The organism is Formosa sejongensis, assembly GCF_033447105.1.
In the GTDB taxonomy this organism is placed as follows: Bacteria; Bacteroidota; Bacteroidia; order Flavobacteriales; family Flavobacteriaceae; genus Formosa.
The window spans coordinates 57,672-486,401 of record NZ_JAWQUN010000002.1; the positions used below are offsets into that span (position 1 = coordinate 57,672).

At 33.0% G+C, this 428,730-nt stretch carries 371 protein-coding genes, 3 tRNA genes and 5 pseudogenes (1 of these 379 cut by a window edge); 151 read left to right on the forward strand and 228 right to left on the reverse strand.

Going from position 1 to position 428,730, the window contains the following annotated elements; all coding sequences use genetic code 11:
- The 7 genes in view from R6X41_RS02495 to moaA are tightly spaced (at most 35 nt apart) and all read left to right on the forward strand, a layout consistent with a single transcriptional unit that may run on beyond the window.
- On the forward strand, positions 1-33 hold the 3' end of the coding sequence (locus R6X41_RS02495) for a molybdenum cofactor guanylyltransferase (RefSeq protein WP_318497088.1). Its footprint begins 552 nt before the window's first position; the window shows 33 of its 585 coding nt (coding positions 553-585); its start codon lies off the left edge, out of view; it ends in the stop codon at positions 31-33.
- Positions 30-839 (forward strand): uroporphyrinogen-III C-methyltransferase, encoded by an 810-nt coding sequence (cobA, locus tag R6X41_RS02500; RefSeq protein WP_318497089.1) that lies wholly within the window; start codon positions 30-32, stop codon positions 837-839. The genes R6X41_RS02495 and cobA overlap by 4 nt, the downstream gene beginning before the upstream one ends.
- Position 840: 1 nt before the next feature.
- Positions 841-1,425 (forward strand): precorrin-2 dehydrogenase/sirohydrochlorin ferrochelatase family protein, encoded by a 585-nt coding sequence (locus R6X41_RS02505; RefSeq protein WP_318497090.1) that lies wholly within the window; start codon positions 841-843, stop codon positions 1,423-1,425.
- Between the two features lie 4 nt (positions 1,426-1,429).
- Entirely contained in the window at positions 1,430-1,666 is a 237-nt protein-coding gene (locus R6X41_RS02510) for a MoaD/ThiS family protein (protein WP_318497091.1), read from the forward strand.
- Between the two features lie 35 nt (positions 1,667-1,701).
- Positions 1,702-2,139, forward strand: coding sequence for a molybdenum cofactor biosynthesis protein MoaE (locus R6X41_RS02515; protein ID WP_318497092.1), 438 nt, complete (start codon positions 1,702-1,704; stop codon positions 2,137-2,139).
- Position 2,140: 1 nt separating this feature from the next.
- Positions 2,141-3,046, forward strand: a complete 906-nt coding sequence (gene moaCB / locus R6X41_RS02520) for a bifunctional molybdenum cofactor biosynthesis protein MoaC/MoaB (protein WP_318497093.1) — start codon at positions 2,141-2,143, stop codon at positions 3,044-3,046.
- A 1-nt stretch (position 3,047) separates the two neighbouring features.
- Positions 3,048-4,055 (forward strand): GTP 3',8-cyclase MoaA, encoded by a 1,008-nt coding sequence (moaA, locus tag R6X41_RS02525; protein ID WP_318497094.1) that lies wholly within the window; start codon positions 3,048-3,050, stop codon positions 4,053-4,055.
- On the opposite strand, the gene R6X41_RS02530 is transcribed toward moaA, so the two are convergent.
- From R6X41_RS02530 to nirB, 8 genes are all read right to left on the reverse strand, one after another.
- A complete protein-coding gene (locus tag R6X41_RS02530; RefSeq protein WP_318497095.1) occupies positions 4,052-5,497 on the reverse strand; it encodes a rubredoxin in 1,446 nt (481 codons plus the stop codon). The two genes, moaA and R6X41_RS02530, sit on opposite strands and share 4 nt — an antisense overlap.
- Positions 5,497-9,021 carry a molybdopterin-dependent oxidoreductase gene (locus R6X41_RS02535; protein ID WP_318497096.1) on the reverse strand — a complete coding sequence of 1,175 codons (3,525 nt, stop codon included), beginning with the start codon at positions 9,019-9,021 and terminating at the stop codon, positions 5,497-5,499. Before R6X41_RS02535 ends, R6X41_RS02530 begins: the two co-directional genes overlap by 1 nt.
- Positions 9,022-9,102: 81 nt before the next feature.
- The gene (locus R6X41_RS02540; RefSeq protein WP_318497097.1) at positions 9,103-10,518 is read right to left on the reverse strand and encodes an MFS transporter; all 1,416 of its coding nucleotides are present in this window, start codon (positions 10,516-10,518) and stop codon (positions 9,103-9,105) included.
- 176 nt (positions 10,519-10,694) lie between these two features.
- Positions 10,695-11,345, reverse strand: a complete 651-nt coding sequence (locus R6X41_RS02545; RefSeq protein ID WP_318497098.1) for a response regulator transcription factor — start codon at positions 11,343-11,345, stop codon at positions 10,695-10,697.
- Between the two features lie 62 nt (positions 11,346-11,407).
- Positions 11,408-13,216, reverse strand: coding sequence for a sensor histidine kinase (locus R6X41_RS02550; protein WP_318497099.1), 1,809 nt, complete (start codon positions 13,214-13,216; stop codon positions 11,408-11,410).
- 15 nt (positions 13,217-13,231) lie between these two features.
- Entirely contained in the window at positions 13,232-13,813 is a 582-nt protein-coding gene (locus R6X41_RS02555; RefSeq protein ID WP_318497100.1) for a DUF4202 domain-containing protein, read from the reverse strand.
- A gap of 30 nt (positions 13,814-13,843) precedes the next feature.
- Entirely contained in the window at positions 13,844-14,224 is a 381-nt protein-coding gene (nirD, locus tag R6X41_RS02560) for a nitrite reductase small subunit NirD (protein ID WP_318497101.1), read from the reverse strand.
- Positions 14,225-14,244: 20 nt separating this feature from the next.
- Entirely contained in the window at positions 14,245-16,767 is a 2,523-nt protein-coding gene (gene nirB, locus R6X41_RS02565) for a nitrite reductase large subunit NirB (RefSeq protein ID WP_318497102.1), read from the reverse strand.
- Positions 16,768-17,057: 290 nt separating this feature from the next.
- Here nirB and R6X41_RS02570 point away from each other — a divergent pair, with 290 nt between their 5' ends.
- The gene (locus R6X41_RS02570) at positions 17,058-18,329 is read left to right on the forward strand and encodes an alginate export family protein (RefSeq protein WP_318497103.1); all 1,272 of its coding nucleotides are present in this window, start codon (positions 17,058-17,060) and stop codon (positions 18,327-18,329) included.
- 648 nt (positions 18,330-18,977) lie between these two features.
- Here the strand turns inward: R6X41_RS02570 and secDF are convergent.
- The 4 genes from secDF to mdh form a co-directional block, all read right to left on the reverse strand.
- Positions 18,978-21,938 (reverse strand): protein translocase subunit SecDF, encoded by a 2,961-nt coding sequence (gene secDF / locus R6X41_RS02575; RefSeq protein ID WP_318497104.1) that lies wholly within the window; start codon positions 21,936-21,938, stop codon positions 18,978-18,980.
- Positions 21,939-22,178: 240 nt separating this feature from the next.
- Positions 22,179-22,790, reverse strand: a complete 612-nt coding sequence (locus R6X41_RS02580) for a hypothetical protein (protein ID WP_318497105.1) — start codon at positions 22,788-22,790, stop codon at positions 22,179-22,181.
- Between the two features lie 236 nt (positions 22,791-23,026).
- On the reverse strand, positions 23,027-23,842 hold the full coding sequence (locus R6X41_RS02585) for a universal stress protein (protein WP_318497106.1): 816 nt from the start codon (positions 23,840-23,842) through the stop codon (positions 23,027-23,029).
- Between the two features lie 244 nt (positions 23,843-24,086).
- Positions 24,087-25,013 (reverse strand): malate dehydrogenase, encoded by a 927-nt coding sequence (gene mdh, locus R6X41_RS02590; RefSeq protein WP_318497107.1) that lies wholly within the window; start codon positions 25,011-25,013, stop codon positions 24,087-24,089.
- A 531-nt stretch (positions 25,014-25,544) separates the two neighbouring features.
- Here mdh and R6X41_RS02595 point away from each other — a divergent pair.
- Together R6X41_RS02595 and R6X41_RS02600 are read left to right on the forward strand one after the other, a co-directional pair.
- Complete coding sequence (locus R6X41_RS02595; RefSeq protein WP_318497108.1) at positions 25,545-26,582, forward strand: hypothetical protein; 1,038 nt, start codon at positions 25,545-25,547, stop codon at positions 26,580-26,582.
- A 154-nt stretch (positions 26,583-26,736) separates the two neighbouring features.
- On the forward strand, positions 26,737-27,189 hold the full coding sequence (locus R6X41_RS02600; RefSeq protein WP_318497109.1) for a hypothetical protein: 453 nt from the start codon (positions 26,737-26,739) through the stop codon (positions 27,187-27,189).
- Positions 27,190-27,257: 68 nt separating this feature from the next.
- Here R6X41_RS02600 and gyrB read toward each other — a convergent pair whose 3' ends face one another.
- Together gyrB and asnB are read right to left on the reverse strand one after the other, a co-directional pair.
- A complete protein-coding gene (gyrB, locus tag R6X41_RS02605) occupies positions 27,258-29,204 on the reverse strand; it encodes a DNA topoisomerase (ATP-hydrolyzing) subunit B (RefSeq protein WP_318497110.1) in 1,947 nt (648 codons plus the stop codon).
- A 293-nt stretch (positions 29,205-29,497) separates the two neighbouring features.
- On the reverse strand, positions 29,498-31,174 hold the full coding sequence (asnB, locus tag R6X41_RS02610; protein ID WP_318497111.1) for an asparagine synthase B: 1,677 nt from the start codon (positions 31,172-31,174) through the stop codon (positions 29,498-29,500).
- A 237-nt stretch (positions 31,175-31,411) separates the two neighbouring features.
- Between asnB and R6X41_RS02615 the strand changes: the two genes are divergently transcribed.
- Complete coding sequence (locus R6X41_RS02615) at positions 31,412-31,945, forward strand: DUF2911 domain-containing protein (protein WP_318497113.1); 534 nt, start codon at positions 31,412-31,414, stop codon at positions 31,943-31,945.
- A 77-nt stretch (positions 31,946-32,022) separates the two neighbouring features.
- Here the strand turns inward: R6X41_RS02615 and R6X41_RS02620 are convergent, their stop codons facing one another.
- Positions 32,023-32,652: a 7-carboxy-7-deazaguanine synthase QueE gene (locus R6X41_RS02620; protein ID WP_318497115.1), complete on the reverse strand. Its 630-nt coding sequence runs from the start codon at positions 32,650-32,652 to the stop codon at positions 32,023-32,025.
- A gap of 104 nt (positions 32,653-32,756) precedes the next feature.
- Here R6X41_RS02620 and R6X41_RS02625 point away from each other — a divergent pair, with 104 nt between their 5' ends.
- Genes R6X41_RS02625 through rluF form a run of 6 tightly spaced genes read left to right on the forward strand, consistent with a single transcriptional unit; the run spans position 32,757 to position 37,819 of the window.
- On the forward strand, positions 32,757-34,262 hold the full coding sequence (locus tag R6X41_RS02625; protein ID WP_318497117.1) for a helicase HerA-like domain-containing protein: 1,506 nt from the start codon (positions 32,757-32,759) through the stop codon (positions 34,260-34,262).
- Positions 34,263-34,310: 48 nt separating this feature from the next.
- A complete protein-coding gene (locus R6X41_RS02630) occupies positions 34,311-34,862 on the forward strand; it encodes a hypothetical protein (RefSeq protein ID WP_318497118.1) in 552 nt (183 codons plus the stop codon).
- A gap of 13 nt (positions 34,863-34,875) precedes the next feature.
- Positions 34,876-35,847: a YitT family protein gene (locus R6X41_RS02635; RefSeq protein WP_318497120.1), complete on the forward strand. Its 972-nt coding sequence runs from the start codon at positions 34,876-34,878 to the stop codon at positions 35,845-35,847.
- A gap of 6 nt (positions 35,848-35,853) precedes the next feature.
- Positions 35,854-36,219 carry a cupin domain-containing protein gene (locus tag R6X41_RS02640; protein WP_318497122.1) on the forward strand — a complete coding sequence of 122 codons (366 nt, stop codon included), beginning with the start codon at positions 35,854-35,856 and terminating at the stop codon, positions 36,217-36,219.
- Positions 36,216-37,043 (forward strand): alpha/beta hydrolase, encoded by an 828-nt coding sequence (locus R6X41_RS02645; protein ID WP_318497124.1) that lies wholly within the window; start codon positions 36,216-36,218, stop codon positions 37,041-37,043. The genes R6X41_RS02640 and R6X41_RS02645 overlap by 4 nt, the downstream gene beginning before the upstream one ends.
- Positions 37,044-37,063: 20 nt before the next feature.
- Positions 37,064-37,819 carry a 23S rRNA pseudouridine(2604) synthase RluF gene (gene rluF / locus R6X41_RS02650; protein WP_318497126.1) on the forward strand — a complete coding sequence of 252 codons (756 nt, stop codon included), beginning with the start codon at positions 37,064-37,066 and terminating at the stop codon, positions 37,817-37,819.
- Here rluF and R6X41_RS02655 read toward each other — a convergent pair whose 3' ends face one another.
- From R6X41_RS02655 to ffh, 4 genes are all read right to left on the reverse strand, one after another.
- Positions 37,820-38,440, reverse strand: a complete 621-nt coding sequence (locus R6X41_RS02655) for a response regulator (RefSeq protein WP_318497128.1) — start codon at positions 38,438-38,440, stop codon at positions 37,820-37,822.
- Between the two features lie 20 nt (positions 38,441-38,460).
- Positions 38,461-41,508, reverse strand: coding sequence for a ligand-binding sensor domain-containing protein (locus R6X41_RS02660; protein ID WP_318497129.1), 3,048 nt, complete (start codon positions 41,506-41,508; stop codon positions 38,461-38,463).
- Positions 41,509-41,642: 134 nt separating this feature from the next.
- The gene (locus tag R6X41_RS02665) at positions 41,643-42,527 is read right to left on the reverse strand and encodes a bifunctional 5,10-methylenetetrahydrofolate dehydrogenase/5,10-methenyltetrahydrofolate cyclohydrolase (protein WP_318497130.1); all 885 of its coding nucleotides are present in this window, start codon (positions 42,525-42,527) and stop codon (positions 41,643-41,645) included.
- A 189-nt stretch (positions 42,528-42,716) separates the two neighbouring features.
- Entirely contained in the window at positions 42,717-44,045 is a 1,329-nt protein-coding gene (ffh, locus tag R6X41_RS02670; protein WP_318497132.1) for a signal recognition particle protein, read from the reverse strand.
- A gap of 302 nt (positions 44,046-44,347) precedes the next feature.
- Here ffh and R6X41_RS02675 point away from each other — a divergent pair, with 302 nt between their 5' ends.
- A complete protein-coding gene (locus R6X41_RS02675; protein WP_318497134.1) occupies positions 44,348-46,867 on the forward strand; it encodes a chondroitinase-B domain-containing protein in 2,520 nt (839 codons plus the stop codon).
- Positions 46,868-46,869: 2 nt separating this feature from the next.
- Here R6X41_RS02675 and R6X41_RS02680 read toward each other — a convergent pair whose 3' ends face one another.
- Positions 46,870-47,523, reverse strand: coding sequence for a uracil-DNA glycosylase family protein (locus R6X41_RS02680; protein ID WP_318497135.1), 654 nt, complete (start codon positions 47,521-47,523; stop codon positions 46,870-46,872).
- Positions 47,524-47,567: 44 nt separating this feature from the next.
- On the opposite strand from R6X41_RS02680, the gene R6X41_RS02685 reads away from it, so the two are divergent.
- Positions 47,568-47,705, forward strand: a complete 138-nt coding sequence (locus R6X41_RS02685; RefSeq protein WP_318497137.1) for a 30S ribosomal protein THX — start codon at positions 47,568-47,570, stop codon at positions 47,703-47,705.
- Here R6X41_RS02685 and R6X41_RS02690 read toward each other — a convergent pair whose 3' ends face one another.
- From R6X41_RS02690 to R6X41_RS02705, 4 genes are all read right to left on the reverse strand, one after another.
- The gene (locus R6X41_RS02690; protein WP_318497139.1) at positions 47,706-48,047 is read right to left on the reverse strand and encodes a hypothetical protein; all 342 of its coding nucleotides are present in this window, start codon (positions 48,045-48,047) and stop codon (positions 47,706-47,708) included. It lies immediately after the preceding gene.
- The gene (yaaA, locus tag R6X41_RS02695) at positions 48,004-48,762 is read right to left on the reverse strand and encodes a peroxide stress protein YaaA (RefSeq protein WP_318497141.1); all 759 of its coding nucleotides are present in this window, start codon (positions 48,760-48,762) and stop codon (positions 48,004-48,006) included. Before yaaA ends, R6X41_RS02690 begins: the two co-directional genes overlap by 44 nt.
- A gap of 127 nt (positions 48,763-48,889) precedes the next feature.
- Entirely contained in the window at positions 48,890-49,936 is a 1,047-nt protein-coding gene (locus tag R6X41_RS02700) for an RluA family pseudouridine synthase (protein WP_318497142.1), read from the reverse strand.
- Between the two features lie 13 nt (positions 49,937-49,949).
- Positions 49,950-50,504 (reverse strand): PASTA domain-containing protein, encoded by a 555-nt coding sequence (locus R6X41_RS02705; protein WP_318497144.1) that lies wholly within the window; start codon positions 50,502-50,504, stop codon positions 49,950-49,952.
- Between the two features lie 104 nt (positions 50,505-50,608).
- Here R6X41_RS02705 and R6X41_RS02710 point away from each other — a divergent pair, with 104 nt between their 5' ends.
- Both R6X41_RS02710 and coaD read left to right on the forward strand, forming a co-directional pair.
- On the forward strand, positions 50,609-51,583 hold the full coding sequence (locus tag R6X41_RS02710) for a D-alanine--D-alanine ligase (RefSeq protein WP_318497146.1): 975 nt from the start codon (positions 50,609-50,611) through the stop codon (positions 51,581-51,583).
- 40 nt (positions 51,584-51,623) lie between these two features.
- Positions 51,624-52,088 carry a pantetheine-phosphate adenylyltransferase gene (gene coaD / locus R6X41_RS02715; protein ID WP_318497148.1) on the forward strand — a complete coding sequence of 155 codons (465 nt, stop codon included), beginning with the start codon at positions 51,624-51,626 and terminating at the stop codon, positions 52,086-52,088.
- 15 nt (positions 52,089-52,103) lie between these two features.
- Here coaD and R6X41_RS02720 read toward each other — a convergent pair whose 3' ends face one another.
- Complete coding sequence (locus R6X41_RS02720; RefSeq protein WP_318497150.1) at positions 52,104-53,768, reverse strand: SulP family inorganic anion transporter; 1,665 nt, start codon at positions 53,766-53,768, stop codon at positions 52,104-52,106.
- Positions 53,769-53,865: 97 nt separating this feature from the next.
- Between R6X41_RS02720 and R6X41_RS02725 the strand changes: the two genes are divergently transcribed.
- The 5 genes from R6X41_RS02725 to R6X41_RS02745 all read left to right on the forward strand — a co-directional run bounded on the left by R6X41_RS02725 (position 53,866) and on the right by R6X41_RS02745 (position 60,365).
- On the forward strand, positions 53,866-55,599 hold the full coding sequence (locus R6X41_RS02725) for a M14 family metallopeptidase (protein ID WP_318497152.1): 1,734 nt from the start codon (positions 53,866-53,868) through the stop codon (positions 55,597-55,599).
- 100 nt (positions 55,600-55,699) lie between these two features.
- Positions 55,700-56,911 carry a chloride channel protein gene (locus R6X41_RS02730; RefSeq protein WP_412176251.1) on the forward strand — a complete coding sequence of 404 codons (1,212 nt, stop codon included), beginning with the start codon at positions 55,700-55,702 and terminating at the stop codon, positions 56,909-56,911.
- 97 nt (positions 56,912-57,008) lie between these two features.
- Positions 57,009-58,454 carry a RimK family ATP-grasp domain-containing protein gene (locus R6X41_RS02735; protein ID WP_318497156.1) on the forward strand — a complete coding sequence of 482 codons (1,446 nt, stop codon included), beginning with the start codon at positions 57,009-57,011 and terminating at the stop codon, positions 58,452-58,454.
- Between the two features lies 1 nt (position 58,455).
- On the forward strand, positions 58,456-59,682 hold the full coding sequence (locus R6X41_RS02740) for a glutamate-cysteine ligase family protein (protein ID WP_318497158.1): 1,227 nt from the start codon (positions 58,456-58,458) through the stop codon (positions 59,680-59,682).
- The gene (locus tag R6X41_RS02745) at positions 59,679-60,365 is read left to right on the forward strand and encodes an N-formylglutamate amidohydrolase (RefSeq protein WP_318497159.1); all 687 of its coding nucleotides are present in this window, start codon (positions 59,679-59,681) and stop codon (positions 60,363-60,365) included. The genes R6X41_RS02740 and R6X41_RS02745 overlap by 4 nt, the downstream gene beginning before the upstream one ends.
- On the opposite strand, the gene R6X41_RS02750 is transcribed toward R6X41_RS02745, so the two are convergent.
- Complete coding sequence (locus R6X41_RS02750; RefSeq protein WP_318497161.1) at positions 60,358-60,939, reverse strand: NUDIX hydrolase; 582 nt, start codon at positions 60,937-60,939, stop codon at positions 60,358-60,360. The two genes, R6X41_RS02745 and R6X41_RS02750, sit on opposite strands and share 8 nt — an antisense overlap.
- A 124-nt stretch (positions 60,940-61,063) precedes the next feature.
- Here R6X41_RS02750 and pyrE point away from each other — a divergent pair, with 124 nt between their 5' ends.
- Positions 61,064-61,708, forward strand: a complete 645-nt coding sequence (gene pyrE, locus R6X41_RS02755; protein ID WP_318497163.1) for an orotate phosphoribosyltransferase — start codon at positions 61,064-61,066, stop codon at positions 61,706-61,708.
- A gap of 24 nt (positions 61,709-61,732) precedes the next feature.
- A complete protein-coding gene (locus R6X41_RS02760) occupies positions 61,733-62,128 on the forward strand; it encodes an SRPBCC family protein (RefSeq protein WP_318497165.1) in 396 nt (131 codons plus the stop codon).
- Here the strand turns inward: R6X41_RS02760 and R6X41_RS02765 are convergent.
- The gene (locus tag R6X41_RS02765) at positions 62,125-62,856 is read right to left on the reverse strand and encodes a biotin--[acetyl-CoA-carboxylase] ligase (protein WP_318497167.1); all 732 of its coding nucleotides are present in this window, start codon (positions 62,854-62,856) and stop codon (positions 62,125-62,127) included. The two genes, R6X41_RS02760 and R6X41_RS02765, sit on opposite strands and share 4 nt — an antisense overlap.
- A gap of 94 nt (positions 62,857-62,950) precedes the next feature.
- Between R6X41_RS02765 and rsfS the strand changes: the two genes are divergently transcribed.
- The 6 genes from rsfS (at position 62,951) to R6X41_RS02795 (ending at position 67,723) form a co-directional block, all read left to right on the forward strand.
- A complete protein-coding gene (gene rsfS / locus R6X41_RS02770; protein ID WP_318497169.1) occupies positions 62,951-63,322 on the forward strand; it encodes a ribosome silencing factor in 372 nt (123 codons plus the stop codon).
- A gap of 6 nt (positions 63,323-63,328) precedes the next feature.
- A complete protein-coding gene (gene ftsH / locus R6X41_RS02775) occupies positions 63,329-65,266 on the forward strand; it encodes an ATP-dependent zinc metalloprotease FtsH (RefSeq protein WP_318497171.1) in 1,938 nt (645 codons plus the stop codon).
- 119 nt (positions 65,267-65,385) lie between these two features.
- Positions 65,386-65,994 (forward strand): LUD domain-containing protein, encoded by a 609-nt coding sequence (locus tag R6X41_RS02780; RefSeq protein WP_318497173.1) that lies wholly within the window; start codon positions 65,386-65,388, stop codon positions 65,992-65,994.
- Position 65,995: 1 nt separating this feature from the next.
- On the forward strand, positions 65,996-66,817 hold the full coding sequence (locus R6X41_RS02785; protein ID WP_318497174.1) for a phosphatidate cytidylyltransferase: 822 nt from the start codon (positions 65,996-65,998) through the stop codon (positions 66,815-66,817).
- Positions 66,807-67,457 carry a phosphatidylserine decarboxylase family protein gene (locus tag R6X41_RS02790; protein WP_318497176.1) on the forward strand — a complete coding sequence of 217 codons (651 nt, stop codon included), beginning with the start codon at positions 66,807-66,809 and terminating at the stop codon, positions 67,455-67,457. The genes R6X41_RS02785 and R6X41_RS02790 overlap by 11 nt, the downstream gene beginning before the upstream one ends.
- The gene (locus R6X41_RS02795; protein WP_318497178.1) at positions 67,457-67,723 is read left to right on the forward strand and encodes an acyl-CoA-binding protein; all 267 of its coding nucleotides are present in this window, start codon (positions 67,457-67,459) and stop codon (positions 67,721-67,723) included. The genes R6X41_RS02790 and R6X41_RS02795 overlap by 1 nt, the downstream gene beginning before the upstream one ends.
- A 50-nt stretch (positions 67,724-67,773) precedes the next feature.
- Here the strand turns inward: R6X41_RS02795 and pafA are convergent, their stop codons facing one another.
- Entirely contained in the window at positions 67,774-69,432 is a 1,659-nt protein-coding gene (pafA, locus tag R6X41_RS02800) for an alkaline phosphatase PafA (RefSeq protein WP_318497180.1), read from the reverse strand.
- A 115-nt stretch (positions 69,433-69,547) separates the two neighbouring features.
- Between pafA and R6X41_RS02805 the strand changes: the two genes are divergently transcribed.
- Together R6X41_RS02805 and R6X41_RS02810 are read left to right on the forward strand one after the other, a co-directional pair.
- The gene (locus R6X41_RS02805; RefSeq protein ID WP_318497182.1) at positions 69,548-70,285 is read left to right on the forward strand and encodes an MlaE family ABC transporter permease; all 738 of its coding nucleotides are present in this window, start codon (positions 69,548-69,550) and stop codon (positions 70,283-70,285) included.
- On the forward strand, positions 70,285-71,052 hold the full coding sequence (locus R6X41_RS02810) for an ABC transporter ATP-binding protein (RefSeq protein WP_318497185.1): 768 nt from the start codon (positions 70,285-70,287) through the stop codon (positions 71,050-71,052). The genes R6X41_RS02805 and R6X41_RS02810 overlap by 1 nt, the downstream gene beginning before the upstream one ends.
- Here R6X41_RS02810 and R6X41_RS02815 read toward each other — a convergent pair.
- From R6X41_RS02815 to rpsL, 40 genes are all read right to left on the reverse strand, one after another.
- Entirely contained in the window at positions 71,049-72,551 is a 1,503-nt protein-coding gene (locus R6X41_RS02815; RefSeq protein ID WP_318497187.1) for a DUF389 domain-containing protein, read from the reverse strand. The genes R6X41_RS02810 and R6X41_RS02815 overlap by 4 nt on opposite strands.
- A gap of 3 nt (positions 72,552-72,554) precedes the next feature.
- Positions 72,555-73,634 carry a mannose-1-phosphate guanylyltransferase gene (locus tag R6X41_RS02820; protein WP_318497188.1) on the reverse strand — a complete coding sequence of 360 codons (1,080 nt, stop codon included), beginning with the start codon at positions 73,632-73,634 and terminating at the stop codon, positions 72,555-72,557.
- A gap of 10 nt (positions 73,635-73,644) precedes the next feature.
- A complete protein-coding gene (locus R6X41_RS02825; protein ID WP_318497190.1) occupies positions 73,645-74,238 on the reverse strand; it encodes a SprT-like domain-containing protein in 594 nt (197 codons plus the stop codon).
- A 63-nt stretch (positions 74,239-74,301) separates the two neighbouring features.
- Positions 74,302-75,216, reverse strand: coding sequence for a dimethylarginine dimethylaminohydrolase family protein (locus R6X41_RS02830; RefSeq protein ID WP_318497192.1), 915 nt, complete (start codon positions 75,214-75,216; stop codon positions 74,302-74,304).
- Between the two features lie 96 nt (positions 75,217-75,312).
- A complete protein-coding gene (locus tag R6X41_RS02835; RefSeq protein WP_318497194.1) occupies positions 75,313-76,599 on the reverse strand; it encodes a citrate synthase in 1,287 nt (428 codons plus the stop codon).
- 175 nt (positions 76,600-76,774) lie between these two features.
- A complete protein-coding gene (gene eno / locus R6X41_RS02840; protein WP_318497196.1) occupies positions 76,775-78,064 on the reverse strand; it encodes a phosphopyruvate hydratase in 1,290 nt (429 codons plus the stop codon).
- 167 nt (positions 78,065-78,231) lie between these two features.
- Positions 78,232-79,335 (reverse strand): glutamine-hydrolyzing carbamoyl-phosphate synthase small subunit, encoded by a 1,104-nt coding sequence (carA, locus tag R6X41_RS02845; RefSeq protein ID WP_318497198.1) that lies wholly within the window; start codon positions 79,333-79,335, stop codon positions 78,232-78,234.
- Positions 79,336-79,368: 33 nt separating this feature from the next.
- Positions 79,369-80,094 (reverse strand): hypothetical protein, encoded by a 726-nt coding sequence (locus R6X41_RS02850; RefSeq protein ID WP_318497200.1) that lies wholly within the window; start codon positions 80,092-80,094, stop codon positions 79,369-79,371.
- A gap of 78 nt (positions 80,095-80,172) precedes the next feature.
- Entirely contained in the window at positions 80,173-80,646 is a 474-nt protein-coding gene (gene rplQ / locus R6X41_RS02855; RefSeq protein WP_318497202.1) for a 50S ribosomal protein L17, read from the reverse strand.
- A gap of 58 nt (positions 80,647-80,704) precedes the next feature.
- A complete protein-coding gene (locus R6X41_RS02860; RefSeq protein WP_318497204.1) occupies positions 80,705-81,697 on the reverse strand; it encodes a DNA-directed RNA polymerase subunit alpha in 993 nt (330 codons plus the stop codon).
- A gap of 96 nt (positions 81,698-81,793) precedes the next feature.
- A complete protein-coding gene (gene rpsD / locus R6X41_RS02865) occupies positions 81,794-82,399 on the reverse strand; it encodes a 30S ribosomal protein S4 (protein WP_318497206.1) in 606 nt (201 codons plus the stop codon).
- A 177-nt stretch (positions 82,400-82,576) separates the two neighbouring features.
- The gene (rpsK, locus tag R6X41_RS02870; RefSeq protein WP_038527342.1) at positions 82,577-82,969 is read right to left on the reverse strand and encodes a 30S ribosomal protein S11; all 393 of its coding nucleotides are present in this window, start codon (positions 82,967-82,969) and stop codon (positions 82,577-82,579) included.
- Positions 82,970-83,067: 98 nt separating this feature from the next.
- A complete protein-coding gene (gene rpsM / locus R6X41_RS02875; RefSeq protein ID WP_318497211.1) occupies positions 83,068-83,442 on the reverse strand; it encodes a 30S ribosomal protein S13 in 375 nt (124 codons plus the stop codon).
- A 2-nt stretch (positions 83,443-83,444) separates the two neighbouring features.
- On the reverse strand, positions 83,445-83,561 hold the full coding sequence (gene ykgO / locus R6X41_RS02880) for a type B 50S ribosomal protein L36 (protein ID WP_013305171.1): 117 nt from the start codon (positions 83,559-83,561) through the stop codon (positions 83,445-83,447).
- 4 nt (positions 83,562-83,565) lie between these two features.
- Positions 83,566-83,781, reverse strand: a complete 216-nt coding sequence (gene infA, locus R6X41_RS02885; protein ID WP_007094967.1) for a translation initiation factor IF-1 — start codon at positions 83,779-83,781, stop codon at positions 83,566-83,568.
- 11 nt (positions 83,782-83,792) lie between these two features.
- On the reverse strand, positions 83,793-85,136 hold the full coding sequence (gene secY / locus R6X41_RS02890) for a preprotein translocase subunit SecY (RefSeq protein WP_318497277.1): 1,344 nt from the start codon (positions 85,134-85,136) through the stop codon (positions 83,793-83,795).
- Between the two features lie 14 nt (positions 85,137-85,150).
- Positions 85,151-85,603: a 50S ribosomal protein L15 gene (rplO, locus tag R6X41_RS02895; protein WP_318497279.1), complete on the reverse strand. Its 453-nt coding sequence runs from the start codon at positions 85,601-85,603 to the stop codon at positions 85,151-85,153.
- Between the two features lie 14 nt (positions 85,604-85,617).
- The gene (rpmD, locus tag R6X41_RS02900; RefSeq protein WP_038527327.1) at positions 85,618-85,797 is read right to left on the reverse strand and encodes a 50S ribosomal protein L30; all 180 of its coding nucleotides are present in this window, start codon (positions 85,795-85,797) and stop codon (positions 85,618-85,620) included.
- Positions 85,798-85,808: 11 nt separating this feature from the next.
- On the reverse strand, positions 85,809-86,333 hold the full coding sequence (gene rpsE, locus R6X41_RS02905) for a 30S ribosomal protein S5 (protein ID WP_318497281.1): 525 nt from the start codon (positions 86,331-86,333) through the stop codon (positions 85,809-85,811).
- Positions 86,334-86,339: 6 nt separating this feature from the next.
- On the reverse strand, positions 86,340-86,696 hold the full coding sequence (gene rplR, locus R6X41_RS02910; protein ID WP_318497283.1) for a 50S ribosomal protein L18: 357 nt from the start codon (positions 86,694-86,696) through the stop codon (positions 86,340-86,342).
- A 13-nt stretch (positions 86,697-86,709) separates the two neighbouring features.
- Positions 86,710-87,252 carry a 50S ribosomal protein L6 gene (gene rplF, locus R6X41_RS02915; protein ID WP_318497284.1) on the reverse strand — a complete coding sequence of 181 codons (543 nt, stop codon included), beginning with the start codon at positions 87,250-87,252 and terminating at the stop codon, positions 86,710-86,712.
- Between the two features lie 17 nt (positions 87,253-87,269).
- Positions 87,270-87,668 (reverse strand): 30S ribosomal protein S8, encoded by a 399-nt coding sequence (rpsH, locus tag R6X41_RS02920; protein WP_318497286.1) that lies wholly within the window; start codon positions 87,666-87,668, stop codon positions 87,270-87,272.
- Between the two features lie 66 nt (positions 87,669-87,734).
- Positions 87,735-88,004: a 30S ribosomal protein S14 gene (gene rpsN / locus R6X41_RS02925; protein ID WP_318497287.1), complete on the reverse strand. Its 270-nt coding sequence runs from the start codon at positions 88,002-88,004 to the stop codon at positions 87,735-87,737.
- A 3-nt stretch (positions 88,005-88,007) separates the two neighbouring features.
- Positions 88,008-88,559 (reverse strand): 50S ribosomal protein L5, encoded by a 552-nt coding sequence (gene rplE / locus R6X41_RS02930; RefSeq protein WP_318497289.1) that lies wholly within the window; start codon positions 88,557-88,559, stop codon positions 88,008-88,010.
- A gap of 2 nt (positions 88,560-88,561) precedes the next feature.
- Positions 88,562-88,873: a 50S ribosomal protein L24 gene (gene rplX, locus R6X41_RS02935; RefSeq protein ID WP_318497291.1), complete on the reverse strand. Its 312-nt coding sequence runs from the start codon at positions 88,871-88,873 to the stop codon at positions 88,562-88,564.
- An 11-nt stretch (positions 88,874-88,884) separates the two neighbouring features.
- The gene (gene rplN, locus R6X41_RS02940; protein WP_142783890.1) at positions 88,885-89,253 is read right to left on the reverse strand and encodes a 50S ribosomal protein L14; all 369 of its coding nucleotides are present in this window, start codon (positions 89,251-89,253) and stop codon (positions 88,885-88,887) included.
- 2 nt (positions 89,254-89,255) lie between these two features.
- Entirely contained in the window at positions 89,256-89,513 is a 258-nt protein-coding gene (gene rpsQ / locus R6X41_RS02945; RefSeq protein ID WP_038527305.1) for a 30S ribosomal protein S17, read from the reverse strand.
- 12 nt (positions 89,514-89,525) lie between these two features.
- Positions 89,526-89,717 (reverse strand): 50S ribosomal protein L29, encoded by a 192-nt coding sequence (gene rpmC / locus R6X41_RS02950; RefSeq protein ID WP_159022786.1) that lies wholly within the window; start codon positions 89,715-89,717, stop codon positions 89,526-89,528.
- A 13-nt stretch (positions 89,718-89,730) separates the two neighbouring features.
- Positions 89,731-90,150: a 50S ribosomal protein L16 gene (gene rplP, locus R6X41_RS02955; protein ID WP_159022785.1), complete on the reverse strand. Its 420-nt coding sequence runs from the start codon at positions 90,148-90,150 to the stop codon at positions 89,731-89,733.
- Between the two features lie 19 nt (positions 90,151-90,169).
- Positions 90,170-90,889, reverse strand: a complete 720-nt coding sequence (gene rpsC / locus R6X41_RS02960; protein WP_318497296.1) for a 30S ribosomal protein S3 — start codon at positions 90,887-90,889, stop codon at positions 90,170-90,172.
- Positions 90,890-90,895: 6 nt separating this feature from the next.
- Positions 90,896-91,303 (reverse strand): 50S ribosomal protein L22, encoded by a 408-nt coding sequence (rplV, locus tag R6X41_RS02965; protein ID WP_318497298.1) that lies wholly within the window; start codon positions 91,301-91,303, stop codon positions 90,896-90,898.
- 6 nt (positions 91,304-91,309) lie between these two features.
- The gene (rpsS, locus tag R6X41_RS02970) at positions 91,310-91,588 is read right to left on the reverse strand and encodes a 30S ribosomal protein S19 (protein WP_038527291.1); all 279 of its coding nucleotides are present in this window, start codon (positions 91,586-91,588) and stop codon (positions 91,310-91,312) included.
- A 3-nt stretch (positions 91,589-91,591) separates the two neighbouring features.
- A complete protein-coding gene (rplB, locus tag R6X41_RS02975) occupies positions 91,592-92,419 on the reverse strand; it encodes a 50S ribosomal protein L2 (RefSeq protein WP_318497300.1) in 828 nt (275 codons plus the stop codon).
- 10 nt (positions 92,420-92,429) lie between these two features.
- Positions 92,430-92,720, reverse strand: a complete 291-nt coding sequence (gene rplW / locus R6X41_RS02980) for a 50S ribosomal protein L23 (protein ID WP_038527285.1) — start codon at positions 92,718-92,720, stop codon at positions 92,430-92,432.
- A gap of 7 nt (positions 92,721-92,727) precedes the next feature.
- Entirely contained in the window at positions 92,728-93,357 is a 630-nt protein-coding gene (gene rplD, locus R6X41_RS02985) for a 50S ribosomal protein L4 (RefSeq protein WP_318497302.1), read from the reverse strand.
- Positions 93,357-93,974 carry a 50S ribosomal protein L3 gene (gene rplC, locus R6X41_RS02990; protein WP_318497304.1) on the reverse strand — a complete coding sequence of 206 codons (618 nt, stop codon included), beginning with the start codon at positions 93,972-93,974 and terminating at the stop codon, positions 93,357-93,359. The genes rplD and rplC overlap by 1 nt, the downstream gene beginning before the upstream one ends.
- 161 nt (positions 93,975-94,135) lie before the next feature.
- On the reverse strand, positions 94,136-94,441 hold the full coding sequence (gene rpsJ, locus R6X41_RS02995) for a 30S ribosomal protein S10 (protein ID WP_007650482.1): 306 nt from the start codon (positions 94,439-94,441) through the stop codon (positions 94,136-94,138).
- 10 nt (positions 94,442-94,451) lie between these two features.
- Positions 94,452-96,578 carry an elongation factor G gene (gene fusA / locus R6X41_RS03000; RefSeq protein WP_318497317.1) on the reverse strand — a complete coding sequence of 709 codons (2,127 nt, stop codon included), beginning with the start codon at positions 96,576-96,578 and terminating at the stop codon, positions 94,452-94,454.
- 5 nt (positions 96,579-96,583) lie between these two features.
- Positions 96,584-97,060, reverse strand: a complete 477-nt coding sequence (rpsG, locus tag R6X41_RS03005) for a 30S ribosomal protein S7 (RefSeq protein ID WP_318497319.1) — start codon at positions 97,058-97,060, stop codon at positions 96,584-96,586.
- 23 nt (positions 97,061-97,083) lie between these two features.
- Entirely contained in the window at positions 97,084-97,458 is a 375-nt protein-coding gene (gene rpsL / locus R6X41_RS03010) for a 30S ribosomal protein S12 (protein WP_318497321.1), read from the reverse strand.
- A 176-nt stretch (positions 97,459-97,634) separates the two neighbouring features.
- Between rpsL and R6X41_RS03015 the strand changes: the two genes are divergently transcribed.
- The 6 genes from R6X41_RS03015 to rlmB all read left to right on the forward strand — a co-directional run bounded on the left by R6X41_RS03015 (position 97,635) and on the right by rlmB (position 106,690).
- Entirely contained in the window at positions 97,635-99,323 is a 1,689-nt protein-coding gene (locus tag R6X41_RS03015) for a BamA/TamA family outer membrane protein (RefSeq protein ID WP_318497323.1), read from the forward strand.
- Positions 99,324-99,441: 118 nt separating this feature from the next.
- A complete protein-coding gene (locus R6X41_RS03020) occupies positions 99,442-102,588 on the forward strand; it encodes a SusC/RagA family TonB-linked outer membrane protein (RefSeq protein ID WP_318497324.1) in 3,147 nt (1,048 codons plus the stop codon).
- Between the two features lie 11 nt (positions 102,589-102,599).
- Positions 102,600-104,048: a SusD/RagB family nutrient-binding outer membrane lipoprotein gene (locus R6X41_RS03025; RefSeq protein ID WP_318497326.1), complete on the forward strand. Its 1,449-nt coding sequence runs from the start codon at positions 102,600-102,602 to the stop codon at positions 104,046-104,048.
- Positions 104,049-104,063: 15 nt separating this feature from the next.
- Positions 104,064-104,918, forward strand: a complete 855-nt coding sequence (locus R6X41_RS03030) for a hypothetical protein (RefSeq protein ID WP_318497328.1) — start codon at positions 104,064-104,066, stop codon at positions 104,916-104,918.
- Between the two features lie 18 nt (positions 104,919-104,936).
- Positions 104,937-105,848 carry a hypothetical protein gene (locus tag R6X41_RS03035; protein WP_318497330.1) on the forward strand — a complete coding sequence of 304 codons (912 nt, stop codon included), beginning with the start codon at positions 104,937-104,939 and terminating at the stop codon, positions 105,846-105,848.
- Between the two features lie 107 nt (positions 105,849-105,955).
- Positions 105,956-106,690, forward strand: a complete 735-nt coding sequence (rlmB, locus tag R6X41_RS03040) for a 23S rRNA (guanosine(2251)-2'-O)-methyltransferase RlmB (RefSeq protein ID WP_318497332.1) — start codon at positions 105,956-105,958, stop codon at positions 106,688-106,690.
- On the opposite strand, the gene R6X41_RS03045 is transcribed toward rlmB, so the two are convergent.
- A complete protein-coding gene (locus R6X41_RS03045) occupies positions 106,687-107,442 on the reverse strand; it encodes a rhomboid family intramembrane serine protease (protein WP_318497334.1) in 756 nt (251 codons plus the stop codon). The genes rlmB and R6X41_RS03045 overlap by 4 nt on opposite strands.
- A 110-nt stretch (positions 107,443-107,552) precedes the next feature.
- Between R6X41_RS03045 and R6X41_RS03050 the strand changes: the two genes are divergently transcribed.
- On the forward strand, positions 107,553-108,830 hold the full coding sequence (locus tag R6X41_RS03050; RefSeq protein ID WP_318497336.1) for a replication-associated recombination protein A: 1,278 nt from the start codon (positions 107,553-107,555) through the stop codon (positions 108,828-108,830).
- Between the two features lie 640 nt (positions 108,831-109,470).
- Here the strand turns inward: R6X41_RS03050 and R6X41_RS03055 are convergent.
- From R6X41_RS03055 to radC, 4 genes are all read right to left on the reverse strand, one after another.
- On the reverse strand, positions 109,471-110,247 hold the full coding sequence (locus R6X41_RS03055; protein ID WP_318497338.1) for a hypothetical protein: 777 nt from the start codon (positions 110,245-110,247) through the stop codon (positions 109,471-109,473).
- A 34-nt stretch (positions 110,248-110,281) separates the two neighbouring features.
- Complete coding sequence (locus R6X41_RS03060) at positions 110,282-110,968, reverse strand: YjjG family noncanonical pyrimidine nucleotidase (RefSeq protein WP_318497340.1); 687 nt, start codon at positions 110,966-110,968, stop codon at positions 110,282-110,284.
- Positions 110,958-112,262, reverse strand: a complete 1,305-nt coding sequence (locus R6X41_RS03065) for a polysaccharide deacetylase family protein (protein ID WP_318497342.1) — start codon at positions 112,260-112,262, stop codon at positions 110,958-110,960. The genes R6X41_RS03060 and R6X41_RS03065 overlap by 11 nt, the downstream gene beginning before the upstream one ends.
- 70 nt (positions 112,263-112,332) lie before the next feature.
- On the reverse strand, positions 112,333-113,031 hold the full coding sequence (gene radC / locus R6X41_RS03070; RefSeq protein WP_318497344.1) for a RadC family protein: 699 nt from the start codon (positions 113,029-113,031) through the stop codon (positions 112,333-112,335).
- Positions 113,032-113,081: 50 nt separating this feature from the next.
- Here radC and R6X41_RS03075 point away from each other — a divergent pair, with 50 nt between their 5' ends.
- From R6X41_RS03075 to R6X41_RS03085, 3 genes are all read left to right on the forward strand, one after another.
- Complete coding sequence (locus tag R6X41_RS03075) at positions 113,082-113,534, forward strand: DUF1569 domain-containing protein (RefSeq protein ID WP_318497346.1); 453 nt, start codon at positions 113,082-113,084, stop codon at positions 113,532-113,534.
- A 16-nt stretch (positions 113,535-113,550) separates the two neighbouring features.
- Positions 113,551-114,141: an FMN-binding negative transcriptional regulator gene (locus R6X41_RS03080; RefSeq protein ID WP_318497347.1), complete on the forward strand. Its 591-nt coding sequence runs from the start codon at positions 113,551-113,553 to the stop codon at positions 114,139-114,141.
- A 61-nt stretch (positions 114,142-114,202) separates the two neighbouring features.
- Positions 114,203-116,821: a mechanosensitive ion channel domain-containing protein gene (locus tag R6X41_RS03085; protein WP_318497349.1), complete on the forward strand. Its 2,619-nt coding sequence runs from the start codon at positions 114,203-114,205 to the stop codon at positions 116,819-116,821.
- A 171-nt stretch (positions 116,822-116,992) separates the two neighbouring features.
- Here R6X41_RS03085 and R6X41_RS03090 read toward each other — a convergent pair whose 3' ends face one another.
- Together R6X41_RS03090 and R6X41_RS03095 are read right to left on the reverse strand one after the other, a co-directional pair.
- On the reverse strand, positions 116,993-118,348 hold the full coding sequence (locus R6X41_RS03090; RefSeq protein ID WP_318497351.1) for a UDP-N-acetylmuramate--L-alanine ligase: 1,356 nt from the start codon (positions 118,346-118,348) through the stop codon (positions 116,993-116,995).
- 54 nt (positions 118,349-118,402) lie between these two features.
- Positions 118,403-119,149 carry a tetratricopeptide repeat protein gene (locus R6X41_RS03095; protein ID WP_318497353.1) on the reverse strand — a complete coding sequence of 249 codons (747 nt, stop codon included), beginning with the start codon at positions 119,147-119,149 and terminating at the stop codon, positions 118,403-118,405.
- A 155-nt stretch (positions 119,150-119,304) separates the two neighbouring features.
- Between R6X41_RS03095 and R6X41_RS03100 the strand changes: the two genes are divergently transcribed.
- The gene (locus R6X41_RS03100; RefSeq protein WP_318497355.1) at positions 119,305-125,796 is read left to right on the forward strand and encodes an alpha-2-macroglobulin family protein; all 6,492 of its coding nucleotides are present in this window, start codon (positions 119,305-119,307) and stop codon (positions 125,794-125,796) included.
- 780 nt (positions 125,797-126,576) lie between these two features.
- Here R6X41_RS03100 and obgE read toward each other — a convergent pair.
- The gene (gene obgE, locus R6X41_RS03105; protein ID WP_318497357.1) at positions 126,577-127,575 is read right to left on the reverse strand and encodes a GTPase ObgE; all 999 of its coding nucleotides are present in this window, start codon (positions 127,573-127,575) and stop codon (positions 126,577-126,579) included.
- A gap of 60 nt (positions 127,576-127,635) precedes the next feature.
- A complete protein-coding gene (locus R6X41_RS03110) occupies positions 127,636-128,745 on the reverse strand; it encodes an adenylate kinase (protein WP_318497358.1) in 1,110 nt (369 codons plus the stop codon).
- Positions 128,746-128,907: 162 nt separating this feature from the next.
- Here R6X41_RS03110 and R6X41_RS03115 point away from each other — a divergent pair, with 162 nt between their 5' ends.
- The 5 genes from R6X41_RS03115 to R6X41_RS03135 all read left to right on the forward strand — a co-directional run bounded on the left by R6X41_RS03115 (position 128,908) and on the right by R6X41_RS03135 (position 133,728).
- Positions 128,908-130,062 (forward strand): 5-(carboxyamino)imidazole ribonucleotide synthase, encoded by a 1,155-nt coding sequence (locus R6X41_RS03115; RefSeq protein WP_318497360.1) that lies wholly within the window; start codon positions 128,908-128,910, stop codon positions 130,060-130,062.
- Positions 130,063-130,104: 42 nt separating this feature from the next.
- Positions 130,105-130,584, forward strand: coding sequence for a 5-(carboxyamino)imidazole ribonucleotide mutase (purE, locus tag R6X41_RS03120; RefSeq protein ID WP_318497362.1), 480 nt, complete (start codon positions 130,105-130,107; stop codon positions 130,582-130,584).
- A gap of 171 nt (positions 130,585-130,755) precedes the next feature.
- On the forward strand, positions 130,756-132,786 hold the full coding sequence (locus tag R6X41_RS03125) for a M3 family metallopeptidase (RefSeq protein WP_318497363.1): 2,031 nt from the start codon (positions 130,756-130,758) through the stop codon (positions 132,784-132,786).
- 124 nt (positions 132,787-132,910) lie between these two features.
- Positions 132,911-133,465 carry a sigma-70 family RNA polymerase sigma factor gene (locus tag R6X41_RS03130; protein WP_318497365.1) on the forward strand — a complete coding sequence of 185 codons (555 nt, stop codon included), beginning with the start codon at positions 132,911-132,913 and terminating at the stop codon, positions 133,463-133,465.
- A gap of 2 nt (positions 133,466-133,467) precedes the next feature.
- Positions 133,468-133,728, forward strand: coding sequence for a glycine dehydrogenase (locus tag R6X41_RS03135; RefSeq protein ID WP_318497367.1), 261 nt, complete (start codon positions 133,468-133,470; stop codon positions 133,726-133,728).
- Here R6X41_RS03135 and R6X41_RS03140 read toward each other — a convergent pair.
- The gene (locus R6X41_RS03140; protein WP_318497369.1) at positions 133,718-134,464 is read right to left on the reverse strand and encodes a UbiA prenyltransferase family protein; all 747 of its coding nucleotides are present in this window, start codon (positions 134,462-134,464) and stop codon (positions 133,718-133,720) included. The two genes, R6X41_RS03135 and R6X41_RS03140, sit on opposite strands and share 11 nt — an antisense overlap.
- Positions 134,465-134,673: 209 nt before the next feature.
- Between R6X41_RS03140 and gcvP the strand changes: the two genes are divergently transcribed.
- The 4 genes from gcvP to R6X41_RS03160 all read left to right on the forward strand — a co-directional run bounded on the left by gcvP (position 134,674) and on the right by R6X41_RS03160 (position 140,172).
- Entirely contained in the window at positions 134,674-137,517 is a 2,844-nt protein-coding gene (gcvP, locus tag R6X41_RS03145; protein WP_318497371.1) for an aminomethyl-transferring glycine dehydrogenase, read from the forward strand.
- A 110-nt stretch (positions 137,518-137,627) separates the two neighbouring features.
- Positions 137,628-138,686 (forward strand): 3-oxoacyl-ACP synthase III family protein, encoded by a 1,059-nt coding sequence (locus R6X41_RS03150; protein ID WP_318497373.1) that lies wholly within the window; start codon positions 137,628-137,630, stop codon positions 138,684-138,686.
- 29 nt (positions 138,687-138,715) lie between these two features.
- Positions 138,716-139,243, forward strand: coding sequence for a class I SAM-dependent methyltransferase (locus R6X41_RS03155; protein ID WP_318497374.1), 528 nt, complete (start codon positions 138,716-138,718; stop codon positions 139,241-139,243).
- Between the two features lie 77 nt (positions 139,244-139,320).
- Entirely contained in the window at positions 139,321-140,172 is an 852-nt protein-coding gene (locus R6X41_RS03160) for a glycosyltransferase family 2 protein (protein WP_318497376.1), read from the forward strand.
- A 484-nt stretch (positions 140,173-140,656) separates the two neighbouring features.
- Here R6X41_RS03160 and R6X41_RS03165 read toward each other — a convergent pair whose 3' ends face one another.
- Complete coding sequence (locus R6X41_RS03165; RefSeq protein ID WP_318497786.1) at positions 140,657-143,344, reverse strand: valine--tRNA ligase; 2,688 nt, start codon at positions 143,342-143,344, stop codon at positions 140,657-140,659.
- Positions 143,345-143,619: 275 nt separating this feature from the next.
- Between R6X41_RS03165 and R6X41_RS03170 the strand changes: the two genes are divergently transcribed.
- Complete coding sequence (locus R6X41_RS03170; RefSeq protein ID WP_318497378.1) at positions 143,620-144,000, forward strand: DUF1573 domain-containing protein; 381 nt, start codon at positions 143,620-143,622, stop codon at positions 143,998-144,000.
- Positions 144,001-144,189: 189 nt separating this feature from the next.
- Positions 144,190-144,996: pseudogene (locus R6X41_RS03175) on the forward strand (M3 family metallopeptidase); the annotation flags it as partial.
- Between the two features lie 80 nt (positions 144,997-145,076).
- On the opposite strand, the gene R6X41_RS03180 reads toward R6X41_RS03175, so the two are convergent.
- A complete protein-coding gene (locus tag R6X41_RS03180) occupies positions 145,077-146,390 on the reverse strand; it encodes a PDZ domain-containing protein (protein WP_318497380.1) in 1,314 nt (437 codons plus the stop codon).
- Between the two features lie 105 nt (positions 146,391-146,495).
- Here R6X41_RS03180 and R6X41_RS03185 point away from each other — a divergent pair, with 105 nt between their 5' ends.
- The 10 genes from R6X41_RS03185 (at position 146,496) to R6X41_RS03230 (ending at position 156,421) form a co-directional block, all read left to right on the forward strand.
- The gene (locus R6X41_RS03185; RefSeq protein ID WP_318497382.1) at positions 146,496-147,686 is read left to right on the forward strand and encodes a pyridoxal phosphate-dependent aminotransferase; all 1,191 of its coding nucleotides are present in this window, start codon (positions 146,496-146,498) and stop codon (positions 147,684-147,686) included.
- Positions 147,686-148,699, forward strand: coding sequence for a UDP-N-acetylmuramate dehydrogenase (murB, locus tag R6X41_RS03190; protein WP_318497384.1), 1,014 nt, complete (start codon positions 147,686-147,688; stop codon positions 148,697-148,699). The genes R6X41_RS03185 and murB overlap by 1 nt, the downstream gene beginning before the upstream one ends.
- A gap of 69 nt (positions 148,700-148,768) precedes the next feature.
- Positions 148,769-149,302 (forward strand): RNA polymerase sigma factor, encoded by a 534-nt coding sequence (locus R6X41_RS03195; protein WP_318497385.1) that lies wholly within the window; start codon positions 148,769-148,771, stop codon positions 149,300-149,302.
- A 9-nt stretch (positions 149,303-149,311) separates the two neighbouring features.
- Positions 149,312-150,109, forward strand: a complete 798-nt coding sequence (locus R6X41_RS03200; RefSeq protein WP_318497387.1) for an anti-sigma factor — start codon at positions 149,312-149,314, stop codon at positions 150,107-150,109.
- Between the two features lie 158 nt (positions 150,110-150,267).
- Positions 150,268-150,471, forward strand: a complete 204-nt coding sequence (locus R6X41_RS03205) for a membrane or secreted protein (protein ID WP_318497389.1) — start codon at positions 150,268-150,270, stop codon at positions 150,469-150,471.
- Positions 150,472-150,479: 8 nt separating this feature from the next.
- Positions 150,480-151,592, forward strand: coding sequence for a glycosyltransferase (locus R6X41_RS03210; RefSeq protein ID WP_318497391.1), 1,113 nt, complete (start codon positions 150,480-150,482; stop codon positions 151,590-151,592).
- Entirely contained in the window at positions 151,583-152,131 is a 549-nt protein-coding gene (locus R6X41_RS03215) for an RNA polymerase sigma factor (RefSeq protein WP_318497393.1), read from the forward strand. Before R6X41_RS03210 ends, R6X41_RS03215 begins: the two co-directional genes overlap by 10 nt.
- Positions 152,132-152,270: 139 nt before the next feature.
- The gene (gene lipA / locus R6X41_RS03220; RefSeq protein WP_318497394.1) at positions 152,271-153,149 is read left to right on the forward strand and encodes a lipoyl synthase; all 879 of its coding nucleotides are present in this window, start codon (positions 152,271-152,273) and stop codon (positions 153,147-153,149) included.
- Positions 153,149-154,180, forward strand: coding sequence for a type I glyceraldehyde-3-phosphate dehydrogenase (gene gap, locus R6X41_RS03225; RefSeq protein ID WP_318497396.1), 1,032 nt, complete (start codon positions 153,149-153,151; stop codon positions 154,178-154,180). The genes lipA and gap overlap by 1 nt, the downstream gene beginning before the upstream one ends.
- A gap of 12 nt (positions 154,181-154,192) precedes the next feature.
- A complete protein-coding gene (locus R6X41_RS03230) occupies positions 154,193-156,421 on the forward strand; it encodes an ATP-binding protein (RefSeq protein WP_318497397.1) in 2,229 nt (742 codons plus the stop codon).
- Here the strand turns inward: R6X41_RS03230 and lpxK are convergent.
- Positions 156,418-157,425 carry a tetraacyldisaccharide 4'-kinase gene (gene lpxK, locus R6X41_RS03235; protein ID WP_318497398.1) on the reverse strand — a complete coding sequence of 336 codons (1,008 nt, stop codon included), beginning with the start codon at positions 157,423-157,425 and terminating at the stop codon, positions 156,418-156,420. The genes R6X41_RS03230 and lpxK overlap by 4 nt on opposite strands.
- Positions 157,426-157,478: 53 nt before the next feature.
- On the opposite strand from lpxK, the gene R6X41_RS03240 reads away from it, so the two are divergent.
- The gene (locus R6X41_RS03240) at positions 157,479-158,573 is read left to right on the forward strand and encodes a Nif3-like dinuclear metal center hexameric protein (protein ID WP_318497399.1); all 1,095 of its coding nucleotides are present in this window, start codon (positions 157,479-157,481) and stop codon (positions 158,571-158,573) included.
- A 3-nt stretch (positions 158,574-158,576) separates the two neighbouring features.
- Entirely contained in the window at positions 158,577-159,356 is a 780-nt protein-coding gene (locus R6X41_RS03245) for a zinc ribbon domain-containing protein (protein ID WP_318497401.1), read from the forward strand.
- A gap of 147 nt (positions 159,357-159,503) precedes the next feature.
- Here the strand turns inward: R6X41_RS03245 and R6X41_RS03250 are convergent, their stop codons facing one another.
- Together R6X41_RS03250 and R6X41_RS03255 are read right to left on the reverse strand one after the other, a co-directional pair.
- Positions 159,504-159,914, reverse strand: a complete 411-nt coding sequence (locus tag R6X41_RS03250) for an ankyrin repeat domain-containing protein (RefSeq protein ID WP_318497403.1) — start codon at positions 159,912-159,914, stop codon at positions 159,504-159,506.
- Positions 159,915-160,371: 457 nt separating this feature from the next.
- Positions 160,372-160,773 (reverse strand): ankyrin repeat domain-containing protein, encoded by a 402-nt coding sequence (locus tag R6X41_RS03255; protein ID WP_318497405.1) that lies wholly within the window; start codon positions 160,771-160,773, stop codon positions 160,372-160,374.
- Between the two features lie 507 nt (positions 160,774-161,280).
- Here R6X41_RS03255 and gpmI point away from each other — a divergent pair.
- Positions 161,281-162,801, forward strand: coding sequence for a 2,3-bisphosphoglycerate-independent phosphoglycerate mutase (gpmI, locus tag R6X41_RS03260; protein ID WP_318497406.1), 1,521 nt, complete (start codon positions 161,281-161,283; stop codon positions 162,799-162,801).
- A 24-nt stretch (positions 162,802-162,825) separates the two neighbouring features.
- Positions 162,826-163,242: a BT0820 family HAD-type phosphatase gene (locus R6X41_RS03265; RefSeq protein ID WP_318497408.1), complete on the forward strand. Its 417-nt coding sequence runs from the start codon at positions 162,826-162,828 to the stop codon at positions 163,240-163,242.
- A 1-nt stretch (position 163,243) separates the two neighbouring features.
- On the opposite strand, the gene R6X41_RS03270 is transcribed toward R6X41_RS03265, so the two are convergent.
- Positions 163,244-164,515: an acetyl-CoA hydrolase/transferase family protein gene (locus tag R6X41_RS03270; protein WP_318497410.1), complete on the reverse strand. Its 1,272-nt coding sequence runs from the start codon at positions 164,513-164,515 to the stop codon at positions 163,244-163,246.
- Positions 164,516-164,635: 120 nt separating this feature from the next.
- Between R6X41_RS03270 and map the strand changes: the two genes are divergently transcribed.
- From map to R6X41_RS03285, 3 genes are read left to right on the forward strand one after another with little or no spacing between them, the layout of a single operon-like run.
- Positions 164,636-165,454 carry a type I methionyl aminopeptidase gene (gene map, locus R6X41_RS03275; protein WP_318497411.1) on the forward strand — a complete coding sequence of 273 codons (819 nt, stop codon included), beginning with the start codon at positions 164,636-164,638 and terminating at the stop codon, positions 165,452-165,454.
- On the forward strand, positions 165,454-166,218 hold the full coding sequence (locus R6X41_RS03280; protein ID WP_318497413.1) for a class I SAM-dependent methyltransferase: 765 nt from the start codon (positions 165,454-165,456) through the stop codon (positions 166,216-166,218). The genes map and R6X41_RS03280 overlap by 1 nt, the downstream gene beginning before the upstream one ends.
- A gap of 11 nt (positions 166,219-166,229) precedes the next feature.
- The gene (locus R6X41_RS03285) at positions 166,230-166,601 is read left to right on the forward strand and encodes a DUF423 domain-containing protein (protein WP_318497415.1); all 372 of its coding nucleotides are present in this window, start codon (positions 166,230-166,232) and stop codon (positions 166,599-166,601) included.
- A gap of 19 nt (positions 166,602-166,620) precedes the next feature.
- Here the strand turns inward: R6X41_RS03285 and R6X41_RS03290 are convergent, their stop codons facing one another.
- The gene (locus R6X41_RS03290) at positions 166,621-167,601 is read right to left on the reverse strand and encodes an FAD:protein FMN transferase (protein WP_318497417.1); all 981 of its coding nucleotides are present in this window, start codon (positions 167,599-167,601) and stop codon (positions 166,621-166,623) included.
- Complete coding sequence (locus R6X41_RS03295) at positions 167,602-167,979, reverse strand: DUF8840 domain-containing protein (RefSeq protein WP_318497418.1); 378 nt, start codon at positions 167,977-167,979, stop codon at positions 167,602-167,604.
- A 102-nt stretch (positions 167,980-168,081) separates the two neighbouring features.
- Between R6X41_RS03295 and R6X41_RS03300 the strand changes: the two genes are divergently transcribed.
- Complete coding sequence (locus R6X41_RS03300; RefSeq protein WP_318497420.1) at positions 168,082-168,534, forward strand: Na(+)-translocating NADH-quinone reductase subunit F; 453 nt, start codon at positions 168,082-168,084, stop codon at positions 168,532-168,534.
- 45 nt (positions 168,535-168,579) lie between these two features.
- Here the strand turns inward: R6X41_RS03300 and nqrF are convergent, their stop codons facing one another.
- Genes nqrF through R6X41_RS03330 form a run of 6 tightly spaced genes read right to left on the reverse strand, consistent with a single transcriptional unit; the run spans position 168,580 to position 174,623 of the window.
- Positions 168,580-169,896 (reverse strand): NADH:ubiquinone reductase (Na(+)-transporting) subunit F, encoded by a 1,317-nt coding sequence (gene nqrF, locus R6X41_RS03305; protein WP_318497422.1) that lies wholly within the window; start codon positions 169,894-169,896, stop codon positions 168,580-168,582.
- A 6-nt stretch (positions 169,897-169,902) separates the two neighbouring features.
- Positions 169,903-170,619 (reverse strand): NADH:ubiquinone reductase (Na(+)-transporting) subunit E, encoded by a 717-nt coding sequence (gene nqrE / locus R6X41_RS03310; protein WP_318497424.1) that lies wholly within the window; start codon positions 170,617-170,619, stop codon positions 169,903-169,905.
- Positions 170,620-170,659: 40 nt separating this feature from the next.
- The gene (locus tag R6X41_RS03315) at positions 170,660-171,307 is read right to left on the reverse strand and encodes an NADH:ubiquinone reductase (Na(+)-transporting) subunit D (protein ID WP_318497426.1); all 648 of its coding nucleotides are present in this window, start codon (positions 171,305-171,307) and stop codon (positions 170,660-170,662) included.
- A 3-nt stretch (positions 171,308-171,310) separates the two neighbouring features.
- Entirely contained in the window at positions 171,311-172,063 is a 753-nt protein-coding gene (locus R6X41_RS03320; RefSeq protein WP_318497428.1) for a Na(+)-translocating NADH-quinone reductase subunit C, read from the reverse strand.
- A 2-nt stretch (positions 172,064-172,065) separates the two neighbouring features.
- Positions 172,066-173,265, reverse strand: a complete 1,200-nt coding sequence (locus R6X41_RS03325; RefSeq protein ID WP_318497430.1) for an NADH:ubiquinone reductase (Na(+)-transporting) subunit B — start codon at positions 173,263-173,265, stop codon at positions 172,066-172,068.
- Between the two features lie 2 nt (positions 173,266-173,267).
- Positions 173,268-174,623 (reverse strand): Na(+)-translocating NADH-quinone reductase subunit A, encoded by a 1,356-nt coding sequence (locus R6X41_RS03330; RefSeq protein ID WP_318497432.1) that lies wholly within the window; start codon positions 174,621-174,623, stop codon positions 173,268-173,270.
- 192 nt (positions 174,624-174,815) lie between these two features.
- On the opposite strand from R6X41_RS03330, the gene R6X41_RS03335 reads away from it, so the two are divergent.
- The 4 genes from R6X41_RS03335 to R6X41_RS03350 all read left to right on the forward strand — a co-directional run bounded on the left by R6X41_RS03335 (position 174,816) and on the right by R6X41_RS03350 (position 179,602).
- Complete coding sequence (locus R6X41_RS03335; protein ID WP_318497434.1) at positions 174,816-176,069, forward strand: type IX secretion system plug protein; 1,254 nt, start codon at positions 174,816-174,818, stop codon at positions 176,067-176,069.
- 107 nt (positions 176,070-176,176) lie between these two features.
- Entirely contained in the window at positions 176,177-176,563 is a 387-nt protein-coding gene (gene apaG, locus R6X41_RS03340) for a Co2+/Mg2+ efflux protein ApaG (protein WP_318497436.1), read from the forward strand.
- 171 nt (positions 176,564-176,734) lie between these two features.
- Positions 176,735-178,363, forward strand: a complete 1,629-nt coding sequence (gene pruA, locus R6X41_RS03345) for an L-glutamate gamma-semialdehyde dehydrogenase (protein WP_318497438.1) — start codon at positions 176,735-176,737, stop codon at positions 178,361-178,363.
- A 120-nt stretch (positions 178,364-178,483) separates the two neighbouring features.
- Positions 178,484-179,602, forward strand: coding sequence for a lactonase family protein (locus R6X41_RS03350; RefSeq protein WP_318497439.1), 1,119 nt, complete (start codon positions 178,484-178,486; stop codon positions 179,600-179,602).
- Here the strand turns inward: R6X41_RS03350 and rsmG are convergent, their stop codons facing one another.
- Positions 179,603-180,232 (reverse strand): 16S rRNA (guanine(527)-N(7))-methyltransferase RsmG, encoded by a 630-nt coding sequence (gene rsmG / locus R6X41_RS03355; protein WP_318497441.1) that lies wholly within the window; start codon positions 180,230-180,232, stop codon positions 179,603-179,605. It lies immediately after the preceding gene.
- A 137-nt stretch (positions 180,233-180,369) separates the two neighbouring features.
- Here rsmG and R6X41_RS03360 point away from each other — a divergent pair, with 137 nt between their 5' ends.
- Both R6X41_RS03360 and R6X41_RS03365 read left to right on the forward strand, forming a co-directional pair.
- On the forward strand, positions 180,370-181,470 hold the full coding sequence (locus R6X41_RS03360; protein ID WP_318497443.1) for a fatty acid desaturase family protein: 1,101 nt from the start codon (positions 180,370-180,372) through the stop codon (positions 181,468-181,470).
- An 11-nt stretch (positions 181,471-181,481) separates the two neighbouring features.
- Complete coding sequence (locus R6X41_RS03365) at positions 181,482-182,669, forward strand: pyridoxal phosphate-dependent aminotransferase (protein ID WP_318497444.1); 1,188 nt, start codon at positions 181,482-181,484, stop codon at positions 182,667-182,669.
- A gap of 491 nt (positions 182,670-183,160) precedes the next feature.
- Here R6X41_RS03365 and R6X41_RS03370 read toward each other — a convergent pair whose 3' ends face one another.
- Both R6X41_RS03370 and trkA read right to left on the reverse strand, forming a co-directional pair.
- Positions 183,161-184,654: a TrkH family potassium uptake protein gene (locus R6X41_RS03370; protein WP_318497446.1), complete on the reverse strand. Its 1,494-nt coding sequence runs from the start codon at positions 184,652-184,654 to the stop codon at positions 183,161-183,163.
- A gap of 3 nt (positions 184,655-184,657) precedes the next feature.
- The gene (gene trkA / locus R6X41_RS03375) at positions 184,658-186,007 is read right to left on the reverse strand and encodes a Trk system potassium transporter TrkA (protein WP_318497448.1); all 1,350 of its coding nucleotides are present in this window, start codon (positions 186,005-186,007) and stop codon (positions 184,658-184,660) included.
- A gap of 137 nt (positions 186,008-186,144) precedes the next feature.
- Here trkA and ubiE point away from each other — a divergent pair, with 137 nt between their 5' ends.
- Together ubiE and porT are read left to right on the forward strand one after the other, a co-directional pair.
- Positions 186,145-186,870: a bifunctional demethylmenaquinone methyltransferase/2-methoxy-6-polyprenyl-1,4-benzoquinol methylase UbiE gene (ubiE, locus tag R6X41_RS03380; RefSeq protein ID WP_412176252.1), complete on the forward strand. Its 726-nt coding sequence runs from the start codon at positions 186,145-186,147 to the stop codon at positions 186,868-186,870.
- Positions 186,871-186,874: 4 nt separating this feature from the next.
- Entirely contained in the window at positions 186,875-187,672 is a 798-nt protein-coding gene (gene porT / locus R6X41_RS03385; protein WP_318497449.1) for a type IX secretion/gliding motility protein PorT/SprT, read from the forward strand.
- On the opposite strand, the gene R6X41_RS03390 is transcribed toward porT, so the two are convergent.
- Positions 187,659-188,393: an RNA methyltransferase gene (locus R6X41_RS03390; RefSeq protein ID WP_318497451.1), complete on the reverse strand. Its 735-nt coding sequence runs from the start codon at positions 188,391-188,393 to the stop codon at positions 187,659-187,661. The two genes, porT and R6X41_RS03390, sit on opposite strands and share 14 nt — an antisense overlap.
- A 107-nt stretch (positions 188,394-188,500) precedes the next feature.
- Between R6X41_RS03390 and tamL the strand changes: the two genes are divergently transcribed.
- The 11 genes and pseudogenes from tamL to R6X41_RS03445 all read left to right on the forward strand — a co-directional run bounded on the left by tamL (position 188,501) and on the right by R6X41_RS03445 (position 200,704).
- A complete protein-coding gene (tamL, locus tag R6X41_RS03395; protein ID WP_318497453.1) occupies positions 188,501-191,026 on the forward strand; it encodes a translocation and assembly module lipoprotein TamL in 2,526 nt (841 codons plus the stop codon).
- A 133-nt stretch (positions 191,027-191,159) separates the two neighbouring features.
- Complete coding sequence (gene fbaA / locus R6X41_RS03400; RefSeq protein ID WP_318497455.1) at positions 191,160-192,227, forward strand: class II fructose-bisphosphate aldolase; 1,068 nt, start codon at positions 191,160-191,162, stop codon at positions 192,225-192,227.
- A gap of 238 nt (positions 192,228-192,465) precedes the next feature.
- Complete coding sequence (gene accD, locus R6X41_RS03405) at positions 192,466-193,323, forward strand: acetyl-CoA carboxylase, carboxyltransferase subunit beta (protein ID WP_318497457.1); 858 nt, start codon at positions 192,466-192,468, stop codon at positions 193,321-193,323.
- A gap of 146 nt (positions 193,324-193,469) precedes the next feature.
- Positions 193,470-193,739, forward strand: coding sequence for a 30S ribosomal protein S15 (rpsO, locus tag R6X41_RS03410; protein ID WP_318497459.1), 270 nt, complete (start codon positions 193,470-193,472; stop codon positions 193,737-193,739).
- 143 nt (positions 193,740-193,882) lie between these two features.
- Entirely contained in the window at positions 193,883-196,126 is a 2,244-nt protein-coding gene (locus tag R6X41_RS03415; RefSeq protein ID WP_318497461.1) for a polyribonucleotide nucleotidyltransferase, read from the forward strand.
- 124 nt (positions 196,127-196,250) lie between these two features.
- Complete coding sequence (locus R6X41_RS03420) at positions 196,251-196,625, forward strand: hypothetical protein (protein ID WP_318497463.1); 375 nt, start codon at positions 196,251-196,253, stop codon at positions 196,623-196,625.
- Between the two features lie 91 nt (positions 196,626-196,716).
- On the forward strand, positions 196,717-197,580 hold the full coding sequence (locus R6X41_RS03425; protein WP_318497465.1) for a sigma-70 family RNA polymerase sigma factor: 864 nt from the start codon (positions 196,717-196,719) through the stop codon (positions 197,578-197,580).
- 137 nt (positions 197,581-197,717) lie between these two features.
- The gene (gene rpe, locus R6X41_RS03430; RefSeq protein WP_318497466.1) at positions 197,718-198,380 is read left to right on the forward strand and encodes a ribulose-phosphate 3-epimerase; all 663 of its coding nucleotides are present in this window, start codon (positions 197,718-197,720) and stop codon (positions 198,378-198,380) included.
- Between the two features lie 164 nt (positions 198,381-198,544).
- Complete coding sequence (locus tag R6X41_RS03435; protein ID WP_318497468.1) at positions 198,545-199,114, forward strand: outer membrane beta-barrel protein; 570 nt, start codon at positions 198,545-198,547, stop codon at positions 199,112-199,114.
- Positions 199,115-199,560: 446 nt separating this feature from the next.
- Entirely contained in the window at positions 199,561-199,827 is a 267-nt protein-coding gene (locus tag R6X41_RS03440; protein ID WP_318497470.1) for a transposase, read from the forward strand.
- A gap of 35 nt (positions 199,828-199,862) precedes the next feature.
- A pseudogene (locus R6X41_RS03445) lies at positions 199,863-200,704 on the forward strand (IS3 family transposase).
- Between the two features lie 258 nt (positions 200,705-200,962).
- Here the strand turns inward: R6X41_RS03445 and R6X41_RS03450 are convergent.
- The 39 genes from R6X41_RS03450 to R6X41_RS03640 all read right to left on the reverse strand — a co-directional run bounded on the left by R6X41_RS03450 (position 200,963) and on the right by R6X41_RS03640 (position 242,400).
- Positions 200,963-203,353, reverse strand: coding sequence for a GumC family protein (locus R6X41_RS03450; RefSeq protein WP_318497472.1), 2,391 nt, complete (start codon positions 203,351-203,353; stop codon positions 200,963-200,965).
- Positions 203,354-203,365: 12 nt separating this feature from the next.
- Positions 203,366-204,127, reverse strand: a complete 762-nt coding sequence (locus R6X41_RS03455; RefSeq protein ID WP_318497474.1) for a polysaccharide biosynthesis/export family protein — start codon at positions 204,125-204,127, stop codon at positions 203,366-203,368.
- Positions 204,128-204,206: 79 nt separating this feature from the next.
- The gene (locus R6X41_RS03460; RefSeq protein ID WP_318497476.1) at positions 204,207-205,355 is read right to left on the reverse strand and encodes a glycosyltransferase family 4 protein; all 1,149 of its coding nucleotides are present in this window, start codon (positions 205,353-205,355) and stop codon (positions 204,207-204,209) included.
- Positions 205,356-205,558: 203 nt separating this feature from the next.
- Positions 205,559-206,314, reverse strand: a complete 756-nt coding sequence (locus tag R6X41_RS03465; RefSeq protein WP_318497478.1) for a glycosyltransferase family 2 protein — start codon at positions 206,312-206,314, stop codon at positions 205,559-205,561.
- Complete coding sequence (locus R6X41_RS03470; RefSeq protein WP_318497480.1) at positions 206,314-206,859, reverse strand: WcaF family extracellular polysaccharide biosynthesis acetyltransferase; 546 nt, start codon at positions 206,857-206,859, stop codon at positions 206,314-206,316. Before R6X41_RS03470 ends, R6X41_RS03465 begins: the two co-directional genes overlap by 1 nt.
- Positions 206,860-207,807 (reverse strand): UDP-glucuronic acid decarboxylase family protein, encoded by a 948-nt coding sequence (locus R6X41_RS03475; protein WP_318497482.1) that lies wholly within the window; start codon positions 207,805-207,807, stop codon positions 206,860-206,862.
- Between the two features lie 11 nt (positions 207,808-207,818).
- Positions 207,819-208,958, reverse strand: coding sequence for a glycosyltransferase family 4 protein (locus R6X41_RS03480; protein ID WP_318497484.1), 1,140 nt, complete (start codon positions 208,956-208,958; stop codon positions 207,819-207,821).
- Positions 208,951-209,946: a glycosyltransferase family 4 protein gene (locus R6X41_RS03485; RefSeq protein ID WP_318497486.1), complete on the reverse strand. Its 996-nt coding sequence runs from the start codon at positions 209,944-209,946 to the stop codon at positions 208,951-208,953. The genes R6X41_RS03480 and R6X41_RS03485 overlap by 8 nt, the downstream gene beginning before the upstream one ends.
- Before the next feature lie 9 nt (positions 209,947-209,955).
- Positions 209,956-211,365, reverse strand: a complete 1,410-nt coding sequence (locus R6X41_RS03490; RefSeq protein ID WP_318497488.1) for a hypothetical protein — start codon at positions 211,363-211,365, stop codon at positions 209,956-209,958.
- A 139-nt stretch (positions 211,366-211,504) separates the two neighbouring features.
- Complete coding sequence (locus R6X41_RS03495) at positions 211,505-212,683, reverse strand: polysaccharide pyruvyl transferase family protein (protein WP_318497490.1); 1,179 nt, start codon at positions 212,681-212,683, stop codon at positions 211,505-211,507.
- 137 nt (positions 212,684-212,820) lie between these two features.
- A complete protein-coding gene (locus R6X41_RS03500; protein WP_318497492.1) occupies positions 212,821-213,804 on the reverse strand; it encodes a glycosyltransferase in 984 nt (327 codons plus the stop codon).
- 58 nt (positions 213,805-213,862) lie between these two features.
- Complete coding sequence (locus tag R6X41_RS03505; protein ID WP_318497493.1) at positions 213,863-215,023, reverse strand: glycosyltransferase family 4 protein; 1,161 nt, start codon at positions 215,021-215,023, stop codon at positions 213,863-213,865.
- 1 nt (position 215,024) lies between these two features.
- The gene (locus R6X41_RS03510) at positions 215,025-216,275 is read right to left on the reverse strand and encodes a glycosyltransferase family protein (protein ID WP_318497494.1); all 1,251 of its coding nucleotides are present in this window, start codon (positions 216,273-216,275) and stop codon (positions 215,025-215,027) included.
- Between the two features lie 11 nt (positions 216,276-216,286).
- Positions 216,287-217,576 carry a glycosyltransferase family protein gene (locus tag R6X41_RS03515; RefSeq protein WP_318497496.1) on the reverse strand — a complete coding sequence of 430 codons (1,290 nt, stop codon included), beginning with the start codon at positions 217,574-217,576 and terminating at the stop codon, positions 216,287-216,289.
- A gap of 10 nt (positions 217,577-217,586) precedes the next feature.
- Positions 217,587-218,561: a glycosyltransferase family 2 protein gene (locus R6X41_RS03520; RefSeq protein WP_318497498.1), complete on the reverse strand. Its 975-nt coding sequence runs from the start codon at positions 218,559-218,561 to the stop codon at positions 217,587-217,589.
- Entirely contained in the window at positions 218,561-219,310 is a 750-nt protein-coding gene (locus tag R6X41_RS03525; protein ID WP_318497499.1) for an acyltransferase, read from the reverse strand. Before R6X41_RS03525 ends, R6X41_RS03520 begins: the two co-directional genes overlap by 1 nt.
- A complete protein-coding gene (locus R6X41_RS03530) occupies positions 219,310-220,185 on the reverse strand; it encodes a glycosyltransferase family 2 protein (protein ID WP_318497501.1) in 876 nt (291 codons plus the stop codon). The genes R6X41_RS03525 and R6X41_RS03530 overlap by 1 nt, the downstream gene beginning before the upstream one ends.
- 9 nt (positions 220,186-220,194) lie before the next feature.
- Positions 220,195-221,358, reverse strand: coding sequence for a glycosyltransferase family 4 protein (locus tag R6X41_RS03535; protein ID WP_318497503.1), 1,164 nt, complete (start codon positions 221,356-221,358; stop codon positions 220,195-220,197).
- 40 nt (positions 221,359-221,398) lie between these two features.
- Positions 221,399-222,250: a glycosyltransferase gene (locus R6X41_RS03540; protein ID WP_318497505.1), complete on the reverse strand. Its 852-nt coding sequence runs from the start codon at positions 222,248-222,250 to the stop codon at positions 221,399-221,401.
- Positions 222,247-223,203, reverse strand: coding sequence for a glycosyltransferase (locus R6X41_RS03545; RefSeq protein ID WP_318497507.1), 957 nt, complete (start codon positions 223,201-223,203; stop codon positions 222,247-222,249). The genes R6X41_RS03540 and R6X41_RS03545 overlap by 4 nt, the downstream gene beginning before the upstream one ends.
- Positions 223,204-223,218: 15 nt before the next feature.
- On the reverse strand, positions 223,219-224,340 hold the full coding sequence (locus tag R6X41_RS03550) for a glycosyltransferase WbsX family protein (RefSeq protein WP_318497509.1): 1,122 nt from the start codon (positions 224,338-224,340) through the stop codon (positions 223,219-223,221).
- Positions 224,333-225,385, reverse strand: coding sequence for a glycosyltransferase family 2 protein (locus tag R6X41_RS03555; RefSeq protein WP_318497511.1), 1,053 nt, complete (start codon positions 225,383-225,385; stop codon positions 224,333-224,335). Before R6X41_RS03555 ends, R6X41_RS03550 begins: the two co-directional genes overlap by 8 nt.
- Positions 225,386-225,403: 18 nt before the next feature.
- Positions 225,404-226,294 (reverse strand): glycosyltransferase family 2 protein, encoded by an 891-nt coding sequence (locus R6X41_RS03560; protein ID WP_318497512.1) that lies wholly within the window; start codon positions 226,292-226,294, stop codon positions 225,404-225,406.
- Positions 226,287-227,150 (reverse strand): glycosyltransferase family 2 protein, encoded by an 864-nt coding sequence (locus R6X41_RS03565; RefSeq protein ID WP_318497514.1) that lies wholly within the window; start codon positions 227,148-227,150, stop codon positions 226,287-226,289. Before R6X41_RS03565 ends, R6X41_RS03560 begins: the two co-directional genes overlap by 8 nt.
- On the reverse strand, positions 227,147-227,953 hold the full coding sequence (locus R6X41_RS03570) for a glycosyltransferase family 2 protein (protein ID WP_318497516.1): 807 nt from the start codon (positions 227,951-227,953) through the stop codon (positions 227,147-227,149). Before R6X41_RS03570 ends, R6X41_RS03565 begins: the two co-directional genes overlap by 4 nt.
- A complete protein-coding gene (locus R6X41_RS03575) occupies positions 227,950-228,927 on the reverse strand; it encodes a glycosyltransferase (RefSeq protein WP_318497518.1) in 978 nt (325 codons plus the stop codon). Before R6X41_RS03575 ends, R6X41_RS03570 begins: the two co-directional genes overlap by 4 nt.
- Positions 228,927-229,607 (reverse strand): sulfotransferase family 2 domain-containing protein, encoded by a 681-nt coding sequence (locus R6X41_RS03580; protein WP_318497520.1) that lies wholly within the window; start codon positions 229,605-229,607, stop codon positions 228,927-228,929. The genes R6X41_RS03575 and R6X41_RS03580 overlap by 1 nt, the downstream gene beginning before the upstream one ends.
- Before the next feature lie 635 nt (positions 229,608-230,242).
- Positions 230,243-231,493, reverse strand: a complete 1,251-nt coding sequence (locus R6X41_RS03585) for a protoporphyrinogen/coproporphyrinogen oxidase (RefSeq protein WP_318497521.1) — start codon at positions 231,491-231,493, stop codon at positions 230,243-230,245.
- A 9-nt stretch (positions 231,494-231,502) separates the two neighbouring features.
- Positions 231,503-232,384, reverse strand: a complete 882-nt coding sequence (locus tag R6X41_RS03590) for a glycosyltransferase family 2 protein (RefSeq protein WP_318497522.1) — start codon at positions 232,382-232,384, stop codon at positions 231,503-231,505.
- Positions 232,344-233,288, reverse strand: a complete 945-nt coding sequence (locus tag R6X41_RS03595) for a sulfotransferase family 2 domain-containing protein (RefSeq protein ID WP_318497524.1) — start codon at positions 233,286-233,288, stop codon at positions 232,344-232,346. The genes R6X41_RS03590 and R6X41_RS03595 overlap by 41 nt, the downstream gene beginning before the upstream one ends.
- A gap of 37 nt (positions 233,289-233,325) precedes the next feature.
- Positions 233,326-234,522, reverse strand: a complete 1,197-nt coding sequence (locus R6X41_RS03600; RefSeq protein WP_318497525.1) for an ABC transporter ATP-binding protein — start codon at positions 234,520-234,522, stop codon at positions 233,326-233,328.
- Between the two features lie 48 nt (positions 234,523-234,570).
- Entirely contained in the window at positions 234,571-235,431 is an 861-nt protein-coding gene (locus R6X41_RS03605; RefSeq protein ID WP_318497527.1) for an ABC transporter permease, read from the reverse strand.
- 86 nt (positions 235,432-235,517) lie between these two features.
- Complete coding sequence (locus tag R6X41_RS03610) at positions 235,518-236,540, reverse strand: NAD-dependent epimerase (protein ID WP_318497529.1); 1,023 nt, start codon at positions 236,538-236,540, stop codon at positions 235,518-235,520.
- A gap of 2 nt (positions 236,541-236,542) precedes the next feature.
- Positions 236,543-237,934: a UDP-glucose 6-dehydrogenase gene (locus R6X41_RS03615; RefSeq protein ID WP_318497531.1), complete on the reverse strand. Its 1,392-nt coding sequence runs from the start codon at positions 237,932-237,934 to the stop codon at positions 236,543-236,545.
- 6 nt (positions 237,935-237,940) lie between these two features.
- The gene (locus tag R6X41_RS03620) at positions 237,941-238,897 is read right to left on the reverse strand and encodes a GDP-L-fucose synthase family protein (protein ID WP_318497533.1); all 957 of its coding nucleotides are present in this window, start codon (positions 238,895-238,897) and stop codon (positions 237,941-237,943) included.
- 26 nt (positions 238,898-238,923) lie between these two features.
- Positions 238,924-240,042 (reverse strand): GDP-mannose 4,6-dehydratase, encoded by a 1,119-nt coding sequence (gene gmd / locus R6X41_RS03625; RefSeq protein WP_318497535.1) that lies wholly within the window; start codon positions 240,040-240,042, stop codon positions 238,924-238,926.
- A gap of 127 nt (positions 240,043-240,169) precedes the next feature.
- Positions 240,170-240,640: a UpxY family transcription antiterminator gene (locus R6X41_RS03630; RefSeq protein ID WP_318497537.1), complete on the reverse strand. Its 471-nt coding sequence runs from the start codon at positions 240,638-240,640 to the stop codon at positions 240,170-240,172.
- Positions 240,640-241,107: an ArsR family transcriptional regulator gene (locus tag R6X41_RS03635; protein WP_318497539.1), complete on the reverse strand. Its 468-nt coding sequence runs from the start codon at positions 241,105-241,107 to the stop codon at positions 240,640-240,642. Before R6X41_RS03635 ends, R6X41_RS03630 begins: the two co-directional genes overlap by 1 nt.
- 474 nt (positions 241,108-241,581) lie before the next feature.
- On the reverse strand, positions 241,582-242,400 hold the full coding sequence (locus tag R6X41_RS03640; RefSeq protein WP_318497541.1) for a zinc-dependent peptidase: 819 nt from the start codon (positions 242,398-242,400) through the stop codon (positions 241,582-241,584).
- Between the two features lie 334 nt (positions 242,401-242,734).
- On the opposite strand from R6X41_RS03640, the gene R6X41_RS03645 reads away from it, so the two are divergent.
- From R6X41_RS03645 to R6X41_RS03660, 4 genes are read left to right on the forward strand one after another with little or no spacing between them, the layout of a single operon-like run.
- Positions 242,735-244,945 (forward strand): DUF8693 domain-containing protein, encoded by a 2,211-nt coding sequence (locus R6X41_RS03645; RefSeq protein WP_318497543.1) that lies wholly within the window; start codon positions 242,735-242,737, stop codon positions 244,943-244,945.
- Between the two features lie 38 nt (positions 244,946-244,983).
- Positions 244,984-245,229 (forward strand): hypothetical protein, encoded by a 246-nt coding sequence (locus R6X41_RS03650; RefSeq protein ID WP_318497545.1) that lies wholly within the window; start codon positions 244,984-244,986, stop codon positions 245,227-245,229.
- A gap of 8 nt (positions 245,230-245,237) precedes the next feature.
- Positions 245,238-246,368, forward strand: coding sequence for a phosphoenolpyruvate carboxykinase (ATP) (locus R6X41_RS03655; protein ID WP_318497547.1), 1,131 nt, complete (start codon positions 245,238-245,240; stop codon positions 246,366-246,368).
- A 10-nt stretch (positions 246,369-246,378) separates the two neighbouring features.
- On the forward strand, positions 246,379-247,449 hold the full coding sequence (locus R6X41_RS03660) for a nucleotidyltransferase family protein (RefSeq protein WP_318497549.1): 1,071 nt from the start codon (positions 246,379-246,381) through the stop codon (positions 247,447-247,449).
- 18 nt (positions 247,450-247,467) lie between these two features.
- On the opposite strand, the gene R6X41_RS03665 is transcribed toward R6X41_RS03660, so the two are convergent.
- The 16 genes from R6X41_RS03665 to mraZ form a co-directional block, all read right to left on the reverse strand.
- Positions 247,468-248,148, reverse strand: coding sequence for a thioredoxin domain-containing protein (locus R6X41_RS03665; protein ID WP_318497791.1), 681 nt, complete (start codon positions 248,146-248,148; stop codon positions 247,468-247,470).
- Between the two features lie 490 nt (positions 248,149-248,638).
- Positions 248,639-248,712, reverse strand: a tRNA-Arg gene (locus R6X41_RS03670).
- A gap of 43 nt (positions 248,713-248,755) precedes the next feature.
- Positions 248,756-249,205 (reverse strand): GatB/YqeY domain-containing protein, encoded by a 450-nt coding sequence (locus R6X41_RS03675; protein ID WP_318497551.1) that lies wholly within the window; start codon positions 249,203-249,205, stop codon positions 248,756-248,758.
- A 96-nt stretch (positions 249,206-249,301) separates the two neighbouring features.
- A complete protein-coding gene (gene ftsZ, locus R6X41_RS03680; protein ID WP_318497553.1) occupies positions 249,302-251,302 on the reverse strand; it encodes a cell division protein FtsZ in 2,001 nt (666 codons plus the stop codon).
- A 90-nt stretch (positions 251,303-251,392) separates the two neighbouring features.
- Positions 251,393-252,742 carry a cell division protein FtsA gene (ftsA, locus tag R6X41_RS03685; RefSeq protein ID WP_318497555.1) on the reverse strand — a complete coding sequence of 450 codons (1,350 nt, stop codon included), beginning with the start codon at positions 252,740-252,742 and terminating at the stop codon, positions 251,393-251,395.
- A 3-nt stretch (positions 252,743-252,745) separates the two neighbouring features.
- Positions 252,746-253,471 (reverse strand): cell division protein FtsQ/DivIB, encoded by a 726-nt coding sequence (locus R6X41_RS03690; protein ID WP_318497557.1) that lies wholly within the window; start codon positions 253,469-253,471, stop codon positions 252,746-252,748.
- A complete protein-coding gene (gene murC / locus R6X41_RS03695) occupies positions 253,461-254,855 on the reverse strand; it encodes a UDP-N-acetylmuramate--L-alanine ligase (protein WP_318497793.1) in 1,395 nt (464 codons plus the stop codon). The genes R6X41_RS03690 and murC overlap by 11 nt, the downstream gene beginning before the upstream one ends.
- A gap of 11 nt (positions 254,856-254,866) precedes the next feature.
- Positions 254,867-255,997, reverse strand: a complete 1,131-nt coding sequence (gene murG, locus R6X41_RS03700) for an undecaprenyldiphospho-muramoylpentapeptide beta-N-acetylglucosaminyltransferase (protein WP_318497559.1) — start codon at positions 255,995-255,997, stop codon at positions 254,867-254,869.
- Complete coding sequence (locus tag R6X41_RS03705; RefSeq protein WP_318497560.1) at positions 255,997-257,190, reverse strand: FtsW/RodA/SpoVE family cell cycle protein; 1,194 nt, start codon at positions 257,188-257,190, stop codon at positions 255,997-255,999. The genes murG and R6X41_RS03705 overlap by 1 nt, the downstream gene beginning before the upstream one ends.
- Positions 257,190-258,521 (reverse strand): UDP-N-acetylmuramoyl-L-alanine--D-glutamate ligase, encoded by a 1,332-nt coding sequence (murD, locus tag R6X41_RS03710; RefSeq protein ID WP_318497562.1) that lies wholly within the window; start codon positions 258,519-258,521, stop codon positions 257,190-257,192. Before murD ends, R6X41_RS03705 begins: the two co-directional genes overlap by 1 nt.
- A 1-nt stretch (position 258,522) precedes the next feature.
- Positions 258,523-259,764: a phospho-N-acetylmuramoyl-pentapeptide-transferase gene (gene mraY / locus R6X41_RS03715; RefSeq protein ID WP_318497564.1), complete on the reverse strand. Its 1,242-nt coding sequence runs from the start codon at positions 259,762-259,764 to the stop codon at positions 258,523-258,525.
- 1 nt (position 259,765) lies between these two features.
- Positions 259,766-261,229 (reverse strand): UDP-N-acetylmuramoyl-L-alanyl-D-glutamate--2,6-diaminopimelate ligase, encoded by a 1,464-nt coding sequence (locus R6X41_RS03720; RefSeq protein ID WP_318497566.1) that lies wholly within the window; start codon positions 261,227-261,229, stop codon positions 259,766-259,768.
- A complete protein-coding gene (locus R6X41_RS03725; protein ID WP_318497795.1) occupies positions 261,226-263,178 on the reverse strand; it encodes a penicillin-binding protein in 1,953 nt (650 codons plus the stop codon). The genes R6X41_RS03720 and R6X41_RS03725 overlap by 4 nt, the downstream gene beginning before the upstream one ends.
- A 63-nt stretch (positions 263,179-263,241) precedes the next feature.
- A complete protein-coding gene (locus R6X41_RS03730; RefSeq protein WP_318497568.1) occupies positions 263,242-263,559 on the reverse strand; it encodes an FtsL-like putative cell division protein in 318 nt (105 codons plus the stop codon).
- Complete coding sequence (rsmH, locus tag R6X41_RS03735) at positions 263,556-264,452, reverse strand: 16S rRNA (cytosine(1402)-N(4))-methyltransferase RsmH (protein WP_318497570.1); 897 nt, start codon at positions 264,450-264,452, stop codon at positions 263,556-263,558. Before rsmH ends, R6X41_RS03730 begins: the two co-directional genes overlap by 4 nt.
- Positions 264,439-264,909, reverse strand: coding sequence for a division/cell wall cluster transcriptional repressor MraZ (mraZ, locus tag R6X41_RS03740; protein WP_318497572.1), 471 nt, complete (start codon positions 264,907-264,909; stop codon positions 264,439-264,441). Before mraZ ends, rsmH begins: the two co-directional genes overlap by 14 nt.
- A 293-nt stretch (positions 264,910-265,202) precedes the next feature.
- Here mraZ and R6X41_RS03745 point away from each other — a divergent pair, with 293 nt between their 5' ends.
- Positions 265,203-265,967, forward strand: coding sequence for an alpha/beta fold hydrolase (locus tag R6X41_RS03745; RefSeq protein WP_318497797.1), 765 nt, complete (start codon positions 265,203-265,205; stop codon positions 265,965-265,967).
- Positions 265,968-265,979: 12 nt separating this feature from the next.
- Positions 265,980-266,585, forward strand: coding sequence for a ribosome biogenesis GTP-binding protein YihA/YsxC (yihA, locus tag R6X41_RS03750; RefSeq protein ID WP_318497574.1), 606 nt, complete (start codon positions 265,980-265,982; stop codon positions 266,583-266,585).
- On the opposite strand, the gene R6X41_RS03755 is transcribed toward yihA, so the two are convergent.
- Entirely contained in the window at positions 266,582-267,676 is a 1,095-nt protein-coding gene (locus tag R6X41_RS03755; RefSeq protein WP_318497576.1) for an ABC transporter permease, read from the reverse strand. The two genes, yihA and R6X41_RS03755, sit on opposite strands and share 4 nt — an antisense overlap.
- Before the next feature lie 7 nt (positions 267,677-267,683).
- Positions 267,684-269,864 carry a carboxy terminal-processing peptidase gene (locus R6X41_RS03760; RefSeq protein ID WP_318497578.1) on the reverse strand — a complete coding sequence of 727 codons (2,181 nt, stop codon included), beginning with the start codon at positions 269,862-269,864 and terminating at the stop codon, positions 267,684-267,686.
- Between the two features lie 155 nt (positions 269,865-270,019).
- On the opposite strand from R6X41_RS03760, the gene surE reads away from it, so the two are divergent.
- From surE to R6X41_RS03785, 5 genes are read left to right on the forward strand one after another with little or no spacing between them, the layout of a single operon-like run.
- The gene (surE, locus tag R6X41_RS03765; RefSeq protein WP_318497580.1) at positions 270,020-270,796 is read left to right on the forward strand and encodes a 5'/3'-nucleotidase SurE; all 777 of its coding nucleotides are present in this window, start codon (positions 270,020-270,022) and stop codon (positions 270,794-270,796) included.
- Complete coding sequence (locus R6X41_RS03770; RefSeq protein WP_318497582.1) at positions 270,789-271,073, forward strand: hypothetical protein; 285 nt, start codon at positions 270,789-270,791, stop codon at positions 271,071-271,073. Before surE ends, R6X41_RS03770 begins: the two co-directional genes overlap by 8 nt.
- Complete coding sequence (gene lpxB / locus R6X41_RS03775) at positions 271,073-272,191, forward strand: lipid-A-disaccharide synthase (protein WP_318497584.1); 1,119 nt, start codon at positions 271,073-271,075, stop codon at positions 272,189-272,191. The genes R6X41_RS03770 and lpxB overlap by 1 nt, the downstream gene beginning before the upstream one ends.
- 1 nt (position 272,192) lies before the next feature.
- Positions 272,193-272,759 carry a C40 family peptidase gene (locus R6X41_RS03780; protein ID WP_318497585.1) on the forward strand — a complete coding sequence of 189 codons (567 nt, stop codon included), beginning with the start codon at positions 272,193-272,195 and terminating at the stop codon, positions 272,757-272,759.
- A 19-nt stretch (positions 272,760-272,778) separates the two neighbouring features.
- Complete coding sequence (locus R6X41_RS03785) at positions 272,779-274,803, forward strand: ComEC/Rec2 family competence protein (RefSeq protein WP_318497587.1); 2,025 nt, start codon at positions 272,779-272,781, stop codon at positions 274,801-274,803.
- Positions 274,804-274,811: 8 nt separating this feature from the next.
- Here the strand turns inward: R6X41_RS03785 and R6X41_RS03790 are convergent, their stop codons facing one another.
- The 5 genes from R6X41_RS03790 to R6X41_RS03810 all read right to left on the reverse strand — a co-directional run bounded on the left by R6X41_RS03790 (position 274,812) and on the right by R6X41_RS03810 (position 282,392).
- On the reverse strand, positions 274,812-275,363 hold the full coding sequence (locus R6X41_RS03790; protein ID WP_318497589.1) for a thioredoxin family protein: 552 nt from the start codon (positions 275,361-275,363) through the stop codon (positions 274,812-274,814).
- A gap of 98 nt (positions 275,364-275,461) precedes the next feature.
- A complete protein-coding gene (locus R6X41_RS03795; RefSeq protein WP_318497591.1) occupies positions 275,462-277,039 on the reverse strand; it encodes a peptide MFS transporter in 1,578 nt (525 codons plus the stop codon).
- Positions 277,040-277,050: 11 nt separating this feature from the next.
- Positions 277,051-278,631: a peptide MFS transporter gene (locus tag R6X41_RS03800; RefSeq protein ID WP_318497593.1), complete on the reverse strand. Its 1,581-nt coding sequence runs from the start codon at positions 278,629-278,631 to the stop codon at positions 277,051-277,053.
- Between the two features lie 42 nt (positions 278,632-278,673).
- Complete coding sequence (locus R6X41_RS03805) at positions 278,674-280,203, reverse strand: peptide MFS transporter (RefSeq protein ID WP_318497595.1); 1,530 nt, start codon at positions 280,201-280,203, stop codon at positions 278,674-278,676.
- A gap of 38 nt (positions 280,204-280,241) precedes the next feature.
- Entirely contained in the window at positions 280,242-282,392 is a 2,151-nt protein-coding gene (locus tag R6X41_RS03810) for a S9 family peptidase (protein ID WP_318497799.1), read from the reverse strand.
- A gap of 211 nt (positions 282,393-282,603) precedes the next feature.
- Here R6X41_RS03810 and R6X41_RS03815 point away from each other — a divergent pair, with 211 nt between their 5' ends.
- Both R6X41_RS03815 and R6X41_RS03820 read left to right on the forward strand, forming a co-directional pair.
- A complete protein-coding gene (locus R6X41_RS03815; protein ID WP_318497597.1) occupies positions 282,604-283,920 on the forward strand; it encodes a hydroxymethylglutaryl-CoA reductase, degradative in 1,317 nt (438 codons plus the stop codon).
- On the forward strand, positions 283,920-284,825 hold the full coding sequence (locus R6X41_RS03820; RefSeq protein ID WP_318497599.1) for a GYDIA family GHMP kinase: 906 nt from the start codon (positions 283,920-283,922) through the stop codon (positions 284,823-284,825). The genes R6X41_RS03815 and R6X41_RS03820 overlap by 1 nt, the downstream gene beginning before the upstream one ends.
- Before the next feature lie 58 nt (positions 284,826-284,883).
- Here the strand turns inward: R6X41_RS03820 and R6X41_RS03825 are convergent, their stop codons facing one another.
- From R6X41_RS03825 to R6X41_RS03855, 7 genes are all read right to left on the reverse strand, one after another.
- Positions 284,884-287,007, reverse strand: a complete 2,124-nt coding sequence (locus R6X41_RS03825) for a peptidylprolyl isomerase (protein WP_318497601.1) — start codon at positions 287,005-287,007, stop codon at positions 284,884-284,886.
- Positions 287,008-287,114: 107 nt separating this feature from the next.
- The gene (locus R6X41_RS03830; protein WP_318497603.1) at positions 287,115-288,407 is read right to left on the reverse strand and encodes a hemolysin family protein; all 1,293 of its coding nucleotides are present in this window, start codon (positions 288,405-288,407) and stop codon (positions 287,115-287,117) included.
- Between the two features lie 9 nt (positions 288,408-288,416).
- On the reverse strand, positions 288,417-288,605 hold the full coding sequence (locus R6X41_RS03835; protein WP_318497605.1) for a hypothetical protein: 189 nt from the start codon (positions 288,603-288,605) through the stop codon (positions 288,417-288,419).
- 33 nt (positions 288,606-288,638) lie between these two features.
- On the reverse strand, positions 288,639-289,181 hold the full coding sequence (lptC, locus tag R6X41_RS03840) for an LPS export ABC transporter periplasmic protein LptC (protein ID WP_318497607.1): 543 nt from the start codon (positions 289,179-289,181) through the stop codon (positions 288,639-288,641).
- Between the two features lies 1 nt (position 289,182).
- The gene (locus R6X41_RS03845; RefSeq protein ID WP_318497609.1) at positions 289,183-290,559 is read right to left on the reverse strand and encodes a hypothetical protein; all 1,377 of its coding nucleotides are present in this window, start codon (positions 290,557-290,559) and stop codon (positions 289,183-289,185) included.
- A gap of 27 nt (positions 290,560-290,586) precedes the next feature.
- On the reverse strand, positions 290,587-291,903 hold the full coding sequence (gene bamG / locus R6X41_RS03850; RefSeq protein WP_318497611.1) for a BamG family beta-barrel-assembly machinery protein: 1,317 nt from the start codon (positions 291,901-291,903) through the stop codon (positions 290,587-290,589).
- Complete coding sequence (locus R6X41_RS03855) at positions 291,900-292,631, reverse strand: type III pantothenate kinase (RefSeq protein ID WP_318497613.1); 732 nt, start codon at positions 292,629-292,631, stop codon at positions 291,900-291,902. The genes bamG and R6X41_RS03855 overlap by 4 nt, the downstream gene beginning before the upstream one ends.
- A gap of 99 nt (positions 292,632-292,730) precedes the next feature.
- Between R6X41_RS03855 and R6X41_RS03860 the strand changes: the two genes are divergently transcribed.
- Both R6X41_RS03860 and R6X41_RS03865 read left to right on the forward strand, forming a co-directional pair.
- Positions 292,731-292,806: transfer RNA gene (locus R6X41_RS03860), tRNA-Phe, on the forward strand.
- A 161-nt stretch (positions 292,807-292,967) separates the two neighbouring features.
- A complete protein-coding gene (locus R6X41_RS03865) occupies positions 292,968-294,488 on the forward strand; it encodes a GH3 family acyl-acid amido synthetase (protein WP_318497614.1) in 1,521 nt (506 codons plus the stop codon).
- A 4-nt stretch (positions 294,489-294,492) separates the two neighbouring features.
- Here R6X41_RS03865 and R6X41_RS03870 read toward each other — a convergent pair whose 3' ends face one another.
- From R6X41_RS03870 to R6X41_RS03880, 3 genes are all read right to left on the reverse strand, one after another.
- On the reverse strand, positions 294,493-295,071 hold the full coding sequence (locus R6X41_RS03870) for a hypothetical protein (protein ID WP_318497616.1): 579 nt from the start codon (positions 295,069-295,071) through the stop codon (positions 294,493-294,495).
- Positions 295,072-295,140: 69 nt separating this feature from the next.
- Positions 295,141-296,049 (reverse strand): mechanosensitive ion channel family protein, encoded by a 909-nt coding sequence (locus R6X41_RS03875; RefSeq protein ID WP_318497618.1) that lies wholly within the window; start codon positions 296,047-296,049, stop codon positions 295,141-295,143.
- A gap of 196 nt (positions 296,050-296,245) precedes the next feature.
- Entirely contained in the window at positions 296,246-297,487 is a 1,242-nt protein-coding gene (locus tag R6X41_RS03880) for a cation:proton antiporter (protein WP_318497620.1), read from the reverse strand.
- A 167-nt stretch (positions 297,488-297,654) separates the two neighbouring features.
- Here R6X41_RS03880 and R6X41_RS03885 point away from each other — a divergent pair, with 167 nt between their 5' ends.
- The 14 genes from R6X41_RS03885 to R6X41_RS03950 all read left to right on the forward strand — a co-directional run bounded on the left by R6X41_RS03885 (position 297,655) and on the right by R6X41_RS03950 (position 309,818).
- Positions 297,655-297,990 (forward strand): arsenosugar biosynthesis-associated peroxidase-like protein, encoded by a 336-nt coding sequence (locus R6X41_RS03885; protein WP_318497622.1) that lies wholly within the window; start codon positions 297,655-297,657, stop codon positions 297,988-297,990.
- Between the two features lie 93 nt (positions 297,991-298,083).
- Complete coding sequence (gene arsS, locus R6X41_RS03890) at positions 298,084-299,139, forward strand: arsenosugar biosynthesis radical SAM (seleno)protein ArsS (protein WP_318497801.1); 1,056 nt, start codon at positions 298,084-298,086, stop codon at positions 299,137-299,139.
- A gap of 33 nt (positions 299,140-299,172) precedes the next feature.
- Positions 299,173-299,850 carry a TIGR04282 family arsenosugar biosynthesis glycosyltransferase gene (locus tag R6X41_RS03895; RefSeq protein WP_318497624.1) on the forward strand — a complete coding sequence of 226 codons (678 nt, stop codon included), beginning with the start codon at positions 299,173-299,175 and terminating at the stop codon, positions 299,848-299,850.
- Positions 299,843-300,655, forward strand: a complete 813-nt coding sequence (locus R6X41_RS03900; protein WP_318497626.1) for a purine-nucleoside phosphorylase — start codon at positions 299,843-299,845, stop codon at positions 300,653-300,655. The genes R6X41_RS03895 and R6X41_RS03900 overlap by 8 nt, the downstream gene beginning before the upstream one ends.
- A 2-nt stretch (positions 300,656-300,657) precedes the next feature.
- Positions 300,658-301,626, forward strand: coding sequence for an arsenosugar biosynthesis arsenite methyltransferase ArsM (gene arsM, locus R6X41_RS03905; protein ID WP_318497628.1), 969 nt, complete (start codon positions 300,658-300,660; stop codon positions 301,624-301,626).
- A 44-nt stretch (positions 301,627-301,670) separates the two neighbouring features.
- Positions 301,671-302,561 (forward strand): sterol desaturase family protein, encoded by an 891-nt coding sequence (locus tag R6X41_RS03910; protein ID WP_318497630.1) that lies wholly within the window; start codon positions 301,671-301,673, stop codon positions 302,559-302,561.
- Complete coding sequence (locus R6X41_RS03915; RefSeq protein WP_318497632.1) at positions 302,554-303,252, forward strand: DUF547 domain-containing protein; 699 nt, start codon at positions 302,554-302,556, stop codon at positions 303,250-303,252. Before R6X41_RS03910 ends, R6X41_RS03915 begins: the two co-directional genes overlap by 8 nt.
- Complete coding sequence (locus R6X41_RS03920) at positions 303,245-303,946, forward strand: TIGR04283 family arsenosugar biosynthesis glycosyltransferase (protein WP_318497634.1); 702 nt, start codon at positions 303,245-303,247, stop codon at positions 303,944-303,946. Before R6X41_RS03915 ends, R6X41_RS03920 begins: the two co-directional genes overlap by 8 nt.
- A 76-nt stretch (positions 303,947-304,022) precedes the next feature.
- Positions 304,023-305,561: a carboxypeptidase-like regulatory domain-containing protein gene (locus R6X41_RS03925; RefSeq protein WP_318497636.1), complete on the forward strand. Its 1,539-nt coding sequence runs from the start codon at positions 304,023-304,025 to the stop codon at positions 305,559-305,561.
- 244 nt (positions 305,562-305,805) lie between these two features.
- Positions 305,806-306,498 (forward strand): glycosyltransferase family 2 protein, encoded by a 693-nt coding sequence (locus R6X41_RS03930; RefSeq protein ID WP_318497638.1) that lies wholly within the window; start codon positions 305,806-305,808, stop codon positions 306,496-306,498.
- Positions 306,495-307,985 carry a cellulose synthase family protein gene (locus tag R6X41_RS03935; protein ID WP_318497640.1) on the forward strand — a complete coding sequence of 497 codons (1,491 nt, stop codon included), beginning with the start codon at positions 306,495-306,497 and terminating at the stop codon, positions 307,983-307,985. The genes R6X41_RS03930 and R6X41_RS03935 overlap by 4 nt, the downstream gene beginning before the upstream one ends.
- Positions 307,986-308,199: 214 nt before the next feature.
- Positions 308,200-309,204, forward strand: coding sequence for a methylmalonyl Co-A mutase-associated GTPase MeaB (gene meaB / locus R6X41_RS03940; protein WP_318497641.1), 1,005 nt, complete (start codon positions 308,200-308,202; stop codon positions 309,202-309,204).
- Positions 309,205-309,293: 89 nt separating this feature from the next.
- Positions 309,294-309,515 carry a hypothetical protein gene (locus R6X41_RS03945; RefSeq protein WP_318497642.1) on the forward strand — a complete coding sequence of 74 codons (222 nt, stop codon included), beginning with the start codon at positions 309,294-309,296 and terminating at the stop codon, positions 309,513-309,515.
- On the forward strand, positions 309,516-309,818 hold the full coding sequence (locus R6X41_RS03950; protein ID WP_318497644.1) for a type II toxin-antitoxin system RelE/ParE family toxin: 303 nt from the start codon (positions 309,516-309,518) through the stop codon (positions 309,816-309,818). It abuts the gene before it with no gap.
- A gap of 175 nt (positions 309,819-309,993) precedes the next feature.
- Here R6X41_RS03950 and scpA read toward each other — a convergent pair whose 3' ends face one another.
- The 8 genes from scpA to mce all read right to left on the reverse strand — a co-directional run bounded on the left by scpA (position 309,994) and on the right by mce (position 319,612).
- Positions 309,994-312,132, reverse strand: coding sequence for a methylmalonyl-CoA mutase (gene scpA, locus R6X41_RS03955; protein ID WP_318497646.1), 2,139 nt, complete (start codon positions 312,130-312,132; stop codon positions 309,994-309,996).
- Between the two features lie 79 nt (positions 312,133-312,211).
- A complete protein-coding gene (locus R6X41_RS03960; RefSeq protein WP_318497647.1) occupies positions 312,212-314,020 on the reverse strand; it encodes a methylmalonyl-CoA mutase family protein in 1,809 nt (602 codons plus the stop codon).
- 20 nt (positions 314,021-314,040) lie between these two features.
- Positions 314,041-315,327, reverse strand: coding sequence for an acetyl-CoA hydrolase/transferase family protein (locus R6X41_RS03965; protein WP_318497648.1), 1,287 nt, complete (start codon positions 315,325-315,327; stop codon positions 314,041-314,043).
- A 47-nt stretch (positions 315,328-315,374) separates the two neighbouring features.
- Complete coding sequence (locus R6X41_RS03970) at positions 315,375-316,694, reverse strand: sodium ion-translocating decarboxylase subunit beta (RefSeq protein WP_318497649.1); 1,320 nt, start codon at positions 316,692-316,694, stop codon at positions 315,375-315,377.
- 64 nt (positions 316,695-316,758) lie between these two features.
- Complete coding sequence (locus R6X41_RS03975) at positions 316,759-317,181, reverse strand: biotin/lipoyl-containing protein (RefSeq protein WP_318497650.1); 423 nt, start codon at positions 317,179-317,181, stop codon at positions 316,759-316,761.
- Positions 317,182-317,226: 45 nt separating this feature from the next.
- On the reverse strand, positions 317,227-317,613 hold the full coding sequence (locus R6X41_RS03980; protein WP_318497651.1) for an OadG family protein: 387 nt from the start codon (positions 317,611-317,613) through the stop codon (positions 317,227-317,229).
- A complete protein-coding gene (locus tag R6X41_RS03985) occupies positions 317,613-319,172 on the reverse strand; it encodes an acyl-CoA carboxylase subunit beta (protein ID WP_318497652.1) in 1,560 nt (519 codons plus the stop codon). Before R6X41_RS03985 ends, R6X41_RS03980 begins: the two co-directional genes overlap by 1 nt.
- A gap of 35 nt (positions 319,173-319,207) precedes the next feature.
- On the reverse strand, positions 319,208-319,612 hold the full coding sequence (gene mce, locus R6X41_RS03990; protein WP_318497653.1) for a methylmalonyl-CoA epimerase: 405 nt from the start codon (positions 319,610-319,612) through the stop codon (positions 319,208-319,210).
- Between the two features lie 285 nt (positions 319,613-319,897).
- Between mce and R6X41_RS03995 the strand changes: the two genes are divergently transcribed.
- Positions 319,898-321,151 carry an MptA/MptB family glycosyltransferase gene (locus R6X41_RS03995; protein ID WP_318497654.1) on the forward strand — a complete coding sequence of 418 codons (1,254 nt, stop codon included), beginning with the start codon at positions 319,898-319,900 and terminating at the stop codon, positions 321,149-321,151.
- A 730-nt stretch (positions 321,152-321,881) separates the two neighbouring features.
- Here R6X41_RS03995 and R6X41_RS04000 read toward each other — a convergent pair.
- The 33 genes from R6X41_RS04000 to R6X41_RS04160 all read right to left on the reverse strand — a co-directional run bounded on the left by R6X41_RS04000 (position 321,882) and on the right by R6X41_RS04160 (position 357,390).
- Complete coding sequence (locus R6X41_RS04000) at positions 321,882-322,109, reverse strand: hypothetical protein (RefSeq protein WP_318497655.1); 228 nt, start codon at positions 322,107-322,109, stop codon at positions 321,882-321,884.
- A 27-nt stretch (positions 322,110-322,136) separates the two neighbouring features.
- Entirely contained in the window at positions 322,137-322,451 is a 315-nt protein-coding gene (locus R6X41_RS04005; RefSeq protein WP_318497656.1) for a hypothetical protein, read from the reverse strand.
- Positions 322,452-322,466: 15 nt separating this feature from the next.
- The gene (locus tag R6X41_RS04010) at positions 322,467-323,441 is read right to left on the reverse strand and encodes a deoxyhypusine synthase family protein (protein WP_318497657.1); all 975 of its coding nucleotides are present in this window, start codon (positions 323,439-323,441) and stop codon (positions 322,467-322,469) included.
- The gene (speB, locus tag R6X41_RS04015) at positions 323,431-324,369 is read right to left on the reverse strand and encodes an agmatinase (protein ID WP_318497658.1); all 939 of its coding nucleotides are present in this window, start codon (positions 324,367-324,369) and stop codon (positions 323,431-323,433) included. Before speB ends, R6X41_RS04010 begins: the two co-directional genes overlap by 11 nt.
- Positions 324,359-325,759 (reverse strand): arginine decarboxylase, encoded by a 1,401-nt coding sequence (locus R6X41_RS04020; RefSeq protein WP_318497660.1) that lies wholly within the window; start codon positions 325,757-325,759, stop codon positions 324,359-324,361. The genes speB and R6X41_RS04020 overlap by 11 nt, the downstream gene beginning before the upstream one ends.
- 343 nt (positions 325,760-326,102) lie before the next feature.
- Entirely contained in the window at positions 326,103-326,960 is an 858-nt protein-coding gene (locus tag R6X41_RS04025; RefSeq protein WP_318497662.1) for a pseudouridine synthase, read from the reverse strand.
- A gap of 66 nt (positions 326,961-327,026) precedes the next feature.
- Positions 327,027-327,932, reverse strand: coding sequence for a geranylgeranylglycerol-phosphate geranylgeranyltransferase (locus R6X41_RS04030; protein ID WP_318497664.1), 906 nt, complete (start codon positions 327,930-327,932; stop codon positions 327,027-327,029).
- 47 nt (positions 327,933-327,979) lie between these two features.
- Positions 327,980-328,909, reverse strand: a complete 930-nt coding sequence (locus R6X41_RS04035; RefSeq protein WP_318497666.1) for a mevalonate kinase family protein — start codon at positions 328,907-328,909, stop codon at positions 327,980-327,982.
- A 30-nt stretch (positions 328,910-328,939) separates the two neighbouring features.
- The gene (locus R6X41_RS04040) at positions 328,940-329,293 is read right to left on the reverse strand and encodes a four helix bundle protein (RefSeq protein ID WP_318497668.1); all 354 of its coding nucleotides are present in this window, start codon (positions 329,291-329,293) and stop codon (positions 328,940-328,942) included.
- Between the two features lie 71 nt (positions 329,294-329,364).
- Positions 329,365-330,450, reverse strand: coding sequence for a diphosphomevalonate decarboxylase (locus tag R6X41_RS04045; protein ID WP_318497670.1), 1,086 nt, complete (start codon positions 330,448-330,450; stop codon positions 329,365-329,367).
- A gap of 4 nt (positions 330,451-330,454) precedes the next feature.
- Positions 330,455-330,991, reverse strand: coding sequence for a DUF1697 domain-containing protein (locus tag R6X41_RS04050; RefSeq protein WP_318497672.1), 537 nt, complete (start codon positions 330,989-330,991; stop codon positions 330,455-330,457).
- On the reverse strand, positions 330,991-332,205 hold the full coding sequence (locus R6X41_RS04055) for a BaiN/RdsA family NAD(P)/FAD-dependent oxidoreductase (protein WP_318497674.1): 1,215 nt from the start codon (positions 332,203-332,205) through the stop codon (positions 330,991-330,993). Before R6X41_RS04055 ends, R6X41_RS04050 begins: the two co-directional genes overlap by 1 nt.
- On the reverse strand, positions 332,202-332,891 hold the full coding sequence (locus R6X41_RS04060; RefSeq protein ID WP_318497675.1) for a glycerophosphodiester phosphodiesterase: 690 nt from the start codon (positions 332,889-332,891) through the stop codon (positions 332,202-332,204). The genes R6X41_RS04055 and R6X41_RS04060 overlap by 4 nt, the downstream gene beginning before the upstream one ends.
- A gap of 3 nt (positions 332,892-332,894) precedes the next feature.
- Positions 332,895-333,770 carry an acyl-CoA thioesterase gene (locus R6X41_RS04065; protein ID WP_318497677.1) on the reverse strand — a complete coding sequence of 292 codons (876 nt, stop codon included), beginning with the start codon at positions 333,768-333,770 and terminating at the stop codon, positions 332,895-332,897.
- A gap of 164 nt (positions 333,771-333,934) precedes the next feature.
- Positions 333,935-334,369: a hemerythrin domain-containing protein gene (locus R6X41_RS04070; protein ID WP_318497678.1), complete on the reverse strand. Its 435-nt coding sequence runs from the start codon at positions 334,367-334,369 to the stop codon at positions 333,935-333,937.
- A gap of 24 nt (positions 334,370-334,393) precedes the next feature.
- On the reverse strand, positions 334,394-334,768 hold the full coding sequence (locus R6X41_RS04075; protein WP_318497680.1) for a YtxH domain-containing protein: 375 nt from the start codon (positions 334,766-334,768) through the stop codon (positions 334,394-334,396).
- 108 nt (positions 334,769-334,876) lie between these two features.
- Positions 334,877-335,833, reverse strand: coding sequence for an aldo/keto reductase (locus tag R6X41_RS04080; protein WP_318497681.1), 957 nt, complete (start codon positions 335,831-335,833; stop codon positions 334,877-334,879).
- Positions 335,834-335,907: 74 nt separating this feature from the next.
- A complete protein-coding gene (locus R6X41_RS04085; protein ID WP_318497683.1) occupies positions 335,908-336,846 on the reverse strand; it encodes an L-histidine N(alpha)-methyltransferase in 939 nt (312 codons plus the stop codon).
- Between the two features lies 1 nt (position 336,847).
- Complete coding sequence (egtB, locus tag R6X41_RS04090; RefSeq protein ID WP_318497684.1) at positions 336,848-337,993, reverse strand: ergothioneine biosynthesis protein EgtB; 1,146 nt, start codon at positions 337,991-337,993, stop codon at positions 336,848-336,850.
- A 71-nt stretch (positions 337,994-338,064) separates the two neighbouring features.
- The gene (locus R6X41_RS04095) at positions 338,065-339,282 is read right to left on the reverse strand and encodes a bifunctional alpha/beta hydrolase/OsmC family protein (RefSeq protein WP_318497686.1); all 1,218 of its coding nucleotides are present in this window, start codon (positions 339,280-339,282) and stop codon (positions 338,065-338,067) included.
- A gap of 19 nt (positions 339,283-339,301) precedes the next feature.
- The gene (locus R6X41_RS04100; RefSeq protein WP_318497688.1) at positions 339,302-339,823 is read right to left on the reverse strand and encodes a peptide-methionine (S)-S-oxide reductase; all 522 of its coding nucleotides are present in this window, start codon (positions 339,821-339,823) and stop codon (positions 339,302-339,304) included.
- A 55-nt stretch (positions 339,824-339,878) separates the two neighbouring features.
- Complete coding sequence (locus R6X41_RS04105; protein ID WP_318497690.1) at positions 339,879-341,450, reverse strand: protein adenylyltransferase SelO; 1,572 nt, start codon at positions 341,448-341,450, stop codon at positions 339,879-339,881.
- A gap of 9 nt (positions 341,451-341,459) precedes the next feature.
- Positions 341,460-341,996: a peptide-methionine (S)-S-oxide reductase MsrA gene (msrA, locus tag R6X41_RS04110; RefSeq protein ID WP_318497691.1), complete on the reverse strand. Its 537-nt coding sequence runs from the start codon at positions 341,994-341,996 to the stop codon at positions 341,460-341,462.
- Positions 341,989-342,447 carry a peptide-methionine (R)-S-oxide reductase MsrB gene (gene msrB, locus R6X41_RS04115; protein WP_318497693.1) on the reverse strand — a complete coding sequence of 153 codons (459 nt, stop codon included), beginning with the start codon at positions 342,445-342,447 and terminating at the stop codon, positions 341,989-341,991. Before msrB ends, msrA begins: the two co-directional genes overlap by 8 nt.
- A 395-nt stretch (positions 342,448-342,842) precedes the next feature.
- Positions 342,843-344,513 (reverse strand): alpha-amylase family glycosyl hydrolase, encoded by a 1,671-nt coding sequence (locus tag R6X41_RS04120; RefSeq protein WP_318497695.1) that lies wholly within the window; start codon positions 344,511-344,513, stop codon positions 342,843-342,845.
- A gap of 3 nt (positions 344,514-344,516) precedes the next feature.
- Complete coding sequence (locus R6X41_RS04125; RefSeq protein ID WP_318497696.1) at positions 344,517-346,403, reverse strand: alpha-amylase family glycosyl hydrolase; 1,887 nt, start codon at positions 346,401-346,403, stop codon at positions 344,517-344,519.
- Positions 346,403-348,787 (reverse strand): glycoside hydrolase family 31 protein, encoded by a 2,385-nt coding sequence (locus tag R6X41_RS04130; RefSeq protein ID WP_318497698.1) that lies wholly within the window; start codon positions 348,785-348,787, stop codon positions 346,403-346,405. Before R6X41_RS04130 ends, R6X41_RS04125 begins: the two co-directional genes overlap by 1 nt.
- A gap of 1 nt (position 348,788) precedes the next feature.
- Complete coding sequence (locus R6X41_RS04135) at positions 348,789-349,721, reverse strand: alpha/beta hydrolase (RefSeq protein ID WP_318497700.1); 933 nt, start codon at positions 349,719-349,721, stop codon at positions 348,789-348,791.
- Between the two features lie 2 nt (positions 349,722-349,723).
- Positions 349,724-351,529: a glycoside hydrolase family 13 protein gene (locus tag R6X41_RS04140; RefSeq protein ID WP_412176253.1), complete on the reverse strand. Its 1,806-nt coding sequence runs from the start codon at positions 351,527-351,529 to the stop codon at positions 349,724-349,726.
- A gap of 281 nt (positions 351,530-351,810) precedes the next feature.
- On the reverse strand, positions 351,811-354,105 hold the full coding sequence (locus tag R6X41_RS04145; RefSeq protein WP_318497704.1) for a glycoside hydrolase family 65 protein: 2,295 nt from the start codon (positions 354,103-354,105) through the stop codon (positions 351,811-351,813).
- Positions 354,106-354,184: 79 nt separating this feature from the next.
- Positions 354,185-354,841, reverse strand: coding sequence for a beta-phosphoglucomutase (gene pgmB, locus R6X41_RS04150; RefSeq protein WP_318497706.1), 657 nt, complete (start codon positions 354,839-354,841; stop codon positions 354,185-354,187).
- Positions 354,838-356,220 (reverse strand): MFS transporter, encoded by a 1,383-nt coding sequence (locus R6X41_RS04155; RefSeq protein ID WP_318497708.1) that lies wholly within the window; start codon positions 356,218-356,220, stop codon positions 354,838-354,840. Before R6X41_RS04155 ends, pgmB begins: the two co-directional genes overlap by 4 nt.
- A 129-nt stretch (positions 356,221-356,349) precedes the next feature.
- Positions 356,350-357,390: a LacI family DNA-binding transcriptional regulator gene (locus tag R6X41_RS04160; RefSeq protein ID WP_318497710.1), complete on the reverse strand. Its 1,041-nt coding sequence runs from the start codon at positions 357,388-357,390 to the stop codon at positions 356,350-356,352.
- A gap of 231 nt (positions 357,391-357,621) precedes the next feature.
- Here R6X41_RS04160 and R6X41_RS04165 point away from each other — a divergent pair, with 231 nt between their 5' ends.
- From R6X41_RS04165 to R6X41_RS04225, 13 genes are all read left to right on the forward strand, one after another.
- Positions 357,622-360,564 carry a SusC/RagA family TonB-linked outer membrane protein gene (locus R6X41_RS04165; RefSeq protein WP_318497712.1) on the forward strand — a complete coding sequence of 981 codons (2,943 nt, stop codon included), beginning with the start codon at positions 357,622-357,624 and terminating at the stop codon, positions 360,562-360,564.
- A 10-nt stretch (positions 360,565-360,574) separates the two neighbouring features.
- Complete coding sequence (locus tag R6X41_RS04170) at positions 360,575-362,152, forward strand: RagB/SusD family nutrient uptake outer membrane protein (RefSeq protein WP_318497714.1); 1,578 nt, start codon at positions 360,575-360,577, stop codon at positions 362,150-362,152.
- A 17-nt stretch (positions 362,153-362,169) separates the two neighbouring features.
- Positions 362,170-363,483, forward strand: coding sequence for a SusE domain-containing protein (locus R6X41_RS04175; RefSeq protein WP_318497716.1), 1,314 nt, complete (start codon positions 362,170-362,172; stop codon positions 363,481-363,483).
- Between the two features lie 60 nt (positions 363,484-363,543).
- Complete coding sequence (locus R6X41_RS04180; protein ID WP_318497718.1) at positions 363,544-366,402, forward strand: alpha-amylase family glycosyl hydrolase; 2,859 nt, start codon at positions 363,544-363,546, stop codon at positions 366,400-366,402.
- A gap of 155 nt (positions 366,403-366,557) precedes the next feature.
- Positions 366,558-367,568, forward strand: a complete 1,011-nt coding sequence (locus R6X41_RS04185; RefSeq protein ID WP_318497719.1) for a dipeptide epimerase — start codon at positions 366,558-366,560, stop codon at positions 367,566-367,568.
- Positions 367,568-368,599: an aminotransferase class I/II-fold pyridoxal phosphate-dependent enzyme gene (locus R6X41_RS04190; protein WP_318497721.1), complete on the forward strand. Its 1,032-nt coding sequence runs from the start codon at positions 367,568-367,570 to the stop codon at positions 368,597-368,599. Before R6X41_RS04185 ends, R6X41_RS04190 begins: the two co-directional genes overlap by 1 nt.
- A gap of 501 nt (positions 368,600-369,100) precedes the next feature.
- A complete protein-coding gene (locus R6X41_RS04195; protein WP_318497723.1) occupies positions 369,101-369,502 on the forward strand; it encodes a hypothetical protein in 402 nt (133 codons plus the stop codon).
- Between the two features lie 103 nt (positions 369,503-369,605).
- Entirely contained in the window at positions 369,606-369,989 is a 384-nt protein-coding gene (locus tag R6X41_RS04200) for a hypothetical protein (RefSeq protein WP_318497725.1), read from the forward strand.
- Positions 369,990-370,056: 67 nt separating this feature from the next.
- Entirely contained in the window at positions 370,057-371,328 is a 1,272-nt protein-coding gene (locus R6X41_RS04205; protein WP_318497727.1) for a DUF2254 domain-containing protein, read from the forward strand.
- Between the two features lie 71 nt (positions 371,329-371,399).
- The gene (locus R6X41_RS04210) at positions 371,400-372,515 is read left to right on the forward strand and encodes a DUF2914 domain-containing protein (protein WP_318497729.1); all 1,116 of its coding nucleotides are present in this window, start codon (positions 371,400-371,402) and stop codon (positions 372,513-372,515) included.
- 856 nt (positions 372,516-373,371) lie between these two features.
- Positions 373,372-376,704, forward strand: a complete 3,333-nt coding sequence (locus tag R6X41_RS04215) for a transglutaminase family protein (protein WP_318497731.1) — start codon at positions 373,372-373,374, stop codon at positions 376,702-376,704.
- Between the two features lie 7 nt (positions 376,705-376,711).
- Positions 376,712-379,273 carry a circularly permuted type 2 ATP-grasp protein gene (locus tag R6X41_RS04220; RefSeq protein ID WP_318497733.1) on the forward strand — a complete coding sequence of 854 codons (2,562 nt, stop codon included), beginning with the start codon at positions 376,712-376,714 and terminating at the stop codon, positions 379,271-379,273.
- Positions 379,274-379,275: 2 nt separating this feature from the next.
- Positions 379,276-380,163 carry a transglutaminase family protein gene (locus tag R6X41_RS04225; RefSeq protein WP_318497735.1) on the forward strand — a complete coding sequence of 296 codons (888 nt, stop codon included), beginning with the start codon at positions 379,276-379,278 and terminating at the stop codon, positions 380,161-380,163.
- A gap of 160 nt (positions 380,164-380,323) precedes the next feature.
- Here R6X41_RS04225 and R6X41_RS04230 read toward each other — a convergent pair whose 3' ends face one another.
- The 8 genes from R6X41_RS04230 to R6X41_RS04265 form a co-directional block, all read right to left on the reverse strand.
- Positions 380,324-381,082 (reverse strand): hypothetical protein, encoded by a 759-nt coding sequence (locus R6X41_RS04230; protein WP_318497737.1) that lies wholly within the window; start codon positions 381,080-381,082, stop codon positions 380,324-380,326.
- 405 nt (positions 381,083-381,487) lie between these two features.
- Complete coding sequence (locus R6X41_RS04235; RefSeq protein ID WP_318497739.1) at positions 381,488-383,971, reverse strand: TonB-dependent receptor; 2,484 nt, start codon at positions 383,969-383,971, stop codon at positions 381,488-381,490.
- A 66-nt stretch (positions 383,972-384,037) separates the two neighbouring features.
- On the reverse strand, positions 384,038-384,871 hold the full coding sequence (locus R6X41_RS04240) for an AraC family transcriptional regulator (RefSeq protein WP_318497740.1): 834 nt from the start codon (positions 384,869-384,871) through the stop codon (positions 384,038-384,040).
- 297 nt (positions 384,872-385,168) lie between these two features.
- On the reverse strand, positions 385,169-390,046 hold the full coding sequence (locus R6X41_RS04245; protein ID WP_318497742.1) for a DNA repair ATPase: 4,878 nt from the start codon (positions 390,044-390,046) through the stop codon (positions 385,169-385,171).
- A 99-nt stretch (positions 390,047-390,145) separates the two neighbouring features.
- Positions 390,146-392,224 (reverse strand): SPFH domain-containing protein, encoded by a 2,079-nt coding sequence (locus R6X41_RS04250; protein WP_318497744.1) that lies wholly within the window; start codon positions 392,222-392,224, stop codon positions 390,146-390,148.
- 16 nt (positions 392,225-392,240) lie between these two features.
- Complete coding sequence (locus R6X41_RS04255) at positions 392,241-392,945, reverse strand: hypothetical protein (RefSeq protein WP_318497746.1); 705 nt, start codon at positions 392,943-392,945, stop codon at positions 392,241-392,243.
- 3 nt (positions 392,946-392,948) lie between these two features.
- Complete coding sequence (locus tag R6X41_RS04260; RefSeq protein WP_318497748.1) at positions 392,949-393,665, reverse strand: PspA/IM30 family protein; 717 nt, start codon at positions 393,663-393,665, stop codon at positions 392,949-392,951.
- 10 nt (positions 393,666-393,675) lie between these two features.
- Positions 393,676-394,071, reverse strand: coding sequence for a type III secretion system chaperone family protein (locus tag R6X41_RS04265; protein WP_318497750.1), 396 nt, complete (start codon positions 394,069-394,071; stop codon positions 393,676-393,678).
- A 265-nt stretch (positions 394,072-394,336) separates the two neighbouring features.
- On the opposite strand from R6X41_RS04265, the gene R6X41_RS04270 reads away from it, so the two are divergent.
- The 3 genes and pseudogenes from R6X41_RS04270 to R6X41_RS19755 form a co-directional block, all read left to right on the forward strand.
- Positions 394,337-395,092 (forward strand): helix-turn-helix domain-containing protein, encoded by a 756-nt coding sequence (locus tag R6X41_RS04270; RefSeq protein ID WP_318497751.1) that lies wholly within the window; start codon positions 394,337-394,339, stop codon positions 395,090-395,092.
- A 378-nt stretch (positions 395,093-395,470) separates the two neighbouring features.
- Positions 395,471-395,776, forward strand: a pseudogene (locus R6X41_RS19750) (hypothetical protein); the annotation flags it as partial.
- A pseudogene (locus R6X41_RS19755) lies at positions 395,728-395,964 on the forward strand (phage integrase SAM-like domain-containing protein); the annotation flags it as partial. The pseudogenes R6X41_RS19750 and R6X41_RS19755, both read left to right, overlap by 49 nt.
- Before the next feature lie 249 nt (positions 395,965-396,213).
- Here the strand turns inward: R6X41_RS19755 and R6X41_RS04275 are convergent.
- The 6 genes from R6X41_RS04275 to R6X41_RS04300 form a co-directional block, all read right to left on the reverse strand.
- Positions 396,214-396,618: a BfmA/BtgA family mobilization protein gene (locus R6X41_RS04275; RefSeq protein WP_318497753.1), complete on the reverse strand. Its 405-nt coding sequence runs from the start codon at positions 396,616-396,618 to the stop codon at positions 396,214-396,216.
- A 363-nt stretch (positions 396,619-396,981) separates the two neighbouring features.
- Positions 396,982-398,370, reverse strand: coding sequence for a GH1 family beta-glucosidase (locus R6X41_RS04280; RefSeq protein ID WP_318497755.1), 1,389 nt, complete (start codon positions 398,368-398,370; stop codon positions 396,982-396,984).
- A gap of 17 nt (positions 398,371-398,387) precedes the next feature.
- Positions 398,388-399,998, reverse strand: a complete 1,611-nt coding sequence (locus tag R6X41_RS04285; protein ID WP_318497757.1) for an MFS transporter — start codon at positions 399,996-399,998, stop codon at positions 398,388-398,390.
- 633 nt (positions 399,999-400,631) lie between these two features.
- Positions 400,632-403,922: a VCBS repeat-containing protein gene (locus tag R6X41_RS04290; protein WP_318497759.1), complete on the reverse strand. Its 3,291-nt coding sequence runs from the start codon at positions 403,920-403,922 to the stop codon at positions 400,632-400,634.
- A 105-nt stretch (positions 403,923-404,027) separates the two neighbouring features.
- A complete protein-coding gene (locus R6X41_RS04295) occupies positions 404,028-405,563 on the reverse strand; it encodes a RagB/SusD family nutrient uptake outer membrane protein (RefSeq protein WP_318497761.1) in 1,536 nt (511 codons plus the stop codon).
- 20 nt (positions 405,564-405,583) lie between these two features.
- Positions 405,584-408,589, reverse strand: a complete 3,006-nt coding sequence (locus R6X41_RS04300) for a SusC/RagA family TonB-linked outer membrane protein (protein WP_318497763.1) — start codon at positions 408,587-408,589, stop codon at positions 405,584-405,586.
- 164 nt (positions 408,590-408,753) lie between these two features.
- Between R6X41_RS04300 and R6X41_RS04305 the strand changes: the two genes are divergently transcribed.
- Positions 408,754-409,626, forward strand: a complete 873-nt coding sequence (locus R6X41_RS04305) for an AraC family transcriptional regulator (protein WP_318497765.1) — start codon at positions 408,754-408,756, stop codon at positions 409,624-409,626.
- A 97-nt stretch (positions 409,627-409,723) separates the two neighbouring features.
- Here the strand turns inward: R6X41_RS04305 and R6X41_RS04310 are convergent, their stop codons facing one another.
- Positions 409,724-412,159 (reverse strand): glycoside hydrolase family 94 protein, encoded by a 2,436-nt coding sequence (locus tag R6X41_RS04310; protein WP_318497766.1) that lies wholly within the window; start codon positions 412,157-412,159, stop codon positions 409,724-409,726.
- 332 nt (positions 412,160-412,491) lie between these two features.
- On the opposite strand from R6X41_RS04310, the gene R6X41_RS04315 reads away from it, so the two are divergent.
- From R6X41_RS04315 to R6X41_RS04335, 5 genes are all read left to right on the forward strand, one after another.
- Positions 412,492-413,379, forward strand: a complete 888-nt coding sequence (locus R6X41_RS04315; RefSeq protein ID WP_318497768.1) for a carboxylesterase family protein — start codon at positions 412,492-412,494, stop codon at positions 413,377-413,379.
- Positions 413,380-413,390: 11 nt separating this feature from the next.
- Positions 413,391-415,643 carry a glycoside hydrolase family 3 N-terminal domain-containing protein gene (locus R6X41_RS04320; RefSeq protein ID WP_318497770.1) on the forward strand — a complete coding sequence of 751 codons (2,253 nt, stop codon included), beginning with the start codon at positions 413,391-413,393 and terminating at the stop codon, positions 415,641-415,643.
- 6 nt (positions 415,644-415,649) lie between these two features.
- The gene (gene gndA, locus R6X41_RS04325) at positions 415,650-417,536 is read left to right on the forward strand and encodes an NADP-dependent phosphogluconate dehydrogenase (protein WP_318497772.1); all 1,887 of its coding nucleotides are present in this window, start codon (positions 415,650-415,652) and stop codon (positions 417,534-417,536) included.
- Positions 417,529-418,872 carry a GntP family permease gene (locus R6X41_RS04330; RefSeq protein WP_318497773.1) on the forward strand — a complete coding sequence of 448 codons (1,344 nt, stop codon included), beginning with the start codon at positions 417,529-417,531 and terminating at the stop codon, positions 418,870-418,872. The genes gndA and R6X41_RS04330 overlap by 8 nt, the downstream gene beginning before the upstream one ends.
- Positions 418,873-418,965: 93 nt before the next feature.
- Positions 418,966-421,218, forward strand: a complete 2,253-nt coding sequence (locus tag R6X41_RS04335; RefSeq protein WP_318497775.1) for a glycoside hydrolase family 3 C-terminal domain-containing protein — start codon at positions 418,966-418,968, stop codon at positions 421,216-421,218.
- A gap of 278 nt (positions 421,219-421,496) precedes the next feature.
- On the opposite strand, the pseudogene R6X41_RS04340 reads toward R6X41_RS04335, so the two are convergent.
- Positions 421,497-421,604, reverse strand: a pseudogene (locus tag R6X41_RS04340) (transposase); the annotation flags it as partial.
- Positions 421,605-421,632: 28 nt separating this feature from the next.
- A complete protein-coding gene (locus R6X41_RS04345; protein ID WP_318497803.1) occupies positions 421,633-421,863 on the reverse strand; it encodes a hypothetical protein in 231 nt (76 codons plus the stop codon).
- A 158-nt stretch (positions 421,864-422,021) separates the two neighbouring features.
- On the opposite strand from R6X41_RS04345, the gene R6X41_RS19820 reads away from it, so the two are divergent.
- A complete protein-coding gene (locus tag R6X41_RS19820) occupies positions 422,022-422,267 on the forward strand; it encodes a DUF4138 domain-containing protein (RefSeq protein ID WP_489670884.1) in 246 nt (81 codons plus the stop codon).
- 296 nt (positions 422,268-422,563) lie between these two features.
- Here the strand turns inward: R6X41_RS19820 and R6X41_RS04350 are convergent.
- Positions 422,564-422,645, reverse strand: a tRNA-Leu gene (locus R6X41_RS04350).
- 101 nt (positions 422,646-422,746) lie between these two features.
- Between R6X41_RS04350 and R6X41_RS04355 the strand changes: the two genes are divergently transcribed.
- The 3 genes from R6X41_RS04355 (at position 422,747) to R6X41_RS04365 (ending at position 426,813) form a co-directional block, all read left to right on the forward strand.
- Positions 422,747-424,141 carry a dipeptidase gene (locus R6X41_RS04355; protein WP_318497777.1) on the forward strand — a complete coding sequence of 465 codons (1,395 nt, stop codon included), beginning with the start codon at positions 422,747-422,749 and terminating at the stop codon, positions 424,139-424,141.
- A gap of 333 nt (positions 424,142-424,474) precedes the next feature.
- A complete protein-coding gene (locus R6X41_RS04360; protein ID WP_318497779.1) occupies positions 424,475-425,014 on the forward strand; it encodes an RNA polymerase sigma factor in 540 nt (179 codons plus the stop codon).
- Between the two features lie 11 nt (positions 425,015-425,025).
- Positions 425,026-426,813 (forward strand): hypothetical protein, encoded by a 1,788-nt coding sequence (locus tag R6X41_RS04365; RefSeq protein ID WP_318497781.1) that lies wholly within the window; start codon positions 425,026-425,028, stop codon positions 426,811-426,813.
- A 254-nt stretch (positions 426,814-427,067) separates the two neighbouring features.
- Here the strand turns inward: R6X41_RS04365 and R6X41_RS04370 are convergent, their stop codons facing one another.
- Positions 427,068-428,435 carry a M28 family peptidase gene (locus R6X41_RS04370; protein WP_318497782.1) on the reverse strand — a complete coding sequence of 456 codons (1,368 nt, stop codon included), beginning with the start codon at positions 428,433-428,435 and terminating at the stop codon, positions 427,068-427,070.
- Positions 428,436-428,730: the final 295 nt, after the last annotated feature.

A 428,730-nucleotide genomic window follows, 5' to 3' on the forward strand; every position in this document is an offset into this window, starting at 1 on the left:
GAATTACAAACCTTAATACATAGTGAATCATGAAAGAAACAGATATTCAACCTAAAGTAACGCTTGTTGGCGCTGGTCCTGGAGATCCTGATTTGCTAACTATAAAAGCTGTAAAAGCATTAAAAAAAGCCAAAGCCGTTTTATATGATGCTTTGGTGAACGAGGAGATTTTAGATCACGCTCCTAATGCTGTAAAGTTATACATCGGAAAACGAAAAGGAAATCATAGCTACACCCAAGATCAGATTAATGATTTATTGGTGACTTACGCACAGAAATACGGCAAAATTGTAAGACTAAAAGGAGGTGATCCTTTTGTATTTGGTCGCGGAAAAGAAGAAACAGATTATTTAGAGCGTTTCGGTATTAAAACAGCAATTATTCCTGGAATTACTTCGGCTATTGCCGTTCCTGCTTCGGTTGGAATTCCTGTGACTCAACGTCGAATTTCTGAAAGCTTCTGGGTGATTACAGGGACAACATCAAGCCGTGCATTGTCTAGCGATGTTAGATTAGCAGCACAATCTACAGCCACTGTAATTATTTTAATGGGCATGTCTAAACTTTCGGAAATTGTAGACATTTACAACCAAAATAATCGCGGAGATATGCCTGTAGCCATTATTCAGAATGGAACAAAAAAAGAAGCGAAACAAGCCATTGGAACTATTGATACGATAGTAGATTTAGTGAAAGAAAAACAATTGTCTTCTCCCGCAATTATTATAATTGGAGAAGTTGTAAACGGCCATAAAAGTTTACTTACTTATTATAACGAACAGTTTATGGAAGACGATTTTATATATCAAAATTTAGACATAGAACCTATAACAGCATAACATGGAACGTAACGAATTATATCCCATATTTTTAAAAGTAAACCAACTGGACGTCCTAATTGTTGGCGGCGGAAATGTAGGTTTAGAAAAATTAAGCTTCTTATTAAAATCGAGCCCAAATGCGAATGTAGATTTGGTATCTATAGATTTTTTGGAAGAACTAGTCACTTTAGCAAATCTGCATCCTCATGTGAATTTGATTCAAAAAGCATACGATATTTCAGATTTAGAAAAGCGTCATTTTATTATTGGATGTACAGACAATTTAGATGTTAATCTTCAAATTAATAAAGATGCAAAAGCCAAACATTTACTTGTTAACATTGCCGATACTCCAGACCAATGCGACTTTTATTTAGGAGGCGTTGTTACTAAAGGTCATGTAAAAATAGCAATTTCAACCAACGGAAAATCACCAACAACAGCCAAACGTTTACGTCAGCTTTTTGAGGAAATCATTCCTGAAAATATTACCGAAATGGTATCGAATTTAAATGTTTACCGAAAAACTTTAAAAGGTGATTTTCAGAACAAAGTAGACGAAATGAATAAAATAACGGAAGGTTTAGTTTCTAAAAAAAAATAAGCAAATGATTACTATAAAATATTTTGGCATGCTTGCCGAACACACAAAATGTAGTGAAGAACACCTAGAATTTAAAGCGGTAACGCTCTCTGAATTACTGAAAGACCTAAATATAAAATATCAGTTTAATCCGAAATCTTTTCATGTGGCTTTAAATCAGAAATTAATTCAAGATTCTGAAGATATTACACTTCAAATTCAAGACGAAATTGCTTTATTACCCCCATTTGCTGGCGGGTAAAAAGAAATCACAAACAAATTAAAAAATTAAAACTCATGAAAAAGAAAACTGTATTTATAGACGGTGCTATTTCACCCAGCTTCATTTCAGATTCTATCGCAAAACACCAAAGTAAACACACTATTGGCGGACATAATATATTTTTAGGTCAAGTTCGCGCAGATGAGATTGATGGCAAAACTGTAGCAGCAATAGATTTTACAGCCTATGAAGACATGGCTTTAGAACAAATTGCAGAGATTCGCGAAAAAGCATTTAAAACCTTCGATTTAACATGTATGCATATTTATCACAGCCTAGGAAAAATCAATGCTGGAGAAATTTGCTTCTTTGTATTTGTATCGGCTAAACACAGTAAAGAAGTCTATGCTGCAACCGAATATTTAGTAAATATTATAAAAAAGAAAGTTCCCATTTTTGGCAAAGAAATCTTTGAGGACGATACCCACCAATGGAAAACCAATATCAAATAAAATGGTAGACATTACCCATAAAATAAGCACATTGCGCACTGCAACAGCTACGGCTATTGTAAAAGTGAGTAAACCCGAAACAATTGAAGCCATTCAGAAGAATTTAGTTCCAAAGGGGAATGTGTTCGAAATGGCTAAAACTGCTGGTCTTTTTGCTGTAAAGAACACACATACCGTAATTCCCGATTGCCACCCTTTGCCTATTGAATTCACATCTATTGAATACAAAATTCATGGTTTGGAAGTTCATATCATTTTCAATGTAAAAACCATTTATAAGACAGGCGTTGAAGTTGAAGCTATGCACGGCGCATCTGTTGTTGCATTGACCATGTACGATATGCTAAAACCTATCGATAAACATATTGAAATTGGTACAATAAAATTAGTAGAGAAGAAAGGTGGCAAAAGCAGTTACCCCAACAAGCAAATTTCGACTTTAAATGCAAGTGTAATTGTATGTTCAGATTCAATTTCTGAAGGTAAAAAAGAAGATTTCGCAGGTAAAGCTATTATTGAAAAACTAGAAGCAAACGCTGTAAACATTCAAAATTACGATGTTATTCCAGACGAAATTGAATTGATACGTGCAAAAGCTATTTCACTTGCCGAAACCAATAACCTCATCATTTTTACAGGCGGAACTGGATTATCATATCGCGATGTCACACCAGAAGCTTTAGAGCCTATTTTAGAACGCAGAATCCCAGGTATTGAAGAAGCCATTAGAAGCTATGGACAGGATCGTATGCCATATGCAATGCTATCCAGAAGTGTTGCGGGAACCATTGGCAATTGCTTAGTTTTGGCATTACCTGGTTCGACTAATGGCGCGAAAGAATCTATGGAAGCAGTGTTTCCACACGTACTTCATATCTTCAAAATATTAAGAGGTCAGCAACATTAAAATGAAAAAAGACACCAACATATTAACCGACGATTTCGGACGAAAACATTCATATTTACGCCTTTCGTTAACCGAAAAGTGTAATTTACGGTGCACCTATTGTATGCCAGAAAATGGCGTACCATTAACACCAAAAGCAAATATTATGACTGCTGATGAGATTTTTAAAATCGCATCGGTATTTGTAAAACATGGTGTTACCAAAATTAGGTTAACGGGTGGAGAACCATTAGTTCGAAAAGATTTTTCTGAAATTTTAAAACAACTTTCTATTTTAAACACCAAACTATCCATTACCACAAATGCTGTAATCGTCGATCGATTTATTGACGATTTTAGAAGGTATGGTTTAGAAGACATAAACGTAAGTTTAGATAGTTTACAAGCTGAAAAATTCACTTTTATTACACGTAGAGATCAGTTTAAAAAAGCTTATGATAATATCATTCTTTTAATGGAAAAGGGTTTTAATGTAAAAATGAATGTCGTTCTCATTAAAGGCTTTAATGAAGATGAAATTATAGATTTTATAAAGTTTACAAAACATCTTCCGATCTCGATTCGTTTTATAGAATTTATGCCTTTTGATGGCAACAATTGGAACAAAGATAAACTTGTAACCCAAGCGGATATTTTAGAAAAAACCAATGCTTATTTTGGAGAAGATGATGTAATATCACTTCAAAACGAAAGAAATTTTACTTCAAGAAATTATCAAATAAAAGGCTATAAAGGTATCTTTGGCATTATAAGTTCTGTAAGCAATCCTTTTTGCGACAGTTGTAATCGTATTCGATTAACTGCAAATGGAAATATAAAAAACTGCTTATTTTCTAATCAAGAAACAAATCTATTAACGGCTTATAGACAAGGAGAAAACATAGAGCCACTTATCTCTAATTTAATTCAAAAGAAATATGCAGTTCGAGCAGGCATGACAGATTTTGAAACTTTAAATAATCCAGAAAATCACACCAACAATCGTAGTATGATTACTATTGGCGGTTAATCTTGATTAACGTGACGCTTATATGTTTTCTTTACAAAAGTTGATTTAGGCGCTTCGCAAAGCGAACACTCGTATGTTTCTGGTAAATCAGAAAAAGGGGTGTTTGGTGAAATATTTTGAGTTTCGTCGCCGTAAGCTTCATTGTAAATGGTTAAACAATCTTGACATTGGTACACTTCCGTCTCAACGATTTCATCAGTTTTATTCGCTAATTTTTCTTCGTCGCGCTCCGTTCCTAATTGTTCAAAATACAACTGACTTAATTCCATTAATAATCCAGGTAATTCTACTTGGTCTACATCCTGAACATGTGTAATATATTCTCTGGTATTCGGATCGAAATTTTTAGCATACAACAAATTATAGGTGTCACGAATTTTAAATTCCGACAAGCCTTTTGGTTGTTCATTCTTTTCGATTACAATAGATGTGAAGTAATATGCTTTTTTAGCATATTCGGTAATTGCAAAGGTTAGTCCGTAGGTACTAATATCGTTTTGGTCGAAATTAGTGACTAAATACTTCTTAAGTTTTAAAGCTTCATCGTTAGCAACTGGCAAATGCCAATTCAGTTCTAACATGGAATGACGTACGTTAATTCCGAATTTTCCTAAGAATTTTTCCCAAATCAATTTGGTTTCATTTGGAATATCTTTCACGATAAACGACTTCCAAGGTGTGATTGAAATCTTACCTATTTTACAATCTGCACACAAATCGCACATCGCTTTTAAAAAGGCCAAATCGTATTTGTTATTTCTCCAATATAGTCCTAGCCAATATTTATCGTTCCCAATTCTATTCATCCCTTCATAATATGGAAACGGATAAAAAGGCACTTGCAATGGTTTATCTATAGTTCTATTATTTGTATCGATAGCATCGTTTACTAGATCGAAAATCATCTCTACTGTTTCAGGTTCCTCTTGCAGCAAACTTTCAATAGTTGCTTCAATTTTGGCCATATCCCAACTGTAAATTAAAGCGGGATACATCTCCGTTTTTTCCCAATCTGGTAATCGCACATACAAATACCAATAATCTTCGTGCTCTGATGCTATAAAGTTTAAATGGCCAGTAAACAGAGGTACCATACGTTGTTTTGGATCTGTAATATTGATTTTTAATTGAGGATCTTGTCTGAATTGTTCTAAGACATACAAATATTTTTCACCAGTTAACCAAGATGTATTTGAAAAAATCCCAGCACTTACATAAGACGATACTATATTCTCCGAACCTTTACCATAAGAAGGTATAATTTGCATATTCTCTATAGCATCTAATTCCTTAGAATCTACTATTCCTGGAAGTAAAATATCTTGTCTGGACCCAAACGAAATGGCGTCTAAACCTAAACCTTCTGCTGTTAAACAAATCGATTTTAATTCCCCTGGAGATAACACGCCTCCTTTTACAATTAATCTAGATAACTCTTGCATTAGGCTAAAACTTTATGGTTATTTAATATCTCTCGCACTTCTGTCTTACAACTACCACAACCTAATCCTGCACCTGTTTGGTTACACAATTCGGTAAAATTAGTACAGCCTTTACTTATGGCTTCATTTATATTGCCTTCACCAACTTGACTACAAGAACACACCAACTTACCTATTACGGGCTTATCGTTTGATGCACCTCGTAATAGTTTATCACGTTTATCAGACAGTTCTACTTTACTCTCAATAAGGGTTTTAAATTCTGCAAATTCATTCTTATCACCCATCAAAACAGCTCCAACTAACAAGTCGTCTTTAACGATACATTTTTTATAGTAACGTTTAGACATATCCATAAAAATGATTTCTTCGTAACTATTATCGTTTTCTGGAACCGTTAAATTACCTAAACTACATAAGTCTAAATCGCTAAATTTTAATATATTCATGGAGACAGAACCTTTGTATATACTACTTATATCTCCAGCCAAATAATTTGCTAAAATTGCTGCTTGCTCTTCTGCCGCCGATGTAATTCCTAAAATATTATTATTGAATTCGGCGATTTCTCCAATGGCAAAAATACTTGGATCTGACGATTGTAAATGATGATTCACTTTAATACCACGACCACAAACTACGCCACTAGATTTCGCTATTTCAATATTCGGACGTGTACCTATAGCATATACAATTGCATTAGATTTGAAGGTTTTTCCACTCTTCAATGTAATATTTAAAGCATTATTAGTTTCATCGTCATCGAAAACGGTACTTACTTCATTCGAAAAATAAATCTGAATGCCTAGTTCTTGTACATGTTTTGCCAATAACTTACTTGAAATTGTATCCAATTGGCGCTCCATTAAATTAGATGCACGCTGAATAATCGTAGTATTTACATTTCTGTGTTTTAAAGCAGCAGCAAGTTCTAAACCTAAAAGTCCACCACCAACAATAGTAACATGCTGATCTTCTGATTTTAAATTTGTGCCATCTAAATACGACTTAAAGCGGTCTGCATCATCTTTAGAGCGCAATGTAAAACGGCCTGGTAAATTTAACTGAACATCGTTAGGCACAAAAGAACGACTACCCGTAGCCATAATTAACTTATCGTATGCATGATGATTCCCATGATTGTCGGTCGCTAATTTATTATCACGATCAATTTCAACAACATAGGTTTCTGAGTATAATTCTATTTGAAGCTTCTTTAATTCTTTCGATTTTATCTTTAAAAGTTGTTCCCAAGTCAGCTCTTCTGTCACATATTCAGGAAGTAAAACACGATTATAAAACGGGTTAATTTCTTTTGAAAACACAACAATTTCGTCGGTTTCACTATGCTCTCTATAATTCTGAATAAAACGGAACGCAGCGGCTCCAGCACCAACTACTATAATTTTTTCTTTTTCTTTTTTATATTTTGAAACCGAAACACGAGTATATTTAAAATCCGGTTCTTTAGAAATCGGATCTACAATAGTATGTGTTAAATTATTCGTTCGGTTTAAATCACTTTGTAATTGTTTTCCCCAATGCATCGGCAAAAACACAACGCCATTTTTAACGCTATCGGTTACTTTGGCACGAACCCTAACAACTCCTTTACCACTTTTAACCTCGACAACATCGCCATCTTTAACTTTATTTAAGAAAGCATCTACCGGACTTATTTCTAAAACGGGTGTAGAATAATGTGTTTTTAAACGCGACACTTTCCCTGTTTTAGTCATGGTGTGCCATTGGTCGCGAACTCGTCCCGTCGTTAAAATTAACGGATAATTTTCATTTGGTAAATCGGAAACATTATTAATAAAGTCTGGTACGTTAAATATCGCTTTTTGAGAAGGCGTATAGAATTTTTTATCTTCGAACAAACGTGGTGTTCCGTCTTTCTTTTGTTCTGAAACGGGCCATTGAAATGTGCCTTCTTCTTTTAATCGTTCGTAATTTAATTCAGAAACATCAATATTAGAGCCTTTTGTCATCTCTGTATATTCCTGATAAATTTCTGCAGTAGAATTATAATTGAAACCATTGAAGCCCATTTTCTGAGCAAACTCACACAGAATTTCCACATCTGGCTTAGCTTCTCCTGGTGCTTCAATGCCTTTTGGTAAATATGAAATACGACGCTCGGAATTTGTCATCGTTCCTTCCTTTTCTAACCAAGCTGCTGCGGGTAAAACCAAATCGGCATGCTCTAAGGTATCCGACCGATTTGAAATATCTTGAACCACGACAAATTTAGCATGTTTCAAAGCTCTCTCAACTTGATGTGCATTTGGCATACTCACCATAGGATTTGTACATACAATCCAAACAGCTTTCATTTTTCCAGACTCTAAAGCATCAAACATTTCGGTTGCAGTATATCCAGCTTTATCAGAAATTTTATCAACGTTCCAAAAATCGGCTACCTCTTGGCGGTGCTTTTCATTAAATAAATCTTTATGCACAGCTAATAAATTAGCCATACCACCAACTTCACGTCCACCCATGGCATTAGGCTGACCTGTTAAAGAAAACGGCCCAGAACCTGGTTTCCCTACTTGCCCTGTAATTAAAGATAAGTTTATAAGCGCAAAGTTTTTATGAGTTCCAATCGCACTTTGATTTAGACCCATAGCCCACATGCTAATAAACGCTTTTGAGTTCCCTATAATTTGCGCTGCTTTTTTAATTTCGTCAACGGTAATTCCACATAATTTTGCAGCTTCTTTTAATGATGTTGACTGTACCTGTTTTTTATATTTTTCGAAATTCTCTGTATGATCTTTAATGAAATTTTTATCAATCAATCGACGATCAATAAGATGTCTACCAATAGCATTATATAAAATAACGTCTGTTCCTGGTAGAATTTGAAGATGAAGATCTGCGGAATTAGCAGAATCCGTTTTACGAGGATCTACAACCAAAATTTTCACATTCGGATTCTTTTCTTTATGTTGTTCTATACGTCTAAAAAGTATCGGATGACACCAAGCAGGGTTTGCTCCGGTAATTAAGAAACAATCTGCTAATTCTATATCTTCATAAGAAATAGGAACAGAATCTTCCCCAAATGTTTTTTTATAACCCACAACAGCCGAACTCATACATAATCTTGAATTGGTATCGATATTATTGGTTCCTAAAAACCCTTTTGTAAGTTTATTGGCAATATAATATTCTTCGGTTAAACACTGTCCAGACACATAAAACCCTACACTATCTGGACCGTGCTTTTGTATAATAGATTTAAATACTTTTGCTGCTCTGTCTAAAGCCGTATCCCAACTTACACGCTCCAAAGGATGCGATTTACTCCATCGCATTTGCGGATATAATAGTCTGTCGGACACATCGTTTGCTACATAGTGCAAATTCATTCCTTTAGAACATAACATCCCTCTGTTTACTGGATGGTCTTTGTCACCTTCCACATAAACTTTATTGTTTTCGTCCTTCTTTACGATAATACCACAGCCAACACCACAGTACGAACACGTTGTTTTAATTTCTTTTTGAAGCATCTTATGTATTTAAATACATTGTCTATTCATTTTAAATGTAATAAAACTATCTATTACAAGAGGGTAATTTCTAATTGTATTTTAAATGGATTGTGTAGCCATTTGAGAATCGTACTCATCTTCTGTTTCCTCTTCAGTAATGTCATTGGTTACGGTAGCAAATTTAATGGCTAAAGTTCCAACAGCGACTAAAATAACAATACCTCCTATTAATAAAAACCCGCTAGAGACTGCTGCAGAAGATGCTGCTGCTTGTGCTGCTTTAACTGCTTCTGGCCCCATACCTTCGCTTGCGGAAATCGCTATTTTTTCAGCTACTGCCGATTTAGATTTTAATAAAATCGCTGCTAAAAACGCTCCTACGTTTCCACCTGCTCCAACAATTCCAGAAATAGAACCTATCGCTTTTTGATTTACAAAAGGTACGACTGAAAATGTTGCACCTTCTGCCATTTGCACAGTTAAGCTAAACAATACTAAAAGTCCAATTCCTAATATTACACTTGTTGCTGTAGAGAATAAAGCTAACATAATTCCTTCTGCAGCCAATATCGCTGCTAGAAATAACACACGACCTCGTAAGCCTTTTAATTTTCCAAATTTATCACCGAAATACCCACCTAATGTTCTTGCAAAAATATTCATTAAAGCAAAAGATAATACGATATTTCCTGCTGTAACACGTTCTAATTGAAAAGTATTTTGAAGATAATCGTCCATAGTACCATAGACTGTTAATTCAATTCCGAAGCAAGCGGCATACACAAAAAATAAAATCCAAACTCGGTAATCTTTAACCGCTTCCATAAAACCAACATCATCTTTCTTGGTTTCTGGCATATCTCCAGAAGCTTTTAATTCTTTATAATTTCCTTGTATTGTATCTTGAGTAAAATTGTAATATATAAGTCCCATTAAGAAACACACAATACCAGCTATAATCATAGAATAACGCCAAGCTTCAGACTCTGCTACTCCAAAAGCAACAACTGCTGCAGCAATTAAAGGCATACCTAAACGGTTAGCACCTCCTCCTAAATTCCCCCAACCAGCAGATGTTGCATTTGCTGTACCTACAATGTTTGGAGCAAACATAATTGATGTGTGAAATTGAGTAATTACAAACGAAGCTCCTATAAACCCGATAAAGAATCTGCATACTAAAAATTGAAGTGGTGTTTGTACAAATCCTAATAATATTACAGGAATTGCTCCTATAACAAGTAACCAAGAATAACATAATCGTGGCCCATATTTATCACATAGTTTACCTATTAATAAACGAGCGAATACCGTTCCCGATACTGCAAGTATAATGGAATTCCATTTTTGCGAAGGTGTTAAACCTAAATCCTTAACAACATCTGGCATAAATGGCACTATACCAAACCAGGCAAAGAAACATAAGAAAAAGGCTATGGATGTAATCCAAAACGTTCGGATTGGAAGACTTTTTACATTTAAAAGATCTAATTTTGTAGCTTTAGTTGAATTCATAACAATTGAATTTTTACGTTAGTGTGATAAAATTAAGTATTAATACTTAATTACTACGTGTAAAATTACGTATTTTTTCAATTATTACGTACCTAGTAAAAATTCAGGCTTAAATTGTTAATCTTTCAAAAAGTCAGCTTAAAAAGCTAAAATATAATGAAGTATGTCTTTAAATTTTAAACTAGCTTATACTTAGAAGCTATCTTAGTAAGCTCTATTAGATTTTTAACATCTAGTTTTTTCATTAAATTAAAACGATGCACTTCTGCTGTTCGTTTACTTACATCCAAATCTTCGGAGATTTCCTTATTACTTTTACCATCTAAAACCAGAGCTAAAATTTGTTTTTCTCGTTTGGTTAAGTTAAAAACAGACTCCGCTTTTTCAACTTCTTCTTCCTGTTTCCCTCCGTTAATCATGTTTTTTATAATGATTGAAGACACATCTCCAGTGAAATATTTACCGCCAGAAGCAACCATTTGTAGCGCTTTTATAAATTCTTCTTTGCTAGATCCTTTTAATAAGTACCCATCGGCACCAGCATTAATTGCATTTAACACGTATTCTTCAGAATCGTGCATAGATAGCACTAAGGTTTTTACTGGATTATTGCTTTCTTTTAGAACTTTAACCACTTCAATCCCATTCATTTCTGGCATACGAATATCAACAATAAGAACATCTGGTTTGCTTATTTCAACCACCTTTATAGCTTCTTTCCCGTTTGATGCTTCATCAATAACATGAACACCTTCTTGATCTTCCAATAAAGATTTTATTCCATCGCGCACCAAAACATGATCGTCTGCTAATACTACATTTATCATTTACTTATATTTTCGAATTAATTACTTAGCAAAATAATCAAAAATTAAGTAAATACGCCTAATTAAATAGGTATATTTAAAGTGATTCTTGTCCCTGTTTCTTTTGAAGAATTTAAAAACAGGCGACCATCTATGTAGTTAATACGCTCGTTCATGAACGTCATTCCCATACCTCCAACACCTGTTCTAATGTTTTTTGGTCGATTTACATCGAACCCTTTACCATCATCGTCTATCGTGATACTTAGAATATGTTCGCTATGTGAAATGGACACTAAAATATACGTAGAATCTGCATATTTAATCGCATTATTTATCGCTTCTTGAGTAATGCGATATATATTTATTTCGACCAAAGAATCTAATCGTTTATTAAAATTTGTACGATTATAAAGTTCAATTCTTTTACCGGTTAGCTTAGCCAATTCCTGAGTTAGTTTAGAAAGAGCTGGCACAATTCCATAATCGCTTAATTCTGGTGGTGTTAAATTAAAAGTTGCTGCACGTACACCCTGGATAATATCGCCCGTCAGACTTTTTAAATGTTCTATTTTAGAGGATGCCTTTTCTAAATCGTTTAAATTAACACTTTCCAAATTGTATTTTAAACCCGTTAACATTTGTCCAATACCATCGTGTATATCTTTAGCAATACGGTTTTGTTCCTTTTCTTGATTCTCAATAATCTTAGAAGAAATGATTTTTTGCTGATTCATCCTTTCCTCGTAACTCGCCTTTGTTAACGATTCTACATCCAATTGTGCTTGCCTCTTTTCTGTAATATCTGAGGCGATAATTAATATTTCTGATGTTTCAGATTTAGAATAAATAGGAATTAAATACATTTCTAGCCAAAGGGCTTCGCCTGTACTTTTTGAAGCTTTAATTTCTCCTTGCCAACCCACCTTATTATGAACACTTAACACATGTTCGACATATTGTTGATCTATTTTTTCAGTTGAAATTAATTCTGAAAAGTTTACATTGATATTGAATTTAGAATGCTGAAATAATTTTGAAAATTTCTCGCCAATATGAAGAATAGAACCCTCTGAAGTTACTCTGGCAAATAACAACGTTTTATCCATTGCCTGATTTAAAACACGAAGCTCCTTCACAGATTTTTCATTTTCTTCGCGCAAACCGTCTGCAACAATCGCATGTTTTATCGCTTTTTTCTCTGAAAACAACAATCGAGAAATGGTTTTTTTAACCATTCTAGCCGTTGGTTTAAAGATGAACATAAACTCCAAAAACAACAATGTTAAAGTAAATATCATTAAAAACAACTCCCATCTACGCAGGAGATTTACTTTCTCATTAGCCTCAACATCATACTGATTTACAATCGTATCCATGATAGTTAGAAACTGATATTCATTTTCAGTCACCTCTTTTTCAAAGGGTAGCAACTCATTTTGAGCTATATTTGGTTGCCGTTCTATACTTGAAATAATACTCTGAGAAGCTTCAACCATTGCAGAGAATGGCACCTGAAGACGATTAAACAACGCTTTAATTTTCTCGCTATTGTTACCTGAAAGTTTTAGGCTATCGCTACCTTTTTGTAGAGCAAGGTGTGACGTTTTCCATCTGTGAATGGTATATTTTAAAGTATCTTTTAAAACTAAACGCTGAGACATATTTGTTATGCCTGAAATTAAAAGCACTTCTTTACTTAGTTTCTGACTCAACATACGTTGTCTACCAGCAATATTTATAACTGTAGAATCGTCCTGTTGATCATTCAAGAAATTTCTGACTATGATCTGACTCACAATTACAGAAAGAGCAATAGCACCAAGTGCTAATACATATAAACGCCGGAGCCTATTAAATGTACTAGTAGCTAACGAAACTTCTGCTGTCATCCATTTAAATTGTGTTTAAGCTAAAGCTTGTTGAATAAGTTTAAAACTAGCTTCCGAAAAAGGTAATGTCATGGCTTTTTTATGTGCAGCATCAGACATTTTATTCCATGTTTTTTGTACAATATCTATTAATTTTTCTTCGTCGTGTTTGGTCGCGAAATCCTCAAAATAATATTGTAAAAAAACGAGACACACTACATCTTCTAATGTTTGTGAATCTGGATCTTTTTTAAATGATTTCTTACTCATTAAAAACTGAACGCGTTCTACAAAATCGGTTTCATAATCTACAGATTCTAATATTTCACCTGTTAAGTTACCGTGCATCTTTTTAAGATCGTTACGCCAATTCATATATCCAGCTTTCGTCATAGGATATTCATTTCTTGGAATCTCCCAACGACAAATATGTTGTGCGCGAGCTGCAATTTGTAAAACTTCTGAAGCCGTTGGCATATAGTTTAACAAGCAATCTGTCATGCGCTGCGAATACAGCAATTCCTTTGGCATAGACTCACCATTACTAATTTCGCGATTTAGATCTTGAGCATTTTTTTCGTCTATTAATGCTATAGCTTGTTCAAATTTTGCACTCACAATATTATGTTTTAGTATATCTACTCAAATCTATTCAGAAAATCCGATATACACAAAGTTGTCTTCTATTTTTACTGGATAAATTGAAATTGCGTCTAAATCACCATTCAAATTCTCTCCAGTAACTAATGAAAATGTTTTTTTGTGCAGCGGACATGCGATTTTCGGGATTCCTTTATCATCTCCAATCATACCGCGAGACAATACCATTTCTAATTTATGAGGACATGCATTTTGACAAGCGAACCACTGATCTCTTCTTTCGAAATAATAGACTGCAATTTGTTTGTTTTTATATTTCACACAAGAGCCTCCGTTTTTTGGAAAATCGCTCACTTTTGCTACTTTAAACCACACTTTTACTTGATCTGGATGAAAAGCCGGCTGTAATCCTGTTATAATAGTATCCATAATTTTTAAGTTTTTAAGTATTAGTTAGTCGACCAAGGTTCTGGCATAATTTGATCTCGCATTGGTACAAAAACAACATTATCATCTTTATCGTCTGAATTGATATAATGCTTAAATCTGCTTTGTAATTCTTCACGCTCTATAACTTGTGTCCACTCACATTCGTAAGCATCAACTAAGCCTTGCATATCACTTTCTAATTCTTCGGCAAGGTTTAAGCTATCATCAATCACAATAGATTTTAATTGCTCAATTCCACCTTCTAATTTATCTAACCATGCAGCAGTTCTCATAAGTGGTGCAGCAGTACGGATGTAATACATTAAGAAACGATCTAAGTATTTAAGACAGGTTTCATTGTCAATTTGTTCGGCTAAAAGTAAGGCGTGTTTTGGTGTTGCTCCCCCGTTTCCGCAGACGTATAAATTCCACCCACCTTCTACAGCAATCACTCCAAAATCTTTCCCTCTGGCTTCAGCACATTCACGAATACAACCAGATACTCCTCCTTTAAGCTTATGAGGTGAACGTAATCCTTTATAACGATTTTCTAAAGCGATAGCAAAACCTACACTTTCATCCATTCCGTAACGACACCATGTAGAACCGACACAACTTTTTACGGTTCTTAACGATTTTCCGTAGGCATGTCCACTCTCGAAACCAGCATCAATTAATTCTTTCCAAATAGCAGGTAAATCGTTTAATTGCGCTCCGAATAAATCGATTCGCTGACCTCCAGTAATTTTAGTATATAAATTATATTTTAATCCAACTTCTCCAATAACGATTAGTTTTTGAGGTGTAATTTCTCCTCCAGCAATTCTAGGCACAACAGAATAGGTTCCGTTACGTTGAATATTGGCTAAGAATTTATCGTTAGAATCTTGAATCACATCTTCTTTATTTGCTGTATCATTATAAAGACTAGCAAAAATTGAAGCCACCAAAGGTTTACATGTTTCGCAACCATCTCCTTCTCCACAAGCATCAAGTGCTTCATTAAAAGAAGTTAATTTTTTAACTTTAATAATTCCGAATAACTCCTGACGAGTATAATCGAAGTGTTCGCAAATTGTATTTTTAACTTCTTTACCTAACGATTTTAAAGTTTCATTTACAAGATCTACAACCATTGGTTTACAGCCACCACAACCCGATCCGGCTTTTGTGCACGACATAACTTCGGCTACATTATTACATTCTCCTGAAGTAATAGACGAACAGATATCTCCTTTACTCACACTTTCGCAAGAACAAATTTGAGCGGTATCTGGTAAATCCATAGCACTTCCGAAAACAGAACCTCCATCGGCACGTGTACCAAGAATTAAATCTTCTGCATTTTCTGGTAATGGAATACCATTTAAATACATTTGATGCAAAATGTTATAATCTGAAGCATCACCAACAAGAATACCTCCTAAAAGTGTTTTCCCATCGTGACTTACATTTATACGCTTATATAAGTATTTAGTTTTATTTTCAAATAAAATAGAATGTCCTTTATCTGCTGGCATATAAGGCTCACCAAAACTTGCAACATCTACCCCGATTAATTTTAATTTGGTAGACATGTCGATATCTGCACTCATCAACACATCTTCGTTACCAATAATTTGCTCGACAGCAACATCTGCCATCTCATAACCTGGAGCAACTAATCCATAAATCATATGATTGTAAAGCGCAACTTCACCGATAGCATAAATTTCAGGATCTGATGTTTGCATTTTATTATTCACGGTTATTCCGCCACGAACTCCCATATCTAATCCACAGGTTTTTCCTAGTTCGTCTCGCGGACGAATACCTGCAGAAATAACCAACATATCAACATCTAAAACATCATCTTCACCAAATTCCATGGCTTCAATTGCTTTGGTTCCTAAGATTTGATTTGTTGCTTTATTTAAATGAATATTAATTCCTAAAGATTCTAATTTAACTTGAAGCACATTACTACTACGTAAATCTAATTGTCTAGGCATTAATTTCTGAGCAAACTCGATAACATGAGGCTCTAACCCCATATCCATAACAGCTTTCGCTGCTTCTAAACCTAAAAGTCCACCACCTAGAACAGCTCCTTTAGCACCCGGTTTGGTTGCCTTTAGCTTATCTGCATAGGCCATCATACCTTCTAAATCTTCAATGGTACGATATACAAAAACACCTTCTTTTTCTACTCCTTTAATTGGAGGAACAAAAGGTAAGGATCCTGTGGCAAGCACTAAATAATCGTATTCATAACTTTCGTCGCTACAAGTGGTAATGGTTTTAGATTTTCTATGAATGTCTGTTACACGTTCGTTAGAAATTAATTCTATTCCATTGTCGCTATACCAATTTGCAGGAGCTAGCTCTAGAGCTTTTGCATCCTGATTTTGAAAATATTCACTTAAATGAACACGATCGTAGGCCGGTCTAGGTTCTTCACCAAACACGATTAACTTATATTCTTCATTGGACGCTTTAGATATAAATTTTTCGCAAAATTTATATCCTACCATTCCATTTCCAACAACTATAACTTTTTTCATATACGTAGTTATTATTCAATTACTTATTTCAAAAGTAAGTATTAATACTTAATTATTTTACTTAAAACTGAATGAATTTGGAATTAATACGTATTTTTACCAAAAACTAAAACAAAGGGCATCTAAATTATTAATAATGAAATTCTACATAATAATATTAGAAATCGTTATTTTTAAAGTAGAGAAAACCGAAGCTCTGATTGGATTCCCTTTAATAAGTAATTGTTTTATTTAACTATAATTTTTTAAAAAATGCAGAACACTTTATTAATTAAATCTCACTTTATATTATGACCAAAACTACTCTACTAACAGCTTTACTTGTAGTTATTACAACGAGCTGTTTTGCTCAATTATCTATTGACGGCGAATTTAGACCACGTACAGAATACAGACATGGTTACGGAACCATAATGCCAGAGGATGCAGATCCGGCGTATGGAATTTCTACTCGAGCACGTGTTAATTTCGGATTTAAAAAAGAAACGTATGAAGTCTATATTGGAATTCAGGACGTATTTGTTTGGGGAGAAAACACACAGCTTTCTCCTGAAGACAACAACAATTCAATCTCCTTTTTTGAAGCCTGGGCCTCATTTAATTTTAACGAAAACTGGTCTACTAAATTAGGTCGTCAAGTTATTTCTTACGACGATCAGCGTATTTTAGGTGCTGTAGATTGGACACAACAAGGACGGAATCACGATGCCCTTCTTGTTAGATTAGGTAAAGAATCTTTTAAATTTGATTTTGGACTTGCTTACAATCAGGATTACGACAATATTTCTGGGTTTCAAAACACAGATAACACCTATTATACTACTGGTTTTTTCTCTTATAAAACCATGCAATATGCTTACTTAAAAAACACTTGGGATGCCTTTTCAGCAAGTTTTCTATTTTTAAATAACGGTTTCCAAGAATTTGATGAAGATGATAAGGCTGATGGTATTAGCAACTTGCAAACCTTCGGAACGTATCTAGAATATACTAAGGATAAGTTTAATGCAGCTAGTAATATTTACTTACAAACAGGAAATCGTCAAGGTGGAATTAAAGTAAACACTGGTTTATTAGCGAGCTTGGATATACACTATAAAATTACTCCTAAAGTTAAAGTGGGAGCAGGATTTGAATACATAAGTGGGAAATCGACAGATTCTGATGCTAAAGAAACAGAAGCATTCTTTCCGCTATATGGAACCAACCACAAGTTTAATGGTTTTATGGATTACTTCTATGTGGGGAATCATGCCAATTCTGTAGGTTTAGTAGATTTGCATGTAAATGCTAATTTTACATTAGGAGAAAAATCTGGGTTACTTGTAAGTATTTTAAATTTTTCTGGTGCTGAGGCTTTACCTAGCGGAGACAAAAGTTTAGGGACAGAAGTAGATTTGGTGTTTCAACACAAATTTAAAGAGTTTGGTGTTTCAGCTGGATATTCTCAAATGTTTGCTGCAGACGGTATGTACGAACTAAAAGGAGTACCTAAAGATTTAGCTGCCGGCACTCAAAACTGGATTTGGGCTATGGTGGTTTTAAAACCTAAATTCTTATAGAAATCACATTTATTTCATTCATTTTTCCATTTATAAAATAGTATCGAGAATCTTAATTTCTATCTACGAAATGGGTTCTCGATATTTTTTTTAACAATAAAATCATCCTTTAAAATAGGTTGAAAAAAAATGTATTTCAAGGTGCACTATAAATATAAACAACTAATCGTGTCTTAAATAATATTATATGTTCATTTTTTCATTGATAAAAAGATCCTTCGACTACGCTCTGGATAAACCAAGCCAAAAAAATCTAGGCTTACGAACTTTTATCTAAATTTTTCGTTCAGTATCTAAATTTAAAGAACTCGCTACTAAAAATCAATAATATAGAAACATAGGTTTAGCTCAAACAGCTTTAAATTTCGCGATACTTTCTCTTCAAATTTTACGATAAATTTTCGATAGGCCAACCCAAAAAACAAAATTCAACTTATGTCGAAAAAGTACCTCCCTCAGCGCAAGTAATTCAATAAAGTCAGTACCGGTCAATCTTTTTTAAAAAAGAGATTAATCGTTTAGGACGCTATTGATAAACAACCTATAAATCATTAGAAAAAATACTATTTACAGAATGATTACAAACAAGAAAAAGCCTTCTAAACTTATATTTAGAAGGCTTTTTTATAATAATTAAGACTTAATTACTTATGCAGCAACTTCACCTTCTTTTAATTTTCTCTTCTTTTCAGAAGCAGCTAATGTATCGTACATAATAGGTGTCGCGATAAATAATGAAGAGTATGTACCTACTACAACCCCAACTATTAATGCAAACATAAATCCACGAATTGAATCTCCACCGAAAGCAAAGATTGCTAATAACACAACTAATGTTGTTAACGATGTATTTAACGTTCTACTAAGTGTACTACTTAAAGAAACGTTTACAACTTTTGTTAAGTTCCATTCTGGATGCTCATTAAAATACTCACGAATTCTATCGAATACAACCACGGTATCATTCAGCGAATAACCAATTACGGTTAAGATTGCTGCGATAAACGCCTGATCGATTTCCATGTTAAAAGGCATGAATTTGTAAGTTAAAGAGAATACACCCAATACAATAATAACATCGTGGAATACAGCAGCAACTGCTCCTAATGAATATTGCCATTTTTTGAAACGTAGTAAGATATATAAGAACACTACAATTAAAGATCCTAATACTGCCCAGAATGATTCTTTCTTGATATCATCGGCAATTGTTGGACTTACTTTGTAAGATTTCATTAAACCAATAGTCTTGTGCTCGTTATCACTAATAAAGTCTTCATAAGTAATACCTGATAAATGTGGTTCTAAAGCCGTGAATAAATCTTTTCTGATTTGCTCATCTACCTCAGCACTTGTTTCATCTACTTTATATTTAGTTGTAATTTTAACTTGGTTAGAACTACCAAATGTTTTTGCATCTGCACTACCAAAAGCTACAGCTAAAGTTGGCACTAATTCTGAAGGACTAACCTCTTCGCTAAAACGTACTTGGTAATTTCTACCTCCAACAAAATCTACACCTTCATCTAATCCGTTAGTAAATAAAGATCCTAAACTAACTACAATTAAAGTTCCTGAAATGATGTAAGCAATTTTACGTTTCTGAAGGAATTCGATGTTAATATTTCTGAATAAATTTTTAGTAATTCCTGTTGAGAAATCTAATTTACCACCTTTAGCAACATACCAGTCAATTAATAATCTAGTAATAAAAATAGCAGTAAATAAAGACGTTACAATACCAATTAATAATGTAGTTGCGAATCCTTTAATTGGACCTGTACCAAATACAAATAAGATTAATGCTGTTAAACCTGTAGTAATGTTAGCATCTAAAATTGAAGATAATGCATTACTAAACCCGTCTTGAATCGCTTCTTTCTGACCTTTACCATTGGATAATTCCTCTCGAATACGTTCAAAAATTAACACGTTTGCATCTACCGACATACCAATAGTTAATACAATACCGGCAATACCAGGTAATGTTAATACAGCTCCTAATCCAGATAAAACACCAAAGATAAGTAAGATGTTAAATGCCATTGCAATATCTGCTAAACCACCAGCTTTACCATAATAGAATAACATCCAAACTAATACCAATACTAATGCGATAACGAAAGAAATTTCCCCACTATCAATAGCTTCTTGACCTAAAGATGGTCCTACAACTTCACTCTGAATAATATCTGCAGAAGCAGGTAATTTACCAGCACGTAATACGTTTGCTAAATCGATAGCATCGTTTAATGAAAAGTTTCCAGAAATTTCTGAATTTCCACCTGCGATTGGCCCAGTAGTTACACCTGGTGCAGAGTATACAACATTATCTAATACAATAGCAATTTGGCTTCCTTGAGAATATGCTCTACCTGTCATTTCTTCCCACAACTTAGCTCCTTTAGCATTCATTTGCATAGATACCGCTGGCTTACTTAGTTGGTCGTACTGTTGTGTTGCGTTGGTAACAACTGCTCCACTTAAAGGTGGTACATTTTCTCTGTTTCCAATTAATGCATATAAATCTACAGCGCTACTATTATTTTCTGGCATACCAAAAGCAAACTTAGCATAACGTTGTTCTACAGGAAGTAAGGCTCTAATATCTGGTCTGTTTAAATAATCTAAAACAGTTTGCTTGTCTTTAATATCAAATTTAGCAACAACTGGTCCACCTTGGTAACCTTGCCCAACAATTAAATCTAATAACGGGTTTCCTGCAACTTGTATAGAATCTGTTACAGCTTCTCCTAATAATTCATCAATTTGAGAATCACTTTCAGATGTCTCAACAACTACATCTTCTACAACTTCTGTTTGTGAATCTACCTCTGCTTTTAAGACCGTGTTAGCTTGTATAATAAAAGGAATTAATGTCTCTCCTTTATATGCATCCCAGAATTCTAATTGTGCTGTACTTTGCAATAATTTCTTAGCACGTTCTACATCCTTAACACCTGGTAATTCAACTAAAATACGTCCAGATTCACCAAGACGTTGAATGTTTGGAGATGTAACTCCAAATTCATCAATACGCTTACGTAATACTTCGAAAGCAGATGTAATAGATTCGTCAATTTTTCTGTTGATAATTGGCTTCACCTCATCGTCTGTCATATCGAAAGTAATCTCATCACTTAACGATCTGTTTGCAAAAATGTCTGGAGATGCTAATTTAGATTCTCCTTTAACATTATCGAAAGCCACATAGAAATCTTCTAAATATGTATTCTGACTGTTTTTCTGAAGTTCTGAAGCATCATCTAACGCTTTGTTAAATGCGGGTTCGCTAGTATGATTAGCTAAACCTTTTAAGATATCTTTTACAGAAACTTGAAGAATTACATTTATCCCACCTTTAAGGTCAAGACCAAGATTCATTGCCTTGTCTTTTACCTCGTTGTAAGTGTAATCTGCAACACCTATGTTAAATACTTTTTGTGTTGATAATGAATCCAAATATTGAGCCTCTATTACGGGGTTTCCTTTGGAATACGCTTTTGCATCGTCGTCGATACTATTTGCCTTAAACGTGAACGATAATTGGTAAATACTTACCAAACCGAACAAAACTGCAAACAACTTTACTAATCCTTTATTCTGCATTATTTAATTATTTATTAATCAATTTTTTCAAATGTTAACTGCACTATGGACAGCTAAACATATAATATTGTTTTTGTTTATTTATAAGTGAAGATAGCATATAGACCGATTTGTCTAGCTAACGATTGAAGTGAATGCATGAGCACTACACTCCATTTATATTTTTAAGGAAGTTGAATTAAACGAAATTATACACTTAGAAATGACGCCATCTTAAAACAAGCAAATATCAAGACCTCCTTAAACCAAAGGTCCAGCCCTAACTTCGGGTATTTTCTTAGAATTATTATCTATTGCAAGTGCAATATCTTTATAAAACTTATAAGCCACTCTAATTGAATACATTTCAATAACGTCGACAGTTTGGCTAATAAATGAATAATCGTGTAGATTAGTAAAATGATGACTACTTGCTTTTAACTCTACAGCAACTTTTCCTGCATGATTAAAGGCAAAGTCGTAACCGTTGTGAATTTCGAAAACATCAAAATTATAAGTACTTCCTTTTTCTTCTGAAGGTGATTGGTTGTGTTTTGAAGTAGAATTTTCAAACTCTAAAGATTGATCTTCCGATAAGATTTTTTTAATACTAGCAATATCAGAATCGCAGTAATAGGTAATTTTTAAAACACCTGCTTCATCTTCATTAACTTGAATATTTTCTGCACCAATATTTTGTAATTGTTGCCTAACTACAGAAATGGCTTCATCGGCATTATCTTGCGCAAATACATCACCAGAAAGCTGCAGTACAATTTCCTGATTAGGCACAGCGTTTTGTTGTTGACTAGCAACACCAAAAAACAAGGCTACGATTATAGTTAAAGTACTAAAGTACCATCTCAAATTCATGCGCCAAATATATGAAAAAATTAAGATTACGTTCTATGGTTAATCGATTATTATCAACAGCACCTTAAACGCTTAAAAAACAACCTCGTAATTCCCGATAATTATTAATTTAACAACTTGACACTTCCTTTTTTTAGCATGGTTAAAGCAGAAGAAAAACTTCCCAAAGAGACTCTAATAGCACAACAAGATTATAATTAAAAATATAACATGATTTTAATATTGAAACGCACACTCTATTTAACTGGAATAGATAACAAAGGTATATTTAGACCAGAAGCCATAACTCTTGTTTTACTTTTATGAATTAAAGATTCCCAAAAACCATATGCTTTCGGAATCATTACCAATAGCTCGGAGTCAGATCTTTTAATTTCTTTGTCAATTTCTTCTATAATAGTATCAGATTTCACATTCTTATATAAGTATGTAACATCTTCAAGTTCGTTATCAATATTACTAAGTGTCTTAGGATTTAACTTTAATTCATCTATTTTCTCATCAACATAAAACACGGTAACCTCAGATTTTAAATCGTTAGATATTTGACGTAATCTAGCTAACGTCTTTAAAGGCACATCTTGCATTAAGTCGCAAGCAAAAAGAATTTTCTTTATCCCTTTAAATTTTGCATGTATTGGCACAGCTAAAACAGGAAACTTTTTCATACTAATTAAAGTAGTTGTTGGATTTCCCAATAAATTCTGTTCTAAAGATTTATCAGACATCCCAATTACTAAAAGAGAGGCGTCAAACTTTTCCATTAGTAAATCGACTTTATTTTCCAATTCAAAATAACCACATTCGTAATCTACAGAAATATTAAATTCTTCTTTTAAAGACAATGCAGTCTTCTTCAAGCTATCTATATTATTTTGCATCAAATTATTAATTGATGTTGCCGATAATAATGTATTTGAAGCGTGAAGTGGAATTTGAAAAGCATTAAAAATGATAAGCTTTCTATTAAAATACTTGGCTAATGATGCTGAATATAACACGGCATTATCAGACAATTTAGAGAAGTTCGTTGTAACTATAATTGGCCCCATAACTAGATAGATTTTACTACCCCTAAGGTACCGAATTTATCAATTTCGAACAACTATTTACTGCCGTAATTTCGCACAAACCGGATATAAACGCATTAAAAAAGAGGACAAAAACAAAGCTATAAACCTATCCTTTTATCTCCTATTTAGTAAGCTATTAAAGAGACGATTGCATTGAAAAACTTCTATAAACAAAAAAAGACTGTCCTTTCAGACAGTCTTTAGTATTATGTATTAAAACAAATTAGAATTCTAATAATCCGTTTGTTTTCTTAACACCTTCAGCACTTGCTGCTAAATGCGCTTTTTCTTCGTCGTTAAGTGTAATATCTACTATTTTTTCGATACCATCTTTTCCTAAAACAACTGGTACACCTAAACAAATATCGTTTAAACCATATTCACCCTCTAATAAAGCTGAACAAGGGAATATCTTTTTAGTATCGCAAGCAATTGCTTGAACCATTCCAGATACAGCTGCACCCGGAGCATACCAAGCAGAAGTTCCTAATAATTTAGTTAATGTCGCTCCACCAACTTTAGTATCTTCTTTAACTTGATTTAAACGTTCTTCAGATAAAAATTCTGAAACAGGAATACTATTTCTAGTTGCTAAACGCGTTAAAGGAAACATTCCAGTATCGCTATGTCCACCAATTACCATTCCGTCCACATCGCTAATAGGCGCTCCTAAAGCTTCAGCTAATCTGTATTTAAAACGAGCAGAATCTAAAGCTCCACCCATTCCAATAATTCTACTTTTTGGTAAACCTGTAGCTTTATGCGCTAAATATGTCATTGTATCCATAGGATTACTCACTACGATAAGAATCATATTTGGTGAATGCTCAAGTAAACTTGTAGATACATTCTTAACAATACCAGCATTAATACCGATAAGTTCTTCTCTTGTCATTCCTGGTTTTCTAGGAATTCCACTTGTAATAACACAAACATCACTACCAGCAGTTTGGCTATAATCGCCAGTTACACCTGTAATTTTTGTATCGAATCCGTTTAAAGATGCTGTTTGCATTAAATCCATAGCTTTACCTTCAGCAAAACCTTCTTTAATATCTAACAACACAACTTCTGAAGCGAAGTTTTTAATAGCGATATATTCTGCACAACTTGCACCTACTGCTCCTGCTCCTACTACAGTTACTTTCATAATATTATATTTAATTTTTACTTAATTTTTTTATTTTCTTTTGCAAAATTCAACATCATAGTTTTTATGACTTTAATCATGAACCGCTTTAATTTTTAGTCAAAAAAAAATGATTAAAAATTAACTCCTGCTAAATTACAAATTAAAATAGTGTAAACGAAAAAAGCACAAGATTTTATCTTGTGCTTTTAAATAATAGTTTAAATTTTTCAAGTCAATAATTTACTTGAAATAAAATATACCTAAACATTGCAACGATGAAAATTGTTTAATGTATTAGGCTACAGAAAGTGGAGCAAATCTTTCCAACATGCTAAACATGAGCAGTGCCTCGCAGCTAGACAGTCAGTGCCTAGCCGACCTAAAAGCCAATGGTGGAAAATAAACATCTAAAGGCTAATAAGACCCCAAATATTAAGTTTTATCTTTTTTAAATAAAAATATTTAAAAAAATAAAACCGCTAACCCAAAAACTTCGTAAGTATGCTTCAACAACAAAAAAATCTTAAAAAATTAAAAACCTTAAAAATTATGAAATTATTTAAATCACAATCAATTTTAGCAAGTATTATTTTAGCATCATTAGTTACCTTTTCTTGTAGCGATGACGATGATGATAACAACAGCGCCGGAGCAACAAGTGCAACAATAATTTATACCTCTAACAACTCTGACGGGAATATTACAAGTTACGATGTTAGCGACCTTACAAACATCACATCAAAAACATTACTTACGGCTTCTACAATGGCTGATGGTATTTATTATGATAGTAGCTCTGATGCTGCGATACAAGCTTCACGTTCTGGATTAAACCTTGAAGGTTTTACTAGTATTTCTAACTCAATGACAAATACTTCTGTAACTATTGACATTTCTGGAAGTAGCGATATGTCTAGCCCAAGAGAATTAGCTGTTAATGGTAACACTTATGTTGTAGCAGATAATGCTGATGTCGATGGTAATAATGAAACTCCAGATGGTAAATTATTTATCTATACAAAAAGCGGAAACTCATTTACATTAAGAAATACAATTACTACCGATTTTAAATTATGGGGAATTACTTTTGATGGAGACGACTTATACGCCGTAGTAGATGCAACCAATGAACTTGCAGTTTATACAGATTTTTTAAGCAACACAGGAGATGCAACAGTAAGTGCATCAAAAAGAATTGCTATAGAAGGTATTGTTAGAACTCATGGTTTAACTTATGATGCTGCTGCAGATGTTATGGTTTTAACTGATATTGCTGATGCCACAAACACTCAAGACGATGGTGGTTTTCATATCATTGAAGGGTTTACAAGTAAATTTAATAACGTAGAAAACGGTGCAACTTTAGCATTAGCTCAACAAATTAGAGTTGCAGGATCTGCTACACTTTTAGGAAACCCTGTAGATGTAGCATATGATGCTGCAACACAAACTGTATATATCGCTGAAGCCGGAAACGGAGGTGGAAGAATTTTAGCTTTTAATAATATTGGCTCTGGAGGAAACATCACACCTGATATTAACAATAGTTTAGCCGCTGCCTCATCGGTATATTTATCAAAAAAATAAAATTCAAAACATTATTAAAAAAACGAGGACACTATTAAAGTGTCCTTTTTTTATTTCTTATTTTAAAAGAAAACAATATAGGGTAAATTACATTTTAAGTGTCTTAATAATAAGAAGGAGCCAGTCCCTATTATTAACCTTAAAATTTATGATTATGTCTATATTTAAAACATCATTATTTACACTAGCTATTTGTTTCAGTTTAACCATACAAGCGCAAGATGCGCAAATTGAAAACAAAACCAACATTGATAAAAAATCCTACTACGAAAAAAGAGCTTTAGAAGATGCTCAATACGAACAACAGTTTACAACCAAAACCAAAGCAGAAGAAAAAGCATTTTGGAAAGCACAAAAAACTTACAAAAAAGACTTAAAAAGAAAAGATAAAAAAGCTTATAAAGCTTACTTAAAAGGTAAAAAAGATGCTTATGTTAAGCATTACCAACACTGCGATAACCATTGCCAACATAGCGATCATTATTATAGCCATGCTAGTTTTTACTACTATAGATATGATACTAATTATAGAAGGCAGCCGCAACCAAGCACTATTAACACCCAAATACATGTAAATACACCAGGTGTAAGTCTTGGCCTCCTTTAATATTAAAAAAATGCAAAAAAAAATGCCGCTTAAATTTAAGCGGCATTTTTATTAGTATAAACTATTACTTACGCATCAATTTTTGCGTAAACTGCATTCTTTTCTATAAACTCACGACGTGGCGGAACCTCATCTCCCATTAACATAGAGAAAATACGATCTGCTTCTCCACCATTATCAATATTTACCTGTCTTAATGTTCTAAATTCAGGATTCATTGTTGTATCCCAAAGTTGTGAAGCATTCATCTCTCCAAGACCTTTATAACGCTGAATCGCTGCACCTCCAAATTCGGTTACTAATTTATCGCGTTCTGCATCACTCCAAGCATATTCTTTTTTAGCTCCTTTTTTAACTAAATATAAAGGTGGTGTTGCTATAAAAATATGACCGTTCTCAATAAGTTCCTTCATATATCTGAAGAAGAATGTAAGGATTAAGGTTGCAATGTGGCTACCATCGATATCGGCATCACACATAATTACGACCTTATGATAACGTAATTTTGAAAGGTTAAGTGCTTTACTATCTTCTTCGGTACCAATGGTAACACCTAAAGCAGTAAAGATATTTCTAATTTCTTCGTTTTCAAAAACCTTATGTTTCATGGCTTTTTCCACGTTAAGAATTTTACCACGTAAAGGTAAAATCGCTTGAAACGCACGGTCACGACCTTGCTTAGCCGTTCCACCTGCCGAATCTCCCTCGACAAGGAAAACTTCGCATTTAGAAGGATCTTGTTCAGAACAGTCACTTAATTTTCCAGGCAAACCACCAATACTCATTACTGTTTTACGCTGAACCATCTCACGCGCTTTTTGTGCTGCGTGACGTGCTTGTGCTGCTAAAATTACTTTTTGAACAATAATTTTAGCATCGTCTGGATGCTCTTCTAAATAATCGGTTAACATTTCTGAAACCGCTTGACTTACTGAAGCAGAAACTTCTCTGTTACCTAATTTTGTTTTTGTCTGACCTTCAAATTGTGGCTCTTGAACTTTTACAGAAATAATTGCTGTTAAACCTTCACGGAAATCATCTCCAGAAATTTCGAACTTCAATTTATCTGTTAACCCAGAACTATCTGCGTATTTCTTTAACGTATGTGTTAAACCACGTCTGAAACCAGAAAGGTGTGTACCTCCTTCATGCGTATTAATGTTGTTTACATACGAATGTAAATTTTCAGAATACGATGTGTTATAAATCATCGCAACTTCAACAGGAATATCATTTTTCTCACCTTCAAAAGCGATAACTTCTGTAATGATTGGCTCACGATTTGCATCTAAGAACTTTACAAATTCTTTTAATCCTTCATCAGAATGAAACGTTTCACCTTCAAATTCACCATCATCTTTTTTGAAACGCTTATCAATTAAATGAATTGTAATCCCTTTATTTAGATACGCTAATTCACGCAATCTACTTGCTAAAGTATCATAACTATACTCTAACGTTTGTTTAAAAATTGTTGGGTCTGGTTTAAAAGTTACAACTGTACCTCTTTTATCTGTTTCACCAACTTTCTTTACAGGATATATTGCTTTACCTCTTTCATATTCTTGCTCCCAAACTTCGCCTTTTCTATAAACAGTGGCTTTTAAATGCTCAGACAATGCGTTAACACAACTTACACCAACACCGTGAAGACCTCCAGAAACCTTGTAAGAATCTTTATCGAATTTACCACCTGCACCAATTTTAGTCATTACAACTTCAAGAGCAGATACACCTTCTTTTTTATGTAAATCTACAGGGATCCCACGACCATCATCTTCAGTAGTAATCGAGTTATCTTCATTTATAGTAACACTAATATTGTCACAATGACCAGCTAAAGCTTCATCTATAGAGTTATCTACAACCTCATAAACCAAGTGGTGAAGACCTCTTGTTCCTACATCTCCAATGTACATAGAAGGACGCATACGCACATGCTCCATTCCCTCAAGGGCCTGGATACTATCTGCGGAATAATTATCCTTATTAAATTCTTCTCTTTTCTCGCTCATTATTTTGAATACGTTTTAATTCTATTTATGGCATAAAAAAAATGACACAAGTGCATCATTTTGAATACTAACAAATATACTAATAACTCAGCGGTTTAAAAAGTATTTAACGCCATTACACGCAAAAACACGAACATTATCCAGTTTTCAAAAACCTTCTTAAAACGACTTAAAATCACCTTAAATAAGATTTAAACAAATTTTAACACCGTGTTAAAAACACAAAAACCTCTAAATCTCTAATAATTGAGATTTTGAGGTTTTTAAAACTCTAAATTATATTATAAAACGGACTATTTTGCCTTTCCATATGCATCTGAATGCACATTTGCAACAGCTCTACCACTTGGGTCGTTCATGTTCTTAAATGCTTCATCCCATTCTAAAGCGATTTTTGTACTACACGCTACACTAGCTTCTTGAGGCACACATAATGCAGCTGCATCACTAGGGAAATGTTCAGCAAAAATTGAACGGTAATAGAATTCTTCTTTACTTGTAGGTGTTTGTAACGGGAATTTATATTTAGCATTTGCTAATTGCTCGTCCGATACTTCTGAAGCAACAACTTCTTTAAGCGTATCAATCCAGCTATATCCAACACCGTCACTAAATTGCTCTTTTTGTCTCCAAGCAACACTTTCAGGAATCATATCTTCGAATGCCTTACGAACTACCCATTTTTCCATACGTTCTCCGTTAATCATTTTATCTTGTGGGTTGATTCTCATCGCGACATCCATAAATTCTTTATCTAAGAATGGTACACGGCCTTCAATTCCCCAAGCTGCTAAGCTTTTGTTTGCACGTAAACAATCGTACATGTGAAGTTTACTTAATTTACGGACTGTTTCTTCGTGAAATTCTCTAGCATTAGGCGCTTTATGAAAGTATAAATAACCTCCAAATAATTCGTCGGCTCCCTCACCAGATAATACCATTTTAATTCCCATTGACTTGATTACTCTAGCCATTAAGTACATTGGTGTACTTGCACGAATGGTTGTCACATCGTATGTTTCTAGGTTATAAACTACATCTTTAATAGCATCTAAACCTTCCTGAATTGTAAATTTAATTTCGTGGTGAATCGTTTTAATATGATCTGCAACAACACGAGCAGCTGCTAAATCTGGTGACCCCTCTAACCCAACAGAAAAACTATGTAATTGCGGATACCAAGCATCAGACTCATCATCACTTTCAATACGTTTTTGAGCATATTTTTTAGCAATTGCAGAAGTTACTGAAGAATCTAATCCTCCCGAAAGTAAAACTCCGTAAGGTACATCAGACATTAATTGTCTGTGAACAGCAGCTTCTAAAGCATCTTTAATCTCTTTGATGCTTGTTTCATTATCTTTTACAGCATCATATTCAGTCCATTCTCTATTGTACCATTTTACGAATTTCCCATCTTTACTTGACATGTGATGTCCTGGAGGAAATAATTCGATTTTAGTACATTGACCTTCTAAAGCTTTTAATTCTGAAGCCACGTAAAATGTTCCATTTTGATCCCATCCTATATATAAAGGAATAATTCCCATATGGTCACGTGCAACGAAATACTCGTCTTTTTCTACATCGTAAATTGCAAAACCAAAGATTCCGTTCATTTCATCAATAAAATCAGCTCCTTTTTCTTTGTATAATGCTAAGATAACTTCACAATCAGATTCAGTTTGAAAATCATATTTCCCTGCAAATTGCTTACGAAGTTCACGGTGATTGTATATTTCTCCGTTTGCTGCAAGCACCAATGTACCATCAGGGCTAAATAAAGGTTGTTTTCCAGAAGCTGGATCTACGATAGCCAAACGTTCGTGCGCCATAATAGCTTTGTCGTTACTAAAAATCCCACTCCAGTCTGGTCCACGGTGACGGATTTTTTTCGACATTTCTAAAATCTGAGGTCTTAAATCATCCGCCTTTTGTTTCAAATCGAATGCACATACAATTCCACACATAATCTATATATTTTAATTCTTTTTATTTTAATTCTGAAGCAAATATGAAGATATCATTTGCATAATAAAACCATAAATCAATAATTGATTACAATATGTAACAAATAAATACATTTTACACTAAACATGAAAGCCTTACTCGTAATATCACTTACAATATTCAAAAACTGTAAACTTTACTCTAAAATAGCGACCTTTACCATATAAAAATTAATATTCATCACTAAACACGACATTATGAAATTACTTAGCGTATCGGCAATATGCCTATTAGCAGCATTTAGCTTTAATACAGAAATGCATGCACAAGATTTTAGCAAATTAGACAAAAGCCCAATGGATGCTGCTGCTTTCCCTACTAGCTATAAAAATTCTGACAAAACAATGAAAGTTGTTTATAGTCGCCCTCAATTAAACAATCGTAACTTATACGACCTAGTACCTTTAGGAAAAGTATGGAGAATGGGAGCCAATGAAGCTGCAGAAATTACGTTTTATGAAGACACAACTTTTGGAGACACTCCTGTTAAAGCAGGAACATACTCTTTATTCGCTATTCCTGGAGAAAAAACGTGGACTATGATTTTAAACAAAAATTTAAACACTTGGGGCGCTTACACTTACGATCCAGACCAAGATGTTGCACGAGTTAACGCTATAGTTTCTATTGAAGCAGAACCTATTGAAGCATTTTCTATAGCTTACAACGATCAAGGAACTATGTATTTAGCTTGGGACACCACTCGTGTTGCAATTCCTTTTAACAACTAGATTAAAATATTGAATATAAAAAGCCCGCTGTAAAGCGGGCTTTTTTACGTTTTAGAAATTAATGCTTTCTATATATTTTAAGGAATGTTCAGATATTTATGTGTTTGCAAGGACACTTTCCATCTTGGGTTTGCCATAACATACTCTACAATTTCAGGAATCATTTTATCACGCTTACTCCATTCTGGTTGCATATATAAAATACAATCGTCATTAACCAAAGCGGCTTGCTCTTCAGCAAATTTAAAATCATCGCGATTAAAAATAATTACTTTTAACTCATGTGCTTTTGCAGACACTTCGGCTGTTGGCAATTTCATTTTCTTAGGCGATAAACAAATCCAATCCCATGTTCCTGTTAACGGGTATGCACCAGAAGTTTCAATATGCACCTGTAAACCTTTAGCTTTTAATTGTGAAGTTAAAGCCGTCATGTCCCAAGTTAATGGTTCTCCACCTGTAACCACTATAGTATTACTATGTAGTGCTGCTTTTTCAACAATTTTATAAGTTTCGGTTGGCGGATGCAACTCTGCATCCCAACTTTCTTTAACATCGCACCAATGGCAACCTACATCGCAACCTCCTACTCTAATAAAATAGGCTGCTGTTCCTTTATGAAATCCTTCACCTTGTATTGTGTAAAATTCTTCCATTAAAGGCAACATCTCGCCTTTGTTAACCAACTCTTGAATCTCTTTCTTCATAAGGTGCAAAGATAGTTTACTGATTTATGTTTGCATATAAAATGTTGAAAAGATTTAAAGCCTATTGGCTCAAGATTACTATTTTTATAAAAAAATTAAGAATCATGACTAACAACGACGCTTTTTTTAAAGAGATAACAGAAGGAAATACGTTTAAAGGCGAGTACATTACTATGGGTTCTGCCATATTAAATGAGCAACCTATAAAAAATGCCTATGTAAAAATCCCTCTAAAAACGTTAAACAGACATGGCTTAATTGCTGGTGCAACCGGAACCGGAAAGACAAAAACATTACAGGTTATGGCAGAAAACCTTTCTGAAAAAGGTATTCCTGTCTTGCTTATGGATATAAAAGGTGATTTAAGCGGCTTAGCCCAACCAGGAGTCAATAATAGTTTTATTGAAAAACGCCATGAAAAAATCGGACTTCCTTACACTACTAAAGGTTTCCCGGTAGATGTACTTACACTTTCGGACCAAGATGGTGTACGTATGCGTGCTACAGTTAGTGAATTTGGACCTATTTTATTATCCCGAATTTTAGATTTAACAGATACACAATCAGGAATAGTCTCTGTCATTTTCAAATATTGCGACGACAACAAATTGCCTCTTTTAGATTTAAAAGATTTTAAAAAAATACTACAATACGCTACTCAAGAAGGTAAAGACGAATTCCAAGAAGCCTACGGAAGAATATCGACAGCTTCTACTGGTGCCATTTTAAGAAAAGTTGTAGAACTAGAACAACAAGGTGCAGATTTATTCTTTGGAGAGACCTCTTTCGATGTTCAAGATTTAATGAGAATTGATAACGAAGGTCGCGGTTATATTAATATTCTTCGACTTACAGATATTCAAGATAGACCAAAATTATTTTCAACTTTTATGTTGAGCTTACTTGCAGAAATTTATACTACATTCCCTGAACAAGGCGATAGCGGAAGACCAGAATTAGTAATCTTTATAGACGAAGCCCACCTTATTTTTAACGAAGCATCTAAAGCACTTTTAAATCAGATTGAAAGTATTGTAAAGCTTATTCGTAGTAAAGGAGTGGGAATTTATTTTGTAACGCAAAACCCAACCGATGTTCCTGAAGCCGTATTAGGCCAGTTAGGATTAAAAATTCAACATGCATTACGTGCATTTACTGCAAAAGACAGAAAGGCCATAAAACTTACGGCTCAGAATTATCCAGATTCAGAATATTATGACACTGAAACGGTACTAACAAATCTAGGAACAGGAGAAGCATTAATATCTGCTTTAGATGAAAAAGGACGACCAACACCTTTAGCAGCAACCATGTTGCGTGCACCTATGAGCAGAATGGATATTTTAACCGATACTGAATTATCTGAATTAATTTCAAAATCTAAAATGGTTAAAAAATATAATGAAACCATTGATAGAGAAAGTGCTTACGAACTATTAAACAAGAAAATTGAACGTGCTGAAATTGAAGCCGAGCACCAAAAACAAAGTTCGCAGAAAGCACCAACACGACGTAAAAGCACAGCGATGAATCCTATAATAAAAGTATTAACAAGTGCGACTTTTATTAGAAGTGTCTTCGGAATATTAACTAAAGTGATGAAAAAATAGCTACTTTCACAACCTCAAAAAAAACATTAAAATTTAGATATTCTTAAAATGAAAAAAAATATATTAAACTTGGTTGTTGTGCTACTTTTATGCGTTAGCTGTGCTAACAAAACCGATAATTATTTAATTACAAATAACAGTATAGGAAACCTAACATCGACAACTCAAGTTAAAGATTTAGAAACCGTATTTGAAAATGATTCAATTGTAAAATTTGTTCCTGGAGGAAAATCGACAGTTAGCATTAACGAAATTGAAATTTTTGAAAAAGGAGGAAATAAATTATTAACACTTTCACCTAAAACGGTTATGGATTCGACATCTGTTATACATACCGTTCAAATTTTCGATCCCCGTTTTAAATCAGATAAAAATATTTCTATTTTAAGTACATTTAAAGATATTCAGGATAATTATAAAATATCTAGTATCGATAATTTAATTAGTTCGATAGTAGTTTCGGTTAACGAATTAAACGCGTCATTCACTATAGATAAAAAAGAATTACCTTCAAATTTAAGATTCGATATGTCTTTAAAAATTGAAGCATCTCAGATCCCTGATACTGCAAAAATCAAATATTATTTTTTAAACTGGTAACCTCTAAAAATTTATGATTTCATTTGTCTCTAAACTGCTTGTTTCAATTGCTCGAAAAAAACTTGAGACAAATGATAAAGCAACACCTGTAAGTCTAAAACAAGTTGTTCCTATTGTAAGAACGCTTCAAGTAGAACTTAGTCATGCCATTAAAGAGTTTGCGTTTATTGCAATTGGTGTAGTTTCTGCAGGGTTTGGTTTAAAAGGATTTTTACTTCCTAACCGTTTTATAGATGGAGGAGCAACAGGAATTTCACTACTAATTAACAACTTAACGAACATCCCGCTTAGTTACTTGTTAATTATAGTAAACTTACCTTTTTTAATATTAGGTGCAAGAACCTTCAATTTAAAATTTGCTTTAAAAAGCATAATAGCAATTGCATTTTTAGCTCTTGTAGTGCATTATGTAGACTATCCAACTATAACAGACGACAAATTATTAATCTCTGTATTTGGTGGTTTTTTCTTAGGTCTCGGAATCGGAATGGCCATGAGAGGAGGCAGCGTAATTGACGGAACCGAGGTTTTGGCGCTCTTTATTGGTCGTAAATTATCTATGACTATTGGAGATGTTTTACTTTTAATAAACATAGTTATTTTCTCTTTCGGAGCCTATATTCTTTCCATTGAAACAGCTTTATACGCTATACTTACTTATATGTCTGCCGCTAAAACAGTTGATTTCGTTGTAGATGGCGTTGAAGAATACGTTGGTGTAACTATAATTTCAGAGAAACATGAAGAAATTAGAATTATGGTTACCGAAAAATTAAGACGTGCGTGTACTATTTACACTGGTAAAGGTGGCTATAACCAAGAAGGAGGTGTTCAGGAAAAGGACATTATTTATACTATAGTAACCCGTTTAGAATTGGCAAAATTTGAAACTGAAATTGATAAAATAGACAGAAATGCATTTATTATCATGGGTGTTGTAAAAGATTTAAAAGGAGGAATGATTAAAAGAAAACCATTAAAATAATAGCACATGAAAAAGTACACGCTTATTACAAATCCGTTTATCGTACCAACTACAGATGGTAAGGTTATACAAGAACATTTTGGAAATGCAACTACTGGTGATTCTGAGATTAGCCTAGCACATATGGTTGCTCCTGCCGGATGGAGTGAACCTTTTCAAACGCCAGAATTTGATGAATTCACATTTATAATAAAAGGTAAAAAACAATTTATTATTGATGATGAAATTGTGATTTTAGAAGCTGGTCAATCCATTAAAATTGAAAAAAACACACGAGTACAATATTCAAATCCATTTGAAGATCCTTGTGAATATATTGCCATTTGCACACCTGCCTTTTCTCCGGATCACGTAAACAGGGAAGATGCATGAAAACCCTTTTAATAAAATCTGTTGGAAATTATCTTAACCTATTAAGTTACATTTCGAAACCTTATGCAGCCAACAAAGCTTTAAATTTATTTACTAAGCCCAGAAAAGGTCGTATTTTAGAATGGCAAATCGATTTTTTAGATACCGCATTTAACGAAGAGCTTTCTTACGACAATACTCCAATAATGACCTATCGTTGGTTGGGTACAAAAGATACAATTCTCTTAGCTCATGGTTGGGAAAGCAACTCACACCGTTGGAAACCTCTAATTTTAGATTTAATAAAAAAAGGATATTCTGTTGTGGCTTTAGACGCACCAGCACATGGCCGCTCAGGAAGTAAAGAATTTAATGCACTACTTTATGCTGAATATATAAATGTAGTAGCGAAACGATTTAAACCTCAGATCATTATTGCTCATTCTGTTGGAGGTATGGCAGCCACAGTCTTTCAGAATAAATATCAAACTCAAAGTTTAGAGAAACTCATTCTTTTAGGAGCGCCTTCAGAATTTAAAGATATTATAAGTAGGTATGTGCATATGCTAGGCTACAATAATCGCATTTCCCTTCAGTTAAACAAAACCATTCTTAAACGATTTGGAGTTCTCCCTAATACGTTTTCTACTGCCCAAATTTTAAATAGTGTAAAAACAAAAGGACTCATTATTCACGACAAACTTGATACTATTATTCCTTATAATGATGCACTCCTTATAAATAACGGATTTAAAAACAGCACTTTAATTTCTACAGAAGGCTTAGGTCATTCTTTAAACGATGCTTCTGTAAGAGATCACATTTACGACTTCTTAGAAAACTAAACTTATCGTATCTTTGCGACATGGAAGAGGAATTAAAACGAATCAACAAATATTTAAGTGAGGTAGGATATTGCTCGCGTCGTGCAGCAGATAAACTTATTGAAGCTGGTCGTGTAACTATTAACGACGTGGTTCCAGAAATGGGCACCAAAGTAAGTAGTAGAGATGTCGTTGCTGTAGATGGTAAGTCTGTAGTAAACACGAGAAAAGAATTTGTGTATTTAGCGTTTAACAAACCTGTAGGCATTGTTTGTACTACAGATAGTCGTGTTGAAAAAGATAATATTATTGATTACATAAATTATCCGAAACGTATTTTTCCTATTGGTCGTTTAGACAAACCTAGTGAAGGTTTAATTCTGCTTACTGACGATGGTGATATTGTAAACAAAATTTTACGTGCTAGCAATAATCACGAAAAAGAATATATAGTAACTGTAGATAAACCTATTTCGCAGACGTTTATTGAACGTATGTCTAATGGCGTACCTATTCTAGATAGGGTTACTAAAAAATGTAAAGTTGAAAAATTAGGAACTTACGAATTTAGAATTATTCTAACTCAAGGATTAAACAGACAAATTCGTAGAATGTGTGAGTATCTAACTTACGAAGTGGAAACCTTAAAACGTGTTCGTATTATGAACATAAAATGTGATATGCCAGTTGGTGAATATCGTGATATTACTAAGGCAGAAATGGAAGAATTACAAATATTAATCGGAGATTCTACAAAAACATTTTCTCCTGCACACCCTTCTAGAAGACGTGAATAACTACGTCTGATAAACATAATCTACATGTGTTGTCATGGTGAAATTAACCAATTCACCAATTGTTCTTAAATTAAGTTTTTTCTTAATATTCTTCTTATGTTTATCTACTGTATGTTGAGAGATATTTAAGCATTCACCAATTTCTCTACTTGTTTTTCCTGTAGCAACAATTAATAAAATTTCCTTTTCTCGTTTCGTTAGTTCGTCCAGTTTATGTAAATTTTCTTCATTAATAATATGACCTTCATCTATTTTTCTGAAATTTAAATCGGCTAGATCTATTGTCATTTGTAATTGTATTTCGTTAAACGGTTTCAACAAATACGCATATGGAACGGTTTTTTTGGCTCTATTTATTATCTCTGAATTATCGTAAGCCGTTAAATAGACAACAGGAACTTGTTTAAACTGCATTAATTCTTCAATAATCTCAATACCATCTTTACTGTCATTCAAATTAACATCACAAACCACGATATTAAAATCAGTATTTAAAAAAGCCGTTTTAGCTTCAACATAATTACGAGCAGAAACCACTTTATTCTCACCACCTTTTTCTAAGGATTTTCTAATATCCAATGCCACAATTAGCTCGTCTTCAATTAATAGTATCTGTCTCATTTTAATTATTATTTAGGTAATTAAGGTAATTTTATAATGTTCTCCACACCGTTATTAGAAGATACTTCTATAGTTCCATTTAACTGATTCACCATCGTTTTTACTAAATCTAACCCTAACGAATTATCTTTAATTTCGGACACCGCATACCCTACTCCATTATCTGCAATTATAATTATTAATTGCTTTTCAGAAAGCGAACAACTTATTTTTAAAACATGATCTAGACTATATGTTTTAAAAGCATATTTATAGGTATTCGTAATTAATTCATTTAAAATCAATCCCAGTAAAGTCGTATTTACATCGTAAAGAATACCTGGCTCTAATTGGAATATAAGTTTAAATTTCTGAGTTTTCTGATCTGACAACAATCTTAAAATCTTCTGAGAAAAATCTTCCAAAAAGATAGACACATCAATTGGTCCTTCTTTTGTAGCGAGATCTTTTTGAATGTATGAAATCGTTAAAATTCTATTTTTCGCAATATTTAAAATATCTTTTACTTCCTGTGCTTCAGCATTCTTAGCTTGCATATTTAATAAGCTAGAAATAATTTGAAGATTATTTTTAACACGATGATTTAACTCTTTCATTAAAAATTCGATGTTATTTTTCTGATCCACCATAACGGCATTAGATGAATTTAACTCTGCATTTTTAAGAATTAAATCTTGAGTTCTAGAATTGACTAAATCTGCTAATTTTAATTTATCCCGTTTTAACATGGATGTTTTCAATTTGTAATACAAGATCCCTGAAATTAAAAATAAGCAAACTGCAAATACTTTAAACCAAGGTTCTAAATACCATGGTGGAATTATAATTAATTCTACTGTTTTGAAACTTGGATTCCATTGTCCAACATCGTTAGATGCCTTTATTTTTAAAGTATAATTTCCAGGATTTAAATTGGTATAGGTAACATTGTTTTTTTTAGTTACTGGACTCCATTCTTCATCAAAGTTTTCTAATTTGTATTGATATAAACACTTTTTAGGATTGAGATGATTTATAGCTGAGAAATTAAACGACAGCACATTCTCTTTGCTTTTAAACACCAACGTATCTTTAAACATTTCGTTACGTTCTATAGGCTGATTAAATAGTTCTACAGATTCTAAATACACTTTAGGTAAATACGGGTTGTCTACAACTTTGTCCGGATTTATAATATTAAAACCGTTTATACCTCCAAAATATAATAGCCCATTTTCATCTTTAAAAAAGGACTTACCATTAAACTCGTTATCTTGTAAACCGTCTTCTTTAGTATAGTTTTTAAATGATTTATCTTCAGGATTAAACACCGATAATCCGAAATTGGTGCTCATCCAAACTTTATTATTGTTATCTATAATAAGCCCGTAAACAAAATCGTTTGGGAATCCTTTCTGTTTAAAGTATAATTCTGACGTTTGAGTTTTAGTATTTATAAATGTCAATCCAGAACTTGTTCCTACCCATAAATGTCCTTGATTATCTTCAGAAATTGCAAAAATTCTATTATTGGATAAGCGGAGATGGTTATTTACATCTTCAGTAAAATGATGAATAATTTTGTTGGATTGGATTTCGTAAAGTCCGTTATCTGTTCCCAACCAGATATTATTATTAGAATCGATTATTGCAGACCTTGCTCTATCTATTTGTTCTCCATCAAACAAAACAGGAGAGAATGTTTCAGAAGCAATATCAAATTCATTTATACCTCCCGACCAAGTGCAAACCCAGAGTTTATCTTTTGAAATTGGAATGATTTTCAGAACTTCATTATCAGACAAACTATTTTTAGCATTGCTATGTTTCCATTGTTTAAATCGGTCCTTAACAGCATCATATTTCATTAAACCATCCGAAATCCCTCCTGCCCAAAGTGTTCCATTTTCATCTTTACAAAAATCGTAAGTAATTCCACCTTTACCTGTTTCATATAAATTATATTTTTTTGTATTCAATTCATATTTAACTGTCCCTGCGTATGTACCTAACCACAAAATGGAATCATTACCTTTCTGAATAGGAAACACACTTATACGCTGATTTCCATATAATTCTGGTATTTCTACCCTAAAAGTTTCAAATTTATTCTGGAATTTATTGTAATGAAACACGCCTTCACCTTCGGTACCAAACCAAACATTCCCATGAGTATCGTCTAAAACTTGTGTAAAATCTACAGAAGTATAGCGTTTATTATCCTTTATATTATTAAAAACGACAGTCTTAAAATTATCTGTTATAGAATTATATCTAAGCATACCGTTTTTTGACATTACATAATATTCAAAATTATTAATCTTATAAAACCCATTAACTGTCGTCAGAATTGCCGTATCGCTAATACAGCCCGTCGTTTTATTAAACACCTTCACGCCGTGTTCTGAACCAATATAAATTTGATCTTTACTATCTATAAAACATGTAACATGTTTACCTTCAAAATAGGGTAATATTGAGATGCTGTAATCATCTAAGTTTAATTGTAAAATCCCAGATTCTTTAGTCGCCAACCATATTAAATTCGTATTGAAAACCAGTATATCTTCAACTCGATTTTCAGTAGATTCATTAGGGAGGTTTATAATTTTATACGTCTTCAGTATTCTATCAAATATTATAAAATGATTTTTTACTGAAAACAATAATAATCGATTATTAAGCCCAAATACCTTGTAAGCATTGTTTAAATCATTATTATCGTTTTTGGGTAGTAATGGAAAAAACGTGTTGCTTGAACGCTTATAACCTTGTATTCCTTTAGAGTTTGTAGCAATCCAAAGTGTGTCTTTTACAGACAATAGTCCGCGAATATGGTCATCTGCGATTGTAGTACTATCATTTGGGTTCGATACATAATTTTTAAATTCGTAACCATTAAAGCGGTGTAAGCCATCTTCCGTTCCTACCCATAAATAGCCCATATCATCTAAGGCAAGTGCTTTTGAATTTAATTGTAAAAGCCCGTGGTCTTGACCTAAATAATTTATTTGTAATGTTTCTGAAGTCTGTCCGTTTGCTTTACCAATCCATAGCAGAATTAGAAATACAACGTATTCAGTTCTCAATTGGCGGGTATTATTTAGTTTAGTTATAATTCTAAAGCTAAATAAAAAAAAGATTAATCTAAAATTAATGCAAAAAAATAAGCATAACTACCTAGTTTGTAATTATGCTTATTAATCTATTTATAAGGTTATTTCTAAGCCTTAGTTCTATGTCTTTCGCAAGCCAATAATGTATTTTTTAATAACATGGCAATCGTCATTGGACCAACACCTCCAGGAACAGGAGTAATATAACTTGCTTTTTTACTTACATTTACAAAATCTACATCTCCAGTAATACGGTATCCTTTTTCTGTAGTATCGTCTGCAACACGTGTAATACCAACATCTATAATTACAACATCGTCTTTTACCATTTCTGCTTTTAAGAAGTTAGGAACTCCTAAAGCCGAAATAATAATATCTGCTTGCGATGTAATTTGCGTAATATTTTTTGTGTGACTATGTGTTAATGTTACAGTAGAGTTTCCGGGAAAACCTTTTCTTCCCATTAAAATACTCATCGGGCGACCTACAATATGAGAACGACCAATAACAACAGTATGTTTTCCGCTAGTTTCTACACCGTAACGGTCTAATAATTCTAAAATTCCAAATGGAGTTGCAGGTATAAAAGTGGTCATATCTAACGCCATTTTTCCAAAATTTGTAGGATGAAAACCATCTACATCTTTATCTGGATTTACAGCTAATAAAACTTTTTGAGTATCTATTTGTTTCGGCAATGGTAACTGAACAATGTATCCATCGATATCTGGGTTTTCGTTTAGTTCTTGAATTTTATCTAACAATTCAACTTCACTCGTTGTATTAGACATTTTAACTAAAGTAGATTCAAAACCAACACGCTCACAAGCACGAACTTTACTCCCTACATATGTTAAACTAGCACCGTCATTACCTACTATTATAGCTGCCAAATGAGGAACTTTTTCGCCTCTAGCTTTCATTTTTTTGACTTGCTCGGTAATCTCGTCTTTAATATCGTTACTAACCTTTTTTCCGTCTAAAATTGTCATGTTTTTCAATAGTTTAAGTCACAGTATGTGTTATTAACTGCTTACTCGATTTGTTTAACTCCAAATTTAAAATGAATGCCAATTATAAAAACAAATTAGCTTTCGTGATATATTCCTCTTGATTTATCTCAAGTGATTTTTTTGTTATGATTTTAAAAACGATTCACAAGATCCACTAACTAATACAAATTACTTCATATTCTTCATGGCTTGCATCATACGTTTTCCGCCGCCACCTTGCATCATCTTCATCATTTTACTCATCTGATCGAATTGCTTCAATAACTGATTTACTTGTTGCACAGAAGTTCCTGATCCTTTACCAATACGTTTTTTTCTACTCGCATTAATAACTGAAGGATTTGTACGTTCTTCAACTGTCATAGAATGAATAATCGCTTCAATATGCTTAAAGGCATCATCTTCAATATCGATATCTTTCATCATTTTTCCAGCTCCAGGAATCATTCCAATAAGGTCTTTCATGTTCCCCATTTTCTTGATTTGCTGAATCTGACTTAAGAAATCATCGAATCCAAATTGATTCTTTGCTATCTTTTTTTGAAGTTTTCTCGCTTCCTCTTCATCAAACTGCTCTTGAGCACGTTCAACAAGCGAAACAACATCCCCCATTCCAAGAATACGGTCTGCCATACGAGATGGATAGAATACATCTATCGCTTCCATCTTCTCACCTGTACCAATAAATTTAATTGGTTTATTAACTACAGATTTAATCGAGATTGCAGCTCCACCTCGAGTATCTCCATCTAATTTAGTAAGGATTACCCCGTCGAAATTTAAAACATCGTTAAATGCTTTTGCTGTATTTACAGCATCTTGACCTGTCATAGAATCTACAACAAACAAGGTTTCTTGTGGCTGAATAGCTTTATGAATTTCAGAAATTTCGGCCATCATCGCTTCATCTACAGCTAAACGACCAGCGGTATCTATAATTACCACATTATGTCCGTTTGCTTTCGCATAAGCAACACCTGCTTCTGCAATAGCTACAGGGTTATTATTTCCTTTATCGCTAAAAACCTCAACATTAATTTGATCTCCAACAATATGTAACTGATCTATCGCCGCAGGACGGTACACATCACAAGCTACCAATAAAGGTTTCTTAGTTTTTTTAGTTTTAAGGTAGTTTGCTAATTTTCCTGAGAACGTAGTTTTACCCGAACCTTGTAAACCAGACATTAAAATAATGCTAGGTGTACCAGACAAATTAATCCCTTCGGCATCACCTCCCATTAATTGGGTAAGTTCGTCTTTAACGATTTTAACCATTAATTGTCCTGGTTGTAATGCTGTTAAAACATCTTGACCAAGTGCTTTTTCTTTTACTCTAGTAGTAAAATCTTTAGCAATTTTAAAGTTAACATCGGCATCTAATAAAGCACGACGTACTTCCTTTAAGGTTTCTGCAACATTAACTTCCGTTATACTTCCATGTCCTTTAAGAACGTGTAACGCTTTATCTAACTTCTCACTTAAATTATTAAACATAAATTTTCATCAAATTTTAAGAAACGCAAATTTAATGATTTGATGTGTATTAATGAAGAATTGATTCATAAAAAACACAACTTCATCTTTTCCTTCAAAAAATTTGATCTACGAGTAATTTACACACACGTATTCTTACATTACTATTAAGACAAAAACATCATTTTATCAAAAAAAATCCATTAAAATGCGAAAAACACTAATAATATATTAATTATTTGTTTGATATGAAATATTATTTGTTATTTTTGGTAAACCAATCTGGTTTCCCAATTTGGTTTTCCAGATAAAAAAGAATTATTATGACAAAAAACTACTTTAAAACTAAATCCATTTCGAATGGATTAAAAAAACAACATCTATTATTGCTTTGCTTTGCTTTGTTTGCACTTAGTCTTAGCGCGCAAACATATGTTGAAGACCCAGATGATTTAGAAGACCTATTAGAAGATGCAGCCCCTGGAGATGTATTTATTATTAAGAATGGAACATATAATGATTTCGAACTTAGGCTTGAAGAAAAAAATGGAGCTTCTGGAGATCCAATTACTATTAAGGCAGAAACAGTTGGTGGTGTAACGCTTACTGGCGAATCGAGCTTTGTATTAAAAAAATCATCTCATATTGTATTACAAGGCTTTGTTTTTGATGCTGAAGGTGACAATTCTTTAATTAAACTTGAAGGTTGTAACAATATTAGAATGACTAGAAATGTTTTTGAACTACTTACCGAAGACTCTATAAAATGGGTGTTTATTGGTGGTGTTTGGGACGATCATACCTTTCAGTATGCAAGTCATAATAACAGAATAGACCATAACACCTTTCAGAATAAAACAACACCAGGACACTATATAACTGTTGATGGGACTAATGATGGTGACGAAGATTTCCGTCAATCTACTTACGACAGAATAGACCATAATTATTTTAAAAACAACGGACCTCGTGCTACAAACGAGCAAGAATCCATTAGAATTGGTTGGAGCGAGATGTCGGAATCTAGTGGTTTTACAACTGTAGAATTTAATTTATTTGAAGATTGCGATGGCGACCCTGAAATCGTTTCAGTAAAAAGTTGCGATAATATTGTTAGACATAATACTTTTAGAAAAAGTTACGGAACACTATCTCTAAGACATGGAAATAGAAATCGTATTGAAGGAAATTATTTCTTTGGCGACGGAAAAGAAATTGGAGTATCTGATGAAGGTTCAACACTTTATACTGGAGGAATTCGTGTATACGGAACAGACCATATTATTGTTAATAATTATTTTGAAAACTTAGAAGGTACACGTTGGGATGCTCCTATTACAATTACTCAAGGTGATGCTATAGATGGCGAAAGCAGTAATTTAAGTAAGCATTTTAGAGCAGAACGTGTTACCATTGCTTATAACACACTTGTATATAATACCTACGGAATTGAAATCGGTTTCGATAACGGCGGAGACTACAGTAAAAAAGTAGAAGATGTTACGTTTGCCAATAACCTAGTGATCGGAAAAACGAATAGTTTAGTTAATTATGTAGATGGAAATAATCAGGGTGATGGTATTTCTTGGAGTAATAACTTAATGTATCCTGAAGGCGACGCTAAATTAACTAGCGATGATTCTACTTTTGATACTCACGAGGTTACTACTGGAAACCCTTTTTTAAATTACGAAGATGGCGTTTGGAGAAGTACAGCAGAGTCTCCTCTTTTTCAAAAAAGTGAAACGTCTATAAGTGTAATGGAAGATATCCAAGGCCAAACTAGACCAGACGAGAGCAATACTGGAGCAGATCATTATAGTTTAGAAAGTGTACGTTATGCACCTTTAAATCCTGAAGATGTTGGACCTGATTCTGATGAAGGTGAAATAGAACCTGTAGATCAATTATCGATAGCTGCTATCGAAACATTTTCAGCTGAATCTGGAACTCAAGAATCGGCTATTACCTCTAACATGGCATGGAAAATTACAGACAACCAAGATTGGATTACTGTAACTCCAGAAAGTGGGGAAAATAATGATACTGTAGATATTACGGTATTAAAAAATGACACTACAGAAGAACGTACCGGTGTTATTACGATTACTAGTAGCACATTATCGAGAACTTTATATGTAACTCAAGAAGGTTTAGACCCTGCAGACGGATTGGATTTACTTACTCCAGTATCTGTTTCTGCTAGTGAATCTCAAGACCCTAATCTACCAGGAAATACCTTAGACGACGATTTCGACACACGTTGGTCTGCAGAAGGTGATGGACAAACTATAACTTACGATTTAGGAAAAATAGACACAGTAAGCTTATTAAAAATTGCATTTCATAACGGATCAGCACGTTCTACCTATTTTAAGATAGCCCTTTCAGATAATGGCACAGATTTTACTGAAATCACTAATGAAATTACGAGTTCTGGAACCTCTAATGATTACGAGAATTTCCCTATAACACCAACAAAAGCACGTTTTGTTCAAATTATAGGTTTCGGAAATTCTGGAGGTAGCAAATGGACTAGCTTAGCTGAAGTTCGTATTTATGGTACAGACAATACCCTTTCTGTTTCTGAAAACACTTTAGCGCAAAGCTTAAGAATATATCCTAATCCTGCGCAATTTGAATTAAACATCTCTGATGCAAAACAAGAATTAAAAACTGTAGAAATTTATAATATCCAAGGGCAATTGGTCTTATCGCAATCGGTAAAATCAGAAGTATCTACACGCATTAACGTGTCTAATTTCTCTACAGGAACTTATATATTAAAAGCTAAAAACACAAGTAATGAAACGACATTTAAACGTTTTATTATTAAGAATTAAGATTAAAAGAATTCGCGGTATTGCATAACGCGAAAATCAAAAGTATTGAAATTAGAATTTGTTTGTTTGATTTGTTTGTAAAGTGGCATACTGCCAACAGCTCTATTAGCAGCGCCAGAAGGCGCTGTTAAGGAGACTGTCTTAATTAGTCTTCCATCAAGCTTAAAACTATGAATTCTTGGTACTTCGTTACATTCCACAGTTAAAACCAAGTCGTATGTTTTTAAATGTTTTCTAAAAAAATATTCAGGACCATTCTTACTATTTCCTCCAGTAAACAACAAGGTATCTACTTTAGGATGTTGTTTTAAATATCCTATTACATCTCTTAACGTTATACTTTTCATTCCTAAATCTGAAGCGTCAATTTTTTCACGTTCAGCACTTTCTACAATATCACAAATCCCAATACCTTTAGAGATTAAAAAGTTTTTTCGCTGAAGAATTGCTTCATCAGTAGTTTCAAACTTTAATTTTAAATCGAAAATCATATTTAAAATCGGCCATAATTGTCCGTCAATACTTCCGTAACAAAAATTAACATCACCAGGTTTCAATTCTCCATTAGAAAATCTCGGCGGTGGTAAGGTACCAACTATTAATTTGGTTGCATTTTCAGGAATAAATGGTGCATACGGGTGCTTATGCTTGAACATTCTTTTGTAGTTTAGTCCAAAATTAGTATTTTAAAAGAAAAACTATGGGTAGAGGAGATAAAAAAACCAAACGCGGAAAAATTAATAGAGGAACTTACGGCGTAAGACGTCCACGAATCAAGAAAAAAGTGCGTCCGGAAGAAAAGCTTAATATTGATAAAGACCCAACAGTAAAACGCTAATTATTGTTTTATAGCATTACCAAATCGCTTTCCGAACTTGTAAGCTATAAAAACAGTAAAAGCGATAATTGCAATTGTAGTAAACACATAAAGTGAATACAAAAATACATCGTCTTTAGAATTAAAGCAAAAATCGGAAAAGAAACACGCTTCTAGTTTTTTACCAGAACTTACTGTTAACGATAAACTAGCTAAAAAAGTAATTAAAATCACCGAAATAACATACATAGTCGTATTCAGCTTTTTTGGTGATTTTCCTGTAGGTTTAAAAGCTTCGCGTTCTTCCTGAGATCGCTTATTATCTTGTAAAGACCAACTCGGTTTCTGTTGAGAATTGCTCATCGTATCGGTAGTTTTCGTAATTAAATCCCTTTAAATCTTCTATAGTTTTTGCATTTGTATCGACTACAAAACGGGTCATTAAACCTCTAGCTAATTTCGCATAGGTTGCAATCATTTTGTATTCACCATTTTTAAAATTTTTAAAAACTGCAGTTACTACTGGCACCTTTAGCGACTTCACATCTACAGCTTTAAAATACTCGTTACTAGCCAAATTTAAAAACAATTCACCATCTTCCAACTCTTCATTTAAAACTTTGGTAATTGTTTCTTTCCAGAATTCATATAAATTCTTTTTAGTCCCTACCGGCAACTTTGTCCCCATTTCTAAACGATAAGCTTGCATTAAATCGAAGGGTTTTAAAACACCATATAAACCAGATATAATTCTTACGGTATTTTGAAGCGTTTCTAATTTATCTTCAGGTATAGAATACGCATCAATACCACGGTAAACATCTCCATTAAAGGCATAAATAGCCTGCCTGGCATTGTCTTTTGTAAATGGCAATTCCCAATCCTGATTTCTCTGATAGTTTAACTGACCAAGAGCATCAGAAATGTGCATTAATTCTGATAAACTTTTAGCAGATTTCTTTTTTACAACCTTATTTAAACGTTCCGCTTGTTTTAAGAAGATAGCTTCTGTATAAACATCGGTTGGTAACTTACTATCAAAATCTAAAGACTTGGCTGGAGATATTACTAATTTCATTTATTTGGTATTATTCAAGTTCAATTTGATTACTCATTTCAATTTTAAAAACAAGTAAAAATACAAATGAAAAGGACACAAACGAATAGAGAAACACTGTTATTTCTTATATCTTAATCATTAATATCTATGATTCATCAATTTCTTTATGCTTCACATAATGTTGCCACTTTCCAATACAAAGTTGCATATCTTCAGGGATTTCAGTATTAAAACGCATAAATTCTTTGGTTCTTGGATGTTCAAAACCTAACGTTTTTGCATGTAATGCTTGTCTTGGTAAAACCTTGAAACAATTATCTACAAACTGCTTATATTTGGTAAAGGTGGTTCCTTTTAAAATACGTTCACCGCCATAACGCTCATCATTAAATAAAGTGTGTCCAATATGTTTCATATGCACACGTATTTGATGCGTACGACCAGTTTCTAACTTACAAGACACTAAGGTCACGTAACCCAATCGTTCTATGACTTTATAATGTGTAACCGCAGCTTTTCCTTTATCAGCATCGTCTCCGAAAAACACAGTATTTTGAAGTCTATTTTTAGGATGACGTCCAATATTACCTTCAACAGTACCTTCTTCTTCATCTACATTTCCCCATACAATAGCAACATATTCGCGCTCTGATGTTTTCTCTGCAAACTGAAAAGATAAATGCGCCATCGCCTCTTCAGTCTTAGCCACAACCAACAATCCGCTAGTATCTTTATCAATTCTATGTACCAAACCTGGGCGACCAGAAGAATTTTCTGGAAGATTATCGAAATGATAAATTAATGCATTTATTAAGGTTCCAGAATAATTTCCGTGTCCGGGATGCACAACCATTCCTGCTGGTTTATTAACCACCAATAAATCGTCGTCTTCGTAAACGATATCGATAGGAATATTCTCTCCAACAAGTAAATTCTCGTATGGCGGGTGTGCAAAAAGCACTTTTATAACATCGTTACCTTTAACTTTATAATTGGACTTAACGGGAATACCATTAACATAAATATTGCCAGCTTTCGCCGCTGCCTGAATTTTACTTCGGGTTGCGTTTTCGACAAAATTCATTAAATACTTATCAATTCGAAGTGGCGATTGCCCCTTTTCTGCTGTAAAAGCATAATGCTCGTAAAGCTCGTCTTCGGTCTCTTCGTTTTGTGGTGTGTAATCACTCATAATTTACTCTGGTCTATGGTCTATTACCGTTTCCTAATACTAAATCGATTTTAGATGTTTTAGGTAACATATCGCCTGGTTTTATTTTTTCTCCATCATGAGAAACTTGTAAAACCATATCTTTCCCAATATTGTCAACATACCTAATGGTACCTACTTGAAAACCTAAGGCTTCTAAAGTAGGTTTAGCTTGACGAAATGTGCGATCTGTTAATTCTGGCACTAGCACTTTTCTGTATCCTGACGGATTAAGTGTTAAATATATTTTTCTATCTTCTTTTACTTTAAATCCAGCTTTTGGATCTTGTTCTATAACCGAAAATTTAGGATAATCTGGATTGTAATTGGCAGAATCCTGAATTTCCATTACTAATTTATTTCTTTCTAATTCTGCTTTGGCTATTGTTATAGAGTTACCTGTTAAATCCGGAACCGTTTCGAACTCTCCATGATTTGTTGTATTATCTAACCATTTAAGCATTAAATAACTTAGTACTACAATGGCGGCTACAGCTAAGAGTAAATTCAGAAAAAAAGTTTTACTCGTAAGGAATTTTAAAAAGCTCATGTTATAGAATTTGATTGGCAAAGATATAAAAACCGTTCTGTTTTTACTTTTGATTAATAAATGATATTTTAGCTAAACGATTATTTCTATTATTTGTTACTATTATGAAAAAAAATATTGCCATTATCATGGGTGGTTATTCTAGCGAATTTAAAATCTCCCTAAACAGCGGAAACGTTGTATACCAATCACTTGACACATTAAAATACAATGCTTTCAGAATACATATATTCAAAAATAAATGGGTTTATGTGAATTCAAATGATGAAGAATTTGCTGTTGATAAAAATGATTTTTCGGTAACAATTGATGGTAATAAAACAACTTTCGACTGTGTTTTTAATGCCATTCATGGTTCTCCAGGCGAAGACGGCTACTTACAAGGCTACTTTAGCCTGCTAAATATGCCACAAACTAGTTGCGATATGTACCAAGCAGCTGTTACTTATAATAAACGTGATTGCTTAAGTATTTTAAAACCTTACGGCATAAAAACGGCAGAATCCTATTATCTAAATTTAGGAGATGTTGTAGATGAAGATGCCATTATTGAAAAAGTAGGCTTACCTTGTTTTGTAAAAGCAAACAAAGCAGGAAGTAGTTTTGGAGTATCTAAAGCCTACAAAAAAGAAGATTTAAAAGCATCTATAGACATTGCATTTAAAGAAGATGACGAAATTATAATCGAATCGTTTTTAGATGGTGTAGAAGTTTCTGTTGGTGTAATTACATACAAAGGAGAAACAAAAGTCTTGCCTATTACGGAAATTGTTAGTGAAAATGATTTTTTCGATTATAAAGCTAAATACTTAGGACAGTCTCAAGAAATTACTCCAGCAAGATTAACGCCGGAACTAGAAGAAAAAGTGAACACACTTGCTAAAAAAGTGTACGAAGTTTTAAAAATGAAAGGTTTTTCTAGAAGCGAATTTATTTTTAAAAATGGCGAACCTTATTTATTAGAGATCAATACTGTTCCAGGCATGACTAAAGAAAGTATTTTACCACAACAGGCTGCAGCTGCAGGAATTTCTTTACCAGATTTATTTGGAAGCGCTATAGAAGAAGCTTTAAGATAAAAATTGTAAATTCACAAAACAAATTATTATAAGACAAGCAATGAAACGTGCCATATTTCCAGGATCTTTCGACCCGTTAACATTAGGGCATTACGACATAATTTCGCGTGCCGTAAATGTATTTGATGAAATTATTGTAGCCATCGGAATTAATTCTGACAAAAAATACATGTTCTCTTTAGAAGAACGTCTTCAATTTATTAAAGACACTTTTAAAGACGAACCCAAAGTATCAGTAACGACCTATTCTGGACTTACAGTTGATTTTTGTCAGAAAATGGATGTTGAATTTATATTACGTGGACTTAGAAATCCAGCCGATTTTGAATTCGAAAAAGCCATTGCTCAAACCAATAGAAAACTTTCAGAAATTGAGACTGTATTTTTATTAACGTCATCTAAGACATCCTTTATAAGCTCTAGTATTGTTAGAGATGTAATAAGAAACAACGGAGATTATACGCTCCTCGTTCCTGATAATGTAAGAGTAAAAAAGGCGCCATAATTGGCGCCTTTATTATTAAAATTTATATTCTGAAAGGGGTTTAGGAAACTCCTCTGGGTTTGCTGCCAAATGATAGCGTGGATCGTGAATATCTTCGACAATTACGTCTTTAAGTTTCGGATTCGCTTTATACATTAACAATTTACAATCTTCGCTTAAGTGTTTCAATTTTATCGATTTCCCTTCAGCTTCATATCTATTTACAAGATTTGTAATTGCTTCTAATGCCGAATGATCGCTTACACGAGATTCAACAAAATCTATATACACTTCATCAGGATCATTTTTAACATCAAATTTTTCGTTAAAAGCAGAAATAGAACCAAAGAATAACGGCCCCCAAATTTCATAAGTTTTCACTTTTCCGTCTTCAGAAAAACGTTTTCTAGCTCTAATCTTTTTAGCATTTTCCCAAGCAAAAACTAATGCCGAAATAATTACACCTACAAAAACAGCTATCGCTAAATCGTAAATCACAGTCACAGCAGACACGATTACTAAAACTATAGCATCAGACATTGGAATCTTTCTAATAATTCTGAAACTGGACCAAGCAAACGTTTCAATTACCATCATAAACATCACTCCAACAAGAGCAGCGATTGGCACTTGCTCTATATATTTGTCTGTAAATAAAATAAAAGTTAATAAGGTTACAGCCATCATAATCCCTGACAAGCGACCACGCCCACCAGCATTAATGTTAATTACAGTTTGACCAATCATACCGCAACCACCAGTTCCACCAAATAAACCACTCACCATATTTCCGGCACCTTGCGCAATACATTCACGGTTACCATTTCCTCTAGTTTCGGTTAACTCGTCGACCAAATTCATAGTCATTAACGATTCAATTAATCCTACAGAAGCTGCTAAAAATGCATATGGCAAAATGAACTTTAAAGTATCTAAATTAAACGGAAGGTTTTGCCACAACTCTGCGTTAGGGGTTGGAAACTCTCCTTTTAAGCCTGTTCCTCCTCCTTCTATAATATAAGATCCTACGGTGCTTAGGTCTAATCCGCCAAATATTGCAATAGCAGTGGTTACTAAAATGGCAGTTAATGCGGCAGGAATTTTTTTAGTAATTTTAGGTAACAACCAAATAATTCCCATCGTTAAAGCTACAAGACCAAGCATTATATAAAGCTCTGTACCTTCCATTGGGATGTTAATATAATTTTTAACACCTGCAGCTGTAATCTCCAATTCTTTATGAGAAAACATACGTACTTGAGCCATAAAAATTACAATAGCTAATCCATTAACGAATCCTAACATTACAGGATGTGGAATTAATCGTACAAATCGGCCAAGTTTAAAAACTCCCGCACAGATTTGAATAACTCCCATTAAAACAACGGCCGCCAACAGGTAGAAATACCCCATGTTTTCAATAGGTGTATCAAAAAGCATCCCTTTAGCATGACCTTCAGAAATTAAGTGTACAAAAATAACCGCTACTGCGCCTGCTGCTCCAGAAATTAAACCCGGACGTCCACCAAAAATTGCAGTAATTAATCCTACAATAAAAGCACCAGAAAGCGCTACTAATGGATCTATTTGCGCAACAAAAGCGAAAGCAACAACTTCAGGAATCATAGCTAACGATACTGTTATACCAGCTAAAATATCGTCTTTCGGATTTGGGGTTATTTTCCTTATAAAATCTGTCATGTATCTAATTTTTTAAAGGCGCAAAAGTACAGTTAAAATGGCGACTCACAAGTTCTTAATGTAATAATTTCATTAAGTTTGACTAAAACAATAAAGAATGAAATATTTTACCTACGCTTTCATTATATTACTATTAACGAATGCTTTACATGCTCAAATACAAAATAATTTTATCACACCTTTTGAACAAAGTGGAGGTTTAGAAACCGCAACCTACGATGAAGTTATTCAATATTACATAGCATTAGCCAAAATATATCCTCAGATTTCTATTCAAACCATGGGTAAAACAGACTCTGGAAAGCCATTACATATTGTGACTTTAGACCCGAACAAGACATTTAATTTTACTGAAATTCGTAAAAACAAATGTATTTTACTTATCAATAATGGGATTCATCCAGGTGAAAGTGATGGAATCGATGCAACAATGATGTTGTTTCGAGATTATGTTCAAGGAAAAATTAAGATGCCAAAACATACGGTTTTAGTCACAATTCCAATTTATAATATTGGAGGGAGTTTGAATCGGAATTCGACAACTAGAACCAACCAAAACGGACCCGAATTATATGGTTTTAGAGGTAATGCACGTAACTTCGATTTGAATCGTGATTTTATAAAAAGTGATACTAAAAACGCAAAAGCTTTTGCTGAAATTTTTCACAGCGTTCAACCCGATGTTTTTATAGATAACCATGTAAGCAACGGCGCAGATTATCAATACACGTTAACCCATTTATTCACTCAGCATAATAAACTTGGTGGAAATTTAGGAGACTATTTACACACCAAGATGATGCCTGAACTAGAACAAAATTTGGCTTCTAAAAGCTGGGATATCACTCCATATGTTAATGTTTTCAATGAAGTTCCCGAAATAGGATTTAGTCAATTTCTAGACAACCCAAGATATTCGACAGGTTATACAACCCTATTTAATACTTTAGGTATGATGGTAGAAACACACATGCTTAAACCCTATAAACCGAGAGTTGAAGGAACTTACGAACTCATGGTAAGCATGATTGAACTTATAGATAAAGATTACAAAACAATTAAAACTTTAAGAAATGAAGCTAATGCGACTTTCCTTAATGCGAGAACTTATAATTTAAACTGGGAAGTAGACACAACTAATTTTTCAATATTACAATTTAAAGGTTTTGAAGGCGAATACATAACAAGTGAAGTTACGGGTTTAAACCGTTTAAAGTACGACAGATCTAAACCCTTCACTAAAACGATAAAGTATCAAAACTACTTTAATCCAACTTTAGAAATCACTATTCCAAAAGCCTATATCATTCCTCAAGGTTGGTATTCTGTTATTGAATTACTAAAACTTAATCAGGTAAAAATGACTCAATTGAAAACGGATAAAACGTTTACAGTTGAAACATATCACATTACCAATTTCGACACAAAACAAGAACCTTATGAAGGTCACTATTTACATTCTAACACATCGGTCTCTACAACAATTGAACAGATTCAATTTAGAACGGGCGATTATTATATTGAAACACATCAACCAAGCATACGCTATCTTTTAGAAACATTAGAACCTCAAGCAGTAGATTCCTTTTTTAACTGGAATTTCTTCGACACTATACTTCAGCAAAAAGAAGGTTTTTCTCCTTACGTTTGGGAAGATTTAGCCCTAGAATTACTAAATAATGATGCTGAATTAAAAGTACAATTTGAAACTAAAAAACAAAACGACAACGATTTTGCGAGTAATTGGTATGCACAACTAGATTGGCTACACAAGCAAAGTGAGAATTACGAAAAAGCACATTTAAAATATCCTATTTATCGAGTAAACTAAAAACAAGTATATATTTGCCATGTCTATTTAAAACTTCAGCAACGTGCAAATAAAAAGTAAAAAAAGGATAATTAAATATCTCGACATTTTAGATCAACCCATGAAATTCAATCCGTTTGTTTTTAGTTGGTCATTTTTACTTTGGGCTTTTTTAGGTCTTATTGGTGGTGTAACTGCGGGCTTATATTGGATTATTTTAGAATTCCTGACACATAAAATTTCATTTTTCGAAGGTTGGCAAGTTATACCTGTCATGTCTATTTGTGGTTTAATGGCAGGTTTAATTATTCACTTTATTGGAGATCCTGGAGAAATACAACTTATAGTAAACAACATCCGTTTTAATAAAGGAAAACTAAATCCGAAGAATAATCCGTCTATGGTTTTATCTTCTTTACTCTGCGTTGCTTCTGGTGGTAGTTTAGGACCCGAAGCACCATTAGTACAAGTCACAGGATCTATAGGTACTTGGTTAGGTCAAGTTTTTCGACTTAAAGGTGAAGCGCTCCGTTCTTTAAGTATTGCGGGTATGGCATCGGGATTTACTGCGCTTTTTGGAGCCCCATTAGGTGGAAGTTTATTTGCTTTAGAAATTCTTCATTATAAACATGCTGTCGAATATTACCGAGCCATTATCCCTGCGCTTGTTGCTAGTAGTTTTAGTTACATCGTTTTTGCCTTAATTGTACATCTAGGCCTGGGTCCGACGTGGAATTTATCGGCTTACGAATATTCTGGAGTTTTTGATTTTGGGTATGCTGTATTCTTTGCCATTATAGCTACAGCTGTAGGTTGGTTATTCATTTTTTGTATAAAATTCTTCAAACTAATATTCGAAAAACGTCCGCTTCCTATTTATATTAAAACCCTTGTTGGCGGTTTACTATTAGGAGTTATAGCTTACTATTTACCAATTACACGTTACTTTGGACATCATGAAATTAATGAAATTATTAATGAGCATTTTCCATTAAAACTGTTGTTCATCATCTTAATATTTAAAATTATTGCCATTGCAATTACAGTGACTTCCGGCTGGCGTGGTGGTTTTATAATTCCATTATTTTTTGTTGGTACAACTTTAGGTTTAATCATTCATCAATTTATTCCATCGGTTAGTTTAACATTAACAATTGTAAGCTGTATGGCAGCCATAAACGCATGTGTAACTAGGACACCTATGAGTACTACAATTTTACTAACAACGCTTACCGGTTTCGGACATTTAATCCCTATTTTATTTGCGAGTTTAACAGGCTATTTTTTAGCACCAAAAATTCCATTTATAAGCTCTCAAAAGCATCAAGATTAAGACTTTAAAAAAAATCAAAAAAAAGAGGATTGAACGTGAAACATAATTAAAAATACTATACTTTTGATTAAAATTTATATCGCGATACAGCGTCTGTATGAACAAATATATTGTTGTCAATCAACCTGAAAAATGGAATTTTTCGATTGAGAATATTAAAGTGATTTCCTCACAAGAATACCTTACAAACCCTGAGTTTTCATTATTAAAAAAAGCCAGGATCTTTAATTTATGTAAAGATTATTCATACCAATCTAAAGGGTATTACGTTTCGCTTTTAGCCGAAGCCAGAGGTCATTTAGCTATCCCGACCGTTAAAAACATAGTCGATTTAAAGGCTTTAAAACTAGTTAGAATTGTATCTGATGAATTTGATGATATTATTCAGCAAAGTTTAAAAAATATAAAGTCGCAAGAATTTACATTGAGTATTTATTTCGGACAAAATGTTGCCCAGAAATACAAGGAACTGAGCCTGTTATTTTACAGGCATTTTCAAGTCCCTTTTTTACGTGTAAAATTCAATCATAGTAACAAGTGGAATATTCAAAGTATAAAAGCCATTTCAGAATCTGAGATTCCTTCAGAACATTTAGAAAGTGTTCAGGAATTTGCAAATCAATATTTTTCAAAAAAACGTTACGATATTCCTAAGTTAACCAAAAGTGATTTCGATTTAGCAATTTTAGTAAATCCAAATGATCCTGCGCCTCCAAGCAATCCTAAAGCCCTAAAAAAGTTTGTAGATTTAGCTGAAAAAATGAATATTTATGCCGAAATCATCGAGCCTAAAGATTTGTCACGTTTATCTTCTTTTGATGCGCTCTTTATTCGTCAGAGCACAGAAGTAAATAACGAAGCTTACGCCTTTGCCAGGAAAGCACAACAAGAAGGTCTTGCGATTATAGATTACCCAAGTGCCATTTTAAAATGTTGTAATAAAGTATATATGGCAGAAGCGTTGAAAAACGCCAATATAGACACGCCAAAAACTATAATTGTACATAAAGATAATAAACAATTGGTTTTAGATACCGTTGGACTGCCATGTGTTTTAAAAGCACCTGACTCGACATTTTCTTTCGGAGTAAAAAAAGCAAAAACTGAAGTAGAGTATCACGAACTCGTTTCTGAAATGCTTAAAGAATCCGACTTAATTATTGCTCAAGAGTTTTGCCCATCAGATTACGATTGGCGCATTGGGATTTTAGACGACAAACCTTTTTATGCCTGTAAATATTATATGGCTAAAGGGCATTGGCAAATCTATAACTGGAACGCCAAGAAAAAAGATGACCAAGATGGAAATGCTGACTGTCTGCCAATAGAATCTGTGCCTAAAAAGGTATTGAATATGGCAGTTAAATCGGCTAAACTTATGGGAAAAGGCCTTTATGGGATTGATATAAAAGTGATAAACAATATACCCATGGTTATTGAAATTAACGACAACCCAAATATCGATTTTGGAGTTGAAGACGCCTATTATGGTGATGCCGTTTACATCGATATTTTAACTGCTTTAAAAAAACGTTTAGAATAAAATGAATAAAAAATATCATCTTTTTGATGTTTACGGGATTGAGCTAGAATATATGCTAGTAAATCAATCCGATTTAAAAATCGCTCCAATTGTTGATGCTCTTTTAACCAAAAAGAAAGGTAAATTGACTTCGGATATTGTGAATGGTAAAATTGCATGGAGCAACGAATTAGTTGCCCATGTAGTGGAATTAAAAACCAACGGACCTACAAAAGACCTTAATGGTTTGGCCGAATTATTCCATAAAAACATAAAAGAAATCAATGCGATTTTAAAACCATTGCAGGCAGAATTATTACCATCGGCTGCGCACCCATTTATGAATCCTGTAACGGACACTCAACTTTGGAAACACAGTTATAGTGAAGTTTACGAACTTTACAACCGTATTTTTAATTGTAAAAATCACGGATGGAGTAATGTGCAAAGTGTGCATATTAACTTACCTTTTTTTGACGATAAAGAGTTTGAAAGATTACATGCAGCCATTCGTTTAATTTTACCTTTAATTCCTGGATTAAGCGCAAGCTCACCAATTTTAGAAGGTAAAATAACAGGATTTAAAGACACGAGATTAGAGTATTATAAAACCAATCAGAAAGAAATCCCTGAAATGGCAGGCCTTATTATTCCTGAACGTGTATTTACAAAATTAGATTATTACGCAACCATTTTCGAACCTATTAATAAGGCTATTAAACCGTTCGATATTCATAATATTTTAGATCATCATTTTTTAAATTCTCGTGGTGCTATTGCACGTTTCGACAGAAATGCTATCGAGATACGTCTAGTCGATATTCAAGAATGTCCAAAAGCAGATATAGCAGTTTGTGTTTTAATAATTGAGACTTTAAAATTGTTAGTTAATAAAAAACTATCGCCTTTGGCTGCACAGAAACGCTGGGTAAAAGAAGATTTATTTGTAATTCTAAATGATGCTATTAAATATGGTGAAACTTCTAAAATTAAAAATTTAGATTATTTAAATTTATTTGATATTGAAGATTCAACAACAATTCAAAATGTTTGGAAACATTTATATGAATTAGTAAAACCAAACATCCATAAATCTCACTATATAACTATAGAAACCATCTTATACGAAGGTACATTAGCAACAAGAATTGAGAATGCTTTGGCCGATGATTTTTCTGAAACTAACGTTTTAAATGTGTACAGACGTTTAGCAAATTGTCTTGAAAACAACACAATGTTTCTAAAATGAAACTGGTCTTAACTTGCGAACACGGCGGAAACAACATTCCTAAAAAATTCAATACGCTATTTAAAAATGAAGAAACCACGTTGCATTCGCATCGTGGTTTTGATATTGGAGCTTTAGATGTTTTTAAATATCTAAAACCAATTGCCGATTATTCGAACTATAGCGAAACGAGCCGTTTATTAATAGAATTAAACAGGTCGCTACATCACAAGAATTTATTTTCAGAATACTCTAAATCACTTTCCAATATAGAAAAGGATCATCTAATTAACAGTTATTATAATGTGTACAGAGATTCTGTTGGGAATTACATTTCCAAAGAAATAAAAAAAGGAGAATCAATACTACATATTTCCATACATAGCTTCACTCCTATTTTAAATGGAGAAAAAAGAACCTGCGACATCGGGCTTTTATATGATTCTACTAAAATAAAGGAATCTGATTATTGTAAAAGCTTCAAAAAACAATTAAATTCTGAAAACCCAATACTTAAAATTCGTTTTAATTATCCATATTTAGGAACCGCAGATGGTTTTACAACGTATTTACGCAAACAATTCCCTATAAATTATATAGGAATTGAGATAGAAATTAATCAGAAATTCACGTCAAAAAATGAAGTACCTTCCCTTTTAAAACATCAAATTTACAGTGCTTTAAAATCTACTTTACCTAAATAAGCGGTCTTATATTCGCATACGAATTCTCTAAAGCTTGGATAGCTTCAACCTCGTTTAACCACTCTACCTTAGTAATACCTTCGTTAAGTTGTGGCCATAAATTACCTTTAAAATCGGTAGACATTTCAAACCAATGTGTCACCTTTATTTTAAACTTTCCGTTGCGTTTAAAAATATGATACGTGGTATGTAAAGGTTTCGTGATTTTTAATCCGGTAACGCCTGTTTCCTCCTCTACTTCACGCAAAGAGGTTTCTTCTATTGTTTCTCCAGACTCAGCTTTACCTTTAGGCAAATCCCATTTATCGTTTCTATAAATAAATAAAATATTACCATCTTTATTATACACTTTCCCTCCGCCTGCAACCACATTTGGCAGCTTTTTAAGAAACTTTTTAAGCAGCTTGTCTTGGTTTTTATGAATCAGTCTAACCTCTTTTAAAGAGGTGTTATTTAAATCCTTTATAACCTTACCAATATGGACCGTGTCTAATAAGTAATTCTTAAAATGTGTTTCTTTCTCAACCTCTGTGGTTAAAATGATTGGCTTATCGTTGACAAAAATTTTATACATATTAAAAAATATCCTGTATTAATTGTGGTAAAAGTATTAATTTTTAAAGCAAACATATTAACTTTAAAAAAATAATTTTAATACACAAGAACTATTATTTTAATTAATGTGTAATTTTGTATCTATGATTTTTAACAAACATACTGCTCGAAAAACTGCTGAAGTTTTATTGCAAGTAAATGCAATAAAACTTAGCCCTAGTGCTCCTTTTACATGGGCCTCTGGATGGAAGTCTCCTATTTACTGCGATAATAGGATTATACTTTCATTTCCACCAATCCGAAATTACATTCGTGAAACCATGGCGAAAGATATTGAAAAACAATACGGAAAGCCCGACGTTATTGCTGGTGTAGCCACTGGTGCTATCGGAATTGGTATGCTCGTTGCCGAATATTTAGGTCTGCCATTTATTTATGTAAGACCTGAAGCTAAAAGCCATGGAAGACAAAATCAGATTGAAGGTTTTGTTCAAAAAGGACAAAATGTTGTTGTTGTTGAAGATTTAATTAGCACAGGACAAAGTAGTTTAAATGCCGTTAAAGCTTTAAGAGAAGCTGGTCTAAATGTAAAAGGCATGATTGCTATATTTACATATGGCTTTAGTATTGCCAATGAAAATTTTGAAAAAGAAAACGTATCGCTTCAAACCTTGAGTAATTACGAAAGTTTAATTGAACAAGCTGTAGAAACCAATTACATTACACAGTCTGAAGTACAAACATTATCAGATTGGAATGCCAATCCTAGCCAATGGAACATTATTTGATCCAGTCTAAAAAACAATAGAATCATGAATTTAGAATCACCGAAAGTAAGCATAGATAAATCGTCTCAAGAAGTATTCGATTTTCTTTCTGATATTAAAAATTTTGAAAAACTGATGCCTGATAACATTAGTAAGTTTGAGATTTTAGATGAGAACAAGTTTCTATTTGCCTTAAAAGGTATGCCTGAAATCGTTTTAAAAAAGAAAGAAGCTATTCCTCCTAACAAAATAGTTTTAGGAGCTGCAGGCGGAAAATTAGATTTTTCTTTAATTGGACATATTACTGAAATTTCTGAAGGGAAAAGCGATGTTAAACTTCAGTTTGAAGGCGATTTTAATCCGATGATGGCAATGATGATAAAAGGGCCAATATCTAAATTTATTGAAACTTTGGTAACAAAAATGCCAGCATCAGTTTAATATAATAAAGTTAATTCTTTTAAATCAAACTCTTTTATAATTTGGTCTTCTAACAGCACTTTTAAATTACCAAAGTCTGATACACCAAGTATAAAACCAATAAACATAGAACCTTCAGCATCCAAAAATGTTGAAGGTTTATCTTTTTTAAACAACGCACTTTCGTACTCTTCTTGTATTTTATAATATTGTCCGCGTTCTAGCCAAGCAAAACATTCTTTTAATTCCACTATGATGTGATGTAGCACTTCATCTAAATCATAAAGACGTCCAACTCTATTAACTATTGAAGACGCCCTTGGTAATCCAGAAAAATCTGTTTGATTAACATTGACACCTATTCCCAAAATACTGTCTCTTAATCCGCCCTGTTTAACAATGTTTTCGATTAGCACACCACAAATCTTCTTTTTATCTGACAAAATGTCGTTTGGCCATTTTATTTGAACCTTAGGCACCATAAGCTTTTTTAATGCCTTATAAATGGCAATTGCTGTAGCCATACTAATATAAAACTGCTTTTCCACAGGCACGTAAGACACGTCCTTAAAAACACTAAACATAAGATTTTTAGAGGCTTCAGACTCCCAGACTGTACCCATTTGCCCGCGTCCCATGGTTTGCTGCTTGGCAACAACTACAGTGAAATCTTGCAGTAATTCACATGTACTTAATTGTTTCAAATAAGTATTTGTTGAATCAATGGCATCAAGTTTGATTATACGCATTTATATTATTTATATAGGCAGGATGAAAACTTCTGCAATTTTTAAAGTATAAAGAACTAAAAAATAATAACTTTGTACAAATTAAATCAAATTAATGGCGAAAGAAAATATAAATGCAGACCTACTAATTTCTACTATATTAAGTGGAATTGAAGATGTTAAGGGAAAAGAAATAAGCATTCTTGACCTACGTGAAATTGAAAATACGGTTTGCGACTATTTTATAGTATGTGAGGGAACTTCAAACACTCAAGTAAATGCCATTGTAAACGCTGTTCAGAGAAAAGTTAGCAAAGAACTTAAGGACAAACCTTGGCATATAGAAGGACAAGACAATGCCGAGTGGGTATTAATGGATTACGTTAATGTTGTAGTTCATGTTTTTCAGAAACATATTCGCGAATACTATGACATTGAAAGCCTTTGGGGCGACGCAAAAACAACTATAATTGAAACAAATTATTAAAATTTAATGGCAAACGAAAAGAAAACTCCAAATAAGAAACCTAAATTAAATCCGTATTGGATTTACGGAGCAATTATCGCGATTTTTATTGCGATGCAACTTTTTAACAGTAATAGCTTACAAGACGCGAATACGACTACCCCTTCAGATTTTATGAAATATTTGAGGGATGGTGATGTGCAAACTGTTGAAATTGTAAATAAAAGAGAGGCAGAAGTTTTTCTAACCGAAGAAGCGTTACAAAAAGAAGATCATAAAAAATCGGAACCTTCTACATTACTACCTACAGCGTCCAAATTACCAAATTACACTTTTGAATTTGGAGATTTACAAAACTTCGAAAATCAAGTAAATTCAACTATAAAAGATTTGAATTTAAAGACAACTGTAAATTATAAAACAGAACAAAACCTAATGGGTGATTTCCTTATTGGAATTCTACCTTTTATTTTATTAATTGGGGTTTGGATTTTTATAATGCGTAGAATGTCAGGCGGCGGAGGCGGCGGTGCTGGTGGTCAAATATTTAACATTGGAAAATCTAAAGCTAAATTATTCGATCAAAATACAGATGTAAAAACATCATTTAAAGATGTGGCAGGTTTAGAAGGAGCTAAAGAAGAAATTCAAGAAATTGTAGACTTCCTTAAAAATCCGGAAAAATATACCGCTCTTGGTGGTAAGATACCTAAAGGAGCACTACTTGTAGGACCTCCTGGAACGGGTAAAACCTTATTAGCAAAAGCTGTTGCAGGCGAAGCTAAAGTGCCTTTCTTCTCATTATCAGGATCAGATTTCGTTGAGATGTTTGTGGGTGTAGGTGCGTCTCGTGTTAGAGATTTATTTAAGCAAGCCAAAGAAAAATCGCCAGCAATTATTTTTATTGATGAAATTGATGCCATTGGACGTGCAAGAGGAAAAAGTAATATGTCTGGATCTAACGATGAAAGAGAGAATACTTTAAATCAGTTATTAACAGAAATGGATGGTTTTGGTACAAATACAAATGTAATTGTATTAGCTGCAACAAACAGAGCCGATGTTTTAGATAGTGCATTAATGCGAGCTGGACGTTTTGACAGACAAATTTTTGTTGATCTTCCTGACATAAGAGAACGTCAAGAAATTTTTGAAGTGCATTTAAAGCCTATCAAAAAAGCAGAAAATTTAGACACAGACTTCTTAGCCAAACAAACTCCAGGTTTTTCTGGTGCAGATATTGCAAACGTATGTAACGAAGCGGCGTTAATTGCTGCTAGACAAGGAAAAAAAGCTGTAGATAAGCAAGATTTCCTTGATGCTGTAGACCGTATAGTTGGTGGTTTAGAGAAGAAAAATAAAATTATAACACCTAACGAAAAGAAAGCAATTGCTTATCATGAAGCGGGTCATGCTACTGTTAGCTGGATGTTAGAACATGCTGCGCCTTTAGTAAAAGTAACTATTGTACCTCGTGGACGGTCTTTAGGTGCTGCTTGGTATTTACCAGAAGAACGCTCAATTGTTAGACCAGAACAAATGCTTGACGAAATGTGTGCTGCATTGGGAGGTCGTGCTGCAGAGAAAGTTATTTTCAATAGAATATCGACTGGAGCTTTAAGTGATCTTGAAAAAGTAACTAAACAAGCAAGAGCTATGGTTACTATTTATGGTTTAAGTGATAAAGTTGGAAACCTTACTTATTACGATTCTTCTAGCCAAAACGAATATGGTTTTACAAAACCATATAGTGAAAAAACAGCTGAACTTATCGATAATGAAATATCTGATATTATTGAAACTCAATATAAAAGAGCGATAAAACTTCTAGAAGATAATAAGGAAAAACTTACTGAGTTGGCCGACGTACTTTTAGAAAAAGAGGTAATCTTTAAAGATAACCTTGAAAAGATATTTGGTAAGCGTCCTTTCGATCCAGAAACGAAACAGCTTTTAGATAAATAAAATATTAAGTAGATTACGCTTAATAGCAGGAAAAATCTTAAATTAACCGTTGGGTTAATTTAAGATTTTTTATCTTTGAACAAACCCCAATTTAATCCAGATTAATAGCGAGTGTCTTAATGAGTCTATTTAGAAAATTTTTTGGTTCAAAATCAAAATCAGAAGAGGAAATACAATCTGACGACAGAGGCAAATATATGCCTGAAGTTAAACTACCCATTGATGAAAAGTTTACAATAAACTTTAAAGCCAACGGTGGTAAATTTTTGTATTGCGAAAACATAGATGAAATTTTCCAAACGTTAGATTATATCATTGAAGAAAATAGTTGGGAGGATAAAAAGATTCTTATTTTAGATAACGATTTGAAAAAGCGTTTTGCTTCGTCTAGTTTAAATATGGCTAAATACAATGATAATGATGCCACATATTTTTTAACTAGTTGTGAAAACTTAATTGCAGACGATGGATCGCTTTTAATAACGTCTAACCAAATAGCTGAAAAGAAACTTGTAGACTTACCTAGTAATTTTATTGTATTTGCTACAACAAGTCAGATAGTTGGAAGTATTGGCGAAGGTTTACGCGGTATAAAATCTAAAAACACACAAAGAATTCCAACAAATATTACTACAATTAAGCATTTTAAATCTGTTGAGGAAAAAAACTTCATGACCTATGGTAGTAGTTCAAAAAACCTATATTTGTTGCTTTTAGAAGACCTCTAACATGAAAGAATTTCTTACCAGAGCTATTTTTGGTTTCATATACGTTGCTTTATTAATTGGATCTCTTTATAATGAGCATGCACTATCTATTCTATTTTTTATATTCGGAATAATTTCTATTGCTGAATTTAAGAAACTTATAGGATTCAAAGCCTTTTTCCCTTATGCCATCTTCTTACTAATGTATTTTGGTTTCGGGTATTGGCATATGGTTTCTCCGGAATTAGAAGGATTTAATCAGGGTACACAAATACTTCTAGTACTTTCAATTTTTGTGAATTTATTTCTAATTAAAGATTTATTTTCTAGAAAGGGTATTCCATTATTCAAGTTTAAACGTTTCCTATTAACGAGTTTCTATATCTCTAGTTCATTTGTCTTTTTCTTATTGATTGCCCGCTTTGGTAACACCTATCACCCAAGTATTCTTTTAGGTTCTTTTATTCTTGTTTGGGTTAACGATACGTTTGCATATATTGTAGGAAAGAATTTTGGAAGGCAAAAATTATTTGAAAAAATTTCACCTAAAAAAACAGTAGAAGGATTTATTGGCGGCTTATTCTTTTCGTGTATTGCTAGCTATTTTATCGCTACCTTTACACAAACATTAAACTTTTCACAATGGCTTATTTTAGCAATTATTGTAAGTGTTTTTGGAACTTTAGGTGATTTAATTGAGTCTAAGTTTAAACGTCAAGTTAATGTAAAAGATAGTGGTGTAATAATGCCGGGACACGGTGGTTTATTAGATCGATTAGATAGTATTATATTTGCTGCACCATTTATTTATTTGTTTTTAAGAATTTTGGATTATGTTTCATAAGGAAGGTTTTAAAATTATTTTAATCACTTTTGTTTTAGTAGTAGCTTCATTTTTAGCTACTGATAATTTTGTATCTATATTATGGTTACGATACCTAATATTTTTTACTCTTATCTTTTTTTTAATTCTGATTTTACAATTCTTTAGAAATCCAAAACGGAATGGTATTCTTAACGAAAACCAAGTTTTATCTCCTGTAGACGGTAAAGTTGTAGTTATTGAAGAAGTATTCGAAAAAGAATATTTTAAGGAAAAACGTATACAAGTGAGTGTTTTTATGTCACCTATTAATGTACATGTTACCCGATACCCTATTACCGGAAAAGTAATATTTAGTAAGTATCATCCAGGTAAATTTCTAGTTGCTTGGCATCCTAAAGCTAGTGAAGAAAACGAACGCACGACTGTCGTAGTAGAAAACAAAACCTTAGGTAAGGTATTACACCGTCAAATTGCTGGTGCTTTAGCAAAACGTATTGTTAATTATGCTAAGGTTGGGGACGATGCTATACAAGCTGGTGATTCTGGATTTATAAAATTCGGTTCTAGAGTAGATTTGTTTTTACCTTTAGGAACGAAAATTAATGTCAACCTAAACGATAAAGTTAAAGGTGGTGAAAGTATTATTGCTGAATTATAATGACTTCTGAAGAATTAGATATTGACTTTAAGGATGCTGTAGAACGCATTAATAATCTTCCTGGACCTTTTCCAGCTGATTTCCTTTTGCGTCTGTATGCCTACTACAAAAAGTCTACCAACAACTATAGCAGACCCAACTCTGGGAAACCTATTATAAATGCATTTAAAACGAATGCATTATTCCAAGTAAAAGATATTACCCAAGATGAAGCTAAACGCATTTATATAGATCTTGTAAATAATTATTCTTTATACAGAAAGTAGTTATTTAAAACTACCTCCCTGTACAATATCTTCTTTTTATATACTTTACTCTATTCGTTTTCTAAAACAAATTCTAAAGGCTGACCTGTTGAACCGTTTGGAAAACTTATACCTAGTAATCCTGAAATAGTTGGTGCGATATCAATAATTTCAGTTTTTTGTAACGTACTACCTTGCTTTATTCCTTTTCCAAAGAACAATAATGGCACATGAGTATCGTAGTTTAAACCAGATCCATGAGTCGATCCTTTTTTAGGATAAGAAATAACTGCTGGATTATATTGATAAAGTACATCTCCTGAACGCTTCTGATTATATCCATTTTTTAATAAACTCTCCATGCCATTGGTAAAACCATTATTAGCAATAACAGTTGCAGAATAAGCAATATAAATATTCTCGTAAGTGATTAATTCATTAGCAATCTCTTGTTGAACATTTGCTAAATTTAAATTTAATTGATTAACTTTTTTACGATCTAAAAAGATTTGATTGTTACTTATATCTTCAATTAAATCTAATGATCCATATTTTTTAGTCATAAAATCATCCAACTTCTCTTTAAATTCTTTTTTACCAAAATACCCAGCAGGCACATCATGAGCATGTAAATAAGATGGCACATCTACAGCTCCATGGTCTGCCGTTAAAAACACAGTATATTCACCTTTACCTACATTTTTATCTAAGACATCAAAAAGACGCTCTAAATCATTATCTAAACGAATGTAAGTATCTTCAATTTCTTTAGAGTTTACACCAAAATTATGACCAACATAATCTGTAGAAGAAAAACTAACTGTTAAAACATCTGTAATATCATCTGCACCTAGATCCTCTCCTTTTATCGCTGCAATAGCAAAATCTGCAACAATACTATTACCATAAGGTGTCGCTTTAATAATATCAAAACCTCCATTTTCTTTACTTAAGTCTTTTAAATCGTAAGGAAAAGTTGCTGTTTCTTTCCCTTTAAATCCACTCTCAAAATCGTTTAAATCATCTCCACTTTCTGTATATTTTTTTATACTGTATAGCGTATTCCAATCTTTCAAATAAGATTTTGCAGTTTTCGAAGAATTAAAATTATTTACCCATTTAGGTAATTCGTCTTGGTAATATGTACTTGAAATAAAAACACCTTCATCTTTACCATGAAACCAATATGCAGCATTAGCAGTATGTCCTGCAGGCAAAATAGCACCTCTGTCTTTTATAGAAACACCAATAGTTTTTCCTTCCATTTGGGTAAAAAACCTATTTTCATCTGCAAACGTAGTTGTTAGCATACGATGTGGAGACATTTTACCAGCTTTGTCTTCTGTTCCAACTGATGAAACTGTAGAATCGCCAGCACAATAAACACTAGATTTAGTTTCTTTATCGTACCAATCGTTACCAACTACACCATGGTTCATAGGAGAAGTTCCAGTATAAATTGAAGCATGACCAGGAGCAGTTTTAGTAGGAATATAATTAAAATGATTATTTTTGCAATTAAAACCCTCGTTCATCATGCGCTTAAAACCACCATCACCATATTTATTATAAAATCGAGTTAAATAATCGTAGCGCATTTGGTCTACTACAATCCCAACAACTAACTTTGGTTTTACATATATTTTTGAAGGCAAATTGTCTTCAACTTTTTGAGCAAAACTTGATGCACACAATAAACAAACGGCAAAAAGTAATATTGAATTTTTCATAAATGATACTTTATAAATAAGAATACAAAAATAGGGATTTTAAAACCTTTCTTATTTTAAATAATCATTAAATAAGTTATAGTATTTTTTTACTTTAGCAACTATAAAATATCATATGAGTTATCTGCACAGTATTGGCGCTTACGTATTAATGATTATTGAGCTTTTCAAGAAACCTACCAAGTGGTCGGTGATGAAGAAACTCATTTTTAAAGATATCGATGATTTAATTATTGATTCTTTAGGAATCGTTGCTTTTATATCTTTCTTTGTTGGAGGTGTTGTTACAATACAAACAGCCCTAAACATGGATAACCCATTGATTCCAAAATCGTTGATTGGTTTTGCAACTAGACAATCAGTTATTTTAGAATTTGCCCCGACGTTTATTTCTATTATTATGGCAGGTAAAGTAGGATCTTTTATTACGTCTAGTATCGGAACCATGCGTGTTACAGAACAAATAGATGCTTTAGAAGTTATGGGAATTAACTCACTAAACTATTTAATGTTTCCTAAGCTTGTCGCATTAATGCTTTACCCTTTTGTAATTTCAATTTCTATGTTTTTAGGAATTTTTGGAGGATTGGCAGCTTGTGCTTTTGGAGATTTCGCAACAATAAATGATTACGTTACAGGTTTACAAGAAGATTTTATTCCTTACCATATAATATATGCATTTATAAAAACAATTGGTTTTGCCTTCTTTTTAGCAACCATCCCAGCCTACCATGGTTTTTACATGAAAGGTGGTGCTTTAGATGTTGGTAAAGCGAGTACAGTATCTTTTGTTTGGACTAGTGTTGCCATAATTACTTTAAATTTCATACTAACCCAAATCCTATTAAGCTAATGATTGAAGTTAAAGATTTACACAAATCGTTTGGAGATGCTCATATATTAAAGGGTATTAGTACGACATTCGAAAAAGGAAAGACAAACCTTATAATTGGACAAAGTGGTTCTGGAAAAACTGTATTTTTAAAATGCCTTTTAGGTTTATTTGATTATGAAGAAGGCAGCATTGCTTACGAAGGTCGAATTTTCTCTAAATTATCAGACGACCAAAAGCGAGATTTAAGATCTGAAATTGGAATGGTTTTTCAAGGTAGTGCACTGTTTGATTCTATGACGATTGCTGAAAACGTAAAGTTTCCATTACGCATGTTTACAAAACAAAGTGAAAGTGAAATGGACGAACGTGTTAACTTTGTTTTAAAACGTGTTAATCTAGAAGGTGCTCATAATAAACTTCCAGCTGAAGCCTCTGGTGGAATGCAAAAACGTGTGGCTATTGCAAGAGCAATAGTGAATAAACCAAAATATTTATTTTGTGACGAACCCAATTCTGGCTTAGACCCTAAAACTGCAATTGTAATTGATAATCTAATTCAAGAAATTACAGACGAATACAATATTACCACGGTTATAAATACTCACGATATGAACTCTGTAATGGAAATTGGTGAAAAAATTGTATTTCTTAAAGATGGTTTAAAAGCTTGGGAGGGCTCTCAAGAAAACATATTTAGAACCGACAACAAAGTGGTTACAGACTTTGTATATTCTTCAGAATTGTTTAAAAAAGTACGTAAAATGTATATTGAAGAAAACCTTTAGTTTTTTAAGCGTTCTACAACTAAAGTATCTAATTTCAATTTAAATTTTAACCAACGTTCTAATTTATCTTGATCTTTTAATAAAGATTCTTCACTAATATCTTTTTTCCAACGTACTCCAAAAACCGGAATGGTATCAATCGTTTCAAAATTTGAAGAAATTACAGGAGAGTAGCTAAACGAATCCATGTTTTCATAATTAATATGAACCTCTTTCATGATGTTCTCAAACGGAATTGTTTTCTCCTCTAGATATTGTAATTGCCCAACTTTCTTTTCTAAAAATGCTATTTTTTGAACTTGTGAAAGTAAATCTAAAGAATCACGATAACGCAATTGTTCCATATACTTTACATTATCAACATTATTTGTTCTGTTCTGATTAAACTCAAAATGAGCTTGTCTTAATGTCGGATAATCCTCTAATTTAGCTTTTAAAAGTGCTATTGTTTCATCTGGAATATTTCCTACTCCATACGTATTAAAAATAAAACTGGAACCTTCTTTTCCATTAGAATAATTATAATATACATTCTTCTTAATGTACTCGTATTGTGGCAATCCTTTTAATTCACGATCTAAATATAGTTGTGCTTCTCTTTTAAAATTACTCTCTTTTAAGACATCTATAAATGTCCAAATGGCAGGAATCATGGCAACGATAGCCAACAATGAAGCGAGTTGAGAAATACGTTTTCTTTTTTTAGAATTCACGTATTTAATCATCGGGAATCGTAAAATTTTAAGTGCTATAAACGTTGCTAAAGCAATAAAAATAGTATTGATCATGAACAAGTAAAATGCACCTGAAGCATAACTAATTCCTTTAGGGAAATCATAGAAGGCGACGGCTAGACCGTAACCAACTGTACACAAAGGTGGCATTAACGCAGTCGCAATGGCTACACCAAATATTACTGAAGCAATAGTTCCTTTCTTTGTTCTAGCTATAATTAAAGCTGCCCCACCAAAAAAGGCAATAAGAACATCCCTAATATCAGGTTTTGTTCGCGCTAATAACTCTAATGATTCTTCTTGTAATGGGAAAAATTTGTAAAACAAGAAGGCCGTTAACACACTCAACAATATCATAACCCCAAAATTAATAAGGGACTTTTTAAGCGTATCAATATCATTAATGGCAACAGATAAACCAATACCTAAAATAGGTCCCATTAATGGTGAAATTAACATGGCACCAATAACAACAGCTGTAGAATTTGCATTTAAACCAATTGAAGCGACGAAAATAGAACAAATTAAAATCCAAGCTGTAGCTCCTTTAAAGGGTATATCTCCTTTAATAGCGGCTATAGTAGCTTGTTGATCTGTATCTTGTCTAAAATCTAAAAGCTCTGACAGAAAGCTTCTAATGTTCTCGAGTAGGCCTTTGGCATCCTCCTTTATAGCTTTCTTCGAATCCTTAACGGATGCATCGTGTGCTGCTTCTTTTACTTTTTCCGCTTCGTCTTCAGCAAAATTAAACTTATTCTCGCTCATATATTAACAATACTTATCTCCAAAAATATCTCTAACTTTATTACGTATTTGCTTAATATCTTGTTCTTTTTCTTTTGGATATATAAGAAGGACATCATCTTTATCGATAATTATATAATCATTTAAACCATCAACAACAACAATTTTATCACCCTTGGTTCTAATCATATTTCCGCTTGCATCCTGAACTAGAGTTCGTGCATTTACAACGGCATTATTATCGGCATCTTTATCTAACTTATCGTATAAACTACCCCAAGTTCCTAAATCGTTCCAATCAAATTCAGCAGATAAAACATATACATTTTTAGAGCTTTCCATTATGGCGTAATCGACAGAAATATTTTCTGCTTTTACATAATTTTCTTGGATAAATTTAGCTTCTAAATCAGTATTATAAGATGGAATTCCATTTTCAAATAATTGAAATAATTCTGGTTGATTGGTTTTAAAAGCTTTTAAAACACTAGTAACACTCCACATAAAAATACCAGCATTCCAAACAAAATTACCTTGTTTAATAAAGGATTTTGCAGTTTCATAGCTTGGCTTTTCTCTAAATTGTTTTACAGATTTTATTGTATTTTCAGTTTCTGTATCGTATTCAATATAACCATATCCTGTATTTGGAAAAGAAGGCTGAATCCCTAAAGTCATTAAAGCATCGTGCTCTTGACAAAAATCGAAAGCCGTTAATACGTTCTTAGCAAACGCATCTTCATCTTCAATCCAATGGTCACTTGGTGCCACTAACATTAATGCATCTGGATTTTCTTTCTGAATTTTTAACGCAGCATATAAAATACAAGGTGCTGTGTTTCTCATTGCTGGTTCTAAAACCACTTGTGCTTGAGAAACTTCTGGAAGTTGTTCTAAAACAATGTCGTTATAATCAGCATTAGTTAAAATATAAATATTTTGTTTTGGAATGAATTTAGATAAACGCTCAAATGTTTTTTGAATTAACGTTTCTCCTGTTCCCAACATATCATGAAATTGTTTTGGAAAACTATTCATACTTACGGGCCAAAATCTAGAGCCTACTCCTCCTGCCATAATAATGGCATAATTATTCTTATTCATTTTTACTTAATTAAATAACTTCTATTTCTACATTCGGGTTAAATAAATATACTTTTCCCGTTTTAATTTCGATACATTCAAAACGCTTTACACGTTTGTTTCCTTTTTTAAATTGCCTTCCATTATGGATTTCAAATAAACTTCCTTCCGGAACTTCAAAAATATAGGTTTTATCTGAATTATCATCAAATTGTTTTAAGGCTAATGCTAAAACATGATCAGTATCGCTAGTTGCCTTTGGATTAATAAAATGTTTGGCTAATAACGGTAAAAGTTCTACAGGAAACACCTTGGGATTTAAAAATGGTAACATTAAATGTTGAAAGGTATATTTCCACTCTTTTCCATGAGGTTTTATCAATCTTCCATAAGTCTGAAAAGCTTCAAAATGAGCAATTTCATGGACTAAAGTAATTAAAAACCGATACGGATTTAAATTAGCATTAACAGTAATTAAATGCTTTCCGTTTGGTAATTTTCTATAATCTCCATGTCTAGTTTTACGTTCTTTTTTAACTATAAAATCCAGCTTATCATTAGCTAATAATTCCATTATTTTTGGAATTGAATGTTCTGGAATATAGCGTTGAAGTGTATTCTGCATTATCTAACAAATGTAAGTGAAACTAAATTAACTTCAACATTATTATAACTTTAAGCTTTTATTTTAATCTCTAATTAAAGGCATTGTAGAACAACGTAATAACCCTTCTTGTTTAGAAATTTCAGCATATGGCACTTCTTCTACAACGATATCTTTAGACCGTAACCATGTATTTAGTCTGATAAATTTTTCTTCAGAAATAACTACATTTTCATCTATAGAAAAAACATTGCTATTCATTGTATACATTTCATCTCTAGTAATATGAAACAGATTATCTTTACCAAATAAATCTACCAAGTATAAATAATCAGATTCTTCTCTGAAACCATTTTTATAGATAATACCTTTATCTTTTCCTACTGGCTGAAAGCAACAATCTAAATGTAACGCATTATCTCTGGCCTCCGTTTTCGATTTAGCTAAATCAAATTCTTTAACTATTTTATTAGGAAAAAGTTTCTTTATAAAATTTACACCTTGCATATTAGTGCGAGCTGTAATATGATTTGGATAATCACTGCCTTTATAGGTACCAATAAAAATATAATTATTCCAAAGCATGACATCGCCTCCTTCAATATGAACATCTTCTGGCGGTATGATGATATCTTCTGGATTAATTTGATTAATAACATCATGGAGTGCTTCTAGTTCCTTCTCACGATCAGGTAAAATATTTGCTTTCACAAATTTATTATCAATTACAAACGCAATATCTCTAGTGAAAATTTGATTATAATTTTCGATGATTTTAGGACGAAAAACAGTAACATCGTATTTTTTAAAAACGTTTGCTACGGCTTCTATTTCTTTAACCATGTCTGCTTCTACAGGATATGTTCCAGCCTTAATATGTTCAATAGATTTTGGATCGTAGGCTTCCTCTATTAAAGGTATAGGACCATTACTAATAGCTGTTCCTAATACAACGGCACGAATTCGAGACGTTTCATTTTTTACATTTAATGACAACATAGTTTTAAAGTAAAAATGTCATTTCGAATATTTTTAAAACATTAATTATGCTCTAGAATTATTCAAAATGACATGTGATTATTAAATCGTTAATTATTAACGATTATCTACTTCTACAAACGGTCTTAACGTTTCTCCAATATATAATTGACGAGGACGACCGATTGGTTCTTTACGTAAACGCATTTCTCTCCATTGTGCAATCCATCCTGGTAATCGACCGATAGCAAACATAACAGTAAACATGTCTGTAGGGATATTCATTGCTCTGTAAATAATACCAGAATAAAAATCTACGTTTGGATATAATTTTCTTTCAACAAAGTATGGATCTTCAAGAGCTTCTTTCTCTAAACCTTTTGCAATTTCAAGAATTGGATCTTCAATACCTAAAGCATTTAAAACTTCATCTGCAGCTTTCTTAATGATCTTTGCTCTTGGATCGAAGTTCTTATAAACACGGTGTCCGAATCCCATTAATCTAAAAGGATCGTTTTTGTCTTTAGCTTTGGCCATGTACTTTTTAGTATCTCCACCATCTGCCTCGATAGCTTGAAGCATTTCTAAAACTGCCTGATTAGCACCACCGTGAAGTGGTCCCCATAAAGCAGAAATACCTGCTGATATAGATGCAAATAATCCTGCATGTGCAGAACCTACAATACGCACAGTTGATGTTGAGCAGTTTTGTTCATGATCTGCATGCAATATTAGCAATTTCTCTAAAGCGTCAACTAACACCTGATTTTGTACATATTTACAATTAGGTTTAGAAAACATCATTTTAAGAATATTCTCTACATATCCTAACGAATCATCTCCATAATCAAGAGGCAATCCTTGTTTTTTACGCATAGTCCAAGCTACTAAAACAGGCATTTTTCCTAAAATTTTAACAACCGATTTATACATATCTTCTTCAGATTCCACATTCACTGAAGACGGATTAAATGCCGTTAATGCACTTGTTAATGAAGAAATAATCCCCATTGGGTGTGCCGTCTTAGGGAAAGCTTCTAAAATTTTCTTTATATCTTCATCGACAGCAGACTGTGCCTTAATATCGTCATGAAACTTATCATTTTGTGCTTTAGTAGGTAACTCTCCAAAAATTAAAAGATAAGCAACTTCTAAAAAGTCAACTTTGTCTGCTATTTCTTCAATTGAATACCCACGATATCTTAAAATTCCTTTCTCTCCATCTAAAAACGTAATAGCACTTTCACAAGAACCTGTGTTTTTAAATCCGGAATCTAGAGTAATTACTCCTCCTGTGGCATTTCTTAAGGTTGAAATATCTATTGCTACTTCATTCTCGCTTCCTTTAAGTAATGGGAATTCGTATTTTTTCCCATCGATTTCAATTGTGGCTTTTTCTGACATATTAATTTACTTGTATTTTTCTGTTTTTTTTTTTGGTATCGGCTAAAATACAAAATCTATCACGATTTATTTATATAAAGAATAAACCATTTGGTTAAATATAACTTAATATTTTAAATAAAAAAAAGCGATTATTTCAAGAAATAATCGCTTTTTTAAAATATATAAATAAATACTAGAATTTGAATGCTTTTCCTTGAGGATAATAAGCTACATCTCCTAATTCTTCCTCAATACGTAATAATTGATTGTACTTAGCCATACGGTCACTTCTAGAAGCAGAACCTGTTTTAATTTGACCACAGTTTAATGCTACAGCTAAATCTGCAATAGTATTATCTTCAGTTTCTCCAGAACGGTGAGACATTACAGTTGTGTAACCAGCATTTTTAGCCATGTTAACAGCAGAAATAGTTTCTGTTAAAGATCCGATTTGGTTAACTTTAATAAGAATAGAGTTTGCAATTCCTTCATCGATACCACGAGATAAACGTTCTACATTAGTTACAAATAAATCATCACCTACTAATTGTACTCTATCACCAATTTTATCTGTAAGTAATTTCCATCCTTCCCAGTCATTTTCGTCCATACCATCTTCAATAGAGATAATAGGATATTTAGCTGATAATTCTGCTAAGTATTCTGCTTGCTCTTCACTAGTTCTGATTTTTCCAGTAGAACCTTCAAATTTAGTATAATCGTATTTTCCATCGACAAAGAACTCAGCAGCTGCACAATCTAATGCAACCATTACTTCGTCTCCGAAAGTATAACCAGCATTTTCTACAGCTAATTTAATAGAATCTAAAGCATCTTCAGTTCCACCTTCTAAAGTTGGAGCAAATCCACCTTCATCACCTACTGCAGTACTTAAACCTCTATCGTGTAATACTTTTTTAAGGCTATGGAAGATTTCAGTTCCCATTTGCATTGCATGTGTAAAGTTTTTAGCTTTAACTGGCATAATCATAAATTCTTGGAATGCGATAGGTGCATCACTATGAGAACCACCATTAATGATATTCATCATAGGAACTGGTAACGTATTAGCAGAAACACCACCTACGTAACGGTATAAAGGCACACCTAATTCGAAAGCTGCTGCTTTAGCTACTGCTAAAGAGACACCTAAGATAGCATTGGCACCTAATTTAGATTTATTTGGAGTACCGTCTAAATCAATCATCATTTGATCAATTTCATTTTGTTCGAAAACAGACATTCCTAATAATTCTTGAGCTATAATAGTATTTACATTATCTACAGCTTTAGAAACTCCTTTACCCATGTATGATTTACCACCATCTCTTAACTCTACCGCTTCATGCTCACCTGTAGATGCACCTGAAGGGACTGCTGCTCTTCCAAATGCTCCATGTTCTGTAAGTACGTCTACTTCAACAGTTGGATTACCACGGGAATCAAAAATTTGTCTTGCATGAATGTTAATAATTATGCTCATCTTATTATTATTTAAAAGGTTAATTTCATTGTTTTAAAACACTAAATTACAAAATTGTAAGTCTACATTTTAACAAATAATACTATATTTATCTTATAATTTTACTACATTGTTTTCGTAACAAAAAAACCTCAAATAAAGCAAGCTTTTTTTGAGGTTTTTAATATCTATTTCTTAATATTTTCGATAAATTGATCAAATAAATATTCTGCATCGTGTGGTCCAGGACTTGCTTCTGGATGGTATTGAACTGAAAAACAATTTTTATTTTTCATTCTTAAACCTGCTACAGTATTATCGTTTAAATGTACATGTGTGATTTCTAAATCAGGATGCGCTTCAACCTCTTCCCTGTTTACAGCAAATCCATGGTTTTGAGATGTGATTTCACCTTTACCCGAAATCAGGTTTTTAACGGGGTGATTTATACCTCTATGTCCATTATGCATTTTATAAGTAGAAACACCATTTGCTAAAGCAATAACTTGATGCCCTAAACAGATTCCAAAAACAGGTAAATCTCTTTTAATAATTTCTTTAGCAACTTCTTGAGCTGACACTAATGGTTCTGGATCCCCAGGACCGTTAGACAAGAAATATCCATCAGGATTAAATGAACTTAAATCTTCAAAAGAAGAATTATAAGGGAACACTTTAATGTACGCGCCACGCTTAACTAAATTACGAAGAATATTCTTTTTAATACCTAAGTCTAAAGCTGCAATTTTTATTTCTGAAGATTCATCTCCTACAAAGTATGGTTCTTTAGTAGATACCTTAGAAGCCAATTCAAGACCATTCATTTCGGGAATGTCTTTTAATTGTTTTTTAAGTTCTTCAATATTATCTACGTCTGTAGAAATAACAGCGTTCATGGCACCATGATCTCTAATATAACTAACTAGTGCACGCGTATCAATGTCCGAAACAGCTAATAAATTGTTATCATTTAAAAAATCTTCTAAACTAGCATCAGCCGAAGGGCGTGAATAATTATAGCTAAAATTCTTACAGATTAATCCAGAAATTTTAATTCCTTCAGATTCTACTTCTGTTTTTTCTGTTCCATAGTTACCAATATGTGCATTAGTAGCAACCATTAACTGTCCAAAATATGAAGGGTCAGTGAAAATTTCTTGATACCCTGTCATACCAGTATTAAAACAAACTTCTCCAAATGCAGTACCTTCTCTATTCCCAACAACTTTACCATGAAAGATAGTACCATCGGCTAATAAAACAACTGCTTTATTTCTTTTTTGATATTTCATATTTATTTAAAAACGTTACAACTTATAACAGAATTAAATCGACTGAGCGTAATTTAAAATGACTTTTAAATCTGATTCATCTCTATAAGACAACTTATTTTCTTTTATAAATTCTTTTAATTTTGACTGATTTTCTTTACTTACTAAACTATATAATGAGTTTTTATTTAATTTGATTTCTTTTAGCTGTCCATCAGATTTATCCTTTAAAATATAATAATTCTCTGATTTGGTATACACATCAGATCCAATCTTCTTTCCTGTCATTGGATTAACTTGAGCAACAGTAATTGAAGTTTCATACTTTTTTAACAAACTAGTATTATTAGCACTATATAATTCTACGAAAAATGAATTTCTTTGGTATTCCGGGTCTAAATAACGTTTAAACACCAAATCATTAACAACTACACGTTCAATATTTCCTGGGTTAACAATAAATATAGAATCACTATTTTGTTGTAATTCAAAACGTTCAGCTTGTATATTATAATTTATCCCATACATTTTATAAGCAGTTGTGTTACCAATAAAATACATTGAAGTGCTATTATTCCAAGACTCAAATAAATAAGGGCTTCCTTTAACTATAGCACCTTCATTAGGGTTTCCAAAATTTTTAGCTGAGCTTCCTGTATTTAAATTACCATCAGAAAGGCTTTCGATTGATTTAAGATCATTTGAAATATTAGAATTCGTTGTTTGTGCATATCCAGAACACATCGACATACAGAAAATAGTAAGTAATAAGTATTTCATATTTTTTTTGTGTAAAGATAAAAAAAAAGGCCACCTTAAATAAGGTAGCCTCTTTTTATTTATAATGCAATATAACATTTATTCTTCTTCGCTAGAATCTTTAGTTTCTACAGCAGGTGCAGCAGCTGGTTTAGAACCACCTCTTCTACTTCTACGTGTAGTTTTCTTTTCTGCTTTACCAGCATTATAGATTTCGTTGTAATCAACTAATTCTATCATTGCCATGTCAGCATTATCTCCTAAACGATTACCAAGTTTAATGATACGTGTGTATCCTCCTGGTCTATCACCTATTTTTGCAGCAACATCTCTGAATAATTCAGTTACAGCTTCTTTTTGTCTTAATTTACTAAATACTATACGTCTGTTGTGTGTAGTATCTGCTTTAGACTTAGTTACTAAAGGCTCTATAAATTGTTTTAAAGCTTTTGCTTTAGCAACGGTAGTATTAATACGTTTGTGTTCTATTAAAGAACAAGCCATATTAGCAAGCATCGCTTTTCTATGAGCTGTTTGTCTACCTAAGTGATTTACTTTTTTTCCGTGTCTCATGACATTTGTGTTATCATCTTGCTACTAAACTCGACATCGAGGAGCAAAATATGATTAATTAATCTTTATCTAATTTGTATTTTGATAAGTCCATACCAAAGTTTAAACCTTTTACATTTACAAGCTCTTCAAGCTCTGTTAAAGATTTTTTACCGAAGTTACGGAACTTCATTAAGTCGTTTTTATTAAATGATACAAGATCACCTAAAGTATCAACTTCTGCAGCCTTTAAACAATTAAGAGCACGAACTGAAAGATCCATGTCTACTAATTTTGTTTTAAGTAACTGTCTCATGTGAAGACTTTCTTCATCATAAGTTTCAGTTTGTGCAATCTCATCAGCTTCTAAAGTGATACGCTCATCAGAGAATAACATAAAGTGATGGATTAACGTTTTAGCAGCTTCTGTTAATGCGTCTTGAGGCGTAATAGAACCATCTGATTGAATTTCGAAAATTAATTTTTCGTAATCAGTCTTTTGCTCTACACGATAATTCTCAATACTATACTTAACATTTTTAATAGGAGTATATATAGAATCAACAAAGATTGTTCCAATTGGAGCAGTAGCCTTTTTATTTTCTTCTGCAGGAACATAACCTCTACCTTTTTCGATAGTGATTTCCATATTAACGGTAACTTTTGGATCTAAATTACAGATTACTAAATCCGAATTTAAAACTTGAAAACCAGAAATATACTTTTGGAAATCTCCAGCTGTAATTTGATCTTGTCCAGAAATAGAGATAGAAACAGATTCGTTATCTACATCTTCGATTTGTCTTTTAAAACGTACTTGTTTTAAATTCAAAATGATTTCTGTAACATCTTCTACAACACCAGGTATTGTTGAAAACTCATGATCTACTCCTTCTATTCTAACCGATGTAATTGCAAATCCTTCTAAAGAAGAAAGTAAAACTCTTCTTAAAGCATTTCCAACTGTTAATCCATAACCAGGTTCTAAAGGTCTGAATTCGAATTTACCTTCGAAATCAGTAGAATCAATCATGATTACTTTATCGGGCTTCTGAAAATTAAATACTGCCATATTATTCTTCGTTTTAATTATTATTTAGTTGCGCGGTTTATAAGCTTGAAGAAATACAAACAAACCCTTTGGCTAAACAACAATGTTTATTATTTATTATTTAGAATATAATTCTACGATAAACTGCTCGTTAATGTTTTCTGGAATTTGAATTCTAGCAGGTACAGAAACGTAAGTTCCTTGCTTAGTTTCGTTATTCCAAGTAATCCATTCGAACACTTGACTTGAATTCGATAATGATCTATCGATAGCTTCAAGTGATTTAGATTTTTCTCTAACAGCAACAACATCTCCTGCTTTTAAATTGTAAGAAGGAATGTTTACCAACTCACCATTTACAGTAATATGTCTGTGAGATACTAATTGTCTAGCACCACTTCTAGAAGGAGAAACACCCATTCTATAAACAACATTATCTAATCTAGATTCACATAATTGTAATAATACCTCACCAGTAATACCTTGTGAAGCAGTTGCTTTTTTGAATAAACCTCTGAATTGACGTTCTAATATACCGTAAGTATATTTAGCTTTTTGCTTTTCCATTAATTGGACAGCATATTCAGATTTTTTTCCACGACGCTTGTTAGCTCCGTGTTGACCTGGAGGGTAATTTCTTTTTTCAAAAGATTTATCATCTCCAAAAATAGCTTCACCAAACTTACGAGCTATTTTAGTTTTAGGACCAGTATATCTTGCCATATCTAATTGTTTTTAAAGAGTGATTATGAATTAAGGTCTTAATCTTATCCTTCGATAATCGTTAATCTCTTTGTTATACTTGTTAAAATTATTTTTTACGAGTGCAAATTTACGCATAAAAAAATTAATACCAACTGTATAATAGCTGATATTAATTTTTTTTAGAAATAACGTAAATTATACTCTTCTACGTTTTGGAGGACGACAACCATTATGTGGTAATGGTGTAACATCGATAATCTCTGTTACTTCAATTCCTGCATTATGAATAGAACGGATAGCAGATTCTCTACCATTTCCTGGTCCTTTAACATAAACTTTTACTTTCTTTAAACCTGCCTCTTGTGCTACAGTAACTGCATCTTCTGCTGCTAATTGCGCTGCGTAAGGCGTGTTCTTTTTAGATCCTCTAAATCCCATTTTACCAGCTGAAGACCAAGAAATAACGTCTCCTTTTTTGTTGGTAAGAGAAATAATGATGTTGTTAAAAGAAGCAGTAACGTGAGCTTCTCCTACAGCGTCTACTATAACTTTACGTTTTTTAGTACTCTTTGTATTTGACTTTGCCATATTATTTTAGTTTCTAGTTGTTAGTTGTTAGTGATAGAATCCTAAACCTTTCGATTTCGAACAGATTCATCTAGCTTCTAAATACTAATGACTTTTAATTATTTAGTTGCTTTCTTCTTGTTAGCAACAGTTTTTCTTCTACCTTTTCTAGTTCTAGAGTTGTTTTTAGTACGTTGTCCTCTTAATGGAAGACCAGCTCTATGACGAATACCTCTGTAACAACCAATGTCCATTAATCGCTTAATGCTTAATTGTGTTTCAGAACGTAACTCACCTTCAATAGTGAACTTAGAAACAGCTTCACGAATAGAACCTATTTCATCATCTGTCCAATCTTGAACTTTTGTGTTTTCGTCAACTTTAGCTTCTGCTAAAATTTGTTGTGATCTCGTACTACCTATTCCGTAGATATAAGTTAAAGAAATCACTCCTCTTTTCTGTTTTGGTATGTCTACACCTGCAATTCTTGCCATAACTACCCTTGTCTTTGTTTGAATCTAGGATTCTTTTTGTTAATTACGTAAAGTCTACCTTTTCTACGCACGATTTTACAATCTGCACTTCTTTTTTTAACTGATGCTCTTACTTTCATCGTATTAGTATCTATAAGTTATTCTAGCCTTAGTTAAATCATAAGGACTCATTTCTAATTTTACTTTATCACCTGGTAACAATTTAATGTAATGCATACGCATTTTACCAGATATATGAGCAGTCACAATGTGACCATTCTCTAACTCAACACGAAACATTGCATTTGATAATGCTTCAATAATTGTTCCGTCTTGTTCTATTGCTGCTTGTTTTGCCATTGTATAATATATTAAGCTACCGCTTTTCTATTTTTACCAGTTTTCATCAAGCCATCATAGTGTCTATTCAACAAATAAGAATTTACTTGTTGCATCGTGTCAATTGATACTCCAACCAAAATTAATAGTGATGTACCACCAAAAAATAAGGCCCATCCAGACTGAACATTTATTAACTTCACAACTATTGCAGGAAATATAGCAATAAGTGCTAAGAAAATAGAGCCAGGTAATGTTATTTGTGACATAATCTTATCTAAATATTCTGATGTTTCAGACCCTGGACGAATCCCTGGAATAAAACCACCACTACGTTTTAAATCATCTGCCATCTTGTTCGTAGGAACAGTAATCGCAGTGTAAAAATACGTGAATATGATAATTAAGAATGCGAATAATAAATTATACCAAAATCCGAATATATCAGAAAATTGTGATTGTAACCATTGTCCAGAAGCAGAATCTTTCATAAAAGAAGCACCTCCTATTAGACCTGGTACAAACATAATTGCTTGTGCAAAAATAATTGGCATTACTCCAGAAGCGTTAAGTTTTAATGGAATATATTGTCTAGATCCCATAATGTTTTTCTCATATCCTCCAGAAGCAGTACGTCTTGCATATTGAACAGCAATTTTTCTTACAGCCATAATAAGCATGATCGAAGCAAAGATAATAACAAACCACAATACCAATTCAATAAGGATTAACATAACGTTATTCCCTTCTAAACGAGATGCTGCGTTTTGGAAGAAAGATATTGGTAAACGTGCAATAATACCCACCATAATTAAAAGTGAAATACCATTACCAATCCCTTTATCTGTAATCTTTTCTCCTAACCACATTGCAAAGATACAACCTGTAATTAAAATAACCATTGATGAAAAATAGAATAAACCACCTTGTCCTAATAGGAATGCACTTTGTGGAATTCCTAAACTTGGTAAACTAGCTAAATATCCTGGTGCTTGAACCAAACATATCGCAATAGTTAACCAACGTGTAATTTGATTAATTTTCTTTTGACCACTAGCACCTTCTTTTTGTAATTTTTGCAAGTAAGGAATCGCGATTCCCATTAATTGCACTACAATAGAAGCAGAAATGTACGGCATAATACCTAAGGCAAAAATTGATGCATTAGCAAAAGCACCTCCAGTAAATGCATTTAACAAACCTAATAATCCAGAATCTGTATTACTTTGTAAGGTTTCTAATTGTGCTGCATCAATACCAGGTAAGACTACTTGTGCACCAAATCTATAAACTAATAGTAGACCAACGGTTAAGATGATTCTATTTCTTAGTTCCTCAATTTTCCAAACATTCTTTAACGTTTCTATAAATTTCATGCTCTATTACGTGATTATAAAGTTACAGCTTCTCCTCCAGCCGCTTCAATAGCAGCTTTTGCTGAAGCAGTAAATTTATGAGCAGTTACTTTTAATTTTGTTTTTAGTTCACCTCTTCCTAAGATTTTAACTAGATCATTCTTTCCAGTTAATCCCAAAGTCATTAATGAGTCTAAATTTACTGTGTCGTTAATTTTCTTGTCATCAACCATTTTTTGTAAAACATCTAAGTTTACACCTTGATATTCTACACGGTTAATGTTAGTAAAACCAAATTTAGGAACACGTCTTTGAAGAGGCATTTGCCCTCCTTCAAATCCTAGTTTCTTAGAATAACCTGAACGAGATTTTGCTCCTTTGTGACCACGTGTAGCGGTACCACCTTTCCCAGAACCTTGTCCACGACCTATTCTTTTTCCTTGATTTTTAACTGAACCTTCTGCAGGTTTTAATTTACTTAAATCCATTTCTCAGTTTATTATTAAGCTTCTTCAACAGAAACTAAGTGTTCTACTTTAGCAACCATACCAAGAATATTTGGTGTGTTTTCATGCTCTACGACTTGCCCAATACGCTTAAGACCAAGAGCTTCTAAAGTTCTTTTTTGTCTTTGAGTACGTTTAATTGCGCTTTTAACTTTCGTTACTTTAATCTTTCCCATTTCTATCGCTATTAACCTTTAAAAACTTTTTCTAATGAAACGCCTCTATCTTTAGCAATTGATTTTGCACTTCTTAATTGAAGTAATGCATCAAAAGTTGCTTTAACAACGTTATGAGGGTTTGATGAACCTTGAGATTTAGATAAAACATCATGTACTCCTACTGCTTCTAAAACTGTTCTCACAGCTCCACCAGCAATAACTCCTGTACCAGGAGCTGCAGGAATAATGTTTACTCTTGCTCCACCAAATTTTCCTTTTTGTTCATGTGGTAATGTACGTTTTACGATTGGAATACGTACTAAATTTTTCTTTGCATCTTCTACTGCCTTAGCAATAGCACTTGCAACATCTTTAGACTTTCCTAAACCGTGACCTACAACACCTGCTTCATCACCAACCACTACGATTGCTGAAAAACCAAATGCTCTACCACCTTTAGTTACTTTTGTAACTCTCTGTACACCAACTAAACGATCTTTAAGATCTAATCCACTTGGTTTAACTAGCTCTGCGCTTTTGTATTTTTGATACATAATTTCTTAGAATTTAAGTCCTGCTTCTCTAGCTCCTTCAGCTAATGATTTTACTCTACCATGATATAAATAACCACCTCTATCAAAAGAGATAGTATCTACACCTGCTTTTAAAGCTTTTTCAGCTACAGATTTTCCTACTAGAGTAGCAATTTCTGCTTTAGATCCTTTTGCAGAACTAATGTCTTTATCTCTTGAAGATGCTGAACTGATAGTTATACCAGTTACATCATCTACCACTTGAGCATAAATTTCTTTATTACTTCTAAAAACAGATAATCTTGGTCTAGCTTCTGTACCAGAAACTATTTTACGAACTCTGCTTTTAATTCTTAATCGTCTTTCGTTTTTTGTTAACGCCATAACTTATAAATTATTAAGCTGATTTACCTGCTTTTCTTCTTAATACTTCTCCTACAAACTTAATCCCTTTTCCTTTATACGGCTCAGGTCTTCTAAAGTCTCTAATTTTTGCTGCTACTTGTCCAACAAGTTGCTTATCATGAGACGTAAGTTTAATTATAGGGTTTTTACCTTTCTCAGATACTGTTTCAACAGTTACTTCTGGAGCAATGTCTAATACAATATTGTGAGAAAATCCTAATGCTAAATCAAGTTTGTTTCCTTGATTACTAGCTCTATATCCAACACCTACTAGTTCTAATTGCTTAGACCATCCTTTAGTTACACCTTCAATCATGTTATTGATTAAGGCTCTGTAAAGTCCGTGTTTAGATTTATCTTCTTTTTTATCAGAAGAACGTTCAACTATAACGTTTCCATCTTCAACTTTTATTGTAACACTAGAAAACTCTTGAGATAATTCTCCTAACTTTCCTTTTACTGTAACAATATTATCGTTAATATCAACTGTAATTCCTTCCGGAATTGCGACTGGGTTATTACCTATTCTTGACATTTCTTATAGTCTTTAAATTAGTAAACGTAACATAATACTTCACCACCAATATTTTCTTTCTGAGCTTGTTTTCCTGTCATAACTCCGTGAGAAGTTGAAATGATAGCAATACCAAGACCATTTAAAATTCTAGGTAGTTCGGTTGAACTTGCGTACTTACGTAAACCTGGTTTACTGATTCTTTGAATCTTCTTAATTACCGGTTCTTTAGTGTCCTTGTTGTACTTAAGGGCTATTTTAATAGTTCCTTGTACTGAAGAATCATCGAATTTGTAACTTAAAATATATCCTTGGTCGAATAATATTTTTGTAATCTCTTTTTTCAAATTAGATGCTGGTATCTCAACCACTCTGTGGTTGGCACGTACAGCATTTCTAATTCTTGTTAGATAATCCGCTATTGGATCTGTATACATATGTATTAATTTGCGGTTTTGGTTTTCAACACTATATTGAACCTAAAACCAATTTATAATTATTTTTTACCAGCTTGCTTTTCTTACACCTGGTATAAGACCGTTGTTTGCCATTTCTCTGAATGTTACACGAGAAATACCAAATGTACGCATATAACCTTTTGGTCTACCTGTTAGTTTACATCTGTTGTGCATACGTACAGGAGAAGCATTTTTTGGTAATTTTTGTAAGCCTATATAATCGCCAGCTTCTTTCAAAGCTTTACGTTTTTCAGCATACTTAGCTACTGTTTTTGCTCTTTTAACCTCACGGGCTTTCATTGATTCTTTAGCCATATCTTAGTTCTTTTGAAAAGGTAAACCCAGTTCAGTTAATAATGATTTTGCTTCTTTATCAGTTTCGGCAGATGTTACAAAAGTAATATCCATTCCTGAAATTTTATTAACTTTATCAATATCAATTTCTGGAAAGATAATTTGTTCTGTAACTCCAAGGTTATAATTACCTCTTCCGTCAAATCCTGTTGCTTTAATTCCGCCAAAATCTCTAACACGAGGTAAGGCTGAAGTAACTAAACGGTCTAAAAATTCGTACATTCTTTCTCCTCTTAACGTAACTTTCGCACCAATTGGCATTCCTTTACGTAATTTGAAAGATGCAACATCTTTTTTAGATATAGTTGCTATAGCTCTCTGTCCAGTAATAGTTGTTAGTTCTTCTACTGCGTAGTCTACTAACTTCTTATCTGCAACAGCTGCTCCAACACCTTTAGATAATACTATCTTAGATAATTTTGGAACTTGCATAACATTTTTATATCCAAATTCTTCTGTAAGAGCAGCAATTACTTTGCTTTTATACTCTTCTTTAAGTCTCGGTGAATATGCCATAACTAAATTACTTCATTAGATTTTTTAGAAAATCTCACTTTCTTACCATCTTCTACTCTATAACCAACACGAGTAGCTTCACCCTTTGTAGTTAATAAAGATAGATTAGATATTTGAATTGGAGCTTCCTTTTCTACGATTCCTCCTTGAGGGCTTTGTGCACTTGGCTTAGTATGTTTCTTCACCAAGTTTACACCCTCAACAATCGCTTTGTTCTTATCGGTTAATATCTTAAGTACTTTCCCTTCAGATCCTTTATGATCTCCAGTAATTACTTTTACAGTATCTCCAGATTTTATCTTAAGCTTTGTCATCTTATAAGTCATTAAAGCACTTCAGGTGCTAATGATACAATTTTCATGAATTGTTTATCACGAAGTTCTCTAGCAACAGGTCCAAATACACGTGTTCCTCTCATTTCACCCGTTGGGTTTAATAAAACACAAGCATTGTCGTCGAATCTGATATAAGATCCGTCAGGACGTCTTACTTCTTTTTTAGTACGTACAACAACTGCAGTAGAAACAGCACCTTTTTTAATGTTTCCATTAGGTGTTGCGTCTTTAACAGAAACAACTATTTTGTCTCCTACAGAAGCGTATCTTCTTTTAGTACCACCTAGAACACGGATAGTTAAAACTTCCTTTGCTCCAGTGTTATCTGCTACTTTTAATCTTGATTCTTGTTGTAACATAATTACTTCGCTCTTTCAATTATTTCAACTAATCTCCAACATTTAGATTTACTCATAGGTCGTGTTTCCATGATCTTTACAGTATCTCCAATATTACAATCGTTAGTCTCGTCGTGTGCAACGTATTTTTTCGTTTTTAACACGAACTTACCATACATAGGGTGTTTTACTTTTTTAACTTCAGCAACAACAATAGATTTTTGCATCTTGTTACTAGTAACAACTCCTACACGTTCTTTTCTTAAATTTCTTTTTTCCATCTTTCAGCAGAATTATTGTAATTCTCTTTTAGTTATTTCTGTCGCAATTTTAGCTACGTCACGTCTTACGTTTCGTAGTTGAATTGGATTTTCTAAAGGAGATATTGCATGTGCCATTTTCAGGTCTGAATAACTCTTTTTTGTCTCACCAAGTTTCTCTTGTAACTCAGCAGTAGATAATTCTTTAATTTCTGATTGTTTCATAACATCAAATAAATTATGCTTCGTAATCTCTAGCGATAACAAACTTTGTTTTTACCGGTAATTTTTGAGCTGCTAAACGTAATGCTTCTTTAGCAACGTCTAACGGTACTCCTCCTACTTCGAAAAGTAGTCTTCCTGGCTTCACAACAGCTGCCCAATATTCAACGGCACCTTTACCTTTACCCATACGTACTTCAAGAGGCTTCTTAGTGATAGGCTTATCTGGAAATATTTTTATCCAAAGTTGTCCTTCTCTCTTCATGTGACGTGTAGCGGCGATACGTGCTGCTTCTATTTGACGCGATGTTAAAAAATTCGAATCAAGTGATTTTATTCCAAAAGTTCCGTTTGATAATTGGTGCCCTCTACCAGAGTTACCCTTCATACGTCCTTTTTGTGCTTTACGAAATTTTGTTCTTTTAGGCTGTAACATTTTTCTTTACTTTAAAAAATTACTTTCTACGACGAGGTTTGTTAGTATTTCCTCCTCGAGTTCCACCTTTTCCTTGCTTCTTAGACAATCCAACAAGCGGAGAAAGCTCTCTTTTTCCATATACTTCACCTTTCATGATCCATACTTTAACACCTAGTCTACCATAAGTAGTGTGTGCCTCAACTAAAGCATAGTCAATATCGGCTCTGAATGTTGATAATGGAATACGTCCATCTTTGTAGTGTTCTGAACGTGCCATTTCTGCCCCGTTTAAACGTCCACTAATCTGAACTTTAATTCCTTCAGCATTCATTCGCATTGTAGCAGCGATAGCCATTTTAATTGCACGTCTGTAAGAGATTCTATTCTCAATCTGACGAGCAATGCTTGACCCTACTAAAAATGCATCAAGTTCTGGTCTTTTAATTTCAAATATATTTATTTGAACTTCTTTACCAGTAATTTTCTTAAGCTCTTCTTTTAACTTGTCTACTTCTTGTCCACCTTTCCCAATAATAATACCAGGTCTTGCAGTAGTTATAGTAACGGTTACAAGTTTAAGAGTTCTTTCGATAATTACTCTTGAAATACTCGCTTTAGATAAACGTGCATGAACGTATTTTCTGATCTTATCGTCTTCGGCTAACTTGTCGCCATAATCGTTTCCTCCGTACCAGTTAGATTCCCATCCTCTGATAATTCCTAAGCGATTTCCGATTGGATTTGTTTTTTGTCCCATATCTATTTAAGCTTGTATATTATTGTTAGCTCCAACCACAATAGTAACGTGGTTAGAACGCTTTCTAATTCTGTGCGCACGACCTTGAGGAGCTGGACGTAATCTTTTTAACATAGATCCGCCATCTACTCTAATCTCTTTAACTATTAATTCAGCATCTTCGATACTTGCATCTTCGTTTTTAGATTGCCAGTTTGCAATTGCAGACATTAACAATTTCTCTAAACGATTTGAAGCTTCTTTTGAACTGAATTTCAAAATGTTAAGCGCTTTTTCTACTTTTTCACCTCTTACTAAATCGGCTACTAAACGCATTTTTCTCGGTGACGTAGGACAGTTATTAAGTTTTGCAAAAGCAACTTGCTTTTTATCTTCCTTAATAGCGTCGGCCATTTGTTTTTTACGACTTCCCATAGCTTACTACTTTTTACCTTTGTTTTTAGCACCTGCATGACCTCTAAAAGATCGTGTTGGTGAAAATTCTCCTAATTTATGTCCTACCATATTTTCAGTAACAAATACAGGAACAAATTGACGTCCGTTATGTACTGCAATAGTCTGTCCAACGAAATCTGGAGTAATCATAGAGGCTCTAGACCACGTTTTGATTACTGTTTTCTTTCCGCCATCAACATTTTCTTGGACTCTCTTATCTAATTTATAATGAACGTAAGGTCCTTTTTTTAATGATCTTGCCATGTCTTATTTCTTTCTACGTTCTACAATATACTTATTACTCGCTTTTGTTTTAGAACGGGTTCTGAATCCTTTAGCAGGTAAACCTTTTCTTGAACGAGGATGTCCTCCAGAAGATTTTCCTTCACCACCTCCCATTGGGTGATCTACAGGGTTCATTACTACCGGTCTTGTACGAGGTCTTCTTCCTAACCATCTACTTCTACCAGCTTTACCTGATACTAGTAATTGATGATCTGAGTTAGACACAACACCTATTGTAGCCATACAGTTAACTAAAATTAATCTAGTTTCTCCTGATGGAAGTTTTATAGTTGCAAATTTACCATCTCTTGCCATTAACTGAGCAAAAGCACCAGCACTACGAGCCATAACAGCTCCTTGTCCTGGACGTAACTCTACACAAGAAATAATTGTTCCTAATGGAATTTGACTTAAAGGCATTGCGTTACCAATTTCTGGAGCGACACCTTCTTGCCCTGACACAACTGTTTGACCAACTTGTAATCCGTTTTGAGCAATTACATAAGTTTTCTCACCATCTTGGTAATTTAATAATGCAATAAAAGCTGTTCTGTTTGGATCGTATTGGATTGATTTTACTTCAGCAGGGATTCCCGCTTTAGTTCTTTTAAAATCAATGATACGATACCTTTTTTTATGACCACCACCAATATAGCGCATGGTCATTTTTCCTTGACTGTTTCTACCACCTGATCTTTTGTTCGGAGCTAATAAACTTTTCTCCGGCTTATCAGTAGTAATGGCGTCAAATCCATTTACTACTCTAAATCGCTGACCTGGTGTGATCGGTTTTAATTTTCTTACTGACATTTTTGTCTAATTACATGTTACTGTATAAATCAATCACTTCACCTTCCGCCAGTTGTACAAGTGCTTTTTTAACAGCATTTGTTTTACCATGTTGAATACCAGTTTTTGTAAACTTAGTACTTCTATCTGGACGGACATTTATTGTACGAACTTTTTCAACAGAAACGCCATAAGCAGCTTCCACTGCTTTTTTAATTTCTACCTTGTTCGCCTTTGTATTAACCATAAAGCTAAAACAGTTGTTTAATTCACTGTTTGCAGTCGCTTTTTCTGTTATAATAGGTTTAATTAAGATACTCATCGCTTCCTTATTTACTTAAATTCGTTTCAATTCCTTCTAAAGAACTCTCAAAAAGGACTACTTTATTTGCGTTTAAAATCTTGTAAGTGCTTAATTCTGAGTTAATTATAACTTCAGAGCTCTTTAAATTTCGTGATGACAAATATACATTATTATTTAACGCACCCAACACAAATAGTGATTTTTTGTTGTCTAAGTCTAAAGCTTTCAATACACTAGTGAAATTTTTAGTTTTAGCTGAATCGAAATTAAGATCTTCGATTACCACAATTGCTTGTTCTGATGCTTTAATTGTTAAGGCTGATTTACGAGCTAAACGCTTAAGGTTTTTGTTAAGTTTGAAACTGTAGTTTCTAGGTCTTGGTCCGAACATACGTCCACCTCCTTTAAAAACTCCAGACTTAATACTACCTGCTCTAGCTGTACCAGTTCCTTTTTGCTTTTTAATCTTACGTGTAGAACCAGAAATCTCAGCACGCTCTTTAGCTTTGTGAGTTCCTTGTCTTTGGTTTGCTAAATATTGTTTAACATCCAAATACACAGCATGATTGTTAGGCTCTATAGCAAAAACTGAATCAGAAAGGTCTACCTTTCTTCCAGTTTCTTTTCCATTTATATCTAAAACTGCTACTTTCATTACTTCTCAATGATTACATAAGAGTTGTTATGACCAGGAACACATCCTTTAACCACAAGTAGATTCTTTTCAGCAACTACTTTTAGAACTCTTAAATTTTCAACTTTAACTCTATCAGTTCCCATTCTTCCTGCCATCTTCATTCCCTTAAATACTCTTGCAGGATAAGATGCCGCTCCAATAGAACCCGGTGCTCTTAATCGGTTGTGTTGACCGTGAGTTGCTTGACCTACCCCAGCAAAGCCGTGACGTTTTACAACTCCTTGAAAACCTTTACCTTTTGAAGTTCCAGCAATATCTACGAATTCACCTTCTATAAAGTGCTCAACAGTGATTGCATCACCTAATTTGTACTCCGAATCAAAACCTTTAAATTCTACGATTTTGCGTTTTACAGAAGTTCCTGCTTTTTTAGCATGACCTAGGTCAGCTTTAGTAGCGCTTTTTTCTGTCGCGTCATCGAAACCAAGTTGTAAGGCTTTATAACCATCAACTTCTTCAGTTCTGACTTGGGTAACGATACATGGTCCAGCTTCGATTACTGTACATGGAATGTTTTTTCCATTTTCATCGAAGATGCTGGTCATACCGATTTTTTTTCCAATTAACCCAGACATAATTATTAATTTATTTATTAGTATTATATATAAAATAATTCAGGGTCGAAACACGTTCAACCCTGAATGTATTTTTACCGTTTTTCCCTCGCTCGCGGCTCAGGACATGTTTATATGAAACTTTCGTTTCTAAAAATCTTACGTTTGTAAGTGTTCTCTAACTAAACTTTAATCTCTACTTCTACTCCACTTGGCAATTCAAGTTTCATTAAAGCATCAATTGTTTTAGAAGAAGAGCTATAAATATCAAGTAATCTCTTGTAAGAACTTAATTGAAATTGCTCTCTAGACTTCTTATTTACGTGTGGAGAACGTAATACAGTGAAAATTTTCTTGTGTGTTGGTAACGGAATTGGTCCTGTTACAACTGCACCTGTACTTTTTACAGTTTTTACAATCTTATCAGCAGACTTGTCTACTAAGTTATGATCGTAAGATTTTAATTTGATTCTAATTTTTTGACTCATATTCTTAGTTTTAAGCGTCTGTACCTTTAGCTGCCTTAATCACTTCTTCAGATATATTTGAAGGTGTTTCAGCATAGTGTGAAAATTCCATAGTTGATGTAGCACGACCTGAAGATAATGTTCTTAATGTTGTTACATATCCAAACATCTCAGATAATGGTACGGTAGCTTTTACAGTTTTTGCACCTGCTCTGTCTCCCATACTGGTCATTTGTCCTCTTCTTCTATTTAAATCACCTACTATATCACCCATGTTTTCTTCAGGTGTAATAACTTCAATTTTCATAATAGGTTCCATGATAACTGCTTTTGCAGCTTTTGCACAATTTTTGAATCCTAACTTTGCAGCTAGTTCAAAAGATAATGCATCAGAATCCACATCATGATAAGATCCATCTCTCAATGTCACTTTCATGGAGTCAATTTCGTATCCTGCTAATGGTCCATTTACCATAGCCATTTTAAATCCTTTTTCAATTGAAGGGATAAATTCTTTAGGAACGTTACCACCTTTAATTACAGAAATAAATTCAAGACCTTCTTTTCCTTCATCAGCTGGCTCAACCGTAAATGCAATGTCTGCGAATTTTCCTCTACCACCAGATTGTTTTTTGTAAACTTCTCTATGATCTGCAGCTTGTGTAATCGCTTCTTTGTATTCAACTTGTGGTTGTCCTTGGTTTACTTCAACCTTAAACTCACGTCTTAAACGGTCAACAATAATATCTAAGTGTAATTCACCCATTCCTGATATAATAGTTTGTCCTGACGCTTCATCAGTTCTAGCTGTAAATGTAGGATCTTCTTCTGCTAATTTAGCTAAAGCCATACCTAATTTATCAACATCTGCTTTTGTTTTTGGTTCAACAGCAATACCAATTACTGGATCTGGAAAATCCATAGATTCTAAAACAATAGGATGTTTTTCATCTGAAAGTGTATCTCCTGTTTTAATAGATTTAAATCCAACAGCAGCTCCAATATCTCCAGCCTCGATATAATCAATTGCATTTTGCTTGTTAGCATGCATTTGATAAATACGAGAAATTCTTTCTTTTTTACCAGAACGATTATTCAATACATAAGAACCTGCATCTAAACGACCTGAATATGCTCTAAAGAATGCTAAACGACCAACAAAAGGATCTGTAGCAATTTTAAATGCTAAAGCAGCAAAAGGCTCCTTTACATCTGGTCTACGTCTTTCTTCAGCATCTGTATATGGATTCGTTCCAATTACACTTTCTCTATCCATAGGAGAAGGCAAATAACGACATACAGCATCTAATAAGAATTGTACACCTTTATTTTTAAAAGAAGAACCACAAATCATTGGAATGATAGCCATATCCATTACAGCAGCTCTAAGTGCAGAATGCACTTCTTCTTCTGTAATAGAGTCTTCATCTTCCATGAATTTTTCAAGTAAGTTTTCATCGTAAGATGCAACTTCCTCAATAAGTAATGCTCTATATTTTTTAGCTTCAGCTTTTAATTCTTCAGGAATTTCAATAACATCAAAAGTTGCCCCTTGACTTTCGTCATGCCAGATTATAGCTCTGTTTTTAACTAAATCTACAATACCTTTAAAGTTTTCTTCGTCACCAATGTTTAAAACTATAGGCACAGCATTTGAACCTAACATTTCTTTAACTTGACCACAAACTGCTAAAAAATTAGATCCTTGACGGTCCATTTTATTAACAAAACCTATTCTAGGCACTTTATAATTATCTGCTAATCTCCAGTTTGTTTCAGATTGTGGCTCAACACCATCAACTGCACTAAACAAGAATACTAACCCATCTAATACACGTAATGAACGATTTACTTCAACTGTAAAATCAACGTGACCAGGAGTGTCAATAATATTAAAATGATAACCTTGAGCATCAGCTGTTGGTTCACCATTTTCTTTAGGGAATACCCATTCACAGGTTGTAGCCGCAGAAGTGATAGTAATACCACGTTCTTGCTCTTGCTCCATCCAGTCCATAGTTGCAGCACCATCGTGTACTTCACCAATTTTATGAGAAACTCCAGTATAATAAAGAATACGCTCTGTTGTTGTTGTTTTACCAGCATCAATATGAGCAGCAATTCCTATGTTTCTTGTTAATCTTAAATCTCTTGCCATTTTATTTAGAATCTAAAGTGTGAGAATGCTTTGTTAGCTTCTGCCATTTTATGAGTATCTGTTCTTTTCTTAACAGCTGCCCCTTCTTCTTTAGCCGCAGCTAAAATCTCTGATGCTAAACGTTGTGCCATAGATTTTTCGTTTCTTTTACGAGAATAGCTAATTAGCCATTTCATTGCAGTTGAAACTTTTCTGTCTGGACGAATTTGCATTGGAATTTGGAATGTTGCACCACCTACTCTACGACTACGCACTTCTACGTGAGGCATAACGTTAGATAAAGCATCTTTCCACAACTCTAAAGCTGTTTTTTCTTCGTCTGTTTTTTTTGTGTCTACGATGTCAATTGCATCATAAAATACCTTAAAAGCTACCGATTTCTTACCATCCCACATCATCATGTTTACGAATCTAGTTACTAACTGATCGTTAAAACGAGGATCTGGTAAAAGCGGTCTCTTTTTTGCTGCTCTTTTTCTCATGTCTTTTCTTTAAAAGAATTTAATTACTTCTTTGGGCGTTTTGCTCCGTACTTAGATCTACGTTGTGTTCTTCCTGAAACACCTGCTGTGTCTAAGGCACCACGAACGATGTGATATCTAACTCCTGGCAAATCTTTTACCCTTCCACCTCTAACCAATACTATCGAGTGCTCTTGTAAATTGTGACCTTCACCAGGGATGTATGCATTTACTTCATTACCGTTAGTTAATCTAACTCTCGCTACTTTACGCATTGCAGAGTTAGGTTTCTTAGGTGTTGTAGTATAAACACGCGTACAAACCCCTCGTCTTTGAGGACACGAATCTAAAGCTACCGATTTACTCTTCTTGGTTATTTTGGTTCTTCCGTTTCGTACTAATTGTGAAATTGTTGGCATATTTTCTATAAAATTTATAAAATATTCTCTTCTTAGAGGGCTGCAAATGTAAGGATTTATTTTTATTTTTCAAACCCTAATCGATTAATTTTCAATCGAATTTAACTTTTTTTCATTCATGCATATTATTAGTTTAGTTTTTCCGTTAGTTTTACAATTCTAAAGCATAACCAATAGTGCATCAAAAAATCATTTTATTTACTTTTCTTTTACTAACAACATCTAAAGTGCTGTGTCAGAATTTAATATTAAAAATTCATGGAAATACAGATCAGGAAACTCATATTATAGACTCACTGTCTTATTATTCTATACATACAGATTATAAATCGGTTTTAAATGAACTAAACACGCTCTCTAAAATTTTAAACAGCGAAGGTTATATCGCTCATACCATAAAGGACACCGAAAAAATTAACGATTCTACAGTAATATCTTCTTTAAATCTTAATAAAAAATATACTTATATATATATAAGGTATAATGATGCTCATTTAGATGCTCCCATTTTAAACTCGGCAAACATTACTTCAGATGGAAATTTTATCGTTCTTCCTTTTAAGGATACCGAAACATCACTACAACGTTTAAATTCTAAACTTGCAGAACAAGGCCTGCCCTTTTCAACATTAAAGCTTGAAAACATAAATATTGAAAACGATAGTGTAAAAGCTGATTTAAAAATTTCAGAAAAAACTATAGAAAGACACATCGATAAAATTATAGTAAAAGGCTACGAGAAATTTCCAAGAAAATATATAAAATATTACGCTCAAATTAAAACTGGTGATATTTTTAACATGAACGAAATTATAAAAAAAACAAAACGGCTTAATAAACTTCCGTTTACAAATTTAATTCGAGATGCAGAAGTGCTCTTCACCAAAGATTCGACTACCTTATATATATATTTAGAAAAACAGAAAAGCAACAATTTTGATGGCTATTTGGGTTTTACTACAAACGAAGACACAAACAAACTTGAGTTTAGTGGTTATTTGAATATGTTATTAAGGAATAATCTAAATTATGGTGAATCTATTAAACTGGTATACGAAAGTGACGAGAACGATCAAAAAACGTTTAACATAAATATAGATGCGCCTTATTTATTTAAATCACCTATAGGAACAAATGTAGATTTAAATATCTTCAAGAAAGATTCCTCTTTTACTACCGTAAATCAGTCTATAAAATTATACTATCAAATAAACACAGAACAAAAAGCTTATTTAGGAGTAACATCTGTAAATTCTAACAAACTTATAGACGATCCAAGTACACTTTTAGTCGATGATTATAAATCCACGTTTTTTGAAACCAAATACAATTATATTCATTTGGATGAGGAAAGTCTTCTATTTCCAATAAAAACATATGGAGATATAACATTAGGAATTGGAACACGTCTTTATGATGACACTAAAGAAAACCAAAAGCAATTTGACTTCGAACTCGCACATATTTTTTATTTAAACGAAAAAAACAGCATTTACTCCCGATTTACAGCTGCTGGATTACAATCCAACAACTATTTAGAAAATGAATTGCTTCGTTTTGGTGGAATTAACTCAATTCGCGGTTTTGACGAGAACAGTTTAACCGCAAATCTGTACACTGTGCTTAATCTAGAATACAGATTACAGCTAAATCCGACCATATATATTCACAGTATTACAGATTTTTCCTACTTTGAGAACCTACTTGCTGGTCAAAAGGAAAAACTAATAGGCTTAGGGGTCGGTTTTGCGGTATTGACAAAAGCAGGGCTACTTAAATTGAATTTTGCTAATGGTAAATCAGAAAACCAAACTTACACTATCAGTAATGCAAAAATACATATCAGTTTGACAACGTTATTTTAACAAAAGACGCCACTACAACGATTGAAATTTGATATTTTAAAATAATTTAAGGGTTATTTATTGTTTTATTAACTTTTTATTGTGATTTTTGGAACAGACTAATTCAAAATAAATAAAAATGAAAACAAAGTTTAGTGGAATTCTAACGCTGTTTCTAGCGTTCGTTGTGCAGTTTGCATTTGCACAGGAAAAAACAATTTCAGGGACTGTTTCAGACGAAACTGGTTTACCTCTCCCTGGGGTGAATATTATTATTAAAGGAACCTCTCAAGGTACGCAATCAGATTTTGATGGTAATTATGCAATATCCGCTAATAGTGGAGATGTATTATTATATTCTTTTATTGGTTACAAAACTAAAACTGTAACATTAAAAGAGTCAAACACTGTAAACGTAGTAATGAGCGAGGATTTAGCTCAATTAGATGAAGTTGTAGTAACAGCTTTAGGTATTAAAAGAGATGAAAAAGCTCTTGGATACTCATCTCAATCGGTAGATTCTGAAGAACTAACTACAGTAAGAGCTGCAAACATTGTAAACTCTTTAAGTGGTAAAGTAGCAGGTGTAAACGTAACTAGTGCTTCTGGAGCTGTGGGTTCTGAAAGTAGAATTGTTATTCGTGGTATATCTTCTATTAGTGGTAGCAGTCAACCTTTAATCGTTGTCGATGGTGTAATTATGGACAACTCTAGTTATGGTGATTCTACTTCTAGTGGTGGTAACATGACTCCTAACGGACTTGCCGATCTTAACCAAGACGATATTGCTTCTATGAACGTTTTAAAAGGTGGTGCTGCTACTTCTTTATACGGTATGCGTGGTGCTAATGGTGTTATTGTAGTTACTACTAAAACTGGTAGTTCTAAAGGAAACAAATTAGGAATTGATATTTCTAGTAATATCTCTTTTGATGACGCTTATATTTTACCAGATTACCAAAACTCTTATGGTCAAGGTAATAGTGCTAACTACTTCGAATATGTAGACGGAATTACTGGAAGCGGTGGAGTTGACGAAAGTTGGGGACCTGCTTTAAATTCTGGTTTAGAATTTGTACAATGGGATTCTTTCGATGGTGAAGCTAGGCCTTGGGTGTCTTACGAACATAACGTAAAAGACTTCTACCAAACAGGTGTTACAACTAATAACAACATCGCTTTTACTAAAGCGGGTGATGGTTATAGCGGAAGAGTATCTATGGGTCTTACAGACACTGAAGGTGTTATGTATAATACAGATTTAACGAAATACAATTTTTCTGCTAAAATGGATTTTGATTTATCAGACAAATGGAAAGTAGGTTTTTCTGCAAATTATATTAAAACATCAAGTGGTAATTTACCAACTGTAGGTTACGGAGATTCTAACAACCAAATTGGACAACTAGTATGGAGTGGACGTAACGTAAACTTCCAAGATTTAAAGGATTGGAGAAGTTTACCTACAGCTTTAGCTGCTGGAACTGACACTGAAACTCCAATTAACTGGAACATGGCATACAACAACAACCCTTACTGGGCGTTGGATACTAACACAAACACTTTCGACAGAAATCGTTTATTAGGGAATATTAATCTTAGCTATAGTTTCACAGATAACTTAATCCTTACAGCACAAACAGGTATCGATTATTTCTCTTCTTTAGATACAAGTAGAAGAGCATTTGGTACGTATGAGTACGCAAGAGGTTACTATTCTGAAACTAACCGTGAGCGTTACGAAATTAACTCTCAAGCAATCTTAAGTTACAATACAGATTTAGGTGAGCAATTCAAGTTAAACGTTAGTGCAGGTGGAAACGCAATGGTAAACAACTACCACAGATTAGGAATGACTGCCCTTGAATTACAAGTTCCAGATGTTTACAATATTGCTAACACAAGAGATGGTGTTTCACCTGAATTGGATCAATATACTTCTGAACAAAAAATTAACTCTTTATTCGCTTTTGCACAATTCTCTTATAACAATGTAATTTTCGTAGATGTAACAGGACGTAATGACTGGGCTTCAGTTTTACCATTAAACAACAATAGTTTCTTCTATCCAGGTGCTAACATTAGCGCAATCTTAAGTGATATGATTGGAATTGACGGTTTCTTAAAAGTAAGAGGAGGTTGGGCTAAAGTAGGTAGTGCAGGACCATTATCTCCTTATAGTTTAGAACCATCTTACGAATTTGCTACGCCTTGGGGAACTACTCCATTAGCACAAAATCCAGCAACACTTTGGAATCCAGAAATTCAAAACGAAACTACAGAAGAATTTGAAGTTGGTTTAGATGCAAGATTCTTTGCAAACAGATTAAGATTAGATGCAACTTACTACGACAAAACAACGTCTGACGTAATTATGGCAAAACAAATTTCTTCTGCTTCAGGGAATTCATTTATTTGGGATAACGCAGCGACTATTACTAACCAAGGGTATGAAATCACATTAGGTGTAGATGTAATTAGAAGTAAAGAAGCTACTGGATTTAACTTCGGTTTCGATATTAACTTTGCGCAAAACACAAACGTTGTTCAAGATATAGATGATGACTCAACTACAGATGACGGAACTATCTTATTAGGAAGTTTATGGAATGTACAAAACCAAGCTAGAGAAGGTCAAGCAGTTGGTTCACTTTACGGACCAGCTTTTGCAAGAAACGACGATGGTGCAATTATTTACCAAAACGGTATTCCTACAGCAGATCCAACTTACCAAGTATTAGGTAACATTAACCCTGACTGGGTTGGAGGTATTAACTTTAATGCATCTTACAAAAACTTTAGATTCTCAACATTAATTGATGTTAAATGGGGTGGAGATGTGTATTCTCAAACAAACTCTTGGGGTAAATTAGCTGGTGTATTAGAAGAAACACTTCAAGGAAGAGAAACTGGTGTAATCGGAGAAGGTGTAATGTCTGACGGTAACGGCGGATGGATACCTAACAATGTTGTTACTTCTGCTCAAAGTTTTTACAGCACAACCTATTCTCAAAACATTGCTGAATCTTCAGTATATGATGCATCTTTCATCAAATGGAGAGAAATAGCTTTAGTGTACGATTTCCCAAGTGATATTTTCAGTAACATGAATGTAGATGCTATTTCTTTAGGATTTACAGTTAGAAACTTAGCTATTCTTTACAAGAAAGTACCGCATATCGATCCGGAAACTGCATTTAGTAGTAGTACAGGAGCTCAAGGTTTAGAGTATGCTCAACAACCTTCAACCAGAAATATTGGTTTTAACTTAAACGTTAGATTTTAAATAAAAGAAAAATGAAAAAACTGAAATATATATTAGCGCTAGTTGCTATAGTTCCTGCCATGGTACTTACTAGTTGCGACTCAAGCTTCGAAGAAGTAAATACTAACCCTAACGACCCTTCTGTTGTACCTGCCAATTTATTGTTAGGTAATGCGTTAAGAGCGACAGCAAACCAAATACAAGGTATATTCTTGTCTGGAGAAGCAGGTTCTTGTTGGGTACAACATTTAGGAAAACCGGTATATAACGATAACGAGTTATATGTACCAAGACAAGGTTCTATTACAGATCTTTGGGATCAATTATACCTTAGAACAATTAAGAATGCAGAACAAATGCAAGTTTTAGCTGCAGAAGAAGAAAATAGTAACCTTCAAGGTGTGGCTTTAGTTATAAAAGCACATGCTTTTCAAGTATTAGCAGATGCTTTTGGTAACATTCCTTTACAAGAAGCTTTAATGGCAGAAGCAACAGGAAACACTACTCCAGTTTACGACGATAGTAAATCTGTTTATTCTGATATCTTAACAATGTTAGACGAGGCTATGGTGTTATTAAACGGAAGTGGAACTATCGATGCAAGTCAAGATTTCATTTATTCAGGAGATTATATGAACTGGAAACGTTTTGCTGCATCTTTAAAGTTTAGAGTATTAATGAGAGTGTCTAAAGACGCAACTACGTTTAACGTAGCATCAGAATTACAAGCATTAGTGAACTCAGGTTTATTATTCTCTAATAACGAACAAGAAGCTAAACTTGCTTTCTTATCTGCATCTCCAAATGCAAACCCTTACTTTGAAACCTTAGTAGATGGAGGTCGTGTTTCTGAATGGTGTTTAGGAGAATCTTTAGTAAACTTCATGTTAGGTTACAATGACCCAAGATTACCTGTTTACGCACAAGAAGTTGGAGGAAATGGATCTGGTAACGGATACGTTGGAAAACCTGCAGGAATCCAAAACATCGGAGATTCTTTTTATGGAGACTCTAATAACGTATCTTTAATAGGTGATAAATATATCGCTGCTGAACAACCTGCATTTTACTTAAGTTATGCACAATTAGAATTCTTAATGGCTGAAGCTGCAGAAAAAGGATTTATTTCAGGTGATCCTGCTGTACACTATGTAAACGGAATTACTGCATCTTGTTATTCTAACGGACTTACAGGTACAGGAGAAATTCCTTTATCTTATAACGGAGGAGCATCTGGATTAGAACAAATTGCAGAACAAGAATGGGTTGCTTTATACATGCAAGGATTTGAATCTTTTACAGAATATAACCGTACAGGTTACCCTGTATTACCTTTAGCTATAGATGCTGTTTTAACTAGTATTCCTACTAGATTTAATTATCCAAATGAAGAGCAATCTTTAAACAATGCTAATTATACTCAAGCGGTTAGTGAGCAAGGAGCAGATTTATTAACAACTCCACTATGGTGGCAAAACTAATTTAAAACAAAACACATGAAAAAATTATTATATATAGGAGTAGTAATGCTAAGTGCGCTTAGTATTACATCTTGTGGAACTGACGAAGATACAGTTGCTCCAGTTAAAGCTGAAGCGGGGTTTTTAGTCGATACTTCTAAATCAACAGGGAAACTTTTAGGTTCTCCGGAATCAGGAGTACCTTTAGATGAAGCATCAATTACTTTTACAGACGCTGAATTAACAATGAATGCGTTCTTAAGTAGAGGAAATGTAGAAAATTTAGAGAAAATAGAATTTGTTAAAACACTTATTCTTTACAGACCATATTTAGATGAAGATGGAGAAGAACAAATAGAAACTATTACAGGAGAGGAAATACTTGTAGCAACTTCTACTGATTTTTCTACAGAAGATCCTTTTATCGTACAGTTAAATGGTATCGATGAATTGTTGGAAGGAACAGGTGTTACACCAGACGAATTAAGAATTGGTGATGTACTAAAAGTAAAAACTAAAATCACAGAAAAAACTGGTGAAGTATATTACTTTAACAGTAGTATGGGAACTTACGATGTGACTATAAACTGTTCATCTAATTTAGCTGGAACATATTTAGTATATTACAGTGGTGTTGGATACCCTTACGTGGTAACTGAATTATCTCCTGGATTATACGAGATGAATCAAATGTTCGCATGGCCTACAAGTGGATATGTAGTTAAATTTACTGATACTTGCGGAGAGTTAACATTATTAAACGATTGGCCTTTCTCTAACACGGTTTCAGGTACAGGGTATGTAGATACTTCAAATGGAAATTTAGTTTGGACTAGTGTTACTGTAGAAGATGTATACGATGGTAATGCTTATACAATGGTTAAACAATAATTAAAAAATAATTATACAATGAAAAACATATATAAAATTTTAGGTCTATTAACCCTATCTGGTGTTGTATTTACATCTTGTCAAGAATACGGCAATACTGGAGAATCATTAATAGATTATACACCAATATCTGCTACAGTTACTACGGAGCAATCGTCGTATGATATTAGTGAAAGAATGGTCAAATATAATGCAGACAATGAAACGCCTTTCTTTATACCCTATACAGTAACGCTTGCTGAACTTGCACCTGTTAATGCGGTTATAGAAATAGAGCAAACTGGAGGAACTGGTTCTAGTGCAGACTATTATTACGATAGCGTTACTATACCATCTGGTTCACTAGTAGGTTCAGGTAAAATATATTTTACTACTAATGGTGATGAAGAAGGTCTAAAAACTCTAGAACTTTCTGCATATTCTGTAGCTAATTTTGACGTAGCTGCTAATAGTATTGACATTACAATCGATGACGATTATGTAGATCAAATCTTAAATTTAGAATTGGCTTGGGAAGGTATTTACACTTATGTTCCTGATGGACTTAATGCTGAAGTAACAGTAGACTTCTGTTCTATTGACATCGATCTTTTATACTATCCTTCTCCAGATGCAACAGATGCTTACAATATTTCCGATGGTGCAACAGGTGCATGTCCTGAAGTTTCTGGATACGAGAATAACACTTATGGATTACCTGATGGTGTATACTATTTAAAAGCTTCAGTTTACGAAAATAAAGACTCTAGCTTATATGAAGATGCGCCAGTGCCATTAACTTTAACTTGGGGTGTTGCTAACCAAGGTTCTGGTATAATTGTAACAGAAGGTTTACTATTATCTTCTCCTGCTGGTACAGAAATCATTGTAGGTGTTGCAACAGTTAGTGACAATGGAGCAAATATTGTAGTTACTCCTTACAACGAATAAACTTACATATTACAAGTAAATTTATATTTAAAACCACCTCAATCGAGGTGGTTTTTTTATGCTTAAACTTTTAATTATCTATTCATAAATTATTGTATTTTTGCCGCATGGAAAAAGAGACTCAAATTTTTGGAATTCGTGCAGTAATAGAAGCGATTCAATCTGGTGAAAATATTGATAAAGTATTTGTTCAAAAAGGACTTAAAGGCGAATTATCTCACGAACTTGAAGGTGTATTACGCAAACAACGTATTAACTTCTCTTATGTTCCTATTGAAAAATTAAATAAACTTACGACTAAAAACCATCAAGGTGTTGTAGCACAAATTGCTCCAATTACCTTTTGGGATATCGAAGAATTAGTCACTAAAGTAATGGAATCTGGAAAGACTCCCCTATTCCTTTTACTTGATCAATTAAGCGATGTAAGAAATTTTGGAGCTATTATTCGTACTGCAGAATGTACTGGAGTAGATGGAATTATAATTCAGAAAAAAGGTGGTGCTCCTGTAAATGGAGATACCATAAAAACAAGTGCTGGTGCCGTATTTAAAATGCCTATTTGTAAAGTAGACCACATTAAAGACGCCATGTTTTATATGCAAGCTTCTGGAATAAAAGTTATTGCAGCTACAGAAAAAACAGACGATTTATTATACGATGTCTCTTTTACCGAACCATGTGCCATTATTATGGGGTCTGAAGGAAAAGGAATTAATCCTTCGGTATTAAAACTTGTAGATGCTAAAGCTAAACTGCCTTTATTAGGCGAGATAGGATCTTTAAATGTATCTGTTGCTTGTGGTGCTTTTTTATATGAAGCATTAAGACAAAGACGTTAATCCTCAGTTTTATTTTCTTTAAATATATAGTGATATGTTGTTGAAGGATCTTCTAAAACAGGAGGCTCTTCAACATCATCTTCAATGGGTTTAGATTCTATAAAGTTCCCATCTGCATCAAATTGTCTTAAAAACGGATCATCATCGGGATTATAATCGGCTTTTTCCCAAGCATATTGTTTGGGCTTCGCAATTTCTTTCTTAAAAAATAGGGCAAATAGTAATCCTGTTATTAACCCAGACAAATGGCCTTCCCACGAGATGCCTTCTTCCATAGGTATAACATACCAAATCATACTTCCATAAAGAAATACAACTAAAAGGGATAACGCAATCAATCTATAATGTTTTGCAAAGACACCTTTAAAGAATATAAAACTTACTAAAACATAAATTAATCCACTCGCTCCAATGTGGTAAGATGGTCTCCCAATACACCACGTTAAGAAACCAGACACTAAAATACCATACCCCAAAACTTTCCAAGCAATAGGTCTATAAAAATAAAATAATGCTAAACTAAGTACAAACAACGGAATCGTGTTATGATATAAATGTGAAATCCCAGAATGAATAAACGGGCTGAATATTATGCCTTGTAAACCTTCAAAAGTACGCGGGTAAATACCATGTTTATTAAAGACTATATTCGTTTCAATTTCAAACCAAAACACATACCACAATATCAATACAAATGCTAGCGGATACGCCAAAACACCGTTAGAAAATTTAAATTGGTCGTGTTGTTTCATAAATTGAATTTCCTTTAGATAATCAAATTGTAAACCGTTTTTCTATAAAATGATAAAATGTCAGTCTGTAAATATTTAATTAGAACTAAAAAATACAGTAATTTTACAACATGAACGCACCTTTAGCAGAACGTTTACGTCCTGAAACTTTAGACGATTATATTAGCCAGTCGCATCTTGTTGGTCCAAAAGGGCCTTTGCGCATGCAATTAAAGCAAGGATTAATTTCGTCTATGATTTTTTGGGGACCTCCAGGAACGGGAAAAACTACATTAGCTAATATTATAGCGACACAATCCGGCAGACCATTTTACACATTAAGTGCCATAAATTCTGGAGTAAAAGATATTCGCGAAGTTATTGACAAAGCAAAACAGAGTGGCGGATTATTCACAACCAAAAACCCGATTTTGTTTATCGATGAGATTCACAGATTTAGTAAATCGCAACAAGATTCTTTATTACAAGCTGTCGAAAAAGGTTGGGTCACTTTAATTGGAGCAACAACAGAAAATCCTAGTTTCGAAGTTATTCCAGCATTGTTATCGCGGTGTCAGGTTTACGTTTTAAATGCATTCGATAAAACCGATTTAGAACAGCTTTTGCATCGTGCAATCGAGACGGACACATACTTAGCTAGAAAAACCATAAAGCTACAAGAAACGGCTGCACTATTACGCCTTTCTGGTGGAGATGGCAGGAAATTACTAAATATTTTCGAATTACTTGTGAATACCTTTGAAGGTGACGACATAGTAATTACAGACGACATTGTTCTTCAAAAAGTGCAAAACAATACGGTGCGTTACGATAAGACAGGCGAACAACATTACGATATTATTTCAGCTTTTATAAAATCTATCCGCGGAAGCGATCCCAATGCTGCTGTGTATTATTTAGCTAGAATGATTGAAGGTGGTGAAGATGTAAAATTTATAGCACGTCGTCTTTTAATTTTAGCAAGTGAAGATATTGGGAATGCAAACCCTACGGCTTTAGTAATTGCAAATAACACCTTTCAAGCTGTTTCTGCAATTGGCTACCCAGAATCTAGAATTACGTTAAGTCAATGTACCACCTATTTGGCATGTTCGGCTAAAAGTAATTCGGCTTATGAAGCCATTGGAAAAGCGCAACAATTGGTTAGAGCAACAGGCGATTTATCTGTACCTCTAGGCATAAGAAATGCACCCACAAAATTAATGAAAGAATTGGGCTATGGCGAAGATTATAAATATGCACATAGCTATGCTAATAATTTCGCTGAGCAAGAATTCTTACCAGACGAAATAAAAAACACCAAGCTTTACGAGCCTGGTGCTAATCCTAGAGAGCAATCCGACCGCAACTTTTTAAAGCAACGCTGGAAAACTAAATATGGGTATTAATTATGGGTTTTAGAACAAAGACCGCTGCGCTGAAAGAAGCAAGAGCAAAGATTTGATTTAGAGCTTTTGAAGATTTACAGTAAAATCTAAATTACAGTTACTCGAATGTGACCCAGAACGCGTTTCAGGAGCTCAAAGCTAGCTTCACGACACACGCATAACACACGACTAATTAATTCTTAGAACAAAGACCGCTGCGCTGAAAGAAGCAAGAGCCAAGATTTCATTTAGATCTCTTCAAGATTGACAATAAAATCGAAATTACAATTACTCGAATGTGCCCAAGAACTCCTTTCGGGATCTCAAAGCTAGCTTCACGACACACGCATAACACTCGACTATTTAATAATTAGAACAAAGACCGCTGAGCTGCGAGAAGCATGAGCAAAGATTTGATTTTAGAATCGTTAAACCTTTTTAATTCCCTTTAAGAATGTCATGTAGAAGGAGGCACAACTGAAGCATCTCTTGAAATGGAACCTAAATCCAGATACAGTGCAACAGAACGTTTCCTTTATTACTAGAATATTCTTCACCTAGCACCCAAAACACTAAAAACAAAAAAACGTCACCCTAATTTATTAAAGTGACGCCTTTTCTACTCGTGAATCTAATCACGTATAAAGTTTAAAAGTCGAGATTAAAATTTCACGTTTAAAATTTCTTCTTTTAAAATATCTCCGTCATAAAATTCGATAACCCAATTGTCACCAGATTTATGAACAATAGCTTGATTTCCTTCAACAAAATACACGTGTTCTAATTTTGTTTTCTTCAACTTATATACCACTTTTGGCGAACTATCGACCAATTGGTATCCGTTAGGAATTTCTTGTGCATATAATACATTAGACACTGGAGTTACTGCTTGCGATACAGCGTTAGATGCAACTGCTGCTGATGTAGTTTGTGTTACGGGTGTTGCTGCCGCAGGAACTTGTGTAGCAACATTTGCTGCAACAACTGGCGCTGCAATTTCTGCACTACTAGCTTCGTAAACATAATTTATATCAGCGAAAGATTCAAACGCTTCTCGTAACGCTTCCTGATATCCTTTTTGGTAATCTTTGTTTTTTGAATCGCCTATAGCGCTTTCAAAAACCACTTGATTTTTACAATCTTTTAAAACAACTTTTAATTTTGTAACAAATAAACTCGATTCGTTTAAGACATTCGCACGTAAACCTAAACATCCATTTGAATTTAAATCGGCTGGTATGTCATCTTGTTCCATAACCGCATTGAAACCATTTTTTTCTAATAAAAATTGGGTTAATGCATTCATTTCGTATTGATTTGACTCCTTTAAAAATGAATATGTATTAGGAACAATTACATATTTATATGTGTTTATGTTGTTTTGAGCGAAAGCGCCAAAAGAAACGCTAACAAATAACAATAAAAATAATCTTTTCATAAGTTTAATGATTTTTGGTAAAGATAATTAAGTTTTATAAATAGTTTTTCAATTCGATTAATTTATCGATTTGTGTAATATGGTTATGTGTTGTTAAAGGAATGTCGTTAAAATAAATGGCTTGAAATCCTACATTTAAAGCACCTAAAATATCTGCTTCTAAGTTATCGCCAATCATAATACTTGTTTCTACATTTGCATTTGCTTGTTCTAATGCATAATAAAAAATATTTGGATCTGGTTTTTTTACGCCTGCTTGTTCAGAATTTGTAACTGTTTTAAAATATTGATTTATTTTTGAACCTATTAGTTTTGAAGCTTGTACTTCCTCGAATCCATTTGTAATGATATGAAGATTGTACTTGGGCTGTAAATAATTTAATACCGAAATAGTATCGTCAAACAAATGATTAAACGATGACAAATAGCTTAAATAATCATCGGATAATTTATGAACCAAATCTGCTTTAACAGGAATCTGTAACTGATTGAATGTATCGTTTAGTCTTCCGAAACGCAAGGTTTCTTTATCGACTTCCCCCATTGTAAAACGTTTCCAATAGGCAAAGTTAATAGGAACATAAGCTTCTAAAAAAACATTTAAATCTGTTTCTAATGCATTGACTTCGAATATTTTTTGAAAGGTTAAAGACGAATTCTTTTCAAAATCCCAAAGTGTATGGTCTAAATCGAAAAACACATCTTTTATTTTATTTATCATCTTCTGTGGAGTCTAAAATAATATTGAATAATTCTTTAAAATCTTTCCAACGCCCATGGCCACTAAATGTATAATTATGAAACACGGGAACAAATTCGCCATTTACGCGCTTAACTTGATTGATAATATATTGCAAAGATTCCTTTTTATCTAATAGAGACGCATATTTTAACAACGCAGAATCTATAACATGATACGAATTTATGCGAAGCGGTGTCTGCACTTCGTAATCTAAATCGTAAAAGAAAAATGGTGTACAGGTTCCAGCACGAAAGCCAATTTCGTTTACATACCCCATAGTATAGTCATCTTGAACTTCTAATTCGACTAAGTTTCTATATAAATCAGGTAAATTTAATTTCGAAAACGAATTCCGAGATTCCATTAACGAGGTATTAATTATACCTTCCATACGCTGATGTTCTTCCTTTAAAATCGACTTGTCTTCAATTGCGAAATAAGAGACTTTTAGCCCCACTTTACAATAATCTGCAACCGATTTTATTAAAGACACAAAATCTTTTCGATAAACACTAACACCCTTATCGTAAGTGGAATAATCTCCTATTAGAAAGAAAAAATGAAATTTATATTTGGTCTGTTTTTGTTTGTTTAAAATGTATTTAAAGGTATCGTAAGGATCGCGTTTTAATCCGAATAAAACCATATAACGGTAGTAGAATCTTTTAAAACTAAAAGCAAACAAATCTTTGATTGTGCCACCAAAAGTCCGCATTAAACCTTTCAGTCTAAAATCGTATGGTGTTGGTACATCTATAACCGGCTTTATACCATACGTGCGGTCTGTGAATTCATGATCTGGATAGTGCGCTTTTAAAACTTCCTTAAATTTATACGCCCAAATATCGACAACGGGTTGATTTAAAAATTTGTATCTATAAGCCAAACTTTCATTAGCCACATATCTTCCATATTCATCCTTTACGTGAGGCAAATACTCTTCGTATCTGCTTAATAAATAAAATGAAGCTGCAAAAATATCGTATGGAATGGCGCTTTTATCACCATTAAAAAAGAAACATTTAGTATCGTCCCAATTGGCTACATTTAAATCTGGATCGGAAATACCTTGTTCAAAAAGCAATTCGTGACTGCGTATAAAAATCTCTCGTCCCAATGGCTGTCTTGTGTACGACATTTTAAAACTATCGTGAGCAATAAACTCTTCGATAGTTGTAGTAAACGACACAGGAATACCAAGAATTCTGGTACAGAGATGTTTAAACGTAAATTTTATACGCGGTGTTATTTTATGAGTATATACTAGAAGCACACGTTGATTTTAAAGTAATAAAAGTAATGTATTTACAATTAATAAAACGAATTAGCCTGCTTAATGCACACTACATTTCGTTTTCGTCTGCAAAACTAAAATAAGAACGCTCGGTAATAATAACATGATCTAATACTTTAATATCTAAACTCGCCGCCGCAGTTTTTAGTTTTTGAGTAATTTGTTTATCGGCTACACTTGGTTTTAAAGTTCCCGACGGATGGTTATGAACTAAAATAAGCGCCGTTGCACCAAGTTCTAAAGCCATTTTTAAAGTGAGTCTAACATCTACCAAAGTTCCTGTAATTCCGCCTTTGCTTAATTGTTGTTTTTGTAGAATAGTATTGGAATTATTCAGATAAATAATCCAAAATTCTTCATGAGGTAATTCGCCTAAAAGTGGTTGCATAACATCAAATACAGAAGCTGAAGATGTTATTTTATTTTGCTTAACAGCCTCCTCTCCTCTACGTCGTCTACCAAGTTCCATAGCAGCAGCAATGCTTATCGCTTTGGCTTCTCCGATACCTTTAAAAGTCATTAATTGTTTTATAGATAGTTTTCCTAAAGCTCTTAAATTATTATCTACACTAGCTAAAATTCGTTTTGTTAAATCGACAGCACTTTCCTCTCTATTTCCGCTTCCTATCAAGATTGCGACTAATTCTGCATCGCTTAAAGCTGCTTGTCCCTTATAGAGCAATTTCTCTCTTGGTTGATCGTCTTGCGACCAATTTTTTATTGAAAATGGAACCTTTTTTTCTGACATACACTAAATATAAAAATTGTAAATTACTCACGCAATTAAAATCACTGATTATGAACAGTTTATTTGAAACTAATTCTAGTAATTCTATTCTGGAAAGACTTAATGCTTTAGATGATAACACCAAATCTGAATGGGGAAAAATGGATGTGAGTCAAATGCTAAAACATTGTCAAGGTCCTTTAAACATTGCCTTAAAAAAAGAAGAACTATCTACAAAGCTTGGTTTTATTCAAAAATTCATGATGTCTTTATATAAACCATTGCTGTATAACGATAAGATATGGAAACATAATTTACCAACGGCAAAAGAATTTAGAATAACCACACCTCAACATTTTTCAACAGAAAAAGAAAAATTGGAACAACTTATAATCGAATTCTCAAAAAAAACTGAAGTAAAAACTTGGCCTAATCATCCGCTTTTTGGTTACTTTACTCCCGAACAATGGGGTAAAATGCAATACAAACATTTAGACCATCATTTAACCCAATTCAACGTTTAATAAAAATCTTTTTCAATTGAGTTATCCGCCTAAAACACATCAAGACAACGATAAAAATCACATGTTAGAAGTGATTAAACAGTATCCGTTAGCTACGGTTATTTCCGTTGACAACAACATGCCTATTATTTCGCATTTACCACTAATTTATAATTCTGGTAAGTTAATTGGCCACATCGATAAAAATAATCCGCAAGCCAAACTTTTAACCGATAAAAATCCGGTGACCATTATTTTTTCTGGCCCAGATTGTTATATCTCACCGAGTCTTTTTGGAGCGGCGGAACTACCTACATGGAACTATATAAAAGTGCATTTGCAAGGAACTGCTACTGAAATAGAAAATGAAAATACAGTAAAACAATCCATGGTAGATATGACCTCTTTTTTAGAAGAACCAGAACATGCTTATGTATTAGATTACAACAACCCGAGTATGGATAAATTTGTTAATTATGTTATGGGTTTTGAAATCGATATTTTGCATTGGGAAGGGAAATTTAAATTATCACAGAACAAAACCCCAGAAGCTCAAAACATTGCTAAACAACAATTAATTTCTATTAATAAAACATCTATTAAACCTTTTCTGGATAAAGTAATTTAGGTTTTAACACTTTATTCTTTTAAAGATTATATTTACACATTATAACTTTTCATCACATTCTATGAGTCTTAAGTTTACCAACTACAAATATTTATTTTGCATCATACTGTGTCTATCGTTTTATTTTTCGACAGCTCAATCTGCGTTAATTCCAGAAGTTGAAGAGGTAGCGTCACAAACAGTAGACACTACGGGTAACTCTAAACCTAAGGCCATACCTTTAATAAATATTGTGCGAGAAATCGATAATGCAAGAAACCAACTTAAATTAACCCAGAAGAAGACTCAAATCCCAGAGGCTATTAAAAAAATTGACTCTGTGCATGTTTTGCATAATAAGTTTTTGCTACAGGAGTCTAAAACCGCAGAAAGTTTCATGAAGGCAGATCCAAACCTTCAAAAGTTAAATAACCTCATTACAAAATGGTATGGGTTTAAAACCGTATTAACAGGTTGGGAAAGTACCGTAAATGAGCAAGAGGTAAATAATTCCAAATTAATTTCGGACATTACTAATAAAGAAAAGGTTTGGGATTTAAGTTACAGAGAAGCTGTGCATGCAGGCTCTCCTTATGAAGTTTTACATGCTATTAACCATATTTGGGAAAAAACAAAAGAAACGAAACAAACTATTATAAAAAACAATAATTATTACCTTATTCTGGAGACTAGAATTAATGAACAAATTAATATTACAGAACAAGTAATAAGTGACTTAACAGAATTAAAGAATTCTAATCTTTACGATATTTTTTACCAACGTCACAAACCATTATGGAATACTTCTTTTAAAGATAACAATTTAGATCCTGATAAAAAAAAGGATGTAATAACTATTGAAAATAATGTTAATAGCTCCTTCAGATATTTTAAAAACAGAGCAGCTGTTATCCTTTTTTACATAGCTTTTATATGGCTAATAAGCTTATTTATTCGGTATTTAAAAGCTGGATTTACTAAATATGTTTACAACGAAAAAACAAAGAAACTACAGAAAGCAAAAAGTGTTCTAGTAAATCAGAGTATCGTTTGTGTGCTGTTTTTATCGTTTTTAGCAGCACTATGGATTTTTACTAATACCCCAAAACTGTCTACGGATATTACGACCTTATTAATATTAATATGTTCGGTACCGCTTATTCGTCCTTACATGTTTAAGCAATTTAAAAATATAATATTCTTCGTAATATTATTCTTTATTTTAAATTCTGCGAAATCTTATCTGTGGTTTTCTTCGAGCATATATCGTATATATATATTAATTGAAGCATTAATTGTAATTGGTATACTATTTAAATTCACTCATCCCCTATCTAAAACACTAAAACTAGATATCGATGGATTTGGAAAACTACTCATACGGTTAACTCCTGTAATTTATATTTTAAGTATAATATCTATAGTTTCTAATGTTTTAGGATATACTAATTTAACAGATATCACATTAAAAATCAGCACTCAAAGTGGAATAACAACGACCTTTTTCTATAGCCTTTTAATGATATGGAATGGAGTATCCATAGGAGTTATTAATAGGCATTATGGTGTAAAAGCCTCTTATGATGAAGAGAGCCGATTACAAGTTGAAAAAAAGACACTTAAGGTTTCTAGAGGTATTATAACAGTAATTTGGATTTTCTACTTTTTAATCATTATAGATGTCCTTAGCCCTTTGACTTCTGTAATTCAAGATTCTATTACAGAACCCTACAAAATAGGAAGCTTATCCTTTACATTAAAAGGAATAATAGGATTTATTTTAATATTAATATTTTCTTTTTCTATAACTAAAATCATTTCATTTCTAATAAATGATGGCGATGGTGTATTACGAATTTTTAAACTTCCAAAAGGAGTTCCTGCCGCAGTATCTTTAGTGATTAGATACTTTATTCTAGGATTTGGATTTGTTTTAGCCTTGGGTGCACTTGGGATAGACCTTAGTAAATTTAATTTAATGGCAGGTGCTTTAGGTTTAGGTATTGGTTTTGGATTGCAAACCGTAATCTCAAATTTCGTATCTGGATTAATCTTGGTTTTTGAACGTCCTATCCTACATGGGGACACTGTAGAAGTTAATAATTTATTAGGAATTGTAAACCGTATTGGTGTAAGATCGTCAAGTATTACCACATTTGATGGTGCCGAAGTTATAGTACCAAACAACAATTTAATTTCGAACGACTTAATAAACTGGACACTTTCTAATAACACAAAACGTATTGAAATTTTAGTTGGAACATCTTACGATTCCGATCCTAACCGGGTATTAGAAATTCTTAGTGAAATTGCATCAAATTATCAATTTACACTAAAGAACCCTGCACCAAGAGCTCTTTTTAGTAATTTTGGAGATAGCTCACTAAATTTCAGATTATTAATTTGGGTACATTACGAACTTGGTTTACAAGCAACAAGTGATATATCAATATCTATTTATAATCGCTTTAAAGCTGAAGGTATAGAAATTCCGTTTCCACAACGTGACCTTAATGTTAGAAATTTACCTGATAATTTTAATCTGATGCCGTCTCAAAAGGAGTTTAATACACCTATAGTAAATGAACCAACTACTAAAAACATAGAAAAACCTATGATAGAACCATTAAAATCCGATTTCGACTCAGATGATTCTGAAAACTCTAGCGATGGTTTGTCTAGCGGAAATGATACAGTATAACATACTGACTTAAGCATAAAAAAGGCGAGATTTTGAATGATTCAAAATCTCGCCTTTTTTATGCTTAAAGGTAATAAAACCTATAAATTAATTCGATTACAAATATAAATTAGACTACAATAATAAGTCCTGAATCTAATAGTAAAGTGATCTTATATCTTTAATTACAATCTATTTAATAAGCTTTTTTAAATCATTAAAATCTAAGCCACCGTAATTTCCAGAACTCATTAACAACAGTGACTTATTCTCGAAATTTTGTGAAAATAAATAGTCCTGAAAATCTTCCGCATTAGTATATATAATTAGATCGTCGCGCTCGAAAGCTGCAGCAATTTGCGCTTCGGTTACGGCATCTAATTTTTTAATTTCAACCGCATGTGGAGAATAAAATACCACAGCAACATCGGCAGCATCTAAAGCACCTTTATATTCTTTTAAAAATTTAGCATTTAAGCTGCTATACGTATGTAACTCTAAACACGCAACTAAGGTTCTGTTTTCGTATTGCGCTTTTACCGCTTTGGTTGTTGCCTCAACTTTACTTGGCGAATGTGCAAAGTCTTTATAAGCTACACTATTTTGTCCTTCAGCTATTTTTTCTAGTCGTTTACTCGCACCTTTAAAAGTAGAGATAGCTTCGTAAAAATCGTCCTCATCAATACCCATATGCTGACAAATCCATTTTGCTCCAGCTAAATTATTTAAATTATGTGCACCAAAAACTTCAATTGGCAATGGCCCTTCTGGAGTTTCTAATAAAGTTTCACCATTTTCAACAGTGTATTCGGCAGTTGTGTAAGGCAGTTTTCTAATGGTATTTACAGAAGCTTCAACAACACGTTTCACGGCTTCATCTTCTTCATTGTAAGTAATACTACCGCCACGTACTATACTATCTACAAATATTTTGAATTGCTCTTCATAATTTTCATAAGTAGGAAACACATTAATATGATCCCAAGCAATACCACTTAATAACGCAATATTTGGTTTGTATAAATGAAATTTCGGGCGTCTATCTATAGGCGAACTTAAATATTCATCGCCTTCTAATACTATAAAATCGTTATCGTCAGTTAATTTCACCATCACATCAAAACCTTCTAATTGCGCACCAACCATATAGTCTACATCACGGTCATGATAGTCCATAACATGAAGAATCATAGATGTAATTGTTGTTTTACCATGACTTCCGCCAATTACTACACGCGTTTTATCTTTAGACTGTTCGTACAAAAACTCAGGATAACTGTAAATTTTCAGACCCAATTCTTGAGCTTTTAACAGCTCCGGATTATCTGCTTTAGCATGCATTCCTAAAACAATAGCATCTAAATGTGATGTGATTTTTTCTGGAAACCATCCAAATGATTCGGGCAGTAACCCTTTAGATTGTAATCTTGATTTTGAAGGTTCGAAAATCTCATCGTCACTTCCTGTTACTTGATATCCTTTGTTATGCAATGCCATAGCTAAATTGTGCATAGCACTCCCGCCAATGGCTATAAAATGTACATTCATAAACTTGTTTTGAAGATTGTAAATATACACGTTTTAGTACGTTTTTCTGAAAGATTATTGGGTAATCTCCGCTATTTTTTGTTGAAGTTCTTCATCTTCCAAGTGCGCTAACCCTAATCTTAAAACAGTTTCAGCCTTATCCATTTCTCCCTGATTTATATAAAAGTTCGCGAGAGATGTGTAACACGTTTTAGATCCACCAACTTCTAAAGCTTTTTGGTAAAATGATTCCGCTTGTTTAAAATCTTCATCTTTTTCGTGGAGATACCCTTTTGCTAAAAACCCATCAACTTTAGAAAGTGATTCTAATTCGTTTGCAAATTGAAGAGCTTTTGAAGTACTTCCTCCTAAAACACCGGGAAGTTCCATATAAATTTTCACCAAAGCCCAACGGGTTTCTATATGGTTTGGATCTAGTTCTGAAGCTTCCAAAAATTCCGACTTTGCATCCAAAATTAAAGGAATAGCCATAAGTTTATTAACAGACAACGCTTTCATAGCCAACGCACCTCCGTATTTATAATGGTAATTGGCATTTTCGGGTAAAATATCGACTAAATTTTCATATTGAATACTAGCAGCATCCCATTGCTCGGTATAACTGTAAGCATCTGCTAGCAACTCTATGCTTTCAAAATTATATTGAGATGGCACTTCAACTGTAGGTTCTAAAATAGCAATCACTTGATCATAATTCTGAGTATCGAAATACCCTTGAGCTTTAGCTAAAACGTATTGAGAACACATCGCCTTCGGAAAGCAAAAAAATAGAATTAAAACAGAAACAACATTTAATCTCATACCACAAAAATAACCTATTTATAGGATAGTATTTACACCTTTATAAAACACCTCTATCTAAAAAAAGAGGTAACTTTCTATTTTATAATAAAATTGGAACTGTTTTTGAGTTCTTTTTAACAGCGCACCCAATTACAGATTAATCATTCTCATATATGAAATTTATAAAACCCCTACTGTTAAGTCTAATTTTTTCAAATGCATTACTCGCCCAGCAACCGAATATTGAACAATTATGGTCTGAAGTTGAAACACTAGAACTTGCAGATTTACCAAAATCGGCTTTAGAAAAAGTAATACTTATTGATAAAATAGCCATTGAAAACAACAATCAACCTCAGCATATCAAGTCTATGTTGTACAAAAGTAAATTCGCTATGGTGCTTGAAGAGGATGCGCAACTCAACATCATAAATAATTTTAAATCTGAGATAGCAAAAAGCAAAGCACCAACTAAAAATATATTAGAAAGCATGTTAGCCAACATGTATTGGAGCTATTTTAAGCAAAATCGCTATCAGTTTTATAAGCGTACAAAAACAGCAGAGAAAGTTGATAAAACGGATTTTAGAACTTGGGATTTAGAAACCATTTTTGAAGACATTCAGTTACATTTTCAAAATAGCTTAGCAGACGAAACTGTTTTAAAAAACACGCCTATTGAAGCCTATTCAGATATCTTATTAGAACAAAAAGATTCTGAAATTTACCGACCAACACTTTACGATTTACTAAATCATGATGCTTTAAAATTCTACAAAAGCACAGAACGAGATATTACAAGACCGGCTTATAAATTTGTACTTGAAGATCCTAAGCTATTAAGTCCCGCTACTGAATTTTCGAACTTAAAATTACAGACCAAAGACTCGACTTCTTTAGAATTTCAAGCTTTAAAAATCTATCAGAATTTAATTGCATTTCATTTAAAAGATAAAAATCCAGAAGCATTAGTGTCTATAGATATCGAACGACTATTATTCGTAAAAGATAAGGCCGTTTTTAAAGACTCTGAAGAATTGCTTATACAAGCCCTCCAAAAATCTAGCAAAAAATACAACAATACTTTAGCAAGTGCATACTACGATTTTGAACTTGCCAAAATATGGAGAACTCAAGGAAACACTTACAGACCAGAATCTAGCACTAATGTAAGATGGAAACTAAAAGACGCCATCACGTTATGCGACACAGTAATTTCTAAATTTCCTGATAGTAAAATAGCAGAACATTGTAAACTTTTAAAATCTGAAATATCAAGTCCTAGTGTTGCAATTAGAAACGAGTTAATGCTTCCAACATGTACAAAGTCTAGATTTTTAATCACGTATAAAAACACAAATCAATTAGATTTCAAAGCTGTAAAAATCAGTCATAATGAACTTGAAATTTTCGAAGATTTTTATAATAAAAAAGACAAAGACAGTTTTGCTAGCACCTTAAAATTTGACAAAACATGGAGCGCTAATTTAAGAGATGAAAGCGATTACCAAGAACACGACACAGAAATTATTGCACCAGAATTTGATAATGGTATATTCTTAATTGCTGCAACAGATCCTGAATCAAAAACTATTGGGTATACAACTATGCAAGTGTCTAATATTGCTATTGTGCAAAAGGAAAACTCTAAGCAAATCATTTTTCAAGCCATTGATAGAAATACTGGTAAACCTTTTGTAAATACTAAAGTCACGATTAACTACACATACAATAACAACAAGAAAAAAACAGAGACAAAGCACACAGACACTTACGGAAATATAAATATTCCTAAAAATACAAGACGAGAATACGTGCGTTTTAATTTAGTTTTTAACACAGGAGATGATACGGCTTATTTTGACGGATTTCATTTAAATCAGTTTTACGAGAGAAATAATGACACAGCTAAAAAAACATATAAATCATTCCTTTTTACAGATCGAAGTATCTATCGCCCTGGACAAACAGTCTATTTTAAAGGGATTGGAATGCAAACAAAAAATGGAGCACATGAAGTTTTAAAAAATGAAGAAGTCTATGTTATTTTATATGATGCAAATGATGATGAAGTAGAAGAACTTACATTAAAAACAAATGAATTTGGTTCGGTTCATGGTCAGTTTGTCTTACCAAGTACAGGATTAAACGGACAGTTTTATCTCGAAATCGATTCTGAGTCTGGCAATAAAGACATGGAATCTAGTGTTTATTTTTCGGTAGAAGATTACAAGCGTCCAACATTTGAGGCCAATTTTAACCCCATAACAGAAACGTACACCATAAACGATTCTATAACTGTTAACGGAGAAGCGCTAGCATTTACAGGTAGTAAAATCACGAATGCAAATGTTGTATACCGCGTAAAACGTAGTGTAGATTTGCCATACTCGTATTACAGAACGCAACCTTATTTTTATACTGAATCTCAAGAAATTACTCACGGAGAAACTCAAACAGATGATTCTGGAAATTTCAAAATCAATTTTAAAGCCATTCCAGATCTCAGTTTCGACAACCAATTTCTGCCCGTTTTTCGTTACGAAATCACCGCAGATATTACAGATATTAATGGCGAAACACGTTCTGCTTCAACCACCGTTTCTGTTGGTTATCATACCATAGTGGCCAAGTTACAGATTGACAATAAACTAGATAAAAAGGCAAAAACCAATCAAATTGGTATACATACAACTAATTTAAATGGCCAATTTACGCCAGCTACAGGAACTCTAAAAATTTATAAATTACAAGGGCCGAGTCACGCTTTACGGGAACGCCCTTGGTCTGCACCAGATTATCAAGATATTGATAAAGCGACGTTCAACACACTTTTCCCTCACGATGCATATACCAATGAAGACGATACAGATCATTGGGAAAAAGGAACGCTTGTTTTAGAAGAAACCATTAATACAGCAGACGGAGAATCTATTCTATTAAATAAAACAAAACGATGGGAATCTGGTAAATACACTGCTTATTTTGAAAGTAAAGATGAGCATAATCAAACCATACAAGATGAAGCTAATTTTGAATTATTCAGCGTAGATGATGAAACCGTTTCAGATCATGGTTTATTTCAAATCAATACAAATAAGTCTACTTATAACCCTGAAGATGTAGTGGAATTAACGTTAGCTTCTGCTGCAGAACACCTTGTTATTACTTTAGAAATAGAGAAAGACCACAAGGTATATGCCAGACATAGCATTACGTTAAATCAGAATAAGAAAACCATTAAAATCCCTGTATCACAAGCAGATTTAGGCGGATTTGCAATTCATTATAGTTACGCTGCATTTAATAGTTTTAAATCTGGGTCTATGATTATAAACGTACCTTATCCTAAAACAGACCTACAAATTGAAACCAACACATTCCGAAATAAGATACAACCTGGAGCTCAAGAAACCTGGAGCTTTAATATTTCGGGGCCTCAAGGTGAAAAAGTAACCTCAGAAGTACTCGCTAGTATGTATGATGCGTCCTTAGACGAATTTAGAGGACATAGTTGGAGTATGTATGCAACTTATAAACCCATGTATTCTTCTTATAATTATTGGAGAGGAAATACTGCGTTCGGAACAGATTATTCACGTTTATACTTTAACGCGACAGACATATATATAGCTCCACAGTATTACGATGCTTTAGATGCGTTTGGTTTTAGTTTCACTGGAAACGAATGGACCAATCGTGAATATTTAGGTCGTATTCAAGAAAAGAAAACAGCCAAATACAACGATTCTATTCCTGAAGGACAAATTAGAGGAACTATTATAGATACTGAAGGCTTACCGCTTCCCGGAGTAAACGTTACAGTTAAAGGAAGTAGTAAAGGCACGCAAACCGATTTTGATGGTGAATTTACATTAGAGGCAAACACAGATGATACTATTATATTGAGCTATATTGGCTACTCCACCACAGAATTTGATGTAGATAACAAGAATACGTTTGTTATTAAAATGGTAGAAGATAGCCAATCTCTAGATGAGGTTGTGGTAACGGGTTATGGCACGCAGCTCAAGAAGAGTCTAACAGGATCTGTTTCAAGTGTTCAAGTCGTAAATAATGATATTGAAATAGAAGAAACTGTAATAGAAAGTTTGGAAGCACCTGCACAAATTCGCGGCACAGGTTCTGTTTCAAGCGAAAATCAGCCGCTTTATATTATTGATGGTGTTGTTGCAAAAACAAATAATCTTGATAAAGACGACATTTTAAAAATGGAAGTCTTAAAACCAAATGAAGCAACCGCACTTTATGGAAGCAAAGGAGCAAACGGCGTCATCATCATTACCACCAAAAATGGCTCAGCATTTAATGATGTTAAAATCAGGAAAAACTTAAAAGAGACCGCTTTTTTCTTTCCGCAACTACAAACCAATAGCGATGGAGATGTTAGTTTTAGTTTCACTTCGCCAGAAGCATTAACACAATGGAAATTGCAACTCTTAGCACATACGCCCAGTATGCAAAGTGCACAATACACGTTTACCACTGTGACGCAAAAAGAATTAATGGTACAACCCAATGTTCCTCGTTTTTTACGTCAAGGTGATAAAATTACCATAAGTAGTAAAATTGTAAATCTGTCTGATAAACCATTAGAAGGTCAAGCTGTTTTACAACTTTTTGACGCTGTAACAAATACACCAATCGATATTAATTTAGATAATATTAATGCTATAAAATCGTTTACTGTAGATGCTAATAACAATACGCAAGTGTCATGGCAACTTAAAATCCCAGAAACAATTGATATCGTTCAATATAAAATTATAGCCAAAGCAGGGAATTTTAGCGATGGCGAACAAAATGTTATTCCGGTTTTATCTAACCGTATGTTGGTTACAGAAAGTTTACCAATGTGGGTAAATGGAGACGAAACACGCTCTTTTACACTAGATAAATTAAAAGACAATACCTCTACAACTTTAAAAAATCATAAACTGACATTAGAGATTACGTCTAATCCTGCTTGGTATGCGATTCAGGCCTTGCCATATATTATTGAATATCCGTTTGATTGTAATGAACAAATATTTTCACGCTTTTACGGCAATACTTTAGCAAGTCATATAGTGAATTCTAATCCTAGAATTCAGGAGGTGTTTAATATCTGGAAATCTAAAGATGCCTTAATTAGTAATTTAGAGCAAAACGAAGAATTAAAATCTATTCTTATCGAAGAAACCCCTTGGTTACGAGATGCAGAAAGTGAAACAGAACAAAAGAAACGTATTGGTTTATTATTCGATATGAATACCATGAGTGCTAAAATGCAAGAAACTCAACAAAAGCTCGAACGTAATCAGTTGACTTCTGGTGCATGGCCTTGGTTTGCTGGCGGACGAGAAAACAGATACATCACTCAGCATATAGTTACAGGTTTCGGACATTTACAACATTTAGGCGTAGATACTAAAGATTCAGAAAACATGTTGTCTAGAGCTATTAAATTCACAGATGCAGAATTTATAGAAACTTATAAAAACATTGCTAAATACAATGCAAAACCAGATTATGATGCGTATCATTTAAACAGCATACAGTTGCATTATTTATATATGAGAAGTTTTTATTCTGAAGACAAACCGTCTGATGAACTTCAAAATATCATGAATTATTATGGGTCTCAAATCAAAAGCTATTGGACAAAAGGTACTTTATATGACAAAGGTTTGATGGCTTTAATTGCGCAGCGTTCGGGAGATACAAAAACGGCATCTGCTATTATAAAATCATTAAAGGAAAATAGCATTACAAGTGAAGAATTAGGCATGTATTGGAAAGCGAACACAGCCTCTTGGTACTGGTATGAATCGCCAATTGAAACACAATCACTCTTAATTGAAGCCTTTTCTGAAATTGAAAACAACACCAAAACCATCGATAATTTAACAAAATGGTTATTGAAGAATAAGCAGACAAACCGCTGGTCTACAACAAAATCGACTACAGATGCCATTTATGCTATTTTACTTAAAGGCAGCGATTGGTTATCGGTTTCTGAATCTTTAGACATTACCGTTGGCGGAAAACCCATTCCTGAAGACAAACTTAAAGACACGCAAGTTGAAGCTGGCACAGGTTACTTTAAAACAACTTGGAGCGCAGATGAGATTACACCCGATTTAGCAGATATTACACTTACAAATAAGAACGCGGGCATTGCTTGGGGAAGTTTATACTGGCAATATTTTGAAGATTTGGATGCTATTACCTCAGCGGAGACGCCTCTACAATTATCAAAGAAATTATTCCTTAAATCGAACACAGATCTCGGGGAGGAATTAACTGAAGTAACCTCAGAAACACAACTAAAACTCGGAGATTTAATCCGCGTAAGAATCGTATTAAAAACAGACCGTGATATGGAGTTTCTACATATGAAAGATATGCGAGCTTCCGGTTTAGAACCCATAGACGTTATCTCTAAATACAAGTGGCAAGATGGCTTAGGCTACTACCAAAGCACAAAAGACGCAGCAACCCATTTCTTTTTCGACCGCATAAATAAGGGGATTTATGTATTTGAATACGATTTACGCGTAAACAATGCTGGGCAATTTAGTAATGGTATTACAACCATTCAGAGTATGTATGCACCAGAATTTAGTAGTCATAGTGAAGGAGCAATACTTAAAATTGAGTAAGGTCATGGGTGAAAGAGACAAGAATACTACTCGAAAATTTAATTAGGAGACCAAAGACCGCTGCGCTGCAAAAATCAAGAAGAAGGACTTGTTTTAGACTATTTTAAATATTTACAGTAAAAATCAAAATACACGCATTCCAATGTGACCTGGAAATAAATTCAGGGTGAGGGCAAGTTCCAGCTTACGTCATCCTGAACTAGTTTAACTACGTTGAATCTTCGATTTCAGGATCTCACAAGTAACTCCACGACGCAGGAATATTACTCGAAAATTTAATTAAGAGACCAAAGACTGCTGCACTGCAAGAACCAAGAAGAAAGACTTGTTTTTAGACCATTTTAAAGATTTACGGTAAAAATCAAAATACACGCACTCAAATGTGACACTGAGATAAATCAGGATCATGGCAAGTTTATGCTTACGTCATCCTGAACTATTTTAACTACGTTGAATCTTCGATTTCAAGATATCACAAGTAACTCCACGACACAGAAATACTACTCGAAAATTTAATTAGGAGACCAAAGACCGTTGCGCTGCAAGAACCAAGAAGAAAGCATTGTTTTTAGACCATTTTGAAGATTTAGGGTAAAACTCAAAATTAACAGACTCGAATGTGACACTGAAACAAATAACTCCACGACGCACGAATACTACTCGAAAACTATCACACATAAAAAAGGAGCCTAAAAGCTCCTTTTCTATATTATAATATTGTATTAATCTGATTACTCTATTGTGACCTTGTAACAAGTTCAAAGTGACGAAAACTAGTAATTAAACATTCAACATTTTCCAAAGTTTATCCTTCAATTCAGTAATACCTTGTTGAGCGACTGCTGATATAAAAATATAATCTACACCTAGCTTTTCATCAAGTTCTACTTTTAATTCTGCTTGTAATTCTTCATCTAGCATATCACATTTAGAGATCGCAACAAGACGATCTTTGTCCAACATTTCTGGATTATAACGTCTTAATTCATCTAACAAAATTTCATATTGCTTGGTAATATCATCAGCATCAGCAGGAACTAAAAACAATAAAGTCGAGTTACGTTCTATATGTCTTAAGAAATAATATCCTAATCCTTTTCCTTCGGCTGCACCTTCAATAATACCAGGAATATCTGCCATTACAAACGTTTGGAAATCACGATATTCTACAATTCCTAAATTCGGTTTTAAAGTTGTAAACTCGTAATCGGCAATTTTTGGCTTGGCTGAAGTAATAACAGATAATAAAGTTGATTTTCCAGCATTTGGAAATCCTACTAAACCAACATCTGCAAGTAATTTCAACTCTAAAGTCACATACTTTTCTTCTAAAGGCATACCTGGCTGCGCGTAACGAGGGGTTTGGTTTGTAGAACTTTTAAAGTGCCAGTTTCCACGACCACCCATTCCACCTTGGCTTACAATACGCTCTTCTCCATTAGCAGTGATTTCGAAAAGTATATTATCCGTTTCAGTATCACGAACCACAGTTCCTAACGGCACGTCTAAATACACATCTTCACCATCTGCACCGGTACTACGTCCGCTACTCCCGTGTGCTCCATGCCCTGCACGTAAATGACGTTTAAATTTTAAATGAAAAAGGGTCCATAAGTTATCGTTTCCTCTAAGAATAACATGACCTCCTCGACCACCATCTCCCCCGTCGGGACCACCTTTTGTGATATACTTCTCACGATGTAAATGCGTAGATCCTTTACCTCCGTTCCCGGATGTTAATTGAATCTTTACGTAGTCTACAAAATTTCCTTCAGTCATAATTACTTGGACTTCTTAATTAAAGTCTTTAAAATGTTATAAAAATGTAATTAAAATTAATTACAATGCTTCGATTACTTCACTTAAACGAACTGTAATTTCCTCTACAGAACCTACACCGTCTACCCCAAAATATTTATTTTTTTCAGAATAGTAATCTTTTAAAATAGCTGTCTTAGAATAATATTCTTTAATACGATTCGCGATAATAGACTCATCGGCATCGTCTGAACGGCCACTTGTTTTTCCGCGTTCTAATAAACGCTCTATTAATATTTTATCTTCTACTTCTAATGCTATCATGGCATTAATTTCAGAATCTTTACTTTTCATTAATTCTTGTAATGCTGCTGCTTGTGCATTTGTACGAGGAAAACCATCAAATATAAATCCGTTAGCTCCTGAATTTTTTTCAACTTCAGCATTCAACATATCAATAGTAACTTTATCTGGAACCAAATCACCCTTGTCCATATAAGATTTTGCTAACATTCCTAAAGCGGTTTCGTTTTTTATATTGTAACGAAACACATCACCTGTAGAAATATGTACTAAATTATATTTTTCCTTTAAGAAATTTGCTTGTGTTCCTTTTCCAGCACCTGGAGGTCCAAACAGGACTAAATTTGTCATATGTTGAGTTGTTTTAATTTGATATACTTCGGGTAAATTACGGCCTAATCCGTCGTAATCTAAACCATAACCGACTATAAATTTATCTGGAATTTCTATTCCCACATAATGGAGTTTGTAGTCTTTTTTATAAGCAGTTGGTTTATAAAATAAAGTCGCGATTGTAAGCGATTTAACCTTTTCATTTTCAAAAATGCGATGAATTTCGGCTAACGTACGTCCAGAATCTATAATATCTTCTAGAATAACAACCGAACGTCCAGTTAAATCTTGAGTTAATCCTATTAAACGCTGAATATCTTCAGTGGATTTTACACCTTCATAAGAGGCTAATTTAATAAAAGTAACTTCGCAAGGTTTAGGATATTTTTTAACAAAATCGCTTACTATCATAAACGAACCGTTTAAAACACCAATAAAAACAGGGATTTCATCTGCAAAATCCACAGCAATCTGATCTGCCATTCTAGTTAAAGCATCATCTATTTGTTTCGCTGAGATAAAAGGCTTAAAATATTTGTCGTGAAGTTTAATCATAAAATAACCTGTTTTTTGTTAATTCATGGCAAAGATAATCAAATGAGACCTATAATCTAATTTAGAAAAAGGTTTCATAGTATTGATTCTTAAAATTAGAATAAATTTCATATTAAAATGTACTTTTGCATCGTCTAAAATGACGAGCAAAACAGCAATATAATGAATTATTTTTCTTCAAATTTTAAATTAGGAATACTAGGTGGCGGCCAATTAGGAAAAATGCTACTAACCGAAACCCGTAAATTCGACATTTACACCTGTGTCTTAGACCCGAGTGATGAAGCGCCTTGTAAAGTTGGAAGCAACGAATTTTATTTAGGCGATTTAATGGATTACGATACCGTTTTTAACTTTGGAAAACAAGTTGATGTGCTAACCATTGAAATTGAAAATGTAAACGTAAATGCACTTGAAGATTTAGAAAAAGAAGGGGTGCGCGTATATCCATCATCAAAAACATTACGAACCATTCAAAATAAAGCGACACAGAAATTATTTTATGTAGACCATAATTTACCAACTGCACCGTTTTCTCGCTTTGCATACACCATTGAAATTGAAGACACCATTTCTAACGGCGGATTAAAATTTCCGTTTGTATGGAAAAGTGCTCAGTTTGGATACGATGGTACTGGTGTAAAGATTGTTCGCGAATTAAAAGACCTTGAAAACCTACCAAATGTAGCTTGTATTACCGAAACTTTAATTCCGTTTAAAAACGAATTGGCGGTAATAGTCGCTAGAAATGTATCTGGCGAGATTAAAACCTATCCTGTTGTAGAAATGGAATTTCATCCAGAAGCAAATCAAGTAGAATATGTAATATGTCCTGCACGTATTGATGCTGAAGTCGCAAAAAAAGCTACTGAAATTGCATTGAAAGCTGCTCAAGCATTTAACCATGTTGGATTATTAGCTGTTGAAATGTTTCAAACACAAAACGACGATATTATAATAAATGAAGTTGCCCCCAGACCTCATAATTCAGGACATCAAACCATTGAGGCGAGTTTTACATCTCAATTTGAGCAACACATAAGAGCGATTCTTGATTTACCTTTAGGAAATACCGCGAATAAATTAAGTGGCATTATGGTGAATTTAGTTGGTGCAGAAGGACATACTGGAGATGTGGTTTACAAAAACATAGAGAAGATTATGAATATGGACGGTGTTACACCACATATATATGGTAAAAAGCAAACACGTCCGTTTAGAAAAATGGGACATGTAACTATCGTGAATGAAAATATTGTTGACGCACGAAAAATTGCCGAAAACGTAAAAAATACAATTCAAGTTATTACAGAATAAATAAACTAAAGCATTAATTATTAATGCAAAAACATAAATATTATGAGTAAAGTAGGCGTTATTATGGGAAGCAAAAGCGACCTTCCTGTTATGCAAGAGGCGATAGACATCTTAAAAGGATTTGATATAGAAGTTGAAGTAGATATCGTTTCTGCACACCGGACTCCAGAAAAATTATTCGAATACGGTAAAAATGCTCACACCAGAGGTTTAAAAGTTATTGTTGCTGGTGCTGGTGGTGCAGCTCATCTTCCAGGGATGATTGCATCTTTATCTCCGCTTCCTGTTATAGGTGTACCTGTAAAAAGCAGTAATTCTATAGATGGTTGGGATTCTGTATTATCTATTTTACAAATGCCAGGTGGTGTTCCTGTTGCTACTGTAGCGCTTAATGGTGCAAAAAATGCAGGGATTTTAGCGGCACAAATTATTGGAAGCTCTGATGCTTGTGTTTTAGATAAAATTTTACTTTATAAAGAAGGATTAAAGCAAGCCGTATTAGAATCGGCAAAAAATTTATAAGCACAAAAAAAGCCTCTATAAATAGAGGCTTTTTCTCGCTATTAATCAATAAATTTTTTCAGAGTAACCAGCTCTTTTATGAAAAAAATCTTTGCAAAGATATTATAATTACTACTAAAAAGGCACTTTAACACATTTTTTAACATTTATTTATAAAAAATCGATCAAAAAATGAATATTCTATTAAATACATTCCAAACTAAATATAATACAGCTCCGTTTTCAGAAATAAAAAACGAAGACTTTTTACCTGCTATTACAACATTAATAGAAGCTTCTAGAAAAGAAATTGACGCTATAACATCTAATAATGAAACGCCTACATTTAAAAACACGATTGAGGCCTTAGAATTTTCGGGTGAGCAATTAGATCGTGTGACTAGTATTTTCTTTAATTTAAATTCGGCCGAAACGAATGACGAGATTCAGAAAATAGCACAAGACGTTTCGCCTTTACTTTCAGAATTCGGTAACGATATCACGTTAAATGAAGCACTTTTTAAACGTGTAAAAGCTGTTTATGATAGCAGAGAAAATTTAGCATTAAATGCTGAGCAAATCATGCTTTTAGAAAAGCAATACAAAAGTTTTTCTAGAAATGGAGCCAATTTAGCCGAAGACAAAAAAGCAACACTTAGAGGTTTAGACAAAGATTTAAGTAAATTAAAATTAAGTTTTGGTGAAAATGTATTGGCAGAAACCAATGCTTTCGAAATACATATTACAGACGAAGAGGACCTAAGCGGACTTCCAGAAGGTGCTAAAGAAGCTGCCAAACAATTGGCTGAATCTAAAGATAAAGACGGTTGGATTATTAATTTGGACTACCCAAGTTATATTCCGTTTATGACTTATGCAGATAATCGTGAATTAAGAAAAAAACTAGGGATTGCTTTTGGCAAAAGAGCATTTCATAATAATGAATTCGACAACCAAGACATTGTTTTAAACATTGTAAAAAAACGTTTTGAACGTGCTAATTTGTTAAGTTATAAAACACACGCGCATTTTGTGTTAGAAGAACGTATGGCTAAAACGCCAGAAACCGTTTCAGAGTTTTTAAACGAATTGTTAGATAAAGCAAAACCTGCTGCAATAGATGAATTTAAAAATCTAGAAAATTTCGCTAAAGAATTAGATAATATTGACCGTTTGGAAAAATGGGATTCTGGATATTATGCTGAAAAACTAAAACAGAAACTTTTCGATTTAGACGACGAAAAACTAAAGCCCTATTTTCAATTAGAAAACGTTACAAAAGGCGCTTTTAAAATTGCAGAAAAACTTTATGGTTTACATTTTGAAGAAATTGATTCTATAGACAAATATCATCCAGAAGTTTCAACTTATAAAGTAACTAACGCTTCAGGTGATTTGGTTTCTATTTTTTATGCCGATTTCTTTCCAAGAGCAGGAAAACGAAATGGTGCTTGGATGACGTCTTATAAATCTCAATCAATTGTAAACGGCGTAAACGATCGTCCGCATATATCAATAGTTTGCAACTTTACAAAACCAACAAAAAGTAAACCTTCATTATTAACGTTTAACGAAGTTACAACCTTGTTTCACGAATTTGGTCATGCCTTGCACGGCATGTTAGCAAACACCACATACCCTAGTTTGTCTGGAACAAGCGTGTATTGGGATTTTGTAGAATTACCAAGTCAGGTTATGGAAAACTGGTGCTACGAAAAAGAAGCATTAGAATTATTCGCAACTCATTATAAAACTGGAAAGGTAATTCCTATGGAATTGATTTCAAAAATAAAAGAATCTTCAACATTTAATGAAGGTATGCAAACGATGCGCCAAATCAGTTTTGGTTTATTAGACATGAGCTGGCACGGACAAGACCCGTCTAACATTAATGATGTTAAGGTTCACGAATTAGAAGCTTTCGAAAACACAAAACTATACCCAGATGTTCTTGAAAACTGTATGAGTACAGCTTTTTCTCACATTTTCCAAGGCGGATATTCTTCGGGTTATTATAGCTATAAATGGGCAGAAGTTTTAGATGCAGATGCTTTCGAATATTTTAAAGAAGCCGGTATTTTCAATTCAGAAGTTGCTACAAAGTTTAAAGATAATGTGCTATCGCAAGGAGGAACAGTAGATCCCATGACGTTGTACAAGCGATTTAGAGGACAAGAACCTCAGCCAGAAGCCTTATTAAGACGTGCTGGATTAATCAAATAATTTTAAAAAGTTCATAACTCTAAGGGTTATGAACTTTTTTTTAAATGTTAAAGCTTACTAAAAGTCAACTATAATTCTGAAATAGATTCCCTATTTTTGATAAGTTAAACCGATAACTCTCTATATGCCTGAACATAAAATTGATGCAACAAAATGGGTAGATTCGTATTCCGACTACTTATACAACTACACTATTTCTAGAGTTAGTGATGCTGAAATTGCTAAAGATTTGGTTCAAGACACCTTTTTCGCGGGCTTAAAATCGATGAAAAATTTTAAAGGTGAAGCCAGCGAACGCACCTGGTTAATTTCCATTTTAAAACGAAAAATAATTGATCATTACCGAAAAATTAATTCAAAAAAAGGGAAAGCAGAAGTTCGTATGTCTTACACTAGCGATGGTGAAGAGGAAGGTGAATGGCTTGAAGAACGCGTAGCAGACAAATCGTATAAAAATGCTGAAGACGTGTTGGAAAACACAGAACTAAGCGAAGCAATCTACAATTGTTTAGAAAAATTACCTGCAAAGCAAGCCCAAGTATTTAAGATGAAAACTATTGAAAATTATGATACCGAAATTATTTGTAATGAATTAAATATTACAGCGTCTAATTTATGGGTTATAATACATAGAGCGCGAACATCTCTTTCAAGCTGTTTAGAAAAAAACTGGTATTAATTATGAGTAAATTATTTTTGTCTTGCGATGAAGCTTCACACGTTTGTGATAAAGCTCAATACAACGAGTCTACATTTTTGGAGCGCTTGAAGTTAAGAATGCATATTATTTTTTGCTCATTATGCAAGAAACACACGCATACCAACATGAAACTAACGGAATCGATTACCAAGTCTAAAATTGTATGTTTAGATGCTAAATCGAAATCTGAAATGAAAAAATGTTTTGAAAAGGAATTAAAGAATTCGAGTTCTAAGGATTAAAAAACAATTCTAAAACCAACCATACCAAAGGAATGCCTTCCACCCAAAAGGAGGTATAAACATCACTCTGCGTTTCTCTACTAAAGAGTATAAATAAAATTAAAACAAACGTAACAATCACTTGGATTAAAATATAATTCCCGATTAAATTCGTTTTAAAAAATTCTATGAACAAGAATAAAAGGGCTAATAACACACCTAATATTTTAGTTCGCATCACTCCTATTTTCTGAGGAATTGTTCCCAACTTTAAACTATCGTATTTTAAATCTCGAAGTTCAAAAGGCAACATCAAAGCTATTATAAAAATAAACCGCTGTATAAAGGTTAATATTACTTCATCATTAAATTCGTAATGTTCGTTTGTTAATGGTAATAATACTGTTACCCCTGCCCAAACCAATCCTATTAAATATACTTTTAATCCGCTAATACTTCGCAAATTATGATGCTTATCTACAAAGAAACGTTTCGGAAAAAACGGAATAGCATACATAAAGGTTACCATTCCAAATCCGGCAATTATCAACATGGTATTAAATTCTAATTTAAACGCGAAATAGCACATTAAAATAAAACTTAACATCGAAAACAACTGAATGGCACGTAACCAGCTAGCCAAAGCTCTACGGTGGAATTTTGCTAAGCCAAAATACTTAACAAAATTATAACCGGTAACAGAAGCAAAAAATATAAAATACAACACGTTTTCATCATATGGTAATCCGAATTTCATTAACGTTATCCAGGACAACGCAAAGACAGATAAAGCCACATGAATACTGGAGTTGAGATAAAATTTGAAGAGCTTTTCTAATATTGTCATTCAGCAAAAATAAATAAACTATAGTTAACGCTGTAGTTTCAGTAAATTCTTTAAAAAATCGTACCAACAGTACATTCTAAATTCCGTACTTTTGCGCCGCAAAACACAATTATACTTTAATGAATACAAATGCTTTCTCACTGCGTCATATTGGTCCTAGAGAAGCGGACCAAAGCCAAATGTTAAATACAATTGGTGTAGACAGTTTAGATCAACTTATTTACGAAACTCTTCCTGATGGTATCCGCCTAAAAAAGCCTCTTAACTTAGATGCGCCAATGACAGAGCACGAATACTTAACTCACATTAATGAGTTATCAAAACAAAATCAAATTTTCAAATCATATATTGGTTTAGGGTATCACCCAACTATTTTGCCAGCTGTTATTCAACGAAACATATTGGAAAACCCAGGTTGGTATACAGCGTACACACCATATCAAGCAGAAATTGCACAAGGCCGATTAGAAGCATTATTGAATTTCCAAACCATGATTACCGATCTTACGGGAATGGAAATTGCAAATGCATCACTTTTAGATGAAAGTACCGCAGCAGCCGAAGCTATGAGTCTGTTATTTGCTGTTCGCGATCGTGCTCAGAAAAAAAATGGTGTTAACAAATTCTTTGTTTCCGATGCCATTTTACCTCAAACTTTAGCCTTATTACAAAGCCGTTCAAATCCGATTGGAATTGAATTAGTAATTGGCGATGAAACAACTTTTGACTTCTCTTCGGAATTCTTTGGAGCTATTCTTCAATATCCAGGTAAAGACGGATTAGTAAGTGACATCAAAACATTTATTGAAAAAGCAATTGCAGCTAACATTAAAGTAGCCGTTGCAGCAGACATTTTAAGTTTAGTAAAACTTGAAGCTCCGGGTAAATTCGGTGCAGATGTGGTTGTTGGAACGACGCAACGTTTTGGAGTACCGATGGGTTACGGCGGACCTCATGCTGCTTATTTTGCAACGAAACAAGCTTACAAACGCGATCTTCCAGGTCGTATTATTGGTGTTACTAAAGATGTAAATGGAAACCGTGCTTTACGTATGGCATTACAAACACGTGAGCAACACATTAAACGTGATAAAGCAACCTCTAACATCTGTACTGCCCAAGTTTTATTAGCAGTTATGGCTGGGATGTATGCCGTATATCACGGACCAAAAGGTTTAGCATTTATAGCAAATACAATTCACGATAAAGCGTCTACATTATCAGAATCTTTAAAATCTATCGGATTTAAACAAAATAACGACACCTTTTTCGATACCTTAAATATTGAAGCAGATGCTGAAGAAATCAAAGCTCTTGCAGAAACAAAAAGTATTAACTTTTTCTATCCTCATGCAGATGCTGTTACCATTTCTATAAATGAAACTACATCTATTTCAGATATAAATGATATCATTTCAATTTTTGCTAAAACTGTAGAAGCAGAACCAATTGTAATTGAAACCCTTTCTGAATCCAATAATATTAATGAAAATTTACAACGTACATCTCCTTTTTTAACATCGGATGTATTTAACACGCACCATTCAGAAACGGAATTAATGCGTTATATAAAAAAGCTAGAGCGTAAAGATTTATCATTAAATCATTCAATGATTTCTTTAGGATCTTGTACCATGAAATTAAATGCCGCTTCAGAAATGCTGCCTTTAAGTTCACCAAATTGGGGAGGTATTCACCCTTTTGCTCCTATAGCCCAAGCACAAGGATACCAAACCATGCTAAAAGCATTAGAAGACCAATTAACCGAAATTACAGGTTTTGCAGCAACATCTTTACAACCTAATTCTGGTGCACAAGGTGAATATGCTGGCTTAATGGTTATAAAAGCATATCATGAATCTCGCGACGATAATCACAGAAATATTTGTTTAATTCCATCATCTGCACACGGTACAAACCCAGCAAGTGCGGTTATGGCAGGAATGAAAGTGGTTGTAACAAAATCGACTGCAGAAGGAAATATTGATGTCGACGATTTACGTGAAAAAGCAGAATTACACAAAGACAATTTAGCTTGTTTAATGGTAACTTATCCATCTACCCACGGTGTTTATGAATCTGCTATTAAAGAAATTACTAAAATTATTCACGATAACGGCGGACAAGTTTATATGGACGGTGCGAACATGAATGCGCAAGTAGGATTAACAAATCCTGGGAACATTGGCGCAGATGTTTGTCACTTAAACCTACACAAAACATTTGCTATTCCTCATGGAGGTGGTGGACCTGGAGTTGGGCCAATTTGTGTTGCTAAACAATTAGTTCCTTTCTTACCAGGAAACCCAGTAATTAAAACTGGTGGAGAACAAGCAATTAAATCAATTTCTGCGGCACCTTTTGGGTCGTCTTTAGTTTGTTTAATTTCTTATGGTTATATTAAAATGCTTGGAACAAAAGGACTGGAAGACTCTACAAAAGCAGCCATATTAAACGCTAACTACATCAAGAGTCGTTTACAAGGGCAGTTTGATACTTTATATTCTGGTGAATGCGGACGTGCAGCTCACGAAATGATTGTAGACTGTAGACCATTTAAAGAAAATGGTATAGAAGTTACAGATATTGCAAAACGTTTAATGGATTACGGTTTCCACGCTCCAACAGTATCATTCCCTGTTGCAGGTACCTTAATGATTGAACCTACAGAAAGTGAAAGCAAACAAGAAATGGATCGTTTTTGTGATGCATTAATTTCAATTAAAAAAGAAATAGACGCTGCATCTAAAGACGAACCAAATAACGTACTTAAAAACTCACCACATACTCTGGAGATGCTTACATCTAGCATATGGGATTTTCCTTACACTAGAGAAACAGCAGCATTCCCTTTAGAGTATGTTCGCGATAATAAATTTTGGCCAACCGTACGTCGTGTAGATGATGCTTTTGGTGACAGAAATTTAATATGTACATGTGCTCCTATTGAAGATTACATGTAACAAAACCGTGTTTTGGACATCGTAAATTACTTCTAAATAAATATTGCCTTTATAGTTATTGTAACTATCTTCATAAAGATAAAACATGCTATAAAGGCAATATTTTTTTAATGAACACAAAGATCACAGGAACAGGAAGTTACATACCTTCTACTGTTCAAACAAACGATGATTTTCTTAATCATTCTTTCCTCAATAATGATGGAACTAGCTTCGAAAATGACAACACTGTCATAATTGATAAATTTAAATCCATAACAGGGATTTCTGAACGTCGTTATATTAAAGAAGAATTCAAGTCTTCAGACATCGGTTTTTTTGCTGCTCAAAAAGCAATAGCCAATGCGAACATCGATCCAGAAACTATAGATTACATTATTTTTGCTCACAATTTTGGTGATGTAGAGTTTGGAACCTCACAAAGCGATACCGTTCCAGGACTTGGAGCGCGAGTTAAACATTTACTTCGTATTAAAAACCCGAAATGTGTTGCTTACGACTTAATGTTTGGTTGTCCAGGTTGGATTGAAGGTGTTATTCAAGCACAAGCTTTTATAAAATCGGGGATAGCAAAACGTTGTTTAATAATAGGTTCGGAAACACTCTCTAGAGTTATTGACAAACACGATCGTGATGCCATGATTTTTTCTGATGGTGCCGGTGCTTGTATTCTTGAAGCTACAGATGATGATACTGGGATTTTAACCCATATTACAGAGAGTCATACTTTAGATGAAGCATTCTATTTATCCTTCGGAAAATCGTATAATAAAGACATCGATTCTAAGATAAAATACATTAAAATGGATGGTCGTAAAATTTACGAATTTTCATTAACACATGTTCCTGCAGCAATGAAAGCTGCTTTGGACACTAGTGGTGTAGACATAAAAGAGGTTAAGAAAATATTTATTCATCAGGCTAACGAAAAAATGGACGATGCCATTTTAAAACGCTTCTACCGTTTATTCAAAACACCAATTCCTGAATATATTATGCCAATGAGCATCGGAAATTTAGGAAACAGTTCGGTAGCTACAGTGCCTACTCTTTTCGATATGGTTAGACACAATAAATTAAAAAATCATAGTCTTAACAAAGGCGATGTTATTATATTTGCAAGCGTTGGTGCAGGAATGCACATTAATGCTATTGTTTACAAATATTAAAACTACCGCTTAAGCGGAAAAAGAACAGCATGTACGAAAGTCATTTTCCGCATAAGCGTTATAAAAATACGATTGAATTCTTAGAAAAGCACGTCCAGAAAGAATCAAAACTTTTAGATTTAGGTGTCGTAAATCCATTTACTAAAGTAATGGAAGCACACGGTTTTAAAGTTAAAAACACCTCTGGTGAAGATTTAGATATCGACACTTCAGCTTTAAAAAACGCGACTGCAGATGTGGTTACAGCATTTGAAATATTAGAACATTTACTATCGCCTTTTACGGTTTTAAAAGATATTAAGTCTGATAAATTGGTTGCTAGTGTTCCGCTTAAACTTTGGTTTGCTCAAGCTTACAGAAGCAAGACAGATATGCGTGATAGACATTACCACGAGTTTGAAGATTGGCAGTTCGATTGGTTACTTGAAAAAGCAGGTTGGGAAATTAAAGCACGTCATAAATGGACTAATCCAGCAAATAAAATTGGAATACGTCCTATTCTCAGACGTTTTACACCACGTTATTATATTGTTTATGCTGAAAGGATTTCGAAATAAGATGAAATCTATAGAATTTAATTAAACTTCTACCTTAAAACATTGGGTTTTGAATTTTTAATATTGAATTTTACAATATGAATTTTTACATCATTATTCCCGCGCATAACGAAGCCGATTCTATTGGTCGTACTTTAGAATCTTTAACCAATCAAACATTCTTACCAAAACAGCTAGTTATAGTAAATGATCATTCTTCTGATGAAACACAAAATATTGTAGAATCGTATATCGAAAAACATCCTTGGATTTCTATCGTGAACGTACAATCTTCAGATAAACATTTACCGGGTTCAAAAATCATAAATGCATTTTATAAAGGATACGAAACTTTAGATTACAACTACGACATCATATGTAAATTTGATGCCGATTTAATCTTTCCTAAAAACTATTTAGAAACAATTTCTAATCATTTTAAAGTAAATCCGAAGCTAGGCATGGCTGCTGGGTTTTGTTATATTAAAACCGATGAAAATTGGATTTTAGAAAATTTAACCAATAAAGACCATATTCGTGGTGCACTGAAAGCCTATAGAAAAGAATGTTTTCTAGATATTGGCAAATTAAAACCTGCTATGGGCTGGGACACCATAGATGAATTACTCGCGAAATATTATCATTGGGAGATTCTAACTGATGAATCTTTACACGTAAAACACTTAAAACCTACAGGAGCGAGTTATAATAAAAGCTCGAAATACATGCAAGGAGAAGCCATGTACAAAATGCGTTATGGCTTTTCGATTACTGCTATTTCGGCTCTTAAACTTGCAATGAAGAAAAAGAATTTGTCTCTTTTTAATGATTATATGTCGGGGTATTTTAAGGCTAAAAAGGAAAACGTTGAACCATTGGTTTCACCCGAACAAGGTGATTTTATTAGAAAATTACGTTGGGATGGTATGCTGAAGAAGTTTGGATTATGAAACTGGTTTTGGGTTTTGGGTAAAATAATTTGATATTAATAACAACTTTTATCTTTTCTAAAGAATGAGACTCTGACATCGCAGATGCATGAATACTTAAGATTAAAATATAAAAGGATGAATAAATAAATTCAGAGTGACGAGTATTGAATAAAACCAAATATTAGAATTCACAACGACTTGCTGAACTTTTTTCAGCATCACACAACAAACTAAACCATTTCTAATAATGAAAACTTTAAACGCGTTCAGGTTTACGAAAAATCTAGACTTAAGCAAAATTAGAACCCACAACGTCATGCTGAATTTATTTCAGCATCACACAACAAGCTAAACCATTTCTAATAATGAGAACCTGAATTGAGTTCAGGTTGACGAAACGAAAGCAAATTCAGAATTAAACATAAAAAAACACCTCAACAAAATCTGCTGAGGTGTTTCTTTCTTTATGATGAAACTCTAAAATAAATTTAGAGTCAAGTGTTTATTTCAAACTTGCTAAACTCGATTTAATGGTTTCAATTTTAGCTAAAGCATCTGACTCTTTTTTACGTTCGTTTGTTATTACCTGCTCTGGTGCACCTGCTACAAAACGTTCGTTAGATAATTTCTTTTGAACAGATTTCAAAAAGCCTTCAGTGTATTTTAATTCTTCAGAAAGTTTAATAATTTCAGCTTCAACATCTATCGCGCCTTCCATAGGAATAAAATACTCATTAGATTTTACTCTAAACGTCAATGCGCCTTCAACTGGTTCAGACACATATTGGATAGCTTCTAGATTTCCTAATTTTGAAATTACAGCATCAAAAGCAATATTTACTTTTTCGTTATTGATTGCAGAAAAACCAATCGCATCTTTAAACGCAATATTTTTTTCTTTACGCACTGTTCTAATTCCAGATATCACTTCAGAAGCAAATTCAAATTGAGAAATTAATTCTTTATTTATAGGTTTAGCTTCTGGCCATTTTGCAACGATTAATGCTTCTTCTGGAGTTCGTTCAGCAATATATTGCCAAATATCTTCAGTTAAAAATGGCATAAACGGATGAAGAATTTTTAAGTTATCCTCGAAACGAGCCATTACACTATTATACGTTTTAACATCGATTGGTTGCTGATACGCAGGTTTTACAATTTCTAATAACCATCCGCAGAAATCATCGTAAATCAATTTATAAATACTCATTAAAGCATCGCTTAAACGGTATTTACTAAAGTGATCTTCTATCTCTACCAATGCATCTTGAAATTTCGCTTCGTACCATTCTAAGGCTATTTTACTAGACTGTGGTTGTTCGATAGCATCACTAACTTCCCATAAATTAGTTAAGTTAAATGCGTTCCAAATCTTATTTCCAAAACCTTTCCCTTGTTGGCAAAGCGTTTCGTCGAACATTAAATCGTTTCCAGCTGCACTACTTAATAATAGTCCAACACGAACACCATCTGCACTATAATCCTTGATTAATTTAAGAGCATCAGGCGAGTTTCCTAAAGATTTACTCATTTTACGACGTTGCTTATCACGAACCAGACCTGTTAAATACACATTATTAAATGGTCTTTCATCCTTATACTCGTAACCGGCAATAATCATTCTAGCAACCCAGAAAAATAAAATATCTGGTCCGGTTACTAAATCGTTAGTTGGATAATAGTATTTTATGTCTTCGTTTTCAGGATTACGAATCCCGTCGAACACACTCATTGGCCACAACCAAGATGAGAACCACGTATCTAAAGCATCGGTATCTTGCGTAAGATCGCTGGTAGTTAGTTGTTGGTTGTTAGTTTTTTGTTTTGCTAATTCTACTGCTTTTTCAATAGATTCTGCAACTACAAAATCTTCTTTTCCATCGCCATAGAAATATGCAGGAATTTGTTGCCCCCATAATAACTGACGAGAGATATTCCAATCGCGGATATTCTCTAACCAATGTCTGTAGGTATTTTCAAATTTCTTTGGAAATAATTTAATTTCAGCATTTTCACCTAAAACGGCTTCGATAGCTGGTTTTACTAAATCTTCCATTTTCAAGAACCATTGGTCGCTTAATCGTGGTTCGATAACTGCTTTTGTTCTTTCTGAAGTTCCTACTTTATTTATATGTGTTTCCGTTTTAACTAAAACACCTAAAGCTTCAAGTTCTTTTGCTACAGTTTTTCTAGCTTCAAAACGATCTTGACCTTGGAACTGCAATCCGAAACTATTTAAAGTTGCATCAGCATTAAAGATATCGATCACCTCTAAATTATGCTTATCTCCTAAATTCTTATCATTTTCATCGTGAGCAGGTGTTACTTTTAAACATCCTGTTCCAAATTCTAAATCGACATATTCATCTTCTATAATAGGTACCACACGATTAGAAATTGGCACAATCGCTTTCTTTCCTTTTAAATGTGTAAAACGCTCATCGTTCGGATTAATACAAATTGCAGTATCTCCGAAAATAGTTTCAGGACGTGTTGTCGCAATCGTTAAGTATTCCTCCTCTAACTCCTCCAAAGGAGGAGAATTTTCTCCCTTTCCTTCGGAAAGGGTTGGGGATAGGATTTTATATTTAATATAATATAAGTTCCCTTGACGTTCTTCGTGAATCACTTCTTCGTCAGACAAGGTCGTTTGCGCTTCTGGATCCCAGTTTACCATACGGTAACCTCGATAAATTAAGCCTTTGTTATGTAAATCGACAAACACTTTTATTACAGCTTCAGACATATCGTCGTCCATTGTAAATTTCGTTCTATCCCAGTCGCAAGAACATCCTAATTTTTTAAGTTGTTCTAGGATTACTCCGCCGTATTCTTCTGTCCACTCCCAAGCATGCGCTAAAAATTCATCGCGAGTCAAATCATTTTTATCAATCCCTTGTTCCTTTAACTTCGCAACTACTTTTGCTTCTGTAGCGATAGATGCGTGATCTGTTCCAGGGACCCAACATGCATTTTTACCTAATAAACGTGCATGACGCACCAACACATCTTGAATTGTATTGTTTAACATGTGTCCCATATGTAACACTCCTGTTACGTTTGGTGGTGGGATAACAATAGTATACGGTTCTCTTTCGTCTGGTGTTGAATGAAAATAATTGTGTTTCATCCAGTAATCGTACCACTTACTTTCTACTGAATTTGCATCATATTTTGAAGGAATATCCATCTGCATAATTTTGAATCTTTGTATTGCTTGAAGTGAAAAATTAAAATCTAATTAATAGTCGTTTAGATCTATTATTTTAAGTTGATTTTATCACTTTGGAATAGTTTTTGAATATAAGATGCAAAAGTACTTATATTTCTTTTGATGTGAAATTATATTGTGAGTTTATAGATTTAGAAACCTTAATATAATGTTAATGCCGAATCTATAACGCAAAATTTTGCATAATGAATAAAAAGTATTTACGTTTACACTAAATTTAAAAACACTTAATCATGAAACAACTTATAACTATTTTATTTATCGGATTAATAAGTTTCACTATTCAAGCACAAGCTAAAATTGAATTTAAATCGGATACTATAGACTACGGTACGATTGACAAAGGAGCAAACGGGGTACGCGTATTTGAATTTACAAATACTGGTAATGAACCACTTATTATTTCTAATGTAACATCTAGTTGTGGCTGTACAGTGCCTAAAAAACCAGAAGAACCTATTATGCCTGGTAAAACTGGAGAGATTTCAGTAAAATACGATACAAACCGAGTGATGCCTATTAGAAAAACAATTACTGTTATTTCTAACGCAGAAACACCAACTGTAGCTTTAAAAATAAAAGGAGAAGTTATTGACCCTAGTACAACAAAATAAAACGGAATATTATATTCAACTTTATACTTTTACAAAACCCCTTGAGTTCACGCTCAAGGGGTTTTATTTTGATTCAATTTATCATTCCATCTTTTATAGGTATTCTGCTTATCTACACGTAATCGTTTTAACATCAATCGTGTCCTAAATATTATTATTATTAAATGTTCATTTTTTCATTGACAAAAAGATCCTTATGCACGTCAAGGAAAACGTTCCGGAGTTTGGGCTACGACCTATAGAAGCTCAACATCTTTTGATGGTAAAACGAATGTATTAGCGTCTAACAATTCTAATTTTGTAAAACCTGCACCTGGCGAAGCTGTTTTAGTCTCTTGGGACGATGCTATTACTTTTTTCCATGAATTTGGTCATGCCTTACATTTCTTTTCAGCCGATGTACAATACCCAACATTAAATGGAGGTGTTAGAGATTACACAGAATTCCAATCTCAATTATTAGAGCGTTGGTTATCTACAGACCAAGTGATAAATAACTATTTAGTGCATTATGAAACTGGAGAACCCATTCCTGCGAGTTTAGTTGAAAAGATAAAGAAAGCGGCTACATTTAATCAAGGATTTGAGACCACAGAATATTTAGCGTCTGCTTTAATTGATATGAAAATTCACTTAGCAGATCCTTCAAATATTGATGTTGATGCTTTTGAACGTGAAACCTTAGATGAATTAGGAATGCCTAAAGAATTACCGATGCGTCACAGAACACCTCAATTTGGCCATGTGTTTTCAGGAGAAGGCTATGCTACGGCGTATTACGGTTATATGTGGGCAGATGTTTTAACAAGTGATGCTTCTGAAGCTTTTCAAGAATCTGAAGGTGGGTTTTACGACAAGGACGTAGCCGATAAATTAGTCAAATATTTATTTGCCCCGAGAAACGCTGTAGACCCTGCAGATGCCTATATACAGTTTAGAAGTCGTGATGCAAAAATAGAAGCTCTAATGAAAGATCGCGGATTTCCGGTGCAATAACAACGGATAATCAAAATCTATTTTACAGATAAATCGAGAAACAACTAGTCCCAATTTAAACTCAGTTTATTGGGACTAGTTTATTTAAGAGGTGATTCTAATCGAAACATAAACTTTAAAATAAATCCGTTTCTATCTACAGTTAGGTTTATACCTTCTCCATCAGAGCCATAAAACAAATGAATAATTTCATGTATTTTATGTTGATGTGTTTGTCTATTATTCACAGTTAAAACAACATCGCCTATTAATAGTCCTGCACGTTCTGCAGGAGAACCTTCACGTATTTCTACAATTGTAAAAGCTGGCTTCAATTTAAAATTATAACTTGGAGACAATGCAACATCTATATTTATACGTTTACCAGAAAAATGATCATCGTTTGCAGCAACCATCAATTCACCGAGATGCTCTAACTCTATCCCGCTTTTATTATAACTAAACGGATCACTATAAAATTTATTCTTTTTTAATGTTAATCGCGCCTTCCTGTAATCTACAATTAAATTGAATCGCTTTAATATATTTCCAGAAATACTTCCGTTTCTATCCTTTACACGTTTGGCCAACTGTATGGCTGTAGAATCTGGAAAAGCGACATTAACCGATTTTAATGTAAACGACTTTAAAATAAACTCTTGTACTTTAGCCCGTTTACCATACACACTTCCACTAAGTCCGTTTCCTAAAAAATCGATAAAATAATTTTCATCTTCATATAAGTCCAATGCCACATCTTCAAAAATCCATAACGCATCACTTCCTCCGGAATCTATTAATAATTTTACAGGAACAATCTTATCGTGTATCTTAACTTCTGCATTTAAATAGGGTTTATTATTATAAAATTCTAAATTTACTATTTCGCATGCATCGCATTCATCATACGAATATGTTTCAGGATCGTGCAATTTAATATAGCGTGCAGCATAATTTATTTCGACAACAAAATCTTTAAACAAATCGAAACCTATAATCCCATGTATTGAAATCCCTAATTGAGGCGTAAAATTTAAATTCGCGTCGTGAATCGCATACATATCTTGATTTAAATTAATAGCCTCACCAATTTTAAAAAAATTGTTTTTAGACTTTAAAGCTTCAAACGATTCGCCTTCACCAAGTCCTCGTAAAATGTAAGCTTCAGTATTATTAATTTGCAGCGTATCTTGTTGATTTAAAAAACTGAATACTATAGGTTTAGACACACCTGTATCTAAAATAAAAGATAATTCTACGTGGTTAATTTCTACCGGAATTATAATTAAATTATTGATGAGTTTAAAGCGTACTTTATCTGACTTCTTATTATTCTGAAGCCTAAAATTAGTTTGAGAAAACCCTATCAGACTTCCGCAAAGCATAAAAAGCAAAAAAAAGCAAAAGTTTTTCATCTATTCGTAAAATTTACACCTTATAATTTACGATTTTATTTTTATAACATCATTATTAGACCTTTCTAGGAAAATTCATCAACTTTGTAATATAAATTTTATACTATGCCAAGAATATCTAACAAAGGCAAAAACATGCCCGAATCTCCAATTCGTAAATTGGTTCCTTACTCTGAAAAAGCATACAAAGCCGGGAAAAAAGTTTATCATTTAAATATTGGGCAACCTGATATTAAAACTCCCGAAATCGCATTAGAAGCGGTTAGAAACAACACATTAACAACCATAGAATACTCGCGTTCTGAAGGGTCTGAACAGTACAGAACTAAGATTGCGAATTACTATCATAAAAATAATATTGAAGTTAAACACGACGATATTATTGTCACTACAGGAGGAAGTGAAGCGTTACTTTTTGCTTTTGGAAGCATTATGGATACGGATGATGAAATTATTATCCCCGAACCTTTCTATGCAAATTACAACGGATTCTCTACAGCTTCTGGAGTAAAGGTGATTCCTGTTATTTCTAAAATTGAAGATAATTTCGCATTACCTCCAATTTCAGAATTCGAGAAATTAATTACTCCTAAAACAAAAGCCATATTAATTTGTAATCCTGGAAATCCAACAGGATATTTATATTCTAAAGAAGAAATTCTTCAGTTGGCTGATTTAGTTAAGAAACACGATTTATTTTTAATTGCAGACGAGGTTTACAGAGAGTTTACTTACGACGGTGTAGAACATCATTCTATAATGTCTATTGATGGTTTAGAAGACTATGCGATAATGATAGATTCAGTTTCGAAACGTTACAGTATGTGTGGCGCTAGAATTGGATGCCTTGTGTCTAAAAACAAAGCCGTTATAAAAACAGCTTTAAAATTCGCTCAAGCAAGATTAAGTCCACCAACATTAGCACAAATTGCAAGTGAAGCTGCATTAGACACACCTCAAAGTTATTTCGACGAAGTAAAAACGGAATATTTAGGACGTAGAAACACTTTAATTTCAGAATTAGAAAAAATTGATGGTGTTAAAATCGGAGTACCAAAAGGTGCATTTTATTGCATTGTTGAACTTCCAATTAAAAATGCCGACAACTTTGCAAAATGGTTGTTAGAAGAGTTTGATATCGATAAAGAAACCGTAATGGTTGCTCCTGCTGCGGGGTTCTACTCTACCCCAAACATGGGGTTAAATCAGATTAGAATTGCTTACGTTTTAAATAAAGAAAGTTTAATTAAGGCTGTTTACCTTTTAAAAGAAGCTTTAAAAGTTTACAAAGACTAGTGAATATACAACACAATGTATCTTTAAAACCCTACAATACTTTTGGAATAGATGTTGTTGCAAATCATTTTGTAACAATATCTACTCTTGAAGAACTACAAGCGGTTTTAGCGCTTCAAGAGTATCCTGAGAAATTTGTTTTAGGTGGTGGAAGTAATATTTTATTGACTAAAAATATTGATGCTTTAGTTATTCTTATCAATTTAAAAGGGATTTCGGTTATTTCTGAAACTGATAATAGCGTTTTAGTAAAAGCAAATGCTGGCGAAAATTGGCACGAGTTTGTACTTTGGACGTTAGCCCATGATTATGGCGGATTAGAAAATATGTCATTAATTCCAGGGAATGTGGGCACCTCCCCTATTCAAAACATTGGAGCTTATGGCGTGGAACTTAAAGATACTTTTGAATCTTGTGAGGCCATCAATCTAGAAACTAAAACCATAACGACTTTCAATAAAGACCAATGTGACTTTGGATATAGAAATTCCATTTTTAAACAACATGCTAAAGGTCAATATATAATTACTTCGGTAACTTTTAAGTTAAGCACAAAAAACCATATACTACACACCAATTACGGTGCTATTATCGCCGAGTTAGAAGCCATGAAAGTAACAGAACCTACTATTCAAGAGGTTTCTAATGCTGTTATTGCTATTCGAAAAAGCAAGTTACCAAACCCAAAAGAAATAGGAAACAGCGGCAGTTTTTTTAAAAATCCAGTTGTAGAAAAATCTATCTATCTACATTTACTAAATCAGTTTCCTGACCTTCCTAGTTATCCCGTTTCGGAAACCGAAGTTAAAATTCCTGCGGGTTGGCTTATTGAAAAAGCAGGCTTTAAAGGAAAGCGTTTAGGAAATTATGGTGTTCATAAAAATCAAGCTTTAGTTTTAGTAAATTATGGCGGAGCTACAGGTTACGAAATATTGAAACTTTCTGAAATAATTCAGCAAACAATTCAAAGAATCTTCAATATTAGTATTGAATCAGAAGTTAATATCTTATAATTCGCAATAATTTATATAACTTTGGTTAATTACAACACATTGTAATTAAACTAACTAAAAGCAATTATTTTGATCGCACCTATTGAACAAGAGATTGTTGGACTATTAAAGCATGGGGATAAAAAAGCCATCGCTTTACTATACCAGCACTATGCGGATACGCTTTTAGGTGTGATTTCTAAAATAATCACCGACGAAGATTTAGCCAAGGATGTACTTCAGGAAAGTTTTATAAAAGTATGGAAAAAAGCCAAGTCTTACGACCCTAGTAAAGCCAAGTTATTTACATGGTTATACAGAATAGCCTACAATACTGCAATAGACAAAGTGAGATCGGTATCAAATAAAGAAAGTAAAGAAATCCAGATTGAAGTTTCTAACGTATATAAATTATCGGCTGAAGGTTTAAATCAGGATGTCATGGACATTAAAAAACACCTAAAGTCTTTGGACCCAAAGTACCAGATTGTACTTAAAGCCCTTTTCTTTGAGGGTATGACACAGCAAGAGGCTAGCGACGAATTAGAAATTCCGTTAGGCACAATAAAATCGAGATTAAAAATAGGACTTCGTGAGTTGAAAAAGATTTACGACCCAGAATAAATTACAGTCATGAATGATAAAATTACTACATTTTTAAATTCTGATCTTTTAGAAAAATATCTAATAGGAGAAACGACTTCGAAAGAAAGAGAATTAGTTGAAAATTATATCTCTAAATTTCCGGAAGCAGAAAATGCATATAACACCCTACAACATAATTTAGAAATTATGTCAAAATATCACGCAGTAGAAGCACCTTCTTCTGTTTTAGATACTGTTCTAAAAACTTTAGATAATGAGAGTCCAGTAATTCAGTTACGACCTAAAAAACAAAAAGCTTGGTTTAGATATGCAATTGCTGCAAGTTTTTTTGCTACCCTTTTTGCTTGTGCTTCATCGTTCTTTTTTATTCAGAATTTAGAATTGAAAAAAGAAAACCAAGTTGTTGTTGATGAAATATTCGATTTAAGGAGTGATATTCAACTTAACAACCAAAGACTTGACAATGTTATGGCTCAGTTTCAACAATTAAATAACCCTGAAACTCAGAAATATATTATTAAAGGAAATAACAGAGCGAAAAATTTAAAAACAGTTGCATACATTAATCCGAAAGACAAAACGTCTATGATAGATGTTGTATCGCTACCCGAACTACCAAAAGAACAATGTTACCAAATTTGGGCTGAATTGAATGGTAAAATGGTAAATTTAGGTATTCTAGACAAAACCGACAGACAGCTAAAATCTATTCCATATACAGAAAACGCTTTAGGATTAAACATTACTATCGAACCAAAAGGAGGAAATACTAATGCTTCCTTAGAAAACTCGGTTGCAGAAATTTCTTTAAAAAGCAGAGAATAAACGCAATTAACTAAAAGCTATTTAGGCCTCACTTTTTAATTAAAGTGAGGCCTACTTTATTTTCACTCTTTGTTAAATTATAGTACCTTTGCACTACATTAAAATAGGTTTTATAAGTATACATTTAAGCTAAAACCTATTGATTTAAATATACGGTTATGAAATTATTTGTTATAACATTAGTTTTATTAGGATTAGGAGTTGCTGGAATTGCCATAAAAATATGGGCTAAAAAAGATGGTAAATTCGCTGGTACTTGTGCGAGCCAAAATCCTATGTTAAACAAATCGGGTGAATCTTGCGGATTTTGCGGAAAAACACCTGAACAGTATAAAGATTGTAGCGAACCTCAACACTCTTAAATACATTCATGGTCGCACTCGACATTATTTTCTACATTTTTGTAGCAATTGTCTTTATACAGTTATTTTATTATTTAATTTTTCTTAGAACTTTTGCGTTTCTAAAATCTGAACACCCACAAAAAAAAGACATCCCAGTCTCTGTTATTGTATGTGCTAAAAATGAAGAAGAAAATTTAAAGCAATTTTTACCTTCAATCTTAAATCAAGAGTATTCAAATTTTGAAGTTGTTTTAATAAATGATGCATCTCATGATGACACTCTAAGTGTTTTCGAAAACTTTTCGGAACAATACAACAACATTAAAATTGTTAATGTAAAAAATACTGAAGCCTTTTGGGCCAACAAAAAATACGCCCTAACATTAGGAATAAAAGCCGCAAAACACAATCACTTGCTTTTTACAGATGCCGATTGCAAACCTGTATCCAATACTTGGATTTCGGAAATAACAGCTGCATTCGACAATAATAAATCTATTGTATTAGGTTATGGTTCTTATTCAAAAGAGAAAAAATCGTTTCTCAATAAACTCATACGTTTTGAAACCGTTTTAACTGCTTCACAATATTTCTCTTATGCAAAATTAGGAATGCCTTATATGGGTGTTGGTCGTAATTTAGCATACACAAAACCATTGTTTTTTGAAGCCAACGGATTTATAAATCACATGAAAGTGAGTTCTGGCGACGATGATTTGTTTGTAAACCAAATGGCCACAAGCAAAAATACAGCACTTTGCTTTACTCCTGAGAGCATTACAGAATCTGTACCGAAGAAATCGTTTAGCGCTTGGATTAAACAAAAACGCAGACACGTCTCTACGGTGTCTCACTATAAAAAAATTCATAAGTTTTTATTGGGATTATTTTACATTTCGCAACTTCTGTTTTGGATTGTTGGTATCGTTCTAATATCACTTTTATATAAATGGGAAATTGTTGTTGGCTTATTTGCTTTACGCATCCTTGTACAATGGATTGTGATGGGAAAAAGTGCGAAAAAATTGAACGAATCAGATTTACTTCCGTTAATCCCTTTCTTGGAAATCTTCGTTATTCTTACACAATTAACTATATTTATATCTAATAAGATATCAAAACCTCATACTTGGAAATAGAGAGCGCCATATATAAAGCAAAACAAAACGACCAAAAAGCGTTTAATTTTCTGCTGCATAGATATTGGGAAGATGTTTACGGATTTCAATTAAAACGCATCGGAAATGAAAATGATGCAGAAGATATTACCATACAAACGTTTTCTAAAGCATTTGATAAGATTGAAACATACAACGAAGAATATGTTTTTAAAACATGGTTAATTGCCATTTCTAAAAACCTTCATATTGATTTACTTCGGAAGGAAAAAAGCTCTATTTACAGGCAAATTTCTAATGAAGATGAAAAGGTTATTAATCAAGTTTTAGATGAATCCCCTTCTGCTGAAGATAAAATTATTACCGATCAGAACTTAGCAAAACTTCTTAGAGACATCAAAAAACTGAAGCCCCATTACCAGGAAGTCATTAATCTTCGCTATTTTCAGGAGTTAACTTATAAAGAAATCTCGATAGAACTTAATGAGCCTATCAATAATGTAAAAGTAAAATTGCTACGTGCGAAAAAACTTTTATCTGAAATTATTCAAAACAAATAATCTTTTATAAGATTAAGCCAATTCTATTTCCCTTATAATCTCTACATTCTTATAGAATTCTAGATTTAGTATCTAACGCCTTTATAACATAATTTTTAGATTATACTTTGTATCTTTGCATTTCGAAAAGAGGAAATTTATGAATTCAGAAACCGCTTCAAACATTCTACCTGATCGTCTACCAAAACCCAAATGGTTACGTGTAAAATTACCAACTGGTAAAAAATATACAGAACTTAGAAGTTTAGTAGATAAATACAGTTTAAATACCATTTGCACATCTGGAAGTTGCCCTAATATGGGTGAATGCTGGGGAGAAGGTACTGCAACATTTATGATTTTAGGAAATGTTTGTACAAGATCTTGTGGATTTTGTGGGGTAAAAACTGGAAGACCAGAAACTGTAGATTGGGACGAACCTGAAAAAGTTTCTCGTTCTATTAAATTAATGAAAATTAGTCATGCCGTTCTTACTAGTGTAGATCGTGACGATTTAAAAGATATGGGTAGCATTATGTGGGCTGAAACCGTTAAGGCTGTTCGACGTATGAATCCAGACACAACTTTAGAAACACTTATTCCTGATTTTCAAGGTATAGAACAACATTTAGATCGTATAATCGCTGTTGCTCCAGAAGTAGTGTCTCACAACATAGAAACAGTAAGACGTTTAACTCGAGAAGTACGAATTCAAGCTAAATACGATCGTAGTTTAGGAGTCTTAAAATATTTAAAATCTCAAGGACAACGCAGAACCAAATCTGGTATTATGCTTGGTCTTGGTGAAAAACGTGAAGAGGTTATTGAAACTTTACACGATTTAAGAGACAACGACGTCGATGTAGTTACTATTGGTCAATATTTACAACCTAGTAAAAAACATTTACCCGTAAAACAATTTATAACACCAGATCAATTCGCAGAGTACAGAGAAATTGGTTTAGAATTAGGATTTAGACACGTTGAAAGTAGCTCTTTAGTACGTTCATCTTACAAAGCACAGAAACATATTAACTAATGATTAATGTTGCTATAAATGGTTTTGGACGCATTGGCCGCCGTGTTTTTCGTCTACTTCAAAATCATCCTAACATTAATGTAGTTGCTATAAACGATTTAGCAGATGCTTATACCTTAAGTCATCTGCTAAAATACGATAGCATTCACGGTGTTTCAAAACAGACAATTACTTACAAGGAAAATGACATTATAGTAGACGAATTTCACGTTCCTTTATTAAACGAAGCACATCCAAAAAGCATCAATTGGGCACCTTATAATGTCGATTTTGTAATTGAATCTACAGGCAAGTTTAAAACGAAAGCAGATCTTCAACATCATCTAAACAACGGAGCAAAACGTGTAATTTTAAGTGTTCCTGCTCTAGAAGATGATATTAAAACCATTGTTTTAGGTGTTAATGATGATTTAATAGATGGTACTGAAGAAATCATTTCTAATGCATCTTGTACTACGAACAATGCAGCACCAATGATGGCTATAATAAACCAACATTTTGGTATTGAGCAAGCTTATATTACAACCATACATTCATACACAACAGATCAAAGTTTACACGACCAACCGCATCGCGATTTACGTCGTGCACGAGCTGCTGGACAATCTATTGTACCTACAACTACAGGGGCTGCCAAAGCACTGACTAAAATATTCCCAGAACTCTCTGATGCTATTGGAGGTTGCGGCATACGCGTTCCTGTTGCAAATGGATCGCTTACCGATATTACTTTTAATATCAAAAAAACAGCAACTATAGAAGATGTTAATCTCGCTTTTAAAACAGCATCTGAAACACATTTTAAATCGATATTAGAGTATACAGAAGATCCTATTGTTTCTATTGACATCGTAGGAAACCCACATTCTTGCATTTTTGACGCCCAAATGACTTCTGTTATTGGAAATATGGTTAAGATTATTGGTTGGTACGATAATGAAACAGGATATTCTAGCAGAATTATTGATTTAATATGTAAATTATCGGAAAAACAGTTACTTTTAACGGGTAAAATTAATTTTACGCGCTAAGCAAACTGGTTTATGATTAACATTAAATATTACATTTGGGTCTTCCTTATGTTTATCGTTTTAGATGTGCATGCACAGGATACTGTTGGTAACGACCCAGAAACCATTCAAAACACTATAGACTTTCGTATTACTCAAGCGCAATACGATATAGATAATAATAATTATTATCCAGCAAAGAAAAAGTTAGAAGAGGCTTTAACGCTTGCTGAAAGTATAGACAACAAGAAGAGCATTGGACTTATTTATTCTAAAGTTGGAAAACTAGAATTTATTATCGAAGAACAAGACGATGCAATAAAAACGTTAACCAAAGCTATAGAAGTACAGCGTTTTGCTAAAGACAATGTAAATATTGCAGAAACATATAAAACACTTGGTAACGTTTATATGTCTTTAAAAGATTACGATCAAGCTCTAATTTATTATACTGCTTCCTTAACGTTATTCGAACAAGAAAACTTATACGAATTCGAGGCAGAAGTTCTGTTAAATGAAGGAAAAGCCTATATGTATTTAAAGCAATACAGAAAGGCCCGAGAACGCATAGACAAATCATTGGCTTTAACGCTCCGTTACGATCTTACAAAGATTAGAAGTAGCGCATTAATTTATCAAGCAAAAGTTTATTATTTCTTAAACGATGATGAGAGTGCTTTAAAATTAGGAAACCAAGGACTGCTTCTAGCCGAAAGCAATAATTACAACGATGTTTTAAGTCATGGATATTTAATTTTAAGTGAATTAAACGAGAAACTTGGCAACTATAAACTCTCGACTCAATATTTAAAAAATCATATTAACTTATCGGAATCTTTACTCGAGAAAAAACGTGAAAATTTATCTCCAGAAAAGCGCGCTAAGTTTATTTTAGATAATCAAACTGAATTTCAGAAAGAAAAGGAAGCCGATTTAGAGAAGCTTAAAGTAGATAAGAGCTTAAACAAATTAGCTACTATTTTAAGTATTGCTTTAATTACTATTCTATCGCTTTTAACATTATCGTTATACAAAAACAACAATATTAGGTTAAAAACTAATAATATGTTGCACAAAAAAAATGGCGAGTTAATTCTTGCTAAAGAGAAGGCTGAACTAGCTTCTAAAACCAAAGCCAACTTTTTATCGACAGTTACACACGAGCTAAGAACACCGCTTTATGCCGTTACTGGTTTAACAAATATGTTATTAGACGAGAACCCAAAACCAGAACAACTTTCACATTTAAAATCACTTAAATTCTCTGGAGATTATTTATTAACCTTTATAAATGATATCCTTCAAATTAATAAAATTGAAGCAAATAAAGTAGATATTGAATATGAGGTTTTCGATTTACAAAAGAAAATTTCAGATGTTATTTCGGCTTTAAATAACTCGGCAATAGATAATGGTGTGAAAATTCATTTTGAATATGACAACGATCTTCCTATTCATTTTAATGCCGATCAAATTAAAATATCTCAAATCTTAATCAACTTAATAGGAAACTCGATTAAGTTCACTAAAGATGGAGATATTTGGGTAAAAGTGAATAAAATAAGCAAGGTTGACGATATTTTTAATTTGAAATTTGAAATAGAAGATAACGGTATTGGAATTAGCGAAGAGAAACAAAAACATATGTTCGAAAGTTTCTCTCAAGGCTCTATTCAAATTAACAGAAAATATGGCGGTACTGGTCTAGGTTTATCAATTGTTAAAGGATTAATAGATATTTTAAAAGGAAAAATATATCTTAAAAGTGAATTGAATAAAGGAACAAGTTTCTTTTTTGAAATCCCATTAAAACACACCACAGATAAAGTTGTTACAAAGAAGAAGAAAAATTACTTTAAAAATGTAACCGATATAGAATTGAGTAATATTAAAATTTTGGTGGTTGAAGACAACAAGATTAACCAAATGATTACGACTAAAATTCTAACCAAAATGAAGCTAAAATGCGATGTTGTAGACAATGGTGAAGAAGCTGTAGACATGGTTAAAAACAACCATTACGATGTTGTTTTAATGGATATACACATGCCTGGAATTAGCGGAATTGAAGCCACAAAAATCATTAGAACATTCGACAGAGAACTTAATATATTTGCACTTACAGCTGTAACTATTGAAGATAAAATGCACGAATTCGAGGAAGCTGGTTTCGACGATATTATTTCTAAACCATTTAAACAGGACGATTTCGAAAAGAAATTATACAAGGCTGTTATCGGGGGAAAAGAAGATTTAAGTTAAAAAGAGCTTATAAATGTTTTCACTGAAGCATCAAAATCTGATGCCTTATCTATTACCGCTTCTATGCTTAAATAGTATAATTTATCTTCTAAATACGAAAACTGATTTAGACGCATAAAATCTTTTTCGGTAGTAATTATAAATGTTTTTTGTTTGAATATTTCCAATTCATCCGGTGTAAAATCGTGGTGATCTTTAAAATTTAAATGTTCAAATTCCAGTCCTTTTTTAGTTAAAAAATCTACTAAAGGTGTAGGATTTGCAATTCCCGTTACTAATGTAAATTTTGGAACTTGTAACAATGGGATTGTCCTGGTTTTGGATAAAACATATTCTGCATATTTAATAGAACTAAAAAACACCTTCTGATTAACTTCTGGATGAATAGCATCAATTATATTTTCCTTTTCTAAATCTGAAAGCATTGCAGGACATTTTGTAACAATAATAACATTTGCACGCTTGGCTCCGCGTTTTGGTTCTCTTAAATTCCCAGTCGGTAAAACAATATCTGATGTATACCTGTTGGAATAGGTCGTTAATAATATATTAAATCCTGCTTTTACTTTTCTATGCTGGAATGCATCGTCTAACAAAATCACTTCTGGTTTAGGTTTTAAAGCAGAGAGTTGTGCAATCCCTTCTCTCCTATTCGCATCTACAGCAACTATAATTTTATTAGTATATTTTGAATAAAACTGAAACGGCTCATCCCCTAAAACATCTGCAGTAACTCCTGGTGATCCCAATTGAAATCCTTCACTTTTACGTTTATAACCACGACTTAAGGTCGCGACTTTATAATCGTCTTTTAATAACCGAATTAAATATTCAATCATCGGTGTTTTTCCAGTGCCACCAACACTTAGATTACCAACACATATCACAGGGAAATCATAGGACGTAGATTTTAAAACTCCTAAATCGAATAATGTATTCCGTACCCAAGTTATACAATAATATATTGGTACGATTGGAAAGCAGATGTAACGCAATAATTTCATTGTAACGAAAGTAAATATTTTATCTTTGTTTTAAACCTAATACCAAAAATATTATGATTGTTCAGGACGTTATAAATCATCTTGAAGATTTTGCTCCACTTAATTATGCCGAAGATTTTGATAATGTTGGTCTACTCGTAGGTGATACCAACCAAAAACTTACAGGTGTTTTAGTCACATTAGATACTTTAGAATCAGTAGTCGATGAAGCCATTGAAAACAACTGTAATTTAATAGTAAGTTTTCATCCCATCATTTTTAAAGGTCTAAAAAAACTAACCGGAAAAACGTATGTTGAACGTGTCGTGTTAAAAGCGATAAAGCACGATATTGCTATTTATGCCATTCATACCGCATTGGATAACCATCTTGAAGGTGTGAATGCTATGATTTGTAACCAGCTTGGTTTAGTCAATACATCTATATTAATTCCGCAAAATAGTACAATTAAAAAACTCATTACTTACGTCCCAAAACTAGAAGCAGAAGCATTACGAAATGCTTTATTTAAAGCTGGAGCTGGACAAATAGGAAATTATTCCGATTGCAGTTTTAATATTGAAGGTACAGGAACATTTAATGGAAATACAAATTCAAACCCAACAAAAGGCAGAAAAGGAGATATTCATTTTGAAGAAGAAACTCAGATTTCAGTAACCTTTGCAAAGCATTTAGAATCTAAAGTTATGAAAGCACTTTTCACTTCTCATTCTTATGAGGAAGTCGCTTACGAAATCACAACTTTAGAAAACAAAAATCAGCACATTGGAATCGGAATGATAGGTGAATTTGAATCTGAAATGAATGAAACAGAATTCCTGTCATACCTAAAAACTAAAATGAATACGTCTTGCGTTCGCCACAGTACATTATTAGGCAAACCAATAAAAAAGATTGCGGTCTTGGGTGGCTCTGGAAGTTTTGCAATTGCCAATGCCAAACGTGCTGGAGTTGATGCTTTTATAACAGCAGACTTAAAGTATCATGATTTTTTCTCTGCTGAAAACGCGTTGATTTTAGCAGATATCGGTCATTTTGAAAGTGAACAGTTTACAAAAAATGGTTTAGTAGCACATCTTACAAAAAAAATCACTAATTTTGCAATCGTTTTATCAAAGACCGATACAAACCCTGTTAAGTATTTTTAAAGTATGGCAAAAAGTAAAGAAGTAACTGTAGAAGAACGTTTAAGAGCTTTATACGATTTACAACTTATCGATTCTAGAATCGATGAAATTAGAAACGTTCGCGGAGAACTGCCTTTAGAGGTGCGTGATTTAGAAGATGAAGTTGCTGGACTACACACTAGACTTGAGAAATTAGACACTAGTCTAGAAACTTTAGACGAAGAAATTAAATCTAAAAAGAATTTAATTGAAGAAGCTAAATCTTTAATTAAGAAATATAGTGAGCAACAAAAGAATGTTAGAAATAACAGAGAATACAATTCGCTTACTAAAGAAGTTGAGTTTCAAGAATTAGAAATTCAATTGGCAGAAAAGCATATCAATGAATTCAAAATTCAAATTGAACAAAAGAAAGAAATCATTGGTCAGACTAAAGACCGTTCTAAAGAACGTCAAGCGCATTTAAAGCACAAAAAAGGTGAGTTAGATGCTATTTTAGCTGAAACTGAGAAAGAAGAGTTAGCGTTAATTAAAAAATCTGACGATTACAAAATTTTAATCGAAGACCGTTTAGTTACAGCTTACAACAGAATTCGTAATAATGTGAAAAATGGATTGGCAGTTGTAGCTGTTGAAAGAGGTGCTTCTGGAGGATCTTTCTTTACTATTCCACCACAAATTATAATGGAAATTGCTTCTCGTAAAAAAATTATTACTGATGAGCATAGTGGTAGAATCTTAGTTGATGAAGCATTAGCGACAGAACAAAAAGAAAAAATGGAAAAGCTTTTCGCTAAGTTCTAAAGTTTTCTTTTATATAAATAAAAAAACCGTCTAGAGATAAATTTCTAGACGGTTTTTTTTATTGAAGATATTTCCTCCTAGAACAAAATGCATAAAAAAAGAGACTACCTATTAAGACAGTCTCTTTTAGCTAAGCATGTTTGTTGGTTATCTGTTTGCTTTCTTTTGTGCCAATGTATCTTCAATCATTTCTTGAGCAGCAGTTGCATTTGTAGCTTCTGCGTAGTCAAGAGCAGTATACCCTTTGTCACATTTTATTTTAAGATCTGCACCTTCAGAAATTAATATTTCAAGTATAGCAACTCTATTGTATTTTGCTGCATACATGGCTGGTGTAAGTCCGTTTGATTTTTTATTAACATCTGAGCCATTTTGGATTAATCTTTTAACGACAGCAGTATCTCCTTTTGCAATTGAAGTACATAGTAAATTAACCTGAGGCTTATTTACAGAAACCGCTATAGGATTTGAATTATTATTAGTTATAAAATTAGAAGCTTGGACAGTTGTAGTAGTAGCTCCAAATACGATTGCGATGATAAATAATAGACTTTTCATAATTATGAGATTTTTATTATAATTGAATATTTTTGTGTATTTATTAATTCTATACAAATTTAATGAGAATTCATCAGTCAAAATGGCTAATATGTGAATTTTAACATAACATTAACACAGTGGTTAAATACCTGTTTTTTGTCATATTTTAAGAAAAAGACAACGTTATTTGTTAATTATTAAAGATTATATTTCCTTTTTAGCTGCCTTCTGAGATTCTATGAAACTACCACCAATTTCATTATAAAAAATACATTTGCTATTCCAAAAAATGCAATTGAAAACGTTTGAAATGCAAATTGGTTTTTAAGTTTTATTGTAAAAACAGAACTAAATTGAGAGTTCATTTTACATGTAATTCTAGGTCTACATATTCAATATAATCTTTAATGAACATTTTGAGATAATCTAGAAGCTGATGACTAACCAACCTCTAAATTATATATTGATTTATCCCTTATTGTTTTTTCCCCAATGCGGTTTCTATAATCTTTTCTGCTGCTGTAGCATTTGTAGCTTTTGCATAATCCAGTGCAGTATACCCCTTATTACATTCTAGCTTTAAGTTCGCTCCTTGTGCAATTAAGAATTCTAGAATCTCAACTCTGTTATATTTTGCAGCATACATAGCAGGAGTAAGTCCGTTAGACTTCTGATTAACATTCTCTCCATTTGCAATTAATTTTTTAACGATATCCGTATCTCCTTTAGCGATAGATGTACATAACAAGTTTACATCTGCTATATATACAGAGGCCTCAATAGGATTAGAGTTTGTATTCGTCATAGTATTAGAAGCTTGAACGCTTGTAGAAACGGCTCCAAATGTAATTGCGATAATAAATAATAGACTTTTCATAATTATAGTATTTTAATAGTTTTAGATATGTTTTAGAATTTTGATGAAAGACGCGGTATAAACTAACACGAATGTCATCTTGAATAATTTAATTTGAAATCAGCTTTAGATTTCGTAAAAAATTCGTTTTCTTTCAAATATCCGGTCTAAAATAGTATTGAATTTGTAATGGCCTGAGCGACTTGATTCTGTATCCAGATCCAAGCAAGGTTCCGAATAATAACTGCTGATTTTTTTCATGATGAATGCGTTTTAATAAATTGATTACATATTTTGATTGTATTATAAAGACGATATAAAAAACACATTGTTACAGTTGTTTTTTTTCATAACACGTTATTAACCATTTGAAAACAAATTTGTTAAAATTGTATAAAAGAAATTTCAACGCAAACGATACCTTAAAAAAATCATCATAAAAAATATCAAAAAACCCAATTTTGTAACCCAATAAATTCCTTAAAGCCATTTTAAACTTTTATCTTTACCTCTTAAATAAAATCTATTATGAATAAAAAAGTCATCTTAATGATACTTGATGGTTGGGGTAAATCTCCAGACCCAAAAGTATCGGCTATAGACAATGCCAACACGCCTTTCATCGATTCGTTATATACAAAATACCCAAGTGCTCAATTAAGGACAGATGGTGAAAACGTAGGTTTGCCAGAAGGCCAGATGGGAAATAGTGAAGTTGGACATATGAATTTAGGTGCCGGACGAATTGTTTACCAAGATTTAGTTAAAATTAATTTAGCAGTTAAGGACCACACACTAGGCAAAGAAAAAGTCTTAGAAGATGCTTTTAAATATGCTAAAGAAAATAATAAACCCATTCACTTTTTAGGCTTATTAAGTACTGGTGGTGTGCATTCTCACATTTCACATTTATTCGGATTGTTAGATGCTGCAAATGAATCTGGTGTACAAAACTCTTTTGTTCATGGTTTTACCGATGGACGTGATGTAGATCCTAAATCAGGGTTAGGTTATGTTAATCAATTAGAAGACTATATTAAAGATACTCCAGCAAAAATAGGATCTATTACAGGTCGCTATTATGCAATGGATAGAGATAAGCGTTGGGAGCGTGTTAAAATTGCATACGATGGGATGGTAAATGCAGAAGGTGATCATACAACTGATGTAGCTGCTGCAGTTTCTAAAAATTACGAAAATGGTATCACAGACGAATTCATCAAACCTATTATTAATTGTGATGAGAACGGAAATCCTGTTGGAAAAATAGAAGCAGGAGATGTTGTTATATTCTTCAACTTTAGAACAGATAGAGGTCGTGAACTTACCGAGGTATTATCACAATCGGACCATCACGAACAAAACATGCACAAGCTAGACTTGTACTATGTAACGCTAACGAATTACGATGAAAACTTTAATAACGTTAATGTCGTTTTCAATAAAGACAATTTAAAAGACACTTTAGGTGAAGTATTAGCTAGAAATGGCAAAAAACAAATCCGAATTGCTGAAACAGAAAAGTATCCTCATGTCACATTTTTCTTTTCAGGAGGACAAGAAGAACCATTTGAAGGTGAATCTCGTATTCTAAAAAACTCTCCAAAAGTAGCGACTTACGATATGCAACCAGAAATGAGTGCTTTCGAATTAAAAGATGCATTAATTCCTGAATTAAATAAAGGTGATGTAGATTTTGTATGTTTAAACTTTGCTAATGGCGATATGGTTGGACACACAGGAGATATGGCTGCAGCTATTAAAGCATGTGAAGCTGTAGATGCTTGTGTAAAAGAAGTGGTAGAAACGGCTTTAGAAAACGACTATACAACTTTATTAATTGCAGATCACGGTAACTGTGAAACAATGATTAATCCTGATGGATCTCCAAACACAGCACATACAACCAACCCTGTCCCTTTAATTTTAATCGATAATGAATTAAAACAAATTAAAGATGGTGTTTTAGGAGATATGGCGCCAACAATTTTAAAATTAATTGGAGTGCCACAACCAGAAGCAATGACTAGGCATTCATTAATAGATTAAGAACCCAAAACATAAACCTGCTGAATGATTTTACAAGATAAATTAATTCTTGCCATAGATTTTGATGGTACCGTTGTAGAAGATGCTTACCCAAAAATAGGGAAACCAAAAACATTTGCTTTTGAAACTCTAAAACGTCTTCAAAAAGATGGACATCGTCTTATTTTATGGACGTATAGATGTGGTAGAACGCTAGATGAAGCTGTTGCCTTTTGCAAAGAAAACGGTATTGAATTTTATGCCATAAATAACAGTTTTCCTCAAGAAGAATTTGAAGAATCGAAAAGTAGAAAAATAAACGCCGACATTTTTATCGATGATAGAAATATTGGCGGATTTATAGGATGGGGAGAAATATATCAATTATTATCAGATCCAAATTTTGATCCGAACAGTATAGAAAAAAAGAGAGGATTTTTCTCCTCTCTTTTTAATAAATAAATTAATCTCTTATTAGTTTGTAGTAATCCCGATCTATAGATTCTCTATGATTTGGATGTGCAATTTCTATTAAAGCTTTTGCGCGTTGTTGAATGGTTTTACCGTAAAGATTTGCAACACCATACTCTGTTACTACATAATGTATATGTGCTCGTGTGGTGACTACGCCAGCACCAGAGTTTAGTGAGGCTACAATTCTACTAATACCGCTTTTTGTTACAGATGGCAATGCTATAATGGCTTTTCCGCCTTCGCTTAAAGATGCGCCTCGAATAAAATCCATTTGTCCACCAACACCAGAATACATATCTGCCCCAATGGAATCTGCACATACTTGACCAGTAACATCAACTTCTATAGCAGAATTAATAGCAACCATTCTCGGATTTTGTTTAATAATGGAAACATCGTTCACATAATCTGAACTTCTTAATTCTATGTATGGATTATCGTTTACATAATCATATAAACGTTGCGACCCCATTAAAAACGTCGCTAAAGCACGCCCAGGATTTATACTTTTGTAATTGCCGTTAATCACATTTTTTAAAATCAAATCAATTACACCATCAGAAAACATTTCGGTGTGTAATCCTAAATCTTTATGATTACCAAGTAAAGACAAAACGGCATTTGGAATGGTTCCAATCCCCATTTGAAGCGTACTTCTGTCTTCAATTAAATTAGCGACAAAAGCCCCTATTTTATTCTCAATTACAGATGGCGCTGGAATATCGTGAGTAGGTAATGCTTCATCACACTCCACAAAGGCATTGATTTCGGAAATGTGAATAATACCATCTCCAAACGTTCTTGGCATTTGTTTATTAACCTGTGCAATTACATGATTGGCATTATCAATGGCTGCTAAAGTGGCTTCAACTGAAACTCCTAAGGAACAATATCCGTGAATATCTGGTACAGAAACATGAATAAGTGCAACTTGCAAATCCACAATGTTACGTTTAAACAACAGCGGCAATTCACTTAAAAAAACAGGTGTATAAGATCCATTTCCTGCTTTTATAGTATGTCTAATATTCTTAGCAATAAAAAAAGAATTGACATGAAAACTATCTCGCAATTCTGGATTAGCATAAGGCGCTGCTCCTTCGGTATGGAGATGACAAATTTCAACATTCCGTAATTCTTCATGCCTTGCCGTTAAGGCATTTATTAATAACTGAGGTACAGCTGCCGCAGCGTGTAAATACACTCTGTCGTTAGATTTTACAATTTTAACAGCATCGGCTGCACTTACACAATTATACATAGTCACCTTTTTAAAATGCAAATTACGACATTTCTGAAGGTTTAAAAACTGTCTAAAGTCATATTCCGATAAACATATTAACTAGGTATTTTTAAGTATATTTGCACATATTTTATTGACATGATTATAGTAAAAACACGAGAAGAAATTGAATTAATGCGCGAAAGTGCCTTAATCGTATCTAAAACATTAGGTGAATTAGCTAAAGCTGTAAAACCTGGTGTAACGACCTTAGAACTGGATAAACTTGCTGAAACTTTTATAAGAGATCACGGTGCTTACCCTGGCTTTTTAGGCATGTACGATTTCCCGAACTCACTTTGTATGAGTCCCAATGACCAAGTGGTTCATGGTATTCCAAATAACACACCGTTAAAAGAAGGCGACATAATCTCTATTGATTGTGGTGCTCTTAAAAATGATTTTTACGGAGATCATGCCTATACATTTGCGGTTGGTGAAATTGATCCAGAAACTCAAAAATTACTTGATATTACTAGAGAATCTATTTATGTTGGTTTACGTGAATTAAAAGTAGGTAATCGTGTTGGCGATGTTGGTTTTGCAATTCAGAATTTTTGTGAAGGACACGGTTATGGTGTCGTTCGTGAATTAGTAGGTCATGGCCTAGGTCGTAAAATGCACGAAGATCCTGAAATGCCAAACTACGGAAGACGTGGTCGCGGTAAAAAATTCGTTGAAGGTATGGTTGTAGCGATAGAACCTATGATAAATTTAGGAACACAACGTATAAAGCAACACAGAGACGGTTGGACCATTACAACTTTAGACAACAAACCAAGCGCACACTTTGAGCATGATGTTGCTATTGTTGATGGTAAAGCTGAATTGCTTTCTACTTTTGCTTATGTTCATGAAGCTTTAGGGATCATAACTAATGAAGAAGATGAGTTTAGACAAACTGCCTTTGTACTTTAATGAAAAAAGCCTTTAAATTCGTTTTAAACACCATTCCTAGACCTTTACTTATTCGTTTAAGCTATTTGGTTCGACCAATTATGGCTATGGCTTTAAAGGGTTCTACATTTACAGATCCCATAGACGGAAAAAGTTTTAAAACGTTTTTACCTTACGGATATGGCACACAACGTAATAATGTGTTATCACCTTCTACCCTATCATTAGAACGTCATAGATTATTATGGTTGTATCTAAAATCTGAAACAGACTTTTTTACAGCACCTACAAAAGTGTTACATTTTGCACCAGAACAAGCATTTTACAAACGGTTTAGAAGTCTTAAAAATTTAGAGTATACCACTACAGATTTAGTGTCGCCTTTAGCCGATGTTAAAGCAGATATCTGTAATTTACCTTTTGAAGATAACAGTTTCGACGTTATTTTGTGTAATCACGTATTAGAGCATATTCCAGACGATACTAAAGCGATGCAAGAATTGTATCGCATATTGAAGCCTGGTGGTATGGGAATATTTCAGATCCCACAAGATTTATCTAGAGATTTGACTTATGAAGATGATACAATTACAGATAAAAAAGAACGCGCAAAAATATTCGGACAATACGATCATGTTCGTATTTATGGCCGTGATTATTTTAACAAGCTACGTTCAATAGGATTTAAAGTAGATGAAGTAGATTATACTAAAACACTTTCAGATTCTGAAATCACAAAATATTGTTTAGCTAAGGGAGAAATTATCCCGGTAGTTTATAAATAAAAAATAAATACATGACACCACAAATTATTATAGCAACTGGCGCTTTATTTGGTATGTCGTCTGTTATTTTCGGTGCTTTTGGAGCACATGCCTTAAAGAAAATTTTAACTTCAAATCAGTTACAAAGTTTCGAAACGGGTATAAAATATCAAATGTATCATGCCATTGTATTACTCGTTTTAGGATTTAGTTTTAACGACATGCTTCCTTCTGCAATTTATTGGTGTTTTACTTTAGGTATCCTGTTATTTTCTTTTAGCATTTACGGATTAATATTATCTGATGCCAAAGGTAAAAAACTTAAATTTCTGGGTCCAATAACACCTTTAGGTGGATTGCTTTTAGTCACTGGTTGGTTACTCCTTTTAATTCATGTATTATAAATAGTAGTACTTTATTATCCTATTCTAGAAACCCGTTTAAAGACAACGTTTCTAATTCATGCTTATCATTTTCGAAGATTAAAAACACTTTAATGTCTTTATGTTTATTTAAAAATGTTTTCACATCTTCCATTCCCATTGCTTTAAACGCAGTAGCATAAGCATCGGCAGTTATACAGTCTTTTGTAATTACAGATATACTCAACAAATTTGTTTTGCTAGGATATCCTGTATGTGGATCTATAATATGAGAATATCTGTTACCATTAATATCTGTTTTAAATTTTCTATAAGTACCAGAGGTTGCCATAGCTTCATCCTTTAAATCGATAACACGTAATAAGGATTGTGTACCATCAAAATGAGGCATTTCTACACCTACCTTCCACGGTTTTTCTTTCTCTGTATTAATTCCTTTTGCGAGTATTTCTCCGCCAATCTCAACTAAATAGTTTTCTATATTTTTAGAATCTAAAAATTTTCCAATAACATCAACACTATACCCTTTAGCAATAGCGTTAAAATCAAGGAATGTACCAGCATCATCTTTTATAATTTTATATTCTCTTCTATGCACTTTATTAAAACCAACACTAGACATTAAACTATCTATTTTAAGGCTATCTAATCCAACAGTTTCTTTTTCCGGACCAAAATCCCAAGCATTAACTAAAACGCCTATGGTTGGATCGAATGCCCCATTAGTATAATCATAAATAGCTTTAGAAGAATCGAACACAAATGCAAAATGATTGTCAATTGAATTAGACACTCCTGAATTCAACCTAGAGATATAAGAATCGGGAATATATGTAGATAAAGATTTATTTATAACACCAAACAAACTGTCGAACTGTTTCTGATAATTTGTCCCATCCTTAGAAAAATACTGAATGGAATAACCGGTACCAAAAGTAGGACCAGATAACTTTACATGCTCACTAGAAGGACCACAAGAAATAATGAATAGAAATAAAAAAAATAAGAGAAAATGTTTCATTTAATTTAAATGGGTTTCTATAACCTGAATACCGTTATATTCTATTAAATAATCTTCATTAAGATAGATAGGAAATTCCTCTCCATTCGGATTGCTTAAACCTACGCCTGCATAAAGGACTTTTGCATCTTTAGATCTAGCATGTTCTTTAAATGTTTCCATCCAAACAACATCATAATTATTTGGGTTTTCTGGAAGCAACACAGTCCGTACCAATACGAAAAAATATTGCCCATTTTTATCTATACAAACAAATTGTGGATGACGCTTTAAAGTACTATTGATGGAAATAAACTCAAAACCGCGTTGTTCAAGATCTTTTCCAACGTGATTCATCGCTAAATTATGTAATTCTTGTTTTGAAAGTGCTTTACTCATATTACAAAACTACTATAAAAACATGTTTAGATGTAAATTTTAAAATGACTAATTTTAATTTTGAAGCATTTTGTTGTAATTTAATCGTAGAAAAGGAACAATATGGAAACTACAAGACGATTTGATATAGCAATTAATAAACTTTATAAAGCATTTCATAACGACACATTACACCCTGAATGTTGTAAACAGTGTGCGGTAGGTAATATTTTAGATCAAATGGACTCTTGGAAACATCTGTCGGATAATCACGGTTCTATCACTTTAAATTATTTAGGACATGTACATCAAAGTTTAGGCAGACGTTTTAATGGTTATTCTCCACAAGAATTATTACAAATTGAAGCTGAATTTCTTAAAGCTTGTGGCTATATTTTACCGTTACATTATAAAAATGAAAAGCCTAAAAATCCAACGGACAAGGATGTTTTATTTAATGGCCTTTCGGCTGTAGTGAGTTTTCTATGCAAACTAGACCATATACCTAATGTCATGGATTGCTCTAAATTATTTGGATATGAAAAACATAAAAAAACAGAATATATTAAGGCATAAAAAAACCGACTCGTTTGAGTCGGTTTTTTAATATAATAAGATTGATTAACCTCCAAAGTCATCAAATCTAATATTCTCGTCTGCAAGACCAAAATCCTCACCCATTTTCTGAACGGCTTTGTTCATTAATGGTGGTCCACAGAAGTATAATTCTATGTCTTCAGGAGTTTCATGTTTAGATAAATACTGATCTATTACAACCAAGTGAATAAATCCGGTAAATCCGTCTCCTTCTAAATCATCAACATCATTTTTAACTTTCCAGTTATCTGCTTCTGTTGGATCAGATAATGCAATAAAGAATTTGAAATTCGGGAAATCTTTCTCTAAAGCTCTAAAGTAGTGTATGTAAAACAATTCTGCTTTAGAACGTCCACCGTACCAATATGTTACTTTTCTTCCTGTTTTTAAGGTTCTGAATAAATGATATAAGTGAGAACGCATTGGCGCCATACCTGCTCCACCACCTACATATAGCATTTCTGCCTCAGATTCGTTGATAAAGAATTCACCGTAAGGTCCAGAAATAGTAACTTTATCTCCAATTTTTTGATTGAAAATATATGAAGAAGCTATACCTGGATTTACATCCATCCATCCACCTTTGGCACGATCGAATGGCGGTGTTGCTACACGTACATTAAGCATAATTTTTCTTCCTTCAGCAGGATAAGAAGCCATAGAGTATGCTCTTTCAACAAGTTCGTTATTTTTCATAACTAAAGGCCATAAACCAAACTTTTCCCAATCTCCTTTAAACTTATCTGGTTCTCCTGGGTGATCTTGAGGGTGAGCAGAAACATCCATATCTGAATATTTAATTTCGCACTCAGGAATTTCAATTTGAATATATCCTCCAGCCTTGTAGTTCATATCTTCTGGGATTTCAACTACAAACTCTTTAATAAATGTGGCAACATTATAGTTTGAAACTACTGTTGCTTCCCATTTTTTAATTCCGAAAACTTCTTCTGGAATTGTAATTTCCATGTCTTGTTTCACTTTTACCTGACAAGATAAACGGGCACCATGTGCTAATTCCTTTCTTGTAAAGTGAGGTGTTTCTGTTGGTAAAGCTTCACCTCCACCAGAAAGCACGTGACATTCACATTGAATACAAGTTCCTCCTCCACCACAAGCTGATGGTAAGAATATTTTTTGAGCTCCTAAAGTAGATAATAAACTACCTCCTGAACTAACTTCTATTTCGCGTTCACCATTAATTAAGATCTTTACAGGACCTGATGGTGATAATTTTTGTTTTACGAACAATAATAAAATCACTAAAACTAAAGTAATAATTAAAAAAGCGACTACCGTTGCGATTACTGTTCCTATTGTACTTGCTGCTAAAATCGTCATGATATCTTAGTTGATTTCTTTTGTATTATTCGCTAACTCTTTTACCTTTTCTGCTTCAGGAGTTTCAACTTTTACAGTTTTTTCTACTTTAGCACCTTCTTCGTCACCTCCGGTTAACATTCCACCAAAACTCATAAATCCGATGGCCATTAATCCTGTGATAATAAATGTAATTCCTAATCCTCGTAAAGCAGGAGGAACATTAGAATATCTAATTTTCTCACGTATAGCTGCAATAGCTAAAATCGCTAAAAACCATCCAATTCCAGAACCTACACCATAAACAGTAGCTAAACCTAAAGTAGGAATTTCACGAGATTGCATAAATAATGAACCTCCTAAAATTGCACAGTTTACTGCGATAAGCGGTAAGAAAATACCTAAAGAGTTATATAATTCCGGTGAAAATTTCTCTACTATTATTTCTACCAATTGTACCATAGTTGCAATGGTAGCAATAAATAAAATAAATGATAAGAAACTTAAATCGTAATCTGCATACTCTTCACCTAACCATGATAATGCTCCAGGTTGAAGAATATACTGATCCAATAACCAGTTAAGAGGTACTGTAATTAACATTACAAATACAACTGCTGCACCAAGTCCAACTGCTGTAGATACTTTTTTAGAAACAGCAAGGTAAGAACACATTCCTAAGAATGTAGCGAATACCATGTTATCTATAAATATTGACTTAAAAAATAATTCTATATATTCCATATTCTTTTAGATTTCAGTTAAGTTTAAAACTTGTTACTGATTAATGATCTTCTACTAATGCTTGATTTCTACTACGTTGTACCCAGATTATAATTCCCACAACAATTAAAGCCATTGGCGATAACAACATAAAACCGTTATTCTCATAACCTATAGCGTATAATCCTGTTTTTTCGATTGGATCTCCTAAGACTTTAAATCCTAATAATGTACCAGAACCTAATAACTCTCTAAAGAATCCAACTATAATAAGAATTAAACCGTAACCAGCAGCATTACCAATACCGTCTAAAAACGATCTCCAAGGTCCGTTTGCTAAAGCAAAAGCTTCAAAACGCCCCATAATAATACAGTTTGTAATAATTAAACCAACAAATACAGAAAGTGTTTTACTTAATTCGTAAGAAAACGCTTTTAATACTTGATCGACTATAATTACTAAAGCAGCGACTACTACCAACTGCACAATAATTCTAATTTTTGAAGGAATAATGTTTCTCATTAAAGAGATTACAACATTTCCAATTGCTAGCACAGCCAATACCGACACAGCCATAACAATAGACGCTTTTAATTGCGCTGTAATTGCCAAAGCCGAGCATATACCTAATACCTGAATGGTAATTGGGTTATTATCCGCTAACGGATCGGTGATTAATTTTGTGTCTTTTTTTGATAAAAGTGCCATAAATTAATTGTTTTTTAAGTTATCGAAATAAGGCTTGTAAAGTCTAAAATCACTTTTAATCATTGCAGTAACACCATCACCTGTAATAGTTGCTCCCGCAATTGCATCAACCTCATTATCTGTTTTATCTTCGTTTTTTGGATCGGCATTACCTTTTGCTACTGTAATTCCTTTAAAATTACCATCAGCATCTAATAAATGTTCACCTATAAAGTCGTCCATAAAGAAACGTTCTTTAATGTTAGCACCTAAACCAGGAGTTTCCCCTTTGTGGTCAAAATAAGCACCTTGAACTACCATATCTTTATCTACTGAAACATAACCCCAAATGGCATCCCATAAACCTTTACCATAAATTGGAATTACATAAAATGTTTCACCATCCTTTTCTCCAATAAAAACTGGCAAACGTCTTTCTGAAACGTCATCTTTAGTTGTTGCTTTTTCCTTTTTAATATCTATTAAATACGCTTCTGGATCTTCTTTCGTTTCACCATTCTGAATAACGATTTGATTGGTAATGTATTTTTTAAATAATTCAGGAGCATCTTCTGTTGATACAAAAACTGCACTTCCATCAGTATTATCATTTACACCCATAGCATACAAAATATTTTGTTGCTTTTCGATACGTTGATTTTCTGCAATTCTAGGCTTTAATGAAGACGCTGTAAAAGCTAATACTGCACCCACAACAAAAACCATTACGATAGCAAATATAATGGTATATGAATTTTTATCTGTTCTATTTTCCATTGTTAAGCCGTTTTTACTTTTAAACGTTTCATTCTTTTCTTTACATTACCTTGAATGATGTAATGATCGATAGTTGGAGCAAATACATTCATTAATAATATTGCAAGCATTACACCTTCTGGATATGCAGGGTTGAAAACTCTAATCATAATTGATAAGAATCCTATTAAGAACCCGTAAAACCATTTACCTTTATTAGTCTGAGATGCTGTTACTGGATCTGTTGCCATAAACACAACACCAAAAGCAAATCCACCAATTATTAAATGTTCCCAGAATTTAGTACTCATTAAACTGTAAAATTTACTTGTTTCTGTAATCCATCCTGAAGACACCACACCGTTAAAGATTAATCCCATAACTAATGCTCCAAGTACTGCCGATAGCATAATTCTCCAACTTCCAATCTTAGTAAAGATTAAAAACAACCCTCCTAAAAGGATTAAGAATGTAGATGTTTCACCAACCGATCCTGGAATAAATCCGAAGAACATATCTGCAATAGAATAATCAACATGATGACCTTGCGCGAGGGTTCCTAATATAGTCTCACCAGAAATAGCATCGACATTTGCGCCAGCTGCAATTTCTTTTGTACGTTCTACAGCACCGTGAACCCAAACTTTATCTCCAGACATCCAAGTTGGATAAGCGAAGAATAAGAATGCACGTATTGTTAATGCAGGATTTAAGATATTCATCCCAGTTCCTCCAAAAATTTCTTTACCAATAACAACACCAAAAGTAACTGCTACAGCTAGCATCCATAATGGAATATCGATTGGCACGATTAAAGGCACTAACATTCCTGTTACTAAATACCCTTCTTCTACTTCGTGATTTTTAATGGTAGCGAATATAAATTCGATACCTAAACCTACACCGTAAGACACGACTACTAATGGTAAAATTTTAGTTAAACCAATGTAAAAAGCATCCCATGATAAAAACTCAACAGGCACACCTAAAGCTGCAAAATGCTGATATCCAGCATTAAACATCCCGAATATTAAACAAGGCACCATGGCCATGATTACGGTATTCATTGTACGTTTTAAATCGTCGGCAGATTTTATATGAGTACCATTGTGAGTGGTTTCATTTGGCAAGTATAAAAACGTATGCAAAGCATTAAACGCCGGTGCCATCTTTGTACCTTTATACTTTTCTTTTAAATTATGTAAATTACTTTTTAAACCCATGATTACCCTATTTCTTTAATCATTACATCCAAACCTTTTCTTATAATTTCCTGATGTGGTTGCTTAGATACACAAACGAATTCTGTTAACGCAAAATCCTCAGGAGCAACTTCGTACATACCAAGTGCTTCCATTTCATCTAAATCTGTATACATACAAGACTTAAGAATTTGTAAAGGAAAAATATCTAAAGGAAAAACCTTTTCGTAATTACCTGTTAATACAAAAGCTCTGTGCTCTCCGTTTGTATTTGTATTTAAATCGTATTTTTTATTCGGAGTTAACCAAGAAAATGTTAACGCTCTCGATTGAGAAATTTTATTAAACACAGGTTTGTTCCATCCAAAAAGCTCGTAATCGTCTCCTTCTGGAATTACAGTAATTAAATTACTATAGTAATCTAAATTACCATCTGGTTTAACTTGTTTTCCTGATAAAACATTACCACAAATAATACGATTATTTCCGCTTTCTTCAACGCCATTATCGTAAATTATAGTTGCAATTTCGCTAGCTATTTTAGTTTTAAAGTATCTTGGTTTTTGAACCGAAGATCCTACTAAAGCCACAATACGCTCTGCATTAAATTTACCAGTTAATAATAATTCACCGATAATAACAAGATCTTGTGGGTTAACTGTCCAAACAACTTCTCCTTTATTTACCGGATTAATTTTATTTATCTGTGTACCTACATTTCCTATTGGATGCGGACCTGATAATTTATGAACAGAAACTCCTGACAAACCTGCAAGAGGCGAATTAGATCCGTTTTTAACAGAAACGTGAACCTTTCCAGAAGTCAATTTACCCAACGCAGTAACAGCAGCTTGTAGTTCTGCTTCTTTTCCTTGTAAAACGAAATCTAAATCTACTGCTAACGGTGCGCTATCATAACCCGAAATAAAAATAGCTTTTGGCTGTTTTGTTGGGTTTGCAATAACATCGTAAGGTCGTTGTTTAATAAACGCCCAACACCCAGTGGCTTGTAAGTATAAACTTAAAGCTTCGGCAGTTGCAGAATTAAGATTGATTTTTTCATTTTCCAGATAAGTTTGTTCTTTATCTGCTTGGATTTTAATTGATAAAATTCTACGTTTTTCACCGCGTAAAATATCAACAATTTCTCCAGAAACAGGCGAAACAAATTGAACAGTTTCATTGGCTTTATCATAAAACACAGGGCTACCCGCTTTTACTTTAAATCCAACTCTTGCTACTAATTTTGGAATAACTCCGTGGAAGTCTTCAGGCCTTAAGGTATACGTATTGCTTATTACAGCACTTTCTAAAGCCTTTTCAGCTTCACCCTTGAGTTTAATGTCTAGACCTTTTGTAATTTTAATGTCGTTTGACATATTATAAATCTATTTATTAATAATAGTTATACTGATTTCAATATAAAATGATTGAAAAATCCGTGCAAATTTAAGAATAAAAAGGTAAAATTGTTCTAATTACAATTTATCTTATTTATTTATATTTGTTCTAAATAAAACTACAATTCGAACTTTTAATTTTATGTATATTTACTTTTTAAATGTACAAAAATGAACATTAAAATTTACTTTTTTCTTTTAGTTTCTTTACTTTCTAACATTTGCAAGGCTCAAGTTCAGTACGAAACAGCTGCACCAGACTATATAAAAACAATTACTTTTAAAGGTGATACAGATGTTAGTGTGCTTCCAATAATAGAACTAGGAGATATTTTACAACTTGAGTTTGATGTGCTAAATGGAAATGAAGACGATTTTTATTATTCTATAGAATATTTTAATTACGATTGGACTCCATCGCAATTAATGCGTCAGGAATACATCGATGGTTTCGACAAACAACGCATCATGACTTACAACAACTCCTTTAATACGTACCAAATATATTCCCATTACATACTTTCCCTTCCAAACAACCAAGTTAAAAGCTTAAAAGTATCAGGAAACTATATGATTAAAATTTACGACGAGAATGACAACTTGATGTTTTCTAGAAAATTTATGGTAAATGAAGGTGGTGCAACTGTTGGTGTAACCACAAAATTATCTAGAGATGTTAAATTCTTAAACGAGAAACAAACAGTAGATGTTGTTATTAACTCTAACATCATTCAATTTAATAACCCACTACAAACAGTAAAAACCACCATTATTCAGAATAATAATTTAAGTACTGCAATAAACAACGTTAAACCTATGTATACAATGGGTAACGAATTAATTTACAAATACAATAATGAGACTACTTTTTGGGCAGGAAACGAATATTTGTATTTTGAAAACAAAGAAATTCGAATCGCAAACAACAACATTAATTTTGTCGAGCTTCTAGACCTTTATACTAGTTATTTATACACCAATGTTGTACGAGAAAATCTGCCTTACACATACTATCCTGATATTAACGGAAACTTTGTAGTTACATGTTTAGATGCATCCGATCCAAATATCGAAGCTGATTATGCTTGGATACATTTCTCACTTCAGGCCAATGAATTTCCGATAGGCAAAACGGTATATGTTTATGGAAATTTTAATAATTACGCTCTTAATGAAAGCACAAAAATGACCTACAATTTTAAAACAGGTGTTTATGAAAACAAGATGTTACTTAAACAAGGTTTTTATAATTATAAATTTGTAACTCAAGAAGAAACTGGCCAAGTTAATGACGGAGAAATAAGTGGTAATTTTTATCAAACAGAAAACGACTATAAAGTAATTGTGTATTATAGAGACTTGGGTGGCCGATACGACAAAATTATTGGAGTTGGTGAAGCGAGTTCTGTTAACATTTCTAATTAACTACATTATATTTAAAGCTTTTACTGTTTACAAAATCACAAAATTCTAGTTATAACAATTAATTTTGTATTTTTGCAGACTAAACAATCTCTTTATCAGACAGATATATGGTTCAACAAGTAACTAGAGGCATAAAAATTTCGGTAGAAACTTCTTTTGAAGGCACATTTTATAAAAATTATAAAATACAATATGCTTTTGGATACATGGTTACTATAGAAAACCAGAGTAAAGACACGGTTCAGCTTTATGCTAGACATTGGACGATACTTGATGCTTTAAATAATCTTGAAATTGTTTCGGGCGAGGGTGTTATTGGTTACAAACCCGTACTTAAACCTGGCGAATCTCACTCTTACAGATCTGGATGTATGCTAACCTCTCCTTTCGGAGCCATGCGTGGATTTTACAACATGATAAACTTAAACAATACTAAAAAGTTTAAAGTTATTATTCCAACCTTCAAGCTAAGCGCACCATTTGCTATAAATTAACACGAAGTAATCTGTAATTTATACAATATTATCAATCTCACAATTCTTTAGTTTATAAATCAAAATACCCCATATTTTAATGCGGTTTTAGGAAGATATAGCACCTCTTTTTCAACTAAAAAAACGTAACTTTGTTTGAAACTTAATACAAATTTTAAACTCTAAATCATTATGGGAAAAGGATTTTTTAACACACCAATTGCCATTAACGAACCTGTAAGAAGTTATGCTCCTGGAAGTCCAGAACGAGAATCTGTTCTTGCCACTTACAAGGAACTTTTTAATAGCAAAGTTGATGTACCTTTATATATTAACGGAAAAGATGTAAAAACTGGAAATACCAGAACAATGTCTCCTCCTCACGACCACAAACATGTGGTTGGTCAATATCATTTAGCTGAAAAATCTCATGTAGAGGATGCTATCGCTACAGCTCTAGAAGCTAGAAAAGCATGGTCTCAAATGCCTTGGGAACACAGAGCTGGAATTTTCTTGAAAGCTGCCGAACTTATCCAAGGACCATACCGCGATAAAATAAATGCCGCAACTATGATTGCGCAATCTAAAACAATACACCAAGCAGAAATTGATGCCGCTTGCGAATTGATAGATTTCTTACGTTTCAACGTGCAGTTCATGACAGATATTTATCATGATCAACCAGAAAGCACAAGTGATGCTTGGAATAAAGTTGAATACAGACCTCTTGAAGGTTTTACATATGCTGTAACTCCTTTTAATTTTACTGCTATTGCTGGAAATTTACCTGCATGTATGGCGTTAATGGGAAATGTTGTGGTTTGGAAACCAAGCGACAGTCAAGTGTTTTCTGCAAAAGTAATTATGGATGTATTTGAAGACGCAGGTGTTCCTCCAGGAGTAATAAACGTAGTATTTGGTGATGCAGAAATGATTACCGATGTTGTTATGGCTAGCCCAGATTTCTCTGGATTACACTTTACAGGTTCTACACATATATTTAAAGAACTTTGGAAAAAAATCGGAAACAACATTCATAACTACAAAACATATCCAAGAATTGTAGGAGAAACTGGTGGTAAAGATTTTATTGTTGCTCATAAAACAGCGAAGCCTAAACAAGTTGCTACTGCAATTGTAAGAGGTGCTTTCGAATTCCAAGGACAAAAATGTAGCGCAGCTTCTCGTGCTTATGTAGCAAAAAGTATTTGGGAAGAAGTTAAAGGTTACGTTATAGAAGATGTAAACTCTTTTAAACAAGGTTCTCCTGAAGATTTTAGCAATTTTGTAACTGCTGTAATTCACGAAGGTTCTTTCGATAAATTAGCAAAATATATTGACCAAGCTAAAGCAGATAAAGATGCTGAAATAATTGTTGGTGGTGGATACGATAAGAGTAAAGGCTATTTTATAGAACCTACTGTAATTGTAACTACAGACCCGAAATATACAACGATGAGTACTGAGCTATTTGGCCCTGTAATTACCATTTATGTATATGAAGATGATGCTTATAGCGAAACACTTAAATTAGTTGACGAAACTAGCGAGTATGCATTAACTGGTGCCATTTTAGCACAAGATCGCTATGCAGTTATAGAAGCGACTAATGCTTTACAAAATGCAGCTGGAAACTTCTATATTAACGACAAACCTACAGGTGCTGTTGTTGGAATGCAACCTTTTGGTGGTGCTAGAGCTTCAGGTACTAACGATAAAGCAGGAAGTCCTCAAAACTTATTGCGTTGGATTTCTCCAAGAATGATAAAAGAAACATTTGTTACTCCAACAGATTACCGTTACCCTTTTTTAGGTGAATAACATAAGTTAATAATTATATTAAAGCCTGTCTAATTCTTATAGACAGGCTTTTTTTTATCTTATTTTTTCGTGGACAAAATTATTGTTATTTTAGTCGTTGCAAACTAATTAACCCAGCTCATGAAAATATTTTTATCAATTCTAAGTCTATGCCTTGTATTAAGTTGTAATTCAAAAAAATCAACTACAACAACCAAAAACGATAGCTTTCCTTTCTATGTCGGAACCTACACAGATAAAAAAGACAGTAAAGGAATTTATAAATACGAATTAAATGCAGATGGTACTTTTTCGGAAATAGGATTACAAACCATTACAGAAAACCCTTCATTTTTAAGTCTATCGGCAGATAAAAAACATTTAATCTCAGGAAACAAACTTGACCCTAAAAACGGCACTGTTTCATCATTCGCTATAGAAGGCGACTCTTTAATTTTACAAAATGCTATAACTTCAGGTGGAATAAATCCATGTTTTGTAACTGCAAGTAAGGATAATTATGTTCTAGCTGCTAATTACGGAAGTGGCTCTATTGGGCTTTTACAATTAAAAAATGATGGCCATTTAAGCGACTTATTAAACGTACAACAACATACCGGAAAAGGCACGACCAGCAGACAAGAAGGTCCACATGCACATTCTGCATATTTTGTTCCAAATAGCGATGAAATCATCACAATAGACTTAGGAACTAACAGTTTATGGTTTTATAAAATTGACAAGCAGTCTAATACACTGCAACCTAGTGAACCTATAACATTAAGCATGGCTGAAGGCGCTGGCCCTAGACATTTAACATTTCACCCAAACAACAAATGGATCTATGTGATAAATGAATTAGACAATACAGTAACTCAGGTCGAAAAGTTAGCAAACGGAGACTATATTGTAAAAGAAAGCATTACAACTTTACCTGCTAATTATACAGAACCATCTTATTGTGCTGATATTCATATAACAACTGACGGTAAGTTTTTATACGCTTCAAACCGCGGACATAATAGCATCGCTATTTTTGAAGTGAATCCTGAAAATGGTTCATTAACATCTATAGGACTTGAATCTTCTAGAGGAAATTTCCCTAGAAACTTTTCATTATCTCCAAATGAAGATTTCTTAGTGCTAGCGAATCAAAATTCCGATAATTTAGTATCGTATAAAAGAGATAAAGAAACAGGATTATTAACGTTTGTCGATGAAATTAAATCACCGACACCGTCTTGTGTATTATTTCAATAATTAGCCTTTAAATTTAATTGGAAGATGAACGATTTTTTTGGTGTCGAAAAATTCTTCTTCAAAATAATCGTTCAAATCGTAAATAGAAACTGTTTTATAGTCTTGAAGTTCTTCGGCTAAATCGCCGCCTTTAAGATAAATAATACCATTTTTTAAATCGTTTTGTTGTGTTTTGGCAATTTTACCTTTGGTCCAATGTACAAAAGTTGGCATGGCTGCGACTGCACGACTCACGATAAAATCGTATTTATCATCAATCTCCTCTACTCTACTATGAGTAATTTTTACATTGGCCAGTTCTAAACCTTCAACAACCTCTGTAACTACTTTTAGTTTTTTAGCAATACTATCGACTAAATGAAAAGAACATTCTGGAAACAAAATAGCTAACGGAATACCAGGAAAACCGCCACCTGTTCCAACATCCATTATTTTTGAACCGTCTTTAAAGGAAATTAATTTTGCAATCCCTAATGAATGTAAAACATGACGCAAATACAATTCATCTATATCTTTCCTAGACACTACATTAATTTTTAGATTCCAATCTTGATATAAACTTTCCAATTTTTGAAATTTAGAAATCTGATCGTCTGTTAAATCCGGGAAGTACTTTAAAATAAGTTCCATTGCATTTTTAATTTTGGCAAAAATATACATTTTAACTTCTTTATTTATGATTTTAATAAGAAGTTACCAAGCATTAATTAATTATATTTGTCGAAAAATAACAACCTACTAATATAGTTGTTATTAAACTAACATATATGACAGAACAAGTGTTATCGTTTTCACGTACAGATCCAGCTAAGTTCTTTCGAACTCTGAATAAACGCGTAAACAATTATTTTAAAGAAAATAATATTGAACGTACGGGAAACTGGAAATTATGGGTTAAAACAATAATTATGTTTACCATTTTTCTAGCACCTTACGTTTTAATCCTTACAACTAATATCCCACAATGGGCAATGCTACTATTAACCATTGTTATGGGAATAGGTATGGCAGGTGTTGGAATGAATGTCATGCACGATGGAAATCACGGTGCGTTCTCTAATAAAGACTGGGTAAACAAATTAATGGGAAGTAGTATTTATATTCTTGCCGGAAACGTTTACAATTGGCAAGTACAACATAATGTACTACACCACACCTATACAAACATTCACGGACATGATGAGGATTTAGAAGCTGGCCGAATTTTACGTTTTTCGAAACATTCTGAATGGAAAGCACATCATAAATTTCAACATTACTACTCCGTGCTATTATATGGCTTATTAACTATAAACTGGGCAATTACGACAGATATTAAACAAATGAGAAAATATATGAAACGTAAGTTATCATATGGAAAATTCCCTAGCCCGTTTGTAAATTGGAGTAAATTAGTAATTTCTAAAATAGTATATGTTACGTTTTGGATCGTAATCCCTATGTTGGTCTTAGATTTAGCATGGTGGAAGATTTTACTTGGCTTTTTTATCATGCACTATACTGCTGGCTTAATTTTAAGCGTAGTATTTCAGTTAGCTCATGTTATGGAGGACGCCGAAATGCCACTTCCTGAACAAGATGGTACTATGAAAAACACATGGGCTATTCATCAGTTAAAAACTACAGTAAATTTTGGAGCAAAAAGCAAAATTATAAACTGGTATACTGGCGGATTAAACCACCAAGTAGAACATCATATTTTCCCACATATTAGCCACGTTCACTATAACGGGATTTCCAAAATAGTAAAAGAAACGGCTACTGAATTTGATTTACCATACAACGAATATACAACCACCCGTAAAGCCATCGCTGCCCACTTTAATTATTTACGCGAAATGGGCATGAATCCAGCTTTACAATCTTAACTAATTATTAAATGAACCCACTTTCAGACAGAATTACAAGCCTGCCTACATCGGCAACATTAGCCATGGCAGCAAAAGCACGTGAATTAAAATCACAAGGCATTGATATTATCGGATTAAGTTTAGGGGAACCAGACTTTAATACGCCTGATTATATTAAAGACGCTGCAATACAAGCGATTAACGACAACTATAATTCATACTCTCCAGTAGATGGTTATGTTGAATTAAAAGATGCTATTATTACAAAATTTAAACGTGATAATGACTTAACATATAAGCCATCTCAGATTGTAGTTTCTACTGGGGCAAAGCAATCAATTGCAAACGTTGCTCAGGTATTGTTAAATCCAGGAGACGAAGTTTTATTACCTGCTCCATACTGGGTAAGCTATTCTGCACTTGCAACTTTATGCGAAGCCACTTATAAAGAAATACCTTCTACAATTGAGAATGATTTTAAAATCACTCCAGAACAATTAGAGGCTGCTATTACTCCTAAAACTAAAATGGTATTTTTCAACTCGCCAAACAACCCGAGTGGAACTGTTTACACAGAAAGCGAATACCGTGCTTTAGCAAAAGTTTTAGAAAACTATCCAGATATCTTTATCCTTTCAGATGAAATTTACGAACACATAAACTATGGCACAAAACATTTTAGTTTTGCTGCAATACCAAACATGTTCGACCGTACAATTACTGTAAATGGGGTAGCGAAAGCATTCGCTATGACAGGTTGGAGAGTTGGTTATATTGGTGCTCCAGATTGGATCGCTAAGGCTTGTACTAAAATGCAAGGTCAGATTACCTCTGGTACTAACTGTATTGCACAACAAGCAACTGTTGTCGCTTTAAATGAATCTCCAGAACGTATTCAATTTATGGTTGATGAGTTTAAAATTAGACGTGATTTAATTTTAGATTTATTAAACGACATCGAAGGATTTAAAACAAACATTCCTGAAGGTGCTTTTTATGTATTCCCTAACGTATCTTACTATTTCGGAAAAACATTAAGAGGAAAAACAATAAACAATGCAACTGACTTTTCTTTATATTTATTAGAAGAAGCTCACGTAGCAACTGTTACAGGTGAAGCTTTTGGAAACTCGGATTGTATTCGTATTTCTTATGCTGCATCTCAAGAGACAATTATTGAAGCTTTAAAACGTATTAAAGAAGCTGTAAAAGCTTAATTAAACCTTTTTAATATAATTGAAAAGCCACTATTTTACGATAGTGGCTTTTTTATGTTTAGCTGAATTCAATCCTGTCCTAAATATTATTATATGTTCATTTTTTTCATTGATAAAAAGATCCTTCGACTTCGCTCTGGATAAACCAAGCCAAAAAAATCTAGGCTTACGAACTTTTATCTAAATTTTTCGTTCACCATCTAAATTTAAAGAACTCGCTTCTAAATATCAACTATTATAGATACATTCGTTTAGCTCAAACAGCTTTAAATTTTCGATGCTTTCTCTTCAAATTTCACGATAAATTTTCGATAGGCCAACCAAAAAAATAAAATTCAACTTATATCGAAAAAAAACCTCCCTCAGCATAAGTAATTCTATAAAGTCAACAGAGGCACATCTTTAAAAAAAAGAGATTAATCGTTTAGGATGCTTTTTAAATAAATTATAAGTGATGCTATTTTATTCTAATTTTCAGAACTAATAATGCTTTATCTATTCCTCCAAAAGAAAGGCGTTAACAACACTAAAACTGTAAACAGCTCTAAACGTCCAATAAGCATTAAGAAACTACACCACCATTTCCCGAAGGCTGGTAAGGCTGAATAATTAGTTACTGGACCAAAATTTCCTAAAGCAGGACCAACGTTACCTAAACTAGAAGCAGATAAACCCACAGCAGATTCAAAATTAATACCTAGCATAGAAAACACTAATGCACCTATAATAAAGGACAGCATATACAATATAAAGAAGGCTAAAACATTAAATACAATATCTCCTGAAACAGCTTTAGTATTATAACGAACCGGAATAACGGCATTGGGATGAAGCGAACGTTTAAATTCCATAAACCCATTTTTAATCATAATTAAATGTCTAACCACTTTTACACCACCAGCAGTACTTCCTGCCGAACCTCCTAAGAACATCAATCCGAAGAAAAAGACGACTAAAAAGTGTGTCCATAAGGTGTAGTCTGCCGACACAAATCCAGTTGTTGTAATAATAGATAACACTTGGAATAAGCCATGTCTAAAAGCACTTTCAGCTTTCCCCCAAACCATTGGGTGCGTAATAGTAGACATACTTAAATCGGCTCTAAAGTAAATTATAAAAGCTACAATCGCAGTAAATATTATTATAAACCAACTATATAATTTGAATTCTTCGTCTCTGAATATTTTTTGAATTTTTCCTTTAAAGGCAAAGTAACTAAGCACAAAATTAGCACCTGCTAAAAACATAAAGAGAATGATTATATATTGTATAACTGGCATGTGATTCCAATAGGCAACACTCGCATTTTTTGTAGAAAACCCTCCTGTAGATAAGGTTGCCATAGCATGATTTATAGCATCGAAAAAGGTCATTCCTGCTACCCATAACAATAACGCTTCTGCAACCGTATATCCAAAATATATAAGCCACAATCGTTTTGCTGTATCTGTAATTCTAGGATGTAATTTATCACCACTAGGCCCTGGAGCTTCAGCTGCAAAAAGTTGCATACCTCCTATTCCTAATAACGGAAGAATGGCTACTGCTAACACGATAATTCCCATACCACCAATCCAATGCGTTAAACTCCTCCAAAACAATACACCATAAGGAATCGCTTCTATATCGTGTAAAATAGATGCTCCAGTAGTAGTATAACCAGACATAGTTTCGAAAAACGCATCTGTAAAATCAGGAATACTTTGTGTTAAAATATATGGTAAAGTTCCAGACAAAGTCATGATTAACCAACCAAAAGTTACAACTATATAACCTTCCCGTTTATTTATTTCCTTCTTATGATCTTTTGTAGTAAACATTACGACTGTTCCTACCATAATAGGAATCATTCCTGAGTAAAACAATTTGGTCGTAACACCATCATCATAAAGAAAGCTAACTAAAGCAGACAATAGCATAAACCCACCGTTGAATAACAACAGCACTCCTAGAAAATGAAAAATAATTTTAGAATTAAGCTTCATATACTATCGAAAAAGTTTTTCTACTTGTTTAATAGATTGTGGCAAACAGCACACAACCACACGATCTCCTTCAGTAATTCTGAAATCTCCTAACGCAATAATCCCATTACCATCTCTAATAATTCCTCCGATAATTGCTGAACGCGGAAAATCTATATCTTTTATTATTTTATTACAAATCAATGATTTCGACTTCACTTTAAATTCTAACAATTCGGCATGCATATTATTCAGTTTGGTCATAGCCACAACATCTCCTTTTCTAATGTATCTGAAAATATTATTGGCAGCCAAAAGCTTCTTATTAATAAGTGTATCTATTCCTATAGATTGAGATAGTTCGAAATAATCCATATTTTCGACTAAAGCAATAGTCTTTCTTACACCTTTCGATTTTGCTACTAAACAGGACATGATATTGGTTTCAGAATTTCCTGTAACAGCAATAAATGCATCCATATCACTAAGATTTTCTTCTTCAAGTAAATCTACATTCCTTCCATCACCATTAATCACCAAAACTTTTGGCAATTCATCTGCAACATCAAAAGCACGCTCTTTATCTTTTTCTATCAGTTTAACACGAGTAGACGAATTACTTAAATCGCGAGCTGCTTTAAAACCAATTTTACTTCCGCCTAAAATCATTACATTTTTAACTTCAGTATTCTCTTTCCCTGTAAGTTTACAAAGTTCTTCCGCTCCTCCTTCAGAAGTTATAAAAACAACATTATCGCCTTCCTTAAATACAGAATCTCCTCTAGGAATAATAGTATATTGTGTTCCAAAACGCTGAATTGCGATGGGAACGAAATGAATTTCCGGAAAAATTTGAGCGGCTTCTTTTACGGTTTTACCAACAAAAGTCATTCCTGCAGATAAGTTTAAACCTACCATAGTTAACGCACCATCCTCAAACTCGTAACTATCATTAAATGCAGATTGGTCTAATAGCAACTTAATTTCTGCAGCTGCTAAAGCTTCGGGAGAAATTAATTCATCGATTCCGAATTTAGTAAATCCAACTTCTTCTTTATGATTAATAAACTCGGTATTAGAAATTCTGGCAATCGTCTTTTTTGCTCCCAATTGTTTGGCTAAAACACAAACTGTAATATTTGTAGTCTCGGACGATGTTACAGCGATAACAAGATCACTTTCGGCCACTCTAGCATCTTTTAAAATTGATATAGAAGTTGAATCTCCTTTAATAACTTTAATATCCAAATGGGTGTCGGCTTTTGTTAAGCTCTCCTTATTAACGTCTATCAAAGTGATTTCTTGAGCTTCGTAAGATAAAAGTTTAGCTAAGTGAAACCCAACTTCTCCAGCGCCTGCAATGATAATTTTCATGTGTAGTTTCTCGTAAAAAGTAAAACAAATATAATAGAATTTATAATTCTTAATCCCCTTTTACAATTAATATAATTATTTGTTTGCAAGTTTCTTAATACATAGTGAATAACTTATATTTGCTGAAAATTTTTATTTTGATAAAAGTAAACCCATATAAAGACAGCGACCTAGGTAAAAAAGAACAAGTCACTAAAATGTTTGATAATATTTCGGGAACTTACGACGATTTAAATCGTGTAATTTCTTTTGGTATTGATATTAAATGGCGTAAAAAAGTGGTTGACCTTGTTAAAAACACTTCGCCAGATTCCATTTTAGATATCGCAACTGGAACAGGAGATTTAGCAATTAATTTAGCCGAAACTCAGGCTGAAAAAATTGTTGGATTAGACATTAGCCCTGGAATGCTTGAGGTTGGAAAACAAAAAATAAAAGCAAAAAAACTAGAAACTAGAATTGACATGATTTTAGGTGATTCTGAAAACATGCCTTTTGCAGATAATTCTTTCGATGCTATTACAGTAGCCTTTGGTGTTCGTAATTTTGAAACTTTAGAAAAAGGTTTGGCCGAAATTCTACGTGTATTAAAACCGAACGGAATTTTTGTTATTTTAGAAACCTCGGTTCCTCTTAAAACACCATTTAAACAAGGGTATAAATTATATACAAACAACATTATGCCAATTATAGGTAAACTGTTTTCTAAAGATAAAAGTGCCTATAAATATTTAAGTGATTCTGCTGCTGTTTTTCCACATGGTGAAGCGTTGAACAATATTTTAAAGAAAATTGGGTTTATAAATATTGAAGCGTTTCCGCAGACATTTGGAGTCGCTACCATTTATACATCATCTAAATAGTAATATGAAAAAACTAATTGTAATTGTATTTTGCATCTTGATTTCCCAATCTGGTTTTGCGCAGTTATTTAGTAAAGAAAAAATTCTTAATAACGAAAATTTCGACAAAGACAGGTTTAGTTACGGCTACTTTTTAGGATTTAATTATTATGGTTTTGATTTTGACTATAATGAAGAAGTTCTTGAAACAATCCCAGGAGATCCTGATTTAGGCATACCAAAGAGAACTGTAGACAAAACGGCTATTCAAGTAGAATCTAAAATCGGTTTTAATATTGGTCTTTTAGGAAACATGAGAATTAACGATTATTTAGATTTACGTTTCGAACCAGGATTATATATTACCAATAGAAATTTAATATACTCTGAAGAATATTTCTCGGGAATGCCCGATGCTCCTACCGACGTTGATTTAATTCGAGAAATAAAATCTACTTATATACACTTACCCCTTTTGGTGAAATTTTCGGCAAAACGTTTAAACAACTTTAAACCTTTTATTGTAGGTGGTGTATCTATGTCTATAAATTTAAATAGTAACGAAGATAATCCAAACGACAATAGTAGTAATCAATTTAGGATGGTAACAAACACCTATTATTACGAAATTGGTGTTGGGATTGATTTCTATTTACCATACTTTAAATTTACGCCTTCTATTCGTGGTGTTTTTGGTATGAATGATGAATTAGTTAGAGATAATGCTGGTCCTGATCTAGATAATCCGATTCCTAGCCCGTGGACCGATAATATTGCAAGCATGAAAACCCAAGGGATCTTTGTAAACTTTACATTTCAATAGTCCGTCGTTTAAACTCGCTTAACAGAATAGAAGTTGCCGTTGCTACATTTAAACTTTCGGTAGCTTTTATGTCTCCGAATCTTGGAATGGCTATTTTTTCGGTGATTAAAGCTTCAATAGATTTTGAAACACCATTAGCCTCATTACCCATTACTAAAATACCAGAATTTGAAAGTTGCTGATGAGTGTATACATTTTTACCTTCCATAAATGCACCATAAATAGGAACATTTACATCTTGTAAAAAGGATTCTAAATCTAGATAATTAATATTTACACGTGTAATGGAACCCATTGTGGCCTGTACAACTTTTGGGTTAAAACAATCTACAGTACCTATATTGCATATCAGATTATTAATCCCAAACCAATCACATAATCTGATTATGGTACCTAAATTTCCTGGGTCTCTAACATCGTCTAATGCGACACAAAGCTGTGAAACATCTATAGGTTTTGGTTTAGGAATTTCGAAAACAGCAAACGCCTTATTAGGTGAAGTTAAAAAACTGATACGTTTTAAATCGGTTTCAGAAATGAGTATTTCTAAATCGGTTTCAAGATTAAAACTTTCAGTGGTGTATAAATACTGTAATTTTAAGTCAGAATTTAACAATTCACGAATTGTCTTAACACCCTCAGCTACAAATACATTGGACTCTGCTCTGTGCTTTTTAAGTTTTAATTTATTAATTAGTTTTATTTGATTTTTTGATAACATTCAAATAATGTATTTTTGATTTTGAAAGCAACTTTCTTTTCACTTGCTTACATCCGATTGCAAACATAAAAAAAGTCTTTTAAACGTTTTTAATTTCTAAAATATACTTGAAACAAAGGTTCTCAAAAATAGTATTATTTATTTTAATAACAGGCTTAATTACGGCTTGTAATTCTATTAAAAGAGTTGGTGAGGATCAACACCTTTTAGTAAAAAACACTATTTATGTAGATAGCGTTAAAAATACATCAGAACAGATTGATAATTTACTATATCAAGATCCAAACAAATCCATGTTAGGACTTCCTATCCGCCTATATATTTACAATTTAGCCAGACCCAATATCGATTCGATTATAGATGCAAGGCTAAACAAATCTGCCAAACATCTTGAGCGAATGGAGCGTTTTCTGTCTAAAAAACAATTATCTCATTATATAAATTCAAGAATAGGGTTTAATTCTTGGTTAAAATCTACTGGGGAAGCACCTGTAATTGTTAGTGAACCACGTGCTATAAAATCGGTTAAAAGATTAGAAGATTATTATATAAATAATGGTTGGTTCGATGTTTCTGCGAGATATGATACTATTCAAAAAACGAATAAAAAGACGGATGTAATTTACAATGTTAACTTAGGTACACCCTTCAAAATTGATAGTATTTCTACAAATATTTCGACGCCTGTTGTCGATTCTATTTACAATCGATTTAAAGGAAGATCGTTTATAAAAACTGGCCAACGTTATACTACCAATAATTTTGAAGCAGAACGCGATAGAATTACTTCTACCTTAAGAAATCATGGTATTTATCAGTTTAGTCAGGATTATGTGATTTTTCAAGCGGATACCATAAATACGAATAAAAAAATAAATGTTGAAGTTCAAATTAAAAACTTTAATAGTCGAGGTCAAGACTCATCACATCGAGAACCGTTTAAGGTTTATAAAATTAAAGAAGTAAACATTTTCACAGATTTTTCAAACGAAAATAGAAATTCCAAAATTCTAGATTCCACCTCATTTAATGGATATAATTTATATAGTGTAGACAAAATAGCATTCAGACCAAAAGCACTTACAGATGCCGTCTTTATAATTCCCGGTACTATATTTAGGGATATAGATCGCACACGAACCTACCAGCATTTAAGCGAATTAAAAACGTTTAAATACCCCGATATTAAATATATTAAAAATCCAGATACGACACTTACTACCAATATTTATTTAACACCTTTAAAAAAATTTAATTTAGGGTTTAGTACAGAAGTATCGCAGAGTAACATTCAGGTTATTGGTTTTTCTGTTAACCCGAGTTTGTTGGCTAGAAATATTTTTAAAGGGGCAGAAACTTTAGAATTATCTGGATTTGCATCTATAGGTGCTTCAGATGATGCCGGGAGTGAAAAAGATGTGTTTTTCGATATTAATGAAATTGGTGCTGATTTAAAACTTACTATTCCACGACTATTTTTTCCGATAAGAACAGATAGTCTTATTCCAAAATACATGTCTCCAACTACAAGTACTAGTTTATCTGTTGCGAGTCAAAAAAACGTAGGTTTAGATAAGCGCTCATTCACAGGTTCATTAAATTACAATTGGAAACCTAAAAAGGGAGTATCAAAAGCTTTAGATTTATTTAGTGCACAGTATGTAAGGAATTTAAATCCTGATAATTATTTTAACGTTTATAGCACATCATACAACACCTTAAATGGTATTGCACAGGATATTGGCTATATACCAAAATACGAAAACTTATCGATTCCGGATGGGGCAAACGAATTTATAGACGTGGTATTAGGACCTAATCCGCCAGACGATATCTCTGAAGACGACATACAATCTGTTAATAATATTGACGAACGGATGATTCGTTTAACGGAAAACAACCTAATCGTGTCTACTGCCTACACCTTTATAAAGGATAATCGTAGAAATGCATCAGACGAAGCATTTTATATTTTCAAATTTAGACTAGAAACTGCCGGTAATATGTTAGCATTAGGCTCATCGCTTTTTAATAGCCCTAAAAATGACGATGGTCGTTACGAACTATTTAATGTTGCTTATTCTCAATATGTTAAAACAGAATTTGATTACATCAAACATTGGGATTTAGGACACAAAAACATTCTTGCTTTTCGCAGTTTTTTTGGTATTGCAATTCCTTACGGAAACTCGAACAACATCCCCTTTTCTAAAAGTTTCTTTGCAGGTGGAGCCAACGATAATCGTGCTTGGATAGCTTACGATTTAGGACCAGGTAGTTCTGAAAGCAAAGATGATTTTAACGAAGCAAACTTAAAACTCGCTTTAAACATTGAAGAACGTTTTAATATTTTTGAAGATTTATACGGTGCTGTTTTTATGGATGTAGGAAACATTTGGAATGTATTTGACAATATTGATGATGAGAGCGCAACCTTTAATAATTTAAGTTCACTTAAAGACACGGCAATTGGAACAGGAATAGGTTTTCGTTACGATTTCAGCTTTTTGGTATTTAGATTCGATATTGGATTTAAAACCTACGATCCATCCTACCCAGAGGGTGATCGGTGGTTTAAAGACTACAATTTCGGAAATGCAGTTTATAATATTGGTATTAACTATCCATTCTAACACCCTTAAAGTTTTTTTAAATTTATATCGTTTTCGTGATTTTTGCTTTAGTAAAGCAGCCAAAACTTCAAAAAAACACTTAAAAAGTATTACTTTTGATACTAATCAACATTCACATAATAAACAAGATAATATGGGACACAATATTAAACCGGGAGTTGCTACCGGAAAAGAAGTACAAGAAATTTTTAAACTTGCTAAAGAAAAAGGATTTGCTCTTCCAGCTGTAAATGTAATTGGATCTGATACTATTAATGGTGTTTTAGAAACTGCTGCATCTTTAAATGCTCCAGTAATTATTCAATTTTCTAATGGTGGTGCTGTTTTTAATGCAGGTAAAGCATTAAGTAATGAGAACCAAAAAGCAGCCGTTGCAGGTGCTATAGCCGGTGCAAAACATGTACATCAATTAGCAGTAGCTTACGGTGTTCCTGTAATTTTACATACAGACCATTGTGCCAAAAAGTTATTACCTTGGATTGATGGAATGTTGGATGCTAGTGAACAACACTTTGCTGAAACTGGAAAACCATTATTCAGTTCACATATGATTGATCTTTCTGAAGAACCTTTAGAAGAAAACATGGAGATTTGTAAAAAATACCTAGAGCGCATGAGCAAAATGGGTATGACTTTAGAAATTGAATTAGGTATTACAGGTGGTGAAGAAGATGGTGTAGACAATACAGATGTAGACGATTCTAAACTATATACACAACCGGAAGAAGTCGCTTATGCTTATGAAGAGTTAAGCAAAGTGAGTGACCAATTTACAATTGCAGCTGCATTTGGAAATGTTCATGGGGTTTACAAGCCAGGAAACGTAAAACTGACTCCAAAAATCTTAAAAAATTCTCAAGAATACATTACTAAAAAATACGGCGTAGAAGAAAATCATATCGATTTCGTATTCCATGGTGGATCAGGTTCTACTGTTGAAGAAATTAGAGAAGGAATAAGCTACGGTGTAATTAAAATGAATATCGATACAGACATGCAATATGCATTTATGAGCGGTATTCGTGATTACATGAAAGAAAATGAAGCTTACTTACAAGCTCAAATAGGTAGTCCTGATGGAGCAGATTCTCCAAATAAAAAATATTACGACCCTAGAGTTTGGCTAAGAAAAGGTGAAGAAACCTTTGTAGCACGCTTAAAAAAGGCATTTGAAGATTTAAATAATGTGAATACATTATAAAAAAATCGTGGCGTTTTGCTATTATTAAAAACAAAATTTTAATTTTGGCAAGAATATGGTTTACAAAGAAACAGAGTTACCTAAACACTAATACTGTTTAAATTTCTGTTATATTTACATAACTTTCACTCTAACAGACATAAAGGAAAATATTTTTTTTATGTCTGTTAGAATAACGCTAAACGAAACAATTTTGAAGTATATATAATCCTTCAAAATAAAAAAAATAAAAATCAATATGTCTTGGTTTAAAAGAAAAACAAAAGGAATAACAACCACAACCGACGAGAAAAAAGACACACCTAAAGGGCTGTGGTACAAATCTCCAACAGGTAAAATAGTAGATACCGAAGAATTAGAACAGAATTTCTATGTGAGTCCGGAAGATGGATATCATGTTAGAATAGGAAGTAAAGAATACTTCGAAATACTTTTCGACGACAATACATTTAAAGAATTAGATGCTGATCTTACTTCTAAAGATCCTCTGAAATTTGTCGACACAAAAAAATATCCAGATCGTTTAAAAGCTGCGCAAGAAAAGACAAAACTAAAAGACGCCATAAGAACTGCCGTTGGAAAATCTAAAGGTAAAGATATCGTTATAGCGTGTATGGACTTCAGTTTTATTGGAGGTTCTATGGGAAGCGTAGTTGGCGAAAAAATTGCACGTGCTGCAAATTATTCAATAAAACACAAGATTCCTTTAATGATTATCTCTAAATCTGGAGGAGCAAGAATGATGGAAGCAGCGTTATCTTTAATGCAATTAGCAAAAACATCTGTTAAACTAGCGCAATTGGCAGAAGCAGGTATTCCTTATATCTCATTATGTACAGATCCTACAACAGGAGGTACAACAGCTTCTTTTGCGATGTTAGGAGATATTAATATTAGCGAACCTGGAGCTTTAATTGGTTTTGCTGGCCCACGAATTGTAAGAGACACTACAGGCAAAGAACTTCCTGAAGGATTTCAAACTGCAGAATTCCTATTAGAACACGGTTTCTTAGATTTCATTACACACCGTAAATATTTAAAAGACAAAGTAAACTTATATCTCGATTTAATTACAAATCAGCCATTAAGAGCTTAAAGAATAAAAAGATACATCATCGTCTCTTTTTATTATCACATTCATAAAATATTACTAATAAATTTTTAAATGATATAATATTGCTATATTTGCGGCTCGAAAGATAGGCTTTCGTGTACATAACAATCATTTACAATAATATTAGAATGTATTTATCAAAAGAAGAAAAGCAAGACATGTTTGCAAAACATGGTAAAGGAAAAAACGATACCGGTTCTGCTGAAGGACAAATTGCTTTATTTACACAAAGAATTAATCACTTAACTGGACACTTAAAAAATAATCGTAAAGATTATAACACGGAGCGTTCATTAGTAATGTTAGTAGGTAAAAGAAGAAGCTTGCTAGATTATTTAACTAAGAAAGATGTCTTAAGATATCGTGCTATTGTTAAAGAATTAGGATTAAGAAAATAAAAAAAGAGAGGCTTTATGCCTCTTTTTTTTAGTCTATACGTCTCGTAAGAGATAAGATAAAAAGCTATTACTTAGTTTTTCATTGGTCACCCACACAACAACTACAACACAACGACCATTGTTTAATTAGAATAAAAAAATTTATGATTCCAAAAGTTTTTAGAGAGGTCATCGACCTTGGTGATGGAAGAGAAATTTCCATCGAAACCGGAAAATTAGCTAAACAAGCTCATGGATCGGTTGTAGTACAATCAGGAAAATGTATGTTATTATGTACAGTTGTTTCCAATTATAAACAAGCAGATGTCGATTTTTTACCGTTAACGGTAGATTATCGTGAAAAATTTGCTGCTGCTGGGCGTTATCCAGGTGGTTTCTTCAAAAGAGAAGCAAGACCTAGTGACGGCGAAGTATTAACTATGCGTTTAGTAGACCGTGTTTTACGTCCGTTATTCCCAAAAGATTATCACGCAGAAACACAAGTTATGATTCAGTTAATGTCTCATGACGATGATGTTATGCCTGAAGCTATGGCTGGATTAGCTGCTTCTGCTGCTATACAATTATCTGATTTCCCATTTGAATGTCCAATCTCTGAAGCTAGAGTTGCTCGTGTAAATGGTGAATTTGTAATTAACCCAACCCGTGCTCAATTAGCAGAATCTGATTTAGAGATGATGATTGGTGCTTCTTACGATTCAGTAATGATGGTTGAAGGAGAAATGGATGAGATTTCTGAGGAAGAGATGGCAGATGCTATCAAATTTGCTCACGAAGCGATTAAAATTCAGATTGATGCTCAAGTACGTTTAGCTGAAGCTTTCGGTAAAAAGGAAACTCGCGAATACGCTACTGCTGAAGTAAACGAAGAATTAGAAAAAAGAATACACGATTTAGCATACGATAAATGTTACGCTATTGCTAAGAAGGGAACTTCTAAAGTTGAGCGTACTAATGCATTTGCTGAAGTTAAGGAAGAAGTAAAAGCTTCTTTTACTGAAGAAGAAATGGCTGAATTTGGTCATCTTGTTGGAGGATATTATAGTAAAGCTGAAAAAGAAGCTGTACGTGAATTAACATTAAGCGAAGGTTTACGTTTAGATGGTCGTAAGACTGACGAAATTAGACCAATCTGGTGTGAAATAGATTATTTACCATCTACACATGGTTCTGCAATCTTTTCTCGTGGAGAAACTCAAGCTTTAGCAACAGTTACTTTAGGAACTTCTAGAGATGCAAACAAAATAGATATGCCATCTTACGAAGGTGAGGAGAATTTCTATTTACATTATAACTTCCCTCCTTTTTGTACAGGTGAAGCTAGACCATTAAGAGGAACTTCTCGTAGAGAAGTTGGTCATGGTAACTTAGCACAACGTGGTTTAAAAGGTATGATTCCTAGTGATTGTCCTTACACAGTACGTGTTGTATCTGAAGTATTAGAATCTAACGGTTCTTCTTCTATGGCAACTGTTTGTGCAGGTACGATGGCATTAATGGATGCTGGAGTTCAAATGAAAAGACCTGTTTCTGGTATTGCTATGGGATTAATTTCTGATGGTGACCGTTATGCTGTATTGTCTGATATTTTAGGTGATGAAGATCACTTAGGAGATATGGACTTTAAAGTAACTGGTACTACTGAAGGGATTACTGCTTGCCAAATGGATATTAAGATTAAAGGCTTATCCTACGAAATTTTAGTGAATGCACTAAAACAAGCCCGTGAAGGTCGTTTACATATCTTAGGAAAAATTACTGACACTATCTCAGTTCCTGCTGCAGATGTGAAGCCTCACTCTCCTAAAATGGTTACTAGAAGAATTCCTAACGAATTTATCGGTGCATTAATTGGACCAGGAGGAAAAGTAATTCAAGAAATGCAAAAAGAAACTGGAACTACTATCGTTATAAACGAAGATCCAGTAACTGAAGAAGGTATTGTTGAAATTTTAGGTGTTGGTCAAGAAGGTATTGATGCTGTATTAGCAAAAATAGATTCAATTTTATTCAAGCCACAAGTTGGTAGCGTTTACGAAGTAAAAGTTATTAAAATGTTGGATTTTGGAGCTGTAGTTGAATATATGGATGCACCAGGAAACGAAGTATTATTACACGTAAGCGAATTAGCTTGGGAACGCACAGAAAATGTTTCTGATGTTGTAAATATGGGAGACATATTTGATGTGAAGTATTTTGGAACAGACCCTAAAACACGTAAAGAGAAAGTCTCTCGTAAAGCGATTTTACCTAAACCAGAAGGTTATGTAGCAAGACCACCAAGAGAAAATAACGATCGTGGTGGACGTGATAACAGAGGTAGAGATAATCGTGGACGTGACGACAGAAAACGTGATGATAGAAAACCTAGAGAAAATAAAGATTAATTAGTTAATCTTTTAATTATATATAAGGCCAATCTTGTTAATTCAAGATTGGCCTTATTTTTATATAAAAACTTAAACCCTTGTAAACTTGATTTATACAGTTAAAATTATTATATTATTAGCTATGATATATCATGACAAAGAAAAATATACAGACTTTTTAAATCAATCAATTACGTATTTAAAGCAACATGGATTTGAAAATATTAAAGCAGATCAAGAAGGCTATCAAACGCCAAAATCTTATTTAAAAAAAGGGAGCGACATAACTATTACTCCAGATATTGTTGCAGAAAAAGAAGGAAGAAAACATATATTTGACATTGGTTTAAAATCTTCAAAACCAAACTTATTAAAGTCAAAATGGTTATTTTTAAATACATTAAGCAGCTTAAAATCACATCGTTTTAAATTGATTACTACTCGTGGTCATTATAAGTTTACAAACGATATGTTAGAGGACATTAATTTAAATCATCAAAATCTTATAAAAATTTAAAAATAAATAAATCTTTTGTAACATTTCCATAGAAGCTTACGTATAACTACATACAAAGGAGTATTCACTTAATTTACAAGAGAACTTTATAATGAGACAACTTAAAATTACGAAGCAGGTTACAAACAGAGAAACAGCTTCGCTAGATAAATATCTTCAAGAAATTGGAAAAGTTGACTTAATTACCGCAGACGAAGAAGTAGAATTAGCACAACGTATTAAAGCTGGTGATCATTTAGCTTTAGAAAAATTAACGAAAGCTAATCTACGTTTTGTGGTTTCGGTAGCAAAGCAATATCAAAATCAAGGGCTAACATTACCAGATTTAATTAACGAAGGTAACTTAGGATTGATAAAAGCAGGACAACGTTTTGATGAAACGCGTGGTTTTAAATTTATATCTTATGCCGTATGGTGGATACGTCAATCCATCTTACAAGCATTAGCAGAACAATCTAGAATAGTGCGTTTACCATTAAACAAAATTGGTTCTATTAATAAAATTAATAAGACTTTTGCTTTTCTTGAACAAGCACATGAGCGTCCGCCGAGTGCTGAAGAAATTGCTAAAGAATTAGACATGACTATTAACGATGTTAAAGAGTCTATGAAAAATTCTGGTCGTCATGTAAGTATGGATGCACCTCTTATAGAAGGAGAAGATTCTAACTTATACGATGTATTAAACAGTGGTGAATCACCAAACCCAGATCGCGAATTATTAAACGAATCTTTACGAACAGAAATAGAACGAGCACTAGAAACATTAACACCTCGTGAGGCTGATGTGATTCGTTTATATTTCGGCTTAGGGAATCAACACCCAATGACTCTTGAAGAGATTGGAGAAACATTCGATTTAACTCGTGAACGTGTAAGACAGATAAAAGAAAAAGCTATTCGCAGGTTAAAACACACTTCAAGAAGTAAAATATTAAAAACATATTTAGGATAACCCTAAAAACAGTAACAAACAGTTTAAGCTCTTTTAGAGCATAAAATAACTGTTCGTTTTTTGATTGATGAAAGAACCCTCGGCTGATTACTGAGGGTTCATTTTTTTATATTACATTTGCGCAAAATCATAAAACAATGAGTTCAAAATTAATTGCTCCATCTATTTTAGCTGCCGATTTTGGAAACCTTCAAAGAGATATTGAGATGGTTAACAATAGTGAAGCAGACTGGTTTCACATCGACATAATGGATGGTGTTTTTGTTCCTAACATATCTTACGGGATGCCTGTTTTAGAAGCCATTACTAAACATGCAAAAAAAACAATCGATGTTCATTTAATGATAATCGATCCTGACAGATATATCAAAACCTTTGCCGATTTAGGTAGCGATATACTTACTGTGCATTATGAAGCCTGTACACATCTTCATAGAACACTTCAAGCTATAAAAGCTGAAGGAATGAAAGCAGGTGTAGCACTAAACCCCCACACCAATATTAACGTTCTTGAAGACACGATAAATGATATTGATCTTGTGTTAATAATGAGTGTTAATCCTGGATTTGGAGGACAAAGTTTTATTGAGAATACGTTTAATAAAGTTAAGCAATTAAAAGCGCTAATTATAAGAAAAGGAGCAACTACTCAAATAGAAATTGATGGAGGAGTAACTAATAAGAATGCAAAGACTTTAATTGACTGCGGTGCAGACGTTTTGGTCGCAGGAAGTTATGTTTTTAAGAGTAAAAACCAAATAAAAACCATTTCCGATTTAAAAAACAGCATTAATTCTTAATCTAAAATTAAAGAATTGATAGTATATCAAGTGATTAATTTTGATTATGTTAGTACTCGAATTGTTTGATTACCATTAAACTAAAAAAACAGAGTATCATCTAAAAAAATAAAATAAACATCAATAATAAAAATTTAAACATTAATTTTAACAAAAAATTTAATATGAAAAAGATTACAGCCATACTTTTCTTTCTAATGTGCACTAGTTTCGCTTATAGCCAATATAGAGGTTACGACGAATGGATTGCCAGTGTAGGTATAAACGTATTAGACAACAGTGCACATCAAGACCCTGTTAAAGGTTCTGAAAAATGGAGTTTCAGTCATCCAATAACAATTGGTATTGAATATAAGTTTGACGAAAATTGGGCTATAAATCCAATGTTGAGTTTTAATAAAGTTGACGAAGTTTATGAAGATAGCGCACATGGTGGTGCAGGTTGGATTGAAGGTGGTAACTATACATCTTTTGATGTTAATGGTAAATATTATTTTGATGAATACATTGCTCGAAATGATAAAATTGATGCCTATGGTGGTTTAGGTTTAGGATATTTTAAAGTTGCAGATGAATCAAATGTTTCTGGAAACATCAATTTAGGTATGCGTTTTTGGTTTACTCCTGAATTTGGGGTAAGATTACAAGGTTTAGCTAAATTTGCTTTTGATAATGATAAAGTATATGCCAATAATAACATCTTATATACTTTGGAATTATTGTATAGATTCTAAAATTTTTAGATTTAACTTTTACCAAAAAGGATCCTAATATGTATTTATTAGGATCCTTTTTGGTGAAAAATATTTATGTTATTTCATATTTATCATATCCATTTATTCTAATGAATTCTCCAAAGTGTCGACAACATCTTTAGCTGATTAGAGGTATGTACTGCATTTAATACTAATGATTTTTTCAATCAGTAAGGAAATTACTATTAAAATCATATACACAAAATTATTTCAAATAGAGAAACTTAGATTTTTTAAAATATACCACTCTAGCAATTGAATTTAATCACACTGTATAGGCCTAGAAGAGTCTCCTATTGTCTATATAAGCTCTCATAGGAAACCTAATACGACTATCATCAAATCACTTGATAAGAGTGTAGGCTTCCCTAAAAATAGGACAGTTACTAATTCGAATTTACTAACTTTAAATTCAAACTGTCACAATGAAAATCAGCAAATTTATTGAGAGTCAAATCATCAATGCTCTTAAGGAAAATGAACAAGGAAGGTCTGTAGGAGATTTATCCAGAGAATTAGGTATTGATAAGAGCACATTTTATTACTGGCGTAAAAAGTACGGTGGTATGGAAAAACAAGAATTGAAACGGCTTAAAGATTTAGAAGAGGAAAACCTTAAACTCAAACAGATGTTTGCCAATGTAAGTCTTGACAATATGATGTTAAAAGATATTTTGTCAAAAAAGTTCTAGGGCCTTCCGACAAGAGAGTTCGCGTTAAGTACCTTATCAAGGAATATTTAGTACCAATTATACGCGCTTGTAAAGTTGTTGGCCTCACTAGGTCAATGTGGTACTACCAGAGTAAAAGGGATGATAGCAAAGTTATTGATAAGCTCAGTAAACTAACAGAAGCCTATCCCACTCGCGGTTTTGATGAATATTATTATAAGATACGTCGTGAAGGTCTAAAATGGAACAGGAAACGAGTTTTACGAGTCTATCGTGAGATGAAGCTTAGTTTAAGACGTAAACATAAGAAGCGTTTGGTTAAACGTGAAAAACAACCATTAGAAGTGCCTGCTACACTCAATGAATGTTGGAGTATGGATTTTATGAGTGATGTTCTTACTGATGGTAGAAAGGTGCGTGTTTTTAATGTCATCGATGATTGTAATAGAGAAGCAATAGCTATTAACGCTGGGCTTTCTTATCCAGCAAGAGCAGTTGTAGAAACACTAGAACATTTAAAAGAAGAAATAGGAACACCTAAATATGTCAGGTGTGATAATGGTCCTGAGTTTATCTCAAAAATATTTATGAACTGGTGTAAAAAGAACTTTATAGAAATTAAATACACACAACCTGGTAAACCTATGCAAAACGGATATATAGAACGCTTCAATCGCTTCTTTAGAGAAGATATACTAGATGCTTATTATTTTAATGATTATATCAACTTCAGAAAATTAGTGATAACTGGAGGGAAGATTACAACTTTAATCATCCACATAAATCTTTAGGAAACATATCTCCCAAAGAATATATGCCCAGATTTGATGAAGAATTTAAATTCTTCATCAAATCTGACCTAAATAATAATTATTTGTCGAATTTTAAGGTGTCCTAATTAGGGGAAGCCTACAGAATAATCTGCACATCTACCGAAATATTTATTGTATTCTGACTCTATCTATAATTTGATGTTTTTTAATAACAACTTATATTTACAAGTAGTAACCTTAAATTAAGACTTATCGTGATATTTGTGAAGCCTACAACATCATTAAACCAGGATAGATTAAAAACAATAAAGGCTATCTTTTCAGACAGCCTTTATGCAAATATTTTTCAATTTTAACTTTCAAGAAATTATATAAAATATGTATTACGCACCTCTAATCTTCTGTTTAATACCTTCTTTAAACCAATTCCACGAATATTTCTTTATGGTTTTTTTATCTTGATCATAACCATAACCATACCCATAATTATACCCATAACCTCTCGAAGTTTTGGCTTCACTGATACTGTTAACCACATATACCATATTATTAAGTTTTTTACTCGTATATAAATCACTAGAAAACCCTAATAATTTTTTTTCTGTGACACCAGCTCTTGTAACATATACTGTAGCGTCTGCATATTGAGATATTAACAATGTATCTGTAACAAGTATTGTAGGTGCTGTATCTATTATAATGTAATCATACAAATGCTGTGCTTCACCTATTAACTTTTCTAATTTACCATTAGATAACAACTCTGTAGGGTTTGGAGGAATAGTACCCGCAGTTAAAACATCTAAAAACTCGACATTATAATTACTTTTCTGTAGATAATCCTTCCAGTCATCTTTGGGTTGAAAAAGGAAATCGGATAATCCTTTTGATTTCTTTGGACCATTCGCTATCGTAATTTTTGGATTTCTTAAATCTGCTCCAATTAATAAAACTTTTTTATTAATACTTGAAAATGCTAAAGATAAATTTACAGATACAAATGTTTTTCCCTCTCCTTTTATTGTAGAAGTTACATATACTATATGAGCTGTTTTATTTCCTTTAGGTGGTAAAACATGTTTTAAATTAGTACTCAATATTCTAAAAGATTCTGCTAGAATAGTTCTATCATGAGGATTTTCAAATAATTTATGTTCAGATTTAAGTTCAGGAATTTCACCTATAATTGGTATTCTATTAGATACTTTTGATAAATCTGATTTATCATGAATCTTAGTATCAGATTTAAACATAAGGAATAAAATACCAAAAGGAACAAGTAAAGCTCCTAATATACTTTTCACATATATCCCCTTGGAATCTGGGCTTACAGGTTTACCTGAACTTGCAGCATATTCAATAACTTTAATAGAGGGAGAAGTAATAGCAAGATTAATTGCTGCCTCTTCCCTTTTCTGTAATAATAATAAATATAAATTTTCTTTAAGATTTTGTTGTCTCTCTATAGAACGTAATACCTTTTCTTTTTGAGGCATACTCCTAACCAACCCTTTGGCATCAACCTCTTCGCTTTGTAGACGAGCTAATGAGGTGTTTAATTGTTCAAAATAAGAATTTAAAGAATTTTTTAAGTTACCTCTTAATTCTAAAATCTGGCGATCTAATGCCATGATCATAGGATTTTGAATCCCTGCACTTGCAATTAAATTTTCACGCTGTAAAATAATTTTATTATACTGAGTAACTATTCCATTAGTATTAGCACTTTGCAACCCAACATTTTCCGGCATTAACGAACTAAAATCATTCTTAGATAAAGGGTCTTCTAATAATTTTGCTAAGGCTATCTGATTTTCTAATTGGAATACGGCATTTTCAGAAGTACTGCGCTTCCCCATACTATACCCAACATCTGAACCAAATGTAACTAAATCGTTATTTTGTTGAAAATCCCTTTTATCAACTTCAATAGAATCCAATTCTTCTGCTAAATAAATAAAACGATCATCAACAAAATCAATAGTACGTTGAAATACCAACTGACGATCTATAACCCCGTCTTCATTAAATTGCTCGGCAACTTTATTTAAAGCGGCTTCTGATCTACTTTTATTCTCACCAGTCATGGATAATTGTAAAACATCTGTAGTTCCAACAGTTCCTACTGAAATTGAATTAGAAAGACTACTAGCTGCAGATGTGATAGGCTGTATCGTTACTATATATGTTAAGCCTATTTGCTTATTAACCCAACTATCAGTTTGGATTAAAAAAGGAAAATTTTCTCTGGGTGTATTTAAATTATATCCTTCAACTGTAAATTCATCGATATGTTCATCTCCTCTACTTATAATTAGACCATTTTCTATAATTTGAATAGTATACTTTTCCCAAGAAATTTGATTCTTAGGCTTTAAATAAACTAATCTTAAAGGACCTTTCCACGATTCTTTGTCCGTAAATTGCCCTTCTATAAAATATCGAATGTGTAAATCTAGACTGTCAACAACTTTAACTAATAGTCGATTAGATTTTATGACTTGAATATCATTTTCTAAATTTCTAGAATCGCTAAAAAGCCCTCCTCCTCCTGAAGCAACTTCTAATCCTGTAGATTCATTTAAAATTTTAATCTTAGCAAATGAATTATATATTTCCGGCGTATATCTTAAATATATAAATGCCGCCAAAACACCAATTAATAAACAAAGTAAAAACCATTTCCAATAATGCAAATAATTTAAGATTTCTTCCTTAATATTTATACTTGGATTATTTTGCTCCATATTATTGTTAGAAAATTCTTCTCCCATTTATCTTTTATCTTAACTCTTTAATAATAATACAAGTGTGATTACAAACGAAACCAATCCCATTAATGCACCAACACTAGTAAAGTATCCTGATTTCAAAACTTCAGGTCCATTTGGATTAACAACAATAATATCATTTTGTTTAATATTATAATATGGACTTGTAAACCAATCTGTTTTAGTCATGTCTATATGGGCTACTGTTCGAACTTGGTCAACTTCTCTTATAATCATAACATCTCCTCTTACACCATTAATAGACAAATCTCCTGCCATACCTATTGCCTGAGGTAAGGTTATTGTTTCTTCATCATAGTCGTATGTACCCGGACTCCCCACTTCTCCTAAAACAGTAAATTTAGCATTTACAATTCTAACTATTACAGTAGGATCCTTTAAATGTCCTTCTTCAATTAAAATATTTTTTATAAATACCTCTAGATCAGGTGTTGTTTTATTATTTACTTGAATTACACCTAATATTGGAAATGTTATGGATCCTGTGGAAGAAACCAAATATCCATTTAATTTCATCATTTCTGTACTATTTCCTCCTCCGCTATTATTATTTCTATTATAAGGCTCTGCTGCTTCAGACACTAAAGACTTTACAGATATACTTAAAATATCATTAATTTGAATTTTAGTAGCATTAATAATAACATCCTTTGGTATATTTTCATAGTCTTGAAAATATAATATCTCTTTTTTAGAAGCACAAGAATTTACAAAGAGAAAAGCTAAGAATAATCCTAGCATTCTAAATAATTTCATTAATTTATTTTTTTATATAATTTACAAATATAGATTGAATAGGTTTAAGTACAAATATCGTTTTGGATGTTTTATCTTTTTATTTTACTTTAGAATAACTTATCAGATTTAGTTTTCTTAATATTTTATTCAATTTTATACGTTTATGAAAAACACCATAATTAATAAAAAAGGGTAAAGAAAACATAGTTAAACCTATTAAAACAACCACCAATAACTGCAAATTAACTGCCAAATTTTGAAACATTAATGTAAAAATTAAAACTGAAGTTGAAGCAATTGAAATCACTAATGTTACTTGCCAATGCTTTAAACCCAATTGTAACATATGATGATGAATGTGATTCTTATCTGGACTAAATGGATGTTTTTTATAAATAACTACTCGAACATAAAAAATTCTAAAAGTATCTAATAATGGAAAAAACAAAATAGCGAGCACTATGATTGGTGCATTTAAATGAAATTGGGCTACGGGATTTAGTTGGTTAATATTAATAAAAGCAATAGATTGGAATGCTAATAAAAAACCAACTACCATAGAGCCTGTATCACCCATAAATATTTTTCTGACCTTTGAGAAATTAAAATACAAAAAAGGAATAAGCGAACCTACTAGAGCTAACGACACCACTGTTAAAGACATATCCTGCATTTTAAAAAACAAGAAACCGTAAAACAGAGATACTAGAAGTCCAACAGAACCAGCCAAGCCATCCAATCCATCTATTAAATTATAAGCATTAATAATTAATATAAACACAAATAATGTAAATCCAACAGAAACAAAGTAGGGTATGCTTTCTACACCCAAAATACCAGAGAACGTTGTTATCCTAACATCTGTAATTAAGATAACCATTAGAGAGGCAATAATCTGTCCTAACATTTTTTTCTTTGGAGATAGAATTAATATATCATCTTTTACCCCTAAAAAAAATAGAATTATTAAAGCACCTACAACAGGCATTAATAATTTGGCATCTAAGAACGCTCCAGATAACGTTAATACAATAGCAACGGCAAAAAATATCCCAATACCTCCAAGAGTTGGCACAGTTTTAGAATGCACACTACGCTTATCAGGAACATCGACTAATTGTTTTGCATGTGCAATAAAAATGATCGTAGGAAAAGCTAAAAAAGCAGTAACTAATGCTAAAAGGAAAGGAAATAACAACAATGTAGCTCCGTTTCCCTCTTGGATAATTTCAGTTAGTAAATTCATTAATAGCGGTTTATAAGCAAATGTACAACTTTAATAAAAATTGAACAATTTGGGTTTTGGTTTAATCTTAAGATTCGATTTTCATATTAAAATTAACATGAAATCCAAAATATTTATGTAATCGCATCTTTTAAAAAAGAAACAAAACATCAATAAAAAATACTTTCAAACATCACATTGCGTGTGAATTGCAAAAGTAGTTTTTACTTTTTAAATAACTGAGGAATCTTAGATAAGTTTTTTGAACAAATCACCAATGCAGGACTGCCCAGATTATTGCCTTTTAAAGCCATATAATCCTCTCGTGTCTTTAACCAGATGTTCTTCAAACTTCTATTACTTGCCCCTCCTACACGCATTTTAGTAATCACTTTTGGTAAATATTTAAAATGAAGTGAAGTGTCTTTAAAAATACGCAACATTAAATCGTAATCTGCTGCAATTTTAAAATTTAAATTGAACAATCCATGTTTTGTATACACCAATTTCTTTAAAAACAAAGTGGGATGAGCTGGCATCCAACCTTGTTTTAATAATTTTTCTGAAAACGGCTTACTCTTCCAATTTCTAACTATTTTTTCAGAATTTGTGGAATTGATATAATGTAAATCACCATAAACACCATCAACTTGTTCTTGCTCGAAAGCGTTTACAATATGACTAATGGTTTCGTTTGAAGCAAAAAAATCATCTGAGTGTAAAAATCCAACCACATCTCCACTAGCTTTTTCAATTCCTTTATTCAAAGCATCATAAATACCTTTATCAGGTTCGGAAACACATATCACATTTAGATGTTTTTGTTTCACTTCAGCTATAATTTCTAGCGTCTTATCTTTAGAAGCTCCATCAATAATAATATATTCTATGTTTGAATAATCTTGATTTAATACAGATTTCAAACAATCGCCTATGGTTTTTTCACTATTATAAGTGGCTGTAATAATTGAAACTTTCATTATATAATGTTTCTTTTTCTTATTTGTTGCGCAGGATTACCTTGATAAATGTAATTTGCATCTAATTTTGTGGTTGCCACAGAACCCACCGTTAGTATAGCCTGTGACTCTATTTTTACTCCTGGGCATACAACACATTTGGCTCCGACCCAAGCACCATCCTCAATAATTATTTCATTAACCATCAAATCGAATGTAGATTTTTTATAATTATGATTCCCACATAAAAGCATGGCTTCTTGTGAAATACAGACATGTTTTCCTATAATAACATTTGCTAAATTATCAATCCAAACCTTCTCTCCTATCCAAGAATAATCACCAACTGTTAATAACCAAGGATACTTAATATTCACGCCCGGTTTTAAAACAACTCCAGTTCCAATCTTTGCTCCAAAACATTTTAAGAGCAATACTTTTATACTCGAAATAGGATTTAACGGATTAATAAAAAACAAGACATTTATAAAATACCAGCATAAAATTTTTAATTTACCACCGGGTTTATACCACGAATTATTATAAGTTGATAAATCGGTTTTCAATTAGTGTTCTGCTTTTAATAAATTATCGAAATAGCTTATTGTCTTTACTAAACCTTCTTCTAAATGAATTTTAGGTTCCCATCCGTTTAACTCCTTTTTAGCTAAATCTATTACCGGTTTACGCTGTAACGGATCGTCTTGAGGTAAAGGTAAATGAATGATTTTAGATGTAGAATTCGTCATTTCTATAACTTTACTTGCCAATTCCATCATTGTAAATTCTACAGGGTTACCAATATTTACTGGTCCTGTAAAACCATCGCGACTCCCCATCATACGAATTGCTCCTTCTACTAAATCATCAACATACTGAAAAGAACGCGTCTGACTTCCATTTCCGAACATAGTAATATCCTGACCTTTTAGCGCTTGAACGATAAAGTTAGACACAACACGTCCATCATTAGGATTCATATTAGGGCCATAGGTATTAAAAATTCTAATGATTTTAATATCAACTTCATTTTGTAAATGATAATCCATAAACAACGTTTCCGCACAACGTTTTCCTTCATCGTAGCAAGAACGTAAACCAATTGGATTTACATTTCCCCAATATGATTCTGGTTGCGGATGTACTGCAGGATCGCCATAAACTTCACTTGTAGAAGCTTGTAATATTTTAGCTTTAACACGTTTTGCCAATCCTAACATATTTATAGCTCCCATAACTGATGTTTTAATCGTTTTTATAGGGTTATACTGATAATGAACTGGGGATGCTGGACACGCCATATTGTAAATCTCATCGACCTCTATCATGTAAGGTTGGGTAACATCATGACGTACTAACTCAAAATAATGATGATCCATTAAATGTTCGATATTCTTCTTACTACCTGTAAAATAGTTATCTAAACAAATCACTTCATTACCTTCGTTTAATAAACGCTCACATAAATGAGACCCTACGAAACCTGCTCCTCCGGTTATTAAAATTCTTTTCATTCTATTTTTTTCTATTTAAATAATTTCTTAGTATCAATTACAAGTTGTGGTTTTTGTGTAAATGCTTCTGCAAAATTATATGCAGATTTAGACCACTTATTAAAATTGTCTTCATTCATCTCTGAAAAACGATTTAATTGTTTTACAAATTCATCTGGTTTAGACAAAGATAAAGCATATCCGATATGTTTTTCATGAATATCTATCCAAGGTGTTTGATCGGAAATTAACACAGGGCATCCATTTTGCCAAGATTCCATGATAACATGACCAAAATTCTCATGCATCGTTGGTAATAATAAAACATGCTGATCTTTTAAAGTGTCTTTCAATCTATTATTAGGAATAGATCCTAAGTAATTAACTTCAACATGTTTTGGCATTTTTTTTATATACTCCTCACAAGAGTTCCAATATTCAGATTCATCAACTGGACCGATTATTGAAAATTTGATTGTATTTTCTGAATTTGTTGCAGATAAATACTCTAAAGCTTTTAATAAATTTTTCTTGATAGCTATTCTTGATACGAAAAACACATTTAAACCTTTCTCTTCCTTTTCTTTAATTTGATACATTCCCATTTTAGAAGATAAATTTGGTGCAATACGAACATCTAAATCGTTTCCAAATTGACTTTCAATTTCCTCTTTTTCTAAACTAGACGTTGCATGCCAGACTACTTTTTTATGTAATCCATTCAATTTAAATAATGATATAAATAATTTCTTCTTTAAAGGTTTAATTGCCAAAGCTCCTTTACCAACCATTCCTCTTGGTGCCAAAATACGTTTTAATGATTCTTTTCTATACGTCCATAAAGGAAGCAAAGTGAATTTTACAGAAAATAAAGAATTAAAATACACATAATTATAATCTCCGGATTTAAGTAAACCTTTATAAAATTTACTATTCTGATGTTCTTCATCTAAATAAATAATTTTATAATTTACTTTGTCTTGCCATGCATTACATACCACATTATTATATGGAGCAGATTCACCTAAATCTTTATTTGAAGTAACTATAGAAATATCAAATTCATCATGAAGATGAAACACAATATTATTTACAGATTGAATTGGCCCCCCAGCTTTGTAACCAGGTAAAAACCAATCAATAAAAATTAATATTTTTTCTTTCTTAGGCATTAGCGACTTCATTATAAATAGTTAAATAATCTTCAGCAATTTTATCAATATGAAAACGCTTCACGTTTTCTTGGCCTTTTCTGATTAATTCATTCTGTACGCTTTCATCTGATAAAATATCCTTAACACCCTTTCTTATTTCATCGACATTATACGGATCTACTAAATAAGCACTATTCGCTGCAACCTCTTTCATTGCTCCAATATTGGACGTAATTACGGGGCGACCAACTGCCTGAGCTTCTATAATTGGCATTCCAAAACCTTCGTAAGTTGAAGCAAACAAAACCAAATCAGATGATTTATAAGCCTCAACAATATCATTATAAGGAATTTGAAACATCGTTTTATATTCTAATTTGTACGTTTGTAAAAGCGCTAATTGAGCTTGTGTCAATTTTCCTATTATCGTTAATTTACAAGATATTCCGTTTAAAGCCTCAAAAGTACGTTCAATATTTTTATTAGGCTTAGTTCCTATCAATAATATATTAGGACAAACAGATTCCTTTTTCTTAGGACAATAGGTTAGTCTTGAATGTACAGGATTATAAACAACCTTAATTTTATGCGTTGCAAAAGGAACAATCTTTGATAGCTCTTCTTTTGTAAATTCAGAAATGACAGTGATTCTTTTCACAAACAGAGCTGGTAAGGTAAACCAAACAAGCTTGAGATATGTACGTTTTAAAATATTACCTTTTAAAATAGAGCCGATATCATGAATAGTGAGTACAGATTTATTTCCTGTAACAAAGGCCATATAGTTTACATCTCCAGTAATATGATTAACTTGGTTAATAGGCTTATTCTTAAAACTTAATAGATTTTTTAAAATAACGATAGGGCTGCCTCCTGAAAAGTATAGTTCTTGTGTCTCAACACTTACCTTATTTTTAAGTCTAGTCTGTATTGCACCAAATAACTCTTCAATACTATTGTATTGAGGTAAACGTTTCCTGAATATGTAATTTATTTTTAAAAACATTAACTCTTTTTAATTTGTGTTAATTGTTCTAAAATACTTATCAAAGTATCTATACAAGAGATTTCTTAATAAGAAAACAGGCACAGCATAAGTAATCATGTTCCCCATTACTTTTATCATGTTAAAACTAAATCCGCTAATAAGAAAATAAAATGGAGTAATGAAAATAACAGCCCAAAACATAGTTTTAGATTTATTAAAAAATAAACTAATAACATATCCAAATATAGCACCCAAAAAGGCTAAAAAAGGGAACATATTAATAGGTCCAAAATCAATATATGCATCTGTCATATAACCAATACTATGAGACGCTTGGCCTCCACCTACTAAACCCAGCATCGTATATTTATTAGTGTGTTCTGAATCATCGATTACACCTTTATTGGGGAAAAATATCCTAGGTTTAAAATAAAAAGAGACTGCATTAGTAAAAATATCACCATCTTGATACGGAATTTTCTCTGGAACATTATCTAATGTTATAGAAAAGAATTCAATATAACTAATCCGGTCTAAGAGATCTTCTAGTGCGTCCCCCATGTCTTCAAAAGTTAATTCTTCTAATAGAGAAACCATTTTATTAGCTCCGTCTGATTGAGAAACAACAACGTTTTGTCCTCCTCCGCCAGATAAATAATCTCTAAATTCTACTTTTACGGATGTCCATACTAAACCTAACATCAATGTAAGAGCTCCTAGAATAATGAATTTAAACAATTTGGACGTATCAATTTGATAAACAACACTTAACATACCAACAAAAGTTATAATTATAATGTTTTTAAATGAAGAAAAATAACCAGTAAAACCAATTAAAATTTCTACAAAGATCACTATATATAGTAATTTCAGGTCTTTCTTATAATAATTAGCATAAACATAAGCCCAAATGAATACTCCCCATTTTAATTTAGAAAACGCCATTAAAATCGTATTCAACCCTGGTATATAATTCTTAAGTATAAAAAGAAATGAGAAACCGAAAGTCAATATTAAATAACAAATTAATATTTTACGCACAGAATAACTAGGGTCAATAATTTTATCTATTGTTAATTGACTCATTTTTTTATTTGTTACCCAATATAACCCTAATGAAAAACAAATAAGACCGATGTTACTTTTCGTATTTGCATCATATAATCGGTAAATATTCTGGTAATAACTAAATTGCTCATCTAAAGGAATATTTAAGAAATTACCATAAAAAATTTTTATATTGATTGCTAACCATTGAAAAAGAAGCGCAAAAAACAACGTTGCATAAATAGGATTCCTTATTCTAAAAAACAAGCTTAGAACAACACATAGTGATGTTAAGGCCAACATACTAGACATGAAATGAGGACCTATGATTGACAATAATAACCATGGTACAATTAAAATCTGAATGATTTTTGATGCTTCTTTATTCACTAATTAATTTATTTGTGCTAGTTTATATGTGAAACTAAATAGAATATCCTTTTATTTAAAAATTAATAATCTCTACAATAATGAGTCCTTAAAAATGAAATATCAGCTTAGAGTATACTTGCAAATTTATTATAATACCCTAATTATCAACTATATATATTATTTTTTTAAACGATTCTCGGACAAGATCTACCTGATTGTTTCGGGATAGACTTAGCTGCTGCTTATCAGCATTTTTTATCTCTTTAAAATTTACCAAAATATCTGAAATCTTATACGTTTTATTTAATGGTTCAAATGACCATGTTTTAAGGTATTGGTTTAACTTGGTAACTTCTATTCCCATGTACGGGACATTATAACTCATTGCTGTGATGGCTCCATGTAAACTGGTTCCTATATAAATCTCAGAACGGGCAATTAAAAACATCGTATCCCATATTGAGGGTTGATCTATATAAAAAGATTCATCCTTTAGTAAACTGTGGATTTTATTTAATGGTATGTGATCTTCATGAGAACCTGCTCTACCTATTGGACATAAGCATATTTTTAAATTGTACTCGCTAGAAATAGTTTTTAAAACCTGAGCAATCTTATCTACTTTATTTAAAGAAAGAGTCTTATTAATTTGAAAAAAGACAAATGGTTGTTTCTCGACAAAATCCCTGACATTTGGATTTATTAATTTATTTAAATTATCTAAAGGATAATATTCAGACATTATAACAGCCGAATCAGGTACTAGCTTTACGGATTTACTTTCTTTTTTTATATTATTGAAAATGTTTTCATCTCTAACGGATAAGTAATCTCCAAACAAAGAACTATCATATAAATTTGAAAATTTGTGAAAATTTGTTCCTCCAACTGAGTTGTATACTACCGCTTTTAAACGAGGAAAATCAGATTTTTTTATTACAAAAGGAAAATCAGATTTACCTCCTAGAAAAAATTTAGCTAATTTGTTTCTGTTAAAAAGTTTACTTGTTACCCTACCTCCTCTCATAAATATTTTAGCAGGATGTTTTAAAGCTAATAAAACTGAAGACCATTGAGCTGTTAATATATCTCCTCCTGCTACAATTAGTATCGAAGAATCGTTTTCTATGGAATCATAAAAGTGGCTTAATTTTTTTGTTTTTAGAGCTCCATATTCACTTAAATCACTTTCTACTATACTATAAATGTTTATCAAATACTTATCGTTATTAGGCTCATTAGTAATAAACTCTTTTAATATAATAGGGAATAATAGATCTCCGTAATTATGACGGTCATAAGCTCCTAGTATATTTATTGTAGTCTTTTTAAGCATTTTTGTTAATTTATTTAATTAATAGGTTTTTCTTTAAATTTTCTATACTTAAACCATTTCCATTCTAATAATTATACTAGAATATTTTTATACATAACGATTTACTCGTTTAGCATATCTTTTTATTAGTTTCAATTTCATTTAGTAAACACTTTTTCATAATAAAATTTTCTTAAAAAAGGCTTATTTAATTTTACAATGCTTAACCCCTTTAATACTCCATATCTAAAATAATATGCAGGACTAGCACTATACTTTTTAATAACATTAAGAAACTGTTTTGCTTCTTGTTTTTCTCCTGTTCTTAGGAGATTTAAATACAGCCCAAAGTATTGATTATAAACCCGCCATTTAAGACCTCGCTGTATATATTTTAATTTACTCTTCGGAACTCTTTTCAATAATGTTTTTAATATAGCATCATTCTCTTCTATTCTATAAATCCACATTTTAGGATTTCTACTTAATTGTCCTGTATGTCTTCTTAATTTAATTAAATATTTCTGAATAATTCCTACTGGTAAATCTTCTGTTATACGACACCAAAATTCAAAATCACCCGAATATTTTAAAGTCACATCAAAATAACCATATTTCTCAAAAACACTTTTTTTAATAGAAACATTAGCTATATTTCCAGGAACACTACCTGCAACTATAGATGTTAATGTATGAGTTAAAGCACTCATTGTATCTTGGTTTGACAAAGGTATTTTGTCAATAATCTCATCATTTTCATCAATCACCTCAACTCTAGAAAAGGCATATGCAATGTCTGGATGTGAATTATGAAATTTTACAGTTTCATTCAAACACGTTGGATTCATAATATCGTCTTGAGACCATAAATGTATTATTCTACCGTTAGCGTGTTCTATTAAGTTATTTAAATTACCGAAAAGACCAAGGTTCTTTTCATTATGGAATACGCTTAGATTTTTATTTTCAAGCTGATCTAAATAGGTTCTAGTTTCAACATCTGAAGGACTATCATTTCCCACTAATACCTCAAAAGAAACACCTGTTTGAGACAACACAGAATCCAATGATTTTTTAAATAATGGCATGCCATTATATGAAGGCACAATTACAGATATATCTATTTTATTTTGAGTTTCCATATTCTATTTCAAATTGGGACGTAATTTTGGTTTTAAAGTTTTATTTATAGTCTTTACGCTAAAAAGAATGTTCTAAAGCTTCTACAATAGCTGTAAAATTCCACTTTTCTATATTTTTTTTTGCAACCTGTCCCATCGTTTCCAATTTATTGATAGAAATGGTCTTAAATATATCTAATAAAGCATCATCATCATCATAATTAAAGACATAACCATTAGAACCTACCTTTACAACATCTGAAGCGCAACCAACTTTAGTACTCACGATTACTGCTCTAGAAGATGCCATAGCTTCATTTACTGCCAACCCCCAAGTTTCTCCTGGGCCTTTGGATGGTAAACAAAACACATTTCCTAAACGATATAAAATGGGCATTTTACTCTGATTTTGGAAAGGTATAAATTTTATATTAGCATCATTTTCTGCTAATGCAAGTAATTCATTTTCTAAAGGTCCATGACCAACCATTAATAATTTTAAAGGTTTTTTTAAAGTTTTATTTGCTTTTTGAACCGTTTTTAATAAAAAATCGGGTTGTTTTTTAGATTCAAATTTACCAGCAAATAAAATCACTAGATCATCAGAATTATATCCTAACTCTTTTCGCCATGCTAAGGCTAGATTTTCATAGTTTTTAGTTTCAGAATCATTAAACCGATCATTATCTATGGCATGGGGTGCCAACACTAATTGACTTTCCTTAACTCCTACAGATTCAAAATAAGCTTTGTTCTGTGTTCCTACATAAAATGCTTTATCTATAAATCGATATATATAAGTTAAGTAATATTTTCGCAGTACTTGTTTAATTCCAGGTGAATCATCTAGCAAAGTAGAATCACCTCGAAACCATACTGGTATTTTTCCCTTAAAGTACTTCATAGCCTTTAGGTGGCTTTTTAGATACCAACCAAAAATTAAAATAGCATCGGGATTCCAATCACTAATTTTAGTATTTAATTCGGGGCAATCTATCCCATTCTTATGATGCGTTCCGGGATCTTCAGAGACATTTTCTATAAACTCATACGTATACCCTTTTAATAAAGGAATATCCCATTTAATAGTTTTTCCAAACGTTTTATCCTTAACTTCTTCAGCGGCTTGAGACCATGTATAAAACACTTTTACTTCTACATTATTTCTTTCTGCCAATAACTTGAACCATGGCGCATAATATTGTATAGGGTGCGTGGTAACAATTGCTAATTTTTTCAAATTATTTCGTTTTGTTTAAAACTTTATCCATAGCTTCTGCCAATACTCTTGCCGATTGTTTTGAAGAATACTGATCTAAAGATTGTAATTCTGGTGACCAAACTTCATCATTTTGAAATGGCGCTAACACATTCGCTATAGCATCTACAATTTGTAATTTTGTCTCCCCTTCAATGTAAGGCACTAAATAGGCATCTGCTTTCACGTCTTGAATAACTTTAACCGCAGAACTCTCTGCATGTAAAACGGTAAATAAAGGACGTTCGCTTAATAAACACTGAAATGTTTTTGATGCCGTATAATGTTTTTCTGTACTACCAAATAACATCACACGATCTGCATGCGACAAATAATTTAAAATATTTAAGAATGGTTGCCTCTCTCTCTGTTCTATTACAATATCTTCTAAACCGTAATCGGCTGCATAGGCAGTAATACGTTTTGCAGGATAAGGTCCTGTACCAATAAAAAACAACTTTATACTAGCGTCCCAATTCCCTTTATCTTTTAAGTTTTTTATAGCGTTAAAGAAGCAGTCCATAAAGAGGTGAGAGTTGGGCAAAAATGCACCTGCATATATCCAAGGCTTGCAATTCTCTATTCCATCCCATGGCATTTTTAAGCCCTCTAATTTTAATTTATGATCGTTAGGATCGAACCCATAAGGCATACCTGCATGCACAGGTGGTGTCTTAAAATTACGTTCGATTACAGGCCAATAATACGGTGTAGAAACCCCAGTAATAAATGCTGCTTTTTTTACGGCATAAGGCTCCAAAGTTCGTGCTACAGTCTGACTTAATTTTGCTCTTGCATCACTTTGATTCGTGATATCCCGTACCCAAGGATCTATATAATCAATACCATAAGGAATTCCCGTTTTATCATGTAATACACGACCTAAAATAGCGGTATAAAATGATGGTATGGGAATCCAAATGCAGTCTATTTTACGTTCTTTACAAATTTGTAAAGCTTTTGCTTTAAGAAAAGGGTAAGCTCTTAAACCAATATCTCCTATTATTCTAGGTTTTGAAACCTTATACGCTTTTGTATAAATAACTTCTATATCTTCTGAAGCCGTTTTAGAAATATGTGGATCTGGAGTTTCCTCATAAAATTCAGAATCTACAGTCAGTAGTAGAGGATGCCAACCAAAAGACTTTAGATAATTACCTATTAATCGTGGTCGTTGAACACCTGCTAAATTAGCAGGAACCCAATGTGGGTATATGATGAGTACTGTTTTCAACACGTTATTTTTTATAGTATTTGATTCCAAAGTTCTTGAATTTTTATTTGTTCTGAATCCCAACTTAAACACTTTCCTTTTTGGAATCTAACTCTTTTATTTGCTTTAATCTGATCTTTATTCTGATACAGTTTTTGTATCATTTCTGAAATTTCAATTTCAGATTGTGCACTCAATACGCCTAACTCAGGATAATCTGTTATAAACTGCTCTTGTGCTTTTGTATTCGTTGCTAGAATATATAATCCGGCTTGAGCATAGGTTATAATTTTATTGGTTAGGCATATTTGTCTGTTTAAATCTCTAGAATTAAATTCTAAGGCCAATCCAACATCAAAATGACTTAAAGTCGCATGTAACTCTTGTTGACCCAAAGGGTTCTCAATGGTTAATCTTAAATTTGTGTGTTCTAATTTTTTACGGATTTTTGTTATTTCTATGGTTTCAAAATTAGAATCCAATTCTCCAATCAGTGTTAAACTAATTTTTATATTATGATTAGATTTTGAAATGATACCTAAAGCATTAAATAATTCTTCTAATCCACGGCCAAAACTAATCTTTTGGCTAAACCAAACCAATTTTAAACCTGTTTCATTTTTGTTTATATCATTTTCAGTATGAGATAACAAACTGAACTCACTATCATTAAAGCCATTTAATACTACGGCACTACTTTTATGTTCCCCAATGAGGTCTAGAGTATACTGGCCTATAAGCGGACTCGCATAAGTAATACTCTTAGCTTTAGGTAAAAGAGATTGCATTAAAAACTCTATTCGATTCTTAGCCGTTTCACCATCTGTAGAAACTATTTCTCCAGGATGATAATCTTCTACATCGAAAATAAAAGGTACCTTCCATAACTCACTTAATTCATGAGCTGGATATAAAGCCCCCATATTATGAGCGCAAATTAGATCTGGTTTATCTTTAATTTTTTTTGCTGCATTATAAATTTGAAGCGATCTTCTATTATTTGCTAAAGCGTTTAATTTTAAATCTGTTAAAATTAAACCAGATACTTTTTTAGCCAACTTTTCTCTAACTCCTAAATAAATCCATTTTAATTTATTTGAAGGAATAGCTTCAAGCTGTATAATTCTTAAACAACTTTCGTCGTTATTACAAATCTTTATTAATTGATCTTTTAGCTGAATACTTTTAGCATCGCTCCAATTATTAAGTTTAAACATAATAATAGTAACACGATGTTGGAGTTGCAAAGCCAACTGCACTTCTTTTACAAGACGTGGGTTTGTGGCTAAATTATTGGTGGTTAAGAAAAGTATTTGCTTCAAATTACTTAATTTATCTATTTAAAAATGTTCTACCATAGTATGCAAAAGATTTCGCAAACCGCCATCCAAGGGTATTCTTAATAAGCTCTATAATACGGCCACCCAAAATAGGATTATAACTGCTTCCTCCTAAATTTTCACATTTACTAATTGCTGTGTTATAAATACTCTTATATTGTGGCCAAGCATCTATAGCGACATGTTTATATTGGGTTGCAATTGCTTTTTTTGAAGCTTCTGATTCCGTCTCTGAAAACAAATATTTTGCTTTTAAATCTGTTGCTTTAAGTATACTTTTTAAATGAATCTCTTTTTTCTGGGAGGCAATATTTTTTCCTGAACTATGTTTTCTATAGTAGTTTTTAATTTCAGGTACATATACAATACCGGAACTTTGTAACCCAATACGTGCGAAAAATTCCCCATCTTGATCTTTTGATAAAGTCTCATCCCACAATCCAAATTTTTCAATCAATAGTCTTGGTGTTAACCAAGCACTAGTCTGTATCATATGCATTGGTAATGCATTTCCTCCCCATAAATTAATAAAAAATTCGACTGGTTTTGATGTAGAAAAGATATACGGTTTATCATTACAAACACCTTCTTCTATACGATCTGTAAAGTGATAGGTATTACAAACAGCCAAATCTGTTGTTGAAGCATAAAGTGTCTCAACTTGTTTTTCAATTTTATCAGGACTTAAAATATCATCCGCATCTAAAAACTGAATGTAATCTCCTGTACTTAATTCAAATCCATAATTACGTGCCGCACATGCTCCTTTGTCTTTATTTTGTTTAACGATAACAGTGTCTGACTCAAACTCCAATGCTTTATTAAAAGAATCATCTGTAGAATTATCATCGATAATAATAATTTCAATATTAGGGTACAATTGATTCAATACGGAATGCAAAGTTGCTTCAAGAAATTCACTTGCGTTATATAACGGAATGATTACGGAAACTTTGTGAGCCTTCATTACGCTATCTTTTTTATTAATTTTGCAGGAATACCTCCTACAATTGTTTCTGCCTCGACACTCTTTGTTACCACAGAACCTGCTGCAATCACAGCGCGTGCTCCAATTGTAACTCCAGGTAAAATAGTAACATTAGACCCTATCCAAGCTCCTTTTTGTATTGTAATTGGTTTAGAAACAATACCACCTTTCCAGGCAGCAACATTCTTATCTTTATATTCATGATCGTGAGTATACAACGTACAATTTGGACCTATAGCAACATCTGATCCTATATTAACATCGTTTACCAAATCTATGATCGTAAAATCACCTATATGAGAATGGTTTCCAATTACAAGTTTTCCAGCATGTCCAGGTTCTCTTGCGAAGATTGCACAATGTGTTTCTATTTTAACAGCATTCCCAAAACTCCAATCTGAATTCACAAATAATCGAGCATGTGCGCCTAATTTAAATTGATCTCCAATTTTTAACGAATTATTCTTATTAACCAATATTGTAGATTCTTCTTCAAAAAGAGCATCTTTTCCTATTTCTAAAATAGCTTTATCTCCAACACCAATATTTGTGCGTTTTTCAAGCTTACTTTTATCTCCTAAACTAAACTTACCATTACCTTCTCTAATAACAGGGAATTGAATAGAGACATCTTTTCCTATATTAGATTTAGCGAGCTTTAACAACCAAAACAATTGACGAACACATTGATTAATGTGATATTTTATAAACAACAAGACAATCTTCATTACCTTAATTTATTTTTTATAATCTCTAGATAGCTTAACCCTGCAAAGGCTTTCATTTCCTGTCCTTTTTTCCATCCAAATTTTCTGTATCCAAAAATAATTGCTGATGCTCCTAGTTTTAAAAACTTTGTTTTCATTATTACTTGCTCTTTATTACTTAGAGGAGAATTCTCACTTACTGTATGATTAAAAGCTGAATTGATGGTTTTTAATCTATTCAAAGGATTCTGTCTTCTTACAGAAGCTTCTTGACCATCTGTTTTCCTATACCACGCAATACCATGAGGCATAAGAACTAATGGATAGATTTGTGACAAACGGTGCCAGAGATCGGAATCTCCATAATGTCTAACATTTGCAAATCCTCCTACTGCTTCAAAAACATCTTTTCTTATAATACTAGATAAAGGTGCTTTGTGAAACACTAATTTTTCTTCGAAATAATGTCTTTTATATATTTGTTCAGGATTAAGCATAAAGGGAAATATTTTCTCTAAATCTTGCTCTAAAGAACACAATCCAAAACCTGCTTCAGGAAATTGCTCCATAAAATATACTAATTGCTCTATTCCATAAGGATAAATCATATCATCAGCATCTACATACTTTAAGTATTTTCCTTTTGCATAAGCAGCCGCCTGATTTCTATTAGGATAATCACCTAAATTAATCTCATTTTGATAAACTTTAATTCTATTATCTTGCCTTTCATAATCTCTGATAATTTCTAATGATTTATCTGTACTCCCATCATCGACTAAAATAAGTTCCCAATTTTGATATGTTGATTTTAAAACACTATCAATGGCTTCTGAAATAAATTCTTCACGGTTATATACAGTCATTAAAACTGAGACAAGTGGTATGCTATTCATTTTTTGTTATTATAATTTAGGAGACAACTCCAATTTCCTAATCATCTTTACTAATTTATTAGGTAAATAAAATTGATTTAAAATTCCTCCTAAAGTTTTATTCGAATATATTTTATTATGAGGTTTCGCACTAATTATTAACGTCTCATATTTATCTGCATTGTTATTTGGTTGAAACATTACTGTTGCTTTATTAAATGCATTTAAAGCAATTTCATTTCTTTTATCTTCATTTCTTAATAAATCAATTGCACAATTACTAAATTCTGTTATATCTCCTATAGGAATTTTAAAACCAGTTATTGTATCATCAATAAGATCAGGAATACCACTTGGTAAGTCACTACAAACAGAAACACATCTAGATTTCATTGCCTCTACAACTACGTTAGGTAAACCCTCTGCCAATGAAGGAAATAACAATATTTTAGATTGTTGCATCTTAATAGCAACGTCATTACCTGCTAACTGACCTAAAAAATGAACATTAGATTCTGTTTTAAATTGTGCTCTTAATTCTGTATCTAACTCTCCACTGCCTATTATACTGAAATTAGCATCTGGAAATTGTATTTGAATTTCTTTAAAAATAGAAAATAAAAACTGAACCCCTTTTCGATCATTAAAAGAGCCTACAAATAGTAAATCTATATTTTTTAATTGCTCGTTATTTTGATTTACTTCTGGTACAGGAAAATATTCTAAAAATACTTTATCCCTATTTTCTGTACGCAATGCTTTAGAAACATTGGTATATAAAATTTTACTTATTACAATATACTTATCTATAACACCTTGATTCTGTTCTATTAATCCATAATAATACCTAAAATCGCCATGGATTATATATACCAATGGGTTTTTTAGTCTAAGTAATTGTACCATACGTAATTCTAAACCGTCATTAGACACTAATACAGATTCTGGTGATGATATATACTTTTGTAAACGTTTACATACTGCATATAAATTTTCATATTTACTATATGTAAAAACTATTTGTTCATCGGCATCTAATTCTGTTTTAACATAAACAGCTTCTTTTTCAATTAACCGCGTTAAAATGACCTTATAATGAATATTACTTTTTTCTCTATATTTTAATAAATTTCGAATAACAGAAGTTACACCTGCATCAGAATCTGGTAAAAAGTATATAATTTCTTTTTTCAAAATAATCTTTATATATAAATGATCAAATAAAACGTTCTAACTATTTAAAAAAATATTTCATGGCTGAGATCGTTTTTCTATTAAATGGATTTAAAAAGAACATCTTAAAAATAAATTGTAATACAAATACAGACTTAGATCCTAATCTATAACTATTAAAAACATAACTATAACAAGCATCATACGTACACTGATTAATCTCGTTTGTAGTAAGAACATAAGTTATAACAGGCATATCCTGTTTCCATTTATTAAAAAACACATCAGAATATTTGAGCCAAGATTTATTTAAATTCCCTTCAGATAAATGTTCCACTAAAATTTCATGGTTAATTACTATTCTATAGTTTTTTATAATTTGCATTGAAAAATCTTGGTCATAAAAATGAAAACCATCAAAATTTATTTCATCAAATTTATTATTTTCCCAAATGGTTTTAGTTGTTACTAAAAACATTCCATCCGCTATTGCAATATCAGATAATTTTTCAGCAACATTATCTTTCTTAATACTTTTAATTTTCTTATTATCTGAATTTTTAATTAAATTAGTCCTGTAATATTTATCAGAAACAGAGGTCCAACTTGCAGGAACACAAGGTTTTATTTTCACCCCAGCAGCTCCAACAGCGCCAATACTAGTATCTCTTAATGTTTTAATTAATTCTTCGCCCCAATTATTAGTATGAAATAATATGTCTTCATGGCAAAAAGCTAAAACATCGTATTTAGCTTTTTCTGCTCCTACATTATAGGCTTTACAAATACTAAATTGCTCTTTATTATTATCTATAATTATAAATTCATGTGGTACGCCAATTGTTTCTAAAACATTAGCTTTAAAACTCCTTAACAAATCTGGTTTTATAGAACACACTATTATTGAAATCATAAAAAAGGTTTTAATAAATACTTCGGATTACATCCTGAAACCTGAAATGCTTGAAAAGAAAGCTTAAGACGCTCTTTAATTGATTGATTCGATTTAGACCAGTTTATTTTTCTAGATAAATCCTTTAGTATATAATCGTCATTAATTTTATGAACTATATTTTTACCTTTATAATTTACAAGCCATTTTTTAAGCGCTAAACGCATAGTCATACTATAATACTCGTAAAACTTATTTTCAGTAGCATCTCCCTTTTTAATTGAATTAATAACAGAGTCACCATGTCTTCTAAAAGCATTTAAAGGCTCCGAAACAAATGCAACACGCCCTTTGCTTAACATTTTTATCCAAAGTAACCAGTCTGCGCAGTTTGGTATATTTTTATCTACACCACCTATTTCTTTATATAATTCTTTGGTAAAAAGTACAGCACTCGCGTTGGGAATTCCATTTTCAAAAATTAAATTTTTCTCAATAAAATCCTGACCATTCATTTCAAAGTCTGTGCTGAATATTGATTTATTTGGCCCCTTTATATTCAAATTGCACCATAATCCTTTTTCTTCTCCATGTGCGTTAACTATTTTAGATTCCGCAAAGCAAACATCACTTTTAGAGGCTTCTGCTTTTTCTAAAAGCTTTTCTAACATCGTTTCAGAACAATAATCGTCTGCCTCTGCAATCCAGATATATTTACCCTTTGACAATTGTATCCCTTTATCCCATTGAGGAAAAGGACTACCTGTATTAATTTCATTATAATAAACGCTTATTCTCTTATCTTTAAAATGGTCAATAACCGCTTTACTGTTATCTGTAGAACAATCATCTAAGATTAGTAATTCAAAATTAGTATATGTCTGATTTAATATAGACTCTATTCTTTGAGGTAAGAACTGTTCATAATTATAATTAGGTAATATAACTGAAACTTTTGGAGCATTAACGATCATGATAATTACAATTCTTTATTTTTTTACAGCCTCTTTAAAAGCCTTTAAATAACTATGCCCCCATTTCTGGCAAGGTTCCATGTGGTTTCCTTCTGCCCATTCATTCCAAGCATTTATAAAAAGGAAATTTTCGTCTTTACTGTAAGGTTCAAAATTCTCTACTTCATGCTCTACCCATTCTTTAAATTTCTCTGGAGTAGAGTTTGTAAACATAAAGTAATCTTTTTGTTTTCTTGCTGAGTTATCCCACATTGGAGTGACTCCCGGATATAGTTTATACTCTTCGTTTTCTTTAGGTAAGGTTTTTATGTAATCTACATAAGCTCCATAATCTAACCTTCTTAAACTAAACATTTTCTTCCTAGCGGCTGCAGAAGATAACTTATATTTTATATACCATGGATTCAATTTATTCTTCATGGTTTCCTTTAGCCAAAATTTCTTAAATTTATTAATTCTAGTGCTAAAAGGTTCAAATCTAACTGCAGCATCAAAACCATCTTTTACAAGATCCTTTCCTCCTTCAGAATAACTTTCGAATCTGTTAATATAAATATCAATTCCATCTTTTGCTAACTCGGTGCGCCATAATTTAATGGTCTCTTCGATGTCTGGAATATTTTGAGATCTATAAATTGAAAAAACAGGTCTCCCATCTACTTTTATATATCTTTCATCTTTAAATATTGGCTTTAAAGCATTAATATGATTAATATGGTCTTCTCTACTGTAATGCTGTTCACACATTACTGTCTGGTCGCCTCCATCCCATACTTTTGCCCAATTCTCATTTGCCCAACATAGCATAAAAGGAAAGTCTGGTTTTCCCGATTTAAAAACCTCTTCAAACGGACGTTCTAATACGCGTTGCCCAGTAAACCAATAATGATAATAACAAAACCCATCAATACCATATTGTTTTGCTAAATCTACTTGCTCTTGTCTAACTTCTGGAACTCTTAAATCATAAAAACCTAAATCTGCAGGCAAATGTGGCTGATAATGATTTTTAAATAACGGTTTTGCCTTTGTTACATTGGTCCATTCTGTAAACCCTTTTCCCCAACAATCATCATTTATTTTTATAGGATAGAATTGTGGTAAATATATTGCGATCGATCGTATTTTTTTACTCATTTTTATATGGTATTTTAAATAATGTTGGTTTTGCTATATTGAAAACGCGATGTATAATGGTGTCTAATTTATTACGCAATTGAATGCGTATTTTAACTAAAAATCCTTTTTTTACAGGTCTTAAAATCAATAAACTCCCTTGGCTTAATACTAATGGCACATATAACACATAGCCTAATGGAAACACTTTAAACAGGTAATTAATAGAAGTTAAACACAGATTAACAGTATTATCATGATTAAAAGATTCTTTACTTAATTTGTAATAGGTGTAAACAAATTGTTTTTGATAACTGAACTTATACTTATCTTTTTTTACTTGTTTCTGAATCTCACTTATTACTTCTAAATTTTTAAAAAACCGATCTGAAGATGAGCTTTTCACTCTACTTATAGATTCGTTTTCCCAACGTATGTAAAGATCTGGTTCATCTTCAAAAAACGTTTTATATGAAGGTTTAGATAATAAAATCTTAATTCCCAAATCGGCATCTTGTAGAAAAGGTAAGCCTTCTGTAAATGGAAAATTTAAAACAAAATCTCTTTTATAAATTGGCCCTGCTGTTTGCCATACGGCATCAAACCTTAGAAAACGCAACAAATTATCTTCTTCTGTAGTAATATTCCACAGCTTATTATAAGACATCAAATTTTTAGAATCATTGAAAAGTAGCGATTTAAAAACTATAAAATCTAACTCTGAATGCTCTTTAAAGCGTAATAATCTATGTTCTAAACAATTTTCAGATAGTAAATCATCACTATCTAAAAATATAATATAATCACCTTTAGAATGTTTTAAAGCTATATTTCTACAAGTTGGTGCGCCTTTTGGTAAACGGTCTCTTTCATGAAATTTAATTCTAGAATCTGTTTTAGAGGATAACTTAACTACATCAACAGAAGAATCTGTAGAGCCATCGTCTATAATAATACACTCCCATGTAGAATAAGTTTGATCTTGAATTGATTTTAAGGTTTCACTTATTAACGTCTCACGATTGTAAAGCGGAATAATAATTGAAACTAAAGGATTCTTTTGCATTAATAAAAGAGTTTAATATTATAATTTTTGATGTAAATTAAGGCTAACCTTATCTCTCAATTTTAAAGTCAAAAAACCGTATTTAATGCTCTGTTTAACTCCTTTATTTTTTCCTAAATATAAAAAGAATAATGTAAAATAATCTGCTATTATTTTACGCCATGTAAAATTATTATTTGGTAATTTACCTTTTTTTGCTTCTAATAAAACCTTAACAAGCATCTTACTATCATAAAACTTATCATTCATTTTACCTGTTTGAGGTCTATCATGAAAAATTTTTGTTCCAGGTACAATAGCTAATTTTAAACCTGATTCTTGTAATCGAAAAATATAATCGTCATCCTCTCCATAATGATTAAATAATGGATCAAACCCTCCTATTGTATTTATACACTGCTTAGTTACTAACCATGCTGCAGCATTTGCAAATTTTGAAGTGTAATATTCTACTTGTTTATTTAAAACTAAATCTGAATAAAAATTTGGCGTAAAATCGTGTCCTAAATAAAAATGAAAATTTCTATCCAAAGAGTCGCCTAAACCATTATAATGTATAGGGCTTAACACGCCAAAATCTGGATTTATTTTAGAAATATTTACTAATTTTTCTATAGTATCTGGTTCAACCCAAGCATCTTGATTTAACAAAAAAGCGAAATCATAATTATCATCTACAACTTTCTTTAAACCTACATTATTTCCTTTTCCAAAGCCTAAGTTTTCTCCGGATTCAATAAGTTCAACTTCAGGAAAATTAGTTTTTATATTGTGTACAGTATTATCGGTAGAGCCATTATCTATAACAAAAACATCTAAAGCTATTGTAGACTGCCTTAAGCTTTCAAAACATTTTTCTACCCACTTATTTCCATTATAAGTAACTATTATAACAAGTATCTTATACATTATTTCTAAGTTTTTTATAAAATTTACCTAAACGGTTATATTTATAGAAAAGTTTTTTTCTTAGTAAAGGATCTAAATACCAGAATAGATTTTTATATATTAATTCTGGATATAACTCATAATCGTTAATTTCATTTTTAGCATTTATTGCTGTAGTTTGATTTGCATGTAATCTAAAAACAATTAATTCTTTATCTACAAAACCTACATCGAATTTTTTAAAAACTCTATACCAATATTCATAATCTAAAGATTGTTTTAAATCTTTTCTAAAATATCCTATACTATTAAACACCTCTTTTTTTAATAAAACACAAGTAGGCTCTCCAACTTTATTTCTTGGTTCAGACAAAAAAGATGGATCTTTTAGTAAGGCTTTTCCTTCTTGAGTATATTCAATATTGGTCCAGTTAATATGTAGTTCTTTAAACCTGTTTACCCAATTCGTATTAAAAGCATCGTCTTTATCAAAAAGTATTTCTCTTCTACAGAAAGACAATCCCATTTTTTTATTTATTAAAAACGGTTTTAATAATTCTTCTACACAAGTTTCATGTAGTAAATCGTCTTGAAATAAAAACTTAATATATTCACCATTAGATTTTCTTACAGAATAATTCCAATTTTCGCCTATCCCTTCGGGGTTATGCATATGTAAATAAATAGGAATTTCTGTTGTAGACTTTATTTTATTGACAATTTCTACAGTTTTATCTTTGGATTGGTCATCGGTTATAACAATCTCAATATTCTTGTAAGACTGATTAATAGCAGAGTAAAGCGCTTCCTCTAAATATTCTTCACCATTGTAAGTAGGAATACATATTGATACTAAAGGTTGTTCTATTAAATTCATATAGACGATAATCTTTTTCTTATTTGAACAAAAAACCAACATTTAAATGCAGTTCGTCTTTTTGATAGATTAAGTGATTTATTATTAAAAATAGCATGTGCTCTATATAAAATCGTTTCTGGAGGTAAACTTTTCCATCCATACTTAACAATCTTAAAATCTTTATCGGCAATAAAAACAGGATCTCCGTTTACAGAACTAAATCCGCCATCGGCATACTCGGCTATAATTAAAGTCACATATTTTTTATTGATTTTAGGATTAAAAAACCATCTCATATTATGGTCCCAATCTGCATGAGCTTTATATTTTAAATCAAAAATACCTATTTTAGAAAATACACTCTTATTAAAAAATATACCTTGGTGACATAAATTTCTTGTAATTAAATCTGTAAGAGAAAAATCGCCAGAACGACGACCGTTAAATCTAACACCACTAATATCTCCATAAACAACCTCGCACGGATTATTAACAATAAAATCATGAAGCTCTTGAAAGACCGTTTCAGAATAGAAATAATCATCTGAACCTAAGAAAAATAACCATTCACCCTGAGCGAAATCGATGCCTTTATTCATGGCATCGTAGATTCCTTTATCCTTTTCGGATATATATCTAATAGATTTAGGATGTTTTAAAGCATAACTTTTAACTAAATCTAGTGTACCATCATTAGATCCACCATCTATAATTACAATTTCATAATTTTTGTAAGTTTGTTTTACTACTGACTCGATGGCAACTTCTAAAACTTTCACACAATTGTACGTAGGAATTATAATTGAAAATAGCTTACTCATTTTATTCTTTGACTTTTAGTCTCTTTTAAATTAGTATATACTCTAAAGATCTCATATCCTATTGAATGTACTTTTAATTTATTCCCTATTTTAAACTGTGCAATTAATCTGTTAATTTCATTTGGTTTTATTCTTGCTTTTATAAAATCAAGAATCCCTTCAAAAAGTAAATTTTTATTAATTTTAATATTTCTAGAGTTTAAAAAAATTATAAACTCATTATAAAAGCCAAGAACTTTACGAGAATCATAGTGGCCCTCAAACATTTTCAGAACATAATCATCTGTAAGTCTTTTTTTTACAATGTAATGTTTAAACTTTAAATCGTCTAAATACCATAACTTATACCCCATGATAATAACCCACTTACAGATTTCACTATCATCTCCAGAAGCTAATTTATTTTCTGTCCTACCCAAAAGTAAGGACTCAAATCCACTTTGAAATAATCGTAATAATATAGATTTTCTAATAACTATACCTGCTCCCCACAAAAAACCATTCTGAGTTATATCACCTTTTTTATCTGATTGTTTCCCTACTGCATAGCCGTATGCTTTATCTTTCCACCAAACAGGTTCCTGTGCTTCTAAGACACCTTCAGACTGACCTCCTAAAGCTCCAACATCTAAATGGTTATTCATAAAATCAATTGACAATTCAATATAATTTTCATCAAGCCAATTATCATCATCACAAAAAATAATTAAATCTGATTTAGCTACAGAAACCCCTTTTTTTCTTGCATGAGCCAAACCAGGAGTAGGTTCGTCAACAATTATTAACGGGACATTTACATGTAAACTATCCCATAATTCTCTTGCGGTTTTAACCGTGTTATCATTACTATTATTATTGACTAAAACAACTTCATAGTTCAATTCTTTTCGACATTTTTGTTTACCAAGATGAAGAAGTGTTTGAGGCAAAAGTTTTTCACTATTATAACAACAAACAATTATAGATATATCCATTAAAAATCGTAATTAAAAAATTCTAAATCCTCTTTATAATATTCCTCCAAAATTTGTCTAGTAGAAGGATTTATTAACTTCCTATAATCTAACTTACTTCCTGAAGAAGAATTAATTTGGTTTACTTCCCTGCTATGTTCAAAACCTATCAAATTATATATATTTCTCATGTCAAACTCTAAATCTTCAAGCCTTCCTAAATATTTAACATTCAATTTGTTTTCATTATCTTTTAACCAAAAGCTTTGAGGATTCCACTGTACATGAGGTGGATTATGTTGTAATCTACCCTCTTTTAATAAAATAGCAGCTTCTTCTAAACTTTTATTTTTCAGAATTTCATAATCCATATGGTATCCATAAATAGCCTTCTCGGGATTAATATTATTATGATAATAACTTACATCCATTCGAGAATAGTTATATAACGAAATAAATCGGCTGAAAGGGTTTCGAACGAAAGCAAATGAGAACATATCATCATAATTCTTCTCTCCAAATAAACTAATATATTGTTTTACTGTTCTATGGTTAGAATTATCAAGTCCTAAATTTTTGTAAATTGCAGTTCCTGCGTTTTTAGGGATATGAATAAAAACTAGATTCTTGTCAAAATCTATATTCGCTTTATCATAATCTGATTGTAAGTTTATTTTATGCTTTCGATTAAATAGTTTCATTTTAATAATTTTTATAAACCTGTAATGCATAATCGTTAATAAGCATGTCAGCTTCTATATATTTTAAATACTCATTATTTTCTTTAAAAAAATTTTACCATATCTTGCTTAAACACTATTTTTTAATAGTTTTATTTGAAGCTATATATATTAGAGTTTCTTTCGATTTTAATTTTATCTGAAACAATTGTTACAATTTATCAACTCTTCCATTATACCAATTACAGCAGGTTGATTCTTCAAGTTTAACATGTCATCATAGCAAATTATGAATTCATTTGTCCTTTTGGGATTCCATTAAAATCTTTATCAGTAAACATTCTTGCCATGACATTATCTCAAATTTTGGCTAGACTACTATGTAAAAACTCAGTTATATATAAATTGTAATTATTTATATCCTCATATTGACCAATCTCTCTTAGGAAATTCTAAAAAGACGCAATATAGTTACTGTAATTATTGTAATTATTGTAAAATATTTACTTCCTTTTCTTAAAACTTCATGTGAACAAAAAAAATAATGTCCTCTTAATAAATCTAACATATTTCTAATGTTATCAATCATAATCACTGTAAGCTTGGTCGTTTATCGCATAAAAAATCTTTAAATTCTAAAATTATCGTAATTCAAACTAATAATTGTTGAATTTATCTAAACTCGCTTTCATAGCTGTATCCATATTATAATATTCCCACTCAGCAAATCTACCATGTAAAAATAAGTTATGGCTACTTAGCTTGTCCTTAAGTTCATTAATATTATGGCGTGTATTACTATCCTGGATAACATAAGTATTTGGCTCATAATTATAAGCTATTGGCTTAAGATTTCCCGGAAGTTTTGCTATTTCTGCATTCATTTCATCAGGCGCAATTTCACCCGAAAATTCAACCACACACGTTTTAGTGCCAGCTCTGTTATTTGATTGAGCAAAATTACCTGTTAATATTATTCTATGTGCTGTAATATTATTCTCTGGAAGATATATCCAAGAATTATCTTCGAAAGCCGAAATTTCACATAATACATTACTTGTACCATTTGATTGTAGTCCTTCAATTTTTGTACAGGACTCCTTCACCTCTGCTGGTAAGTTTTTTATAATCGTATTTAATCTCCGAACATCCGCAGTGTATACAAGAGTATCATAAGTTTTGTTATCTATTAGCCACTTGCCTTCAGATAATTCTATTGAATTTATTGTATAATTATATTTAATATTTAAACCTTCAGCCAATCGGTCTGCAACGAATTGAGAACCATTATTATTTGGATAATAAAATGAACTGTGAACCATTTCATCTTCTCCTTTTCTTAAAATGCTATTAGCTAACATTTCATTGTAATTAGGCATTGGTAATTTTCCTTCAAGCCAATCTATAGAGACTTCTTCTAGATTACACTGCCATATTTTTTTATTATAAGGTTCAAAATAAGTTGTATATAAAGTAGACCCAAAATTACCCAACAAAAACTCTTTAAAATTGTTATAATCTTTAGGTTCTTTGTAGCCTGCTTTATTCAGATCAAGAATTTCATTTACAATGTTTTCTACTGTTGCCTCATCAAGTTGATATAGAAAATTTTCTATTGGATATCCTACAAGTTTATCTTGTAACAGAATTTTTGCATTACGAATGGTTTTAGAAAATTCATTAGGTCTGTCAAAGAAATTCCAGAAAAATTCTAATACATCTTCGTGCCTGGAATTAAAAACATGTCCTCCTACGCGATGGTATAAATTACCTTCTTCAATAGTACATTTTATTAAACCACCCGGCCTATCACTTTTTTCATAAATGCATACTTCATGTTGTTGTTTTTGTAATATTTGAGCGGCAGATAATCCTGATATTCCTGCTCCAATTATGGCTACTTTCATTATAATATTTTAAGAAGTTAATCGCTTAATGATTTTTCTAAAATTTGAATCTGTTTTTGGTGTTTGTTTAGGAAGGTATTCTCTAAGTGGCTTTAAACTTTTTAAATACGATTCGATAGATTCATCATTTGCTTTCCAATCAATATGTTTATCCCTTTGCTTGATAACCCAACTCTGCTTTAGTCCCATGTAAGGGATTATCCAATTGTTGTTTTTTGCAGCTTCAAAAATTTCTTCATTTATTTTATCGCTTGAACCCGTAAAACTATGGTAGGGATGGTATATTTTTATTTCTGACCACATTATCTGCAATCCCTTATTTCTAAATCGCAAATATTGTTCTAAACCATTAGCTCCAGGGCCAGAAAACACATCATGTTCTTCATAAAAACCAATGTCTTCAAACACGTTTCTGCGAATAGCAAACCCACCGCCGTAATTGGTCATGTTATTAAGCTGGCAAACATCCGATAAATAATCAATTGTGTATGATTCTTTACTATGCTTATTCGCTGGTTCATCCCATCTCCTAAAATAAACCACCAAGTTCTCAGAGGAGCTGTTAAATATCTCTTCTACCTGAGTTAAAAAGTTTTTGGGTACCATAACGTCACCATCAGGTATAATTAATATGTCTCCTTTAGACTGACTAATACCTTTATTAATTGTTTTACCTAAATGCCATTGCTCATTAACTGAATTGCCTAAATTAACTATACTACTTTGTGGATACTTATTTACTTTTTCAATTAAAACAGGATTTTGAGCTGAGTAGTAGTCGCACCATAAAAATTCAAAATCATCTTTTGGATACTCTTGCTGACCAAAACTATCAACGGTATGAAAGTTTTCACGAAAACTGGCGTCCCAGGTTATTATAGATATCTTCATTTGTTATTTTGTTATAAATTATTATATCCTCTTCATATAGCGAACTAACAATCTCGAATGTATTCTTGTCATAATACTTAGAATAATTTGAACTACTCTTTTCAGTTGTGTTGAGTTTTTTTAGAGGTTTTGATATATTAAGCGAAGTTTGTAATTTACTTAATATATTATCTAGATTTGTTATCGTATCTAAAATATTCAAATTATTTATATTTGAAGGAAGAAACTTAACTTGTTTTTCCCAATGATGATTAGGATATTGAATTGAAAGATTAATAAAATTTTCAAAACTTAAATTTTCAATAGAATTTAAATGAAATGTCTTTTTTATTTGATGAATCCTCATTTCATGTTGTGTAAACATCTTGTAATTAGATATCATTTTCTCGTAAGGATTTCGAAAGATAGCAAATGAAAGATATTCAGGATATTTATTAATTGCTTCATCAGGAGTTAAGAACTTCAGCTCAAAGTCATCTTTAATAAAAAACTTTCTAATTACATTTGATTTTAAAGCATCTTTTATATCCTTCATTACTTTCCCTTTTTCTGAAGTGTTGTAATAAAGAGTCACACCTTCAAAATTAGAATAATGCTTAAGTTTATTCACAACTTCAGTTAGTCCTGGATTTGGTGCGTCAATAAATTCAACTATTGATCGTGATGCTGCTTTTGGTATTTCAAACCAAATGGCTTTCCGTTTTTCAGAAACCCATACGAAAGGATTTATTTTGCAAGCACAAGAATTTAAAGTACAACAAATGTGCTCATTTATTATAAAACTATCATTAATTACCTGAATATTTTTGGGATAAACGAAATATTTATTTTCTAATTCAACACAATCATCAAATTCAAATTTGGAATTAATATATCTAATTGTTATGTATTCTTGTTGCTCCATTAAACTTTATGGTTTTATTAATTATTGAATAAGTAACTTAGTTATTATTTGAGGAGTACAAAACACCTTTTAGCTGAACAGAACAATATCTAGTAATATCTCCTCCTGATACTGCTAGTGTACATATATTATTATATAACGATAAGGCTTCTCCATCCCGAGTAGAGTTAGTATATTTTCTTATCGCAATATTGACATTGTACTTTCCTGCGGTTATTGGGAAATGTTTTATAACAAGTTTATAATTCATGTTTTCAGAAACCTCAAACTTAGTAATCGTAGATATGGCAACAACTTTCATTTCTTTATCAGTGAAGGATATATCCAAAGAGTAACATTTCTCATTACTTAGATTATCAAATTGAATATTTGCATGTAGATCTTCGTTATAATTAATCGTTTTAAGATTATCAGGGTATATTATTTCAAATTTTTTTATTCGTATTTCTCCTTCTTGGGTTTGAAATTCTTCATTTGATTTAAATTCTTCAAAATACTTTTGAATTCCTTCTCCTGCATTTTGAGTCTTGAGAAGTATTTTACCTTTTTTGAGAAGCATTATTTCAGTTGATATTTTTGATATCTGCACCATACTGTGGCTCACAAATATAACAGCAGTTTTAGACATAAGATTGATTATTCTATTTAAGCACTTAATTCTAAAACCAGCATCTCCAACTGCCAAAACTTCATCAATAATCAAAACATCGGGTTCCAACTGAGACGCTACAGCAAACCCCAACTTAACTTTCATTCCAGAGCTATAATTTCGTACTGGACTATCTATATATTCACCTATTTCAGAAAATTCAATAATAGAATCTAACTTAGCATCTATTTCCTTTTTAGAGAACCCTAATACAGAGCCATTATTATAAATATTTTCCCGTCCTGTAAGAATGGGATTAAATCCTGCACCTAACTCAATTAATGCTCCTATACGACCGTGCATTGTAATTTTACCTTCATCAGGTCGAATTAAACCATTCAGAACTTTTAATAGTGTAGACTTACCCGCACCATTATGCCCAATTAAGCCCAAACATTCGCCTCTTCTCAGTTCAAAAGACACATTCTTAACTGCCCAAAATTCAGATGGGCGTAATACATTCTGGTTATATTGATTAGTGAAGAGTGCCGAACTCATATCCTTAACTCCATACCAAAGTGATTTTTTAAAGTCTTTACTAAATTTTTTTGAGACGTTTTCTACTTTTACTAATACTTCAGACATTTTAATGTAAAATTATTACAAGTTAATATTTTTAAATATATCACTAATTTAAGCACCTACCCTTTCTATTATTATTGGCATTATAAAACGATAAACTATTAATCCAACACACAAAATAAGGAGAGAGACTACTAATATAGTTATGGTTACCGCTAAATTAGATACCGGTTGAGCTGTTATTAAATTACGGGCCGTTTCAATTAAATACGTGAACGGGTTAATTTGATTAAAAAACACTAATTTACCACTTGTAGGCATTGGGTAAATTACAGGAGTTAAATACATTAAAAATTGCATCCCAAATGGAATCATTCGTGATATATCTCCATACATCATTCCTAATGGCATCAATACTAGCCCTATAGTAAATCCTGTTAGCATTACACCTAATAACATGGGAATAAAAGTCAAGCCTCCCCATCCTGGGTTTATTTTAAATATAATTAACACTACTATAATAATAAGGACTTTTAAACTAGTATTAAAAAGCATACTAAAAAATCCATGAAACAACAATGCCTCTCTAGGAAAATTTAATTTAGATAAAATACTTTGACCAGATTGCACACTACGTAAAGGCTGATTGATCGATTCTGTCAAAATCTGCCACAATAAAGTTCCTATTAAAACAAAAGCAGGATATGGTATAGGTGTATTTTGAATGGATACCGTGTTTGATGCATTTAAAATAATCCATATTAAAGAAGTCATTATTGGCGGGATAAAAGCCCACACAATACCTAGAATAGATTGACGATATGTTGCTTTAATATCACGCTTAGCTAATTGTAAACCTAACGCTTTAGCTGGTGTTACATCTGCAACAATTTCTTTAAACAATTTTTTAAAGGATATAGCTGCATTAGCTTCGTATATCGTTGTTTTTTGATGTTGAATTTTTGAACTCATTTATTTATTATTAGCGTAATAATTCCTAAGATTGAAACCAATCCGAAATTGAGTATTGTTTTTAATAGAATTAATATAAAACTGGCTTAATTATAATATGTTTTGTACCATGCTACAAAAGCAGAAACACCTTTCTTAACATCGGTTTTTGGTTGATAATTATATTGTGTTTTAAGCTTACAAACATCCGCATACGTTTGCTTTACGTCTCCTGCTTGCATAGGTAACATGTCTTTTTTGGCTACTTTACCAATAACATCCTCAATAGCTTCTATATAATCTAATAATTTTACAGGTTGGCTATTTCCTATATTGTACAGTTTATATAACTGGCTAGAATCTGAAGGCTCCAATAAGGTTGATAACACTCCTGAAACAATGTCTTCTATATAAGTGAAGTCTCTTGATAAATCTCCATTATTAAAGACTTTAATAGGTTTATCGTTTATTATAGCATCTGTAAATAAAAACATAGCCATATCTGGTCTTCCCCAAGGTCCGTAAACTGTAAAGAAACGTAAACCTATTGTTTCAAAACCGTATAGATGACTATAGGTATGTGCCATTAATTCATTAGCCTTTTTAGTCGCAGCATATAAACTAATAGGATGGTCTACATTTGCCGTTTCCTTAAACGGAACCGCATCACTATTGCCATATACGCTAGAACTACTTGCATAAACTAATTTGGTAATATTATTATGTCGACAACATTCAAGCACATTTAAAAAACCTATCAAGTTACTATCGGCATACGCATTTGGGTTCTCTAAAGAGTAACGTACTCCAGCTTGAGCTGCTAAATTACAAACCAAGTCTATAGTATGAGATTTAAATAACTCAGGTAGCGCTTCTCGATCTTCTAAATTCATCTTCATGAATTGCATACGATCTCCGAAGCTAGTACTTGAACTCATATTCAATGCTTTCTCAGCTTCGTCTCTTTGAATTCCTAACTCAGCTAATCGTGCATATTTTAAATTCACATCATAATAATCATTGATATTATCAATACCAATCACATTATGACCGAGTTCTAAAAGTTTTTTAGAGACATAGAAACCTATAAAACCTGCTGCACCTGTAACAAGAATAGTTTTACTTTCCATAATTATTGTCCGATTACATAAACTTGAAAACCAATTTTTTCTAAAGCTGGTTTATCTAAAACATTACGTCCATCAAACACAAACGCTGGTTTCTGCATATTATCATATACTTTTTGCCAATCGTATGTTTTAAATTCATCCCATTCTGTTAATACAGCAATAGCATGGGCACCTTCTAAGGCTTCGTAAGGATCTGTAACAACTGTTAATCCTTTTTCATTTGAAGCAGAATCTCTAGTTTGTAAATAGTCTAAATCACCATACATTTGTTGCCCTGTTACTTTAGGATCATAAGCCACTACATTTGCTTGTTCATCTAATAGAATATCAGCGACATAAATTGCAGCAGATTCTCTTGTATCGTTAGTGTCTTTTTTAAATGCCCAACCTAAGAATGCAATTTTCTTACCTGAAACAGTATTATACAAAGTCTTCACTATATTCTTAGCAAAACGGTGCTTTTGATGATCGTTCATAATGATTACTTGTTCCCAATAATCGGCAACAGCATCTAGACCATAAGATTTAGATATATATACTAAGTTTAAGATATCTTTCTGGAAACAAGACCCTCCAAAACCAACAGACGATTTTAAGAATTTTGGCCCGATACGACTATCCTTTCCTATAGCTCTTCCAACTTCATTTATATCTGCGCCTGTAACTTCACATAATTCAGATAATGAATTTATTGAAGATACACGTTGTGCTAAAAATGCATTCGCAGTTAACTTTGATAATTCTGACGACCATAAGTTAGTCGTAAGAATGTTTTCTTTAGCAACCCAAGTACTATACACATTCACCAATGCATCGATTGCTTCTAAACCTTCAGGAGTTTGTTCTCCTCCAATAAGTACACGGTCTGGAGCCATTAAATCTTCAACGGCAGTTCCTTCAGCTAAGAATTCCGGATTTGATAAAATTTGAAAATTAACATTGTTTCCGGTATTGTCTAAAATATTCTTAATCGCTTGAGCAGTACGCACTGGTAAAGTCGATTTTTCAACAATAATTTTATCGCTTTTTGAAACACGAGCTATTTGACGTGCACATAATTCGATATATTTTAAATCGGCAGCCATTCCTTTTCCTACACCGTACGTTTTAGTTGGTGTGTTCACGGAAATAAATACCATTTCAGCTTCATCTATAGCTTTATCTACATCTGTAGAAAAAAACAAGTTTCTTCCACGAGCTTCACCTACAACTTTGTCTAGGCCTGGTTCGTAGATTGGTAAATTATCTAAATTACTATCATTCCAAGCAGCAATACGCTTTTCGTTTAAATCAACTACAGTAACTCTAATTCCTGGATTTTTCTGTGCGATTACAGCCATTGTTGGCCCTCCAACGTAACCTGCGCCTATACAGCAAATGTTTTTAATTTTCATTCTGATTTATTTAGACAATTTAACTTGTTTTAATGAGGCTTGGTGTTCTAAAAACCAAGCGTATGTTTTTTCTATTCCTTGTAATAATTCTGTATTATAATGCCAACCCGCATTTTTCAATTTAGAAACATCCATTAATTTTCTTGGCGTTCCATCAGGTTTCTCTGCATCCCAAATAATATCACCTTCATGACCAATAACGTCCTGTATGGTTTCTGCTAATTCTTTAATAGTTACATCAGTACCCGTACCAACATTGTATAAGTGCTCTGGCAACGTATTATTCACAGCAAACACCACTGCTTCCGCCATGTCGTCTACGTATAAAAATTCACGCATTGGTGTACCGCTTCCCCATAAGGTAACTGGAGTATTTCCATTTGCTTTAGCTTCATGAAATTTACGCAACATCGCTGGTAAAACATGCGATGTATTTAAATCGAAATTATCGAAAGAACCATATAAATTTGTAGGCATAAGGCTTACAAAGTCTTTATTATATTGTTTTCTAATCGCTTCACAAGCTTTTACACCTGTAATTTTCGCTATGGCATACCACTCGTTTGTAGGCTCTAATGTGTCCGTTAACAAATGTTCTTCTTTTAAAGGTTGCGGAGCGAATTTAGGATAAATACAAGAGCTACCTAAAAAGATAAATTTCTCTACATCATGTTTGTGAGCGGCATCAATTAAGTTATTTTGAATCTGAAGATTCTCCATTAAAAACTGATAGGGATAATCACTATTTGCTAAAATCCCGCCTACACGTGCAGCAGCATCAATTATAACTTCAGGTTTTTCTGAAATTATAAATTCATTAACAGCATCTTGGTTCCGTAAATCTAATTCTGAACTTGTACGTCCGATTAAATTCGTGTAGCCATCGGATTCTAAAGCCCGCCAAACAGCGGAACCTACCATACCACGATGACCAGCTATATATATCTTTGAGTTTTTATTCATAATACTTTAATTAAACCTATTTTAGACTATTCAAAATAGTTTAAAATATCATATCCTCCTTCTCTAAGGAATTGATCTTTTTGCATCAATTTTAAATCACTCTTCATCATATCCTTAACAAGATCGTTTAAATCAAACTCAGGAATCCAACCTAATTTATTGTTTGCTTTAGACGCATCTCCAATAAGTAATTCAACCTCTGTTGGTCTGAAATATTTAGGATCTACAGCTAAAACTTCTTTTCCTATTTCTAATTGGAATTCTGCATTGTCGCAAGATGCAATATAAGCTTTCTCTTCAACACCTTCACCTTTAAATTCTAATGTAATACCTAATTCACCGAAAGCCATTTTTACAAAATCTCTAACCGGAGTTGTCTTTCCTGTAGCAATTACCCAGTCCTCAGCTTCTTCAGCTTGAAGAATCATCCACATCATTCTTACATAGTCTTTAGCATGTCCCCAGTCACGTTGAGCATCAAGGTTTCCTAAGAAAAATTTATCTTGAAGACCTAAAGCAATTCTAGAAACCGCTCTTGTAATCTTACGCGTTACAAACGTTTCGCCACGAATTGGTGATTCGTGATTAAATAAAATACCGTTACAAGCATACATTCCGTAAGCTTCACGATAGTTTACTGTAATCCAATATGCATACATTTTTGCAACAGCATACGGGCTACGCGGATAAAAAGGCGTTGTTTCCGATTGTGGCACTTCTTGTACTTTACCATACAATTCTGAAGTAGACGCTTGATATATTCTTGTTTTCTTTTCTAATCCTAATAAACGAACAGCATCTAATATACGTAACGTTCCTAAACCATCTGCATTTCCAGTATATTCAGGAATTTCAAATGACACATGTACGTGACTCATCGCTGCTAAATTATAAATTTCATCTGGTTGAATTTCTTTAATTAAACGGATAAGATTAGTACTATCAGTCATATCTCCGTAATGCAAAAAGAAATTACGTCCATCTATATGAGGATCTTGATATAAATGATCGATTCGATCTGTATTAAAAAGTGAAGATCTACGTTTCAAACCATGAACTTCATATCCTTTTTTTAATAAAAACTCACTTAAATAAGCACCATCTTGGCCAGTTACACCTGTAATTAAAGCTACTTTTTGTTTCATAAGACTAATAATATTAACAACAATTATACTACGTTATTTTTTAAATTTATTCTGTATTACTCACGGCTTCGCCGTGGTGCATCCCATTTCTGGTCGCTCCAATACTTTATTTTTTTACTAAATTATACTAATGCATTTGTAGTTTAACTACAAATCCTAAATTCTTTAACACGACCCAACACTGATTTCCTGACATATGTTTCACTTCTCCAGATTGTGCATCGAATCCGAAATCTGACATTTCAATATTCGATCCTGGTTGTAATGCTTCAACTCCACTTAATGTCATATTAGCATTCTTTTCAACACCTTTTAAAGTTTCCACTTCACATTCTCGGACCTCTACAGGTTCTCCATTCCAAAACATATATCTAACGACTCCCGACACTTCAAAAACGCGGTTGCGTTCTGAATGTAAAAGTTTTACCAAAACCATTGAGGGCAACAAAGGTACTAATACTTTTTTCTTTCTATCACTCCAAATACGAATCTCTGTCTTTACAGGACAATATGCTTCTACACCTATTTGGTTTAATTTTTCTTCTACCTTCTTTTCGTTTCTTGATTTTGTATAGACCACATACCACTTCGCCTTCATCACTTCTCTATCAATTCATCATAAATCACGAAACCATCTTTGCGCTGGTAGGAGTCTGTAAATGTAAAATTTACTTTTCGTTTTATTTCAGACTCAATTTTAGCCGCCATTTGATTGATATAAACTGTATTAAGCTCTTTACCTTCAACAACAACATCTATCAAACCACTATCTAATCCAATCGCATAATCACCTATAATAATAACGCGTGACACATGTCCCATACGCGCTAGTACTGTTTTTACAATAGTATCTAAACCCACATATTTTCTAACCATATTTTGCAATGAATTAAATAGTGGATGTTCTGTATTTGCTTTGTAAGTAACTTTATTTTGCTCTTTCTCTTTACCGAGATAGCCTGCTGAAGATAATTGATTGAGCTCTTTTCGAACTGAATTTGTAGACTCATTAAACTCTAACGCCAAACCACGCAAATAGCCGCTATTATTAGCGTTAAGAAACAACTTAACGAGTATACGGATCCTTGTTTTTGAGGTTATTAGAGATTCTAACATGGGGTCTTTAAAACGAGTAACAAAACTACTCCTTTTTATTAAAACGTAAAACAATTATTGAAAAGTTTTTTCAACGAAAACGTTATAGGACGAAAAAATTAACGATGTCCTAACAATTTGGAAAAATATTAAACTATTCTTACTAAAAAAACATAGAACATTAATTATTTAACATCTCTAAAAGGACATCAATTTAAAACAATTTAGGAATACCTCATTTCAAAAACAGTTTAATAATTAAAATGCTAACTAATTCCTATTCATTAAAATAACAGTCACAAGAATAATATTTAAATTATTACAGAATAAAAGTCCACTTCATAAAAATAAATTATTGCATGACGCTAAATTTAATTTTATTTATTGCGATCATCAAATCTCAAAAATTAAAGAAGAAGCAAAAACACAGGAACAACATAGAAATTAATACCCATTGAAATCGAAATTTAACATTTGTTTTGTTTTAGCATAAACTTGAGGAAATTGACCTCGAAACTCCGATGGTCTTTCTATAAAATGCTCCATTATAACAGCTAAAAATTGAAATTGGTTTAAAAATACCTGACCTTTAAAGAAGCGAGAGTTTAGTAATTTCTGACGTAAAGGCTCATCTTTAGTTAACAGAGCAGCCAACTCTTTAAAGCTATCTGTAAAAATTGTAGAACTAACATCTCCTTCTTTCATACTATTTAAATGTATAGCATGTGTAAATTCATGAATACCAAGACACTTACTATCATTAGTCATTTCCAACCCATTTTTAAAATCTGACCAAGAAATAACTAACACTTTCATTCTTGGATTCATTTCACCAGCATGGTAACTTTCATTAGAACTGGAATAAAATTTATTAGGGTAAATAAATATTTTATCTATAAGTCCTATAAAAAAATCACGAAACCCAAAAGTTAGGATTACAGCATGTGCCGAGATTAAAAGCTTCATTTCATTAGTCACCTCCAAATCGTCACGTCCCATAAACTGCTTATCCTTAACAAAAGACAATACACGATGATCAAAATACAGGCGTTGTTTGTTGTTTAATGTTCTATAAAAATTAAAATTATCGTATAACAATTTTTTATCTAACTCATTCATCTTCTTCAGAGACATATAAAGATGTACAAACATAGGTTTCTTAAAACGAAGGACATACACCATTTCAACCATTTTAAAGCAGTAATACACCATAATAACAAACAGTAAAGAGAGAAAAAGACCTAAAATAATCTTACTAGGCATATTAAATTGTTGAATTAACAAGGGATTGATTATCATAACAGATTGATTAAGAAGATTAATAGCGAATGCTAAACTTAAACATAATAACCTGATAACATGAGTATTTACAACACATTTAGACCATCTTACCTATATAACCGATAATGCACCTGAAGTAATTTAACAGCTCTCCATTCATCCATTATATAATGTATTTCATCAATTTTTTTAAAGTTTAATACTATAGTAAAACACGGTACGTAATTTTATTTATATTTGCACTTCCAAAACTATCAAATAATTAAACGTCACTTACTTAATGTAGGTTTGCTATGAATCTAAAAAATATTACACTATGAAGAAAATTTACTATTTATTATTAATATGTTTAACCGTTTCCGCGTTAGGTTATGGGCAAACTACTTTGAGAAATCAAAGTTTTGAAGGCACAGGAAACTGGAATTTCACCCCAAATCCAGCTACTGCTCCGGCAGGTACAACTTGGGGAAATGTAACTAGCCTTGGTAGCTTACTACCTACTGCCGGTGCTCATTTTAGAGGATTAAACAACCCTACATCTAATGCGGGTGCTACTACTTATCAAATATTACTTAATAGTGTCGATGTTTCTCTTTATCAAAATATTTTCATCGTTTTTGATTATATGTATGAAACCTCAGGTACTTTACCTCAAATGGCCTATCGTCTAACTATAGATGGAGTTGTTGGCTCTTATATTGGGGTACCACTATCTGGAAGCAGTGGATCTGCAACTATCACACCTATTTCAGTTCCTGATACTGCTACTTCTGTAAGTATGGAAATAGCTTTTCTGTATACTTATGGTTTTGGGAGTAATCCTGCTGCTACAGCTAACATTGGAATTGATAATATTAAACTTTACACAACATCTCCTTTTACAGGTTTAGAATATATAAGCGACGCTGTTGGTTGGAAAGATGGAAATAGCCCAAGTAACACAACATCTGCTGTAGATGCTCTAATTTATGCTGGTACTTACTCTATTGCTGGCGATGTTGCTTTAAACTCAGTTTATATAAACGAAGGTGCTGCAATTAATATAGAAAACACAGGAGCATTAGCTGTAGCGAGTGCTTTATCTACTTTCAATCAATTAACTATAAATTCCGATTCTAACCAATATGGTAGTTTAATTGTTGAAGGTACTGTAACAGGAACAGCAACGTATAAAAGACATGTAAATAGTCAAACTAATGATGATGATTTAATATCTGCACCAGTTTCTGGTCAAACTTTTGGCACTTTTGCTAGTGCAAATAGCAGCAATCTACCTGTTGTATCAGCTGCAAACCCTAATATTAAGTTTTTTGGTCCTTTCGACAGAACAAGTGGTTCTTACCTTACTTGGAGTACAGCTTCTAATGCTCAATTTTCCACAACTTTAAATCCTGGTATTGGATATAGAACAGGATCAACAGACAATGGTACGTTTAACTTTACAGGTAAAGTTAACACAGAATCTATTTCTGTAGACGTTTTCCATAAAGGAGATACACCTGCTTCACAATGGAATTTAATAGGTAACCCTTATCCTTCTTATGTAAGTTTATACGACTTTTTAAATTACAATACCTATACGGCTAATGGAGGTGTAAATATATTTCAAGTAAGTAGAGGTGGTTTATATGGTTATAATGCAGGCCTTGTAGATTGGTGGACAATATATAATATGGCTAACACAATGGGAGATACTAAAATTTTGTCTCCTGGACAAGGATTTTATGTTGCTATAGATGATAATTTAACTGGAGTAATGACTTTTAATCCTGATATGAGAATAGATGGATCTGGAGACGATTTCATACCTGGAAGAGCAGACAATTATAATAAGAGTAATTTTACATTAAGTATTTCTGCAGATCAATTGTATCACACAAACGAAGTGTATTTCTTTGATGACATTGTTAGTTTAGGTTTGGATAACGGATTCGATACCGCTATTTATGGAAACAACGCTTCTGGTTATACATTATTCACCAAATTGGTAGAATCTAACCCAGGTTACAAAATGGGGATACAAAGTTTACCTAATAGTTCTTTAAAAGACAGCGGTGTTACTATTGCTTTAGGTGTAATTGCTCCTAAAGGTCAACAAATTACTTTAGATTTAATGGAGACAACTTTACCAGAGAATGTAGAGTTATATTTAGAAGATACAGTAGATGAGACTTGGACGTTATTAACAGAAAAAGCCTACACATTTACAACAGCTACTGCGCTTAATGGTCTTGGACGTTTTTACTTACATGCAGCAGAAAACAAAAGTTTATCAATAGAAGATAACGCTATAGAATCGTTAAAGTTTTTTACAGGTAATCAATCTATTAAAATAAAAGGTCAGCTAGATATAAACACTAAACTTACTGTTTATGATATTCAAGGTAGACAGATGAATACTGTTATTTTAAACAAAACGGTAAACGAATATACTATTAATGCGAACGGTTACAGTAGCGGAATTTATATAGTTAAAGTTGAAAACCAAACTGGTAATCAAATTACAAAACGTGTTATTTTAAAATAATATTTTGTATACCAAAAACTTATTTTATATTTACAACTATGGAAAAGGAAAATAAAAACACTGAAATCACTCGAAAAGAAGCCATAAAAAAAATGGGGAAATATGCTGCATTTACTGCCATTGGTACATTTGCAGTGTTAAATCCATTACAAGCTCAAAACACGAGTCAGCCTATCAAACCTAGCGCTGGAGGAGAAGAAACTATTGATACGCCAGCTCAAATAAACGCAGTAACTCCTACCGATACACAAGTAGGGAAGACTCAAGTAGAAAGTAATTTTTAATTAAATTATTGAAGGCTAATTTAGCTCCTAAATATATACAATCCGTTAACGGCTATATGTTACTTTGGTTCGAACTTTCGAATCAATATACTGTAGTCGATAACGGATTGTTCTATTGTATACAAACCTATTTAGAAGCAACAGACAAAGAAGACTGTGTAGAGATATACACAGAAACCCTACAACTTACATTAGAAAATACAAATGATATCTATGCTGATGTAGAGCGATTTCTTACAGATAGGAACACAAGTTTAGCAGAAGAATTAAAACTTGAATCTAAATTAGATTTAAACTATAGAATCATTACTAAGTCGTATACTTTGGGAGCGCTAAACTTTGAAGTGTATTTTCAGACTGAAGCTTTAGTTAATTATATTCATCCACAACTCTCACATTTAGAATCTTCAAAGAAATCAACACCCGATTTTTGGTTCGACATTTACGAGGAGGAAAATCAAATTAAATTTTTTAAAAATAATCAGTTTATAAAAGCATGTGAATCTCATCATTTTCATGAGTTACAAGGCAAGTTTAATATGGAACTTATTTGTTCTCTATATAATACTGAAGAACATGATTGGATAGGTTTATTTCATGCTTCAACGATTTCTAATAATAAGGAATCTGTTATGCTAATTGGTACTTCAGGAAGCGGTAAGAGCACATTAACTACAATCTTAACACATAATGGATATCATTTAATTGCAGATGATACAACTCCTATTTTAAGAGCAGATTTAAATACCTATTATTTCCCTGGAGGTATTTCTGTTAAACCAGGTGCCTTTCCAACCATAAAACCCTTTATTACTAATTTTGACAAACTTCCACAAAGCTATCTAAGAGCATTTAAAGGTGGCATAAAATATATTGCAACACCTGAGCCAGAGAAAACTCATGTCCCTTGTCAATCTATTGTTCTTGTTAATTATAATCACAAGGCCGAAGTCCTTTTGGAAACTATAGATGCTAAAACGGCTCTAGAAATTTTAATTCCTGATTCTTGGATTTCACCCCAACCAAAAAACGCAAAAGCGTTTTTAGATTGGATTAGCACTGTAACATTCTATAAACTTACTTATAGCAATAATCAAGATGCTATTGACATCTTTTCAACTATCTTTGAAAATGAATAAGTAATCGTTTATGAGTCCTGCTGAAGTTACATTAACACACATTTCACGCATATTAAGTTTTAATACTGATGATGTATCTTTAAAACAAGACATCGTAAATCAGACTTTTAATTGGGAAAACATAGTAAAAATAGGAAGCACTCAGCTTGTTATTCCTACTCTTTATATTAGATTACAATCTAAAGGATTACTATCCTATTTACCACAAGAACTTCAAGAGTATTTAAAATACATTTACGATTTAAATAAACAACGAAACGATTCCTTATTCACGGAAGTAAAACTGATTAGTTCCTGGTTTAAATCTGAAAACTTAGAACATGTGTTTTTAAAAGGAGCAGCCATGATTGCTTCCAATTATTATGAAGATATTGGCGAACGCATGCTTGGTGATATTGATGTGTTGTTACCTAGAGAGCAATGCGAAAAGGCTTTTCAATTACTATTAAGTAAAGGCTATACATATGCAAAAGAACCGACTATTAACCCCAAATACTTTGAAGACAAGCATCTTTTAAGATTGGCTTCGAAAGCACATATTGGCGCAATAGAAATTCACTTTAAACTCTTAGATACAGATCAAAAAGCTTTACAGACAGCAGATGTTTTAAAAGACAAACAATTAGTGGAATTTACAGAGATTCCTATTCCTTCTGCAAAGCATTTACTAATCCATAATGTGCTCAATTTTCAAATTAATGATTCAGGTTCTTTTTATAATTATATCGGACTTAAAAACTGTTTCGATTCCATAGTCTTATTACCTCATTTAAAAGAAGAAGACAAAAACCAATTATTTCGAAATAAACATATCGCTAATAATTTCAACTTGGGGCATCTTTACTTTAACGACATTCTTAAACCTATAAAATCTTTAAGATTGACATATAATACTAAAATATATCGATTAAAAAACAGATCTAAAACCTTTAACCTTTGGCATTATAAAAGTCTCGCATATTTAGATTTTTCGAAACTGCTATTACATCGTTCTTGGTTTTTTATCATCAACAAAAACTACAGAAAAGATATATTAAACGATCGCGAACGCATAAAAGCGTTTATTAAATCAAAATTATAAATAGAACTACACGTTTAATTATTTTAACTGCTTAACAACAGCTTCTTTTTCTATAAAACCTGAGTGATCCCAAATAAGCGCTTTATTTTTATAAAGCTGCAAAACAGGAAGTGCGTCGACCCCTAACGTCTTACAAAGCTCCTTATTCTTATCAGCGTCGATGCGAATAACTTCAACTGTAGCCTTCATATCGTTAGCTATTTCTTTTAAATACGGTTCCATTTTCTTACAAGGCGCACACCAATCAGCATAAAAATCGACTAATATTAATTTATCCGAATTCAATAAATCTGTAAAATCTTGCTTCGACATTCCGCTAGAAGCTACTTCCCCTCCAACTTCAGGAAGGCTTTTACTTCTCCAATTTATCATTCCTCCGTTTAATTCCATAACACTTACAAATCCTTCCGAACGCATTTTTGTAGCCGCTTTAGCACTGCGTGCCCCGCTGAAACAATACACCAAGACTTCTTTCGATTTATCTAAATTTATAATCTGATTTTGAAAATTATCAGATTTCCAATCATAATTTATAGCATTATCTAAATGTCCAGTTGCAAACTCTTTTGGTGTTCTAACATCGATAACTATAAGCTCTGGATTTTTATTAATCATATTTGCAAATTCCTCCGGAGTAAGTGTAGAAGTACTTTCTTGACAAGAAACAATACTTGTAAATAATACAATTACACTAGTAATAGCGTCCTAAACGATTAGTCTCTTTTTCAAAAAAGATATAACGACGTTGACTTTATAGAATTACTTGTATTGAGGGATACTTTTTCTATGTAAGTTGAATTTTGTTTTTTTTGTTGGCCTATCGAAAATTTATCGTAAAATTTGAAGAGAAAGTATCGTAAAATTTAAAGCTGTTTGAGCTAAACGAATGTATCTAAATATCTGAATTTCAGTTGCGAGTTCTTTAAATTTAGATTGTGAACGAAAAATTTAGCTAAAAGTTCGTAAGCCTAGATTTTTTTGGTTCGTTTTTTTATCAATGAAAAAAATGAGCATTTAATATTATTTAGGACACGATTGTTACAATAGTTATAAACCCTCTAAAATAATTTTTCATAATCTAAATTTATATATTCAACTGATAAGTTTTTTTAAACGTGGACATTTTAAATTTACTCTAAATAAACAAAGCGTAATCAACCTAAATTTAGTTAATTACGCTTTTTATTTGTGACCGCGAAGGGATTCGAACCCCCAACCCTCAGAGCCGAAATCTGATATTCTATCCAATTGAACTACGCAGCCATTATTCCTGCGAGAGCAGAAACCTTAATACATTATATTATACCTAAACTAGGTTCTTTTTAACCAAAGTTGAAATGGTTTTACCGTCTGCTTTTCCCGCTAATTGCTGATTAACAATTCCCATAACTTTACCCATATCTTTCATGCCTTCTGCTCCTACTTTAGCAATAGTTTCTACAACTACTTTTTCAATAGCGTCCTCACTTAATTGTTCTGGCAAAAACTGACTAATAACTTCTGCTTGTGCCAATTCTGGCTCTGCTAAATCTAATCGGTTTTGTTCTGTAAAAATAGTTGCGCTATCCTTACGTTGCTTCACTAATTTAGATAATATTTTAATTTCATGTTCTTCAGAAATTTCTTCTTTAGAACCCGTTTCTGTTTGTGCTAATAACAACTCAGACTTTACAGCTCTTAAAGCCGCTAAAGCTGTTTGATCCTTTGCTTTCATGGCAGTCTTCATGGCCGTCATGATATCTTGTTGTAAACTCATAGTTTTAATTTGATGCGAAGATAAAAAGAAAAACCCAAAAATCTCTAAGAGTTTCTGGGTTTAAAATCTAAATAAGTTACTATCTTTTATATAAATCTAGTCTACGTTATCGTGTAAAAACGAGTTATTACTTCTTAACTGAATATCATTATTATCGTCTACACTTAAACTTGTTCCAGACATATTGTTTTCTGATGAATGCATGGTTTCATCTAAATGAATGCCTTGACGTTTGTAAGCTGGAATTTTTTCAATTTCATCAATTTTTGATGTATTGAATTTATAATTAAAATCTTTCATTTTACGACGACGTTCTTCTGCACGTTCTTTAAGCATGTCAGAAATAGGTGTATTCATCGGGTCTACAGGTTCTGAAGGTGCTTTTGGAGCAGATTTAATAGGCTCTACAGGTATTTCCTTCTTGATAAAACTAACTTCTTGATCGAAATTATTTAAATCATCATCGTGTATAATCTTCTTTTCTTGCTTAACAACTACTTTTTTCTCTTGCTCTTCGTAATCGTCAAGTACGTATCTAACTTCTCCCTTTTCATTAGACTCTGTTACATTTATCAATTCAACATACTTGTTGACTGCAACGTTTTTAACATCGTCGGTATCTTCTAAAGAATGTTTTATTACCGTTTTCGACTCTTCCTCTAAAGCTTCAACAGTATGTTTTTCTTGTTGCAAAGGCATATCGAATGTTAAGGTGATTTGCTTCTCTTCTTCCTCTGGGATTTCAGGTTGTGCAACTCCGCTTTTCATTTCAGTAAAAACAAAATCATTTACATCTACATCAAACTCTGAAAGATTATCGAAAGCAACTTCAATCTTTTTTATAGCTTCAGAAGTTGGCACTAAATCCATATCATTAGAAGGTGTTTTTGGCGCTTCCTTTTTAACAGGTGCTGCAAAATCTTCTAAATCGTTTATATCTAAAGTGTGTCTTACAACCTCGGGAGCTTTTTCGACCTTTTTTAATTCAATATGCGGAGTAATAATAGCCGGTTCACGATCTACTTTAGCCGTTTCTTGCTTCTCTAAATTTTGTTCATCTTCTAAAGAGTGAACTACTTTTTTAGCTTCTGTATTAGAGATTTCATTTTGTTGATCTAAATTAAATCCTGTAGCTATAATAGTAACTGCGATAGATTCTTCTAAAGACTCGTCTTCACCAACACCCATAATAATGTTCGCGCCATGACCAGCCTCACTTTGTATGTGATCGTTAATTTCTCCAATCTCATCTATAGTAATTTCTTGTTCGCCAGAAACAATTAGCAACAACACGTTTTTGGCACCAGCAATTTTATTATCGTTTAATAACGGAGAATCCAAAGCCTTCATTATAGCATCTTTCGCACGGTTTTGACCAGACGAGATTGAAGATCCCATTATTGCAGAACCACTATTACTTAATACTGTTTTAGCATCGCGTAAATCGATGTTTTGTGTGTAATGATGTGTAATAACTTCAGCTATACCACGAGCAGCTGTGGATAACACTTCGTCTGCTTTAGAGAAACCTGCTTTAAAACCAAGGTTCCCATAAACTTCACGAAGCTTGTTGTTATTTATTACAATTAAAGAATCGACTACATTACGTAATTTTTCGATCCCTTTTTGCGCTTGTTCATTACGCATTTTACCTTCAAACTGAAAAGGCATGGTAACAATACCAACGGTTAAGACACCTAAGTCTCTAGCCATTTTAGCGATGATTGGTGCAGCTCCAGTACCTGTACCACCACCCATACCAGCAGTAATAAAAATCATTTTTGTGTTGGTATCCAACATACGTTTTAAGTCGTCGTAACTTTCTACAGCAGACTGCTCACCTATTTCAGGGTTAGCTCCGGCTCCTAATCCTTCGGTTAGATCTAATCCTAACTGAATTTTATTTGGAACACCACTGTTTTGAAGTGCTTGTGCATCTGTATTACAGATTACAAAATCTACTCCTTTTATACCTTGTTGGAACATGTGGTTAATGGCATTACTACCACCACCACCAACACCAATAACCTTAATTACATTTGATTGGTTCTTGGGAAGGTCAAATGAGATACTTGCGAATTCTTTGTTGCTGCTCATAAATTCTTTTTTACTGGTTTTTAATCTTAACTTTTCTCTTTTTCTATAACTTGAACAATATCTTCTTCAAAATATTGCGTATTTTTTCTATTATTCCGCGTTGTCCAAAAAATCCTTGATCTTGTCGGTAAACTTGTCCAAAAAATTTCTGCGCTCCTTTCTTTCTTGAGGCATATCTTTCAATTCCTCTTTTTCTTCTAAAATGGCTTCTGAAATGGCTGCTGGATTTTGAATTTCCTCTACTTCAATTTCTTCAATTCTGCTTTCTCTTTGTTTACGTTCTTGATGTTTTAATCCATCTAAAACTAAACCAACACTAGTTGCGTATAACGGACTCGTAATATCTTCATTACTATCCCCCGCTAAATGCTCGTTTGGATATCCAATTCTAGTATCCATTCCCGTAATATATTCTACTAATTGCTTTAAATGTTTTAATTGCGCGCCACCACCGGTTAACACAATTCCTGCAATTAATTTCTTTTTTTGTTCTTCGTGACCATAGTTTTTTATTTCTAAAAACACTTGTTCAACGATTTCGACTACACGTGCATGAATAATTTTAGATAAATTCTTCAGTGTAATTTCTTTTGGTTCTCTACCTCTTAAACCTGGAATAGACACAATTTCGTTGTCTTTATTTTCTCCTGGCCAAGCCGATCCAAATTTTATTTTCAATAATTCGGCTTGTTTTTCAATAATCGAACAGCCTTCTTTTATATCTTCTGTAATGACATTACCTCCAAAAGGAATAACCGCTGTATGACGAATAATACCATCTTTAAAAACAGCTAAATCTGTGGTACCACCTCCTATATCGATAAGTGCTACACCAGCTTCTTTTTCTTCCTGACTCAATACTGCATTAGCCGAAGCTAGAGGCTCTAACGTTAAACGCTCTAATTCTAAATCGGCACTTTTAATACATCGTCCAATATTTCTAATTGAAGACACCTGACCAACTACAACATGAAAATTGGCTTCCAAACGTCCACCGTGCATTCCAATTGGTTCTTTTATTTCAGGCTGACCATCAATTTTATACTCTTGAGGTAAAACATGAATAATTTCTTCTCCAGGAAGCATTACCAATTTATGAACCTGATTAATTAATTTATCAATATCAGTTTCATCTATAACGGTTTCAGAGTTTGGTCTTGTTATATAATCGCTATGTTGTAAACTTCTAATATGTTGCCCTGCAATCCCTACAGTTACACCTTCAATTTTTGTACCTGCCGAAGCTTCTGCTTCCTGCACGGCTTGCTGAATAGACTGAATGGTTTGTGTAATATTACTTACCACACCACGATGAACACCTAAACTTTTAGAGCGCCCAATACCTAAAATTTCTAATTTTCCGTAATCGTTTTTACGACCAATCATGGCCACAATTTTTGTGGTTCCAATATCTAATCCAACTGCTATATTATGTTCCATAGTTTAGTTTTTGGTGCACACCACTTGATTATCGAATTGCAAATTAATAGTCTTATAATCATTAAGAGTTTTCTCTTGCAAAGCTTTTTTGTAAAATGCTTTTAGATTATTTATTTTTTTATCTAATTGATTTAAATCTCCTAAATACACCTCGAAACTGTGTTGTCTCAATTTTAAATAAATGTTTTGATCTTCATTTTGATGAATTTCAGTAACGTGTTTTTTTAAGAATGCATCATTATAAACTTTCTGAGCGATATTAAAAACATTACTCAAATTATTTTTTTCAATATGTCCCACAACAAAAGGCACCCTCGCCGTATAATTAGACGATAATGGCATGTAACCGCCTTCATCATCTACATAATAAGATGTTGTATCTTGTACACGTGCAATAGGTTGTTTTTGTTCGATATCCGCTGTAAGCAAGCCATTTACATCAATATAAACTTGAGCAGACTTAATTAATGGATCCGAATTCAGTGCAAACTCTAGGGTTTTCAAATCTAAAGTTTCTTTGCTCAAATTTAAAACCTCTTTATCTTTTTGTATTAACAAGTTACTAACATTTTCATGGGTAATATAGAGATTGTCATCTCCTGAAAAATGAATAACAGGTTCCGATACTTTTCTGTGTCCATTTCTTACAGAAGCAAACGCGAACAGAAACAACACCAAACAAGTCAACACAACAAGTTTTACATAACCCCAATGTATTTTAAATGCCATCTAATACGGTTTTAATGTGTTTAACTTCCTCTCCTATATCGCCAGCTCCCATAGTAATAATAACTTGGGCATCACTAGCTTTTATTTTAGAAATAAGATCTGATTTTGAAACCAATTCCTTATTTTTATTTTCAATTTTATCTAATAACCAAGCAGAGGTCACGCCTTCAATTGGTAATTCTCGAGCTGGATATATATCTAACAATAACACCTCATCGAACTGAGATAAACTTTTAGCAAAATCGACTACAAAATCACGAGTTCTACTAAATAAGTGTGGCTGAAATACAGCTAGTACTTTCTTCTCCGGATACATTTCTCGAACAGCCTGATATACAGCATTAATCTCTTCGGGATGATGTGCATAATCGTCTACAAACACCAAATCGTCTGTTTTAATTTGATATGTAAACCGTCTTTTAACCCCTTTATATAATGCTAATGCTTTGGCGAGCTGTAGGTGAGGGCAACCGTACTCGACAGCCATCGCCAAGGCTATTAATGCATTCGACAAATTATGTCTACCAGGTAGGTTAAATTGGAAATCTTTAATTACAGTTGTTGGTGTTTTTACATCGAACACATAACCCCCGTTTTCAATTTTTATATTTAGCGCGGTATAATCAGAATCATCTTCTATCCCGTATGTTATTCCCTCTATTGGCAAGCCGTTTCTAACAAACAATTTACCATTCGGTTTTATTTTTTTAGAAAAATCTATAAAAGATTCTTGCAACGCTTCTGCTTCACCATAAATATCTAAATGATCTGCGTCCATAGATGTTATGCAAGCAATATCTGGCGACAAGGTTAAAAATGATCGGTCAAATTCATCTGCTTCTACCACCGAAACTTCTGTTCCTTTAGAAATATAATTCGAATTATAATTCTCGCTAATTCCACCTAAAAACCCAGTAATCGGTACATTACATTCGTACAACAAATGCGCAAGTATACTTGATGTTGTTGTTTTACCATGCGTTCCGGCAACAGCTAAACAAAACGTATTTTTCGTTACCAGGCCTAAAACTTCAGATCGTTTTAAGACGCTAAAACTCTTATTATTTTTAAAATACACCAACTCCATATTAGCTTTTGGTACTGCTGGCGTATAAACAACTAAAGTCGTATCGTAATTAAAAAATGGCATTGGAATATTTGCGACAGAATCATTAAAATGAACTTTAATATCTAACGCTTCTAAAGCACGAGTCACATCGCTAGGTGTTTTATCATACCCAGCAACACGCTTGTTATTAGCTTTAAAATAGCGAGCTAAAGCGCTCATTCCTATTCCGCCAATTCCAATAAAATAAACGTTATCCCATCCCAAACCCTTCCCTAAAGAAAGGGCCTCTGTATTATTTTCTATATTACTATTCATTTTACTCATAATTAAATAGTTTCTTCCTTCTGGGAAGACGGAAGATGGGATTTTAATAATTTTTCTACTTCGTCTGCAATATCTTTAGTTGCATTTACTAATGCTAACTTCTTTATATTTTTACTTAAAACATTTTGTTTTTCTTTAGAATCAATTAATTGAGAAAACTTATTCTCAAAATCGACATCCAAATCCTGCTCCTGAATCAACAAGGCTGCATCTTCTTTTACAATAGCCATCGCATTTTTAGTTTGATGATCTTCGGCTACATTTGGCGACGGTATAAAAATGACCGGCTTACCAACAATACATAATTCTGAAACCGAACTTGCACCTGCTCTAGAGATAATAATATCTGCTGCTGCATAAGCGAAATCCATATTGTTCAAATATGCATGAACTTGAACGTTTTTAGTATTGCTATTGATTTTATATTTATCGTAATACAATTTTCCACATTGCCAGACAATCTGAACATTGCGTGATTGCAAATAATCTATTTCTTTTTCTATTAATTCGTTTATGCGTCTTGAGCCTAAACTCCCACCTAAAACTAATAATGTCTTCTTTTCTGGCACTAATTTAAAAAAGGCTTTAGCTTCTTCAGTTTTAGATTGCACATCTAACAGCCCTTCACGTACCGGATTTCCCGTTTTTATGATTTTTTGTTCTGGGAAAAATCGTTCTAAACCATCGTAAGCCACACAAATTTTCTGAACCTTTTTAGACAACAACTTATTTGTTAATCCTGGAAAAGAATTCTGTTCTTGTATTAAACTTGGAATATTTTTCATAGCTGCCATTTGTAATAATGGTCCGCTGGCAAATCCACCAGTACCAATTACAACATCTGGTTTAAACTTTCTTATAATTTGTCTTGCTCCAAACAAGCTACTAACCAATTTAAAAGGAAACATTAAGTTTTTCAATGTCAGCTCACGCTGAATTCCTGAAATCCACAATCCTTTAATATCGTAACCAGCCTGTGGCACTTTTTCCATCTCCATTCTATCCTTTGCACCCACAAATAGAAACTGAGCATCGGGATGACGCTGCTTCAATTCGTTTGCAATCGCAATCGCCGGATAAATATGCCCGCCAGTTCCTCCTCCAGATAATATGATACGATATGTTTTACTCATTATATTGCTTCAGCTAAAATTTCTAATGGATTATCTTCATCGACTTCTTCTTTTGCGAGTACTTCACTTCTTGCACTCACACTTAAAATAATTCCAACTGCCAAACACGTCATCCAAATCGACGTTCCTCCACTACTAATTAGCGGAAGCGTTTGTCCTGTTACTGGAAACAATTCCACAGCAACAGCCATATTTATTAATGCTTGTATTACTATTGGCAAACCCACACCTAGAACAACGAGTGTTCCAAAAATATTTTTTGCTTGATGCGATACAATTATTATACGAACTAAAAACCACAGATATACAGCCATTAAAACAACACCACCAATTAAACCATATTCTTCAACAATGATAGCATAAATAAAATCTGATGATGATTGGGGTAAAAAGTTTTTCTGAACACTTTTTCCTGGACCAACTCCTTGAATTCCTCCTGATGCAATTGCAATTTTCGCCTTTTCGATCTGATAATCTTCTTCGGTATCTTCTCCATTCGAAAAATTATCGATACGACTCATCCAAGTATCCACACGATTAGGCATCGCATCCGGAAATGCTTTCGCTACTAAAACAAACATCGTTAAAGACAAGATACCTACTCCTACTATTAAAGCTAAATATTTAATAGGATAACCACCCAAAAACACTAAAATTAATACCGTTAAAAAAATTAAAGCAGCTGTTGAAAAATTCGCTGGTAAAATTAAAATAAGTATTAAAAAAACAGGGATCCAAAGTGGTAAAATTGACTCTTTTAAAGTGATTTCCTTATCTGCCATTTTCGACATATACCGTGCCACATAAACCATTAAAATAACCGAAGCAAATGTTGATGGCTGAAACGACATCCCTACTAATGGAATCTGTATCCATCTGCTTGCATTAGCACCCTCGATAGTTGTTCCTTGCAACATAGTAACGACTAACAAAACCAAAGCTACCGGAATAAATACCATAGAAAGGCCTCTTAAATAACGGTAAGGCATGAGATGAACGGCATACATGATAAAAAAACCAACTCCTAAATGCATAAAATGTTTTAAAAAAAAGGCAAAAGTACTACCGCTACCTCGCATATACGCCAAATTGCTTGCCGCACTATACACCGGTAAAAACGAGAATAATGCCAACAATGCAGCAATAGCCCAAATGGAACGGTCTCCTTTTAAATTTTTTAAAAATTCTTGCATTATAAATTTCTTACTGCGTCTTTAAACTGTCTTCCTCTATCTTCGTAATTCTCAAATAAATCAAAACTCGCACATGCTGGAGACAATAATACATTATCGCCTGCTTCTGCAATTTTGTAAGCTATTTTAACCGCTTCACTCATAAATTGCGTTTCCACAATTATATCGACCATGTTGCTAAAATTTTGTAACAATTTTTCATTATTTACTCCCAAGCAAATAATAGCTTTCACTTTTGTATTTACAAACGAATACAACGCTTCATAACTATTCCCTTTATCTTCACCACCTACAATCCAAACTGTTGGTGCCGACATACTTTCTAGAGCATAATATGTAGCATTTACATTTGTTGCCTTAGAATCGTTTATATACTGAACTTTGTTAATCTTTAATACATTCTCTAAACGATGCTCTACACCTTGAAAATTTTCAAGACTTTCACGAATGGTCTGCTTTCTTATTTTTAATAAGTGCGCCACCGTTGAAGCAGCCATTGCATTTTTTATATTATGTTTACCTTCTAATGTTAGGTCTCTTGTAGGCATAATTATCTGATTGTTATCTATTGTTATTTTAATGTTTTGCTTGTCTAAATACGCGCCGTTTTCTATAGTTTTTACTAATGAAAAAGGCAATAATTGTGATTGAACTGGATGTTTCGTCAACCAATCGACTAACACCTCATCATCTGCATCATAAATCAAATAATCTTCTTTTGTTTGATTCTTTACTATTCTAAATTTTGAAGCGATGTATTCTTCAAAATTGTAATTATATCGATCTAAATGATCTGGCGTGATATTCGTTATTACAGCAATATGCGGATTGAAATCGACCACTCCATCCAATTGAAAACTACTAATCTCAAGCACATAGTTTTTAAAATCGTCTTCCAAAACTTGTTTCGCAAAACTGTCTCCAATATTCCCAGCTAAACCAACATCTAATTCTTGTTTCAGAATATGATAGGCTAATGTCGCTGTTGTGGTTTTACCATTACTTCCTGTAATTCCAACAATAGTGGCCGTTGTAAATTGAGCGGCAAATTCTATTTCTGAAATAACTGAAACTCCTTTTTCAAGCAACGCTTTAACTAAAGGTGCTTTATCTGGAATTCCTGGGCTTTTCATAACCACATCTGCATTTAGAATTTTTGATTCTGTATGCTGCGATTCTTCCCATTCAATCTCATGATGTATAAGAACGTTTTTATACTTTTCTTTTACCTTTCCTTTATCGGAAACAAACACTTCAAACCCTTTTGCTTTTCCTAAAAGTGCTGTACCTACACCACTTTCTCCTGCTCCTAAAATCACCAATCGCTTCATCTTATCTAATTTTCAATGTTACAATTGTGATGATGGCTAATAATATTCCAATAATCCAAAATCGGGTTACAATTTTACTTTCGTGATACCCTGATTTCTGATAGTGATGATGTAAAGGCGCCATCTTAAAAATGCGTCGACCTTCTCCATACTTTTTTCTGGTATACTTAAAGTAACTTACCTGTAAAACCACGGATAAATTCTCTGCTAAGAAGATTCCACACAACACAGGAATCAACCATTCTTTTCTAACTGCAATTGCAATTACAGCGATAATTCCACCTATAGTCAAACTCCCTGTATCTCCCATAAATACTTGGGCAGGATATGTATTGTACCATAAAAACCCAACTAAAGCTCCTACAAAAGCAGCGATGTAAATCGTGATTTCTTCGACTCGCGGGATATACATTATATTGAGATAATCTGAGAAAACGATGTTCCCAGAAACCCATGCAAAAATCCCTAACGTAAACACAATTATAGCAGACGTTCCTGCAGCTAATCCATCTATTCCATCTGTAAGATTAGCACCGTTAGACACGGCAGTAATTATAAAAATTACGATTGGAATAAATAGTATCCAAGCATATTTAGCTAAGTCTGGACTTATCCAAGTAATCAAATCAGCATAATCAAACTCGTTTCCTTTTACAAAAGGTATCGTTGTTTTAGTAGATTGTTCTTCTGCCGCAAAAAACTTACTTGGTAAGGCATTAGGGTTCTCTGCTAATATTTGCTGCTGCTGCGCTAATGGCAGTTTTTCTTTAATTGTAACATTCTGATTAAAGTATAAAGTAGCCCCAACAATAAGTCCTAATCCAACTTGACCAAGCACTTTAAACTTTCCTTTTAAACCTTCTTTATCGTTTTTAAATTTCTTAATATAATCATCTATAAAACCAATAGTTCCCATCCACAAGGTGGTTACAATTAGTAGTAAAATGTAAACATTATCTAATTTTGCAAGTAAAATAACCGGAATTAGCGTAGCTAGAATAATAATGATACCACCCATAGTTGGCGTTCCTGCTTTTTCAGATTGACCTTCTAATCCTAAATCACGAATAGTTTCTCCAACTTGCTGACGTTGTAAAAAACGAATAATTCGTTTTCCGAAAACCGTCGAAATTATTAAAGACATCAGAATTGCCATAGCCGCACGAAAGGTTATGAACCCAAACAATGATGCTCCTGGGAATTGATAATGTTTTTCTAAATACTCGAAAAAATAGTATAGCATATTATTTCTCTAGCTGTTTTAAATAATCTTTTACAATTTCGAAATCGTTAAAATCGAATCGTTCTCCTTTAATTTCCTGATAAGTCTCATGACCTTTCCCAGCAATTAATATAATATCGTTAGGCTTCGCCAATTGGCAAGCCGTTTTTATCGCTTCTCGTCTATCTACAATAGACATTGTTTTTTTAAAATTAAGAGGCTCTACACCTTTTTCAATTTCCTCAATAATAACTTCGGCAACTTCATTTCTTGGATTATCACTAGTAAACACAACTTTAGTACTTAAAGCAGAAGCGATATGCCCCATTTTTGGTCGTTTTGTTTTATCGCGATTTCCACCACATCCCACAACAGTTATTAAATCTTCATTTTTAGTTCTTATGGTATTTATAGTTTCCAACACATTTTGCAAGGCATCTGGCGTGTGAGCATAATCTACAATAGCAGTGATTTTAGAATCTGAAATTAAATACTGAAATCTCCCGCTTACACTTTCTAATCCGCTTATTAATCTTAAGGTTTCATCTTTTTCTAAACCTAATAATTCAGCAACACCATAAATCGCTAACAAATTAGACGCATTAAAACTCCCTATTAATCTAGACCACACTTCACTATCATTAATTTTAAGCAACAACCCTGTAAACTGATTTTCTAAAATCTGAGCTCTATAGTCTGCGTAATTCTTTAAGCCGTAAGTATGTTTTTTAGCTTTTGTATTCTGAAGCATAACTTCACCATTTTTATCGTCTACATTAACCAAAGCAAAAGCTGTTTTTGGTAAATTGTCGAAAAACGATTTCTTTACATCTCGATATTCTGCAAACGTGCTATGATAATCTAAATGGTCGTGCGATAAATTAGAAAACACACCTCCTACAAAATGTAAACCTTCGGTTCTTTTTTGATGAATACCATGCGAACTCACTTCCATAAAGCAATATTCGACACCTTCAACATTCATCATACTTAAATACGAATTAATTGCTAAAGAATCTGGTGTGGTATGCGTCGCCTTATACTCTGTATCGTCTATTAAAATTTTCACTGTTGAAAGCAATCCAACTTTATATCCTGCATTTTTAAATAACTGATATAAGAGTGTTGCGATTGTTGTTTTTCCATTTGTACCAGTAACACCTACCAGTTTTAAATTTTCTGAAGGATTATGGTAAAAATTTGAAGCCATTATTGCCAAAGCAACCTTAGAGTCGGCAACCTGAATATAGGTAACTCCATTTACTCTTGCTTCCGGCACATGTTCGCAAACCACAACTAAGGCACCATTATTTACAGCAGTTTGTATAAACCCATGTCCATCGGCCACAGTCCCAGAAATAGCCACAAACACATCGTTCAATTCTATTTTACGAGAATCGAAAGCAATGTTATTTACCTGCACATTGGTTGTCCCAATTACGGTATCAATAGCAACCTTGTATAATATGTCTTTTAATAAACTCACGAGATTTTTAAAACTACTTTTTGATTCTTCTTTATTTTTTCTCCTTCAGGAATAGATTGCGATTTCACTTCCCCCAATCCATTCATTTCAACCTCAAGTCCTAGATTCTCTAACAATGCAATCGCATCCATTACAGGTAAGCCTACAACTTTTGGCATAATTGTTTTATACTTTTGAGCGGTTTTATAAAACCCTTCAAATTCTACATCTACAGGTCCTTCTGCCACTTGTAATGAATTCATTTCATCGATAATAGGTGTGTCTGTAAATATTTTTTGTGCAATACGTTTAAATACTGGACCAGAAACATCTGCTCCGTAAAATCCTTTTTTAGTACTTGGTTTATGAATAACCACAATACAAGAATACTTCGGATTTACAGCTGGAAAATAACCTGCAAACGTCGAGATATAACGCTTGTTATCTTTCCAATCTGCCATCCAATATTCTGTTTGTGCAGTACCTGTTTTACCAGCCATTGAGAAATACGGATTATACAACGATTTACCTGTTCCGCGTTTTACCACATTTTCAAGGATTGCTTGTACTTCTTTAACCGTTTCTTCCGAGCAAATTTTTTCGTTTATAACCTCTTTATGAAATGTTTCTATTTCTGTATTTAATTCTTTCACACTATAAATAAAGCGTGGTTTTACCATTACACCGTCATTCGCTATCGCATTGTAAAACGTTAACGTTTGCAAAGGTGTTAAACTTAAATTATAACCATATGCCATAGACGGCAAAGCATTTCTACTCCACTTACTATGTCCTGGCTCAGGAATAATGGGTAGACCTTCTCCTTTAATAGGGATTCCTAGCGGCTGATCTAAATTCCAAGTTTTTAATCTGTTTATAAACTTCTCTGGGTTCTTAGAATAATTATCATCTATCATTGTCGCAAAAGCGATGTTCGAAGACACTTCCATAGCACGCGCTACAGAAATTTTTCCGAAACCACCATGATGAGAATCGTAAATTGAACGTCCATAAAAACGCTTTACTCCTTTTTGAGTATCTATAACTGTCGATGTGTCTACAACTTTATCTTCCAAAGCAGCCACCAAAGCCATAAGTTTAAATGTTGAACCCGGCTCATGAGATTCTCCTACAGCGTAATTCAACTTTTCGTAATAGTTTCCGTTATTCGTTTTTCCTAAATTAGAAATTGCTTTAATCTCTCCTGTTTTCACCTCCATTACAATTACACAACCATGTTCTGCATCGTAATACTCCAACTGCTTTAACAACGCATGATGTGCAATATCTTGAATATTCACATTAATGGTTGTATACACATCGTAGCCATCTTTAGGCTCTATTTGATTATAATCGGCAATAGGTTTCCACTGGCCTTTACCAATATTTTGTTTTAACCGTTTACCATCTGTACCTCTTAGATATTTCACTCCAAAAGCACCATCGATCCCTGGACGCGTTACATTTCCTTGGTCGTCTATACGTTCGTAACCAATAGTACGTTCGGCCATACCACCCATTGGATGCTCACGTTTGGTTTTTTGCTCAACAATTAATCCTCCCTTAAAAGCTCCAAGACTTAAAAGCGGAAAGTTTCTTAAACGGATATAATCCGAATACCCAATATTTCGTGCTATTAAATGATATCTGTTTTTATTAGCTCTAGCTTTTCGTAATTCTTTCTGATAATAACTTGAAGGTTTCCCGCCATAAACATGAAGCGAATCACATAAAGGTTTTAAATATTTTTCAAAGGTTTTTGGAGACGGCGTGATTGCATCTATTCGGATATCGTATTTAGGAACAGAGGTTGCGAGTAAGCTTCCTTCAGAATCGTAAACATTTCCACGATTTGCAGGAATAGTAACCGATTTTATAGTTCGCTTTTCTGCAAGGCTTCTATATTTATCACCATCGACAAACTGAATCGTACATAATTTAAACAATACAGCTGCCGCGAAGATGAACATACATCCTGCCACAAAATATAATCTGTTTAATATGTTCTTTTCGTTTGTTGCCAAGTTTAAATTTTATTTTTTGATATTAACTTTTATTTTTCTTGGTGGAATTTCGGAAGGCACCAAGCCCTTCTCTAACATTTTGTTTACTATTGAAGACTCCATTTTAACTCGCATTAACCTGGACCTTCCATCGACGAAAGCAGACCGCAATTCTTTAACTTCGTCACTCATTCTTGCAATATCATGCACTTTTTTATCGGCGCTATGCGAGCTTGCAATCATGAAAAAAGCCAAAAAGGACACAAAAACAATAACTCGCCAATTCTTAAACGAATCGTCGCTCACTAGAAAAGTTCCCTTTAACACACTATAAGCACCCTTTCTCATATTTTTTCTGCAATCCTAAGCTTTGCACTTCGGGCTCTATTATTTTCTTTAATCTCTGCAGCATTTGGCACAATTAATCCGCCAACTTTTTTTAACGGTACTTCGTAATTTCCAAACACATCGCGCTGAGGCTCTCCTTCAAACATGCCATTTCTAACAAAACGCTTCACCAATCTGTCTTCTAAAGAATGATAAGACAACACACTTAATCGCCCGCCTTCTTTTAATACTTCTGGCGTTTGCTCTAAAAACTCTCTTAACACAGCCATTTCTTGATTCACTTCAATTCGAATTGCTTGATAAATCTGAGCTAAAATTTTATTTTCCTTTCTAGGCGGTAAAAATCGCTGTAAGGTTTTCTTTAATTGTTCACTTGTCTTTATTGATTCAATTTCGCGCTGCTCTACAATTGCTTTTGCCATAGCAACAGAAGGTCTCAATTCACCATATTGCCATAACAAATCACGAATTTGTTCTTCGTCATAATCGTTAATCACATGATATGCAGACAATCGGTTAGCCTGATTCATTCGCATATCTAAATCCGATTCGAATCGTGTTGAAAACCCACGCTCTGCAACATCAAATTGATGCGAAGACACTCCAAAATCGGCTAAAATTCCATCCACCTGTTTCACACCGTAAAAACGTAAAAAACGTTTTACATATCTAAAATTCTCATGTATTAACTGAAAACGCTCATCATCTATAGCATTCTCTAAAGCATCTGAATCTTGATCGAACGCAAATAATTTCCCGTTCGGACCAAGACGTTTCAAAATCTCTTTACTATGTCCGCCACCACCAAAAGTCACATCCACATAGACACCGTCTTCCTTAATATTAAGACCGTCTACAGTTTCTTTTAACAATACAGGGTTATGATATTCCATATTCTTCATCATCTTGTCCCATAACTTCTTCAGCTAAATCTGCAAAATCATCAGCTGAGCCACTTATGCTTAATTCATACTTATCTTTATCCCAGATTTCAACAATATTTACAGCCGAAGCCACAACTATTTCTTTTGAAATCCCACCAAAAATTGCTAAATCCTTCGGAATCAACAATCGACCAGTTCCATCTACTTCAATCATTTTCACGCCTGCAGTAAACTTTCTAATAAAATCGTTGTTCTTTTTCTTGAATCTATTCAGCTTGTTTATCTTCTGCATTAACACATTCCACTCTTGCATTGGATACAATTCCAAACACGGATTAAAAACAGACCGTTTTAACACAAACCCATCTTGCAATACGGCACTCAACTGCTTCTTCAGCGAAACAGGCAACATTAATCTGCCTTTCGCATCCACTTTACATTCGTATGTCCCTATTAATGAGTTCAAAACAATTTTTTGGAGTTACATTCTATAATTTTCAAATATATCGAAAAATATACCACTTTTTACCACAATATACCACTTTGTTAATAAATTTTCGACTATCGGTTTCTGATCTCCCCCAATACTAACACAAAAATGCGCTTAGGTATTGACTTAAAATAAATTAGCTAGAACATATTAATCTATATTTGAAGGTTAATATCAATTGTTAAAAAACTATTTAAGGGATACTCATAATATTCTTTATTATATGAATGAAATACCTATATTTGTTTGTTGACGATAATGACCAATTAATGACGCATCGCTTAAAAAAAGAAAAGAATTTTAGCTACATAGAAGTGGGTGAAGGGCAACCTATAATCGTACTACATGGGCTAATGGGCGGATTGAGTAATTTTGACGCTGTCTCTGATTACTTCAGTGCTAGAGGGTACAAAATCATTATTCCGGTGCTTCCTATTTATGGCATGAGTTTACTAAAAACGACTGTAAAAAACTTCGCTAAATATTTACACGATTTTATTGATTATAAAGAACTTAACGATGTTATTTTACTAGGAAACTCTCTTGGCGGACACATAGGATTGCTACACACAAAGCTCTATCCACAAAAAGTAAAAGCACTTATTATTACAGGTAGTTCTGGTTTGTATGAAAGCGCCATGGGTAGTGGTTATACAAAAAGAAGCGACTACGAAGTGATACGTAAAAAAGCACAAGATGTCTTTTACGATCCTGCTGTTGCGACTAAAGAAATTGTAGATGAAGTTTACGAAACAGTGAACGACAGGAACAAACTAATTAAGACTTTAGCGATTGCGAAGAGTGCAATTAGACATAATATGGGTAAAGATTTACCTAAAATGAATGTTCCTACGTGTATTATTTGGGGTAAAAACGATATTGTAACACCTCCTGAAGTTGCAACCGAATTTCACAAACTTTTGCCAGATTCAGACTTATTTTGGATTGACAAATGTGGACATGCAGCAATGATGGAGCACCCAGACACCTTTAATAAAATATTAGATTCTTGGTTAACTGCCAGAAAATTTTAACAGTAAAAAATTATGCAAATTAAATCGGCTGAGTTTGTAATGAGTAATTCGGACGTTTCCAAATGCCCGAAAGACAGAGTTCCTGAATACGCTTTTATTGGACGTAGTAATGTAGGGAAATCTTCGCTTATTAACATGATTACCAACCGTAAGAGTCTTGCCAAAACATCTGGAAGACCTGGAAAAACACAACTTATAAATCATTTTTTAATTAACAAAAGTTGGTTTCTAGTAGATTTACCTGGATATGGTTATGCACGTGTATCTAAGAGTGCTAAAAAAACGTTTCAGAAATTTATCACTGAATATTTCAGCAAAAGAGAGCAATTAATCTCTGCTTTTGTATTGGTAGATATTCGCCACAAACCACAACCTGTCGATTTAGATTTCATGGCTTGGTTAGGAGAACACAGCATTCCGTTTTCAATTATTTTCACAAAAGCCGATAAGTTAAAACCTATGGCTATTGAAAATCACGTTAATGATTATCGCGATACTTTACTTGAAACTTGGGAAGACATGCCAAACTATTTTGTTACATCTTCTTCAAAAGAAATTGGAAAAGACGAGTTACTTAAATATATAGACGACACAAATAATAATCTTAAAATAGATTAATTCTTAACATCTAGTGCATCTCGCAGAGCATTCCCAATTAACATAAATGCCATAACCAAACTCATTATACAAAGTCCAGGAATAACAGCCAAATAAGGCTTCCCTAGAATAATATAATTATAGTGGTCTTTAATCATTGCACCCCAACTCGCCATTGGAGGTTGCGCCCCAATACCTAAGAAACTTAATCCGCTTTCTATTAAAATTGCTGCTGCAAAATTTGCGGCACAGATTACAATTACTGGAGCCATTATATTTGGCAATATATGTTTAGTAATTATACGGTAATCGTTATACCCTAAAGCTCTGGCGGCAGTTACATACTGCATTTCTTTTGTACTAATTATTTGTCCGCGTACCACACGAGCCACTTCTACCCACATGGTTAAACCAACGGCTATAAATACTTGCCAAAACCCTTTCCCTAAGGCTAATGTAATGGCTATAACTAATAATAAAGTAGGTATAGACCATGTTACATTTATAACCCACATAATAACGGCATCAACTTTTCCTCCGTAATATCCTGCGATACTACCCAAGGTTAATCCAATAATTAGGGATATAAAAACGGCAACAAAACCTATAAAAAATGAAATCCTAGCACCTACTAAAACACGACTTAACACATCTCGTCCATATTTATCTGTACCCAGATGAAAGGTTTTAGGAGACACTAATTTTGAAGTTTCTGCTTCTGAAAAAGATTTTAAATCCAGTGATTTTTCTTCTCCAATTAATCCATCCGAAGCATATTCGGTATATAGTAAAATATCTTTTTTTATATCAAATTTAGAAACTGGAATTTCGGTTTCCGTATTTATAGTTCCTAAAAATATTTTATCGATTGCGCTTTGTGTGTTTTTAATTTGAGTTGGTATGGTAAGCACATCCACAGTAAAACCAGGCTTCTCTGAGTGAATAGATAAATGCATTTGGTTTGCATATTGCGAATGATCCGGCGCTAAAACGTAAGCAAAAACGGAAATTAATCCCACCAAAACAATAAAACAGAAACTAAAAACGCCCCAAAAATTGTGTTTAAATTTTTGGAGCGCTAATTGTTTCAACGACTGTGTTTTACCAATCATTAATTATTTAATTTTTTGATGTAGCAGATGAAGACGTTTTAATATCTGTTTTTGATGTCTCTGTTGCAGCAAGTTCTGTTTTCACTGAGTACGACATTTTTAAATCTTCCAGTACATTTATGGCTTCTTCCATATATATATCTTGAGTTAAACTTTCATGCCAACGATCGCGCTTAATTCTTAATGTAGAGTCTTGTACAAACAATACTTCTTCGTATGGTAACGAGGTATAAGTTAAATTCGATTTGTAATCTGATATTTTATCGAAACGTTTAGATTCTTCTTCATTAAGCTCTAATTTTTCTTTATATTTTACATAGTTTAAATTGAATGAATTCTCATCCATTTTCAACTTAATCCACTTTGCATTATCTTCAATTAAGCTTAGTTGCTCGTTATTAACCATGCGCTCTTTACTTTTCTTAATCGTAGAATCGTAATCAAATTGACCATTCCACAATGTATAATCGGCTGGAGCTATTTTATCCCAAGGCAACGGATTTTCTTGATCCTTTTCACCTATATCAATAAAACTATAACGATCCGGGACAACAACATCGCTCTTAACACCTTCTAGTTGTGTAGATCCTCCATTAATTCTATAGAATTTTTGAGTTGTTAATTTAAGAGCTCCTAAATCCCCATTACTGTTATTACGAACCATTCTGTTTAAATCTAAAACGTTTTGAACTGTTCCTTTTCCGTAAGTTTGTTTGCTCCCTATAATAATAGCACGTTTATAATCTTGCATTGCAGCAGCTAAAATTTCTGATGCTGAAGCAGATAATTCATTCACTAAAATCACTAATGGTCCATCCCATTCTATAGACTCATCTTTATCTCTTAAAATTTCTTTTGGTTCGCCTGTAGAGCGTACTTGCACAATTGGTCCTTCTTTAATAAACAAACCAGCCATATCTACTACAGTTTGTAAAGATCCACCGCCATTGTTTCTTAAATCTAAGACTAATCCTTCCATGCCTGCTTCCTTCAATCTGTCTATTTCTACTTTAATGTCTGAGGCAGCATTTCTATTATTGTAATCTTCAAAATCTACATAAAATTTAGGAAGGTTAATCACTCCATATTTTATATTGTCTTTTATAACAATCGACGATTTTGCATACGTTTCTTCAAGCTCGACTACATCTCTTACAATCGTAATTTCTTTAGTAGAACCGTCTACCTTCTTAACCGTTAAAATCACTTCTGTACCTTTAGGGCCTTTAATAAATTTAATAGCATCGTCTAAACGCATACCTACTATATTAACAGCCTCGTCTTCGTCTTCTTGTTGTACTTTAAGAATAATATCGCCAACTTCTAAATCTTTACCTCTCCAAGCTGGACCTCCAGAAATAAGCTCTACGATTTTAACATTATCCATTTTCTTTTGAAGTCTAGCTCCAATTCCTTCTAATTTACCAGACATTTGCTGGTCAAATCTATCTTTATCTTCTGGCGCGAAGTAAAATGTATGAGGGTCGAAACTTTCTACAACAGCATTTACATACATTGTAAACCAATCGCTACGCTCTAAATCGTCTATATAATCTGTATAATAATTATCTATAGATTTTAAAGTTGCATCTCTAGATTCTTTTTCCATTTCAGAATCAGATTGCATCTTATAGCTAGGCTCATTTTGCTTTTCAAGATGCTCTGCAGTTTGCAAATCGTCGTAATTAGAAATGGTTGAAAACTTAAGTTGTTGTCTCCAACGATTTTTCATCTCTTTTTTAGTTTTTACGTACGATTTCTTATCGTAATCCACATCAAAATCTTCGTCTACCGAATAATCGAAAGGCTCACTTAAAACCGCTTTATAAAGTACTTTAGATTCTTCCATTCTTTGAATTAAACGCTCATGCGTCAAGTTAAAGAACGAAATATCATAATCTTTTAATTGATCATCAAGATTATCCTTATACTTTTCAAACTCCTTAATATCCGATTCGTAGAAATAACGTTTTAAAGGATCTATAGCCTTTAAATAATTAGTATAGACAATTTCGGAAAAATTATCATCTAATGTTTTAGGATCAAAATGTCCGCGCTCAAGTACATATGTAATGACCTGAACTAATAATTTATCCTTATCTGGATTGTTAAACGTCTTAGTTGTAAAACTGCATGAAGCAAACGCTAACAATAACAGTAACACTAAATATTTGTAATTCCTTCTCATAAGCCTATAAAAATGCATCGTATATTTTTCACTAAAGTATAGAAAAAACTATGCCAATAAAAATCAATGATAGGTAATTTTTTGTTAAACTAAACAAATTGAAGGTTTCAGCAAGATTTTATGTATTTTAGCAAGGCGATTTCAAAATGAAAAACATGTCAAAAAAGCCCCTTATTCTGGTTGTTAACGACGACGGAATATCAGCGCCAGGTATTAGAACTCTTATTAAAATAATGAATACTATTGGAGACGTTGTTGTCGTTGCTCCAGATAGTCCACAAAGTGGAATGGGTCACGCCATTACGGTTGACTCTACATTATATGTTGAAAAAATCACGATAGATAATGGCCCTCAAAAAGAATACAGTTGCTCGGGTACGCCTGCCGATTGCGTAAAATTAGGTGTTCGTGAAATTTTAAAACAAACTCCAGATCTTTGTGTTTCAGGTATAAACCACGGTTCTAATTCTTCTATAAACGTAATTTATTCAGGAACGATGAGTGCTGCTATTGAAGCTGGTATTGAAGGCATTCCAGCCATTGGATTTTCACTTTTAGATTACAATTGGGGTGCAAATTTCTCACACGCTGAGTCTTTTATAAAAACCATTACAGAAAACACTTTAGAACACGGTTTACCGCAAGGTGTGGTTTTAAACGTTAACATACCTAATGTCCCTAAAAAAGACATAAAAGGGATTAGAGTGTGCAGACAAGCACGAGCAAATTGGGTAGAAAAATTTGACAAAAGACAAAGTCCGATGGGAAAGGACTACTATTGGCTTACTGGAAAATTCGTAAATTTGGATCAAGGTGAAGATACCGACGAATGGGCTTTAGAGAACAACTACGTTTCTGTTGTTCCCGTTCAATTCGATTTAACAGCATACCAAAGCATAAAACAAATTAATACTTGGAATTTGAATGATTAAAAAGGAAGTTTTTATTGGATTTTTAGTTGGAATTCTTGCTAATGCCATAGGTTTATATTTAGCCGCCACATTTCTTGGAGGTGGAGATGAAGCTACATTAGTTATAAAAGCAGCCTATGCCGAAGGGTTTTTAGGAAAACTATCAAGTTTAGGCGCTATTTTAAATTTAGTTGCGTTCTTTATTTATATAAAAAAGAAACAAGATTACAGAGCTCGTGGCGTACTTTTAGCCACTGTTTCCATCGCTCTACTTACTTTTATATCTAAATTTTTATAATGAAATATTACATTATTGCAGGAGAAGCCTCGGGAGATTTACACGGATCCAACCTAATGAAAGCACTACAGAAAGTAGATATAAATGCTGAATTTAGATTTTGGGGAGGCGACCTTATGCAAAATGTTGGAGGCACTTTGGTAAGTCACTTTAAGGAACGCGCTTTTATGGGCTTTGCTGAAGTGATTACAAACTTATCTAAAATATTAAAAGCCATATCTTTTTGCAAGCAAGACATTGAGAACTACAATCCAGATGTTATTATTTTTATAGACAACTCCGGGTTTAATTTACGTATTGCAAAATGGGCTAAACAACATAATTATCGTACCAATTATTATATATCGCCTCAAGTTTGGGCCTCTAGAGCTAGTAGAGTAAAGAATATAAAACATGATATCGATGCGATGTATGTTATACTGCCTTTTGTAAAACCTTTTTACGCTACTTACGATTACGATGTTACTTTTGTTGGACATCCTTTAATTGATGCCATTTCGGATAGAACACAAGTAGATGAATATAAATTTAGAGCCGAACATGATCTAAACACAAAACCCATAATCGCAATTTTACCAGGTAGCAGAAAGCAAGAAATCAATAAAATGCTAACGGTTATGCTTAGTATTATAGACGATTACCCAAATTATCAATTTGTAATTGCAGGTGCTCCTAGTCAAGATTTCGATTATTACCAACAATTTATTAAGAATACTAACGTTCACTTTATTGCCAACAAAACCTATGATTTATTAAGTGTATCATACGCGGCTTTAGTGACATCTGGAACTGCAACTCTAGAAACGGCTTTGTTTAAAGTCCCTCAAGTTGTTTGCTATAAAGGCAGTTGGTTGTCTTACCAAATTGGAAGACGTATTATAAAATTAAAATATATTTCATTAGTGAATTTAATCATGGATAAACCTGTTGTTACAGAACTTATTCAAGACGAATTCAATTCTAAGAATTTAAAAAAAGAACTTAATCTTATTTTAAATTCCTACGAACGCACCAAATTCTTTATAAATTATTACGATTTAGAGAAAAAACTCGGTGGAAAAGGCGCAAGCCAAAAAACAGCCGAACATATTTACAATGACCTCAAACAATATGCTTAATATGCAGAAAATTTCTATTTTACTTTGTTTACTTATTTGTGTGAGCAGCTGTAAATCTTCGAAAAAATCTAAATCTTACAAACACTCAAATACTTCTGAGGTTTCTTTACCTTCTAAATCGGTTTCTTATAACGACGATTCTGATATTATAATTTTAGCTCCAAAAAATGAAGAAGATTTGAAATTATTAGGTGTCGAATTAGTAGATTTTGCGAAACAGTTTGAAGGTGTAAGCTATAAATATGGTGGCACAACAAAAAAGGGTATGGATTGCTCTGGTTTAGTTTTTGAAACCTTTAAAGCTTACAATATAGATTTACCTAGAGTCTCTCGCGATATGGCGCAAGAAGGCATTAAAGTAGACATTGAAGACGTAAAAGCAGGTGATTTATTATTTTTTCACACAAACCCAAAGCGAAATGCAATTAACCATGTAGGCTTGGTTGTTTCTGCTACAGTAGGCAATGTAGAATTTATACATTCAACCAGCAGCAAAGGTGTTATAACATCTTCTCTGGCAGAACATTACTGGTATTATTCTTTTAAAGAAGCACGTAGAATTCTCTAATTTTTAGTATCTTACTATTATGAAGTTAAGTCGCTTTATAATTGTAAAATTCACATTATTCTTAATTTTCGGGATTTGTTTAGGATTTTTCTTAATCATACCGCTATTATGGAGTTTAATAACTTCTTCCCTTTTACTTTGTGTGCTTTTTGGAGTATACTTCTTCAACAAAACCAATTTTAAAACACCAATTTCGTTTGGGATTCTCGCATTTATTTTAACGATTTCCATTGGTGTTTTAAGTGTAAATGTTCATAATAAGAAACTACAAAAATCGCATTACTCGAATGTGACTGTTCCCATAAAATCTATAACTTTTAAGATTCGAGATATTTTAAAACCGAGTATGTATTACGATAAATACGTAATCCAGATTTTAAAAATTAATGATGAGAATGTAACGGGGAAATCACTTTTAAACATTCAAAAAGACACCCTAAACCCCAGCTTTGCAATTGATGACGTTTTCTTTACTTCAGAACATTTTTCAGGCATATTCCCACCTTTAAATCCGAATCAGTTTAATTATAAAACCTATTTAGAACGGCAATATATATACAATCAAATTATCACAAATCAGAATCGGCTATTACGACTTCCGAATCAAAGGTTAACCCTTTTTGGTGTTGCCAACCGTATAAACACGTATGTAAATTCTAGATTAAAAACGTATCCTTTTGGAAAGGATGAGCTTGCTATAATTAATGCATTGTTACTTGGGCAGAGGCAAGACATATCGGGAACCTTATATAAAAATTACACAAAAGCAGGTGCCGTACATATTTTAGCCGTGTCAGGATTACACGTTGGGATCTTACTTTTACTTTTAAATTATCTCTTTTCTCCTATTGAACGCTTTAAAAACGGGAAGCTTATAAAGACCATATGCATCATTATACTAATATGGTCCTTCGCCATTTTAACAGGACTATCGCCTTCGGTTTCCAGAGCAACACTAATGTTTTCTTTAGTAGCGATTAGCATGAATTCTAACAGACCTTCAAATATTTTTAACACAGTTGCAATTTCAGCATTTTTACTACTGTTATGGAATCCGATGTTGCTATTTGATGTTGGATTTCAGTTGAGTTATTTGGCGGTATTAGGTATTATAACATTTCAGCCAACACTTAGCCGCCTTTGGTATCCCAAACATAAACTGAGTAAATTATTTTGGAATACACTTACGGTTACAATGACCGCTCAGCTTGGGGTTTTACCTATTAGTATTTATTATTTTCATCAATTTCCTGGCTTGTTTTTTCTATCCAATTTAGTAATTGTGCCATTTCTAGGTTACATTTTAGGTTTTGGTATTCTGATTTTAATTTTAGCATCACTTCAAATTCTGCCAACTTTTTTAGCTATTGCTTTTAATAAAACTATTGGTATCATGAATGCCTTTGTAAATTGGGTTGCGAGTCAAGATCAGTTTGTATTCAAGTCCATCTCAATAGCATATAATTCTGTTTTAGCAATTTACTTGGTCTTCATTTGTTTGATATATGCCTATTCTAATCCCAAATTTAAATCGATTCTTTTCGTGTTATTGGCATGTATTTCACTTCAGCTTACTTTTATTTATAATAATTGGTCTTTAAATTCATCTGATTGGATTTTATTTCATAAAAACCGCCAAAGTATTTTAACATATCGAAACGCACATCATCTAGATATTTATAACAATACAGATTCTTTATCTACATTAGAAACATATCCTATAAAAGATTACGCCATTTCAAAAGCCATAAAAGCCTATACTACACAACCATTAAAGTCGGTTTACAGTCTTAATAACAAAACACTGATTATTGTGGATAGTTTTGGAGTCTATAACGTGAAGTCTTTTAAACCGCATTATGTTTTGCTTAGTCAATCCCCGAAAATTAATTTAAGTCGCTTAATTGATTCTTTAAAACCGAAAGAGATTATTGCTGATGGTAGTAATTATAAGTCTTACATAGAGCGTTGGGAGGCGACTTGTAAGCATAAAAAAATCCCCTTCTACCAAACGGGTAAAAAGGGAGCTTATATATTTAAATAACAACGTTATTATTCCACAAATTCTGGAACAAATGCTTCGAAATAAGCATTAACAACCTCTTGATTATCTAACTCTTTATATTTATTAGTATAGAAAAGCTTTAAGTATACTTCTAATTGTTGTGGTGTTTGGTATCCGCGAACTGGTGTTATAACTTGCGCATCTTCGTCTAAAAACACAATTGTTGGATATGCATTTACACCTAATGCTATGGTTAATTCGTGCGCACTATTTCTTTGGTTTTTTTTAGATTCGTTGTAATTAGGATTACCATATGTTACACCTTGAAACGTTACAGACTCATTTCCCTCTGCATTAAATTTAACCGCATAATAATTAGCGTTTACATACTCCGCAACATCTTTATTTTGGAAGGTATTTTTATCTAGCATTTTGCAAGGACCACACCAATTGGTATAAGCATCTATCATTATTTTTTTAGGTGTTTTTTTCTGAAGTTCTAAGGCCTCATTAAAACTTATCCATTTAATTTCTTGAGCATTTATAATTCCTATTGAAAACATAAGAACCATTAAAAGCAATCCTTTTTTTATTGCCATATCTTTTTATTTTTAAATATTATATTCACTTTAAGTGGTCTAAAATAGTACAAACACCTTACATTTAAATGCATTACTATTGTTATTAGATATTATTTCTAGTGCACACCGTGCATTAATTTGTTCATTTTACGAGTTAACGCCATTACAATTAAACCTGCTATAATAGGTACTATAGTAAAGATTAAGAAAAACGTACTCATATCGTAAGCTGCTGTAATCTTGTCGATAAGTCCACCCATCATACCTGCGGCTTTGTTTCCTAAACCAACAGCAATGTACCATAAACCAAACATCACACCAATTTTAGCTGCAGGAACTAATTTACTCACATAAGAGAGTCCTACGGGAGATAATGATAGTTCACCCAAAGTATGTAGTAAGTATGCAAAGATTAACCAAACAACACTAACAGAGGCCGTTTGTGCACCTTGGGGAATACTTGCAGAACCGTAAGCTAACACACCAAATCCTAGACCTAATAGTATTAAACCTATTCCGAATTTTACGGTTGCTGGCGGATTGTATTTACTTTCCCAAATTTTAGATACTAGTGGCGCAAAAGCGATGATATAAAATGAATTTAAAATACCGAACCATGATGCTGGAATTTCGGTATTTTCTTGAGAAAATTGAACTTTCAGCATATAAATTACAATACACCAAATAATGGCAAAACTTAACCCTAACGCCAAATTTGATAATTTATACTTACTGAAAGTAATTTTGAATAATTGTAGTAATACGTATGTAATAATAATTAAAGGTACAACTGTAAGTAAGGTGTTAGCTATTCTAAATACCATAGCAGAATCCCCTTCTAAAATACGGTTGGTATAATCTGAAGCAAAAATGGTCATAGAACCACCAGCTTGCTCGAATGCTGCCCAAAAGAATATGGTGAAAAAAGCGAGAATTGCAACGACTATATATCTATCTTTCTGAACATTTGCAGGAATAACGTCTTCCTTAATGGCATTAGGATCTTCTAAACCTTTGTGGTCTTGGTCATAATCAAGCGTCTCTTTTGGAGATAATCCGATTCGTCCGAAAATGGTCTGTGCCAACCAGAATTGCACCATTCCTAAGAACATAAAAATTCCAGCTAAACCAAATCCCCAGTGCCATCCGATAGATTCACCTATATATCCGCAAAGTAGAATTCCTAAAAAGGCTCCTGCATTTACACCCATATAAAATATAGTGAAGGCACCATCTTTTTTGTCCTGAGCATTTTTATAAACCCCGTTAATTATTGATGTAATATTGGGCTTGAATAACCCATTACCCGCAACTAATAATCCAATTCCTAGGTACAAACTCCAAGGGGTATCGAATGCCATAGCAGCATGACCTAGAGTCATAATTAATGCACCAATAGCAACAGAACGTCTGTAGCCAAAAAACTTATCGGCTAGAAAACCTCCTAAAATTGGCGAAAAATAGACCAGCATAGTATATGTTCCATAAAGTCCTAATGCATCTTCCCTACTCCAAGCCCAACCGCCATCTATAATGGCAGAGGTTAAAAACAATACTAAAATAGCACGCATTCCATAATACGAGAAACGCTCCCACATTTCAGTAAAAAACAATACAAACAACCCTGAAGGATGTCCCATTAAGAGTTTTCGATTCATCTCTGAACCTTCAAACCTAAAATTAGCTACGCTCATTATTCAATATTTTATTTAACACCATGCATTTTACGTTTCATCATAGGATTTAATAACAGCATAAAAACAGCTGCGACTATAGGGATAACTGTAAAAATTAAAAAGAACGTAGACAAACCATATTCTTCAGATATTGCATCTATATAACTACCCGTAATACCTCCTAATAAGTTCGCGATAAAATTCGCTACAAACCATATTCCAAACATCATACTTACTAATCTCATAGGCGCTAATTTACTAACATAAGACAGACCTACAGGAGACACACAAAGCTCACCCAAGGTGTGTAACAAATAAGCAATCACTAGAAAGATTAAACTTACTGCAGCCGTTTTAGCTCCTTCTGGAATAGTAGATGCGCCATAAGCAAGAACAGCAAAACCTAAACCAACCAATACTAATCCTACAGCGAATTTAACAGGTCCTGAAGGATTATATTTACTTTCCCAAATCTTAGAAAATAGCGGAGCGAATAAAATAATAAATAATGAGTTTAGTACAGAAAACCATGATGCTGGAACCTCTGTAGCATCAGCTTCAAATTCCTTTTTAAGCATCCAAATAACTATTCCCCAAATGATAACAAAACTGAATCCTAATAAGAGATTGGATAAAGCAAATTTGCTAAATGTTTGTTTAAACAACATCACAAGTACATAAGTAATGACAAGCATTGGTACTAATGTTATGATTGAATTTATGATTTTAAATGTCGTTGCAGCATCACCAACCAAAGCTCTATCTGTATAATCCGATGCAAAAATGGTCATAGACCCTCCTGCTTGTTCGAAAGCCCACCAAAAGAAAATAGTGAATATTGCAAAAATCGCAATAACAGTCATTCTATCTTTTATAACTTTCGGACTTTCTGGTTCTACAGCTTTTTCTTCAACCGTTGCTGTATGGTGTAATTTAGATTCTTCTAAAGCTTCAATAGTTTTAGCAGGAGATAATCCTATTTTTCCAAAGATGTTCTGAGCATAATAAAATTGTAACATTCCTAAAAACATAAAGATTCCAGCTAAACCGAATCCCCAGTGCCATCCTATATTTTCACCTATATATCCACATAGTAAAATCCCTAAAAAAGCGCCAGAATTAATACCCATATAGAAAATAGTATATCCTGCATCTTTTTCTTTTCCTTGAGACAAGTATAGTTGTCCTACCATTGAAGAAATATTGGGCTTGAACAAACCATTACCAAGAATTAAACATAATAACCCGATAAAGAAAAAAGAAGTACCAATACCTTCCAAAGCCATAGAAGCATGTCCCAAAGTCATAATAAATGCTCCTATAACAACTGCTTTTCTGTACCCTAGAAATTTATCTGCAATATAACCTCCAATTATCGGGGTTAGATAGACTAAACCAGTGTACCAAGCATAAAGCACTAAAGCATCACTTCGTTCCCATCCCCAGCCTTCTTCCATTAAAGAAGAAATTAAAAATAAGACAAGTAGTGCACGCATTCCATAATATGAAAAACGCTCCCACATTTCCGTAAAAAACAAGACAAATAATCCAGACGGATGACCTAATACTGTTTTTTGGTTTGTTTCTGAACCTCCAAATTTATATTCCATGTTTCAATTTTTAGTTTAGTTTCCTATGCTTTGTTTTCGTTATTATACTTCATGAATTTCTCTTTCATTATCTTCTGCACCATGCGTTAATCGTTTTAATGGTTTTAACATTATGATGAATAAAGTCCCTATCATAACAGTAAAAATTAATATTCCTGAGAAAACTGAAAGTTCTCCAAAATTCGAAGCCGATTCACCAATTATTCCTGCAACCTTATTTCCTAATCCTGTTGCAGCAAAGTAAACTCCCATCATTAAAGATGCATATTTAACAGGTGCTAATTTTGTAATAAAAGATAAAGCTACTGGCGAAATACAAAGTTCTCCAATAGTATGGAAGAAATAGGCTAACACTAACCAAATCATGCTAGACATTCCTGATTTCTCGAATTGCATTGCTGCAAAAACCATAAACAAGAACCCAAAGCCCATGATAATAATTCCGGTTGCCATTTTAAATAACGACGATGCTTCTTTTGATTTAAGTTTTCTAGCTGCCCAAAAATTTGCAACTCCTGTAGCAAATAAGATTATAAAACCAGCATTTAAACTTTGGAACATAACTGTTGGTATTTCGAATATACCAAAGAAATTACGGTCTGTATTAGTCTCTGTATATAAGTTCATTAATCCTCCGGCTTGTTCATACGCGCCCCAAAAAATAATTACCATTATAAAAGAAAGCAAAAGCACTACAAATCTATCTTTAAACACTTGCGATTCTAAATCTTTATAAATCATCATTAACAACGCTGTTATGGTTGTTAAAAACAGAAACAAAAGACCATAACCCCAATCTAAAACATACCACCCGTAAAAAGACAACGTTAATAAGATTCCTGATATTAATAATTGCTTAGGCGAAGTAAATAATTTAGCATATAATTTCCCGTAAGATACATCGTCTTTAGCATTGGTCGAGACTTCAAGATTTCCAACCTTCGTCAAATACTTCTGTCCACCAATATAATTTACCAATCCGATTAACATTACAATTCCTGCCAAACCAAAACCAGCGTGCCATCCCCATTTAGCGACAACTGCACCTACGACCATGGTAGCTAGGAAAGACCCTAAATTAATTCCGATGTAGAAAATACTAAATCCTTTATCTCGTCTAATATCACCTTCTTTATACAAGCCACCAACCATGGTAGATATATTTGGTTTTAACAAGCCTACTCCCAAAATAACTAAACCTAAACCAGTATAAAAAGCCCATGTATCTGTTAAGACTAAAACGGCATGACCGACACATAATATTATTGCCCCGTATAGAACTGCTTTTTTCTGTCCAATAAGTTTATCTGCAATCATTCCACCGGGTATAGACATGACATACACCAACATGGTATACCATCCATAAAGCGCCAATGCTTCTTGACTAGTCCATCCTAAACCAACACCTCTATCATCATCTCCAAGCGAAGACGTTGTCATGTATAACACCAATAATGCTCGCATACCATAATAGGAAAAACGCTCCCACATTTCGGTTAGAAATAAAATATACAATCCTACGGGATGTCCAAATAACTCTTTTTGATGTGGTTCTAAGGTTTTTACTGTCATAAATGTTGGCAACTTAAGATCGTTACCTGGGTTTTATATTAATTAATTTTGTCTCCTAAGTTTTTATCTAAGAAATTCGTCATTTTAGTATATAGATGTAACCTGGTATTACCACCATAAATACCGTGATTATTATCTGGATAAATCATCCATTCAAATTGTTTATTCGCTTGAATTAAGGCTTCAATCATTTGCATTGAATTCTGAACATGCACATTATCGTCTCCTGTTCCATGAATTAACAAAAAGTCACCTTTTAATTCTTCAACATAATTAATTGGAGAATTGTCATCGTAACCTGAGGCATTTTCCTGAGGTGTTGTCATATAACGTTCTGTATAAATAGAATCGTAAAATCTCCAACTCGTTACTGGCGCTACTGCAATTGCCATTTTAAATACATCGCTCCCTTTAAAAATAGCATTACTACTCATAAATCCACCAAAACTCCATCCCCAAATTCCAATTCGTTCTTTGTCTATATAAGCTAAATCTCCTAGTTTTTTAGCAGATTCTATTTGATCTTCTAATTCAAATTTTCCTAATTCGTTTTGAGTTGACTTTTTAAATATAGCGCCTTTAAAACCAGTTCCTCGACCATCTACACAAGCGATAATATATCCTTTTTCAGCAAGCATTTCATACCAATAATCGTTTGTTCCAAACCAACTATTGCTTACACTTTGAGAGCCAGGTCCTGAATATTGAAACATTAATAACGGATATGTTTTTGAAGCATCAAAATCTGAAGGCTTAATCATCCACATGTTTAAGTCGTTACCATTTACTTTTAGAGTACTAAACTCTTTTGGCGACATATCATAATTTAATAATGTATCCGACAATGCTTTATTATCCTTTATTACCTTAATTACTTTTCCTGTTTTAGTACTGTTTAAAGTATATAACGGAGGTGTTGTTGCACTAGAATAGGTATTTATGAAGTATGTAAAATCGGCACTAAACGCTGCCGAATTTGTACCATCCGTTTTAGATAAACGTGTTTTATCTTTTCCATTTAATCGAATACTATATACATCGCGATTTATTGAACCATTTTCTACAGATTGATAAAATATAGATTTTGTTTTTTTATCGAAACCATAATAATGCGTTACTTCCCAATCGCCTTTTGTGATTTGATTAATTAAAGTCCCGTCGTTTTTATAATGATAAATATGATTGTATCCATCCTTCTCGCTTGTCCAAATAAAACTGCTATCATCTAAGAATGTTAAATTATCAGTAACATCTACATAAGCAGGATCTTTATCTGTAAGTACTAATTTCGATGTCATATTAGAAGCATCTATCATCCACAAGTCCAATTCATTTTGATGTCTATTGGTATATTGTGCACTTAAAACATCTGTTTCGTTAGTCCACTGTATTCTCGGAATATAAAAATCAGAATACATTTTATCTAACTTAACTTCTGATGTATTATTTTTTTCTAAATCGAAAATATGAAGTGACACTTCAGAATTTGCTTCACCAGCTTTAGGATATTTAAACACCTCTTGTTGAGGATATAAATCGGTTCCATAAATATCCATTGAAAATTCAGGAACATTAGATTCATCAAAACGAATAAATGCAATTTTATTACCTGCAGCATTCCATTCAAAAGCTCGTACAAAGGCGAATTCTTCTTCGTAAACCCAATCCGTAATACCGTTTATAATTACATTATCGACACCGTCTGATGTGAATTTTGTAGTTTCTCCAGTTTTTAAATCCTTAATAAACAAATTATTATTTAATCCGTAAGCTACTTTAGTACCATCAGGAGAAAAGGTTGGCTCTTGAATTTTTTCATCAGAAACCGCAGTCACTTTTTGTGTAGCTGTATCGAAAACAAAGTAATTCCCTAAAGTAGAATGTCTAAAAATAGACTCCACATTCGTTGCTAAAAGCACCTTACTTTCGTCTTTACTAAACGTGTAATCTGTAAAATACCCGATATCAGGTAAATCACCAGAATTCACTAACGTTTTCACCTTACTTAAGGTTTTATAATCGTAAATATCGATAGCAGTTGTTCGCGATTGTCGGTTAAAATCTAGCACAGAATATTGCTGACCATTAGCCATAGAATGTAGGGCATCCATGCCTTGGGTTCTGAAACTGCCGTTCCAAATGTCTTCTAAAGTTATTTGTTTTTGTTGTGCTGTAATTGTACCTGTCATTAGAATAAACAACAGTAATAGAGTAGAATAGTGCTTCACGTAAAAAAATTTAAAAATTAGTTAAAATTGGGGAATTTTAAAAAGTTCTCAAGTTTACTAAAAATTAACGAAATTACCACCTCAATTAACAGTTTTTATAGATAATACGGCGGTTTAAAACCTGCATTAACCTTCAATAAGTACTATATTTGTTCTGTTAAATTATAATTGAATGAGCAAAACGATTTCAGGTTTTTCTAAACTATCTAAATCAAAAAAAATAGATTGGATTGTTAGCACGTATTTCTCTAACCAAGAAAACACCAAAACGATTCTAAAACAATATTGGAATTCTAACGATAAACTTCAACAGTTACACGACGAATTTATCGAAAACACCATCACCAATTACTACTTACCATTAGGTGTTGCTCCAAACTTCTTAATAAATGGCAAGATCTATACTATCCCCATGGCTATCGAAGAAAGTTCTGTGGTTGCGGCAGCGAGTAAGGCTGCTAAGTTTTGGTTGGAACGTGGTGGATTTAAAACGACAGTGATTTCGACGACTAAAATTGGTCAGGTACATTTTATGTTTGAAGGTGATTCTAATCATTTAAAATCTTTTTTTAACAGCGTTAAACCACTACTTTTAGAAGCTACTAAACCACTTTCTAAAAACATGGAAAAACGTGGAGGTGGCATTTTAGATATTGAATTAAGAGATAAATCAGCCCATATTCCTAATTACTTTCAACTGCATGTTTCTTTTGAAACTGCGGATGCCATGGGCGCTAATTTTATAAATTCGTGTTTAGAGCAATTTGCAAAAACCTTTAAAACTGAGGCTTTACTCTTTGATGGTTTTTCGCCTGAAGAAAAACAAATTGAAATTGTAATGAGCATACTTTCTAATTACGTTCCAGATTGTTTGGTACGCGCTGAAGTAAGCTGTAAAGTTGAAGATTTAACCGAAAATAAATCCATCCCGGCAGAAGAGTTTGCCAACAAATTTATACAAGCTATTAATATTGCAGAAATTGAACCGTATCGTGCCGTTACACATAATAAAGGTATTATGAATGGTATTGATGCCGTAGTATTAGCCACAGGAAACGATTTTAGAGCAGTTGAAGCTGGTGTACATGCATATGCATCTAGAAACGGATCTTATAGCAGCTTATCCCATGCTAAAATAGAAAATGACATCTTTACATTTTGGATGGAAATACCTCTAGCTTTAGGAACCGTAGGCGGATTAACAAACTTGCATCCATTAGTGAAATTATCTTTAGAAATGCTACATAAACCATCGGCTAAAGAACTGATGCAGATTGTTGCAGTTGCTGGATTAGCTCAGAATTTTGCAGCCTTACGTTCGCTTACCACAACAGGTATTCAAGAAGGCCATATGAAAATGCACTTAATGAATATATTAAATCAGTTTGAAGCTAATTCTAAAGAAAAAATCACCTTAGTAAATCATTTTAAAACACATACTGTTTCACATAGCGCAGTTGTTGAAGCACTCGAAAAACTACGTCAATAATGGATACGTTTTACAGTAATGGAAAATTATTAATTACCGCTGAATATTTAGTTTTAAACGGCGCTGAAGCTTTAGCACTTCCAACAAAATTCGGGCAATCTCTTACAGTAGAAACCCGTAAAAATCCCGGTTTAAATTGGCAAAGTTTTGATAATACAAACAAGCTTTGGTTTGAAGCTGATTTAAATTACAAAAACAACATCCTAGTTTCAAAAACGGATAACGAACTTACAAATAGATTAGTTTCCATATTAAATACAGCCAAAACTTTAAATCCCGAATTTCTAAAAGACGACAAAGGATATTCTGTAAAAACACATTTAGATTTTCCTACAAATTGGGGTTTGGGAACATCGTCTACGTTAATAAACAATATTGCTAATTGGGCTAAAGTAAACCCATACAAACTACTTAAACTTACTTTTGGTGGTAGCGGTTACGATATTGCTTGCGCATCAAACAACACACCTATTATTTACACGTTAGCAGACAAATTTCCTATTGTAAAACCTGTAACATTTAAACCTGAATTTTCTGAGCATATTTATTTTGTTCATCTTAATCAGAAACAAAATAGTCGAGAAGGTATTGCTCATTACAAAGCAAATACTTCAAATAAATCTGAAGCGATTAAAGCCGTTAATAACATTACAACAACACTTTTAAGCTGCGCAGAATTAAACGCATACAACTCTTTAATTGAGGCTCACGAGACTATAATAGCAGACATCGTACAGCTGCAAAAAGTAAAAGATTCATTATTCCCTGAATTTTCAGGAAGCATTAAAAGTTTAGGTGCTTGGGGTGGCGATTTTATTATGGTCTCATCGCTTGAAAACCCTACAGAATATTTCAAACATAAAGGATACCATACCATACTCCCCTATAAAGACATGATTCTATAAAACAAAAAAAATCCTCATCTAACCGATGAGGATTTTTTTATATAAAATGATCTGTTATTTATTGTACAGATTCAGCTCTATTATCTTCAATATCTGAAGCATCTTTTAATGCCGTGAATAATTTAGTATTTACAGCATTATCTTTTTGTTGTCCAACACGGTTAGCAAACGCTTGATAATTATCTAACCCAGCAGCAGGAGAAACTTTAGTAACTTCTACCATATACACACCATTTTCTCCAACGATTAATTTAGATGTTTCTCCTTCTTTTAAACCAAAGGCAGCACCAACAACCACAGGTTCTCTACCTGCACCAGAAATGGTTGGGTTTTTCATGTTTAATGAAGAAGCTGTTTTAATTGTCTGATTTTCTTCTGCAGCTAAAGCATCTAAAGTTCCCGCTTGTACACGTTTTTTAAGAATAACTGCTTTTTTCTCTTTACGGATTTTAGGAATAACAATTGCAGAAGCATTCTCTACAGACATTAATCCTGCTGGTGTTTTAGCAGAAACTTGAACGATTGCATATCCTCCAGGGATATTGAAACGCTTAACATCTCCAACTTTAGTTTCTTCATTAAAAGTCCAACGTACAATTTGACGTTGATTACTTAATCCAGGGATATTTTCTTGAAGTACTCCAATTCCTTTTACAGGACGTACAGCATAATTATTTTCTTTAGCTACTTCTTGAAAATTGTTGTTTGCTACCGCGATTTCAAATTTAGAAGCATCTCTAAATACTTTATCAACAGTTTCGTCAGATGGCTCAATTGCTCTTGCAATTGTTGCAATTTTAACTGCTTTTTCTTTAGACGTTTGATCTAAAATTTCGATAACGTGGTAACCGAAGTCTGTTTTCACAACACCAACATCACCTTTACTATTTTCGAAAGTATAATCTCTAAATTCTGGAACCATAGAATTGTAAGTAAACCAATCTAAAACTCCTTCGTTTTCATTACTTACTTTATCAGCAGATAATTCTAACATATCCACAAATTTAGAAGGATTTGCCATAACAACAGTCATAACACTATCTGCAGTTATCTTAGCTTGAATCTCTGTTAAAACAGTTTCTGCAGAAGCAGCACGAGAACCAATAAAAGGAATTAAAATGTGTCTAGCTTTAGCAGAATCTGGTAAAAACGTTTCTGCTACTAATTTAGATAATTTTAAGTATCCATTATCTTTATAAGGACCGTAAACACTATTTACGCTTTTATTGAATAAACTATCAGCTAAAATCTTAGTTAGACCTGATTTGAATACAAAACGGTCATCGTATTTAATATCTGAATTACCATTCACAAATAATTCGGTATCTTTTACTTGTGCAAACCCTAAAACAGTATCGTTAGATTTTGTAATGTCATTATACACAACCGAAGTTCCTAAATATTCTGTTAAGGTCGTAGTAATTTCTATTTCATCGTCTAAAGAAGCAACTTCTTTAAACTCAACATAATTAATATCTCTTGACGCTTCTACTTCAAATCCTTTACTGTGATTCTTAATATAGCTTGAAATCTCATCTTTAGTAACAGTTACTGTACTATCTGAAATAGATGAATAAGGTAATTGTACATATTTAATATCTACTTTATTATTTTCAAAGTCATATTCAACTTTTCCTTCTGCTAAAGTTCCTGTAACACCAGCCTTAACCATGTTCACATAGTCTTGTTGCATCCCAGAATCTGCGATAGATTGTTCATAATCTACCCATTGTTGGTATCCTTCTACAGAGGTTGCTTTTAAATTTGCAATGTATTCATTAAGTTTATTCTCATCGAATAATCCTGCTTCATTTTGAAATTCTGGGCTACTTGCTAAGTTTGCTTTTAACAATTGTCTCATTTGGTCACGCTCAACAGTAAATCCTAGTTTCTCATATTGAGACTCCATTACAGCTTGTCTTACTTCTTGCTCCCAAACACGATTCATAGCTTGTGTATTCGTTGCACTTGCTCCCATTTGTCTTTGAGCAAACTCTACTTTACGTAAAAAGTCTTCTCTTGAAATTTCTTTACCATTTATTGTAGCTACAATATTTTGAGATTTACCGGATAAAGAACTTCCGTTTTGGAATAATCCAGAAAGCACAAAAGAGAATAATGCTAATGCGATAATTAGGATTAAGAAAAGTGAACGTTGTCTAATTTTATTTAAAATTGCCATTGGTCATTTAAATTATATGAAATATTGGGCGCGAAAATACCATTTTCTATTTAATAATAAAAGTAGAAAACATCAATAATTCATTTAATTTCTACGATTTCAGGAAATTAATCGGCCTTTACAATCGTCAGAGCTACTAAGTCAATTTTAGTATTAGAGACTTCTAGGATGCTAAACTGAAAATTACCTATAACAACAACCTCATTCTGACTTGGAATTTCTTCTGTAAAGTTCACTATAAATCCACCCAAAGTTCCATAATTTTCACTTTCAGGAATGTTTAATTTGTAGTTTTCATTTAAATAATCGACTTCAATTCTTGCAGAAAATGTATAATTTTCGTCGTCTATTTTTTCTTCAATTAAATCTATCGTATCGTGTTCATCTTCAATTTCACCAAATAACTCTTCTACAATATCTTCAACAGTCATAATTCCAGATGTTCCTCCATATTCATCTAAAACCACCGCTATACTTTTACGTTTTTTAATAAGTACGCTTAACACGTCTTTTATGAGCATGGTTTCAGGCACCAATTCTACTGGAAGTAATATAGATTTTATTGTTTTTGGCTTTTTAAATAGCTCGAACGAGTGTACATAACCAAGAATATCGTCTATGGTATCTTTGTAAATTATTATTTTAGAACAGCCTGTTTCTGTAAATAAGCTGTTTAAATTTTTAGTAGACTCATGAAGTTCAACCGCAATAATTTCGGTTCTTGGCACCATTACTTCACGGGCCTTTACTTCTGAAAACTCTAAGGCATTTTGAAAAATTTGTATTTCAGAATCGACTTCATCATGCGCTTCTACAGACTGCATTTGTTCTGTAATATAATTCCCGAGTTCTACTTTCGTAAATGCAAGTTGCACTTGATCGCCTTCGGTTTTAAAGAAACGTTTCAGAACAAAATCTGAAACCCATAACACGAAATCTGAAATCCACGAAAAAATTCCGTAAAAGATATACGCTGGAACTGCGAAAAATTTAATTAATGTATTGGCATAAATTTGAAAAAATACTTTTGGTAAGAATTCTGCCGTAATTAGTATAATAAGTGTAGATATTACGGTTTGGGATAACAAACTTAAATCATTCAGCATATAATTTATAAATCCTGAATTTGAATTTAATAACATAGACTGAAACCAATTTACCAACAAATCGCCCATAAAAAATCCATATATAACCAAGGCTATATTGTTTCCAATAAGCATAGTTGCTATAAATTTTGAAGGTTTAGCAGTAAGTTTTGTTAAGATTTTAGCTAAGAATCCCTTTTGCTTTTTTTCAATTTCGATATGGATTTTATTAGACGACACATAGGCAATCTCCATACCTGAAAAAAATGCAGATAGAATTAAACAAATAATGATAATGATGACATCTGGGCTCATCTAAATCTACTAGTCTTTATTATCGAATTTTTTATTGAATTTCTTCCTAAAGAAAAACATAAAAATCGCAGCTGCACATAGCAACAACGACGAATACTCTACGATTCCTGTTGCCATATATTTTGTAACAAGATCGTATAAAAATATAACAGCAAATATTAAATAAGCGTATTGAAAGAGCTTAAAGGATTTATTCATGATTAAAATTTAATTTGGAGCAAAGGTAACGAATTATTCGTCAAGTGTAAGGATTCCATTAATTTCAAGCACCTCGGCTTCTTCAAAATTGACATCAGAATCGAAGCCGTTTCCGTTTATTAAATCGCCTCCAGTTCTAAATTGCACAGGCTGGTTGGTAGATAACCATTGTTTGTTTTGGTCGTAATACAATTGTTGAGCAAATAAAGTATCGTAAGTATTCGTTGCCAATACTACATTTCCTTGCAAATCTATTAAACCAGTCTTGTCGTAAGAGATAGCGTAATCGGATATTACAGTGCTTTTATTATTATCCTTATCGTATAAATACAATATAATACCATCTGGAAATTCTGAAAATGAAAAATCTCGATTCGAATAATCAAACATTTTCGGACTGATAAGATTCGCTTTTAATTTTCCTGAATCGGTATATTTAAGGTTAATATTTTCGGCGACACCAATGGGTTCGTTAGTCGCCACCTCAAAACCTTTAAGGTCTTTAGCACATGAAATAAACATGGTCATAGCAAAAGCTATGACCATGAAAAAAAAAATATATTGTTTTAAAAACATATTATAAGTTAGGAACTGTTACACTAGAACCAATCCAACAACCTATTTTAATAGTTTGACCTGTATTTCCTTCAGAGAAAATATCAGATTTCTGTGGCGCTTTTGCATTATAACTAGCAGCAGATTGCGCAGCATGAGATTTTAAAGTTGGATCTACACGACCAGCTTTTGAAGCCTCGTCTGCAGCTAACCAGAATACAGCACGCTTGTTAAATGTTGTTGTTCCACAATCGTTAGCACTGGCAGCATACATAGCCGCAATTTGCAAGTAAGGACGACCATTTGATGGATTTAAAGTTAAAGCCTGACGGTAATAATTTCTAGCTTTAGAATAGGCATTACCTCTTTTTAATTTATCAGCAATCTTACTGTATAATTTCGCTTTTTTATAAGAATCTGTTTCTAAACTTAATGCTTGCTCGTAATACTTAAGAGCTTCACTACTTTTGTTTTCTTTATCTTTTAAGATTCCTAAATAGTATGCAGAGTTTGCAGAAGGATTTAAACTGTGGTATGCATTTACCAATTTAAAGAATAAAGGATCGCTTGTACAGTCTTTCTCAGACATTTTACCTGCTGCTCTTTGTAACCAAACTGCATTTGTTTTATTCGCTTCGAAATCTTTTTCGTATAAAGGAATTAAGTTCTCACAATTTGCGCGCTCACCTAATTTAGCATTAATACTACCTCCAATTTTATCGTAATTGTCTAAATAGCTTTCGTAATACCTTTTGTATTGCTTTTCTTTACTGGTTAAAGCTGCACCAGTTTCTTCTTTCTCAATTATTACATTCAAGTTTTCAGAACAAAATTCTACTTCTGCATCTACACGTTCAACAACATCGTCATACTTATTAAATAAATCTTGAGCTGTCTTTTGTTGATCATCATACAAATCAACCATTAAAGAAAAGTACGTGTATAAACTTTTAGGATTTTTAAAATTTTCTGGATCTGTAGTATACGCTGAATCAAAAACATTATAAACTTCAAGGTCAGATAAACTTAAAACCGCTTTGTTATCGTACATTAACTGCCCTTTTTTAGCTAAAAGCTCTCCTTGAGTAGATCGTGATGGAAAGTTTAGTGCTTCTTCATCCCAAAGCTTCATCAAATCTTCGATGTAGGCTTTCTTTTCAGCAGCAGTTGCATTTTCAATTTTATAATCTAAAATCTTATTACCATCAATATGTATGGCTTTATTGAATTTAGGACAAGTAGTTCTCACTTCCATCCAAGGCGTGTAAGCAGCCTCATAATTTTTAGCTTTCACATATTCGTGAAAGATAGATAGCTTAGTTGTACATTCTTCTTGAGACTGAGCAAAACTATTTGTTAGCCCTAAGCATAAAACTGCTACTATTAAAGTAACTTTCATTTTCATAATTTTTATTTTTTGCGTAAGTTAATCATATTTTCTTTTAACAAACCATCTATCGTTCAAAGATAAACTGATATTAAAACTAAAAAAATTCTCTTTAATTAAATTTGCTTTGTTTGTTCCTCTTTGTCCAATTTCAAATCCTACATTGGCATTTGAAAACATAGACCCTAGTGGTAAACCAGCACCAAAAGATATGCCAAACTCATTTATTGGCTCATCATTTATAATTAAACCTGAACTTTCTGTTCTAAAACCAGCACGATATACAACGCGATTCCAGTATCCTGTAAAGGCATTATATTTTGGAATATAAAATCCTCCCACAGATAATGCGAATGCATCTTTATACTCAACATTTGGATTTTCGATATACTCGTTGCTAAAAGCACTCGTGTTTTCAAAGGTAGTTTCTACCCCTACAAACCAATGTCTCTGCTGTCCGATACCTGTACCTATAGAAAATTTGGAAGCTACATTTACTTCAGTTTCTTTTTTACCTTCATCAATAAGTGACTGCTCACCATCAATGGTTTCAATAATAGTTTCTTCCCCTGTTGAAGAATTAACGGTTATTGTAGAAAAGGTTCTATAATTTTTAGAGGTTACATTACTTTTAGGAGTGTAAGTTGCAGAAGACACCCATTCAAAATCGTCCATAACCATAGTTTTATAGATTGTTCCAAAATTAAAACTCATTCCACTTAAATCAGATCTGTTATTCTGCTTAGTTTGATACGTTAGAATATTCCCGTCTGTATCGTACAAATACTCTAAAACACTGTTTTTAGTATTTCCAAAACCATATTTGGCATCTACCCCAACGCTAAGCTTATCTGTAATTAAATAACCTACAGAAAGATATACTTTATTTAAGCCTCCTTCACCATTAAAACGGTTTTTCAAATCGCCTTCTTCCGACTCAGTTTGTATTTTATATCCTACTGATGAAAATGGCATTACTCCAAAACCAACACCAAAACGTCCTACTGGTAGGGATAGCGCTATATAATCAAAAGTTGAAGAATTTGCTTTATCAGAATTGTTTTCAGTTTTTAAGATTGTGTTGGTATGACTCCCACCAAGCGCGAACTTAACCGGTCGGCCTTCACCATTATAAACCTTTAAATTTTCTGAAGCGTAAGAAGCTGGGTTTTGTAAATTTATGTGAATACTATCGCTATAAACACTAAGCCCTCCCATACTTTTATTTTCTACAGTCCCTTTAAACTTGGGACTTCCAATACCGTAATATGAGTAAGGTGAAGTAGTACCACCTTCTTGAGCATAACTATTAACTGCAAAAGCAGCAATAAAAACTAATACAAGTTTTTTAATCATTCTTGTGAATTAAATTGTAAAATTGAGTTCAATCCTTCTAAAAGAAAATTCGAGATGGCAAATATGCTACTTTTTAATTGCTTAGACAAGAAATTCGCGTCGCCTCCTGTTAAAATAATTGTTAAATCTCCATATCGTCCTTGGTAATTTGAAATGTTCCCGTCAATTTCATTTAAAATTCCAAATACAACTCCAGAATGTATGGCTGCATTTGTAGAATCTCCAATTATATGATTAGGTATTTCTGGCTTTAACAACGGTAATTTTGCCGTATAATTGTTTAGAGCCTTATATCTTAAATTTAAACCCGGTGAAATTCCTCCACCAAAATACTCTGCCTTGTCCGAAACGAAATCGTATGTAATGCAAGTTCCAGCATCAATTACAAGTACATTTTTATTTTTAAATTGATGTACCGCTGCGCTTACTAAAGCAATGCGATCTAATCCTAAAGTATTAGGTGTCGCATAATTATTTAGAAAAGGCACTGGCGTATCATGATTTAACTGCAATAGTTTACAGGACTTTTTTATGGCCAAAATATCGTTTTCAGTTAAATTCCCAACCGAAGACAGGATCCCTTTCTCTATGTTTTGATGCTTTGTGATAAATTTTTTAAAATTTTTTAAAAAATTTTCAGCATCTACAATTTCTTTATCCAAAATTCTATCCGCTTCAAAAACAGCAAGTTTCACGAAAGAATTTCCAACATCTATTATTAAATTCATAGTAAAAATTAAAAACGCTAATTTACAAAAGGATTTTTTATTAATTTTATTTTGGAGAACAATAAAAAGGTTGTATATTTGCACTCGCAATTACGCACTGGTGCCTTAGCTCAGTTGGTAGAGCAATGGACTGAAAATCCATGTGTCCCTGGTTCGATTCCTGGAGGCACCACCAGAAAACCCTGAAAACATTACGTTTTCGGGGTTTTTGTTTTTATATACCTTTCTGAAGACCCTATATTAAATAACTTATTTACGCTATTATTTTTTTGTTTTGAGTTCGGAATTTTGCTCTAGCTTCGTTATTTTTACCTCGCAACTTTATCTCTACAACATATGGCTATTATTGGTAATATTATAAAAAGTGTTATTCAAATTAAAGATACACTAACGCCGGAATCAAATCCTGTCGAAAATCAAAAAGAGGTTTTAAAATCACTTCTTGAAAAAGCGAAAGACACAGCCTTCGGAAAACATTACAATTTTGAAGCCATTTTAGAACGTGAAGATTTTGAAACTGCGTTTTCTGAAGCCATTCCATATTTCGATTATAACAAAATTAATAACGAATGGTGGTATCGCTTACACAACGACGAAAGTGATATTACATGGCCTGGTAATCCAGATTATTTTGCTCTTAGTTCTGGTACCACAGGAAAAACAAGTAAACGTATTCCTGTAACCAATGCCATGATCGAATCTATACGAAATGCTGGTATAGCACAAGTATTTGCTTTAAATGCCTTCGATTTACCTCCTGATTTTTTTGAAAAGGAAATTATGATGTTAGGAAGTTCTACAGATTTAATTGAAAAAGAAAACCATTTGGAAGGCGAAATTAGCGGTATTAGCGCAAGTAATATTCCGTTTTGGTTTCGTGGTTATTACAAACCGGGAGAAGATATTTCTAAAATCGACGATTGGGACGAACGCGTAGAACGCATAGCCAAAAATGCAAAAAACTGGGATATTGGAGCCCTAAGTGGTATTCCTTCTTGGTTAGAACTCATGCTAAAAAAAGTAATAGAACACCACAATCTTAACAACATACACGACATTTGGCCAAACTTACAAGTGTACACTTCTGGCGGTGTCGCTTTTCAGCCTTACGAGAAAAGTTTTAATGCTCTTATGGGAAAACCCATTACCGTTATAGATACCTATTTGGCTTCCGAAGGGTTTATCGCTTTTCAAGCGCGTCCAGAAACAACATCCATGAAATTGGTTACAGACAATGGTATTTACTTCGAGTTTGTTCCGTTTAAACCTGAATATATTTTAGAAGACGGTTCTTTAACTCCAGATGCGCCATCTGTAACTTTGGCTAATGTAAAACTAGACCAAGATTATGTCCTTATTATAAGTACCGTTTCTGGAACTTGGCGCTATATTATTGGAGACACTGTTATGTTTACCGATGTAGATCGTGCTGAAATAAAGATTACGGGACGCACAAAATTCTTTCTTAACACTGTAGGATCTCAATTATCGGTTAATAAGATGAATGATGCTTTGCTTCATATAGAAGAAAAATTCGATATGAAAATCCCTGAATTTACCATTTGCGCGAAAGAGTTTGAAGATGGTTTTTATCATTCTTGGTATTTAGGAACCGAAAACACAGAAAAAGACACCACTATAATAGCAGAAGCTATAGATGAATTTCTGAAAGGAGCGAATAAAAACTATGCCGTTGCACGCTCTAAAGCACTTAAAGGCTTAAAAGTAAATTTGATACAGCCTGATATGTTTTACAATTGGAATGCCCGAAATAAAAAGAAAGGTGGACAAGTAAAAATGGAACGTGTTATGAACGTAGAAAAATTTAAAACTTGGGAAGATTTCGTTAATGCTTAAATAGTTATTCTACTTCAAGTTTTTTATCGCGTTCCTCTATTAGCAGCATGATTTCTTCTGGTGACAAATAAAAGCGCTTGATTCTATTTTTATAGTAATCAGGAATATTGGCATTGTCCAAAATGAAATTTTTGGTCGCAATAATATAATCTTCCATACCATGAATAATCGCGAAAGAATCGGCATTTCTTTCAGCTTCTTTTATAAATTTTTCTGAAAACAAGTATTTAAATCCGAATATAATAAGACCAAAGCTGGTATGGTTTTGATAATCGCAAACATGTCCCAACTCGTGGCCCAACCAACCAATAATAACATTTGAAGGAATATTTTTTGTTGAAAATACTGAATCAGAAATTTTTATCTTTTTACTGATAAAAATTACATAACGTCTCCCCTTCTTTCCTTTTAACAAACTTCCAAATTGAGGTTGTGCTTGCATGGTAGATTTCTTGATTTCCTTTTTAAAACGGATATCAATCTCTACATCTTCTAGTTCAGGATAAAAAGACAAAGCAATTTTTGCTTCCTTCTGAATAGATTTTGGTACTGAATGATTTTTTGAAATTAATACTGTAGACATGGCTTGCGATTGTAGCAGGATTACACTTAGAATGAATATGATTTTTGATAAATAGAACTTCACACGCAGTTAATTTAATGGTTTCTCGGCCGAAATATCACTCTCGGAGTTTCCATTTAAAAATCCTTTAGGAAAATCTAAAGTTCTAATTGGGAATGGAATATTAATGTCGTTTGCATCAAATACCGCTTTTATTGCTATAATAGCTTCAGATTTAGCTTTGGCAACTTCTAGTGCCGACGTAGATTTAATCCAAAAACGGGTTTCAAAATTAATAGAACTATCCGCAAATTCTTTATACATAAACAACACATTCTGCTCACTATCTACAGCTTCAAATTCTTTAACTATAGTTTGTATTACCAAATCTCTAACCAATTTTAAATCGGAATCGTAATGCACACCACACTCTAAAATAACACGCGATTGTGCTGTTGTAGAATAATTTTTTAGCGGATTTTCTACCACCATTTTATTTGGCAAATAGACTAAATTATTATCGGCTTGTTTTAAGGTTACTGCACGTAAATCTATATTTGTAATTTCACCTTCATATCCATTACTTTCTATCCAATCTCCAAATTTTACAAAATGCAAATACGACAATACTATACCCGAATAAAAATTAGATAATGCACCTTGCAACGCCAAACCAATCGCTAAACCAACGATTCCCGCACCCGCTAAGGCCGATTTTAAAAATGTTCCTAATTGTAATATACTAAGTATTAAAAACAGACCGAATAACACAATAATAGCAGAGACCATTTTAGAGATTAGGTTTCTCATTGAAATTTGAAGTCTGCTTTTACTTAAAGCCCTGGTCACAATTTTATCTATGTATTTAGACAAAAATAATACAGCCAAAAATACGACTATAGCTATTATTAGGTTTGGAATCCCTGTAACAATATTATCTAACCACACATCTAACTTGTCCAACATTTTTGTCCAAGCCTCTATTAATCTTTCATACATATATCTACTTACTATATTAAAACCTATTACGGTTTGATAAGTTACTAAAAATATTACTTACCATTTTAACACTATCCATTTTATATGACCTCAATCAGAATAACCTTATAAAACCACTTCAAATAGGTTTCTCAAAATCATATTATTACATCAAATACAATCAACTTTCAGCATTAAAACACCTACAACAAACGTTCTATTTAATTAATCGTTTTACAAGCGTGCTTAACGTTAAGCCCTGAACTAAAATAGAAAACACGACTATCATATACGTTATTACAAGAAACAATTCCCTGTGCATATCCGACGTTAAACTTAAAGCTAATGCGATGGAAATTCCACCTCGCAATCCTCCCCAAGTCATGATTTTATTGGTTTTAGGAATAAAATCTAAACGTTTTTCAAATAAACTAATAGGCCCATATAACGAAATATACCTACTTACTAAAGCAATTGGAATAGCCAATAAACCTGCAAAAATGTATGCCCATTGAAATTCTAAAACCAACATCTCCATCCCTATTAACACGAACAAAATGGTATTTAAAAGAATGTCTACTAGTTCCCAAAATTTATCGACATAATTCTCTGTAATTTTAGACATCGCTGAACCTCTAACTTTATCATTCCCAACAACTAATCCAGCTGTTACCATAGCTAAAGGTGCCGATAAATGAAATTTCTGTGCAACAACAGTCCCAACCATAACGGTTGCCAACGTAATAATTACTTCTATATCGTAATCGTCTATAGATTTCATTAAGCGGTACGTTATATATCCTAAAAGTAATCCGAGAATTATACCTCCAATAACTTCGCGACCAAACAATTCTAAGACTTCACTTACCTGAACACCCCCACCTCCAGAAGCGTTTGCAATTTGAAATAGGGTTAAAAACACCACCACACCTACGCCATCATTAAACAATGACTCTCCTACAATTTTAGCTTCTAAATCTTTCGGGACACCAACCTTTTTTAAAATTCCAAGCACTGCAATAGGATCTGTTGGAGATATTAAAGCACCAAAAAGCAAACAATAAATAAAGCCTATATCGAACCCTAACAACAGCAAGACGCCATACATAAAACCTCCAATTAAAAAAGTAGATAATAAAGTGCCCACTGTTGCAAAAACAAAAACAGGCCAGCGCTGTACTTTTAATTGTTCGAAATTAGTGTGCAAAGCACCTGCAAAAAGCATAAAACTTAGCATAATATCTAATAATACAGTTTCGAAATCTATTTCGTTAATTAACTGTCGTTCTGCCAACAAAAGGGTTTTGTCTATAGTTGCAATAGCGAGCACAATTAAAGTAAACACCAAGGTTATAAACATTAACCCAATGGTATTTGGCATTTTTAAAAATCTGACATTTATATATCCAAAAACAGCGGAAAGAAAAACTAGTGTGGTAATAATTACAAAATAATCCATGGTGCGTCTTTAAGTAGATTAAAATAAATCATAATTATGCAGATTAACAAGATCTTGGTTGGTTCAATTTCAGAAAACCGTAAATTAGCTGTAAATAAAATTAAAAACAAACGACTTAATTAAAGCTTACATTATAAAAAAGGTGTAAAATAAACCATTTCAAGAGCATGCAAAAAACATATTACGATCCCGCCGACTTAAAAAAATTCAGTAAAATCTCTGATTGGAATGAAGAATTAGGAGAGAAATTCTTTGATTACTACGGAAAAGTATTTGAAGCAGGCGCTTTAACTGAACGCGAAAAATCTTTAATTGCATTGGCTGTTTCTCATACTGTACAATGTCCGTATTGTATTGATGCATATACAGGGGATGCTTTACAACGCGGGATTACTAAAGAAGAAATGATGGAAGCTTTACATGTTTCGGCAGCCATTCGTGGTGGCGCATCTTTGGTTCATGGTGTACAAATGATGAATAAAGTTAATAAATTAGAGATGTAGTTATTCCTTAAAACAATTAGAAATAGACACATTACGATGAAACTTTGGAACATCTTCAAGGTGACTATAACATTATCATTTACGAGAACACACATGACCCAACAATCACTTCATAAACGCAATAATAAATTAGCACAAAGTCAGCAACAATTAGATTATCTATCGAATGGCATCTTTAAAAACGGCGAATTACCAACCTTTAAAACCAAATTATCGGAAACTGGGATTGCGCCATTAACTGCTAACACTTTAGAAATTCTTCAAATTAATGTTGGTTATATGTGTAATCAAGTCTGCGAACATTGCCATGTAGACGCTGGTCCAGATCGCAAAGAAATTATGACGCGAGAAACCATGCAGCAATGTCTGGAAGTTATAAAAACCACCAAAGCACACACTTTAGATTTAACAGGCGGTGCTCCAGAAATGAATCCTAATTTTAGATGGTTTGTTGAAGAAGCATCTAAAGCAGGAATAAAAGATTTTATTGTACGGTCTAACTTAACAATTATTCGTGCCAATAAAAAGCATCACGATTTACCCGAATTTTTCAAAAAGCACAACATTCATGTGGTAAGTTCTATGCCACATTGGACCCAAGGAAAAACAGACAAACAGCGCGGAAAAGGTGTTTTTAGTCAGTCTATCCAAGCTTTAAAAGATTTAAATGCCGTTGGATATGGTATGCCGGGAAGCCATTTAAAATTAGATTTAGTTTATAATCCGTCGGGAGCCTTTTTACCAGGAAATCAGGTGGCTATGGAAAAGGATTTCAAACATGCGTTATTAGACGATTTTGGCATCCAATTTCATCAATTATTTGCGATTACAAACCTACCTGTTAGTCGTTTTCTAGATTATTTAATTGCTTCAGAAAATTACGAAGATTATATGTATGCCTTGGTAGATGCATACAATCCGCAAGCTGCAGCAAGCGTGATGTGCATTAATACCTTATCTATAAGTTGGGATGGTTTTTTATACGATTGCGATTTCAACCAAATGTTAGAACTACCTGTAAACAGCAACGTGAAACACATTTCTGAATATAATGAAGACCTACTAAATGGCAGGGCAATTGTAACCTCTCAGCATTGTTATGGTTGTACAGCAGGCGCAGGAAGTAGTTGCCAGGGTAGCGTAGCCTAATTTTTTATTCATTTTAATATTTACTTTTAAAATATGGGATTTTTCACCTCTAACGATCAAGAAAACGACGATGAAGCTATTGCAACATTTCATTTTCCAACCTCTAAAAAAGCACTAATTATTTTTGCTCGAAATCCAGAATTGGGTAAATGCAAAACACGTTTAGCAAAAACTATTGGAGATGAAAATGCTTTAGATATTTACAGGACACTTTTACAGCACACTGCTAAAATTTCGGAAGGCGTAAACGCTGACAAATTTGTGTTTTACTCCGAACATATTCATAAAAACGACACTTGGGACGATAATAATTTCAGAAAAAAGCTACAACAAGGCGAAGATTTAGGCGAACGTATGCATCATGCTTTTTCTGATTTATTTCAAAATAATTATCAGAAAATCATTATTATTGGAAGTGATATTTTAGACCTTACTACAGAAATTATTAACGATGCATTCAATAAACTAGAGTATCACGATGTGGTTATTGGCCCAGCATTAGATGGTGGTTATTATTTATTAGGAATAAAAACATTACAGCGCGATTTATTTGAAAACAAATCTTGGGGAACTGCGACTGTTCTTGAAGATACACTTAAAAACTTAACTAACAAATCGGTTTATTTACTTGAAGAATTAAATGATATCGATACATTTGAAGATATAAAGGATTACCCTCAACTTAAAAAATACAGCATATATCATGATTAAATATATAAACGAAACTACAGAATATTTACAAAACAAAGGCTTCGACAAACCTGAAATAGGAATTATTCTAGGCACTGGATTAGGAAAATTATTAGAAGACATTTCTATTATTCATGAAGTGAGTTATAATCAAATTCCATATTTCCCAACTGCAACTGTAGAATTTCATAAAGGAAAATTAATCTATGGAGAATTAGAAGGCAAGAAAGTAATTGTTATGCAAGGCCGTTTTCATTTATACGAAGGCTATACATTACAAGACATCACCTACCCTGTTCGTATTATGAATCAATTAGGAATTCATACCCTTTTAGTATCTAATGCATCTGGAGCAGTAAATTTAGATTACGAAAAAGGTGATTTAATGCTAATAGACGACCATATTAATTTACTTGGTGGTTCTCCACTAGCGTTTAAAGGTGTATCCAAACTTGGCGAACGATTTGCCGATATGAGTGCCCCTTACGATAAAGAAATTAACGCTAAATTTAAAAGCATAGCCAAAGCACACGACATTACATTGCACGAAGGTGTTTATGCAAGTATGTTAGGTCCTCAATTAGAGACGCGTGCAGAATACAAAATGCTTAAAATTTTAGGCGCCGATGCTGTAGGAATGAGTACCGTTCCCGAAATTATTGTTGCCAATCACTTAAAACTAAAAGTAGCTGCCGTTTCTGTAATTACAGATAAAGGCGACCCAGAAAATTTACAACCCGTAGATATAAGCGATATTATTGCGATTGCAGAACAAGCAGAACCAAAAATGATTACACTCTTTAAAGAACTTATAAAAACACTTTAGTTTTGAGCTACCTCGATACTACATACAACGTTTATAAGGACGCAGCCTTGACTCCTGATGTTGGATTATGTTGCACCACAAATCCTATTTGGGAATTACCGGGTTTAAAAATTCCGCGCATCATGCAAGACATGAATTATGGCTGCGGAAGTACTGTTCATGCTCGCGATCTTACAAACAATCCAACCATACTTTATGTGGGTGTTGGTGGTGGGATGGAACTGCTGCAGTTTTCTTACTTTAACAGAACAGCAGGCGGTGTAATTGGTATTGATGTGGTTGATGAAATGTTAGAAGCTTCGAGAATTAATTTTAAAGAAGCCGAAACCCTAAATCCGTGGTTTAAAAGTGAGTTTGTAACCTTAAAAAAAGGAAATGCTTTACAACTTCCTATAGAAGACAACACCATTAATGTGGCTGCTCAAAACTGCTTATTTAATATTTTTAAAGCTGAAGATTTAAAACAAGCTATTGCCGAAATGTACCGTGTTTTAAAACCTCATGGCAAGTTAGTTATGAGCGATCCTACTTGTGAACAGCCTATGAATGATGCTTTACGAAACGACGACCGTTTACGTGCCTTATGTTTAAGCGGAAGTATTCCTATTGCCGAATATATTAAAATGCTAACAGATGCTGGTTTTGGAACTATCGAAATTCGTGCGAGAAAACCATACCGTATTTTAGACCCGAAACACTATGACACAGATACATTAATCTACATTGAATCTATTGAAGTCGCTGCTATAAAAGATCCAATGCCTAAATATGGACCTTGTATATTTACAGGGAAAGCTGCGATTTTTTATGGTAAGAACGACTATTTCGATGACAATGCCGGCCATATTTTAGTTAAAAATCAGCCATTGTCTATTTGTGACAAAACGGCTCAAGCATTACAAGATCTTAAAAGAGACGATATTTTTATATCAGAATCTACGTTTCATTACGATGGAGGAGGTTGCTGTTAAGTACCTCCTTTTTATAACATCCCACTAGTGATTTTATTTAATTTATGGACAAGTATATAGACATAATCCAAAACTCCTATTCTGGCTATTGGCGATATTTAAAACATGAACTAATTTCGGTAAACCATTGGGATAATTACTTCTACGGTTTAATTGTTATTTCGTTAGTGGTTTGGGGTTTGGAAATTGCATTTCCTTGGCGTAAAAATCAGGCTATTTTTAGAAAAGATTTTTGGTTGGATACGTTTTATATGTTCTTCAATTTTTTTCTTTTGAATTTAATTATCCTCATAGCTTTATCTAATACCGTAGCTGAATTATTTAACGACATACTTTCTATATTCGGAATGTCGCTAGAAAATTTTCAAGTTTTAAACATCTCCAAATTACCTAAAGCATTCGGCTTATTTATCTTTTTTATAGTTAGCGATTTTGTACAATGGAATACGCATAGATTATTACACCACGTTCCTATGCTTTGGAATTTTCACAAAGTACACCATTCCGTAAAAGAAATGGGGTTTGCAGCACATTTACGTTATCATTGGATGGAACCGGTAGTTTACAAATCGTTATTATATGTTCCTATTGCTATAATTGGAGGTTTCGATGCTCAGGATGTGGCTTTTGTTCACTTTTTTGCAATTACAATCGGGCATTTAAACCATGCGAATCTAGGATGGAATTACGGTCCATTTAAATATATTTTAAACAATCCTAAAATGCATATTTGGCATCATGCTAAAGAATTACCTCCAACTTCAAAATACGGAGCAAATTATGGTATCACTTTGAGTATTTGGGATTATTTATTTAAAACAGATTACATTCCGCATAACGGAAAAGATATTGAATTGGGGTTTGAAGGCGACGAGCATTTCCCGAAACATTTTATTGACCAAGAACTATATCCCTTAAAAAGACACCATGATTAAAAATATAATAGTTGCAGTTCTAATATGTTGTTCAACATCACTTTTTGCACAAGAAATAAATCACACACTTTGGACCACTTTTTTAAACGAAAATGTAGACCAAAACGGACATGTTAATTATAAAAACATAAAGCAGCATCCTGAAAATTTAAACGCCTATTTAGATATTCTTTCTAATAGCAAACCAAGTTCTAGTTGGTCTAAAAATGAAACTTTAGCCTTCTGGATTAATGCCTACAATGCGTTTACAATAAAACTTATAATCGATAATTATCCTCTTAAAAGCATAAAGAATATTAGCAATCCTTGGGATAAAGAATTTATTTCCATAAACAACAAAACGTATTCATTAGGAAATATAGAACACGATATACTAAGAAAACTAGGCCAGCCTAGGATCCATTTTGCCATCGTTTGTGCATCAGAATCATGTCCTAAATTAAGGAATGAAGCGTATACTGCAAATCAATTAAATACGCAATTAGACCTCGCTGCTTCGACATTTATTAATTCTAACAAAAATCAGCTAACGCCAGGGACAATTAAATTGTCTAAAATATTCAAATGGTTTTCTGGTGATTTTGAAACAGATGGTACATTAGTTCAATTTATTAACACCTATGCCAAAACTAAAATTGGGCCTTCAGAACGTATTTCTTATTTAGATTATAATTGGGATCTAAATGAATAGTTTTTCAATCCTAATACCTGTTTTAAATGAAGCTAAAAATCTTCAGGAGTTAATTCCATATCTATTAAAAAATTTATCTTTAAATAACAGTATAGAAATAATAATTATTGATGGTGGGAGTACCGATGGCACACAAAATATAGTAAGTAGATTTACTGAAGTAAAACTTCTGCATTCAGAAAGAGGACGTGCAAAACAAATGAATTTAGGCGCTAAATATGCCAAAGGTAACATTCTATATTTTCTTCACGCCGACTCTTTTCCTCCTAAAAATTTCGATAATTATATTATTGAAACTATGAATTCCAAAACCCAAGCTGGTTGCTTTAAAATGGCGTTTAAATCCTCGCATTGGTTATTAAAATTAGCAGGTTGGTTTACACAGTTTAGTTGGAAAATAAGTCGTGGTGGTGACCAAAGTTTATTTATAACCAAAACTCTTTTCGATACTCTTGGAGGTTATAACGAGGATTATATAATTTACGAAGACAATCATTTTATAAATGGCATATATAATGTGACTAACTTTGCTGTTATTCAAAAAAAACTAACCACTTCTGCACGACGATATCAGGAAAATGGCATCTGGACTTTGCATTATCATTTTTCAGTTATCCATTTAAAATATAGGTTGGGTTCTTCTCCTAAAACACTTTATAACTACTATTTAAACCATATAAGTGTTAAAAAATAATAAATTTTACTTAATAATTTTTTAAAGGACAGCAATCGTTTCGTGTAATATTCTATTTTCACAAAAAATTGCTAATATGAAACACCACTACTTTTCAATCCTAATTTTCTTTTTACTTTATTCTTCATCTGTAATTGCTCAAACCAAAATTCATGCTAGAGTTTTAGATTCTACAAATCAGGCTCCAATTTTGTATGCTACGATTTCTTACAACAATTCGACTGGCGTAATAAGTAACGATGTTGGGCAATTTCAGCTTCACATAAACACGCCAATTACAGAACAAGATTCTTTATTTTTTAGTTGTTTAGGCTATGAATCTAAACAGTTAGCAGCTAAAACATTTCAAGATAGTTTGGTGTACTTAAAACCAAAATCTATTGAATTAAATGAAGTGATGCTATTCAATAAAAATTACACTGTTGAAGAAATAATTGAAAAGGCAGAAGAAAATTTAGAAAAAAACTACACCGTTAGCTACGAGAAAAGCAAACTATTTTTCAGAGAAACTTATGGCTCTACTATTCTTAGAAAATGGGTTAAAATTAAAGCATCTACAATTCCAGAATTTAATCAGGAATTAACCGATAGTATTTTAAAGGACATCCCTTTGGAATCTTATCAATACACAGAAATTTTAGGTGAATTATACAAGAATAAAACCGAGACAGAGAATGATACTGTTGTTAAATTAGATATTTTAAAAGCTTCAGAACTTTACGACAAAAATAACGAAATGACATTTGAAGCCTATGAAAAAAAGCTGAATGACATTCTTAAAAAACATGTTAAACGCGATTCTTATTTTAAAATCAAATCAGGTTTATTTGGAACAAAAGAAGACATAGATTCTTCATTCTTTAAAGATGAAACCAACGAAAAAACAGACGCTTTTTTAGAAGCAGAAAAAAAGAAAGAAGAAGACAAGAAAAAGAATTTCTTAAAGTATAGAAAACGCATGATTAACAGTGTTGAAAGAAATAGCTTTGTTGATGAGAAGTCTAGCTTAAACTGTATTCATAAATCTAGTAGATACGAATTCGAACTTTTAGACTACTCTTTTTTAAACGATCAATATGTTTATAAAATTGCTTTTAAACCCAAAAGAAGCGAAGACTATAAAGGTATTTTATATATAAATACCGACGATTTTGCAATTATAAGAATCGATTTTAAAAATGTAAAATCAATAAAAACATTTAAACTTTTAGGTGTTTCGCTAGACGTTTACTTACGACGAGGAAGTTTAATCTACGCAAAAAACAGTGCAGATTCTTACAGTTTAAAATATGCCGAAATTGAAACAGCAGATAAAGTAGGAATAGACAGACCTCTTAAAATTATTGAGAAAAACAAAAATGTAAAAGGCCGTAGAAAGCAAAATGAACTTTCTGCCGATATTAATTTTATAGCTTCAAATCATTATAAAAGAGAAATGGTAGTTTTTGAAAATGAAAATATTACAGAAGCCGACTTTAATGCCTTCAAAGAAAAAGCGCAAGTTAAACCCATTTATCTTCCAGAATATGATCCTGAGTTCTGGAAAGGTTACAATATTATAGAACCTAATAAAGCAATAAAAGCCTTTAAAAGTATTGAAATAGAAGAAAATTAAAATATTGAAAGGTTTTATACTTTACATAGACTACAATTGATGTTGTATGGGTATTAAACAGAAATAGAAAACTGTATTATAGTAAGTGCCACAAAGACCATTTTATATAAGATCATTCTTTTATAAAATGGTCTTTGTGATATTTATGTTCACATTTTATCCTACCTCAACAAGAAGAATTTAAAAAAAGAAAGCAAATCCGAATAAGTAATTACTTTTGCATCTTTTATTTTGAAACACTAATATGTCCATAATTAAAGTTATTATTCCGGCGTATAATGAAGCCGATTCCATAGGCAAAGTTATACACGATTTACCCAATAGTGTAGACGAAGTTATTGTCGTTAACAATAATTCCACAGACGGGACTATTGAAAATGCTATACAAGCAGGAGCAACCGTTTTAACCGAAACAAATAAAGGTTATGGTTACGCGTGCTTAAAAGGCATGGATTACATCTCTAAACAAGCTAAAAAACCAGACATTATTGTCTTTTTAGATGGCGATTATAGTGATTACCCAGAACAATTAACAGAGATTATTTTCCCTATCCTAGAAGAAAATATAGATTTTGTAGTAGGCGCGCGTACGAAAAACCTTCGAGAAAAGGGTTCTATGACAGTTCCACAAGAATTCGGAAACTGGTTAGCGACTTTTTTAATGCGATTATTTTTTAATTCAACATTTACAGATTTAGGTCCGTTTCGCGCAATAAAATACGATAAACTACTGATGTTAAACATGTTAGATAAGACCTACGGTTGGACTGTCGAGATGCAATTGAAGGTTTTAAAGCAATCTTTTACCTATCGTGAAATTCCTGTAAAATATCGTAATAGAATTGGTGTTTCAAAAGTATCAGGAACTATTAAAGGTGCTATATTTGCAGGCATAAAAATACTTTATTGGATTTTTAAATATAGCTTTAAAAAATGATATTAGAAATTATTATAATTGCCATCTATTCAACATCTCTAGCATTAATATTCGTATATGCTTTAGCACAGTTGAACTTATTATTAAATTACCTTTCTGCACATAAGACAGATACCCATTTGCCACCATTGGATATTTCTAAGGAAAATGAACTGCCAAAAGTAACGATTCAATTACCCGTTTTTAACGAAATGTATGTAATGGACCGTTTGTTAGAAAACATTGCATTAATGAATTATCCAAAGCATAAATTGGAAATTCAAGTGTTAGACGATTCTACAGACGAAACAGTACAAACGACTTCTGCTCATGTCGAAAAATTAAGAGCAACTGGATTAGATATTACACATATTACAAGAACAAACCGTAGCGGATTTAAAGCAGGTGCTTTAAAAGAAGGGTTAGAAATTGCAAAAGGTGAATTTATCGCCATTTTCGATGCCGATTTTTTACCGGAATCCGATTGGTTACTGCGTACACTTCCGTATTTTAAAGACAGAAATATTGGAGTTGTTCAAACACGTTGGGGCCATATAAACCGCGAATATTCTTTACTTACAAGAATTCAAGCCTTCGCTTTAGATGCACATTTTACACTAGAACAAGTAGGTAGAAATAGTAAAGAACATTTTATAAACTTTAACGGTACTGCTGGTGTTTGGCGTAAAGCCTGTATCCTAGATGCTGGAAACTGGGAAGGCGACACCCTTACAGAAGACTTAGATTTAAGTTACCGTGCCCAACTTAAAAACTGGAAATTTAAATATCTTGAAGATGTAGAAACTCCTGCCGAACTTCCTGTAGTTATTAGTGCTGCCCGTTCTCAACAATTCCGTTGGAATAAAGGTGGTGCAGAAAATTTCAGAAAAATGCTTTGGCGTGTGTTAAAATCCGATAATATTTCTGGAAAAACTAAAGTTCACGGTGTCCTACATTTATTAAACAGCACTATGTTTTTAAACGTATTTATCGTGGCTGTTTTAAGTATCCCAATGCTATATATTAAAAACGAATATGCACACTTAAAACCATATTTTTACATTATGAGTTTCTTCGTGGTAAGTAGCGTTATTTTCTTTATTTGCTATTGGTTTATGTATAAAAATATTTATGGTGGTGGTATAAAAAACTTCATTAAATATATTGGTATGTTTTTCACATTCTTTACAGTAGCAATGGGCTTTTCATTACATAACTCTATTGCTGTTTTAGAAGGTCATTTAGGAAAACGAAGCGAATTTGTACGTACACCAAAATTCAACATCAATAACCTTAAAGACAGCTGGAAAGGCAATAAATACATCAAGAAAAACATCTCTGTAAATGTCATTTTCGAAGGTCTACTTACGTTGTATTTCGCATTCGGAATGTACAGTGCATTTGTTGTTGGAGACCAAGGTGGTGATTTCGGACTATTTCCTTTTCACCTAATGTTATTTTTAGGTTTCGGATATGTATTTGTTACGTCTTTAACTTCTAAAGTATAAATAATTTGGGCGTTACCCTATGGGTCGTGCTTTCCGCTATAATCTTTTGCAAAAGAGCAAAAGGATATCCGCTGCAATCACTAACGCAAAAGCACCACAAATACCATCTTGTTTACATAAAAAACAACAGGGTATTCGTGGTGCTTTTTGGCTTTATAAGTATCTTTGTAATACAAGATAACACACAGTTAAGTTATTTATTTACAGTTACAAGATGAAAGTATATAAACGCAAAAAAAGGTTAACAGCCCAAGAGTATATAGATGGTGTTTTAAGTGGCAGTCGTGTTATTCTTTCCAGAGCTATTACTATTATAGAAAGCAATTTAGAAAGCGACAAAATCTTAGCAAAACAAATTATACAATCTATTCTACCCTATTCTGGAAACTCCATCCGAATTGGAATTACAGGTGTCCCTGGTGTTGGTAAAAGCACATTTATAGAAGCATTTGGAAAACACTTAACCAATCTAAATTTCAAGGTTGCAATCTTATCCATAGACCCAAGTAGTCAACGATCAAAAGGGAGTATTCTAGGCGACAAAACCCGAATGGAAGAATTAAGTAATAACGAAAATGCTTATATCCGTCCCTCTTCAACTGGCGATACACTTGGTGGCGTTGCTAATAAAACAGGTGAAACCATGCTCCTTTGCGAAGCGTCTGGTTACGATATTATTCTAGTAGAAACTGTTGGTGTTGGACAATCGGAAACTGCTGTTCATGGCATGACCGATTTCTTCTTGCTTTTAATGCTTTCAGGAGCTGGAGACGAACTTCAAGGCATCAAGAAAGGTATTATGGAAATGGCCGATATGGTTGTTATTAACAAAGCAGACGGCGATAATATTAAAAAAAGTGAAATGGCAAGATTGCAATATCAAAATGCCTTACACATTTTTCCGCAGCCAGATTCAGGTTGGACACCAGTCGTAACGAAGGCATCTTCAACAAAAAACACGGGAATAGATACCGTTTGGGAAAACGTTTTAAAATACAAAGAACTTGTACTACAAAATGGTTATTTCGACGAGAACAGAAATCAGCAAAAAATTAAATGGATGTATAACAACATCAACGAAGAGTTAAAACATTTATTCTACGGCACTCCACATATGAAAAGCAAACTTTCTGCTTTAGAAACTGATGTTATTACCTCAAAAGTATCTCCCGTAAAAGCTGCACAACATATCATGGAGACTTTTAAGAAGAGTATGTAAAGCACTATACGTTTAACTTATCACAAAAAACTGATTACCAAATAATAATTCAAGCTAAAATTGTTATTTTTGAGTATAAACAAAATCTAATGGATATTCAAGCGGAAAAAATACAGTTAGTTAAAATGCTTTTGGATACAGAGAATCCGAAAATAATTGAATCTATTAAACAGATTTTTAATAAAAATAAAACTTCTGATTTTTGGGATGAATTATCTTCAGAGCAGATTAAAGAAATAGAAAAGGCATCTTTAGAAATCAAAAATGGAGAAGTGACAGATTACGAATCTTTCATGCAAAAGCACAGATAATTGAATAGAGAAATTATCATATCAAAAACAGCGGAAAAGAAATTAGAATCTCTTTTCAAGTATTTGATTGATAATTGGTCTGTATCCGCTAAAAATGAATTCATAAAAAAATTAGACTCATCGCTAGAAAACATAAAAGCTCAACCTGAATTATTTCCTGAATCTAAAAAAGGAAAAGGACTGAGAAAATGTGTAATAACAAAACAGACCACTTTGTATTATCGATTTACATCAAGTCAAATTAATGTAGTAACTATATTTGACACAAGACAAAATCCTAAAAAACTACGCAAAGAAACATAACGCTCCACGTGATGGATATTGAATTTAAATCAAAAAATTAGAATTATCAAAGACATCGTTAAAAGGCTATAACTAAAGGTTAAGTCATTCTATAGTAGACTTAATTACAAAACATAAAAATCCCATTACTGACGCACACCAGTAATGGGATTTCTGACAAATCAACTACTTGTCACTAAACTTCTTCGTGCTCTAAATATTTCTCTAATATGGTTATTGCTGATTTTGAGATTACGGTCCCAGGACCAAAAATCGCAACTACTTTATGATCTAATAAGTATTGGTAATCTTGCGCAGGAATAACACCTCCTGCAAACACCATAATATCTGGTCTTCCCAATCTAGCAAGTTCTTCAATTAATTGAGGTATTAATGTTTTATGACCCGCAGCCAAACTAGAAGCCCCTACAAAATGCACATCGTTTTCAATGGCTTGTTTTGCAACTTCTTCTGGTGTTTGAAACAATGGCCCCATATCGACATCGAAACCTAGATCGGCAAAACTAGAAGCGACTACTTTCGCACCTCTATCGTGTCCATCTTGTCCCATTTTAGCCACCATAACACGTGGACGACGTCCTTCTATTTCAGCAAACTTATCTGCTAATTTTAAAGCCGCTGCAAACGTACTATCATCACTAACTTCTTTACTATATACACCACTAATTAATTTAGTATCTGCTTTGTGACGTCCGAAATGCACTTCTAAAGCATCAGATATTTCACCTAAAGTGGCGAAGTTTTCTGCGGCTTCTACTGCTAATTCTAATAAATTCCCTTTACCCGTTTCAGCACAATCGGTTAATGCTTTTATGTTTTTATCGACAACAACTTGATCTCTATTTGCTTTCATTTTTTTCAAACGTGCAATCTGAGAGTCTCTTACGACAGTGTTATCTACTTCTAAAATTTCGATAGTCGATTTTTCATCAGTTTTAAACTTATTTACACCAACCAAAATATCTTGACCAGAATCTAAACGTGCTTGTTTTCTTGCCGAAGCCTCTTCAATACGCATTTTAGGCACACCGGTTTCAATCGCTTTAGCCATACCTCCAAGCTCTTCAATTTCTTCGACAAGTGTCCATGCTTTTTTAGCTATTTCCTGAGTTAAATATTCCACATAATAAGACCCAGCCCAAGGATCTACAGCCTTAGTCATTTGGGTTTCATCTTGAATATAAATCTGTGTGTTACGTGCAATTCTAGCAGAGAAATCTGTTGGTAACGCAATCGCTTCATCCAACGCATTAGTATGTAGTGATTGTGTTCCTCCCAAAGTGGCAGCCATGGCTTCTATACATGTTCTAGCCACGTTATTATAAGGATCTTGCTCACTTAAACTCCAACCTGATGTCTGACTATGCGTACGCAGCGCCATAGATTTTGGATTCTTAGGATTGAATTGTTTTATGATTTTCGCCCAAAGCATACGTGCTGCACGCATTTTAGCAATCTCCATAAAGTGATTCATTCCAACAGCCCAGAAAAATGAAAGTCTTGGTGCAAACTCATCAATTTTTAATCCTGATGCCAACCCTGTTCTAATGTATTCCATCCCATCTGCTAACGTATACGCCAATTCAATATCTGCGGTTGCACCTGCTTCTTGCATGTGATACCCACTAATAGAAATAGAATTAAACTTAGGCATGTTATTGGTGGTGTATTCGAAAATATCACCAATAATTTTCATAGATGGTAATGGCGGATATATGTACGTATTACGCACCATAAATTCCTTTAAAATATCGTTTTGAATGGTTCCGCTTAACTGATCTAGCGCCACACCTTGTTTTTTGGCTGCTGCAATATAGAATGCCATAATTGGAAGTACCGCGCCATTCATAGTCATAGACACAGACATTTTATCTAACGGAATTTGGTCGAATAAAATTTCCATATCTAAAATAGAATCTATGGCAACACCTGCTTTACCCACATCACCCGTTACTCTTGGATGATCGGAATCGTACCCACGGTGTGTTGCTAAATCGAATGCTACAGACAATCCTTTTTGTCCTGCCGCAAGGTTACGTCTGTAAAACGCGTTAGATTCTTCTGCTGTAGAAAAACCTGCGTACTGACGAATCGTCCACGGACGTAACGCATACATCGCGCTATAAGGTCCTCTTGTAAACGGAGGTAAACCAGAAGTAAATTGTAAATGCTCTGCATCGGCAAGATCTTCTTTAGAAAAATGTGTTTTAACAGGAATACCTTCTGGAGTATTCCAAATGGCTTTATTATCTGAAGGCACTGCCTCTTGTTTTGAAGCAGTGTCTAATGTTATATTTGAAAAATTTGGTTTCATGTGTTTCTTTTTTTGTGATTTTATGGTCACATGCTATTGGTAACACCTCAACGCAGAAGTGTTTATCAATGTCACACCTCTACTTTTTAATATGTTTCTGAACTTTAGTCTGAACCTTAGAAATTGTTTTAATTACATCCGATTTCATATGAATACAATCATCTAAACCAGCTTCTGTTAACGCGTCCAAAATTGAAACAGGGTTTCCTGCCAATAACAGCACTTTTTCTGTATTTAATGCTCTAAATGTTTCAACATAAGCTAAAGCATGTTCGTCGTAATCTTGATCTGAACTACAAATAACAACCACATTAGACTCCGATTTCGCACTGGCTTCTGCAGCTAATTCTGCACTGTCGTAACTTTTTTCTTGTAAGACTTCAAAACCACTCACGCCTATAAAATCGTAAGCAAATGCTGCTCTCGCTTTACGCATGGTTAAATTACCAAAACTAGCAAGTTCTACTATTGGTCGTTTACCTGCTTCTGCCACGATATCTTCTGAAACTTTACGTACCGCTTCAATTTCTAAAGATGCACGTCTTGGCGTTAAGACTTTAGAATTCCCTTCTCCGCCAGCAAATAACACCTTAGGATTTAGTTTCTCCATAAGGTTTGGATATTTATTTACCCCAACCATTGGCAAACGTCTTTGACTAATTAGCTTAATCTTTGTTTGACGAATTTCAGCAATTTGTTGTTGAATCGTTTCATTTTCGAAAGCAATAAAGAACCCACCATCTGCTTCAATGGCTTTAAATAATTCTAAAGCTTTTGTTGCTACTTTTGTACTTACTTCTTCAACGTAGTAAGAGCCATCTACTGGATTTGCTACTTTTCCGAAATAAGATTCTTCTCTTAAAATTGTTGTGATGTTTCCAGAAATTCGACTTGAAAAATCTGAAGGCGCATTAAATTCTTTATCGTAAGCATCTACCAATATACCATCTACATTTCCCAGAATGGCCGACATGGCTTCAGTAGTAGATCGTAACATATTGGCATGTGCATCGGTAACAGATTTTGTCCAAATGGATGTTTTAGCGGTGAGTGCAAATTTGAAATTAGAAACACCGTAAGAATCAGCTACTTTATGTACCAAGCTATTTAAAGCTCTGTATTTGCTCATTTCTACAAAATATTCCGATCCAATTGCCAACTGAATATGTAAGCTATTAAAAACGGTTTCTGCTGAAATGTCTTGAGTTCCTAATTCCTCTATGACATACACTAAAGCATTTAGCGTATATGCAACTTCCTGAACTTGATTTGCTCCAGAATCTAAAAAGGCAGTTCCTGAAATCGTAACTGTTTTAAAATTTGAGAACCCACTTCCTAGAGTAATGACTTTTGCTAAAGTTTCAAATATCTTAGAATCTAAAGATCCCGTAGTGACATAATTTGAAATGACCCCAAGATCGAAATACCCTTTTAAGTTATTTTTATCAGATACATTTTTTTCAGCATATGCAAAGAAATCTGTTGCAAAATCTAATACGTTTTCAGTCATAACAAAAGAAACTGTAATCGTGTTTAAATCGATACCTTTTAATAAGGTTTCCACAGCTATTTTAGAATTTATTTGAAAAACCAAACCGTTTATTCCTTCAACAACTGCTTTTTGCGCTAAAGCATTTCCACTTTCTGCTGAAAGAACTATAATACTTCTGTAGTTTACTAATGCTTGGGCATTTTCACCAGTGTTTTTAAGGTAATCTATAGCGTCTTCAGTATTATACAAAGGTTGAATATCAATACCATTTAAGTTTTTCCAAACTAGTCTTTTATTGAAATCTCCACCTTTTAAATCTATATTAACTTTCTCCAACCATGCATCCTTAGTCACAGGACTAAACTCGGAGAAAAGTGTGTTATTTTTAGTACTCATACTATTTATATTTAGTGTGATTAAACCATGATACTACTTCCGAATCTTTCAAAAATAGCTTTATCTAATTCTTCTCTATAATCTGGATGTGCAATATTTCTTAATGCTCTTGCACGTTCTTTTAAGGTTTTTCCGAAAAATTCGGCAACTCCATATTCTGTAACTACATATCTAGCATGTGCACGTGTCGTTACAACTCCTGCTCCTGTTCTTAAAGTTGGTACAATTTTAGACACCCCTTTTAAGGTTCTAGAATTAATAGCAATAATAGGTTTGCCTCCTTGCGATAACGCTGCACCTCGCATAAAGTCCATTTGCCCTCCAACTCCAGATAACATTCTTGTACCGATTGAATCTGCACAAACCTGACCCGTAATATCAATTTCTATTGCGGAATTAATAGCCGTTACTTTTGGATTCTGACGAATAACAGACGTATCGTTAACATACGCAATATCTAACATTTCTATTTCTGGATTGTCGTCCATAAAATCATACAAACGTTTTGTTCCCATGGCAAATCCAGAAACAATTTTATTAGGATTTACTTTTTTCTGAGAGCCATTTACAATGCCTTTCTCGACCAAATCTACGATTCCTTCTGAAAACATTTCAGTATGAATCCCTAAATTTTTATGATTGTTTAAATATGTTAACACAGCATTTGGAATACCTCCAATTCCCATTTGCAATGTTGCACCGTCTTCAATGATATCTGCTACATTTTTACCAATTGCTTTTTCTTCTTCTGAAGGGGCTACAAATTTCATTTCGAAAATAGGTTCATCAACTTCAACACAAGCCGCAAATTGATTAATACTTATTATAGCATCTCCAAACGTTCTTGGCATTTTAGGGTTAATCTGTGCAATAATTGTTTTTCCCATTTCAATCCCAGAAATCACTATATCTACCGAAACACCTAATGAACAAAACCCGTGTTTATCTGGAGGAGACACATTAACTAAAACGACATCTAATTTCATATAACCTTCACGAAATAAGCTTGGAATATCGCTTAAAAACACAGGTATATAATCGGCTGTAATACCAATCATTTTTCTAATATTCCCTCCAATAAAGAAGGCACTGGTATAGAAACTATCTTTTAACTCTGGCGCTACATATCCGCATTCACCTTCTGTATGTAAATGAACAACATTTACACCTCTTAACTCTGGAGCTCTTGCCACCATGGCCTTTATTAGTGTTTGAGGTGTTGCAGATCCTCCTTGAATTAACACTCTATCTCCAGATTTTATTAGTTTTACTGCATCTGCTGCAGACATTTTATTTGGTATGTTCATGACGTTAATTTTTAAAATTGCATTTCGTTTAAATGATTTACAAATTCTTACCCAAAGAAACTTAATATGATACCCGCAGCAATTGCAGAACCAATAACTCCAGCAACGTTAGGTGCCATAGCATGCATTAGTAAGTAATTTTGAGGATCTGCCTTTAAACCTTCGGCATGAACCACTCTTGCGCTATCTGGCACAGCAGAAACTCCTGCTGCTCCAATTAATGGATTAATTTTTTCTCCTTCTTTTAGGAATAAGTTCATGAATTTAGCGAACAATAACCCTCCCATGGTTGCGATAACAAATGATATCGCTCCTAGTCCAAAGATTAATAATGAATCTTTAGTGATAAAGATATCTGCTTGTGTAGATGCTCCAACTGTAACTCCTAAAAGGATGGTTACGATATCTATTAATTTTGTACGTGCTGTATCTGCTAGACGTTCTGTTCTTCCTGATTCTTTTAATAAGTTACCAAAGAATAACATTCCTAATAATGGTAATGCACTTGGCGAAATAAACGTAGTTAATAATAAAGCGACTACAGGAAAAATCATTTTTTCTTTTTGTGAAACTGCTCTTGGAGGTTTCATTCTAATTAAACGCTCTTTTTTAGACGTAAGTAATTTCATTATTGGAGGTTGAATTACCGGTACCAATGCCATATAAGAATATGCAGCAATGGCTATAGGTCCAATTAAGTTTTTAACCGTAGTACCGTCAGGAAGAATGTTTATACCATTCGCTAATTTAGAAGACAGGAAGATTGCTGTTGGTCCATCTGCACCACCAATAATTCCAATTGCACCAGCTTCTGGTAAATTAAATCCTAAATAAAGAGCTCCTAAGAAGGTTGCGAATACTCCAATTTGAGCAGCTCCTCCTAAAAGCATAAGTTTTGGGTTTGCTATAAGAGACGAGAAATCTGTCATCGCTCCAATACCCAAAAAGATTAAAGGCGGGTAAATACCTTTTACAACACCAAAGTACAAGTAGTTTAAAACCGAACCTGTTTCGTAAATCCCCGTTTGGTTCCCTGCCACAAAGGGTATATTCCCAATAATTACACCTGCGCCGATGGGTATTAAAAGTAAGGGTTCGTAATCGAATTTAATACCGAGGTAAATAAACACAATACCAATAATAATCATAATTATATTTCCTCCGGCTGCATTGGCAAAACCTGTATAATTGTAAAATTGTTTTATCCCTCCCATCGCTTCAGAAACAAAACTTCTATCTGATGTGCCTTGCTCAGACACTGAAGTTGTTGCTGTAGTGTTCGTTACTGCACTTAAGCTTAATCCTAGAACAGGTCTAGCAAAAACTAGTAACGATAGAACTCCAAATATTAATATTATTTTTTTCATTTTTTTGTGTTTTTGGACATCATAGTACGTTTCTTAATTATGAAAAACACTATGGGTTTAATCCCTATTCTAATTCTATCATTACTTCACTTTGTAAAACTTGCTGTCCAACTTTAACATTTACAGCCGATACCACTCCAGATTTCTCCGAAATAATATTATTTTCCATTTTCATGGCTTCAAGAACAAGTAACAAATCACCTTCTTTAACCGTATCGCCTACTTTTATATTTAAACTTAAAATAATACCTGGAATTGGTGCAGATATTGTAGTTTTTGCAGAACTAGGATTATTTATTTTTACAGGTTCTGGGGCAGCTTTAGATGCTGTACGAACTAATCTTGGAGTTTTAACAGTTTTCACATCTTCCTTCATTTTAACCGAATAAGATGTTCCGTTTACTTCTAAATTTATAGTGTTATCTTCTTGTGAAACAATTCTAACACTATAACTGTTTTCATTTATATTGAATGTGAAATTTTTCATTGTATTGTATATTTCTTTTAAATGTTCAAAAAAATTAACCCTTAATTACAGCCTGTTATAAACACCGTAGATTTTGGAACTCCAAGGCGAGTACATTTTCCGAGCTTGTTTTATGGTTAATATCGCATTTTCGTTATCATGCTGTTCATTTAAATGCAAGTGAATCGCTGCCGAGATGGCTGCTGCTATTTCTCCAGTAAAGTCTTCATTCAGTTTTGGTGAAATATCTGAAACCTTCTTATCTGGCCCTTTAGATATCAGTTTATAGATATATAAAATTAAGGGCAAGGCATACTTAAAGAATAAGGTTAACAGGATTAAACCACCAAACACAATTAATAACCCTGTTACTAGAACGATATAACCTTCTTCTATTGGATCGACCTGAGTTGGCACTGTAATCTCTATTAATGCTAATAAATTTGTCATCATTATAGTGGGATATTAGAGTGTTTCTTAGGTGGATTAACCTCTTTTTTATTGGCTAACAATTCTAAAGCTCTTACAATTCTAAATCTGGTATTTCTAGGCTCAATAACATCGTCTATAAATCCATATTTGGCTGCTACATAAGGATTCGCGAACTTGGTATTATATTCGTGCTCTTTTTCCTCGATATAGTGTTGTTTCTCGTCGGCATCTTCAATTTTTCTAATGTTTGATCCTTCTAAAACTTCTACTGCTCCTTTTGCTCCCATTACGGCAATTTCTGCCGTTGGCCAAGCATAGTTTAAGTCTCCTCGTAATTGTTTACAACTCATTACATCATGCGCTCCACCATAAGATTTACGTAACGTAATAGTTACTTTTGGCACTGTAGCTTCTCCATAAGCGAATAATAATTTAGCACCATGTAAAATAATACCTGCATATTCCTGTCCTGTCCCTGGTAAGAATCCTGGTACATCTACTAATGTTACTATTGGGATATTAAAAGCATCGCAGAAACGTACAAATCGTGCTGCTTTTCTTGACGCTTCACAATCTAAAACACCTGCATAATATTTAGGCTGATTGGCAACAATACCAACAGAACGTCCATTAAAACGTGCAAAACCTACAACTATATTTCTAGCATAATCTCTGTGAACTTCTGTAAATTCACCATCGTCTGTAAGGATAGATATAACATCTACAATATCGTAAGGCTGATTGGCATTTTCTGGGATAATGCTATTTAAAGCATCGTCCAATCTATCTATAGGATCGTTACAAGGTACTGTTGGTGCATCTTCTAAATTATTTGAAGGCAAATAGCTAAGTAACTTTCTGACTAACATTAAGTTTTCTTCGTCGTTATCTGCTAAGAAGTGAGACACACCAGATTTTGTAGAATGTACTTTTGCTCCTCCTAATTGCTCTGTAGTTACATCTTCTCCAGTTACAGATTTAACAACTTTAGGACCAGTAACAAACATATAACTTGTTTTATCTGTCATGATCGTAAAATCTGTTAAAGCAGGAGAATAAACAGCTCCACCAGCACAAGGTCCTAAGATTGAAGAAATTTGAGGAATAACTCCTGATGCCATTATGTTTCTTTGAAAAATCTCTGCATAGCCAGCAAGTGATCTTACACCTTCTTGAATACGTGCTCCACCACTATCATTAAGTCCGATTACAGGCACACCAATTTTCATTGCCATATCCATAATTTTACATATTTTCAAGGCATACGTTTCGGAAAGTGAACCACCAAACACGGTAAAATCTTGAGAGAACACATATACTATCCTTCCATCTATAGTTCCATGTCCAGTAATAACCCCATCCGACAAATAAATTTGTTTATCTAATCCGAAAGATTTTGTTCTGTGTGTAACAAACATGTCGAATTCTTCAAAACTATCATCGTCTAAAAGTATATCTATTCTTTCTCTGGCCGTTAATTTACCTTTTGCATGCTGTGATTCAATACGCTTTTCACCACCACCTAATTTTGCTTTTGCTCTTTTTTCAATGAGCTCATTAATTTTTTCTTGATTTGCCATTAGTTACGCTTTTACTTGTCTTTTCTGATTACTAACTATTCTTTTGAACAAAGTTCTGTAAGCACGCCTTGAGTAGATTTAGGATGAAGGAAACCTATATTCAAGCCCTCCGCACCTTTTCTAGACGTTTTATCTATTAGTGTCACACCACGTTCTTCTGCTTGTTTTAAAGCCTCTGTAGAATCTTTAACTGCAAATGCAATATGATGCATGCCTTGACCTTTTTTAGCAATGAATTTACCAATTGGGCCATCTGGCGATGTACTTTCTAATAATTCGATCTTAGTCTGTCCCACTAAGAAAAAAGCGGTTTTAACTTTCTGATCTGCAACTTCCTCAATAGAATAACATGTTAACCCCAAGACACCTTCGTAGTATTTTATGGACTCTTCTAGATTATCTACTGCAATTCCGATGTGTTCAATATGTGAAATATTCATTTTTATGTTGTTTATTACGGTTAATTAATAAAGTACTATACAAAATTACGCTTTGAAATGAAGATAATTCATGATAGTTATCATGTATAACGGACAAATTCATCGTGTATTTCAAACGTTGTAAATTATACATTTAGCTGTTTTTCAGCAAATTAAAAATATTTTATCTGTATGACTATTTTCACAAGTCCTGTTAATAAAACGCTAAGATTTCAATTGTTGTTTTTTCTTAGTTTAATTTTTATATATACCCTTTTTGCCTACAATTTAGTTAGGACTGAATATGTGAAATTAATTATTCTTTATTTTATATCGTTTTTTTTAAGTTACAAAATAGTACAATCAAAAGTTCAAAACACAACCACTTTACTCCGCTTAACATTTGTATGCCGAATTCTTTTTCTTTTCGCTATTCCTAATTTATCTCAAGATTTCTATCGCTTTATATGGGATGGCCGTATGATTTTCGAAGGTTATAATCCGTTTCTCTATACACCTGATTATTTTATTACAAAAGGCATCAATCCGGTTCCTGAAACACAAGCTTTGTACAACGGCATGGGAGAATTAAGTGCGTCTCACTATACTAATTACCCCCCCGTAAGTCAGTTTTGTTATTATCTGGCTGCCGTATTTTCTAATCATTCCATTTTGGGTTCGGTAATTGTGATGCGTTTACTGATTATTGCAGCAGATTTTGGAACATTTTTCTTCGGGAGTAAACTTTTAAAAAACTTAAACCTACCACCACATTATATCTTTTGGTATCTATTAAATCCATTTATTATAATAGAACTGACTGGGAATTTACATTTTGAAGGTGTAATGATATGCTTTCTAGTGATGAGTTTATACCTACTACAAAAGCTAAAATGGCAATGGGCAGCAGTCGCTTTTTCGCTATCTGTAGCCACAAAATTAATTCCTCTTATATTTCTCCCTCTAATATTTAAACATTTAAACCTAAAGAAAGGATTCTTGTTTTGTGCTATTGTTGGCCTTATGAATCTAGTATTATTTCTACCGTTTATAAGTTCAGAATTTATAACGAATTACGCAGAAACCGTAGGACTCTGGTTTAAAAATTTCGAATTTAATGCAAGCCTTTTTAATATTGCAAAATCTATAGGTTACGAAATTACAGGACAAAACAAAATCAAGCTAATTGGTCCCATTATGGCAATTTTAGTTATACTATATATTGCAATTACAACGTACAAATCACCTTTAAAGAACATGCAAAGTTTATTAATTAATATGATTTTGGTGATTACCGTATACTATTTTATGGCGACCACAGTGCACCCTTGGTATGTAAGCCTTTTAGTAATATTAGCTGTATTTACAGGCTATAAATTCCCTTTAGTTTGGAGTGCTGCCATTATACTAAGTTATCTTGCTTACACAAGTTCAGACAACACCGAAAACCTATGGGTAATTGGTTTGGAATACGCCATTGTTTATGCCGTATTTATTTATGAAGTAATTCTAAAAAAACAATTTGGACACAAACATATCAACGACTTAAACCATAATTAAGATGATGATAATCCACTCTAATTCACTGCTTCAGTCATGTTCGTAATATCCTTAAAAACTCTAAAATCTTTTTAAATATTTCTATACGAGCGTAAATTAATCGATAACGAACTTTTAAATCTACGGTTTATTTTAACCCCATGTTTAACCGTTTAATTGTTCGTTTTACAAAGCACTATCTGCTGAGTTTAAAATATAAAGGGTTTCAGGAATTTTATTTTCACATTATAATCTTCCCTATATAACGCTTTTGCTTTGGACACGAAACATCTAAAGCGGCAGACTGTGACGTATTTAATTGCTAACTATTTTTAGATGAAATCAAATTAATAAAACTCACCATTCCGTTTTGAAAAATATAATTGAATAAACTAACAAGACAGTTCGTCACTATACGAAAACAACAAATTCCATTGAAACTAAATCTTATAGTCTTTTATCTGAATTGCACTTGCAACTTGATATCCTACAACATTATATATAAGTTCTAAAATGGATTAAAAAAAAACAAAAGGAAGGTAAAGAACATTTAATTTCAGAAGAATAATAGACTAATACCTGCAAGAAGGCTTGTCTTTTAAACACGTTTTAAAAGCTAAAAACCTGGTAAATAACACACGTTTATTCACCAGGTTTGGAATATTATATCTTAAATTTTAAGACAGGAATTCTTTAGCGTTGCTTTATAAGTGAAAGCACACTTCAAATTTTAATAGCATCTAAAACTCTTTTACGAAACGAGTTTTAAACTATCTATTCTATAAATTACATCTTCTTTACCAACAGGTACTTCAACAAATGTAATTTTAAAGGTTTGATCGATATAGCTTTCATCATGCTTTAAATCGAATTGTTTTAAAGCGCGAGGATGGATTTCGTCAAAAATCATATCCTCACCATTTTCAAAGATAAACGTGTACAATCCGTCTGTGTAAGATTGAAAAACAGCAACTTTCATTTTAATTTATTTTATTTTAATATAGTTCTAATCGTTATCATCATCTTCATCCTCTTCTTCTACTGCTTCAGCATCTTCTGGTTTTACTTCATCAAAATCTACATCAACATCGTCTTCAACATCGTCTTCAATATAGTTTTCCATAGCCTGAGCTAAACGCACGCCTACTTTTACCAAGTAAATCGTGTCTTCGGTTTTAACTTCGACAGCTTCTACTAATTCATTTTTTGCATTTCTGAATGAAATAATATCTGCATCATCATAACCATCAGGAAATTTTTCTACTAGAAGGTTTAAGATATCTTCATTTAGCTTTTGGTAGTCTACTATTACTCGTTTCATTTTTTATAAAGGGGATTACATATCTAATAAATAGGCGAAAACTAATGGTGCAACTATAGTTGCATCACTTTCAATAATAAATTTAGGGGTGTCAATATCTAATTTTCCCCATGTTATTTTTTCGTTTGGAACTGCTCCAGAATACGAACCATAACTTGTTGTAGAATCAGAAATCTGACAGAAATAACTCCAGAATGGTGTTTCTGGACGTTCCATATCTTGGTATAACATAGGCACTACACAAATAGGAAAATCTCCAGCAATTCCTCCTCCAATTTGGAAGAATCCAATTCCGTTTTCAGAATTATTTGTATACCAATCTGCAAGGAATGTCATGTATTCAATTCCAGATTTCATAGTACTCGCTTTCAATTTACCTTTAAGCACATAACTTGCAAAAATATTCCCCATTGTACTATCTTCCCAACCTGGGCAGATAATAGGTAGGTTTTTTTCTGCTGCTGCATACATCCAAGAATCTTTTAAGTCGATCTCGTAGTGCTCTTCTAAAACACCAGACAACAACATTTTGTACATATATTCATGCGGTAAATAACGTTCACCTTTAGCTTCTGCTTCTTCCCAAATTTTGAATATATGCTCTTGTAAACGTCTAAATGCTTCCTCTTCAGGAATACACGTATCGGTTACACGATTTAGACCTTTTTCTAATAAATCCCATTCATCCTGAGGTGTTAAATCGCGGTAATTAGGAACACGTTTGTAATGCGAATGTGCTACCAAATTCATGATATCTTCTTCTAAATTGGCTCCTGTACATGAAATAATTTGCACTTTATCTTGGCGAATCATTTCTGCGAAAATTTTACCTAGCTCTGCAGTACTCATAGCTCCTGCTAAAGACACTAACATTTTAGCACCTTTGTTTAATTGATCTTCATACCCTTTAGCTGCATCAACCAAAGCCGCTGCGTTAAAGTGTAAATAATACTTTTCTATAAAGTTTGAAATTGCTCCTTTAGTACTCATCGTCTTCTACGAATTTTGATGTGTTATTTTTTTGTGTTTTACTCTCGAATGTATTGTCGTAATCATCCTCTATGTTTTCACCCATAAATTTATAACTCAACATTTTGTAATATAATTTTGCAGCAAGAAAATCTGAAGATTTATCTGTCGCATTCGGACAAAGTTCTACAATATCGAATCCTACAACATTCTTTTCTGCAAAGACTTTCTTTAAAAAATCTAAGGTTTCGTACCAAAACAATCCTCCTGGTTCTGGAGTTCCTGTACTTGGTAGAATAGACGGATCTAAAGCATCTAAATCGAATGTAATAAATACATTTTTTGTCATTTGATCTATGGCGCTATCCATCCAAAATTCGTTGGCTGCCAACTCATGCGCAAAATACGTCTTTTCAGGATCCATAACCGTAGTTTCTTTAACGTCCATAGAACGAATGCCAACTTGGATTAAATTCGTGGTCTGACTCGCTTCATAAACGGCACAGGCATGATTACATGCAGAACCCTGATAGGTTTTACGTAAATCGGCATGCGCATCTATATGTAACACGGTTAAGTTATTAAAACATTCGTTAAATGCTCTAATCGAACCTATAGAAATAGAATGTTCACCTCCAAAAAGGGTCACAAATTTATTCTTTTTAATATATTTTTTAGTGGCTTGATGAACCGCATCAACCATAGCTTCTGGCGAACTGTTTTCAGTAACCGCATCGGCCAAAAACACACCTTGTTGGTAAACTTCGGTTTGGGTTTCTATATCGTAAGTTTCCATGTTTTCTGAAGCATTTAAAAAGGCTTCTGGCCCTTTATCTGCTCCTTTTTGCCATGTACTTGTCCCATCATAAGGCACTGGAATTAAAACAATTTTAGATGTTTCTAATCTTGCATAATTTTCAGGAATCCCAGCATACGTTTTATTGCTCATTGTAACCTAAAATTTTAAGTAAGTCTTCACTTTTTTGTTGTTCTGCAAATAATTTAGTGGTGATGTTTCCATCAGCATCTTTATCTATTAAAATATGTTTTGGCGATGGAATTAAACAGTGTTGTAAACCTCCAAATCCTCCAATAGTTTCTTGATATGCTCCAGTATTAAAAAACCCTATATATAATGGTTTGTCTTTATTATATTTTGGTAAGTAAATCGCATTCATATGCTGTTCACTATTATAATAATCGTCGCTATCACAAGTTAAACCACCTAATAATACACGTTCGTAACTTTCGTACCAACGGTTAATTGGTAGCATTACAAAACGTTTATTAATGGCCCAAGTATCTGGTAATGTTGTAATGAAAGATGAGTTTATCATATTCCATTTTTCACGATCATTTTGTTGTTTCTGGTATAACACTTCGTATATAGCCCCACCACTTTCACCAACTGTAAAGCTACCAAATTCGGTAAAAATATTAGGCACATCGACTTCCTCTTCTTCACAAACCGTTTTGATTTGATTTAAGATTTCATCAACCATATATTCGTAATCAAAATCGAATGCTAATGAATTTTTAATCGGAAATCCTCCACCAATATTTAAACTATCTAAAGATGGACAAATCTTCTTTAACGCCGTATAAACTTTTAAACATTTTAATAATTCGTTCCAATAATAAGCATTGTCACGGATACCTGTATTGATAAAAAAGTGTAGCATTTTAAGCTGAACTTTTTCGTTATCTTTTATCTGACGATTATAGAAAGGGACAATGTTTTTGTATCCAATTCCTAAACGTGAAGTGTAAAACTCGAATTTTGGTTCCTCTTCTGAAGCAATACGAATACCAACATTAAATTTTCCATCAATTTCTTGAGACAACAAATCTATTTCCTCGTAATTATCTATTATCGGGATACAGTTCTTGTGGCCGTTATTAATTAATCTGGCAATGTTTGTAATGTATTGCGCACGTTTAAATCCGTTACTAATTACATAAGTGTTATCTGTAATTTTACCTTCTTTCTTTAAATTCTCAACAATATCAATATCGAAAGCCGAAGACGTTTCAATATGAATATCGTTTTTTAAAGCTTCATTTAAAACGTGTTTAAAATGCGAACTCTTTGTACAATAGCAATAGTTATATTCCCCTTTGTAATTATTCTTTTCGATGGCTTTTTTAAACCAACCTTTAGCTCGGGTAATATTATTTGAAATTTGTGGTAAATAGGTAAACTTTAAAGGTGCACCATATTCTTCAACCAATTTCATTAAATCTATATCGTGAAATTGAAGTGTTTTATCTTCTAATTTAAATTCTTCTTGTGGGAAATAAAAGGATTGATTTATTAAATCAATGTATTTAGTATTCATAGTTATTTGATGTCATAGTTAAATAAAAAAATTAAATTACACAGAGTTATCCGTGTAGCAAAATTAAAAACGTTAACTATTTATCAAATTTGTATTTGACTTTGGGTTGTGGGAATAAAGCCAAACACATGTTGGCTTTTAACGATGGAGTATGCGGAAGTTAGCTCTAAAATTCGGTTGCTCATCTTATAAGCTGCTTTTGAGTATAACTTCCTAAGTTTCAAAAGCCCGAACATATAAACACTATTCATTATGTTCAGCTAATTGCTTGTACAAATGTGCTATAAAAAATCGAAAAAAAAAGATTTTTTTCGATTTTTTTGAAAAACTTTTAAAATCTGATTTACAGCATTTTAAGATTTACGATTTCTTGTTCTGTTAAGTGCTTCCAATGTCCGCGTGGAATATCTTTTTTAGTAAGCTGTCCAATACTTACGCAATCTATCTTTTCGATTTCGTATTTCAAGTAATCGAAAATAGAACGAATTATTGTACTTCCTGTATTTTTAACTTTTAAACCAATCTCTTTTTTAGAACCTTTGTCGATATAACTAATTTCTTCTACAGCAACTAGCTTCCCTTCAATCTTAAAACCTTCTTGAATTTTCTTAAAATCTTCGTGCTTTAAGTTTTTATCTAATTCGATATGAAATAATCTTGGCACTCCATTTTTAGAGTTTGTAAATTTATTTACAATATCCTCATCGTTAGTAAATAAAATTAACCCTAGAGAATTTCTTCCTAAACGTCCGATTGGTTTTATTTTTGAAGATGTAGCATTTGCTACTAAATCCATTACCGTACGCCCTTTACCTTCGCTAGTTGTTGTTGCAAAACCTTTTGGCTTATTTAATAACACATACGCTTTCTTCTCTGGATTTACTCGACTACCATCAAAACGTACTTCGTCTGCCAACTTCACTTTATAACCCATTTCGGTTACAACTTTACCATTTACAGACACTAAACCTGTTGCAATATGCATATCTGCATCGCGACGAGAACAAATACCAGAATTGGCAATGTATTTATTTAAACGGATTTCGTCAGGGTTCGAATTTTTAACAACCTGTTTAGGTTTACTCGTAACGTCCTGTTTTTTAATAGGCGCATTTCCTCTTGCATAACTTGTATTTCGTGAATTATCCGATCCACGTCCTGAAGCTTTTCCTTTTTTACTGCCGCCTTGTTGCTTGTTCATTTGAAATATATATTTTGTGCAAAGATAAACTATAATTTACGATTTCATATTTTTATGTAAATCCTTTTAAAAAAGTCGGTTTAACACCAAATTTACATTAATTAAAAGCACGCTTAATACACCAGAAAAAATAATGAATTTTAAAATATTATGAAGAATTAAATAGTGTTTTTTAGAACTAGAGTTCCATAATAATACTAGAAATATGGCCAGCAAAATCATTGTAAAATAAAAGAAGTAATACATATGACCTATATCGTATCTCGTCAATAAAAAATACGCAGGAATTAATGTTAACAACGCTAAAATGGTAAGCATTATTTTAGAATATTTTTCGCCGTAAACAATAGGAATCGTTTTATAACCTAAGGCCAGATCGCCAGGAATATTCTCCAAATCTTTTGTCAGCTCTCGCATTGAAATAATTAAAAACAGATACGTAGCATGTACAAAAATAACATGTTCGAAATTCTGATAATACATAAAAATGGCGAAGAATGGCGTAATCGTTAAAATAGCAGAAGTTAAATTCCCTATAAAAGGCATCTTTTTTAATTTATGTGAATAAAACCAAATAGCGAAAATATACAGCGCAAAAAAGATAACGGCTTTAAAAGACACATAACTCGCCATAATAATAGCAAGTAAATTAAGAACAAAGTAAAAGGAAAGTTTGGTATTCTGACTAATTAACCGATCTAACATCGATTTTTGTGGGCGATTTATTAAATCTTTTTCAGAATCGTAAAAATTATTGATAATATATCCGCCCGCAATTGTTGCCGAAGAAGCCAAAACTAACATCAATAAATTGATATCGAAAACAACCTCTCGCACAGATTTTTCGTGAGCTAAAATATAAACGGCTGTAACGTATTGCGCACCTAAAACCATTAACACATTATATCCTCTAACCACAGAAAACATACTGAAAAACTTCAATAAAATATGTTTATGTTTTCTAGAGAACATAGCTAAATATTAAGAGAGATGGAATAAAAAACGACTGTTCTTACCGACTAGAAATTGTAAACAACTTCTAATTTATGACCGTGTAGTGCCAGCTTTGCTTTTTCAAAATCTTCAGCAAAACCAAGAATATAACCACCTCCTCCAGAGCCACAAAGTTTCAAATAGTAATCGTTAGTTTCTAAACCTTTTTTCCATAAGTCGTGAAACTGTTGTGGAATCATAGGTTTAAAATGATTTAAAACGACTTTAGATAATTGTTTGGTGTTCTTAAATAACGACTTCATATCTCCTTTTAAGAAATCGTCTACACAAGCATCTGTATGCTTTACAAACTGATTTTTAATCATGTTTCTAAACCCTTCTTGCTTCATGTTTTCCATAAAAATATGAACCATAGGAGCTGTTTCTCCAACAATACCACTATCTATTAAAAATACAGCACCTTTTCCATCACTTTTTTGCGAAGGAATACCTGTAGCTTCAATATTATCTTTAGAATTGATTAAAATAGGAATACTTAAATAACTATTTAAAGGGTCTAAACCCGAAGATTTTCCGTGAAAGAAAGATTCCATTTCAGAGAAAATGGTTTTCAACTTTAAAAGCTTTTCACGAGTTAAATTTTCTAAAACTGTAATTTTATCCTGAGCATACTTGTCATAAAGCGCGGCAACTAAAGCGCCACTACTTCCAACACCATAACCCTGAGGAATAGATGAGTCGAAATACATCCCAGCATCTATATCGCTATTCAAAGTATTTAAATCGAACACCACTAAACCGGCACTAATAGTCGCCAAATATGCAGCAAAACGTTTTAAACTTTCGTTAGATTTTAAAGTAATTTCAGTAGGGGTATCCGACATTTTTAATGCTCCATTATAAAAGTTATAAGGAATAGACAATCCCTTGCTATCTTTTATGATACCATATTCGCCAAAAAGTAAAATCTTAGAATAAAATAAAGGTCCTTTCACGTATTTTAATTAAAAATTAACAGTGCAAAGTTAACAATTATTTTTAGATGATTTCACAATACTAATTAATAATCGTAACATTTCCTGAGATTTTATTTTATAGCTATCAAATTCATTTTTAGACAGATAATTCGCAGCAAACAACAGGTCTAGCCAATAATCTGTTTCATTTGCCTCTTTTAATGCAATTGATAATTTATGTATAAAATCAGCTTTACTTTGCGCAAATTCAGCTTCTCTAATATTAGCTCCAATCGAAGTCCCTGACCTTAGAAGCTGTTTCGACATTACAAATTCTTTCTTATTCGATGTCAGATTTTTATAAAGACTTACAATTTCAACAGCAAAAACAAAACTTTTATTCTTAACAATATTTTGTTTCATAACATATAATTAAAGCATAATTTACACTTTTAATTACGTATTATCACCTCTTAATTTTTATTTATTCATTATTAATTACGAAGTTGTTTCGCTCCAAAACCTATCTCGTCGCAAATAAATTGTCCGTTTTGGCAATGGCTAGCTAACTCTGCTTTTATGAATTCCAAAATGGCTTCTGCTTCTGCTTTCGGATATAGCACATGTACATTCGCACCTGCATCTAAAGTAAATCCAATATGTAAACCGGTTTCTTTCCGAAACGCCCAGATTTTATTAATCACCTCCAATGTATTTGGTTTCATTAAAATGAAATATGGCATACTCGTCATCATCATCGCATGTAACGTCAAAGCTTCACTCTCTATAAGCGCTATAAATTTATCTAAATCTCCTGACTCTAAAATCGGTTTTAAATGGGCTAGATTTTCATGAGCTTGAGCAAAACGTTGCTCGGCAAACGGATGTCCATGCATTAAATTATGACCAACCGTACTACTCACTTGCTTCTCTCCTTTATCGACTAATAAAATAGTATCCTGATACCCTTTAAAATTCTCATGAACCGCATACGGATATTTCACACCGAATAAATCTGAACTGCCTTCAACCGTTTTATTTTCTCCCCAAACAATTAAATCACCTTCAATACTTCTACAAGCAGAACCCGAACCTAGTCGTGATAAAAATGATGCTTTTTGATTGAAAAATTCAGTCGTCATTTCAGGCTGAAGCTGTTGCTCCAGACTCATTAAACACAACGCCAACGCACTCATTCCAGAAGCAGACGATGCAATTCCAGAACTATGAGGAAAGGTATTTGATGTTTCAATTTTAAAAGTATAATCCCTTAAAAATGGTAAATACACGAACACACGTTCAAAAAAGGTTTTAATTTTTGGTTGAAAGTCAGGTTTATGTTCACCATCTAAATAGACTTTAAAATCGAAATCTGAAGTCGTTTCTTTTTTAGAATACGACAAAACAGTCGTTGTTTTACACGCATTAAGCGTAAAACTAATTGATGGGTTTTCAGGAATTTGGTCCTTTTTCTTTCCCCAATATTTTATAAGTGCAATATTACTTGGCGATTCCCAAGACACTGTTCCTTCGCTTTTAGCGCTAGAATATGTTTGAGGAATAAATTGTTGTTCGGTCATGACATTATAAATCTGAGCACAAAGATAACAACTTCTGCATCGTTTTAAAATTTCTTGTGGTTGCTGAAACTTTTAATTTTCGCTCAAAAAAATTGGTATTACATTTCGCTTTTCCGTAACCGTGTTCTGAATGAAAATACACGCAGGAGTCTGAAATGACAAATATTTCATCTTTATAAGATTCTTCGGAAACAGATTCAACTAAACCTTGATTTGGAATGTCTCTTAAAAGTGTAAAATAACTTGTTTCTTTTTGTACTTCTGAAAACGGACAAGAATCGAAAATCAATTGAAATTCCGATTCACTTTTAACCAAAACGGGCACTTCAAATCCGAAAACGTTTAAAATAGCTTCTGAAATTTTAGATTCTAAAACTGATTGATTTTCTTCTAAAGATTGAAACACCACATTCCCACTTTGTATATACGTTTTCACATTTTCGAAACCTAGATTAGCCATGAGTTCTCGTAAATCTGCCATCGGTACTTTTTTCTGACCCGAAACATTTATACCTCGTAATAAAGCGATGTACGTATTCATTATTTTTTAGAAATTGCTTTAGCCACAATAAAAGCTCCTGTCCAGGCATTCTGAAAGTTAAATCCACCAGTCACCGCATCGATATTTATCACTTCTCCTGCTAAATACAGGTTTTTATGAAGTTTACTTTCAAAAGTTTTAAAATTGATTTCTTTTAAATCGACTCCTCCAGCCGTTACAAACTCTTCTTTAAACGTACTTTTACCATCTACTTTGAAGGTAGCCTGAGATAACTGACTCGCCAAACCCTCCAACTGATTCTTATTAATATCTCCCCAACGGCTATCTTCCGTAAGTTCTGAAGCTAAAACCAATTGTTGCCATAAGCGTTTCGGCAAGTCAAATTGCGGAAATTTATAAACCGTTTTCTTGGCCGAATCTAATTTCACTTGTTTCAAATGGTCTAAAACATCCTCGAGACTTTGCTTTACAAAATTGACTTCCACATCAAATTTATAATCACGTTTTGCTAATTCTAAGGCTCCAAAAGCGGATAGTTTTAAAATTGCAGGTGCACTCAATCCCCAATGCGTCACTAGCAAAGGCCCTTCGGAATACAAATCGGTTCCTAAAACTTTAACTTCTACATTCTGAGCGACAACGCCGGGAATATCTTTAAGTCGGTTATCTTTTATATTGAAGGTAAACAAAGATGGAACAGGCTGAGAAATAGTATGTCCTAAGCCTTCTAAAACGTTCCAGATTTTCGGACTACTTCCTGTGGCAACCAATAGGTGTTCTGACTTAAAATCGCCATGATTGGTTTCTATTTGCCAAACCTCTTCAATTTTAGAAATTGATTTTACCGAATGATTCGTTAACACTTCAACCTTATGTTTTTTCGCTTCAAACAAAAAGCAATCAATAATTGTTTGTGATGAATTTGAAGCCGGGAACATGCGTCCATCTTCCTCAATTTTCAACTCCACACCACGCTCTTCAAACCATGCCATGGTATCACCCGTCATAAACTGATGAAATGGACCTAATAATTCTTTTTCACCACGCGGATAATACTTTACTAATTCCTGCGGAACAAATTCAGCATGCGTCACATTACAGCGTCCGCCACCAGACACTTTAACCTTTCCTAAAACATCTTTCCCACGTTCTAAAATCGCAACTTTTAATTGCGGATTTTGTTCAGCAATATTTATAGCTGCAAAAAAACCTGCAGCTCCACCACCAACGACAATCACATTATATTCTTTCATACTATATCTGGATTATCAGAAATTATGGCATCTACACCATAATCTTTCATTCGGTTTATGGTTGCTTCATCGTTAACCGTCCACACATTAACCGCGTAACCTTTACTCTGTGCAAACTTTACATTATCTCGTGTTACAATTGCCGAACCTGGATGAATCGCCTTTGCTTTTACAGTTTCGGCAAACTCTATCGCTTCCATCATATTCGCTTTGGTTAACACGCCTAACGGAATATTTTTATCAATTTTATATACATCTTCTAATTCGTGGTGCTGAAAACTGGACACTAAAAAATCTGAATATTGCCAACTCTTATATTCAATATAGTTCTGAATCGTTTTACAAGTTGCTGCCGCAGTATACTTTCCTTTCAATTCAATATTTAGGATGCATTTTCTATCAATTAAATCTAAAACCTCATCTAAAGTCGGAATAGAAAACTGACCATCAACTTTCAATGCCTTTAATTCAGAAAGCGTCTGTTTTGCCAATTCACCTTCACCATTAGTCATGCGATCTAAAGTAAAATCATGAAACACAACCAACTCACCTGAAGCACAACAATGCACATCAATTTCTATACCGTCCACATTAAAATCTAATGCCTTTTGAATGGATTCTAAAGTATTTTCAGCGATATAGGCCTTAGCTCCGCGATGTCCCATAACTAAACAATTGGATTTCATTTATTACTCAGATTTTTTAACCAATGGTCGCATTAAACCTTCTTGAGCAACACACGCAATTAATTTACCATCGCGAGAAAAAATATTCCCTTTAGCGAAGCCACGTGCGCCAGAGGCGTTAGGTGTTTCTATAGAATACAACATCCAGTCGTCGAAATTAAAATCTCTAAAAAACCACATTGAATGATCTAAACTGGCCATTTGAGTATTTCCAAAATGAGCTTTACTGGCGTGAGGCAATAAGGCCGCTGCTAGAATATTATAATCGGATATATAGGTTAAAATTTGTTGTTTTGTAGCCAAATCGGCATTTGGAAGCGGATTTTTAAGTTTAAACCAAACATTAGAATATGGTGGCAAATTTTCTTTCTTAAATGGATTTATAACCTCGACAGGTTTAAAATCTATAGGTCGCTCGATTTCTAAAAAGTGTTTCGTTATTTTTGGCAAAACACTTCCGTATTGTTCTAACATTTCACTCCAACTCAGTAAGTCTTCGGGCTGCTTTAACTCCGTATTCATTTGTATTTGATGGTCGTAACCGTCTTCTACTTTATGAAAAGAGGCTGCTAAAATAAAAATCGCTTTCCCATTTTGGCTTGCTAAAACACGACGTGTAGAAAAACTACCACCATCTCGAACTTCATTTACATTAAAAATAATAGGAACATTTAAGTCTCCAGCTTCCAAAAAATAGGCATGAAGCGAATGTAAAATACGTCCGTTTGTAATGGTTCTATAAGCAGCATTTACAGCTTGTGCCAAAACCTGACCGCCAAAAACATGTGGACTTCCAATGGTTTTGCTCAATCCCTCAAAATGCACTGAATCTATAGATTTTAAATCTAAAAGTTCTAATAGCTCGTTTACAAACTTCATATAAAATGGGATTTATGAATTTCAAAATTATTAAAATGATTTTTGAAAGTATCACTTTAATTGGCTTTTGTGATAAATGAAGATGTTTTAAACAAAAAAAAACACCAAATCGTGTAAATTAATACACAATTTGGTGTTAGAATAAGCTACTAACCAACCTGAAATCACCTATTCTTTTTCATATAAGTTTCATAATCTGAAGCAAGCGACGTTTTCTGCTTTTCGGACAAGGTTTTACCTGCCAATTGAAAAAACGTATGCTCTTCATCCTCCAAATGATGTTCTACTTTATCTTTTAATTTTTTTGCTATTTTAAGCCACGCAGACGAATCATAATCCGTATCCTCAAGTTCTTCGATAAGTTCATCGATTTCATGATGTTCGGCAATTCCATGTCTAGAATGCTCTTGCATCATATCTGTAGAGATTAAAGGCTTGTAAAAGTGGCGCTCTTCTGCATTTGCATGAACTTCCAATTCTTTTCTCACCGCTTTAAACAGCTCGTCCCTGTTTTTTGTATCGCCTGAGGTCTGTACCAATTTATCGAGTAAATCTCGCTGAATATCATGATCGTGTCTTATGGCTTCAAAAATAGTCATATCTAAAAAATTAAAAGGTTTTAATTAAACTGTAGCACTTGATTTATTTGCTCCGTTTGTTTTAGACTCAACATCTTTCATAAAATGTCTATTCTTAGTTTTTAAAACTTCTAATTTCTTTTCAAGAGCATCAATAACTTCTTGAGATTTATTACTTGTATCTGCAAGAATGCTTTCGATTTGCTCCTCTAAAGTTCCTTTTTTAACATTAACCTTTTTAGCAACGGCATCTGCTAGTTCTGAAGCTTGGTCTGCAAGTTTATTTTTTCTTGTTTCTGCTTCTTCTGCAATCATCTTACGTGTTTTACTACCTTTGTCAGGAGCAAATAATATTCCCATTGCTGCTCCTAAAGCGGTTCCTGCTATAACACCTAAAATTGTATTTCCTGAATTATTCATAGTATTGTTTATTTAATGGTTAAACTTAATACTACAAAGTTACGTTAGAAGCATAGATCCAATTGACTCTAATCATTTTAAAATTGACCGTATAAATAAGATGTTATCTTAACGCCACTCTAACGCACTGCGCTCGTCCCAATATGCTTTAGATTGAGCTGCGAAGATTTGAAGCTGATGAATTTCTTCTTTCTTTAATTGAAACTGAAGTGCTTTTAAATTATCTTGAAGCTGATCACTGGTTAAAGCACCACTTAACACATAATCGGGTTGTAAAGTATCAATAATAAATCGGATAGCTATAGCGTCTATTCCAACATTATAATGCTTAGAAAGTAAACCAAGGTAGATATAAGCCTCTGAATATTTAGGAAATGATTCGTTTTTAAAAACTCGCCCATTGGCCAAAGCTTCTTTAATAATCACCGTTTTATTCTCGCTTAATAATTGCTTTAAAATTTTAAATGTAGATTGTTCGAACACATTATATGTGACTTGAAAACTATTGAATAACGCTTCGCCATTTACTTCTATCTTCAAAGCTGTTTCAATAATTTCATTCTGATTTGTACCGCTAGTAGAAATACCAATTTGTACACCCGTTTCTTTCTTTATGCGATGTAATTCTTGTAGCACTTCGGTATTCGTAAAAATGCCACTATCTAAAGTTGCAGAATGCACTTGATAGATTCTTAATTCGGGTAAAAGTATTTGAGAAACCTCCCACTGCTCTTTTAATTTTGGTAACGTATGCGATTTAATTTCATGTTTCCCGGTATAACCCAGTTGCCAATTTGCCATATAGGTATAGCCCCATTTGGTACTTAAATTTACGTCTTTATACTGTCTTAACTTATGCCAATCAATTAAAAACTGTTCTCCTTTTCCGTAAGATGGAGCGGTATCGAAATAGCGAATTCCAAAACTATAAGCGTCATCTAAAACCTGCATAGCATTCGCTTTAAATACAACTTCAGACTTCGTGATTTCTTCTTTTTTAATATTGATATATTCCGGGCGACCAATAGCAGCGAGACCTAATCCTATTTGCGTTTGTTTTGGCATCTTCAATTTTTATTTGATTCGAATTTACAAAATGATAAGCAATTTATAGAATAGTTTCCAATTCAGAACTGAATTTATTTTTCCCAAAGACTATCTGTAAAGTAATGTTTACAATCTAAAAAATGATTATTAGTTTTAAACCCTGAAGTGATTGCAAGTGATTCAATTTCTGTTAATCCATATTTTTTTGAAAGCTCTGTCCAAATCAATTCATTCTGATTGAATAATACTAACTCCCCCAGCGCCTTAAAATAGACTTCTTGTTTTTTTAAACTCACCAAATAACTTTTAACATGTCCCGTTATGGGATCGTAATGACAATAAAAATCAAAATCGTCTAACTTAAAATCTGCTCCAAATTCACGATTCATTCGGATTAATAAATTCAAATTAAAACGCTTAGTAATTCCGTAAGAATCGAAATACGCATTTGTAATGGTTATGGGATTCTTCTTTAAATCAAACCCGATTAAAAGCTTATCTCCGGTATTCATATTTTTATAAAACAATTGAAGTAAATCTATTGCATCTGCTTTTAAATAGTTTCCAATATTACTCCCTAAAAAAAGTAATAAATTTGGAATGGTTTCAGCAGACATTTCTTTTAGAATTTCGAAATAATCGCCTACTTGAGGTTTAATATGCAATTCTGGTAAACGTTCTTTTAATTTTGAAGACAACATCGTAATTGCTTCCTGCGATATATCGATAGGAACATAGTTAAATTGAATGCCTTTAGACACTAGATATTCTAGCAATTTGAAGGTTTTAAATCCATCGCCTGCACCAAGCTCTATAATATTGAATGGCTCTGAGAATTTTAATGCATGGTGAATTTGTGCGGCTTGAAGTGATAAAATTTCAAATTCACTATCTGTTAAATAATAATCTTGCATCTGCATAATTTCCTGAAAAATTCTGCTACCCGCATCATCGTAAAAATATTTCGAAGCTATATGCTTTTTTTCTGCAGTTAAACCTTCTATAATCTCGTGTTTTACTAATGTATCCATATTATTTTACTAATCTAATTCCTGAAAATTGCCATCTTAAATTGGGATGAAAAAAATTGCGATACGTAGATCGACTATGCCCTTCTACTGTAGCTACTGATGCGCCACGAAGTACCATCTGATTAATCATAAACTTCCCATTATATTCACCCAAAGCACCTTCTGCTTTAGTAAAATTAGGATATGGCAGATACGCACTGTTTGTCCATTCCCAAAGTTGTCCCCAATTAAATTGAGCTGAAGCTACTTCCCATTCAAACTCTGTGGGCAAGCGCATTCCTTTCCATTCTGCATAAGCAAAAGCTTCATAAAAACTAATATGCATAACTGGCTTACGGCCCTCTACAGGTTTAAAACCATCTAATGTATAATAGTGCCAAACGCCCTCTACCTTGTGCCAATATAGCGGTGCATCTATTGTGTTTTCTTGTATAAAATCCCAACCTTCGGCATGCCACAGATTGAAATTCTGATAACCTCCTGCTTCAATAAATTCAATATATTCTGAGTTATTAACCAAACCAGTACTCATCTCAAACTGTTGCAAAAACACCTTATGTACACCTTGCTCATTATCATAACAAAAAGAATCTTGATCGTGTCCAATAGTATAAAGTCCTTCTGAAATAGTAACAAAACCTAAGGGATTTGAATCTCCTTCAATTTCAACTTGATTTGCTATTGAAGGAAACGTTGGTTGGTTTCCTAAAATATATTTAATATCGTAGCAGAATAATTCTTGATGTTGCTGTTCATGATTAATACCTAGTTCTATTGTGGTTTTAGCCGCTTTTGTTAATTCAGTATCTAAAAACGCATCCATATGTTTATCGACATAATCGCGATAAGCAAATACCGACTCAACACTAGGTCGTGTCATTAATCCTCGATTTGGACGTAAGACACGCTTTCCTGCATTGTTATAATAACTGTTGAATAAATACGCGAAATCATCATCGAAAACCTGATAACTTTCAACATATTTACACAATACAAATTGCTCGAAAAACCATGTAGAATGTGCTAAATGCCATTTAGGCGGAGACACAAAAATAGCAGGTTGAACGGAATAATCTTCAACTAACAAGGGCTCTGTAATACTTTTAAATCGCTTACGAGTATTTTTAAATTGTGCTTTTAATAACATAGGTTGGTAGTAAATTATAAAAGTCTTTAATTATTGCGATTTGCTTGAACTGTATCGCATAAAAAAAGAGCTTATTCCATTATAGTTTCAATAATTGTATCTGTAACTAGAGTTTTGTGCACAGGACATTTTGAAGCAATTTCTTTTAATCTTTCTTTTTGAACTTCAGTTAAATCACCAACAAATTTCAAGGTCTTTTTTAAATAATCTATTTGTGCAGGCTTTTCTAGATTCATGTTTAAATCTTCACTATGTTTTTTAGAATAAGTAATGTATACGAATACTTCCTGTAAATCCCATTTTTTCCGTTCTGCATATAATTTTAATGTCATCGCAGTACAAGATGCTAAGGCTGAATTTAAATATTCGTAAGGTGAAGGTCCAAAATCATCACCACCAACACTTGTTGGTTCATCGGCAATTAGCGTATGCTTTTTGGTCTGAATATTAGTTGTAAAATTATCCTCCAAAAGATTTAAATGCGCCACCAACTGTTCGCCTTCAGTATCTAAAATATCATGATTTTTAGGTTCAAAATAACGCTGAACCCAAGTACCAATCATATCACCGGTATATGTGCTATCTCTATCGTTAGACAACAAATGATCGGCTTGATCTAAACTCACAAAACTTTTTGGATGGTGAGCCGTTTTGTATAATCTTTCGGCGTTTTCTATTGGAACAATTTGATCGAAAGGTGCATGCATTATAAGAATTGGCTTTCGTAAATCTTTAGTTATTTCAGGTAAATCCGTTTTACTAAAATCATCTACAAAATCCTTATTAATTTTAAATGGTCTGCCGCCAATAGCAACTTCCACATCTCCTTTTTCCGACACCTCATCAAAACCATGCGAAAATAAATGTGTCACATGATCTACAGTTGCCGGCGCTCCAATGGTTGCCACTGCTTTAACCGACTCTAATTTTGAAGCTGCAACAATAACTGCAGCTCCACCAAGCGAATGCCCGACCAATAAAGATGGTGCCTGATAATGTTTTTCTAAATATTCACTAACTGCTAATAAATCGGAAACATTAGATGAAAAATGACTATCAGAAAACTCACCATCGCTACGTCCTAATCCTGTAAAATCGAAACGTAACACTCCAAAATCATGGTTAGTTAGTGATCTACTAATATTTTTAACAGCCTTTAAGGTACTCGTACATGTAAAGCAATGTGCAAAAACAGCAAAATAACTAGGATTTTGGTTTGCAGGCAACTCTAAATAAGCTTGGAGCTTCACCCCGTTTTTATTTACTATTTCAAGATTCTGACTTTTCATAAAATGGTGTTTTAATTTTTTATAGCGTAGATTTAGTTTGAATTGATTGTTTTAAATAGATCGAATAGCGTTCTAACAAAAACAAAAGTTTGGGTGCGATATAACGTTCGCAAAATGGTTTTTCGGGGTTATTAAGATAGTAATTTTTTATGGCATCTCGAGACGCTCTAAAAGCATGAAAAGAATATACTTTTGTTATTAAACAATTATTAAAATCCTTTTGAAAACCATTTAAGAGATTGGACAAGCTTTTATGTTGAATTTCAGAAAACACATAAACTGCCGATCTATACGCATGGCGCATACTATGCATTGAAGTACTTTTATGGGTATGAAGATGAATTTCCAATAGCACTGTTTCAGAAATCACCAAGGGATTAAAATGAACGATAACCGCTTCAGAAAATGTAGATGCATCGCCCGTTGAAGCAATATAACCTTGCTCGACAAGACGTACGCCATTTAGAGATTGAAACACGGCTTCTGTACACCAATGACATCCGCCTCCAAAAGCAATTTTATTTTCGGTTTTTAATTCCATAACTAAATGGTCGTAAAGTATTTAAACTCTTAAGTTTTAAATCTAAATATTCGATTTACGAACTACACGACAACATAGAACAACCAACTTTATTCCGTGCCCATTCTGGTCGTTTAGCAAACCATTTTAGAGAATCTTCTTGCTCTGAATATGGATTTTTAAGCAAATTGAATAATTCATCTATCAATGTATAATCTCCTTTTTCAGCAGCATCAATAGCTAATTGCGACATATAATTTCGGAGTACATATTTTGGATTCACACTATTCATTCTAGTAGCACGTTCGGCAGAAGAAAAAGATTCTTTTTGTAAACGCGCTCCATACTTTTGAAACCAATTTTGCCATATCTCATTAAGTTCCTTTGTCCTTGCCTCAGGATTATAAAATGCATCTTGAATAATCTGCAATCCGTTTAACGGTTTATCATCTTCAAATTTTGATAGATTTCTGAAGAATATCGTCATATCCGTTTCCATCATCTGCAACACATCTTCTAATTCTTGAATCAACTTAAAATCATCTTCATCGGCTTGAAAAAGACCTATTTTAGAACGCATCATCTCTAAAGACTGTGTTTCAAAATCCGTTTTGTAATCATCTAAAATAGTTTGTAGCGCTTCTACATCCTCAATTAAAGGGTACAATGCATTTGCTAATTGATATAAATTCCAAAGTCCGCTATTTGGCTGATTTCCGTAGCGATATCTTTTATGTTGTCTGTCGGTAGTGTTTGGAGTCCAACCAAAATCAAACCCTTCTAACCAGCCGTAAGGCCCATAATCTATGGTTAACCCTAGAATCGACATATTATCGGTATTCATTACACCATGTACAAAGCCCACCCGTTGCCAATCGATAATCATCTTTAAAGTACGCTGCGAAACTTCTTTAAAAAAGGCTAAATACGTCTCTTTGGAAGGCGCTCCTAATTCCGAATAAAAATGTTTTATGGTATAATCTGTAAGCTGCTTTAAGGTTTTTGAATCTTCTCTAGAAGCTAAAAGTTCAAAACTACCAAAGCGTAAAAAACTTGGTGCCACACGACTTACTATAGCACCCGCTTCATATTCAGGATTTCCGTTATACATAACGTCTCGCAACACTTGGTCTCCAGTAAGAGAAAGTGACAACGCACGCGTGGTTGGAATACCTAAATGAAACATCGCTTCGCTACATAAGTATTCACGAATCGAAGAACGTAACACTGCCAAACCATCTGCAGATCTAGAATAAGGGGTTTCGCCAGAGCCTTTTAGTTGCAATGCCCAATGCTGATTTTTGTAATCGATTTCGGTTAAATTTATCGCACGACCATCGCCTAATTGTCCTGCCCAATTACCAAATTGATGTCCGCCATAACACATCGCAAATGGTTTGGTATTTGGCAACACTTGATTTCCTGTAAATACATTTAAAAATTCTTCAGACTGACTTTCTACTTCAGATATTCCTAAATTGTCTAACATGTCTTTTGAAATATGTAGCAATTCAGGATTTTTAGTCTGCTTCGGGTTTACGTAGGAAAAACAAGCCTTTTCTACTTGTCTTCTTTTACTTCCTTCAATAGGATCTGCAGGAAGTTCGCTTGTAAACGTGTCTTTTATATGTGATTTAAATGTCTTCAATTGGAAAATCTATTTTAATTTATCGGCGTGCATCTGTCTTAACTTGGCAAGTTTCGGACTAATAACTGCGGTGCAATAACCTTGTGTTTTATTGTTTTCGTAATAATCTTGATGATAATCTTCAGCTTCAAAGAAAGTACCTAAAGCACTCACTTCTGTTACGATTTCATCATCAAAATAAGGTTTGATTTTTTCTATTACCGTTTCAGCAATTTCCTTCTGTTTTTCATTCTGATAATAAATTACAGATCTGTATTGCGTACCGCGATCGGCGCCTTGACGGTTTAATGTTGTAGGATCGTGACTTGTAAAAAAGATGACTAAAATATCTTCTAAAGAAATCACATCTGTATCGAATGTAATTTGAATCACTTCTGCATGGCCAGTTAATCCCGAACATATTTCACGATATGTTGGTACGCCAGGAACATTTCCTCCAGTATATCCTGAAACTATTTTTTCTACACCTTTTATTTGCTGAAAAACGGCTTCTACACACCAAAAACAACCTCCTCCAAGGGTGATAATTTCATTTGTATTATTCATTATTTTCTGCTTTCTCTAAAGTAATTGATTCCGAATTTACACAATAACGCAAACCACTTGGTTCTGGTCCATCTGGAAAGACATGGCCCAAATGCGCATCGCATGTATTACACATAACTTCTACGCGAACCATTCCAAAAGCAACATCTTTTTCGTACTTAATTGCATTTTCTTGGATAGGCTGAGTAAAACTTGGCCATCCTGAACTAGAGTCGAATTTTATTGTAGAATCGAACAATAAGGTATCGCAACATACACAACCGTATTTTCCAGCTTCATGGGCACTACAAAGTGCTCCAGAATGTGGTGCTTCAGTTCCTTTTAGTCTTGCAATTCTAAATTGTTGTGGTGTTAATAATTCTTGCCATTCGTCTGCAGATTTCTCTACTCGACGATCTGGCTCTGGATTGCCATTCACAGCAAAATCCATTATATTTTTCCATGTAAGCATACTATTTCCTTTCTTTTAATTCGTACTTAAAATAACACTGATGGTTTTATTATATCTCTATTAGACTCTTTAAAGTACACCATCTTACATACAAATATGATTATTTCCTGTTGCCGATAAAAATATCGCTTGTTAATACTATTACAATTTTTTGCTTTCTGAATCATTTAATCATTCAGACTCATAATCTATTACATCCTTACAAAACACACAATATCTAACTACATAATATAAAGCAATAAAACCTATCTCAATCGCATACTCGATTAGGATAGGTTTTATAATTAAGCTTTAAACGCATTACTTTTAATTATACATTCACTGCAATTTTCGGGAAATCAGTTTATTTATAAATATAATATCACTTTTATTTTAAATATGATTGCTGCTCGTCATTATTTAGACACATCAGCCAATTCTAATAATACTATATTATGTTCGTTATCTATAACAATATTTCCGTTTTCGACAGTATGAATAGTATTAGAATAAGCATCACGAACCGTCATTCGTTCTGGAAAAACGCCACCAACAGGTATTATTTTCTTACCTTTTTCAAGATCTAAACCAACAACTACAGCATCTTTATAATCGTCTTTAACATACGTTCTTGAAAACACATAAGGTGATTTTGAAATCATATGGTGAGAACCAGCTCCAACAGCAGGATGATTTGCTCTAAATTTACCTAGATTTTGCCAATGTGCTAAAACAGCTTGTGTAGTTGGGTTTGATTTTATATCGTCCCAATTCATAAACGTTCTTAAATTAGCATCGCCTGTGGCACCATCGGCATGTAAAATTCTAGCGGATTCATCGCCGTAATAAATTTGAGCCGCACCAGGTGTTAATAGTAATTTTGTTGCAGTTTCAAATGGTTTCTCACGCATAGGGTCGAAAGGTTGCCCATCGTCATGAGAACTTAAATAGTTTAAAACACTGTAGCCTTTTAAATCGTTATGAAGTATGCTATCATATTTAGTAAACATGGTTTCATAATCCATTTGCTCTGCATTCCATTTAAATTCAAAATTGATTAATTGATTGAAAGCGTTATCGAAATAATTCACTTTTCGATCTCCAAAATCGAATGATTTTTCATCACTTATATTATAATTATAAACTTCACCTACGAGATAAAATCCGTTATCGTCTAATACTTTTTCAGGGTGTTCTGTTTTAAATTGAGCAAACGCAGTATCTACAACTTTTCTAAATTCTTGCCATACATAAGGCTCTGTATGCTTTACCGTATCTACACGGTAGCCATCAATTCCGTATTCTGTAATATAATCGGCTAACCATTTCATAATATAAAAACGAGGGGCTCTAGGATATCCTGTGTTTTCAAAAAAGACATCTAATTCAGCAACTTCTTGTTCATAACGACCTTCGTCTTTCCACTTTTGAACAAGTTGCGGAGGCAATTCAACCGCATCGTTACTCTCTGTTCTAATGTCTGGTAAATTTTCAACCAAGGTACAACTTACTGTACTATCGAAATCATGATAATCGCAAGCAGGCCCCGTTCTTACCCAACTGTCTGGCCACACCGGATCTTTATCGGTTACTGGACCTCTATGATTTATAACGGCATCCAAAACGATACGAATACCTTTTTCATGTGCCACTTTTACAAGTTCTTTTAAATCTTCTTTTGTTCCAAAATCGGGATCTAAATTCGTCCAATCTTTTGCCCAATATCCATGAAAACCATAAGACAATCCTGTCCCTTCGTCGGTTCCGCCATGAATTTGTTCTACTATAGGAGTCATCCAAATAGCATTTACACCTAAATCTGTAAAATACCCTGATTTAACTTTTTCGGTAACACCTTTAATATCACCTCCTTCAAAACCTCTTAACACACCCGTTTCCTGATTCCGATCGTAATTAAAATCGTTAGAAGTATCTCCATTATTAAACCGATCGAGTAACATAAAATAGACGGTTGCAGCATCCCAAGTAAATGGAGTTTTAACTTCTTTTTCAATAGGTTTTTCAGTTTTATTTTGACATCCTGAAATCATAATTCCTAAAATTAAAATGACTATAAAGTTACGCATATTCTACTGTAATTTAAAAATGAAAGATTGTAAAGGTTTAACTGCTATCTTGGCTTCAGCACCATCTTCTGAGACATGCAATTGTGTTTTATAAGTATCGTACAACTGATCTACTAACGTATACTCACCAGGTTCTAACCCCCATGCTTGAACAACATCTTTAGGTAATTTTAAATAGAACTCAGTACCATAATCAGCATCAAAATTATTTACGATAATCAATTTTTCATCGGCATTCCAACGGGCATAAGAGAACTGTTTCAGTCCGTAATGCTCGGTATTATGCGTGTTAAATTCGTGAAGATCTTGGTATTCTCCCATTAAAGCATCGCTAGTAATAGTGAAGTTTAGTAAACGTTTATAAAAATCGTATAATTCTAATTCTTCTGGAGTCGATTGTCCGCCGTCGAATTGTTTATTATTCACCCAACGGTTTAATGTTGGCACACTTCCATAGTCGAAAATTGAGGTTCTTGAAGGATCTCCAAATCCTAAATCTTCTGCTCCAGGTTCACCAAATTCTTGTCCGAAATAAATTAATGTTGGAGACGTACTTATAGTTGCAGAAACGACCATTGCTGGTTTTGCTTTTTGTGCATTTCCTGCAAACTCTGGACTTGCGATACGTTGCTCGTCGTGATTTTCAAGAAAGTGCAACATATTATGTTCAATATCCTTTAAATCCTCCTGAATTGGTGCTATATAATCGGTTTTCCCCCAACCTTGCATAACGTGTTTTAACGTATCGTAAAGCTGAACTTTGTCGTATAAATAATCCATTTTTCCTTTACGGATATAATCTCTATATAAACTTGGATTATATACTTCTGCTAATAAAAATGCATTTGGGTTTTTCATTTTTATAGCTGAATTCATATAGCTCCAGAACTCAACTGGAACCATTTCGGCCATATCATAACGGAATCCATCAACACCTTTTTCTGTCCAATACAAGGCAATATCTTTAAATTTCACCCATGAATCTGGCACAGTTTTATCTTGCCAGAATTCGAAATGTGCTTTATAATCTTTAGAATCAAAATCTTCTGGCAAACTATCAAAATCGTGATGTCCGTCTGGACTTACACCGTAATTAATCTTAACAGTTTCGTACCAATCGTTAGGATCTGGTTGCGATAAACGCGAACCATTACCTGTCCATTTTGAAGGATCCTCATCGAACTTACCATCTAACAACGCATTTTCAGAACCTCCCAAAGGCACATATCCATCTCTACGTTCTGGAACAATAAACGGTTCACCAGGATTATAGTAAAAATTATTATTCACGTTGTACACAACGGATTTGTCATCGGTTTCACCAAAATCAGTAATCCCATCAGGCTTAGAGACACTCTTATAATTTCGTGCCACATGATTGGGTACAATATCTATAATAACTTTTAAACCTGCTTTATGAGAGCGTGCTATTAAAGCTTCAAATTCTTGTAAACGCTCAGCTGGATTTTCAGCTAAATCTGGATTTACATTATAATAATCTTTAACGGCATAAGGCGAACCTGCTCGCCCTTTAACCACGTCTGGATCGTCGTTAGAAATGCCATATTCAGTATAATCCGTAATAACATCGTGGTGCGGCACACCTGTATACCAAATGTGTGTGACTCCTAAATCCTTAATTTTCCCCAACGCTTTATCGGTAAAATCGTTAAATTTTCCTACTCCGTTTTCTTCAATAGTTCCCCAAGGTTTATTGGTCGTGTTTGTATTACCGAATAAACGCGTAAACACTTGATAAACGACTTCTTTTTTTGGTGCTATGGCTATCTCAGCCTTATTATTTTCTTTCACAACATTTTCCTTTTTATTATCACAACTGATTAAAACTAGTAAAATCATTGCAATTGACACTATATGATGTTTAAACATTATAATATAATTTTAATTTCTAAATCGGAGCTTGTCTCCCATATCACTGGTATTTCTAAAATATGTTTTTGCTTGTCATATGTAAAAGACACATCTTTCCTACCAATTTTAATACTCTTTGGTTCGGATGCCATATTATGAACAGTAAGATTTATAGGTTTTGACTGTGCAGAATATGATGACCCTATTTCTGCTGTAAACGCAAATTGTATCCCTTTTTTATCATTTAGAAATGAAAACGTAAGGAGTTCAAATTTGCCTTTTTCAAATGCATTTACTGTTTGCCCATCATCGTTATATAATTTATATCCACTTGAAGTTACTGAAGCATCGTTATAATAATGAAGCACTAAATCGTTTCCAGTATACGATTTGGTATTTTGCATAGGTTTAGCCATTGGTATAAACGCACCTGCTTTAACATATGTTGGAATGGTGTTTTGGGCTACCGAAACTGTTTTGGTTTGTCCGCCTTTAATCTTTTCATCGCTATAAAAATCAAACCAAATATGGTTTTTTGGAAATACAACATCATGTGTAGTAACTCCAGCTTCTAGAATAGGAGATACTAAAAATTCTTCTCCCCAATAATATGTATTTGCTAGATTTTGAAGTGTAACATCATCTGGGTTTTCAAAAAACAAAGGACGCATTAATGGTGTTCCTTCTTGATTATTCTGAAACGCTAAATTGTAATTATATGGCAACAAAGCATATCTTAATCGTATGGCTTTTCTCGCCAAATTCTTAGCTTTTTCATTTCTAAAAACAGGTTCGCTAGGCACTTCTTCTTGTGCATGAGGTCTGTAAATAGGCTGAAAAACGCCATATTGTAACCAACGCACATACAATTCATCATCTAAATTTGCTCCGGCAAAACCACCTAAATCACTATGCATATACCCCAAGCCTTGCATCCCCATTTGAAGCGCGATTTCTGGCTGACTTTGTAACCCTCCCCAAGTACGATTAACATCACCAGACCACGGGATCAATCCGAAGCGTTGAGACCCCGAATACCCTGCGCGCATAAGAATAAATGGTCGTCTGTTTGCATTCACTTTTAAGCTGCTTTCATAAACTAACCTCGCCCAATCGTGACCATAGATGTTATGAACCTCATCTGCTGTTCCCGTAGCGTGAATTAATGCTTTTGGGTGTACTTCTGGCTCACCTAAATCTCCCCAAATTCCTGTAACTCCCATTTTAAATAAGTCTACATATATATTAGAAAACCAGTCAAAACCGGTCGTACTATATATATCTATAAGTCCAGTGTTTCCAAAATAAAAATCGTAAGTAAACGGATTACCCAAAGAATCTTTGGCCAACACATTGTTATCTACGGCTTCTTGCCAGCGGCTTGAGGTTGTTAAAACAAAAGGTTCGGTAATTAAAATGGTATTTACACCCTCAGCTTTAAAATCCTTAATCATTTCTATAGGCGTTGGAAAAGAATCGGTGTCGAAAGTTAAATTTCCCATGGTACCTTGCACTTCTTTTCCGAACCAATACAAATCTAAAATTACGGCATCTACAGGAATTTCATCCTCCTTAAATTTAGAAACTGTAGCTCTTGTTTCTGCTTCTGAATGGTATCCAAAACGACTTGAAAAATTCCCCAAAGCCCAACGTGGTGGCATAGGTTGTTTTCCCGTTAAATCGGTATAATAATCTACGATTTTCACCCACGAATCGGCTGCAATAACTTGATATGTTTTACGTCCAGAAATGGTTTCGTAGATTAAAGTATTATCTTTTTTACTATCCAAATCTAAATACCCAATTGGTGCATTATCGAAATGAATTAAATATTTTTTTGAAGACATTACAATTGGTAATGTATAATTCATGAGCTCGCTACGTGTTTCGTAACCATAATGTGCACGGTTATATAGTTGTAAACGATTCCCTCGACGATTCATACCCAAAGCTCTCGATCCACCGCCATACAACACTTCTGTATCGTCCAGATTAAACTGAATAACTTCATTGTCTTCATTTTTAGAATAACCCATTTTTTCAGAAACTATAGGTTTTCCTTTATATGTATATTGAATTTGAAAAGGTGCTTTTTTTACATAAACAGAAAGCCCTTCAGACGACAAAATAATAGCATCTAAGGTTTCCGAAATATCACTAAATTTATCTAAATCGTTTAATACAACGGCTTCAGATTTGGGTTTAAATTCTTCTCCTTTCGGAACAAAAGTAGTTTCGACAGTAGATTCGTTATACATTTTAAACAGATAATAGCCATCCTTAACCACTATCTTATAACCTTCAGGCGAAGGCGCGGCACTTACAAAAAGTCTATCTGAATTTTGCGAAAAACAAACTTGAGAGATACATATAAAAAAAAAGAAACGAAGTAAGTTTATCATTTTATTTGGACATTAAAAAGGTGAAAGGAATATATAATCTTGTTTGCCAAGATGCTTCAGAATGGTCGGCACCTTCAAACTTTTTATTCATAAAATTAGCAGATGTATATCCTGCCGTTTGAAACAACATATTAACGTCTGCCTCGTATTTTGGATAATATTGATCTAATGTTTTTGTACCAAAATCGAAATATATTTTATGCGATTTTGGATCCGGCATATTATCTTTTATATAACTAAAAAAGGCCTCAGGAAATGGACCATTTAATTCCGGATTAGCACCTGGCCAGTGTGTAGATATACATGCAGCACCACCAAATACTTCTGGATATTCGCAAATGGCATACCAAGATATTAATCCTCCCATACTTGAACCTGAAACAAACGTATTGTCTCGATCTTTTAATGTCGAAAAATTACGGTCTATATAAGGTTTTATCTCCTCTACAAGATATTTTAAGTAATTATCGCCTTCAAAAACCAAATCAGGGTTATCTGTTTTAGCATACTTTAAAAATGCTTCTTTCTCTTCAGAATTTAAATTACTGATGGCTTTCTGAGGGAATAAATCGGCATAACGAGTTTCTGAAATATTATGAATAGCAACAACAATAAAGTCTCGTGTTTTATGCGATTTCATTAATTCTGAAGCAACCTCATCGACCATCCACTCTTGATGATTCCAAGTCGTAGAGGCATCGAATAACATTTGTCCATCATGCATATACAAAACAGCGAATTTTTTACCTTTAAAATAACCCTCGGGTAACCAAATATCGACATCTCTTGGTGTGATATATTTTGAAGGAAATTTAGATACTCGTAATAATGTACCAGAAGACAACTCAATATCAAGTAATTCTACATGCTCTATCTGAGCATTTAAATTAACACCTAAAACACAACAAAAAAACAACAAATAAAACCGTATCATACCTAGTATTTTGTCGTTAATAAAAGTGGTCCTTTCTCCGTAAGATGTAAATTATTGTCCCATATTACAGTCTCGCCAGAAATTAGATTTTTAAGTGTTTTATTATCCAAACCTAACTCTTTATAATGTGCTAAATCTAAATCTCTAGGTGCTTCATTTTTATTTAAAATTAGTACGACCGTCTCATCTCCCGCAATTCTGCATAATATATAAACGCCATCTTCTGGAGCAAAATGCATTGTTTTCCCTTTCTGAATAGCTTCACTGTGTGTTCTATAATTCAATATTTTTTTTACAAAATCTTGCATATTTGCCTGATCTTCTGTTAATCCTACTCCCGTAAATGCATTTACAGTATCACCCTCCCAACCTCCAGGAAAATCGGATCTAATAAGACCATGATCATCAGGTTTCTCTGTGTTTTGCATTAAAATTTCGGTACCGTAATACATCTGAACTATACGTGGCATAAGGAAAATATAACTCAATGCCATTTTAGTATTTGGAATATTTTCTCTTAACTGAGTAAACACACGATCCATATCGTGATTATCAGGGAATATTAAAATTGCTTCCGGATTTGTATATGCAAAATCCATTGCTAAACCTTCGTACATTTTCACAAAACCTGATGCCCAACCTTCATCTTCATTTAAAGCACTGACTATATTTTCTTGCATCGGAAAATCCATAGTCGATGTTAAATGCGATTCGTAGCCTTCTTTATTAGGCGTTCCCGTTTGCCAATAACGCACCAAAAGAGGGTTCGTACTCCACTCTTCCCCAACAATGCTAAAATTGGGATATTCTTTCATAATCGCACTAGCCCAATCGCTCATGAACGCTTTGTCAGAATACGGATACGTATCTTGACGAATACCCCCAAGTTCTAAAGTTTCTACCCACCAAATATTATTTTGAATGATATACTTTGCCATGAATGGATTCTTCTGATTTAAATCGGGCATGGAAGGTACAAACCATCCTTCACTCATGTTTATTTTATCAATTTTTGAAGCATATAAATCCTGATTGGCTGTACGTCTGTGGTTAGAATTTTTAAGGTCTCCATTTGTTTCAAAAGCTTTTTGCTGGTTTACCCAATCTTCGAATGGTAAATCCTTCATCCACCAATGTTCACTTCCACAGTGGTTTGCAACCATATCCATGACTAATTTTAAGTCACGTTTGTTCATTTTGTGAGCCAATTCTTTGTAGTCTTCAAGTGTCCCAAATCGCGGATCTACTTCATAAAAATCGGTCATCGCATAGCCATGATACGATGATGAATCCATATCATTAATAAGCAATGGTGTTGGCCATATAGCAGTAAATCCTAATTCTTGTATATAATCTAAATGATTAATAACCCCTCGAATATCACCACCATGCCTCCCATAATCATCTTTACGATCTATGGTTTTTTCGTTCATGCTTTTATCTACATCTTGCGAGGGATCTCCATTTGCAAAACGATCTGGAGTAATTAAATAAATTGCATCTGAACTATTAAATCCAATATAATCCTTAGCATTTTTAACGCGTGATTTCAACTCGTATGTATGGACTGTAGATGCACCTGTTTTATGATTAAAAACAATATCAAACTGTCCCGCTTGTGTTGTTTTATCAATCTTTAAATCGATAAATAAATAATTCGGGCTCTTAGCTTTATGCACTGCGGTAATTGTGACACCCGGATAATTAATTTCAGGAATAGCATCTCCTATTTCAGGGCTGTTTACCAACAATTCCAAATCTGAATTTTCGAATCCTACCCACCAATTTGGTGGTTCTAAATGAGTCATTTGCGCCTGAATTGTTAGTGTTACGAACATAAAAACAAAAGAAAAAATAGTTTTTTGTTTTGAATTACGACATGCCCTTAAAAAAAGATTTTTTATCATGACTTTGAAAGCTTAAATCACTGGTTACCATTTTTTTTTTAAACAACTAGTCAGCAACTTTTAATTTCTTGAATGGAATGTGCATTTTGATAATTATCTGATTCTAGTTGAAGGGTTGCAAAAACACCTTTTCAATAAAGAATAAAAAAACCTAACTATCAAAATGCACACTTTTTAATTTACTAATCTTCTAATTGAAGAAGTAGTTTTTTACTATTCGCGATTATTTCTAATTCGCTACCTTTTTCAAGTTTAAATTCAGCTCCTTTTTGAGTCACTTTCACTTTTACAACTTGATTTCTAAAATTCACTTTAAATGAATATCCTTCCCATTGTTGAGGAATTTTAGGCTCGAAAGACAACATATTATCTTTAATACGCATCCCTCCAAAACCTTCAACAATACTCATCCAAGTTCCTGCCATAGATGTAATATGTAAGCCTTCTTCAACTTCTTTATTATAGTCGTCTAAATCTAAACGCGATGTACGTAAATAAAATTCATAAGCTTGATCCATACGGTCTAATTTCGCAGCCTGAATACTGTGTACACATGGCGATAGTGAACTTTCGTGAACCGTAAATGGCTCGTAAAAATCGAAGTGACGCTCTAATTCTTCAGTAGTAAAATGATCTTCGAAAAAGTAGAAACCTTGTAACGTATCGGCTTGCTTAATATACGGCGAACGTAAGATGCGATCCCAAGACCATTTTTGGTTAATTGGACGCGATGCTTTGTCTAAATTAGCTACTGTAATTAATTCTTTATCTAAGAAACCATCTTGCTGTAAATAGATATTATGCTTTTCTGAGAAAGGCAAATACATATTCCCTGCGACGGCTTTCCATTGTTTTAATTCGGTTTCCGAAAGGTTTACTTTCTCTTGAATTCTATCAAAATCAGATTCAAATTCTTTAGCTACTTTTTTAATGTTTTCAATAGCATAATCAATACACCATTTTGCAATATAATTGGTATAGAAATTATTATTCACGTTATTTTCGTACTCGTTTGGACCTGTAACACCAAGAATTACATACTTGTCGTGTGCTGTAGATAATGTTGCACGTTGTTGCCAAAATCTAGCAATCCCGATTAACACTTCCAATCCTTTTTCTGGAATGTAGCTATAATCGTTTGTATAACGATAATAGTTAAAAATCGCAAAAGCAATAGCACCATTTCTATGAATTTCCTCGAACGTAATTTCCCATTCGTTATGGCATTCTTCACCATTCATAGTAACCATAGGATACAAAGCAGCTCCGTTTTTAAATCCTAATTTTTCAGCATTTTCAATTGCACGATCTAAATGATGGTAACGGTATTCTAATAAATTACGGGCAACTTCTTGATCTTTGGTTGCCATGTAAAACGGAATACAATAGGCTTCGGTATCCCAATAGGTACTTCCTCCATATTTTTCGCCTGTAAATCCTTTAGGACCTATATTTAAACGGGCATCTTTACCTAAATAGGTGTGGTTTAATTGCATGATATTAAATCGGATACCTTGCTGTGCTTTTACATCTCCGTCGATTGTAATATCTGCCATATCCCAAATTTTAGCCCAAGCCAATTCTTGCTGAACTAATAAATGTTGAAATCCTAAACTTAACGCTTTAGCTACGGCTTCTTTTGCTGCCGATACTAATTGCGACGTTTCGTGATTACGATCTACAGTATATCCTCCATATTTATGAATAGAAAATGTTTGGTTTTTTTTGACTGCTGAAGTATATTTAAAAGTAATGGTTCTATCTGTATGTGACACATCTTCCTTTACGTCTAATTTTTTCTCATTTAGGAAATATTCTGAAGCCATAAACGTACACGTTTTAAACTTCGTTTTCATAGTGAAGGCTTCAATAAACGCCATATTTCCATCTTGGGTTACGGCTGTGGTTTCCCAAAATTTGTCGTCCCAATTGGTGTCTTCATTTGTAATTCCTGAATCTAAATACGGTTCGAACGTAATTTCTGCATCGCCAGTTAAAGGCGTTACATTATAAGAAATGGCTCCAACCTCATCTAAATCGATACTTAAAAAACGTTTTGTTTCAACACGAATTTGAACTTCGTTAGGTAATGTAGCTTCAAAAGAACGCGACAACCAACCTTCTTTCATATTCAATTCACGCTTAAAATCTGATACGTGCTTACATGTAAATAAATCTAAAGGATTTCCGTTTACAAATACATTAATACCAATCCAACTTGGCGCATTTAGTACTTTTGCAAAATATTCTGGGTAGCCGTTTTTCCACCAACCTACACGTGTTTTATCTGGATAATACACACCAGCGATATAACTACCTTGAAATGTTGGTCCTGAATAGTACTCTTCAAAATTAGCACGTTGCCCCATGGCACCATTTCCAATACTAAATAAACTCTCTGACGATTTAACGCGTTCTACATCAAATCCTTCTTCAATAATCGACCAATTGTCTGGTTTAATATAATCTTGATTCATTTTATTTAAGATAATATAGAATAAGGCGATTTATATACTGAAAAGGAAAAATTCAGTTTACGTTACGCTTTTAGGTATTCTAGTTGTTAATTAATTTATTTATAAATTCTGTTGAAATTTCTGTGAAGTCGTTAAAAATATAATCGGCTTCATGTAACACGTCTTTACTTCCAATACCTATAGAAATCATATTTGCAGTATTTGCTGCTTGTACTCCAGCAACAGAATCTTCGAATACAATACAATCTTCAGGCTTAATATTTATCTCTTTTGCAGCATTTAAAAACACTTCGGGATCTGGTTTTGCTTTACTAACATCGTTCCCATCTACAATAGCGTCAAACTTTGATAAAATATGAACTTTTTCAAGTATTACTCTTGCGTTTTTACTTGCAGAACCTAGAGATACGCCTTGCCTGTTGTCTTTTAAATAATCTAAAACACGAGGCACATCTGGCAAAATTTCAGAGTCGTCCATTTTATTAATAAACTCTAAATACTCTGTATTTTTTAAAGTCATTAATTCTTGAAACTTTTCGTCGGTAACTGTTGTATTTCCCCAGTTTAATATTTTTTTAAGCGACTCAACGCGGCTTACGCCTTTAAGTTGTTCGTTTTGAGTTTCTGTAAAATCGAACCCTAAACTATTGGCAAGATTTTTCCATGCCAAAAAATGATATTTTGCGGTATCTACGATAACACCGTCTAAATCGAATATAAATCCTTTTGTTTTCATTGGTTTTCTAATTCTGGTTGATAAGATATAGCATTTTTATCTGTAATTAACAAGTTACAAAATCCCGCAATAATTAAACTAAAACCTGCTACCAACATCGCATTAATAGTGTCTGGTCCTATTAAATTAGATACAAAGTTAATACCTCCTATGGCTGCAATAATTTGCGGAATTACTATAAACATATTAAAAATTCCCATTATAACACCCATTTTTGTTGGATCGACAGCACTCGAAAGCATAGCATATGGCATAGACAAGATGCTACCCCAAGCAATTCCTACGAGAATAAATGAGTATTTTAAAAACTCTGGTGCCGGGATAAAGTACATGGATAAGAATCCTAATCCACCCATAAAAAGGGAGAACATATGTACGTACTTTCGGTTAATGCGTTTTTTAGAGGTATAGAATGCAAGAACTAAAGCAAAAGCCATAGACGACAATCCGTATACACCCATTGAAGATCCTACTAAATTTGAAGATTTCTGAAAAGCTGTATTTTCAACATCAAAAGCAGCGGCCTGTTCTGGAATTGAAAAATTATAAGCAGACTCTACAGGAGCAGGCGTATGATATACGTGTTCTGTTAATGCTGGATTAGCTAAACTCCACATGGTGAAAAATGCGAACCAACTAAAAAACTGAACGAGTCCTAGTTTTTTCATTGTAGTTGGCATATTCCCAATATTGTTTGTAATATCTGAAATAAATTGATTTTTCTTAGCTTTCTCTTTTTCGAAAGCTTCCATGTCTTCCGGTGGATATTCCGACGTTGTAAAAACAGTATATAAGATACTTACTAAAAACACAACGGCTCCTATTGCGAAGGCGACTTTTACCGACATGGGCACAACACCCATTGGAGCGGCATCACTAACGCCAAGTTTAGAAACCATCCAAGGTAAATTACTCGCTACCCATGTACCAATACCAATAATTAAAGTTTGAACCACGAAGCCGTAAGAACGTTGAGAATCTGGTAATTTATCGGCTACAAGTGCTCGAAATGGTTCCATAGATACATTAATACACGCATCTAGAATCCATAAAAAACCTGCAGCAACCCATAAAACGGGTGAATGTGGTACAATTAATAAGGCTATTGAGCTTAATACGGCACCAACAAGAAAATAAGGTTTTCTTCTACCCCAACGCGGACTCCAAGTCCGGTCGCTCATGTAACCTATTATAGGCTGTATTAATAAGCCTGTTAAAGGCGCAGCAATCCATAACAAAGGAATTGCTTCTTTGTCGGCACCTAATGTTTGAAATATTCGAGACATAAAGCCTCCTTGTAATGCAAATCCGAATTGTATTCCTAGAAATCCGAAACTCATGTTCCAAATTTCCCAGAAATTGAGGGCACGCTTTTTCATTAATAGTATATTTAAATGAATACCATTGATAAGCGAAAAACTTATCAAAACTTATTGTGAGAAGTAAAAATACAAGTTTTGATTATGGCGCTAATATACAAAAGATTTTAATTTACGCCATATTAAATTTTATTTCGTTGATTCTCTTTCTATCAACTCCGTTTCTATAACTACTGTTTTATACTGCTCTTCTTCAGACTCGCTCTCTAATTTTTCGATAAGTAACTCGGCGGAAACTATTCCTATTTTTTTTCCGTGTTGACTAACTGTTGTTAGACTTGGCATGGCATGTCGAGACAAAACACCATCTGTAAAACCAATAACTTGAAGATCGTCTGGAATGTTTTTTCCTAATTTCCGAGCAACCTTCATTGTTGTTATAGCATACAACTCATTTACTGCAAAAACACCATCAATTTTAGGGTTTTCAATAAATAAATTCATGATTTCTTTTTCTAAAACTTCAATATAATCTTCGGAAACTAACTTATCATCAACCTTTAAAATTAAATTTGATTGAGATTCTATATTATTTTCATTTAAAGCTTCTAAATAACCTTCTGTACGTAGTCGTCCAACAGTAACATAGTCTTTAGTAGTAATTATAGCTATGTTTTTACATTGATTTTCAATAAGCTTTATCACCGCTTTTTTGGCGCCTTTAATGTCGTCTACAATAACCTTGTCGCAATTAATTTCGTTTACAATTCTATCGAACATTACAATAGGCATTCCTTGATTTATAGTTTCATTAAAATGATGATAATCTTGTTGTTGTAACGTTTGTTTAGAAATCGATAAGATAAACCCATCAATACTTCCGTTAGCAAGCATTTCCATGTTAATTACTTCCTTATCGAAAGACTCGTTAGACAACCCAATAATTACGTTGTATCCCTTTTTGTTAGCGACTTCTTCAATCCCTTGAATAACCCTAGAAAAGAAGTGATGTACAATTTCTGGTATTATGATACCTATAGTTTTTGTCTTCCTATTTTGCAAACTTAAAGCAATGTTATTTGGCCTATAATGATACAGTTTCGCGAAGGCTTTGACCTTGTCTCGGGTATCTTCGCTAATCTCTTTACTGTTTCGTAAGGCTTTAGATACTGTCGCTATAGATACATCGAGTTCTTTAGCAATTTGTTTTAAGGTGACTTTCTTTTTCATAAGAAGTTTTTCTTTTTGTAAATATAGGATAATCTTGTCAATTTTCAATATTCGGCAGACTTAACCACTAAACATTGCGAAATATTAAAAAGTTATTAACACGAAAACGTTTACGTTAGGGATATCGCAAAATTAAAAATAGTTTTAACATAAAATTTACATAATTTTAATCTCGAGAAGTAAAAATATAAACAAACAAACCAAATTCAGATTTAAATTAATTCACATTGTATGAAAACAATTTTAAACAGTTTATTACTGGCACTGTTTTTTGCTCCATTTATGCTTTTGGCGCAAAATACTGTCACAGGAAACGTTTCCGATAATACATCTAATTTACCCATTCCTGGAGTAAATATTATTATCAAAGGAACATCAACTGGAACGGCTACAGATTTCGATGGAAATTTTTCGCTCACAGTTAATAGTGGAGAAGTTATTGAATTTTCCTTTATTGGGTATAAGTCACAAAACATACCTTTTACTGGACAAACAACTTTAAACATTAAACTAACAGAAGACGCTGCGCTTCTTGACGAAATCGTAGTTATTGGTTACGGTTCCGTTAAAAAGGAAGATGTAACTGGTGCTGCAGATTTAGTAACCAACAAAGACTTTAACAAAGGGCCAATTGTTTCTGCGCCTCAATTAATTCAAGGTAAAGTCTCAGGAGTTTCGGTAACCAATAGTGGTGGTGCTCCCGGTGGTGGTCAAGAAATTAGAATTCGTGGAAACAGTTCTTTATCACTAAACAGCAATCCATTAATTGTATTAGATGGAATTCCATTAGATCAAAATGGAATTGGTGGTTCTAGAAACCCGCTTAACATGGTTAGCCCTAATGACATTGAAAGCATGACCGTTTTAAAAGACGCCTCAGCAACTTCAATTTATGGTTCTCGTGCTGCAAACGGAGTAATTATAGTAACTACTAAGAAAGGTAAAAATTCAGATTTTAAATTTAATTTAAGTTCGTTAACATCTGTAGGAACTTCTATAGATCAAGTTGATGTACTAAATGCAGACGAGTTTAGATCTGTAGTCTCTACACATCCTAGAGCCGATGCTACCACTCTTAGTTTATTACAAAATTATGACACCGACTGGCAAGACGAAATTTACACGACAGCTTACGGGCAAGATCATTCCTTTAGTGCTTTAGGTGCTGCTTGGGGTGTGCCAATGAGAGCTTCAGTTTCATACACAAATAATGGTGGAATTTTAGCTAGAGATAATTTTGAAAGAACAACGGGATCTATCAGTTTAACTCCAAAATTATTTGAAGATCATTTAAAAATAGAACTTAATGCTAGAGGGAATCATACCGAAAACTTTTTCGCTAACCAAAGCGCCATCGGTTCTGCTATAAGCTATGCTCCTACAGAGCCTGTTTACGATATTAACTCGCCATACGACGGGTATTCTTCTTGGACAGAGCAAAGTGGTTTAAAACCAAGTTTAGCAGGAACAAACCCTGTTGCTTTACTAAACTTACAAAATGACGAATCTAAAGTGCAACGTTTTATTGGTAATGTTAAATTAGATTATCAATTACATTTTTTCGAAGACCTTACGGTAACCGTTAATGTTGGTTTAGACAAATCTAAAAGTGAAGGAGGAACAGTTGTATCAGACATGATGCCAACTACAGACCCAACTTGGAATGGCTCTAATAACACATATAATGACGAAACAACTAATGAGTTATTCGATGCATACTTTACGTATACAAAATCTTTTAATGATGTTAATAATATAACAGCCGTGTTAGGATATTCTTACCAATCTTTTGAATATAATAATTACAGTTATAATAGCGAACTTGAAGAAGATCAAATTGCAAATCCAGACCAAGTAATAGATTATGAATTCGTAGATAAATCTAAAAGTGTTTTATTATCGTATTTCGGAAGAGTAAATTACGATTACGACGGACGTTATTTAGTAACCGCTACACTTAGAGCAGATGCTTCTTCAAAATTAAATCCTGCAGATCGCTGGGGATATTTTCCTTCTTTGGCTTTAGCATGGAACATACATAAAGAAGGTTTCTTACAAGATACTGCTATTAATGAATTAAAATTAAGAGTAGGTTATGGTGAAGTTGGTAACGTAAATGGATTAGGCGACTACTTGTTCTTAACACGTTATACTGGAAGTCAATCTGGTGCAAACTATCAATTTGGAAATAACTTTTACACAACGTATAGACCAGACCCTGTAAATCCAGATTTACGTTGGGAAATTGGGAATACCTTAAACGTTGGTGCAGATTTTAGTTTCTTGGACCGAAGAATTTCAGGTTCTGTTAATGCATACATTAAACAAACCAAAGACCTTATCGCTTCTGCTTCTGTAGATCCGTTTACAAACTTTGGTAGCAGAATAGAAAAAAACATTGGAGACATGGAAAACAAAGGGATAGAATTTTCTTTAAATCTAATTCCTGTAAGAACCAACGACTTCGAATGGTCTATAGACTTCAATATTGCTGTTAACGATAATAAAATCACAAACCTTCCATTCGACCAAGAAACTGGAGGAATTTCTGGAGGAACAGGAAATCAAATCCAAATTCATACAGAAGGTGAAGCACCATATAGCTTTTATGTATATCAACAAGTTTATGATGCAGCAGGAAAACCTATTGAAGGTGCTTTTGTAGACAGAAATGGAGATAATGTTATAAACGACGATGATAAATACATTAACGGAGACCCTTATGCAGATGTATTATTGGGTTTAAGTACAAATTTAACGTATAAAAAATGGGACTTTTCTGCAGTTTCTAGAGGAAGTGTTGGTAATAGTGCTTATAACAACGTAGCTTCTGCAAACGCTTATTTAAATGGTGTTATTCCAACAACAAACAACTTTCTAAGCAACTTACAATCAAGCTACTTAGATAATGGATTTGTAGACCCTACAGAAGAAAACTTTAGAAGCGACATCTTTGTAACAGATGCATCTTTCTTCAAAATTGATAACATTACGTTAGGTTACACTCTAGATGATACTTTTAAAGATTCTACCATAAGAGTATATGGTTCTGTACAAAATGTATTAACCATTACAGATTACGATGGATTAGACCCTGAAATTAATGGTGGTATAGATAATAATTTCTACCCAAGACCAAGAACATTTGTATTAGGACTTAACGTTAGCTTTTAAAAATTGACATATGAAAAACATAATAAAAATATTCATTCCTATTTTAACTATCTCTTTAGTCATGGTTTCATGCCAAGACGAATTAAATCAAGATCCAATCGATCCAGATAGTTTTACAGAACAAGATGTATTTGCTAATGCAACCGAAGCAAAAGGTGCTCTAGCAAAACTATACGCAAGTTTGGCTTTAACAGGTCAAAATGGAGGCGACAATGGTGCAGCAGATATTCCCGATATTAACCAAGGGTTTTCGCAATATACGCGTATGCTATTTAATTTAAACGAAGTCACTACAGACCATGCTGTTGTAGGATGGGGAGATCCAGGATTACCAGATTTACACGGTTTATCGTGGACTTCTAGTAACGATTTCTCTGGCGCAATGTATTTAAGGTTAGCACAAGAAGTAACTTTTTGTAATTCGTTTATAACAAATGCTTCTGGTTTAGATGCAACCGAAAGTCAGTCGTTTGTTGCTGAAGCCCGTTTTTTAAGAGCTTTTGCATATTACAACTTAATGGATTTATTCGGAAATGTTCCTTTACTAACTCAAATTAGCACAGAATTACCATCACAAAGTACTAGAGCAGAATTATTTGCTTTTGTTGAAAGTGAGTTATTAGAAATTCAAGATGATTTACCTGCAAGTAGAGGCAACGAATACGGACGTGTAGACCAAGTAGCTGCATGGGCATTATTATCTAAATTATATTTAAATGCTGAAGTTTGGACTGCAGAATCAAGATATAACGATTGTATTATATACTCAGACCAAGTTATAAACTCATCTTACAGTTTAAATACTAACGATGCGAATGGAAACGGTACGGCTTACGATGAATTATTCTTAGCAGACAACAATACAAATGGAGCTCAAAACGAGTTTATTTTTACTGTTAATTTTGACGGATTATCATCCACAACTTACGGAGGTTCTTCTTTCTTAATCCATGCTGCAGTTGGTGGCTCAATGATTCCTTCAGACTACGGTATTAACGGTGGCTGGGGAGGTAACCGTGTAACTTCTGCATTGGTTAATAAATTCGAATCAAGCGATCAACGTGCTATGTGGTATACAGATGGGCAATCTTTAGAAATAGAAAACATACCTACATTTACCGAAGGATATGCTTGCGAGAAATTCAAAAACATAAATTCTGAAGGTCTAATAGGTCACGATAAAAGTGGAGAATTTACAGATCCTGACTTAGCACTTATACGTCTTCCTGAAATTTACTTAAACTACGCTGAAGCAACCTTAAGAGGTGGAAACGGTAACATGGCTACTGCAGTCTCATTAATTAACCAATTAAGAGAACGTGCTTACGGTAATGTGTCTGGAAATATTTCTGCAGTCGATTTAGATTTAAACTATATTTTAGATGAACGTTCTAGAGAGTTATACTGGGAAGGTCAGAGACGTACAGATTTAATACGTTACGATTTCTTCACTTCAGAAATCTACTTATGGCCATTTAAAGGAAACCAACCAAACGGAACTGGAGCAGATAGTTATAGAAATATATTTCCTATTCCTAGTAACACGATTTTAGTTAATCCAAACTTGGTACAAAACCCAGGATACTAATATAAAAACATTATAATATGAAAAATATAGTTTCAAAATTATTTAGTATAATGTTAGTAGCCATAACATTATATAGTTGCAGCACAGACGACGAGATTACCGTGTTAAATGCTACAGCAACAACAGACCTAATAACATCTGCAGACGACATTGTTCTGCTTAAAGAAAATGAAGAAGCTATTGCTTTAACATTAACTTGGACACAGCCAGATTACGGCTATAGTGCCATAGCAGATTACAATGTTTATTTTGATGTTGCTGGAAATAACTTCCAAAATGCAATTATAAAAGACGCTGGAAGCAAATTAGAGTACTCTCTTACAACTAAAGACTTAAATACCATTCTGCAAACGTTAGAAATTGTACCAAATACAGAAACCGTTTTAGAAGTAAAAATAGAAAGTGTTGTTGGAACAAGTACCATTGCTGCAGTTTCGAATATTAGTAATTTAACGGTTACTGGTTATGCCAATGTTTTAGATTTAGTATCTGTTTGGGGACTTGTAGGAAGTGCAACTGTTAACGGTTGGGATGGTCCTGATATGCCATTTTACAAAACAAACGTTGCTAATATTTTTAACGCTTATGTTACTTTAACTGATGGCGAATTAAAAATTAGAGCAAATAATAGCTGGGATTTAAATTATGGTGATACTGGTGACGACGGCACTTTAGAAGAAGGTGGCGATAATATTCTTGTTAAGGCTGGAACTTACAAAGTAACCTTTAATGAAGCGACATTAACTTACAAAATAGAGCCTTACACTTGGGGACTTGTTGGTAGCGCTACTCCTAATGGTTGGGATGGTCCTGATACGCCGTTAACTTACGATCCAACTTCAGACCAATGGCGTGCTATTGTACCGCTAACAACTGGAGATATGAAGTTCAGAAAAAATAATGACTGGGCATTCAATTACGGAGACGATGGAAATGACGGGGCATTAGAAGATAATGGAGCAAACATTCCTGTTACTGCCGGAAATTACCTTGTCACTTTAAACCTAAACGATTTAACCTACACTCTAGAACCTATAGAAAAATTATGGGGTATTGTAGGTAGTGCAACTCCTAATGGCTGGGATGGTCCTGATACGGTTATGAATATAGATTACACTATAGAAGGTGTATGGTATCTATACCAAATTACACTTACAGATGGGGAAATGAAATTTAGAGCCAACAACGATTGGAACATAAATTATGGAGATGATGACAATGATGGTTCCTTAGAAGATGGAGGGGGAAATATTACTGTTGAAGCAGGAGTTTACGATATTGTATTAGACTTATCAGACACCTCTAACCCAACGTATACTTTAACTAAATAACAATACATACGGGCTGTGATGTACTACATTACAGCCCGTATTGTTTTTAATTTATATCTTATGAAAAAAACGATACTCGCTTTATTACTTTTAGTTCTTGCAAGCTTTAGTTATGCTCAAGTAACCACAAGTCCTACTACGTTTAATACGACAGAAACCATAACCATTACCGTAGATATTAAAAGTACAGATACAGATTGTAATACTCTAAATAATCCAACCAAAGTCTATATGCATTCTGGTATTGGTAACGATGCCGATCCTTGGGGCTATAACGTAGTTGGAAACTGGGGACAAGATGATGGTTTTGGAGAAATGACTAATAATGGAGATGGCACCTGGAGTATTACTATGGTACCTAAAACCTATTATGGTTTAACCGATACTCAAGCAAATTCTGCTACCAAAATGGGAATGGTATTTAGAAACCCAGCAGGAAATCAAGAATTAAAAGCATCAGGATGTAATGACTTTTATATAAATGTTGGTACGTTTCAAGTGACTCTTAATTCTCCTTCAGAAAACAGCACAACTATAGTTGCTTCTGGTAGTAGTATAAATATATCAGCATCTAACACAAACGGCAATGCGAATTACACACTTAGTGCAAACGGATCTGCTTTAAACTCTAAAACAGGAGCTTCAACTTACTCGTTTACACATAGCAATATCACTACAAACCAAAACTATATTTTAACTGTAAATCAAGGATCTGAAACGCTTAGTAAATCTTTCTCCGTTTTAATTAATCCAGGAACTATGTCTCAAACCATGCCAAGCGGATTAGAAAACGGAATTAATTACAATTCTAGCGATGCTTCAAAAGCCACGTTAGTTTTAGACGCGCCTTTAAAAGATTTTGTATACGTTGCTGGAAGTTTCAATAATTGGGAACCTTCTTCTGCTTATGCAATGAAAAAAGATACAAGTTCAGGAAAATTCTGGTTAGAATTAACGGGATTAACATCTCAAAAAACAGAGACGTATCAATATTGGGTCGTAGATGAAACGCCAATCGCCAATTCACCTGTCATGGTAAAAACTGCCGATCCGTTTTCTACTTTAGTATTATCACCATTCGACGATTCAGGAATATCTTCGGAAACTTATCCTAATTTACCAGCATATCCTACAGGTCAAGAACGTGAAGTTACCGTACTTGAAACAGGTAAAAGTGATTACAATTGGAACGTGACAAACTTTGAAAAACCTAAAAAAGAAGACTTAGTAATTTATGAAGTTTTAATCCGTGATTTCGATGAAGATAGAAATATTCAAGACTTAATTGATCGTATCGATTACTTCAAAAACTTAAATATTAATGCCATTGAATTGATGCCAATCATGGAATTTGAAGGCAATGAAAGTTGGGGTTACAATACCGCTTTTCATATGGCTTTAGATAAATTTTATGGCACTGAAGATAAGATGAAAGAATTTATTGATTTGTGTCATGAAAATGGAATTGCAGTGATCTTAGATATTGCTTTAAATCACGCTTACGGAAGAAATCCTATGGTACGTATGTGGATGAAAGATGCCGATGGCGATGGTTGGGGAGACCCAAGTTCTGAAAGTCCATATTTTAATGAAGAAGCAAAACACAGCTACAATGTAGGTATGGATTTTAACCATCAGCAAGAACGCACTCAATATTATGTAGAACGCGTGGTGAATCATTGGGTAACCGAATTTAATATAGATGGATTCCGTTGGGACTTAACTAAAGGTTTTACTCAAAACTGCTCCCCTAGCGACGATACTTGCACAAATAATTACCAACAAGATCGTGTAGATGTTCTAAAAAAATATGCTGATTACTCTTGGAGTTTAGATGCTTCACATTACGTTATTTTCGAACATTTAGGTCAGGATAACGAAGAGCAACAATGGGCCAATTATAAAATTGACGAAGGCAAAGGCATCATGATGTGGGGAAAAATGACAGATCCTTACAACCAATTAACAATGGGATATGATTCTGACACTAACATTGACAGAATGGGATATAAATCTCATGGTTTTACAGGAAAGCGTTTGGTAGGTTATGCAGAAAGTCATGACGAAGAACGTTTAATGTATAAAAACGTTCAATATGGTGCGTCTTCTGGATCTTACAATGTAAAAGATCTAAATACATCCTTAAAAAGAATGGAAGCTTTAGGAGCAATTACCCTAACAATTCCTGGTCCGAAAATGGTTTGGCACTTTGGCGATTTAGGAATGGATAATTCTATTTTTACATGTACAGATGGCTCTGTTTCTGCAGACGATTCTTGTAAACTAAGCACAAAACCTCAGCCACAATGGGAAAATAATTGGTTAGGAAATGAAAACAGAAAAGCCGTATACGATACGTGGTCTAGATTAAATCTTTTAAAAGTTAATGAGGATGTTTTTGAAGGCGATTATACGATTACTTCAGGGAATTTAACACCTAGAATTCATGTTTGGAACTCGACTTTAGCTTCAACAGAATTAAGCGAAGTGGTTATTATTTCAAATTTTGAAACCACTACTCAAACCGTGGATCCTAATTTCCCGAGCAACGGAACTTGGTACGACTTAATGGACGAATCAGGAAACACTTCTATTTCGGCAACAAACGCGATTACATTACAACCTGGAACATTTAAAATCTACGGAAATAATGTACCACAAAGTTTAAGTGTTAACGATGCTGCTTTAGCTAAGCCTTTTGCTATTTTCCCAAATCCTACACAAAACAGCTTTAAAATTAATGCTGCAGTTACAAGCGTTAGCATTTTCGATATTACAGGAAAAGAAGTAAAACAATATAAAGGAAACTTTAATTCAGACTCCTCTTTTAATGTTTCGAATCTTAAATCTGGATTATATATTATTAGAATAATCAATTCAGAAGGACAACAAAACACTTCGAAACTTATGAAAATTTAAACCCTAACATTTCACTTTTAATCAGCGCCTTACAAAAGTTATTTGTAAGGCGCTTTTTTGTATTTAATACGTAAGTGAATTCAATTAATATAAGCTATCATTTAGAGACTATAAAACAGATTATTCCGTATTTTTGAACAACAATTTCTTAGTGTATGAAACTTATTTTAAAAGACTATATTCTTGAATTAAAACACACGTTTACAATTTCTAGAGAATCTATAGATGTACAACCTAGTTTAATAGTTATTTTAGAAGACAACGGTTTTTCGGGTTATGGTGAAGCAACTTCTAACCCATATTACAATATTACCGTTCCAATAATGACAAGCGAATTACTGAAGCTTAAACCTATTATTGAAGCGACAACCAATGAAACACCTGAAGCGTTCTATGCCAAGATGTATCCGCTTTTAAAACACAATATGTTTGCACTTTGCGCATTAGACCTTGCTTTTAACGACTTATACGCAAGAAAACAGCATAAAAAACTATACGAACTTTGGGGATACGACATCTCAAATAACCCGATAACAGATTACACGATTGGAATAGATACCGTTGAAAAAATGGTAGTCAAAATGAAAGAACTCCCATGGCCTATTTATAAAATTAAATTAGGCACGAACGAAGATATTAAAATAGTTACCGAATTACGAAAACACACAAATGCCATTTTCAGGATTGATGCTAATTGCGGTTGGAACGTAGATGAAACTCTAAAAAATGCCATTGCTTTGAAAACTCTAGGTGTCGAATTTCTAGAACAACCTTTAAAAGCCGATAATTGGGACGGACATAAAAAACTGTTTCAAGACTCTGCGTTACCAATAATAGCAGACGAAAGTTGCCAAGTCAGTGAAGATATCGCGAAGTGCCATAACCATTTTCATGGTGTAAATGTTAAACTTGTAAAATGTGGCGGCTTAACACCTGCACGCAATATGCTTATAGAAGCAAGACAATTAGGCATGAAAACGATGGTAGGTTGTATGACGGAATCTTCTGTTGGTATTTCGGCAGTTGCTCACCTTTTACCTCTACTAGATTATGTAGATATGGATGGTGCGATGCTATTAGCGAAAGATATTGCTACAGGAATAACCATTAAAGATGGTGTGACACATTATAGCGATTTAAATGGCACTGGAGTAGCTTTACTTTAATGGAAGTTATTAAGGCACCTAATGCAAAACTATTTTTAAAAACTAAAAGTATGTCCTATTTTGGAAGTACTTCTTATTTAGGATTAGCAACACTACCTGCTTTTCAAGATGCAGTTATAAATGGTATAAAAAAATGGGGAACGGCTTACGGAAGTTCTCGTCATGCAAACGTAAAATTATCCATTTTTAATGATGCCGAGATGCTTTTATCGTCACAATTAAAAACGGAAGCCTGTGTTACAGTCTCTTCAGGAATGTTAGCAGGAAAGCTGACAATAGATTTTTTAGCACAGTCGAATTCTAAATTTTATCATTATCCAAATACACATCCTGCCATTTTAGCACCGAACAGCTTACCCCTATTTATAAACACTAAATTACATCCAACATTACTAACAGATACTATTGAAAATATTGTTATTTCTGTAGATGCCATTCCAACAGCAAGTGTAACTGTGGTAAATTTCAGTTTTCTTAAAAGCATACCAAAACAAAAAAATATCACACTCCTTGTAGACGAATCGCACAGTATTGGTATTACTGGAGAATCTGGAATGGGTATTTTTAGCAGCATTCCAAAATCACTTATTGCTAAAAAAATAATGGTTGCTTCATTGGGGAAAGCAATGGGTTTACCAGGTGGTATTATCGCAGGAAATGCATCCTTTATTAACGCAATAAAAGAAACGACTATCTTTACAACAGCCTCTGGAATGAGTCCAGCTTATCTGGAAGCGTATTTACAATCTCAAGCTATTTACAAAGAACAAAAGGACAAACTTAAAAATAATCTGCTCTATTTTTTTGAGGATTTAAACCTTGATGAGACTTTCCTTTTCAATCCTAATTATCCTAATATCTATAATTTAAAACCTGGTTTTTACAACTATTTATTGAATAAAAATATAGCAATTACACATTTTAAGTATCCGACACCTAATGATGTTTTAAGCAGAATTATGCTTTCTGCAAATCATTCAAAGATAGATTTAGACCTATTAAAAAAGCTATTAATCAACCCTTTAACATAAATAAAAAGTTGAGAACCCACTTACTTTTAGTTTACAATGTGTAATCTAAAATAATGTCTGTGACTATTTTTTATAATTCAGCATCAATAGCTTCCTAACGATTGGTCTCTTTTTCAAAAAAGATATACCGATGTTAACTTTATAGAATTACTTGTACTTAAGGAGGTACTTTTTCTATATAAGTTGAATTTTGTTTTTTTGAATGGCCTATAGAAAATTTATCGTAAAATTTGAAGAGAAAGTATCGTAAAATTTAAAGCTGTTTGAGCTAAACGAATGTAACTACTTATCTGAATTTCAGTTGCGAATTCTTTAAATTTAGATTGTGAACGAAAAATTTAGATAAAAGTTCGTAAGCCTAGATTTTTTTGGCTTGGTTTATTCAGAGCGAAGTCGAAGAATCTTTTTATCAATGAAAAAAATGAGCATTTAATAATATTTAAGACACGATTGATTCAGCATCTGTAAAATTTGTAAATTGCACAAAAAATAACAACTTTTATGAAACAAATACTTATTTTACTTGTAGCCGTGATCTGTTTTTCATGTAATTCAGATGATGATGGAAATGTTAATTATTCATTTAACCCACCGTCATGGATTCAAGGATCTTGGTATACTGCCGAATTGAGTATAGAAGGTGTAAAATTCACTTCAGATGATTTTTGTACGATTACCAATGCAAATCAAACATGTTATAAAGCGTTAATTGCACAAGCTGATGACACTATAACTGTAGACAACCAACAAAGTACAGATAACGATTATACCTTTGTAGTAGTATACTTAGGGGAACCTGGTGTAGAAAAAGATAAATACTTCTATTTTAGAAAACTATCGGAAACACAGATAGCTTCTGTTGGAGAAGATGGGGAAACACTAGACATCTATACTAAACATTAAACAAACTCGATATTATAAATAATAAAAGCTTCAGACAATCTCTGAAGCTTTTATTGTTTTAGATTAAAAACTATAAAGTTGTAAATTGCAAAAAAACACTGCCATGAAAAAATTTATTCTATTAATCGTTATTACCACCTTTTTCGCCTGTGACTCTTCAGACGACAGTCAAGAACAGGTATTTAACCCACCAAACTGGATTCAAGGTACTTGGGACGCAGATAATGCCGACGAAGCGAATGTAAAGTTCACAACAGATAACTTCTGTACAATTATTCTAAATGTAGAAGCTTGTCTTGCCTCTGCAATTGAAGGATCTTATGGGACAATCAGGATCGAAAATGAAGTCGTTACAGATACTGATTACAAATTTACAATTAACAGAACAACTGGAAGCACTAATTTTCATTACAGAAAAAAAACAGACAGTACAATGGTATTTGTGCTTTTAAGCAATATTGAAACTGTAGTTTTCAATAAAAAATAATTGTATATTAATGAATACAAAAATGACCACCCTTTAAAACAAATATTCTATAAAAAAGTATTCACTGATGAAAAAGTCTTTATTAATTTACCTCATTAGACTTCGTGAGCAGTTATGGTTTAGACCGCTAATTTTTTGTTTTATTTCGATTATTGGCGCTCTTTTGGCACATCTTGCAGATGGCACGGGGTTAAAAGAATTTGTTCCAAACATAAAAACCGAGTCTGTTACTGGTTTATTAACCACTATTTCGTCTAGTATGTTAGTCATTGCTATTTTTGCGGTGTCTTCTATGATATCGGCATTTAGTGCCGCGAGCAGTACGGCTACGCCAAGATCTTTTAAAATTGTGGTAACAGATGATGCGTCTAAGAATGCATTATCCATGTTTATTGGTGCATTTATTTTTAGTATTGTAGCCACAATTGCCTTACAAAATGGGTATTACGCCGTTGCAGGCAGATTTGTACTTTTTGTTTTAACCTTGTTATTTTTCACTTTAGTAATTCTAACTTTTTTACGCTGGGTAGATAGAATTTCGAGATTAGGACGATTAGAACACACTATACGTCAAGTTGAAAATGTAGCTCATAAATCTTTAGAAAAATATATTAAATATCCGCTTTTAAAAGGTATTCCCATTTCTAATACAATTAATAAAGACGTCTTTATTTCTCCCACCAAAATTGGTTATATCCAATATATCGATATGCAATCTTTACAAGAACTTGCCGAAGAGTCACACATTACTATACAATTAAATGCGTTAGCAGGAAAGTATGTATATTCCGGATTTCCGTTGGTTTATTTGTCCACACTACAAGGTTTAGACACAAAAAAGATATCAGAAAAAATTAATGATGCCATTCATATTGGTAGCAACCGCCTTTTTGATGAAGACCCCCGTTTTGGATTAATTGCATTATCAGAAATTGCGAGTCGTGCACTATCTCCTGGGATAAACGATCCTGGAACTGCTATCCAAATTATAGGAAGTCAAGTGCGCTTATTTTTCTTATGGAATAACCAGGAGACTAACGAAGAAGACAATTCAAAATGTTATGACCGTATTGAAGTACCAGAATTACGCATTTCACAATTCTTTGAAAGTGCATTTAGACCCATTTCTAGAGACGGTGCTAACAATATCGAAGTTATGCTTCGGTTGCAAAAAGCATACTCATCTTTAGCAACCCTAAGTCATTCTGAAATACAAAGTGAATCAAAATTAAATTCTGAAACGGCTTTTAATCGCGCAAAACAAAAGCTTTCATTTGAAGATGATCTTGAGCTCCTAAAGCAAAAATCTCTATTTTATAAAATCAGTAAAGACCAATAATGATAAAAAATAAAAAGAGAAAAAGTCTTGCCTTATTTTTCGATTATATTTGCGTCTTCCTTAGGTAAAACTTGAAACACAGCTTAGTTATGTTTAGAGATAGTGGTCTACATAAATTTATTCGAAAACATCAAAAATATGCGCCAATTTTATTCTTTATTGGTGGGTTTATATTCGATACGCTTACACTTGGTCGCATAGACAGAGTTTATGATTTAACCATACTTTGCTTACATATGACATCATTAAGCATCACATTATATTTATATAATTTAGCTGATGACGGCAAATGGAAAAACACGTTTCTAGAACGCTTTGAAGACTACTTTCCACTGGCCATTCAGTTCTTTTTCGGAGGACTTTCTAGCGCTTATGTGGTGTACTTTTCTAGAAGTGTGTCCTTATCTAAAACCGCATCATTTTTCATTATATTAGTCACTTTACTATTCGCTAACGAATTCCTTAAAAAACGAATTTCAAATAAATATTTACAGTTTAGTATTTATTATTTTATAAGTTTTACCTTTTTCACATTCATGATTCCTGTATTTATTAGAGACATGAATCCCACAATTTTTCTAATTTCCGGAGCGGTAAGTTTAGCATGTACCTTAACATTAATTACTATTATTTATATTAAAAGTCCGAGTACACGTGCAGAAATTCATTTAGGAAAATTAACAAGTATTATCCTTTCTATTTACCTTACAATTAATGTGTTTTATTATTTTAAACTCATCCCCCCAGTGCCTTTGGCCTTACAAACAGGTATCGTAGCTTATGATATTAAAGTAGATAATAATAAATATATAGTGACTTACGAACAAAAAAGAGAGTTTATATTTTGGAGAGATTATCACTCAGTATTTATCAGGAACGCCAACGAACCAGTCTATATTTTCTCTTCAATCTTTGCCCCTACGGAATTAAAAAAATCGGTTATTCACAGATGGGAATGGTATAATACTACTTTAGACGAATGGATGATTGCCGACAATATTAGCTTTAATATTACAGGAGGACGCAATGATGGCTACCGTGGATATAGTTATAAAAATAACGTGAAAGCTGGGCTTTGGAGAGTTGAAGTTTTAACAGAAGAAGAATTAGTTTTAGGTGTAATCGACTTTGAAATCATAGAAGATCCTTCAAAAAAACCGAAACAATTGGTTGAAAAAGAGTTTTAAAAATCAGTCAAAGTATACTTAGTGAAACTATTATTTTTTCTAAATTTTTCTTTTTCCTATTTATTACAATTCAAATAAACCCTAACGCCAATATCCTTAAACTACTTAAAAACAAAAGCCAACGCAGTTGTTTTTCAAATAATAGTACATTAAAAACTACTCCTGCATGTGTTTTATTTGCATTTTAGGATCTGTTCTAAATCCTTGATAAAAAGTAACGATTTAAACATCTAGAAAAGATACTATTACGGGTTCCTTTTTAAAAACAAAATTATGGCGTTTTAGTGTTATTCCTTTATCGTTAAGATGCATTTCCTATAATGATAATCTTGAAACAAAAATAAGAACAAAAACACCAATTCCAGATATCATTAATTTTAAGCCAACATCTTTCTTTAGCCCAAATCGATCCCATAAAACAAGCTAAAAATAACAGCAGCAACGAGCACCAATAAAATAATTAAATCGGACATTTTTTATTTTACAGAGTAGTCTTTTTGGTTACTCAATTTAGGCATACAATCAATTTAAAATAATCAGTATTAAATAATCCTTAGTACCTAATTACTTATTTATTCCAATATCAAGATAAAGGTGTTTAAATTGTTAAACAATCATCTAATTATATAGCATCACACTTAATAAAAAAACGTATTTTTAACAAAAACACCTAACTATTACACACTACACTTTCTTTAAATTATTTATTGTTTTAAAAAAACACATAAAAATTATTGAAACAACATTTTAAAATACAAAAAAAAATACAATTTACAATCTTTAGCTTTTTTTTCACCGTTCACTTATTTATCGTGTAAAAATCACCTAAATTGTAATGTCTTTAACTGGATTATTTATGGCTTTAAAAATAGTAATTACTCACAAAACGAAATACAAGTACGACAGATTAGTATCGTTATCTCCCCACATTTTTAGATTACGTCCTGCACCTCATAGTCGAACTCCAATAGAAGCATATTCTATTAAAATCACACCAGAAGAACAATTTTTTAATTGGCAACAGGACCCTTTTGGGAATTATATGGCACGATTAATTTTCCCGGAAAAAACGAGAGAATTAACTGTAGAAGTAGAAATTATTGCTGATTTAAAAACCATAAATCCATTTGATTTCTTTGTTGAAGAAAGTGCTGAAGAATTCCCGTTTACGTACACAGACACCATAAGAAAAGAGCTTCTACCCTATTTAGAAATTACAGAAAGAGGTCCGCTTTTACTAGATTTCATTCAGACTATTGATATGACTCCTAGAAAGACCATTTATTTTCTAATTGACATCAATCAGAAAGTTTATGAATATTTAAAATATAACATCCGGATGGATCCGGGTGTACAATCTTGCGAAGAAACACTAGATCACAGAACGGGATCTTGTCGTGATTACGCTTGGCTATTTGTACAGGCTTTACGTCATTTAGGATTTGGAGCACGATTTGTTTCAGGATATATTGTTCAATTAAAATCTGATGAAAAATCGTTAGATGGTCCTTCTGGCCCTGAAGAAGATTTTACAGATTTACACGCTTGGGCCGAAGTTTATCTTCCTGGTGCTGGTTGGATTGGTTTCGATGCTACCTCTGGTTTATTGTGTGGTGAAGGGCATATCCCTCTAGCTTGTACGCCTTCTTTTGAAAGTGCAGCTCCAGTAAGCGGAATGACAGATATTTGTGAAACCACATTTGAATTTGAAAATTCTGTTAAACGTATTTTTGAATCTCCACGTGTAACCAAACCCTATACAGAAGAGCAATGGAATGCCATATACAAACTTGGTTTTAAAGTTGAAAAAGAATTAGAAAAAGGCGATGTAAGATTAACCATGGGTGGTGAACCTACATTTGTATCTATAGACGATATGGAAGGTGAAGAATGGAACACAGCTGCCGATGGTCCTCACAAACGTGAACTTGCAAAAAATTTAGCCGCAAAATTATACGACGAATACGATAACGGTAGTGTATTACATCAAGCGCAAGGAAAATGGTATCCAGGAGAACCGTTACCACGCTGGCAAATAGAACTATGTTGGAGAAAAGACGGTAAGAAAATATGGCATAATAAGAAATTATTAGCTCTATTTTCAAACAATCCAGTCCTTCCTGAAAATGCTTCAGAATTATTCTTAAAAACGTTAAGCCGGAAATTAGACATCACCGACGAATATATCATTCCTGCATACGAAGATGCGTTTTACTTTATGTGGGAAGAAGGAAAATTACCTGTAGATGTAGATCCTACAGTAGATGACGGTGCTTTATTAGTTAAAGACAAATTAAAACAAATCCTAAAAGACGGAAAATCTAAAGCCATCGGACATGTGTTACCATTAAATAACACATCAGACACATGGCACTCTAACACTTGGAGTTTTAGACGTAATCATTTATTCTTAATTCCAGGAAATTCTCCTATCGGTCTAAGATTACCTTTAGACTCTTTACTTAGAGACCCTGAGTTTGGTGATTTCCCGAAGCAAGAACCTGATAATTTTACAAAAAAGAAAAAATTACCGAGTTATAAAAATATTGTTTTAAGACGTTCAAAAAACGTTAATGAACATGGCATTTCCGAAGACACAAATAACTATTTTATACGTACAGGTTTATGTGCCGAAGTTAGAGATGGAAAAATGCATTTATTTTTCCCTCCTTTAGATACTGCAGAAATCTTTTTGGATTTAGTATCTTCTATAGAAGCAACAGCAAAAGAACTTAAGATACCCGTTGTTTTAGAAGGTTACGATGCACCACATGACACCCGTTTGGAATCGATGAAAATTACTCCAGACCCAGGTGTAATTGAAGTAAACGTGCAGCCGGCAAAAAACTGGAAAGAACTTACAGACAACACCTTAACCCTATACAGACTAGCTAAAGAGTCGCGTTTGGGTACAGAAAAATTCATGTTAGATGGAAAACACACCGGAACTGGTGGTGGAAACCATGTTACTTTGGGAGGTATTACACCTAAAGACAGTCCGTTGTTACGTAAACCAAGTTTATTACGAAGTTTGCTAACCTTTTGGCAACATCATCCAGGACTTTCATACTTGTTTTCTGGAGCATTTATTGGAGCCACAAGTCAGGCGCCACGTATAGATGAAGCGCGTATGGAAAACCTATACGAACTTGAAATTGCGTTCAGTCAAATTCCGAAAAGTGGAAAAGTGCCCTTTTGGTTAACAGACAGATTATTCCGTCACTTATTAACCGATTTAACAGGAAACACGCACCGTGCAGAATTCTGTATCGATAAGTTATACTCACCAGATTCATCTACTGGACGATTAGGTATTTTAGAGCTACGTGCTTTTGATATGCCTCCGCATCCACAAATGAGTTTAATGCAAAACTTGTTAGTACGAACACTTGTTGCTTGGTTCTGGAAGAAACCTTACGAGCACGATTTAGTACGTTGGGGAACAGAATTACACGATAAATTCTTAACAGAACATTACGTTAGAGAAGATATAAAAGACATTGTTACGCAACTTAACAAGGCTGGATATAAATTTAAAGAAGACTGGTTTAATCCGTTCTTCGAATTTAGATTTCCGCTTCATGGAATGGTTGAAATAAATAATATTAATTTAGAATTACGTGCTGCTATCGAACCTTGGAATGTATTAGGTGAAGAAATGACTGGTGGTGGAACTGCTAGATATGTAGATTCTTCTGTAGAGCGTATTCAAGTTAAAGTAACACATTTTACTGAAGAACGTTATGTTTTAACCTGTAATGGTGTGAAAATTAACTTAAATAATACAGGTGTAAAAGGCGAATTTGTTGCCAGTATTAGATATAAAGCATGGAATCCGCATTCTTCTTTACATCCAACAATTGACGTAGATACCCCTTTGGTTTTCGATATTATTGACACTTGGAATAGACGTGCCATTGGAGGTTGTACATATTTTGTTGCACATCCAGGAGGACGATCTTACGAAACCTATCCAATAAACAGTTATGAGGCTGAGTCTAGGCGAATTAACCGTTTCTGGGATATAGGACATACTCAAGGTGAAATTTTTGAAGTGGAAAAAATTGAACAAGACGACAATAATTCAAGTAGAAATGTCGAAATTCACGGCAGTTCTAGAAAATATAAATATCAAGAACAACCTATTAATTTCGAATTTCCTTATACTTTAGATTTAAGAAAAAAATAAACGATTAATGCCGATTGATAAAAACACCTTGTTTGAAAACTATTTTTCAAACTCAAAGAATTACGACGAAGTTCTTAAATCAAATATGTCTATTAATCCCAATTGGGAAAAATTATTGAGTAATCTTACTCAAGCAGGCACTAAAACCATGATCTCAAAACAAGATGAGATGGATTGGTTAATGGACGAAAACGGTGTAACCTATAATGTTTATAACGACCCTAAAGGGATGCACCGTTCTTGGAAATTAAATATAGTGCCCTTTCTTATTCATCAAAAAGAATGGGCTACTATAGAAAAAGGTATACAACAGCGTTCGGAATTATTAAACCTGACGTTAAAGGATATTTATGGCAAGCGTGAACTTATTAAAAACGGCATTTTACCGCAAGAAGTAATATATGCGCATCGCGGTTTTTTAAGACAATGCGATCAAATTAAGTATTCGACAGCCAAAAATTTATTAATTCATACTGTAGATTTAGCACGCGGTCCAGATGGCCAAATGTGGGTGGTTAACGATAGAACTCAAGCACCTTCGGGTATGGGTTATGCGTTAGAAAACCGTTATGCAACAAGCCGTATTTTACCAGATATCTTTAAAGATATTAATGTAAAACCGCCATCGTCGTTTTTTGCAGATTTTAATAAAATGCTAATAGACGCGGCACCTCAAAACAAAGAGAATCCAACTATTGTTATCCTTACTCCTGGCCCATTAAATGAAACCTATTTCGAGCATGCTTACATGTCTTCATTTTTAGGTTACCCTTTAGTTGCTGGAAATGACTTAGTCGTTAGAAGTGGAAAAGTTTGGATGAAGTCTTTAAAAGAACTTAAACAAGTCGATGTTATTTTAAGACGTGTAGACGATGTTTTTATGGATCCATTAGAGCTTCGTGAAGATTCTTATTTGGGAGTCGCAGGCCTTCTTGATGCTGTAAGAGAACAACAAGTAACTATTATTAATCCTATAGGAAGCGGAATTTTAGAAAACTCCGGACTTATCCCATTTTTGAATGCCATTTGTAAATACTTTTTTAAAGAAGATTTAATTCTTCCGCAAATAGGTTCATGGTGGTGTGGACAGAAAAAAGAACGTGATTATGTTCTAGAAAACTTAAAGAATTTAGTTCTAAAACGTATCGATAGATCTAACAGAGAAAGCATCTTTTTCTGTGAATTTTTAAAACCAAGTCAATTAGAAAGTTTAAAAAAAGACATTCTTTCGAATCCGTATGTTTTTGTAGCTCAAGAGAAAATATTATTTTCTACAGCTCCTGATTTTGTAAAAGACAAACTAGAACCACGCAAAGTGATGTGCAGAACATTCTCGATTGCAAAAGAAGATGGCTATTCTGTAATGCCTGGTGGTTTAGTTCGGGTTGCTTCAGAGCGCGAAGAATTATTTGTATCAAATCAACGTGGTGGTGTAAGTAAAGATTTTTGGATTATTACAGACGAGCCTCAGACTAATATTCAAAATTATTCTTGGGACAGTACTTTTAAAATTTCACAGTCAGGAATTAACGATTTACCTAGTAATACCGCTGAAAATTTATATTGGTCTGGACGTTATTTAGGAAGAGCTTTAGTTACCGCACGCTATTTACGGACAGTGCTAACCAAAATGAGTAACGAGCAGTACAATAAACAAAAAACGCAATCAGAAAGCTTGCTATGTTTATTTCAATCTGTAACACATATTACCTCAACATTCCCAGGATTTACAGGTAAAGAAGGAGAAAAGGCATTAGAAAACCCGTTAAAAGAAATTCTATCTATTATTATAGATAATAATCGTCCAGGAAGTTTTGCACAGACACTTGCTAGTTTTAATAATTCCTATTTTACATTACGAAATTTATGGTCTAAAGATATGTGGCGTGTGTTTGATGGCATCCAGAAAATTTGGAAAACATTTGTAGACGAACCTGGAGAAAAAAGATCAATTCAGTCACTTATAAAACTATTAGATAAAATTATTACAAGACTTATTGCTTTTATGGCTCTTATTGAAGAAAGCATAATGGTTGAACAAGGTTTACTTCTATATTTTATTGGTTTACAAAGCGAACAAGCCGTCATGAATATTTCTAAATGCCGTTCACTTTTAGTTGTTAGCCACAAAAAGCAACCACAATATGAAATCTTAGAAGCTTTATTATCCAGTCATGAAAGTTTAAATATTTACAGATACAGTTACCGTTCGCATTTAAGTACGGAAAACGTTATTAATCTTATTCTATTAAATAAAGAATATCCAAAATCGTTGACGTATCAACTTGAAAGAATTCAAAAAGATATTGATAGATTACCACACTCTGAAGACATTGGAAAAATAACAGATTGTCAGAAAGCCATATCGAAAGCAAATTCTAAAATAAGAAGTTTACAAATTAAGGACCTATTAGAATTAAGTGATGAAACAGTTATTAGACAGAATTTAGATGATGCATTAACAGAATTGAGCGACCTATTACATGAAATGTCTCTAGCAGTATCAGACACTTATTTTAATCATGCTTACCAGCAAAAACAATTGGTTAATCAAAATTTCCCCTTTTAATTATGGAATTTAAAGTATCACATACAACCAGTTACGACTACGATAGTGGAGTAACCTTTTGTCATAACATTGCGACTTTAAAGCCCAGAACAATACCCGGGCAAACGATATTAGAATATAAACTTGAAATAAGTCCAGAACCTTCAGAAATAACAGAACGTTTAGATTTTTTTGGAAATATAATTACAAGATTTTCCATTCAAGAACATCATAAAAAGTTAAAAGTAACTGCAAAAAGTACAATATTAAGAGATTATGCATCTCAACCAGATATTGAAACTTCTAAAATGGGTAAATCTATCTCTTTAGAAGATTCTTTAAAAATTTTAAAAACGAATAAACTCGATCTCATTGATGTCAATCAATTTAAGTTAGAATCTATATTTATAACTCATATTACTAAAGAAATAAAGGAATATGCTGAAGCGTCTTTTAAAGCAGACCGTTCTGTTTTTGAAGCGTCTTACGAGTTAATGCAACGTATTTTTACTGAATTTGAATTCGATTCCGAATTTAGTACTATTGCGACTCCTATTCAAGAAGTTATGAAAGAGAAAAAGGGTGTGTGTCAGGATTTTGCTCAAATAGCAATTGCATGTGTACGCTCTATAGGATTACCAGCCCGTTATGTTAGTGGTTATATTGAAACATTACCACCACCCGGGAAAGAAAAATTAGTTGGAACTGATGCGTCTCATGCTTGGTTTTCTGTTTATATTCCTACTTTTGGTTGGGTAGATTTTGACCCTACAAACAATCATATCCCTAAGAACCAACACATCACTGTATCTTGGGGTAGAGATTATTACGATGTACCACCTTTAAAAGGTGTTGTATTTAGTGCAGGAAAAACTAAAATGAAAGTAGCGGTAGATATAAGACCTGCTTAGGTTTTATACTGTTCAAATAACATACAATATTCTAAAAAGACATACTTTTCTCTGAATTAGTATCTCTATAAACAAAAACTGAATTACAAAACATAATGTTCGTAATTCAGTTTTTTAGGTAATATTGAGAAAAAATAAGTAGGCAAGATTTTAATCGAAATTAATTTACATAATTATAAATAAGACTTAAAGTAGAAGTCTCGTTATATCTTGTATCGATAGAAGTTAAGGTTGCTGATTTCGGATAATTATCTGCATCATAACTGTAATTCGCATTTAAGGTTAGTACAATTTCTCCTTTTTCGTTTTTATAAATTATTTGTGCCGGATTATTTAAAGGAAATAAAAGTTTTGCTTTAATAATTTCTGATGATTGTGTTAAACTGAAATTTAATTTAACCTTATCTAAAGCTGAAATAATACCAGCCGAATCTAAAGTGTAATAATATGGATTTGGCGCATTGTCGTATTTAATTTCGGCTGTATATTCCTCTGTCCAGTATTCTCCAGTTTCATAATCATATTCGTCTTCAAAAAACATTATAATTTTAGGATTTCCGTTATCATCGTATTCTAAAACTTGACCAATTTCAAAAGCATCATAAGGTGAATCGAAAAAACTCTCAACATTTAAAATATCACCATCTCCAGAAACGTTTGTTAACTGATTATCATCGTATACAAAAATACTAGACTCTTCACCATTACTTATAGTGTTTAATGTCCCATTTGCATTATAGCTAAGGCTAATAACTCTATTTTCGTTAGAATCCTGACCAGAAGTAAAAATTACGGATTGTATTAATTTCGTTTCAACATTACCATTAACCTCTTCAAATTCATCGGAAGTAGAATCACTACAGCTTATAGTTAGTAAAGCACCTAAAAATAGAGGCAAAAAAATGGTTGACTTTTTCATATTTATTATGTATTTAATTATCCATCAAATTTGATGTTATTAAATAACAACTCCTTCCGGTTTCCCGTAATCCCCTCTAAAAAACTTAATTATTTTAAAACAATAAACATATTACAAAAATAAAGCCTCAGGCTAAACGAACCTGAGGCTTTATAATTAATTTGTATTTGCTATTAATCTAACTCTACTTGATTATTAATCTTTTTATTCCTAAACCTAGATTAGTTTTTGTTTGAACGATATAAAGTTATTTTCATACTTTTTTACTATAAGTCAGATATAAAATTTTTAACCTCATATAAATAGTCACATCAAAGGTAGACACTCTAGATCTATAAGACTTCTATTGAAGTACTACCATCAGATAGGAAATAATTACTAGACTTCAAAAATTAAATTAGAGTTCTAGAATTCGCGCTTACCAAATTCACTATCAATAAACTTGGATTCGTTTTTCTTTTTATTGAAGGTATACGAAAGGTTTAAAAAGACCATATCTACTTCGTATACATAATTAGTCGTGGTATAAAAGGAACCTTCTTGCCAAGTCGATATCCGCTGTTCGTTGCTATCCAACAACCCCATATCTATATTTTGCCATTGCAAAGTTGCTATTAACTGATTATTCAAAAATGCCTTTTTAAAAGCTAGGTTTGGGGAGTAATATTGAGAGTCTTCTCCTTGGGCTGTGACACGATTGGACAAATAATTAAACGTAAATTGTAATGAAGCTGAGCTTGAGAAATTATAAGTAGAATTTATATTTAGCGAATACACAAAACTAGTTCCGTCTATAGGATATCCATTATAAGCACCGTTAATCGCAAAATTATATAAATTAGCACCAATGGAATTATTCCATTTTTGAGTGATATCAAACTCTGAACCTATCTCTAAACCAATAGATTGCCCCGTACCTACATTCGAATAAATGCGATTTAAAATAGTATCGTTAAACACTGTATTTACACGGTTAATTAAGTTTTTAACATCGCGATAATAAAACGTTCCATAAACAGAAGCACCACTTTTAAAATCTTTAAAAACACCAACTTCTGCTAAATCTATAAATTCTGGTTTTAAGGTCGGATCTCCTTGCTCTAAAGTTTCAGAATGTTCACGTTCCGGAAATGGATTCATTTTAAAAGAAGTGGTACGCTCAATTCTACGGCTGTAAGCAGCTTTCAACTTTAAACCCTCTTTAACTTTATATTGTACAGATGCCGATGGATATAATTTTACAAAATCGTAAGTATACGTGGTATCAATTTTACCAACCTTATCCTTTAAGTATAGATCTCTATTCATGCTTTCTAATCTTAGTCCCGCACTGAAGTCGAATTTTTCTATCGATTTATCTAACTGCACATAGACAGAATTAATTTGCCTTGTTAAATCTACTTCACTCGAAAATTCAGGAACTAAAATAAAATCTCCAGTATCCAAATCTTTACGCTCGTAAACAAAATCTCCTTTATGGTTTAAATTCCTAAACTGATATCCTACAGACAATTGACCGAAGTCCATAGGCTTAAAAGTATAATCTGCCTGAAAACGAATTCCGTTTAACGGGTTATCATTTGTATTATAATCTTCTTGTAAAACTTCTGTAATATCTGGATAACCTAAATTTTCATTTAAAGTTGGACCTCCTAAAAACGTATATTCATATAATAAGGATGTATATAAATTGGATTCATTTTCAAACGCATGTTCATAATCAAAACTAGCAACCACAAAATCACTTGTTCGATTCCGCAAATTATCATTCATATATTGAAACGTATAAAGACGGTCTTCTTCACCTCCATCCGCTGGAGTAATCGCGTGATTATCGTAATATAAAATATTTGCTCGTCTGTCTTTAGAACGTTTTCCAGCATACACGCCTAAAGTAAAAGTATTTGCATCGTTTGGTGTATAATCTAAATTCACACGGCCGGAATAATTCGTTTCATCATAGCTACGTTCTCCATCGGAAGGAAACCAAGTTATGGTATCGTTAATAATGGTATTTGCATTTCCTTCTCTACGTCCCGTAAGATCGTTACGCTGATAACTAGCTCCTAGTGAAAAATTCCATGTATCCTTTCTTAAATTGTAAGTAAAATCGCCCCCATAACGTCCAGCTGCTGCGTCATTATCATAATCTTCGATACTTGGCAATCCTAATTTTAGGTTAATTTGTGTAAACGCTCCATTAATTGCGCCTTTTTTGGTAATGATATTTATAATACCCGATGTCCCTTCCGGATCGTACTTGGCAGATGGGGCTGTGATTACCTCCACGCGCTCTATGGCATTGGCAGGAAATTGGGATAAAATCTGACTGGCACTACTTTGTACGGGTTTACCGTTAAGTAAAAGTGTAAAACTAGTACTTCCGCGTAAAGCGATTTCTCCCACACCGTTTACATTAACCGATGGTAAATTTCGCAATACATCGATAGCATTTCCCCCTTTTGAATTTTGAAAATTTTTAGTTGAAAACACTTGACGATCAACTTTATTAACCACATAACTTGTGGTCCCTTGCACAACAACTTCGTTTAAACGTTCTAAACTTGCCTGTAACAGAATAGTATCTAGCTGTATTGATTCATTATTTTTGGAAATAACGAAAGACTTGGTCTTTGTATTATCATACCCGATAAAAGAGACTTCCAAATAATAGCTTCCTTTTTTATATCCGTTGATTTTAAAAGCTCCTGTCTGATCTGTAATTACACCAGTAACCAATGTACTATCGCTAACTTTATAAAGTGCTACAGTTGCATAATCGATTCCTTTTCCGCCTTTAGAATCAACAACATTTCCTGTTACTTGTGAAAACCCATATTGAAAACATACGGAAGCAAAAAAGGCCAGTATTAAACTTTTGAAATTCATTTTTACATCTCTTTAGATTTTTCAAAAATAAATTATAGTCCATTTAAAATCATGGTCTATTTGAATTTAAAACCGTTTGCTTACAGCTGCTTTTCGATAATTAAGTGGAGTTATATTATTATTTTTTTTGAAATATTTTCCAAAATGAGATACATCCTTGAAATGAAGTTGATGTGCAATTTCGGTAACATTAAAGCTTGTATATAACAGTAATCGTTTCGCTTCTTTATTAATATAAGTTGCGATGACTTCTGATGCCGACTTACCGAATGCATGCTTGCATATCGTATTTAAATACTGAGGCGTGATGCATAATTTTTCGGCATAAAAAGCCACATTATTTTGCGGGCTTTCACTTAAATAATATAAAAATTGTTCAGAAACATCGCCCATCAGTCCGTTTACAATAGTGTTATCTAAACTTGTAATTTTAAACAATAAAGCTTTCAGTAAACCTTCCACTACATTTGGATTACCGTTTAACTTTGTCTCATTGCATAATAATTCAAATAAGGTTTCAATAACATCCTGTTCGGAAGCAGATTTAACATCTAACTTACTAAATTTAGATAATTCTAATAGTAATAAATTTATCTGAGTATCTATAGTCGTCTCAGCAAACTCATCTTTAAAGATTATGACATACCCTTTTGGTTCCGTTTCTATAGACCAATGATGTACCTCTTCACGTTTTACAAAGAAAAATTGTGGCACATCTATAGAGTATTCTGTGGCATCTATAGTATGAGAACCACTCCCCTTACTTAAATATACAATTTCAAAATATTTATTATGTTTATGAGGTTTTGTATACCTTTTAGACCTATCGAAAGGCTCTATTTTAATGGTCTTTTTAACTGCTATCTTGGTATTAACTTTTATTTGAGTATGCTCTATCATATACTATTTTATATATCACAAATAAATACTCTATCACTATAGCATATATACATTATAAAATACAATTTATTTAATAGCCATTACAAAAATAGCTTTTGATTATAAAAAACAATTAATATCGAAAGTAGTCAAATGAGGTTACTTAACTAAAGAAAATCATGAAAGTTTATAGAATGAGGAAACACCACTATTGAAACTAAACTAAAAAAGCCAACTATAAATAGTCGGCTTTCTCTTATTTTAAGGTAAATTTTCACTTCTTAAAAACTAAAATAAAAAAAAATAATTGAGAGAAAATTATTTTCTTAAACCATTTTGTAGCACATCTTTAATACCTTCTAAGTTTTCGGTAAATTGCATCATTTGCACAAGTAATTGCGCCATTTCATTCTTACCTCCAAAACCTTTAAGCTTATTATTCTTTTGAAAGGTTTCTCGAATAGACTCCCATCTTATTTGTTCATTTTCAGAAAGATCTCCGATAAGCTCCTTGTATTTTAATAGATTTGCTTCAGCAGAAGACGTCAACGTTTGTGATTCACTTTCATAATGAGAAAGCACTAAGGTCTTCAATTCTTTATCGTTCATTACAGGAACAACTTTTGCCACTAATTTATTCATGTCACGATAAGACCCCTGTAATTTAAACGATGGTTCTACTCTATACTCATCCTCCATAGCAGCGCTTTTAATATATGTTTCGTTAACTTTAAGCACGGTGTTCCTAATCTGAATAACTTTTTCTAAAACCGACACATATTCTTGAATCTCTTGATTTGTATAATTACCTGTTAATTGGGCTTCTTGATTATCATTTTCAATACGATCTAATAATCTATACACATCATCAAAGTTCTTACTTCCTAATTGCTGTAACACCGGATTAGATGTTAATGAATTTTCTATAAGACTCAGCCTAAACAAATGCGCTGTATCCCCAATAATATCTCCCAGATTATAAATATCTGCTCTATTGGCTAACATATCTGGAATTCTAAATTTATCGCCACTTTCTGTGTATGGATTTCCTGCCATGACTACACAAAACTTCTTTCCACGTAAATCGTAAGTTCTAGATTTACCGTTATAAACACCTTCTACTTTCCTAGTACCGTCTGATAATGAAATAAATTTTTGCAAAAATTCAGGATTACAATGCTGAATATCGTCAAGATATAACATCACATTATTTCCCATTTCAAAAGCTAAGTTTAACTTTTTCAACTCTTCTCTGGCAGCAGAATTTGTAGCCGAAGAAGGATCTACAGAAGTAACATCATGACCAATAGCTGGGCCATTTATTTTCATAAAAATTAGACCTAACCTATTCGCTAAATATTCCATCAAGGTTGTTTTACCATATCCCGGAGGAGAAATAAGGAGTAATAACCCCATTCTATCGGTTCTTTTTAAATCTCCAACTGTACCTAATTGTTTTGCTAGGTTATCTCCAAAAAGCGGAAAATAAACTTGATCTATTAATTTATTTCTAACAAATGAACTTAATATTCTAGGCTTAAATTCTTCTAATTTTAAATCTTCTTTTAACTGAATAGTAACATCATGTTTTGCTTTTCTAAAAGCATTAAAAGCAGGCACTTTTTCCTTGAAGTAATATTCGTGTAAAATAACAAAATCGTGAAAATTAAAACTATAAACACCATCTTTAATCGTGTTATGCTCACCTCTTAAACCTTCTATTTTTTCTGAAGGCGATGTGAATTTTGTATTTAAAACCGCTTCATCTTCAAATAAAATTAAACACACAACTTCATTTACATACTTCAATTTTAACTGGAGATCTTCAGTATTATCACTCGCTAAAAAGGCTTTCACCCACTGACTAATTAATGCTACTTTAGCTTCGTTTGCTTCTAACTTATCTAAGCTCTTTTTAAATTTTATATCTGCTTTTTGATCTTTAAGAGTGTTTAAAAAAGCCTCTTTAATTTGTATTGCTATACCACTTTTCTGAAAATCATTATCGATTTGAAGTTCTTCAAAAAGATATTCTGCAGCGTCCTTTGCTAAAGTCGTTTCATAAATCCCTGTCTGAATTCCAAATTCAAAAATTGACTCTTCTAATTTCTTTACAATAAACGCATATTCTCTAGCGGCAGGAAAAAACTGTACAACTTCTCCAGATGCTTTTATAGTTTCATTTAGATATTGCTGATGCTCTTTACTCGTGAAATTCCAAAAATACTGAGCACAAGCTCTAATCTCGGCATGATATCTTAATAAATCTAACGTTCTATATTTCTGAATAAGTGTCGATAATATTTTAGCTGCATCCTGATCATGAACACCTTTAACATAGCCTTCGGAATAGTCTTTACTACTCTCATCCTGAACCAATTTTAATAACGCTTCTTCGGTATATTCTAATATTTTATCTTGATGCTTTTTGAAGATTTTATAAGCCAAATATCCTCCACGATAGACCATTTTGTTTTCTGAAACATAATCCTGGTTCCAAAATTCTTCTGATTTTAAAAGTATTTCATTTTCAATTTTTTGATAAAAATCGGAACCCGTAAGATGATATTTTAAACTCCCATCTGTATAAACTATTGTTAAATCTAATTCTTGATTATTAACTCCAAACTTATGCTTACCTAAACGAATAACATTATCGCCATCTTCGTATAATTCCTTTTTATCCTTAAGTTTTCTTATAGCATCTTCTTTAGCAGATTTTAGTAATGACTGAATTTCTTCGGCCTTACCACTATCATCCATATCCTGAAGTTGCTTAGAAATGTCCCTAGCCTTATTTACTAAAATATCTGATGCAAAATACCCATGAATATCTGAAGATTCAGAAAATGATTCTGCCTTTTTACGTACACCTTTTAAAATACGCTCTGCTGAATTCTGTAGCATTAGAGCACGTTTATTACGCTTTTCTACAAGACTATTTTTACGCGCCTGAAAAGCATTATAAACCTCTTCTCTTTTTTCTATAATTAAACCAATAAACGTTTCATAATCGGCAAACTTCCCTTCAAGTTCTTCTAATTGAATGGATATTTTAGTTTGAAAATCATCACATTTTTCAGGCAAATCTGCAATATCAAGATAATTAATAATACTCTGATCTATTAATTTTAATTGTGCTGCAAACTCGGCCTGTGCTTCTTCACTCCCTAAAGCTTTTCTATTTTTTCTAATTTCTGCTTTTAACTGGTTTATGGTAGCAAAAATTAATGAGATATTATTAATAATACGTGTGGAGTGAGACGTATCTTCGATTTCTAAATTTGAAACGATTTCTATAAGTAGCTCTAAGTCTTTAGAAATTTTATTTACTTGCTCTTCTAAATCCTTTGCCTCAATAACCTTATTAACCTTAGTTAAAGCTTGCTCTTTTTCCTTAATAGCATCTTCGTAAGGCTTCAAAGCTTTATCGTCCAACAAAAAATGCGCACAACGTTCAGAAATTCGAGTTGTTTGTTCTGCAATATTCTCCTCTAACCTCGTTATAAAACCTTCATCTACGTAACGAATTTCTTTTAAACCAATAGCTTCACCACGCAAAGCTCTTAACTGGGTTAAATAGCTTACAAAATCATTAATACTTCTAAAACTTGTACTCTTAATTTTATTAAAAACCTGATTGGCTTTAACTTCTATTTCGTTAATCTTATCGCCTGCGTTTTTCTTTAATTGTATAACCTTCTGAAATTCATCGATTGCTGCATTGGCGGCTTGGTTAATCTCCTTTAAAGGTTCATTTAATTTTTGTGTTTCATCTTCAGTTAACCAATAATAAGAATCTAATATATCTTTAGAACGTTTTGCTAGGTCTACATATAAACCATCATAATTATCTTCTTTATTTAAAAGATTTATAAGTCCATGAACTTCAGCCATAGCTTTTACAATATCCTTATTCCCGATTTTATATAACAAACTGTCTTGATGTGCAGATGGAATAAAATCATCTTTTAAGTAAGGGGTTTGCCAAATCTGAATTACATGGTGTCTGGTTTGTTCGTTTTCATTCCTAAAATAACATAACTCACCATCTTTTAAAATTGTAAATCCATTACATATAATAGGAGTTTGTATTTCTTGAGAAATGACATTATAACTCATTAAATTATAAAGCCCTTGTTTGGCAGAATAAAAGACATAAAGGTAATCTTCTCCATTAGGAGAAGCTATTTTCTCTTGAAACTTTACATTTGGAATACTATTATCGAATATATAATATTCTCCCGTTTGCAAATAATACCCTGTTGAAAAAATTACTCCATGATTTTCTGGAAGTAAAACACAGGCTTCTTTTATACTTTCAATTTTCTGAATTTCTTTAAGTTTATGGTTATAAACAAAGTATCGAGAACTTTCTTGAAAGGGTTTTATATCTAAAATAATCAGGTTTCCTAAATTAGCAAATCTATACTGACCATCGTCTAAAGTTTGATCGCGGTGTTCTACTTCTTCAGAATAAATACCTTTTCCATCGTCTGTATTATCTTCAATTTTAATAGTTAAATCACCTTCAATAGTTTCTACAAAAACACGATCTAGAATAGACACATGAGCGTGCACACCTCGACGATGCATATCTCTAGTTACTTCCTGCCAATTAAATTCATGTTGTAATGGTAATTTATATTCGTGATCACTTCTATCGCCCTCATACTGAAGTTTATCATCTTTTATTAACCATTTAAAGGCTTTAATATCTGTAACACTTTCACTTAATTGAAAAATCATGTAAAGATAATTTCCTATTACAGCGAACTTAGAAAATATAGTATTACGATAATATTTATAAAGATTAGTGAAATCTGATTGAAAAACGGAATCATCAAGTAAATCTAAAGCAACAGATTCAAAACTATTATTTTTAAATCTATAAAGGCTCATAACATCATTTAAAGCAATTTCTGTTCTTAACCCAAAATGCACATTATAACCAAATAGACATGTATCACCAAGAGAAACTATATCTCTAGCAATACAGTTATTTTCAGTATTAATACGATCGCTAGTGATTAGTTTAGTTTCTAAAGAGCCAAAAACATCTTTTCTACCATCGTTTAATTTTTTAAGACGTTGTTGTAATTCAGTTTTTTGTTTTTGAAGTCGGTTTTGAATAACCTCATAAGTGCCAACATCTAGTTTTTGATTATGTTCTTCCTTTATAGGTTCCTTTTTCATTATATCCTATCCTGAATTTTAAATTAAAATTATAAATAAACTAACCTTATAAAAAACAGAGCCGACTAATATAGCCGGTCTGTTTTCAATGAATTAATTCTAGTTTTTCAACTTTGAAATGTCACTATTAGAAATCCCTAACCCTTTTGCCAGGTTTAATAAATTCCCTAACATAGTATGCTCTTCTTTATCGTTAGATTTCTTTTTCAAATCACTAATTAAGCTAGCAATACTCACGTTTTTAAGATCTTCTGTAGACACATTATATTTCTCCGCAAAATCTTTAACCTTTTCTAGCAAATTTCCTTTAACATCATCACTACCTAAAATTGCCGTTTTAACTTCCTGGATATTATTAGAATTCTGCACTAATCTATCGAAACCTTTACCTCTAGTAATTTGCCCAATAATTTGATCGAAGAACATCGTTTCTCCACCAACAATATCGATTTTAGCAGCTTTTAAAGCATCGCTAATAACTTGTGCTTGTGCATCTGCAATATCTTTTTGAATATTGATATGTGCAAGATCGACTTGAAGATCCTTATTAAGACGCAGTTTAAACTCTTCGTGCTCTTTACCTACACCATCAAGTTTTTTCATTGCTGCTGCTTTCTCTTCTATTCCAGAAGCATCTGCGATTGCTTTTTCTTTAATAACATCGGCTTCAGCTAATCCTTCTTTACGTTTCGCATCGGCTCTTACTTCTATTCCTACTGCTTCTGCTCTTGCTTTTTTCTCAATAATATTAGCTTCGACTAAACCTTGACGCTCATTAGCATCTGCTTTAGCATGCATAACTTGAGCTTCAGACAGACCTACTGTAGCCTCTTCTTTTGCTTGTGCTTCTGCTAATATTTTACGAGCCTCAGCTTGCTTCACACTAGCTTCTTTATGGGCCATAGCTTCAATATTAATTTCTTCAGCTTTTTGTTTAGCAGCTTGTTTCTGAGCTTCTGCTGCTTTTGTTGTTTTAATTAATGCTTCTTCGGCATTTGCTTCTGCTATAGTAATTTTAACTTGCTTATCTCTATCTGCAGTTTTAAAAGCCTGAATATCTTTCATATTCTCTTGCTCTTCTACCACACCTTTCTCAAGCATTACACGATCACGAATTACATCTTGAATGTTTTTCTTTTCTACTTCTACTACTTTTTCTTTTTCAATCTGAGCCAGTGTCACTACTCGTTCTCTCTCGGTAGCTTCTAATAATCTATCTTTTTCTACTCTTTCAGTTTCTACTGCATGTGTTCGCTCCTTATTTTTAAGCGCTACAATTATTTGACGTTGCATATTTTCTTCAGCAACTTTAACTTTTTCTTCTGTAGCTATTCTTGCACTTTCAGATTTTAAGCGCTCTTCTTCATTTACTTTAAGAATTTCAGCACCTTCTCTAGCTACAATATTGGCAATTTCACGCTTTTGTCGCTCTTCTTTTTCTGCTAACTGTTTATCCAACTCTAAAATAGCCTCTCTAGCTTCAACATCTTGTTTTCTTATTGTTTTTTCCTCATCTCTTTTAATAAGGTTTGCCTTCATATTTTGAACAGCAGTAAGCTCTGTAATTTTCTTGATTCCTTCCGCATCTAAGATGTTGTCTGGTTTCAATTCTTTAACCGATGTTTGTTCAAGGAAGTCAATCGCACAATCTTCTAAAGTATACCCATTAAGATCTGTTCCTATAATATTTACAATCTCGTCACGAAACTCTCTTCTGGCTTCATATAGCTCTATAAAATCAAATTTCTTCCCAACAGTTTTAAGGGCTTCAGAAAATTTTGCTTCAAAAAGATCTTCTAAAGTTTCTATTTTAGAAGCTCTATCAACCCCAATAGTTTGGGCTACTTTTTTAATATATTCAACATCATTATTTACACGTACAAAAAAGGCTACTTTAATATCTGCACGCATATTATCTTTACAGATAAGACCTTCATGAGCAATTCTTTCAATCTGAATTTTCTTTACAGAAATATCCATAATTTCTGTTTTATGAAACACTGGCACAGTATACAACCCTTTATCTGTTGCTACTTTTGTTCCCCCAAACCCTGTTCTAATTAGAGCCTGACCTTGTGGTATTTTTTTATAAAACATCGCGATTATCGCGAAATAAACAATGATTAGGAATAGTAAAAGACCTATTCCAATTCCAATGATTGGTAAAATTGATTCCATTTTTTAGTTAGATTAATTATTCGTTATAAGATTGTACTAAATAGTAATTATGATCGGCAGATCTTTTTATAATAAGGATATTAGAGCCATATGTTAATGATTCTCCTGTTAATGATTTAACATAAATAGACATTGTATCTCCATTAACTCTCACCTCTGCATTTCCCATTTTATCTTGAGATATAGAAGATAGTAATGTTGCTTTTCTTCCTAAATAATCAATTGGAGCATCTCCATCTTTATTTAAATTCTTGAAGAAACTTTTAAACGGACTAGTTAAAACCTTGGTCAGGATTAGAGCAGGAAACAGAGCCAAAAGCATGATTCCAAATCCAATATAATTATCATATGTATAGGTTGAGGCTGTAATTATTGTAGTTAAAAACCACCAAACAAAAACCCAAAATGTAAACGTGAACATAAACGGCAGTCCTACAAAATTAAAATAGATTAAAAATATCTGCCACCATTTTAAAGGAGAACGTTTTTTTCCTACAACATCTTCTTGGTTAATTTCTGTGTTTGAAAGATCTTCAAAATCCATATTACCGCCTTCTAAACTAGTATCTACATCTACGTCGGCATCAATATCTATATCAAAATCAGGGTCAAAATCTAAGCCCCCAATCATGGTAACGATCCAGTACAAGATAAGTATGATCAGTAAAGTGCTAAGCACCACATTAACTTCAGAAAAAAGTATGTTAGTCAGTTCTGTCAAGGTTTATTCGTTTTTAATGGTTTTCATTCCCAACTGTTCCTTAAGTTTTTCAAGGTCATTATCTGCTTTTACTTTTGTAACATCTGCGGCTTTATCAATTTCTTCATCTATAGATTTAGAGGCGTTAGCGATATCTCCATAAGCTTCTGCCAGCGCTTCTTCTTGAGCTACTTTTTCCTTCATGCGCTCCAACATAGAGACCGTTCCAGTACTATCCAGTTCTGCCATTTGTTTATTGAGATTTTTTGTTGCGTTGCTAACTTTAACTCGTGCTTTCAACGTTTTTAATTCATTTTCCCAATTACTAATATTAGCTTTAATAGTTTGAATATTTTTTTTCATCAGAGCAACATTATTATCGAATGTTTCAGATTCTTCGTTCGCTCTTAATACCTGTTGCTCTGCAGCATCTTTTTGCACCAAAGCTTCTGTTGCTAATCGATCTGCTTCAATAGGGTCTAATGCCTTAGATTGTCCTTTTTTCAAGATAATTATCGCTTTATTCTGATACTCATCTACTTTGTTCTGAAATTCTTCTTTTTCATTTGTTGCGCGTATTGCTAAAGCTTTAACTTGTGCTAAAGCTTCTAGACTTTTTTCTAGATCCAATTTCATGTCCCGAATACCTTGTTCAGTCATTTTTATGGGATCTTCCATTTTATTTATTGCAGAATTTGTTTCCGCCTCTCCTATTTTAAATAATCGTCTAAAGATGTTCATAGTGTATGTTTTAATATTTTGAAAATTCAATGATTTTATCTGAGTATTCGCTCATTAATAGACTTAATGAATTTAAAGATCCTTCCAATTCATTTAAATCCATATTTTCTACTTGTAAAGTGTCTCGGTAAATTACTTTTTCTCCAGAGTCGTCCAAAACAAAAGCACCATGAACAATATCTCTGTTCTTTTGTAAGAGGCTTTTAAAAATTTTCTCTGATTGATTGTTTATCTTAAAAATAAATTGCTCCATAATTAATATTGGAGGAGCAACTCCGATAATGAGATTTCTAATTCCAGAATTTTCTTTTTGAATTACCATAAGACCATCGTCTAGATTTTCTCTGGTGATATTAAAATTTAATTCCAGTAAAAAATCTCTCGTAATATTGAAATGATTTTTCATAGGTAATTTGGGTTAGCGTTAAAGTTATAGAGTTTAATATTACAAAAAACAATTAAGATTTTATTAAAGAATCTTGATTAGCTCACTGACAATACTTATAATTATAATGACCATAAAGTTATGTTTTAATTGATTAATAAATGTTTTAAAAAGACCCTTCGAACGGTTTTAAACTAAAAACATTAGCATTTAAGTATTCTTTTTGCTAATATTGTTAGACTAAGTTAATGAAATATTTTAATTATGCAAATAAAATTAGCAACAAATGTCGTTATTCGGAAAAAATATAAGAAAAATAAGAAGCATCAAATCACTTAGTCAACAGGCATTTGCGGATATATTTGAGCTTAAACGCGGGACTTTAGGTGCTTATGAAGAAGGCAGAAGTGAACCTAAAATTGAGACCATTATTAAAATTGCTAATTATTTTAGCATTACTATTGACGCCATCTTAACAAAGGAACTCACCGTTAATGAACTTTTAAAATTTAACGGGGATTTAGAAAGCAATCATAATATAGAAAAAAATGAATTCCCTAAAATTCCCTGCATCACACCTAAGGATCAAGATAGCTACATTAAACATTCGGAGAACTCAAACTATATAAAAGATTTACACCATTTAAGTTTACCTGTAGAGCAAAACAAAAAGTTGAGAGCATTTATTGTAGATAATTTAGAAATGAGTTCTGACAACAGCGGACTTTTCCCTAAAGATATTGTTATTGGCGAATGGATTCCTAAATCAGATTTTGATACTTTGGAAAATCCTAGCATATGTATATTATTAACGTCTAAGGATATTGTTTTAAAAAGAATACACCCAAGTAAAAATAAATTCACTTTAAGAGCAGATCATTCTGGAATTGAAGAATATACCATTAATCACTCTGAGGTAAACGAGCTTTGGGAAATTAGATATGTATTTAATTATAGAGTACCAGAACTTAAAAACAACCAAATCTTAAATAAATTAGCATATTTAGAACATGAATTCAAAAAATTAAAATCATCACTTTAAATATCTTTTTAAAGTGATGATTTTAAACAAAAAAAGCCAACTATAAATAGTCGGCTTTCTCTTACTGTGCGGGCGGGGAGACTCGAACTCCCACACCGCGAGGCACTAGATACTAAGTTCTTAAAAATTGCATATCAAAAAATAGCAAAAAACACTAAAAGCCACTTTTTCAGTCGTTTAATATTTTTACACTAACATATAACGTTATATGGCAGTATAAAAAGTGTTACCCATGTGTTACCCCTTTTTTATTACCTTTAAGTAAACACTGAAAATTATGGCTACCTTAAAAACAGTTTACATAGCAAAAAAGATACTAAGGGAGAAATCATTTATCGATTAGCTTTACGACTTAATGTAAATTAAAAACGCAGTTACTATCACCTAGGCCAAAATATTGAACCTAACCATTGGGATGATCATGCCCAAAAAGTAAAAAGCAAACATTCGAAACACAAACAAATCAATAGACTAATTCGAAAAAAATATGATGAAGTAGAAGACATTCTTTTCAACCTGGAATCGTCAAAACAAAAATATACAGCTAAAATGGTTATTGATTCTATTAGAAATAATAAAAGGACTCAATCCTTTTTTGATTTAGCAGAAGAGCATATAGAGGATCTAATAGGGCTAACAATTATAATCGCGCTATTTCAGACAACAGTAAGATTAATAGAATAAAAGAATTTTCAAATGGCAAGGATTTTACTTTTGAAGATATTGATGAATCCCTTCTGAAAAAAATGAAAATTTACTTACCAACGACCTCAAAACTTTCAGAACGTTCAATAATGAATCTTTTTGTATTAATTCGATTACTGTATAATAATAATGCCATTCGTAAGAAAATAGTTGATCAAAAATTTTATCCCTTTGGTAGAGATAAAATAAGAATAAAGTCTCGACAAATGCTTCAAAAACTATATAGACATACTAATCTTAGTACAACAATAGGTTACCAAGGCAATTTCACCCATAAAAACACAGATGATGCATTGGATTTAATTACGTCTTTTTAAACTTAAATAAGATTACATCTAAATCATTTATAATAACTTAATCTCCCCCAAATCACCATAACTTATCTGCGTATGGATCCTGTGCTGTTTTTATAGTATTCAGATAGATAAACGTGAAGTAAAAACAGTATAGGACGCATTTATGGTTTTGATTTGAAATTGAAGTTTTAAATATTCTTTTATTCTCCGCTTTTCTTCAAATCTCACCTTCTGTTCCATAATTGGTTTTCTGGAGAACTCTGCCTCTTCAATAAGTGCCTGCAACATCTCAACTGTTGGTTTGGTTTGATGCTTCTTTATGTTCTTCAACATCGCAATCATACCATTCATTCGTATTTTAAACACATTTTCCAAAGTCTGAATTTTGGAATCTAGAGAATCTAATGGAGTCATCTCATTTCTTCCAAAAAATTCTAACATTATTATTAACGTCATAGATTTTGATTTACCAATATACTTACAATATCTGTTGAATTTTTTAGCTACTGAGATTTTTATACTCAAGTTAGCAAATCGTTATTTTTCGTGTCCTTTATCCATTTTTGCGTGAATTTAGTGTTGATTTTACTGGACTCAGAGCCATTTTGCGTGAAAAACATTCAGATTTTTAATAAATTAAAATCTCAAACAAAATATAAATAATTGATTTTACAGTTAATTACAGGTAAATAAAGACAACATAACCTCGCGCAGCGGGTTACCCTCTTGCTACTCACTTTCGTCCCATCCAAAGTGGGACAAACCGTTTACCTTTTTTAAACTACTACTAGATTTTAATTTTTGTATTAATTCTTCTCATTTTAAGATGTTTATTGTTTTAATCTTGAAGTTTCTTTACTAAAATCATTATTTGATCAAAAATAATTTTCAATATAAAAAATCGACACTATTCTTAGACATAACGTCTTTAAACCAATGCGCAGATTTTTTTGGAAAACGTTCTAATGTTTCGAAATCAACATAGTGCAATCCAAATCTTTTCTCATACCCCAACGCCCATTCAAAATTATCCATAAACGACCACGCAAAGTATCCTTTAAGTTTTACGCCTTCATTAATTGCTTCATTACAAGCCTTTAAATAACTTTGATAAAAATCTATGCGCTCTTGATCATTCACTTCACCATCAACAATCTTATCTGCATAAGCACAACCATTTTCTGTGATATATATATTCGGACTGTCATAGCGATCATTAATCCAATGTAATAATTTTTTACAACCCCATGGCACTACTGCCCATTGCATAAGTGTAAGGTCCCAACTTTTATCTAAGGATAAATCGACATCTTGGTCTTCAGAAATACCGCCATTACCATAAATACTTCCTTCTTTAATAGTTCCATCAGAGTTTGAAGCATACATTGTGGTGTAGTGATTCAATCCAAAAAAATCTGAGCTTCCTTTGAGCATATTTTTCTCATCTTCAGAAAAAACAGGTAATCTATCGCCTAAACGTTCTTTCATAACTTTTGGATAATCGCCTTTATAAACAGGATCAGCAAACCATGCTAAGAAAAACTCAAGTGCTCGTTCAGCAGCTTCCTTATCTTCCTTACTATTTGTAAGTGGCTCACGCCAATCGCAATTATTAGTAATACCTATTTGACCATTTTGACTGCTATATTTATTTCGATATAATTGAACAGCTTTCCCATGCGCCAAAATTAAATTATGACCAGCTAAGTAAGGTGCAGATGTAGATACTCTCCCAGGGGCAAAAGCACCTTGACCATATCCTAAAATAGCAACCACCCAGGGTTCATTTAATGTAATCCAATTTTTCACACGATCTCCAAACCGCTCAAAGCATACATCGGCATAAGCTTCAAAATAATCTGATATAGAATCTCCCAACCAACCATCATCTTCCAGTTGAAGAGCTAAAGGCAAATCCCAGTGATACAATGTAACCCAAGGTGTAATATCTGCTTCAATTAAAGCATCTATGAGGTTATTATAAAAGGCAATACCTTTTTCATTAATAGCTTCTTTTCCTGTTGGCATAATCCTTGACCAAGCAATTGAAAACCTATAGGCCTTTACACCCATATTCTTCATAAGTTGAATATCTTCTTTATATTTATTGTAGTGATCACATGCAATTTCTCCAGTTTCTCCATTTTGGATTTTTCCAGGAATACTCGAAAAAGCATCCCAAATAGATGGTCCTTTTCCATCCGTAGTAGTTGCGCCTTCAATCTGATATGACGAGGTCGCTGTACCCCAAACAAAATCTACAGGAAATTTTTTCATTATAATTATATTTTTTTTTAAACGTGTTCTTTTAATTGTGCTGCTCTTTTAATATTTAAATCTGAGGTAATCACATCCATTTTTTTCTTATTAAGCGGATAGAGCATCATGACCGCAGCGGCAACAATGGCTACAATTGCGGGTACCCAACTCATAAGCATTATCATACCTGGAATAGCCCCTTCAATGGCTACTTGATTTTGACCATTATAATTAAAATAAGAAAGTACAAAACCAATAATAGCACCAGCAATACCTCCTCCAAATTTTGTAGCAAGAGATCCAGCAGAATATATTAGACCTGTTGCTCGTCGTCCATTTTTCCATTCTGAAAAGTCGGCTGCATCTCCTAACATTACAAATAATAGTGTTGGAAACATTGCTGAAGCGGCTTCGGATATAATACCTATAATAAAAATTGCTGTAGTATCTTGAGGCCCGCAAAATACAAACAAACAATTAACTGCAGCTGAAAAAATTAAAGCATAAATAAATAATTTCTTTTTACCAAATATTTTACCTAGAGGCGCTACAAGCATGGCACCACCAATAGATGCTAAAGTTAATGCCACCATGAAACTAGCTGCTAAAAGCTCTTGATGCAAATAATGTGCAAAATAGATAACAACAATACCTTGCTTTATAGCCGTATAAATATTGAACAATAAGCCTATTACTAATAAAACCGCCCATGGTTTATTTCTAAAAAGTTGCTTTAAGTCCTTTTTAATATCGCTTTTTTGATCTTTAGGCGCTTTAACTCGTTCTTTAGTTGTTAAGAATGTGATAATCATAAAAATGGCCAAAAACACCGACAATAAATACATTGATTTGCTATAACCTTCTTTTTGATTAATAATGGTTATGCGGTCTGCATTTAGGTCATCAATATCAGTGACAATAAAACGATATTCTTTATTAGCTTCCATTTGGAAACTTTTACTCGCAGTTGCATCATTATTTAAAACGGTATTATCTGCCCAAGCAAATTTACCAATCCCTTTGTCTAATTTTATACGAGCACTTTCCACATTTAAAGGTGCAGAAACAACGACTTCATAATTTGTAGAATCAGGAATATTGTAGACGTTAATTTCCGGATTTACATTCCCAAAAAAGACAACTAAATATAAAAGAGCACCCTGTACTAACATACCACCAGCAAAAGCACCAACCATTCGGTAAGACCCCAGACTAGTGCGTTCTTTATCGTCTCCAGTCATAACAGCCATAAGCGCTCCATAGGGAATATTATTAGCTGTATAAATAAGGGTGAATAATATATATGTGATATAAGCGTAAACAATTTTACTTTGTTCTCCCATTTCGGGAACTGTAAATAAAAGTGATAAAATAAGCGCTAATGGTACTGCCGTCCATAAAATCCATGGTCTAAATTTACCGTATTTTGAATTGGAACGATCTCCAATAACCCCCATAAGAATATCACTAATACCATCGCTAGAACGTGCAACTAACATTAATAATCCAACAGACACGGGGTCTAAACCAAAAACATCGGTATAGAAAATGAATAAAAAAGTCGAGACACCTCTCCACGCAATATTAGCTGCCCCATCACCTAAAGCATATCCTATTTTTTCTTTAATTGAAATTTTGTTTGTCATTTCACATGTTTTAATTTAAATACATACACTAATTGCCATATTTGTTCTGATATATCCTCCTTTTTCATTTCAGGTCGTTTTAAAAAAAATAGATTGCCAATTAAGAGATTCAAACAATTAACCAAAACAAACTAAAAAAGCAACTAACAATAGAAATGAACTAATTTTAATGGCTGTTTTTTTAGACATGGTTTATTTTATAAAATGGAGCTTAAGACTAATGTATCTATTCAAAGGTAATTCAACACATGAAGTAATTATTATACTATTTTATCATTAATGCACTAATTTTAATACATCTGCCCTGTTTGTTTTGAAATACAGCCTTTTTTAGCTTTAAAAAAAGGAATGTACACATACTAATAATCACTATTGAATATGGACACTTAATAAGGAATGTAAAAAACCTCTGAAATTAACTCATTAAGCGTATTCGATACAGGTAGGAAACAACTACACTTTAACAGCATATTTACACGAATCATTTAAATCAATTTCATAAAACAACCGCTGTTAAAAACCTTAATCTCAGTTTTTGTATTGACCAAATGTCATCAAAATAAACAACAGGCACTTAAACTAAAAAACAACCAAAATAATATTGAGTGTTTTAAAATTCTAAAAAACACTTATCTAATTAACCTTTATAAACTGTAAGAAATCATCATTTTTAACAGCAATGATATAATCTTCATTTTTAATTTTAATTTCCCCTAAATCTTTTACATCTCCAGTGGCATAAAAACCACTTTTTGCTGGAGGAATTGGGTTAAATGTTCCGTTTCCATTTCCTTCAAAATAATAACCAAAACCGCCATCGTTTCTTGGGGTTTCAATCTCTGAAACATATAAATTTCCCGCAATTACAAAATCTAATTTTTCATCATTGTTAAAATCTTCTACCACAATTTGATTGATACTTGACAATTGTGCTTCAATTGGTAATTGATGAATTACAAACTCAGTTTCTTTATTTTCTAAATAAATACTCGCAAATGATTTCACTTGATAATGCAGTGCATTCTCTAACTTTTCTTTAGAATAAACATCTACCAAAGTTGCTTCAGAAAAGCTGTCGTAGTTTTTAAACTTCGATTTAATACTTGGTATTTGTTGGGAAGAACATGAGCGACCTCTTACCGGAAATTGTTTACCTTCATTGTAATAACTCAACACTATATCACTTTGATTATTTTGGTCGAAATCATTTACATAAATATCAAAAGTTTCACTATCATTTGCCTGATACTTGTAATTTAAACCGTTGTTTCCAACAATATAATCCATGTCTCCATCATTGTCAAAATCACCTTCCTTGATGCTCCACCACCATCCGGCAGTTGCATCGGTTAAACCCAATTCTTCTGATGTATTTTGAAAACCATTTTCTGTATTTTTAAAAACTTTTATAGGCATCCATTCTCCAACAATAATAATATCTAAACGCTCATCATTATTATAATCGGTGATTACAGCACTTGTAGCCATTCCTAAATTGAAAAATTCTTTTGCTAATTTTTCAGTAGCATCTTCAAATTTGACTTCGTTTTTGCTGCTTTTATTCAACAATAAATAAGTGTTTGCTGGCGACGGATATTTTCCTGGAACTTGACGTCCTAAAACCAATACATCTTGTTTTCCATCGTTATCAAAATCGGCATGGCATACTTTTGAGCCACTTGTTTTCATCACTGGCAATGCATTCTCTGCCTTTGTAAATTGTCCTTTTCCGTTGTTTAAATACAAGCGATCTTGTAACATATCAGATTCTGGAGCAAACTCATAACCTCCGCTTACCACATACAAATCGTTATCTCCATCATTGTCTGCATCAAAAATTAATGCGCCAATATCTTCACTGTATTTATCTGTTTTGAAAGCTTCCATTTCTTGCAATTCAAAAGAAGTTGTTGTTTGAAAAAACAAACTTCCTAAATGATCAAAGGAACCACCTACATAAAAATCATCCAAACCATCATTATTTAAATCTCCAACTGCTAAAACTGGTCCAAATTGCGACATCTTATGTGGCATTAAAACCTGCGTTAAAAAGTCATCATTCACGTTTTCAACATGTTTAAACACTGGTAATTCTTCATTTTCAGTAGTTTCAAATAACGTATTTGGCTTTTCTTCTAAAGTAGTTTCAGCTACAGCATTTGCTTGTTGCAATGTTAACAATTGATTGATGGCTACATTTTGTAATTTTTCAACTTTTCCATCATTCCAAACAACTTTTAATTCATCTATATTTTCAGCTTTGTTTAAACCGAAATGTAATTGTGGTGCTACTGAAGATTGAAATCCACGAGACAAGGTTAATTCTTGTAGTTGAGTTTGACCTTCTGTAGTTACATACACTCTATTTCCTAAACCAAATTTATTAGCTGAAGTTCCTTCAAAATTAATGGTGATAAAATTGTTATTATCCGCATTTGTATTTTCGTAAACAGAAGCAACCTCATCCACATTATTGGTGATAATTTCTAAATCTCCATCATTATCTAAATCGGCATAAGCAACTCCATTAGAGAATCCTTCATGTTCAATTCCCCAAGCTTCATTTGCTTTTTCAAACGTAAGGTTTCCTTTATTTTTGAAAATAAAATTGTCTATTTTTTCAGAAGGAATGAGTAAGCTTTTTTCTAAATCAGATAAATTAGTGCCATCATTTTTAGAATAGGTATTAAAAAAGTCTCGGTTATTTACCTCTCTTCTAATACCATTGGTAATGAATAAATCTTTATTTCCATCGTTGTCAAAATCAGCAAAAAGTGGTCCCCAACTCCAATCGGTTGATGACGTTCCTGTTAATCTTGAAATGTTTGAAAACTGTGGAATGTCTTTTAAATAAACACCTGTATTTAACTGCATACAATTGTGCATGTATTGGTAGTGAAATCCAGACAATACGGTTTCCCAAAACAATTGTGGATTCATACTTGCCATATTTGCTTTTTGTCGACGATTATTATTGGCATCCATATCTGCCTGAAAAATATCTAAGTTTCCATCGTTATTAAAATCTGAAACATCTACACCCATGCCGTAGAACGCAGTTTGAGCTGTCGCTTCTTTAACGACTTCTTTAAACGTTCCATCTTGGTTATTGATGTAAAAATAATCTGGAATACTATAATCACTTGAAATGTAAATATCTTGCCAACCATCGTTATTTATATCTGCAGTGACTACTCCATATGAAAAACCATAACTTTTTACACCTGCTATTTCTGAAACATTTGTAAACGTATCGCCGTCATTCCGATATAATTTATCAGATTCTGCATCAGTAACTCGTAGCATTTTATTCTTATACTCAAAATTAGAACTGTTTACATTAGATTTTGGATAATTTGCCACATACAAATCTAAATCGCCATCATTATCATAATCAAAAAAAGTTCCTTGTGTTGAATTTGCACTATCAGCCACACCGTATTCTTGTGCCTTTTCGGTGAAAGTACCGTCACCGTTATTTATGAAAAGTTGGTTTTCAGTGTTATCAAACATTCCTGAAACCGAACAATAAACATCTAAAAAACCATCACCATTTACATCGGCCATAGTAGTACCTGTGTACCAACGGTCGTCTCCTCCAATGTTTGCTTTTTCAGTAATATCTTCAAATTGAAGATTTCCTTTATTTAAATATAATTTGTTTTGAACCATATTTCCTGTAAAAAAAATATCAATTAACCCATCGTTATTAATGTCTCCTACGGAAACGCCTCCACCTGAATATATGGATGTATAATTGAAATAATTTAAAGAATCGTTTTCAGTAATAGTATTACTGAAATCAATACCTGATGAAGCCGTTTTTAAGGCTATAAAATTTTTACTTTCAACCGGTTTAATTTCTTTTTGACAACTCACTAAAAATACGAGACCAACTAATAAAAAAATATTTTTTTGTATCATAAAAATCTACTATTAAAAGTATAAAATTTGGTTATAGCTAAAAAGCAACGTGTTTTTAGTACACGTTGCTTTTAGGACTTAAAACATATTCAAATTTTCTAAATATTAGTATCCTGGATTTTGATCTGCAGGTGTTAATGCGGCATTTAAATCAATCTCTGTAATAGGAATTGGGAATAAATCATTTTTAGATGAATATCCTGTTCCTGCTAACTCTGTAGACGCTTTTCCCCAACGAACTAAATCCCAAAAACGTGGACCTTCGTGCGCAAACTCTAAGAATTTATCATCCATTAAAGCGTCAAATAAAGCATCTCCAGTTACAGTATCGTCTAATAAGCTGATTTCTGCTCTTAACCTAACTTTATTTAATTCAGTTCTTGCTTGATCATCAGCTCCTGTTTTGTTATACGCTTCTGCAGCTAAAAACATGACCTCTGCCAATCTAAACAATCTCCAATTTGAAGTATAGTTTAACTCCAAAATTCCAGCAGGACTAGTATCAGAAGTACGTGTTGCATATTTAATTCTAATAGCTCCTTCGTATCCATATATAGGTGTTGATTTGTTCACTGAACCACCTGCATCTATTAATTCTTGTTCCGTTAAAATAGTTGCTGATCTTCGCGTGCTTGGCCCCTCAGGTCCAGCAGCTTTAAATGCATTGATTACTTTTGTAGAAGGATAGTTGAATCCCCATCCGTTTATTAAGCCAACTGGAGTAATATCAAATTCTGTACGTGGCCCCATTAACTGAACGTGTAGGTTACTTTCCATTCTTCCTCCCCATTGCACATTACCCCAATCGTATCCATTGGTAGAAATGTATCCCATTTCAAATAATGATCCACTTCCAAATTCACCTTCTACAGACCATACATCTTCCATAGTAGGAGCTAAATAATAGCTTGAATTTGAAAGCACTGGCTCTAAATATTGTAAAGCTTCTGTATAATTTTCTTCAAAAACTAATACTTTTCCCATTAAGGCTTGTGCTGTAGCAACCGAAACTCTAAAATTTTGAGCTACTGCCCCTCTTGTAGGCAACCCAGCTATTGCTTCTGTTAAATCTGCTTTTACTTGCGTATAAATTTCTGCTCTTGTACTTTTAGGAATTGCAAAAGCTTCAGAATTTAATTCTGTTGGGTTTATTAAACGTAAAGGTACATCTCCCCACATTGTTGTTAATTCAAAATAACACCAAGCTCTCATAAATTTAGCTTCAGCTAACACAAATTTCTTATTTGATAAGTCTCCTTTTTCTACATTTTCAATCACTGTATTTGCCAATGCAATTGTACGGTAATATAAATTCCAAACACTTGTAATTGCAGGGTTAGAAACTGAAATATCTGTATATTCACTAATTTCAACTAACATAGGTTGATCTGTAGCAGAACTTCCTCCTGCAATAACATCATCTCCTGGTAACATTTTTACAAAATAGGCAGCTGTCCAATCTCTTGAATAGTTGTATTGCATTAGGTCATATATACCTATCAATGCTTGTTCAGTATTTGCTTCGTCTTCAAAAAAGGTTGAAGCATCTAACACTCCTACTGGAGGAATTTCTACAAAATCGTCACTACACGATACACTTATTAAAAGTATAATTATCGTACTATATATTAATTTTTTCATATTTATCTAAATGTTTTTTATTAAAAATCTACTGACAATCCAAACATGATTTCTCTAGGGATTGGATAAAAACCTCTATCAACACCAACACTATTATCTTCGAAACTACCTGCTTCAGGATCTAGACCTGAATATTTAGTAAACGTGAAGTAGTTATCCATAGATATATACAATCTTAAACGTTTAAGATGTGCTCGTTGTACTAACTCATTAGCAAAAGTATATCCTAATTGTAATTGTTTAATTCTCATATAAGAACCATCTTCAACAACTAAGTCTGATTGGTAAGCATCAGCTACATAAGCAGCACCTGGCATAGAAGCTACATCTCCTGGCTGTGTCCATCTATTATCAAACCAACTCACCTCTTTGTTTGTTAAAGGACGTGAAGGTTGGTTGTAAGCTGCAATAATTTGATTTCCAGAAACGCCTTGAAACATTAAGTTGAAATCGAAATTTTTGTAAGCTAAAGCAATGTTTCCTCCGTAAATTAAATCTGGTTGAGGTGAACCAATGTACGTTTTATCATTTGAATTAATTTCGCCATTATCATCCGTATCTACAAATATTGGAGCTCCCGTTGCTGAATCGATACCCGCAGTCTCGTATCCATAAAAATACCATACTGGGTAACCTTCTTCAAATCTTGTAATACCATCTCCATTTTGTGGGGATTCTGCTCCAATAAGTGGTGCAGGTACAATTACATCAGTAACTTCATTTTTCAATGTAGAAATATTAAATCCTACAGCATAACTAAACCCACTATCCGTTTCATCATTCCATCCTGCTTCAAACTCTAAACCTTTATTGGATACTGTTCCACCATTAATTGCTCCTACTGTTTGCCCTAAAGAAGGTGGTGCCATAACGTTTCCATCAGGAAGAATTAAATCACGAGTAATTTTACTATACCAATCTGCTCCAAAGTTTAATCTACCGCCAAAAGCTCTTAAGTCAACACCAATATCTGTTTGTTCTGAACGTTCCCAAACTAAATTAGGATTCGCTAAATCTCCAGGAGTTACACCTGTAATTCCCTGATAAACAACAGGAGTCGAACCATCAACAGTTCTAAAAACTTGAATATCACCATTTCCTGCTAAGTTAGCATCTGAACCATTTTGTCCCCAACTTGCACGTAATTTAAAGTAATCGACAGCGCCATCAGCATTCCAAAAATCTTCTTTTGAAATTACCCATCCTCCAGAAACTGCAGGAAAATAACCTCCTTTATTTTCTTTAGGGAATACACTTGAACTATCGTATCTTAATGATCCTTCAAATAAATATTTACCAGCATAATCATAAGAAATTCTTCCAAATGCTGAATTCATACTTTTTTGATAAATACTTCCTCCAATTTTATCATTATCTCTATTGGTATAGTCAAAATATGCAAACTCATCTGATTGATTTGCGACATCTCCTCCTTGTAAATAATACCAAGGTGCTTTAGTTTTCTCAGCAGAATAACCAACTATAGCAGAAAAATTATTTTCTCCAAAACTTTTTGTATAGTCGACAAAATTCTCCCACAACCATCTAGAATTTCTATTTACTGAATTGTTTAAAGAAACTTGTGTGTTTTGAGCTTCAGAACTCACATAATAAGCAGGAGTCCATCTATTGTCAAATGTATTTGATCTTTCGTAACCAAGTCTAGATGTAAAATTTAAACCTTCATACAGTTTTAATTTAGCATACACTGATAACAAAAATTTATCGGTATCAATTCCACCTCTATATAAATAGTTTGAGGAACCTACAGGGTTCATAACCTCACCATCTGAATATGTTGGATAACCATAAACATTTCCGTAAGGATCAAGCATCGCTGTTCCATTTGCAACACCATCTTGTGCTCGTGGAGGTAACGCCCCTGTATACACTACTGGAGTTAATGGATCTATTAATATCATATTATTAATAGGACTTCTATAAGAATCATCTTCCGCAATTGGAGAATTTCCAATATTAGTATAGGTCATATTAGCACCTACTTCTAACCATTCTTTCACATCACTTTTAACATTTAAACGTGTTGTATATCTTTTATATTTACTCTCATCTCCTACAGTACCATCTTGATCTATATAAGAACCTGATAAGTAATAAGAAAGCTTTTCAGTAGCTCCAGAAAAGCTAATATTATAACGTTGTACAAATGCATCATTAAATGTCTCGTCAATCCAATCCGTATCAACACCATTGTCTACAACTTGAGATTGCCCAGCTTCATTCATATAGGTTACAAATTGACTAGCATTCATTAATTCCATTTTCGAATTAATAGACTGAGAACCTAAACTAGTACTAAAACTAACTACTTGCTCTCCTATTTTACCCATTTTTGTAGTTACAATTACAACACCATTTGCACCTTCAGTACCATAAATAGCAGAAGAAGCGGCATCTTTTAATACTTCAATATTAGCAATATCACTAGGAGCAATATTATCCATTGAATTTACTTTCATTCCATCTACAATATATAATGGATCTGAACTACCGTTTGAACCTGCACCTCTAATTCTAACTTTTGCACCTGAACCAGGAGCACCAGAAGAAGAAATTACGGTAACACCCGAAACTCTACCTTGTAGAATATTCTCTACACGTGGACTTTGAGATTGTTCAATTTGTTTAGTATCTAAACTACCAATAGCTCCTGTTACTAAACTTTTCTTTTTAACACCATAACCAATAACGATTACTTCATCTAAAGCGTCTAATTCTTCAACCAATAACACATCAATTATTGATTTTCCTTTAACATTTACTTCACGTGAGCCGTACCCCACATAACTTACTACCAATATAGCATCTTCCGCTATATTGTCTAAAGCATATTTACCATCAAAATCACTGGTAGTTCCATTCGAAGTGCCTTTAACAATAATACTTGCACCAGGCATAGGACCATTCATGTCCGATACTGTTCCTGTTATATTTTGTGCGTATGCAGAGGAGCATAGTATAAATATACCAAGAAACAAAAAGTTCTTAAAAATTTGAATTTTCATAGATATTTAGTTTAATTAATAATTAGTTTGCGCTAAACTCTGTTTTTTTCAGTAAGCTTCGCAATTCAATATTACTTATAATGTTAATTAATTGTTAATACAATTTCGTCATTTGTTTGTATTTTTTATCTAATTGTGTACCTTTCTACCTTATAATTCAGAATATGATACATAACGCTCATAGAGAAATTACAAGACTGATACCTGAAGACAGCTTTTTGGTAGAAGAACGTATAAAAGATGACTTTGATTTCCCGATACATTTTCATCCAGAATATGAATTAAACCTTATCTTCAAAGGAAAAGGAGTTCGTAGAATTATTGGAGATCATATAGATACTATTGATGAATTAGAACTGGTATTCGTCGGTTCAAACCTAGTACACGGGTGGGAACTTCACGAGTGTACTTGTAAAGAAATTTATGAGATTACCACACATATTCATCAAGACTTATTGAATGAAAAAACCTTATCTCGAAGAATTTTTAAACCGATAAAAGACATGTTTAATAGAGGTAAACATGGTATTTTATTTTCACGGGATACAACTATAAAAATGATGCCCCGCTTAATGGCATTAACTAGAATTTCTGGAATTAAATATTACTTAGAGTTTATCGCAATTTTAGATGATTTGGCAAAATCTGAAAACCAAATTATGCTTTCTAATTCAGCTTCCGAAAAAGAAGATTTTGACAATAGCGATAAAATTAAAAAGGTATACGAATACATTCAAAAGAATTTTGACAAAACAATTACTTTAAAGGAAATTTCAGGCTTGGTAAATATGAGCCCGGTGTCTTTCAATCGCTTTATTAAAAAACGAACTGGAAAAACATTTATCACTTATATTAATGATACGCGAATTAGTTTTGCTTCGCGTTGGTTATTAGAAACCGATTCAAGTATTGGTGAAATTGGCTTTAAATGTGGGTTTAACAATATTGCCAATTTTAACAGGTTATTTAAAAAATCTAAAAATTGTACCCCAAAGGAGTTTAGAGAACAATTTGTTGGGATTAAAAAAACATTATAAATTAAAAAAACTCTCAAAATAAATTTTGAGAGTTTTAAACAAACTCTAACCAAACAAAAAACAACTTACTTACTTACTTACTTACTTACTTACTTACTTATTTCATTGTAACTATTATAGTGTGTTCTTTTCCTGCTTCAAGGATTGGAACAATATGCGTATTCATTTCTTTACCGTTCACACTAATTTTTGCAACACCTTTACTGTTATGGTTTGGGTTTACAACTTCAATATTATAAGTTGCTCCTCTAAATTTACGTGTCATATCAAATCCATCCCATTCTTTTGGAATACAAGGATTAATTGAAAGCCCATTATAATCTGGCTTTACGCCTAAAATGTATTGCGTAATTGCATAAAAATTCCAAGAAGCCGTTCCTGATAACCAAGAATTTTTAGCTTCCCCTGGTTTAAAAGCTTCTTTTCCGGCAATCATTTGACAGTATACGTAAGGTTCTACTTTGTGCAATTCAGAAATTTCTTCTAAAAAACTAGGTGCAATTTTTGTATAATAATCATAGGCTTCATTTCCTCTTCCAATCATAGTTTCACCAATCATAATCCAAGGATTGTTATGACAAAAGATCCCTCCATTTTCTTTATATCCTGCTGGATATGTAGAAATCTCACCATATTCAATATAATATTTTGTAAACGCTGGACTGTTTAACACAATGCCGTACTCACAATCTAAATGTTCTTTTACTGCGTTTAATGATTTTTCAACCAAGCCTTCTTCTTTACCAATCTCAGCCATGGTACACCAACCTTGAGATTCAATAAATATCTTTCCTTCTTCATTTTCGTTAGAACCTACTTTTTTACCGTAATAATCATAAGCACGTAAATACCATTCGCCATCCCAACCGTGTTTTTTCACAGCTTCAATCATATTATTTACATGGACTTCTGCCGCATCAGCTTCTTCAGTTTTGCCAATAACATGACATAAATTCACGTATTCTTTACCGTACATTACAAACAACCCTGCAATCATTAAAGATTCTGCAGTACCACCTTTTTTATTTCCTGTAGTTTGAAAAGATTCATTTGGATCTTCGGAAAAACAATTCAAATTCAAACAATCATTCCAATCTGCGCGTCCAATTAAAGGTAAATTATGTGGCCCTAAATTATTTACAACGTGGTAAAACGATGCTGTTAAATGATCAAAATGTGGTTTTGCTCTTGATGCATCATTATCGAAAGGCACCAGTTCATCTAACAATGAAAAATCTCCTGTTTCTTTAATATATTCAGTAGTTGAAAGAATTAACCAAAGTGGATCATCATTAAAATCTCCACCTACAGCAGCATTCCCCTTTTTGGTTAACGGTTGATATTGATGGTAACAAGAACCATCTTCAAATTGCGTTGAAGCAATATCTACAATACGTTCTCTTGCTCTCTCTGGAATTTGATGCACAAACCCAATTAAATCTTGGTTTGAATCACGGAATCCCATGCCTCGCCCAATTCCAGATTCAAAAAACGAAGCAGAACGTGACATATTAAAGGTAACCATACATTGGTATTGGTTCCATATATTTACCATTCTATCTAATTTCTCATCGTTAGATTGAATGTTTATTGTTCCTAATAAATTATCCCAATAGGCACCTAACTCATCAAAAGCATCTTGTACTTTTTCAACCGTGTTATACTTGGCAATCATTTCCTTTGCAGGGGTCTTATTGATAACCGATTTGCTCTCCCACTTATTATCTTTATCAACCTCAACATAACCCAGCATAAAAACATAGTCTTTTTCTTCACCTGGTTGCAACTCAACTTCTATATAATGAGATGCAATTGGCGACCAACCATGAGCTACGGTATTTTTTGGTTTTCCATAGGCTACAACATCTGGATTTTCAAAGCCATTGTACAAGCCAATAAAAGATTCCCTATCAGTATCAAATCCTTGAATAGCTTCGTTTACAGAATAAAAAGCATAATGATTTCTACGTTCTTTAAACTCCGTTTTGTGATAAATTACGGAGTCTTCAATTTCAACTTCACCTGTATTAAAGTTACGTTGAAAGTTGGTCATATCATCTTCCGCATTCCACAATGCAAATTCAATAAAAGAGAATAATTTTATATTTTTAACTGCTGAAGTCGTGTTTTTTACACTTACTTTTTGAATTTCACCCCAAAAACCAAGTGGAATAAATTGCAATACTTCCGTTTGAATTCCGTTTTTAGCACCTTTAAACTTGGTGTAACTCATTCCATGACGGCATTCATAACTGTCTAATTCAGTTTTTACCGGTTTCCAACCTGGAGACCATGTAGTATCACCATCTTTTATATAAAAATACTTTCCACCGTCATCAACAGGCACATTATTATAACGATAACGTGTTAATCTTCTAAATTTTGCATCTTTATAAAAAGTATAACCACCTCCAGTATTTGAGGTTAGTGAGAAAAAATCTTCATTCCCAAGATAATTAATCCATGGGTAAGGTGTTTTTGGGTTTGTGATTACATATTCCCTATTTTCATCATCAAAATGACCGTATTTCATAGTTCTATTAGTTTGGTCTATTTTCTTAAATATTTCTTGTATTGGTTAAAACAACACGTTCTAAAATTCAAATAAAATAGTCATTGGTTTATCAGTTAATTTCAGCAGAACATAAAAAGGATATGCTTCATTCCTCAAAAGTAATTCACCTCATCACTACATTTTGATACTATTTTGTCATATTCTAAAAGGAATTATTCTTTAAAAACACCTTGTGATAAAATCGTTTACTAAAATGTAATTATTGTATTAAGTAGTGGGTTCTTATACGTTTAAGTTTACATTCAGTAAAAAACCAGTTCTATATAAGGAGCTTTTTATTTTAATTATTTATGAAAAACTACCTGTTTATACTTATCGGTTTTTTGTGTATTCGATGTGGAAACTCATCGCACACCTCAACTAAAAAAAGTGTACTAAAAAATGAAGTCTCTATTTCAAAAGACAGTTTAAATATTGACAGTCTTTTAGTAAAAAAAACTTTTAACGCTGCTAATGGATTACAATTGCCTTACCGATTTTTTACGCCAACTAATACAGAACAAGACATTCCTTTGGTTATTTTTTTACACGGAAGAGGCGATCGCGGAACAGACAATGGTTCTAAAATATATCACGAAGCCGGTTTTATTGTAAATGATAACGGATTGCTTTCTGAAGCGATGCAACAAAAATATCCGTGTTATATTTTAGTTCCGCAATGTTCTGATAAAACTGAGAATGAAGAATGGGCCAAATGGATTGGAAACACACCAGAAACGCCTTTTGAAGGTTTAAGTGAAGGCGGCTCTTACCATATGAATGAAACACCTTCAGATTCTGGAGCGGCAACTTTAGAGTTGATTGGAGAAACCATTGCAACCTTGAATATTGACCCAGACAGGATTTATTTAGTAGGACTTTCTATGGGCGGATTTGGAACTTGGGAATTTACGGCTCGAAAACCAAATTTATTTGCTGCAGCAGTTCCAATGGCTGGATATTCTGACCCAAGTAAAATTGAAACCATTCAACATATTCCCTATTGGATTTTCCACGGAGAAATTGATCAATGGAATCCCGTTGCTGGTTCTCGAAACATGTACACCTTATTAAATAACCAAAATGCAGATGTTACATATACCGAATATAAAAACACAGGACACGGAGATGCATTTAAAAAAGCATTCTCAGAACCCGAATTAATTCCGTGGCTATTTTCAAAAACGAAAACGAACTAAACTACCAAACCATGAAAAAATATTTTTTAATTCTTATCATCTTCACTTTTATTAGTTGTGAAACTAAAACAGAAAATACAACTAAAACTGAAGATTCTTCTGAACAATTTATTTCTGACTTATTAACCAAGATGACCTTGGAAGAGAAAATTGGTCAAACTAGTTTAAAAGGAACTTCAAGCAGAGTAAAAGGTGCGCTTCCAGAAGCATTGAAAGAAGCTGTTAGAAAAGGTGAAATTGGAGCATTTTTAAATGTTATGAATACCGAATATGTTGATGAATTACAACGCATCGCTGTAGAAGAAAGTCCAAACGGAATTCCTTTAATTTTTGGAAGAGACGTTATTCACGGTTTTAAAACTATTTTTCCAATTCCAATCGGTCTTGCCGCGACTTGGAATGCGGACATTGCAAAAAATTCTTCTAGAATTGCAGCTATTGAAGCAACATCGGTTGGTGTGCGTTGGACATTTGCTCCCATGTTAGATATTGCCCGCGACAGTCGTTGGGGACGTATTGCGGAATCTCCAGGAGAAGATCCTTATTTGGCATCCGTTTTAGGACAAGCATATATTGAAGGATTTCAAGGTGAAAATTTAAATAACCCAACAAGTATGGCGGCTTGTGCTAAACATTTTTTAGCGTATGGCGCTGCTATTGGAGGAAGAGATTATAACACTGCTGATATTAGTGAACCTTTATTAAGAAACGTGTATTTACCACCTTTTGAAGCCGCTTTTGAAGCTGGTGCTGCTACAGTAATGACTTCCTTTAACGAGTTAAATGGGATTCCAGCATCTGGAAATGAATTTTTACTAACGGAAGTATTAAGAAATCAACTTCATTTTGATGGGTTTGTAGTAAGTGACTGGGATTCTGTTATAGAAATGATTGCGCACGGATATGCAAGTGATGAAAAACACGCTGCTGAATTAGCCTTTAACAGTGGTTTAGATATGGAAATGGCTAGTAAAACGTATGATGATCATTTAGAACAATTATTGGAAGAAGGAACAGTTTCTATGGATCAATTAGATTTTTATGTAAAAAATATTTTACGCATTAAATATCGTTTAGGTCTATTTGATAACCCAACCAGAAGAAAAACAGAAGCTTCAGAATTTTACAAACCAGCATATTTAAAAGAAGCTAAAAGTGCTGCTATAAAAAGTAGCGTGCTTTTGAAAAATGAGCACGTATTACCATTAAAAAATGAAACGAAAGTAGCGGTTATAGGTCCGTTAGCAAATGCAACGCGTGAACAACTAGGAACGTGGTCTTTTGATGGTGAAAAAGATAAAACCATTACACCTTTGCATACTTTTAAAAATGAAAATGTAAACTTTCAGTTTGCTGAAGGATTAACGTATAGTAGAGATAAATCTACAAGTGGTTTTGCCGAAGCCATAAAAATTGCAAAAGCAGCTGATGTCATTTTATTTTTTGGTGGTGAGGAAGCAATTTTATCTGGAGAAGCACATAGTAGAGCAAATATTGATTTACCTGGAGCACAAGAACAATTGTTAAATGAATTAGAAAAAACAGGAAAACCAATTGTCCTAATTATTATGGCTGGAAGACCAATAACTATTACCAATATTATAGACAATGTAGATGCTGTTTTAATGGCTTGGCATCCTGGAACTATGGGTGGACCGGCAATATATGATATGATTTTCGGATTGCAAGAACCTGGCGGAAGATTACCTGTTTCTTGGCCAAAAACCGCTGGACAATTACCTTATTTCTACAATCACAAAAATACTGGAAGACCTGCAGATAGCCTTTCTTTTATTCAAATGGACGATATCCCTATTGAAGCTTGGCAAAGCTCCTTAGGAAATGATTCTCACTATTTAGATATTGGTTTCACTCCTCATTTTCCTTTTGGTTACGGACTTGGATACACGAAGTTTTCTTATGAAAATATTCAAATTTCAAAAGACACCATCAATTTCACAGAAGAACTTCAAATTAAAGCTATTGTAAAAAATATTGGAGAAAGAGCTGGAACTGAAACTGTACAATTATATGTCCGAGATCTTATTGGAAGTATTACACGACCAGTAAAGGAATTAAAAGGATTTGAACAAATCACCCTAAATCCTGGTGAACAAAAAGAAGTTGTATTTACCATTTCTTCTGAAAATTTAGAATTCACCAATCATAAATTAATAAAGGCGGCGGAAGAAGGTGACTTTACTATTTGGGTTGGACCAAATTCAGCAAAAGGATTACAATCTTCATTCTATTTAAAAAAATAAAGGATTATGATTATCATAATAATGGGGGTTAGCGGTTGTGGAAAAACTACGATTGGAAAACTTTTATCTAAAAAAACAGGAATTAATTTTTACGATGCTGATGATTTTCATCCTTCGGAAAATATTGAAAAAATGAAAAACAACATGCCTTTAACAGATGTTGATAGAACACCTTGGTTACTAACGCTATCAAAAAAACTAAAGGAATGGGATCAAACAACTGGAGCTATTTTAGCGTGTTCAGCCTTAAAAGAATCGTATCGTGAGCTCTTAAATTCAGAAATTGAAAATCCGTTATGGATATATCTTTCTGGCTCTTTTGAACAAATAAAAGAACGTTTAGAATCTCGAGACAATCATTATATGCCTTCTTCCCTATTAAAATCTCAGTTTGAAACCTTGGAAATTCCAACTTATGGACTTCATATTCCTATTGAACAAACGCCAACAACTATTACAAATACCATCATCTCAAATACAAAACGAATGAATAAAGCAACTATTGGAATTATTGGATTAGGCGTTATGGGAAAAAGCCTCAGTTTAAATATTGCTGAAAAAGGTTTTCCTATAGCTGTTTATAATCGTAAAGAAAAAGGTGAAGAAAATATTGTTTCAGAATTTTTACAAGAGAATAAATCTTTTGAAAACTTAGTTGGATTTTCCAATATTCAAGACTTTATTAATTCCGTAGAAAAACCACGACAATTTTTTTTAATGATAAAAGCAGGTAAAGCAATTGATGCTGTTATTGAACAGATAATTCCTTATTTATCTAAAAACGACATTATAATTGATGGTGGAAATTCGCATTATTTAGATACTGAAAAAAGATATAATTATTTAGCTACGAAACAGATTAACTTTATTGGTTGTGGTGTTTCTGGTGGTGAAGAAGGCGCCAGAAAAGGACCTTCTATTATGCCTGGAGGAAACCCTGAAAGCTATAAAATAGTTGCTCCTATTCTTGAAGCTATTTCTGCAAAGGACTCTCAAAATAATCCTTGCTGTACATTTATTGGAAATAAAGGTGCTGGCCATTTTATTAAAATGGTCCACAACGGAATTGAATATGCAGAAATGCAATTATTAGCAGAATTGTATGGATTACTGTCTTCAACAATGAACAATATTGAAATCGCCAATCTTTTTTCAACTTGGAACAAAACAGATCTAGCGAGCTATTTATTAGAAATTACAATTGAAATTCTACGTAAAAAAGAAGGCGACAACTATCTTTTAGAGTCGATTTTAGACAAAGCAGGAAATAAAGGAACCGGATCTTGGTCTAGTAAAGCCGCTCTAGATTTAGGAGTTCCAAATACCATGATGGCTTCGGCTGTTTTTGCTAGATATATGTCTTCATTTAAAGAAAAACGAATAGCATTATCTAAAAAATTAACTATTAAAAAAAGTGCTCCCCAAGAATTAAACATCGCTGCTATTGAAAACGCTTATCGATTTGCTCGTATTGTAAATCACCATCAAGGTTTTGATTTAATGCAAGAAGCTTCAACAACATATTATTGGGATTTAAACTTATCTGAAATAGCAAGAATTTGGACAAACGGCTGTATTATTCGCTCCAATTTCATGGGAAATTTAGTTGTATTATTCAAACAAAATGAATCCATTTTAGACCATGCTACACTATTCGATGATTTAAATAATTCCGAAGATGAACTAAAAAAACTCATTGAAATGGGGTTAACCAATCGAGTTCCTTTAGACACTTTTTGGGCTTCTTATAACTATTGGATATCGATGACTTCTGAAAATTTACCTGCAAATTTAATTCAAGCCCAACGTGATTATTTTGGGGCTCATACATATCAACGAAAAAATGATACGAGCAATCAATTTTTTCATACAAACTGGCTGAAAAATGATTGATTTCACACTTATTTCAGCCGTATGTATTGGAATTGCAGTCTTACTTTTTTTAATATTAAAACTGCGAATTCAAGCTTTTATCGCTCTGTTAATAGCAAGTATTATTGTTGGTATTATTTCAGGAATGCCTCCCATGGAAATTATTGCAACTATGCAAGAAGGTATGGGAAACACCCTTGGTTTTGTAGCTGTAGTTGTAGGTTTGGGAGCTATGTTTGGAGCTATTTTAGAACATTCAGGTGGTGCAGAAGCTTTAGCGAATTACTTACTGAAAAAATCTGGCGAAAAGAATGCTTCTTGGGCATTGGTATTCACTGGGTTCTTTATTGCAATCCCCGTGTTTTTTGATGTCGCTTTTATCATTTTAATTCCATTGATTTATTCCCTTCAACGAAAAACTAAAAAATCATTATTACTATACGGAATTCCATTACTTGCCGGATTAGCCATTACACATGCTTTTATCCCTCCAACTCCAGGACCCGTAGCGGTTGCCGATATATTAAATGCAGATTTAGGTTGGGTGATTTTATTCGGTTTTATAACTGGAATCCCTACAGCCATAGTATGCGGTCCATTATTTGGAAAATACATTGCTAAAAAAATCTATATTGAAGCTCCTAAATTGACGCTAGAAACCCAAGAAAAAACTTCTTTTCCTTCGGTTTATCTAATCATTTCAATTATTAGTATTCCTATTCTTTTAATAGTTAGTAATACGGTAATTAATAGTCCGCTAGTTTCCAATGAAACCATTCCTTTGCACGTTAAAGAATGGCTACAAATGATTGGGCACCCTTTTTCAGCATTAATAATTGCTAATTTAATAGCTTGGTATGCCTTGGGAATAAAACAAAATTTCAGCAAAGAATCTTTATTAAAAATCACCACAAAATCAATGGAACCTGCAGGAATTATAATTTTACTAACGGGTGCTGGAGGTGTTTTTAAACAAATATTGGTAAATACTGGAACGGGTGAAATGTTGGCAAATTATTTTGCAAATGAAGGTGTTAGCATTCTTTTATTTGCATTTTTAGCAGCAGCAATAGTCCGTATTTTACAAGGATCTGCAACAGTTGCAATGATAACTGCTGCAGGAATTACAGCGCCATTAATCGCTTTAAACACTTCAGAAATAGACAAAGCTTTATTAGTAATTGCAATTGCTTCTGGAGCTTCAATTATGTCGCATGTAAATGATAGCGGATTTTGGTTGGTAAGTAAATATTTAGGGATGAATGAAAAACAAACGTTTAGAAGTTGGACGGTTATGACTACCCTATTAGCAATTACGGGTTTTGCAACGGTTTCTGTTTTATCATTGATTTTTTGAAAACTATTTTTATAAAATCATATTACAACTTGTTAAATATGGCTTATTATTATCGCTATTTAATCTTTAATTTTACAATTAATAAACTTTTAAATGAAAAAACACGCAATTCTTCTAACAGTTACATTAATAATGCTCTCTTTTTATTCTTGTAAAGAGAAAAAAACAGAATCTATATCTGAATCACTCAAAACCGAAATTCCGAAAGAAAATTTCACACCGCTCCCTTTTGATGTTTCAAAATTTGATACAAAAATAGATTCCCTAATGGCACTTATGACCATTGAAGAAAAAATTGGAATGCTTCATGGAAATAGTATGTTTGCTAATGGAGGTGTTCCACGCTTAGGAATTCCCGAATTAAAAATGGCAGATGGTCCATTAGGAATTCGTGAAGAAGTTTCAAGAGATAGTTGGGCTCCTGCTGGTTGGGACAACGATTTTGCAACTTACTATCCTGCTGCAGGTGCTGTAGCTGCAACTTGGAATCCAGATTTGTCATATACCTTTGGGAACAGTGTTGGACAAGAAGCTCGTGCACGTGATAAAGATATGCTGTTGTCTCCAGCCATCAATATTATTAGAACACCTTTGGGTGGTCGTACGTATGAATATTTTACAGAAGATCCTTTTTTAAATAAAAAATTAGCCGTGCCTTTTATCGTTGGAATTCAAGATAATGATGTCATGGCTTGTGTAAAACATTTTGCTGTAAACAATCAGGAAACCAACCGTGGAACTGTTGACGTACAAGTTGATGAACGTACGTTACAAGAAATCTACTTACCTGCCTTTAAAGCTGCTGTCACAGAAGCAAATGCTTACAGTTTAATGGGTGCTTACAACAAGTTTAGAGGGGATTATTTATGTGAAAACGACTTGATGTTAAACAAAATATTAAGAGATCAATGGGGGTTTCAAGGCATTGTAGTTTCAGATTGGGCTGCCGTTCATTCAACTGTAAAATCCTTAGAAAATGGGTTGGATATTGAAATGGGAACTAGAAAACCTTTCAATGACTATTTTTTAGCTGAACCATTACTTGCTGCTTATAAAGCTGGTGAGATTTCAGAAGAAGAAATTAACATACACGTAAAACGTATTTTAGGCGTATTATTCCAAGTGAAAGCTATTGACGGAACCGATAGAGTAACAGGAAGTATTTCTACTGAAGCACATTTCCAAGATTCCTATGATGTTGCTGCGGAAGCCATCGTTTTACTTAAAAATGAAAATAATGCGTTACCTCTAAAATTAGATGGTGTTAAATCTATTGCTGTTATAGGAAACAATGCGACAAAGAAAAACGCTTTAGCCGGTTTTGGTGCTGGTGTAAAAACAAAAAGAGAAGTAACACCTTTAGAAGGACTTCAAAACAGATTGCCGAAAGGAATTGAAATTCAATATGCTGAAGGCTATTTAGAGCGTTATTCTAAAAATGACAATGATCAAAAAACAGAAATTACGCTACATGGTCCAACTACGGTAAACGAATTGGATAAAACAAAATTAGAAGAAGCTTTGGTTGCTGCAAAAAATTCCGATATCGCTATTATTTTTGCAGGTTCTAATCGTGATTATGAAACAGAAGCTTCAGACCGTAACGACTTATCATTACCATTTGGTCAAGAAGAATTAATTCAAAAAGTAATGGCTGTGAATCCAAATACAATTGTTGTTATGATTGCTGGCGCTCCTTTTGATATTGCGAGCGTAAAAGAAAATGCCCCTGCCTTAGTTTGGAGTTGGTTTAACGGTTCTGAAGGCGGAAATGCTTTGGCCGATGTTATTTTAGGAAACGTAAATCCTTCTGGTAAATTACCTTGGACCATGCCTAAAGACATCAACGATTCACCTGCACACGCTACCAATAGTTTCCCTGGTGATGAAGTTGTTGTGTACAAAGAAGAATTTTTAGTAGGTTACCGTTGGTTTGATACGCAGAACATTGAACCTTTATATCCTTTTGGTTACGGATTATCTTATACTAATTTTGATTTTTCAGACCTTAAAACAGATAGTTCTGAATATCAGAAAGAGGATACTATTGAAGTGACATTCAACATTAAAAATACTGGAGATTTTGATGGTAAAGAAGTTACTCAATTATATGTTTCAAATCCAAACTCCGCTATTAAAAGAGCTTCAAAAGAGTTAAAAGGTTTTCAGAAAGTATTTGTTAAAAGTGGTGCTACCGAAAAAGTTACAATCACTTTACCCGTTAAAGAATTGGCTTATTTTGATGTCACTAAAAATGATTGGGCTGTAGAAGCAGGAACCTATATCTTGAAACTAGGGAATTCATCTCAAAACATCATTACTGAGATACCTATTTTAATAAAATAAAAAGTATTCTTTAACCTAATTCATTAAAAACTCCACTTATAAATAAGTATTAAAATATTTATTATAAGTGGAGTTTTAGTTTTCTAATAAATCGAAAAAGAAAGAAGCTTACTCAACTGCCTTTTTTTCGTGATGCAAGCATATATTAGTAGAATCTTAAAAACATATAAATAATTATTACGATGAAATATATAGCGACAATCATACTTTTTTTCCATAATTCAAATATAATTATTACGGACTCTTAAAAACAGTACCTTTAAAGGTAGATATTCCATTTTTGTATGTCCACATTTCATACAGGTAAAATCGTCTTGCCATTTTATTTTTACTAAATAGGCTTAACAAGCATCGTCATTAGGTAATTCTTTTATAAAGATCGGGATGCTTGGCGTAGTATTCTTGTCATAAAAATTATTTAGTAGCTCCTGTTTTACGAAGTTCCTTGTCAAAATAAGGAAAGTACTTTTCTAACGTAATTAATTGCTCTGATTTTGTGTTCTGATCGGATTTAAACAGCCTATTTAACTCCTCAAACGTCATGGCAGACACATCGTAATTGGTAAGCTGATACCGCCTAAAAAAAGCAATATACTTGGTTATTGTATTGAGAGATAACCCGAGAATTAGACTGATTTTTCGCATATCTATTTGTGTATTGGCCACGATCTTTTTTAACAAAAAAAGACCTTTATGACCTTACAAATAGAACCGATCTTTAGTGGTTCACTTTCATCCGCTGAAGGTGGTTCACTTTGACCCGCTCAACTATGCTCACTTTAATCCGCCGTGGGTGGTATACTATGCCCGGTTTTTGCAATGTTACGCTTGAACTAAAAAACATTGTTTATAACCAAAATCAATTGTATGTGATTCTAAAAATCACCAACGATTCTAGTTTGGATTATAATATTAATTACCTAAACACAGCTATAGTTACCCGTAAAAAAGGTAAAAACAAATCTATGCAAAACCTAAATGTAGCACCTAACTCTGTTTATGATATGCCCAACCGTGTTTTAAAGAAACTTTCTCGAACCGTTGTTTAAGTGCTTCCTAAATTTTCTATTAGTAATGATAGATTCGTACACTTTACTCTTAATGAAAGTTCTGGGGAGCGTAATTTGAGGTTGAAGGTTTCAAATAGGGTTGTTAATGATCCGGATTAAAATTGACTTTTGATTAATCGAAAAATTGAAAACTAATATATAACAGAGCCAATTGAAGTCATTTGACTACAAAATTAACTGATAAGTGTTAAAATTCAAAAAAAGCGTAATTGTTGTACCTATGTTGTACCAAGCATAAAAAAAGCCGACTATAAATAGTCGGCTTTCTCTTACTGTGCGGGCGGGGAGACTCGAACTCCCACACCGCGAGGCACTAGATCCTAAGTCTAGCGTGTCTACCAATTCCACCACGCCCGCAATAGGGTGTGCAAATATAAAAATTAGTTTCAATAAACAATTCAACTTTTAAAAAAAAATTCAACAATTTTGTATTTTTGTAGGAAACAGAATATTTCCACATGAAAAACATCTCAACTTACATCGAAAATAACAAGGATAGATTTATAAACGAACTTATCGAACTTCTTAAGGTGCCGTCTGTTAGCGCTGACTCAGCCTATAAAGACGACGTATTAAAAACATCTAAAATTGTCAAAACACGTCTTGAAGAAGCAGGATGCGATCACGTAGAAATTTGCAAAACCGATGGTCACCCAATTGTATACGGTGAAAAAATAATCGACAAATCGCTTCCAACCGTACTTGTTTATGGTCATTACGACGTGCAACCAGCCGATCCCATCGCACTTTGGACGTCTCCGCCGTTCGAACCGGTTATAAAAACAACTGAAACGCATCCCGAAGGTGCTATTTTTGCGCGTGGTGCTTGCGACGATAAAGGTCAGATGTATATGCACGTTAAAGCATTAGAATACATGACTAAAAACGACGAATTACCTTGTAACGTAAAATTCATGATTGAAGGCGAAGAAGAAGTTGGTAGTGTAAACCTTGCAACCTTTGTAAAAAACAATCACGAGAAACTTAAAAACGACGTTATTCTTATTTCAGACACTGGAATGATTGCGAAGGACGTACCATCAATCACCACAGGATTACGCGGATTAAGTTATGTAGAAGTTGAGGTTACAGGGCCAAATCGCGATTTACACTCTGGACTTTACGGTGGTGCAGTTGCCAACCCAATCAATATCTTAACCAAAATGATTGCGTCACTTCACGACAAAAACAATCATATTACTATTCCTGGGTTTTACGATAAAGTTGAAGACTTATCTAAAGACGAGCGTGCTCAAATGGCAAAAGCACCTTTCAATTTAGACAACTATAAAAAAGCATTAGATATTAATGCGGTTTATGGCGAAGCAGGTTACACAACCAGCGAACGTAATTCTATCCGTCCGACTTTAGACATTAACGGAATTTGGGGAGGTTATACTGGCGAAGGTGCAAAAACCGTTATCGCAAGTAAGGCATTTGCTAAAATATCGATGCGTTTAGTGCCAAATCAGGATTGGAAAGAGATCACAGAATTGTTCCAAAAGCATTTCGAAAGCATTGCTCCAGACGCCGTAACCGTAAAAGTTAAACCTCATCATGGAGGGCAAGGTTACGTGACGCCTATAGATAGTATTGGTTATAAGGCAGCATCGAAAGCGTATACAGATACCTTTGGAAAAACTCCAATCCCACAACGTAGTGGTGGAAGCATTCCAATTGTATCACTTTTTGAAGACGAATTAAAAAGCAAAACTATTTTAATGGGCTTTGGTTTAGACAGCGACGCCATTCACTCTCCAAACGAACATTTCGGAATTTGGAACTACCTAAAAGGTATCGAAACCATCCCAATGTTCTATAAACATTTCACCGAATTATTTAAAAACCAGTAATATCACATCATAAAAAAATCCGTTCAATATATAAGTATTGGACGGATTTTTTATGTTTACTATTTTGGGCGTTCCCTAAAGGTCGCGCTTTCCGTTGTATCTTTTTATTCAATTACAGTTTACCTCAGCATATTTAATTCAAATAAACTTCAGCTTAAACGAATACGAATCGTTTATATCTCATAAAAAGGATGCCACTGCAATCGCTAACGCAAATACATCCGTGTATTAAAATATGCCGCAAGAATAAAAAACACCTAATTTTTTGTAAATTAATTGAAATTTTTCAGGAGACCTTTTTCCATTTTGACCATTAAGTAATAAATACGTTTTATGAACGACAAGAAAATCTTAGAACTTTTTAAAGCTGGTCAGCGTGAAAAAGCTTTTAGCAAATTATACGGTCTCTACCCCAAAATAGAAGCTTTAATTCTATCTAAAGGCGGACAAAAACAAGATGCCTCAGATGTGTTTCAGGAAGCTCTTATTATTTTAAATAGAAATCTCGAAAAGTCAGATTTCAAACTTACATCTTCATTTTACACCTATCTATATTCGGTCTCTAGATTTATATGGAAAGACTCCCAAAAGAAATTAACAAAAGACACATTACAAAGCTTTAATACAACAGAAACCGAACAATTTCATAGTGTTTTAGAAGAACATAAATACCAACGTGCCGAGCGTGCATTCCTCGAATTAGGAGAACGATGTCAGCAACTTTTACAACTGTTTTACAACAAAGCCATGTCTTTTAAAGAGATCGCACATGTTATGCAATTTAAATCAGAAAAAATTGCAAAAAACCAGAAGTATAAATGCTTAACAAAAGCTAAAGACATCTTTAAAACGAGTAAAACAATACAATCCTAATTCGAGACATCATGGAACATAATATAAAAGACATAGAATTAATAGACGACTATTTAAATAAAACGCTAACCGAAAAAGAAACTATAAATTTTGAACAGCGCTTACAAACTGATTCTAATTTCAAACAAGCATTTGAAACACACACTGCCATTTTAGAAGGCATAAAGCGTCAGCAAACAAAGAGTGAAATTATTTCTGGAAAACAGATTCACATAAGACATAAATGGTTAAGATATTTTGGTTTCACTATATTCACTTTGGCTTTAATAGCAACTGTAATTATCCTTTTCAACGTTAATACTTCTATTGATTCAAAAAACAACATCAATCCTCCCGAATTAGAGCGAATAATTCCTCCAACAGACACAATTACGCCCTTAAAACCAACTTCAACTAAGTCTGAAATAATAGAACATACTATTGCATTAACAGATACTGTAGACATTCAAAAAACAGCTATCACAAAACCAGAAGTAAAACAAAAAATAGCTGATACAATTAAAATACCTAAGAAGCCAGTTCAAAACATCTCTTTCAATTCAGAGAAAGACACAACACTAGTTTTTAAAGAAGGAACTAAACTAACCATAAAAAGAGGTTCTTTTAGAGATCAGAATAATAAGGTTATTTCAGGCAGGATAGAATTAGAAGTCACAGAATATTATACCCTTTCAGATATTCTTTTAGCGAATTTAGCGACCCAATCCAATGGAAAACTTTTAGAAACTGGTGGCATGCTAAACATAAAAGCATATCAAAACAACACACCTTTACACTTAGCACCGAATTCAACTATTGAAATTCTATTCCCCACTAAAAGCAAGAAAGATGGAATGCAACTTTTTACTGGAACATGGAACAATGAAAATATAAACTGGGAACTTCAGAATAATAGTATTACCGAAGTAGTAGATAACATTGAGGTTTTCGTTCAGGAAGAAGACCTCGACGTAGAGGTTCCCTTTTCTATCATTGAAATCCCACCCGCTTATCCTGGTTGTGAACATCTTAAATCGGCAGAGAGCAAGAAATGTACCAATGAAGCCATTAGTAAATTTGTAATGGCAAATTTCAACACGGAAATTGCAGAGAATCTTGGATTGAGGGGAAAACAACGGATTAATACAATTTTTAAAATTAATCAAGAAGGCATACCTGTATCTATCACGTCTAGGGCATCTGACCCTGAATTAGAAAATGAAACGAATAGAGTAATCGCTTTATTACCAAAAATGAAACCGGGGAAGCAACGAGGAAAAACAGTAATCGTCCCCTACTCTTTGCCCATTGTTTTTCAGGTTGGTGGAAATTCGCAACAAACTGATCGTATAGTAGGCACCTCTCGAAGAGATATTCTAAAACGAGATTCAATCGTAAACAAAAAGTTTGAAGATAATTTAATCGAAACCCCAGCAGATGTTGAGGCATACGAAGTCAATGGTTATATTTTAAGAACTTCCAAATTAGGTTGGATAAATTGCGATCGGTTTATTAGAAGAACCAACATACCATTTAAACTTAAAATTAAAAATGCGGGAGACGACATTAGAGTTAACATGGTTTTTAAATCTTTTAAATCCATTATGCCTAGTCACAAAACTGGTGACACATTCGATTTTAAAAACGTTCCTAAAAATGAAAACGTAGTGCTTATAGCTATTAAAAAAGATCAAGGCAAGTTGTATTTAGGAACTGTAAAAACTAAAATAGAAGAAAATCCAAATATAACATTCGATTTTAAAGAGGTGAATTTAGAAACCCTGAAAGCGGAATTAGACAAACTGAACAATACGTTTTAGACGATTCTAAATAACCTAAACACAAGACTTCATTTCATAAAAAATCCGTTCAATATTTTTGGACGGATTTTTTATTTATATATTTTTGGACTTTCCCTAAAGGAGTGCTTTCCGTTATATCATTTTATTCAATTACAGTTTACCTCAGCATATTTAATTCAAATAAACTTCAGCTTAAACGAATACGAATCGTTTATATCTCGTAAAAAGGATGCCACTGCAATCGCTAACGCAAATACATCCGTGTATTAAACCTACTCCTTAACAATTTTATATACTCCGCGTTTATCTGCACTTTCAACACTTAAAAAGTAAACACCTTTAGATAAACTATGTAATTGTAATGTGCTTATTTTTTCTTCCGAAGTCATTTTAAAAACTCGTTTTCCAGACACATCATATATTGTAAAATCGGCTTTTCCGCTCTTACTTCTTTCTATAGTTAATTTCGATTTTACGGGGTTTGGATGCAATGTAATTTCAGTTGCTGTAAATTTTGGTAATCCTAAAGTTCCGAACTCAAAACACGCACTAAATTCAACACAACTTCCCGATGAGATTTCAACTTTATAGCTTCCATTTTCAGTTGGCATAAACGTTTGAAACGTGGCATCTGTAATTGCCGCATCCGTAGTACAATCATACCATTGGTAGGTTGCCGATTCTTGAACTGCTTTAAGACTATTATTACTTTGAGTCACAGAATTATCAACCCCAGCTAACACCGCTTTAGTTGCCATATATCCAGCAGACAATTTAGTCAGTTCATGGAAGTACTCTAAATTAAAAATATTAAAACGGTCTTCACTTGAATGATATTCTGGATTTTCGTCCTTTTCAGACCAAGCTTCTCCAATTAAAACTGCTGGATAACCTCTATTCCAAAAACTAGAATGATCGCTATATTCCGTACCAGGAATAACAATATTAACATTCAGTTTAAAGGGATAAGATTCTAATACTGCAACAATATCGTCACTCATTGCCTGAGAGCCTGCATCGTCTTTTCTCACATCTATATCGAAACTTTGGTCGTTATCGCCATCGTAACCAATCATATCTAAATTATAAACACCTAAAATTTCATCTCCATTTGTTTTAGCTAATTCAGCATAATATTTAGAACCTACTAAGCCTATTTCTTCTTCGTCCCAAAACGCATAAATAATGGTGTTTTCTAAACATTGGCCAGATAAAATTCTAGCAACTTCTAACACAGCTGCTGTACCACTTGCATTATCATCTGCACAATAATTGGCTATTCCATCGTAGTGTGCACAAATCATATATACTTTTTCAGGATGTGTGGTGCCCAGTTGTGTTGCGATAATATTACGACGACTTTCATCATCATTCATAAACTGACTTTCAACTGTAATATTTTCTAATGCATCTAGTTTTTCATATAAATATTCTGCTGCCACATCATTTCTATTATACAATCTACTTAAAATGGTAACCGTATTCCCATCGACCACGGTAGGCACTTCTCCCGAAAATTCATTTATTGTTAATGACAAAGAATCCAAATTCACCGCATTAATAATATCGGTAACAGATTGACCATAAGAAAACGTAAAACTGAGGAGACTACAAAGCAGGCTTAAACTTAATTTATTCATGAAATTTGATGATAGTTATAAAGTCCCAAAGGTAAAGTATTTAAACATTTTTAAGGTTATTTTAAACTGTAGAAATTCTAAAAAACAACACTGCTATTAACGACTTACACATCCCTATAAAAGCATCTCTTTTAAACCGTTATACTAATTAATCTTATAGAGGTCAGTATAAAAATACTTATCTTTAAACCTAAGAAACACATTAAAACATGAACATATTTACAGGTCAAAATCTTCTAGAGTTTTCTGATCGATTTAAAACCGACCTTGATTGTAAGGAATATTTATCAGAATT

Bases quoted from the DNA above. Each gene is read 5' to 3' on its own strand.
- R6X41_RS03645 (WP_318497543.1), top strand. From the start codon at position 242,735: ATGAAGAAAATTTACTATTTATTATTAATATGTTTAACCGTTTCCGCG.
- R6X41_RS03540 (WP_318497505.1), bottom strand. From the start codon at position 222,250: ATGATTTCAATAATAGTGTGTTCTATAAAACCAGATTTGTTAAGGAGT.
- rpsL (WP_318497321.1), bottom strand. From the start codon at position 97,458: ATGCCAACAATTTCACAATTAGTACGAAACGGAAGAACCAAAATAACC.
- moaA (WP_318497094.1), top strand. From the start codon at position 3,048: ATGAAAAAAGACACCAACATATTAACCGACGATTTCGGACGAAAACAT.
- ykgO (WP_013305171.1), bottom strand. From the start codon at position 83,561: ATGAAAGTAAGAGCATCAGTTAAAAAAAGAAGTGCAGATTGTAAAATC.
- R6X41_RS04175 (WP_318497716.1), top strand. From the start codon at position 362,170: ATGAAAAATATAGTTTCAAAATTATTTAGTATAATGTTAGTAGCCATA.
- R6X41_RS03130 (WP_318497365.1), top strand. From the start codon at position 132,911: ATGCCTGAACATAAAATTGATGCAACAAAATGGGTAGATTCGTATTCC.
- R6X41_RS02580 (WP_318497105.1), bottom strand. From the start codon at position 22,790: ATGAATTTGAGATGGTACTTTAGTACTTTAACTATAATCGTAGCCTTG.
- R6X41_RS03550 (WP_318497509.1), bottom strand. From the start codon at position 224,340: ATGAGTAAAAAAATACGATCGATCGCAATATATTTACCACAATTCTAT.
- R6X41_RS03755 (WP_318497576.1), bottom strand. From the start codon at position 267,676: ATGATTGGTAAAACACAGTCGTTGAAACAATTAGCGCTCCAAAAATTT.
- R6X41_RS04295 (WP_318497761.1), bottom strand. From the start codon at position 405,563: ATGAAAAAATTAATATATAGTACGATAATTATACTTTTAATAAGTGTA.
- R6X41_RS03475 (WP_318497482.1), bottom strand. From the start codon at position 207,807: ATGAAAAGAATTTTAATAACCGGAGGAGCAGGTTTCGTAGGGTCTCAT.
- R6X41_RS03180 (WP_318497380.1), bottom strand. From the start codon at position 146,390: ATGAAAAACTTTTGCTTTTTTTTGCTTTTTATGCTTTGCGGAAGTCTG.
- rlmB (WP_318497332.1), top strand. From the start codon at position 105,956: ATGGAAAAAGAGACTCAAATTTTTGGAATTCGTGCAGTAATAGAAGCG.
- R6X41_RS02680 (WP_318497135.1), bottom strand. From the start codon at position 47,523: ATGTTCAAGCATAAGCACCCGTATGCACCATTTATTCCTGAAAATGCA.
- R6X41_RS02630 (WP_318497118.1), top strand. From the start codon at position 34,311: ATGAAAAAAAATATATTAAACTTGGTTGTTGTGCTACTTTTATGCGTT.
- R6X41_RS03845 (WP_318497609.1), bottom strand. From the start codon at position 290,559: ATGAAAGTTACTTTAATAGTAGCAGTTTTATGCTTAGGGCTAACAAAT.
- R6X41_RS03915 (WP_318497632.1), top strand. From the start codon at position 302,554: ATGATTAAAAATATAATAGTTGCAGTTCTAATATGTTGTTCAACATCA.
- murG (WP_318497559.1), bottom strand. From the start codon at position 255,997: ATGAGTAAAACATATCGTATCATATTATCTGGAGGAGGAACTGGCGGG.
- R6X41_RS03060 (WP_318497340.1), bottom strand. From the start codon at position 110,968: ATGATAAATAAAATAAAAGATGTGTTTTTCGATTTAGACCATACACTT.
- radC (WP_318497344.1), bottom strand. From the start codon at position 113,031: ATGTCAGAAAAAAAGGTTCCATTTTCAATAAAAAATTGGTCGCAAGAC.
- rplD (WP_318497302.1), bottom strand. From the start codon at position 93,357: ATGAAAGTAGCAGTTTTAGATATAAATGGAAAAGAAACTGGAAGAAAG.
- R6X41_RS03570 (WP_318497516.1), bottom strand. From the start codon at position 227,953: ATGAGTAAGCTATTTTCAATTATAATTCCTACGTACAATTGTGTGAAA.
- rpsH (WP_318497286.1), bottom strand. From the start codon at position 87,668: ATGTATACAGATCCAATAGCGGATTATCTAACAAGAATTAGAAATGCT.
- pafA (WP_318497180.1), bottom strand. From the start codon at position 69,432: ATGAAAAATTCAATATTACTTTTTGCCGTTTGTTTATTGTGTGCATCA.
- msrA (WP_318497691.1), bottom strand. From the start codon at position 341,996: ATGAATAATACAAATGAAATTATCACCCTTGGAGGAGGTTGTTTTTGG.
- R6X41_RS03760 (WP_318497578.1), bottom strand. From the start codon at position 269,864: ATGAGAAGGAATTACAAATATTTAGTGTTACTGTTATTGTTAGCGTTT.
- R6X41_RS02510 (WP_318497091.1), top strand. From the start codon at position 1,430: ATGATTACTATAAAATATTTTGGCATGCTTGCCGAACACACAAAATGT.
- R6X41_RS04145 (WP_318497704.1), bottom strand. From the start codon at position 354,105: ATGAATCAAGATTATATTAAACCAGACAATTGGTCGATTATTGAAGAA.
- R6X41_RS04125 (WP_318497696.1), bottom strand. From the start codon at position 346,403: ATGTTTAAACATCATATAGTGTCAATTGCAATGATTTTACTAGTTTTA.
- R6X41_RS03835 (WP_318497605.1), bottom strand. From the start codon at position 288,605: ATGAATAAATCCTTTAAGCTCTTTCAATACGCTTATTTAATATTTGCT.
- R6X41_RS03230 (WP_318497397.1), top strand. From the start codon at position 154,193: ATGATTAACATTAAATATTACATTTGGGTCTTCCTTATGTTTATCGTT.
- R6X41_RS02690 (WP_318497139.1), bottom strand. From the start codon at position 48,047: ATGAGCAATTCTCAACAGAAACCGAGTTGGTCTTTACAAGATAATAAG.
- R6X41_RS03960 (WP_318497647.1), bottom strand. From the start codon at position 314,020: ATGAGTACTAAAAATAACACACTTTTCTCCGAGTTTAGTCCTGTGACT.
- nirD (WP_318497101.1), bottom strand. From the start codon at position 14,224: ATGGATACTATTATAACAGGATTACAGCCGGCTTTTCATCCAGATCAA.
- R6X41_RS03815 (WP_318497597.1), top strand. From the start codon at position 282,604: ATGAGCAAAACGATTTCAGGTTTTTCTAAACTATCTAAATCAAAAAAA.
- R6X41_RS03185 (WP_318497382.1), top strand. From the start codon at position 146,496: ATGCCAAGAATATCTAACAAAGGCAAAAACATGCCCGAATCTCCAATT.
- R6X41_RS03420 (WP_318497463.1), top strand. From the start codon at position 196,251: ATGATATATCATGACAAAGAAAAATATACAGACTTTTTAAATCAATCA.
- R6X41_RS02700 (WP_318497142.1), bottom strand. From the start codon at position 49,936: ATGAGTGATTACACACCACAAAACGAAGAGACCGAAGACGAGCTTTAC.
- R6X41_RS04200 (WP_318497725.1), top strand. From the start codon at position 369,606: ATGAAAAAATTTATTCTATTAATCGTTATTACCACCTTTTTCGCCTGT.
- rplV (WP_318497298.1), bottom strand. From the start codon at position 91,303: ATGGGAAGTCGTAAAAAACAAATGGCCGACGCTATTAAGGAAGATAAA.
- infA (WP_007094967.1), bottom strand. From the start codon at position 83,781: ATGGCAAAACAAGCAGCAATAGAACAAGACGGAACAATTATTGAAGCA.
- R6X41_RS04100 (WP_318497688.1), bottom strand. From the start codon at position 339,823: ATGGAATTAAAAACCGAAAATAAAATTGCTTTTGGAGGCGGATGTCAT.
- R6X41_RS04075 (WP_318497680.1), bottom strand. From the start codon at position 334,768: ATGAATAATTCAGGAAATACAATTTTAGGTGTTATAGCAGGAACCGCT.
- R6X41_RS03450 (WP_318497472.1), bottom strand. From the start codon at position 203,353: ATGGGAGAAGAATTTTCTAACAATAATATGGAGCAAAATAATCCAAGT.
- rplF (WP_318497284.1), bottom strand. From the start codon at position 87,252: ATGTCAAGAATAGGTAATAACCCAGTCGCAATTCCGGAAGGAATTACA.
- R6X41_RS03875 (WP_318497618.1), bottom strand. From the start codon at position 296,049: ATGTATGAAAGATTAATAGAGGCTTGGACAAAAATGTTGGACAAGTTA.
- apaG (WP_318497436.1), top strand. From the start codon at position 176,177: ATGGTTCAACAAGTAACTAGAGGCATAAAAATTTCGGTAGAAACTTCT.
- rplB (WP_318497300.1), bottom strand. From the start codon at position 92,419: ATGTCAGTAAGAAAATTAAAACCGATCACACCAGGTCAGCGATTTAGA.
- rpsN (WP_318497287.1), bottom strand. From the start codon at position 88,004: ATGGCTAAAGAATCAATGAAAGCCCGTGAGGTTAAAAGAGCAAAAACA.
- R6X41_RS03495 (WP_318497490.1), bottom strand. From the start codon at position 212,683: ATGCTTAAAAAGACTACAATAAATATACTAGGAGCTTATGACCGTCAT.
- rpsJ (WP_007650482.1), bottom strand. From the start codon at position 94,441: ATGAGTCAAAAAATTAGAATCAAATTAAAATCTTACGATCATAACTTA.
- coaD (WP_318497148.1), top strand. From the start codon at position 51,624: ATGAAACGTGCCATATTTCCAGGATCTTTCGACCCGTTAACATTAGGG.
- R6X41_RS02585 (WP_318497106.1), bottom strand. From the start codon at position 23,842: ATGGGGCCAATTATAGTTACAACGAACTTCTCTAAATTGTCTGATAAT.
- R6X41_RS03600 (WP_318497525.1), bottom strand. From the start codon at position 234,522: ATGTCTGAAGTATTAGTAAAAGTAGAAAACGTCTCAAAAAAATTTAGT.
- R6X41_RS03035 (WP_318497330.1), top strand. From the start codon at position 104,937: ATGAAAAACATATATAAAATTTTAGGTCTATTAACCCTATCTGGTGTT.
- R6X41_RS04040 (WP_318497668.1), bottom strand. From the start codon at position 329,293: ATGAAACAAAATATTGTTAAGAATAAAAGTTTTGTTTTTGCTGTTGAA.
- R6X41_RS03895 (WP_318497624.1), top strand. From the start codon at position 299,173: ATGGGATTTTTCACCTCTAACGATCAAGAAAACGACGATGAAGCTATT.
- rpe (WP_318497466.1), top strand. From the start codon at position 197,718: ATGAGTTCAAAATTAATTGCTCCATCTATTTTAGCTGCCGATTTTGGA.
- R6X41_RS03705 (WP_318497560.1), bottom strand. From the start codon at position 257,190: ATGCAAGAATTTTTAAAAAATTTAAAAGGAGACCGTTCCATTTGGGCT.
- nqrF (WP_318497422.1), bottom strand. From the start codon at position 169,896: ATGACGATTTTAGCAGCAAGTACAATAGGAACAGTAATCGCAACGGTA.
- R6X41_RS03785 (WP_318497587.1), top strand. From the start codon at position 272,779: ATGAAGTTAAGTCGCTTTATAATTGTAAAATTCACATTATTCTTAATT.
- R6X41_RS03865 (WP_318497614.1), top strand. From the start codon at position 292,968: ATGGCTATTATTGGTAATATTATAAAAAGTGTTATTCAAATTAAAGAT.
- R6X41_RS02790 (WP_318497176.1), top strand. From the start codon at position 66,807: ATGTTTCATAAGGAAGGTTTTAAAATTATTTTAATCACTTTTGTTTTA.
- R6X41_RS02545 (WP_318497098.1), bottom strand. From the start codon at position 11,345: ATGATAAATGTAGTATTAGCAGACGATCATGTTTTGGTGCGCGATGGA.
- R6X41_RS04080 (WP_318497681.1), bottom strand. From the start codon at position 335,833: ATGCCAAAACAAACGCAAATAGGATTAGGTCTCGCTGCTATTGGTCGC.
- ftsH (WP_318497171.1), top strand. From the start codon at position 63,329: ATGGCAAACGAAAAGAAAACTCCAAATAAGAAACCTAAATTAAATCCG.
- R6X41_RS04300 (WP_318497763.1), bottom strand. From the start codon at position 408,589: ATGAAAATTCAAATTTTTAAGAACTTTTTGTTTCTTGGTATATTTATA.
- rplE (WP_318497289.1), bottom strand. From the start codon at position 88,559: ATGGCATATTCACCGAGACTTAAAGAAGAGTATAAAAGCAAAGTAATT.
- R6X41_RS03585 (WP_318497521.1), bottom strand. From the start codon at position 231,493: ATGAAAGTAGCCATAATTGGAGCAGGAATATCAGGATTATCTGCCGCT.
- R6X41_RS04190 (WP_318497721.1), top strand. From the start codon at position 367,568: ATGGAAGTTATTAAGGCACCTAATGCAAAACTATTTTTAAAAACTAAA.
- R6X41_RS03245 (WP_318497401.1), top strand. From the start codon at position 158,577: ATGGCAAAAAGTAAAGAAGTAACTGTAGAAGAACGTTTAAGAGCTTTA.
- R6X41_RS03460 (WP_318497476.1), bottom strand. From the start codon at position 205,355: ATGAATTTACTAACTGAAATTATCCAAGAGGGAAACGGAGCTACATTG.
- obgE (WP_318497357.1), bottom strand. From the start codon at position 127,575: ATGACTGAAGGAAATTTTGTAGACTACGTAAAGATTCAATTAACATCC.
- R6X41_RS03575 (WP_318497518.1), bottom strand. From the start codon at position 228,927: ATGGATATATCTATAATTGTTTGTTGTTATAATAGTGAAAAACTTTTG.
- R6X41_RS04335 (WP_318497775.1), top strand. From the start codon at position 418,966: ATGAAAAAACACGCAATTCTTCTAACAGTTACATTAATAATGCTCTCT.
- ftsZ (WP_318497553.1), bottom strand. From the start codon at position 251,302: ATGAGCAGCAACAAAGAATTCGCAAGTATCTCATTTGACCTTCCCAAG.
- R6X41_RS02530 (WP_318497095.1), bottom strand. From the start codon at position 5,497: ATGCAAGAGTTATCTAGATTAATTGTAAAAGGAGGCGTGTTATCTCCA.
- R6X41_RS04225 (WP_318497735.1), top strand. From the start codon at position 379,276: ATGGAATTTAAAGTATCACATACAACCAGTTACGACTACGATAGTGGA.
- R6X41_RS03500 (WP_318497492.1), bottom strand. From the start codon at position 213,804: ATGGAAACTCAAAATAAAATAGATATATCTGTAATTGTGCCTTCATAT.
- speB (WP_318497658.1), bottom strand. From the start codon at position 324,369: ATGAGCAATAAAACGTATGCTGGGATTCCTGAAAATTATGCAAGATTA.
- R6X41_RS03465 (WP_318497478.1), bottom strand. From the start codon at position 206,314: ATGAAAGTTTCAATTATTACAGCCACTTATAATAGTGAAAAAACCATA.
- msrB (WP_318497693.1), bottom strand. From the start codon at position 342,447: ATGCTTACATGGAAAAATATAATGGATTTTGCTGTGAATGGCAATCCA.
- R6X41_RS03485 (WP_318497486.1), bottom strand. From the start codon at position 209,946: ATGTTTTTAAAAATAAATTACATATTCAGGAAACGTTTACCTCAATAC.
- R6X41_RS04370 (WP_318497782.1), bottom strand. From the start codon at position 428,435: ATGAATAAATTAAGTTTAAGCCTGCTTTGTAGTCTCCTCAGTTTTACG.
- R6X41_RS03520 (WP_318497498.1), bottom strand. From the start codon at position 218,561: ATGAAGGCTCACAAAGTTTCCGTAATCATTCCGTTATATAACGCAAGT.
- R6X41_RS04235 (WP_318497739.1), bottom strand. From the start codon at position 383,971: ATGAATTTCAAAAGTTTAATACTGGCCTTTTTTGCTTCCGTATGTTTT.
- porT (WP_318497449.1), top strand. From the start codon at position 186,875: ATGAAAAAACTAATTGTAATTGTATTTTGCATCTTGATTTCCCAATCT.
- R6X41_RS03650 (WP_318497545.1), top strand. From the start codon at position 244,984: ATGGAAAAGGAAAATAAAAACACTGAAATCACTCGAAAAGAAGCCATA.
- R6X41_RS02615 (WP_318497113.1), top strand. From the start codon at position 31,412: ATGAAATTACTTAGCGTATCGGCAATATGCCTATTAGCAGCATTTAGC.
- carA (WP_318497198.1), bottom strand. From the start codon at position 79,335: ATGAAATATCAAAAAAGAAATAAAGCAGTTGTTTTATTAGCCGATGGT.
- R6X41_RS03425 (WP_318497465.1), top strand. From the start codon at position 196,717: ATGAGACAACTTAAAATTACGAAGCAGGTTACAAACAGAGAAACAGCT.
- R6X41_RS04365 (WP_318497781.1), top strand. From the start codon at position 425,026: ATGGAACATAATATAAAAGACATAGAATTAATAGACGACTATTTAAAT.
- R6X41_RS02620 (WP_318497115.1), bottom strand. From the start codon at position 32,652: ATGAAGAAAGAGATTCAAGAGTTGGTTAACAAAGGCGAGATGTTGCCT.
- R6X41_RS03390 (WP_318497451.1), bottom strand. From the start codon at position 188,393: ATGTTATCAAAAAATCAAATAAAACTAATTAATAAATTAAAACTTAAA.
- R6X41_RS03285 (WP_318497415.1), top strand. From the start codon at position 166,230: ATGACACCACAAATTATTATAGCAACTGGCGCTTTATTTGGTATGTCG.
- R6X41_RS04055 (WP_318497674.1), bottom strand. From the start codon at position 332,205: ATGAAAGAATATAATGTGATTGTCGTTGGTGGTGGAGCTGCAGGTTTT.
- mdh (WP_318497107.1), bottom strand. From the start codon at position 25,013: ATGAAAGTAACTGTAGTAGGAGCAGGAGCAGTAGGTGCAAGTTGTGCA.
- R6X41_RS02625 (WP_318497117.1), top strand. From the start codon at position 32,757: ATGACTAACAACGACGCTTTTTTTAAAGAGATAACAGAAGGAAATACG.
- R6X41_RS04050 (WP_318497672.1), bottom strand. From the start codon at position 330,991: ATGAATACGTACATCGCTTTATTACGAGGTATAAATGTTTCGGGTCAG.
- R6X41_RS03805 (WP_318497595.1), bottom strand. From the start codon at position 280,203: ATGACAGTAAAAACCTTAGAACCACATCAAAAAGAGTTATTTGGACAT.
- R6X41_RS02655 (WP_318497128.1), bottom strand. From the start codon at position 38,440: ATGAGACAGATACTATTAATTGAAGACGAGCTAATTGTGGCATTGGAT.
- R6X41_RS04045 (WP_318497670.1), bottom strand. From the start codon at position 330,450: ATGACCGAACAACAATTTATTCCTCAAACATATTCTAGCGCTAAAAGC.
- R6X41_RS04185 (WP_318497719.1), top strand. From the start codon at position 366,558: ATGAAACTTATTTTAAAAGACTATATTCTTGAATTAAAACACACGTTT.
- rpsK (WP_038527342.1), bottom strand. From the start codon at position 82,969: ATGGCAAAGTCAAATACAAAGAGTACTAAAAAACGTAAAGTTATAGTA.
- purE (WP_318497362.1), top strand. From the start codon at position 130,105: ATGAGTAAAGTAGGCGTTATTATGGGAAGCAAAAGCGACCTTCCTGTT.
- R6X41_RS02765 (WP_318497167.1), bottom strand. From the start codon at position 62,856: ATGCGTATAATCAAACTTGATGCCATTGATTCAACAAATACTTATTTG.
- rpsQ (WP_038527305.1), bottom strand. From the start codon at position 89,513: ATGGAAAAAAGAAATTTAAGAAAAGAACGTGTAGGAGTTGTTACTAGT.
- R6X41_RS02640 (WP_318497122.1), top strand. From the start codon at position 35,854: ATGAAAAAGTACACGCTTATTACAAATCCGTTTATCGTACCAACTACA.
- R6X41_RS03290 (WP_318497417.1), bottom strand. From the start codon at position 167,601: ATGAAACATTTTCTCTTATTTTTTTTATTTCTATTCATTATTTCTTGT.
- R6X41_RS03580 (WP_318497520.1), bottom strand. From the start codon at position 229,607: ATGAAACTATTTAATCGAAAGCATAAAATAAACTTACAATCAGATTAT.
- R6X41_RS02515 (WP_318497092.1), top strand. From the start codon at position 1,702: ATGAAAAAGAAAACTGTATTTATAGACGGTGCTATTTCACCCAGCTTC.
- R6X41_RS03525 (WP_318497499.1), bottom strand. From the start codon at position 219,310: ATGAAGATTGTCTTGTTGTTTATAAAATATCACATTAATCAATGTGTT.
- R6X41_RS03415 (WP_318497461.1), top strand. From the start codon at position 193,883: ATGATTCCAAAAGTTTTTAGAGAGGTCATCGACCTTGGTGATGGAAGA.
- R6X41_RS03280 (WP_318497413.1), top strand. From the start codon at position 165,454: ATGAAAAAAGCCTTTAAATTCGTTTTAAACACCATTCCTAGACCTTTA.
- R6X41_RS02835 (WP_318497194.1), bottom strand. From the start codon at position 76,599: ATGTCAGAAAAAGCCACAATTGAAATCGATGGGAAAAAATACGAATTC.
- R6X41_RS03590 (WP_318497522.1), bottom strand. From the start codon at position 232,384: ATGAAGATATCTATAATAACCTGGGACGCCAGTTTTCGTGAAAACTTT.
- R6X41_RS02710 (WP_318497146.1), top strand. From the start codon at position 50,609: ATGAAAAAAAATATTGCCATTATCATGGGTGGTTATTCTAGCGAATTT.
- rpsS (WP_038527291.1), bottom strand. From the start codon at position 91,588: ATGGCAAGATCATTAAAAAAAGGACCTTACGTTCATTATAAATTAGAT.
- R6X41_RS04000 (WP_318497655.1), bottom strand. From the start codon at position 322,109: ATGAAAGTTGCTGTTTTTCAATCTTACACAGACGGATTGTACACGTTT.
- R6X41_RS03620 (WP_318497533.1), bottom strand. From the start codon at position 238,897: ATGAATAAAAACTCAAAGATATATATAGCTGGTCATCGTGGTATGGTA.
- gap (WP_318497396.1), top strand. From the start codon at position 153,149: ATGATTAATGTTGCTATAAATGGTTTTGGACGCATTGGCCGCCGTGTT.
- R6X41_RS03335 (WP_318497434.1), top strand. From the start codon at position 174,816: ATGAACATTAAAATTTACTTTTTTCTTTTAGTTTCTTTACTTTCTAAC.
- gmd (WP_318497535.1), bottom strand. From the start codon at position 240,042: ATGAAACAAAAAGTAGCTTTAATTACAGGTGTAACTGGCCAAGATGGT.
- R6X41_RS04160 (WP_318497710.1), bottom strand. From the start codon at position 357,390: ATGAAAAAGAAAGTCACCTTAAAACAAATTGCTAAAGAACTCGATGTA.
- R6X41_RS02725 (WP_318497152.1), top strand. From the start codon at position 53,866: ATGAAATATTTTACCTACGCTTTCATTATATTACTATTAACGAATGCT.
- R6X41_RS04085 (WP_318497683.1), bottom strand. From the start codon at position 336,846: ATGGATACATTAGTAAAACACGAGATTATAGAAGGTTTAACTGCAGAA.
- rplW (WP_038527285.1), bottom strand. From the start codon at position 92,720: ATGAGTATCTTAATTAAACCTATTATAACAGAAAAAGCGACTGCAAAC.
- R6X41_RS03910 (WP_318497630.1), top strand. From the start codon at position 301,671: ATGGACAAGTATATAGACATAATCCAAAACTCCTATTCTGGCTATTGG.
- R6X41_RS04355 (WP_318497777.1), top strand. From the start codon at position 422,747: ATGAAAAACATCTCAACTTACATCGAAAATAACAAGGATAGATTTATA.
- R6X41_RS03560 (WP_318497512.1), bottom strand. From the start codon at position 226,294: ATGTATAAGATACTTGTTATAATAGTTACTTATAATGGAAATAAGTGG.
- R6X41_RS03900 (WP_318497626.1), top strand. From the start codon at position 299,843: ATGATTAAATATATAAACGAAACTACAGAATATTTACAAAACAAAGGC.
- yihA (WP_318497574.1), top strand. From the start codon at position 265,980: ATGCAAATTAAATCGGCTGAGTTTGTAATGAGTAATTCGGACGTTTCC.
- R6X41_RS04240 (WP_318497740.1), bottom strand. From the start codon at position 384,871: ATGATAGAGCATACTCAAATAAAAGTTAATACCAAGATAGCAGTTAAA.
- rplC (WP_318497304.1), bottom strand. From the start codon at position 93,974: ATGTCTGGGTTAATTGGAAAAAAAATCGGTATGACCAGCATCTTCGAT.
- R6X41_RS03660 (WP_318497549.1), top strand. From the start codon at position 246,379: ATGAGTCCTGCTGAAGTTACATTAACACACATTTCACGCATATTAAGT.
- R6X41_RS02645 (WP_318497124.1), top strand. From the start codon at position 36,216: ATGAAAACCCTTTTAATAAAATCTGTTGGAAATTATCTTAACCTATTA.
- R6X41_RS03350 (WP_318497439.1), top strand. From the start codon at position 178,484: ATGAAAATATTTTTATCAATTCTAAGTCTATGCCTTGTATTAAGTTGT.
- R6X41_RS03555 (WP_318497511.1), bottom strand. From the start codon at position 225,385: ATGCAAAAGAATCCTTTAGTTTCAATTATTATTCCGCTTTACAATCGT.
- R6X41_RS03115 (WP_318497360.1), top strand. From the start codon at position 128,908: ATGAATTATTTTTCTTCAAATTTTAAATTAGGAATACTAGGTGGCGGC.
- R6X41_RS03725 (WP_318497795.1), bottom strand. From the start codon at position 263,178: ATGTTCATCTTCGCGGCAGCTGTATTGTTTAAATTATGTACGATTCAG.
- R6X41_RS03610 (WP_318497529.1), bottom strand. From the start codon at position 236,540: ATGGAAAGTAAAACTATTCTTGTTACAGGTGCAGCAGGTTTTATAGGT.
- R6X41_RS03975 (WP_318497650.1), bottom strand. From the start codon at position 317,181: ATGAAAAATTTCACATTCAATATAAATGAAAACAGTTATAGTGTTAGA.
- R6X41_RS04120 (WP_318497695.1), bottom strand. From the start codon at position 344,513: ATGCGTAACTTTATAGTCATTTTAATTTTAGGAATTATGATTTCAGGA.
- R6X41_RS03855 (WP_318497613.1), bottom strand. From the start codon at position 292,631: ATGAATTTAATAATAGATGTTGGAAATTCTTTCGTGAAACTTGCTGTT.
- R6X41_RS04215 (WP_318497731.1), top strand. From the start codon at position 373,372: ATGGCTTTAAAAATAGTAATTACTCACAAAACGAAATACAAGTACGAC.
- R6X41_RS02505 (WP_318497090.1), top strand. From the start codon at position 841: ATGGAACGTAACGAATTATATCCCATATTTTTAAAAGTAAACCAACTG.
- accD (WP_318497457.1), top strand. From the start codon at position 192,466: ATGTCTTGGTTTAAAAGAAAAACAAAAGGAATAACAACCACAACCGAC.
- rsmG (WP_318497441.1), bottom strand. From the start codon at position 180,232: ATGGAACTTATTTTAAAGTACTTCCCGGATTTAACAGACGATCAGATT.
- R6X41_RS04320 (WP_318497770.1), top strand. From the start codon at position 413,391: ATGAAAAAATATTTTTTAATTCTTATCATCTTCACTTTTATTAGTTGT.
- R6X41_RS02540 (WP_318497097.1), bottom strand. From the start codon at position 10,518: ATGAATTCAACTAAAGCTACAAAATTAGATCTTTTAAATGTAAAAAGT.
- R6X41_RS02665 (WP_318497130.1), bottom strand. From the start codon at position 42,527: ATGACAATTTTAGACGGAAAAAAGGTTAGTAACGATATTAAAGACGAG.
- R6X41_RS02745 (WP_318497159.1), top strand. From the start codon at position 59,679: ATGAAACTGGTCTTAACTTGCGAACACGGCGGAAACAACATTCCTAAA.
- bamG (WP_318497611.1), bottom strand. From the start codon at position 291,903: ATGATTAAAAAACTTGTATTAGTTTTTATTGCTGCTTTTGCAGTTAAT.
- R6X41_RS04315 (WP_318497768.1), top strand. From the start codon at position 412,492: ATGAAAAACTACCTGTTTATACTTATCGGTTTTTTGTGTATTCGATGT.
- R6X41_RS03880 (WP_318497620.1), bottom strand. From the start codon at position 297,487: ATGGATTATTTTGTAATTATTACCACACTAGTTTTTCTTTCCGCTGTT.
- R6X41_RS02720 (WP_318497150.1), bottom strand. From the start codon at position 53,768: ATGACAGATTTTATAAGGAAAATAACCCCAAATCCGAAAGACGATATT.
- rsfS (WP_318497169.1), top strand. From the start codon at position 62,951: ATGGCGAAAGAAAATATAAATGCAGACCTACTAATTTCTACTATATTA.
- nirB (WP_318497102.1), bottom strand. From the start codon at position 16,767: ATGAAAAAAGTTATAGTTGTTGGAAATGGAATGGTAGGATATAAATTT.
- R6X41_RS03055 (WP_318497338.1), bottom strand. From the start codon at position 110,247: ATGAAAAGATTATTTTTATTGTTATTTGTTAGCGTTTCTTTTGGCGCT.
- R6X41_RS03440 (WP_318497470.1), top strand. From the start codon at position 199,561: ATGAAAATCAGCAAATTTATTGAGAGTCAAATCATCAATGCTCTTAAG.
- R6X41_RS04260 (WP_318497748.1), bottom strand. From the start codon at position 393,665: ATGAACATCTTTAGACGATTATTTAAAATAGGAGAGGCGGAAACAAAT.
- R6X41_RS02830 (WP_318497192.1), bottom strand. From the start codon at position 75,216: ATGTTGTCATTAAATGTAAAAAATGAAACGTCTCGAATTCGTGCCGTT.
- rpsC (WP_318497296.1), bottom strand. From the start codon at position 90,889: ATGGGACAAAAAACAAATCCAATCGGAAATCGCTTAGGAATTATCAGA.
- gcvP (WP_318497371.1), top strand. From the start codon at position 134,674: ATGAATACAAATGCTTTCTCACTGCGTCATATTGGTCCTAGAGAAGCG.
- R6X41_RS04025 (WP_318497662.1), bottom strand. From the start codon at position 326,960: ATGAACAAGCAACAAGGCGGCAGTAAAAAAGGAAAAGCTTCAGGACGT.
- R6X41_RS03100 (WP_318497355.1), top strand. From the start codon at position 119,305: ATGAAATTTATAAAACCCCTACTGTTAAGTCTAATTTTTTCAAATGCA.
- pruA (WP_318497438.1), top strand. From the start codon at position 176,735: ATGGGAAAAGGATTTTTTAACACACCAATTGCCATTAACGAACCTGTA.
- R6X41_RS04155 (WP_318497708.1), bottom strand. From the start codon at position 356,220: ATGAAAAAGCGTGCCCTCAATTTCTGGGAAATTTGGAACATGAGTTTC.
- fusA (WP_318497317.1), bottom strand. From the start codon at position 96,578: ATGGCAAGAGATTTAAGATTAACAAGAAACATAGGAATTGCTGCTCAT.
- R6X41_RS03160 (WP_318497376.1), top strand. From the start codon at position 139,321: ATGAATTTTTACATCATTATTCCCGCGCATAACGAAGCCGATTCTATT.
- R6X41_RS03800 (WP_318497593.1), bottom strand. From the start codon at position 278,631: ATGGAATATAAATTTGGAGGTTCAGAAACAAACCAAAAAACAGTATTA.
- mce (WP_318497653.1), bottom strand. From the start codon at position 319,612: ATGAATATTTCACATATTGAACACATCGGAATTGCAGTAGATAATCTA.
- R6X41_RS03210 (WP_318497391.1), top strand. From the start codon at position 150,480: ATGGTCGCACTCGACATTATTTTCTACATTTTTGTAGCAATTGTCTTT.
- moaCB (WP_318497093.1), top strand. From the start codon at position 2,141: ATGGTAGACATTACCCATAAAATAAGCACATTGCGCACTGCAACAGCT.
- R6X41_RS03050 (WP_318497336.1), top strand. From the start codon at position 107,553: ATGAACGCACCTTTAGCAGAACGTTTACGTCCTGAAACTTTAGACGAT.
- secY (WP_318497277.1), bottom strand. From the start codon at position 85,136: ATGAAATTTATAGAAACGTTAAAGAATGTTTGGAAAATTGAGGAACTA.
- ffh (WP_318497132.1), bottom strand. From the start codon at position 44,045: ATGTTTAATAATTTAAGTGAGAAGTTAGATAAAGCGTTACACGTTCTT.
- R6X41_RS02595 (WP_318497108.1), top strand. From the start codon at position 25,545: ATGAAATTATTTAAATCACAATCAATTTTAGCAAGTATTATTTTAGCA.
- pgmB (WP_318497706.1), bottom strand. From the start codon at position 354,841: ATGAAAACAAAAGGATTTATATTCGATTTAGACGGTGTTATCGTAGAT.
- R6X41_RS02535 (WP_318497096.1), bottom strand. From the start codon at position 9,021: ATGCTTCAAAAAGAAATTAAAACAACGTGTTCGTACTGTGGTGTTGGC.
- R6X41_RS03370 (WP_318497446.1), bottom strand. From the start codon at position 184,654: ATGAAGCTTAATTCTAAAATTATTTTTCATTTTCTAGGAGTGCTGTTG.
- R6X41_RS03935 (WP_318497640.1), top strand. From the start codon at position 306,495: ATGATATTAGAAATTATTATAATTGCCATCTATTCAACATCTCTAGCA.
- yaaA (WP_318497141.1), bottom strand. From the start codon at position 48,762: ATGAAATTAGTAATATCTCCAGCCAAGTCTTTAGATTTTGATAGTAAG.
- R6X41_RS03690 (WP_318497557.1), bottom strand. From the start codon at position 253,471: ATGGCATTTAAAATACATTGGGGTTATGTAAAACTTGTTGTGTTGACT.
- R6X41_RS03365 (WP_318497444.1), top strand. From the start codon at position 181,482: ATGAACCCACTTTCAGACAGAATTACAAGCCTGCCTACATCGGCAACA.
- R6X41_RS02750 (WP_318497161.1), bottom strand. From the start codon at position 60,939: ATGTATAAAATTTTTGTCAACGATAAGCCAATCATTTTAACCACAGAG.
- R6X41_RS02675 (WP_318497134.1), top strand. From the start codon at position 44,348: ATGACAAAAAACTACTTTAAAACTAAATCCATTTCGAATGGATTAAAA.
- R6X41_RS03595 (WP_318497524.1), bottom strand. From the start codon at position 233,288: ATGGAGCAACAAGAATACATAACAATTAGATATATTAATTCCAAATTT.
- R6X41_RS02815 (WP_318497187.1), bottom strand. From the start codon at position 72,551: ATGAGCGAGAATAAGTTTAATTTTGCTGAAGACGAAGCGGAAAAAGTA.
- R6X41_RS03435 (WP_318497468.1), top strand. From the start codon at position 198,545: ATGAAAAAGATTACAGCCATACTTTTCTTTCTAATGTGCACTAGTTTC.
- R6X41_RS03970 (WP_318497649.1), bottom strand. From the start codon at position 316,694: ATGAAAAAAATAATATTAATATTTGGAGTTCTATCGTTACTAGTTTTT.
- R6X41_RS03030 (WP_318497328.1), top strand. From the start codon at position 104,064: ATGAAAAAATTATTATATATAGGAGTAGTAATGCTAAGTGCGCTTAGT.
- R6X41_RS02730 (WP_412176251.1), top strand. From the start codon at position 55,700: ATGAAATTCAATCCGTTTGTTTTTAGTTGGTCATTTTTACTTTGGGCT.
- rplP (WP_159022785.1), bottom strand. From the start codon at position 90,150: ATGTTACAGCCTAAAAGAACAAAATTTCGTAAAGCACAAAAAGGACGT.
- R6X41_RS03920 (WP_318497634.1), top strand. From the start codon at position 303,245: ATGAATAGTTTTTCAATCCTAATACCTGTTTTAAATGAAGCTAAAAAT.
- R6X41_RS04165 (WP_318497712.1), top strand. From the start codon at position 357,622: ATGAAAACAATTTTAAACAGTTTATTACTGGCACTGTTTTTTGCTCCA.
- R6X41_RS02705 (WP_318497144.1), bottom strand. From the start codon at position 50,504: ATGAGCTTTTTAAAATTCCTTACGAGTAAAACTTTTTTTCTGAATTTA.
- R6X41_RS02550 (WP_318497099.1), bottom strand. From the start codon at position 13,216: ATGACAGCAGAAGTTTCGTTAGCTACTAGTACATTTAATAGGCTCCGG.
- R6X41_RS04345 (WP_318497803.1), bottom strand. From the start codon at position 421,863: ATGCGAAAAATCAGTCTAATTCTCGGGTTATCTCTCAATACAATAACC.
- R6X41_RS02810 (WP_318497185.1), top strand. From the start codon at position 70,285: ATGATTGAAGTTAAAGATTTACACAAATCGTTTGGAGATGCTCATATA.
- R6X41_RS04305 (WP_318497765.1), top strand. From the start codon at position 408,754: ATGATACATAACGCTCATAGAGAAATTACAAGACTGATACCTGAAGAC.
- R6X41_RS03455 (WP_318497474.1), bottom strand. From the start codon at position 204,127: ATGAAATTATTTAGAATGCTAGGATTATTCTTAGCTTTTCTCTTTGTA.
- gyrB (WP_318497110.1), bottom strand. From the start codon at position 29,204: ATGAGCGAGAAAAGAGAAGAATTTAATAAGGATAATTATTCCGCAGAT.
- rpsE (WP_318497281.1), bottom strand. From the start codon at position 86,333: ATGTATCAAAAATACAAAAGCGCAGAGCTAGTTAAACCAAGTGGATTA.
- arsS (WP_318497801.1), top strand. From the start codon at position 298,084: ATGACCCAACAATCACTTCATAAACGCAATAATAAATTAGCACAAAGT.
- pyrE (WP_318497163.1), top strand. From the start codon at position 61,064: ATGATTTTTAACAAACATACTGCTCGAAAAACTGCTGAAGTTTTATTG.
- R6X41_RS03095 (WP_318497353.1), bottom strand. From the start codon at position 119,149: ATGAGATTAAATGTTGTTTCTGTTTTAATTCTATTTTTTTGCTTTCCG.
- cobA (WP_318497089.1), top strand. From the start codon at position 30: ATGAAAGAAACAGATATTCAACCTAAAGTAACGCTTGTTGGCGCTGGT.
- rpsD (WP_318497206.1), bottom strand. From the start codon at position 82,399: ATGGCAAGATATACTGGTCCTAAAACTAAAATAGCTCGTAAGTTTGGT.
- R6X41_RS03250 (WP_318497403.1), bottom strand. From the start codon at position 159,914: ATGAAAAGTCTATTATTTATCATCGCAATCGTATTTGGAGCTACTACT.
- nqrE (WP_318497424.1), bottom strand. From the start codon at position 170,619: ATGGAATATATAGAATTATTTTTTAAGTCAATATTTATAGATAACATG.
- secDF (WP_318497104.1), bottom strand. From the start codon at position 21,938: ATGCAGAATAAAGGATTAGTAAAGTTGTTTGCAGTTTTGTTCGGTTTG.
- murC (WP_318497793.1), bottom strand. From the start codon at position 254,855: ATGAATAGTAATATAGAAAATAATACAGAGGCCCTTTCTTTAGGGAAG.
- rplQ (WP_318497202.1), bottom strand. From the start codon at position 80,646: ATGAGACACGGAAAAAAAGTAAATCACTTAGGTAGACAAACAGCTCAT.
- R6X41_RS04065 (WP_318497677.1), bottom strand. From the start codon at position 333,770: ATGAAGTTTGTAAACGAGCTATTAGAACTTTTAGATTTAAAATCTATA.
- R6X41_RS03985 (WP_318497652.1), bottom strand. From the start codon at position 319,172: ATGGCAAATCAAGAAAAAATTAATGAGCTCATTGAAAAAAGAGCAAAA.
- R6X41_RS03170 (WP_318497378.1), top strand. From the start codon at position 143,620: ATGAAACAACTTATAACTATTTTATTTATCGGATTAATAAGTTTCACT.
- R6X41_RS03810 (WP_318497799.1), bottom strand. From the start codon at position 282,392: ATGACAGGTACAATTACAGCACAACAAAAACAAATAACTTTAGAAGAC.
- R6X41_RS03270 (WP_318497410.1), bottom strand. From the start codon at position 164,515: ATGTATAATTGTGTAAGTGCAGCCGATGCTGTTAAAATTGTAAAATCT.
- R6X41_RS03075 (WP_318497346.1), top strand. From the start codon at position 113,082: ATGAACAGTTTATTTGAAACTAATTCTAGTAATTCTATTCTGGAAAGA.
- R6X41_RS03315 (WP_318497426.1), bottom strand. From the start codon at position 171,307: ATGGCACTTTTATCAAAAAAAGACACAAAATTAATCACCGATCCGTTA.
- meaB (WP_318497641.1), top strand. From the start codon at position 308,200: ATGAAAGTATATAAACGCAAAAAAAGGTTAACAGCCCAAGAGTATATA.
- R6X41_RS04360 (WP_318497779.1), top strand. From the start codon at position 424,475: ATGAACGACAAGAAAATCTTAGAACTTTTTAAAGCTGGTCAGCGTGAA.
- R6X41_RS02805 (WP_318497182.1), top strand. From the start codon at position 69,548: ATGAGTTATCTGCACAGTATTGGCGCTTACGTATTAATGATTATTGAG.
- R6X41_RS03790 (WP_318497589.1), bottom strand. From the start codon at position 275,363: ATGGCAATAAAAAAAGGATTGCTTTTAATGGTTCTTATGTTTTCAATA.
- scpA (WP_318497646.1), bottom strand. From the start codon at position 312,132: ATGAAACCAAATTTTTCAAATATAACATTAGACACTGCTTCAAAACAA.
- R6X41_RS02740 (WP_318497158.1), top strand. From the start codon at position 58,456: ATGAATAAAAAATATCATCTTTTTGATGTTTACGGGATTGAGCTAGAA.
- gpmI (WP_318497406.1), top strand. From the start codon at position 161,281: ATGAATAAAAAAGTCATCTTAATGATACTTGATGGTTGGGGTAAATCT.
- R6X41_RS02860 (WP_318497204.1), bottom strand. From the start codon at position 81,697: ATGGCAGTATTTAATTTTCAGAAGCCCGATAAAGTAATCATGATTGAT.
- R6X41_RS04060 (WP_318497675.1), bottom strand. From the start codon at position 332,891: ATGAAATCCAATTGTTTAGTTATGGGACATCGCGGAGCTAAGGCCTAT.
- asnB (WP_318497111.1), bottom strand. From the start codon at position 31,174: ATGTGTGGAATTGTATGTGCATTCGATTTGAAACAAAAGGCGGATGAT.
- R6X41_RS04290 (WP_318497759.1), bottom strand. From the start codon at position 403,922: ATGATACAAAAAAATATTTTTTTATTAGTTGGTCTCGTATTTTTAGTG.
- R6X41_RS04130 (WP_318497698.1), bottom strand. From the start codon at position 348,787: ATGATAAACTTACTTCGTTTCTTTTTTTTTATATGTATCTCTCAAGTT.
- rpsG (WP_318497319.1), bottom strand. From the start codon at position 97,060: ATGAGAAAAAGAGCAGCAAAAAAGAGACCGCTTTTACCAGATCCTCGT.
- R6X41_RS04330 (WP_318497773.1), top strand. From the start codon at position 417,529: ATGATTGATTTCACACTTATTTCAGCCGTATGTATTGGAATTGCAGTC.
- rplX (WP_318497291.1), bottom strand. From the start codon at position 88,873: ATGACAAAGCTTAAGATAAAATCTGGAGATACTGTAAAAGTAATTACT.
- R6X41_RS03870 (WP_318497616.1), bottom strand. From the start codon at position 295,071: ATGTCTACAGTATTAATTTCAAAAAATCATTCAGTACCAAAATCTATT.
- R6X41_RS04250 (WP_318497744.1), bottom strand. From the start codon at position 392,224: ATGGAATCAATTTTACCAATCATTGGAATTGGAATAGGTCTTTTACTA.
- map (WP_318497411.1), top strand. From the start codon at position 164,636: ATGATTATAGTAAAAACACGAGAAGAAATTGAATTAATGCGCGAAAGT.
- R6X41_RS03565 (WP_318497514.1), bottom strand. From the start codon at position 227,150: ATGAATTTAATAGAACAACCTTTAGTATCAATATGTATTCCTACTTAC.
- R6X41_RS02820 (WP_318497188.1), bottom strand. From the start codon at position 73,634: ATGAATAAGAATAATTATGCCATTATTATGGCAGGAGGAGTAGGCTCT.
- R6X41_RS04030 (WP_318497664.1), bottom strand. From the start codon at position 327,932: ATGTTCTCTAGAAAACATAAACATATTTTATTGAAGTTTTTCAGTATG.
- egtB (WP_318497684.1), bottom strand. From the start codon at position 337,993: ATGTTATTAAAAGCACAATTTAAAAATACTCGTAAGCGATTTAAAAGT.
- R6X41_RS03730 (WP_318497568.1), bottom strand. From the start codon at position 263,559: ATGAGAAAGGGTGCTTATAGTGTGTTAAAGGGAACTTTTCTAGTGAGC.
- rplR (WP_318497283.1), bottom strand. From the start codon at position 86,696: ATGGCGTTAACAAAAAACGAAAGACGATTAAGAATTAAAAGCAGAGTT.
- R6X41_RS04205 (WP_318497727.1), top strand. From the start codon at position 370,057: ATGAAAAAGTCTTTATTAATTTACCTCATTAGACTTCGTGAGCAGTTA.
- R6X41_RS03155 (WP_318497374.1), top strand. From the start codon at position 138,716: ATGTACGAAAGTCATTTTCCGCATAAGCGTTATAAAAATACGATTGAA.
- rluF (WP_318497126.1), top strand. From the start codon at position 37,064: ATGGAAGAGGAATTAAAACGAATCAACAAATATTTAAGTGAGGTAGGA.
- rpmC (WP_159022786.1), bottom strand. From the start codon at position 89,717: ATGAAACAATCAGAAATTAAAGAATTATCTACTGCTGAGTTACAAGAG.
- R6X41_RS02635 (WP_318497120.1), top strand. From the start codon at position 34,876: ATGATTTCATTTGTCTCTAAACTGCTTGTTTCAATTGCTCGAAAAAAA.
- R6X41_RS02795 (WP_318497178.1), top strand. From the start codon at position 67,457: ATGACTTCTGAAGAATTAGATATTGACTTTAAGGATGCTGTAGAACGC.
- R6X41_RS03205 (WP_318497389.1), top strand. From the start codon at position 150,268: ATGAAATTATTTGTTATAACATTAGTTTTATTAGGATTAGGAGTTGCT.
- R6X41_RS04220 (WP_318497733.1), top strand. From the start codon at position 376,712: ATGCCGATTGATAAAAACACCTTGTTTGAAAACTATTTTTCAAACTCA.
- R6X41_RS03545 (WP_318497507.1), bottom strand. From the start codon at position 223,203: ATGATCGTTAATGCTCCAAAAGTTTCAGTTATATTACCTAATTATAAT.
- R6X41_RS03630 (WP_318497537.1), bottom strand. From the start codon at position 240,640: ATGAAGGCGAAGTGGTATGTGGTCTATACAAAATCAAGAAACGAAAAG.
- R6X41_RS03770 (WP_318497582.1), top strand. From the start codon at position 270,789: ATGATTAAAAAGGAAGTTTTTATTGGATTTTTAGTTGGAATTCTTGCT.
- R6X41_RS02760 (WP_318497165.1), top strand. From the start codon at position 61,733: ATGAATTTAGAATCACCGAAAGTAAGCATAGATAAATCGTCTCAAGAA.
- R6X41_RS03020 (WP_318497324.1), top strand. From the start codon at position 99,442: ATGAAAACAAAGTTTAGTGGAATTCTAACGCTGTTTCTAGCGTTCGTT.
- eno (WP_318497196.1), bottom strand. From the start codon at position 78,064: ATGAGCATAATTATTAACATTCATGCAAGACAAATTTTTGATTCCCGT.
- mraY (WP_318497564.1), bottom strand. From the start codon at position 259,764: ATGCTATACTATTTTTTCGAGTATTTAGAAAAACATTATCAATTCCCA.
- R6X41_RS03125 (WP_318497363.1), top strand. From the start codon at position 130,756: ATGAATATTCTATTAAATACATTCCAAACTAAATATAATACAGCTCCG.
- R6X41_RS03110 (WP_318497358.1), bottom strand. From the start codon at position 128,745: ATGATTAAACTTCACGACAAATATTTTAAGCCTTTTATCTCAGCGAAA.
- R6X41_RS02735 (WP_318497156.1), top strand. From the start codon at position 57,009: ATGAACAAATATATTGTTGTCAATCAACCTGAAAAATGGAATTTTTCG.
- R6X41_RS03675 (WP_318497551.1), bottom strand. From the start codon at position 249,205: ATGAGTTTACAACAAGATATCATGACGGCCATGAAGACTGCCATGAAA.
- R6X41_RS03135 (WP_318497367.1), top strand. From the start codon at position 133,468: ATGAGTAAATTATTTTTGTCTTGCGATGAAGCTTCACACGTTTGTGAT.
- R6X41_RS03240 (WP_318497399.1), top strand. From the start codon at position 157,479: ATGATTGTTCAGGACGTTATAAATCATCTTGAAGATTTTGCTCCACTT.
- R6X41_RS04140 (WP_412176253.1), bottom strand. From the start codon at position 351,529: ATGACTCATTTAGAACCACCAAATTGGTGGGTAGGATTCGAAAATTCA.
- R6X41_RS03255 (WP_318497405.1), bottom strand. From the start codon at position 160,773: ATGAAAAGTCTATTATTTATTATCGCAATTACATTTGGAGCCGTTTCT.
- murD (WP_318497562.1), bottom strand. From the start codon at position 258,521: ATGAAGCGATTGGTGATTTTAGGAGCAGGAGAAAGTGGTGTAGGTACA.
- R6X41_RS03325 (WP_318497430.1), bottom strand. From the start codon at position 173,265: ATGGGTTTAAAAAGTAATTTACATAATTTAAAAGAAAAGTATAAAGGT.
- rpmD (WP_038527327.1), bottom strand. From the start codon at position 85,797: ATGGGAAAGATTAAAGTAACGAAAGTTAAAAGCGCAATTAAACGTACT.
- lpxK (WP_318497398.1), bottom strand. From the start codon at position 157,425: ATGAAATTATTGCGTTACATCTGCTTTCCAATCGTACCAATATATTAT.
- rplN (WP_142783890.1), bottom strand. From the start codon at position 89,253: ATGTTACAACAAGAATCAAGATTAAAAGTAGCAGATAACACTGGAGCA.
- R6X41_RS03820 (WP_318497599.1), top strand. From the start codon at position 283,920: ATGGATACGTTTTACAGTAATGGAAAATTATTAATTACCGCTGAATAT.
- R6X41_RS04230 (WP_318497737.1), bottom strand. From the start codon at position 381,082: ATGAAAAAGTCAACCATTTTTTTGCCTCTATTTTTAGGTGCTTTACTA.
- rpsM (WP_318497211.1), bottom strand. From the start codon at position 83,442: ATGGCAAGAATTGCAGGTGTAGACATACCAAAACAGAAAAGAGGAGTG.
- R6X41_RS03045 (WP_318497334.1), bottom strand. From the start codon at position 107,442: ATGAAACAACACGACCAATTTAAATTTTCTAACGGTGTTTTGGCGTAT.
- R6X41_RS02780 (WP_318497173.1), top strand. From the start codon at position 65,386: ATGAGTCTATTTAGAAAATTTTTTGGTTCAAAATCAAAATCAGAAGAG.
- rplO (WP_318497279.1), bottom strand. From the start codon at position 85,603: ATGGATTTAAGTAAATTAAAACCTGCAGAAGGTTCAGTTAAAAATCAA.
- R6X41_RS03980 (WP_318497651.1), bottom strand. From the start codon at position 317,613: ATGATGACAAATTTATTAGCATTAATAGAGATTACAGTGCCAACTCAG.
- R6X41_RS03780 (WP_318497585.1), top strand. From the start codon at position 272,193: ATGCAGAAAATTTCTATTTTACTTTGTTTACTTATTTGTGTGAGCAGC.
- R6X41_RS03090 (WP_318497351.1), bottom strand. From the start codon at position 118,348: ATGAATGTACATTTTATAGCCATTGGCGGGAGTGCTATGCACAATTTA.
- R6X41_RS19820 (WP_489670884.1), top strand. From the start codon at position 422,022: ATGCCCGGTTTTTGCAATGTTACGCTTGAACTAAAAAACATTGTTTAT.
- R6X41_RS03615 (WP_318497531.1), bottom strand. From the start codon at position 237,934: ATGAAAATTAAAAACATTTGCTGTATAGGCGCAGGTTACGTTGGAGGG.
- R6X41_RS03530 (WP_318497501.1), bottom strand. From the start codon at position 220,185: ATGAATAGCATACCACTTGTCTCAGTTTTAATGACTGTATATAACCGT.
- R6X41_RS04135 (WP_318497700.1), bottom strand. From the start codon at position 349,721: ATGATACGGTTTTATTTGTTGTTTTTTTGTTGTGTTTTAGGTGTTAAT.
- R6X41_RS04010 (WP_318497657.1), bottom strand. From the start codon at position 323,441: ATGAGTACTAAAGGAGCAATTTCAAACTTTATAGAAAAGTATTATTTA.
- R6X41_RS03140 (WP_318497369.1), bottom strand. From the start codon at position 134,464: ATGAAATTCGGATTACCATATGATGAAAACGTGTTGTATTTTATATTT.
- R6X41_RS03640 (WP_318497541.1), bottom strand. From the start codon at position 242,400: ATGCCTAGTAAGATTATTTTAGGTCTTTTTCTCTCTTTACTGTTTGTT.
- R6X41_RS03945 (WP_318497642.1), top strand. From the start codon at position 309,294: ATGGATATTCAAGCGGAAAAAATACAGTTAGTTAAAATGCTTTTGGAT.
- R6X41_RS03330 (WP_318497432.1), bottom strand. From the start codon at position 174,623: ATGTCAAACGACATTAAAATTACAAAAGGTCTAGACATTAAACTCAAG.
- R6X41_RS04195 (WP_318497723.1), top strand. From the start codon at position 369,101: ATGAAACAAATACTTATTTTACTTGTAGCCGTGATCTGTTTTTCATGT.
- R6X41_RS04265 (WP_318497750.1), bottom strand. From the start codon at position 394,071: ATGAAAAATCATTTCAATATTACGAGAGATTTTTTACTGGAATTAAAT.
- surE (WP_318497580.1), top strand. From the start codon at position 270,020: ATGTCAAAAAAGCCCCTTATTCTGGTTGTTAACGACGACGGAATATCA.
- R6X41_RS03150 (WP_318497373.1), top strand. From the start codon at position 137,628: ATGAACACAAAGATCACAGGAACAGGAAGTTACATACCTTCTACTGTT.
- R6X41_RS03360 (WP_318497443.1), top strand. From the start codon at position 180,370: ATGACAGAACAAGTGTTATCGTTTTCACGTACAGATCCAGCTAAGTTC.
- R6X41_RS04020 (WP_318497660.1), bottom strand. From the start codon at position 325,759: ATGAATACTAAATACATTGATTTAATAAATCAATCCTTTTATTTCCCA.
- ftsA (WP_318497555.1), bottom strand. From the start codon at position 252,742: ATGGAACATAATATAGCAGTTGGATTAGATATTGGAACCACAAAAATT.
- R6X41_RS02570 (WP_318497103.1), top strand. From the start codon at position 17,058: ATGACCAAAACTACTCTACTAACAGCTTTACTTGTAGTTATTACAACG.
- R6X41_RS03930 (WP_318497638.1), top strand. From the start codon at position 305,806: ATGTCCATAATTAAAGTTATTATTCCGGCGTATAATGAAGCCGATTCC.
- R6X41_RS03295 (WP_318497418.1), bottom strand. From the start codon at position 167,979: ATGAGTAAAGCACTTTCAAAACAAGAATTACATAATTTAGCGATGAAT.
- R6X41_RS03200 (WP_318497387.1), top strand. From the start codon at position 149,312: ATGAATGATAAAATTACTACATTTTTAAATTCTGATCTTTTAGAAAAA.
- R6X41_RS02825 (WP_318497190.1), bottom strand. From the start codon at position 74,238: ATGCAGAATACACTTCAACGCTATATTCCAGAACATTCAATTCCAAAA.
- lipA (WP_318497394.1), top strand. From the start codon at position 152,271: ATGAATTCAGAAACCGCTTCAAACATTCTACCTGATCGTCTACCAAAA.
- rsmH (WP_318497570.1), bottom strand. From the start codon at position 264,452: ATGGAATATCATAACCCTGTATTGTTAAAAGAAACTGTAGACGGTCTT.
- R6X41_RS03025 (WP_318497326.1), top strand. From the start codon at position 102,600: ATGAAAAAACTGAAATATATATTAGCGCTAGTTGCTATAGTTCCTGCC.
- R6X41_RS03085 (WP_318497349.1), top strand. From the start codon at position 114,203: ATGAGTCTTAAGTTTACCAACTACAAATATTTATTTTGCATCATACTG.
- lpxB (WP_318497584.1), top strand. From the start codon at position 271,073: ATGAAATATTACATTATTGCAGGAGAAGCCTCGGGAGATTTACACGGA.
- R6X41_RS03830 (WP_318497603.1), bottom strand. From the start codon at position 288,407: ATGAGCCCAGATGTCATCATTATCATTATTTGTTTAATTCTATCTGCA.
- gndA (WP_318497772.1), top strand. From the start codon at position 415,650: ATGATTATCATAATAATGGGGGTTAGCGGTTGTGGAAAAACTACGATT.
- R6X41_RS03480 (WP_318497484.1), bottom strand. From the start codon at position 208,958: ATGCCTAAGAAAGAAAAAATATTAATTTTTATTGATTGGTTTTTACCT.
- R6X41_RS03965 (WP_318497648.1), bottom strand. From the start codon at position 315,327: ATGAACATACCAAATAAAATGTCTGCAGCAGATGCAGTAAAACTAATA.
- R6X41_RS03795 (WP_318497591.1), bottom strand. From the start codon at position 277,039: ATGAGCGTAGCTAATTTTAGGTTTGAAGGTTCAGAGATGAATCGAAAA.
- R6X41_RS03825 (WP_318497601.1), bottom strand. From the start codon at position 287,007: ATGGCAATTTTAAATAAAATTAGACAACGTTCACTTTTCTTAATCCTA.
- R6X41_RS04245 (WP_318497742.1), bottom strand. From the start codon at position 390,046: ATGAAAAAGGAACCTATAAAGGAAGAACATAATCAAAAACTAGATGTT.
- R6X41_RS03605 (WP_318497527.1), bottom strand. From the start codon at position 235,431: ATGAGTTCAAAAATTCAACATCAAAAAACAACGATATACGAAGCTAAT.
- R6X41_RS03265 (WP_318497408.1), top strand. From the start codon at position 162,826: ATGATTTTACAAGATAAATTAATTCTTGCCATAGATTTTGATGGTACC.
- trkA (WP_318497448.1), bottom strand. From the start codon at position 186,007: ATGAAAATTATCATTGCAGGCGCTGGAGAAGTTGGGTTTCACTTAGCT.
- rpsO (WP_318497459.1), top strand. From the start codon at position 193,470: ATGTATTTATCAAAAGAAGAAAAGCAAGACATGTTTGCAAAACATGGT.
- R6X41_RS03885 (WP_318497622.1), top strand. From the start codon at position 297,655: ATGCAAAAAACATATTACGATCCCGCCGACTTAAAAAAATTCAGTAAA.
- R6X41_RS02685 (WP_318497137.1), top strand. From the start codon at position 47,568: ATGGGTAGAGGAGATAAAAAAACCAAACGCGGAAAAATTAATAGAGGA.
- R6X41_RS02785 (WP_318497174.1), top strand. From the start codon at position 65,996: ATGAAAGAATTTCTTACCAGAGCTATTTTTGGTTTCATATACGTTGCT.
- R6X41_RS04070 (WP_318497678.1), bottom strand. From the start codon at position 334,369: ATGACTATTTTTGAAGCCATAAGACACGATCATGATATTCAGCGAGAT.
- R6X41_RS03745 (WP_318497797.1), top strand. From the start codon at position 265,203: ATGACGCATCGCTTAAAAAAAGAAAAGAATTTTAGCTACATAGAAGTG.
- R6X41_RS04180 (WP_318497718.1), top strand. From the start codon at position 363,544: ATGAAAAAAACGATACTCGCTTTATTACTTTTAGTTCTTGCAAGCTTT.
- R6X41_RS03320 (WP_318497428.1), bottom strand. From the start codon at position 172,063: ATGGAAAATAGAACAGATAAAAATTCATATACCATTATATTTGCTATC.
- R6X41_RS04270 (WP_318497751.1), top strand. From the start codon at position 394,337: ATGTCGTTATTCGGAAAAAATATAAGAAAAATAAGAAGCATCAAATCA.
- R6X41_RS04310 (WP_318497766.1), bottom strand. From the start codon at position 412,159: ATGAAATACGGTCATTTTGATGATGAAAATAGGGAATATGTAATCACA.
- R6X41_RS04095 (WP_318497686.1), bottom strand. From the start codon at position 339,282: ATGAAAAGTCAGAATCTTGAAATAGTAAATAAAAACGGGGTGAAGCTC.
- R6X41_RS03925 (WP_318497636.1), top strand. From the start codon at position 304,023: ATGAAACACCACTACTTTTCAATCCTAATTTTCTTTTTACTTTATTCT.
- R6X41_RS04005 (WP_318497656.1), bottom strand. From the start codon at position 322,451: ATGAAACGAGTAATAGTAGACTACCAAAAGCTAAATGAAGATATCTTA.
- R6X41_RS04170 (WP_318497714.1), top strand. From the start codon at position 360,575: ATGAAAAACATAATAAAAATATTCATTCCTATTTTAACTATCTCTTTA.
- R6X41_RS03165 (WP_318497786.1), bottom strand. From the start codon at position 143,344: ATGGATATTCCTTCAAAATATGATGCAAATTCAGTAGAAAGTAAGTGG.
- fbaA (WP_318497455.1), top strand. From the start codon at position 191,160: ATGGGACACAATATTAAACCGGGAGTTGCTACCGGAAAAGAAGTACAA.
- R6X41_RS04285 (WP_318497757.1), bottom strand. From the start codon at position 399,998: ATGACAAACAAAATTTCAATTAAAGAAAAAATAGGATATGCTTTAGGT.
- R6X41_RS02850 (WP_318497200.1), bottom strand. From the start codon at position 80,094: ATGAAATACTTATTACTTACTATTTTCTGTATGTCGATGTGTTCTGGA.
- R6X41_RS04280 (WP_318497755.1), bottom strand. From the start codon at position 398,370: ATGAAAAAATTTCCTGTAGATTTTGTTTGGGGTACAGCGACCTCGTCA.
- lptC (WP_318497607.1), bottom strand. From the start codon at position 289,181: ATGTTTTTAAAACAATATATTTTTTTTTTCATGGTCATAGCTTTTGCT.
- R6X41_RS03300 (WP_318497420.1), top strand. From the start codon at position 168,082: ATGGAAACTACAAGACGATTTGATATAGCAATTAATAAACTTTATAAA.
- R6X41_RS02600 (WP_318497109.1), top strand. From the start codon at position 26,737: ATGTCTATATTTAAAACATCATTATTTACACTAGCTATTTGTTTCAGT.